This window comes from Veillonella sp. T11011-6 (assembly GCF_002959755.1).
GTDB lineage: Bacteria > Bacillota > Negativicutes > Veillonellales > Veillonellaceae > Veillonella.
Map to the genome: position 1 here is coordinate 230686 of NZ_PPCW01000001.1, position 461373 is coordinate 692058.

Genomic DNA, 461373 nt, shown 5'->3' on the forward strand with positions numbered 1-461373 from the left:
TTGTTATCTCTGGCTACTATGGTTTTGGTAATGCTGGTGATGAAGCAATGCTTTGTGCTATTATCGATGCCATTCGTAAAGAGGAAGCAGATGCGCATATTACTGTTATTTCTGGTAATCCTACAGAGACGAGCAAAAAGCACAATATACATGCGGTGGGAACCTTTTCTGCATTCGGTATTCTAAAGGCTATTTCAAATTCTGATTTAGTTATCAGTGGCGGAGGTAGCCTGTTACAAGATGCTACTAGTATTCGCAATACATATTACTACTTAAGTATTATGGCTTTAGCAAAAATGATGGGTAAAAAGGTGATGCTATACTCACAAGGTATTGGACCTTTAAATCGCCCTTCTACAAGAAAAGCTGTTAGCTTTATTTTACGATTTGTGGACACTATAACGGTTCGTGATTCTATTTCTAAATCTGAATTAGATTCCTTAGGAATTGAAGATGTTGAGGTTACGGCTGATGCTGTATTAGCCATGCAACCAGCAGATTTGTATATTGGAAAACGCATTCTAGACGGCTATACATCAAAGCTACCTATATCCACAGAAGCTCCAAAACGAATCGGAGTAGCTGTTCGTAGTTGGAAAGATGATACAGAATACCGTGAATCACTAGCCAATGTGTTAAGTCGACTGCAAGAACAGGATAATGTAGAGATTATATTTATACCTATGTCTCATCCAGAGGATACAAAAGAAGCTAAAATTATTGCTAGTTATATGCCAAAAGGAGCTATTGTTCTTGAAGGACCATTCTCTACAGAGGAACAAGTATCCTTGTCTGGTAATGTAGACCTTATGATTGGCATACGTCTTCATGCATTAGTATTTAGTTCTTTAATGAAGAAACCTGTAATTGGCATTTCCTACGATCCTAAAATCACTAGTTTCTTACATATGATTGGTCAAGAACCAATTGGTACAATGACCCATCTTAGAGAAGAGGCCTTATATCAGAGATGTCATAAGCTCTTAAATTCAAGAGAAGAGTACCAAGCATCTTATGATCGTATTGAAGCATTACGTGTTAACTCTCAACGCAATGCAGAAATCGCTATTTCATTACTTAAAAATTATTAATATATTGGATCTAATCCAGAAAGTGAGGTCTCTATGGCTACATTAACACAAGATGTTAAACAACTAGTTCAAGAGAAGGCAAAAGCTATTCGCGTGAGTATTGTTCAGTCTGTAACGGCAGCGAAATCTGGTCACCCAGGTGGTTCTCTATCCATCGCCGATGTGATGGCCTTGTTGTACTATGTAGAAATGAATGTAGATCCAGCAAATCCAAAAGCTCCTAATAGAGATCGCTTTGTCCTTTCTAAAGGTCATGCAGCGCCTGCATTATATGCTACATTGGCTGAAAAAGGTTACTTTTCTAAAGATGAACTTTTGAATTTACGTAAAATTGACCATATGTTACAAGGTCACCCTGATATGAAACATATTCCAGGTGTTGATATGTCCACAGGTTCCTTGGGTCAAGGTATCTCTGCAGCATGTGGCATGGCATTGGCTGGTAAAATCGACAATGCAGATTACCGTGTTTATTCCATTCTTGGTGATGGTGAACTTGAAGAAGGTCAAGTGTGGGAAGCTGCTATGTTTGCTGGCCATTACAAACTCAATAACTTAACTACTTTTGTCGACTTCAATGGTCTTCAAATTGATGGGGATATTACTAAAGTTCTTTCTCCATTGCCTATTCCTGAGAAATTTAAAGCTTTTAACTGGAATGTTATTGAAGTAAATGGTCATGATCTTGATGAACTTCATAATGCTATTGAAGCTGCTAAAGCTTTCACAGAAGGCCCTACATGTATCGTAATGCATACTGTAAAAGGTAAGGGCGTTGAAGAAATGGAAGGTCAAGCAGGTTGGCATGGTAAAGCACCTAGTGAAGAACAAGGTGTAGCCTTTGTTAATGAAATTATGGGGGTACAATAATGGGTAAAGCAACACGTGAAGCATATGGTAATGCGTTAGCTCGCATTGGTAAAGAAAATACAAATATTATCGTATTAGATGCAGATTTATCAAAATCTACTAAAACTGATACATTTAAAAATGTTTGCCCTGAACGTTTCTTCAATGTAGGTATTGCAGAACAAAATTTGATTTCTGTTGGTGCCGGCCTTGCAGCAGCTGGTAAAATTCCATTTGTTTCTTCCTTTGCAATGTTTGCAACAGGTCGTGCATTTGAACAAATTCGCAATGCTGTATGCTATCCAAAATTGAATGTAAAAGTTTGTGCTACACATGCTGGTATTACAGTAGGTGAAGATGGTGCTACACATCAAAGCTTGGAAGATATTTCTTGTATGCGTACACTACCTAATATGACTGTAGTAGTACCTGCGGATGAACGTGAAACAGAAGCTGTAGTTGAATGGGCTGCATCTTATGAAGGCCCTGTATATGTGCGTCTTGGTCGTGCAGGTGTAGATGATGTAACTGCAGAAGGTTATACATTTGCACCAGGTAAATCTACGACATTAGTAGAGGGTTCTGATATTACAATTATCGCTTGTGGTGCCTTGGTTGGACCTGCTGTAGAAGCAGCAAAATTGTTGAGTGAGTCTAATGTATCTGCTCGCGTTATCAATATGGCATCTATTAAACCTATTGATGCAGATGCAATTATTAAAGCAGCTGCTGAAACAGGTGCTATCGTTACCGCAGAAGAACATAATATCATTGGTGGTCTTGGTTCTGCTGTGTCCGAAGTTGTTGTGGCTAATAAGCCAGTTCCTATGGAGTTCGTTGGTGTCCAAGATACATTTGGGGAGAGTGGTACACCAAAAGAATTAATGGCTAAATATGGCTTAACAGCAAAAGACATTGTAGAAGCAGTAAAACGTGTAATCACTCGTAAATAATCAAAGGGGATCCCATGATTGAATTTAAGAATGTTAGTAAAGTCTATGATAATGGTTCTGTTGCATTAGACGATGTGTGTTTAACTATAAATGAGGGAGAATTTGTCCTCATTTGTGGTCACAGCGGTGCAGGGAAATCAACTCTATTTAAGTTGTTAACACATGAAGTTGTGCCAGATACTGGTACAGTTATCGTTGATGACTTTGATGTTACGCGCATGAAGCGTAGCAAAATTCCTAAATTACGTAGAAAGCTAGGCGTAGTATTCCAAGACTTCCGTTTATTACCAAATAAAACGGTATCTGAAAATATCGCCTTTGCTCTAGAAGTAATTGAAGAAAAACCAAAAATAATTAAAGAAAAGGTAAGTCATGTACTTGAACTTGTTGGTTTAACCGATAAAGCAAATGATTTACCAGAAGATCTATCTGGTGGTGAACAACAACGCGTTGCTATTGCTCGTGCTATTGTAAATCGACCATCTGTACTTATTGCTGATGAACCAACTGGTAACTTAGACCCTGATACAAGTAAAGGTATTGTAGATTTGTTTAAGCATATCAATAATTTTGGCACAACTGTTATTATGGTTACCCATAATATGGATCTTGTTTCGTATTTAAATAAACGTGTTATTCGTCTTAAAGATGGTCGCGTTCAAAGTGATAATATGAGAGGTGCTGAAATTAATGAAGCCTAGAACATTGAAATACTTTTTTAAAGAAGCCCTCAAATCTATGAAGCGTAACGGTCTTATGACGTTAGCATCTATTTCTACAGTGGCTTTATCTCTATTTATGCTTGGTGTATTTCTTTGCGGAGTTATCAATTTGAATAACATGGCATCTAGCTTAGAAAACCAAGTTCAATTGAGCATTTACTTAAAAGATGGTTTAACAACTGACCAAATAATGGCGGTAGGTAAGCAAATTAAAGCTATACCAAATCTTAAGCATTTGGAGTTTGTTAATAAAGAGCAAGCTATGAAGGAATTTAAAGCTCGCCTAGGTGATCAACAACAATTAGTAAATGCCCTAGGTGATGTAAATCCATTGCCAAATTCTTATGTATTAACCTTTGATAATCCTAGTGATGTTAAGGCTACAGCTAAATTAGCTACCACATTCCAAGGTGTTGAAAGTACACATTATGGTCAAGATATTGTGGAAGAACTCTTCCGTATAACTCAAGTTATCAGGATTGGTGGTATCGTATTAATTGCATTCTTAGCAGCCGCTACATTATTCATCATTTCTAATACAATTCGTTTGACTGTGTTTGCTCGTCGTAAAGAAATTGCTATTATGAAATATGTAGGTGCAACAAATGGCTTTATTCGTTGGCCATTCTTGATAGAAGGCATGTTATTAGGTTTAGTTGGAGCTATTATTGCCGTACTTTGTGTAGGTGAATTCTACCATTTCATTACTATGGAAGTGTCTGAGTCTTTAGCATTCTTCCCATTAGTACCAATGTTCCCATTCTTCTATGATGTGGCTATCTATATTTTAGTTGGCGGTATTATAGTAGGTGCTATTGGTAGTACAATTTCTTTAAAACAATACATGAAGGTGTAATGTTTATGAAATACAACACAATCAAATCACGTCTTGTAGCAACAATTTTGACAGGTATAGTAGTACTGGGAACACCACTATACATTGTTGCGGAAGATGAGGATTTAACGAATCAATTAGATTCAATTCAACAACAAGTTAATCAACAAAACTCTATTAAAGCTGATGCTGAAACTGTCATTGTAAGCGTATCTGAACAGTTGAGACAAATTGAAGAGCAATTGCGTCAAGCTCAACAACAGTTAGAGTCTATTCAACAGCAACGTGTAGCCGTTGAAAATGATATTACTGTTAATGAAAAGTTACTAGTAGAAGCACAAAAACGTTTAGAAGGACGTGAGTCCGTATTTTATAAGCGTGTACGTGACATTTATATCAATGGTCGTCTAAGTTATTTAGATGTTGTTATTGGTTCTAAAGACTTTAGTGATTTTGCAAATCGACTAGAGATTTTAAAGCGCATTATAGATTCTGATATTAAATTAATCGATGAAATTAAAAAAGAACGTGCTGAAATTGCTGCACGCAAGCAAGCTCTTGAGCAATCTCGAGCTAAATTAGTGGAGCTTGAAAAAGCTGCTGTAGCAAAACAAGCTGAAATTGAACAAAAGAAAAAAGAACGAGAAGTAGTTCTTCAGAAGGCACAAAATGACCGTGCTACTGCAATGCAAGCAGTGGAAGAACTTAATGCTTCTTCCGCTCAAATTACTGCACTATTAAAAGCACGTCAAGCGGAACGTGCAGCGGCTCGCGCTGCTGCAGAAGCGGCGGCGGCAGCGGCAGCTCAACAGTCTGCACCAAGTTACTCTTGGGTGCAAGGATCTGGTCAACTAGGGTGGCCTGTAAGTGGTGAAATTACTTCACCTTATGGTTATCGGACACATCCAATTTGGGGAACAACAATTTACCATTCTGGTATAGATATTGGTGTTGATGAAGGTACACCTGTTCATGCTGCTGATGGTGGTACTGTTGTTTGGTCTGGTTGGATGGGCGGCTATGGTTATGCCGTAGTTATCGACCATGGTAATGGTATGTCTACCCTTTATGGCCATAATTCTGAGCTTGCTGTCTCTGAAGGACAAGATGTATCTAAAGGTCAAGTTATAGCCTATGCTGGTAGCACTGGTAATAGTACTGGACCACACGTTCATTTTGAAGTTCGTATAAGTGGGGATCCTGTGGATCCTATGGGATATTTATAATATGAAATTTGATACACGTACGGTGTTGTGGAGCCTATTGAAATATATAGGCTCTGGCATCGTTATTATGTGGCTAACGTTTTGGTATCTATCTGGTTCATTCTGGGGCTTACCAAGACTATTTGTAGCCTACTATGCTGCGAGTCAAGTCTTTATGACACCTATGTCTAAAGCTACCCTTTATGATGGTATGTTAAAAGGCTTGATTGGCTCTTTGGGAGATCCTCATAGTGTTTATTTAGATGCTGATGAATTTAAGTCCATGAAAATGCAAACATCTGGTACTTATGCTGGTGTAGGCATGGTTCTTGGGCATGATGATAAAGGTTTATATGCAGTTAGTATTATGGAAGATCAACCAGCTTTCAAAGCGGGCATTAAACCTGGGGACCATATTATTGCTATCGATGGTCAATCCACAAGTGATATTACTGTAGAAGATGCATCCTCTCGAATTCGCGGTGAGGCAGGTACTGTTGTTGCCCTTGATGTTGATCGCAATGGTGAGAAGTTACATTTCGATATCACTCGCGAATCTATTGTTCTTCCTACTGTTAAAAGTAAAATGCTAACTAGTACAGTTGGTTATATTCGCATTAGTCAATTTGCTGAGAATACAGCTGATGATTTCGGAACACAATTTAAAGAATTACAATCTCAAGGTATGAAGGAACTAATTTTAGATCTTCGAGATAATCCTGGTGGTTTATTATCTACCACTGAGAAGATTTCTAACTATATTATGCCTCCAGGAACACTAGTTACAGTACAAAATCGAGCTGGTAAAAAAGATGTTTATAAGTCTGATGGTCCAGAAGTAGCTATGCCATTAGTAGTTCTTGTTAACAAAGGTTCTGCTAGTGCATCTGAAATTATAGCTGGTGCGATTCAAGATCGTAAATTAGGTACTATTTTAGGTACTAATACATATGGCAAGGGTACGGTTCAAACTATTTACCCTAGCCTTGATAATGAAGGTGTTAAGGTAACTATTGCCAAGTATCACACACCAAATGACCGTGTCATTGACGGCATTGGTATTAAACCTGATGTAGAACTTGATCTACCAAAAGGTGTAAATCCATCTAGTACATTAGATGATATTCAAATTAAAAAGGCATTAGAAATATTACAACAATAATGCATAGGAGTTAAATTATGTTTATAGATAGAGCGCGCGTCTTTGTTAAGGCTGGTGACGGTGGGGACGGCATGTCCAGCTTCCGCCGTGAGAAATACGTGCCAAATGGCGGCCCTAGTGGTGGAGATGGTGGTAAAGGGGCAGACGTTATTTTTAAAGCGGACAAGAATATTAATACTCTTGTAGACTTTAGATATAAACGTCAATTCAAGGCACCTGCTGGTGGTAATGGTGAAAGCTCCAACAAGCATGGTCGTGGTTCTGAACCGCTTATCATTCCTGTTCCATTGGGGACAGTAATTAAAGAAGAAGAAACTGGCAAAGTTTTCTGCGACCTCGTTAATGATGGCGATACATTTGTCATTGCTAAAGGCGGTCGTGGCGGTCGTGGTAATGCTCGTTTCCAAACGAGCGCTAATCGTGCGCCAACCTTTGCAGAAAAAGGTGAACCAGGTGAAGAATTCTGGTTACAATTAGAGTTAAAAGTATTAGCTGACGTAGGTTTATTAGGCTATCCATCTGTTGGTAAATCTAGTATTTTGCGTAAAGTATCTAAAGCTCAACCAGAGGTAGCAGCGTACCACTTTACTACGTTGACACCAGTTCTAGGTGTTGTAACTATTTCTGGGGATCGCAGCTTTGTATTAGCTGATATTCCTGGCCTTATTGAAGGGGCTAGTGAGGGTGTTGGTTTAGGTCATAACTTTTTACGTCACGTAGAACGGACTAACATTTTAATTCACGTCCTTGATGTATCTGGTATGGAAGGTCGCGATCCAAAGGTTGATTTTGATGCTATTAATGAAGAACTTCGTAAATATTCTGAAAAATTAGCTAATAAAAAACAGATTGTTGCGCTCAATAAGATTGATATGGTCTTTGATGATACAACAATTCCTGATACAAAAAAATATTTTGAAGATAAAGGCTACGAAGTATTCCTTATCAATGCATTAAGTGGCGAAGGTTTACCAGAACTTATGGAACGAGCTTACTACTATGTAGAAAATTATGAGCCAGAACCGGAAGCAACTGATGATACAGTAGTATACGAAGCAAAACCGGATGTAGAATTCGTTATCACCCGTGGTGACGATGCTGCATTCTATATTACAGGTAAACGTATTGAACGCTTAGTAGCAATGACAAATTTAAGTGATGATCAATCTCTTCGTAGATTCCAACGCATTTGGCGCTTTATGGAGCTAGATGCTAAATTAAAAGAAAAAGGTTGTAAAGACGGTGATGAAGTTGTGATTGGCGATCAACGCTTTACATTCCAAGAGTAGGAGTAATAATGACAGGAAAACAAAAACGGTATTTACGTTCTTTGGCAGCAACAATGCCACCAGTAGTTCAGATTGGTAAAAATGGTTTAGAAAATAGTGTTATTGATAGTGCTCGCGCAGCCTTAATGGCTCGTGAATTAATCAAGGTGAAATTACACAACAATAGCCCTGAAGATAAGACGATTTTCCAAGAGTTAGCTGATATGTTAGGTGCTGAATTAGTCCAAGTCATTGGTTTTAATGGTGTTTTATATAAAGCTAAAAAAGAACCTAAAATTATTCTACCTAAGTAAATCGTTATATTACTAAATTTTATTATAGTGGGAACTTCATAACCAATTGGCCTAGGAGGTTAATCTATGCGCAGTTCTATCATCGACGCAAAAAGAATAGTAGTAAAAGTAGGCAGTAGTACGCTATGTTATGCTAATGGACATTTAAACTTAGAACGCATAGAAAGATTAGTACGCCAATTATCAGATTTAGCTAATCAAGGTAAAGAGGTTATCCTTGTTTCTTCTGGTGCAACGGGAGCTGGCCTTGCCCCTCTAGGATTTAAAGAAAAACCTAGAGACCTTGTTTTGAAACAAGCTGCTGCAGCAGTAGGACAAGGTATCCTCATCCATATGTATGAGCGTATGTTTCGTGAATACGGTCGTACAGTAGGTCAAATTCTTTTAACAAAAGAAGATAGTACAGGCCGCCATAGTTATCTAAACTTGCGCAATACATTACATACGTTATTGCAACTCAATGTTATTCCTATTATCAATGAGAATGACGTAGTTGCTATTGAAGAGTTTAAAATAGGCGATAATGATACTTTATCTGCTACTGTAGCAGGTATTGTAGATGCTGATTTACTTATCATTTTGTCTGACATTGAAGGCTTATATACGGCTAATCCAGCAACTCATCCTGACGCTACTTTAATAGAAACAGTTTCTGAGATTACAGATGAAACGTATGCTATTGCAGGTGGTGCTGGTTCTAACATGGGCACTGGTGGTATGTATACTAAAATTAAAGCAGCTCACATGGCGACAAACTCTGGTGTACCTATGGTGATTACCTCTGGTGAAGTAGAGGACTCAGTTCGTCGCGTATGTAAGGGTGAACAAATTGGTACTCTCTTTGAAGCACATGATACTGGTCTATCAGGGAAACATCATTGGCTAGCCTTTGGTAAGCGGTTGAAGGGTTCCATTACTATTGATGATGGTTGTGCTCGTGCTGTTTTAGATAAAGGGGCTAGTATATTGCCTGCGGGCATTATTGATGTAGAAGGTACCTTCGGACCTGGTGATACGATTTCTATTTATCATAATGGGAAAGAAATCGGACGTGGTCTTATCAACTATAGCGTTGATGATATGAAGGCTATTAAAGGTCATAATACTAACGATATAGCTCAAATTTTAGGTATTAATACAACCTATGATGAAGCAGTACATCGTAATAATCTAGTTTTATTACATTGAGGATATCCTATGAACCAGTATGAAGAAATTTGTAAAGATATGGGTCAAAGAGCTAAAGCGGCATCCTTTGAATTAGCTCAAATTGATCAAGGTACATTAGATTCTGCATTATTAGCGATTGCTGATGCTGTAGAAGCACAAGCCGATGAAATCATGGCTGCTAATAAGTTAGACTTAGATAAATCTGGGGACTATAATGTGCCTCAAACCATGATAGATCGATTAACATTGACACCTAGCCGCATTTCTCAAATGGCTGAAGGTGTTCGTCAAGTAGCTGCTCTTGAAAGTCCAGTTGGTTCAGTTCTAGAAACAATTACACGTCCTAACGGTTTGACTATTGAAAAAAGAGCGGTACCTTTTGGTGTCATTGGTATTATTTTTGAAGCTCGTCCAAATGTAACAATTGATGCTGGTGTGCTTTGTTTAAAAACATCGAATGCTACGATACTGCGTGGTGGTAAGGAGGCCTTCCATACCAACCAAATTATCGTAACTATTATGCGCAATACCTTAGAATCTTTAGGAATTACGCCAGATGCAATTCAACTTGTTGAAGTTCTAGATCGGGATATGGTTGGTGTATTATTACACCAACGTGAATATATTGATGTCATCATTCCTCGTGGTGGAGCTGGACTTATTCGTCGTGTTGTAGAGGAAAGTAGTATTCCTGTTATTGAAACAGGTAGTGGTGTGTGTCATACATATATAGATGAATATGCGAATCTCGATATGGCATTAGAAATTGCAATTAATGCAAAGGTACAACGTCCGTCTGTATGTAATTCTATGGAAACATTGCTAGTACACCAAGCGGTAGCCGGTGAATTTTTACCACGTCTTGATATGGCTCTACAAGAATATGGCGTTCGCATTCACGGTGATATAGATGTAGCTCAATATATGGAGAATACAATTCCTTTAACAGAGGATTCCTTCCATACCGAATATAACGATATGGACTTAAATGTACGTATTGTTGAAAATCTTGAAGAAGCCATCAATCATATTAATTGTTATTCTACACATCACTCTGAGGCTATCGTAACAGATGAACCGATGCGTGCAAGAGTATTCATGAACTTAGTAGATTGTTCTACTGTGTATCATAATGCTTCAACGCGTTTTACTGATGGTTTTGAATTTGGTTTTGGTGCTGAAATCGGTATTAGTACTCAAAAGCTCCACGCTCGTGGACCAATGGGATTACAAGCACTAACATCATATAAATACTTTGTATTTGGAGAAGGCCAAGTTCGAAAGTGAAGACAGTATATTACTTAATAAGGGCATACTACAGATATATTCAGACCCCTAAAGGTCGATATGAATGGATATCCTATGGAAAAGCACTGCTCTTATTTATCATTATTTGTGTCATTGTCATTAAGGGTGTGACATTATTATGGTAGAGAAACGTCGTATAGGTATCATAGGTGGAACATTTAATCCTATCCATTTAGGGCATCTAATGATTGCTGAGGTGGCTTGCGAAAGCTTTAACCTTGAGAAGGTTATTTTCGTGCCAGCACGGATACCACCTCATAAGCAACATGATGTAATAGATAGTCATCATCGATATGCTATGACTGCAGCAGCCGTGTCAGATAATCCAAATTTTGAAATTTCTGATATAGAGATGCGTCGAGAAGGCCCTTCGTATACAGTTGATACGATTCAACATTTTAAGGTGATGTATGGACCAAATGTTGAATTTTACTTTATAGCTGGAACGGATACAATTCGTGCGTTGCCAACGTGGAAATTTATTGAGGAATTATTAGATGAGGTCCACTTTATTGGCGCTACAAGACCTGATGGATCTAGTGCTATTGATGAAACATTAGATATTTTAGGACCAAAAGCACGAGAAAAAATACATCTTATGGAAGTTCCTGAGATGAAATTATCTGCTACGTATTTACGAGAGCGGTTACGTTCTGGAAAAACTGTTCGGTACATGTTGCCTAAATGTGTAGTGGAGTATATAGAAGAAAACCATATTTATGGGAAGGAATAAAGGATGTTATCATTTGATGAAATACAAGTTAGCGTGAGTCAATGGTTGACCAAAAAACGTTTTAAGCATACTCTTGGCGTTGTTGAATCAGCCACTCATTTAGCTGAGCTTTATGGCGTTGATGTGGAAAAGGCAAGATTAGCCGCATTGTTGCATGATTGCGCAAAGGAGCTTCCTCTAGAGGAAATGCAAAATCTAGTTAGAGCTGAATCTTATGAGGCTGACGAAGAATTATTAAGTAATGGTAATCTTTTACATGGATTAGCTGGCATGATTCGTGCTAAACAAGAATTTTCCATATCTGATGCTGATGTTTTAGAAGCCATTAGAGTTCATACGACTGGTAAGATACATATGTCTAAATTAGATAAAGTTATATTCTTAGCAGACTATATAGAACCTAATCGAGATTTCCCAGGTGTTGATGAATTGCGTAAAGTGGCAGAACAAAATTTAGATAAAGCTGTATTGCTTGGTTTTGATAACACTATTATTCATCTTATTGAGCAAAAACAATCTATTTATCCTTTGACCATTCTTGGTCGTAATGATGTGTTACAATCTTGTAAATAATGGAGTTTATATATGGAAGAACGTGAACGAGCAAGAGCTCGCCGTCGAAGAAGAAGACGTCAACAAAAGTCATCTGTTAAATGGCCTAGAATTATATTAGCTATTATTGTTGTAGTAGCATTACTTGGCGGTATAGGATACGGTCTATATACTGGCGTATCTTATGCATATAGAGCTATTGTAGGTACTACCGAATCAACTGATGCATCTGCAGATAATGGAAATAAACAAGATGGTAATACTGTGTCTGTAGAGCAAAAAGGCTTAGATAAACCATTATATATTCTTGTTGTCGGTACTGATGACAATAATCCAAGTCAAAGTGATAGCTTATTCTTGTTATCTATTAATTTAGATCAAAAGACAATGGATGTTATTGGCATCCCTAGTAATAGTAAAATTGATAACAGGGATCAGACTGACGCAACAATGCTCAATAGCATCTATGAAAAAGGTGGTATTGATTTAACAAAAGCTGTTATTGAAGATATGTTCCATATTTCAATACCATATTATGTTGTTGTTAACAAAAATGCTTTCAAAAAAACGAATGATGTATTAGGAAATCAACAAATCTATGTAGAACAAACTATGGAACACGTAGATGCAGACGGAAATAAAGATATCGATTTGCAACGAGGCTATCAAACATTAGATAGTGATAAAGCATTGGCTTATTTACGATATTCTGATCCAAAACATGATACATTTACACGTGTACAACGACAAGAACGCTTTTTAAAACTATGGGTAGAAGAAGAGCATAATGCATTCTTCTTAACAAATGCATGGCATATTTGGCGTATTTGGGATCATTATGATAGCAATATTTCTACATTAGATGCTATTAAGCTTGTGTATAATGCTAGCAAAATCAATAAGGAAGAAATCCATTTCTATATTCTTCCTGGAGAAAAAGAGCTAGTAGGAGATATGACATATTGGAAGGTAAATCCTACGGAAGCACAACGATTAGTAGGCATTACGATGGGAAATTTACCAGCTAATGAAATGACACAATTTGTAACAGCTCCAACTAATAGTACAGCCAAAGTTAAAGTTGCACCGGAATCAGAACATAACGGTGGGACAATTACAAAGCCAACAGAACCTGGTGATGAGAGTAGTAAAAAACGGTAAAAGGGGAATAGTATGAAAAATAAAGAAGAGATTAAACAAATCGTATTACAATTAGCACAGGCTGCGTTTGATAAAAAAGGTAGAGATATTGAAATTCTCGACTTAGAAGGTGTATCCATGTTAGGTGATTACTTCCTAATTGCTAGTGCAAACAATATCAAGCAATCTCAAAGTATTGCTGATGAAATGGAAGATAAAGCAGCAGAATTGGGCATGACAGTCAACCACAGAGAAGGTTACCGTGAAGGTGAATGGATTTTACTTGATTTTGGCGATGTTATTTGTCATGTCTTTGGTGGTGATGAATTGCGCGAATTCTACGGTTTAGAAGAGTTGTGGAATGATGCAGTTCGAGTTCCATTTGAAGGAGTATAATATGGCTACTGAATTGTTGGAAAATACAATTGCCACATTAAAAGTATTGCGTACTAGTGACCAAGGGGCCTTTCTAGATGGTCAAACAGGCAATACAAATGATGATATTTTGCTTCATAAGGATCAACAAACATCTCCGGTTGCCATTGGTGATGAGGTAGAGGTATTTTTATATCGCGATCCAAAAGGACGTTTAACTGCTTCTATGCGTTTACCTGCGATGAAGGTAGGTCAAATTGGCTATGTTGAGGTAATCAATACTACAAACTTTGGCTGCTTCGTTGAGGTTGGCACTGAGCGTGGTATCTTTATGCCACATGCTGAGATGCGTGGACGTCCTCAAGTTGGTGAAAAGGTTTGGGTTCGCCTATATACTGATAAATCTGGTCGATTTGCAGTATCTATGGATGTAGATGATGAAATGCGTCGTGCTTCTAAGGCCGCTACAGAGGCTAAGGTAGGACAACTAGTTAAGGGTGCTATTTATAACTTAACTAGTGATGGGGCATTCTTTATTACTCCAGAACGATGGATAGCCTTTTTACATCGCTCAGAAATGACGAGAAAACTAAAGGTTGGGGAGATGGTTGAAGGTCGCGTTACCTTTAAACGTGATGATGGCCGAATCAATGTATCTATGCGCCCTACCAAGGAAAAGGCCCTCATATCTGATGGAGATATTATTATGGAATATCTTCTTAACCGTGGTGGTAAGATGCCGTATAGTGATGAATCTTCTGCTATGTTGATTAAAGATAAGTTTAACATCAGCAAAGCCGCGTTTAAACGTGCTTTAGGGCATTTGATGAAAGAGAAAAAGATTGTTCAAGATGATGGTTGGACATTATTAACTGAAATAGGACGTCAATGGACACCTCCTGTTAGTAATGAATCACAAGAAGAGGAATAAAGACGATGAAAATTGTCATTGTAGGTGCTGGTAAGGTTGGCTATTCCTTGGCACAACGCCTGATACAAGATGATCATGATGTGTACGTTATCGATCGGTCATCAGAACGCATACAAAATCTTGAAAATACCTTAGATGTTAGCCTTGTTCAAGGTAACGGCAGTGATATACAATTGCTTAACGAAATCGGTATGGATGATGTAGGAATGTTTATTGCTGTTACCGATTCTGATGAAGTAAATATGCTATCCTGTGCTGTAGCTAAAATGACAGGTGTTCCTACAACGATTGCTCGTGTTCGAGATAATACGGTAGCAGAACATATGGATGATGAGATGCGTGCCAAATTAGGCGTAGATTTGTTCATTAATCCTGAAATGGTTACGGCTCAAGAGCTTTTACAAATTTTAGAAACGCCTTCAGCTATTGATGTTGAGGACTTTGGTCAAGGCGCTGTGCGCCTCATGGAATTTAAGATTACAGATGATATTCCATTAATCGGAAAACCTTTAAAAGAAATCCAATTCCCTGAAGGTGTTTTACTAGTAGGTGTTTTACGCTATGGTGAAATGATTATTCCTCATGGTGAAAGTATTCTACAGCCTGATGATAGTGTATTCTTTTTAGGCTTGAAAGAAGCCGTTGAAGAGGTAGAAAGTCTTTGGTTCCATAATCATAATACATTCTATAAAAGAGCTGTTATCATTGGAGCTGGCCTTTTAGGTAGAAATTTAACGGTCCTTTTGGAGCAAGCTGGATTTTCGGTTAAAGTTATTGAAAAGAATTTTGACCGTTGTGAACAGCTAGCAAACCTTGTGGATAAGACAATTGTTATTAATGGAGATGCTACGGATTTCGATCTCTTAGAAGCAGAAGAAATTGCTGATAGTGATGTTATTATTGCACTTACAGATGATGATAAACTCAATCTATTAGTTGCTCTTGTAGGTAAGCATATGGGGATCCCTAAGACTGTAGTACGTGTAGGGCGACCTGAATACATTATGCTTATGGAACAAGTAGGCATTGATGTCGTATTCTCTCCACGTTTATTTACAGCTAGTCAAATTTTACGTTTTGTTCGAAGCGGAGAAGGTGTTTTATCAATCTCTACCTTTGAAGGTGGGAAAGCGGAATCTATTGAGGTTGCTATTACAAGTGAATCACCTGTAGCCGGTAAACAATTGAAAGATATACGTTTACCAGGGAAGGCTTTAGTAGGTGTTATTTTGCGTGGTGATGAAGCCATTGTGCCACGTGGTAATACTGAGATTTTAGATGGAGATCACATTGTTCTCTTTGCGTTACCTGAATCGGTAAGTAAATTACTTAAATATCTAACCTAGTTTGGAGGGACTATGCGCATTCAAATTGTCATGTCCTTAGTGGGGCGGCTATTATATATATTTGGGATTTTTACATTGATACCCTTTATATATGGTGTCGTATTTGAAACTGCATATTGGTCATTTTTGATTACCACCGGTATTTCATTCGGCTTAGGTGGACTTTTATCTTATTATGGCAAAGAAAGTCAAAGTTTTAGTCTTCGCGATGGGTTTTTAGTAGTATCAGCTACATGGATATTAACCGTTATCTTAGGCTCCTTACCATTTCTTGGTAGTGGTATTTTAGTCAATGTATTTGATGCGCTGTTTGAAGCTACATCTGGGATTACTGCAACTGGTGCTACTATTATTAATAGTGTAGATGATTTACCGAATACATTTGTATTATGGCGTGGACTTATGCACTGGATTGGTGGGATGGGGATTATCGTCCTTATTTTATCCTTCTTGAAAAATCTTGGTGCTGACGCAGCTCATATGTTTAATGCAGAAGCTTCGGTACCAAAACCAGGTGTAGTTATGCCTCGTATTCAATCAATGGCTACAAAACTTTGGCGGTTATATATTGTGTTCACTGGAGTTTGTTTCCTCATGCTATGGGCGGGTGGAATCGAACCATTTGATGCACTTAATTATGCATTTTCTATTATATCTACAGGTGGTTTTACACCTACATCAGCTGGTACGTTTGTTTATGAGCAGAATAACTATATTTGCTTTGTATTTATATTCTTTATGATATTAGCAGGCGGAAATTTTTCTGTGTACTATAATGCTCTTCATAAAGGGATTCGTATTTTAATTGATGATTTTGAAACACGCATGTATTGGCTTGTAATTCTAATAGGCATTATAATTATTGGATTATCATTAGCCTTACAATCTACTATAAATGATCCAATACAAATTATTAGGGATGCGTCTTTCAATCTTGTATCGATTCAAACTGGTAGTGGATTTGCTGTAAGTGATTATGATTTATGGCCTGCAGCTGCGCAGATGATGCTCTTTATTTCATCATTTTTTGGTGGTTGTAGTGGTTCTACCACAGGGGGCGTTAAAATTATACGTCTCATTATTTTAATTAAAAGTAGTATCATTTATCTGCGTAAATCGATTCATCCAGATATGGTTCAAGTTGTACGCATCAATGGTAAACCAATGCCTACTAAGTGGATTCAAATGACACAACAATTTTTATTTTTATACTTAATGATTTATGTTGTTTCTGTCTTTTTGATGACTTGCACTGGTTTATCCACATATGATTCTATGCAAGTGATAACAGCATTCTTAAGTAATGTTGGCCTTGGTTTTGGTGGATTCGGTCCCACTGATTCCTTTGGTGCTATGCCTGACTCAGCAAAATGTATAGCTATTGTTGATATGATATTGGGGCGTTTAGAATTATTTACCATTCTTGTTATGCTTCATCCTCAATTCTGGGAAGGGTATTTTATAAAAAAACAATCTTCCAAGCGGTATCGTATTCTATAGGGGGCGAATAATATGAATATTATAAAACGCCCTCTAGGGCTTTATAAAGCGAATTGCTACGTACTCGTTAAAGAGGGTAAATCTTTAATAATTGATCCTGGATTTCATAGTAAGCATATCATTGAAATGGTAGGGGATTCTGAACCAATAGCAGTTCTATTGACACATGGTCATTGTGACCATGTGTCAGCTCTAGATGAGGTATGTGAGCATTATAATATTCCTGCTTATTTACATCCTTTAGATCAAGAATTGTTACAATTAATTCGTCGCAGACCAAGTGTTTACAAGAAGAAAATGTATACTAATTGTAACGATTTAGTAACAGGTAAACTACAATTAGGACCCTTTGAAGTTATTGTCTATCACACACCTGGTCATAGTGCTGGTTCTGTTTGTTTTGAAATAGAAGGACATCTATTTTCAGGGGATACTGTATTTAAACAAAATGTAGGGAATACTGACAATTATAATAGTAATCCAGAAGATTTGATTACTAGTTTGAAGTATATATTAACCTTGTCTAAGGATTTAATAATCGACCCAGGACATAAAGAATCCACAACATTAAAAGATGAAGAAGAATTCATCAAAAATATTGTAGGATAGTGTTGACAAAAGTCCTGATAACCGATATACTAAGCAAGTACTTTGGATACGGCCCCGTGGTGTAGCGGTTAACATGTCGCCCTGTCACGGCGAAGATCGTCAGTTCAAATCTGATCGGGGTCGCCATTCATGCCTCGGTAGCTCAGTTGGTAGAGCAACGGACTGAAAATCCGTGTGTCGACAGTTCGATTCTGTCCTGAGGCACCATGTACATGCGGGAATAGCTCAGCGGTAGAGCACCGCCTTGCCAAGGCGGGGGTCGCGAGTTCGAATCTCGTTTCCCGCTCCAACTTTATATGGCGGCATAGCCAAGCGGTAAGGCAGAGGTCTGCAAAACCTTTATTCCCCAGTTCGATTCTGGGTGCCGCCTCCACAAACGTTACCCATGCCGGGGTGGCGGAACAGGCAGACGCAACGGACTTAAAATCCGTCGGTTGGAAACAACCGTACCGGTTCGATTCCGGTCCTCGGCACCAATTAAGACTAACTTCGGTTAGTCTTTTTTTCTTATGTAAATTAAGTTTTTAATACTACATATTAAATAATACTATGAATAAGAAACCTAAATTGCTAATTAGTGAATGTCTATGCGGCGTATCATGTCGTTATGATGGAAAAGATAATTATATAGCGAAATTACCATTGTTAAAAGAAATGTTTGATTTAGTACCTGTATGTCCAGAAGTATTAGGTGGACTTAGTACACCGCGTGATCCTGCAGAACGACAAGGAGAACGTATATGTACAGCTAATGGGACTGATGTAACTAAAGAATTCCTTATAGGCGCTCAGAATACATTAGATATAGCTTTTCAAAATGAGTGTAATCGGGCTCTAATGAAAGCAAAAAGCCCTAGTTGCGGCTATAAGCGCATTTATGATGGTACCTTTAGTAAAACCCTACGGGATGGTCATGGATGCACTGTAGAGGCTCTATTAAAGAATAATATTGAAGTGTATACAGAAGATGATATTGATTTATTAATAGAACAAAAAAAGAGATGAGTTTTAACTCATCTCTTTTTTGTTTTTTCTTTACTATAACCTTAACTGGCTATCATTACATAATTATATGCTTTACTGATAACAGATTAATATGATTAACTCAGTTCAAGAAATAGTCTAGATTATTTACCTGCATTTACAGGATCGTTAGTTAATGGTTGTTCCCCCAGTAAGGTAGTAAGGTTATGTAAATTAAATCGATACTTACCATTACTGAAGTCTCGTGTTGCATCATAGCGTTGGTTAGGTGCATGCATGAGACCGATTAATGTGTCATATAGTAAATCATTTGTAAAGTATTGATGTTCATGCTTAGTAAGTTCCTCTGCAGTTTGAGGATACGCTGCACGATATTGAGGAGATAAATAAATCCAGAATGGAATGTGAGTCATAACAAAGTCAAATGTATCTGGGTTATGAGATTTATCTAAACTTTCACCGTGGTCAGAGAAATAGACCATAGCTTGTAAGTTTAATTTTTCCTTGCCATACGTATAGATTTGTTGTAATAACCAATCAGTATACAGTTGGCTATTAGCATATGCTTCTTGGCCATCTGGATATGGGCCTTGTTTCCATTTACTGAACTCATGAGGGTAACGGTCATTGTAATAAATATGGCTCCCCATGATATGAATAACGATAAAGTTATTTTTCGTAGGATCTACAGATTGTAATAAAGGCAATAATGATTCATCATAGCGGTCAGAGAATGCATATGATTCGTGAGACCATTTTGTGGTATCTGCCGTTTTGGCCATTAGAGAAATGGCTGTATCGTATTCACCAAATACACCTTGGTTACTAAACCAAGAAGTAGTATACCCAGCTTTTTTAGCTACGTCCAAGATATTTGCTGAATCAAGGAATGGTTTATCATCATATTGATTGCGTTCGGATAGAGCGCGTTCTAGAGTTGGTACTGTTTGTACATAGGATGAGTATGCGTTATCAAAGAACACAAAATCTTTGTTATTAGAGCGCATATTACCTTGCCATGGTGTATCGTCATAAGGGAAGTTTGGATTATAAACCTTCATATAATCACGAGAACTAGACTCACCAATTACCAATATGATCGTACCAGGTGTTTTGTTAGCAGAGGTTTCCTTTGTATCTAAATTAAAGGAATCGAAAACTAAATGATGGTTATCATTATATTGTTGCATCTGTTTTACATAATCGCCAGCGGCAATCCAGTTTGCTACAATACATGTTTTAGGGAATAAGAAGAATGGTACATAAACTAAGAATGCTACAATAGACACAATGAGTAATGTGGAGCGCATAGGTCGTGTAGTATTTAAGTTTACCACTGCTTTCATTCCTAGATTAGACCAGTAGAGTAGATACGTCCAAGCTACTAGACCGATACCAACAGCGATAAGACCAGGAATACCAGCAGCATTTTTTAAGAATCCAAAGGCTTCCTCAGGGTTTGTCATATATACTGCTAGTAAACTAGCTGGCGTTAAACAATGCCATGTAGTTAAGTAGTATCCAATTTGTAAGAATGGAATAAGACTTAATATCATGGTAATGATTGCCATGATTAATGATGTGGTTTTATGAAGGCGATTCGTTTGATTTAGTAAGAATTGAATTCCAGATAAGCCCATAAAAATGAGTAGGCCAAATAAGAAGTCATTAGCGAATTCATAGAAATATAAAGGCTTAACATAGGACCAGTGGAAAAGGAGTGGGAATGTAAGAGCCCAAAGAATACCAACTAATCCATATCCTAAAAATGGTCTATGAAAAACGGTACACCCCATAAAGTATTGAAATAAAAAAGTACCTACAATTGTTGGTACTGCTAAAATCGTTATATCTTCAACATCTAGTCCTAGTGTAATAGGTTCATAGATGAAAAATAGAGCTATATATAAAACAATACCAATGATACCAAAGCGAAAGATGGGATTTCTCCCAATTTGCTTTAAATTAGATAACATAATAAATCCCCTCTTGTAGGAATACACAATAAATTTTTTTCATAATATATAATAATTACTATAATAAAGATAGCAGATGACTGTAAAAAAAACAATTATTTGAAAGTACTACTATAAATGCTTTATAATTATATAGTTAAAGTATATTTTCTAAGGATTGGGGTTTATGGGAGATTATAATTATAAGTTAGATGTTTTTGAAGGTCCTTTAGACTTGCTTTTACATCTCATTGAAAAACATAAAATAGAAATCACCGATATTCCTATCGTTGAAATTACGAGTCAATACTTGGAATATTTAGATAATTGGAATCACTTTGATATTCATTATAGTAGTGAGTTTCTTGTAATGGCATCTACCTTATTGCAGATTAAATCGCGTATGTTACTGCCTAAAGCTGAACCTGAGCCAGATGAAGCTGAGGATCCACGTGATGAATTAGTAGCAAAATTAGTAGAGTTTAAGAAAATCAAGGATTTTACAGCTCTATTAATGGAGCGTACAGCTGTTTCTGCCAATATATTTAGTAGACCTGAAGAAACAAGCGTACTTGGATTAGATAATGTATATAATTTAGAACTTTCCCAATTATACGAAATTTTTTATCAAACCTTAAAGCGAGCTAAGGAATTACCTGAAGAGGAACCTATTCGTGAAGTAAAGGTTGAAAAAGACAGTTATAGCTTAGAAGATATGATTCTGTCTTTATCTAGTCGTATACGTCGTGGTGAAAGTTTACACTTTAGAGAGTTATTAGTAGCAATTGAAACAAAAAGTGGTATGGTAACGATCTTTATGGCTGTTTTAGAATTGTTGAAACAACAAATCATGGAAATGCGCTATGAAGAGGATGATATTGTATTCACTGCAGCCTTAGAAGGTACCGTATAGAAAGGGGGCTATATGAGCTTACCAACAATGCATTTAGAGGCCGTATTGTTTTCATCGGCAAAGCCTATATCAATCGATATGCTTGGAGAGGTATTTGGACTTTCAACAGAGGAAGTACAGGACTATATAGAAACATTACAACGTGAGCTTGAAGACCAAAACCGAGGTATCCGATTGAGAGTATCAGGGGCTGGTGTTGAGTTAGTTAGCGCTATGGAAAGCGCTGATTATGTAGGTCATATACGTAAGCGAGAAGATAAATTATCTAATGCAGCGATGGAAACATTAGCTGTTATAGCCTATAAACAACCTATAACTAAAGCTGAAATTGAAGAAATACGCGGTGTAAATAGCGATAAGATTATTAAACAATTACTCACTCGATCTCTTATTGCTGAATTAGGTCATAAAGACACTGTAGGAAGACCTATTCTTTATGGAACAACCGACGAGTTTTTAAGAAGTGCTGGTGTAGAATCTATTGAAGCTTTACATCAAGAAGTTTTGGAAACAGAAGGATAATATGGAACGATTACAAAAATTTATTGCTAGTTGTGGTGTTGCATCACGACGTAAGGCAGAAGAATTAATTACGGAGGGGAAAGTTCAGGTTAATGGCCGCAAGGTAACTGAGCTGGGCGTTAAAATTGACCCTCAAAAAGATAAGGTTAAGGTTAATGGTCAATTATTGGCGCAAGAAAAACCTGTATATTATTTATTAAATAAGCCAAAGGGCGTCATTACATCTGTATCTGACCCTCAAGGTCGAGAAACTGTTTTAGATTATATCAAAAACGAATCTAAACGCATTTATCCTATTGGTCGTCTTGATTTATATACTGAAGGTTTATTATTACTTACCAATGATGGTGAATTAGCACAAAACTTAACACATCCATCTAAAGGTGTAGAAAAAACCTATGAAGTGCGTATCAAAGGTCGCGTTCGCGATGAAGATTTACAAGTCATTGCTAATGGCGTTAAACTTGAAGATGGAATGACAGCACCTGCTACAATTGTAGATTTAGGTTTTGACGATCATAATGGTGTTCATGAAGTAGAGATTACCATCCATGAAGGTCGTAATCGCCAAGTTCGTCGTATGTTTGAACACTTTGGGTACCGCATCCATAATTTAAAACGTATTGCTTATGCAGGTCTCACATTGGGCGGTGTAAAACGTGGTGCTTCTCGTCAACTTACTATTAGAGAGGTAAAAGCACTTAAAGCGTTGGGGACTGATAAGAAATGAAACAAATCATAGTCATTGGTGGTGGTGCGGCAGGTCTTATGGCGGCTGTTATAGCAGGTCGTGAAGGTGCTCGTGTCATATTACTTGAAAAAATGAATATGGTTGGTAAGAAGATGGGCATCACAGGTAAAGGTCGCTGTAATATTACAAATAATGCAGATATGACCGAGTTTATTAAAAATACGCCAGGCAATGGTAAATTTCTTTATGGTGCTTACGAACGCTTTAGTAATGAGGACTTGCTTGAGCTATTACATAGTTGGGGGTTGAAAACTAAGGTAGAACGTGGTGGTCGTGTATTCCCTGAATCTGATTCCGCTTTAGAAGTACGCAATACGTTCATGAAAATCCTTAAAAAGTATAATGTTCAAGTTCATTTGAATGAACCTGTTACATCTATTACTGTAAAAGATGATCGAGTAGTGGGGGTTACAACAGATAAGGAACAATATGCTTGTGATGCTGCTATTATATGTACTGGTGGTGCTTCATATCCTTTAACTGGTTCTACTGGTGATGGATATACTTTAGCTAAGAAAATAGGGCATACCATTACGGATATTAGACCATCGTTGGTGCCAATAGTAACAGAGGAATCATGGGTGAAGGATATTATGGGTCTTAGCCTTCGTAATGTTGAGGTATCCGTTATTTCTAAAAATAAGGTACAGGCTAAGCAATTTGGGGAAATGATGTTTACCCATTTTGGCCTTACGGGTCCTACCATTTTGTCGTTAAGTCATACGGTAGGCAAATTATTGCGTAAGAAAAATCCTCAAATTACAATTGAAATTAATCTTAAGCCTGCATTAACGGCAGAAGTATTAGATAAGCGTTTACAAAAAGATTTTGATCTATATTCTAAGAAACAATTGGCTAATGGCATGAAAGATTTACTGCCGGTAAATCTTATTCCTATTATTATAAAGCTTGCTGAATTAGATTCAAGTAAACCAATTAATCAAATCACAAAAGAAGAACGTTTGCGTTTATGTCATGTATTACAGCATATGACATTAACCGTTAAAGAATTGCGTCCGGTGGCAGAAGCCATTGTTACAGCAGGCGGAATCTCGTTAAAAGAATTTAGTCCAAAAACAATGGAATCTAAATTAGTGAAAGGTTTATATGGTGCCGGTGAGGTATTAGATATTGATGCCTTTACGGGTGGCTATAATTTACAAGCAGCTTTTTCTACTGGTTATGTAGCGGCTATGCATGCTGTACATGGTGATGAAGAATAGAGGTTATTATGAATACTAAAAAAATTGCCATTGCTATTGATGGTCCTGCAGGGGCTGGTAAAAGTAGTATTTCAAAAGAAGTGGCTAATGAGTTGGGTTACTTATATATTGATACAGGCGCTATGTATCGCGGTGTTACGTGGGCGGTTCTTGATAGTAACGTAGATGTTAACAATCAAAAGGATGTAGAGGCATTACTTCCTTCATTAGATTTAACACTAGAGCCTACGGCAAGTGCTTGTAAAGTGTATGTAAAAGGTCAGGATGTAACTGATTTAATTCGACAACAACAAATCAATGAAAATGTATCAACCATTGCTTCTTATAAAGGAGTACGTGAATACTTAGTTGAACGTCAACAAGCAATGGCAGCTATTGGTGGTGTTATTTTAGATGGTCGTGATATAGGTTCTGTTGTATTACCGAATGCAGAATTGAAAATATATTTAACTGCTTCTGTAGATGCACGAGCTAAACGTAGATGGCTTGAAGTTCAAGGTACTTCTAATGAGCAACCATTAGAAGACATTAAAAAGAACGTAGAAAGTCGCGATGAAATGGATAAAAATCGTGATGAATCTCCACTCGTATGTGTTGAGGATGCCATTGTTGTGGATTCTAGTAATATGACATTTGATGAAACAGTGAAACATATATTGCATCTAGTACAGGAGCGAATCTAAGATGAATAAATTTTCTACATGGCTTTGGCGTACTGCTTTTTGGTTGCGTTATAAAGTCGGCTATGGATTAAAGGTATACGGTCGTGATAATTTCCCTATGGAAGGTCCCGTTATTGTTGTACCAAATCATTTGAGTAATAATGATCCACCTATTTGTGGGTATGCATTACCAAGACATGTGCACTTTATGGCAAAGCAGGAGTTATTTGTAAATCCTATTTCTCGATTTTTCTGTACTTGGCTTGGTGCGTTTCCTCTAAACCGTGGAGCCATCGATAAGGTAGCTATACGTCATGCATTAGGTTTATTGAAAGATAATAAGGTGCTAGGTATATTTGCCGAAGGAAATCGACAAAAGAGTGGAAAACTTGGTAGATTCCATGATGGAGCCGCATCCATTGCGTTGCGTACGGGTATTGGCATTACACCAGTTGCGATTATTGGATCTCATAATATGAAGAAAAATCAAGTCGCTTGTATTATTGGTAAACAAGTTCCTGTAAGTAAAGCAAAGCCCACACCGGAAGCAATAAAAGAAGTTAATGATCGTGTGAAAGGTGAAATCCAACGCATGATAGATTCTTATCATGAAAATCGTATAGAGGAGACTTTATGGAAATAATTTTGGCTGAAAACCACGGCTTTTGCTATGGTGTAAAACGAGCTGTTGAAATGGCTGATGAAGCCGCCAATAGTGATGGTAAAAGTTATACATTAGGTCCTATCATTCACAATCCTCAAGTTGTAGGGCGCTTAGAAAGTAAAGGTGTAAGCCCGATCCAAGAGGTTGCTGATATCGATGAAGGAACTATGATTATCAGATCTCATGGTGTAGGTCCTGCTATTTATGCTGAAGCTGAAGAAAAGGGCTTACATATTTTAGATGCTACATGTCCTCATGTAAAAAAAGCGCAACAAGATGCTAAGTCTGTCATTGAAGATGGCATGACATTGGTGATTTTGGGCGAAAAAAACCATCCTGAGGTCAAAAGTATCAATTTATGGGCAAATAATAAAGGAATAATCATTGAAGATGAAGAATCCGCCGAAAAACTACAAATTGTGGAAAAAATGGGTGTTGTTGTACAAACAACCTTTTCACAATTCAAATTTAACAGTATAATAGAGATATTAGAGAAAAAATCTAAGAATCTTAAGATTTTCAAAACGATATGCAATGCAACGCAAGAACGACAGAACTCTGCCGTTGACTTAGCACGTAATGTAGATCTTATGATAGTGATAGGCGGTAAGAACAGCGGCAATACAAACCGATTGGCAGAGGTTTGTCGTGACGTTGGATGTACAACATATCACATTGAAACTTCTACTGAATTACAACTGGAATGGTTTAACCGAGTACAGACGGTAGGAGTTACAGCAGGAGCATCGACTCCCGACTGGATTATTAAGGAGGTCATTGAGACAATGAAAGATTTTGCAGAATTATTAGCAGCAGAAGGTCAAGAAGAATTTAAGAAAGGGAACGTTGTAGAAGGTACAGTAGTTCAAGTTGAAGATGAACGCGCATATGTATCTTTTGGCTACAAAACTGAAGCCATTTTGAACAGAACTGAAATTTCTTATCCAGCACCAGAATCTGCCAAAGATGTGTTGAAAAATGGTGATGAAATTAAAGCAGTTATCATGAACCACATCAAAGAAGATAATCCTATTTATCTTTCCATGACTCGCTTGGCTAAAGATGAAGATTGGCAATATGTTATCGAAGCACAAGAAAAAGATGAAGCTATCGTATGTAAAGGTATTGATGCTATCCCAGCAGGTTTGGTAGTAACAGTTAAATCCCTTCGTGGTTTCATTCCATTGTCCCAAGGTGATGTTCATTTCGTAAAATCCTTGGACAACTTGGTTGGTACAGAATTCGAAGCTAAAGTACTTGAAATCGACGAAAAGAAAAACCGTTTGGTTCTTTCCCGTCGTGCAGTATTGGAAGTAGAACGTCAAGCTAAATTAGCTGAAGCATTGAAAAACATCAACGTTGGCGACAACTATAAAGGTATCGTTCGTAAAATCATGCCTTATGGTGCTTTCGTAGATATCGGCGGTATTGAAGGTTTACTTCACATTTCCGACATTTCTTGGCAAAAAATCAAAAAAGTGGAAGATGTTCTTTCCGTTGGTCAAGAAATCGAAGTTAAATTACAATCCTTCGACGCTGAAAGCAACAAATTATCCTTGTCCTTAAAAGCTTTATCTAAGAGCCCATGGGACGTAGCTGAAGAAACATTGCACGTTGGCGATGTTATCAACGGTAAAGTTGTTCGTTTGGTAGCTTATGGTGCATTCGTAGCTGTTAACGACGACATCCAAGGTTTACTTCACATTTCTCAAATTACAAAACAACGTAATGCGAAAGTTGAAGATTACTTAAACCGTGGTCAAGAAGTTGAAGTTAAAATCATTTCTCTTAACAAAGATGAAAAGAAATTGGGCTTGGCTTTAACTGAATTGATGGAAGCAAAAGAAACTGCAGAAGACGCTGAATAATTCATTGTCTAATATAAAGGCTAACCAAGGTTTCCTTGGTTAGCCTTTTTGCGTACTATACGTAGAATATGATAAAATATAGTAATGTATTAGATTAGATAATGAGGTGAAACCATGGCAAAACCATTAGTGGCCGTTGTAGGTCGTCCAAATGTAGGGAAATCTACACTTTTTAATGCCATTGTTAATAAACGGATCTCTATCGTTGAAGATATCCCTGGTGTAACACGGGATCGTATTTACTTTGACGCAGAGTGGTTAAATCGTGAATTTACAATGATCGATACTGGCGGTATCGAATTTATTACAGATAATAGTCATGTTATTCCTAAGATGATGCGATTACAAGCTGAATTGGCTATTGAAGAGGCAGATGTAATCTTATTTGTTGTAGATGGTAAACAAGGTATTGTACCTGCTGATGAAGAGGTTGCTAATATCTTACGTGCTAGCGGTAAACCTGTAGTATTAGTTGTTAACAAAATTGACAGTGTTAATCAGGAACCTAATATTTATGAATTCTACAATCTTGGCTTAGGCGATCCTATCGGTATCTCCGCTAAGAACTTAATGAATTTAGGTGACTTACTAGATGATACGGTTAAACATTTCCCTCCAGTTGGGACAAATGTTGATGACGAAGATACTATTCATGTAGCCGTTATTGGTCGTCCTAATGTAGGCAAATCTTCTTTGACTAATGCCTTATTGGGTCAAGACCGTGTAATTGTATCTGATGTAGCGGGCACAACACGTGACTCTATCGATACATATTGGACTCATGGCGATCAAAAATTTGTTCTTATTGATACAGCAGGTATGCGTCGTAAGTCTAAAATCGAAGAAGCTGTTGAACGATATAGTATTGTTCGTTCCTTGCGTTCTGTAGACCGTTCAGATATCGTCGTTCTTGTCCTTGATGCTCAAGATGGCGTTACAGAACAAGATAAGAAAATTGCTGGCTATGCTTATGAAGCAGGCAAGGGTGTAATTATTGTTGTTAATAAATGGGATCTTATTGAAAAAGATGACAAAACAACATTGCGCTTTACTGAAGATATTTATGATGAATTAGGTTTCTTGCAATTTGCTCCAATTCTATTTGCTTCAGCACTTACAAAACAACGTATACATCGTTTAGCAGATATGCTTAAGTTTGTATCTGAACAACAATATCGTCGCGTGTCTACAGGTACATTAAATCAATTGTTACAAGATGCTCAAACAGTAAATCCTGTACCTTCTCGTAATGGCAGAATTCCAAAAATTTACTATATGACGCAAGCTAGTGTTAAACCACCTACATTTATTTTGTTTGTAAATGAACCAGAGTTAATTCACTTCTCATATATGCGTTTCTTAGAAAATCGATTGCGTGAGTCCTTCGGTTTTGAAGGCACACCAATTCGTTTAGTATTGCGTGGTAAGAAACGAGATGATGAAGACTAATGGATATTATGATTATTGTATATGCTGTGTTGGCATACCTTATTGGTTCAATTCCTAGTGGCCTAATTATTGGCAAGACCTTCTTTAATACAGATGTACGTCAATATGGTTCTAAAAATATTGGTGCTACTAATACGTATCGCGTTATAGGTCTAAAAGCTGCACTATCAGTATTTCTCTGTGATGCTTTAAAAGGGGCAGCTGGGGTTGTATTGTTGTCCTCTTATGGTCCTATGTATATGATTTTAGGTGGCATCCTTGCTATGATGGGTCATAACTGGTCTATTTTCTTAGGCTTTAAAGGTGGTCGTGGGGTAGCTACAGGACTAGGTGTTCTAATTGCTTTATCACCATTAGTGGCTTTGATTGCCTTCTTGGTATGGGGCGTAATAGTCTATTTTACTAAGCTCGTATCACTAGGATCTATTATAGCGGCAGCTTTAGTACCAATTTTAATGTACTTTACAGGTGAATCTTATTGGTTCGTAGGCTTTGGCGCTTTGGCAGCTTTATTTGTCATTGTTCGACATTGGGATAATATTAAACGTTTACTAGCAGGTAATGAGTTAAAAGTAGAACGTATCAAAAAGGATTAATTTATGAATGTTGTTGTTGTCGGCTCTGGTAGCTGGGGTACTGCTCTTGCTATTAAATCCGTATTAGCTGGAAATACTACAACTTTATATTGTCGACGCCCAGAATTTGCTAAACAATTAGCAAAAGATTTAGAGAATAAAGAGTACTTACCAGGTGTAACATTACCAAAGGAATTACTATATAGCTCAGATCTTGCTACTTGTATCAAAGCGGCTGATATCGTTCTAATGGTTACACCGTCTGTACATGTACGCACTAGTTTAGAGGCTCTTAAACCATATGCGCATAAAGAACAATCCTATATACTTTGCTCAAAAGGTGTAGAACGTACTACTGGTAAGTTATTGACTACAGTTATGCGAGAGGTTCTAGGTCCTATAGGTTGTAATCTTGCAGTTTTATCTGGTCCAAATCATGCAGAGGAAATCGGTCGTGATTTGCCCGCTGCCTCTGTATTGAGTACAGAAAATCTTGAAGTGGCCACTAGGTTACAGAAAACATTATGTAGTCAAAACTTTAGAATTTATGCAAATACAGATATTACCGGTGTTGAATTAGCTGGGGCAACGAAGAATATTATTGCTCTTGCCGCAGGGATTGTTGATGGATTGAAGTTAGGTGATAACTGTAAAGCCTTACTCTTAACTCGTGGTTTACATGAGATGACTCGCTTTGGTGTAGCCTTGGGGGCACAAAAGGAAACCTATGCTGGTCTTGCTGGTATGGGTGATTTGATTGCCACTTGTATGAGTCCTCATGGACGTAATAGAGCCGCTGGTCAACAATTAGCAGATGGAAAAACAATGGACTATATCATTAATCATACGAATATGGTTGTAGAAGGCTTCTTTGCTACCGACATTGTTTATAAGATGGCTTGTGAACATCATATTGAAATGCCTATAACTAAGGCTTTATATGAAGTCTTATATGAAGAAAAATCTCCAGCTTTGGCATTAGCTGAATTGATGGGACGAGATATTAAAATTGAAGTATCATAAATAAAAGATACTTTTAATTTGGTTATTTATATACTATAATTAATGAGTATAATCTTGTGAGGGTTGTATGCGAATTATTGGCGGAACTGCAAAGGGACATACTATAAAAGCACCTAAAGGGGTAGATACAAGACCTACACTTGATCGTGTTCGTGAAAGTGTGTTTAATGTATTATCTAATAGAGGTATATTTGGTACTCGTGTATTAGATATATTTTCTGGTACAGGTGCAGTAGCTATTGAAGCCTTAAGTCGTGGTGCAGCACATGCAGTAGCGGTAGACTTTAAAACAGGAAAATTGATTTTAGAGAATGCTAAACACTGCCATGTGGAAGATCGGTTAGAAATCATTCCGAGGAAACTTTCACAATTAAAAAACTATATAATGGGACAACAGTTCGATTATATTTTTTCTGATCCACCATATGAAAATGGATTTATACAAGACACCATAGATTTGGTTGTGACCTATGATTTATTAAAGCCTGACGGTGTTTTACTATTAGAACACCACAAGGATGAGGCCTTTACCTTGCCTGAATCATGGGAGTGTATAAAAGAACAGAAATTTGGTTATACGATGGTTTCCTATTTTGTAAACACAGCTGAAAGGAGCTAAACCTGTGCGTATAGGTGTGTGTCCGGGTAGTTTTGACCCAGTTACAAATGGACATGTTGATATTTTTGAACGCGGCAGTCGATTAGTTGATAAATTAATCATTGCTGTTAGCTCTAATCCGAATAAAAATTCCTTGTTTACCATGGAAGAACGGGTTGAGATGATTCGAAATTCTGTCAAACATATTCCTAATGTTGAGATTGATTGTACAGGCGGTTTGCTTAACGAATATGTTAAATCTAAGAATGCTACTATAATCATTCGTGGTTTGCGCGCGTTAAGTGACTTTGAATATGAATTTCAACGTGCGTTGTTTGCAAAATATTTGGATGATGATATTGAAACTGTATTTATTATGACTAATAATAAATACTCTTTCGTCAGCTCCACAGGTATTCGTGAACTTGCAAAATTTGGCGGTAAGCTAGATGGGTTAGTTCCGGATGATGTTAAGGAAAAACTTGAAGAACGCTTTAATACGGTCCATAATAAATAGGGGTGAATTGTATGAAAACAGAAAAATTATTAGAAGATTTAGAGGTTCTTATTGAATCTAGCAGCCGTATTCCTATGACTACAAAACGTATGGTTGAGGAAGACGAAATTATGCGTATTATTGATTCTATTCAAGAGTCCTTACCATTGGAACTTGAAGAGTCTCGTCGTATTGTAGCTGATAAAGATAAAGTATTAGCTGATGCTCAACGTCAAGCTGAAACTTTAATTGATCAAGCAAAAGACTACATTGCTAAATTAACTGCTGAAAGCGAACTTGTAAAACAAGCGCAAGAACAAGCCAATCAAATTATCAATGCAGCTAACCAATCCTCTGAAGAATTGAAATCTAGCTCTATTCAATATGCTGGTGATGTTCTTAAATATGTGGAAAACAACTTAGAGAAAACATTGGAAAGCTTACGTCAAAATCGTGAAAGTTTGAAACAAACTGAACAACGTACAGAAGAAAACCAATAATATAAATAAAAAAGAAGCGAAGGATTTCCTTCGCTTCTTTTTTTATTCAGTATAATTATCGGGTTTTTTAGGCTCTACAATCATTGTTTGATGAGTATTAAAAATAACAAATCCAAGAGGAGACCCAGGTGGTTTTTTGATATTTTTAATATATGTGTAGTCTACAGGTACCTTACTAGTTTCACGAGCCTTACTAAAATATGCTGCATATTGAGCAACCTTAGATAAAATCATATCATCAGGTTCTACATTAAGTCTTAATATGAGGTGAGAACCCTGAATATCTTGAGTGTGGAACCAAATATCGGTTGGTTTTGCAAATCGATGGGTTAAATATTCGTTTTGTTGATTGTTACGACCAATAAATATTTCACCTTCATCAATGGTTAAATGAATGTAATTCGATTTACCTAGTTTATAAGATAGGGGCTTTTTGGATTTTTTTATAATGCCCGCATCCATACATTCTTTTCGAATTTCTTCTAAGCTTTCACGGGTAGTGGCTAATGAAATACTATATAAAATCGATTTGAGATATTCAAGTTTTGTAGTACTAGCATTAAGTTGATATTCACCGCTGACCATACGATTTTTTAATTTTGTATAGAGCTTATAATACCATTGTCCGTTTTCTACAATCGTAAGATTTGGTTTTAAAGGGATTGTTAATAACTCTCCATCTTCAGAAAGAAGATTTGGTAATTGAATAGAAGGTTCATACTGTACTTGTAAGTGAGCATTGATCATTAAGATATCACCATACAGTTTATAGGTATCCATTTTATTAGTATCATCTAATTCATCTTTGATCTTTTGATGACGGATTTCTTCTTTTTTGATGGCTGCTGTTAAAATCTTTTCTAGTTCCTTATCAGCAGTGTGAATAGATTTTGTATTGTGAATCGATTCTTCTAGAGCCTCTGAAATCGTACTATATTCTTTTAGTACTTTGTAATTGTGTAACGTAAAGGTGGCGTGTGCTTTTTTATTATTCTCATTAAGTAATGCAAGTAACCCATTACTTTCTTTTAGTTTTTCTTTTAGATCATATAATGCCTTCGCCAATTCATCTACTTGAGAGGAATTTAGATCAGTAATTAATTCATCGCCACTAAGATTTGAAGACCATAGTACTTCATCTAATAAGGGTTTGCCAAAGCCGTTAAAGATAGCTCGTATAGATTGTTGTACATTACCATTACCAAAGGAAGTCAGTAGATTTCTTATTTCTTCATAATCGAAGTCCATCAAACTTACACGATTAGCATTTGGTGGTAATTCATAGTCAAGCTTAGGACTAATAGACCGTTCACGATTCATTAAAGGGGATACGTGAATTAAGGATTCTAAAATGACTCCATCTTGCACAAAGATACAGTTTGAATATTTGCCCATTAATTCTACATAGATAAATGTACTTGTAATAGATCCATCCATTTCAAGCTTATCCGTTTGGATACACATGATTCGGTCCCCATTAATTTGTTCCACCTTTACAATGCGGCTACCTTCAATATGTTTACGTAAAAACATACATAGTGAACTTGGTTCTTTTGGTAAATCCTGGAGCGGTTTACTAAGATACATTGCAGGGGTTGCACCAACGGTAACAATCAAGTTTTGATCTTCGTTAAGGGCTCGAATTTTAAATAGTAATGTAGTTTTATCTATTTGATATAATTTTTGTATTTGACCTGTTTGTAATCGCTCGTTTAATTCTTTAGCGAGAACAGACATGGTAAGTCCGTCTAAATTCATAGTACTCCTTTCAATTTTATTTAGAAGTATAGTTTAGTATAACATAATGTACATATAATTCTTAGTATTTAAACACGGAATGTATAATTCGTGGTACAATAATAAAAACTGCTAAGGAGGATATCACATGAAAAGTATGACCGGTTTTGGTTCTGGCACGGCAACCAAAGATGGCATTACCTGCACGGTAGAAATAAAGTCCGTAAATGCGCGATTTCTTGATTTATTTATACGTAGTCCAAAGCAAATAAACCCTTTTGAAACTATTATTCGCGGATTAGTACAGGATCGAATTACCCGCGGTAAGGTTGAAGTATCGGTTTCTATTCAAGATGCAGGGGAGAGACCAAAAACTTTTACCATAAATAGTGTATTGAGAAAACAGATACAAGAATTACTTGTTCAAGAAGAGTTTTATGATGATCCTAAAAAGGTACCTTTACAAGCCGTTAATTCTGTTTCTAACGAATGGATACAACAACAAGATACACCGATTGCAGAAGATGTTCTTTCAGAAATAGTAAAAGAATCTACAACTCAAGCATTAGATGCTCTAATAGCAATGCGTACGGTAGAAGGTAAACATATTGAACAAGATTTATTATCACGTATCTCTACATTAGAAAATGTCATCAAACATATTGATGAGAATAAGGCGGGAGCCGTAGAAGCATATCGCGAGCATATAAAAGGTAAAATTCAAGAGTACTTAGTTTCTTTGGAAGCGAGTATAAGTGAAGATCGTTTTTTGCAGGAAATAGCTTTACTGGCTGATAAGACTGATATTACGGAAGAGATTGTCCGATTCACCTCACATGTGGTACAATTAAAAAACACACTTGTAGATGAGAATTCCATCGGTCGTAAGGTGGATTTTATTTTGCAAGAAATGAATCGTGAAGTGAATACAATTGGTTCCAAAGCTATGGATTCAAGTATTACAGAGTTTGTGGTTCAACTTAAATGTGAGTTAGAAAAAATTAGAGAACAAGTACAGAATGTAGAGTAATAGGAGGTCCATAAATGAGTATTCAATTATTGAATATAGGCTTTGGTAATATGGTATCTGCTAACCGTGTTATGGCTATCATTAGTCCTGAATCTGCGCCAATTAAACGTATGGTTCAAGATGCACGTGATAAGGGCCTACTCATTGATGCTACATATGGTCGTAAGACTCGTGCTGTATTAGTTATGGATAGTGGTCAAATTGTATTATCTGCAATTCAACCAGAAACCGTAGCACATCGACTTGTGCAATATGATGTAGACGAAGATACAGTAGAATCATAGGAGTACATATGTCAGACAGAGGATTATTAATCGTTATATCCGGGCCATCTGGCGCAGGTAAAGGTACGATTTGTGCGAATATTCGAAAAGAAATGCCTAATCTAGTTTATTCCGTTTCTATGACAACACGGGCACCACGTGTTGGTGAAGTGGAAGGGGTCAATTATTTCTTTCGCTCAAAAGAAGAGTTTGAATCTCTATTAAGTGAAGATGCTTTTTTAGAATATGCAAAAGTATATGATAATTACTACGGTACACCGAAACAACATGTAATGGATTTATTAGATGAAGGTAAAAGTGTACTGTTAGAAATTGATATTCAAGGTGCTATGCAGGTTAAGGAACGTTTTAGTGATGCTGTATTTATTTATATTGTACCGCCATCCTTAACTGAATTATCTGAACGATTACATAATCGTGGTACTGATGCAAAAGAGGTTATTGATAAAAGATTGTCACTAGCTTGTTCTGAATTGGCATTAGCACATCGATATGACTATATCGTTGTAAATGATGATTTAGCAGATGCATCTGAAAGAGTAGCGTCAATTTTGCGTGCAGAAGCTTGCAAGATTAGTCGTAATAAAGAACAAATACAATATATTTATAAACAGTATCAAGAGTCTAAGGAGAAGTGATAGTATGATGGTAAAACCTCCATTGAAAAAATTGGAAAGTCAAGTTGATAGCAAATATACTTTGGTAACATTAGCAGCTAAACGCGCTCGTGAATTAACAGATGGCGAACCATGCTTAGCTGAATCTACACATGCTACTGACAAGCCTGTATCCTTGGCATTCTATGAAATTGCCGAAGGTGAAGTGACTTATAAACGCACTAAAGAAGGCATTAAATAAGATGAATCAATTCCTTGTATCCTTGATACAAGGAATTTTTAAAAGGAGAAGAACATGCGCGGAAAACATATCATTGTCGCTGTATCTGCAGGTATTGCAGCGTATAAGGCAATTGAAGTAGTAAGCCGACTTCGTAAAAAAGGTGCTGAAGTAAAGGTTGTTATGACTGAAAACTCCACTCATATAGCTTCACCACTTACATTTGGTGAAATTAGTGGACATCCTGTAGCTATCGACATGTTTGAACAAGTACACCAATGGGATGTGGAGCATATTGCATTAGCAACATGGGCAGATGCATATGTGGTTGTACCTGCCACAGCAAATGTGATTGGCAAAATCTATGCTGGTATTGCAGATGATATGCTAACAACAACAATAATGGCTACTACGGCGCCAAAATATCTTTGTCCTGCTATGAATACAGAAATGTATAATAATCCCATTACGCAACGAAATTTAGAGGGATTACAGGCTTTGGGGTACCATATTATGGAACCGGCTGAAGGTTGGCTAGCCTGTGGTATCACTGGTGTAGGACGCCTACCAGAGCCTGAAGCCATTGTAGAATGGCTTGAATCGCAGATGTGCAAATCTAATGAGCTTGAAGGTACCACAGTACTTGTTACCGCTGGTGGTACGCAAGAAAACATCGATCCTGTTCGTTATATTGGCAATCGTTCTAGCGGCAAGATGGGGTACGCCATTGCTGAACAAGCAGCACGCATGGGGGCTAATGTTATTTTAGTTAGTGCTCCTACATCTTTAGCTGCACCAAGTGGCGTAGATTTCGTTCCTGTTGATTCTGCTTTATCTATGCAAGAAGCTGTTGAATCTCGATATGATACGGTAGATGTAGTCATTATGGCGGCTGCAGTATCTGACTTTAGAGTTCTTCACAAAGCAGAGCAAAAAATAAAAAAAATGGAGTCTATGACATTAGAACTTGTTAAGAATCCAGATATCCTACAAGGTTTAGGTGCTAAAAAGAAACATCAAATTCTTGTGGGGTTTGCAGCAGAAACAGAACATGTAATCGAGTATGGTCAAGATAAGGTAGCTAGAAAAAATCTAGATATGCTTGTAGCCAATGACGTAAGTAAGTCTAATGCTGGTTTTAATGTAGATACAAATGAAGGCTACTTCTTATATCCTAATAAAGATCCAAAAGAAATGCCGAATATGAAAAAATCTGAATTGGCCCATAATATTATGAAAGAAGTTGTGGAATTAGTAAAAAATAAATAACACCATACATGAGAGAATCTTATGTTTGTAGTTTGTAATTGATAGAAAGATATGTAATAATGACTTGCTTTATCAATGCAAATACACTATAATATTTCTGTAACTCATCAAGAGTAGTGGAGGGATAGGCCCTGTGAAGCTACAGCAACCATTCCAAGAGGAAAAGGTGCTAATTCCTATGACAAATGTCGTTAGATGGGAGGGTCTCTCATGAGTACATGAGAGGCTTTTTTTCGTATTAGGAGGATAAAATGGCTGAAAAACATATGTTTTTTACTTCTGAATCTGTTACTGAAGGCCATCCAGATAAAATAGCTGACCAAATTTCTGATGCTGTTTTGGATGCGATTATTGAAAAAGATCCAACTGCTCGTGTAGCTTGTGAAACTTTAGTTACTACGGGTCTAGTTCATGTAGTAGGTGAAATCTCTACAAATACTTATGTGGATATTCCTCGCATCGTACGTGATACTGTTCGAGATATCGGCTATACACGTGCTAAATTTGGTTTTGACTGCGATACTTGTGGTGTACTAGTTTCTATCGATGAACAATCTGCTGATATCGCTATGGGCGTTGATGAAGCTCTTGAATCTAAAGATGGTAATGGTGAAGCACTAGATAAAATTGGTGCTGGTGACCAAGGTATGATGTTTGGTTATGCATCTAATGAAACACCTGAACTTATGCCTATGCCTATTTCTTTAGCTCATCGTTTATCCCGTCGTCTTACAGAAGTTCGTAAAGATGGCACTTTAACATACCTTCGTCCAGATGGTAAAACGCAAGTTACTGTTGAGTATGTTGATGGTAAACCAAAACGTATTGATACAATCGTTATTTCTACACAGCATAGCCCTGAAGTAACTCAAGAACAAATTAAAGCTGATTTAAAACGCTTTGTTATCGACGCAGCGTTGCCTGCTGAATTTGTTGATGATAATACAAAATACTTCATCAACCCAACTGGTCGTTTCGTAATCGGTGGTCCTCATGGTGATGCTGGTTTGACTGGCCGTAAAATCATCGTAGATACTTATGGCGGTATGGCTCGTCATGGCGGCGGTGCGTTCTCTGGTAAAGATCCATCTAAGGTAGACCGCTCTGCAGCATATGCTGCTCGTTATGTTGCTAAAAACGTTGTTGCAGCAGGTCTTGCTGATAAATGTGAAGTACAAGTTGCTTACGCAATCGGCGTTGCTCATCCTGTATCTATCTTAGTTGATACTTTTGGTACAGGTCATATTGAGGAAACTAAAATTCAAGAACTCGTTAAGAAACATTTCGACCTTCGTCCAGCAGGTATTATTGAAATGCTTGATTTGTTAAAACCTCATTATCGCAAAACTGCAGCATATGGTCACTTCGGTAGAACTGATGTAGATTTACCTTGGGAACGTACTGACAAAGCAGCAATTTTAAAAGCTGAAGCTGGCTTATAATACAAAAGGTCTTAGTAGAATTTCTACTGAGACCTTTTATAATAAATGAAAGGAAATAGTGTATGCGTGTCGCACAAGTTATTATTAATAGACCTGCTAAACAACTTCATAAACCATTAAGCTACTTAATGCCTGAAAAGTTTGGGAATGTCTTACCTGGCACACGTGTACTTATTCCTTTAGGCAATAGTCGTGAAGAGGGTATTCTAATTGGTTATGAAGAATTATTAGAACCCCCTGAATTTAAATTACGAAATATTGTTCAAGTATTAGACAATGAACCGTGGTTTACGCCTGAAATGATGGATACTGCACGTCGTTTAAATGAATATTATTTATTCTCTTATGGCGATGCATTACGTTTGTTTACAGTTAATAAAACTCTTAAATCCTATGAAGCGCCTAAGGAAGAATGGCTTGTTGTTACGCCGGCCTTTTCTGTAGAACAATTTAGTGAGCGAAAAAAGAAGCAACGAGAGTTAGCCAAATATTTACTTGAAGTAGGCGGTGCATCAAAAGCTTTATTATTGGCCAAAGGATTTTCCCGTATGGTCATTAAACAAGTGAGTGAAGCTCAGGGGATTACCATTGAATCTAGATTTAAAGCTACAAAGACTACCTTTGATGAACTGTTTACAGAAGAAGTCAATATACCATTAACTGATGCACAACAAGCGGTATATGAGCCTATTCAAGAGGCGATGAATTCACATCAACATAAAACCTTTTTATTGCATGGTGTAACAGGTAGTGGGAAAACGCAACTGTATTTAAAAGCCACAGCACGCTGTATAAGTCAAGATAAGACAGCTATTATACTGGTTCCAGAAATTATTTTGACAGATCAAATAGTACGGCGCTTTGTAGAAACCTTTGGTGATGAAGTTGTAGTATTTCATAGTAAATTGACGGTCCAACAACGCAATAATAACTGGGAGCGTTTACGTCGTAAGGATAGTCATATTATTATTGGTGCCCGATCAGCAGTTTTTGCTCCAGCAGAGGATATTGGTCTTATCGTAGTCGATGAAGAGCATGATACATCTTATAAGCAGGAGGATATGGTTCGTTACCATGCCCGCAACGTTGCCTTATGGCGTGGAGAAGCACATGGTTGTCCTGTTATATTAGGCTCTGCTACACCAGCTGTTACTTCTTATTATAAAGCTAAGCAAGGGGAGTATCAGTTGCTAGAGTTGCCGCACCGTATTTTTGAACAACCCATGCCAAAGGTAACGATTGTTGATATGAAGGAAGAAATTCTTCATGGTAACTATTCTGTTTTTTCTGATGCTATGAGTAGCTTGATTCAAAAAACATTGAATGAACATAATCAAATGATTATTCTTTTGAATAGACGTGGTTATAATACCTTTGTTATGTGTAGAGATTGTGGGGAAACCATTATGTGTCCACATTGTGATGTGGCCATGGTGTATCACCAGGCTGGTGAGGAATTACGTTGTCATTATTGTGAACATCATGAACCAATTCCTACAGTATGCCCAAAATGTCATAGCAAACGTATTAAGTTCTTTGGCTCAGGCACACAAAAGGTTGAAGAAGAATTACGACGGCACTTTAAATCTGCACGTATTGCTCGACTTGATCAAGATGTAACAAAGAATAAGCAATTAGCAGAAGATATTTTACATGATTTTGGGGCCCATAAATATGATATTTTATTGGGAACTCAAATGGTATCAAAAGGGCATGACTTTAAAGATGTAACAGCTGTTGGTATTTTAACGGCTGATTCCGTTTTAAATATTCCTGTATATACTGCATCTGAACGAACTTTTGATCTGCTTACCCAGACTTCTGGTAGGGCTGGTCGAGGTGATAAAACGGGCAGTGTTGTTATACAAACATATAATCCTTTAAATTATGCTATAATAAAGAGTAAGGCTCATGATTATGTAGGCTTTTACAATGAAGAAATTCAAAATCGTAAAGCCTTAGGATATCCTCCATTTAGAGAGATGATACATATGGTAGTGCGTCATCAGAATATGGACACCTTGGAGACCATTGCTAATCGCATTGTAAGCGATTTAGAGGCTCATAAAGATAATAGCGATATTCTCATCAATGGTCCTTATGAAGCAAGTATTAAAAAGGTACGGGATATGTATCGTTTAGCGATTATGATTCGCGGTACCGATTTAACAAATTTAAAAGAATATATATATAATTCGTGGATCTTCACACAAGAAGGACTTTTGATTGATGTAGATCCAGTTTAGTATAGGAGTATAAATGGCAGTATTAGACGTTGTGAAAGCAGGTCATCCCGTTTTAAAACAAATTGCGGAACCTGTAGAACATGTTAATAAAAAACTTAGAGCCCTTATCGATGATATGGCTGAAACAATGTATGAAACCGAAGGCGTTGGACTGGCTGCACCTCAAGTAGCTGTATCTAAACGAATTATCGTCGTAGATGATCATGCTGGTAGTGGTCTCATTGCCTTAATTAATCCTGAAATTACTCATGCTGAAGGTTCTCAAGTGGGCCCAGAAGGATGTTTGAGTGTACCTGGTTATTTTGGCGATGTTGAAAGATTCGATAAAATCACTGTTAAAGGTATTGACCCTCATAATAAAAAAGTAACAATTAAAGCTGAAGGATTCTTGGCACGTATTTTCCAACATGAAATCGATCATTTAGAAGGTCATTTATTCATAGAAAAAGCGACAAACTTACGATTGATTGCAGATCATCCAGAGGAGAAAGAAATTGTCTAATCAAAAACAATTGCGCGTCGTATTTATGGGGACACCAGACTTTTCCGTTCCTACTTTAGAAGCATTAATTAAGGCTGGGCACTCTATAGTTGGTGTATACTGTCAGCCTGATAAACAAAAAGGTCGCGGTAAACAAGTTCAAATGCCACCTGTAAAAGTGGCAGCGCTTGAACATAATTTACCTGTGTTCCAACCTGTCACATTACGTGATGAACAAGTACAAGCAGAACTTGAAGCGTTAAATCCAGATGTAGTAGTGGTTATTGCATACGGTAAAATTTTACCGTCATGGCTTATTCGCTTACCTCAATATGGATGTATTAACGTCCATGCATCTATCTTGCCTAAGTATAGAGGGGCTGCACCGATTCATTATGCTATTTTAAATGGGGATACTAAAACAGGTGTTACCATTATGCATATGGATGATGGTCTTGATACTGGTGATATCATCGATGTCGTAGAGACCGATATTTTACCTGGTGAAACGACAGGTCAATTATTTGAACGTATGGCGGTGCTTGGTGGAGAAACTATTGTTCCCGTATTAAATCGTTGGGTTAATGGAGAAATTGTGGCAACTCCACAAGACGATACAATGGCTACACATACTGCCAAAATTACAAAAGAAATGGGGCAGATCGACTGGTCTAAGCCTGCTAATGAAATTGCAAATCTCATTAGAGGACTTAACCCAGCTCCTGGATGTTATACATATCTCGATGGAAAACGTTTAAAAGTATGGTCTGGAGAGGTGGTTCCTAGTGATACGACTCACTGTTTGATAGATGTTCATGGTAAACATGTACCAATTGCTATATCAGCCACAACTGTGCCTGGTACAATCGTATCTAAAATAGCCGGGTTAGGTGTATTTTGTGGTGATGGAAATATAATTCTATTAACAGAAGTACAACCAGAAAATAAAAAGCGTATTTCTGCTACCGATTTTATTAATGGACATCAGATAAAGGAAGGTATCGTTTTTGGAGACTCAATGTAAGCAGTACGAAACGTATCCGTTATACCTGATATTATCATCAATTACATGTACTTTAATTACAGCCATAATCGGATTTTTAATGTATGTGTTAGAACCGGGGCTTTCACAATTACATCCTATTGCACCCATAATAAGTACAGTCGTTTTTTCTGTATGTATTTGTGTCATATGGTTATTGTGCTTATCCTTAATTATTGCTAGTTTCGGTATAATACGGTTACATCCTATTGTTTTAAGGCTAGCCAATCAGTTTATATATGGATTATTTCCATTATCCTTATTGATTGGTAAAGTGAGAGGGGTTACTAAGGATCAATTGCGTCAATCTATGATTGATTTGATTAATCATCTCGTGATGCTAGATATGTATACGGTTGATCCAAAACGCATATTGTTATTAACACCGCATTGTTTACAGGAAAGCTCTTGTGTTCATAAGGTTACACATGATGTATATAATTGTAAGCAGTGTGGTAGATGCCAGGTTGGAGGTTTATTACAAGTTGCCAAAGATTATGGCTGTCAATTTATAGTTGTAACAGGTGGTACATTAGCGCGAATGAAGGTAAAAGAAGCAAGGCCTAAGGCTATTGTAGCCATTGCTTGTGAACGTGATTTAGCAAGTGGTATGGCCGATGTATTTCCTATACCTGTCATTGGTGTTTTAAATGAAAGACCTAATGGACCATGTTGCAATACTACAGTGGATCCTGAACGAGTTCGTGCAGCAGTTGAACAATTAATTGGTAGGAAAAACGATGACTGAAGTAAAAAGTTATGAACAACAAAATATTCGATTGCTCGCAGTGAAAGCTTTGAGTGATATTAATCGTAATGGTGCTTATGCGAATATTAAGTTACAGGAGTATTTACAGAAATATCATCTATCCGATTTAGACAGACGATTTTTTACTGAGTTGGTATATGGTGTTATTCGTAGAAAAAATTATCTTGATGCCATTATTATTCACTTTGCAAAACGACCTCTCAAGAAATTATCTTCAATGGTTGTAGAAATTCTTAGACTAGGTATTTACCAAATTATCTATATGGATAAGGTACCTGAAAGTGCAGCTGTCAATGAATCTGTTAAATTGGCTAAAAAGTTAACTAGAGGTTTATCTGGTTTTGTAAATGCAGTGTTACGTTCCGTTTTGCGTGAAAGTGATAGTATTTCTATTGGTGAACTTGCTAAATCTGAGGCTGAAGAAATTTCTTTCATTTATAATCAACCATTATGGCTGGTTAATTTATGGATGAATGAAATGGGTAAGGATAAGACTATAGATCTTTGCGCTTGGTTTAATGAACAACCTAGATTGACGGCACGTATCAATACGATAAAAATATCTATTGAGGATTGCCTAAAAGAATTACAAGATTTAGGTTGGACCGTTGAGCAGGATACATATATTCCAGAAGTAGTTTATATTAATGCGCATCAAGGCCATTTAGAAAAAGCAAAACCTGTTATCGATGGGCACATTACCTTTATGGATAAAGCATCTATGTTAGTGGCCCATGTAGTAAATCCGCAGCCAGGAGAGCGCATATTAGATTGTTGTGCTGCGCCAGGTGGTAAGTCTATGCATATGGCAAGCCTCATGAATAATACAGGCGCTATTATGAGTTGTGATATATACGATCATAAATTAGACCTTATGAATCACAATGCTCAGCGATTGGGCGTATCTATTGTTTCTACTAAGCTCCAAGATGGTCGTTATTTACCTGATAATTGGAAGGAACAATTCGATCGTGTCTTAGTTGATGCACCATGTTCTGGACTTGGCATTTTACAAAAAAAATTAGATATGCGTTGGAGAAAAACAGAATCCTTACTTACTGAATTGCCTCCATTACAGCTTGAAATATTAGAAAAAGCCGCTGAAATGGTCAAAGTTAACGGATATTTAGTATATTCTACATGTACGATCAATAGCGGTGAAAATGAGGATGTATTGGAAAAATTCTTAGCAACTCATAAGAACTTTGTTATTGACCCTGTATCCTATGAAGGATTACCACCATCTACCGATGGTATGATTACAACATATCCACCGCGAGATCATATGGATGGATTCTTCATGGCTCGTATGAAGCGCATATCATAATAATAGAAATGGAGTACCATGATAGAATTATTGGGTAAGTCTTTAGAAGAATTACAATCTATCTTTAAGACCCATAATATACAAAAGTTTCGAGCGAAACAGTTAATCGACTATATCTATCATAGATATGTGTTTGATTTTCAAGACATGACACAATTTCCAAAAGAATTGCGTCAATGGTTAAGTGATAACTGTATTATTTCTTTACCTACATTAATTACAGAGTCTGTTTCTCCAGATGGGAAGACTCGTAAAATACTCGTTGAAATGACAGATCAAAGCCGAGTAGAAGCCGTTTTGATGGAACAACATTATGGATATTCTGTATGTGTTTCTTCTCAAGTGGGCTGTGCTATGGGATGTGTATTCTGTGCTTCAACACAAGGCGGTTTATACCGTGATTTGACAGTGGCTGAAATCATAGGTCAAGTTGTTATCTTCGGGGCTCTTACTAAAGAGCAAATTCATTCTGTTGTCGTTATGGGCGCAGGTGAGCCGTTACAAAACTATGATAATGTGTTACAAGCTTTACAACTGTTACACGATCCTGTAATTTGTAATATTAGTTATCGTAAGATGACGATTTCTACCTGTGGATGGGTTCCTAACATCTATAAGCTAGCTGATGAAGGATTGCCTATAACATTAGCACTCTCATTACATGCTACAAATAATGAAGTGCGTCGTAGTATTATGCCTGTTGGGGCTCGTTATGAATTGACGGAAGTCTTAGATGCGGTAAAATATTATTATGATACGACTCAACGTCGTATTACCTTTGAGTATATCCTTATAGATTCTGTAAACGCATCTATGGAGGAGGCTCATGCTTTGGGAGAAATCTGTAAGAATTTCCCTAATTGCCATGTAAATTTAATTCCTGTTAATGGCAATGAACATATTGAATTATATAAACCATCTATTACGAATATGAATACATTTAAAGACATCGTTGCTTCCTATGGTGTATCTGTAACGGTACGTAAAGAGATGGGCGATGCGATCCAAGCCGCATGTGGACAGCTAAAAGCAGCTCACGGTCGGAAAAAGGAGAATCATGAATAATTTTGTTGGTTTAAGTAAAATTGGACTTGTGCGTCAGCGCAATGAAGATCGATTTTTTATAGACGGTCCTATTTGTGCTGTCACTGATGGCATGGGTGGCTATAGTGGTGGTGAAATTGCTAGTACCTATGCTGTTGATGAAATAAAAGAATATTTGGCCTCCCTTCAAACGGTTGGTCAACAAGACTTATGTGATGCTATTATTCATGCAAATGAACGTATAGCCAATCGCGTAGCTCATGAAGAACGTCTTGCTGGTATGGGTACTACTGCTGTTGTTACAGCTATTAATGGTAACCAATTATACTGGGCAAGTGTTGGCGATAGTCGTTTGTATGTATATAGAGATGGTCTTTTACGACAAATTACTACAGATCATTCTATGGTACAAGAATTATTAGCTGCTGGAGAGATTACAAAGGATGAAATGCTAAATCATCCTCAAAGAAACTTATTAACCCGTGCAGTCGGTGTTGATGATACTTTAGAGGTAGATAGTGGTGTAGAATCCATTCTTCCAGGTGATCGTATTTTACTTTGCACTGATGGACTATGCGGTTATGTATCAGATGATGTAATAGCTAGTGCTTTACAATCTACTGATGATGATATGAAAGTTATAGAATCATTAATGGAAACCGTATATGATGTCGGCGCAGGAGATAATGTGACCATTGTGGTGGGAACAATCTAATCTAGAAATGGAGAAATAATGAGTACTATGAATATAAAAGGTATACTTCTAGATAACCGCTACCGAATAGTTGATAAAATTGGCGTTGGTGGAATGGCTGACGTATACCTTGGAGAAGATACCTTACTAGGTAGACAAGTAGCAATTAAAGTATTGCATGCTAACTTTGCCAATGATGATGAGTTTGTTACGCGTTTTAAACGAGAAGCACAAGCTGCAGGCAAACTAAATCATCCTAATATTGTAAACATGTATGATGTAGGGTTTGATCAAGACTTACACTATATCATTATGGAATATGTAGATGGTGAAACATTAAAAGAATACATTACTCGTCATGGCAGACTATCCATAGATGAGGCTGTTAAATTCACAATTGCTATTGCTGAGGGTTTAGAGCACGCGCATACAATGGGAATAGTACATTGTGATATTAAACCACATAATGTTATTATCACTCGTACTGGTCGTGTAAAAGTTACTGACTTTGGCATCGCTCGAGCTATGAATGCTACCAATACCGTGATGTATACGAACTCTATTTTAGGGTCAGCCCATTATTTATCACCAGAACAAGCTAGTGGTAAACCTGTAGATGGAAATACTGATATTTACTCTTTAGGGGTAGTTTTATATGAAATGCTTACTGGAAGGGTTCCTTTTGAAGGGGAAACACCAATCGCAGTAGCATTAAAACATGTGCGTGAAAAAGTAGCTCCTCCAACCCGATATAATCCGTCTATTCCACCGCTTTTAGAAGCAGTAGTAATGAAGGCTCTATCTAAAAATCCTGCGGATCGTTTTGATTCTATTTCTGATATGATTAGCGATTTACGATTGTCCCAAGGATTTACAATGGGAAAAACACAACGTCATGAACCATATGACTTTGCTACACAAATGATTCCAGCTGTCGATCCTGAAGCTATGGAGGATTTCAGCACCATTGAAGAAGAGCAAAAAGATGAGGGTAAAAAGAAGAGTATGTTAAGCAAAATAGCATCGATTCCACAAAAATATATTGTTCTAGGTGCTGCTGTTATTTTCTTAGTAGCATTCTTAGGTGCCTTCTTGAGTTATGGTAACTTCTGGAGCAATACAACAGTAGATGTACCTAATGTTGTAGGTAAGCAAGTATCTGTAGCTAAAAATATTTTAGAAGATAAACATTTGCGCGTATCTACAAGTGAAGTTACAAACCCTGATGTACCAGCAGGTCAAGTTATTTCTCAGACTCCAGGGGCTGGGGAAAAGGTTAAAGAACAGCGAACAATACACCTTGTCGTTTCTAAAGGTGTTGGTGATATTACAGTACCAGACTTATCCGGTTTAACTGTAGAACAAGCACGACAACGTCTCAAAGATGTAGGTTTAGTTGTTGGTAAAGTAACTCAACAATCTGTTGATAATAAACCTGATGGCGTTATTATTGCTCAAAGTCCATCTGGTGATTCTAAAGTTTCTAAAGGCACTACAATTGATCTCGTTGTAAATAAAGCAAAAGCTAAAAAGATTCAAATGCCAAATGTTATTGGTATGACCTTAAAAGATGCGCGAGATAAATTGAGCAATGCTCATCTTGGCGTTAATCAAGTAGCTGGTTCAGTAGAAGAAAAATCTATCGTTACAGAGCAAAGCATTAAGGCTGGCGATGAAATTGATGAAGGATCTACAGTAAACTTAACGACTGAATACAAAGATGATAAAAAGAAATCTGATAAAAAGTCGGATAGTAGCAGTAATAAAACAACTGGTACTGTAGATATTACAGTTCCAGCGGGGTCTAAAAATCAAGAACTTAAAATTGTCGTAAAGGATGATGAAGGTTCTGCTGTTATTTATGATGATACAAATAAACCTGGTGATCGTATCGTTAAAAAAGTGTCTGGTGTAGGTAATGTACGTATTGAGGTTTATCTCAATGGTGCATTAGTACAAGAAACAGCATTATAAGGGGAATTATGATTACAGGCATTGTTGTCAAAAATATGAATGGTTACTTTTATGTACAAGACGATAGCGGTACTGTTCATGAATGTAAAGTTCGAGGCAGATTGAAGAAAGGTCGCTACAGTTTACTTGTTGGTGACCGTGTTACGATTTCAGAGGATGGATTCGTTGAGTCCATCCATGATCGTCATAATGCTATGGTAAGACCTGCGGTAGCTAATATAGATCAAGTTGTATTGGTTGTAGCTGCCCATGAGCCAGATGTTAATGAGTTATTGCTCAATAAAATGCTAGTTATGATTGAGCATGCAGATATCCCGATTGTATTATGTATCAACAAATGTGATTTGATGGATTCAGATACAGAAGCGATGGTAAAACTTTATCAATCTATAGGCTATGAAGTATTGATGACATCTACATATAATATGACTGGTATTGATGACTTACGTCATGTCTTGGAACATAAGGTAACTGCTTTTGCAGGTCCCTCTGGTGTTGGTAAAAGTAGTTTGTTAAACGCAGTGGATCCTAAGTTTGCATTCCAAACGGGCGAGGTTAGTGACAAAATTAAGCGTGGTAAACATACTACTCGTCATGCTTCCTTATATAGTTTGGATTCAGATTCCTTTATTATGGATACACCAGGCTTTAGTGCCATCGAGTTCAATGATGTTTCATTAGAACGGTTACCTACGTTATTCCCTGAATTTAGTGATTATGTTGATACATGTAAATTTAATCCTTGTTATCATGAACATGAACCTATTTGTGGCATAAAAGATGCTTTAGAGGCTGGCCATATTCATCAAGGACGATATGATGCATATATGTCTATACGTAATGACATAGAAAGTCAACGAAAGAGGTTTTAAAATGATTAAAATTGCACCATCTATGCTCTCTGCAAATTTTGCAACATTAAGCGAAGAAATCAAATCCATTGAATTAGCGGGAGCGGACTTATTGCATATTGATATTATGGATGGTCATTTTGTACCAAACCTAACCTTTGGTGCACCTATAGTAAAAGCAATTCGTCCTTATACACAACTACCATTTGATGTTCATTTAATGGTTACAAATCCTGGTGATTACGTAGAAGAGTTTGCAAAGATTGGTGTAGAGTATTTTACATTCCATCAAGAAACAGTGCCTCATATGCATCGATTGATTCAACATATCAAACAATGTGGTATGAAAGCAGGGGTATCGCTTAATCCAGGTACACCAGTATCTTTATTGGAGGATGTAGCAGCTGATCTTGATATGATTTTAATTATGTCCGTAAATCCTGGCTTTGGTGGTCAATCCTTTATTCCAAACGCTATTAAAAAGGTTAAACAAGCTAAAATGCTATTAGAAGAAGTAGACAATACAACTGCAGTTATTGAGGTAGATGGTGGTATTAATGATATTACTTGTGTACCGATTAAACGAGCAGGTGCTACTGTTTTAGTAGCTGGATCTGCTGTATTTGGCGCCGATGATCGGGCACAAATGATTGAGGCTATTCGAAATAACTAGTTATTATAATAATTGTTATTTTGAGGTTACTATCTTAATATTATGTGTAGTATCTAAACAGTATTATGTTTGGAAATAATAGCTACTAGAAAAGTAATTTCATAAACAAACAGAAGGATTGAGGTTTTCTTAAATAAATCCTCACTCCTTGCTTGCTTTTAGAATAATTTTTTGGTAAAATTACTGGGTATGAAAAATATGCACGTCGGTGGACTTCGGTACTGTGCCTAATTTTGGGTGACCCGAAGGATGAAGCGGCGGAGGTTAATTAACAGGAGGTGCCACAATGGCAGTAGTATCAATGAAACAATTATTAGAGGCTGGTGTACACTTTGGTCATCAGACTAGAAGATGGAACCCTAAAATGGCGAAATTCATCTTCACTGAACGCAATGGTATTTATATCATTGACTTGTCCAAAACAGTTAAAAAAGTAGAAGAAGCTTACAATTTCTTGCGTGAAGTTGCTTCCCAAGGCGAAGTAATCTTGTTCGTAGGTACTAAAAAACAAGCTCAAGAAGCTATTAAAGAAGAAGCTATCCGTGCTAACATGTTCTTCGTTAACGAACGTTGGTTGGGCGGTATGTTGACTAACTTCAAAACAATTGAAACTCGTATTAAACGTTTAAAACAATTGGAAGCTATGGCAGAAGATGGTACTTTCGAAGTATTGCCTAAAAAAGAAGTTATCGGTCTTCGTCATGAAATGGAAAAATTGGAAAAATACCTTGGTGGTATCAAAGATATGCCTAAAATGCCAGGTGCTCTTTTCGTAGTTGATCCTAAAAAAGAAAAAATCGCTATTGCAGAAGCTAAAAAATTGGGTATTCCAGTTGTTGCAACAGTTGACACTAACTGCGATCCTGATGAAGTAGAATTCCCAATCCCAGCAAATGATGACGCTATCCGCGCTGTAAAATTGTTGGCTGGTAAAATGGCAGACGCTGTTCTTGAAGGTCGTCAAGGCGAATCTTTAGACGGTGCTGAAGCTGCAGAATAATTCTGTTAAGCTACTTAATCATTTTTGATTAGCATTTGAAAGATAAATCTATAACATATATAATTAGGGTAAGGACTATATCCTTACCTTAATTAGTACTAGGAGGAACAAAATAATGGCAATTACTGCTGCTTTGGTAAAAGAATTGCGCGACATGACTGGCGCAGGTATGATGGACGCTAAAAAAGCATTGGTTGAGACTGACGGTAATATCGAAAAAGCGGTTGACCTTCTTCGTGAAAAAGGTTTGGCTGCTGCAGCTAAAAAAGCTGGTCGTATCGCAGCTGAAGGTGTAGTACAATCTTACATCCACGCTGGTGGCCGTATCGGTGTATTGGTAGAAGTTAACTGCGAAACTGACTTCGTTGCTAAAACTGATGATTTCCAAAACTTGGCACGCGATATCGCTATGCAAATCGCAGCTGTAAACCCTACATACTTGAACCGTGAAGAAGTTCCTGCTGAAGTAATCGAACACGAAAAACAAGTATTGTTGGAACAAGCTAAAGTAGAAGCTGAAGAAGACGTTAAAGCTGGCCGTAAACCAAAACCTGAAGCTGTTTTGGAAAAAATGGTTGCTGGTCGTATTGAAAAATTCTATAAAGAAAACTGCCTATTAGAACAAGTATTCATTAAAGATGGCGACAAAACTGTTACAGACATCATTAATGAAAATATTGCAAAAATCGGTGAAAACATCAACGTACGTCGTTTTGTTCGCTACGGTTTGGGCGAAGGCATTGAAAAACGGCAAGATGACTTCGTAGCTGAAGTAATGGCATCTGTTGGTAAATAATTAAGAAATAATAAGAGAACACCGTACAGTGTTCTCTTATTTTGCAATAGAGGAGTAAACACATGGCAAAGAGAAACTTTAGACGTATTGTTTTGAAGTTGAGTGGTGAAGCATTAGCGGGTGAACAAGGTTTTGGTATTAACCCTGATGTTGTTGAAGAATTTGCAAAAGAAATTGCTGCTTTAGCAAAATCCACTGATTTAGAAATCGCAATTGTTGTTGGTGGCGGTAACTTGTGGAGAGGGTTAGCTGGTAGTAACCAAGGTATGGATCGTGCTACAGCTGACTATATGGGTATGCTAGCAACAGTAATGAACTCCTTAGCATTGCAAGATGCATTAGAACAAGCAGGCGTAGACACTCGTGTTCAAACTGCTATCGAAATGCAAGAAATTGCAGAACCTTATATTCGTCGTCGTGCAATTCGTCACTTAGAGAAAAAACGTATCGTTATCTTCGGTGCAGGTCTTGGTAAACCATACTTCTCTACAGACACAACAGCTGCATTGCGCGCTGCTGAAATTGAAGCAGATGCAATTTTGATGGCGAAGAAGTTTGCTGACGGTGTATATGATTCTGATCCTAAAACGAATCCTAATGCCGTTAAATTTGATGAATTAACATATAATGATATCATCACAAAAGAATTAAAGGTTATGGATGCAACATCCACAACTTTATGTAAAGATAATAATATCCCTATTATTGTATTTAGCATGGACATTCCTGGTAACATTACAAAAGCCGCTAAAGGTGAAGAGATTGGTACCATAGTTCGAGGAGAATAATTCAAATGGAAATTAAAGAATTGTTGCAACAAGCAGAAGAACGCATGAATAAGTCTATTGAGGCTTTAAAACATGAATTTGCATCTATTCGTACAGGCCGTGCTAGTGTAGCATTGCTTGACAAAGTAATGGTTGACTATTATGGTAGCCCATCTCCAATTAACCAAGTTGCAAATATCTCCGTGCCTGAGCCGCGTATGATTGTTATTGCACCTTGGGATAAAACTATGATTGGTGCTATTGAAAAAGCAATCTTACAATCTGATCTTGGTTTAAATCCAGGTAATGATGGTGCTCAAATCCGATTGACTATTCCTCAATTGACTGAGGAACGTCGTAAAGAAATCGTTAAAGTTGTTCATAAAAAAGCTGAAGATGCTAAAGTTGCAGTACGAAATATTCGTCGTGATGTAAATGATGCATTGAAAAAAGAAGAGAAAGCTAAAACAATTACTGAAGATGATGCTAAAGACGGTTTAGATCAAATTCAAAAACTTACAGATGCTAAAATTAAGCAGATTGATGAGTTAAAAGCAGTAAAAGAAAAGGATGTATTAGAAGTATAATGTTAGATTCTAATAGCCTTATTGGAATGCCATGGCAGCTTGCAAAGTCTCGTTTGCAGGCTGCCCATATTCCTTTTAAGGTAATGATTGGGGGATCCTTTAATCGCTTTTTTGATATTGCTGATAAAGGATTTTATGTAGCACGTATTACCAAGGTTGATGAGTGTTTACATATACTAGTGTATAGACCAATGATTGCCAGCGACTTCGGAAATTCTATCGAGGTAGACTATGCTAAAGAAATTATTTAACCGTAAACCATCTGATACGCCTGTTATTGATAGTAATGTGATACCAAAACATGTTGCTATTATTATGGATGGCAATGGTCGTTGGGCAAAACGAAGAGGCATGCCACGATCAATGGGACACCGCGCAGGGGCCGACGTATTAAAGCAGATTGTTATTGCTGCAGATGAGATTGGAATTAGAGCTCTTACGGTATATGGCTTCTCCACAGAGAACTGGAAGCGTCCTGAACAGGAAGTTTCTTTACTTATGGCTCTCATAAAAGAATACTTAAATAATAATGTTAAGTATATGCATGAACATAATGTGCGTATTCGCTTTATTGGATATATCGGTGCTCTTTCAGATGAGCTTCAAAAGATTATTCACGATGCCGAATTATTAACTCAGAATAATACAGGCCTTACCTTACAGTTAGCAATAAACTATGGTGGGCGTGATGAAATAGTAAGAACTATCCGCGATATTACAAATTCTGTTGTGGATGGAACTATTACTACAGACGAGATTACAGAAGACTATGTTAGTTCCCAACTTTTCACTAAAGAGTTTAGCGATGTAGACTTGTTAATTCGTCCAAGTAGTGATTTTAGAATTAGTAACTTTTTATTGTGGCAGCTAGCTTACGCTGAATTCTGGTTTACTGATTTACATTGGCCAGATTTCACTAAGGAAACATTATTAGAGGCTGTTGCAGCATATCAAAAACGAGAACGCCGGTTTGGTGGCTTACGTGATGAGGAATAAAAAATGTTAAAAACACGTGTTATAACCGCTGTTATAGGTTTTATTATTGCCTTAGGGGCCATTACATTAGGCGGACCTGTATATGATATTCTTATTACATTATTAGCTCTATTGGGTTGGCGTGAGTTTGTTTTACTAGGTAAAGCTAAACATGTGCGTATGTCCATTTTATGGGGCTATATTAGTATTTTATTTTTGATGATTGCCTTTGCATGTCATCAGTATATTCTAGCAATAGCTATATTAGTATTGAGTTTATCAGCCAATTATATGTTATGTACATTTGGTGAAAACAAATACTCTTTAGCTAGTGTTTCATTTAGTGTATTTGGCTTATTATATGTTGGTATTGGCATGATTTCTTTGCTCATGATTCGTCATGACTCTATATACATGTCTCTATCAATGCCATTTGAATTATATAATTGGGGAACAATTACTCTTTGGCTAGTATTATTTACAACATGGGCTAGTGATACTTTTGCTTATTTTGCTGGTCGTGCCTTTGGTAAACGTAAAATTGTTCCATCTATTAGTCCTAATAAAACACTAGAAGGTTTTATTGGTGGCTTTATCGGCTGTATTATTACAGGCGCAGTATTTTCGTATATCGTAGGCATTCCATGGTGGATGGGCATTCATGTTGGTATGATTAGCGGTATACTTGCACCATTAGGTGATTTATTTGAATCAAAGATTAAACGATTATGTAATGTGAAAGATTCTGGTACTTTACTACCAGGTCATGGTGGTGTATTGGATCGTTTTGATAGCTTATTATTTGCGGCTCCTATTACATTGATATATATATTACTCTTTTCGTACTAATCTAATAGAGGTAAGCTTATGAAATACCTAAGTATTATTGGCAGTACTGGCTCAATCGGTACACAGACACTAGATGTAGTGTCTCAACATCCAGATCAATTCAAGGTGGTTGCCTTAGTGGCACATCATAATATTGACCTCTTAGAACAACAAATTAAAGAATATCAGCCATTAGTAGCCGGACTAGTTGATGAAAATGCTTTTAAAGAGCTGCAAGGCCGCTATACAGGTCCTACAAAACTTGTAGGTGGTAAGGAAGCGCTCATTGCGGCTGCTACGATTCAAGAAGCTACTATGGTTGTCACTGCAATTGTTGGTGCCGCAGGCATTGAACCAACAGTAGAGGCCATTAAAAAAGGTAAAACAATTGGTCTAGCTAATAAGGAAACCCTTGTTGCTGGTGGTCCGTTAATTACATCTTTAGCTAAAGAGTATGGCGTACAAATTTTACCTATTGATAGTGAACATAGTGCTATCTTCCAATGTTTAGAAGGTCAAGAACGCGATAATGTTGATTCCTTAATTGTCACAGCTTCAGGTGGTCCTTTACGTACTTGGGATTCTGATAAAATTAAAACTGCCACCGCTGCAGATTGCTTACGACATCCAACTTGGAACATGGGCAATAAGATTACTATCGACTCTGCATCTTTATTTAATAAGGGATTAGAAGTAATTGAAGCGCATTGGCTTTTTGGTTTTGATTTTGATCATATTGATGTTGTGGTACATCCACAAAGTATTGTTCATTCTATGATACGTATGAAAGATGGGGCTATATTAGCGCAAATGGGTAATCCAGATATGCGCGAGCCTATTCAATATGCTTTGACATATCCAAAACGTGAAGTTTTAAGTATGAATCATCTTGATTTTACTAAAGCCTTACAATTGGAGTTTTTGCCACCACGATATGATGATTTTCCTGCCCTTCGTCTTGCTTATGAAGTAGGACGAGCAAGTGGCTTTAAACCAGCCGTATTTAATGCTGCAAACGAAACAGCAGTTTATGCATTTTTAGATGATAAAATCGCCTTTGGTGATATTTACAAAGTCGTTACATCAGTTCTAGAAGCTATGGGACCTGAAGATGACTTTACGTTAGACAATTTATTAGCTATCGATAGATGGGCTCGTGAAAAGGCAACATCATTGATGGTATAGGAGTATATATGACAACGGCATTAGCCACAATATTTGTATTTGGTTTAATCGTGTTTATTCATGAGTTAGGCCATTTTATTACAGCAAAAATGTCGGGTATGCAAGTAGACGAATTCGCCATAGGTTTTGGACCTGCGATTTTTAAAGTTCAAAAAGGGGAAACCTTATATTCTATTCGTATCATTCCTCTTGGTGGCTTTAATCGTATTGCTGGCATGAGTCCTGACGAGCCGTTAAATGAACGGTCATTTTATACTAAACCTGCATGGAAGAAATTTATTGTTATTTCTGCAGGGGCTGTATTTAATTTTTTATTGGCCATTGTTTTATTCTTTGGCCTCAATGCAACAGTAGGTAATCTTACCTATACAAATGATCCTGTTATTGGTAATATCATCCCTGGTAGTGCCGCTGAACAAGCTCATTTACAATTAAATGATAGAATACTTACTATTGATGGTAAAAAGATTTCAACGTGGGATGAAATCCGTCCTAGCTTACAGGGTACTGCTAATCATGGTGTTACTGTTGTGGTAGATCGAGACGGAGAAACTGTAGAAACTACAGTGATTCCAAAAATGGAACAAGATAGTCCTAAAATTGGTATTTATCCTAGTTTTACACGAGAAAGTTATAGCATAGGCGAGTCTTTGAGTCTAGCTGTTACTCGTACTGGTCAAACAATTGTTGCTATGTTAAGTGGTTTGTATGATATGATTCGCGGCACACAAGCTGCAGAATTATCCGGCCCAGTAGGTATTTCACAAATGGCTGGCACTATTGCACAATCTGGCTTTGCACCACTTTTGAGCTTTGCTGCATTCTTAAGTATTAACTTAGGGGTTATCAATCTTTTACCATTACCTGTATTAGATGGTGGTCATTTAATTATTATTTTGGCTGAAGCCATTACAGGTCGTAAATTACCTGCTAAGGCACTAATGTATATTCAAATGGTTGGTGTTGCTTTAATGGTAGCATTATTCTTATATGTAACGACTCAGGATATATTCCGATTACTATAAGATAGATGGGAGATTACAATGATTGTACGTAAACCAACAAATGGTATCTATGTAGGTACAGTTAAAATTGGTGATTATGCACCGGTAAGCATTCAATCTATGATTACTACAGATCCGGTTCATACGGAAAAGGCTATAGCTGAAATAAATCGTTTAGCTGAGGCTGGTTGTGAACTAGTACGTGTTGCAGTTCCTACTATGGCTTCTGCTAAAGCTTTAAAAGCAGTTCGTGCTGGTATTGATATTCCTTTAATTGCTGATATTCATTTCGACTATAAATTAGCGTTAGAAGCTATCGAGAATAATGTTGATGGATTGCGTATTAATCCAGGAAACATCGGCGGTGAGGATAAGGTATTGGCTGTTATTGAAAAAGCTAAACCTAAACAAATTCCGATTCGTATTGGCGTTAATGCAGGGTCTTTACCAAAGCATATCCTCGATGCACATGGAGGTCATCCTACAGCTGATGGCATGGTAGAAACTGCATTAGAACATGTCCGAATTCTCGAAAAGCTCGACTACCGTCAAATGAAATTATCTATTAAAGCAACGGAAGTTTCTTTAATGGTAGAAGCCTATCGTAAGTTATCCGATAAGATTCCTTATCCATTGCATTTAGGTGTTACTGAAGCTGGTACGATAAAACAAGGTACTATTAAGTCTGCTATGGGCATTGGTGCTTTATTATTAGACGGTATCGGTGATACTTTACGTGTATCCTTAACAGGTGATCCCATACATGAAATTGAAGTAGGTCGAAGTATTTTGAGTAATTTAGGATTACGAAACTTTGGAGCTACAATGATTTCCTGTCCTACTTGCGGTCGATGCCAAGTGAACTTATTTGATATGGCAGGGATTGTAGAGGAACGTTTAGCATCCATTAAAGCACCTATTAAAGTAGCTGTTATGGGTTGTGTCGTAAATGGGCCTGGTGAGGCTCGTGAGGCTGATTTCGGCATTGCTGGTGGTAATGGACAAGGTATTGTCTTCCGTAAAGGGGAAGTTATCAAGACTGTGCCAGAAGCTGAATTAGTAGATACATTATTTAGAGAAATTGATCAATATTTAGAAAACTTAGATGAGGAGTCTTTATGTTAGCCACTAAATTATATGCACCTACATTGCGTGAGGTTCCATCTGACGCTGATGTAGTTAGCCAACAGCTTATGCTTCGCGCTGGTTTTATGCGCAAAACTGCAAATGGTTTATATAGCTTTTTACCATTAGGTTGGAGAAGTATCAAAAAAATCGAAGCTATTGTACGTGAAGAAATGGATCGTGCTAGTGCTCAAGAAATCATGATGCCTATCTTACAACCTGCTGAAATTTGGAAAGAATCTGGCCGTTGGAATGCATATGGCGCTGAAATGATGCGTATTAATGATCGTCATGATAATGAATTCTGTTTAGGACCAACTCATGAAGAGATGATTACTACACTTGTTAAAAATGAGATCAATTCATATCGTCAATTACCAGTAAATTTATATCAAATTCAAAGTAAATTCCGTGATGAACGTCGTCCGCGTTATGGTTTAATGCGCAGTCGCGAATTCATTATGAAAGATGCATACTCTTTTGATGTGGATGAAGCTGGTTTAGATGAATCTTATAAATCTATGTATGATGCATATACACGAATTTTCACGCGTTGTGGTCTTACATTCCGTCCTGTAGAAGCTGACAGCGGTGCTATCGGTGGTAGTGGCACACATGAGTTTATGGCAATCGCAGAAGCTGGTGAAGCTGATATTGTGTATTGCACAAAATGTGACTATGCTGCCAATATTGAAATTGGTAAACCTGGTATTATGAAACAGGAAGAAGAAGCACTTCAAGAGTTATCTGTTGTGGACACTCCAAATGCAAGTACTATTGAAGCTGTTGCAGAAATGCTTAATTTACCATTACATAAAACGATTAAAGCTGTAGTATTTTCTATTGATGGTAAAGTTGTGTTAGCTATTGTTCGCGGTGACCATGAAGTAAATGAAGTAGCAGTGCAACATGCTGTACTTGGTTCCGTAGAGCCTGAAATGGCTACACCAGAAGAATTGGAAAAAGTAGGTTTAACAGCTGGCTTTATAAGTCCAGTTGGGTTAAAACAAACAGAAGAGTTTGCCATAGTAGTAGATGAATCTGTTATGGAAACGTACAATGTTTGTGGTGGTGCCAATAAGAAAGATGCACACTATATTAACATCAATCCAAAACGTGACTTTAATGTAGAAGATATTATTGTCGCACCGATTCGTTTGATTACAGCTGACGATGTTTGCCCAACTTGCGGTGGTGCTCTAGAACATGCTAAAGGTATTGAAGTAGGCCAAGTATTTAAATTGGGTACAAAATACTCAGAGGCATTACAAGCTACATTCTTAGATCAAAATGGTCGTCCTAATCCAATGATTATGGGTTGTTATGGTATTGGTATATCTCGTACATTAGCTGCTGCTATTGAGCAGTATCACGATGAAAATGGTATTATTTGGCCACGTTCTATTGCTCCATTTGAAGCCGTTATCGTTCCTATTAATGCAAAAGACGAAGCTTTGATGTCTACAAGTCAAACAATTTATACTGCATTACAAGATGCAGGTGTAGATGTGTTACTTGATGATCGTAAGGATCGAGCTGGTGTAAAATTCAAAGATGCTGATTTAATTGGCTATCCACTTCGTATTACAGTAAGTAAAAATACACTTGAAAATAATGAAGTAGAAATTCAAATCCGTAAGTCTGGTGAAGCGATTACATGTGCAATCGATTCTGTAGCGACTAAGGTTACTGAATTACTTCAAGATTTATAATTAAATTGCGATTCTAGTGAATACTCATTAGGGTCGCAATTTTTCTATCTCATCTTGAATAAATTAGCTAAATCAGTCATAATTAAAAGATAGGATAATTGTAATGGGAGGTGCTCTATGCTTGTTGATTTTCACATGCATTCTATCTATTCTGATGGAGTTAAAAGTCCAGAAGAATTATTACGTCATGCTTTAGATTGTAATCTATCTATGATGGCTTTAACTGATCATGACGAAATTGATGGCATAAAAGCATTGCGTGCCGCTCAAAAGCAATTAGATCCGGAAAAAACTATTAAAATTATTAATGGTTGTGAATTTAGTGCTGACTATAAAGATAAATCTATTCATATTCTGGGATATCGTTTTGATGAAACAAATCAAGAATTAAAAGACTTTATTCAATATTTTAAAGCAAAACGAGAAGAACGGATTGATGAGATTATCAAACGTTGTAATAATGCTGGATATGTTATATCGAAAGATGACTTACTTAAAAAATTTCCTAAGACGCAAGCTTATGGGCGTCCACATATTGGACAGTTATTAATTGATGGTGGTTATGCTAAGGATATTAATGAGGTATTCAAAGGTATTCTTCGAAAAGATAGCCCATGCTATGTACCTAAGGTAAAGGTTGAGGTTCCGCATATTATTGATATTATTCATAAAGCTGGTGGCCTTGCCGTTATGGCCCATCCTAAACTAGTAACTAGTGATGAATATGTAGTAGAAATGTTAGCCTATGATTTTGATGGTATGGAGGTTTACCATACTAAACATAACGATGATGATGTGAAACGATATAAAGCATTAGCTAAAGAACATAACTTGTTTATTACAGGTGGTTCTGATTATCATGGTATTCCAGGTAAAGCACCAGATCAATTTGGCGATTACTTGGTATCCGCTGAAAATGTATCAGAATTTATTAGTTTGTTATAAATAATGAGGTTGACTATGGAAGTCGTTGCATTTGTAGGTAGTAGTGGCACTGGTAAAAGCCATCGTGCGCTCGTAGTTGCTCATGAAAATAATATTGAATGTATCATCGATGATGGCATTTTAATTCATGATAATAAGATTGTAGCTGGCTTTTCTGCAAAGAAAGAATCTAGCCGATTAAAAGCTGTTCGTCGTGCTATTTTCCAAGATGAAGTACAAGTAAAATCAGTGCGTGAACAATTAGATAAAATTAATCCTAATAAGCTTATGATTATTGGTACATCCGATAATATGGTAAAGAAAATTACGAAAGCATTAGGCTTGCAAGATCCAGATCGATATATTCGCATTGAAGATGTAGCTACACCTAAAGAAATTGAAAAAGCACAACATGCTCGTCTTAAAGAAGGTAAACATATTATTCCAGTTCCAACAATGGAATTGAAACCTCACTTTAGAGGGTATTTGATTGATCCAATTAAAACCATGTGGCGTCGACGTACATTGAAAAAACAAGATCAAGATACATTGGGGCAAATTGGTTCAGAAGGATTTGAACGTTCTGTGGTTCGTCCTGCTTTCAGTTATTATGGACGACTTACCTTCGATGATGATGTAATTATCAAATTGATTCGCAATGGCTTAAAAAAAGTTGTTGGTGTTGATGAATCAAGTGTTATTTCTTTCAAAAAGAGTGACAAAGGCCAAAATGGTTTAGTTGTAGATATGGCTGTTGTTATTGAACATGGTTATCCTGTTAAACCATTGATGCAACAGGTACAAAAGTCCGTTCGAAATGAAATTGAGTATATTACAGGCATGTCTATTGAACGTATGTCTATAAAAGTTAAGAATATTATAGAAACAAAACGTAAGATTGTTAAAGTATAGGAGTTAGAATGAAGTCTTATTATATTTACACCTATGGTTGTCAAATGAATACTGCTGATTCTGAGCGCTTATCGCATCAGTTAGAATCTGTAGGCTATACACCTACAGAGGACGTAGAAACTGCAGATTTAATTTTATTAAATACTTGTGCAGTGCGTGAGAATGCAGAAACTAAAGTCTATGGCCGCATAGGTGAGCTAATGAGACTGAAGAGAATAAACAAAAACTTGATTCTTGCTGTTACAGGTTGTATGGCTCAGAAGAATCAAGCGGAAATGTTTAAACGGGCTCCACATATTGATATTGTCTTAGGTACTCATAATATTCAACATATTAATGAAATGATTGAAGAGGTTCAACGCGGTCATACACATCAAATCAATGTGGATATGGATAATTCTGTACTACCTGAATTGGAAGCGAAACCTAATGGCACCTTTTATGCATGGGTACCTATTATGAATGGTTGCAATAAGTTCTGTACCTATTGTATTGTTCCTCACGTTCGTGGTAGAGAGATAAGTCGTCCTGTAGAAGCCATTGTAAAAGAGGTTACTGAACTAGGTGCAAAAGGGTTTAAAGAAATCACGTTATTGGGACAAAATGTAAACTCTTACGGTTTAGATTTCAAAGATGGTACTGATTTTGGTACATTAGTTGATGCCCTCGATGGTATTCCAGGAATTGAACGTATTCGCTATATGACAAGTCATCCTCAAGATATGACTAAATCTATGATAGATGCACTTGGGCGTTCCTCTAATATCGTTACCCATTTACATTTACCAATTCAATCAGGTTCAGACCGTATTTTGAAGAAAATGAACCGTCATTATACGGTAGAACATTACAAAGAATTACTTTCTTACTGTCGTGAGAAGATTAAAGATGTAGTAGTTACTACAGATATTATCGTAGGTTTTCCAGGGGAAACAGAGGAAGATTTCCAAGCTACATTACAATTGTTAAAAGATGTACGCTATGATATGGCTTATACATTCATTTATTCTAAACGTTCTGGAACGCCAGCAGCGACTATGGATGATCAAGTTCCAGAAGAGGTTAAACGTGTACGTTTACAAACATTGATGGATGTGCAAAATGAAATCTCTTATAAACTAAATAAACCTATGGAAGGGCAAGTGTTTGATATTATTGTAGAGGGGCCAAGTCCTCGTGATGAAGATATGTGGTTTGGTCGCACATCGGGCAATAAAATGGTATTATTCCCGAAAGACGACTCTTTATCAATTGGCGAAATCGTACCAGTCTATATTGATAAAGCACAAACTTGGGTTTGCTACGGTACAATACAAAAGGGGTAAGTATGGCAAAAAAGCAAACACCTATGATGGAGCAGTATTTAGATATTAAGTCTAGATATTCTGAAGAATTACTGTTCTTTCGTTTAGGTGACTTTTATGAATTATTTAATGATGATGCATTAATTGCATCTCGTGAACTTAATATAACCTTAACCGGTCGCCCAACAGGAGATGAGGAACGCACACCGATGTGTGGCGTTCCTTTTCATGCTGCTGAAAGCTATATAGAAACTTTGGTAAAAAAAGGCTATAAGGTTGCTATATGTGAACAATTAGAAGACCCTAAAGCCGTTAAGGGCATCGTTAAGCGTGACGTTATTAAGGTCATTACACCAGGGACTGTAATGACTGAAAATGGTAATGATGCACGGTCAAATAACTTTTTATCGTTATTTTATATGGTAAAAGATGCATGGATACTTGTATTTTCTGATGTATCTACAGGGGAAGTTATTTGGCATCGCATTACTGATTGTGAAAAACGAAGCGATATGTTTGATGCTCTCAGCATGTATCGTCCAAGTGAAATTATATTGCCTGAGGGAACAGTATTACCGCAAGATATAAAAGACTTTATGGATAATCAATTCAGTAATATTGTATTATCTCCATTTAGTACATATCATACACAGCGCGAAGTAGCGGAAAAGGCTGTTACTCACTTTGGTGATCTAGGTCTCATGGAAGAGGATGTATGGGAAGCTTTGGGCTATATGCTCTTATATTTAGAGGATATCATTAAGTCTGAAATTTCTCACATTAACTATGTTCATCAATTGAGTGTCGGAAATCGTTTGATTTTAGATACATCTTCTTTGCGTCATTTAGAGATTACTCATAACTTACGTGATGGTGGTCAAAAAGGTACATTACTTGATGTACTTGATCGTACATTGACACCAATGGGCGCACGTTTATTAAAACAATGGCTCGAAAGTCCATTGACGGATGTTAATCAAATTCAGCGTAGACAAGCAGCTGTAGCAGAACTGATTACACGTGGTGCAGAACGTTCCCATATCCGTAGCTTACTGGACTGCATTTATGATTTTGAGCGTATTGTAGGACGTGTAGAAACTGGATCTGTGTCCCCAAGGGACTTAACAGCACTTCGTGAATCATTAGCTGTTTTGCCAGATATTAAAAATGTATTAAGCACATGTGCGAGCTTATCATTAACTTCTATCAATGATCGTATTCAAGATCATAAAGATATATATGACCTATTATGTCGTGCTATTGCTGAACAGCCTGCACTGACATTAAAAGAAGGTCGAGTTATTAAAGATGGTTTTAATCCGGATTTAGATGAACTACGTTCATTGGCTACGAATAGCGAACAATGGCTAGCCAAGATGGAAGCTGATATTAAAGAGGCTACCGGTTTATCTAAAATTAAAACTGGCTATAATAAGGTGTTTGGTTACTATTTCGAAGTATCTCATAGTAAATCTGAACAAGTACCGGATTATTTTATTCGAAAACAAACATTAGCCAATGCAGAGCGTTATATTACACCGGAATTAAAAGAGTTTGAAATCAAAATTCTCAGCGCTAAAGACAAGATAATCGCCTTAGAACATGAACTATATCAACAATTACGAAATGATATTAAACTCGTTATAAAAGATGTACAAGAGACAGCTCGTGCTCTTGCTGAGCTTGATGTATTAGCTTCCTTAGCACTTGTAGGCTATGAAGAGAATTATATTTGTCCTACCATTGTAATGAATGGACAAATTAATATTCGCGATGGTCGTCATCCTGTTATTGAAAAATTCTTAAAACGTGAGGTCTTTGTACCGAATGATATCGTTTTAAATCATGATGATGAGGAGTTCTTGCTCATTACAGGACCTAACATGGCGGGTAAATCAACGTATATGCGTCAAGCGGCAATTTTAATGATTATGGCTCAAATCGGCTCTTTCATTCCTGCTCGGGAGGCATCTATTTCACCTGTAGATCGTATCTTTACGCGCGTAGGTGCAAGTGATGATATTTCTACTGGTCAAAGTACGTTCATGGTAGAAATGAAAGAGGTAGCATATATATTAGAAAATGCCACACACAATAGCTTGATTATTCTCGACGAAATTGGTCGTGGTACGAGTACCTTTGATGGATTGAGTATCGCCCAAGCTGTAGTAGAGCATATTTGCAAGCATATTCATGGCAAAACATTATTTGCTACACATTACCATGAGTTAATCTGTTTAGAAGAAAGCTATAGTAAATTAAAAAATTATACTGTAGCAGTAAAAGAAAAAGGTAAGGATGTGGCCTTCTTGCGCCGTATTATTAGAGGTGGTGCAGACCGTAGCTATGGTATTCATGTAGCTAGATTGGCAGGCTTACCGAATTCTGTATTAAAAAGAGCAGAAGTAATTTTGGAATCCTTGGAAGATCAAAGTCATGATGCTAGTGATTTAAATAATCGTGTGATTGGCGGTCAACCTACTAATGTGGTTAAACCAACCACTAAACAAGTGAGTGATTCTCCACTAGGTAACTTATTTACTCATTCAGTAGTTGATAGCTTACTGGAAGTGGATGTAATGAGCATGACACCTATTGAAGCATTAAATAAATTATATGAACTACAAGAGGAGGCTCGTAAAGGAGGCGGGAAATAATGGCTACCATTCATGTATTGGATGAAACCACAATCAATAAGATAGCTGCTGGTGAAGTCGTTGAGCGCCCTGCATCAGTCATTAAAGAGCTCATTGAAAACTCTATCGATGCTTCTGCTACTAATATAGAGGTAGAAATTGGAGATGGTGGTGTGGCGTATATGCGCATTACCGATAATGGCATTGGTATGACTGAAGAGGATGCGCGGTTAGCAATCCTACGACATGCAACATCTAAAATTCAACATGTAGAGGATTTATTTGATATTGCATCCCTCGGCTTCCGTGGTGAAGCATTAGCTAGTATTGCCTCTGTATCTCATTTTTCCTTGACTACACGCAAAGCAGATTCTGATTTAGGGACTCGTATTACCGTAGACGGTGGTACTTTTACCGATTGTATTCCTTACGGTGCTGCACCTGGTACGACAATTGAAATTAGAGATCTGTTCTATAATACGCCAGCTCGTCGTAAATTCTTGAAAACAGAACGTACAGAATCGTCTAAGATTCAAGATATTGTGGGGAAATTAGCCCTTAGTAATCCACACATTTCCTTTAAGCTCATCGTAGATGATCGGGTAGCTATCATTACACCTGGTAATGGTAACATCGGAGATACGGTAGCTGCACTATATGGCTATAAAACTAAGGATGATATTTTTTCTGTTGCTTATGAAAGTGACTCTATCTATATCGATGGTGTAGTGAGTAAACCTACACTTCTTAAAAGTACGAGAATATGGCAGACTATTATCGTTAATAACCGCGTTATTTCTGATAAAACTATAATGAAGGCTATCGATAATGCATACCATGCACTATTGCCTAAAAATGGTCATCCTTTAGTAGTTCTAAATATTACTGTTCCTGCTGAGATGGTTGATATTAATGTGCATCCTCGCAAGAGTGAAGTAAAATTCTCTGATGATAAGATTATATTTAAAGCCGTTTATCATGGTATTTTAAATGCTTTAAATAATCCTCTCCATGAGCGATATGAACGCGAATCATCTTCTTATATAAATGGTACAGTCACTAATGGAGTTGACTTCAATAGTAACAATAGGGATAGTAATAGTAATTCATCTTCCGCTGGCAATAGTACGTATGATTCGTATAGAGCACCTTCTGTGGTACAAGATGAGATGCAGTCTGCTGAACATATAGCAACAGCGGTTGATTTTGATAAGGTCTTTGGTGGACGACGTACAAAAGGGTACGAAGTCATGCGTAGTGAAACTACGCAGTTTGTAGAGAACCTTAAAACTAAAGGGTACACACCACCTGCGCCTAAGGCGACGTATGAACAGTCTTCCTTTACAGATGAAAGTTTTGATGCTGTACCTACAGAATATACTAGTTATACAAAAGAGGACGTCGAGAGATTTAAGTCCTTATCTCAAGATATTCGGAAAGATAATACAGAAGAACGTACGATTCAAAACTCTGGATTCTTACCAATGGGACAAGTTGCGTCTTGTTATATTTTGGCTAAAAAGGGTGATGATCTCTACATTATAGATCAACATGCGGCCCATGAACGTGTGCGTTATGATAAGCTTTGTAAGTCCTCTGAAGCAATTCCTATGCAATCTATACTAGTTCCTCAATATAGTGAGGCCACTGATGATGAAATGAATTTGGTAGAGGAAGAACGAGAAACATTACTTGATCTTGGCTTTGATGTAGAGTTAGGTGGTCCTACGAAAATAAAATTAGTAGGGGCGCCTGTAGATTTAGTAGAGTCAAAGGCTTTTGAAATTCTCCAATATGTATTTTCTTACTTACATGAACATCAACAGCCTACTAAGGCTCAGTCACGTCATGAAATGCTAGCGTATGCATCTTGTAGAGGGGCCATTAAGGCAGGTCATAATTTAAATATGTATCAAATGACTACCTTAATTGAGGATCTCTTTAGTACTGAGAAACCGTACGTATGTCCTCATGGCCGTCCAACGATAATCAAGTTTACACCTGATGAATTAGGTAAATTATTCTTACGGTCTTAATATGAATATACTAACCACATCTCAAAAATCTAATGAGGTCATTCAGGAGGAAGCCAAAGCATTGGCTTCCTCTATGCATATGACCTATATAAAACGAGGAAAATCATCTATACCGGCATTATTTAGAGAATATCAATGTGAATATATTGCGGTTCTTTCAGGCTCTGGATTAACTATCCACTTTCCTGAAAACAAAAAACATAGCTTTCATCTTTCCATGGCACAACTACGTATATTACGTATAGAACGTGGTGAAGGAGATCATCTAGTTAATGCTGTTCAAACTATTCTGGATAAAAAAGGCATACTTGATGGACAGCAGTTTACATTTCTCGACTCTACTATAGGCCTAGCTAGTGATAGCATTATTGTTAGTTATGCTTTTCCTAATGTAGAGATACAAGGATTAGAAGGTTCGTTTCCTATATGGCTTGCTACTTCCTATGGATTGGCTCATTATATTCATAGTGAGGATAGTGTAACAAATGCGTTACGACGTATTCAGGTACAACATGCGACCTATGAAAACTATTTACCTAACCTATCAGATAATAGTGTAGATATTATTTATTTTGATCCCATGTTTGAAGTGCCTGTAGAGGGAAGTCCACAATTTAAGCCGCTTCGTGGTCATACTGTAGAAAGTCATATTGATGATATAATTATGTCGCAAGCTATGCGCATTGCTAGATATGGTGTTATTATAAAAGAACGACCCTTTAGTTCGGTCTTTCAAAAGTATCCACCTCATCAATGGGTGGGGGGAAAGTATAGCCGCATAGGCTATGGTGTATATATGAAGGAGTTATTGTGAATCCCTTAATTACCATCGTTGGACCTACGGCGGTAGGCAAAACTGATCTTACCTTGGAATTAGCTGAACAACTTAATGCTGAGGTTATTTCTGGTGATGCTTACCAAGTATATAAACAACTCAATATTGGTACCGCTAAACCATCGATGGATGAACTTAATCGGGTGAAACATCATCTCATCGATATACTAGAACCAAATGATTCATATTCGGTATCTATATTCCAAGACCAGGCAAAAGAGATTATCGCTAAATTAAAAGATCGAAATACTCTTCCTATTTTATCTGGTGGCACAGGACTGTATGTTCAATCATTACTAGAAAACTATAACTTTAATGATGTTAAGCCTGATGAAAAATTACGAGCAGAACTTGATGAGCTTTATAATACAAAAGGTATTGAAGGTTTACGAGACTATGCTTTCACATTAGGCAAAGAACATAATATAGAGATACAATATAATGACAAACATCGTTTGTATCGGGCTATTGAGGTATTGCATCATGGTGATGTAGATTCATTACGTAATCAAACAAAAGATGGTGTATCTTATAAAGGACCTGTTATAGGTCTTATGAGAGACCGTGATAAGTTATATGAACGCATTAATTTACGCGTTGATATGATGTTTGATATAGGTTTGATTGAAGAAGTAGAGCAACTTCTTAAATCTGGAGTAAATCCAGATTGCCAAGCTTTTAAGGGGATTGGTTATAAAGAGGTTGTAGACTATATAAATGGCACTATTAACCTTGATGAATGTAGAGATTTGATCAAGAAAAATACTCGTCACTTCGCAAAGCGACAAATCACTTGGTATAAGCGCATGCCATATATTGAATGGATACATATTGATAGCAATACATCTAAAGATTTTATATTTAATAAAGCTATGGATTTAATCCGTAGAGAAGGATTAGTATGACATTAGAAGAAATACGTAGTAAAGCCCTTGAGATGGCTGAATCAGAATTTAAAAAATTTGAACCTATTGCATTGGCCAATACTAAAAAGGTATTGGAAGCCTTTAAAGAATGCCAAGTATCTGATTATCATTTTACTGGTACAACTGGTTATGGTTATAACGATGTAGGGCGTGAAAAATTAGACGAAGTATTTGCCTATGTATTTAAAGGTGAAAAGGCTATCGTTCGACCTCACTTCGTATCTGGTACACATGCATTAGCAACTACATTAATTTCTTTAATGGGAAATGGGGCTAAAGGTAAAGAATTTATCTATGCAGTAGGGGCTCCTTACGATACAATGCAATCCGTTATTGGTGCTGCTCGTGAAGTACGTAGTTCTTTAGTAGAAAAAGGGTTTACCTATACTGAGGTGCCTTTAAAAGATAATACCTATGATGTGGAGGCCATTGCTAACGCTGTGAATGATAATACGCGAGTAGTAGTCATTCAACGTTCTCGCGGCTATAGTACGCGTGAACCATTATCTATTGCCGATATTAAGATCATTGTAGATGCCGTAAAAGCTAAAAATCCTAACACCATTTGTTTTGTAGATAATTGCTATGGCGAATTTACAGAGTTACAAGAACCATTAGAAGCTGGTGCCGATATTATGGCGGGCTCTCTCATTAAGAATGCAGGGGGCGGTTTAGCGCCAACAGGTGGCTATATCGTAGGTCGTGAAGACTTAGTTGAAGATGCAGCGTACCAACTCACTGCTCCAGGACTTGGTGATCATATGGGTTCTTATGCGCCTGGTTACCGCTTATTCTTCCAAGGCTTATTTATGGCTCCTCACGTAGTATTACAAGCTCTTAAAGGGGCTGTATATACAGCTGCAGTAGGTGAACTGTTAGGATATGATGTATTCCCAAAAGTAAATGCTGATCGCTACGATTTAATCCAAGCTATCAATCTAAAGAATGGGGAAGAAATGGAGCACTTCTGCGTAGGTATGCAAGCATATTCTCCTGTAGATGCTCACGTACATCCAATCCCTGGCGATATGCCTGGGTACGAAGATAAAATTATCATGGCAGGTGGTACCTTTGTACAAGGTTCATCTATTGAATTAAGTGCAGATGGTCCTGTTCGTCCTCCATATACGATTTTTATGCAAGGTGGCCTAGTATTTGAGCATTCTATGCTCGGTATTCTAGGAGCCGCTGAAGAGCTTTTAAAACATAGATAATTATTTGAATCCCTTTTGTTATAAGAAAGGGATTCTTTTTATTTCAAATCTTTTCAATATACCTAATTCTAGGCTATAATATAAGTTGCTATAATTTCATAGCAATACTACTCGGACTTTTACACCGAACTAGTGTTTTACACGTCAGGCTTTCACCCTGATTAGTTTTATGATCAAGCGATCATTAAAAGGAGAAAGTATGGAAAAAGTTATCGCTGTAGCTATGAGTGGCGGCGTAGATAGTTCTTTAACTGCTGCAATGCTACTAAAACAAGGCTATAAAGTATTTGGTATTACCCTATGGCTATGGGTGAGTGGTACGCCTTATGATTCAGTGCCTCTCGCTGTTACAGATGCTAAGAAGATGTGTGATTTTCTTGGTATTGAGCATCATGTTATCGATGCTCGTGATGTATTCTACGAAAACGTAGTAGATTACTTCGTAAAAGAATATGCCTATGGTCGTACACCAAATCCTTGTGTATTCTGTAATAAAAATATCAAATTTGATTTGATGCTTAACCGTGCTCTTGAACTTGGTGCCACACATATGGTTACTGGCCATTATGCACAGGTTAATTATAATGAAGAAACAGGTTTATATGAATTACATAAAGGCGTTGATCCTACCAAAGACCAAAGTTATGTTATGTACAATATGAACCAACGCATTTTGAGTCACCTCATGTTCCCACTAGGTGGCCAATGTAAGACTGAAACACGTAAATTAGCTGCTGAATATGATTTGCCAGTAGCTAAAAAACCAGATAGTGTAGATATTTGTTTCTTGCCTCATGGGAATTATCAGAAGCTTGTAGTAGAAGAAATGAAAGATAAACCAAAGTCTGGTAATATCGTTACTGAAGATGGTGAGGTATTAGGTAAGCATAATGGCTTATTTAACTACACCATTGGTCAACGTAAAGGCCTTGGCATTGCATATAAGCACCCATTATACGTTATCGGTTTTAATGGTGAACGCAATGAGGTCATCGTAGGTCCTAATGATCGACTTTTTACGAATCGTATGATTTGCAAGTTCTATAATTTCTTGGATGATACAATTCATAAAGAATTAAAGGCGGAAGGTAAAATTCGCTATGCAGCAAATCCTTCACCTTGTACTGCACGTATCTTAGATGATGATACGATGGAAGTTATCTTCGAAGAACCACAACGGGCTATTACACCAGGTCAGTCCGTAGCCTTTTATAATGGCACTCAACTATTAGGAGGTGCTGTTATCGATCGCGTATGTTAGAAAGGAGAATACAAGTTCCTTGAACTTGTTTACATAGTATGTCAACGAAAAAGATTAGAAACTTCTGTATTATAGCTCATATTGACCATGGTAAATCTACCATCGCCGATAGATTAATTGAATATACTGGCACATTACAAAAGCGTGAAATGGAAGCTCAAGTTTTGGACTCCATGGATCTTGAACGAGAACGTGGTATTACCATTAAAGCTCAATCTGTTCGTATTTTGTATAAAGCACAAGATGGTGAAGAGTATATCTTGAATCTCATCGATACTCCGGGCCATGTGGATTTCAGCTATGAAGTATCTCGTTCTCTTGCGGCTTGTGAAGGTGCATTACTTGTAGTAGATGCTGCACAAGGTGTAGAAGCGCAAACGTTGGCAAATGTGTATCTCGCTTTAGAACATGATCTTGAAATCATTCCTGTTATTAACAAAATTGATTTGCCTTCTGCAGATCCTGATCGAGTTAAACATGAAATTGAAGATATCATTGGCTTAGATGCATCAGAAGCAGTGTTATGTTCCGCTAAATCAGGCATCGGTATCCCTGATATTTTGGAAGCTATTGTAAATAAAGTACCTGCGCCACCAGATAAATCTGATCAACCTACGAGAGCTTTGATTTTTGATAGCCGCTTTGACTCCTATAAAGGTGCTATTGCGTATGTTCGTGTAAAAGAAGGCACTATCAAGGCAAAAGATACAATTCGTATGATGCATGATAAAAAGGATTTTGATGTTACAGAACTTGGTATCTTTACACCAAATCTCGTACCAGTACAAGAATTACCTTGTGGTTCGGTAGGTTGTATTGCAGCGAGCATCAAAAATGTAAAAGATTGTCACGTAGGTGATACGGTAACATTAGCTAATAATCCTGCACCAGAACCATTGCCAGGTTATCGCAAGGCTGTATCTATGGTATATTGTGGTCTCTATCCGACAGAGTCTAAAGATTATGAAAACCTTCGTGATGCATTAGAAAAATTACAGCTTAATGATGCTGCCTTGGAATATGAAGCTGAAACATCCTTGGCATTGGGTTTTGGTTTCCGTTGTGGCTTCCTCGGTTTGTTACATATGGACGTTATTCAAGAACGGTTAGAGCGAGAATATAATTTAACGCTCATTACGACCGCTCCATCTGTAAACTACAAGGTATATAAAACAAATGGAGAAATGCTAGAAGTAGATAATCCGGCTAAATTGCCACCTCCTACAGAAATCGACTACATTGAAGAGCCTTATGTAAAAGCTACTACAATTGTTCCTAAAGATTTCGTAGGTACTATTATGGAATTATCTCAAGATAAACGTGGTGAATATCAATCCATGGAATATTTGGATGAATCACGTGTATCTGTTGTGTATCACTTGCCTTTGAGTGAAATTATTTACGACTACTTTGATAAATTGAAATCTGCTACCAAGGGTTATGCATCTCTTGACTATGAGTTAATTGGGTATAAACAATCTCCAATGGTTAAGATGGATATTCTGCTAAATGGTGATCCTGTGGATGCATTGTCTATTATCGTACATAAGGACCGTGCTGCAACACGTGGTCGTGCGTTAGCTGAAAAATTAAAAGAATTGATTCCTCGTCAAATGTTTGAAATTCCTATTCAAGCAGCGGTGGGCACAAAAATTGTGGCTCGTGAGACTGTAAAAGCGTGGCGAAAAGACGTTTTGGCTAAGTGTTACGGCGGTGACATTTCTCGTAAGCGTAAACTCTTAGAAAAACAAAAAGCCGGTAAGAAACGTATGAAGTCTGTGGGCTCTGTAGAGATTCCACAAGAAGCATTTATGGCTATTCTCAAGGTTGAGGACTAATATAATGAAAACAGATTCTAATACTTTGAATCTGTCTACACTTGGGGATATGGGCTTGTATGTCCATATCCCTTTTTGTAAACAGAAATGTATGTATTGTGATTTTCCAGCCTATCAAAATTTACAAGATTATTACGAAACCTATGTCTATGCATTAGTACAAGAAATAGATTTGTGGGTGTCAGAACACCCGGAGTCTAAATCTAAACCTATTGATACTATTTACTTTGGTGGTGGTACACCTACTGAATTATCAATTCAACAGTTACAGATGATTGTAGATAAAATAAAAAGAACTTTTACTATTACTGACGATTGTCATATGACTATAGAGTCTAATCCTGGTGAAGTAGATCTACAGTATCTCACTAAGTTAGTTAAACTAGGTTTTAATCGCATTAGTTTTGGTGTTCAAACCTTTGATGATAAGACGCTTACCATGCTGCATCGCAGTCATAATGGGGAAAAGGCCAAACAAGCTGTTCATGAGGCTAAAGAGGCAGGCTTTACCGATATCAATATTGATTTGATTTATGGTTTGCCACGACAAACATTAGAGGATATTCAACATAATTTACATATCCTGAAAGACTTACCAATTAATCATATTTCTACGTATGGCTTACAAGTCGAGGTAGGTACATATTTATATCATTTAGTTCAAAAGAATCTTATTTCTATTCCTAGTGAAAGCATTGATGAAGCGATGTATGACACAATGATGGAAGGCTTAAAAGAGTTAGGTTTTGAACGATATGAAATTTCTAATTTTGCTAAAGATGGTTCTTATAGTCGTCATAATTTAAAATATTGGCACTATGTAGACTATTTAGGCTTTGGTGCTGGAGCTCATTCCTTCTATGATGGTATACGCCGTAGCAACAACCGAAATGTGATGCCTTATATACAAGCGGTTGATCGATACACTATGCCTACTATCGATACGGAGACGATTACTGTAGGGCGAGCGCAAGAGGACTTTTGCTTCTTAGCGCTTCGCACTAAGTGGGGCCTTGATGAGCAAAAATTTGAGGATAGATTTGATGTATCTGTTCATAATTTATTTGGTAATATATTAGAAGATTTGGTTACTAAAGGCTTATTAGAGTATCAAAATGGTAGTTATCATTTAAGTTCTGAAGGGGCTAAGCATGGTAACTATGTATTTAGTCAATTTATTCGAGAGTAATTTCTCACAGTTTCTCAAAATCTAATATGTTAGTATAAATAGGATGATGATGAATAAGCATGCTAGATTTGAGGAGGAACGATGAAGACATCTGTTATTTTACATGGTTTACATAACGAATTTACTTTAGATCAAATGAAGGCATGCATAGAATTAGCTGAAAAATATGGTGGATCTTTCCGCCATGTTGTAACAGGTATACAAATTACAGGTATTGAAAAAGACGATAAGGAACAACTTATCTCTGAATTACCAGAAGGCGTAACTACAGTTGTTCATAGAGGTGTTAATTCCTTAATTGCTTGCGTAGGTAAAGGATACTGTAAAAATGGCCAAATGGAAACTAAAGAATTGGCTGATTATGTAGAGAGAAAACATTACGGCCGTAAAACATCTCACAAGTGCAAAATTGGAATTAGTGGCTGTGGTCGTAACTGCCCGGATGCAATGGTAAAAGATATTGCTTTTATTGGTACATCCCAAGGTTTCATGTTGGCTGTTGGTGGCAATACAGGAATGCGACCAGAGGCTGGTAAAATATTGGCTAGAAAGCTTACTGTTGAGCAATCCAAAAAAGCTGTAGATATCTTAGTAGATTGGTATGCAGAACATGGCGAGCCCCGTGAGCGTATGGGAAAATTATTAGAACGCCTAGGTAATCCCTTAGAAGGTGTAGAACTATAAGTTGCTATATTTTAAGTACTAATGGTTTTATAGTTCTTAATCTGTACATTTATCTAGAGAGTGATTAGTTTTTCTCCAAATTTTAGTAACAATTAAATTATGACATATATAAACACTTATACTATTTTATGGTTTTAATAATAAAAATTTTATTAGACCATCATATTCTACTATTTAGATTTTAGGATATGACATAAATGTAGATAGTATAAGTGTTTTCTTATTATTAAACTTTGATTTTTTGACTAATTAATTTAAAATATTCAATTGTCTTTTTGACTAAATAGATATTATTTGACTTTTTAAGGATTTTTTTGCTTGACAATTTTTTCCAATGTGATAATATTATACATGCGATTAGCACTCAAAGTTTATGAGTGCTAACAAGAGGTGTCATTATGGATGAAAGAAAACAGCGCATCTTGCGAGCCATAATTGAAGACTACGTTAAATCTGCTGAACCAGTAGGTTCCAGGACGATTGCAAAGAATTATAATCTTGGTATTAGTCCTGCAACAGTAAGAAATGAAATGTCCGATTTAGAGGAGTTAGGCTATTTGGAGCAACCTCATACATCGGCTGGACGTATTCCTTCAGCTAAAGGCTATCGCTTATATGTTGATTCTATGTTGAGTCAACAACCTGTTCCATTACAGGATGCTGAGAAAATTGAAATGTTATGGAAACATTCTAATGGATCTACCAGTGAGCTCTTCTTAAATATGGCTAAATTATTATCACAAGTGAGCCATAGTATGAGTCTGTTCTTAGCTCCAGCCCATGATAGAGCATTAATTAAATACATTCATGTATTACCGCTAGATTCACATCAAGCTGTCATGGTTGTTATTACTGAGACTGGTGCTCTTGATAATGAATTAATGTACTTTACTGAAGGGGTTTCGCCTGATGTATTACAAAGTTTAGCTATGCAATTTAGCAATGCTTTACAGAATATAGGTATTGGTCATGTAACGGCTGAAGCGTTAGGAACACTATTGATTCATATGGAAGGTCCACAAGGGATTTTGATGATCCTTTCAGAAACATTATTACGAGCAATTAATAAACGTAAGTTGTTCTATTCTGTAGGTACCACAGAGTTGTTAAATCAACCAGAGTTTAAGTCTGTTGAAAAGGTACAACCCTTACTTTCATTAGTGGAAGAACAAAATCAATTGGGGCAACTATTAAAGGATGATTCACCTACACCTGTAAAGGTAAAGATTGGCAATGAAAATGATACCGAAGCACTTCAATCGATGAGTGTAGTACAAGCTGATTTTACAAATCAAGATCAACCTATCGGTACTCTTGCTATTCTAGGACCGACACGAATGGAATATGGTCGTATCATTGGCATGTTGTCTCATATGAAACATATAATGGAATCTATGGTAAAAGAACAAAAATAGAAAGGGCATATAATGGCTGAAGAACAAGACATTAAACAAGAAACAGTTGACGAAACAGTGGAAACTACAAATGTAGAGACGCCAGCTGTTGAGGAAGCCGAAGAAGTTGTGGCGGACGCAGCTCAAGTATTAGAGGAGCTCAAAGCAGACTTTGATAATCGCTATAAGCGTTTACAAGCGGACTTCGACAACTTCAAACGTCGTACTAATCAAGAAAAAGAGCAACTTGCAGGATATGTTAAAGGGGATGTACTTACAGATCTACTTCCGGTATTAGATAACTTTGAACGAGCTGTTCAAAGCCCAGTGGAAGGTGATGCAAAGGTATTCCTTGATGGATTTATCATGATCCATCAAAACTTGATGGCTATGTTATCTAAACATGGTTTAGCCGTTATCGATGCGGTAGGTAAACCATTTGATCCAAATTTCCATCAAGCGATTATGCGAGTGCCGTCAGATGAATATGAATCTGATACGGTATGTGAAGTATTGCAAACTGGCTATACTGTTGATGGTCGTTGTATTCGTCCAGCAATGGTAAAAGTTGTTGAATAGATTATAAAGGTTTTAGGAGGCATATATTATGGCAAAGGTAATTGGTATTGATTTAGGTACTACAAACTCTTGTGTTGCGGTTATGGAAGGCGGCGAACCTACGGTTATTACTAACCAAGAAGGCGCTCGTACTACTCCTTCCGTTGTTGGTTTTGCCAAAAATGGCGAACGTTTAGTAGGTCAATTGGCTAAACGTCAAGCTGTATCTAACCCAGAAAACACAATCATTTCTATTAAACGTCACATGGGTACAGACTATAAAGTAACTGTAGAAGGTAAATCTTATACTCCTCAAGAAATTTCTGCAATGATTCTTCAAAAAATCAAAGCTGATGCAGAAGCATATTTGGGCGAACCTGTTAAACAAGCAGTTATCACAGTTCCTGCTTACTTTACAGATGCTCAACGTCAAGCTACTAAAGACGCTGGTGCTATTGCAGGCCTTGAAGTACTTCGTATCATCAACGAACCTACAGCAGCAGCTCTTGCATATGGCGTAGATAAAGATGAAGATGGTAAAGTTCTTGTATTTGACCTTGGTGGTGGTACATTCGACGTATCCATTCTTGAACTTGGCGATGGCGTTTTTGAAGTATTAGCAACATCTGGTAACAACCATCTTGGTGGTGATGACTTCGACCAACGCATTATGAACTACCTTATCGAAGAGTTCAAAAAAGAAACAGGTATCGATTTATCCAATGATAAATTAGCTGATCAACGATTAAAAGAAGCTGCTGAAAAAGCAAAAATTGAATTGTCTGGCGTAGCAAGTACAAATATCAATTTGCCATTCATCACAGCTGATGCTACTGGTCCTAAACACTTGGATGTAACATTGACTCGTGCTAAATTCGAAGAATTAACTGCTGATTTGGTACAAGCTACTATCGAACCTACTCGTAAAGCTATGAACGATGCTGGTTTATCTGCATCCGATATCGATAAAGTATTGTTAGTTGGTGGTTCTAGCCGTATTCCAGCTGTACAAGAAGCTATTAAAAAAGTATTGGGTAAAGAACCAACTAAAAACGTTAACCCTGATGAATGTGTAGCTATTGGTGCTGCTATTCAAGGTGGTGTATTAGTAGGTGAAGTAAAAGACGTATTGTTACTTGATGTAACTCCATTGTCTCTTGGTATTGAAACAATGGGTGGTGTATTCACACGTATTATCGATCGTAACACTACAATTCCTACATCTAAATCTCAAGTATTCTCCACTGCTGCAGATAATCAACCATCTGTAGATATCCATGTATTGCAAGGTGAACGTGAATTCGCAGCAGATAACAAAACTTTGGGTCGATTCAACTTAGATGGTATCCCAGCAGCTCCTCGTGGGGTTCCTCAAATCGAAGTAACATTCGACATCGATGCTAACGGTATCGTACATGTAAAAGCAAAAGACTTGGGTACTCAAAAAGAACAAAAAATTACAATCACTTCTTCTAGCGGATTAAAAGAAGACGAAATCGATCGCATGGTTAAAGAAGCTGAAGCACATGCAGCAGAAGATAAAGCTAGAAAAGAAGAATTAGATGTTAAAAACAATGCAGACTCCTTGGTATACCAAGCTGAAAAAGCTTTGAAAGAACTTGATGGTAAAGGCGACACAGCTTTGTTGAAAGAAGTTGAAGAAGCAAAAGATAAATTGAAAAAATCTATCGAAGCAGGCAACATCGAAGATATCAAAAAAGACAGTGAAGCTTTGGAACAACCATTACATAAATTAGCTGAGCAAATGTATGCAGCAGCACAACAAGCTCAACAAGCAGCTGGTGGTGCAGAGCAAGGTCAACAACAAACAAAATCTGATGACAATGTAGTTGATGCTGATTACACAGTAGTGGATGACGATAAGAAATAAGAAGGGTTGGTAACTAATGGCACGTGATTATTATGACATCTTAGGGGTCAGTAAAAATGCCTCTCAAGATGAAATCAAAAAGGCCTTCCGTAAAAAGGCACGCCAATACCATCCAGATGTAAATAAAGATAATCCAAAGGAAGCGGAAGCAAAATTTAAAGAAGCAAACGAAGCTTACGAAGTATTGTCTGATGAAACTAAAAAAGCTCAATATGACCAATTCGGCCACGACGCCTTCAAACAAGGAGGCGGCGCTGGCGCTGGTGGTTTCCAAGGTGGCTTTGGCGGTTTTGGTGGTCAAGCTGGGGGCTTTGGTGATATCTTTGGCGATATTTTTGGTGGCATGTTTGGCGGTGGTCGCCAACAACAAGGTCCTCAAAAAGGTAATGACTTGCGCGAAGATATCGATATTTCCTTTGAAGATGCAGCCTTTGGTAAATCTATGGAAATAGAAGTGCATCGTCATGAAGAATGTGATCACTGTCATGGTACTGGTGGTGAACCAGGATCTCGTGTCGATACTTGTCCAAACTGTCATGGTTCTGGTCAAGAAGCGGTTATTCAAAATACTCCATTTGGACGTATGCAATCCGTTCGCACTTGTTCTCGCTGTCATGGTACTGGTAAAAGCATTGAAAAACCTTGTTCTAAATGCCGTGGTACAGGTGAAATGCTTGCAAAACGCAAGATTTCTATTAAAATTCCAGCAGGTGTAGATAGTGGTTCTCGCTTACGCGTTGCTAATGAAGGTGAACCAGGTATTTTGGGCGGTCCTAAGGGTGACCTTTACGTATATATCTTTGTTCGTCCTCATAAGGAATTTGAACGAAATGGTAATGACGTTATTAGCCGTGTGAATATTAGCTTTGCTCAAGCTGCATTAGGTGCGACTATACAAGTTAACACCTTAGATGGTAAAGTAGAGTTAAAGATTCCGGAAGGTACTCAAACGGGAACGGCATTCCGCGTAAAGGGCAAAGGTATTCCATATTTGCGTAACCCTAAGCAACGTGGGGACCAACATATTGTGGTAACTGTTCAAACGCCTAAGAAGTTGACAGATACTCAACGTGAGTTATTATTACGCTTTGCAAACGAAAGTAACGAAGATGTAAATAACTTACAAGTGAGCAAAAGTCTCTTTGAAAAAATTAAGGACGTTTTGACTAAATGAACAGCTCATGTGAAGGAATGGTTTGTTCCGTCACATTCCCTATAAAGGAGCATATATGCAGTGGATAGAAGTATCCATTGTCTGTGAAAGAGTAGCCACCGATGAGGTGACTACTCTTTTTGACGATTATGCAGACAATGGAATTATAGAAGAAGATGTAGAAAATCAACCAAATTTAATTAAATTAACTATGTATGCAGATCCATCATTGGACTCTAATACAATTAAGTCAGACTTAGAAAAACGTCTTACAGAAGCAAATATTAGTGTCACATCTGTTGATACAAATATATTAGATGAATCTACATGGCTTAATTCTTGGCAGCAATATATTGAACCTACAGAAATTCTACCTAATTTAATTATTAAACCTGCTTGGCAAGAATATGATAACGTCGACAATAAAACAATTATAGAAATCGATTCCGATATTTCCTTTGGTACTGGTTCCCATGAAACGACTAGAACTTGTGCAGAGCTTTTAAAAGTTTATAGTGAATCTATGAATCTTGATACGGTTACATGTTTAGATATCGGTACTGGCACTGGTATTCTTTTATTGGTAGCAGCTCATTTAGGTATTAAACATTTGGTTGGTATTGATATAGAAGAGTATGCAGCGAGTCAAGCTCGTATTAACTGTGAGAATAATCATGTATCTGCAGAGATTATTTGTGGTAATTTGGATAGTGATTTCAATGGTACGGCCCAATTAATTTTAGCTAACTTAACAGTGGATCCACTTAAAATACTATTACCTCAAATTGGTAATAAACTTGATGATAATGGTATCTTAATTATTAGTGGTATTATTGATGATCGGTATGATGAAATCTTGCCGTATATCACTGAATATTGGCATATTATAGAGGAACGCGTGGCGGGCCCTTGGCATACCTTTGCGTTAGAAAAGCTATGAAGAAAATATTTATCCCTACACCATTAGATGAAAGAATAGAATTACCGAAAGATGTGACACATCATGTGTTACATGTATTTCGTCATAATATGGAAAAACCCATTACTGTAACGGGCAGTGATAATCGTTGTGGTATCTATCAGATTACCGATGAAGTTGATGGTATAGCACAAGCTAAACTTATAGAATATGTAGCGACTGATGTATCGTCGTATCGAACTATTCTAGTTCAATCCTTATTGAAAGGTGAAAAGTTAGAATGGGTATTACAAAAGGCGACGGAGTTAAATGTAGATACCATTTATCTTGTATCTACTGCTAACTGTGTAGCTAAATATGATGAAAAAAAATTACAATCAAAAGTCAGTCGTTGGGAAAAAATTATGCTAGAAGCAGCCCAACAATGTGGCCGCAATCAACTGCCCACACTTGTGGTAGGTGAAACGCTTTCACAAGTCCTTAAAATCGAGTCTGATGCATTAAAATTAGTGGCCTATGAAAATGAAGATGGACATACTATTAAGACTGCACTTCAATCAATACACACTAATCAAACTATAACTGATATTCTAATCTGTATTGGTCCTGAAGGGGGCTATCAAGAGAAGGAAATCAATGCTATTATAGAGAGTGGTGGAAAATCAGTTTCTCTTGGTAATACTATTTTACGAGCAGAAACTGCTGCCATTGGATCATTAGCAATGATTCAATATGAATTAGAACTATAAATTAAATAAGAATAGAGAGGTGCAATGAAAACCGTTGCTTTTACAACCTTGGGCTGTCGTGTCAATCAGTATGACACAGATGCTATGAAAGGTTTATTTTTACAAAATAATTACGAAGCAGTAGACTTTGATGAAAAAGCTGATATATATGTAATTAATACATGTTCTGTAACGAATATGGGGGAAAAGAAATCCCGTCAATTGATTCGGAAAGCAAAACGCCAAAATGAAGATGCTTATGTAATCGTTACTGGTTGTTATGCTCAGCTTGATCCAGATGCGATTGCTGCTATTGATGGTGTTAACCTTGTTATAGGTACAAATAATCGCTCTAAAATTGTGGAATTAGTAGAACAATTAGAATCTACAGAACGTCAAATTAATGCTGTGCGCGATATCATGAACGAATCCAATTTTGAGGAAATGCCATTATATGGTAATGAATCTGATAAGGCTCGTGCTTTCATGAAAATTCAAGAAGGTTGTAATAACTATTGCGCCTTTTGTATCATTCCTTATACTCGAGGAAAATTGAAATCTCGTAAAGTGGATGATATTGTACAAGAAGCAAAACGTTTAGTAGAACATGGATTTCATGAAATCGTATTAACAGGTATACATTTGGGGAATTATGGTGTAGAATTGCCAGGTCGCCCTACATTAGCCGATGTAGTAAAAGCTTTATTAGAGATTCCTAATTTATATCGTATTCGTTTCGGGTCTATTGAGTCTGTAGAGGTTTCTGATGAGTTAGTAGAATTAATGGCTACTAATAAACGTGTTTGTCCACATTTACATTTACCACTACAAGCTGGTTCTGATCATGTATTACAATTGATGAAACGCCACTATACATTACAAGAATATAAAGACTTGATTGCAAATTTACGTTCTCGTATTAAAGATTTATCTATTACGACTGATATCATTGCAGGATTCCCACAAGAAACAGATGAAGATTTTGAAGAAACATTGAATACAGTACGTGAAATTGGATTTACCCATATTCATGCCTTCCCATACTCTATTCGTGAGGGCACACCTGCAGCTATTATGTCTGATCAAGTACCTGAAGCCGTTAAAAAGACCCGTGTAGCACTTTTGAATGGTCTTAGCCAATCTGGTTATGAAGCATACGCAAAATCTCGCATTGGTAAGCCTGGTGAGATTCTCATCGAAAAGGAAGAGAATGGATATTATATGGGCTTAACAAATGAGTATGTAAATGGTAAAGTAAAGTCTGATGGATTACATAAGATTGGTGATCTAATCGGAGGTACTGTTGTAGGTTTAGAAAATAATTATTTAATTATTGAATAAGGAGTTATCGTATGAGTGACTGCATTTTCTGTAAAATTATCAATGGTGAAATTCCATCTAAAAAAGTATTAGAAAACGATAAATTTTATGCATTCCATGATATTGAACCAGTGAAAAAAGTACATGTTCTTATTGTGCCAAAAAATCACGTAGCTAACATTGCTCATCTTACTGATAAAAATGAAGACTATGTAGAAGGTTTATTGCCATTCGTGCGTGATGTTGCAAAAGAACTTGGTATTTCCAAAGATGGCTATCGTTTGATTTTTAATACTGGCGCAAAAGCAGGTCAAACTGTATTCCATATGCATGCACATCTTTTAGGTGGCGAAGAAATGGGCTGGCCAGAAGCTTAAAATTGAGTATAATGTATTCTTTTTATAATACTTATTAAAATTCCTATAAAATATACCGGAAAATATTGACAACATCTATACCTATACATATAATATTATATGTGCGTATGTAAATTATCAGCACTTCCCGAGATTATTTTTGGAGGGAGGGATATAGATGTCTGAAATCAAAGTCGGTAAAAACGAAACGCTTGAAAGTGCTCTTCGTCGATTCAAACGCTCCTGCCAAAAAGCGGGTGTTTTGTCTGAAGTAAGAAAACGCGAACACTACGAAAAACCAAGCGTAAAAAGAAAGAAAAAATCTGAAGCAGCAAGAAAACGCAAATTCAGAGCATAAGATGATTACCCTAATTCTGCCTTTTCATGGCTTCATGAAATCCAGAATTAGGGTTTCTTTATATATAAAATAGGAGGAACTATGAGCTTAAAAGATCAATTAAAAGAAGATATGAAAGCGGCTATGAAAGCGCGTGAAGAAGGTAAAACTGCTCTTTCTGTAATTCGCATGGTTAATAGTGCTATTAAAAATACAGAAATCAATGATAAAGTAGAACTTGATGATAATGGTATTCTTGGTATTTTGGCAAAAGAAATGAAAACTCGTCAAGACTCGTTAACTGAGTTTGAAAAAGCTGGCCGTGAAGATTTGATCTCTCATGTAAAAGAGGAAATGGCAGTTCTTCAAAAATATTTACCAGCTCAAATGAGTGAAGATGAAATTCGCACTGTTGTAAAAGAAGCTATTGCAGCCTGTGGCGATGCTGTAAACATGGGTAATGTTATGAAACATGTAATGCCAAAAACTAAAGGCCGTGCAGATGGTAAAGTAGTTAATAATATCGTTAAAGAATTACTTGGATAATCAATTATAAATATAGAAGTAAACATTTCATATAGTCAGTATTTTCGATACATCAAAATAGAACTCTTAACCCCATAGTTAAGAAAATAATGAAATTCTATAGAAAGTTATTGACATATATTTTTACTGTATGATATTATGAGTGCAACAAAATAATTGGTCAACGAAGACTCCACTTTAGATATATGGAATATATATCTATTTGTTGGAGTCTTTTTATTTTTAGGAGGAACCATTATGACAAATACTAAAGATTTATTGTATTACATTCCAGCAGGTCAATATGGTAAAGAAGGTGTTCTTGCACTATTAGAACAACATCCAGAAATTAAATTTGTATCTCTTGTAGGTATTGATTTAGCTGGTAATGATACAGATGAAAAAATTCCTATGGCAGCATTCTTTGATGATTATGAAGCATTCTTCGAAGGTCGTGCTGTTCAAACAGATGGTTCTTCTGTAGTACTTACAAATATTGCAACATTGAATAATGCACGTGTAGATATGTGGGGCGATCCAAGTGTAAACTGGTTTGTTGATTATAACTATGAAAATATCGATGAAGCAACAGGTTTACCAACTGGTACACTTCGTATTCCTGCATTCTTGATGCATAACTACCGTTATGTTGACTCTCGTTCTATCTTAAAAAATAGCTGTGATTATGTTCGTGCAGAACTATTATCCTTGATTAAAGAACATGGTCTACCTGGTATGCCTCATGTGAAAGCTGATGACGTTGTAGATATTATCTTTACATCTGCTACAGAATTGGAATTCTGGGTAAAAACTCCATCTAGAACTGTTACTAAAAAAGAATTGTCCGTATCTCAAAAATTACAAGAACAATACTGGCAACGTACTCATGGTACAGTTCGTACTGCCTTAGAACAAGCAGTTGAACGCTTAGACCAATACGGTATGGTTGCAGAAATGGGCCATAAAGAAGTAGGTGGCGTTAAAGCTAAACTTGATGAAGATGGTCATGAAGCAGTTGTTTTAGAACAATTAGAAATTGACTGGAAATTCTCTAATAACCCATTACAAACAGCAGATAATGAATTACAAGCTCGTATTATCGTTCGTGAAGTGTTCCGTGAAAATGGTCTTGATGTAACATTCAATGCAAAACCTATTATTGGCGTAGCTGGTTCTGGTGAACATACACACTTTGGTGTTATGGCTAAATTGAAATCTGGTAAACTTGTAAACTTGTTCAGCCCAGAAGATATGCGTAAAGAATCTGCTAGCTCCTTAGGTATTGGTGCTATCATGGGGTTATTGAAACACTATGAAGCAATCAATCCATTTATCAGTTCTACAACAGACTCCTTAAATCGTTTAAAACCTGGCTTCGAAGCTCCTGTATGTATCGTTACATCTTTAGGTACTGATCCTTCCGAACCAAGCCGTAACCGTACAATCCTTTGTGGTTTGATTCGTGATATCGACAACCCTATGGCTACACGTTATGAATTGCGTTCTCCAAACCCTTACACAAATACATATACTGCATTAGCATTGATCTTCATCTCTGCATTTGATGGAATGAAATATGCTATTACATCTGGTAAAACACAAGCACAATTAGAAGCAGAGCTTTCCAAAGAAGTGGGTGAATCTGCTGATTACCTTGCTACAAATCGTGCATATCGTACAGAAAAAGACGTATTCGATGATTTCACTCAAGAAGAACGTAATCAAATGTTTGGTGTTGCACCAGCCACTGTATGGGAAAATATTAAAGGTTACCATAACAATCCTGAATTAGTTGAAACATTAGCTCAAGGCAATGCATTCGCTAAAGACTTGATGGATTCCTTCATCGCATCTATCTTGAAACGTTGGAAACTTGTATTGGCTCACCGCTTAATTCCTGATAATCTTGATACAGTTCGTAAGATGGTAGCTATTCATACTGATAGCCGTAATAGTGTAGACGATAAACGTTTTGCAGAAGTTAATGACTTACGTTTCTATCTTGCTAAAGATAGCGATGATCGCAAATCTTTATTCACTCGTTTAATCGATGCACTTAATGCTGGTGAATATGACTTAGCATCTCAATTGCAAATTGAAATGAACGATAAAATGGAAGAATTAGAAGGTAAATATTCTAACTATGCAAAAAATATCTTCTAATATTGGTTGATTTTATTGCTCAAAAAGGGCTCCTACATTTGTAGGAGCCCTTTTATTCATATTAACTTTTTTATAATTTAGTTATTAAAGATATTACTCATTATGTCCAATGAACTTTTCTACTAAAACTAAGCTACATACGAGTACAAGAATTGCAACAGACCAAATCAAATTATCAAATGCTGATTCATGATCAATAATTAGAAGTCTTACAATTGCTGTAATACCAATATATAAAAAGAAATCAAGAGGGAAGTGGAAGTTATTTTTAAAGTATTTTACGATGAGTGCAATAAACTCAAAGTATAAGAAGAAGGTAATTAATTCTTCAATTAATAAAGAGTAAGTACTATAACCTTGGATATTTGCCCACGTAATAAATCCTAGACTAATTAATGTATTAATAAGAGCAATACAAAGTGCAATGCCTACGCCAACAAGAGCTATATTTTTTATAGTTAATAATAATTTAGAAATACGAATCCACATTTATAATTTACCTACAATAAAAATCTAAATACTATACCACATAAAAAAGACCGTACACCGTACGGTCTTTTTACGATTACACCACAGTATAATCAAGAGAATATCTAAGGATTAGATATCAGCTTTAATTGCTTCTAATGCAGCATCGAAGTTAACTGCTTGAGTTACTTCAGGAACGTATTCAACATAAGTCACTTTATTTTCTTTGTTGATTACTACTACGCCACGAGTTAAAAGACGAAGTTCTTCAATCAAGAAGCCATAATTTTCACCGAAGGAAGCATCTTTGTGGTCAGACAAAGTAATAACTTTATCTACGCCAGCAGCGCCACACCAACGTTTTTGAGCGAAAGGTAAGTCCATAGAGATTGTCAATACTACAACATCATCAGAAAGTGCTGTAGCATCTTGGTTGAACCAACGAGTTTGAGCGTCACAAACGCCTGTATCAAGGGAAGGAACAACGGAGATAACTTTTACTTTACCTTCGAAATCTTTTAATGTTTTAGCTTGTAAGTCGTTACTTAAAACTGTGAAGTCAGGAGCTTGTTGACCTACTTTAACTTCTGGGCCAACCAATGTGATAGGGCCACCTGCAAATGTTACTACACCAGTACGTTTTTCCATGTTGTATTCCTCCTAAGAGTTTTAATTCTAATTTATGTAAGGATACGTTTTGTATCTATGCATAGTATAACATTTACATTACCATAAGTAAACTAAAAAATTCGATATAGTGTTTTTAAGGGAATAAATAGTATATTATTAGCTTCATAATAAAGAAAATATCTTATAACTACATTATATACGTATAGGTGTATTAAGATATATGAAAAAAATGTGTATACTATAAGGAGTGTATTTAAATAATGATAATCCTGTAATATAGAAATTTAACTGAGAGGTCCTATGAAACCTATAGAGCTATTTATGCAGTTTTTCCGCCGAGAAGGCTGGGTGTATGCCATCGGATTAACTATGCTAATTGCTATTGATATAGCATTTTTATTTGTTCCACAATTCATTGGTAATGCCATCGATACACTAAGTCAAAATAAAGAGGGCTTAGTCAATTATATTATTTACTTTATTTTATTATTTATTATTATAACGATTCTAAAAGTTATTTCGCGACGTACCTTACTTGGTTCCATCCGTCGTATGGAGTACCTTTTTCGTGAAATTTTGTGTAGAAAAGCATTACAAATAAAAACAACATACTATGAGGCAAATGGACCTGGTAAAGTTATGGCGTTGATGACAAATGATGTTACATCTCTTCGTGTAGCGTTAGGTTTAGGTGTTATGATCGTGGTGGATATTATATTTTATTCCATTGTAGGATCTATTATTTTAATACAAAAAATAGATGGTCTATTAGCTTTTAAAATCATGACACCTGTATTCTTCATCATTGTTGCAATATTTGTGTTGGGCAGAAAATTACGTGCTAAACAGCGTAGTGCTCAAGCTACTTATAGTGATATGACAGAATTTGGGCAAGAATTATTCCAAGGTATAGATGTAATTAGAGCCTTTAATCGAGAACATATTATTTCTGACTCTTTTGAAAAAATAAATAAATTGAACTATAAGAAAAATATGGAGGTTGCCTTACTAGACTCTGTACTAACACCGTTAACGAGAATTGCTCCTTTTATTTGTATTAGTATCAGTATTTTTATATGTGGTCACCTAGCTGTAGATGGTCAAATGTCTATAGGTGAATTTGTAACTATCAACTCATTCATTATGCTAATCGTAGGACCTTTAATTGGCTTTGGTGGACTCATTTCGATTGTACAAAAAGGCTTGGCATCTTTAGATCGTATTACCGATTTCTTACGACTACCAATAGAGTCAATTAATGACTCAACTGAAGTATTACCACTTGAGGATATTAATATACGATATTTAGATTTTAATTATGAAAATTCTAAAGGTCATGCATTGTCTCAAGTATCTACAACTATTCGTAAAGGCTCTTTTATAGGCATTGTTGGTAAGCCTGGTTCTGGTAAAAGTACGCTTTTTAAATTACTCATTGGTTTGCAACAAAGCCCCGCTAAAGCTATTTATTTTGGGAACCAAGATATTTCAGATATACCTTTATCTAAGCTTCGAAATTCAATAGCTTATGTACCCACTCAATCTTACTTATTGAGTACTACTATTGAAGATAATATTAAATTTGGTAAAGATTTACCTATGCATGAATCTGTAGAGGCGGCTGCTAAAAAAGCCGACCTATATAGAGATTTAGGTAATCTATTAGATAATGACTTACATACTCTTGCAGAAGAAGGACATGACTTATCTGGTGGTCAAAAGCAACGTATTAATATGGCTCGAGGTTTTTATAAAAATGCACCATATTTATTATTAGATGATTGTTTCTCAGCTTTAGATGCAGTAACAGTAAATACTATTTTAGAGACATTACATATGGTAAATACACAAACTATATTATGTATTTCACAACGATTAGAGGTTATTGAAAAAGCTGATAAAATTATTGTCTTTGATGAAGGTCATATAGTTGAAGAGGGGACACATGAGGAATTATTAAATCTGAATGGTTTATATAAAACACTCTACGAAGCACAGAAAGGAGAGGCTCATTATGAAAAAGCGTAATTTAAAAAATGATTGGGCTTTGTTCTCCTATATAACTGCGTATATTAAGCCTTATTTGGGTATTTTATTGTTAGCTACCATTGCGCTAGCTAGCAATTTAGTACTTTTGCTTTTACGGCCTTATTTAACGAAACAAGTTATTGATCTCGGCTTTGCTACAAATGATATTAATGTTATCGAATATTATGCTGTAATATATGGATTTACTATTATTGGTAGTGTGTTATTTATATTTGTAGAAAATTATTTTTTGAAAAGCTTTGGACAAAAGATTATTTATAATATACGTGCCATTATATTTCAAAAGATACTTCATAAGTCCCATGATGAGTTTTATAAATTACCTATTGGTAATTGGGTAACTCGTATCACAAATGATGTAGAGTCATTGCGCACCTTATATACAGATGTATTACTAAATTTAGCAAGTAGCACTCTAATGATCATCGGCATTTTAGGCTTCATGTATGCTATTAATGTACCTTTAGCAATTATCATGACCATTTTATTGCCAATAATGGGCACAATCATTTGGGTATTCCAAAAGTTTTCTCGTAAAGCATTCCGTCAAGTTCGACGTTCTGTTGCGGCCTCTAATGCGAGCATTAAAGAGCTATTAAACTACATAGTCATTGTTAAATCTTATGGCGGTGAAAAAGAAATCGAGGAACGTTACAAGACGGTTAATAAAGGTTTCTTAGAGGCAGGCCTTTTTGAAGTGACTACGTTTTCCATTTTTAGACCTCTCGTAGATGGTTTATTCTTTGTAGCATTAATCGTTATTTTTACTACTACAAATGTAATAGATTCTGTGGCCGATGCTGGGACTGTCTTTGCCTTCATCCAATATATGGATCGATTCTTTCAACCATTAAAGGACATTGCAGACAAATATAATTCCCTGCAAAGTGCATTAGCTGGTGCAGAACGGTTAGTTCCATTATTAGAGGAAAAAGAGCGAAATATGGTAGATGAAGTTCCAAAGGAACTGATTCCTGTAGAATCAATTGAATTTGATCATGTTTGGTTTTCCTATGAAAATAACGATGTCTATGCATTACAAGATTTCACCTTACATATTAAAGCTGGCGATTTTACCGGTATTGTAGGTCCATCCGGTAGTGGTAAGTCGACATTATTGTCCTTACTAATGGGTATCTATAAACCTACAAAGGGTTCTATCTACATTAATGGTATTGATATTTCAAAATATGATAGTTCTGTACTTCGTCATTTAATGGGCTATGTTTTCCAGCAAGCCTACCTATTTAAAGGTTCTATAAAGGATAACTTAACACTATTTGATACGTCTATTTCATTTGATGATATGGTAGATGCAGCGAAACAAGTAAATTTAGACAGTATGATTGAACAACTGCCAGAGGGTTATAATACACCTGTAGGTTATTTAGGTTCTCTATTATCTGATGGACAAAAGCAATTATTGGCATTTGGACGCACGCTAATTAGAAAAACACCTATTCTATTGCTAGATGAGGCTACAGCCAATATAGATAGTCATACGGAGAAGCAAATTCAAGCAAGTATTGAAAATATTCGTGGTACTAAAACTATTGTAAGCATTGCTCATCGACTATCCACGGTACAGGATGCTAATAAAATAGTGTATATGGAATATGGTAAAATAATAGAAAGTGGATCTTTTGAAGAACTTATCGATTCAAAAGGTGCCTTTTATAATCTCTGGAGTAATCAACAAAGCGGGAGTTAGTATGGAATTTATCCAATCGAAAGATAATAAAACTATAAAGCACATTATCTCATTAGGTCAGCGTAAGAATCGTCAAAAAAGTGGGGAATATATTGTTGAAGGCATACGCTCTATTCGTGATATTGCAGCTATGGGGGCAGTTAAAATAATTTTTATTCGTGAATCTAAATCGCAAGATAAAAACGTATTAGATTTATTAGCATTAGATGCTGTTCAATCTTTACCTACGTATATAGTTCAAGATCCTGTATTTGATAAAGTAGACAATACTGTGAATGGTCAAGGTGTTGTTGCCATAGTAGCCAAGCCAAAACATGATATTGATTCTGTTTCTATTGAAGACGGTTTATATATTACATTAGATGGTGTTCAAGATCCTGGTAATCTAGGCACCATTATTAGAACTGCTGTTGCAGCAGGTGTAAAAGGTATATTTTTGATGAAAGGTACTGTAGATCCTTTTAATGATAAAACGGTACGTAGTACAATGAGCGCCTTACATAAAATACCTTTATACGAGGATGTTACTTTGTCTATGTTACATGATATTGTAGCCGAGTCTAATATGACTACTTATGTTACTGCCTTAGAAGATTCTGAGCCTTATCATTCTGTGGATTATGCTAAACGAACTATGTTAGTGTTAGGTAACGAAGGTAATGGTGTGACACCAGAGGTGATGAATCTCTGTACTAATCGCATCATGATTCCTATGTATGGAGATATGGAGTCATTAAATGTAAGTGTAGCAGCGGCATTATGTATGTATAAGGTTCAAGAGCAATTGATGAGTTAAATTCGTATTGCTCAATAATACTGTATTTTTTATAGAGTATTATTTTACATAGAGCATAACTCCTTTAATTTAACCTTCGTTAAATGTATTCAATTTTCTATTTATGACAAAAATTTATAACATTATAAAAAGTCCTCTACTAGTATACAAGTAGAGGGCTTTTGTATTGATTTTATAGCTCTGTATTTGGTACAATAACATATATCCTTTGTGGGAGAACAAAGTTCTCCCTTTTTTTTATGAAAAGGAAGTAAACTATGTCCAAATTAATAGTAAATGCCGATGACTTTGGTCTTCATAGTGCAGTTAATGCTGCCGTCATTGATGGTCATCGTACAGGTATCATTACGAGTACCTCTCTATTAGCAGGAGGCGAAGCTTTTACAGAAGCTGTAAGTATGGCAAAAAATAACCCTAAGTTGGGCATTGGTGTTCATATCGCCTTAGTAGGTGGACTTAAACCAGTATGTAATCCAGCTGAAGTTCCATCGCTGCTGACCTCTGAGGGCGTATTTCCAGAAACATATATCGATTTTATGAAGCGAATTTATACTGGAAAGATTAATTATAGTGAATTGCGCAAAGAAATTCACGCTCAAATGGAACGTATTATGGATTCTGGTTTACATGTAACACATATTGATGGTCATCAACATATGCATGTATTACCGACGGTACTACCAATCGTAATAGAGCAAGCAAAACATTATGGTATTAATGCTATACGCATTCCAGATGAGTCTTCTTTATTTGTCAATTATATGTACTCTCCGGTGCGATTGTTAGGTAAGGTGGGATTATCTACTGTGGCTGCAAAAGCACGTCCTACAATACGTGATAATGGCATGTATTCCACACAATATTTTTGGGGTATGGTAAATGGAGGACACATTAACCAAAAAACGTTAATGGGTATATTAAAATCCATATCTAAAAAATCGGGTACTCATGAATTGATGATTCATCCAGGTTTAAATAATACGCTTCTTGGAAATCAATATAAATGGGGCTATCATTGGGAAGATGAATTACAAGCTGTATGTTCAAACCATACGCATTTATATATTAGACAACATAATATTGAGCTAATTAATTATGGAGACTTGATATGAGTAAAATGATGAAGAGAGGCATTTTTATGTTTCTCTTACTATTGGCTGTGTCAATTGGTATCATTTACTACACTATTGATCTAGATGCATTAAAAACAATTTCATCATTTAATAGTATTTCTTTATTATTGGCTTTAGTGGCCTTAATAGCAGGCATGTATTTTGATGGTTTACGGTTACAAAGACTCGTAAAAATCGGAGGATATAAGTTATCTATAAAGGCTGTACTTCGTGTAATCTTTAGTAATTATTTCATGGCTATGTTAACCCCAGGTGCTAGTGGAGGGGCTGTTGCTCAAGTATTAGTATTACGGAGTTATGGTGTGCCAATATCTAAAGGGACTCCTATTGTATTAATACGTACCGTATTTTCTATTATGTTCCTTGTTATTATGTTACCCTTCGTATTCTTAAGAGATGCTATTGAAATTCCATATATTTCAAGAGATATGCTATTAATTTTTGCAGTACTATCGGTCATTGCAATACTGGTAGGTACTTATATCTTACAAACCAAATATATGCGTCAATTTGTATATAACTTAGCGCAACGGTTTAAAGCACATAAAACGAAAGATTGGCTTTCTAAATTAGAAACGTTAAATCAAGGTTTAGGATTACTATATAAACAACCAATTCAATCGTTTATTGTATTTATTGAATCTGGGTTGAGTCTATTATGCTTATACTGTATTGCGCCAGCATTAATGTATGCTTTTACACCAGATATTCCGATCATTAATATATTAGATCGAATGATTCTATTGAATCTTATTTTATATTTTGCACCAACACCAGGGGGAACAGGGATTGCAGAAGGACTATTTGTAGTATTGTTTAGTACCTTTGTCCCTAATGGAACGGTTGGTATTATTGCTGTAGCATGGCGTGTTATGGCAGAGTATTTGCCATTTTTTGTCGGCATGTATGCGGTGTTAACATTATATGGGCGTCAATTTGTAGCCCAAGAAACTTCAACAGAACAATAAGGGAGTGTGTGTTCTATGACTAAACCAAAAAAAGATAAGTTTTATCTGGTGCAAGAAGATATTTTACCAGAAGCGATAAAAAAGACGATTAAGGTAAAAGAAATTTTGAAACTAGGTGAGGTTAAGACTATTAATGAAGCAGTGGAAAAGATGGATTTGAGTCGTTCTGCATACTATAAGTATAAAGATTATGTATTCCCATTTTTTGAAATTGCTCAAGGTAAAATTGTAAGCATTTATGTTTCAATGTCTAATGAATCAGGTATGTTATCTAGTGTGTTAAAAGCAATTGCAGAGCGCAATGGTAGCATATTGACAATCAATCAAGACATTCCACTACAAGGTATAGCTAATAGCAGCATTTCCTTTGAAACTAAAGACTTACAAGGTTCATTAGAAGATTTATTATTAGATATTCGCTCTATGAAGGGCATTATTAAAGTAGAAATTTTAGGCCAAGCATAGGCTAATTAAGAGAGTAGGACAATTATGACCACTATAAAAATTGCGTTATTAGGTTTTGGTACTGTTGCACAAGGTACATTTAATTTATTGCAAGATAATGCTGAGTTAATTAGAAATCGCACAGGTGTTAATGTTGAAATTTCTAAAATCTTTGTACGTAATCCTGATAAATATAGCGATATTACATTGCCTGAAACAGCTCAATATGTAACAGATATTGATGAAGTACTAAAAGATGATTCCATTCAAATGGTTGTGGAATTAATGGGTGGTACAACCTTTGCTAAAGATTGTGTAGAAGGCGCTTTAAAGGCTAAAAAAAATGTAGTAACTGCAAATAAAGATTTGTTAGCAGAATCTGGCCCATATCTATTAGACTTAGCTAGCAAAAACGGCGTAGATTTACGCTTTGAAGCATCTGTATTAGGTGGGATTCCAATTATCCGTACATTATATGAGTCCTTAGCTGGTAACCGTATTACTGAGCTCATCGGTATTATGAATGGTACTACAAACTTTATTTTAACTAAAATGTCTGAAGAAGGTTTAAGCTATCAAGACGTACTAAAGGAAGCGCAAGATCTTGGTTATGCTGAGGCCGATCCTACAGCAGACGTTGAAGGTCTAGATGCAGCTCGTAAACTTGCTATCCTTGCATCTATTAGTTTCAATCGTCGCATTTTCTTTGAAGATGTATCCGTAGAAGGTATTACTTGCATTGATACGGAAGATATTAAATTCGGTAAAGAATTTGGTTATAACATCAAGCTATTAGGTATTGCAAAAGAAACTAGTCAAGGTTTATCTCTAAATGTATACCCAGCATTTATTCCTACCACACATCCTTTAGCATCTGTTCGCGGTTCTTATAATGCAATTTATGTAAAAGGTAATGGTATTGATGATGTAATGCTATACGGTCGTGGTGCTGGTAGCTTACCTACAGGTAGCTCTGTAGTATCCGATATTATGGAAGTGGCTAAAAATGTTTCATATAACGAAACAGGTCGTTTGAAACCATTCTATTATGACCAAAAGAATATTTACGCTCCTGGTAAGATTCAATCTAGCTATTACTTACGTTTGGAAGTAGATAATAAAACAGGTGTATTAGCTAAAATTTCTGCCAAATTGGCAGAACAAAAGATTTCTGTTTTATCCATCGTTCAAAGAAATATGGATCCAGAAACTGCTGTATTAGCGATTGTAACATCTAAATGTCCTAGATCTTATATTTTAAATCTTATCGATTCCTTTAACAGCTTGCGTTCCGTTAAGTCTGTTAATAGTGTAATTCGTATTATGGAAGCTTAAACTATGAACACTGTTCGCGTACAAGTACCAGCCACTAGTGCTAATTGTGGACCTGGTTTTGATTGCTTAGGTTTGGCACTCAATCTATACAATATTTTTAGCTTTACACCTGATGTAAAAGCTACTGAATACACCTATACTTTTGAAGGTTTTGGCGCAGACATTTTACGTGCTGAAGATCCTAAAAAAAATCTTATTGGCTTTGCGATGGATCAAGTTTTTGCTACTGTGCAAGAACCAATTCAATATGGACATATTACGTCTGAAACTTTAATTCCTCCATCTCGTGGGCTCGGTAGTAGTAGCACAGCAATTGTAGGCGGCTTATTATTGGCTAACGCGTTAGTTAAACATCCACTTTCAAAAGAGGAATTGTTAGTCATTGCAAACCGTATGGAAGGTCATCCAGATAATGTGGCACCTGCTATTTTCGGTAATTTATGCTGTGCTACAGGCTTAAAAACAAAGGTATTAAATACGGTTATCTCTGTTCCATCTGAATTGCATTTTGCCGTAGTCGTACCTGAGGTTATGGTTTCTACAGAATACGCTCGTTCTGTGTTACCTAATCATGTACCATTTAAAGAGGCTGTGCAAAATGTGAGCCATGCATCTTTATTTGTAACTAGTTTGATTACACATCAATTAAACAATTTATCTGTTGCATTAGATGATAATTTGCATGTACCATATCGTAAAACATTAATACCACATTGTGATGCAGCCTTTGAAGCAGCTAAAGCTGCTGGCGCATATGGTGCAACTATTAGTGGATCTGGTTCCACTCTAATTGCCTATGTAGATAAAGCCCACGTACAAGCTGTGGCAGATGCTATGGGTGCTGTATTTACATCTAATGGAATTGAAAATAGAACATATTGCTTAGAAGCCGATAGTAAAGGAGCATCAATTATTTAGTTTGTGGTATAATTATAGTGTTAGGCATAGTCCATAACTATAATTGGAGGAAACTATGAACAATATAAAAACAACGCTTTTATTAGCGACTTTGACAGCCATTTTAGTGGTCTTAGGTGATATGATTGGCGGTAGAAGTGGTATGATGATTATGTTCGTTATATCCATGGGCATGAATTTTATGTCCTATTGGTATAGCGACAAAATCGTTTTAGCACAATATGATGCACAACAAGTTACTGCACAATCTAACCCAAAATTATATGGCATGGTAGAACGTTTGGCTAAGAATGGTAAGTTACCAATGCCAAAAGTGTATATCATTCCAAGTGATGTACCTAATGCATTTGCAACAGGCAGAAATCCGAGTCATGCAGCAGTTGCTGTTACAGAAGGTATTCAACGACTATTAACAGATGACGAGCTAGAAGGTGTTCTAGGACATGAATTAACCCATGTTAAGAATCGTGATACATTGATCAGTACTATTGCTGCTATGATGGCAGGCGCAATTTCTATGATTGCTTATGTGCTTCAATTCTCAGCGATTTTTGGTCGTTCAGATGACCGTGAAGGCTCTAACCCGTTAGAGTTAATAGGCGCCATAGTTATTGCACCTATCGCAGCAGGACTCATTCAAATGAGTATCTCTCGAGCTCGTGAGTTCTTAGCTGATGAGGGGGGCGGAGAGATGTGTCGCAATCCTTTAGCTTTGGCATCTGCCCTTGCAAAAATTGATTACTATTCAAAACATGGTGCATTGCCAAATGCAAGTAATGCAACAGCCCATATGTTTATCATCAACCCTATGGTTGGTATTGGTGAAAGCTTGAGCAATCTTTTTAGTACACATCCTCGTACAGAGGAACGTATTGCAAAATTGAAACAACAAGCAATGAATCCTAAATATAAAGAGAAAGCATTATTTTAATTAATATCTACAGGAGGATATCATGCAAGAAACATTAGTTTTAATAAAACCAGATGCAGTTAAGCGTCAATTAAGTGGTGAAATTATTAGCCGTTATGAACGTAAAGGTCTTGTCATTAAAGCGTTAAAACTTTTACAAGTACCTCGTGAACTAGCGGAAGAGCATTATGCTGAGCACAAAGAAAAACCATTCTTCGGTGAATTAGTTGATTTCATCACATCTGGTCCAGTTCTTGCTTTCGTATTGGCCGGAGATAATGCCATCGTATCCGTACGTGCTTTAAACGGTGCCACAAATCCTGTAGATGCTGCCCCTGGTAGTATTCGTGGTGACTATGCCCTAACAATGGATGCAAACGTAGTACATGCGTCTGATTCTCCGGAGGCTGCTGCTCGTGAAATTCATCTTTGGTTCCCAGAATATAAATAATCTCAAGGTTGAGAACATATAGCTTTTCATTCTACATTTATGTATTTCTATAGGAGGTAATACATATGGCAAGTAGTGTTTACACAAAAACAGGCGATGCTGGTACAACTGGTTTATATACTGGTGAACGAGTACCTAAATCCTCATTACGCGTAGAAGCTTATGGTACAATCGATGAATTACAAGCCTTTTTAGGCTTGGCTCGTTCCTATGCGGAAAATTCACGTGTTGCTACTGAATTATATGATATTGAGCGCAACTTATGGACTTTAATGGCAGATATTGCTAGTTTAAATGCGGCGCCAGTCATTACAGAGCAACATGTTAAACATTTAGAAAAGGTTATTGATCGCTTTGACGAAAAACTTGAACCATTATCTAATTTTGTGATTCCTGGTGAAAAACAATCTTCAGCTTATTTACATGTAGCGAGAACGATTACTCGACGTGCTGAACGTGCTTTATGGCGTGTATTAGATGCTGGTGAAAGCGTTCACGAATCTAATTTAAAATATTTAAACCGTCTATCCGACCTTTGCTTTATTATGTGTCGCGTAGAAGAGGAAATTGGAGCTGAATAAACAAAAAAAGCTATGTATTTTACATAGCTTTTTGCTCGTTATAGACCTTATTGTGAAATTGTTTGATTTAAAACATCGTGAGGACTTGGATAGTAGAAGAAAATATGAGGAATTTCATAACGGAATTTTTCTCTCAATAGATCAGAAAGTGTTGTTTCGAAGTTTATAATTTTATCAGCTCCGAAATCAAAATCTTCTACTAGAACCAATAACTGTGGTTCTACTTGAGGTGCATTTTCTGGTAACATTTCTGGTGGTAGTGGAACATTTACTACTACACGTGCGGTGCCAATATATTTACCTTGTCCATCGTCAATGGCAACACGATAGGTATTATCCCATAAAGTAGCCATCATTTTTAGTTTCATATTCATAATTTCCATAGTATCGCTCCTTTGTTATACTTATAATGATACTGAAATTATAAATTCTTGTATAGGTGCATTATGAAATCACAAATTATATTGTGTTCCGGTGGGGCACGAAGTGGAAAAAGTGAATTTGCAGAACGTTTAGCCCTCGCTACAGAAGGTCGAAAAGCTTATGTAGCAACAGGACAAGCTTTTGATGATGAAATGGTTGATCGTATAAAGAAACATCAAGAGCGACGTGGTAATATATGGACGAATTTTGAAATACCATTATATTTGGCCGAAGAGTGGCAACATATTAGCAGTGTAGCGGATGTAATACTCATAGACTGTTTAACCATGTTTACAACAAATCATATGATGGCTCATGGGTCAATTCAAGGCCAAGAAGATGCAAATCGGTTAGAAGATATGGTACTTTCAGAATTAGAAGCATTATTAAATCTAATCAAAGTAAGTGATGATAAAATAGTTATATTTGTAACTAATGAAATTGGTCTTGGTATTGTACCAGATAATAAGCTAGCAAGATATTTTAGAGATATTGCAGGCCGCGTCAATCAAACAGTAGCAACTGAAGCTGACAAATTATACTTAACGATTAGTGGCGTTACCATTGAATTAAAATCCCAGGAGGTTCATATAAATGGCTAAGAAAATTATGTTCCAAGGAACAAGTTCCAATGTAGGCAAAAGTATTTTATGTACTGCATTATGCCGTATCTTTTATAGAAGAGGTTTTAAAACTGTTCCCTTTAAAGCTCAAAACATGGCCCTCAATTCTTATGTGACAAAATGGGGTGATGAAATTGGTCGTGCTCAAGTAGCGCAAGCTGAGGCTGCTGGCATAGATCCAATTGTACAAATGAACCCTGTGTTATTAAAACCTACAGGTAATCAATCTTCTCAAGTTGTATTAATGGGTAAACCTGTGGGCGTTTATAGTGCTAAGGAATACCATACAAAATATTCTTTAACAGCCCTTGATAAAGTAAAAGAATCTATCGACTTCTTGGATTCCAACTTTGATATGATGGTTATAGAAGGTGCAGGTAGCCCAGCAGAAGTTAATCTCAAAGCAAATGATATCGTAAATATGCGCATTGCAAAGATGACGCAAGCTCCTGTATATCTCATTGCTGATATCGACCGTGGTGGTGCTATTGCATCTATCGTTGGTACCTTAGAATTATTAGAACCGGAAGAGCGAGATTTTATTAAAGGTATTGTTATCAATAAATTCCGTGGTGATATTAAATTATTAGAACCTGCCCTTACATTCATCGAAGAAAAAACAGGTAAAAAGGTAGTAGGTGTTATCCCTGCTATTGAAAACCTAGATATCGATGAAGAGGACTCTGTGGCACTGGAAAATAAACGCAATAGCGGTGCTAAAGAGATTCAAGTAGTAGTTATGCAAACACCTAAAATTTCTAATTTTACCGACTTTGATGCATTAAATTATGAACCAGATGTATCTGTTCGTTTTGTGGGCCCTGGCGATGTTATTGGTAAACCGGACTTAATCATTTTACCTGGTTCCAAAAATACACTAGCAGACCTTACATATCTTCGTAATTCTGGTTTTGCTGATGAAATTAAGCAGCTTGCTGAACAAGGCACACCTGTTATCGGTGTATGTGGTGGTAATCAAATGTTAGGTAAAACAATATATGATCCGCATCATATGGAAGGTGATATTGAAGAAGTTGAAGGCCTTGGTTTAGTAGATTCCTCCACCACAATGAAGGATCAAAAAACGACACACCAAGTAGAATTTAATGTATCTAATCTTCAGTTTTTAAATGGTACATTTACAGGTGAAAAGTTAGTAGGCTATGAGATTCATATGGGGGATACTACGCCATTAGTAGATACCGTGAGCCGTTGTTTCACTATTACGAGCCGCAGTGAAGAGGCGGTCAATGTAATTGATGGCTTTATCGATGGCAATCATCAAGTAATGGGGACATATATTCACGGTGTATTTGATAATGATGAATTTAGACGCTTTATTATCAATCAGTTACGCGAACGTAAGGGGTTAGAACCATTAGATGTAGTATTCCATTATTTTGATCACAAAAATGCAGCTTACAATCGATTAGCTGATATTGTAGAAGAACACTTAGATATGGATTATATTATGTCTACCTTGGGTTAGTAGGGGAGATGTATGGAACATTTAACAATTTTACATTGGTTTACAAAGTATAGCTTTGTATGTATTCCAATCTTAGCATTTATATTGGATTTGCTTATTGGAGATCCCAATAGTAAATACCATCCTGTGGCTATAATTGGCCGTATTATATCCTTTTTCGAGGCAGTTCTATATAAAGATACTGATAATGATACAAAAAAACTATGGTACGGCGGTATTGCAGTAGGTTTAATCCTTGTTTCTGTATATATTATAGTGTCTTTGATTCTTTGGCTTGGTGGCGTAGTTGATGAATGGGTAGAATACGCTCTTGAAGTAATTATTCTTTACATTGCTATATCTCCACGCTCACTAGCTGGTGCTGGTTTTACTATTAGCCAATTAATTAAGCAAGATAATATTGAAGAAGCTCGCAAGCGATTATCTTGGATTGTAGGGCGCGATACAGAAGAATTAGATGAAAGCGAAATTACACGAGCTACGGTAGAAACCATTGCAGAAAACACAGTGGATGGGATTATTGCTCCGTTATTCTTCTTTATCCTTGGCGGTCCAATGGGTGCAATTCTATATAGAACTGCCAATACTATGGACTCTATGCTTGGGTATAAGAACCAAAAATATTTATACTTTGGTCGAGTAGCAGCTCGCTTTGATGACGTGCTCAACTGGATTCCTGCACGCATTACCTTTATATTATTAATAATTTCTGCATTCTTTTTACGCTTTGATGCTAAAAAAGCCTTACAAATTGGCTTGCGTGATGCCCATAAGCATCCAAGTCCTAATGGCGGTTATGCAGAAGCACCAGTTGCAGGAGCCTTACATATTCGATTAGGTGGTTACAACCAATATTTCAAAAAAATGACCTTCCGTGAATACATGGGAGATCCCATTGAAAAATTAAATCGTAACCACATTACACGTACAATTTATATGATGTATTTTACGACTATACTAATGATTATAATTAGTACAGCCATTACTTATGGGATGAATGTATAATGACACCTTTTTTCATAGCATTACAGTTTCTAACACGTTTAAAAATCGTTAATCAAACAGAATGGTCTGTAGAAGATTTTGGTAAATCCGTTGTAGCCTTTCCCTATGTAGGCTTAATTATTGGCCTTATTTTAGCATTATTGTATGGTATATTATCACCATTTATACCGTTAGTACCATTGATGTTAATCCTTGTGATAGCGGAATTCTTAATTACAGGTGGTCTCCATGCTGATGGCCTAATGGACACCAGTGACGGTTTATTTTCTGGACGTGAAAGGGACCGTAAGTTAGAAATTATGAAAGATAGCCGTATAGGCTCTTTTGGTGTTGTTGCTTTTGTATTTGTTACACTTTTAAAATGGCAATTATTAACAGCGATTCCAACAGCGGAATTTATTCCAATGGCACTAATTATGATGCCATTAATGAGCCGTTGGTCCCTTGTTTTGAGTATTCGATCCTATCCTTATGCACGAGAGCAGGGGATGGGGGCTGCATTCGCTAATTTAGCACCAAAACATGTTATTACGTACAATACACTTTCAACCTTCTTTATGCCTATTGTAATATTACTAATTGGTGTAATTTTATATACCCTTTTATATGGCGTATATTCTATTTTTTCCATAGCTGATGTAGGCTATGTTGTTGGATTAGGTGTATTGGTTTACGCTACATTAGGTATTTTTCAAATCAATATTGTAAGTATGATTATTACCTATATTATCAATCGTATACTCAACCATTATATTGTTAAGCAACTTGGTGGTACTACAGGTGATACTTACGGATTTGTTGTTGAAGTTACAGAGGTTTTACTACTTTTAATTTATATTATTATATTATCTGTATTATCTGCTTCTGTAGCTTCTAATACTACGATGTTTTAATAATTATTTATCCATTGTTTTATAAAAACAATTACTGTTTTTGTTTAATGCGAAAGGAGTTTAATGTGACCTATTATGTAAGAGCCCCAGGTACATGTGGGGAATTTCTACAAGGTTCTATTAATGGCCAGTCATTTTTAGTGACTTGTCCTATTAATCGTTACTCCTACGCATTAAGTAATGTAAAACATCCATTTTCACAACATTATTGTGCATTACAACCTAAGTCAGCTCTGGCAAGACAATTAGTACAACGATTATTAGAGAAAAAAAATATAGATCAAACTTGTCCACCTGTATATGTACGTTCTGACATTATACAAGGTAAAGGGATGGCTTCAAGTTCTGCGGATATTTCTGTAACGGCTATGGCTACTGCTTTAGCTATGGATTATAATTTATCACTAAAAGAACTAGAGCAAATCTGTTTATCCGTAGAACCTACAGATGCTTCATTTTATCAAGGTGTTACGCAGTTTGATTATATTAAAGGTACCATTTCTCAACCACTAGGAATGTGTCCGCCATTGAAAATTCTTGTATTTGATGAAGGTGGTAGTATAGATACCATTACCTTTAATCAACAAGTAGATTTACAAACTAAAATTTTAGAAAAAGAGCCTATTATACGTGAGTCACTAGATTTATTTAAACAAGGCTTAAAAACACATGATATCAATTTAATTGGTCAAGCAGCTACATTGAGTGCTTTTGGTAATCAACGCATACTATATAAAGCAAACTTATATGATTTTCACGATATAGGAAATTACTATAACAGTGTTGGTACAATCATAGCTCATAGTGGTACTATTATGGGACTGCTATTTCCAGTAGATTACAGTCGCATTGATGATTGTAAGCAAGAAATCATACGTAAGTTACCTCACTTATCCTATGTGGATACAGTAGAAACTACAAATGAAGGATTAACCTATATTAAACGATAATATATTTAATAGAAAGAGAATTAAATGTCTAAGATACATGGGGGCAATATATTTCAGTTTGCCCATGAACAACGAATTGAACCATATGAGGTGGTCGACTTTAGCGCTAATATTAATCCCCTTGGACCTAGTCAACGTGGATTAGACGCATTAAATGCACAATTGCGCTATATTTCTCATTACCCTGATGCTACCAATGATGATGTATTAAATGCTATTGCTGATACATATGGAATGGATAAACATCAAATTATAGTTGGTAATGGTGCAGCCGAGCTATTATATGCTATTTGCCGTTTACCTGGATATACAGGTGCTTTTGTACCAGCACCAGGATTTTCTGAGTATAAAGAGGCTCTTGAAGCAAGTAAGATTCCTGTACGTGATATTTTTTATCGACCTCGGGAAGATGATAATGAAAAACCTTATTTTGAGGTACCATATTTGGCATTAGAAACCTTTGCAGCTGAACTAAAAGGGCAAGATGGTCGCATCATTGTATTTTTAGGTAATCCTAATAATCCAGATGGTACATTACTTGATAAAGATCATATTCGCACTGTAGCGAGCATGTTGAAAGATGCAAATAGCTTACTTGTTATAGATGAATCATTTATCGATTTTGTTGGAAATGATCCATTACAAGATAATGAGCATTCTATGCGCTCTTTAGTAAATGAATTCGATAATATCATCGTAGTTCATTCCTTCACAAAATTCTATGCTGTACCTGGTTTACGCATTGGTGCCGCTTTTGCTAACGAAACATTAATTACTCAATTACAGCAATATATTCCTAGTTGGTCTGTAAACACATTAGCGCAAGCATATACAAAGGCTGCCTTGAATGATGTGGATTACATTAAGCAAACTAAACAAGAATTAAATGAAGAAAGAGCATTCATGTACAATGCATTAGATGATATAGAAGGAATTACTGTATATCCACCTTCAGCTAATTTTATGTTGTTCCAAGTTAATCAAAAAGGAATTACAGCAAACTATATTAATGAAGAGCTGAAAAAATATAATATGATTGTGCGCAATTGTGACTCCTATGTAGGTTTAACTAATCACTGGGTACGCATTGCTATTAAAGATCATGAGACTAATATCAAACTAGTGGATAAACTGACAAATATTTTGAAAGTATAGGAAGATTATGAAGACATTATATATTGTGCGTCATGGTGAAACTGATTGGAATAAAATGGGGAAATATCAAGGTATTACAGATATTCCCCTCAATGAAAACGGTTTGAATCAAGCTAAAGCATGTGGTAATGCCCTTAAAGATGTTACCTTTGACCGTATCTTATCTAGTGATTTAAGTCGTGCCTTAGTTACAGCCGAAACGATTCGAGGTGACCGCACAACACCTATCACAGTAGATAAACGATTGCGAGAGCTTAATTTTGGTGACTGGGAAGCTATGCTATTTTCAGACATTGAAGCACGTTGGCCCGGCCTTATTGATGAGATGTATTTGCGGCCTCATCTTGTAAAAGTACCAAATGGCGAAAGCTTTAAAGATTTGCAAGATCGTGCCTGGGCTGGTCTGGAAGAATTCCTCAATGTTAATGATAAGGAAGAGACTCTTTTAATAGCATGTCATGGCGGAACAATTAGAACCTTATTATGTAAATTATTAGATATTTCTATTAGTCATTGTTGGAATTTCAGCCAAGGTAATACAGCTATTAACCGTATTTTCTATAATGGTATGGGCGAATATGATCATAATATTTTGAATTTGCTCAATGATACAGCTCATGTTGAATTACTCCAAGGACATGTATGATGCGACTCGATAAATTATTAGCTAATAAAGCTTATGGCAGTCGAAAAGAAGTTCATCAACTCTTAAAGGATCAAAGAGTTACTATTAATGGTGAAATAACAACAAAAAAAGATATCCACGTTGATATTGAGTCTGATGTAATAACGGTTGATGGACAAGTAGTTAATACTAAGCAGCAGTATTATGTAAAATTTCATAAACCCAAAGGCTATGTTACCGCTGTGGAGGATGCAAATCATCCTGTTGTAATGGATTTATTGCCACCTGAATATATTAAAATGGGAGTAGTTCCAGTCGGAAGGTTAGACAAGGATACAGAAGGATTACTGTTGCTTACCAATGATGGTGTTTGGGGACATTCAATCATTAATGGTAATAAACATGTATCCAAGGTTTATTACGTAGAATATGATGGTGAGTTAACAGAAGAAGGAATTCAACGTATAAAAGAGGGGATTGTACTAGGTGACGGAACCCATTGCAAGCCTGCTTTAATTGATGTTGTATCTTCTCAATCTCTGCATATTACCATTGAAGAAGGCAAATATCATCAGGTAAAACGTATGATTGGTGCTGCAGGCGGTACTGTTACATATTTAAAACGGTTAACTATAAGCCATATAGATTTAACAGGGATTGAAGAGGTTGGTTCTATACAGGACTTAACCATTGGTGATATAGAGGCTTTCAAAAAATAGCATAAAATTCTATTCAATATAGGTATTTTATGGTAAGATTAATTGTACTTTATTGACTAGGAGCATGATTATGAATGGTTTAAATCTGCTACAACAGTATATTAAAGAGCAAGAATTAACAGGTGTCATTTTGATGAGCCCTATTAATCTACATTATTTTGCTGGTTTTACTGGTACTACAGGCTTTGCTATCATTACACAAGATAAAGCCTTTATGATTACTGATTTCAGATATACTGAGCAAGCTACAAAACAATGTGAAGGATATACAGTCATTCAATATGAATCCTCTGTTATGGATACTCTTGTAGATATATTCAATGAGCATCATATTCACGAAGGTTTATTCGGTATTGAAGGCAAGCAAATGCCGGTAGATACGTATGAAACCTTATGTGATACATTAGATGAACGCTTTAATTTTACATCTATCAATTTTGCTAAACTACGAGCAGTTAAGCGAGAGGATGAATTAGAATTATTGCGAAAAGCCGCTAAAATTGGTGACGACGCCTTTGCTGCATTACTGCCACAATTAAAGGTAGGGATGACAGAAAACGAAGCGCGCATCATATTAGAAACAGAAATGTTAAAACGTGGGTCAGAGGAACCTTCCTTTGCAACCATCGTTGCTTCTGGTAACCGTTCTAGTATGCCTCATGGTGTAGCCAGTGATAAGGTCATTGAAGCAGGTGATTTTGTTACCTTCGACTTTGGCTCCGTATATAAGGGTTACCATTCAGATATGACTAGAACTATTGTAATGGGTCCTGCCTCTGAATTACAAAAAAAGCTGTATAGTATAGTTTTAGAAGCACAAAAACGCGGTGTAGCTGCTGTTCGGGCTGGTATTACTGGTAAAGAACTCGATGCAGTATGTCGTGATTATATTAAAGAACATGGATATACCAAGGAATTTAATCACGGCACTGGTCATGGCATAGGTCTTGAGATTCACGAAGAACCAGTGGCTAATACAAAATCCGATACGGTATTTACAGAAAATATGATCATTACGGTAGAGCCTGGTATTTATATTACAGGTACTATCGGATTGAGAATAGAGGATAGTGTCATCGTCAAATCTGACGGCTATGAGGTGTTGACACATAGTCCAAAAGAGTTAATTGAAATAGGTATTTAGAAGGAGAAGAGTTAGATGATTTCCAGTAATGATTTTCGTCCAGGTGTAACCGTTGAAATCGACGGTAATGTATGGCAAGTAGTTGATTTCCAACACGTTAAACCAGGTAAAGGTGCTGCATTCGTACGTACTAAAATGAAAAATTTGCAAACTGGTTCTGTAGTAGAACGTACGTTCAATGCTGGTGAAAAAGTGCCTAAAGCACATGTTGACCGTCGTCGTATGCAATACTTATACGAATCTGATGGCGCTTACACATTCATGGATAACGAAACTTATGATCAAGTTGAACTTAACCTTGAACAACTAGGTGATGCTAAAAACTTCCTTCTTGAAAATATGGAAGTATCCATCATGTTCTTCCAAGGTATCGTAATCGGTATCGATTTACCTGTAGCTGTTGAACTTCGAGTAGTTGAAACAGACCCTGGTATCCGTGGTGATACTGCTACTGGTGGTAACAAACCAGCTGTATTGGAAACAGGCTACACTGTAAAAGTACCTCTCTTCATTGAAGTAGATGATGTACTTCGTATTGATACTCGTACAGGTCAATACATCGAACGTGCCTAATACGTATTGATATGTATTGGGGCTAGATCTTTTCATGGAATCTGATTCCCCATATATCTAACATTTGCACTGTAAGCACTTGTCGTCTATGTAATTATATATAGGGACAAGTGCTTTTTTTGAAAGAGGCCAGTATGACCAAGAAAAATACTGAACTAGAGTCTGGTAAAATTAAGATTAGTGAAGATGTATATGCTACGATTGTTACTATAGCAGCGCTTGAAACAAAGGGTATACATCATATGAGCTCCACCTTTAATGATGATGTAAATGCCTTCTTTAGACGTAAATCTGATTATGAAGGTGTAAAGATATCATTTAACGATGAAGGAGCTCTTTCTGTAACATTATATGTTTGCATTCAATATGGATACCGTATCCCTGATGTGGCCTTACGTTTACAAGAACGTATCAAAACAGCTTTAGTTTCTTATACCGAAATTGAGGTACAAACCATTGATGTAGTGGTACAAGACATTATTTTTGATGATTTAGTAACACCATCACAGCCTTAGGAGGGTATCTATATGAGTTCAGACAATCAATTAAACTATGGATTAGATATGGATACCATTGATATTGCAGACTCTGTCATCATCGATGTAGCTACTAAAACATTAGCTACGATTCCAGGTATTCATTCTTTAAGCCCTCGCTTTTACGATGAACTAGTAGAGGGTATTACACATGCCTTTGGTCAACGTAGTTTACCAGGTATTAATGTTAAACATCGTAAAGGTTTTATTGAAATTAATATTTATATTAAAGCCTTGTATGGATACAATCTTATTGAATTATCCAAACAATTGCAGTTAGAAATCAAACAAACCTTAAAGAATATGCTTGATCTTAATCATGTTAAGGTTGATGTTCATATTGAAGGTATTGTTAAAGAAAAGGAGTCAACTCCACATGGTAATTAAGCGAAATCGACGTGAAGCACGTCAATACGCATTTCAAATGTTATATGCTAATGAATTTCATTCAGACCAAAGTGATGTTCAATTTCCAGAAGGACATATGCATAAATCTATGGATAAGGCCTATGCGAATAATATTATAAATGGTGTATTATCCACTTCTGAAATTATAGATGCAACATTACAGCCATTTTGTAAATCACGTAAAGTTGAAAACTTAGACAAGGTTGATCGTGCTATTTTACGTATTGCTCTATGGGAAATGACAAATGAAGATGAACCTTTAGAACCATCTATAGCTATTAATGAAGCTATTCAATTAGCTAAAGATTTTGGTTCTGATTCTTCCTATAAATTAATTAATGCAATTCTAGATGCATATAATAAGAGTAAATAATGAAACGATATTACTTAGGCATTGATACTAGTTGCTACACTACAAGTTGTGCCATTATAGATAGCGACTTTCAAATAGTTGGGGAAGCTCGCAAAATATTAGAGGTCAAACAGGGTGAGCGAGGACTACAACAATCAAATATGGTCTTTCAACATACAAAGGCATTGCCTAAGTTGATATCTGAATTGCCACAACTACCAATTAGCGGTATCGGTGTTAGTGGTTTTCCTAGACGTGAGGAAAATTCCTATATGCCAGCCTTTATGGTAGGGCTAGGGTATGGTCAATCTCTAAGTCATATGTTGAATGTACCTTTACAAGTTTTTGCACATCAAGAAAATCATATTTTAGCTGCCCTTCGAGAACTAAAAACAATTCCTAAAGATCCATTTTTAGCACTTCATTTATCAGGTGGTACTACAGAACTCGTGTATTGTCATTATAAAGGAGAAGGCATATTTGAGTCTCACATTATTGGCGGCTCTAAGGATTTACAAGGCGGTCAATATGTAGATCGTATTGGTGTTGCAATGGGTTTGCCATTTCCTGCAGGCAAACATCTAGAGACATTAGCATTACAAACTACAGAATATGAACCATTACCATCTTCTGTAAAAGAAGGTTGGATAAGCTTTGCTGGGCCATGTAGTGCGGCTATGCGACGCATTAGTGATTCCATGAATGATATGGAAAAATCTAATCTATCGCGAGCTGTATTCACCTCTATTGGAAATGCACTAGAAAAAATGATTACCTATCATTTAAAAAATAAACCTGTTAAAACATTAATTGCCGTAGGTGGTGTAATGAGCAATAGTATACTTCGTCATCGTATGGAGCATTATTGTATGCGTAATCACATTACATTACACGTGGCACAACCACAATTTTCTGTTGATAATGCCACTGGCAATGCTTTTGGCGCTGCTTTTTTAGAGGAAATTAGAGGATAATCGTGAATGTATTAACCATTACACAATTAAACAATCTTATAAAGCGCACCTTAGACCGTGAATATCTACTTAAGAATCTTTATGTTAGCGGTACTATTATTAACGCTAAGCGTCATAGTAGTGGTCATATGTATTTCTCGTTAAAAGATGAAGAATCCGCTATTGATGTTACCATGTGGTCTAGTACAGTTATGCAAAAAGGACTGGCCAATGCCATTCAAAATGGATTATTAGTCACTGTGAAAGCATCTGTTAATTTTTACAATAAAATGGGCCGTTTAAATCTCATTGCATCAGATATGCAAATAGGTTCTAAAAGTCCGTTACAGATCGAATTTGATGCATTGAAACGGGAACTAACTGCCTTAGGATACTTTGATGATAGCCATAAACAAAATTTACCATACATGGCAAGTTGTATCGGGATTGTTACATCTCAATCAGGCGCTGTATTACATGATATTTTACATGTCAGCGAAAGACGAAACCCATTAGTTCAATTTAAATTGTTCTCTGTTCCTGTCCAAGGTAATACAGCAGGACCTGTTATAGCTAAAGGAATAGCAGCGGCTGATGCTGATCCAGAGATAGACCTTATCATCGTTGGTCGTGGTGGTGGATCTATGGAGGATTTATGGTGCTTCAATGATAGAGCAGTTGTAGAGGCTATATATACTGCTAATACACCAGTTATCTCAGCAGTAGGTCATGAAACAGATTATACCTTATGTGATTATGTAGCAGATGCTCGTGGAGCAACGCCAAGTCACGCTGCAGAAATGGCTGTACTTCCTATCATTACACTACAAGATCAATTAACAGAAAAAGAAGAATACCTACACGAGTTTATACGTTATACATTACAGCAGAAACGTACAGATTTGACATTGCTCTTTAATCGTAGATTAGGTATTCCAGCTCTACAATTTTTGCATAAACAGAAAACGCATTTACAAGAGCTTTCACAATCATTAACTAATGCTACAAAAGAACGATGCAATACAGAGAAACATAGTTTAGCATTATTAGCTCAACAATTAGAATCTCTAAATCCATTACAAATGATGGTAAAAGGGTTTGCAAAGGTTGAACATAATGATAAACCTATAACGTCTGTTACTCAATTACATCCAAAGGATGATATACGAGTTACACTTGCTGATGGTTATGTGAATGCTACGGTAAAGGAGGCGCATAAAGATGGCCGCATCACTAAAAAGTTATGAAAAAAAATATAAAGCCTTAGAGGATATTGTGAAACAATTGGACGATGGTGATATGACCATCTCTGAACTCTTAACTCAATATAAAAAAGGCTTAACATTAGTAAAAGAATGTGCAGAAATGCTCGATTCAGTTGAAAATGAAGTTCAACAAATTATCGAAGAAGTTCGCATCAGCGAATAAGGAGATTCTATGTTCAAAGATTATTTAGGGTCTAGCAAACAACATATTGAACAATGGTTAGGTGAGGTATTAAGTAGCCCAAATCAAGAATTTAAACCTCTTTATGAATCCATGAGTTATAGCTTAATGCAAGGCGGTAAGCGGATCCGACCAATCTTATCTAAAGCTGTGTTAGAAATGCTTCATAAAGATCCAGCTGAGTATAAGGAATTTCTATGTGCCATGGAGTGTATCCATACATATTCCTTAGTACATGATGATCTACCAGCTATGGATAATGATGATTATCGCAGAGGTAATTTAACAAATCATAAAGTTTATGGTGAAGGTATGGCTATTCTAGCTGGTGATGGTTTATTAACTTATGCTTTTCAACTAATGACTGAGAATAAAACTGCTACGCCTCAGCAAAAAATAGATGCTATTAAATGTGTAGCTACTGCAGCAGGCCCGGAAGGTATGGTCGGTGGTCAAGCCTTCGATATGCTCAGTGAAGATAAGCATATCCCACTAGAAGAGTTAAAGGTTTTGCACAGTGGAAAAACGGGTGCATTATTTAATGCGTCAGTAGAATTAGGCCTTATTTTAGGCAATGCAGATACGGCTACTCGAAAAGCGCTTATGGAGTATGCTAATTGTTTAGGATTGTTATTCCAAATTACTGATGATATTCTAGATGTAACTGGAACAATTGAAGAACTAGGAAAGACTCCTGGTAGTGATATTCGACAACATAAATCGACGTATGTATCTTTCCTTGGTTTAGAAGGAGCAAAAGAGCAAGCCGCATTAGTTGGCCAACAAGCTCACGATGCATTAGATTCTGTTTCTTATGATACATCTATATTATCTGCTCTAATTGATTATCTTTTAGAACGAACTAATTAATTGGTATTACCTGAAGAAGGTATAAATAATGATTGATATATTACCACAAATAGCACACAACTACATAGCACAAGCTGCATTTTGGGGATGGTTTACTGCGCAGGCTATCAAATTTGTATGGCAACTAGTTCGGCATGGTAAATTTAGTCCAGAACGCCTTGTGGGTTCTGGGGGATTTCCCAGTTCCCATACATCCTTTGTAATCGCTACAACTACGGCTATATATCTAAAAAGTGGAGCTTCGGATCTATTTATTCTATCCTTAGTATTTTCTATTGTAGTTATGTATGATGCATCTGGGGTGCGATTAGAAGCTGGGCGTCAAGCTCAAATTCTAAATCAAATTGTAGATTATTTTACAAAGAAAAACATACCTGTTGTCATTACTCGTAAAGAGGCCTTAAAAGAATTATTAGGACATACACCAATAGAGGTATTTGGGGGATTAATCCTCGGTATTCTTGTTGCATGTATTCAATTTTATTATATTTATAATGGTGTTATATGAGCAGTAAAGAACGTTTAGACATACTCCTCGTTAACCGAGGACTTTTTGAAAGTAGAGAAAAGGCAAAAGCGGCCATAATGGCTGGCCAAATCTTCATGGATACTACGCGTATTGATAAGGCAGGTACCAAAATTCCTATAGATGCCAATATTGTAGTAAAGGGCAATACTTTGCCTTATGTTAGTCGCGGTGGATTAAAGTTAGAAAAAGCCATTCAAACGTATCCTATCAACTTACAGGATGCTATTATGGTTGATATAGGTGCTAGCACAGGTGGTTTTACAGATTGTGCCCTACAAAATGGTGCATCTAAAGTCTTTGCCATTGACGTAGGCTATAATCAATTGGCTTGGAAATTGCGTCAAGATCCGCGTGTGATTAATATGGAAAAGCAAAATATCCGTACTGTTACACCTGAGCAACTTGGTGAACTTGTGGACTTTATTTCTATTGATGTAGCATTTATTTCTTTGGACAAAGTTCTGCCAGTTGCGACTACCTTATTAAAGGATACAGGAGCTCTTGTAGCTTTGATTAAGCCTCAATTTGAGGCGGGTAAAGAGAATGTAGGTAAAGGCGGTATTGTACGGGATTCTGAAATCCATAAAGAAGTTTTACATCGTATTTTACACGTTGCTCATGATTGTGGATTATATATTCACGGCTTAACGTTCTCACCAATTAAAGGCATGGAAGGTAATATTGAGTTTTTAGGTTATTTTAAAAAGTACGAAGAAGGGGCTTTAGCCATTGATAATGCTTTAATTGATTCAGTGGTTGCAGAAGCCCATTCATTATAGGAGATTACAATGCGTATCGGATTCTTCCCAAACATGGGGAAAAGCAATATTATGGCAGTTCTAAAAATGGCTGCACATATTTGTAAAGATGAAGGTATCGAAGTATTTTTGCCAGATGATCTCGAATCAGATGCACCTGCACGAGTACTTAAGATTCCTGAAACTCATATTTTAAGTCGTCCAGAAATCTTTAAACAAATTGATATTGCCTTTAGTTTTGGTGGTGATGGTACCATCATCCATTTGGCAAGACAAATTTACCCATATAATGTACCTGTTTGTGGTATTAACCTTGGTGAGCTAGGCTTTTTAAACCAAATTGAAGTTCATCAAATGCAAAGTCACATTAAACGTATTGCAAATGGTGATTATAATATAGAAAAACGTGGACATTTATATGCATATATTGACCGAAATAATGGTAATGAAGAAGAATTAGTACCTATCATTAATGAAATCGTTATTACCCGTGCTGAACCAGCAAAAATGGCACGTATTAACATGTCCATCAATAATCAACATACACAAATGTATCCTTCAGATGGATTGATTATTTCCTCTGCAACCGGGTCTACGGGATATAATCTATCCGCAGGTGGCCCTATTATGAAGCCTGATAATAGATCTATTATTGTTACACCTGTAGCACCACATCTGATTCAAGGTGTTTCACTTGTATTAGAAGAGCATGATACAATCCAAATCACGATGCCAGAACGTGAACCACAATTACATATCTGTATAGACGGTACATTTGACTATACGTTTACCAATAAAGAAACACTACATATAAACTCTAATCCTGTATATTGTTTATTCGTACGTTTTAAAGATCAATGTTTCTTTGGTACATTATTTAAAAAACTAGCATCTCGTCGTGACGAGTTGTTGTAATACTAAAATCTCAAGTGGGGTGATTTTGTGATTAACATTAACAATGCTGTTCAGTTTCAACATTTAATCTGGGATCGAGTAATGAAACACGCTAATGTTGTAGTAGATGCAACATGTGGTAATGGGCATGATTTACTATATTTAGCAAAACGAGCAGAAAAAGGCTGTCATTTATATGGTATCGATATTCAAATGAAAGCGATTAATAACAGCCAAGAGTTATTGCAGTCAAATGATATAGCACAAGATGTAAGTCTAACATTTATTCATGATTCCCATGATCGTGCATTAGCTAATCAATTAAAAGATGAAGTTATTGATTTAATGATCTTTAACCTAGGCTATTTACCAGGTGGTGATCATCAAGTTATAACTAAACCGCATCAAACTATTGATGCCATAAATGAAGGCTTAGAAAAATTATCGAAGTCTGGAGTTATCACAATTGTTGCTTACCCTGGAACAACAGAAGGGTTTGAAGAAATGCAGATGCTTAAATCGTATTTATCAGATTTAGAACAAAAATTGTATAATGTATGTCATTGGCATCCAATGAATCAAATCAATAATCCACCTGAGTTATTTATATTGCAAAAACGATAAAACGAAATATATCTTTATTCATTATGAATAAAAGTCATAAGAAATATGTAAAAGCCCCTTTATAGGGGCTTTTATTTATACATGTATAATCTTCTAATTTTAAATTATTAATTTCATATAAATAGATGAAGCCTATAGGATATGTGTTTATACGCTATCAGTATATAGAAAATTAACAATATTTTAAATATTAATATAATATGCATAACTAGTATGAGACATTCAATTTATACCATATATTAATTATGAATATATGGTATAATAATAGCAGAAAGATACTATTCTCTTTTATGTGCAAGGTTTAAAAAAGGGAGTTCAAAATGAAACGCTATCGCTATAACAAAATCAAAGAAATCGTGCAGTCCAAGGCGATTGAAACTCAGGAGGAATTAGCAGCGGCCTTATTAGAAGAAGGTATTGAAGTAACGCAAGCTACAGTTTCTCGTGATATTAAGGAATTGATGTTAATCAAAATTCCTACAGGCGATGGACACTATCGATATGCATTATCTCCAGAAGAAAATGTAGTTCTATCTCGTAGTCGAATCAATCGATTATTCCAAGATTCTCTAATTAAGGTAGATCACAGCTTAAATCAAGTAGTATTACATACAATTCCTGGTTCAGCTCAATCCGTAGCATTTTCCATTGACCATGCAAAATGGTCTGAAATTATTGGTACATTAGCTGGTGATGATACAATTTTGTTAATTGCAAAATCTGAAGCTGAAGTTCCAGCGATTTTAGCTAAAATTCAAGATTTAATGAAGGACTAAATAGATGTTAACGCAAATGAGCATTCGCAACTTTGCGTTGATTGAGCAAATGAATATTTCATTTAATGATGGCATAACTATCTTTACCGGCGAAACTGGGGCAGGGAAATCCATATTAATGGATGCCTTTAGTATCCTTTTGGGAGAACGCGCAAGCAGCGAGTTCATTCGTCACGGTAAAGATAGTTTTGTTATAGATGGAATATTTGATATTGCCGATCACCAAAGTATACAAGAGCTATTAGAATCTAAAAATATTATGGTTGAAGATGGGGAATTAATTCTCTCCCGTTCATTTAATCGCAATGGTAAATCTACTATCTTAGCTAATGATCAACCTATACCATTAAAAGCATTAAAAGAAATTGGTCAATATTTAGCAGATATTCATGGTCAATATAGCAATCAACGATTGTTAGATGCAGATACTCATCATGAATATTTGGATACGTATAATAAAGAAGGCCAAGTAGCTTATAAGGCCTATTTAGATGCCTATAAAGTATATAAGCAAGCTAAACAAGATGTGGATCACTTACAAGAAAATATGTCTGAACGAGCACGTGAGCTCGATATGCTACGATACCAAATTGATGAAATTGAAGAAGCTGGTCTCACTATGGGTGAAGATATCTCTATTGCAGAAGAATTAAAACGTCTTGATAGCTTTGAGCATATTGATAAGGTATTAGGTTCTTGTTATGACGCCTTCTATAATGGACGTCAACCATTACTAGACACTATTAACTCTATCAAGGTAGAGGTTAATGATCTTGTAAAGTATGATAGTGAATTAAAGGAAGTATCTGAAATGGTTGACTCTGCTTATTTTCAATTAGAGGAAGCAGCCCAATCATTAGATCGCTACAGAGATACTATCAGCTATGATGAAGAGCGCTATAAGTATTGTCAAGATCGTGACACATTACTTTATGGGTTAAAGAAAAAATATGGTGAAACCATAGAAGAAATTCTAGGATACGAAGAAAAAGCACAAGCCCGTTTAGAAGAACTTGAAAGCCTTGTATTTGCACAAGATGAATTAGAGGCTCGTCTTCATAAAGTGCAAAAAGTAGCAGAAGAGGCTTTAACGGTTTTACATGACATTCGTCAAAAAAATGCAAAAGCTATAGCTAGTGCATTACATCAAGAATTAGTAGATTTAGGAATGCCAAAAGGTGATATTCAGTTCCATATAGAGGACGGCGAAGGATTATCTCCTTTAGGTGCTAAATCAATTGAACTACTATTTTCTGCCAATAAAGGGGAGCAATTATTACCGCTTCACAAGGTAGCCTCTGGTGGTGAATTAGCTCGTATTGCGCTAGCCTTCAAATCTGTATTCCGTACTGACACTTTCAAAACAATGGTATTTGATGAAATCGATGTTGGTATCAGTGGAGATATAGCGTTAAAAGTAGCTGAAAAGATTCTACATCTATCTAAAACTAATCAAGTATTCTGTATCACTCATTTACCTCAAACTGCAAGTATTGCTAAGCAGCATTATCACTTGTCTAAAATAGAGCAAGATGACCGTACAGTTTCAACATTATCTGTACTTAATGAGGATGAACGTGTTACGCAAATCGCTTCCATGATGTCTGGTCGAGGTATGTCCTCAACAGCATTAGCAGCGGCAAAAGAACTAATTGCCCATTTTAATTGACTAAAATCGCATAATTACTTATACTAATAGTATTAAGTGAATATGTTGATAGAGGTGCGAGTATAAATAGTAATCATGAGGAGTAGGCATGCATTGATCCATGATAAAAGGGATGCTTGCCGAAGTTCGGTGATTGCGACTCATCGTTCTGGTTGTCTATTTAATAAATGGACGACTGTCATCAATTTGAATTGGTGGAGTGCTATCATTGAGCTTTTAGTAACAGTTATAAGCTATATAAACTATAAGGCCAGTGGATGCATCCACTGGCTTTTTTGGAGGTATATATGATTCGAGTAATGGTAAATGGCGCTGGCGGTAAAATGGGCCGCGAAGTAGTCAAAGCAGTACATAATGATCCTGAGTTAACATTGGTAGGCGGTATCGATCCTACTAAGGCAGGTCAAGATGTAGGCTCCGTAGCAGGCATCGAACAATTAGGAATTACAATGAATGCCTCCATTGATGAGGTTCTAAATACTAATAAACCTGATGTAATTGTAGATTTTACAAATCCTGCTGTTATTTATGAAAATGCTAAAAAAATGTTATCTGCAGGTATTCATGTAGTTATTGGTACTACAGGTTTAACTGCGGAACAACGTGACGAATTAGATGCTATTGGTCGCCAAAATAATGCCAATTGCCTTGTAGCTCCTAATTTCTCTCTTGGTGCAGTTATGATGATGAAGGTTTCTGCAGAATTAGCACCATATTTCCCTAATGTAGAGATTATTGAACTACATCATAACCATAAATACGATGCTCCATCTGGTACATCTATTTTAACAGCTAAATTAATTAACGAAGCTAAACAAGCTGCGAATGCAACGCCTGATGAGGATTTGACTCGTGAAAGTTTACCAGGTGCTCGTGGCGCTAAGGTTGATGACGTAACAATCCACAGCGTTCGTTTACCTGGTTACGTAGCTCACCAAGAAGTACTATTTGGTGGCTATGATGAAACGTTAACAATTCGTCACGATAGTTTAAGCCGACTTTCCTTCATGCCAGGTGTAGTATTAGCATGTAAAAAAATTAGTGCTAAAACTGGTTTAACTTACGGCTTAGAGCATTATTTATAATATTAGAGCAAGGAGATATAGTAATGAAAAAACCTAATGTTGCAATTCTTGGTGCTACTGGTGCAGTAGGTGCTGAATTTATTACACTGATTGAAGAGCGTAATTTCCCATATGAAAATTTAAAATTGTTGGCATCTGCTCGTTCTGCAGGTACTGAACTTATAGTGAATGGAAAAACATATGTAGTAGAGGAAGCAAAGCCAGAATCCTTTGAAAATATTGATATCGCATTATTTGCAGGTGGTTCTATTTCTAAAACATTAGCACCAGAAGCAGCTAAACGTGGTGCAATTGTTATCGATAACTCTAGTGCATTCCGTATGGATCCTGAAGTACCTCTTGTTGTACCAGAAGTAAATCCAGAAGATATCTTAAAACATAAAGGTATTATTGCTAACCCAAATTGCTCTACTATTATTATGAGCTTAGGTCTAAAACCACTACATGATATTTCTCCAATTAAACGCATCGTTGTAAGTACATATCAAGCAGTATCCGGTGCTGGTAAAGAGGGTATTGAAGAACTTGAAAACCAAGTAAAACAATATGCTGCTGGTGAAGAAATGACTGCAAACTTATTGCCAACAGGTTCTGCCCCTAAACATTATCCTGTAGCATTTAACTTATTGCCACAAATCGATGTGTTCTTGGACAATGATTACACAAAAGAAGAAATGAAAATGGTCAATGAAACACAAAAAATTCTTCATGACGACACAATTCAAGTAGTACCAACTACTGTACGTGTTCCAGTGTATCGTTCCCACTCTGAATCTGTTTTAGTAGAAACAGCTGAACCAGTTTCTGTAGAAGCTTTCAAAGCAGCATGTGAAAAATTCCCAGGTTTACAAGTAAAAGATAATCCTGCAGAACAAATTTATCCAATGCCATTATATACGTCTAATCAAAATGACTGTGAAATTGGTCGTATTCGTAAAGATTTATATAACGACAAAGGTATGAATTTCTGGATTGTAGGGGACCAAATTCGTAAAGGTGCAGCACTTAATGCGTTGCAAATTGCTGAGTACTTGGTAGAAAAACAAGCATTTTAATCTATCAAGGGGAGGACAGATATGAAAACCTTTGGTCGAGTATTAACGGCTATGATTACATCATTTAATAATGATGGATCCCTTAACATAGAAAATAGTGTAGCTATTGCTCATCATTTATTAGATAATGGATCCGATGGACTCGTTGTATGTGGTACAACAGGGGAAAATCCATCCATGTCAAAAGAGGATAAATTAGCATTATTTACAGCTATTGCTAAAGAATGTGGTCATAAAGGTTCTATTATTGCTAATGTAGGTTCAAATGACACAAAAGCTTCTGTAGACTTTGTAAAAGAAGTATCTAAAATTGATGGAATCGATGGTTTATTAGTTGTAGTACCTTACTACAATAAGCCAAATCAACAAGGTCAATACTTACACTTTAAAGCTATTGCAGAGGCTACTACACTGCCAATCATGGTATATAATGTACCAAGCCGTGTAGGAACAGGCATTTTCCCAACAACACTAGCACAATTACATAGTGAGTATCCACATGTATGCGCCATTAAAGAGGCTAGTGGCAATCTTATGATTGCATCTGAAATCAAACGCTTAATGCCTGAGGACGACTTCATGGTATATAGTGGGGATGATGGTCTTACATTACCAATGCTATCTGTGGGAGCATGCGGTGTTGTATCCGTAGTTTCTCATGTAGCGGGCAAAGATATGAATGCGATGATTCAAGCTTATGAATCTGGTCATAATCACGAAGCACTTCGTATTCATCAAAGCTTAGCGGATATCATAAAAGCTATGTTTATTACTACAAATCCTATTCCTGTTAAATATGCAGTCCGTAAAATAGGTTTACCTGCTGGTGTATTTAATTTACCAATGTGTGATCCAACTGCTGATGAATCAGCATATATTGATAAAGCATTAGCGGAATATTTACAATAATATATTATAACTATAAAACCAGTAGCTACATTGTAGTTACTGGTTTTGTTTTATAATTCTTCTATTAGTTACTAACAGTTATAGCCTAATAATAAAAAATCGGCAACCGTAAGTTGCCGATTTTTTTATATTCTATCTCGTACAAGACCAATAACAAGACCTTCAATATGACAATCATCTACGATGATTGGATCAAAGTCGTCATTTTCAGGTTGTAAACGAATATGACCATTTTCTTTATAAAAACGTTTTACTGTAGCTTCATCATCGATACGTGCTACAACAACATCACCATTATTAGCAGTATTTTGATGGCGTACGATGAGCATATCACCTTCATACATACCAATATTCATCATGGATTCGCCTTGAACGCGTAGTAAAAAGCAGTCAGAATCACCAGTTAATTGAACAGGTAATGTAAGAGTAGACTCTAAATTTTCTACCGCTGTAATAGGCATACCTGCTTGTACAGTACCAATAAGAGGCACTTGTTTCAACCCAGCCCCTAAGAACTCAAAATTATCAGAACTTGATGTTTCATTACCGTCTACAGAAATAGAAGGTTTTGTATCCTCTAATACTGTAATAGCCCGATTTTTATTAGGATCGCGTTTAATATAACCAAACTTTTCAAGAGCATTCAAATGAGATTGCACAGTAGAAGTAGAACTAAGGCCTACATGTGTACAGATTTCTCGAACAGTAGGACAACGATATTCATTATGTAAAGAGTCCTTAATAAAATCTAATATACGGCGCTGTTTTGTATTAATATCTGTAGCAGGGCGTCTCACGATGAACCTCCATAATCAATGTAATGTCAAAATAATATCAATATGTATATGAGGAAAAATTTACTCATTTCGTACTATATAATAAAAACATAAGATAATTACTAATCTTATATACCTATTATAGGCAATTTTAAAAGTTTTTGCAAACATTTGTTCTAAAACACTTGACCGAACATTCGTTCGTGTGCTAATATAAGCATGTAAACAAACAAATGTTCTCAGATATTATGTTCGATGTAAATGTGAGGTATGAGATGAAAAATATATTAATGATGGTAGGAATGTGCTTAACAATCTTGTTCGGCTATAATATGACAACCCCTGTAACAGAAGCAAATACACATGCTGTCCGTGAAGTAAAGGTTCAAGCAGGAGATACTATGTGGGATATTGCAGCTCGCACAGCTCATAAAGATATGGATGTTCGTGAAATGGTATATGCTATGAAGGAACTTAACAAAATTGATGACTCTGGTGCATTAGTTCCTGGTACAGTTTTAAAAGTACCAGTTAAGAAAAATGATAGTCCAGTTAGAGCTTTGGACTATGTGGCTCAAAACTAAATATATATGGGTATAACCCACGCAAAAAAGCAGCTACTCTGATAGAGATAGCTGCTTTTTGTTATTTAAATTTTGTTTTTATCTAAATCGTTTTTCAAAGATTGTTGAAATAGGATTATCTACAAACTTATTGGCTTCATTAATGTAGCGACGAACCATATTAACACTATGATGACGTGTTTGTCTCATAATATTACGTTCTTCCACACCATAAGCTGCTGCAGTTGTGGCAAATCCATGACGTAAACTGTGGGCACCATACATAGATGGATCAAGACCAATGAGAGAAACATATTTCTTTACAATTTCTGCAATCATTTTATCGGATATAGCTGTTTTACGAAGTGACATATTTTTAGTAAAACCTCTAAATACAGGACCTTCCGTAATACCAGAGGCACGTAACCATTGCTGTAAGGCACGTACTGCGTCAAGTGGAGAACCAGATAGGTGCGGAATCGCTACAACAGCACCTTGACCTTCTTGGTCAGCTTTTGATGATGGTACAAAGATTTCAACACCTTGTGGAGAAAACTGAAGATGTTCTACTGTAATGGCCGCAATTTCACTACGACGAAAAGCCCCCATAAATCCAATTAAAAGTATGGCTTTATCACGCAATAATTGCAACTCAGACACATCTAGTTTATCCATACACTCCAGAATATCTTCAATATCTTCTAATAGAACTGGTGTTTTACCTTGTTGGAACGTACCTTTTAAACGTCTAATCCCTCGTAACGCTTGTTTTACTATAGGTGCCATACAAGGATTCTCCCTATGACCAGAAGCATTATAATTCTCCGATATGGCGCTAATGCGACGAGATATTGTATTAGCCTTAGCATAATCAGCTAGATCATTTATATAGTTCACAATTGTTTCTGGTGTGGCTGGAAAATAAGATACCTTTTGATAGGTACACCAATCAACGAAATCATCCCAATCCGATTCGTACGCATCAACAGTATTCTCAGCCTTAGATAACAATATGCTTTGTTTTGCTTTCATAGACAACTTAGTGCTATTCATAAGCGCATCATTATTGCGCAAATAGAAATGTTTCTGTTGCTCTTTAGACTTTGACATAGTTCACCCTTACCCTAAAATTATCAATATAATTGTACCATAGATTGGACGGTAATATGCTATAATTAGAGAATATGATAACTAATTCGGGAGAGTTTATAAATAATGACAAAGAAATATATTTTAGTAGGAACAATGCTTGTTCTCTTAGGGACGAGCGGCTGTTCATACATTCCAACAGAAAATATTTCTTATGGTGTATATTACAATGATACAGATCTATCTAATACACCTAAGAATGAATTACAAGCTCGCTTACAAGATTTAAATAGTAAAATTCCACAAACCATATCTATTGATATGGGCAATAATAAAAAACAACAAGCTTCCTATCATGATTTAGGGATTCAAATCGATACTGATGCAATGGTAAAAGCTATTTCTACCTATGGCTATGAAGAGGATTTGTGGACACTGCTTTCACATAGATTCCATGCATTCTATTATGGACAACACTTTACACCACAATATAAGCTTGATGAAGTTAAGGGTAAAACATATCTAACAGAGTTGGCAAAAACAATTGATACCCCTGGTCATGATGCATATTTAAGTCTTGAGAATGGACAAGTGGTATTCCATCCTGCAAAGGAAGGTAAGCGTATCGATATTGATGCTACCCTTAAGAAATTAAAAGATGATTTACAGGCCGGTGATAGTATTAATTCCTTGTCTATGGTATTTACTACACAGAATACTGTAAAAGTAAGTGATGCCGATTTAAAACCATTGAATACGGTATTAGCGTCTTACACTACAGAGTATGATCCTAGTAATGAAAGTAGAACCCATAATATCCAATTAGCATCTGATAAAATAAACGGTACCCTAATTAAACCGGGCGCACAGTTCTCCTTTAACGATGTTGTCGGTGAACGTACTGCAGAGGCCGGCTATGATGATGCACCTGTTATGATTGATGGTAAATTGGTTCCAGGTATTGGTGGTGGCATTTGCCAAGTAAGTTCAACTATATTTAATACAGCGTTATTATCCGGTATGAATATTATCGAGCGTACACCACACTTTGAGCCAGTAGGATATATTCAAGCTGGTCGGGATGCTACAGTAGCTTGGGGCTATTTAGACTTTAAGTTTAGAAATCCTTACCAACAATCCATTTATATCCTTAGTGTTATGAATAATGGAACGTTAACGATCTACATTATAGGTACAGCTCAAGATAAGCCTAAAAATGTTTCTATTTCTGTAGGTGATTATGGCGAAATTCCTAATAAGACTATCACTAGGGTAGATCCAGCATTAAAAGAAAAAGAAGTGCAGGAGGGGCATGTAGGTTTAACAATGAATACGTATAGAACCATTACCTATGGTAATTGGGTTACACAAACAGATTCCTTTGAGTCTGTATATGATCCAGTAGATACGATTATTACAATGCCTGCAGCAGCGCCACCAAATCCACCTAACAAAACGGATAAAAAGAAATCATAATTAAAGATTTTATTAAATATAGCCTAAACTATTGACCATATGAAACAAATAGTTTAGGCTATTATTTGAACTATAATTGAGAAATCATTTGATACATAATCCAGTATGTTAGAATAAATTACTCAATAACAGAGAACATTATCAATTCATTCTCAACGATTATCATTTAATAAAAATAGAAGAGGACACTATGGACACAATCTTACAATTTGATCACTCTTTAATCTTCTATGTACATGATCACCTTGTATATAGTTTTTTAACGCCTATTATGGCATTTATTTCAAAAATTACTGGCAGCGGTGCCTTATGGATTGTAATTGCCTTGTTATTAATGTTACAGAAAAAATATCGTGTATTAGGCGTAGCTATAATTATTGCCTTAGGATTTGTATTTATCATCGGTGACCAAGGTTTAAAACCACATGTAGCTAGATTAAGGCCATTTGTAGATTTTCCTAATATAACAGTACCATTAGAATCTGCATTACCTAAAGCAAATAGTTATTCATTCCCGTCAGGCCATAGTTTTGGTTCATTTGCATCAGCCATGACCATTTACCTAGGCTTGAGCCAAATAGCGCCTCAGAAGCGATATTTGGGAATTATAGCATTACTTGGGTCATTAGTAGTAGCATTTTCTAGAGTATATCTATTTGTACATTATCCAACAGATGTATTAACAGGTTTAGTATTGGGAATTATCGTAGGGTTCATTGCTTGGAAGTTAGCAAGAGTTGGTTGGAACTGGTGGACTAACCGTAATAAAGATGTAGAATACGAACCATATACATTTAAACGTAAATAAGCTTAAAAAACTAAAAAATCATATAACATAAGGGATTGGGCCAATTAGGCCCAATTTTCTTAATATAATTACTTCCGATAATATATCGTTATCAGAAGTAATTTAAAAACAAATAAAAAACTAGCCTATATATATAAGCTAGTTTAAATACATTTCAACCCATATAAGCCTTTAAATTACTCAATCAACAGATCCTATCGTTTCATATTATGTAATCCAGTCTATTACACAATATTTAACTCAATTTATCTAACCTTATAATTCTAATTTAATTTATGTAACCTAGTTAATCTCACTATATAAAACTTAATATATGTAAATATTTAAATTATGTTTTCTAAGCTTATTAATCATTAACCTAAGGTGTATATACATATAAGCTCTTAAATAATGTTTAGTATCTAATACAACTATCTTTTTATATAACATCATTTAGCTATATATATTTATATAAGTCTTACATAACCTTAATATATACCAAACTAACTAGATGCTTATGATTCCTTATTTTATGTAGGTTTATGGTAACTATAATTTTATTATTATAGATGTATGTGTAGAATTATTATTATTTAATTTTAAATACATATTGAAATTTTTGATATAAGGTTGTAAAATAAGCATATAAGTTATGTAATTTACTCATATTAACTCTCACGGAGGTATTATATGTGCTGGTGTGACATCGTAAGTAAAGCCAAAATTGGCAGTTTAAAACATTTAGGTAATGGTATGGAAGGTTCCTTAAGATTCTTAGCTGAAATTATTGTAGGTCTTAGTATCCTTCGTGTATTCGTTAACTGGATTTTCGGAGTTTAGACCTTACAATTAAATATAATATATAAAAGACGCTTAGTATGCTAAGCGTCTTTTTTGTATATATTAAGTTTATTAGGTTTATATCTTTACATACTACACTAGATCATATTATTGATATGCTTCGCTGCAATCGATATACTCCATAATCAATTGGCAAATTTGACCATCTTTATCAAAGGCCCAGTATACAGGATATAAACCATCACCAAAGCCGGATTGAATCATAGGTACTGTAAGTTCAGTATCAGGAATTGTAAAGTTAATCCAATCCCCTTTAGACCGTTGGAATTGTGGATATGCCAATGCATTTAACTGGAACAAATCACTGTAGTAATCATCATAGATATTTTTATCAGGATAGTTTGTATGCCATTGATCATAGAACTTTCTATAGGTTTCGATAGTTTCTGCATCAACCACAGTAGCCAGTCCAGAATCTACAGGGAACCCGATGTAGCTTTCACCATCATCAAGATCTGTTAAGTCTTCCGTACCTTTTAAAGCCAATTCATAGTTCACAGGCTCATTGCCACTAAAAACAACACGACTTGCCACATAGCGATACTCATTTGGTTCCATTTCAATAATTTTTGTTTCTAATAAATACGTACCTGGTTCTATCGTTCTAATATACGTATCTGGTTTATTAGGTAATGTTACCAAAGGATCACAGCACGTAATATGGCCTGTTGGGAATGTTACAGTCCACATAGGCAATGTATGTAAGGGAAATCCTTTTAGCTCTTTACGGTTGAATAAATCATGATATGGTACGGTAGGTTTTAATTTACCTTCAGAACCTAAACGATTAAACGTTTGAATCCATTCACTTGTCAATTTAGATTGTTCCATATTACTCCTCTGCTTCGTGTTTACAATGAATATACTCACCCTCTAACACTTCATATGCTGCTGTTTTACGTATAATTTGTTTAACTAATGTATCTAACTGGGAACCATTTGTATAGTCTGCAGGTGCATAATAGCGTATACGGTGATGACGCATCATCTTATACACCTTATCTTTATCCTTTTTAATAGGATCATACACACCTATGGAATGGCCTCCATTTGCGTTAACAAGGCTCATGCAAGGAATATCTGTATCACTATCCCCAATATAAATCATATTGCGGAATGGGACACGTTGGTCCTCAGGCTTAATATAATCGTTAACGCCTGTATCATTAATATCTAGAATCCCCTTTTGAATACGGAACAAAAACTGAGTTTTATTCGTATAGTTAATTGCTTGCGCAGGCCACACAGCTACGCCCTTATCATCAAACATGAATGCGCTGGCATAGATTTTTGTGAAAGCTCCCTCTTTCGCCATTTCAGTGCCTTCTATCATCTCTTTCAATCCAGAAGAGATAATATAATGCTCAATGCGTACCCCATGTTCTAATCCATATTCTCGAATACGTTCAAACCAAGTGCGAACACCGTCATACAATTCTACTTGATTCCCATATTCCATGAGCTTTTCTTTAGTTACATAAAAGCGACCTACTGCTTCTTGAATCATCTTGTACATATAGGCTAAGTTATTATCCATATCATTTTTCTTAGCCAATTGATTAGATTCTTGCCAGAACTGCTTGATTTGCTCCTCATCATAGCCAACAGATTGAATAAAGCCTTGTGCCTGCATATCATCAGGGGTTAAAGTCTTATCAAAATCATAGCACATGGCAAGAACTGGCATAGAATCTTCACGTGATACTAAGGATGAATCTTTAGTATCACTTTTGTATGTTATCATACGACACCTCCTTGTGATAATAAAACAACTAAACAATTAATAAGTCTATTCACTCTCTTATATTCCTGAGGTGTCCCTTTGACAACCCCCTTTGTTATCTATTTTACACGATACGTCAACGAAACAGCGTTATATAGCATCGTAATTCCATCTAAAATAGAGTTTCTTGCCTGTAATTTGTATCAACAATCCAGCTTTTTTCCATGCTTTCTTTAATAATTGCTGTTTTTGAAAGCTGGTCAATAAGTAAACTAGAATTTGGATCATGTAACAAACGATTATGCCGGACCGCCGCCTGATTTGTATTAGCATAACAATAGCGACAGAAATGACTACAACTATCATAGGCACCTATATCACCATGTAAATAACAATTACATTCTGGTCTCGCTGGTGTCCGTTTAGGTGCTTTTAACGTAACATTCCAAGCCCGTTCATAACAATCTAAGGTCAAACAACCTTCCGTATTAGCCCCTAATTCTTTAAATGCGTCCCCTTCTCCACAGGTTTTAAGGTCCATATTGCAAGAATGAGCAATAGAAACAAGCTCCTTAATAATGTTATGTTGTACATCAACACTTGGTCTAAAACCTTCAGGGAAGTTCTGAGCCACCTTATCAAATATATCTAAGAAACTTACAACTACCGTATCCGTATATCCTTCTAGCGCCTTAGCCATGTTATAAAAGCTTTCAAAATGGAAATCTATTGTGTAGATATGGGTTAAAATAATAGGATCATAACGCCACACCATGGATTGAGGATTCAGTCTTGTTGATATTTGTTTAAATCCGTCTATTACAGAATCTGCTTTTGGTACATAGGGCTCGATATCTGGACCATAAGGGGTTATAGTCATGTGCCAAAACTGTCTATAATCATTTATTTCATGTAAGAGCGGAATAAATGGCAAAGGATTCTTTGTACAAAACGCAATACCATCTACTACTTCATGATTAATAGGATACCGTGTTATCTGCATTGGGTTATAGGGATTTCGTACATCTACAAATCCTTGATGAACACGATTAATCAACCATTGCCCATAAAAGGCAGGAATATCCGTACGTTGTCCCGTCTGCAAAATCATTGTCCTGCCCTTTCATAAAACAAAAATATAGATGTATTATATCATATTCAATATTAATTATTTATGTAGTAAGTGTGATATTTATAGTATGGTACATTCTCATTTTATGGTACTATTAAGTGTATTAAAAATGAGGAGAACAAAAAGATGAACGATATATTTGAAAAGAATCATCCTATGAAGGATGACAAAGAGTTTATTACCGCTTATTGGAGCGATCGAGCACGTGATTTTGGGTCATTGCGAGCTAAAGAATTAGAAAGCCCTAAACTTAAATTATGGAGAGATGAACTAACGAGTCATATCTTTGATTCTGATCGCTCTTTACGTATTTTAGACATTGGTTGTGGTGCAGGCTTCTTTAGTATTATCCTCTCTCAACTAGGACATACAGTACACGGCATCGATATTACGCCTAATATGATAGACGAAGCAAATCAACTGGCAGAATCCCTTGATTGTGATGCTACCTTCTCCGTCATGGATGCTGAAAATCTCAGCTTTGACTCCAATACCTTTGATATCGTTGTAGCCCGCAATGTAACATGGAACTTACCACATCCAGATAAAGCCTATGCTGAATGGTTACGCATCATTCGTCCAGGCGGTTTAATCCTCAATTATGATGCGGAACATGCTCGCAATCACCATGACTTACCACAATCTGTTCATCATGCCCATGAGCATGTAAGCAATGACTTAAAAGAGCGGTGCCATACGATTTATCATATGCTTGAAATTTCATCCTTTACACGCCCTCAATGGGATAAAGAAGTGCTCACAAAATTAGGTGCTAGCTCCGTCACTATTGACTCCACAGTAGGTCCTCGTATTTACAACGAAGAAGATGAATTTTATATTCCTGTACCAATGTTCTTGGTGAAAGTAATAAAATAGCATTCAAAGTAAAACATTACAAAATAAACCCACTCCATGTGATATGTACCCCTTTTATTAGGTATCTAATAAAGGAATATATCATACTATGAGTGGGTTTTATTTTATTTATTATTTCTTATTGTCTTTAATGATAGAGTCATCAAAGTTATAGGTTGTTATAAACTTTGTTTTAGGATTTGCTGCATTGCCAATCTCTTCTAAATATTTATTAGAAGCTACTTGAAGATCTTTCTTATACGCATCGGCTAATGTTTGTAAATTGTTCGTTTCGTTTACTCGTTTAAAGGTTTGATCCATAAATTTAATAGTATCTGTTTTTGAATCATAAATAAGAGCAGTATTTGGTATGCCAGTAATATCCATCTTAATTGTATTAGAATTTGAGCTATCTGCATTACCTACTATATCGTTAGCACTCATTACAAGTGTAAGTGCCGTAATATAATTTAGACGAGTTTCCTTTATATCCCCTACCATTTGAGTAGATTCAATAACAGGTCTCTTTTCAGGCGTCGTATATTGATAGTTATAAGCTTTCATATCTGCTGTATAAATCGTCTTACTATCATTTCGAGCTGTAAGATTCATCGTAAAAATAGGCGTGTCAACAGCACTCACTACATTTTGAACGGTATAGCCTGAGTAAGCAATCCATTCCCCTTCAGGTCCTTTAGGCTGAGAAGACGCACTATTACTACTACAACCAGCTAATATCAACAAACTAACTAAGGCGATACAAAGTGAAAGGTATTGAAGTATTCTTTTTAGCATAGCAGTACCTCGCATACAAACTTATATTATATAAATACAAACCTAACTAGTACTAAACTAGACAAGAAAAAGCTAATCAATTACAGCTATAGTTTTTTTAATATATTAGTTACTGAAATACTCTTGAGCCTTAGTGATTTCTGCACGAAGTTTTTCTTCATCAATAGTAAGCAATTCTTTGTCTTTCATAAGAACTTTGCCACCTACAATTGTAGTATTTACATCAGAACTGTTAGCAGAGTATACAAGTGCCGCTAAATCGTTGTAACGAGGCATCCAGTGCATACCAGATACGTCATATAGCACGATATCTGCACGATAGCCTTTCGCTAATACACCAAGATCAGTATAACCAAGGGCTTTTGCGCCTTCTACAGTGCCCATATGCCAAGCTGCTTGTGCAGGAATGGCTTTAGGATCGTAGAGACGTGCTTTATGTAGAGTAGCAGCAAGGCGTACTTCTTCGAGCATATCCGCGTTATTATTAGATGCGGAACCATCCGTACCAAGACCAACGGTTATACCTTTACCGATCATTTCAGGCACAGGTGCAATACCACTTGCTAATTTTAGGTTAGATTGCGGATTATGTGCTACTGCTACATTATTTTCAGCCATAATTGACATATCTTCATCTGTAACATGAACACAGTGTGCAGCTAATGTAGTATTCCAGAATAAACCTAGGTCATGCATATGAGCGATTGGAGTTTTACCTGTAGCTTTCATTACATTCTCCACTTCCCCTTTAGTTTCGGACAAGTGCATGTGAATGCCACAGTTTAATTCATGAGATAAGGAGATAACCTTCTCCATATAAGCATCTGGACAAGTATATGGCGCATGTGGTCCTAATAATACCTTGATGCGGTCATTATCAAAGCCATTCCATGTGCGGAATAAATCAGCATTCTCAACTAATGCTTGATCTGCTGTTGGAGAAACACCTGCTAAGCCACGAGATAATACAGAGCGAATGCCCGTTTCTTTTACTACCTCAGCCGTAGTATTCATAAAGAAATACATGTCGCTAAAGGTTGTAGTGCCAGTACGCAGCATTTCCGCAATTCCAAGTTGTGTGCCATAACGTACGTAATCATCGTTTAGCTTAGCTTCTGTCGGCCAAATCGCAGTTTCAAGCCATTCCATAAGTTCAAGATCATCTGCATAGTTTCTAAATAGCCCCATCGCAATATGAGTGTGCGTATTTACAAGACCTGGCGCTGCCAATTGGCCTTTACCATCTAGTACGTCCTTAGCAGTATCTTTTGCTTTAATAGCTTCACTATCCTTTAAAATAGCTGTAATATAGCCATTTTCAATTTCAATAGCATGATTTTTAAGAACGCCCTCATCGGTGAGGACGTCTACATTAGTAATCAATAAATCGGACATAGTCTTCCCTCATAGGTATAACCGAGCCATAAAAGCTCGGTTATAGTTATTAATTCTGAAAGTATATAGTAGTAATAATACACCTAAGCCTATCATTTACTATTACATTTCCATTCAATATTAGTTTACTTTTGTTAAGTAGTCGATTTGTTCTTGTGTCAAAGAATCTAAATCATAGCCCATGGAGTTCAATTTAAGTTTAGCGATTTCCACATCTAATTCATGAGGCAATACATATACTTTTGGCTCCATTTCTTTGCCGTTTTTCAAGATATGCTCTGCAGCAAGGGCTTGCATAGCAAAGGACAAGTCCATGATTTCTGCTGGGTGACCATCACCAGCTGCAAGGTTAACTAAGCGACCTTCAGCCAATACATATAGTTTACGGCCATCAGCCATAGTATAGCCTTCGATATTTTGACGAACACGCTCATGGCTTACAGCAAGGTCAGCTAATTCAGCTACATTTACTTCGCAGTCGAAGTGACCTGCATTACACATGATTGCTTTATCTTTCATCACTTCGTAATGTTCTTTTACAATAACGTCTTTACAACCTGTTACAGTACAGAAAATATCCCCTACTTTAGCAGCTTCAATCATAGGTAACACTTTGAAACCATCAAATACAGCTTCAATAGCTTTAATTGGATCTACTTCTGTTACATATACATGAGCACCGAGGCCTTTTGCACGCATAGCAACGCCTTTACCGCACCAGCCATAACCAGCAACAACTACGTTTTTACCTGTTACAGTTAAGTTTGTAGTACGCATGATACCATCCCAAACAGATTGACCTGTACCATAACGATTATCAAAGAGATATTTACAGTAAGAATCGTTTACTGCAATCATAGGGAATGTCAATTGTTTTGCATTTTCTAATGCATAGAGACGATGTACACCTGTAGTAGTTTCTTCACTACCACCTAATAGGCGTTCTTTTGCGTCTTGGCGAGTTGTGTGCAACAAGTTTACCAAATCGCCACCATCATCGATGATAATATGTGGTTTGTGGTCAAGTGCCTTATTAAGGAAATTGAAGTATTCCTCTTCAGTACAATCATACCAAGCATATACAGTAAGGCCCATATCAACGAGACCTGCAGCCACATCATCTTGTGTAGATAATGGATTGGAACCAGTTACGATAACATCAGCACCACCACGTTTTAAAACAGTAGCTAAGTATGCTGTTTTTGCTTCCAAGTGAACACTTACAACAATTGTTTGACCTTTGAAAGTTTGTTCTGCTTCAAAGCGGTCACCCAATGTATTTAATGTAGGCATAAAGTTAGAAACCCAGTCAATTTTCTTACGGCCTTCTGCGGCTAAATTAATATCTTTAATTAAAGATTGCATAATATCTCCTTTTACTCATACAAGTAGATTAAATAAAAATATGCATGGTTAATCCACTTGGATTTTTTTGTTATTTAGATTCTACGATCTGACGTAGCTTATCAATAGACTCTTCATAGTTCGGTTTTAATACACCTTCTTCAGTAATGATGGCAGTCACCAATTCATGTGGTGTCACATCGAAGGCTGGATTAAGCACATCAATACCATTAGGTGCTGTTTGAACCCCATGCAATGATGTAACTTCATAATCGTCGCGCATCTCAATAGGAATATCAGCACCATTTTCAAGGGTAAAATCAAATGTGCTATATGGCGCTGCTACATAGAATGGAATGTTATGGAATTTAGCTAGTACTGCTACACCATAGGTACCAATTTTATTGGCTACATCCCCTTTTGTAGTAATGCGGTCAGCACCGACGATAACGGCATCAATGAGTCCATGTTGCATCGCATAGGCCGCCATATTATCAGTCTCAAGAGTAACAGGAATACCATCCTCATGAAGTTCAAAAGCAGTAAGTCGAGCACCTTGTAATAATGGTCGTGTTTCATCAGCATACACGCGTTCTAATTGTCCATTTTCATGTAATTTACGGACAACACCTAGTGCTGTTCCTAAACCACCTGTAGCTAGTGCACCAGCATTACAATGAGTTAGAATGCGAATATTTTTTTGACCTTCAAATAGAGTTGCTCCTGCTTCAGCCATACGACGGTTCAATGACACGTCTTCTTCGTGAATTGTAATAGCCTCTTTTCTAATGAGATCTACTACTTCACTCATAGAAGACATACTTTCAACATGATTTTTTACAAGAGAAATAACACGATCTACGGCCCAAGCTAAGTTAATTGCGGTAGGACGAGTTTCCTTTAAGGTCTCACTAAATTCATATAAACTTGTAAGTTGTTCACTAAACGGAACCTCCAAACGGCCTGCTTCCATAGCCGCTAAAATGAGGCCATAACTGGCAGCAACACCAATAGCAGGTGCGCCACGAACGCGAAGCATTTTTATAGCTTCAGCCACTTGTCGCCAATCTGTACAGTGAACATACGTAATTTCAGTAGGCAATTTAGTTTGATCTAATAGTACTAGCGTATCTTTACGCCATTCAATATTAATCATACCTTCTCCTTCGATGAACTATTATGTTTCGTTATGAATGGATTATAGTTTAAAGCCACCATATTCTTGCATGCGATTATGCGCGTCATAACGAGCATCTACATCGATTGCATCAATAGCACCTAAAATAAGAGATTTAAGTTGAGCAGCCATGTCGCCCATCATTTCTACCACTTCACCATGTGTCAACGCAGATTCAGAAATACCTGCTGCATAGTTTGTAATCATAGAAATAGTAGCATATGCCATTTCTGCTTCATTAGCTAAGTTTACTTCCGGTACATTTGTCATACCTACTGTATCACCACCGAGCATGTGGAACATTTTAATTTCCGCTGGTGTTTCAAAACGAGGACCTTCTGTACAAACATAGGTACCGCCATTATGAATTGTGAGACCTTGTTCAGTCCCTACCTTTTGAAGAATGTCACGTAATTCAGGGCAGTAAGGATTTGTAACATCAAGATGTGCTACTGGACGGTCACCACCTTCATAGAATGTAGTGATGCGGTTCTTTGTGAAATCTAAGAATTGATCAGTCAACACAAAATGACCAGGCTTAAAGTTTTCATTTAAGGAACCTACAGCTGTCGTGGAGATAATAAATGTAACGCCTAATTTTTTGAGGCCCCAAATATTAGCACGATAATTAATTTTGTGTGGAGGAATTGTATGATCTTTGCCGTGACGAGCAACAAAGATTACTGTTTTCCCATGGTATGTACCTTGTACATAATCTATTTCACCATATGGTGTCATTAAGGATTCTTCATGAATATTTTCAAAGATGGATGGATCATAAACGCCAGTACCACCAATTACGCCAATTGCACTCATTGTGACCTCCTATTATTAATCACTCTATCTTTTATTTTCTCATAGAATAGAAAAACAGGCTATAGGAAAAACCTAGTAGCCTGTATTTTTTCAACATATTATAAAGTTTTATTGAATTGGACCTTTAGGAGCAAACATATCTTGTAACTCTTCACGTGTGAAATGATATTTTTCATTACAATAGTGACAAACAAGCTCTGTTACTTCATCTTCTAGAATAGCCTCTTTATCTTCTTCTCTTAATGTCATAAGTACGGCACCAAAGCGATCGCGACCGCAACGACATTGGAAATGAATCGGTTCATTATATACTTCATTCACAGTTAAGCCATCAAGAACGCGTTCCATAAGGCCTTTACCATCTGGATTTGCTTTCAAATATTCTGTAATTGGGCCTAATTCATTAATATTCTTTTCTACTTGTGCTAACGCTTCATCTGTAGCATCTGGTAAAGCTTGTACGATAAAGCCACCAGCTACAACTGTATGATAATCTGGGTCTACCAATACACCTAAGCTAATAGTAGAAGGTACTTGTTCAGAAGCATATAAATAATAAGCCAAATCTTCTGCTACTTCACCACTTTGAATTGGACTTGTAGAGGTATAATCTTGTGCTAGTTGAGTAAAGCGAGTAACTTGTACTTCACCATTATGTCCAACAGCAGCACCTACATCAAGCTTACCAGCTCGTTTTAAAGGTACATCTACATGTGGCTCATCCACATAGCCACGAACTGTATTATCTGCAAAAGCATCTACATGAACAACGCCTAGAGGGCCATCACCTTTAATACGCAAACTTACATTTTCATGATTTTTAAAATCACCAGCTAATAAAATAGCCCCAGTCATAGCACGACCTAAAGCAGCTGTTGCTACAGGCCACAAATCGTGACGCACGCGAGCTGTTTCAACAGTATCTGTTGTTACCGCTAAAGACATACGGACCCCTTCGCGGGTCGTAAAACGTTTTATATAATCCATTCTATCATTCCTTATTTCTAATTAATAAATCGTACACACTTAATAGTGCTTATATAGTATATCATGTCATAGAATTACTTTTCAATAATAGGGAATATATGTTCGTCTACTCTAATTCCAAATTAAAAGAACATATATTCGATAATATAAAAACACCCAGTATCATGAGATACTGAGTGTTTACTATGTAATTATTAGAATTGATCGATAAGGTTAACCATTTCAATAGCGCCCATAGCACAGTCGTAACCCTTATTGCCAGCTTTAGTACCAGCACGTTCGATAGCTTGTTCAATGTTTTCTGTAGTTACTACACCGAACATAACAGGAACACCTGTTTCTAGAGAAACATGAGCAATACCTTTAGCTACTTCATTACATACATAGTCATAATGAGTTGTAGCACCACGAATAACAGCACCAACACAGATAACCGCATCGAAGCGACCAGATGAAGCAGCTTTTTTAGCAATCAATGGGATTTCATAAGCACCTGGTACCCAGATAACAGTGATATCCTCTTCTTTTACATCGTGACGCAATAAGCAATCTTCAGCACCACCAATTAATTTGGACGTAATGAACTCATTAAAACGAGAACCGATAATAGCAAATTTTTTACCACTACCTAATAAATTACCTTCTTGAACCTTCATTATGTTGACCTCCTATATTCCTATAAAGGAAATTCTTATGTGTCGAGCAAGTTGTTAAATAGAACTAAATGATTAGTCTTCTAACATATGACCCATTTTTTCTTCTTTTGTCTTTAAGTACCCTGCATTAAATTTATTGGCTGCAATAATGAGCGGTACACGGTTAGTTACATCAATCCCCCAATGTTCTAAGCCATGACGTTTTTCTGGATTGTTTGTCAACAATCGAATACTCTTAATACCTAAGAAACGAATAATTTGAGCTGCTAAGGAATATTCGCGCATATCTGCAGGGAAACCTAATTGTTCATTAGCCTCTACAGTATCTAAACCTTGCTCTTGTAAAGCATAGGCTTTAATTTTATTTGTTAAACCAATGCCACGGCCTTCTTGGCGCATATATACTACAACGCCTTTGCCTTCTTTTTCGATGGCACGTAACGCATGATCTAATTGCTCACCACAATCACAACGTTTAGAACCGAATACATCGCCTGTTAAACATTCAGAGTGAATACGTACAAGAACATCGTCACAGTTTTGTACATTACCTTTAACGATAGCTAAATGTTCTTTATGATCTAAATCATTTTTAAATACAAAAATATTAAAGTCACCAAATTTAGTAGGTAGTTTAGAACAAGCACCGAGTTCTACCATATCTTCATGTTGTTTACGATACTCAATAAGTTCTGCTACAGATGCAATTTTAAGATTATGTTCTTTAGCAAATTGTAATAGATCTGGCAAACGAGCCATATCGCCATCGTCTTTTGTGATTTCACAAATAACAGCAGCCTCTTGCAAACCAGCTAAGCGACAAAGGTCGATAGATGCTTCTGTATGGCCTTGGCGAACTAATACGCCACCCTCTTTATATACTAGAGGGAATACGTGACCAGGACGACGGAAGTCTTCTGGTTTAGCATTAGGATCTAATAATTTTTGAATTGTATAAGCACGTTCTGCTGGAGATACGCCTGTTGTAGTATCTACATGGTCAACAGTAACGGTGAAAGCAGTTTCATGGTTATCTGTATTTTTGGCAACCATTGCAGGAATGCCAAGTTTTTCTAAGGCTTCACGACGCATAGGTGTACATACGATACCACGTGCGTATTTAACCATAAAGTTAATATTTTCTTGTGTAGCAAACTCTGCAGCGATGATAAGATCGCCTTCGTTTTCACGGCTTTCATCATCAACGATAATAACAGGTTTACCAGCTTTAAGGTCTTCTAAGACCTCTTCAATTGAATGTAATTGTTCGCTCATAGGAACGCTCCTTACTTTTATATAAATCCATTCTCTACTAAGAGGGATTGCATAGATTTCTTAGGTTTTTCTTCGGTAGGTTCACTACCAAGATTCATAAAATGACGAATATATCGACCAGCGATATCCGTTTCTAAATTAACCTCTGTACCAATATGGGCAGAGCCTAGAATAGTTTCGCTCAAGGTGTGAGGAATGATCGATACAGAAAAACTGCTGTCCGTTCGTCGCATAATAGTGAGGCTAATACCATCGATCGTAATCGATCCTTTATAGATAACATAATCCATAACAGATTTTGGAGCCTCTATGGTAAAGATAATGGCATTATCCGTTTGTTCACGGTTAATGATGCGGCCTGTACCATCTACATGTCCAGCTACAATGTGACCACCAAATCTACCGTTAGCAAGCATAGCTCGCTCTAAATTGACAGGTTGATGTACTTTCAAATTAGTGAAAGTAGTCATCTTAATCGATTCAGGCATTACATCAGCTGTAAATACACCATTACCAATTGTGGTCGCCGTCAAGCACACACCATTAACAGCAACGGAGTCACCGATTTTCAGATCACTAAAAATCTTTTTACCCCGAATTGTAATAGCTAAGGATTTAGGGCCTTTTTTAATGCTTTCTACACGGCCGATTTCTTCAATGATCCCCGTGAACATAAGCGCCCCTCCTTCCTTGACGATACGCTTCAATACGGATGTTATTATCTAATACAGTTGTTTTTGTAAAGGTTAATTGTGGCGAAGAGTCTAAACTTTCAAAACCACGACCACCTACGGCAGGTGTAGCCTCTGTACCACCGATTATAGTATTACCAATATAGGTAACCACCTTATCAAAGTTCATGGTCTCTACAAAAGAGCTGATAATAGCTGAACCACCTTCAACTAAGACAGAAGTATAACCAAAATCTCCCAACTTTGTAAGAATATCATCAATAGATAATTTCTTAATATCTATGACGATATCAGTACTTTTACTTTTACGAGTAGACACTGATTCAACAACCGTTACAAGAGCACCTACTTGTTCTAAAGCCTGTATCCGTTCTTTAGGACAACCTTTAGATACAAATATATGAACCTTACGAGTATCTACTTCAAATACACGACTTGTGGTAGGTGTTCTACCAAGACTGTCTAATATAATGACATCTGGTTGATGAACTGGGATAGGCTCATTAAGAATGTTTCTATCCAATATAGCATCTGCTAATTCATCATCACTGAGTCGACAGTTTAACTGAGGATTATCTGCTAAGATTGTACCAATACCAACGAGCATAGCATCATGAGTAGCACGTAGTACATGTCCATCACAACGAGAGGATTCATTAGTAATCCATTGGGATTGGCCTGTAATCGTTGCAATCTTACCATCAAGTGACATAGCGCTTTTAATAGTTACAAATGGCTTTCCCGTCTGTATGTACGTAAAGAAATGCTCATTTAGCTCAGCACATTCATCACTACAAACAGGAACTACAACTTCTATCCCCGCTTCTTTAAGATGCTCAATACCCTTACCAGCAACAAGTGGATTAGGATCTGTACTGCCAATTACTACCTTTGCTATCCCCGCTTCTATGATACGAAGTGCACAAGGTGGTGTTTTACCATAATGAGAGCAAGGCTCTAATGTCACATATAGAGTGGCACCTTTAGCATTTTCACCCGCTTGATTCAGTGCATGCACCTCGGCATGAGCCGTACCAGCTTTGTGATGATAACCTTCACCGATTATTGTATTGTCTTTCACCACTACAGCCCCCACCAAAGGATTTGGAGAAGTGTGACCTGTGGCCAATTTTGCCAGTGCAATGGCGCGTTTCATATATGCTACGTCATCCACCATATCACCTCAATAAAAAAAGGACTATATACATAGTCCTTGGGTAATCATAATTGCGCACAACAAATGTGCCTTGTCTTTTCTCATCCAGACTGTACTGTCGGTATCGGAATTGCACCGATTCATACCCATAAGGTTCGCGGACTATACCGCCGGTAAGGAATTTCACCTGTCCCCAAAGACTCATCTATTTTCTTTATGAATTAATAGTAACACTTTTATTAGGGTTATGCAACAATAAGAGTTTTGTATTGAGAAAAGATATTAAATATATAACCTGGAATAAAATAACTATTATTATATTTCTATTTTTATTAGATTGAAAATATATTATAATAACAATATAAACATATATAAACTATGTATACATTAAATAGTAACTTTTATCACATAATTACACTACAAAGAGGTCTAATATAATAATATATGGTTTTATAACAATATTTAATTGATATTATTTATTAAATATAGGTGATAATATGGCAAAAAAACGAATTTCTGATGTACTGATAGATGTCTTAGCCAATGCGGGCATCAAACGCATTTATGGTATCACTGGCGATAGTTTAAACTCTGTAAACGATAGTCTACGCCGCAATGGTAAGATTGCTTTTGAACATGTTCGACATGAAGAAACTGCAGCCTTTGCTGCAGGTGCAGAAGCAGCCTTAACTCATAAATTAACTGTATGTGCTGGTAGTTCTGGTCCTGGTAATTTACACTTGATCAACGGTTTATTTGATTGTCATCGCAATCGTGTTCCAGTATTGGCTATTGCCTCTCATATTCCGCAATCTGAAGTAGGCTTAAATTACTTCCAAGAAACACATCCAGAAAACTTATTCAAAGAATGTTCTTGTTTCTGTGAACTTGTTTCTAATCCAAAACAAATGCCTGAAATTCTATTCCGTGCTATGAATGCTGCTATTGGCAACCAAGATGTTGCTGTTATCGTCCTTCCTGGGGACGTGGCAGTTATGGAAATGGAAATCGACGAGTTACCTGTATGGAACCAACCTCGTTTACCTCATATCGTTCCACAACACGATGACATCGAAGAAATGGCTGCTCATTTAGAAACAGGCAAACGAATTACCCTCTTCTGTGGTGCAGGCTGTGAAGGTGCACATGATGAGGTCGTAGAATTAGCAAAACGCTTACAAGCTCCTGTAGTACATGCGTTCAGAGGTAAAGAATGGGTTGAATGGGATAATCCATATGATGTAGGTATGACAGGCCTATTAGGCTATACCTCTGGTTATCGTGCTATTGAACAATGCGACACACTCGTTATGCTTGGTACAGACTTCCCTTACCGTCCATTCTATCCGGAAAATGCAAAAGTAATCCAAGTTGATAGAGATCCTAGTGCATTAGGTCGTCGTGTTCCTCTTACACAAGGTATTATTGGTACTGTAAAAGATACATTGAAAGAATTATTACCTCTCGTAGGCCAACGCGGTGATACTGAATTTATCGACACTGTACGTAAAGCATATACTAAATTTAGAGGTGACTTAGATAGCTATGCAGTAGCTGAACCAGATGGTGTTGCAATTCATCCACAATATTTTGTTAATCGTTTGAATAAGCTAGCAAGTGAAGATGCTATCTTTACCTTTGACGTAGGTACTCCAGTTATTTGGACTGCTCGTCACTTAAAAACAAATGGTAAACGACGTATCTTAGGTTCCTATAACCATGGCTCCATGGCTAATGCTATGATGCATGCTATTGGAGCTCAAAATGCATGTCCAAACCGTCAAGTCATTTCCCTCTCCGGTGATGGTGGTTTCACAATGATGATGGGCGAAATGTTAACATTAAAACAACTTAACTTGCCAGTTAAAATCTTTGTATTCAACAACGAGGAACTTAGCTTCATCGCTATGGAAATGAAAGCTTCTGGTTACCTAGACTATGCTACAGACTTTGTAAATCCAGATTTCGGTAAACTTGCAGAAGCGGCTGGTATTAAAGGTGTAAGTATTCAAAATTCTAGTGAAGTAGACGAAAAAATTATGGAGGCTCTTAACCATAATGGTCCTGTTATCGTCAATGTTCATGTAGATAAACAAGAACTTGCTATGCCTCCAAAAATTGCTTACCAACAAGCAAAAGGCTTCAGTAAATACTTGATCAATGCAATCCTTGATGGCCGTGGTACAGAACTTAAAGAAATGGCCAAAACAAACTGGATGAAATATAAATCTCTATACTAAAATCTGCCAAATATTCAAACTCTGTCAAAATAAATAAACTGCAAAACTTTCAAAAAGAGGTGTCATCAAATGATGACACCTCTTTTTTTCTTAATTTAATCATATACTGTTATAAAACCTTCAGTCCAACCTCTAAGATTAAGTGTAATTGGGTCTATACCTAAATACTCTAATCCATGTATCTTAAATATATCCCAAGTCTTATACCAATCTAATGCTTTCTCTGCATATTCTAAAGAGCTAAATACACCCATATATCCAGAAGAAGTATAATTAGTATCTAAATCATAATCATACCAAACACCATAAATTTTGTTATTTACTATTTCATAGTTAATATCTTCACCTATATGAGCACAATCATTTAAATAATGAGTTATTATCGAAAAAGAATCATCATTCAAATCAGAAAACCCTATTAAATTTTTTGAATCAGTTAGAGCCTTTTCGGCTAATGATAATTTAGAAAAAAAGCCTAAGCAAAAATACTCTGTATAAGGTAACTCCTTATTTCTTTTATAGTGTGCTATAGCTTCATATATTGGAACTCTCATACCTCACCAACTTACTTTAATATGATAACAATTTAAAAATCGTACTCTAATTATTTCTATCTATAATAATCGTCCTCGTAATCGTCTTTATACCGTATTGCATCTAGATCTGATGGAGATAATACATTCCCTTCTTCATCAACATATTCACGGAATTCATTAAAGTATACACCTGGAATATCTGATTCTTCTAACTCAGGCATATCCTCATGCTCAATATCCCAAAATTCAATCTCTACAGTTTGATTTTTGTTTTTATCCATCATTACACAACACTCCCTTGCACCAATGATATATTAATTGTATTGTAGCAAAATATATAAAAATAAGCACTATATCCTCTTTCAGGTATAGTGCTTACTTTATATGCGATACATATTTTATATTATATTATGCCCCAAAGAGTGACATTTGTTCGTCTTCAGGTAGTTCACCACAGCATTTGAGTTCTTTCATAAGATCAATGATAGTGTTAGATACCTTACAACGACGTTGTAAGTCTTTTAGAGATGTAAACGGACGTTCTTCTCGTTCAGCAACGATAGCATCAGCTACAGTTTCACCTAAGGAATCAATAGCTAAGAATGGCGGCAATAATGCACCATCTTTAATGCTAAAGCGTCTAGCTTCGGAGTGTTGAATATCTACATTAATAAAACGGTAGCCACGTTGATACATTTCCATAGATACTTCTAAGGCGCTCATAAGGTCTTTATCTTTTGGACTTGCAGCGCGATCGAGAGCCTTAATACGATTAAACTCAGTCATTTGAGTTTTAAGGTCCCCTGTCATGATGCGTAAGTCAAAAGCCTTTGCACGAATGGAGAAGTATGCCGCATAGAATGCCAATGGATGGTATACCTTAAACCATGCAATGCGGAATGCCATCATTACATAGGCTACCGCATGGGCACGTGGGAATAGGTAAGAAATCTTTTTACAAGATTCAATGAACCATTCAGGAATATTATTTTCACGCATTTCTGCTTCAAATTCTGTCGTTGCTTGACCTTGTTTATTTCGCTTTTCAATGCCCTTCCCTTTACGTACGTTTTCCATTACGAAGAAGCTATGCTTTCTATCCATACCACGATGGATTAAGAAGTTCATTACGTCGTCACGGGTAGAGATGGCTTCATTCAACTTACAAGTACCATTTTTAATAAGGTCTTGTGCATTGTCGAGCCATACGTTTGTACCATGAGAGAAACCAGAAATACGAACTAAGTCTGAGAATGTTTGAGGACGAGAGTCTTCAAGCATGCCCCGTACGAACTTTGTACCACATTCTGGCACAGCCAAGCTGGCTACTTGGTCACCTTGTAATTGTTCAGGTGTTAAACCAATCCCCTCTGTAGAAGAGAATAAACTCAATGTTTTTGGATCATCAAATGGTATAGTTTTTGCATCTATACCAGTCAAATCCTCTAGCATACGAATGATAGTCGGATCATCATGGCCCAGAATATCAAGCTTAGTCATACGACCTTCGATAGAGTGGTAGTCAAAGTGTGTTGTTAATACGCCACTTTCCTTCTTATTTGCAGGATGTTGTATCGGTGTAAAGTGATGCACATCCATATCGCGAGGACATACCATGATACCGCCAGGATGTTGGCCAGTAGTATTCTTAACATTGGTAAAGCCTTTTGCCAAATGTTCAAAGAAACCACTACGAGCTTGAATATCTCGAATTTCGGCGTATTTTTTAACATAACCAAAGGCTGTTTTATCCGCAATAGTACCGATGGTACCGGCTTTAAATACATTATCACGTCCAAATAGTTCTTCCGTATACTTGTGTGCCTTTGCTTGGTAATCACCGGAGAAGTTAAGGTCAATATCTGGAACCTTATCACCTTCGAAACCAAGGAAGATGGCAAACGGAATATCATGGCCATTAGTTTGTAACGCATGACCACACTCTGGACAATCTTTACGTGGTAAGTCAAAGCCACCTGCGTATTCGCCCTTTTCAAAGAATTCAGAATGCTTACAATTAGGGCAAACATAATGTGGCGGTAATGGATTTACCTCTGTAATTTCAGACATGGTTGCTGCAAAGGAAGAACCTACAGAGCCACGAGAACCTACAAGATAGCCATCATCAAGAGATTTTTTTACTAGTTTATGAGCTATGTAATACAATACGCCATAACCATTGGAAATAATACAGTCCAATTCATAGTCTAAACGTTCTTGTACAACACGTGGCAATGGATCACCATAAATAGCCTTCGCATTTCTATAGCACATTTCTGTGAAAGCTTCATCGGCGCCTTCAATTTTTGGAGAATATGTGCCGTCTGGAACTGGTTTGATATCTTCGATACTATCATTAATAGCACGAGTATTAGTAACTACTACTTCATAGGCCTTTTCTTCACTTAAATAAGGGAAGGATGCCAACATTTCATCTGTAGTACGCAAGTGCAAATCTGGTTGTTCATCTGCATCTGGATAGCCACATGCAGTTAACATGATTTCACGATATATCTTTTCTTCTGGTGTTAAATAATGAACGTCACAAGTAGCACATACAGGTTTATTTAAAGCTTCCCCTAATTCGATAACGGTTTTATTCATATCGATAAGAGCTTGCTCATCAGGCATGAGTCCTTTACGAACCAAGAACATATTGTTCGTATGTGGTTGAATTTCAAGATAGTCGTAGAAGGAGGCTACCTCTAGTAACTCTTCCTTTGTAGCGCCGCGAACAATGGATTGCATAAGCTCACCAGCTTCACAAGCAGAACCAATGATGATACCTTCACGATGTTCTTCAATAACAGAACGAGGTAAACGAGGACGAACCTTATAATGTTCTAAGTGAGATATAGAAATCATCTTGTACAGATTTCGTAAACCTACCATATTTTTTGCTAACAAGATAATATGGTAACGTTTGTCTTTTTCTTTTTTCTTCTTTTTATCTACTGCAGGCTCTTCATCGCGAGTTACTGTCTCATCTTCAATAAGATAACCCTCTACACCGTAGATAACCTTAACGCCTAACTCTTTACCAAGAGCTTGAGCTTCTGGAAAGGCTTGTACTACGCCATGGTCTGTAATAGCCACCGCAGGATGGCCCCATTTTTTTACTGTTTTAAATAGGTCTTTAACAGATACAAGGGCATCCTTATCACTCATTTTTGTATGTAAGTGAAGCTCTACGCGGGAGTCTGGTCGGTTTTCTGTACGCTCTACACTCGTAGTTTCCATAGCCTCGATGCTTCGAATAGATAAGATATAGTCCTTATCAAATCGATCATCAAAGCTGACACTACCTTGTACTCTAACACGCTGTAAGCCTTTTAGCTGTTTAAGTAATGCATCCCCTTCTTCAGGACTATTCGTAAACTTAATAAATTTAATGCTATTTGTATCATCTACGATGCTGCCATTAACGATACTTTTACCAGTCTTAGTATCTCGTTTATCTAAGCCTACAAATACACCTTCAAAGATAACGCTTGGTGTATCTAAGGTGCCCATGATCTTAGAGGTAACTCCTTCAATTTTAGGTCCTAAAATCATACCTTCATCAGTAGGAACATCCTTCGGCGCACGACGAGGATATTTGCTATCCCCTTCACTACCTTTTCCAGTAGATTTTGTCGAACTTTTAGGTGCAAAACCTTTGCTTGCTTTAGGTGTACTGCTTACAGATGCGACAGTATCACTACTGCTAGATGCGGCAGCCGTTTGATTAGAACGAGGCACAACAACTGGACTATTATTGAAATAGCCTAACTCAACAGCCTCTACAAATGGAGCAAAATCATCTTCGTCAACATCATCATATTCATCTTGTTGATCATAACCTGCAAAGGACTTGCCTCTAGGTGCTTGATTTTTAGCCTCTTCAGCCTCACGTTGCGCATCTGCAGCTTCTATCCATTCACCAGCACCGCAGCCACCACCATAATAATAGGTATCTAAACCTTCCCCAGTTTCAGTATCTACCTTCCAAGCAAAGCAACAGGAAGTATCCGTATTAGTTGGAATATCGTCAAAAGAGATATTTTTTTCCTTATACCAAGCAGACAATCTTTCACGCAAACTAAGTAATGTGGAAAAGGCTGAATCCGCTGCTTGAATCGTCACATGTTGGCTATGACAGTTTACATAGAAGGATGATTTCTTATTCTGTTTTGGTACAACACGATAACGTACTTTCATTTTTATCCTTTATACCCACAATAGGTAATACATAAATCTCTAAATCGCCAAATATCGCCCTTGCTGCTACGGCTATCCAAGATAATCTCATAGAGCCCTTTTAATAAAGCTCGTAGCGCCTTAATTGAAATTCTCGGACTCGCCTCGTAAGCCAACTTAATTGGATACGGTTTAAATGACGAATCATAATCCTTACATAAATTTTGTATAGCTTGAACAGACATACCCGCTTGACGGCATTCGCTAACCAGTAACTGTAAACGTAATTGCCCCTCAATATAGCTCATAGCACGGTCTAATTCTTTATAGCCGAACATAAACGGAAATAGTTCGAGCAATGTATCAATATCTCGTTTTAACAGAGCCTCTTTAAAGGTGAAAATATTTTTAGCTCCATAGTCACTGCCGTTTTCTTCGAGGAACTCTTTAGTAATGACTTTATCACCTGTTATTTGTAAAAAATAACGGTCAAATTCGGTTCTCATAAATGAAACCGGTACATCTTGCCACAAATCGATGAGATGAGCTACATATTCCTGTGCATCAGGTGTCATTTTAAAACCATTAGAAGTGCAATACTGACGTATCCACATCACAAGGTCTGCCCCTTCAAGGCGTTTACATTGATGATTGGGGATTTTATCTAAAATCTCTTTATTCTGCTTGATGCGTTTGTCAATCATATCATGATAAATCAAAAGGATGGGATTATCTCCATTATATTCCATAATGAGTTCATATAATGGAACCCAAGCATCGCTATTTTTACCGCTTTTACGAATAATAGGTAAATTCACTAAACAAAATACCTTTTGATCGCCAAAGAGCGAATCTTCACATAGCTTTTCACTTATTTTCTGTGGCCCAGCTTCATCATCTAATACGGTTACTGGAAGGTCAGGATAGACACTTAAAAATTTACGTTTTTCTTCTTCAATTAATTGTGGCTCATCGCCATAAATGAGTTGAATATGTGCCATAGTTCCTCCTTTCACAGATACATATCTTTAATATAACTGTATCCCATTATATACATGTGTTCTGATGATGGATCCACATCACGTAGCGCACCATGAGGGCTGCTAAGTAAAACCATATTATTTGGTAATACTCGGCCAATTTCATTCATTGAACTAGAACGACTCGTAATAAATAATGTATTAGTCTTATCATTTAATTTTAGATTTTTTTCGCCTCTTTGTCCATTATATACATCGATTTCTTTCATACTATTTTTATATATTGTTTTTGCAGATCCGTTACTATGAAAGTAGTCTACTTTTACAACCTTTGGATTGACACCATATGCTCGTATAGCTTGATTGATAAGCCTTTCATTAGGTGTTGTTTTAATATGGTCCGGTGCATCAATTAATACATAGGCCCCTTCGTGATTAGGTTCTATACAAAGTAATACATTACACTGCTTCATAGGAATATAGTGAACCAATGCATTCTTATGATACTGTGTCACATAATATGAAGCACCAAAGGTTGTGACCATAAAAACTAAACATAACACTATATAAACAGTATACCTTTTTCTATGGGTTAAAAAATACGTAAATAAACCTAATAGAACCAAATACATATAAGCACAATAAGGATTCATCATGCCGAACCAAAGTAAACTGCCACTACGACCTAACACATGATTTAAATATAAGGATATACGTAATAGTGCATCTATCAATGACCATAGAAATGATATCGGCAATACATAGCTAATAACAGTACTTATAAAAATTAAAACGATAGATAAATCTAATAAAGGTGCCACTATACAAGCTGCTAACAAACTAGCAATACTAATATAATGAAAGTAATATAGCTGTAGAGGCAAGATGAGCAACTGTGCTGATACACATAATACAAGAGGTGTTTTAATCCATTTAGGTAACCATTGAATACGTTCATATAATACTTTTCCCCATATGAGCAAACCATAGGTTGCACCAAACGATAGCTGAAAGCTTACATCAAATATAGAAAAAGGATCATATACTAAACATAGTATGGCACATATGCATAATGCTTGCTTAGCTTGATATAATCGACCTTTTATGTAAGCCATACACATGAGTATGCTCATTATCGTTGCCCGTACAACAGGAGCATCACCACCAACGACACCACAATACATACAGGCCACTAAAATTCCCATAATCAAACTGGTTCGTTTTCTTAATTTAATAAGTCGTCCCAGTCCATATACCAATGCTAACAAGAGAGCAATATGTGAACCTGATATAGATAGAATATGAATAAGCCCTGTATAGGAAAAATCCTTCATTGTATCTTCCCCTAGCTCACTATAATGGCCACCTAAAGCTAATGATTGTGCTAATACATGTTGTGGACCCTCTAGATAATTAGAAATAGTTTTATCTATAGACTCACGTATTGATCCACAAATAAATAAGAGTTTCCAATATATTTTTTCAGAAAAGTTTTCTTTATAGTGGAATGCTTGTAAGTCTTTATGACTGGCAACTCTATATACACCATCATGGATTCGCCCTCGAGTATTGGAACTTATATATCGACCCCGAAGATTAATACGACCTTCCTCTTCGATAAGAAATAAGGACTTTGGTGTACCTTCTACAACTGAGTATTCCCCCAGTCGTATGGGATATTTGGTAGTAGATACCTTTGAATATACCTGTAACCTTCCCTGTGCATTAATATAATCATTTTTGGCAGTATCTTTATAAGGATGTAAGCCATGGATATCAATAGTATATTTGTAATACTCCTGTCCGTTCAAATTTACTCCTTCAGGAGCAGTTACAACCGTACCAAGATATTCTCCTTCTTGCTGCAAATAATATGAAGTATAGCTATTAAAATGTATAATCCGTAAATCTGTTTGATAATACGACAGTCCTACAAAAACGGACACTAAAACTATTAACTTACCAAGTGATCGCCACCAATTAGACGATTGTAAGACTTTAAAAACACCGACACCTATAATGGCTATCCCTATCGCAAAAATGTAGTACATTTGATTGAGTACAGGAAAATAATTTCCATACCCTAGTATTGTTCCTATAATGATAGATCCTAATATAACATGTGCCCATTGACTATGAGTTAACACCACTTTTGTACGATCAATAATATTTGTATGTAGTGGCATACCTTCGTCATTACAATTTTGATTGTTAAATTGTAATTTTGTCTTTAATTTTCTTAAATACGCCGTCACCAATGCCCTTCACCCCCTTGATACCTTCAACGGAAGTAAAGGGGCCTTTTTGTGAACGATATTCCTCAATTCTTTTAGCCATGGCAGGGCCTATACCTGGCAGAGAGTCTAATTCTTTTGCAGTGGCAGAGTTTATGTTTATCTTATTACCACGCAATAACACTTCAGGATTACCGTGAAAGTTAAATACTACATGGATATGATCACCTGCAGTAACTGGCTTAGCCATATTTACCGACTCTACATCTGCATACGGTAATAGTCCTCCTGCTAGCTTAACAATATCACCTACAGTAGCTGAGCTTTCAAGCTCATATAAACCAGGTGAAGCGACTGCACCTGTTATATAAGCGATTGGTTTATTAGGCTGTTGTTCTACAGTAGATATAGAAGAATTTCCATCTATACCCCCTTCAGCTAGGACAGAATCGCTTTCATCTGTTATAATAGGCCATAGGAAATAAATTCCTACTAAAATACATAGGATTAATACAATTATCATATAGGGCTTCAATTTAACTTTCATAGTGCACCTCCTACTGAAGGATTTCCCTATGAAAAACAAAACTCCTACCGATGACTCTATTGGTCACACTAGCAGGAGTTTAACAATTGATGACGAATTAAAGGAAAAATTATGAATCAAGATACATTAAGAAAATATGCCCGTACATTATTACAATACGGTGTAAACTTGCAGCAAGACCAAACATTAGTTATTTCTGTAGATGTAGAAAACAAAGACTTTGCAGTGATTGTTACTGAAGAAGCTTATGAACTTGGTGCTAAGGAGGTTGTTCTGAACTGGAGATGCTCCCCAATTGCCCGTCAACGTTTATTACATGCGAAAGAATCTGTTTTAGAAAAACCTGCTAACTGGATACCGGAATTCTACAAACAATATATCGATGATAAGGCAGCCTTCTTATCTTTAATCAGTGCTAATCCAAAAGCCTTAGAAGGCATTCCAACAGATCGTATTTCCTTACAATCTCGTAACTTAAATAAAGCGTTATCCTTCTATCATACAGCCATCATGAACTCTTCTGTTACATGGTGTGTTGCTTCTGTACCAACAGTTCTTTGGGCAGATTTATTAGGCTATAAAGGTACAGACGAAGAAAAAATTAACCAATTATGGGATACATTATTGAAACTTTGCCGCATTGAAGGTGTAGAACCAAAAGATACGTATCGTCATCATATGGCAAAATTGCGTCACCGCTGTGAAGCATTGAATAAATTAGACTTAAAGGCATTGCGTTATACTTGTGAAAATGGTACTGACCTCCTATTAGAATTGCCAGAAGGTCATATTTGGCTAGGTGGTGAAGAATCCTCCAAAGATGGTACTATTTTCAATGCTAATATACCTACAGAAGAAGTTTTCTCTGCTCCACAATACAATGGCGTTAATGGTATTGTGTACAGTACAAAACCTTTAATTTACCACGGTAATACTATTTCTGATTTCTCCTTTACGTTTAAAGAAGGTAAAATCGTTGAATATACAGCCAAAGAAGGTTATGAAGTATTGAAAGAATTAGTAGAAACTGATGAAGGTTCCCACTACCTCGGCGAGGTTGCCTTAGTTGATCACTTCAGTCCAATTAGTCAATCTAATCAAATCTTCTTCGAAACATTATTTGATGAAAATGCATCCTGCCATCTAGCAATTGGTGCCTCTTATCCAACATGCCTTAAAAATAGTGATGGTTTATCTGACGAAGAATTAAAAGAACGCGGCCTTAACCACTCCTTAACACATGTAGACTTTATGATTGGTCATGAACGTATGAACATCAAAGGCTACACTCGTGATGGCCAAGAAGTTGATATTATGATTGATGGCCGCTTACAAGTATAAACATAACTACAAAACATAACTACAAAACAATCATAAATTGGATGACAGCAAAGAACTGTATGTCTAGTCTAACGTCTCTAGTAGATATCAATTTATATTGGAAAACTACATATGAAACAGACCCTATATACGCTTGTATATAGGGTCTTTTGATAATAGTAAAAATTTATTCTATTACAATGTAATATTTAAAGTACGGCCTGTTGGTTGGTACTGAATGATTTCTACGCCAGCAGTTTTAAGCATACGTTTAGATGCCTTCACCTCTTTTGTATCCTTGTAGAGGTCATCACGGTAGATAACGGCCTTAATACCACTTTGAATGATTGCCTTAGCACATTCATTACAAGGGAATAATGTAACATAAATCTTGGAACCCTCTAGAGAGCCACCGCGATAATTCAGAATAGCATTGAGTTCACTATGTACAGTATAGAAATATTTATTATCGTCTGCTGTATCGCGTTCCCAAGTAAAGTCATCATCACTACAATTCAAAGGCATGCCATTATAACCAATGGATAAAATCTTATTATCATTGCTAACGATACATGCACCAACTTGTGTATTAGGATCTTTAGAGCGTTGTGCTGCTAAGATGGCAACGCCCATGAAGTATTCATCCCAGGAAATATAATCGCTACGTTTTGCCATAATTACCTCACTGTAAAATAAGCCCCCTTCTACCTATGTAGTTGGGGGCTTACATTATTAAATGAATAGAATATCGTTATTTAACTACGATATTTACAAGTTTACCAGGTACATAAATAACTTTTACAATATTTTTACCTTCTGTAAACTCTTGAACACGACTAGACTCTTTAGCCAATGTTTCTAATTCTTCTTTTGTAATATTTACGGAAACAGTAAGTTTATCACGAACTTTACCATTTACTTGTAATACTACTTCTACTTCATCTACAACGAGAGCTGCCTCTTCGTATACAGGCCATTTTTCTGTGTGGATGGATGTAGTTTCACCCAATTCATGCCACAACTCTTCTGTCATATGAGGAACAAATGGTGCTAAAAGAAGTAATAAGGAATGAGTCAATTCATTAGCTAAAGCGCTATTGATTGTTTCAGCTTTGTCCTTATGAGCGTACATAGCATTTACTAGTTCCATGATAGCAGAAATAGCAGTGTTAAAGTTGAAGTTATTATCGAGGTCTTCTGTAACCTTTTTGATAACACGGTGTAATTCACGACGCAATGCAAATTCGTCTTTTGTAAGTTCACCAGTTACATTTTTCTTAGCTTCTTCGTTGTATGCATCAACAATACGCCATACACGACCTAAGAAACGGTAAGAACCTTCAACGCCTTGGTCAGACCAATCAAGGTCACGATCTACAGGAGCTGCAAATAGAATGAATAAACGTGCAGTGTCTGCGCCATAAGTATTGATAATTTCTTCAGGAGAAACTACATTCCCTTTGGATTTAGACATTTTGCTGCCTTCTTTAAGAACCATACCTTGTGTCAACAAACCACGGAATGGTTCGTTAGCTTCGATAAGGCCTAAATCATGAATAACTTTCACAAAGAATCGGGAGTACAACAAGTGCAAGATAGCATGTTCAATACCGCCGATATATTGGTCAACGTTCATCCAGTAGTTAGCAATTTTTTTATCGAATGGAACTTGGTCGTTTTTAGCGTCTGTATAGCGCAAGAAGTACCAAGAGGAATCGATAAATGTGTCCATTGTGTCTGTTTCACGACGTGCAGGACCACCACATTTAGGACATGTAGTATTTAAGAAGCTTTCAGATGTAGCCAATGGAGATACAGCACCAGATTCAAATTTAACATCCTCTGGCAAGCGTACTGGCAACTGTTCTTCAGGAACGAGTTGTTCACCACATTTTTCACAATATACTACAGGAATTGGCACGCCCCAGTAACGTTGACGAGAAATCAACCAGTCACGAAGGCGGAAGTTTACTTTACCTTCACCAATACCGCGTTCATTAAGAGCAGCTGTAATAGTTTTACGAGCCTCTTCAGATGTTTGGCCGTTATATTCACCAGAATTAACGAGGACACCATCTTCATGGTACCATTCTTGCCATTTATCAAGGCTATACTCTTCACCTTCACGAGCTACGACTTGTTTAATAGGCAAATCGTATTTATGAGCAAATTCCCAGTCACGTTCATCATGCGCAGGGGAACCCATTACGGCACCAGTACCATAGTCTACCAATACATAGTTTGCAATCCATACAGGAACTTGTTCGCCAGACATTGGGTTTACTGCATAGGAACCAGTGAACATACCTTCTTTAGGTGCCTCTGTAGATGTACGATCAATATCGCTCATATTGCGCATACGCGTAATGAAAGCTTCTAATTCAGCTTTATTAGGCGCATTTTCAATAAGGCGTTCCACATATGGATGTTCAGGAGCCAATACTACATAGCTTACGCCATAAATAGTATCAACCCGTGTAGTATACACAGATACGCGTTCATTGATGGATGGCACTTCAAAGGAGAATTCTGTACCTTCAGAACGGCCAATCCAGTTCTTTTGCATCAATTTAACGCGTTGTGGCCAGTGATCAAGAGTGTCCAAATCAGTTAACAAGCGATCCGCATATTCTGTAATGCGCAAGAACCATTGAGACAAGTCTTTTTTCTCAACTGGGTTGTCACAGCGCCAACAAGCACCATCGATTACTTGTTCGTTAGCCAATACAGTATGGCAAGTTTCGCACCAGTTTACTTTAGCTTCTTTTTTATAAGCTAAGCCTTTTTTGTAGAACTGTTCGAAGAACCATTGTGTCCACTTATAGTAATCTTCTTTACATGTTGCAACTTCACGGTCCCAGTCGTAGGATAAACCAAGTGCTTTTTGTTGCAATTTCATGTTCTCGATATTATCGAGTGTCCATGTTTTAGGGGCAATGCCATGTTTGATAGCTGCGTTTTCTGCAGGCATACCAAAGGAGTCCCAGCCCATTGGATGTAACACGTTGAAGCCCTTCATTTTTTTGAAACGAGCTACTACGTCACCGATGGAATAGTTACGTACGTGACCCATGTGTAAGTTACCAGATGGGTATGGGAACATTTCTAATACATAGTATTTTTCTTTAGATTCATCATATTCTGTTTTAAAAGTATGGTTATCTTCCCAGTACTTTTGCCACTTTTTCTCAATATCTTGGGCTACATATTTTTCATTCATGTAGGGGCCTCCTCATATAGTCAACCTCATAAGTTGCCGTTTTATAATCAATATTTTTATTTTACTACGTACTGTGAAAGCAGTCAAACTCTAGCGTTTTACTACTTGTATAGATTTAGTTAATTCGTTTTTAGTAGTTGTATTTTGAACAGATCCATGGCTCTTATACGATGCAATTTTATCCTTTGCCTCTTGTGCATCCCGTTCCTTTTGAGCCTTAGCCTCTTCTTCTAAACGTTTTTTCTCTGCCTTAGCTTCCTCAGCTTGACGTTTTTTCTCAGCTTTAGCTTGCTCCGCTTCTTCTTTAGCTTTGCGTTTAGCTAATTCTTTTTCTTCTTTAGCCTTACGTTTTGCTTCCGCTTTAGCAGCTTTGGCCTTTTCTTTTTCCTCTAAACGCAATTTATATTGTTCAAGCTTAGTTAAAGGCTTAGTTTCTTCTACTATAGGTTCAGGAACAACATCTGTAGGAGATTTAGGAATACCGCGGCCTAAGTCTTTGCCTTGAATCATAGCAATAGTAGATTCATCTTCAAAGCCTTTACGCCATGCAGCAAAACCACCAAGCTGTAACTCTTTTACAAGATCTAGCTTCAAACCTAAAGACGTATTATCTTCAAACCAAATACGATCGGAACCAGAGCCAGTTGGGATAGATAAATAATATAATTTTAATCTATCATCCCATGTCATTTTATCCTTGTAGTTTGCAAAGTAACTACCTATATTTTTCATAGCCAATGTTTCGCCTTTAGCATAGCCATTTGTATCATGCCATAAGCGCATATAGAATGGCACACCAAGTACTAGTTTTTGGGATGGCACTTCAGAAAGCATTTTTTCTGCATGATTGCGAACCCATGGATAACTTGCTACAGGACCTGCTGTAGTACTCTTAGCCCATGTTTCATCATAAGCCATGAGAACTACATAATCTACGGAATTAGCAAAGGCACTACGATTATATACTAAGGACCATTCAGGGCTATCGGAATAACCGGTTACATCAATGGATGTTTTAATATTGTATTGATGTAAATGATTTGATAGATATGCTACAAAGGCTGTTAAACGATCACGGTCGGCATAATCAATGTTTTCAAAGTCAAAGTTATAACCATCAAATCCATAAATATAAGCATATTGAACGAGGTTATGAGCATATTTCTTCCATACAGATTGGTCTGCTAGGATGCCGCTAGTAAAACCAGGGTCAAATCGATTCGTAATTAAAGGCCATACGTGGTAACCTTTACTCTTATAATCGTTAACATAATCAATACTTACATTAGGACTTGCTTCGAGGCCCAGGCTATGCAATTTAAACCAGCTTGGAGAAATGATATTATCGCCGCTAGCATTAAGTTTTGCTTGATATGGAGTTCCCTGTGTTGGCCATGGATCAAAAGCCCAAGACAATGGTGTTTGCATTGTATACGGAGCTTTTACCGTAGAAGCTTGTGGTGCAGGACCTAATGTTAATTGTCCATTCGTCTTTGTATAGCTCACGCCGAGCATAGCTGGATCAGACTCAATATCGACATAGGTCGTGCCATTTTTGCTAGTGGTTGGCAATTTTACAGGTTCTCCAACGGCAGCAGGGTCTAAAATAATAGTATTCCCTTGTAATACTGTTTGAGGTACATATACCGTATAGGATGTTTTATACTGATTAGCTTCGTAATGACGCGTAGTATTCGCCAAGAATTGATCGAGCGGCACTAATACTTCTGCTTGTACAGCTGTACTAGACAATGCAGACATCACCAAAGCTGTTAAAGATTTTAAAATAGTAGATTTACGAATCATGAACTCTCCTAACTCTAGTCCCCTAAAGGGGATATAATTTCAATCTCTATATTATACCATATTATATAGAATTCCTCTCAGTTGTTGCATGAAGGGTACATGTAATTTATAATTTATCTTATACAATACAAGTTATTATATAAGGAGTTTTATATGCATCAATATCTATTTTTTATAGGTGACTTCCCTATCAGGGCTTATGGTGCCATGTTAGCCTTAGCTATCATCTGTGGTGCCTCTGTTGCCTATGTTTTATTAAAAAAAGATGGTCGAGGATGGCATGAACATATTATCGACTTTTCCATTACGGTTGCCGTAGCTGGTCTCATCGGGGCCCGACTATGGGATGTATTCTTCTTTGATTGGCACTATTATGGCAATCATTTATTAGAAATTCCCTTTGTATGGCAAGGTGGTATGGCCATTCAAGGTGGCGTTGTATTAGGCACCATTGCAGGCTACTGGTACTTACGTAAAAACAATATCGACTTCTGGGCCTTTGCTGATTTATTTGCCCCTGCCTTAATTTTGGCTCAATCTGTAGGGCGTATGGCAAACCTCTTAAATGGCGATGCCTTTGGTCATCCTACGGGTGGTAACTTTGGTATTCTCTATCCTGAAAGCACGTTAGCACATCGCACTTACGGCAATCAACCATTATGGCCTGCCGAAATCTGGGAAGGTCAAATCGACATTCTTATTTTTGTGGCCCTTCTATTGTTTAGCTCCTTTAAACATGCTAAAGGTCAAGTATTCGTACTATATGCTATTCTCTACTCTACAGCTAGATTCTTCCTTGAATTCTTGCGCGGCGACTATGTAGACTTAACACTAGGCTTAAAATCTGCTCAAATGACTAGTCTTATTGTCATCATTGTAGGTATTTGCTTATTCATTTATTTAGGCTACTTAGAAAAGAAAAACCAACCTGTACTTGAAACTACAGAAACAGCGCCTAAAACAAAAAAACGTAAATAACTTCATATAATAAGCAACATATATTGAGAATAAAAAATCCTTCATTCATGGGCGTCCCATTGAATGAAGGATTTTTCTTTATAAGTCTTAAAAACTCATATAGTATGGAGCAATTTATTTTATATGTCCAAAATTTATAGTTTTTCTTTAGCCTTTAAAGCATCTAGCTCTTCTAATGCACGATTAGCAATGAGTGCATTTTTCTCTTTTTTCTTACGGATTTTTTGCGGCCATGGATCCATGATACCAAAGTTGACATTCATAGGTTGGAAGTTAGACCCTTCATAGTTAGAAATATAGTGACTAAGGGATCCAATAGCTGTAGTTTTAGGGAAGTCTATAAATGAACGTTCTCCTAAATAACGGTCCACTTGTAAACCAACCATAAGACCACTAGCAGCAGATTCTAAATAACCTTCTACGCCTGTCATTTGGCCCGCAAAGAATAAACGCGGTTCTTTTTTTAGTTGGAATGCATGGTTCAACAACTCAGGGGAATTGATATACGTATTACGATGCATAACGCCATAACGAACGAATTCTGCGTTTTCAAGGCCTGGGATCATACCAAATACACGTTTTTGTTCGCCCCACTTTAAGTGAGTTTGGAAGCCTACCAAATTAAACATAGTGCCTTCTTTATTTTCCTTACGCAATTGAACAACTGCATAAGACTCCTCATTGGTACGCTTATCCACCAAACCTACAGGTTTTAATGGTCCATAGCGCAATGTATCTTCACCACGGCTAGCCATAATTTCTACAGGCATACAACCTTCGAAATAGATTTCTTTTTCAAAATCCTTTGGTTGTACTGCTTCAGCCGTTGTAAGCTCATGCCAGAATGCTTTGTATTCTTCCTCTGTCATAGGACAGTTAAGATAATCTGCATCGCCCTTATCATAACGAGAAGCGGCAAATACTTTATCATAATTCAAAGATTCTGCCGTTACAATAGGTGCTGCTGCATCGTAGAAGTAAAAGCCTGTTTCACCAGTTAATTCTTTAATCTTATCCCCTAATGCTTCAGATGTAAGGGGACCAGAAGCGAAGATAACAGTACCTTCAGCAGGAATCTCGGTTACCTCTTCGTGATGCACTGTAATATTAGGGTGACCTTTTACCTTTTCAGTCACCATTTCACTAAATAGATGACGATCAACGGCTAATGCACCACCGGCAGGTACAGCAGTCGCATCAGCACATTCCATAATAATGGAGCCTAAACGACGCATCTCTTCTTTTAAAAGACCTACTGCATTTTCAATATTGCCAGCGCGTAAGGAGTTACTACATACAAGCTCTGCAAACTGATCTGTTTGATGCGCAGGGGAACTCTTAACGGGGCGCATTTCATATAAGTCTACATGAATACCACGGTTAGCGAGTTGCCAAGCCGCCTCAGAGCCAGCTAGACCTGCGCCAATAACAATAACATTTTTATTATTCAACTGTTGTTTCCTCTTTTTTAGCTTTGCTAGATTTTTTAGAATTCTTAGACTCTTTAGTTTCTTTAGATTCTTTTACAGTTTCTTCACTAGCTTCGCTCTTTTTCTTTCTAGTTTTCTTTGGAGGTCGAGTTGGACACGCTTCATTGGAACAGAATTTCTTAGTCGTCCCATTTTTATATGTCTTTTCAACCATAATAGAACCACAAGTATCACAGAACTCATGGGTTGGTTTATCCCATAATGTGAAATCACATTGTGGATAACGGTTACAACCATAGAACAAACGTCCTCGACGAGACTTACGTTCTACGATTTCCCCTTCTTTACATTTAGGGCAAGTTACACCTGTCCCTACCGTAATAGGTTTAGTATTTTTACATTCTGGGAAGTTAGAACATGCAAGGAACTTACCATAGCGACCAAATTTATATACCATTGGGCTATGACAGAGTTCGCACGTTTCATCACTTTCCATAGATGCAATTTCGATGCGATCCACATCGCTCGCATCTTCTAGCTCTTTAGCGAATACTTCATAGAAATCAGACAATACCTTTAGGTACGTATCCTTACCTGATGCAATAGCATCGAGTTCTTCTTCTAGATCACGAGTAAAACCTGTATTGATGATTTTTTCAAAGTACGCGATCAAGAAATCTACCACTACAAAGCCTAACTCTGTAGGAACGAATTGTTTATTCGTATTTTCTACATAGTTACGGCTTACGATTGTATCAAGAATTGGAGCATATGTACTTGGACGACCAATACCGAGCTCTTCCAATGTTTTGATGAGGCTCGCCTCAGAATAACGTGGAGGTGGTTGCGTGAAATGTTGTTCAGGCAATACCTCTACCGTATGAGCAGCATCATTCTTTTTAAGCGCTGGCAATTGAGGAACATCCTCTTTTTTAGCATCTTCATAAACAGCACTAAAACCTGGGAAGATTACACGAGAACCTGTCGCTTTAAATGTGTAGTCGTCATAAACAGTCAATTCAATGGTAGTGGATTCATTTTGTTGTGGTGCCATTTGGCTCGCCATAAAACGATTCCAAATCAACGTATATAATTTTAGCTCATCACGACTCAAGAATGGTTCTACCATTTTTGGTGTTAACTCTAATGATGTAGGACGAATCGCTTCATGGGCGTCTTGAGCGGAACCTTTTGCACCATACATGTTAGGTTTAGATGGATAATAATCTTCACCATAGTTACGAATAATATAGTCCTTAGCCATAGCTTGCATTTCTTTAGAAATACGCGTAGAGTCTGTACGCATATAAGTAATCAAACCTACATGACCATAGGAACCGATTTCTAAACCTTCATACAAATGTTGAGCAATCATCATGGTACGCTTTGCACCAAAGTTCAACTTACGAACACCATCCTGTTGCAACGTAGAGGTTGTAAATGGTGGTGCCGCTTTACGAGAGCGCTTACGTTTTTCTACATTCGTTACTACTGCATCGGCACCGCCTATGGCATCGACAACGGCTTGTGCATCTTTTTCAGTAGTAATATCGATTTTCTCGCCTTTAATATGAGTTAATTCTGCTGTGAAAGCCTCTTTTTTAGGCGTTTCAAAATTACCTTCAATAGTCCAGTACTCTTGTGGCACAAAGGCTTGTATTTCTCGTTCGCGTTCACAGATGAGACGAACAGCAACGGACTGTACACGACCTGCACTAAGGCCCTTACAAACCTTTTTCCATAATAGTGGACTCAATTTATAACCTACGATACGGTCTAACACACGGCGTGCTTGTTGAGCATCTACCATGTTCATATCGATGGTACGTGGAGATTCTAAAGCTTCCGCTACTGCATTTTTAGTAATCTCGTTGAATGTAATACGGCATGTGGACGTAGGATCTACGTTAAGAATGTACGCCAAATGCCATGAAATGGCTTCCCCTTCGCGGTCAGGGTCAGTTGCGAGCAATACGGCACTACTTTCATTGGCATAGGAAACGAGTTCATCAATAACCTTTTTACGACTTACTAGATTGCTATAGCGCGGTGTAAAGCCATGCTCTATATCGATACCCATCTGAGATTTAGGCAAATCTCGTAAGTGGCCCATACTTGCTTTTACCACATAGTTTGGACCTAAGAATTTTTCAATTGTTTTAGATTTAGCAGGAGATTCTACGATAACCAATACTTTGCCATCCGGATTATATACGCGAGGTTCTCGTTGTTCAGGTGGCACAGAGGTTTGTAACACAGACTTGTCCCGTACAATTCCCATAGGAGTAAGAGCCTCTTTGGCAACCTTACGTTTTATCGTAGTACTCTCTTTTGTAGTACTTTTCTTTTTTGTTTCTTTACTAGTACTAGCTGCTTTTGGCTCGCCAATAACGATAGATCGTTTAATGGACAAGTATATCACTCCTAGTCATATTAATATAGCCTCTCGGCGGTTGATGCTCTATAGCCCCTTCTAGCTCTAACTCTAGTAATAAGGGCTGCAATTGTTGCAATGGAATGTGAGTTACTTTCAAAATATCACTAACAGTAATACATCGATCATGAGGTATTTCACTCAAGATTAAACTCTTATCCAAACTAAAGCTTAACATAGACGGCCCATGACTATCAACACCCTTACATGTATTACTCGATAAATCCCCCTCTTTTACATGACTATGTTCCTCTTTCTTTGACGTTGAAAGTTTCTTTTTTGCCGGTGAAAGTTTCTCTTCTGTAGCAAAAAAATCTCGTAAAGTTAAATGATATTGTTCCACTATATCCTCATATCCAGTCAGTACATAAGCCCCATTGCGCATAAGAAACTTATTACCATCCGCTATATGGTCTAATAGGTTACATGGTACTACAAATACATCGCGCCCTTCACTGACCGCCATATCTGCAGTAATTAAAGAACCACTACTAGCCTTAGCCTCCACTACGATTACACCTCGACTAAGTCCACTAATAATACGATTTCGCGCAGGAAAATGTTTAGCTGATGGCGGTGTGCCTGGAGGATATTCGGATAGGAGTAAGCCATTACTTGCCAGTATCCGGTCAAATAATTTTGAATTTTCTCTAGGATATACAATGTCTAAACCACATCCCATAACAACAATGCCGTACCCCTGACTTGCTAGTAGTCCTTCATGACCATGTGAATCGATACCGCGAGCTCCGCCACTCACAATTATAGTACTGTATTTACCCAATTCTTTCCCTAACATTCTCGCCACATTCCGCCCATATAAGGAACATCGTCGAGCCCCTACAATAGCAATACGGTTCAATCTTTTATCTAATAAAGCTCGGTTGCCTCGCATAAATAATATGGCTGGTGGATTATAGATTTGGTTTAACATAGATGGAAAATCTTTATCTAGAAAGGTGGTAACATCCATCTGATATTCATCTAATTTTTGAATTATATAATCTAGTTTTTCATCCTTAGCCGATGCTGCAATAGCGCGTTTATCAGCTACAGAAATATATGTATACCCTTTTAAATTCTCTACATTTTTAACAGCTTTCCACGCTTCGTAAGGAGAACCAAAGTCTTCTATAAATCGTCTTACATACGTAGCTCCTACATTATATAGACTCTGTAGGCCTGCAATATAAATATTGTCGTCATATCTTGTCATATCATTACCTATTTACCAGTTCTAAATAACATTGCTTCGGAAATATGATGTGGTTCCACTTTTGGGTTTCCCTCAAGGTCTGCTATGGTACGACTGACCTTTAATATGCGATCAAAAGCACGTCCACTTAAATGGAAATGGTCAAATATATTACCGAGTACACTCCAAGCCTTATCGGTAATATGGCAAAGCTCACTTATGGCCTTATGCGGTACGGCACCATTAGAGCTAAAATCTAGGCCTTCATACCGTTTCTGTTGCATAGAGGTCGCCATAACAACTTGTTCTCTCATACTTTCACTAGTCATCGTTGACGACGAAGTATCTAATAATTGCTCTAATGTGGGCCTTTCAACAGGTATGTGCAAATCGATGCGATCCATAATAGGCCCAGATAATCGTTGCTGATAATTTTTAACCATTGTTTCCGTACATACACACTCTTTATAAGGATCATGATAATAGCCACAAGGACATGGATTAGCCGCTAAGATACAAATAAAATCGGCAGGATATATGTAATTACCTTGAGAACGATTGATGGTAATTGTCCGTGATTCTAAAGGTTGCCTAAGCGCATCGATAACTTGACGTTGAAATTCAGGGGCTTCATCCATAAATAGAACACCTCCGTGAGCAAGGGTTACCTCACCTGGTCGACCTTGAATACCGCCACCAACCATACTCGCTAAAGTCGCCGTGTGATGGGGATGTCTAAAAGGACGAGTTGTAACTAATCCTGTATCTCCTAATAATCCTATTACATCTTGTATACGACTCACTTCAATGATTTCATTCCATGTCATAGGTGGTAATATGGTCGGCAATCTCTCAGCCATCATCGTTTTACCACCACCTGGTGGACCTATCATAATACAATGATGATGACCTGCTGCACTGATGAGCATAGCCCTTTTTCCAAGCTCTTGCCCCTGTACATCACTAAAATCGACTGTATATATTTGATTGGAGCCTGTATCTACACAATTATGTTCATTCATATAATCTACAGGTTCATATGACTCTAACAATTCCACTGATTGATTATAATTTTGATTTCCCGAACTTGTAGATTGGCTAATAGTCCCTTTATTTCCTTTACCGATCTTTGATTTAGCTAGTTTCTCTAAAATAGAAATAATATGTAGTAATGAAGATTCCCCATAAATGGTAAGCTTTGGTATGGCCTTTAAGTTATGACCATTTTCAACACTTGTAAATATAGTAGAATAATTAGAATCTAAGCCTGCAAGAGACATAGCCAAGGTTCCAAATGTTGGTAATAGTGAACCATCTAAAGCTAGCTCTCCCATAAACAGACTGTTACTTAATAAAGCAGATATATTAGCTTTGCGCCCCTTTATCTGTCCCGATGCAAACAGAACCCCTAAAGCAATGGCTAAATCGAGTCCTGCACTACTTTTACGAATCGTAGCAGGTGCTAGATTCACCACAATGCGTCTCATAGGGAATTCATAGCCACTATTTTTGATGGCAGCCCGCACACGTTCACGAGCTTCCTTAACCGATTGATTAGGTAGCCCTACAATGTCAAAGACAGGTAAACCTTGAGATATATCAACTTCCACTGTAATAATGCATCCATCTATGCCATGTAAGGTAGCACCATATAGTTTTGCATACATAAGTAACCTCTCTAAAAACATTGCGGTAAATAATGAATGGAACTTTGAAAGTCTTCATGCAAGTACACTTCAATTACATCAAAGGATAATTCTTTCCACCGCCGTTTTTTTTGATGTAGATCATACAAAAATAACATAGCTGCCCGTTTAATATGCTTTTGTTTCTTCTTTGTCACCGCTTCACGAGCCAATCCATGCTGCATTCCACGACGAGCTTTAATTTCAATAAAATGATAGATTAAATCGCGTTTTGCAATAATATCAATTTCTCCTAACCGGGTTCTATAATTCGTATCTACTACTGTAAGGCCGATCTTTTCAATATATTTAATGGCCACCCGTTCGCCCCATTTTCCAAGCTCCTTTGAATCTAATTCATTAAATGCTTTACCTGTACTAATCGTTTTCATATATACCTCCTATGTCACATTGCTAGTTACAATGACTCACATGTTTAGCCAAATCATCTCTAAACATTCAACAGGTAATACTTACTTGTAGCGTAAAATATGGAGGCTCTGAAAGTAAATAGAAAAGAGGTTCCTAATAGTCACATCGGTGACCAATAGGAACCTCTTTACGGTTATAAACTATATACAATTTATATGATAAATTTACGTTAATATAATCAATCAGGTTTAACCCAACGGACGATAGATTTAATAGGCTCAAAACTCTTGCGATGTAGTGGTGTCACACCTTGTTGCTCCACAGCTTCTTTATGTAACTCCGTATAATAGCCTTTATGGATACCGAAGCCATAGCCTGGGTATTCTTCATCTAAACTCTTCATATATCGATCTCGCGTAACCTTAGCGATGATTGATGCAGCAGCAATATTAGCGCTTTTACTATCGCCTTTAATGATGGATTCAACAGGAATCGTTAAATCATGCAATTTCATAGCATCAGCCACTACTGCTTCAGCTGGTACGCTGAGCGTACGAATAGCCTCATACATCGCTTGTCGTGTTGCTTCATAGATATTGAGCTCATCAATCTTTTCTGGGCCGTAGGAAATGCAGCTCACAGCTATGGCTTCGTCCATGATAATATCGTAGAGGGCCTCACGCTTTTCTTCTGTTAGCTTTTTAGAGTCATTAAGGCCTGGAATTAAAGTCATAGGCGGCAAAATAACGGCAGCTACCGTCACAGGCCCCGCAATAGGACCACGACCTACCTCATCGACACCAGCCACATGATAGATACCTTGATCATAGAACATGCCTTCATAGTCATACATACCCATGAGACGTTGCTGCTCTTTTAACTCTTTTTCCTGACGTTTAATATAAGAAACAGCTAATTTTTGTACAGAGCTACGATTGTCCTCTTGAGCCAATGGCAAAATTTCTAAAGCTTGTTCAGTTTCAAAGAGAGCCTTAATGTCTGCAACCTTTAATTTAGAAAAAACATCCTTATCCATTTTATGTTTCCTCACCATCTTCAGGATAGTATGGTTCTTCATCCACTTTGTCGAGTGTAATGGTACCAAGTTTAGTATTACGATAATCTTGCAAGATGATGCGGCGTGCTTTATCAAAGTCTACTACACCACCACTTACGAGACAACCACGACGACGGCCAATACTTTCAAGAATCGTATCTACATCCGTCATCTCTTCTTCTTTTAATTTATATCGCTCCACCAAAATATTAGGTGTATTCGTTAATAAGTGATTAATTAATTGTTTAATGACATGTTCTAAATCATACACATCATCAGAAACAGCACCTGTCATAGCAAGGCGAGCTGCTGCGCGTTGATCTTCTAATTTAGGCCATAATACACCTGGTGTATCGAGCAATTCAAGGTTTTTACCAATTTTAACCCATTGTTGACCACGGGTATGACCAGCCTTATTAGCTGTACGTGTTGCTGCAGAACCAGCTAAGGAGTTAATCAACGTAGATTTACCCACGTTAGGAATACCTAAGATGATAGTACGTACAGAACGACTACGAATGCCTTTTGCGACCCAACGGTCAATAATAGGCTTGCTCAAACGCTCTACAGTAGATATCAATTTCTTATTACCCTTGCCAGACTTAGAATCGATAGCCAATACCGTGATGCCTTGTTTAGTAAAGAATTCAGTCCATTCCTTTGTGGCTTTAGGATCTGCTAAATCAACTTTATTTAACAATACGATATGAGGTTTCTGACCAACGAGTTCAGTGATTACAGGATTGGCACTAGAACGAGGAATACGCGCATCGAGTAACTCGATAACTACGTCTACCTTTTTGATATACTCCGTAATCATACGTGTGGCTTTCGCCATATGCCCAGGGAACCAATGTACGATAGGTGAATCTGCCATAGTATTTCCTTTCTACATCTAAATTTTAGCAAAAATAAAAGGCTGCCGACGGCAGCCTTTTATGAACATTAGCGTTTTTCGCGAATACGAGCAGCTTTACCAGTAAGGTTACGTAAGTAGTACAATTTAGCACGACGAACAACACCACGGCGCATAACTTCGATTTTAGCTAAGCGTGGGCTGTGAAGTGGGAATGTACGTTCTACACCTACACCGGATGCAATACGACGAACTGTGAAAGTTTCACGTACGCCACCGTTTTGACGTTTAATTACCAAACCTTCGAATACTTGGATACGTTCACGAGAACCTTCCACTACTTTTACGTGTACGCGAACTGTGTCACCAGCGCGGAAAGTAGGGATGTCTGTACGAAGTTGTTCTTGTTCAAGTACGTTAATAATGTTCATTGTTTCCTCCTGTTTGCAGACATTCAATACCTACACCTTATAGGCAGCGGACTGTCTCAAATTAACAGCAATATAGTATCATAAATCACGTACTGTTCGCAAGTATTTTCTATATAATTTTGAGAAACTAATTATTTACTTAAGATTGGGCGCTTTAACTTACCTAACAAGCGATATAAATCATCTTTTTCATCATCAGAAAAATCAGAAAATAATACATTAAGAAATTGGTCATACGAATGTAATAATGATTTACCTAATCGCTTGCCCTCTTCCGTGAGGCCTACTACAGAAATTCGTTTATCCATGAAATCAATATGCTTTGTTACATACCCTAATTCAATGAGTATATCGGTCTGCTCCGATACTGTAGCGGGACGCATATTAAGAGCATCTACTAATTGTTTTTGAGATGCTCCTTGAGATCGCATATATAATTCTATAATTATTTTATCACGAGACTTTTCTTTACCGTTTGGCACCTTACATAAGGCTTTATATAATTCATCATGATTCATGACAGTTATCTCCTCATACAACTTTGTATATTATAAGATATTCGCCATAGTCTCAAAAATTCCTGCATAAAATATGTATATTCTTCGTAAAAGCAAAAAGAGGTACCAAATGGTACCTCTTCTTTCATATATTTCTGTAAGAGTTTAATGTATCTAATACAAAATATATTATTTTAATGCGCTAATATCGCCGATAATAGCCATTACGTTGTACGCCAAGCGAACAAGTTGTAGACGGTTAGCTTTAATAGCTTCGTCTTTATCCATAACCATTACATCTTCAAAGAATTTGTTGATGGCTGGAACTAAAGTAGCTGGAACAGCTACAACTGCAGCATAATCATTAGCTTCCCATGCAGCAAGACTTGCTTCAGATGCTTTAGAAGCAGCTTCGAACAATGCTTTTTCAGCATCTTCTTTCAACAAGTCGCTATTAACACCTGTATATTCCACATCTTTTACAAGATTGTACATACGAGTATAAGCTTGAACAAGCTCAACATTTTCATCAATGCGGTTTGCTAACAATGCATTTACAAGACCTTCAGCATCAGCAACGGACAATTCATTATTAGACAACAACAAATCGATTACATGATGAGGAACTTCGCGATCAAGGAAGATATTTTTCAAACGAAGTGTGAAGAACTCTTCTACTTGGCCAAGCAATTCGTCTTGTTTTTCAGCTGGTACATTAAGCAATTCCATAGATGCTTTGAAAATTGGACGCAAGCTGATGTTCCATTCGCTACCAAGCAAGATATTCAAGATACCAATTGTTTGACGACGCAATGCATATGGATCTTGAGAACCTGTAGGGATTAAACCACGACTGAAAGTAGCAACGATGTTATCTACTTTATCGATGATGGACAACACTTTACCTGCTTCAGTTTGAGGCAATACATCGCCTGCAAAACGTGGTAAATATTGTTCGAAAATAGCTTCTGCTACCTCTTCGGACTCACCATCAAGTAAAGCGTACTCTTTACCCATTACACCTTGTAATTCAGTGAACTCTGTAACCATACCTGTTGTAAGGTCAGTTTTAGCAAGTTCTGTAGCGCGTTCTAATACAACAGCTGCATCTTCGTGCAAGCCACATTCTTCACCGAATACACGACCTAATTTAAGCAAACGTTCAGTTTTATCTGCTAAGTTACCAAGACCTTCTTGGAATACGATTTTAGTCAAACCATCTTGACGGTCGATAAGAGGTTTCTTGCGGTCTTCATTGAAGAAGAATTTAGCATCATCAAGACGAGCGCGCAATACACGTTCATTACCAGCTTGAACTACTTCGATAGAATGATCGGAGCCATTACGAACTGTTAAGAACATTGGCAACAATTTGCCGTCTTGGTCAACCAATGGGAAGTAACGTTGATGGTCTTTCATTGGTGTAATGATAGCTGCATCTGGAAGTGCCAAGTAGGACTCTTCAAAGCCACCACATAATGCTGTAGGCCATTCAACAAGATAGTTAATTTCTTCTAATAAATCATCATCCCAAACGATGGATGCATTTTTAGAAGCTGCAATATCATGTAATTGTTTGGAGATCAATTCACGACGTGCGTTTTGATCAACCATAACAAAGTTTTCTTTTAATGTGTCTACATAGGATGCTGCATTTTTAATAGTGATTTCATCAGCACCTAAGAAGCGATGACCACGTGTTACATTACCGGATTTAACAGTAGCAAATTCTACAGGAATTACCTCTTCATCAAGTAATGCTACAAGCCAACGTACAGGACGTACGAATTTAGCATCTAAATTGCCCCAATGCATGGATTTAGGGAAGTTAAGACCTGTAATCAATTGTGGCAACATGTCAGTTACAATATCTTTTGCAGGTACGCCTGCTGTTTTAGTTTCAGCATAGATATAGCCGTCTTCTACAACGAGATCAGCTACATCAAGACCTTTACCACGAGCAAAACCGATAGCTGCTTTTGTTGCATTACCGTCAGCATCATATGCGATAGATGCAGAAGGACCTTTATGACGTTCGCTGATTTCAGCAGATGTGTCAGCAAGACCTTTCACGATAAGAGCCAAACGACGTGGTGTGCCGTATGTTGCGATGCTTTCAAAAGGAAGATGGGCATCATTTAATTTTGTTTCAGCCAATTGTTTCAATTGACCTAAGATATTTGGCATAAAGCCGGCAGGAATTTCTTCTGCACCGATTTCAAATAATAAATCCTTTGCCATCTTATTTATCTCCTTTCAAAAGTGGGAATCCTAATTCTTCGCGTTTAGCAAGGTATTGTTGTGCACAAATACGAGCTAATGCACGTACGCGGCCGATGAAAGCAGTACGTTCGCTGATAGAAATAGCACCACGGGAATCAAGCAAGTTGAATGTGTGGGAACATTTCAATACATAGTCGTAAGCTGGTAATACATAACCGGCTGCACAAACGCGTTTTGCTTCTGCTTCGTACATATCAAACAATTTGAAAAGCATATCTGTATCTGCTAATTCAAAGTTATATACGGATTGTTCAACTTCGTTAGCATGCCAAACATCACCGTATGTAACATTTTCATTCCATTTAAGGTCATATACGTTTTCTACGCCTTGAATGTACATAGCCAAACGTTCTAAACCGTATGTAATTTCTACGGAAACTGGTTTACAGTCGATGGAACCAACTTGTTGGAAATATGTGAATTGAGTTACTTCCATACCATCGAGCCATACTTCCCAGCCAAGGCCCCAAGCACCCAATGTTGGAGATTCCCAGTTATCCTCTACGAAACGGATATCGTGATCTTCAGCATGAATACCAAGAGTTGCCAAGGATTGTAAGTACAATTCTTGAATATTATCTGGAGATGGTTTCACGATAACTTGGAATTGATGATGTTGGAACAAACGGTTAGGGTTATCACCATAACGACCGTCTGCTGGACGACGAGAAGGTTCTACATAACATACAGCCCATGGTTCAGGACCAATAGCATGCAAAAATGTAGCAGGGTTCATTGTACCTGCACCCTTTTCGATGTCATATGGATTTTGAACGATACAACCTTGATCGCTCCAGAATTTTTGTAGATTTAAAATAATCTCTTGAAATGTCATTGCTGCCTCCACTTTACACAACCGACATAAAATCAACCATTTCGTTACAAACAAAAAAGTCCCTGTAACGAAAAAACGTTACAGGGACGAGTATACCCGCGGTTCCACCCTATTTGGCTTGCGCCCTCTTTTTTCTATGTTGACCTTTACTAACAGATGCCTGCGTTCCTGCCAATGCTCTACAGCGCCTTCAACCAAATGTGAGCTTACACCATCCTCACTCGCTAGAGAGGTTTACTACTCTGCTTCATCGCATATATTATACACAATATTGTAGCAATACAAAGAGAGAGATGTCAATATTAAGCTTAATTTAACTATATATTACTTTTAATACTCTATATATAGATAAAACAAGAGTGAATATAAATATCCAAATGGAGATATTATTTATATACATCCAACTAAGAATACTGACCGATCCTATAATGGAAATACATAAATTTACCCAGCCAAACATACTCTTTTGTTTAATCGGTATTCCAACAAGTTTATTATGAAATCCTAAAATAAAATATAAATATACTTTTAATCTCGATTTATATTTACTCATGCTTTTTCTATAAATACGACTAACAATACGTCTTCCTCGAATTAAAGGCCATAATAATATTGTCCCCATTACTAATATTGGAATAATAAATATATAGTCTATATTTGGGGCAGTTGCTTCAATAGCATTGACTGTTATTGTAATTGATAAAAGAATTGTACCAATTATTCTAAATCTTATTAAATTTAATAATTTTATAATTTTACTTTTCATTTATTAGCTCCGATATCACTAATAATTATAATTATTTGATTTTATCTGATTTATTTTTTTATTTGAATTATATTCATACAATGTTACTTCACTATTATCAGTCTCTATACTACCTTTTTCTTATCAGAAATCGTATCTAGTTTATTTAGACTATACTCCGTATCACGTGAAATTTTATCAATATCAATATTCGAAGTCTGTGTTTTTATTGTACCATTAGCAATATCAGACTTCGTAGTACTTTTGAAAGATTTATTTGAATCTAGTAATAATTTAGGCAGATAACTCAATAGCTTTCTTTTTAAATTTATAACTATATCTCATGAAAGTACCCCCTTTACTGATTATCCAGTAAAGGGGGTACATATCAAAGAGAGGCTCTTCATGTTTTAATTCGTATTACACCATAAAGAGATAACCATGTCGTTGATTATGGTATACATCCTAATGAAAGAATATTAGTCTACAAAGGGCTATTAGATCATGCAAAACAAAAAGGTCTAGAGAACATTCTCCTTTTTGTCGGTAATGAATTTAAAAGATTGCAACAAGCTTGTTAGGAAATATATCCAAGAGCACGGTTCCAACAATGTTGGCTACATATTGTCAATTGAATTATTAGATACTTTTATATATTCATTTACTACTGAGTATAATACTAAATTCTTTGGTAAAATATATCATGGATTTGATGTAACATTTAGCCAGTCACAAAATAGGTTTGGTAATTGAGAATAAAAAGACGTTTACACAAAATTATTGACACTATCTAGAAATATTACAATCCACTGAATATCATCTATTTCATTAGGAGTTTATAGAAACTAATAATCTATATGTCGCTATAACTACAATAACTAACTTTAAAACAAATGGCATCTCACTTTGTATTGTCCAGCCTACAAAAACTATATAACTAATAATTATAATCGCCCATTTAAATTTACTTTTATGTGTGACATTAATTCCAAGTAATTTACCATGCAGGCCAAAAAAAATATAAAGAAATACTTTTGTTTTTGAACCGCATATATTTAACGCTCGCCTATATATAAATCGATATAGTTTTCTTCTTCTATATATAGGTCCCAACATAACGCAGGAATATAAAAAAGCAGGAAATATTCCTTCTAAAACAGAAAATGAGAACTCATAATTTTTATCTTGTAAGCCTCCAATAAAAAAACCAAGCAATAAAATTAACGAAGATATCCAACGAAACCGCTGATCATTTAAAAAATCTAATAATTTATTTTTGACAGTCAATTCTCATACCTCTTACTTTTTTGTTTTATTTTTATCATCATGATTTAAATTTTTATCTATTTCTAATAATTTAGTATTGATACCATTACTTTCAATATCAACACCGACTGATCCACTCAATCCCAGCTTTGGTCTTTGCAAACTTGAATTAGCACCTAGCTTACCATCAGAATATTGGATTCCACCTTCCACTCCAGCACCAGCACCATGACCAATACGCCCATCAAGATTTACTTTAAAACGATCAATATCAAAAGATTTTTTCAAATCTAATTCAACTACATTAGCACGTCCAAAAGATTTTCAATTCATCTTTAATAGGTGGTTTATTTTATTCACGCTTATTAATGTGATCTAAGAGTAAAATATAAATTTATATATTTGATCAAAATTATGTGACACATTATTAGCACGCAAGGTAATATCACATACCAAATATATTACTTAAAAGTACTTTATAAATAAGAAAAACGATAAGAGTAATAATACGGATATAAAAATCAAAAGATCCAGAGTGCGTATTAAGCGCCAACACCTTTTTTCATAATCAGTTAATGTCCCTGCTTTATTTTTACGCCATAAAACATAAGTACCTGCAACACTTATACTAAACGTAAAAATAGCATTAAATATCTCAATAAATTTAGGTAAACCATAATATGATTCTATTAAAATACTTATTAAGAAATAGTTGCCAATTACTGTTAAAAGTGTAACCTTCCAAGTCCCCCAAGACTTAATCATAAAATAATTAAAACCTAAAAGGAAAAATATATTAACTATTGGTTTTTCCACATATTTTCTCCCTAAATAAATATTCCATCCATAAAAAGACAAATTGTATTAACATTATTAATGCGAATGTAATATAATCCATAAGATTAATACAATTCCAATTATGTATTTACAGCTTTCAATTACATAGAAAATAAGATAGCCATTAAAAATAACAATATAGTAAAGAGAGAAAATAGGTAATAAATCCATTTATTATCACTATTTTTAAAAATTAGTGAAAACAGGTATGTACTAAAAGATAGCAATAAAAACTCAATTAGGTATTTAAACTCCTTATTTATAGTATCGAGGAACTTTAAATCCGTAAAAAATACAAGCAAAAATATGCCAAAACTAATCAATCTATATTTTTCATTTATGTCCTCGTTAGATCTTCGGATATATTGAATTACACTATAGGCAAATGCTAAAAACAAGGATATAGTAGCAAAATAATATATTAATTTCATTGATTCTATTACTCCTCATTTTTACTTCTTCATCTACCGGAATATTTTTACAAGGATTATATACTTAATTTTTCTCTACTTTATCAAAAAATTAAAAAATATAAGAATCCCAAGATTAGAATAGGCAAGTTAGCTAATATAAAAGTTTTAATTAGATCTTTTTTTTGTTCCTTATTATCTGCATATCTATATTTATATATAATAACCCCAATAACTAATAGATAAAAAAGTAGTCCAACTACAAGTGAAATATTATAATACACTTCAAAAGTAATATATTTATAATCATATAATTGTTTCAAAACCAAAACTGTTATTATGAAAACTAATATAGAAACAAAACCTTTTACCTGATTATAATTCCTCTCTTTATAAAAGAATCTAATACGATATAACAAATATATGAGCCCTAAAATTGTTACTATCTCGAACATAATTTATTCTCCAAATTGATTTAAAAATATACTTACCATAAATTAGTATGATCTAGTAACCCAAGTATCACGGTCATATCTTGGTTTGGAGTCCTTATTAGTTATCTCAGATATAATCTTTCTTTCAGCTTCTGTAAATTGATCAATACTCTCTAAAATTATTAACTTTTCACCATAAGCTCTTTGTAGAGATTCTAAATTTGCATCTTGAGGTGATACAAATGTAGTACTAAACCCATCATAGTTTGGAATAATACGTACTGTTCCATAGGGTAATACGTTAACAACAACTATACCGAAATCACCACTAGAGTATATATTAGGAAAATCTGTAGCAAAACCAGTCATATTTTTGTTTAGCCCTATTTGTTTTTCTCCATCTCAAGAGATGTTATAAAGATTTTATATGAATTAATTCTAAGGCCAAGAAAAAGTAAAATAATCAACACTAATCCTAAAAAAGATATAAAGGTTATTTTTAAGATCTTTCTAGAGAGCATAATAACTCCTTAATTCATTAGATGTAAATACGAAAGGTATATTAGTAACTTTATTATTGTAAGGTTTTCATAATTTAAATTAACACTATTTATATGCCTAAAATTGCTTTCAATATACCAAAGAAAATTAACCAACTAACGAATCCCGCACCATAAAAATCATAGTGAATTTCAGCACCGATCATATAATCATAAGCTATGCCATATATAATTGAAGTCAATGAAAATAATGCAAATGCATAGAAAAATAATTTTTTTATAGTAGTCATTTTAATTTTACCTAACAAACAAAATGCAAATTTAAAAATACTATCTTGACGCCATACAGTGTTATATCAGAATATAGTAAATTAACATACATAAATACATTTTCTCTAATTATTGATTTTTATACTTGATGTAAAGCTAATAAATCAACATCGTTATAAACTAATGTCAATAAATTATAGTTTTGATCTATTGAAAATGTTCCTTTAAGGCCGCCTGCATCAACAAATGAGTAAGTACTATCATCAATTTTATAGAATTTACTTTCTAAGGGTACCAAATATTTATCTAATGCTAATCCGACCTTCTCTGCTTCTTCTTCAGAACAACCTAAAACATCTCGTACACGTTTAAAGTATGGCTTGTGAACATTTTCTATTCTGTCTTCTATTATTTTATTAGTTTTTTTATATGTCTTAAATCTATAGATTAGATATAAGATAGCTAGTAGTAAAGCAAGATTCTCGTTCATAAGCTCCTCTAAAAAAAACTAATATATACATTAGTATATAAAAAATAGACTTAAACAAATCATTATAGTTATATAAATAAATTGTAAACCACCTACCAAAGATAATCAATGTATCTTCGATAGGTGGTTTATTTTATTCACCCTTAGCAATACGGTCTAAGAGTTCAATATAGCTTTGTTTATTTAATGCTGGTGTAAAGTTGTTTAACACATCTTTAGCACCTGCGGCGTCATCGTATAGTAAATCTACGATTGTCATAGCTAATGCTTGTGCTGTTTTGATGTATGCTACATCAGGTACAGAAATTTCATATTCTGCGCTGTGCAGCACACCATTGATACAGCCGACCCAAGGATGGATAACAGGCATCAAGTGAGATACGTCGCCCATATCTGTACTTGCTGTCATGTGATCGCCTTGGAATACATTTTCTTCACCAAATAATGGATTAGAGTTTTGGCGTAACATTTCGTTCATACGAGCATCGTTTCTCATCGGTAAGTAACCTGGCAAATCGTTAATAACGCAAGTGGCCCCTACTGCGTCGCCACCAGCCTTTAACGCGCGGTTTACACGATGGTTGCCATTTACGATGGCCTCAATATTAGAGGCACGAACGTAACTTTCAACTTGAACATAGTCAGGTACACAGTTAACCAATGTACCGCCTTGGTTGATGATCGGATGGAATCTGAAATAGTCGCTTTCTTTGAAAGTTTCACGAATAGAGTTCACCCCCATAACGCCCATCAAGGCAGCATTAAGAGCATTAATCCCTTCGTGAGGTGCCGCTGCTGCATGTGCTACTTTACCATGGTATTCGATTAATTTAGCAACAAAACCATTAGATGAACTACCTAGGCCCATTTCCCCTGCCGGTGTTTTAGCCGTTTCCACGTGCATTTGCATAGCCATGTCGATATCGTCAAATGCACCTTCGTAAATAAGCTGTTGTTTACCGCCCATGTATTTAATCTTGCCTTGTTCACGCAATTTATTGCGGTAATCAACTTCGATCATTTCTTCGGCTGGAACAGCAAATAAAACTACATCGCCAGCGAGTTCATTCATAACAGATTGCAAGCCCATAGCTACGGCAAACATATTGGTAATTTGAATATTGTGACCACAGCAATGTGCTGCACCCGTTAAATCATCAGCACGAGGATGGCGCGGACAAAGAATGGCATCTAGTTCACCGATCATAGCAACTGTATATTTGCTATCACGGCCTTTCATACGACCTTTTACACCAGTAAGAGCGTGTTCAGTAGTATAGGGAATGCCGAGCTCATCAAACATATCTCGTACTTTCTTAGAGGTCTTTACCTCTTTGTAACCGAGTTCAGGCTCAGCCATAATGGACTCAGCTATTTCACGTAACCGTGGTTGTGCCGCTACAATGGCTTCACAAACACGTTGTTTTACTTCTTCCTTTGTCATACGGCTAATCAGCTCCTAAATTAAACCTTCTAAATGAAGTACGAATTGTGCTAATGCTGTTGCACAGATGAAAGTACCTGCTGTTACTGCTAATGCAACTGGAATAATACGCCAAGACAAGCGACGGAAAGCACCGAGGTCTTTACCTAAGGATAGACCTGCATAAGCAAGTACAGGTGTTGTCGTAGCAAGGAATGTTACTTGGCTAGTTTTAGCGATGATCCATTCTTGACCAGGCATACCAGGTAAGGACGCAAGAACGCCAACTAGAGACACCCAGAATACCATAGGGAATTTATTCGCATATGGCAAATAAGAAATCATTGCACCAATAGTAGCAAGACCTGCTAATACGGCAACGCCGATTAAGCTATCCCCAAATAGGTGTTTACCGTCCATTACGTTACCTACTGCAGTAATGATAGCAGCAATACAGATAACGATAACAAATTGTGTAATTTTTTCGCTTTTACTCATGACGTGCTGCCTCCTCTGCTAAATCTTGTTCACGTGTACGACCAGTAAAGAAGTTGTAAGATTTTTCCATTACTGGTAAGGAAATAAATAGACCAAAGTATACGCCTAATACTGTAGTCAACAAGTTTGCTGCCCCAGCGAGAGCCATAATTTGTTGTTCAAACTCAGGGTATACTGCAACGATAGGCGCGGTAGCAGCGGCCATCATACTAGCACTACCTACGCCAGCGCCCATGGCAAGTGCTAAAGGATGGAACCAACCAGATTGGGCTAACATACCTGCTAATACGGAGGACCACATAGCACCGATTAGAACGCCACAGATGTACATGCCCATAACGCCACGGCCCTCTGGAGAGCTAAAGCCGAATTTATCGATGATGATCGCTACGTTTGGCTCACGGTCTACAGAGTAACAAGCACCTACTGCTTCACGGCGCATGCCAACTAACAAAGCTACTGGTAAACCGAAGATGATAGTACCGAAGAAGTGACCAAGTTCTTGTAATAATAATGCCCAACCAGCACTTGTTAGAATACCGAGATTTGGACCGATACCAAGACCTACTTTTACCATCAAGATCATAACGGCAATACCGATATAATCAGCAGATTTTTCCATTTGTTCAATTGTAAGAATCTTGAACTTAGGAATAGAAATTAATAAACCTAGAATCAATGTGTACAATAATGGTAATAGTACAACAGGACCTAGTTTCTTGATGCCCACATATTCAGCGGCTACGGTTAATACGAGCGCTAAAAAGTGGATTTTGAGATTACCCAAAAGCTGCATAATGACCTCCCATAAAATATATAGTATAAATATTATTTCATTATAAATAATATTTATTTATATAGTCAACTACGAATGTACATTTGTCTATTACTATTATATTTTTTCATATGTGACCATAGATACAGAAAAAGCACCAAGACTATGCTTGGTGCCTTTATATTTAAATGATAGAGTTCAAAAACTTTACGCTTTGTAATGGTTTACCTATTTCTTGCTCGCAGTATGCAAATAGTAGTTTTTCTAGTTCCTTCCATATTGTTTTGGGAAGTTCTATAGGCGTGTCTTCGCCCCACTGGTAAGCGAGAATTTGAGGTAATCCAGCTTTTACAGAACGCGAAATGCTAAGATTTGTTGTTTCTCGTATCTGTAACCAGAAGGGATCGATACCATCTTGATGAGTAAAAGCATTAGCACTTGGCACAACCCCTGCGAGAGATAGTAATTGCCACCCAAGCATGATCGTTCCCAATTGTACATTGCGACGGCGAATTTGCTTGGAGTAATTAACAACGGTATCAAAGACCTTACGGTCTACATCATACATAGCAAATAGCTCTTGAATAAGCTCGCTCGCTACGGCAGCATAAGCGATGTTATCGAGATTTACGTCTAACGATTCCACCACATAGGAACCATCAATTTGTGTAACATTTACATATTCACCATCAGATACGACCGTTATATACATGGCACTAAAGGGACGTAAATAGGAACTGTTACGCATGGTCATCATGCGCTTATGTGGTATGGATGCACGTATAATCCCTAAGCTAGGTGTGATAAAAGTAAATACAGAGTTTAGCTTATGTTTTTTTCGACTAATGACGATGGCAGGCGTGTTAAAACCACCATTAAGCTTCTTCATGTTCTTCTTCCGTTATTTCCTCTTCAGGTAAAGGTGTTACTTTAATACGGGATACGCGATAGCCTTGCATTTGTGTTACTTCAAAGGTATATCCCAATGCATCCACAGTATCACCAACGATTGGTGTCCGTTCTAAGAGACCAAATACATAGCCCCCAATTGTATCAGAATCGGAATCGTCGATTTCAACGTCCATCATTTCCTCTACTTCGTCTACGAGGACCTTACCATCAAACTCAAAGGATCCATCTGCATAAGCAATTTTAGCTGGTAAGTGTGGTTCATGTTCGTCTTGAATATCCCCAACGAGCTCTTCGATAATATCTTCAAGGCCTACGAGACCAACCATACCACCGTACTCATCTACAACAATAGCTTGATAGATACGACGAGTTCTCATGTATTGTAGCAGTGTGGATAACTTCATTACCTCTGGCACAGTTAAGATATCTCGTTTTACATTACGCAAATCCTTACGCGCTTGGTTAGGACGTTCCATGAGGTCCTTAATATGAACTAGACCAATGATATGATCCTTATCCTCCACACATAGAGGGTAACGCGTATGAGCCTTAGAACGAATAAATTTCATTGCTTCATCGTAACCGTCTTCAACGAAAATACAGTCCACATCTTGACGCGGTACCATAACCTCTTTAGCTCTACGGTCTACAAAGTTAAAAACATTGTCAATCAACTCTGATTCTACTTGGTCTAGTTGACCTTCTTCATGACTTCGAGAAATCATCATACGGATTTCTTCTTCAGAGTACACAAGGTCTAGCTCTGTTAAATATTTTGTTTTGTAAAAGCCCAAAATAACAGTGGAAATTTTGCTAGCAATCCAAATGAACGGATATACCAAACGACCAGCAGCTACTACGATGCGGCTATAGGTATTTACATACTTTGTTGGGAACGATAAGCCCAATGCTTTAGGTACGATTTCACCAAAGATTAAAACGATTAAGCTAATTAATAGCAATAAAAGTATATCTAGTACGAGGTGCATCCATGTACTATGCACATTAAATACCGCTACAAGTTGATCTACGATGTTATCAAATACATAGGTGCCTGTACCAGCAAGAGCCAAAATAAAGAATAAAATCAAAAACTGCGTAGTATTTAAAAAATACTCAGGGTTTTGATAGAGTTTTAATAAAAACTCTCGATCCTTCTCTAAAAGGATATCCATATCCTCAACATGCTCTTTACGAAGGCGGGCAAAGGAGAACTTTGCGACCACAAAAAAGTTAATTAAAAATATACATACAAGGCCAAACCCTATGGGTAACAGGCCATCTACACTATCCATCTTAATTCCTTTCATACAATAGGGAAAACAAGTTAGTAATTATTATATCAGAATTTATTTTCTATAACCAAGTTCAGATAACATGCCGGATTTATTGCGCCAATCCTTTTTAACCTTAACCCAAAGGTCTAAGTACACCTTTGTAGCCAATAGTTTTTGAATATCTACACGGGCTTCAGCACCCAGTTGTTTCAACAAGGCACCTTTCTTACCGATGATAATTCCCTTTTGAGAGTCTCGTTCACAGTAAATAGTAGCACGGATATAGGTTGTACCATCATCACGTGTTTTCATTTCATCTACGTCTACAGCGATAGCATGAGGGATTTCATCACGTGTAGCCAATAGGATTTTTTCACGAACAATATCGGAAATGATAAGACGTTCTGGTTGGTCCGTAATCATATCCTCTGGGAAGTATTGTGGACCTTCCGGTAATGTTTCTTCTAATACATTTAGAACTTCATTTAGGTTCTCTTTATCCTTTGCAGAAATAGGAATAACCCCTGCAAATGGATATGCATCTTGATAAGACACGATGGCTTCTAAAAGCTCCTCTTTTTTTAGAGTGTCAATCTTGTTAACGACTAAGAAAACAGGCACTTTTACACGTTTTAATTGCTCAATAATAAAGTTATCCCCAGGGCCGCGTTTTTCATTGCCTGCTACTACAAATAAAACAGCTTCCGTTTCTTTCAAGGACTCAATGGCAGCATCTACCATGAATTCACCTAATTTATGTTTTGGCTTATGTACACCTGGTGTATCCATGAAAACGATTTGTTTTGCTTCATCTGTATATACACAGATAATACGGTTGCGCGTTGTTTGAGCCTTATCGGATACGATAGCGATTTTGTCGCCAATAAGGGCATTAATTAATGTAGATTTACCGACATTAGGTCGTCCTACAACGGCAACAAAGCCAGATTTAAAATGTTCGTTCTTATTCATTATATGGTGCATCCTCCCGCACATAACCGAGATTACCTAAGATAAATTCTTCTTCAGTACGCATCTCTTTTTTATCTTCATCGTTCATATGGTCATAGCCTAAAATATGTAAACAACTATGAGTCGTTAAGTACGCTAATTCGCGTTCAAAGCTATGTCCATATTCAATAGCCTGTTCACGAGTGCGCTCTAATGAAATAATCATATCACCAAGTAAGTGATGTTCCTCTTCACTGCCTTCATAATCATCCCCTTCATTAAGGGCAAAGGACAATACATCGGTAGGTCTATCGATGCCGCGATATTCTTTGTTAAGCTCGTGAATCTTAGCATTATTGCAAAGTAAAATACTCATTTCATCTTCTTCAAGACCATATACGCGACTCACTTCATCGCAGACCTTGCGTATAACAGTCTCAATATTGGAATCCTCTTGAATTCCTTCATCATAGCTAATATGTATATACATGCTTATCCTTTCGCTACATGCTCTTTAGATGCTGCGTTAGTTTCCGCAGTCTCACCAGCTAATTTACGTTCATGATACTGATCATAAGCTTTTACAATACGGCCTACTAAATCGTGACGAACAACGTCTTGATCGCTAAAGTAAACCATATTAATACCAGGTACATGACGCAATACCTTTTCAGCCTCGCCAAGACCAGACACAACACGTGGAGGCAAGTCAATTTGTGTCTTATCGCCGTTGACTACCATTTTAGAGTTGTTACCTAAACGGGTTAAGAACATCTTCATCTGCTCAGCTGTCGTATTTTGAGCTTCGTCTAGAATAACAAAAGCGTTTTCTAAGGTACGACCACGCATATATGCCAATGGTGCTACCTCAATAGTACCACGTTCCATAAAGCGTTGTACTTGTTCGATGCCAAACATTTCATGTAATGCATCATAAAGAGGTCGCAAATAAGGATCTACCTTGTCTTGTAATTCACCAGGTAGGAAACCTAATCGTTCACCAGCCTCTACAGCAGGACGAGTCAAAATGATTTTATCAACATTGCGGTTTTTTAAATAGAATGCAGCTAACGCTACGGCTAGGAATGTTTTACCTGTACCAGCAGGACCTATACCAAAGGTAATGGTGTTTTTGCGAATGCTATCTACATAGTATTTTTGACCTTCCGTTTTAGGCGTAATATTTTTACCGCGCATATTAACAGATAAGGTATCTTCAAACATAGTATGTACAGCATCAGCTTTACCGTTCGCTACAAGTTTGGCCGCAATACGAACTTGGGACTCAGTGATGGTACTACCTTCTCTGTATAGGAATACTAGTTCTTCTAAGGTGCGATAAAGGGCCTCTACTTGCTTTTCATCGCCCTTGATAACCACGGTATCTCCGCGTGCCACTACATCTACAGAGATGACTTCAAGCATCATATGCAAATACCGATTATGTTGACCTAGTATGGATTGTGCTAGGTCATATGTAGGAAATGTAAATACTTGTTCGCTCATACAACCTCCTAATCTATAAACTTACGAACGGCTTTGCCGTTTAAATAATCACATAAATCACCTTGATGGGCATCCAGTTCGTCTAATTTATCATCAATTAAATCTTGTACGCGCCACCAACCCATAGACCAATTTGTAAAGAGTGTATTATCTTCAGGCGCCCGCCCCACAAGACGTTGCAATACAATGTCTGGATGCAAGTGACGAACAAAATTCACAACCCGATCAGCATATTCTTCAGCACTAATTAAGGTAAATTGCCCCTCTTGATACCACTTAGCCATCAATGTATTTTTCACAATATATAAAGCATGCAGTTTAACTTGATCTACGCCAAGGGCTGACAAAATACGGGCCCCTTCGATGGTATCCTGCATTGTATCCCAAGGCAAATTAACAATCATATGGGTTGTCACATTAAATCCGTATCTCTTAATGCGCAATACAGCATCAATAAACTGAGCTAAATCATGACCGCGATTAATTTTCTCTAACGTATCATAATTAACCGTTTGTAGGCCTAATTCAATATAAATATCCTTTTGAAAACGATCACGAATATCCGCCAAGATTTCTAGGTATTCATCGGCAATACAATCTGGTCTCGTTGCAATGGCGATGCCTACAGCTTCGTCGATGCAACCTTGCTCCATATAGCTTTTAAAATCATTAAGACTCAAGTAAGTATTACTGAAGTTTTGATAATAAGGTATGAATTTTTTCGCCTTGTATTTGGGACCTATGTGGGCAATATTTTCCTCTAATTGCATGCGCACTGTCATCCAAGCAGGACGATTTTCATAGCCCGCACCGATTTCTCCGCAGAAGGTACAGCCCCCTACGCCAGCCGAACCGTCCCGATTAGGACAAGTCAGCGGCAACGCAACAGGCAGTTTATAAACCTTTTCACCATAGGTCTCTTTATAATATTTAGATACCATACGGTATCGTTTTGGTCTCGTTGTATCGGTCATAACACTCCTATTTAACTAACCAATCATCGCTTGTAATATTTAAGAAGCCTCTATTTCAGGACGTATAAATGGTTTTACCTCTTTATTAACGTCGATAACTACTGTAAATGGTGTATTAGGTACATTTTCTATGCCTAATACATGTGCCGTGTCCTCAGACATTGGCATCTCCACATATTGTTGGCGAATCTTACGCCATTCTTTAAATGTATAGTTTGGAATATACTGAGATGCAATCTCTTCGTTGCGCCAGAATGCTTCCCCTTCTTGTAAAAGCTCTTTTGTCTGCTTCGGTAAGCCAACGGCTTCGCTGCGAACCTTACCTCGATAGCTAACAAGTGTATCATACTGTAATAATTCAGCTGCCACAGTATCGCCCTTAGACAAGAAGAAATTATATAAGAACTCGATTTGGTCGATATCTTTTAAGTTAACCTTGTGATTTCCAGCATCGAGCCAAGCCTGTGTCATTTCACAGAAATAAGAAAAGGCATCTTTTTTAGGCTCCACTTTAGAAGGATCATACTTTTTCATAGGTGGTACATGATTTGTTACTGTATCTTCACCAGTTATGGATGTATCAGTATGTTTCTTTATGAGCTTGCTGCCAATATAGCCAAAGACAGTTCTAAAACGCTCACTATTATAGAAGCGTTCAAATACATCTTCAAAGTGCTTTAAGAAGCGTACATCATTATATGGTAATACATGAGTACTCAAAACCTCGTAAGGCGCTAAAGGATCACTAATATATTGGTATTCCTCCATGCGGCGTACACCAGAGCCTTTTAATAGTTTTAAGAAACCTATTTGCAGTGCATGAGGTTGTAAGCTAAATAAATCGTTGAAGGATAATCCAAATCTCGCTTTATTTTCGTAAGGTAAGCCTACAATTAAGTCCATATGAACATGTGTGCGTCCCGCCTCAATAATTGGACGAATTGCCTTTTGAATGTACGGCCAATCATTATATCGATTGATGGCATCTAAAGTTTTCTTATGTGTACTTTGTACACCCACTTCGATTTGAATGCGCCCTGGTGGTGTTTCACAGAGAATATTTGTTTCCCATTCCGTCATGAGCTCAGGCTCCATTTCTAAATGGAAGTTCGTCTCTGTATCAGCATCACGCATAAACTCCATCAACGGACGATGATGATGTGGTGCACAGTTAAATGTTCTATCTACAAATTTAACTTGCTTTACTTTACGGTCCATAAACCATTGTAACTCTTTTAATGTTCTTTCTTGTGGAAAGAATCGAACCGTATTCTTGTTGCCAGATAAACAATACTGACAGGAGAATGGACATCCTCGAGAGGATTCATAGTAGATGATTTTATGTTCTAAATCGACCATATCCTCTTCCACGTATGGGAATGGTATAGTACTTAGATCCTTTACCTCTACGGTTTCAGTAGAGCCCATAAGTTGGCCAGATATATGACGGCCACGAATGCCAGCAATTTCCTCTGTAAGGCCATCCTTGCCATTTGTTAAGGCCCTAATAAGTTGATAAAAGGCTTCTTCCCCTTCGCCTTGTATAACATAATCTACAGCATGGCAACGATTTAGAATTTCATCGGCAGTGAAAGATACCTCCGGACCGCCTAAGATAATTTTAATATCTGGTCGAACTGCTTTCACCATGTCCACCACATGTAAGGTCATTTCAATATTCCAGATATAACAAGCAAAGCCCAATACGTCTATATTGCGCTCTGTAATATCGCTAAGAATATGTAAAACAGGCATATTAATAGTATATTCTACTATATCGTATGCCTGTCCGTGAGCCTGCCCATAGGCTTTGAGATAACGCAAAGCCAGGGAGGAATGTATAAATTTTGAGTTTAATGTGGATAAAACTACGTTCATAGGTCCCCTTTATATCATCGAATGGCTCAGCCACCGTCTAGTCATAATATATATATTATACCATTAAAAGAGGCCAAAGATAAAGGAAACAATAGCACCCACTAATATGACAACACCTACTACGGATAGGATAATGCCACCAAAGAATACTACAGCTGCTAAAACAATTGCTAGAAGGATAATTAAAACAATACGACTTAGCCAGCTGGTACTATTAAAGCTATACACCTTAACATGAGGGCCATATTGATTGTACTCTTCACCGCGTTGATATTCTTCGTTCATATTACTAGGTGTAGAGTCCACATGAACAGAGTCTCCTACCTCTTCAATGGTTACACCATCAAAATCACGGCGTTCATCATCAGATAATACTCGTGTATTTGGCTCTCCGAAGTGAGCATTACTACCAAAGCTATCGCTACGTTCATTATTTCTATATGTATTTTGATTGTTATGTATATTCTGTTGATCAGACATAGTTAATTCCTCTATATGACCAAAATAATAATTAATTTTATACAACCTATTATATCATATTTTTTTGAAAACAAAGTATAAATTTCTAATTATCTTTTTATATTTTCTTAAATGCTCGTAAAGCCTTATTCTATGTGCTTTCGAGTATTTTTACTGTAGGAAGATACTTCACGTTTCTTTGCATATTTCCTCATGTCTTAGCTGTCAGAAGTGGTAAATAAGTAGTAAATTTATATAACAACATAAAATACACTAAGTTATTTTATTGAACATATATCGTACTTTATCTATCCGACTATTTGGACGACGGGGCTGGCAAACAGGTTCACCGGTAGTAACATGGTACCCTTTTAACTCTGTTAAACAAACACTACGTCCATTTGTAAAGAAAGTTAAATCACTACGATATTCTTGAATACACCGAGCAGGGATTTCACCACTAAGAATGACCTCATTATTTTTCAATTGAGTGTCTACGATGTTCGCACAATATTTAGGAGCATCGTTGTATGCTCGTGAAAGATATTCCTGTGGCGCATAAATTTTAAAACTAAGATATGGCTCTAACAATTCTGTTCCAGCTTTTTTTAAGACTTGTTCCAATACAATAGGAGCAAGCATCCGAAAATCTGCTGGGGTACTAACAGGGCTATAGTATAAGCCATACTTAAAACAGATTTTACAGTCCGTCACATTCCAACCATACAATCCTTGTTCACAGCCATAGCGTATCCCCTCCATAACTGCATTTTGAAACGATTGATTTAAGTATCCAAGAGAAACCGAGCTCTCATACTGTACTCCGCTCCCTAATGGAAGCGGTGCTACAGATAGACCAATGGAAGCCCAGAAAGGATTCGGTGGAACTTCGATGTGAATGGTATACTCTGCTTTTTTTAACGGTCTTTCCATATAAATGACTGTAGGCTCTTTTATTTCTATCTCCACATGATACTTTTCTTGCAGCAGAGCACAAGTCACTTCCATTTGTACTTTCCCTAAGAAAGAAAGTATGATTTCATGTGTCGCAGAATCCACATAATATCGCAGAAGCGGGTCACTGTCGGAGATTTCTAAAAGTGCATCAAGTAACATTTCCCTTTGTTGAGGTTTGCTCGGTTCAACAGTCGTTTGCAGCAGAGGGAGGGGATTTTCAATTCTCTCTCTCTGTGGCAATAGCTTTGTATCTCCAAGAACACTATTTAACTTCAAAAACTCATTCTGCAAAATAACAATTTCCCCGGAATAAGCCTTATCGATTTTACATAATTCACCATTTATTGAAGTATACATTTCTGTAATTTTTATTTTTTCCTTTTCCGATATTCTAACCGAATCTCGCAAATGCAGTACGCCACTATAAAGACGTATATATGCAAGACGCTGTCTTTTTTCCGAATACTCAATTTTGAAAACTTTTCCGCAAAGTTCAGACTGACCTCGATGTGTTGATGAATAAAATTTATTCGTAATCACTTCTATAAGGTTATCAATCCCTATATTGTTTTTTGCACTTCCGTGATAAACAGGGAACAGGGAACAATTATGAAATCTTATGCTTTCCTCTTGTTCGAGTTCTAATGCTTCCAATAATTTCCCAGACGTATATTTCTCCAAAAGGTAATCATTTCCTTCTATTACCATATCCCATTGTTCAGATTCGGTAAAGTTCATTACACGCATATTAGGATGCAGTTCTACCTTCTGTTTGATTACAATTTCCGCAGAAAGTTTCTCTTTAATATCCTGATAAACCGTTGATAAATCAATTCCATTTTGGTCAATCTTATTGATAAAAAAGATTGTGGGAATACCTATTTTCCTAAGTGCATGAAACAATATACGAGTTTGTGCTTGTACGCCATCTTTTGCAGAAATCAGTAGAATTGCCCCATCTAATACTGATAATGAACGATATACTTCTGCTAAAAAATCCATATGTCCTGGCGTGTCTATGATGTTTATCTTAGTATTTTTCCACTGAAAAGAGGTTATCGCCGTCTGAATTGTAATTCCTCTCTGACGTTCTAAAAGCGTATTATCCGTTTTCGTTGTACCTCTGTCCACGCTTCCTAATTCTGTAATCGCTCCACTGTTATATAATAAGCTTTCTGTTAAGGTAGTTTTTCCCGCATCAACATGAGCTAAAACTCCAATATTAATAATTTTCATGTGATTTTCCTCCATTCAAAAGCCCAAAAGGGCATAAAAATCCCAGTGATAAATACTCTTATCACTGGGATTTTTATGCATAACCATAGGCATACAAAGCATACAGATATTCTCCGGATACTTTAGAATCACATGATAAAGGTATTCTTAAACTGGGTACAAAAAACTAAGCCCTCCTAAAAAAGGACATCCAATTATTTGTTCCCACTATCAAATTGACAGTTTATTTAAGAATACCTTGCCGCATATTTATTAACTCCTTTTAAATAGATACTTAAATAATAGCACGTAAGAGCATATTTGTAAAGGAATCTCCAATTTTTTATCAAAGAGAGTACGTGATTACAAAATAGCTGTAATAATGTACCAATATTTGTTATTCTATAATCTTCCAATTACTCCCGTTCTTTTCAAGTACCAAATCAAATTGAGATACCTGCGTTGCTTTGGTCTGCTGGTCGATATACTCCACTGTCAGCGATACCGTGACTTGATTATCCTTACGATTGTGAATAGGATTTACCAGTTCTTGAAAGATGTACTCTTTTCCGATTGGTTTTAATATCCCGTCATTCACATAGTAGGAAAGTTCACTGGCTGTCGCTGTAGGATAGAGCTTGAAGAACGTCGTTAAAAACTCATTGATTTCATTGGTTGTAATGGAATCAACCGTCCCCTCACTTTCAATGGCTTTTGGTTTATAACTTGATTTCTTAGGTATGTTGGTAATGGTCGGATTCTTAACCAGTACCATATTTCCAGAACCATCTACATAGACACTCACTATATAAGCAGAGTGGACGGTCTTTGTATTTTCTCCCTCTGTAATGAGCTGGTCTACACTGTAGGTTACATTAAACTCATTGTCGCCAGTTGGCTCTACCGTCCATATCTGAAATCCTCTTACAGAAGACGATACAGGAATATCTTTGCGTACTGTATCAACATTGAGAGCTTGAAGTTCATCTGTCAGATAGCCTTTTAGACTTTCCATTCGATTATCAATGGACTTATCGGATTGCTCCCATGAATAGTAGACTTTCGCAAAGTTCTCTACAAAATTTTCTACATGATGAGTATCAACGTATTCCTTTTCTATGATAGTTGTTTCGTGAATAGTATGAGTATCTATAGCTGTTAAGTGCTTGAATATCGCAAAGCTGAAACTAAGCCCTAAAAGTACCCACAAGGCAATCACAACCTTTTTATGAGGATTGACCTTATAGTAGACACGAGGTTTCTTTTCCTTTGGTATCTGTTTTTCTTTATTCTGATTTTTTCTAAATTTCATCATTAAATCTTCCTTTCTCATTGTTTGATTCGTCCTGCTCCCACTAAATGCTGTTGCCAGTAGGGGCTTGTTAAGTCGGCATAACCGATTGGGTCGCCTGCATGAAACATACGGTTATTGCCAAGGTATATCCCAACATGAGTAATATAAGAGCCAGCGTTATAGGTAGAATGAAAGAAAACCAAATCGCCAGCTTGTGCTTCCGATAGTGGGATATGCTGGGTCACATCATATTGCTGTTGTGCGGTTCGTGGTAAGTTAATTCCAGCTTTTCCATACGTCCATTGTGTCAGTCCGCTACAATCAAAAGAAGTAGTCGGGGAAGCTCCACCGTAAACGTATCGCCAGCCCTCATATTTCAGTGCTTCGTCCATGATGGCTTGTACCGTATCATCATCAAACTCTGTTGTGACAAGATACTGCGTTACCAGTTGCACATAAAACATATTGCCATAGTTGTATCGCCAGCCCCCATTGATAGGTATGGCTATGGGATTGGGGTAAGACACTTTTTCGCCACCTGAATACTCTTTTGAGAAACTTTGAGCCAGTTCAAAGGTATATTTATTTCCACGATTAGCCACATACCCTAAGAAACCACCACCATAATTGTAGGACTGGATAACCGATTCTAAATCTACACTGAGCCTTTCGCTACTGGCTAATAATTCACTGAAATACTTCACACCTTGCTTAATGGATTCTTCTGTACTCAATGAATTAGGTGGAAGACCGAGGGATTCCGAGGACTGCATAACATCTTCCGCAGTACCGCCCGATTCCACCTGTATAATCGCAAGAAGTATGTTGACATATTCTTCAACGCCATATTCTTTGGCATATTTTTCTACCATAGGCTTATGAGCCAGCACTTCTGCGGAAACATTCACACCTCCATAATGAATATTGGAAATTCCGCTGTCCTGTTCATCTGAAAATAAAATGGCAACAAACAGAAGCAGTGAGAAGACCATCAAGAATAATCCAGAACCACCAATCACTAAAGTTTTCAACTTCATGGTTTCTTACCGACTTTCTTAATGGTGGCGGTTTTGATTGGTGGTCTACTTCTTGTATTTTGTAGTGGTACTCTTTGAACAGTAGACGGACGTTCTTTTGTGATTGGACGTTGTGAAGTTCTATCTGCTGTAGTGGTTGAAGTTGCTGGCTTTTGAACGGTTTTTTCTTGAACGGTATTGCCTTGGCGTTCCACTTTTGGACTTGAAAAATCGGACTTAACTGCTGGACGCTCTTGTTTGGCTTGTTGAGATTCCTTATATGAAGTCTGAATATTAGACTGTTTTGAGGTCTGTTCATCATGATATTGTTCTTGTCTTGTAGTCGGTCTTTCATGAACAGAAGAAGCAGGCTGTTTTTTCTGTTTGACCTGTTCCATTTCAGAGCGACGCTTCGCAATGGTTTTTCGCCTTTGTTCCTGCTGTTCCTTGCGTCCACTGGCTCTGTCCGCTTTGGTTTGAGAAATACTACTGGTTAAATCACGGACATTCTCTTTTACTTTGGATTTTCCTTGATATACTGCATATCTTGCATTGGTCGGCAAATCTTTAACCTGTTCTTTCAAACCACTAGCAGTGTCTACCATTCTGTCTTTGGTATCAGCTACTGTACCGATGGTTTGACCGATACGTTTTCCAAGTGTTGATTTTTCCTTTCCGTCTGGTCGGGAGTGATCTGCTTGTGTCCTTGCAGAACTCCCCGAACCCGACTGTCCTTTTTTACCTGTAACAATGGCAGACCCAGCCCCTAGAGTAGTCATGGAACGTCCAAGTTTCCGCTGTAGACGGTGCATGTGAGCGTGCATAAGCATACGAGGTTTTCTCATCACACGACTTCCCACACTTTGAGAATCGTTACTCTGTAGAGAAAACATACTCATTAAATCGCCCAGCTTGAAGTAGATTCCTGCAAAGGTCACAATCTGTAGAAAAGCAATCAAAAAGAACGGATAACCAGCCGATAAGGTATAGAGCATGGTTGAAATACTAAATGCTGTCGTAATAATCAATGTGATTCCAGCTCGTGTCAAAATGGTATTAAAGAGCTTTGTTATGGCTCGTTTTGACATACCATCAAATGATGGAATCATGCTTAAAATAAAGCTCACAGGCAGAAACATAGCATAGATGATAAAAAGTACCTGCGAGAAAATCATGATTCCTGTTAATAGGAATACAAATATGGAAATCCCAATATTGAAGACAAATAGGAAGAAGACTGTACCTAAACGGTTAATGGTCTTTGTAATGGTTAGATTGGTATTGCTTCTGTCTTCAATTTCTTCCGCAACAATTTTTTCTCTGTCTTCGCCATTGTTGGAATCTGGGCTGGTGGAGAGCAGGCTTTCCACACGGTCAATACCGATACTTTCAATGTCTGAACTGTTGTATTGAAGCAGTAGCCACGGTTGCTGAACCTGTATGGAAAACAGGCTATCTCTGATTAAGTCCACGCTGTCCTTGCCTTGACTATCGGAATGGGGCATGACAATCTTCGTGCCAAGTGATAAACTGGCATTACTGATGTCTGATGAAAAGTCATTGATTTTTTTAATGTAGTCGGGAGCGTAGGCAATAAAGGAAGCCGATAGGATAAACACCAGCACAAAATTCATAATGGCATGAATTGCCTTTGTGGTTTCTCTCTTTATCAGTCCCGTATAGGCAACATAAACCCCAAGAACCAAAATCAAGAGTAAGAGGAATCCAACATAGAAACCCTCTGTTGAAAATCCGTTTGCACTCACACCAGCTAAGGTCTGCATATTCTTACCAATGGAATCTGCTGTAGCGGAAATGAAGTCTAAGGAATAGGCTTCCTGTACTAAGTAACCTGTCGCATTGGAAACATACAAACTGATTGTCCAAATAAAATTGGTAATGGCATATAGTCCATACATGACCTGTTTTCCAATCCCGTCCGACCAGTTCCACGGAAGCCAGCCCCAGCTATTATCCACATAAAAATCCAGTTGATAGTTTTCAAGTGGGTATCGGCTGTATTCATTTGCCACATTGACCGTATCATCTACCAAGCCCGCAGCTTGAACCACCGTTCCCAGCATGGCTAAAAGAAAAATGGCAATCACAAGTGTGAAAGCCACTGTCATTGCCACTTTACCTAGACGTTTCAGCGTCCAGTTTGATTTTATTCTGTTTACTATTGATGGTTTCACATTTACACCTCTTTTCGCACAGGTGGTCTGGTATCAAAGGCATGGAGCAGTTCTTCAAATACAGGGTGGAACTGTATCACACCGACACGACCATATAAATCACTGATAAGGCATTGCCCGTTTTCCAAATCACGCAATCGCTTCTGATTGTTTTCGTCCTCTGGGTCTACACCAAAAAAGGCTAAGGTCTTTTTAATCTCGTTAAGGTCAGTGGAACGAAATGCAAATTTTAAGCCGAGGTTATTTTTCAGTTTTTCATCTAAGAGGTCGTCTGTATTTTGGGTCACGAAATATACCCCAGCGTTCATAGCACGACCAGCCCGAACCAGCTTCATAGATAGTTTTTTTCCTTGTGCTACCTGTAAAAAGCTCCATGCTTCGTCTAAATCTACAATCTTGAAAATGCTTCGGTCTGTATGGATAAAGTCTAAAGCAAAGGTACTAATGACAATCAGCATAGCAACGGATAAAAGCTCCATAGTGGTATATTCCTCAAAGGAAGTTTCCTTGTCGGGAAGTACCAAGTCCGCAACCTGTATAATGTTCAGTTGTTTTTCTAAGCTGATAGACTGCTCCACATAACCATTACTGAATAATAAATGTGCAAAGTCATAGTCTGTAAAACTTTCGATATGGTCGGCTATACTGGTACTTAGTGGCGTATTCTCAACCCGTAATTCCTCAATCACTTTCATCAACCCTCGTACTTCACTATTGGTTACTGCACGAATGGCTTTTCTAAGGATTGGGAAGCGTTCCCCATCACGAGAGGAAATCCCCGTAAGGAATGTCAGAATATCAATAGCCAGTGATTCAGAATCTTTGGGATTTTTCATAATCACATAAGGGTCAAGTAAGCCTTTGTTTTTCTCATCAAAAGTCAGAGTGACGATATTGATTTCATGGGAAATCTCTGGCAAGGTTTCTTTCCATCTGCCACGTTCTGCTTTTGGGTCTACAATCACTGCTTGTGCCCCATAAAGCACCGCATAATAGACGATAAGGTTATTCGCAAAGGATTTACCACCACCCAGCGAACCAACAAAAGCCGACGCTAACGCATTGGTTACTGAACCCTTAACCCCTTGACTGGCAAGAGCAGGTTTCAGATAGACATTGCGTCCAGTATCTAAGCTGTAGCCAACATAAATCCCCTCATTTTCCCCCAGCATTTGAGTAGCACCAAAACCTAAACCAGCGAGGAAATCAGAGGTCACGTATTGAATATAATCATTCATATAACGCTTGCTGGCAGGTAAAAATTCTTCATGTAAGCCGAGCATATCCCCAAATGGTCGTACCAGTTTTACGCTTAAATCGTCATAAAAATCTTTCACTTCATTACAACGACGTTTGAGTTCGTCAAGATCATTTGCTGATACCCTTACCACATAAGACAGCTTGTACATAGATTCCTTGCTTTGGTCTAAATTGGTTTCCAGCTCATTCACACTTTCCAGAGCTTCCGCCACATTGGAGCTGGTTTCATTATCACTTTGCCAAGCGTGGTTATCCAAGTCTTTCAGTTCTTTCTTTTTATTGCGGACAGTAGATAGGGCTTTACGATTCGCTACAATTTCCACATTCATTGACGTATCAATCGGGAATGTAAATTGCTGTTGCTGGTAGTAGAAGATTTCAGAGGACGGGAAGTCCTGTTCTCCGACAATGCTGTTAATGGTAAAGTAAGCTACATAGACGGTTTCATCTTCCTGCTGGATTTTCAAATATCGCTGTTTTTCTTCCACCAAACAGCGAGTAGGCTTAATCAAGTCATAGTATTTAATCAGCGTTTCATTATCCAGCTTTTTCTTTGATAGATGGTACTCATACTCTTCATAGGCAGTGCCTGTCTGTCCGTAAAGGTGTTCAATCAGATAGCCGAAGTCGTCCTTATCTAACCTGCGGATTTTGAAACGACGAGAGATTTTATTTTCTAAGAGCTTTTCCATCTTCTGAAAACGCAGGATTTCATCATTACTCATACTAACAAAATCGCCCATCAGCTTATGGTTCACATCATAGACAAAATCAGACAAAGCATTTTTTGCTTCAACGGTAAGACTTTTCATAGAAAACTCCTGATCGTTGAGAAGCAACTTAAAGCCGATAAAGAAACGGTAGTTCACTTGATTTTCGCCAATCATGGATATTAAAGCGTCTGTCTGTTGGTCGATTTTGTCATAGGCAACCGCTTTGAGCTTGCCAGTGACTTCATTTTTGGAACGCTCTTGTGCAGAACGTATGCTGGATTCTGTACTGATTTGTAAAGCATGAATTTTGCCATCACGATTTTGTGCGATAAGCTGTCTGAAAGAATCATGCACTTGTATTTTCTGTTCTGGACTTAGAAATGAGTAATTGTAAGGAACAAGCTCATAGTAAGCATAACATTCCCCGTCTTTATTCCAGACGAGATTGTTTTCAATGTATTTAATTGGATATGCCATAAAATTCACTCCTAACTGCTGTAATGGCTTCTTGTGGCTGGTTTCTGCCAAGCGTTACTTTTTTTCCTGCATAGGTCAGCTTTGGTCGCAGTGCATAAGCAATGACAGACTTCAAAAATCCATAAGGCTTTTTACCATCAAAAGTTTTTGTAGACATAAACCATGTGAAAGCCACAGGAATCCCAAAGTATTTGAGAAATGCTCCCTCTATCATGGAAAGAGGGGGCAAGTTGCCAAGTATCATCACTGCAAAGAGTGACACGACAAACCATGTCATTTGCGTAAAGGTTATGGGAAACGGAAGTCTAAAATCATTGATAGAATACAGTACCTTTTCCACAGACCAGATACTGGTATAGCTTCGTATTTTCTTCATGTAATCAATCCTTTCATAAAAAATAGGGGTAGCTGATTGAGCCACCCCGTAAAATAGAAAATCTGCCAGTAGTAATGTACCGACAGATTTAATAGACGATTTCAAAAATCCCATGATTGGTTGAGATAAACGTTCCTGAAAGGTCTAAATCCCGACCATAGGCTTGATAATCAATATAGTTTTGAAGACTAGCTGGTACTTCGCCTAAAGCACCCGTTTCTTCAATGTAGTAGCGTGCCACGTCATACATATCATCACAATCGGAATGAATGATAATATCCTCTTGATGTTCGCTTAGTTCTTCAATGCTTGAAAAATGAGTGAGCAGAGCAGATAGCTCCGATTGTAATTCTTCGGGTAATTCCGATACCATTTCCCATAGTCGATTGAGTTCGCCAATGGAAGTGTATTCGTCAACCGTAAAGGGTAACTCGTAGTCATGAATGGCGTATTCCTCATATTCATCATTCAAGCCGATTTTCTCTTTGACTTCCTCAAAGTCAATGGGAAAGGTAAACCACGCACCGACCAATTCGCCCTCATTGTATTTGCCTAAATTCGCAATATAGACTTGCATATCGTCCATATATTCACGTCCTTTCTTTGTAGAGATTCAAAAATCCCTACCGCACTTCGTTTGGTGTACCATTCCTTTGCGGAACATAAGAAAACCACTTATATTCCACAAAAGAACGGTTTTATTTAAGCACCAATAATGCGATTGAATAGCTCTAGTAAAATGTCTTTTACTCCAGCAGCGTTGAAGACTAAGCCAACCGCAATAATCGCAATAATTAAAAAGCCAATCAGTTTGCTAAACTCACGCTTGAAGCCAAGATACAAGCCAATCACAACGATTGCTAAAAGCACCAGTGATTGAGCGTTTGATAGAAACCAGTTATAAAGGTTTTGTCCAAAATTCATAAAAATGTTCTCCTCTCTATATTCAATGAATTTGTATTTGAGTTATTTTTTTGTTGTTATCACGTCCTGTTCTTTTACTGACTGTTGCTTCAAAATCTGCTTGTGTCGGTCTGTCAGTTTCGCATGGTCGAGAATGTCTTTTACAACCTGCGTCTGGTTGATTTCATCAAGTTTAATCGCAACCTTTAAGGTCGGGGCAACTTGATGAGATAGCCAGTTCAGCGTCCTTTGGAAGGAGTAAGGCTCTGGTTTTGTGGTTAGTTTTAATCGTTCACGATTGTTCCCAATAAACCAAGCCCATTCTTCATTCAGTTTCCAATCAGAACGAGGTTTGGAATCGTCTTTATCTACAAAACGGATATACCGATTGATAATTTTAAAGGCGGTATGCTCTGGATTGTCATAGACGAGTAAATCACGGACTGCATAATAGGCACGCTCATTTTTCAATCGAATCTCAAAACGGTTTTTTACTTCTGCGTCTTCAATGGGAATATCATTTTTCTTGTACTGCTCGTAGTCCTTTTCATAGATACAGAAATAAACTTCACTTTGTAATGAACCGATATAGAGGGTGTTTCCCATACATTCCTTTTCCTCTTTGCGTACCAGTTCGCCACTGCGATAGCTTTTAAAACTGCGGAAGACGGAGATACATTCTTCCTGTTGGCACTTTTCAGTGAGTACAGGGATATTCAAAATCCCTGTCTTATCGTTAATGGCAAGGTCAAGGCGTTTCATCACACCGCCAGCCACCAAAACGTCCATAAAGAACTCATACCAGCTTCTTTGTTGTGCCAGAAGATAGCTTTCAAATTGTCTGCACCCACGACCTTTCAATTCCACCAGAACTCCTTTGTCCAGTTCATGGGAGCAAAGGACGAATATGTCGCCTAAAGCATAATGCTCTGAATAAGAATAGAAACCATAGTCCTCATGAAGAAAATAGGACAGTTTCAGTTGTAAGATGTTTTCGACCACCTGCTGTACGTCTGTTGTCGGAAAGCGAATCCTTACATAATCAAACAGCATTTCAAGGGGAGCGTCGGGATTGAAGCGTTCCAGAGCTTCCCAAAGGGACTGCTGTAAATCCTCTGATGGCTTGACTTTTCCTGTTTCAATATCGCTTAGATACTGCCTTGTAATACCAGTCGCAACAGCTAAACGGTTTTGAGATAGTCCATAAGCCAAGCGTTTTTCTTTTAAATGCTGTAACCAAGTTTGTTCATTCAGTAAAAATCCCTCCAATCAAAAAGGCGTATGTCAACTTTTAAAGCCCATTTGACATACGCTGAAATTTTGTAAATCCCTTGTAACCAAAGGATTTTCTAATGTTTTTTTGACTGTTTCCTGTCGATTTGTACCCCCCTGTTAGATACGGGGGGTTAAGTGCTGGCGTGGCTATTGCCACACCAGCCAGCAAGATCAGTCCACACCTGCGACTTCCGCTTCGCACGTCGCCTGCGTGGACTGTCTGCTGTTGGATAACTTTTTAATTTCCTCCAAGAAATCATATCCTTTTGGTACAAGGGGAGTATAAAACTCTGATATGACACTTGTTCCTACATCAACATAGCCACGACCTTTGATTCGCTTTAAGAAGAAATCCTTTTGTACGTCACTGCCAAACATCATGCCATAGCCCATTTCAGACATACGACCTAAAGCCACTCTGAAATTAAACTGATCACGGATTCCGTCGCCTAAATATTTTGCGTCTGGACGTTGACAAGCCAGTATTAGAAAGAAGCCAGCTTGACGACCTAACATGACAATCTGTTTCAGCTTATTCATAACTGCGGTGTTTTCTTTTGTTCCCAGCATTTCCATGAAAGCGACGTATTCATCAAAGATTAAGAAGTGTGCCGGGAGACCTAAGTAAGCATAATTTTTGCCAGTCTTATAGTTCTTCATCTGCTTCATTTCCTCACTACGTTTCATCATTTCTTCATAGAATGTTTCAATGCAAGAAAGCAAGTCTTCTTTTCTATAGTAGACATTTGCCATCACAGAACCTAAGTCCGCAAGGTCAGCATTTTTCGGGTCAAGAATATACAGTTTTGAATCTGTATGAAGCAAGGCTTCAATCAGTGTCAGTATAAAGTAAGTTTTACCGCCACCTGTACCACCAGCAATCAACATATGAGGGAGCTTATCATATTCCCACCATACGTTTTTCATTAAGCGAAGTTTACCATCTTTAGCTTCTACTTCATCAATAGAAATACGACTGGCTATGGTGTCATAGAGCAAAGTATATTCCACATAGGAATCCTTTAACTCTTTATCCGTCAGCTCACAGTACAAGCCACTCTCTAATTTCTTTTCCAAGTGTAAGAGTTGGTCTTGATATTTTCCCAGCGTGATTTCCACCCGTATCTGTATCAAGCCATTTTTAAGTCGATAATACATTTTAGGGAAGTAGGTTATCTTTTCCTTTGTACGACCAGCACTATCTTTAAAGAAACCCTCTGTTTTGACCTGTTCAGATTCATACCACTTGTTTTCAAGTATCATCTTTGCCAGTTTTTGACGGTGGTAAAGTTGTTTAACCGTATCATAGCGAACCCGTTTGAATACAAACGCTACCAGCAAGCAGATAAGAATTGCGACACTGAAACTGATAATTAAATAGGGAATGTCAATCTTATCTGCTTGTGATAGGTTAAAATCCTGCCAGTTGATCTGCTGGATTGTCTTCACATGAAACAGTCCGACAACCAGCAGGAAAACAGGCAGGAGTGACGCTATCGTAAAATGAAAGACTAAATCTTTACCAGATGGGCGAATCCTTTTACCACGCTGTTTCATGCGAAAAAGTCTCCTTTCTACCTAGCGACTATTTGTCTTGTGTCGGTTCTTTCTTTGCTTGTGGTTGAGCTTTGAATGAACTAGAATCCTTTGTCAGCACAATATCGTCTGCCTTGATATACCAGTCAACATCTGCTCCTTGATAGGTGGCAGTAGCAACGGTGTCCGCAATGGGATTGATAAGTTCCACCCGTGCGTTATAATCAAACTCTTTCAAAGGCACGCTGGCAGGAATACTTACTTGAATCATGCGTCCTTGTCCTTTGGATTTTAAGTCATAGGTACGTTCCTTGATTTCATCTGAAACCGACCCGTCTTCATTTTGGATTCTCACTTCACGACGTAGAGCAGAGAATTTCAATTCTCCAAAAGTCGTGTCTTTATCTAATACAATGCCATTTGCTAATCTCATCATTTTTCCTCTCTTTCTTTATTCTTTTATCATGTCGTCAGCATGTAAAAGGTAATTTGTAAAACCACGAGTGCCGATTTTGTAGCCCTCTGCGGTAATACGTGGATTGACTAACTTCACACGTTCCTCAAAGCCGAAATGTTTTTCGCCAGCTTCAGCAGGAAGCACCACCACAATATCATCTGCTCTTTGAACATCAGAATAGAGATTATAGCTTCTTGATAAGACAGTTAGCCGTCCGTTGATTCTTCGCTGAACGACTTTATCCTCGCCAGCAAATTCTAAATTGCCGAATGTTTTTTCCATGTTGGGAATCACAAATTTAAGTTCCATATTTTTACCTATCCTTTCTTTTTTATTGGCTGAATGAATGTTTGATGGTCTTAAAGAGTGGGGAACGACCTTTTGATTCTTGATTTTTTGTTTTCATAAGTTCACTTCCTTTCAAAATCGGGTAAAAAAATAGACACCTCATTTTTTGAAGTGTCTACCTATTAAATATTCAAATTTTATTGGAAGTATCTTTATATCTTCACTTTTCAAGGATAAATCGTCGTATCAAAGCTCATTCATAAGTAGTAAATTAGTAGTAAATTGAGTGGTTTTGACCTTGATAAAGTGTGATAAGTCCAGTTTTTATGCGGATAACTAGATTTTTATGCTATTTTTAGATAAAAAAATGCAAAAAAATATCCCCTATAGATATGAATTCATATATCTATAGAGGATATTTTTGTTTGTATTGCTTTATGTGACTATAAGCTAACGGGCCAATTAGTCTTTCAAGTATTTTTGAAGCAATTCATTTACCATACCTGGGTTAGCACGGCCTTTAGATTCTTTCATAACTTGACCAACTAAGAAGCCAATAGCCTTGCCATTACCGCTCTTGAAGTCTGCCACTGGTTGTGGGTTGTTAGCAATAACTTGCTTAACGATTTCTTCAATAGCACCAGTATCTGTGATTTGAACAAGACCTTCTTCTTTTACGATAGTATCGGCATCCTTGCCGGATTCCCACATAGATACGATAACTTTTTTCGCAATTTTACCGGAAATTGTACCTTTATCAATAAGGGCAATCATACCAGCCAAGTTTTCTGGACTTACTTTAGATTCAGCAAATGTTAAACCACTTTCATTAATCATCTTGGACAAGTCACCAAGCATCCAGTTAGCCACAGTCTTAGCATCTGCACCTGCTTTTACAGTAGCATCTAAGAAATCTGCAGTTTTACGAGATACAGTAAGGATTGTTGCATCTTCACGAGATAACCCATATTCAGATACAAAGCGTTCAATCTTAGCATCTTGCAATTCAGGTAATGCACGACGTACTTCTTCGATTTTTTCGTCCGTAATTACGATTGGTACCAAATCTGGTTCAGGGAAGTAACGGTAATCGTTTTCTTCATCTTTCTTACGCATACCAATAGTAATGCCTTGAGCATCATCCCAAGTACGTGTTTCTTGATCTACTTTGCCGCCAGCTTCGATCAACTTAGCTTGACGCAATGCTTCATATTCAACAACCTTTTGGATAGCTGTTAAGGAGTTAACGTTCTTAGTTTCTGTACGTGTGCCAAACTCTTTAGTACCGCGCAAACGCACGGATACGTTACAGTCACCACGCAAAGAACCTTCTTCCATACGACCGTCAGATACTTCTAAGTATTGCAAGATAGAACGTAGTTTTTCAACATAGGCTCTCGCTTCTGCGCCGGAACGAATATCTGGTTCGGATACGATTTCAAGAAGAGGTACACCAGTACGGTTATAGTCAACATTAGAAGATTTAGAATCGGAAATAGTGTTACCACTATGAACGAGTTTACCAGCATCTTCTTCCATGTGAATACGCGTAATACCAATGCGTTTAGTTTCACCATTTACTTCAATGTCCAAATGACCATTTAAGCAAATTGGCAAATCATATTGAGATGTTTGATAGTTTTTAGGCAAATCAGGATAGTAGTAGTTTTTACGGTCAAATTTATTAAAGTTTAGAATTTCACAGTTCAATGCTAAACCAACTTTGATAGCAAATTCTACTACTTGTTTATTTAACACAGGCATAGCACCAGGTAAGCCAAGGCAAACTGGGCATACATGTGTATTTTGATCGCCGCCGAATTCAGTGGTACAACCACAGAAGATTTTAGACTTAGTCTTAAGCTCTGTATGAACCTCTAAACCAACGACTGTTTCGTATTTACTACTCATAGAGAAACCTCCCCAGTTGGTGCTACTAATTGACAGTCCGGACGTGCTTGTTCAAATGTGAAAGCAGCACGTAATAATGTTTCTTCACCCATAGCAGGGCCAAGTAATTGTAAGCCGATTGGCAAATTGCTGCTACTCATACCTGCTGGAATGCTAATACCTGGAATACCTGCAAGGTTTGCTGGTACTGTACAGATATCTTCTAAGTACATTGCCAATGGATCATTTGCTTTTTCACCAAATTTATAAGATGTATTAGGTGCAGTTGGTGTTAAAATCAAATCCACTTTGGAGAATGCTTCATCAAATTCATTTTTAATGAGGCGGCGTACTTTTAATGCTTTCAAATAGTAAGCATCATAGTAACCAGCGCTCAATACATAGGTACCTAACAAGATACGGCGTTGTACTTCAGGACCAAAGCCTTCTGTACGAGTTTTAGTAGACATATCTACTAAGTTATCTGCAGGTACCCGCATACCATAACTTACACCGTCATAACGAGCCAAATTGGAGCTAGCTTCTGCCAATGCGATGATATAGTATGCAGACAATGCATATTTAGAATTAGGCAAGGAAACCTCAACGATTTCAGCACCTAATTTTTTGTATGTTTCGATAGCTTCTTCCACAGCTTTACGAACTTCGCTATTGAGGCCTTCACCAAAGAATTCTTTTGGTACACCAATTTTTAGATTTTTTACATCATTTACAAGTGCTGTAGTGTAGTCTACACGAGTGCCTGGAATAGATGTGGAATCTTTTATATCATGCCCAGAGATTGCATTTAATACTAACGCTGCATCTGTTACATCACGTGTAACAGGTCCAATTTGATCCAAAGAAGATGCGAAAGCAATTAAACCATAACGAGATACATTTCCGTATGTTGGTTTTAAGCCTACAACGCCACAGAAGGATGCTGGTTGACGAATAGACCCACCTGTATCAGAGCCGAGAGCCCAAATAGCAGACCCGCTGGATACCGCTGCTGCACTACCACCAGAAGAACCACCTGGTACACAATCAGCATTCCAAGGATTAGATGTTTTAGCTAATGCAGAGTTCTCTGTAGAGCCACCCATAGCAAATTCGTCCATGTTAAGTTTACCAAGGCTAATATAATGATTGTCTTGTAAACGTTCAATAACTGACGCATTGTATGGAGGCACAAAGTGTTCTAACATTTTAGATGCACATGTTGCAGGTTCATCTTTAATACAAATATTATCTTTAATGGCACCAGGAATACCTGCCAATGGGGAAATAGCTTCACCTTTAGCAATTGCTTCATCTACAAGCTTAGCTGTAGCCAAAGCACGATCATGAGAATCGGATAAGTACGCATGTACAGTCGGTTCCACTTTCGCTTTATGTGCAATAACAGCATTCGTCAATTCAACAGCGCTGATTTCTTTATTCACTAGTTTCTTGTGTAATTCATGAATTGTTGCCACAGCGAAACCTCCTATTCTTGTACAACGCGAGGTACTTTAAAGTACCCATCCTCTGCTTCTGGAGCATTGGATAAAGCTAAATCATGATCGAGGGATGGTTTTGTTTCATCCTCTCTAAATACATTGTGCAATGGTACTGCATGAGCCATAGGCTCTACACCATCAAGTTCTAATGCATCTAGTTCAGCAACATAAGTCAAGATGTCGGACAACTCTTTTTCTACATGTGCCATATGTTCTTCCTTAACTTCCAAGCGTGAAAGTAAGGCGATTTTTTTAATTTCCTCTTGGCTGATTTTCATCGAGACACATCCTTTCATAATTATTTATTATAAAGCAAATAATATATATTTTCAAAATATTGTAGAATGTATGTCTATTGGATTTCTCCGAGTTCCCGTAGGAGTTCTACAAACTCTTCTTCATTCATAACACGAACACCCAATTCATTTGCTTTAGTAAGTTTACTACCACTGTCTTCGCCAGCAATAACAAGGGTTGTTTTCTTAGATACGGAACCTGTCACCTTAGCCCCATGAGCTTCAAGAATCTTACCAGCTTCACTGCGGCCCATAACTTCAAGTTTACCTGTGAGAACGACGATTTCCCCTTCCATTTGGTTGCCTGCTGCTTCAACAACATCTACAGTCATCTTAAGTCCTGCCGCTGTTAAGCCTTCAATGATTTCTACATGAGCAGGATCTTGACGATATTCAACAATACTATCAGCCATTGTAGGACCAATCTCTTCTACTGCAACGAGTTCTTCCTTAGTAATAGTCATGAATCGTTCCATAGATTTCACAACACTTGCAATTGTTCCGGCTGCTTTAGATCCAATTAGTCGAATACCAAGACCATATAGTACACGATCTAATCCGCGAGATTTAGAATCTCCGATAGCTTTTACCAAATTCTCTGCAGATTTCTTACCCATCCGATCCATAGTAACTAATTGATCTACTGTTAAATGATATAAATCAACAACATTAGTGATTAATTTGTTATTGATGAGGTTTTCTACAATGCTAGGTCCGAGACCATCAATATTCATAGCATCGCGAGATGCAAAATGGATAATTTGTTCTTTTTCAATGGCAGGGCAGTGTTTATTAGTACAACGAACAGCGGCTTCACCTTCACGACGAACTGCCGGAGAGTCACATACTGGACAGCGATTTGGAATGATGAAAGGCACCTCAGAACCATTACGTTTTTCTGGAACTACCCTAATAACCTCTGGAATAATCTCGGCTGCCTTGTGAATGATCACGTGGTCACCAATGCGAATATCTTTTTCATTGATGAAGTCTTGATTATGTAATGTAACACGACTTACATTTGTACCCGATACGAATACAGATTCCAATTCACCAGTTGGAGTAAGAACCCCCGTACGCCCCACATTGATAGTAATATCCTTAAGAATGGTCTCTACCTCTTCTGGCGGATATTTGTAAGCTGTAGCCCACTTAGGATCCTTCGCAGTACTGCCAAGTACCTCTTGATCATCAAAACTATTAACCTTAATTACCATACCGTCTGTATCGTAAGGCAACTCATGACGCTTTTCACCCCAATAATTAATAGCCTCGATTACCTCGTCAATTGTTTCACAAACGCGATAATGAGGATTTACAGAAAACTTAAATGTTTCTAAGCTTTGTAATAATTCCTCTTGGCTATGAATATTGGCACCCACTTCAGAACCTATTGCATAGGCAAAGAATGCTAAATTACGACTAGCCGTAATCGCTGGATCTTGTTGACGTAAAGAACCTGCTGCTGCATTGCGAGGATTTACAAAGGTTGGTAAGCCCTCTTCATCGCGTTCTTCATTAATGCGTTTAAATTCGCTATGAGGCATGTAGGCTTCACCGCGAACCTCAATAAATTCAGGTGCATTTTCTAGATATAAGGGAATGGATTTAATTGTTCGTACATTGGCTGTAACATCTTCACCAACACGGCCATCACCACGTGTTACAGCACGTACAAACATGCCATTTTCATAGTGCAAATTAACAGCTAAGCCATCTATTTTAAGTTCTACTACATAAGCAGAAGGCTTATGGCCCAATTCCTTTTCTACGCGATTTGCAAACGCACGCACTTCATCAGCACTAAATACATTAGATAAGCTCAACATAGGGCGGCCGTGAACGACCTTTTCAAAGGAACCTTCCACCTTCATTCCTACACGTTGTGTTGGAGATGATGGCACAATATATTCAGGATGAGCTGTTTCTAAATCAACGAGCTCTCGATATTTTTTATCGTATTCAAAGTCACTCATTGTAGGAGCATCTTTTACATAGTATAAATACTGTGCATGAGTCAGCTCTTGTTGTAACTCTTTAATTCTATCTTTCGGATTCATCTTCTATCCCTTTTATACAGAAAACAATTAACCCTTTTTAACAGGTGCAAATTTAGCCATTACCACACGTACACCTTGTGTGGGGAATTCAATAGTTAGCTTCATACCAGCCCCTTCGCCGGCAACATTGATAACTTTACCATTACCCCATTTACTATGAATAGCTGTGTCGCCAACTTTCCAATCAGCAATCACTTCATTTCGAACAATTGGTTTAGTGACAGGACGGCTAGTAACACTCATATGTTGTGGTACATGGCGCTTAATATCATCAGGAACTTTACGCTTAGCACGCAAACCATCTACTAACTCTTCAGGAATTTCGTCGATAAAGCGAGATGGTAAATAACTACTAGTACGACCAAATACGGTACGCGTAGTAGCATTAGAAATATATAATTCCTTTTCAGCACGAGTAATACCTACATAGGCAAGACGACGTTCCTCTTCGATTTCCTCAGGGTTCATCAAGGTGCGGCTATGAGGGAATAAGCCTTCCTCCAAGCCTCCTAAGAATACGATTGGGAACTCCAAACCTTTGGCAGCATGTAATGTCATTAATGTTACTTTAGATTCTTCTTGCTCGAAGGAATCTACATCATTAACAAGGGCCACTTGCTCTAAGAAATCCTCAACAGTACCCGTTGGATTAGTATCTTGAAAGTCTTTAGCTACAGATAAAAGTTCACCAATATTCTCAGCGCGAGCCTGGTCTTGTGGATCTGTACTTTCTTCCAACTGTGCCAAGTAACCTGTTCTATCAAGAATAGCTTCTAAAATATCGAGTACCGTTTTATCTTCCATTTCAGCTACAAGAGTAAAAATAAGGATGCCGAATTCTTCTAACTTTTCCTTTGTTTTACCTTTAATCGTATCTACAAGATGCAACTGTGTTAATGTCATAAACAAGGATGTGCCATTTGCACGAGCATAATCTTGTAGTTTTGCCACTGTAGTTGCACCAATACTACGCTTAGGTACATTGATGATACGTAATAAGCTCAAATCATCGAATGGATTATATAACACGCGTAAGTAAGCTAAAACGTCCTTAATTTCTTTACGATCATAGAACTTTGTGCCCCCTACCATCGTATATGGCAGCGCCCGTTTAATTAGCGCTTCTTCAAGTACACGAGATTGAGCATTTGTACGATACAAAATAGCCATATCGCCATAAGGTACGCCATGAATATCGTGCTTTTTAGCAATAGTATCGCCGATGAAAGCTGCTTCTTCATGTTCAGATTGTGCCGTAAAATGCTGGATTTTAGCGCCTTCAGTCTTGTCTGTCCATAAGTTTTTCTTTGGACGACCTTCGTTATTTTCAATTACCGCATTGGCTGCATCAAGGATAATCTTTGTAGAGCGGTAGTTTTGCTCCAACTTAATAGATGTACAGTTCGGATAATCCTTTTCAAAGTCTAAGATATTTTGAATATCTGCACCACGCCAAGCGTAAATACTTTGATCAGCATCACCTACAACGGCAATATTTTTCCAATGAGATGCTAATAATTTAGCCAATAAATATTGGGCATGGTTCGTATCTTGATATTCGTCGATCATGACATAACGAAAACGCTTACTATACTTATCTAGAACAGCTGCATTAGATTGTAATAACTTTACAGCAACCAATAAGAGGTCATCAAAGTCTAAGGCATTATTTTTGCGTAATTCCCGTTCATAATATTCATATACATCGGCTACCTTTTGTTGGTAAAAGTCTCGTGCTTGCTTTCTAAAATCAGAGGCAAATAACAATTTATTCTTTGCATCTGAGATAGCAGCAATCATAGCACCTACGGGATAGTATTTATCGTCGAGGTTTAATGCCTTTAAGGCAGCCTTAATAACCGCTTGAGAATCAGATGTATCATAGATTGTAAAGTTACTGTTATAACCTAAGAAGTTATCTAGCTCAAAACGCAAAAATTTCGCACAGAAGCTATGGAATGTGCTGAGCCAAATTCGATTAGCTACATCACCTACTAAACCTTCTACACGACTTTTCATTTCTTTTGCCGCTTTATTGGTGAACGTAATGGCTAAGATTTCATAAGGATTAACACCTTGAGCCAATAAATGTGCAATACGAACAGTTAAAACCTTTGTTTTACCAGATCCGGCACCAGCTAAAATTAATAAAGGGCCTTCCGTATGTTGAACGGCTTGTTGTTGCTCTTTATTTAAACCTGTTAATAATGAATTCATCGGAACACCCCTATCGCCCTTACATATACTATAGTTTCATAATCATATAAATAGAGAAGAAGAACGTTGCAAGCAACGTTCTTTTCCCTTTGTATACTACTATACTATTTCATAGCACCAAGAATTGGTGGTACGATTTGTTTTTTACGAGACATAGTATTTGGCAAGAATACGCCATTGTCTTTAACTTCTTTTTCAAATGCTTTTGTTACTACTTCTTCCACATCACCACTGAATAACAATGTAGTGCTTTCATCAAGAATATTTGTAATCATGATGTAAGATGCATCATAGTTATTAGCGCTGCGAAGAGCCTCTAATGCAGCTACAAGTTCAGCTTGTTTAGCCAATACATCTGTTGTATCCATAACAGAAATTTGACCGATAGAAATTGTTTTACCTGCTTCGGAGAATTCTTTCATATCTGTACGAACGATGTCGTCGTTAGTCAAATCAGAAATATCTGCACCAGCTTTTAACATATCAAGGCCATAGGACTCGATATCTACACCAGCGATTTCCGCCAATTTATGTGCCATTTCTTTATCTGTTTCTGTGCATGTTGGAGAGCGGAATAAAACAGTATCAGAAATGATAGCGGACAACATCAAACCAGCAATAGTTTTAGGAATTTCTTGATTGTTTTCCATGTACAATTTAGTAATGATTGTATTAGAGCAACCTACTGGTTCTAAACGCATAAATACAGGACCATCAGTTTCGAAATCACCAATGCGGTGATGATCCACAACGCCGCACATATTCATAGACTTGTAACCGTCAATGATTTGTTTAGATTCATTGTGGTCTGTTAAATATAAGTTACCACCTTCTGGAGCAAATTCTTCCCAATTCTTAACGATTTGAGGGTGTTCAAAACCAAAATGATTCAATACGTATGTTGTTTCCTTATTTGCTTCACCTGCACATACTGGAGTAGCTGGTGTACCCATTTGTGTTAAGAAATTAGCAAAGGAAATAGCAGAACAAATAGAATCTGTATCAGGGCTTTTATGACCTGCTACATATGTTTTTACATCACTCATAATATACCTCTTTTATATAAATTTCACACTTAATATCGACTTACGTCAATCCGATTTTTAACTCTATTATTATATCATAAATTATATAAAAAAACACGCCACTACTAAGTAGTGACGTGTTTTTATCATTCTAAAAAATTATCTAATGTAAATGATTAGTCGTGATTTTTTTTGCGGTTTGTAAACAAACCAGGTCCAAGTGTTTCAATGATGATGAACAGCATTGGAATGATAAAGATACCAAACAATGTTGCTGTTGTCATCCCTGCTACTACAGTAATACCCATGGATGTACGAGCACCAGAACCAGCACCAGTAGATACTGCCAATGGCAATACACCAAGGATAAACGCAAAGGATGTCATCAAAATTGGACGTAAACGAATTTTTGCAGCTTCGATAGCGGCATCAACAACGTTCATACCACGTTCGTCAACACGGATCTTAGCGTACTCAATAATCAAAATCGCATTTTTTGCAGCCAAACCAACAAGGGTTAAGAGACCAATCTGCATGTAAATATCATTAGCTAAGGAATATCTGCCTGTAAAGTTCAACAAGAATGGAACTAAAGAAGCACCAATCATACCAGATGGTACGGAGAACAATACGGCAAATGGTACCTTCCAAGATTCATACAAGGCAGCCAAAATTAAGAATACAAATACTAGACCTAAACCAAGAATCATGATGGTTTGAGAACCAGCTTTCAACTCTTCACGAGATTGACCTGCCCAGTCATATGTATAACCGGCTGGTAATGTTTTAGCTGCCGCCTCTTTCAATGCATTAATCGCATCACCAGAGGAGTAACCATTCGCTTGAGAACCACCGATTTGTACAGCCATGGCATTATCAAAACGAGTAATACTAGACGGTGTACCTGTTTGTTCCTTCGTAATATAGTTAGATACTGGAACCATAAGGCCCTTGCTATTACGAACAGCTAGCATATTAAGCTGTTCTGCATTTTGACGATAAGCGTCTTCAGCTTGAACTACTACTTTATAGTTTTTACCATATGTAGTAAAGTCATTGACTTGAATACTACCATAGAAACCTTGCAATGTAGTAAAGATATCAGCTAATGCCACGCCATCTTGAGCCGCTTTTTCACGATTCACATCAAATTGTAAGGATGGTGTAGATGTATCAAATGTAGTGTAAATAGATCGAATTGCTGGACTCTTACGAGCTTCTGCTAAGAATTCATTAGCACGTTCCGCCATAACTTGTGGGCTGTCACCAGCTTTGTTAATGAGGTACATGCTGAAACCACCTGTAGAACCTAGACCTGGAATAGATGGTGGGTTCATAGCAATTACAGTTGCTTCTGGTACCTTTTCAGCAGCAAAGCCAAATGTTTGACCAACCATGGCATTAATTGATGTTGCTTGTGTTGTACGATACTTCCAGTCAGACATAGTAGCAAAGATTACACCTGCACTTGATTTTTGACCACCACCTAAGAGGTCAAAGCCTGCTACAGTAAATACCTCTTGGAATAATTGCTCATCTTTTGGCTTTTCAGGATCATTTTTACCTTCTAAGAAGGAAGCAATTTTTTCAAGGGTCGCCATAGTACGCTCAGATGTGGCACCTGGCGGCTCATTAACAGCAATCATGTAATAACCGCTATCCTCTGCAGGTACAAAGGATGTTGGTAAGAAATGGAATACTAAACCAGTACCACCAGCAAAGATTAACAATGCAATAACGGTTAAGCTCAAACGATGGCTTAAACGAGCCAATTGGATACCATACCAATTGCTGAAACGTTCTAGGCCTGCATTGAATTTATTTAACTGACAATGTACCAAATCTTCACGCTCTTTAGGTGTGTGAGGTTTTAACATCGTAGCACATAGTGCTGGTGTTAATACAAGGGCAACAATCGCAGAAATAACAACAGATACAGCGATTGTTAATGCAAACTGTTTGTAAAGAATACCTGTCATACCACCCATGAAGGCAACTGGTACGAATACAGCTACCAATACAAAGGCGATACCAATTACAGGGCCTTGTACATTTTCCATCGCTTTAATAGCCGCCTCTTTCGGAGGTAAGCCATTATATTTTAATTCATACTCTACCGCTTCTACTACTACGATAGCATCGTCAACAACGAGGCCGATAGCTAATACCATGGCGAATAATGTTAACGTATTGATAGAGAAATCAAGTAATACGAAAGCACCAAATGTACCTAGCAAGGATACTGGAACAGCAATCATAGGAATAATTGTAGATCGCCAGGATTGTAAGAATACATATACTACAAAAAGAACGAGTAGTAATGCTTCTACAAAGGTATGCTCTACCTCATTGATAGATGCACTTACGAATTTAGTATTATCTACAACTACGTTATATTGCATATCTGGTGGGAAGGATTTAGATTGTTCATCTAGTACCTTCTTAACATTCGCAATAGTTTCTAATGCATTCGCATCATTTTGAAGAGAAATAGCAAAACCTGCTACCTCTTTATGCGCGGACTTAGCAATAAAGTCATATCCTTTAGCACCAATTTGAATGCGAGCAACATCTTTTAGATGCAATACCTTACCATTAGAGCTTTTAATAGCAATATTACCAAATTGTTCAGGTGTTACAAGACGACCTTCAATTTTGATAGGGTATTGAAATGCTTGTTCCCCATTAGTAGGATTTTGACCAACTGTACCTGCCGCAGCCTGTAAGTTTTGTCCCTTAATAGCTGATGTTACTTCAGAAATAGTAACACCAAGATTTTGCATCTTCGCTGGATCCAACCAAATGCGCATAGCATAATCAGAACCGAACTCTTGTACAGAACCGACACCCTTAATAGCTTTAATAGCATCCATCATATAGTTGGTAGCATAGTTCTTTAAGAATGTAGAATCATAAGTACCATCAGGTGAGTTCAAGGAGAATACCATAGCCATATCACCAGAAGATTTAGTAGTTGTAACACCAACTGCTTGTACCTCTGCAGGTAATTGAGCAAGTGCTGCTTGTACACGGTTTTGTGTATTAACCGTATCCATATCGGCATCTGTGCCTTGATTGAACTGAACAGTCAAAGAGTAACTACCATTACTAGAGCTACTAGATGTCATATAGTCCATATCTTGTACGCCTACGATTTGTGTTTCAATAACACTGGCTACCGTATCATTAACAACTTGAGCCGTTGCACCTGTATAGGCAGTGTTTACACGAACTGTAGGTGGAGAAATTTGTGGATATCGAGCTATCGGAAGGTTCATCATAGAAATGAGACCTACCAAGGTAATAACAATGGCTATTACAATGGCAAAGATAGGTCGATTAATAAAGAATTTCGACACGATCTAGCCCCCTTCTATTTTGTAGCTTTTAATTGTTCTTTTGAAAGCAATTTAGCATTAACCTTCACACCGTTTTTAACCTTAGTTAAGCCATCAACGATGATTGTGTCTCCAGGTGCTAAACCGGCTTTAATAATTGTATCGCTACCACTTGTACCGCCAACTTCAACACTTTTTTGTTCTACTACACCATCAGCATTTACAACATAGATAAAGTTTTTATCCATAATTTGAAGAATGGCACGACTAGGAACAAGAATAGCATCTTTGAGTTTTTGACCAGGAGAAATCACTGTAGCAAACATATTTGGCAACAACAAATGATCAGGATTTGGGAAAGATGCTTTCAACACAAGCTTACCTGTTGATTGATCAAGACTTTTTGCTGCTTGAACAATAGAACCTGGTTGATTATATGTTTCACCGTCTGCAAGTTTTAATTGAATGTTTGGACCATTGGAATCATCGCCAGTTGGATTTTTCATGAAGTCAAGATATTCTTGTTCAGTCATGCTAAATTCAACAAAGATAGGATCAATGGAGTCAATTGTAACTAAAGTTGTAGAACCAGCTTGTACAAATGTACCCATATCAATATCGTCCATACGTAATGTACCGGAATATGGTGCATATACTATTGTGTCACCCAAGTTATCTTGAGCAATTTTTACAGATGCTTCATATGCTTCATATGCTGCCTTAGCTTGTTCTGTAGTACTGCGTTGTGTATCTACACGTTGTTGCGCAATAGCATCTTGTTGCGCCAATGTTTCATAACGATTAAGATCTACTTCAGCATTTTTGTAAGTCGCATTAGCTTGAGCAGCTTGCGCTTCTGCATTAGCAAGACTAGCTTCGTACTGACGAGAGTCGATACGATATAATGGTTGGCCAGCTACAACTTGCTCCCCACCTTTAACATATTTTTCAACAACATAACCAGTTACACGAGCATGTACAGCTACAGAGTTTTCTGCAACTACAGTACCAGCATAGGTTTGGTTTACCTGTGCATCGCTGGCAGTAATTTTGTATGCATTGACACTCACGTCGCCTGCTTGCTGTTGATTGCTGCCACATCCAGCAACCATTACAGCGGATACAACGAGAGCCGCTAACATACGGGAATAACGGAACTTCATTATCTGTACTCCTTTACACGAAACTAATCATCTATGTGTCATAATTACATAAATATCTATATATATTTTACAGGATTCTATAGACAAAGTCAATTTTTTTCGATACCCTTACACCTTTATAAAACATAGATAAAATCTGATCAAATTCATATTCATTGTGCACAATCAAAACGATAAAAATTATTGACATTTTAGATTCTTTGTGTACACATTTTCTAATTAAATATCTGTGCTCCGTGGGGAAATCAAGGGGAAATAAAGGGGAAATTTCAAGCGAATAAATACGTATTTTAGCAAACATATAGGAAAACTAAAAAAAGCTAGAAGATTAGGTAACTACTGCGTTTGTACAGTAATCACGCCTCTTCTAGCTTTAGCTTTAATATTGGTGGAGATGAGGGGAGTCGAACCCCTGTCCAGAAGTGTTGCCATATAGACTTCTCCGAGCACAGTCTATGATTTAAGTCTCAGGTTGCTACCGCTCACAGACAAGCTACACAACCCCAGTTCATATTGTCTCGCCTAATTCATATGAACAACTGAATTAAGCCAGCCTACGGTTTGACGTCCATTCACACTTGGTAGGCACAAGTATGAGGGACGTAGCTTATGCAGCTAATGCAAAATTTTCTTCTGCGTTTAAATGTTTTCCCACCGTTTAACGGCCTCATGGAACGCCGACTCGCTATCTATACCACACGCACCCCTGTCGAAACCTTTACATCCCCGTGCGTCGGTCTCATAATTATAAGCCTATTTATTAGTGCTGTCAATTCAACCAAAACTTCACTAGACCAACATTCTTATTTACCTTACTGTCTGCATCGCTTTATGCAATGTATGACATACATAATCTATTTGTTCTTTATTATGAGCGGCTGTAACGGTCAATCGAATTCTGCTTTCACCAATAGGTACTGTAGGCGGACGAATAGCGGTGCCTATAATGCCAGCCTCATATAGATAATCAGATACTGCAAGTGTATCTTCATTACTTCCGATTAGAATTGGGAAAATTGGCGTTTCATTGGTCGCATCAATTCCCATAGAAATTAATTGATCTGCCATATAGTTTACATTTTCTTGTAAACGCCCTAAAACAGATGCATCTGTCTCAAGAACCTGTAGTGCAGCTAGGGCCGCCCCTATATCAGCAGGAGATAATGCGGTGGAGAATATAAAGCTACGACTCGTATTAACGAGATAATCTATGATAGTGCTATTTGCAGCTACATAACCACCAACAGATCCTAAGGATTTACTCAATGTACCGAGTTGAATATCTATCTCTTTCTCTAAATTGAAATAAGCAGCCGTACCATGACCATTACCGATTGTTCCAGTGGCATGCGCATCGTCTACCATGAGCAATGCATTATAGTCACGGCTTAATTCATATAGTTTATCAAGCGGTGCAATATCCCCATCCATGCTAAATACACCATCTGTGACAATAAGCTTTCTTGCATTACGATCTACTTGCTTTAATAAAAACTTTAGTTCGTCTACATCACAATGGCTATAAGCCTTTACTGCTCCTCTACTCAATCTACAGCCATCAATAATACTAGCGTGATTTAAAGCATCACTAAAAATGATGGTATGTTTATCAGCTATAGCAGAAATAGTTCCTACATTGGCCATATAGCCTGTATTAAATACGAGGGCTTTTTCAGTATTCTTAAATTTTGCTAATTCGTTTTCTAGATCTGTAAATAATGGAAACGTACCAGATACGAGGCGTGAACCACCAGATCCAGTTCCATATTGTTGAGTCCCTTTCAGGGCCCCTTCTATTACACGAGAATCAAAAGTTAAGCCCAAATAATTATTTGAAGCCATCATCAAATATTCTTTATCATCTCGTTTTACTCGCACTGCATCAATAGGGCAGTATTCTTTTAAGGTTCGTAGATTATGATTCTGTACCTTAGCATCTAATTGTCCTTTAAAATATTCGTACATTCTATCTCCGTTGAACAAGTACTGGAGCACACTCCAAATACTCAATTACTCTTTCACTATCTATATCAGATTGAACAAAGAAAACGCGTCCCCCTATATTAGATCCTAATTCTTTCATATTAGGAATTCGATGATATACACCATTACAAGCCACATAGCCTACTGTATAATCTGGATCATCAGACCAACATAATTCTCCCACAACACCATCAGCGGATTGCACCTTAGAGGCTAATACTAAGGCCTCTCTCATATGTTCATTATCACCTAATGCATGAGAGTCAAAGGAGTCCATATGACTCACACGTACACCGCGATTTCCTTCATCTAAGCGTTCACCCGAAATAGCATCTACTAACATAGCACCGCGCATGGATCTATCTAAATTTTTTAACATACCGATAGCTTTTCTAACAGCAGTTTCAGTAATAGTAGTACCTTGTAAAAGTTTAGTTGCCAATTGATGGGATTCAGGAATGCTACTAGTCCTATGTTCTTCTACCTTTAAACAATCTATGTATATAATCTTCTCTGATGGGATTAAATCTACTGTAATATTTATAAAATCAGCAGTTCCTTTGCTGTGATGCAGTGCACGTTCAGCTAAGGATTGTGCTATGGTGCCAACATCATCTAATTTTACGATACGCTCTGCCCCAGAAATATGGTGGCCCCCGTTTTCATGGGGACCACCTTGTGCTGCACGCATGCGTACACTATATAATTCACTCATTATGATACCTTGCCTTTTATTACATGATTTTGATCTGCTTGACTATGAATTTTACGGAATACCTTTACAAATACTGGAGCCATAATAACCGTAAAAATCATGCCAGGCACTGCCAAGGCAACCATAGGTAATGCGGCTTTACCAATATATACGGACAAGGTTAAACGCGCCAAGGCCGATGCAATTGGGCCTGAAATCATAATACCGATCAAGTGATTATGGCACATCCAAAGGATTAGACCTACAATGAGACGGAATTGCATGGCAATCATAACATTTAAAATAGTTTGAGTACCTAGTGCTAGGCCAATTAAGCTAGATAGACATCCACTAATAATATACTTCTTAAAACCGAATACGGCACATATTGCTACCGCTAACGGGGCCGATAATTGAAACTCTATACCTGGAATAACATTAGGTATTTTAATAGCCCCTAATACAGTAATCATAGCAGTTAAAATAGCGACCTCAGTAATGTACCGAATGTTCTGATTCATGATGTTTCTCCTCTACTTAGAAAATGTCAACCACAAACACGACTCTTTGTTTACATTATAAATTCAATATACATATTTATCAACTAAAAATACAGAGTAAGTTGACAAATATCACAAAAAAATCGAGCCATTATGACTCGATTTCTTTATTTTAATATTTTTGTTGTTCTTTAAGTCTCTTAGCAATATCTCGCTTAGCATCGCGTTCTGCCATATCTTGACGCTTATCATACAGCTTTTTACCAGTTACAAGACCAACGGTTACCTTTACATAACCATGACTGAAATGGAAATTGAGCGGCACTAAAGAGAATCCTTTCTCCTTAACCTGAGCATGCAGTTTATTGATTTCAGATTTATGCATCAACAATTTGCGAGTTCGTTCAGGTTCATGATTAAAGCGGTTCCCCTGTTCGTATGGACTAATGTGAACGCCATACAATAAGAGCTCACCTTTATCAATGCGACAAAAGCTGTCTTTTAGGTTCAGCTTACCTTGACGTATGGATTTAATTTCAGTACCTGTCAAAGCAATACCGGCTTCATAGGTTTCATGAATATTAAAATCATGACGCGCCTTACGATTATCAGCAATAAGAGATGGACTAGATTGTTTCGCCATATATACCTCTATCGTTTACGTTTACTTTTAGATTTCTTAGATTGATTGCGCTTCGATGTTTTATTAGATTTCTTACGACTTGATTTGCCTTTACCAGATTTTTTACTGAAAGTATCATATCTAGAATGGCCGGATTTACTGCTATCACGTCGGGAAGATTTTTTACTAGATTTGCCCGAAGATTTACGACCTTTACGACTACCAAAGCTATCTCGACTATTTGCATAGTCAGAACCATTGCGCAATTGTTCTTGAATAGCCATTAGATTATTAACTTCACCTAGTACAAAGTCGATTTGTTTCTTTTCTACATCAGCTTTCACTAATGTAACCGTTACCTTTTCACCTAAGTGATAGGTTTTACCGGATCTCTTACCTACGAGCACAAAATGTTCTTCATCGAAGAAATAATAATCATCGTTCATCATGCTCATATGCACGAGACCATCGATACCATTTTCTAACTCTACAAACATCCCAAAGGACGTAATGCTAGAAATTGTTCCTTCAAAGACTTCTCCTACAAATGGAACCATATATTGCGTCTTTTTGAGATCTACTGTATCTCGTTCGGCCTCAGTGGCAACTTGTTCTTGTATAGAAGAATGTTCTACAGCCCCCACTAAGAAGGTTTCATCTACATCGCGTTTAGAATAGCCATTTTCCCAATGCATATCCGCTTTTAAAAGACGGTGAACCATTAAGTCTGGATATCGTCTAATAGGAGATGTGAAATGCGTATAACATGTGGATGCCAAACCAAAATGGCCCACATTGTTGGTACTATATTTAGCTTGCTGCATAGAGCGCAAGGTCATAATTTGAGCTACTTGCTCAATATCTTGCCCTTTTACTACATCTAAGATCTTTTGGAAATCTCGTGGTGTTACACCATCAGTACTAAGTACTAAGTTTTGACCTAAATAATTAAGCACCTTTTGGAATAAATCTAGTTTTTCTTCACTAGGATTCTCATGAATACGATATACCGATGTACGGTGTGTATGCTCTAAATGTGTAGCCACTGTTTCATTGGCAATGAGCATACATTCTTCGATAAGTCGTTCCGCCATAGTACGATCTCGTTTTACGATACGTAACGGTGTACCATCATGATCGAGTAATACTTTATATTCAGGAAAATCAAAATCTAAAGCACCTCTACGACGACGCATTCGATTCAAAATCTTAGAGATTTCTGCCAAATCATGCAGCATAGGCATAAAGTCTTGTAAGTCATGAGGAATAATATTTTCCTCTAATGCTTTATAGACCTCTTTATAGCTACAACGACGTCCTACATGGATAATAGATGGACGAATACGATAATTTACAACCTTACCATCTTTATCTATTTCCATCATACACGTCATAGCATAACGGTCTTCATGAGCATTTAAACTACAAATTCCGTTAGATAGAACCTCAGGTAACATCGGTACTACACGATCTACTAAATACACAGATGTACCGCGTTTATAAGTCTCATTATCAATAGCCTGTCCGGATACTACATAATGACTCACATCTGCAATATGTACACCTAACTCATAATTACCATTTGGTAATTTTCGGCCACTCACAGCATCGTCTAAATCTTTTGCATCTTCCCCATCGATAGTGACCATTTGTAAATCACGAAGATCCCAGCGGGCAGGGTCTTCATGAATAAAGGTATCAATTTTCTTGCTCGCTTTGATAACATCATCGGGGAAATTAAATGGAATCTTATGATTAGCCATGATGCAGTTAATATCAAGACCTACATCGCCCTTATAACCAAGAATTTCAGTAATAATGCCTTCTGGCTTTTTATCGCCTTCAGGCCATTTAGTAATTTTCACTAATACCTTTGCGCCACTACGTGCATCTAATGTATTTTTTAAGTCTACAAAGATATCAGTCCCTATCCGTTCATCATCAGGGATAACAAAGCCAAAGTGTTGTTGTCTGTCATAGGTACCTACAACCGTCTCATTAGCTCGTTCAATCACATCAACGATAATGCCTTCTCGTTTATGCTTAGTATAGTTAGAATGTACAATGCGAACTCGAACCTTATCATTGTGCATAGCAGTCCCTTTATTTTGTTCTGCTACATATATATCTTCATCTTCAGGCATAATCACAAAGCCATACGACTTACGATAGCCCTTATAAATACCTTCATATTCTTCATTTTGTTGTTCTGCATATTGATATACATCAGGTCGAGAAGATGTTAGCACCCCTTCTCGAGCAAGCATTTTTGCTGAACGAATAAACATCTCAAGATCCTTACCACCACGGATGTGATTATCCATAGCAGCATCTTCAATATGATATGCATGTGGTTGTATAGATTTATAAAAGTCTAATACTTTCTTCTTCAAATCTTCACCTCCTTATTCTGAAAAAAGAAAAAGCCTGCAAAGCAGGCTTTCATCATTAGAATTGATTAATCATTGCCCCTAACACTAAGCTCAACACAGCAAAGATAATCCCCAATATAATCGTACATTTAGATAAGAAAGCGTCTAAACCACGTTGCTTACCACCAAAAGAAGAGTCTGCCGCACCAGAAACAGCACCACCCATGCCTGCGTTTTTGCTATTCTGTGCAACAACTACTACGATTAATAAGATAGATACGATAACTTCTACAATCATTAAGAAATTTGTCACGACTGTCATCCTTCCTGTGTGGCTCTGGGAGAATCCAAAACCCGATGTTCTAAATACTTCTCTAATTTACGTTTAACCCTTTGTAACGCATTGTCTATAGATTTGACACTGCGATCTGTGACCTCAGCCATTTCTTGGTAAGAACGTCCATCTAGATATCCTTCCAAGACCTCCCACTCGAGTTCACTTAAAATATGACCAATATTGCGTTCAATATCATCCAATTCCTCTTGGCTGATAATAAGATCCTCAGGATTGGTAACCTTTGCTGAGGATAGCATCTCGATCAACGTACGCTCTGATTCCTCTGTATATACCGGTTTATTTAACGATACATAAGAATTTAAAGGCGCATGTTTTTGTCTTGTTGCCGACTTAATAGCTGTAATAATTTGTCTAGTTATACAAAGCTCTGCAAAAGCTCTAAAGGACGCCAATTTATCATGTTTAAAATCTCGCGTAGCCTTATAGAGGCCAATCATTCCTTCTTGAATGATATCCTCTCGATCAGCACCTACCAAAAAATAAGAGCGTGCCTTTGCACGAACAAAGTTTTTATATTTATTAACAATATAATCGATTGCAAACTCATTTTGCTCTTCTTGAGCTATGACCACAACTTGCTCATCAGTCATTTCTTTGAAATTGTAATCGGACTTGCGTGTATGAATACTGTTCATATGCTCCTCCTTACAATTGAGCAGAAAAACCAATATATTCATTATACTGGAAGTATATGTGATTTTCAACTATCAATGGCCACGCCGTAATTTCTCTAGCTTTTCAGCTACTTCAGGAGATAATAAACCTCCTACTTCATTACGTCGCAAGCTAAATTGATCTCGTCTATGTTCATGAGCGTATTGTAGTCGTTCCTCTTCCTTAGCTATGCGAATCATATTTTGCAATTCTCGAGCTGGAATCCGTAAGCCCCCAGATCCAAGAATTTGATTTTGTTCTGCTCCATCAGAGGTTACAACATATACATTGGTATATTTGCCTTTCCGCAAAAATACCTCTCGTTCAATAAAGGAATCCGCCGTCTCTCCATCCTCAGTATAGACTTCTAGAAATCCACTCGTAATAGCCTCTATAGAGCCGCCAGATTTTGTATACTTACCATCAAACACAAGGATAACTTCGTATCCCTTGAATTTTCCGTAATTCAACAATTTATCTCTAAGCTCCATACGAGCATGTTCTAATGACTCATGAGCCAATTTCTTTAGATGAGTCCAGGCGAATATCACATTATATCCATCTACAATTAAGATATCTTTTAACATAATTATTTCGCTTGACGTTGACGTACCGCTTCATACATAAGAACGGCGGCTGCCACAGATGCATTCAAAGAATTTAAATTCCCATACATAGGGATGGTAACAAGGAAATCACAAGCCTCTTTCACAACGCGGCTAATGCCCTTACCTTCATTACCGATAACGATAACTGTAGGAATTGTCATATCTGCCTCGTATAAGGTGCGATCCCCTTCCATATGAGCGCCCATGACCCAAAAACCTTGTTTCTGAAGTTGTTTAATGGTTTGGGCTACATTCCCAACTTGTACAAGTGGAATTTGCTCAATGGCACCTGCCGATGTTTTAGCTACGGTAGCATTAATAGGTGCATTGTGACGCTTAGGAATGAGAACGGCCGTAGCCCCTACACATTCCGCAGTACGGATAATTGCGCCCATGTTATGCGGATCCTCAACACCATCTGTTAGGATAAGCAAAGGTACCTCATGATTCGTCTCTTGCAGCACTTCACCTAGTTCTTTAAATTGAACGGCAGATACAAGAGCGATAACCCCTTGATGTGGTACCTCTAAATCATATTTATTCATTTGTTTGATAGGTGTTGGACGCACTTCAATGCCTTGAGATTTAGCAAGGCCAACAATATCAGCTAGACCAGTTTTTACCTTATCTTCACTGACCATAATGCGTTGAATAGAGCGACCACTTCTAAGGGCCTCTTTAACCGCATTGCGGCCTACAATATAATTATCCATACTACATACCTCGTAGAGTTATTGAAAAGGCTTGCTTCATAACATCTTGTAAGCGCTCATCTTGACGTGTTTCATAAAGAAATCCAAGTACGGCTTCAAAAGCTGTGCTACTACGATATTCTTGAACAGAACTACTTTTTGGCACATTTACATTACTATTTCTAGCACGTCGTGCAATAGCTTGTTCTTGTTCTGTGAAAGTATCCTCTATTTCAAGCAATACCTTCGCTTGTGACTTAGCACAAATAAACTCAGTAACAATGGTGTGCAACACTTGTACCTTAGATATATTCATTTGTACTACTCGCTCACGAACATACATGGAGTATACGGCATCGCCAATATAAGCAAGCATAACTGCATCTGCACTGAGGCACTCCTCTATAGTTCGTTTACGCAAACGAAGCGGCTCTTGTTCAAGAGCCGTCAACTTTTTTATTGCTTCATTCTTTAAGAATTGAAATTGTTTAAACTTCACGTTTTTTCCACCGTGCACCTTGAGGGGAATCCTCAATAGTAATACCGATTTCAGCCAAACGATCGCGGATACAATCAGCTAATGCCCATTGTTTTTGATCGCGACATGCTTGACGTACAGACAAGATCACTTGCATTAATTCTTCATATTCAGCAGCATTAGCACCTGTGTTGCCTTCCCATGCTTTTTCAAGAATACCAATTACTTCTGTCATGAACTTGAAGATACGTTTAACCTCAGCAATAGCTTCTTGGCAAACAACACCTTCACGGCCTGTTACAACTTGATAGTAAATGTTGATTTCTTTAGCAAGACCGAACATGCTAGATGTAGCTAATGCAGTATTGAAGTCATCGCTCATAGCTGCTTCGAATTCTTCTTCATACTCTTTAGCTTTTTCTAATAAGTGTTGCGCTTCATCACATGGACCTGGTTCACATTTTTCAAGGTACAATAGATTTTCAATAGCAGTGCTTAAACGTTCTAAGGATTTATTTGCTTCTTCTAAACGTTCATCAGAGAAATCTAATGGACTACGATAATGTGTACTCAACAAGAAGTAGCGTAATGCATCTGGACTATATTGTTCTAAAATATCTTTTACCAAGAAGAAGTTATTCAAGGATTTAGACATTTTTTCAGAATTAATAGTAATGAAACCATTGTGTAACCAGTAGCGTACAGATGGATGTTGACCAGAACAACCTTCAGATTGGGCAATTTCGTTTTCATGATGAGGGAAGATCAAATCGCTACCACCACCATGGAAGTCAAACTCTGTACCTAAATATTTTTGGCTCATCGCAGAACATTCAATATGCCAGCCTGGACGACCATTTCCCCAAGGGCTTTCCCAATATGGTTCACCTGGTTTTGCTGCTTTCCATAATGCAAAATCCATAGGGTTTTTCTTACGGCCATCAACTTCGATACGAGCACCTGCTTCCATATCATCTAATGTACGGCCAGATAACTCACCATAATGTTCAAATTTATCAACGCTATAATATACATCGCCATCGAGTTCATAAGCATAGCCTTTTTCGATCAATGTAGAAATCATAGCGATAATGTCTTCGATATGTGTAGAAACACGAGGATAAATATCAGCACGTTGTACACCAAGTGCATCCATTACTTCAAAATAGCTATCGATATAACGGTTTGCAATAGTATCCCAAGATACACCTTCACCATTAGATGTATTGATGATCTTATCATCTACATCAGTAAAGTTTTGTACATATGTTACTTTATAGCCTACATGTTTCATGTAGCGACGAATTACGTCCCATGTTACGAATGGACGTGCATTGCCAATATGAGGATGATTATATGGTGTAACACCACATACGTACATCTTTGCCTCACCTGGTGTTACAGGATTAAACACCTCTTTTTGGCGCGTCATAGTATTATAAACTGTAATTTCTCTCATCGTTACCGATGCCTCCATGTTCGTAAAATAAAAAAGACCCCTCATCTCATACAGAGACGATGGTCCGCGGTTCCACTCTGTTAGGTACCAATGTAGTACCCACTCATCGCATAACGGCGCGTCACCGGACAAACCTACCTATAATCGGAGTGTCAGCTCGTGAATGCATTTCGTCTACCTATCCTTGAACCCTCCCACCATCGGTTCTCGCTAAAAAGTTAGTTGTAGAGTACTTCTTTCAGTCTTAGCTATTAGTAATAATCTATATTGAGATATGTAAATATTGTATCAATTATCCTATAGAATGTCAATGAAAACAAGAAAACCCTCATCTTTCAATATATCCAAATAATGTATTAGACATGCATATTTCGGATATAAATTTGAAAGATGAGGATGATGAATTAACTATTAAGCATTTTCCAATTTTTCTTGATCATCATGTTTTCGGCAAATACCTGCAAAGATAGATCCTGTAAAGTTATGAATGATAGAGAATACTGCACCTGCTACTGCCGCTTGAGGAGTAAAATGTTTAAGTGCTAAAGATACGGATAATGCAGAATTTTGCATTGCTACTTCGATTTGCATTGCACGGCGAGAAGAAATATCGATGCTCAAAGCCTTACATATAAAGTACGTTACAATATAACCACTCACATTTTGTACTAAACAAGCAACAAAGATGATAAAGCCTGTTTCAGCAATTTGTTTTTGATTTACTGCTGTAACAGCAGCCAAAATGAGCAATACTGCAATAGCCGCAATTGTAGGACATACATCTTTAACAGGTTCAATTTTAGAGCCAATGAAGTAATTCAATACGATACCTAAGATGATTGGTACCAATACGATTTTTACGATAGAAATAAACATCGGCATGAATTGAATTTCAATAGAAGATGTGGCACCTGCATACAATACAACGAATAAAGGTGTTAATACTGGAGCCAATAATGTAGAAACAGTCGTTGCAGATACGGATAATGGAACATTACCATTTGCAAGGAATGTCATAACATTAGAAGCAGTACCACCAGGACATGCACCTAACAAGATGAATCCGATACCAATTTCTGGTGGGAAATTAAAGATTAGGGCTACCAAGAAACCTGCTAATGGCATCCATAAGAATTGGATAACAGATACAAGGATAACTTTCATCGGTTGCTTAAATACATCAAGGAACACTTGAGCTGTTAATGTTAGCCCCATGGCAAACATTACAAATTGTAGCATGTACGCAATGTACGGCGTCATCCAAGAAAATACAGTTGGTAATAAATACGCTAACACTGCCATCAATAGCACTATCCATGAAAGATAGCTATTGAATAAGTGATTAAGAGAACGAATAATACTCATAAAAGCACTCACTTTCATAATAAATAAAAATAAAAGACGCCGATTATTATAGCATTTCTATAGAATAATCTCAATATATATAAAAAAGCTCTCATAACCATAGCTATGAGAGCTTTTAAATTAACTTACGTTACTATTTTGTTAAAGCACTGACATTATCTAAACGATGTAAGCATTTTTCTTTGCCAAGCAATGTAACAATATTATTCAAATCTGGACCATGCATTTGACCTGTTAAGGCAACGCGGATAGGCATAAATACGAATTTACCTTTTAAAGCAGTTTCTTTCATGACTGCTTTAATTGTTGCTTTTACAACATCAGGCGTAATTTCATCAAGTTCAGCCAATGCATTGCGGAATGCGCCGAGAACGGTTGGTGCTGTTTCTTCATTTAATACAGCACGCAATTCCTCTTCGTGACCTTCTTCAAGGAATACAGTTTCGCCCATGAACATGCCTACGTGATCTTTAATTTGAGCACCATAGCTAATATGGTCGCGGAATGTAGAGCATAATAATGTCAACCAATCGATATCCGCCTGATTTAAGCTATCTGGTGCCAAACCAACCTCTTTCAAATGAGGCAAGCAAAGATGGAATAACTCTTCATCGCTTAAGTTTTTCATATAGTGGAAGTTGATATGGTTCAATTTATCAATATCGAATACAGCAGGGTTTTTAGCTACGCGATCCATGGAGAAGGCTTGAATCAATTCATCTTGTGTGAAAAATTCTTCTTCCCCTTCTGGAGCCCAACCAAGAAGCGCCAAGAAGTTTACAAGTGCTTCTGGCAAATAGCCCAATTGTTTGTATTGTTCAACAGATGTAGCACCATGGCGTTTGGACATTTTTTTGTAATCTTTGCCAAGAATCAAGGAAATGTGACCAAACTTAGGTATTTCCCAGCCTAGTGCTTCATAAATAGCCATTTGACGTGGAGTATTAGATAAATGTTCCTCTGCACGAATAACGTGAGTAATACCCATCATATGGTCATCCATTACTACCGCAAAGTTATATACAGGAATACCATCAGATTTTACAATTACAAAGTCACCTACACCATTGGATTCAAAGGATACATGACCACGTACCATATCATCGAAAGCATATGTTTTATTCAAAGGAACGCGCAAGCGAATGGTTGGTTTACGACCTTCTGCAATATATTTAGCCTTTGTTTCTTCATCTAAGTGTTGGCAATGGCCATTATATTTAGGTGTTTCACCACGATCCATTTGTTCTTGGCGAACAGCATCTAATTCTTCAGGTGTGCAATAGCATTCATATGCTTTGCCTTCGTCCAACAAACGTTGTGTTACTTCTTTATATAAGTCAAGACGTTCTGTTTGACGGTAAGGACCATTATCGCCACCTACATCAATGCCTTCATCCCAGTTCATGCCAAGCCATTGCAAGGAAGCTTTGATATTTTCTTCACTTTCACGGGTAGAACGAGCCAAATCTGTATCTTCAATACGCAATACAAATGTGCCTTTTTCTTTACGTGCTAATAGCCAGTTAAACAAAGCAGAACGAGCGCCACCAATGTGGAATGGACCCGTAGGGCTTGGAGCAAAACGAACTTTCATGGAACTCATGATTATACCTCTCCTTCATATACAGAAACGACAGCTTGTGCAGCAATGCCTTCACGGCGCCCGATGGCACCAAGCATTTCATTTGTTGTCGCTTTAATACTAATACGTTCTAATGGTATTTCTAAAACAGATTGTAAGTTAGCCTTCATCGTGTCGATGTGTGGCTTTAACTTAGGTGTCTCTGAAATAACCATAATATCTATATTATAGGCTTGTAACCCACGTTCTTTCAATAAGGAATTAACCTTTTCTAGTAAAAGCATGCTAGAAATCCCTTTATACTGGTCATCTTCAGGCGGGAAATAATATCCAATATCGCGCAAACCTGCAGCACCTAACATAGCATCCATCAATGCGTGAATGAGAACATCCGCATCGGAATGACCATCAGGGCCGAGTTCAGATTCGATATGAACACCGCCAAGAATACATGGGCGACCTGCTTTTAATTGATGAATATCATAACCAAATCCAACGCGCATACGTGTATCCTCAATTCCTAAATATCGTTTAGCTACTGCAATATCATTTGGTGTTGTCACTTTAATATTACAATAATCCCCTTCAACTATATGCACAGGCTTACCTACATACTCAGCTAGTGATACATCATCAGTACCAAGATACTTAGTTTCATATGCCGCTTGATGAGCCTCTACAAATAACTCTTTTTGAAAGCCTTGTGGCGTTTGAATTTGGTATAACTCACTGCGCTGTAATGTTTCTAGAACATTATGGTCTGTATCAACTCGTTTAATGGTATCTGTAGCCGGAACACCTACCGTAGCAGCACCATAGGTATTAGCCGAGTCAGCAACATTATTAAAGATTTCTGTAGAGGCTAATGGCCGCGCTCCATCATGAACAAGGACAATATTGGTATCCTCTGATACAGCCTGTAAACCACATGCTACAGAGTCTTGACGCTCTTTTCCACCAAGTACTATATGAATGGGAACAGTCAAATCCAGCTCTTGAATATGTTTTGTCATATATTCTTGTTCGCCTTCGGCTACAACAAGAATAATCTCTTTCAAACCTTCAACATTTGCTACATTTTGCAATGTACGCTGAATGATAGAGAATCGTCCCAAAGGAATAAATATCTTATTTTCTTTGTATCCCATGCGACGCCCTGCACCAGCGGCGAGAACAATACAACTAATTACCTTGTCCATTTTGTCCTCCATCTACACGAGCAAAGATCATGCGACCTGCACTAGTTTGTAAGATGGATGTAACCATAACCTCTACGGTTTGACCCACATAAGGTTTACCATCTTCAACAACAATCATGGTACCATCATCGAGATACGCTACACCTTGGTGAATTTCCTTGCCTTCTTTCATGACTTGCACGCGAATCCATTCGCCTGCAATGAGGGCTGGTTTCAGTACATTGGCTAATTCATTCAGATTAAGGACCTCAATACCTTGCACTCGAGCCACCTTATTTAAGTTGAAGTCATTAGTCATCAACTTCCACTGCTTATCCAAAGCAAGACGCATTAATTTAGAATCTACTTCTGTAAGATCATCATAATCATCTTCTACCACTTCAATGGCTACCTTTTTAGCATCTTGCATCTCTTTCAAAATATCGAGGCCACGACGACCGCGATTTCGCTTTGTAGCATCAGCAGAGTCAGAAATAATTTGTAACTCATTCAATACAAAAAGGGGAACCATTAGAGGTCCTTCAATAAATCCTGTATTACATAGTTCCTTAATACGTCCATCAATAATAACAGATGTATCTAGTAGTTTTGGTGTGCTCGTAGTTTTATCAGATTTATGAGTAGAGAACATTTTAAAACGACTTGTTTTTTTAGTACCTTCTCCACCCCATTGTTGTACATAGTTATAGTATATTTCAGGGCCTTTACGAGCCATAATTTTAAGGCCACTATATCCAAAGATAGCACTCAATATAATAGGAATATAAGGTCCTATAATAGGTACTTGATGGAATGCAACACCAATTAAATTTGCAATAATAAGACCGAATAATAAACCGATGGTGCCTGCAATCAATTCTTGATTTGGAATATGAGTAAGAATGCGTTCTAAGCGTTTAGCAATGACTAAGCCTTGTTTTAAAATAAATGAAGAAATTAAATACCCAATAATAACGCCTAATAGAGTACCAAAAATTAATACTGAAATACGTGCAATGGTCAATGACATATCCCCAAAGGACTCAAATTGAGAAACCAAATATGGGTCGATAATAGGTGCTAAGCTATCCATTCCAACATAGGCCGCTGTGCCCACAAGAATGGCTATTACATAGCGCAAAATCCGATAAATCATCAAATCACCTCCTAATTAAGAAAATACCAATTGCATTGCCTCTTGAATAGATTTAACGCCTCTAATCTTGATAGAACTATCATTATCCTTGATCTGCTTATAATTGCCTTCAGGGATAATAAACTTTTTAAAGCCTAATTTCTTAGCTTCATTGATACGCTGCTCGATGCGTGGAATGCTACGAACATTACCAGTGAGTCCTACTTCACCTAAAATGACCATATCCGTAGGAACAATGCGATTTTTTAAATTAGATACGATCGCAACGGCCATAGACAAGTCACAAGCGGGTTCATTTACCTTCAGACCACCAATAACGTTAACGTACACGTCCTTATTACCTAATGTAAAACCACAACGTTTTTCTAGTACTGCCAAAAGTACTATTAAACGATTAAGGTCATAACCGATTGCCGTCCTTCTAGGCATACCGAAAGCAGTCGTAACAACAAGGCTTTGTACCTCTACAAGGATAGGACGAACCCCTTCAAGATAAATCATAACGGCGCTGCCGCTTTCCTCATCAGATCGTTCTGCCAATAAGGAAGCTGATGGATTAGATAACTCTTGTAACCCTTCCTCAACCATGGCAAAGATACCTGTTTCAGATGTAGAGCCAAAACGATTCTTAATAGAGCGCAAAATACGGAATTGGTAAGACCGTTCGCCTTCAAAGTAAAGCACTACATCCACCATATGTTCTAACATACGTGGGCCTGCGATATTGCCTTCTTTTGTGACATGACCAATTATAACCGTCGGAATATTGCGTTCTTTACAAAAGCGAAGAAGTCGAGATGTACATTCTCGCACTTGACTAACACTGCCTGGGGCAGCATCGATATCTCCGGTATACATGGTTTGAATGGAGTCGATAACTAACAATGAAGGCGTCATTGCATCAGCTTGCTCTAAGATATGATCTAAATCTGTATCAGCAATAACTTGTAGTCGCTCACTATTGATATGAAGTCGTTCTGCCCGAAGCTTAAGCTGTAATTGAGATTCTTCTCCAGATGCATATAGTACAGTACCTACCGTATCGGCCACCTTTTGTGATACTTGAAGAAGTAGTGTAGACTTACCTATACCAGGATCACCACCTAAGAGCATAAGAGCCCCAGGAACAATCCCACCACCTAATACGCGGTCGATTTCACCAAAGGTAGTAGATACACGAGCGATAGATGAAATTTCAATATCTGGTAAAGCTGTTGGTTTTGTTGTTTGATTTCCCACACCTCGTGAAGGTGTTCGGCTATGTTTAGTTTCTTTAATTATCTCTTCAACTAATGTATTCCACTCACCACATTGTGGACAACGTCCCATCCACTTAGAAGATTCTGCTCCACAATTTTGACAGAAGAATACTGATTTTGCTTTTGCCATAATACCTCAAAACTGTTATAAAAGATAAAAAAGGTCATGAATGATAACCATTCATGACCTTTTATGCATAATTTTACTACATGGTTACTATCATTATTCTATAGTATACCATTTAAGCCATATAATTTATATGAAAGGTAGTCATTAACTATTTATTTTGTATTTATATTAAATCGTTACAACAATATTGTTATCCTTTGCATCTACTTTAATAGTTTTTCCTGCTATCGCCTCTCCTTTCAAAATTAAATCGGATACAGGGTCCTCAATTAAACGTTGAATAGCACGTTTTAAAGGCCGCGCCCCCATAGTAAAATCGGAACCTTCTTTAACAAGTACTTTCATAGCTTCAGATGTAATTTCTAAATGTAAATCACGTTCTCCAAGACGTTTTATTAGATCACTCATCAAAATTGTTACAATTTTTGTTAAGTCCTCTTCAGTTAATGGATGGAATACAATCATCTCATCAATACGATTTAAAAACTCTGGTCTGAAGTGACGTTTTACAGCATCCAGAACAGACTTCTTAGCCTCTTTAAAATCTATACCTTTAGTATCTTGTGCATGAGATCCTGCTTTTTTCGGTGCCAAGAAACCTAATTCTGTAGAGTTCTTATGTAATGCTTTAGCACCTAAGTTACTAGTCATGATGATAACCGTATTTCTAAAATCTACAGTTCTCCCTTGACTATCTGTAAGACGGCCATCATCAAGAACTTGTAATAGGATATTAAAGAAATCTGCATGAGCCTTTTCTACTTCGTCAAGTAAAATAACGCTATATGGTTTACGACGAACTGCATCAGTCAATTGGCCTCCCTCTTCATAGCCTACATATCCAGGAGGTGCCCCAACTAAACGGGAAACAGTATGTTTTTCCATATATTCAGACATATCAAGTCGAATCATAGCAGATTCATCGCCGAACAAGGAGGATGCAAGCGCTCTTGCTAGCTCAGTTTTACCAACCCCTGTTGGTCCAAGGAATAAGAAGGAACCAATTGGACGTTTTGGATCCTTTAATCCAGCCCTTGCACGGCGCACAGCTTTTGCTACAGCTGTAACAGCATCATCTTGACCGATGACGCGTTTATGTAACTCATCTTCTAAATGAAGCAGGGTTTCTGATTCTTCTTCTCCGATTTTTGCAACCGGAATACCAGTCCACTGAGCTACTACAGCAGCAATATCATCTTCTGTAACAATTAGTTTTTGATCACTTTCTTCTTTAGCAACAGATTTTTTATCATCGATTTCTTTAACTAAAGCTTGCTCTTCATCACGAAGTTTAGCGGCCTTTTCAAAATCTTGTGATGTGACAGCTGCTTCTTTTTCCTTCTTAACCGAATTGAGTCTGTCTTCTAAAGCTTTAACATCTGGTGCCGCCGAAAATACCTTCATACGGACCTTAGATGCAGCCTCATCAACCACATCGATAGCTTTATCCGGCAAAAATCGATCTGTAATATATCTACTAGATAAAGTAACAGCAGCTTTTAATGCTTCATCTGTAATTTTAGCCTTATGGAAGGCCTCATAACGATCTCGTAAGCCTCTCAAGATTTCAAGAGCATCCTCTTCATTAGGTTCTCCTACTTGAACAGGTTGGAAACGGCGCTCTAAGGCAGCATCTTTTTCAATATGCTTTTTATATTCATCAAGTGTCGTAGCGCCAATAACTTGGAATTCACCGCGTGCCAAAGCTGGTTTCAAGATATTTGCCGCATCCATAGCGCCTTCAGTGGCACCTGCTCCAACTAATGTGTGAATTTCATCAATGAAGATAATCATATCATCATGTTGTTGAACTTCATCAATAGCTTTTTTTAAACGCTCTTCAAATTCGCCACGGTATTTAGCACCGGCAAGCATAGCCCCTATACTAAGGGAAATAATTCTCTTATTCCGTAAAATCTCAGGTACATTACCTGTAACAATACGCTGCGCTAAACCTTCAGCAATGGCAGTCTTACCTACCCCAGGCTCACCAATGAGAACAGGATTATTTTTGGTCCTACGGCTTAGAATTTGAATAACCCGTTGAATCTCAGTGTCTCGACCGATAACAGGGTCAATTTTACCTTGTTTTGCAGACTCATTAAGATCTGTGGCAAAATCAGATAAATCACCTAATTCGCCATCTCCGTGAGAGCCTTCTTGACCATCATTATGGCCCTTGGAATTAGAACCAAGAATATTACGAATAGCATCTACTATATCATTAGTTCTAACATCCATGGATTGTAATATGGCAGCTGCAACACCGCTACCATCACTTAGTAAGCCTAGTAGAATATGCTCAGTACCTACATAATTATGGTTCATGCGGTTTGCTATTTGAACTGCAAGTTCAAGTATATATTTAACCCGAGGGGTCATGTATATAGAGCTCGCTTTTTTATTACCGCGACCTACATGCTCCTCTACAGCTTCAAAAATATTTTCTGTAACTATGCCAAGCTCTTCTAAAGCCTTAGCAGCTACACTATTTTTAACCTTTGTAAGGCCGATGAGTACATGTTCAGTTCCCACATAGTCGTGCCCTAGCTCTAAAGCAGCCTCTTGTGCTAAAGAAAGGACTCGCTGTGCATCGTCTGTGAACCGTTGCATCATAATATCACCTCATCTATCTATGTAAATTGTAATTGTATCTCTTCAAATATATGTAAACAATGGTGGGAAACACCATTGGAATATCAATTGATTATCTGTAAAATCAATGTTATTTTGAAAGTTTTTGACGTATTACTTTAGCTCGATAGCTATCACGCTCAATATCTGTTAGATCATCATTTCCTGCATACTTTGAAAGGAAATTAGGTCTAGTTATAGCAATCAACTCATTAAAGGAATCCTTACCCCATTGAGGTAAAATATTCAAATCAACGCCTAACTGGATATCACTAAGCTTTGTTAAGGCCTCTTTACCATTTACACGGCGTGCATTCTGTAGAACCCCATAAGAGCGCCATAACACATCTTCTAAGCCTTCTTTATCATTATGTAATAATAACTGACGAGATTTTCGCTCTTCTGCAATAATCCCTTCTACAATCTTTGTTAATTGTTCTATTGTATCTTCTTCACTAGTACCCATAGTACGTTGGTTAGAAATTTGATATATATTTCCTAATGCTTCTGAACCTTCACCATATAATCCACGCACAGAGTAGCCCAACTGAATAATACTACGAATGAGGCGTGTAATTTTTCCAGATATAGTCAAGGCTGGCAGATGTAGCATTACAGATGCTCTTAATCCGGTTCCCACATTTGTAGGGCATGCCGTCAAATAACCAAATCGTTCATCAAAAGCATAGGGATGCTTTGACTCGATAGCCTTATCAATTTTCACTGCATGGTCATAGGCCTGTTGCAATTGAAGTCCAGAAGCCATTGATTGAATCCGTAAATGATCCTCTTCATTAACCATAATTACGATAGATGCATCATCAGATACAACCAAGTTACGATATGGTAATTTTTCTTCAAAAGCAGGGCTCATTAAGTGTTTCTCTACTAATACAGCCCGCTCACCTTGACTTAATTGCTCTAGGTTAATATTGGAATATTGATGTCCATCTACGTCTTTTAGGGGTTTAAGCAAACTTCTAGAAATAGAATTTACTTTTTCTAATGACGACATATCATTTCGATTTGTAAAAAGCACACCATCAAAGTTTCTTGCTAATCGAATCCGACTAGAAATAACAATATGATCAGTTGCATCTATATCATGCTGTAACCAAGGACTTAGAGGAGAGTCTAATATAACATCTAACATAATAAGAACCTCCTACTCTTTATCTCTACCAATGATGGCTTCCAATTCTTTAATTTTGTCCCTTAAAATAGCTGCATCTTCAAATTTCTCTGCTTGAATTGCCATCTCTAATTGATTACGCAATTGTTTAACTTCATACTTAGCTTTAAACACATTATTACCATGACTAGGAACTGACCCTTCATATTCAGAACTACCTTGCAAACGTTGTAATAACGGTTTTATTTCACTAGCAAAGGTTTCATAGCATGTATCACAACCAAACTTGCCTACCCGATTAAACTCATCATAGGTAATACCACATTGAGGACACCGTTTAGATTGATGAGATTTTAATAAATTATCAGGATAGACCATATTTTTAAAGAAATCGTTAGTAAAAAAGCTATCATCCCACATATCATTCATAAAGGAACTATAGGGAGATAATTTTCCCTCTTGTTGTAGTGCTGTAGCACAAGTATTGCACAAATGTTGTTCCGTTTTCTGATTATTTACAATATTTGTCATATGGATAGTAGCTTCATTTTTATGGCAATGATCACATATCACTGATCATCACTCCTTCCGTAGTGTATCCACCATTGTTGCGTATAGCTCACGAATTGCATCATTACGATGTTCAATATCGGTATTCTCAATCAATGTAGCAAAAGAATTATGCATTAATTGAGCCTCACGACGAGTAATTTTTTCTGCTTGAAGTAATTGAAATAATGATTGGTCTACATCTTTTATATCAATTAAACGATCCACTGTATTTTGACCTTCATAAATACGATAGGTTGTTACAGCTGGTAGAGAATCAGAACTTTCTGGATTTAATTTTGTGATTCGAATATATCCACCTAGGCCACGTCTTGATTCAACATCAAACCCACGCTCATTGGAAAAACGCGTACTTAGAACATAACTAATTTGCGAAGGTGCACAATCTAACTCATCAGCTAATTCATTACGCTTTAAAATTAATTTCTCTTGTTCTTCACGCATACGATCCAATATAAACTTTTCTATTTTATCAGCTATCATACTCATAAAAAACACCTCTTTAACATTTTATTTAATATATATTTTGACTATTTGCTTTTTACATATATCTATTATATTTGACTTTTTGACTTTAGTCAATCAGAACCACCCGTAAAACGGGTGGTTTGCTCACGGGCTATAAGCCCGTAGTACTAGGCCAGCGTCTAAAGGCGCTGGCTTTCACTGCGTTCAAGCCGCATAGCCATTGACTCGTAACATTCCCCTTAAAGGGGATATGTATTACTTGCTACCCTTAAAAGGGTCCTCATATTCTTTTACACTAAGTTTATCTTTCATTTGGTCATGTAACTCTTGCTCACGTATATACTTCTTTACGGTAGCCTCATTTAAACCTACTGTACTAACATAATAACCCTCGGACCCAAAGTGCCTATTTCCAAATTTATACTTTAAGTTTGCGTGTTTATCGAACATCATTAGTGCACTTTTCCCCTTTAAATATCCCATAAAAGATGAAACTGATATTTTAGGTGGGATTAATACTAGCATATGCACATGATCGGCCATAAGCTCCCCCTCTATAATCTTGACGCCCTTATATTCGCATAAACGTCTCAGTATTTCACGTAAACTATTTCTGTATTGATTATATATAACTTTACGTCTATACTTAGGTGTAAATACTATGTGGTATTTGCATAACCATTTTGTGTGCGCAAGGCTCTGTGTCTTTGTTGCCATATAAAATCACCTTTCTTTTGCATATAATGCAGCTTGAACACCTACATTATACTTAAGCAAGGTGATTTTTTTGTATAACTTTCGTTGCCGCACCCGCATAGCGGGTGGTTTAATGATTCGCGACTACGTCGCGAACCAGTCTAAAGACAATAATATAAAGGTCAAATTTCTATACTATACATTTGACCTTTTAATACATTCCCCTATAATTGGACTTAATCTTAAATTATAGGTATAATAAATGAGATATATTTTTATGAAAGAAGGTGTTGTTATGGCAGAAGCATTAGGACAAGAACTGTTAATTGATTTATATTCCTGCGATGAAGATGCAATCTCATCCGCTACAGCTGTACAAGAAAGTGTAGCAACCGCATTTGATTTAGCTGATCTTGATGTTGATGAAATCAGTTGTCAAGTTATGGACGAGGAGATCGCCCTCCTATCTGTTGCACCAGGCTTTCACTTTACATTGCACACGTATCCTGCGCTAGGTTATGTGGCTGTTGATTTGTATTCTTTTGAGCAATCCTTACCGCTCACATTAATTATGAAAGCATTGCGTAAATCTTTCAGAGCAGAAAAGGTAAAAGCAACAAGTGTACAACGTGGCGACTTTGGTAACGAACGCGATATGAAGCCACGTCGTAAAACAAAGATTACTACACTTGGTCGTGTTTCTCGTACACGTATTCAACTCAAACAAACAGGCGGCAAATTGAAAAAACAAAGTGCTAAGGTTATCAAAACATTAGCTAAAAAAAGCGGCTTAAAAAAATAGTACAAAAGGACTGACCTCATGGTCAGTCCTTCTCTATTTACCAAAAAAGCTAGAGGTAATTCCTCTAGCTTTTTTATGTGTTATTATCTACTTATCTACGAACCATCATTTCTTCAAGATCGAGAACATCAGCAATTTCATCAACATCATCACAGATGTATTCTGCATCGGCTTCTTTTAGTTCAGCTTCTGTACCATAACCATAAGTAACGCCGATAGAAATACAACCAAGTTCGTTAGCTGCCTCTACATCATACTTGCGATCGCCTACCATAAAGGCCAAACGACGACCATTTTCATCAGTTAAAGGATTGCCACAAAGTTTAAGAGCTTTTTCGAGAATCTCTTTTTTATGCAATAAACCACTTTCATAATTAGCCCCCACAATTACATCAAAGTAAGGTTTTAATTCAAAGTGATCTAAAATATCCTTAGCATAATGCTCAGGCTTTGCAGTAGCAACGGCAATAGTATATTGTTCTGTTTTGCATTTAGCCAACAAGTCTACAATATTCGGATACACTTGATTTTCAAATTTACCGATTGTACCATATCGTTCGCGGAATTTAAAGTACGTTTCTTCCGCTTGCTCAAAGGTCATGCCACAATGCTCTTGAAAAGCATCTACCAATGGTGGTCCTAAAAACAATTGTAATGTTTCTTCATCTGGCACATCATAGCCGAAATGTTCTAAGGCAAACTTAATGCTTTTTAAAATACCTTCTTGAGAGTCTGTCAAAGTACCATCTAAGTCAAATAATATTGTCTTTTTCATATTACTTCTTTAAAGCCTCTTTTAATGTATGCCATGCAAGAACCGCACACTTAACACGTGCTGGCATGTTAGAAATATTTTGCAATGCCATAGCATCTTCTAATTCTTCTAACTCATTTTCATCGGTAATTTCTTTTTTGATCATACCTAAGAAAATTTCTACCAAACGAAGAGCTTCCTCAACAGATTTTCCCTTAATAATATCAATCATCATAGATGCAGATGCTTGACTGATAGCACAACCAGAGCCGGTATAAGCAGCATCTTTGATAATGCCATCTTCTACGTTGAGTTGTAATGTTAGATCATCACCACAACTAGGGTTATGGCCATGTTCAGAATTTGTAAAATGAGCTAACTCATGTTTATTACGCTTATCTTGGTTATGTTCCAAAATAAGTTCTGTATATAATTGATCCATTTCCATTGATGGTAAATCTCCTAATCTTTAAAACCCATTACTGAACGAACTGTCTTTAATACTTCTAGGAATGCATCTAAATCTTCCTTACGAGTATATAAGTACATGCTTAGACGAGTAGATGCAGATACATTGTAGAATGCACCTAATGGTTGTGCACAATGGTGTCCAGAACGAACACAAATGCCTTGAGAGTCCAAAATTGTAGCTACATCATGAGGATGTACATCATCTACAGTGAACGCGATTACACCATGTTTTTCCTTAGGATTTTGAGAGCCAATCACGTGAACATGTGGCAATGCAACAATTTTAGGAAGAATATATGCTACTAGTTCCTCCTCATAAGCCTCAATAGCATCCATGCCAAAAGATTCTAAATAATCAATTGCCGCATGCAAGGAAACGGCACCATCAGCATTTGGTGTACCTGCTTCGAACTTATATGGAAGCTCATTGAATGTAGCAGTTTGTTCTTTTACATATTCAATCATATCCCCGCCCAATAGGAAAGGTGGCATAGCCTCTAATAACTCACGTTTACCATAAAGTACACCAATACCTTGAGATGCACACATTTTATGACCAGAGAATACGAAGAAATCACAATCTAATTCTTGGACATCAATTTTTTTATGAGGTGTAGATTGAGCACCATCGAGAACTACTACAGCACCTACGGAATGCGCTTTTTCAGTTAATTCCTTTACAGGGAATTCCATACCAAGCACGTTACTAACATGAGCAAAGGCTACAATTTTAGTGTTCTCATCAATTTTATTGATTTCACCATCTTTTAAATGCCCATGTTCATCAAGGTACATATATTCTAAGGTTGCCCCTGTTTGTTCTGCTACATATTGCCATGTTACAAGATTGGCATGATGTTCCGCAACAGTAATGACAATCTTGTCACCTTTCTTCACATTATGAAGACCATAGCTATGAGCAATCAAGTTCATAGATTCTGTACTATTACGTGTAAATACAACTTCTTCACGTTCACGAGCATTGATAAATTCAACTACGCGATCACGTGCATTTTCATAGTCTTCAGACGCTTCAATAGCTAAAATATGAGAGCCACGATGTGGATTACCATTACGTTGTGTCATATGTTCCACAACACGATCAATTACGGATTGTGGAATTTGTGCAGTAGCACCGCTATCTAAATAAATAACGCGGTGCCCATTATGCTCTTTATGTAGTATAGGAAAGTCTTTGTATGCTTCTGCAATTGGTCTCATAAAAACGCCTCTTTAAATTTTATTACGTACAGCTGCTAACGCTGCTTCTTCAATCGTTTCATCACCAATGCGATCAATAATAGGTCGAATCATAGATTCTACAATGATATGTTTTGCTTCTACTTCACTAAAGCCACGGCTCATGATATAGAACAATTTATTATGATCAATTTGGCCTGCACTCGCTGCATGATTACCCACTACATTATCTTCTTTACACAATAATAGAGGTAAAGAAATAGATTTTACAGTTGGATCTAACAATAAGCAAGTATCTTCTTCCGCACCTTCAGAAGCTGTTGCACCATGAAGGAAATCAAGAGTACCACGGAAAGATTTTTTAGAATGCCCACTAAGAGCACCTAATGTATGAATATCACTGAAGGATTTTTTACCACCATGACTCATAATCATGGAGATATCAAATTTTTGTTCTTCGTTACCAAGATAAGCAATATCATGAACCATACGAGATTCTTGACCTACTAAATCATGATAGTAGTTCAAAATATTTTCGCTACCACCAAGTTCAATGTTAATGTATTCTACATCTGCTTTATCTTCCAATTTTGTATAACGATGTTCGATATGTTGTACATGTTCAGGTAAAAGATTTACCTTTTTCACTACAACCTTACCAGTTTTTTTAACATCGTATTCGTTTAAATAGCTTACATTCGTGAGTGCATCACCAGAACCAGTTACATAGAATTGTACTTCTAATTCTGCACCTTCACCAACGATAAATTGGAAACGGTTTGCTACACGAGCATTAGCATCAATGCGGATACCTACTACTTCTTTCGCTTTAGCAGGTACATTGATAGCATAGCCTTCCGCTTTTTCCACTAATTCTAGAACAGCTTCTTTATTGGCACCTTCATAATTACCATCTAGTAATGCTGTACCAGTAGGTAATGGTGAAAGAATATTTTGATTCGCTTCTACAGCGATGGATTGTACCGCTGTATCTTCTCCAGCTAGAGAGCTTACAGTATGATTAACACGTAACCATCTGAATGTCGGTCTAGGGAGTTCATTAAATAGTAATTCGCTCATAATTCCTCCTTAACCGATAGAACCTTCTAATTCAAGATTGATTAGATTGTTCATTTCTACTGCATATTCAAGTGGCAATTCTTTAGAGATTGGCTCTACGAAACCACGAACAAGCATAGCGCGAGCTTCTTCTTCGCTGATACCACGAGTCATGAGGTAGAAAATTGCTTCATCGGAAATACGACCGATTTTTGCTTCATGACCTAAATCCACATTATCGTTTTCTACGATAATTGCTGGGATTGTATCAGATTGAGACTCAGCATCAAGCATCAAGGATTCACAAGAAACTGTTGCTTTAGAATGTTCAGCTTTAGGACCAATTTTCAAAAGGCCACGGTAAATTGCAGCGCCACCGGATTTAGAGATGGATTTAGAGTTTACATTACTTGTTGTATATGGTGCATTATGTACCACTTTACAGCCTGTATCAAGGAATTGGCCTTCACCAGCGAATGTTACACCTGTAAATTCAGCATGCGCACCTTCACCGTTAAGAATACTCATTGGATACAAGCAAGAAACTTTGGAACCAAAGGAACCAGATACCCACTCGATTGTACCATTCTTACCTACTACACAACGTTTTGTGTTAAGGTTGTACATATTTTTAGACCAGTTTTCAATTGTAGAGTAACGCAATGTAGCATTGTCTTTAACGAACAATTCAACAGCGCCTGCATGAAGGTTAGATACATCATACTTAGGAGCAGAGCAACCTTCGATAAAGTGCAATTTAGCACCTTCTTCTACAATGATCATAGTATGTTCAAACTGACCAGCACCTGGTGCATTCAAGCGGAAGTAAGATTGCAATGGAATCTCTACTTGTACGCCTGCTGGAACGTATACGAAGGAACCGCCAGACCAAACTGCACCATGAAGAGCCGCCCATTTATGGTCTGTAGGTGGAATCAATGTCATCCAGTATTTTTTTACGATTTCTTCATGTTCATGTAATGCTGTTTCAATATCAGTATAGATAACACCTTGTTTAACAAGATCTTCTTGAATACTGTGGTAAACAACTTCAGAGTCATATTGTGCACCAACACCAGCAAGAGATGTTTTTTCCGCTTCTGGAATACCTAAGCGGTCAAAGGTGCTTTTAATTTCTTCTGGAACTTCGTCCCAGTTTTCTTTCATATCTACTTTAGGCTTAACATAAGTATGGATATTAGCCATATCTAAGCCAGAAATATCAGGAATCCAGTTTGGAATCCCCATACGATTGTAGATTTCTAAAGATTTCAAACGGAAGTCAAGCATCCATTCAGGTTCATTTTTATTAGACCAAATTTCACGGATAATATCTTCTGTTAAACCGGCATCAGAAATATAAGAATATTCAAAGTCATTCTTAATATCATAGACACCACGGTCCATATCCGCGACTTGGGTTTTCTTTCTTTCTTCCATTGTGCCTCCTATGCTAATGCTTTGTATGCGTCGTAACCTTTTTCTTCGATTTCACGTACAAGAGAAGCATCACCAGTTTTAACGATCTTACCGTTGATCAATACATGAACATAGTCAGGTTTTAATTTTTGCAAGATTTGGTTGTGGTGAGTGATGATCAATACAGCATTGTCTTCGTTGTGGAAACGTTGTACGCCTTCGGATACGATACGAACTGCGTCTACGTCAAGACCGGAGTCAGTTTCATCAAGAATAGCCAATTTAGGATTCAAAATGGACATTTGAAGAATTTCATTTTTCTTGCGTTCACCACCGGAGAAACCTTCATTTACATAACGTTGTGCATAGGACAAATCAAAGGATAATTCATCCATTTTTTCTTTCAATTCTTTTTTGAAGGATAAGGCACGTACATTTTCGCCAGTAATTGTAGATTTTGCTGTACGAATAAAGTTTTCTACTGTAATGCCAGGAATAGAAATTGGATTTTGGAAGGACATGAAAATACCAGCTTTTGCACGATCGTTTACTGCATCTTCTGTAATATCTTTACCATCAAAAATAATGGAGCCGCTGTCTACAGTATATGTAGAGTTACCCATGATAGCATTAGCAAGTGTAGACTTACCTGCACCATTTGTGCCCATTACAACGTGAATTTCACCTTTATTAATTGTTAAGTTGATACCTTTCAAGATTTGTTTATCTTCAACGGATACCTTTAAATCTTTTATCTGAAGTAATTCAGCCAAAATATTCACTCCTTTTTATTATGTATCCTCAATATCGAGGCATACAATCGTTATATGTAAAACGTATATACTGACACATATAAAAAGGCGGTACGCACTAACGTGAATACCGCCGTAATTCTCGCCAACTTAGCAAGTATGTGCATAACAATCTACAATTATTATACATTCTTATCTAAATGATAGCAAGATATTCCTACTAAAATATACAGGAATTAAAAGAATATCATATATTACATATATTGATAGGCTTTTAATAATATTCATTCTCATCCTATTCGATTCTCAATATTAAATTATAGGTTGGAGAAATCGAGAGTGCCAAACAAATCATCATATGTTTCAGCACGACGAATTTGTGTAACAGAGCCATCTTTATGTAATAACAACTCAGCAGAACGCAATTTACCATTATAGTTAAAGCCCATAGAATGACCATGTGCACCAGCATCATGAATGATGATACGATCACCAATATCAATTTTTGGCAATTCACGTTGGATAGCAAACTTATCGTTATTTTCACATAAGGAGCCCGTTACATCATATACATGGTCCTTAGGCGCATTTTCTTTACCCATTACAGTAATATGGTGATAAGAACCATATAATGCTGGACGCATAAGATTTGCCATGCAAGAATCAAGACCAATGTAATGACGATAAATATCTTTTTTGTGAATCGCTGTAGAAACTAGGTAACCAAATGGACCTGTAACCATACGACCACATTCATAAGCTAATGCTACATCACCAAGACCATTAGCTACGAGAATTCTATTGTAAGCCTCTTCTACACCCTTACTAAGCGCTTTGAAGTCTACAGGTGTTTGTTCTGGTTTATAAGCAACACCTACGCCACCACCAAGATCGATAAACTCAACATTGATGCCAAGCTCATTTTTAATATCTACGGCAAGATTAAAGCAAAGTTCAGCCGTGCCAACTAAGCCATCGATATCAAGTTCATTAGAAACAACCATTGTATGGATACCAAAGTGTTTTACACCTTTTGCTTGTAGTTGTTTGTAGGCTTCAAAAATTTGTTCACGAGTCATACCGTATTTAGCTTCTTCAGGAAGGCCAATAATTGTATTGCCCCCTTCTTTTAAGGAGCCTGGGTTATAACGAACGCAGAACGTATCAGGCAAAGAACCATGATTTTTTTCTAAATATTCAATATGAGTAATATCATCTAGGTTGATAATAGCACCCATTTCTAGTGCTTTTTTATATTCTACATATGGTGTGTCATTAGATGTGAACATAATGTCATGACCTGTAATGCCCACTTTTTCGCATAGCATCAACTCTGCCAAGGAAGAGCAGTCTGCACCTACCCCAAGTTTTTGTAACACACGCATAATATATGGATTTGGAGTCGCTTTTACAGCAAAATATTGTTTAAACCCTTTATTCCAAGAAAATGCATCGATGAAAGATTTCATATTTTCAATGATACCTTCTTCGTCGTAAATATGAAATGGTGTTGGATATTGGGCAATAATATTTTCTAATTGTTCAGCTGTAAACGGAACTGTTTTTGTATTCATAATAACCTCGCTACACAAATAAAAGACTCATCAATCGACGAGTCTATTATCCTAATTATTATTTAAATAAAGCTTTATCTAGGCTATAGCGACCTGCACCTGCGAAGAATAACATAAGTACACCAAAGCCCATTTGAGATGGATAGTCCCAACTAAAGAAGCTGCCACTAAGATTTAATATTGTGGCCACTGCTAATGTACCAATAAGTAACAAAGATCCAATCCGTGTAAATAGACCAATTGCTATAAGTACGCCGCCTATCATTTCTGCATATGCTGCCATAGTGCCTAATATTTCATAACCACCAGGTACACCTAATGGTGCCAACATAGCTCCAACTTTATAAAGGCCTTCAGCACCGCTCAAATACTTTAAATATCCATGATAAAACATGGAAATACCAAGTGCCAAACGATAAACTAAGAGGCCAAAATTAACATAATTAGGTTTACTTTTAAAAATAAAGCTCAACATAGTAATCCTTCTTTCAGGTTAAACAACATCGAAATAATTCGATAACCATATTATAAAGGTCAGTAACTACTGTGTCAAACTAGACTCAATATTAAATTCTATAGAATTATAACATATGTTGTATACAAAATCAATTTTATCGATTTGATAATCCACATACAAAAATAATCCTAATGAAAAAGTGAACATATAGTTCCTAATTCATTAGGATTATTCTAAATCTTATAGATTATGCACTAAGCAGTTGATTACATCATACCGCCCATGCCACCCATTGGAGGCATTGCAGGAACTGCAGCATTTTCTTCTACTTTGTCAGCTACGATTGTTTCAGTAGTCAATACAAGAGATGCAATGGATGCAGCATTTTGAAGAGCAGAACGTGTAACTTTTGCAGGATCCACGATACCAGCTTTTACCATGTCGATGTATTCTTCAGTCAAAGCATTGAAACCAACACCAGCTTCAGTATTTTTAACTTTTTCAACTACAACGGAGCCTTCAAGACCAGCATTGTAAGCGATTTGACGAAGAGGTTCTTCTACTGCACGTTTAACAAGGTTGATACCAGTTTGAACATCACCAGTAGCTTCCAATGTGTTCAATGCAGGGATGATGTCGATGAATGTAGTACCACCACCAGCTACGATACCTTCTTCAACAGCAGCGCGAGTTGCATTCAATGCGTCTTCGATACGAAGTTTTTTATCTTTCATTTCAACTTCTGTAGCAGCACCTACTTCGATAACTGCAACACCACCGGACAATTTAGCAAGACGTTCTTGTAATTTTTCACGGTCGAATTCAGAAGTTGTTTCTTCCACTTGTGCACGGATTTGGCTAACGCGTTTAGCAATTACATCTTTATCGCCTACACCATCGATGATTGTAGTTTCATCTTTAGTAATACGAACTTGACGAGCTGTACCAAGGTCAGTAAGTTCTACGGAATCAAGTTTACGGCCCATATCTTCAGTAATTACAGTACCGCCAGTCAAGATAGCGATATCTTCAAGCATAGCTTTACGACGGTCACCGAAGCCAGGAGCTTTAACTGCTACAGCTTTGAATGTACCACGTAAGCGGTTTACTACCAATGTAGCCAATGCTTCACCTTCTACATCTTCAGCGATGATAAGAAGTTCTTTGCCTACTTTTACAACTTTTTCAAGTGTTGGCAACATATCAGCGATAGCACTGATTTTACGGTCAGTAATCAAGATATATGGGTTATCCATAACAGCTTCCATACGATCAGGATCAGTTACCATGTAAGGGGAAATGTAGCCACGGTCGAATTGCATACCTTCTACTACGTTTAATGCAGTTTGCAAGCCTTTGGATTCTTCTACCGTGATAACGCCGTCGTTACCAACTTTTTCCATAGCTTCAGCAATCAAACCACCGATTTCTTCGTCAGCAGCGGATACGCTAGCAACTTGAGCGATTTCAGCTTTACCAGAAACTTTAATGGAGCGTTTTTTAATTTCTTCTACCAAAGTTTTTACTGCTGTTTCAATACCTTTTTTCAAGATCATTGGGTTAGCACCAGCTGCTACGTTGCGCATACCTTCTTGAATCATAGCTTGTGCCAATACAGTTGCAGTAGTAGTACCATCACCTGCTACGTCGTTAGTTTTAGTAGCAACTTCTTTAACTAATTGAGCACCCATGTTTTCAAATGGATCTGGAAGTTCGATATCACGAGCAATAGTTACACCATCGTTTGTAATTGTTGGGGAACCGAATTTTTTATCCAATACAACATTACGGCCTTTTGGTCCTAATGTAACTTTTACAGCATTTGCCAATTGATCAACGCCACGACCTAAAGCGCGACGAGCTTCTTCATTAAACAAGATTTCTTTTGCCATATGTATTACCTCCTAGATAGTAACACTATCCAATGTATAGAAATATATGCCCTAAGGCAATATAGAATGTATCATTAATATGTATAGCCGTGAAAGCTATTAATCAGCTATTATAATACTGCTAAAATATCGCGTTCGCTAATGATCAAGTGAGTAGCGCCATCGATTTCTAATTCGCTACCAGCATATTTTGCGAACATAACAGTATCGCCAACTTTAACTTCTGGAGCTACACGTTGACCATTGTCATAAACTTTACCAGCACCTACAGCTACTACTACACCTTCTTGAGGTTTTTCTTTTGCTGTATCAGGAAGGAAAATACCACTTTTAGTTTTTTCTTCTTTTGCTTCTAAACGGATAAGAACGCGGTCAGCTAATGGTTTTAACATATGATGTCACTCCTTATTTACTAGTTATTATTTACAATTTATTAGCACTCTAAGTTACCGAGTGCTAATTACATGTATTATTATAACCGATGTCAAAATAAATGCAAGCAGAAATTTTGATTTTTTGACTTTTTAGTTTTTATTTGATGTTAGACACAAAAAAACTAGTATAAGTTTTGATTCTTATACTAGTCTTTGTATCTATTTTGAAACTTGATTAATTAATGCTTTACAGATATTAACAATACTATCTCGTTTCTTCATACTTAGGGCGCGAATACGATTATAGGCTTCCTCTTCTGATATAGAGTATAGCTCCATCAATATACCGGTTCCTTTTTGAATGATTTTACGATCCTCTAATGATTGTTCTAATTCAGCCATTTTTTCGCGTAGCTCAGCATCACTATGATAACGCCCTAATGCCATTTCTAAGGTTGGAACCAATTGTTCTTCACGAACAGGCTTAATTAAATATCCATATACGCCAGATTCTCTAGCCTTATTTATTAAATCCTGTTGACTATAACTTGTTAATAGAACTACAGGTGCTTCATGGTGAAAGCCAATTTGTCGTGCTGCTTCGATGCCATCTAATTCTGGCATTTTTACATCCATTAGAACAATATCAGGTTTATATTCTTTGCAAAGTTTAATGGCTTCTACCCCATTAGTGCCTTCTGCTACAACTTCATGACCACAGGATTCAATAATATCGCGTAGATCCATACGTATAAGGGATTCATCATCCACTATTAAAACGCGCATTTACTTCTCCTTCTTCATATGTATTGTTACGAGTACACCAACACCCGTATTTGCTACAGATAATTTACCTTTTAGCTCATGAGTAACTAAATTATTAATGATAGTTAGTCCTAAGCGTTTGTTGGAGTTAATAGAAAACTCTGGAGGTAATCCTTTCCCCGTATCAGAAAAGGCTAATACAATATATTCCTCTGACTCTGTAACAGCTAAACGAATCTCTCCATTTTTACCATCTAAGCCATGTTCAAGGCTATTGGTAATTAGCTCATTAATTATGAGGGATACATAACTTGCCATATGAGAGGAAATCAACATATCCTCTCCACTATAAGTAAAGGTAACATCTTGGTCTTGTTGAACCATACTCATACGCAATAAGCGACATAGCTCGTCATAAATTGATCGGATACCTATATAATCCTCGTCATAATGGGATACAATATCGTGAACTAATGCCATACTTTCAATACGATTTATTCCCTCTTGCAAGGCTTGTTTAACCTCAGGTAAGCTAGAACGTCTAGCCTCCATACGCAACAATCCAGCTACCGTTTGTAAATTGTTTTTTACACGATGGTGAACCTCTTTAATAATCGAGTTCTTTACCAGTAATTCTTGTTGCTGCTTACTTTCACGGGTACAATCGTGAAGCACGAGGAAACAACGTGTTTCATTACGGCCCATAGCAATAGGAATCATATGTTGACGAATGACCATATCTTGATAGATTTCTTCACTAGTGTATATCGTTCTATCATCTAACACTTGTTGGATGGCTGAAACTTTTAAGGTACTGCTATAAATCGACGAGCCCACAAGTCGTCGGTCAAATCCTAGCAAATCTACTAGTTGTACAGCCGCCTCATTACCATACAGAATTCTATGAGAATCATCAAAAATAATTAAACCGTCAAAATATGAGATTGGTTCATACGATTGTATTTGCTCATCCGTAGCAGTCAGCATGAGCCGTTGCATCGTATCTGACAAGGTATATTCTTGCTCATATTGCTCTATCTTAATAGACGGAGACACGGTAAAAGCTATGCCCCCAATAATACGACCACCATTATCTACAACAGGAAAAACATGTTGTCGTTGATCATGTTCTACCCCAATAAGCGGTTGTCCATTTTCCATCATAGAATGCCATGTATTATTCCCTTTTAACTGTCGAGTAATAACACCTTGGTCACTTCGTTCAATACACAGCATATCGGCACGATGATGCATAGTACCTTGTGAGGACTCTAGAAGAGGTGTAAAAATCTGTATCCTTTGACGGGTCAATGACTCGCCAAAGGATATAAGTTTACTAATATGCTCTAATAATGAGGTTTGTAATGGACCTAATGGTGTTGTATTTAAAATATCTTGACCGATATCCACGATTAATCCTCTTTCCAAGATACATGTCCAATTTCAACACTTGGTTTTGCATTCAATGTTAAATCTGCGAATTTACCCGCTTGAGCCATATAATAAGCGCGACAACCAATCATCGCTGCATTATCAGTGGACAAAATTTTATGAGGCTTGTAATAGGTAAACCCTTCTTTTTCGCACATCTTTTGTAATGCTGTTTGTAAACCTTTATTAGCCGAAACACCACCAGCTATAGTAATACGAGTTTCCCCCAATGTATGCGCTGCATCTCGTGTTTTCTCAACTAATACATCTACAATCGCCTTTTGGAAGGATGCTGCAACGTCTGCTTGATTTATCGGCTCATTCTTTTGCTGCTTACTATTTAAATAGTTTAATACAGCAGATTTTAAGCCACTAAAACTAAATTCGAAATTACCAGGTTCACTCAAAGCCTTTGGAAATTCAATAGCATCTGGATTGCCTTCAATTGCGAGGGCATCGATATGAGGGCCACCTGGGTAAGGGAACCCCATAACACGAGCAATTTTATCAAATGCTTCCCCCGCTGCGTCATCGCGAGTCTGTCCAAGAATATCAAACTCTTCATAGCCTTTTACATGCACTAACATGGTATGACCACCAGACACAACGAGGCTTAAAAATGGAGGCTCCAATTCAGGATTGGCTAAGAAATTAGCAAAGATATGACCTTCCATATGGTGAACTGGTACCAAAGGAATACCTGTAGCAAAGGATAACCCCTTTGCAGCAGCTACACCAACTAATAATGCGCCCACTAGACCTGGGCCATAGGTAACGCCAATATGGTCTATATCTTGTAAGGTTACATTTGCATCGCGCAATGCTTGATCTATAACCGGTATAACTTGTTCAATATGATGACGTGATGCGATTTCTGGTACAACACCACCAAATTTTCTATGAATAGGCACTTGGCTAGAAATTACATTAGATAAAACAGTACGCCCATCCTTTAGGACAGATGCAGATGTTTCATCGCAACTACTTTCCAAGGCTAATGTGTAAATACTCATTCTATTTCCTCTGAAACGAGAGACATAATATAAGCATCCTCTTTTGGCTCTGAATAATAATCTTTTCGAATTCCTTTAACAGTAAATCCTAGATTTCTATACATTGCCAAGGCAGGTAAATTAGATATGCGTACCTCCAAGAAGATTTCATGCATCCCTCTATTCAAACATTCATCTATTAATTCTTTAGTAAGTTTTGAGCCATATCCCTTACCACGGGCGGAAGGTAGAATGGCAATATTCGTGATTTGTCCTTCATCGTATACGAGCCAAGCACCAGCATAGCCCACAATATGATTTTCTTCACAAATAACCATATATAACTTATTATCGGCCCCTTCAAGTTCAGCAAGTACCGATTCCAAGCTCCATGGAACAGAAAAGGACTGTTGTTCTATATCATAAATGGCTTGAGCATCATCTACAGTAGCTAACCGAATCTCCATTATTCTACTCCTGCCGCTTCGGTGACAACAACTGTAGGATTTTGGTTTAACATGTCTGGATTATCCTTATGTCGTTCCTCCCATAAAACCTCTGCTTCAGAACGACGGATATAATAAGGAACCATATCCATTGGATCACATATCTCTTCACGGATAACTAAGTCGCGTCCCTCTAAAAGTAAAGAACTGGCTTTAGGAATGCGTTGTGAAATATCTAGAATAGTCAAATTAGTATCGTTTTCGTCTAAAAGCTTTTCAATGCGCTTGAAACCATCACCTAAGAATAAGACCTCTTCCTTAGTTTCTCGGAACTTTTCTAATAAATCACTAGCTGCAATAACAAACGGTTCCTCTTTACATACTAGCTCATTGTTTTCATATCGATATAGACCAGCATATACATGCTTTTTCTGAGCATCGATAACAGTACAGATAGTTCTATTTGTATATGAAACATTATGAGCCAAACTATCCATTGTCATCACACCATACAATGGAATTTGTAAGGCATAAGCCATAGCTTTTGCAGTCCCCATACCTATACGCAATCCCGTAAATGAACCAGGACCAATGCTAACTATAATACCTTTTAGTTCATTCTTTTTTACTTGTGAGGCTCGCAACAACATGTCGATGTGAGGTATTAGCTGCTCAGAATGAGTTAATCCCGCTTGAATAGTTAGTTCACCAATCAAGTTTGTTTCATCCATTAAGGCCACACTCGATACGAGCGAACTTGTCTCAATTCCCAACCACATATGGGCCTCCTATATCTACTAAATCATCTTTTGTAAGATAATCACTACTTAACGTAATGGATCGGCTTGTATCATCAATACGAGTTAAATATATCCATAATGTTTCATCTGGTAATTCATCAGAAAATTTATCAGCCCACTCCACAATGGATACACAGTCATCTGTATATTCGTAAAAGCCAATATTTTCTAATTCACTTATATCATCTAATCGATATACATCAAAATGATATAAATGTGTTCTATCAACATCGTAAGTATTCATGATGGCAAACGTAGGGCTAGTAATCTCCTCTGTAACGCCAAACCCTTTCGCAATGCCTTGGGATAGATGTGTTTTTCCGGTCCCCAAATCACCAATTAAGGCAATACATAAAGGGTCACCACTTTGTTTGACCCATTTGCCTAATAATTGTCCAAATTGTTGTGTATCTTCAACTGTATGAGTCTCTAATTGAACCTGTGCCTTATGATTCATGAAAATGATTATATCCTTTCGCTTCTATGGTCTTAATCGTTTTATCCGGTGTTACCATCTGCACCTGAGCTGATCCAGATACAACTTCACCAATTATTGTAATGCCTGCTAAATTCTCTAATTTAGGAAGCAATGATTTAGGAGCCGTGAATACTAGTTGAAAGTCCTCGCCACCATACAATGCATAATCTACTGGATTAGTCTGCAAATACTTAGCTAATTCATAAGTCTCCTCATGTAGTGGAATAGCTTTTTCCTCTATGACAATAGATACATTGCTAGCCGATGCAATTTCATTTAATTCACTACCGAGACCATCACTTATATCATTCATACTATGAATACCTAATTGTCTCAATTGTTGGCCCAATTCTATTTGTGGATCTGGACGTTGATGACCAACCTTGGTCATATGATAACCATCTAAATTATATGATAAGGCGCCCAAACCTGTAGCAGCATAACCTACGTAATTTGTAATACCCACAATATCACCTACTTGCGCACCGCTACGCATAATAGCAGTTCCTTTAGGGACATCACCAATAATTGTTACAGTCCACACCATGGGCCCTTCCGTACGCACCGTATCCCCACCAAGTATATTAAGATGATATTTTGCGCATTGATCTTTTATACCTCTATAAACTTCATCAAGAATAGCCGTATCAACATATTCAGGTGCCGCCACAGATAGCACAATTTGACGAGGAGTACCACCCATAGCAGCAATATCACTCAAATTGGCCGTCATGAGACGATAGCCTACATCATAGGGCTTCATATAGTGAAAGCTAAAGTGAACCCCTTCCACCATCGTATCAGTACTAATTAATTGATCTGTTTCTTCCTTAGCACTATATACAGCACAATCATCACCAATTCCTGTAATCACAGTACTTGGATCATGTATCGTATTATCTTGAATGTGGCGAATGAAATTAAATTCCCCTACATCTTTTAATTGCATCTCATCACCTGGCTTCCGATTAGTATACATATTGTATTGTAACATATATAAAAGACAACAAAAATAGCAGATAGTTGATATATCAACTATCTGCTATCAATGAGCCTAACTTAATTATTTTTTAATTAGGTTTGTCATCCGTTTAACAGGATCTTTCGTATCAAAGGAACCTACAGTAGGTACCTTTTTACCATTGCTAACGAAGAGAACACCATTAATATTATCAAAGGATGTCAATGTATTTACAATGGCAGCCATTTGTAATTGAACAGTTAAGTCCCCACCATTACCTTTTACGAAAGCGTCATTCACTTCTACAGAAGCAATGCCGTCCTTTACAGTAACGGATGTAATTTTAATATCCTTGGAGAATACTGGATATTTTTGTGCTCTATCAGCTTTTAACATCGCTAGAAGAGCAGCTTTAGGCGTTACTTTGTCCGCCTCCATCTCAACGGTTGATTGTTTTACCCCTGAGCCATCCTCTGTTGGAACAAAGAAGGCCATCTTAACCATTTCTTGAGATGTTTTTGTTGTTTCTGCATCCTTATTGACTTTCGTCTCTTGCACAGGTTCACTTTTACCCGTTGTAGGTGCTTGATTAGGTGTACAACCCGCTGCAAATGCAAGCAAACCTACGCAGAGGATCGACAGAACTTGTTTACGTAATTTCATCGATTAACCTCCAAAGTAACTAGCAATACCATTGGCAATGCGATTTGCAAAGTCTTCTTGTGTTTGAGGAGATTGCAATACACGTTCTTCATTAGGGTTGGAAATAAAACCAAGCTCTACAAGAACTGCAGGCATGTTAGAATGTCTCAACACATATAAGTTACCTTCTTGAATGCCACGGTCACCATTGAAACCTGGAACGCTAGCAATTTGAGATTGTACCTTTTGTGCTAATCGAGCATCATTGCCTGTTTTACTATAGTAGTATGTTGCAATACCACCAACACTTGGGTTGTTGAATGCGTTAATATGCACACTGATGAGCGCATCAGAATTGCTACGGTTTGCTACGTTAACACGAGCACCCAATTCATCAACACCACTTGCATTAGGACCGTATACGTCTACGTCTGTAGTACGAGTCATAAGCACTTTAGCGCCACGATTTTCTAGAGCTTTTTTCAAGTACATAGAAATCGGTAGTGTAATATTTTTCTCTTGTACACCATGCGGCCCAACGGCACCAGAGTCACTACCACCATGACCTGGGTCAATCGTAATTGTTTTACCAGATAGACCACCGCTAATAGAATAATTACCGGATCCTGTTGGCATATTTTTCGCAGGATGTGCAGAAGGAGATGGACGTTTGCCATAATAAGCAGGTTTAGGTGCCACACCTTTTTTCTGTACATCTACAACGATGCGATACGGTTTCTGATTAACCGTATCTTTCTTTAGGGAAAATACCTTTACATCACTCGTATCGATAGATGAAGGTGTCTTGATTGTTACCTTCACATCTCTGCCATCTTCTGTGAGTCTAGCAGAACTAGCTATGCTAGAGTCCATATTGATATTCGCTTTAGCAGTTTTTAGCTTTGTGTTCTTTAAGGTAACAGTCGTCGTTTTCCCATCTTTGCTAATCGATGCAGACGCTTTTACCGGTGCTGACAAATCCATAACCATACGAACATATGGTACCGGTGCATCAGTTCGTGTCACCCATCGAGCATCTTCAAGATTAGCTGCCTTTGCTTGAGTCAAGAATAGTGGTATCGCCATCAAGACAGCAAGGCACATAAAAAATAGTTTACGCAATACATTCACTCCAATCTAACTGACATACGTAGTGTCCAAACCATAGAGATGAGTCGATGATATCTTTGTGAATCAAAGTCTCATCGTTCCAATCTATCCATAAACTAATGTTAGATTATAGATAGATTATTTCATACAAACATGAAGATTAGTATGCCGATTATACATATTACTATATAAAGTCTTTATACAGTACACACAAAAATCAGTTGCTTAAAATTAATTTTTGTGCTATGCAATCGACGCTAACGTTCAGTTGTAATTTGCCATTCATTCCCATCCGTACTAATGTGAATACGTCCCATCGTATCTGTACGGTAAATGGCAATATTGTTCTCCTGCAAACGACGTAATGTTACATCGTGAGGATGACCATAACTATTATACATGCCATTTGAAATTAATGCACTTTCTGGTTTAATAGATTTTAAAAAATCTTCAGAGCTACTTGTGCGAGAACCGTGGTGACCTACCTTAAGAACACGGGCAAACAGTCTAGAGTTCTGCTCTTTTATGAGTTTTTTCTCTTCTTGTAATTCTGCATCACCAGTAAAGAGCATAGAGAATTTACCAAAAATTAATTTACCTACAATAGAGTTATTATTAAGATCTGGCGCTCCTTTTTTATCTGTTAAAGGTTCAGTCCAAGGTGCATATACAACAAATACCGCTCCATGACCAAAATCTACTACATCACCACTACGCAATGTAGACCGTTGGATTTTATTTTTATCAATCCATTTTTCATAGGTTTTATACATATTATTATCAACAGAAATACCATCATCATACACATGTTCAATAGGCATAGCTTTTGCAATAGCATAAAAACCACCCATATGGTCAGCATGAGGATGTGTGATAATTACATTTTTTAGCTTTGTAACACCCATAGACTTTAACTGTGCCACAATGTTCTCACGATGCTCTATGTCACCTGTATCGATCATACTATATTCATCGCCGACCTTAAGTAATATGGCATCGCCTTGACCAATATCTAGCATATATACATCTAGATGACCTTCAGGATTCGTCTGCTTCGTATCAATTGAATAGCCTTCATTTACACTAGTGCTATTCTGAGATGCTGCATTAGCTACATCTTTATTCGTGCATCCCGCAATAGCAAAGATTGGAATACATAACACTAACAAAAAGGCTATAAATCGCTGTATTTTATTTGTCATTCTTATTCTCCCAATAATTCACTAATGACACAACCTATCGATGTACTTACATCACTAGGTGTATACCCCCAAGTTTTAGTATCACTTAGTATATCTGCACTGCGGCTATGTACATAGACACCTAAAATTGCACCATCTTGTAAGGAATAACCTTGGCTAATAAAACCTGCAATAATACCTGTTAATACATCCCCCATTCCGCCAGTTCCCATACCAGCATTTCCGATAGTATTAACATATACCGTACCATCAGGTAGTGCCACAACAGAAGGAATTCCCTTAAGTACTAACACTACTTGATGAGCCTTAGCAAATGCTCGAGCCAGTGTAATATAATGACGTTCAATCCATTTTATTGGCAAATCTATAAGTCTACTAAATTCACCTAAATGAGGCGTCATTACACAGTATGGCAGATTTTTTTGCACCTTATATACGGACTCAATATGGCCATCACGTAAAGCATCTTTATCGACAGAACCTACATGGCCTAATGCATATAACGCATCTGCATCAATGACGAGAGCGCCTTCACAGGAATCAATAGCTTGATTTACTACATCTGGAATATCTGTAGTGCGCCCCAAACCTGGCCCAATAGCAACTACTTGACGTCCGTCATAAAGGGATTCATTTTCATCGATAGATGTTACCATTACTTCCGGTATGATACGACCTTGCACAACTTGTTTAATTGTATCTGGAACGCCTAATGTAACCTTACCGGCTCCACTATGAACAGCTGCTTCTGCGGCCAACATAGGGGCTCCCACCATATCACTAGATCCACCGATAATCAAGGTATTCCCATTTATACCTTTATGAGCCATTGGAACGCGATAATTGATTAACGTTTCTGCTAAATCCGAATCAATAGTGATGGTACTATCACGATTAATTAATACTTGTTGCCAAGGAGCACCTAGCGGTGCAACAATAGCTGTGCCACCTATGGCCTTACCAGGATATAACAATAAACCTTGTTTAATAGCTCCAAAGGTAACCGTATAATCATAGGTCAATGTTCCCTCTGAAATTTGACCAGAAGAAGCATCTAGCCCTGCCGGTACATCAATAGCCCACAAGTCAAAATTATATTGACTACGCATAGTATCAATATCATGCAAAACATCGATGGTTAAATCCCGCAATCGGCCTGTTAAGCCTGTGCCCATAATGCCTTCTACAGCAATAGCCACATTAGACCAATCATTGAATTCGTCATACGTATCAATGATACATCCCATTGCTTCACATCTTTCAAGTTGCACTGCAAAGAGGTCACTACACTTGCTCGTATCACCGACAAGTACAATTTGTACAGGTACGCCTTGTTCTAATAGATGACGAGTGGCTACAAGACCATCTGCCCCATTATTTCCTGTACCACAGATAAATAGTACAAAACTATTGATAGAACGTGCATTATCTAAAGAAAATAAGTCATATTGTCCCCATAAAGCATCTACAATGCCACGTCCTGCATTTTCCATTAGAATTTCCAAAGAAACACCTAACTGCTTAGGTACCTCTTGATCTATATATCGAGCATCCTCAGTTGTTAATATTTGCATCTTATGCTCCTTCAAGTATAACCGTGCTCATTGCATATTCTTTGCAATGGCTAATGGACACATGTATATCAGTATAACCTAATGTTTCATAGATTTCTTTGAAAGTATCTTGTAGACGAATTAAGGGCGCCCCCAATTCATCATGATAAACTTCTATATCTTGCCATGAACCATGGCGCATTCCCTTTCCTAATGCTTTAATGAAAGCCTCTTTAGCAGCATATATGCCAGCATAAGACTCATAACGCCCTTTTTTTCGGCTTTCACAGTAATCAATCTCATGAGACGTATACACGCGTTCACGAAATGGTTTAGATTTCTCTATAGCACAACGGATACGGTCAATTTCAATAATATCATTCCCTAATTTCATAATAACTCCTAAATTACCCTAACATTTATATTATACACTCTTAAAGTGGATAAAAACATAGATAAAATCTAGGCATTTACTGAAAATGGTAATTTAGGTAAGCTATAAATTTCAACCTTACCCTTGCGATTAACGGCTACATACATTTGACCATTACGATAATCCATATCTTCTACTTCCATACCTGACGTATAAGGAGTTATATTCTTAACAACACCTTCATTATCAACAGAAACAAAGGTTGTTAAGGTTGTAAATATAGTATTACCATTCGCTGCATAGGCGCCATTATTATTTAAATCAGTATGCTCTGCATCAATGGTAAAGCTACGAATTCGATTAAAATTAGCATCGTAATAATTAATTGTACGATGAGAATTTGTTAAAGGCACAATCGATACATATTCGTTGCGCTCTTTATCAAAGGCAAAGTTAAATACCTTTTCTTTTAATTTAATAGGTGCCTCTACAATCATGCTATCAGCTTCAATAGGTGTAACGATATATCCATCTACAACAGCGTTGGTTGTATAGTAGCGATTATTATTCGGATTATAGGTCAACGTATTCATATGGCCTAATAAACGTTTTTGACTATATTCATACTTAGCAACAACTTGTAACGTTGTTGGATTTATTTCATACATAATTTGTTTTGTATTATCTGAGTTTATACAAGCAAGAACAAATACATCTTTTTTAGAGTTATAACAAAAGCCTTGGCATTGATTAACAGAACTATCTAAGGGTATCTCAGCTAACCGTGTTAACGGTAAAGGCATTTGAACTACACTTACAGGTTGTGCTAGCTTTGGTATGTCAAAGACATTAGCAATATATTCAATTACACCTTGATCCATACTTTCACCTCAAGCAAATAAAATGTATACAACTGTATATTAATTCATAAATATAAATATATAAAAAATAGGCGGTAAGACAAAAGTCTTACCGCCTAAAGTTGGTGCCGGAGGTGGGACTTGAACCCACACGGTGTTACCCGCTTGATTTTGAGTCAAGTGCGTCTGCCATTCCGCCACTCCGGCGTCTCGGAACATTTGTTATTATACAGATATCCCAAAACAATGTCAACATATTTTTTATATTTTATCTAAAATATTTTTAACCGCTTCCATACCTACATCACATTGCTGCTTCCATGTAAGTGCTACCCCTGTTATATAGCCCTTGCGAGCATACTCCACATCGGTAGGGACACTTTCAGCACCATAATCAAGCTCACCTGCTAACCAGTAATAATCTTGCCCTCTTGAGTTAATACGAGCATCAATAATATTACTATAGGTTTGTAAACCTTGACTAACCATTTTAAAATGATCCCAATCACATGCGCCACGCAATGGGAAGTTTATATTTAATAAGCCATCAAATTGACCTTTAACATAAATCTTTTCAATTAATTCAAGTATAAAGGGGTGCATTTCATCCCCTCGTTCAGGAGAATACCGTTCAACAGATAATGCTAACCCTGGAATGCCGTAAAAACAACTTTCCATGGCAGCAGACACCGTACCGGAATACAATACATCCGATCCCAAATTAAAACCATGATTAATACCTGAAATCACAAGATCAGGCATATCATCACTCAATAAATAACTAAGACCAAACTTCATGCAATCAGAAGGAGTTCCCGTTAGAGCATAAAGGCGAGGATTTTCATCCTCGCCATTGTACGCATCTAATTTTAAAGGAATCTCAGTCGTCAATGCATGGGATTTAGCACTTTGCTCATTTGCAGGTGCTACAACGGTAATTCGATAATATTGACTTAAGTACGATGCAAGACGGCGTAAACCATCTGCTAAAATACCATCATCATTACACATTAAAATATGCATAGTCACTCCTACAGATTCTATTTTTTATTCTTATTCATGTTTCCCATACGGGTCAATTTAACGTCATTTAAGCCAACAGCTCGCGTATGAACTGTATGAGACCACACCTTATTATGACGGCGGAACCAACCTAAAATATTTACAGGAATCCAAGAGTATACAAACAATGGATATAGTAAATAGTAGAACCAAATCTTTGGTGGTACCTTAATCTTCAATAATACGATAAGTGGGAATAAATATTGACCAACCCCAATGATGGTCCATACAGACATCGGTAAAATTTGATACAAAATGTTTGTATAGATTGGTGTGTATGCATTGATATAAGACAATACCAAGTACACAGTAGTCAACAATAGGAAATATGGTTGACTCACTTGGAAAATACCATCCAAAATCATAATATTGCCAGTTTTAATACCTGTGGCAAACAACTTTGGAATGTAGCGGCCTGCACAGTCGAATTGACCTTGCGCCCAACGCAAACGCTGTTTACAAGACGCCATCATGGTTGTAACCTTTTCATCGTATACGATGGCATCATGAGCCCAACATGTGCGAATACCATGAGTTAATAACTTCATGGAGAATTCCATATCCTCAGTCAAGCTATTACAATCCCAACCATATTCACGGATGATGGATGTACGTATACACATACCAGTACCGCCTAACGCTGTAGATAAACCAACGCGGTATTTTGCTAAATGCCACATGTGGTTAACCATCCAAAATGCGATAGAGAATGTACCCGCTACCCATGAGTCCGTAGGGTTTTTAGAATTTAAGTAACCTTGAATAACAGATTCACCTTTTTCAAGATGATCATTCATTTCTAACATGAATTGTGGATGTACTAAATTGTCGGCGTCAAAGATAAGAAATGCATCATATTTCCGATCCATTTGTTCCACGCGATCAAACATCCACCCCATTGCATAGCCTTTACCTACTTCTTCTTTATTGAATCGTTCATGCACATTAGCACCAGCAGCTCTTGCTACCTCAGCAGTCTTGTCTGTACAGTTATCAGCTACAACAAAGATATCGTACAGCTCATCTGGATAATCTAGACTTCGTAAATTTTTTACTAATTCACCGACTACAGCTTCCTCATTATGAGCACACACAACAATAGCAAAGGAATTTTTTGGGGTATAGTTTTTATGTACTCTAGACCGCCACATACCGATTACGGCGAGTACAAAATAATAAACCGTATAAATTACGATTATTACCTGCATAGGGATCAATATCAGATCCAGTAGGTAATTCATACTATTATCCTCCACACACTTATTTACGCACCATATTTAACGCCCCATTAATAAGGCCAAACACTACATAGCCAGCAAAAATCATCACGGCCCATGTATGCCAATCATAAACGAGACAAGCTATAACAAAAATAGCAGTGAGTACAATGGAAAGTTTATTAATATTAACCGCAGATTTACCTTTGAAGTCTGGATATTTTACTTCACTAACCATTAAGAAGCCTACACCTATCATACAAACTACTAGTACAAATTGAGGTACCTCTACGCCACACAATACGTAAGTAGCTGCCAAGCAACCTGCTGCTGGAATTGGCAAACCTTCAAAGTAACCATGAACTTCTTCAGTTTTGATGTTAAAGCGAGCAAGACGGTATGCGCCTAATACAGCAAATGCTAGTAAAGGAACATAAGCAATCCAACCTAAACCGTATAGCTCTTTCATATATAACATATAAGCTGGAGCTACACCAAAGCCTACAACATCAGATAAAGAGTCTAATTCACGCCCCATAGGACCTGCTACACCTAATGCTCTCGCTACACGACCATCTAAACCATCAGCGACTAAGGATAATAGTACGCAAATAGCTGCATAGAAAGTATTACCTGTAGCAGAGAATGTGATGCCTAGGACACCGAAGGCTAAATTAGCACTAGTAAATAAATTTGGAATAATAGATTTATTCATGACGCAACCTCCCGATAACAGTGTCACCACCTGTAATATGTTGACCTTTTTCCACGAACAACTCTACATCCTTATCCATGTAGATTTCAGTACAGGAACCGAATTTAATCATCCCGTACAATTGACCGCGTTCAAGCACACTATCAAGATCCGTCCAAGATACTATACGACGCGCTAAAAGGCCCGCAATTTGTGTTACTAATACGGAAGTGCGATCATTTTCAATACAAATCGTATGACGTTCATTTTCAAATCCTACATCATCTTTAAAAGCAGGCAAGAAACTGCCCATTGTGTAATGGCGGTATGTAATTTTACCGTCAATAGGCGCACGATTGGCATGTACGTCGAAAACAGATAAGAAAATAGTTACCTTTTTACATTCTTTATGTAAGTAAATATCTTCGTATACATCAGAAATATCCATAATTTTACCATCTGCTGGAGATAAAATTAAATCTGGATCTTGAGGGATTACACGTTTAGGATTTCTAAAGAAATTGACGAAAAATAATGCCAGAATAAATGAAATAATCGCAATTACATAATGTCCTAAAAATCCTAACACCACAGTGATAATGAGCATAGCCCCTATCAGTGGAAACCCTTCCTTAATTATTGGTCCTGTAGGCACGATTCAACACTCCTCTATTTATTTCTAATAACGGTCCACATAAACTTAGGAATAGCCAACATACGGCCAATCCGTTGAGGTTCTAAATATAATCGATACAACCATTCGAGACGATTGCGTTGCATCCATTCTGGGGCCCGAGGAATATTACCTGCCAAAACGTCAAAGGAACCACCAATACCAATGGCAACAACGCCATCAAGGTGACTCAATTTTTCTGAAATCCATTGTTCTTGCTTTGGTACGCCTAATGCAACAAACACTAATTTTGCCTTAGACTCCCCAATAGCTTTAACGATTTCTTGTTCCTCTACGCTATCGAAGAATCCATCATGAATCCCTGCAATATTTAATGGTCCAACTTGGGCAGATAAATTATCAATTGCTCGTTGAGCAACACCAGGTGCTGCCCCTAAGCAGTATACAGGAATTTGCTGGTCAGCCGCAACTTTAAATAATCGTTTTGTTACGTCTACCCCCGTTACGCGTTCAGGCACATGTTCGCCTTTACGCTCTGCAGCCCACAAAATGCCAGCCCCGTCAGGAACGACGAGACTAGCATTATTCAATATGGTGTGCAATGTAGGATTTTCATTAGCCAACATAACCATTTCTGCATTAGCCGTGGCTACTAGATGTAGCCCCGGCTCTTCAGTTAATTGCAAAATACGTTGGACTGCCTCATCCATTGTTACACAATCGATAGGCACAGATAAAACAGAAATACGTTTATTCAATGTAATACTCCATTATCAACCACTATAATTTGGTGCTTCAACGGTAATGCTTACATCATGCGGATGACTTTCTTTTAAACCAGCCGCTGTAATTTGAATGAATTGAGTATTTTCAATCATTTCTTGGATGTTATGACATCCGCAATACCCCATACTTGCACGCAAACCACCAACCATTTGGAAAATTGTATCAGCCAACATACCTTTATAAGGTACGCGACCTTCAATACCTTCAGGAACTAATTTCTTAGCTTCTGTTTGGAAATATCGATCTTTACTACCAAGCTTCATAGCACCTAAGCTACCCATGCCACGGTATACTTTATAGGAACGGCCTTGGTAAATCACTGTTTCCCCTGGGCTTTCATCAGTACCAGCTAAAATATTACCCATCATAACTACATTGGCACCAGCCGCAATAGCTTTGGCAATATCGCCAGAATATTTAATGCCCCCATCAGCGATGATAGGAATTCCATAGCGACGACCTACTTGAGCAGACTCATATACTGCAGTGATTTGAGGTACCCCAATACCTGCGATAACGCGGGTTGTACAAATAGAGCCCGGTCCAATACCAACCTTAACAGCATCTGCACCAGCTTCAATAAGAGCCTCTGTACCAGCTGCAGTTGCCACATTACCTGCAATAACAGGAATATGAGGGTAGGCTTGTTTAATTTCTTTCAATGTACGAAGTACACCTGCAGAATGACCATGTGCTGTATCTACAATGATTACGTCAGCCTTAGCAGATACAAGTGCATCAAGACGATCATATAAATCTTTAGATACACCAACAGCAGCACCTACTAATAATCGACCGCTGCTATCCTTGGCAGCATTTGGATATTTTGTCGCTTTTTCAATATCTTTTATAGTAATTAAGCCTTTTAAGTTTCCATCGCCATCTACGAGAGGTAATTTTTCAATACGATGTTCACTTAAAATTGCTTTTGCCTCTTCCATAGATGTACCTTCTGGTGCAGTAACAAGGGAATCCTTTGTCATGCAGTCTCCGATTTGGCGAGTTAAATCAGTTTCAAAACGCATATCGCGATTTGTAATGATCCCTACTAGTTTACCATGTTCTGTGATAGGTACACCAGAAATTTTATATTTTCCCATAATTTCTGCTGCATCAGATAGTAAATTTTGAGGACTTAAGAAAATAGGATCAACGATAACACCATGTTCAGAGCGTTTTACCTTATCAACTTCATGGGCTTGTTCTTCAATAGACATATTTTTATGGATAACGCCAAGGCCACCTTCACGAGCCATAGCAATAGCCATACGGGATTCAGTAACTGTATCCATCCCAGAACTAATCATAGGGATATTTAACGTAATGTCACGAGTTAATTGAGTTTTTAACTCTACTTGATGTGGTAGCACATCAGAAGCTGCTGGTACTAATAAAACATCATCAAAAGTTAGTCCACGCATACCGAATTTATCGTCTCTCATATTTAATTCCTTTCCGTATAATAAAACAAAACTACGACCCGCCTAGTCCACATTGGACTAGGCGGTCAGTCGTAGCTTAGCGTTCAGACCGCAAAATGCCGCCTTCCATATAATCATCTTTTTTCATATCTACGAAGATAACTTTTACTGCGTCAGCAGGTACATTAACGATATCAACCGCAGCTTTAGTGATAGCTTCACCTAATTGTTTTTTTTGTTCTTTTGTGCGCCCTTCAACGAGCTCTACATGAATAAGTGGCATATTGACCTCCATAGATGAAAATGAAATAAATTTGTTTGTTCTATTATACGGTATGAGGAACAGATACACAAGGGAAAAACCCAGATAAAATCTAATATTATCGCTACTTATGTACTTATTATTCCTACCTCTTAATTATACAATATTCTAAGAAATTTTTCACCAAATCTTTTTTCTAATTCTTCTTTCATTACAGATTCAAGTTTTTCCATTCCATGTTGGCTTGCAAAATCTAATACATCCTTGCGAGCCTGTACTAATATTTCAATATCTTTAATAATATTGGCAACTCGCAAATCAGGTAATCCTGATTGGGCTAAGCCAAATAATTGACCAGACCCACGCAATAATAAGTCTTGTTCGGCAAGTTCAAAACCATCCTGTGTCTGCTCCATCAATTTCAAACGCTCTTGGCTCACATCATTTTTTGAATCACTTACAAGAATACAATAGGATTGATGAGATCCACGACCTACACGGCCACGCAACTGGTGCAGTTGTGATAAACCAAATCGCTCGGCCCCTTCTATACACATAATAGTCGCATTAGGCACATTGACACCAACTTCGATAACGGTAGTAGAAACGAGTAGTGAAATCTCACCCTTATGAAAGGCATTCATCACTTCATCCTTTTCACTTGGCTTCATACGCCCATGTACAAGGCCAACCTCATAGGCCTTGTAAAAGTACTCTTTTAGTTCCAAATACAGTTCTTCTGCTGCCTGTAAGTCTAATTTTTCAGACTCTTCGACAAGTGGACATACTACGTAAACTTGACGTCCTTCTGCCATTTCTTTGCCGAAGAATGTTCTCAATCGTTCTTTATATGAGCTATCTACAGCATACGTTTTAACAGGCTTACGCCCTGGTGGCATTTCTTTAATTAAAGAAACCGCTAAATCGCCATACACAGATAAGGTCATGGTCCGTGGAATTGGTGTAGCTGTCATAATGAGTACATGTGGGTATGTACCCTTTTGTTGTAATCGCGCCCGTTGTTCTACGCCAAAGCGATGTTGTTCGTCGATAATGACGAGACCTAAATTATGGAAGTTAACACCTTCCTGAATAAGCGCATGAGTGCCGATGATCATATTAATTGATCCATCAGCTAAGCCTTCATAGATGCGCTCTTTTTCCTTTTTGGTAGTAGACCCTGTCAATAATTCTATGGTAATACCTAAGTTACCACACACATCTGTTATACCTTCATAGTGCTGGGCAGCTAAGATTTCTGTAGGAGCCATTAATGCCCCTTGGTACCCATTTTCGATGGCCTTCAATAAACTCAATGTAGCTACAACAGTTTTACCAGAACCTACATCACCTTGTAATAATCGTTGCATAGGACGTTCATCTTCCATATCGATGCGAATGTCCTCTAATGCACGCTGTTGATCGCCGGTTAAGGAGAACGGCAAGTTTTCTATACATTGAGCCATTAAGTCTCCATTAGGCACCATCTTAGGTCCTTTATGACACTGCTCTTTATTCCGCAACAAGGCCAATCCAGATTGCATGACAAATAACTCTTCATAGGCCAATTGATGACGCGCTTCTTCATATCTCTCTGAAGAATCCGGGAAATGCATCATTTTAAATGCATCATAACGACTCATGTATTGATGTGATTCACGAACCTCAGTAGGCAAAATTTCTTGCATTTCATGATTAGCGGCAAACCAATTGCGTACTGATGAGCGCACCACAAATTGAGACACTCCATCTACAAGAGCATAAATAGGAACGATACCACGATCAGGCTCTCCACCATCTCCCAAATTTTCTATTTGGGGCGTATTCATTTGCATAGACCCATATTGAAATTCCGCTTTGCCATATGCATATAGACGCTGACCTTTTTTATAAAAGTTCTTTTTATACCCTTGGTTAAATAAAACAATCTTTAGTGGACCAGTACCATCTGCAATAACTACCTCTAAAATAGATAGTCGAGGGCGCGGGCGCTTTTCTTGTACAGCAATAACATTGCCTACTACGCCACCGGTCATACCTGACTTTAATTCACCAATTCTATAAATTGTACGGCGGTCTTCATAGCTCCGAGGGAAATATGTCAACAATGATGTTACATTCGTAATCCCTAGCTTATGCAATTGTTTCTCCCGACCAGGACCAATCCCTTTAATGGTCGTTAACCGTTCATCCATAGAAACTCCTTTAAATATACGATAAACACTGAGGATATATCCAATTTCTGTATATCCTTGTGTAAAAGCCCCTTCATATCATAGAATATGATATATAGTATACCTTATATTGTAGTATATTTCATAAAAAGAGCAATATGTACGATAAAAACACTTGCTTTAACTATGTCTTTATGATAATATACTTTTGTTATGTTATAGATTAAGCTTGGAGGTGGAAACTATGGCAAACCTTTGCGAAGTATGTGGCAAATCCACATCTAGCGGTATGAACGTGAGTCACTCTCACATTCGCACAAGAAAAACTTGGAAACCGAACATTCAAAGAGTACGGGCGGTTGTAGACGGTGCTACTAAAAAAGTTAACGTATGCACTCGCTGCCTTCGTTCTAATAAAATTACACGCGCGTAAAATAAAAAGTACATGTACTCTTTGGGGTTCTAGAGCCCCAAAAAAAGCAGTTAGTTCATTTGAACTAACTGCTTTTTTTGTTATCTATGTACCTATTACTATAAATCTTACAAGGTAATATTTGGAATATAGTACTGTTTAAACAACTTAATAGCATATTGATCAGTTAAGCCTGCCACATAATCTACCACATCACGGGTAGAGTAAAACTCACGATTACTTTCACAGCCCTCCATATCATCAGGATGTTCCATAAAGTGAGTAAATAAGTTTTTCACCACATGAGATGCCTTATTTCGATCAGGAATTAAAGCTGGCGCCAAATAGACATTTTTAAACATAAATTGACGGAATAGATTCATAGTCATTTCGATATCGGAAGACATCGAAATAACCGGCTTATCTAAAGATTCGCGCACCATATCTTCAACCATAGCGGTAATCATGCTAGATGGCGTCATACCGAAGTGTTCTCGCACTTCAAAAGGTAATTCCTCGGCCGTCAACATACCTGCCCGTTGTGCATCATCAAAATCGTGACATAAATAAGCAATGCGGTCAACGATACGAATAATTTGACCTTCTAAGGTAACTGGAATTGTAGCCCCTGTGTGACCTACAATACCATCGCGCACAGCGGTTGTGAGATTAAGGCCTTGATGTTCACCATGCTTTTCTAACACTTCAACCATGCGCAAACTTTGTTCATTATGATTGAAATGACCTACCATATCACGTAACGCATATTCACCGACGTGACCAAATGGTGTATGTCCCACATCATGCCCCATGGCGATTGCTTCTACCAAGTCTTCATTGAGTCGCAATGCACGAGCCACTGTACGACCAATCTGACCCACCTCAAGGGTATGAGTCATACGCGTACGATAATGGTCACCTGGTGCAATATAAACTTGCGTCTTGTGCTTTAACCGTCTAAAACATTTACTGTGAATAATGCGGTCCCGATCTCGTTGAAAGGCAGTTCTAAGTGGATCGGGAGCTTCCTCTATATCACGGATTGCATCACGGCTTTTAGCAGCATAGGGAGAAAGGAGTAAAGCCTCTCTCTCCTCTATTTGTTCCCGTATATTCATTTACCCTCCGATGCGCGGTTACGGTCGATGAGTTGCATAACAAGAGATGCTGTTTCTTCGATAGATTTATTGGAAACATCTAACACTTGGCAATGCAAACGACGCATAATAGCCTTCGCATATTCTAGTTCAGATTGAATACGCTCAATAGAAGCATAATTTGCTTCGTCCTCTAAACCGATGGCGCGTAACCGTTCACTACGAATATTATTTAACTTAAATGGGTCGATAATGAGACCTACAATTTTCTTTGCTGGAATTTTAAATAATTCCTCTGGCAATGGTACCTCTGGCACCAATGGCAAGTTAGCAGCTTTAATTTTTTTGTATGCCAAGAACATAGACAAAGGTGTCTTACTTGTTCTAGATACACCAATGATAACTACGTCAGCCTTTTCAAAGCCAGATGGGTTTTTACCATCATCATATTTCACGGCGAACTCAATAGCTTCAACCTTTTTGAAATATTCTTGGTCTAGTTTATGAACCATACCAGCTGTCATGCGAGGCTTTGTAGATGCTACTGTACCTACTGCATCAAGAACTGGACCCATAATATCTACAGCAGGAATGTTGTATTCTGCTACTTTTTCATGAAGATATTTGCGCAAAGACTCAGATACGATGGTATGACAAATAACATGATTACCACGCTTTGCATCTGCTATAATTTCATCAATTTGGCTTTCACTATCAATATACGGAATGCGAACAATTTCAATTTGTTCCTTATCATATTGACTCGCCGTAGCCCTTGCTACAGCCTCTGCGGTCTCCCCAAGGGAGTCCGATATTGCATAAATAATTTTTTCTGCCATTCTATTAACCTCAATGTATGCTACATTCTAAAAATACTTTTGTTACCGTCGTTTTAGATACGCGGCCTACAACCTTTAGACGTTTCTTGTTTTCCACATCCTCGCGAACGATGACAGGTAAACAATCCACCTCATAATCTATCATCTTCTGAGCAGCCTCTACTAGCGTATCTGTAGGCTCCACAGTTATAACCTTGCTTACAGGGGTCATAATCATAGATATAGGCATGGTGTGCGAATCTGTTTGCCCCATAGAGGCGCGCAACAAGTCCTTACGGGATACGACACCTACTAAATAGGAATCGTCACACACTAAAATAGTCCCTACATCCTCAGTAAATATAGTAACAATCGTGTCATACAAACTTGTATCCCCATTGACTACGACTGCTTGGGATAATACATCACTTACCAGAAATGACTTTAATCGCTCCGCTGTTTGTGTTTCTTTTGAAAGCCCCACATAGTAGTAGCCAACATTAGGGCGTGCATCTAAGACACCTAGCATAGTTAAAACAGACAAATCTGAACGCAATGCAGATCGCGTAACCTCTAAATGTTCAGCAATAGCACTACCTGTAACAGGTCCTTCTTCACGAACGATTTGAGCAATTTGTTCTTGTCGTTTCGACAGTTTCACACGGTAACCCCCTTTCATCTCTGTTTGTATTATATCCTAAGTTACCATTCAGAAAAAGAGGAGACCTACGGGCCTCCTCTTTTACCATAACTATATTATTACCAATTTAGTTCGTCAGATTCTTGACGACCACGACCAGTCATAGCATCGAGCATGATTCGTTGTTCGATTTGAGCCACCATTTTCTTAGTGCTTACAACTGCATCTGGATTAACAGAAATGGAGTCGATACCGCTCTTCACAAGGAATTCGCAAAGTTCAGGGTATACACTTGGTGCTTGGCCACAGATGGATACAGTTTTACCATCTTTATGTGCCACTTCGATAAGATGACGAATCGCTCTACGAACAGCTAGATTTCGTTCATCGTAAATATGTTGAACTGTTTCGTTATCGCGGTCACAACCGAGAACAAGCATTGTCAAATCGTTAGAACCAATGGAATAACCATCTACATATTTATTGAATTGATCAGCTAAGATAATATTTGCTGGAATTTCAGCCATGAGCCAGATTTTGAAATCTTTACCGCGTACAAGGCCTTCTTGAGCCATCAAATTAGTTACAAGTTCAGCTTCCTCTACAGTACGGCAGAATGGAATCATAACTTGTAAGTTTTTGAAGCCAAATTCGTTACGTACTTTTTTAATTGCTTCTAATTCTAATTTGAAAGCAGGTGTGTATTTAGGATCGTAGTAACGAGAAGCGCCACGCCAGCCAAGTAATGCGCTGGATTCATGTGGTTCGTATTTGTCGCCACCTTTAAGGTCACGGTATTCACTAGATTTGAAATCGCTCAAACGAACTACAACTTGGCGAGGAGCTAAAGCTTGGCATACCTTACGCATACCTTCTGCCAATGTATTTACAGCAAAATCACTACGGCCTGTTTCGATAAGGTGCAATGGATGTTCATGGATGAAAGTAGTCCAAATGAACTCTTCACGCATAAGACCGATACCATCGCAAGGCAATACGCCATGTTTTTCAGCCAAGTCAGGATCGCCTAAGTTCATGTAAATCTTAGTACCTGTTACAGGAACAGATTCAGCAACAACACCTGCAGTAGCTTGTGCTTCTGGCTTTTTAACGATATCTTCTAATACGCCATCATATACGATACCATTTGTAGCGTCTACAGTAATCATTTGACCATCTTTAATAGATGTAGTCGCTTCATGGCTACGGCTCTTAGTACCTACGATACATGGAATACCAAGTTCACGGCTAACGATGGACGCATGACAAGTCATACCGCCGGCATCTGTAACAATAGCTTTCGCTTTTTTCATTGCTGGTACCCAGTCAGGAGCTGTCATAGCAGTGACAAGGATTTCACCTTCTTTGAACTCATCAATATCCTCAGGATTGATGATAACATGAGCTTTACCAGCTGCATTACCAGGGGATGCTGGCAAACCTTTTACGATAATATCGCGATTACCTGCATCTAATGTGCTAGGTTTTTCAGATACTTCTGTTTTTTCTTTACGGGACCAAACTGTTTCTGGACGAGCTTGTAAAATCCAAATTCTACCATCTCGTTCATCTACGCCCCATTCCATATCCATGTAGCAACCATAATGTTTTTCGATTGCTTTTGCATATTCAGCAAGCTCTAACACTTGAGCATCTGTAATAACTTGTTGTTTAGCTTCATCTGCTGGAACAACTTCTTCAACACAGTCGCCGTCAGCTTTACGAACTAAACGGATATTTTTGTCATTAATCATGCGGTCTGTAATTTCCATTTTAGCTTTATCTACACGGAAATTATCTGGTGTAACGGTACCTTGTACAACGTATTCACCAAGACCCCAAGAACCTTCGATAAGAATATTGTTATCATTGCCTGTTACAAGGTCAACAGTAAACATTACGCCAGCAGCTTTAGAGAATACCATCATTTGAACAGCTGCACTCAATGCTACTGTCATATGATCGAAACCTTGTTTTACACGGTAATATGTTGCACGGTCTGTGAAAGTAGATGCGTAGCATTCTTTTACTTTTTGAATAATAACATCAGCACCACGTACATTTAAATATGTATCTTGTTGGCCTGCGAAACTTGCATCTGGCAAGTCTTCTGCTGTTGCACTAGAACGAACTGCTACGAATGGATTTTCTTCGTTTACTTTTTTACCAAGTTCTTCATAAGCATGACGGATAGCATCTGCCAATTCTTTAGGCATTTCTTCTTCGCAAATCATGCGGCGAATTTTAGCACATACTTCACGCAATAATGCAGAATTTTCTACATCATCTAATGCATCAAGTTCAGCGCGGATTTTATCTTCTAATCCTGTTGCTTTCATAAACTCACGATAACCATGAGCAGTTGTAGCAAAACCGTAAGGTACAGGTACATTAGTGGAGGATGTCAATTCCCCTAAGGAAGAAGACTTACCACCAACTAAATTAACATCTTCACGTCGTAATTCATCAAACCAAAGTACGTATGCTGTTTCGCGATTCATGTGAGAACCTCCTAGATCAATTAGTGCAACACATTAAACCTTTTACACATAAATAGTATACCTTAATTTACAATCTGTCAATTTTTATGAGGATTATTATGCAAATGTATTTCCTTATATATATCTAAAAAGTTCTTCAGTACTCGCCCCGTTAGTCCCCATATGGTGTAATGTTTATAGGGATAGAAATAGATGGAGTAGTTTTGTCTGATTTTCCAATCAATATTGTAGCCCTCTAATAAATGGAACGGAAAGTCTTTTAAAGGCTTAGTTCCAATGTCTAGATGCCCCACCGTCGGTTCCATGTCTAATAGATATTGTAATGGAACGGTGAATACCTCTCCTACTTCGTCTGGATTTGGTTTCAAATCGTTTGTATGTAGGCGCACGGCTACGGCATATAGTTTGACACCTATTGCAGAAACTAAGCAGTCTAAATTGCCCAGAAGTTCAATTTGATCTAAATCAATACCCAGTTCTTCAGAGCATTCACGTATGGCAGCATGGGCACCGCTTTTATCATTAGGCTCACAATGTCCACCAGGAAAACTGATTTCACCGGGTTGACGGCGTAGCTTATTACTGCGCACAGTAAACACTACATGATCTTCCCCATCGATTTCTAATAATGGTACAGCTACTGCTGCAGTTATAACATCAATATCGGTAAGAACAGTATGTTCACGTTTTGCTAAAAGATTAATTAGTTTCTTATCCATATAGGTTCCTCTTACAAGTTATAGTTTATTTTATACAATATCTGTATAAATCTTTTATGTGTTAAATTTGTATTTTATATTTGTATCTGTATTTATATCTGTACTTATATTTTATATTTATTATATATTAACTTGTAAGCATAATCTGTTGTTTCTAAAATGTACGATATAGCGAATAGAAAATCTTATAATTAAAAATAGTATAGACAAAAAAGTGATGAGATTTTTATCTCATCACTTTTTTATATTAGTTAAATTTAATTTTTACAAATTTACGTTTACCAACTTGAACGATCATGCCGTCTTCAAGGGTAAGGTTTTCTTCTGTATATTTTTCACCATTGACTTTGAAAGCACCAGCTTTAATGGATCGACGTGCTTCACCATTAGAAGCAGTCAAACCAGCATCTGTACAGAATTGTGGTACAAAGATTGGTTCTGTTGGCGCATCCATAGCGTATTCAGGAATATCTGTAGGCAATGCGCGTTGTTGGAATACACGTTTGAATTCCTCTTCTGCCTCAAGAGCAGCCTCTTCACCATGGTACAAACGAACGATGGTACGAGCTAATTGCATTTTAGCGTCACGTGGATGTAATTCACCACTTTCAAGACGTTTTTCCATGTCCTCTTGTTCTTCAATTGGCATATCTGTAACGAGCATGAAGTAGCGCATCATCAATTCATCAGGAATAGACATTGCTTTACCGTACATTTCTTTAGGTTCTTCGTCGATACCGATGTAGTTACCTAAAGATTTACTCATTTTTTGAACACCATCAAGGCCTTCAAGCAATGGCATTGTAATAACAACTTGTGGTTCTTGACCTTCTAATTCTTGTAAATGACGACCCATTAACAAGTTGAAAGTCTGGTCTGTACCACCAAATTCAACGTCAGCATGTAATGCTACAGAATCTTGACCTTGCATCAATGGATACATGAACTCATGAACACCGATTGCACGACCTTCTTTAAAGCGTTTATTGAAATCATCACGTTCCATCATACGCGCTACAGTGTAAGAACTTGCCAAGCGTAAAACATCAGCAAAGTTCATGGATTCAAGCCATTCACTGTTGTCGCGAACGATAGTTTTTTCAGGATCCAACACTTTAAAGATTTGTGTTTTATATGTTTCAGCATTTTTCAATACTTCTTCTTTTGTAAGTGGTGGACGAGTTGCGCTTTTACCAGTAGGATCACCAATACGTGCTGTGAAACCACCGATAACAATCACTACTTGATGACCAAATTCTTGGAACAAACGTAATTTACGAAGTGGTACAGTATGACCCAAATGAATATCTGGCGCTGTTGGGTCCAAACCTAGTTTTACAACTAACGGTTTATTTTCCTTAATGGATTTTTCTATTTTCTTTACAAGATCTTGTTCATTAATTAAATCTGCTACGCCGTGTTTAATTTGGCGTACTTGTTCTTGAGCACTAACCATGATAATCCTCCTCGAAATACTATTGTTTTAGTATACCATTATCTAAAAACTTTCACAATTATATATATAGTATTGGTTTTAAGCCATTTATGATATAATATTTATAACTGCGTAATAGAATTTACGTTATATTTACTAACAAAAGAAAAAAGAGGTGACTCTATGAGTAATAACTCAAATGCGAGAAGCAGCCGCCGTTCTAACGGTAGCGGCTCTACACCGAAGAAAACAAGTCCAAAGCGTCTATTTTGGATTTGTGCCCTTCTCCTTATACTCATCGTAGCCGGAGGTGGCTGTGGTTTTATCAGTGCCACACTGTCTAACCTACCAGATGTATCCAATGTACGTCCTTCCGCATCGTCTCAAATTTACGATGTCCATGGTAATCTCATCACAACGGTTCATTCCACAGAGAATCGATTACCAGTACCTTTAAAAGATGTACCAAAGGATTTACAAAATGCCTTTGTTGCTACTGAGGACTCTCGCTTCTACTCCCATCACGGTATCGACCCAGTTGGTATCTTGCGTGCTGTATGGGTTAACCTTGTTCATAGTGGCGTATCTGAAGGTGGTTCTACTATCACTCAACAGTTAGCGCGTAATGCATTCTTATCTCAAGACAGAACATTTAAACGTAAAATTTCTGAAGCATTACTAGCACTAAAAATTGAACAACATTACACTAAAGATGAAATCCTAGAAATGTACATGAACCAAATTTACTTTGGTCAAGGTGCATACGGTGTACAATCTGCAGCTCATGTGTACTTTGGTAAGGATGCTAGCCAATTAACGCTTGCCCAAGCAGCGCTCATCGCTGGCTTACCACAAAGTCCTAACTACTACTCTCCATTCAATGATTTGGAAGCTAGTAAAAAACGTCAAGCCGTAGTTTTAGGCCAAATGGTTAAATACGGATACATTACACAAGAGCAAGCCGATGAAGCGCGTCAAGCAGATTTAGGCTTAGTGGCAAAACAAGAACAAACGCATGAAAAATCTAATGCGTCTTACTTCATTAACTATGTTATTGCACAAGTTTCTGAAAAATATGGTGATGATGCAATCTATAAAGATGGTTTAAAAATTTATACTACTCTCGATATGGATGCACAAAATGCGGCTGTAGCAGCAATGCAAAACTTGCCTAACTACTACACTGATAGCAATGGTTTACATCAACCACAAGGTGCTATCGTAGCTATGAATCCTCATAATGGTTATATTATGGCTATGGTTGGTGGTCGTGGCGATGATGCATTTAACCGTGCTACACAAGCAGAACGTCAACCAGGTTCCACTATGAAACCATTTGTATATTTAGCAGCTATTCAATCTGGTAAAACTCCTGGTTCTATCGTAGATGACAGCCCTGTTACATTTGGTAGCTGGAGCCCTAAAAACTATGAAAACGACTTCGAAGGTAATATTACATACCGCTACGCATTACAACATTCTCGTAACGTAGCTGCCGTAAAAGTTGCCGATGAAGTAGGTATGTCTAAGATTATTAAACTTGCTAAAGAAATGGGTATCACTACCCTTACAGATCAAGATAACAACTTATCTACAGCACTCGGTGGTTTAACTCATGGTGTTACACCTCTTGAAATGGTACAAGCCTATGGTGTACTCGCTAATGGTGGTATCAAGGTTCAACCTACAGCAATCGTTAAGATTGTAGACCGCAATGGTCAAGTGGTGGAAGAAAACTCCATTCAAGAAAAACGCGTTGTAGATGAAAAAGATGCAGCTATCATCACTAGTATGCTAGAATCCGTTATTAATGGCGGTACTGGTGGTAATGCAGCAATCGGTCGTCCTGCAGCAGGTAAAACAGGTACAACAGATGATTCCAAGGATGCTTGGTTCGTTGGTTATACACCTGATCTTGTAGCTGCCGTTTGGATTGGTGACGACTACGGTTCTGAAACATTACATGGCATTACAGGTGGTACAACACCAGCCATTATGTGGGGTCAATTCATGGCAAATGCTCTTGCCAACACCCCTGCTTCTGACTTCTCTGTTCCTGCTAGCGCACAATCAGCTGTCTCTGAAGGTTATTACAACCCTGCAAAAGCACAGCCTAAAAAAGAAGCCGCTAAGGACGAAAAGGCAGATAAAAAAGACGATAAAGACAAGTCTAAGGATGAAGCTGTAAAAGATGACAGTGGCTCAAAAGATGATGCAACTGAACAGAAATCTAATTCATCCAAAAGTAAAAAGTCTAGTAAAAAAGATCGTTAATCTCATACGCTAAAGGAGCGGAACATGTGTTCCGCTCCTTTCTTTTACGTAAAAAGGTAGTAAGTTCTAAGAACTTACTACCTCTTCTATTTCTATATATGTATATGGCTATACCCCATAACCAATTTGATATACGATAATAATTTACTGTATTATCTATAACTATATCACTATTGTGTAGCTTTATTTCAGAACTACATTGGTAGCTCCTGCACCACCTTCATCATAGCCTGCCGTTTCAAAATGAGCTACATGCGGTAAGGTACGCAAATATTGATGTACACCTTCTCGTAATGCGCCAGTCCCCTTACCGTGAATAATGCGCACTTGATTAACACCACCAAGTAAAGCTTGGTCAATAAATCTACCAACAGAAACTGTCGCTTCATCTACCGTTTGTCCAAGAATATTGATTTCAGTACGAACCTCTTTTTGGCGTTGTACGGCAGAGCCACCCATACGTTTTCTAGTCTTAGGCATAGCTGCTTTTTGTTCCCGTTCAAGCTTATTTCCTTCTTCACGTGTAGTAGATTGTAATTCGCTAACCTTTACAGTAGCTGTTAGTCCATTAATATCTACATTCACACGATTGCCATTGATAGCTAATACGGTACCTAATGAGCGTAAAGATGTAACATATACTGCTTGGCCTACCTTAATAGCATCTGCCGTCAAGGACTTACGATCATCATCTACTGGGGCTTCTGGTACATGTACATTAGAAATGCCCTTACGTGCAGCATTAATAGCAGATTGACGCTTATCCTTATTTGTTTCAGAGAATTGCGATTTCAATTGCTTAATAATCGCTTCCCCTTCGACGCGCAAGCTACGTTTCATAGATTCTGCATCAGCTTGAGCTTTGGCTAAGATTTGTTTACGCTTTTCGTTAAACTGTTTCTTTTCCTTCTCTAATTGACCACGCATGCGACGTGTTTCATCAAGCTCTTTCTTTAACGCTCTTTCCCGTTCAGATGCCTTACGAAGTTGCTCATTCAAATCTGAAAGAACTTCTTCCATTTCATGGCTACCAAATTGAGATTTATACTCTGCCGCGCGCGTTACGATATCTTTTGGTAAACCTAAGCGGGCCGCAATACTCAATGCATGGCTACTACCTGCTACACCAATATGAAGTCGATACGTTGGCTTTAAGGTACGCTCATCAAATTCTACATGGCCGTTTTCGATTCCTTCTGTATGGTATGCATAGTTTTTAAGCTCATTATAATGGGTACTTACCATCATAAGGGCACCTTTTTTACGGAAGAATTCAAGGATAGATACAGCTAAAGCACTACCTTCCTCTGGATCTGTACCAGATCCAAGCTCATCCAGCAATACCAAGTCATTTGGGCCACAATGTTTAATAATGGAAATAACTTGTGTCATATGAGCAGAGAACGTACTAAGGCTAGCCTCAATACTTTGTTCATCCCCAATATCGGCAAAGATATTTTGGAATATAGGCAATATTGAGCCGTGGTCTGCAGGGATAAATAGACCACATTGGTTCATTAAACTCAATAACCCTAATGTTTTAAGGGAGACTGTTTTACCGCCTGTATTAGAACCAGTAATCAATAAAATACGGTACGATGTACCTAATTGAATATTTGTAGGCACTACCACATTCGGTGGGATTAATGGGTGCCGAGCTCTCATGAGATTGACAGTTCTATCAGTACTCAAGATGGCCGGTACACCCTTATAAGAAATAGCAAGGCTCGCCTTACCATATACAAATTCGATATGGGATACCTTTTCACAAGCATCCATCAAATCATTACTATGTTGTTTTACAAGGGCTGATAACTCACGGTAAATACGCAATACCTCTTGCTCTTCACCAATCAACGCCTCTTGTAATTCATTATTTAGATTCACCAAGCGCATCGGTTCAATATATAAGGTTTGACCCGTTGCAGAACGGTCGTGAATAAGACCATCAAAGTATTGGCGATACTCCTGTTTTACAGGGATTACGTAGCGATTATTACGCTGCGTAATAATCGCTTCTTGGAAATACTTTTGATTATCCTTGTCGTGCAAGATAGCTTGAATGTCATTTTTAATCTTTTCACGAGTTTTAATAATCGTATTTCTAAGGCTCGCTAATTTAGGAGATGCTGTATCAAGCAATTCCCCTTTTTCATCAAAAACGCGTTTAAAACGGTTTTCAATGCGATCTGTATTCGGCATATCCTGTACCCATAGGGATAGCAATGGATATTCCATATATTTTGTTCTAAAGAACTTTGTCATCCGCTTATAAGCACCAATGGTCAAGTAAATATCCCACAATGCTTCACGAGTAAGGACAAAGTCTTTGCGACTCTTCTTACAGGACTCACGAATATCTCGTGTACCGCCTAACGGTTGTTCTACCTCAGTTTGCAAAGACCGCATTGCCTCTGCCGTTTCATCAAGGTTCTCTTGAATAGCTTTTGCATCTGTCATAGGTTCGATGTGCATGGCTAATTCTTTAGCAATGGTAGAACTACAATGTTGTTGTAATTGTTCTTTTATATGGTGAAAGTCTAATACATCTTCGTAAAACAATGTACTACCTCTTTTATAAAATACCTCTAAAATAGTGGCCCCTTGTAATAGGTGTATCATCTTTACCTACACTCTTAGGCGGAGCCTCTTTTGTTCCATTTTGAATGGATACATAATCTGCTACGATAGTACGCAAACGATGTGGCGCCATATGTCGACCATCGATGCGCAATATATGTAGCCCTTTTCGATGTAACTCAGGTACATAGGCACGCATATCCATTTCATGACTATTCATGATGTGCATGCGGCAATAAGGATCGGTACGAAGTGGGAACACTTCCCCTTTACGGTCCTTCAATGCATAGTCTTCGCTTACACATGGCATAGGACAGTTTTCCTTTTTACCAGTGCCCACAAAGCTTGCGATGGCACAGTATTCGGAAATCATCATTTCCGTATACCCATGTACCATAATTTCTAATGGCAATTTAGTAGATTTTTGCAAGTTAACTAGTTGCGTCAATGTTAACTCTAAGGATGGTGCTATGCTACTCATATTAAAGTCTTGCCATACTTGTAGTGCTGATCCATTAAATATATTAAGCCCTGTATCAGCCTCAATAGCACCTGTATACCCTAAATCACGAAGCCATAATAACGCTTGTGGCACGTGAATAGAAATGCTATCTGGTTTAGCCTCAACTATGGCCTTAAGAGTATTCATGTACACCTCAACTTCATCGTCTTTCACAACTCGAGGCGTAGCAAATACACAAAGCACATTATGATCTTTACAAAGAGTAGCTACCTTTTCGTAAATACTAAGTTCATAAGGCTTGCGTTGTAAACGGTCACCACCGAAGATAATCTTCTTAGCACCACCTTCAATAGCAGCTTTCTCAGCCTCTAATTCATCAACGCGAACACTCACCATAGGCTCTGTATACTGAATCGTATCCTTAGCTACTAAGGATGACATATCTTGAGGTTCTACGGCAAGTTCTGCCCAAGCTTTTTCATGATCTGTAATTAACAGAGTTTCTAAAGCCTCTACTGCATCGCGACGCAATGCATTCAAAACACTAGCAGGCCACATATATGGACCTTCTGGAATAGACATAGAAGCTAGAGTAAACAATGTATTACCTAATCTACCTACTTGGTCTGTAACCTTCTCTAAGGTAGTCGGTTTATTATTAGCATAAACTGGTTCAAATTCATTAGATACTGTCACAGTACGACCATCATTTAAGACAAAGGTAAGCTCTGTACAAGGCTTTTCTCGGTCTGTATTAATAGATAGGTATCCATGTACCTCTAATTTAGCACTGAAATCTTGTAAACCTCTCTGCTTTTGAGCTTTAGGTGGTGATGCAAGGAATACTTGTCCTGCCGCAAAGCCTTCATCAGGTTTACCTACAAAATGCTTCTCATCAACAATAGACCAATTTTGATCAATTTGGTAGTACGTAATACTACCAGAAGATTGCATAACTTTTAAGAGTGATCCTTTTTCAATCGGTTCCGTTAAATATAAATGAACTTGTCCTTTTTTTACCTCTGCCTTGCCTATTGGTTTCCCCTGATTATTTGGAGCCACCACGGTCATCATGGATTTCCCTACATGATCTGTTAAGTAATCCGTAGAGAAGCCACGGTTAAAGCCTGCAGCCAATGCCTTCGCATCAGCAGCATCCATATGAGCCGTATCTAAAATATGACGATAGGTCCCAATAACTTGACGCACATAGGAAACCTTTTTCATACGTCCTTCGACTTTAAAGGACGTAACACCGGCCGCCACGAGCTCATTCATATGTTCACTATAGTTAAGATCCTTTGGACTTAATAGATAGGCTTCGTGTTTGGGCAACAAGCTAGTACCTGAAGAATCCAACAATTCATAAGGCAAACGGCAAGGTTGTGCACAAGCACCACGGTTACCACTACGACCGCCGATGAAGGAACTCATTAAGCATTGACCAGAATAGCATACGCATAAGGCGCCATGTACAAAGACTTCGATTTCAGCTGTACAGTTTTTACAAATATGTTCGATTTCAGCTAGGCTCAATTCACGAGCTAATACAACTCGCGTAAAGCCGAGGCTTTCATAAAAACGAACCGCATCTAGCGTTGCCGCCGTCATTTGTGTACTACCATGCAAATGTAATTTAGGAGCTACGCGCTGCGCCAATTTTGCAACAGCTAAATCTTGAACGATAATGGCATCAACACCAATACGCTCTAAATCTTTTAAATATTCTTCAAGAGCAGATAATTCAGAATCGCCTATGAGAATATTTACAGTTACATATACGGACACATCTAGAATATGGGCTAATCGAATAGCCTCCGCTAGTTCTTCAATGCCAAAGTTTGCTGCATGAGCACGGGCATTAAAGCCTTTACCACCGAGGTAAATCGCATCTGCTCCAGATTCTAAGGCAGCTATAAAGTTTTCCATCGTACCGGCAGGAGCCAATAATTCCATGGACAATCCTTTCTACCTAACTAAAGGTATAACTATAGTACTAAAAGGGTTTACCATACGGTAAACCCTTTCAATATACTGCTTACAATTAACGTAATTTGCAGTTAATTTCTGCTAATGCATCGATAATAGCTTGAATATTACCATCAATATCCTCATCATTCAACGTACCTTCCATAGAGCGGAATTGTAAGTTGTATGCAAGACTGCGGTAACCAGCTTCAATATGTTCACCTTCGTAAACGTCGAAGATAGATGCATTTTCTAAATATTCGCCACCATGCTCTTTAATGATAGATAAAATTTCACCACTAGATACGGACACAGGTGCCACAATAGCAAGGTCACGGCTAGTACCTGGGAATTTACTGAAGGATGTATAACGGAATGCTGGAATCGTTAAGGATAATACTGCTTCCAAATCGATTTCAAACATGTATACTTTGCCAGGTAAATCAAAGTTTTTGCTCACTTGTGGGTGTAATTCACCATACTGAGCAATCATTTTACCATCAACAACGTATTGAGCACTTACACCTGGATGGAAGTATGGCTCAGTGCCGCGATTAACTTCATAACTTGTAACGCCTAGTTCAGCTAACAACGCATCTACTATGCCTTTTACATCATAGAAATCTGTAGTGCGTTCAGCTTGATTCCAACCAGCTTGGTTTGCCTTGCCCATCAAGATACCACAAACCATAGGGCGTTCATGAGGTACTTCTGTCAAAGGCAACGCTTTTGGTTCATATACATTAGCTGTTTCAAACAACCAAAGATCCTTATTTTGTTGCGCAATATTGCGTTTAGCTGCTTCAATAACAGCTGGTACCAATGTAGTACGCATATAAGGGAACTCTTCGGAAATAGGGTTCAAGATTGGAATGGCAGTATAACGGCTATCCCCTTCAGGAAGCATCATGTTAGTAAGACCATCTTTATGCATGAAGCTAAATGTAATGATTTGAGTCATACCCAATTTAGCCAATGCATGAGTTACCTCTTTAGTAAGAGCTTTCTTAGGTGTCATACCACCAGAGGATAATACGGCTACCGGAATTGTAGGCTTAATATTATCGTAGTTGTAAATACGAGCTACCTCTTCAGCGATATCAGGCATTACTGTTACATCGCCGCGCCATGTTGGAACGAGGGCAGATAATTTGTCGCCGTCTTCAGTTACAACGAACTCAAGGGCAGTCAAAATACGAACCATATCGTCTTTTTCAATGTTTGTACCCAAGTAATCGTTAATTTGTTCTGCTGTGAAAGTAACTGTATGTTGCTCTACAGGATTTTTATATACATCGATAACGCCTACATCAACTTTACAAGAAGGGCAGATTTGTTGTAATAATTGCGCTGCTCTATCGATAGCATAGGCAGTGTATTTATGATTTACACCACGTTCAAAACGACCAGACGCTTCAGAACGCATGCCAAGAGTCTTAGCTGTACGGCGAATGGATGGACCATTGAATACGGCAGCTTCGAAGAGAACAGTAGTCGTTTCATTTGTCACTTCACTATCGAATCCACCCATGATACCTGCTACGCCTACTGGTCGTTCTGCGTCGGCAATGATGAGCATAGAGTCATTCAATTCGCGTTCAGAACCATCAAGGGTAACAAGAACTTCGCCATTTTTAGCGCGTCTTGCCACTAATTGATGACCTTTTACATGGTCATAGTCGTATGCATGCATAGGTTGACCAAGTTCTAACATAACGTAGTTTGTGACGTCTACTACATTATTGATAGGACGAATACCACTGTTGCGCAAACGGTTTTGCATCCACAATGGAGATGGCTCAACTTTAACATCAGTTACTACACGAGCAGTAAAACGAGTACAAAGATCATCCGCTTCGATGGATACAGATGCTTTGCCTTCAATGGACTCGCCATTTTCGTTAACCATGATAACAGGGAATAAAGCTTTTTGGTTTGTCATAATACCGAATTCACGGGATAAACCAACCATGGAGAAGCAATCTGCTCGGTTAGCAGTCAATTCAAATTCATACACTGTATCATTTAAGCCTAAAACGTCTTTTACATCAAGACCAATTGGTGTACCTTCAGGGAAAATGTAAATGCCTTGAGCTTCTTCTGGTAATACTAAATCACTAGAAATACCAAATTCCGCAACGGAGCAGAACATGCCTTCAGAAACTACGCCTCGCAATTTACCTTTCTTAATCTCTGTGCCATCAGCTAGGCGAGATTTATGGTACGCTACAGGCACGATTTGACCTACCACTACATTAGTAGCCGCTGTTACGATTTGTTTAGTAACAGGCTCACCTTCTTCAGTAAGGCATTCAACTTGGCATACTTGTAATTTATCTGCATCTGGATGCTTTGTAATCTCAACGATTTTACCAGTATAAATTTTCTTAATGCCATTATCCATAGCAATGACATCTTCTACAGGAATACCAGCTTGTGTTAATTCATCGGCCAATTCTTGAGCAGGACGATTCATATCCACAGGCACGTATTCGTTCATCCACTGTAAACTTGCTTTCATGAGTTCCTCCTAAAATTGTTCCAAGAATCGTACATCATCTTCAAAGAATAGACGTAAATCGTTAATGCCGTATAAAAGCATAGCAATACGTTCTACACCCATGCCAAAGGCAAAGCCTTTTACCTTTTCAGGATCGTACCCATTAATGCGCAATACATCAGGATGAACCATACCGCAACCCAAAATTTCAAGCCAACCTGTATGAGAGCATACACGGCAACCTTCACCACCACACATTACACAGGAAATATCTACCTCTGCAGATGGCTCTGTGAATGGGAAGAAGCTTGTACGGAAACGTACCTTTGTTTCATCACCATACATGTGACGTAAGAAGGACTCTAATGTACCTTTCAAATCAGCAAATGTAATATGCTCGTCGATGATGAGACCTTCCACTTGATGGAATACTGGGGAGTGAGTCGCATCATAGTCCCAACGGTAAACCTTACCAGGCGCAATCATACGGATTGGGCTGTTAGGCTCATGACGTTGCATTGTACGAGCTTGTACTGGAGATGTATGCGTACGCAATAAGAAGTTTTCTGTAATATAGAAGGAATCTTGCATATCACGTGCAGGATGGTCTTTAGGCAAGTTTAAGCATTCGAAGTTAAAGTAATCCTGTTCAATTTCTGGCCCCTCTTCAACGGTATACCCCATTTTCATGAAGAAGTCTTCAATCATTTCATTAACCTTAGTTAATGGATGGATATGACCAGCTTTTTGTGCACGACCTGGCAATGTAATATCGATGCGTTCTTGTTCTAAGCGAGCATTTAACTCTTCTGTTTCCATACGAGTTTTAACGGCATCAATTTCAGCCTCTAATACTTCACGAACCGCATTAACAAGAGCACCAGCCTTAGGGCGTTCTTCAGGAGATAATTTACCAAGACCTTTTAGTAATGCTGTTACCTCACCTTTTTTACCTAGATATTTTACACGTATATCTTGCAACGCTTGTTGATCAGCAGCGCCTTTGATAGCCTCAAGGGCTTCTGCCTTAAGACGTTGTAATTCTTGTTCCATTAAAGCATCCTCCTATATTTAAAAGTCTAAACTATATTATACCAAATCAGGGTTGTCTTCTTCAATAAAACGCCATGGTAATTCAGGTAATGACTTCTCTTCTAGTACAAAAAATGTACCACGTGCCAAGTGAACAAGTTCACCTAATTCATTATAGATACGTGCTGTAGCAACCATAGTTGTTTTACCATTATGCTCTACATTGGCTACACCACGCAATACAGTACCACCCTTAACAGCTTTCACATAGTTACCATTAAGATCAATAGTGCTAACAGATTTGCCCAATGTGAAACAAGCGGTCCCCATTACACTATCTGCTAAACCAATACAAACGGCACCATGTAAATCCCCTCGGAAATTACAATACTCTGTATCATTTGTTTGTAAGGTCATTTCTGCATGACCTGGTTCAACTGCTGTAATTTCAGAATCTTTTACCCAAGAAAATGGATTCTGATTTCGTAATTCGTTGAAATATTCTAACAATGTTGTAGCCATAAGGTTCTCCATTCAATATACTTACCCGTAGATTAGGTAATCTACATACCCCGTTTATTACAAATTACTTGCATGAAATGATTTAGAGCGTTCTTGCAAAAAAACTCAGTACAAACATAAAAATGGTGCGTTACATCATACATATTGTATCATGCAACGCACCATATGCGAATAACTCTATCTAATTATGTAGTATGTTCTTAAAAAAACGCATCTACAACTAAGGATTATTCATAATGTAATGCATCAATTGGATTAAGTTTAGCCGCTTTACGGGCTGGATAAATACCAAAGATCAAACCTATTGCCATAGAGAAGGCAAAGGACATTCCAATCGTTGGTATAGATATAACTGTACTCATGCCCGAAGCCATGCCAATCAGCTTAGATGAGCCTATGCCGAGTATAATCCCTATTATGCCCCCCATCAAACTGATAACAACAGCTTCGATAAGGAACTGTGTAACGATAACACTATAAGTAGCACCCAGCGCTTTACGTATCCCAATCTCTCTTGTCCGTTCAGTTACGGATACGAGCATAATATTCATAATGCCAATACCACCAACAACGAGCGAGATAGCAGCTACAGCACCAAGGAATAATGTTAATGTTCCTGTAGTTTCCTCCATAGTTTCCATGATGGAGTTCATGTTCTGAATATTGAAATCATCTAGATTAGTATCCTTGATTCCATGACGTACGCGCAACAGGTTTTCAATATCGGATTGTAAACGATCGATACCGTTTTCATCCTTACCTGTTACGTAGATCATTCGAAGATAATCAACACCTTCTACCCGTTCCATGGCTGTAGTATACGGGATAATAACCATATCATCTTGGTCATTACCCATAGCACCACTACCCTTACTATTAAGGACACCAATGATACGGAACGGAATGTTTTTAACACGAATTTCTGCACCTACTGGATCTTCATCACCAAATAGATTTTTAACAACTGTTTTACCTACTACTGCCACACGTTCACGATTCTGTACATTCTTTTCAGATAAGAAGCGACCAGATTTCATAGACCAATTGTTTACATCTAAATAGTTATAACTAACACCAGATACAGAAGTGGTCCAATTCTTATTTTGATATATTACTACATACGAACCGTTTGTCATTGGACTGGCAGCTTTCACACCATCCAATTTTGAAATAGCTTCGTAATCAGAAACCTTTAAAGACTTCATAGAGCCTGCAGAAGGTCGAACCCCTGGTGTGCGTGGTGCCCCAGGCATAACCATCAATAGATTAGATCCTAAGCTAGAGATGGAGTTTTGAATATCTTGCTTTACACCATTACCAATAGATACTAAGGCAATTACGGCAGCTACACCGATGATGATGCCTAACATGGTTAAAATGGAACGCATTTTATTAGCAATGAGGGATGCCCATGCCATTAAGAAACTCTCTTTATACATGTGGCACCTCCTGTACAGGCGTCATATTAAGATTTTGGGAATCCTCTACAATTAAACCATCACGCAATACTACATTGCGACTTGCATAGGTTGCAATTTCCGGTTCATGAGTAACAAGGATTATAGTTCGCCCTTCATCGTAAAGGCCTCTAAAAATATTCATAACATCGATAGTCGACTTGGAGTCAAGGTTACCTGTCGGTTCATCGGCCATGATGATAGCAGGATTATTAGCCAGTGCACGAGCAATAGCAACACGTTGACGTTGACCACCAGACAACTCAGATGGCAAGTGATCCATACGCTCACCAAGACCAACGGAAGATAATAGTGCCGCAGCTCGTTCATTACGCGATTTTTTATCCATCCCTGCATAAATCATAGGGAGCGCTACATTTTCTAAGGCTGTTAATTTTGTTAATAAGTTAAAACTTTGGAATACAAAGCCTATTTGTTTATTTCGTACAAAGGCCAATTCATCATCGGATAAGGTAGCTACCTCATCGCCATTAAGGCGGTATGAACCTGTCGTTGGTCTGTCTAAACAGCCAAGAATGTTCATAAAGGTAGACTTACCAGAACCAGAAGGACCCATAATAGATACGAATTCGCCTTTATTGACCTGTAAATCGATACCATGCAAAACAGGCACCGATAATTTACCATTTACATAGGTCTTCGTAATCCCTTGTATATCGATTACTGCTTGATTCATATTCACCTACTATTAGAATGGTCCACGGCTATTATTCTTAGGTGCCGTTACATCACCACTTACGATGATTTCATCACCTTCAGATAAACCTTTTAAAATTTGTACGTTAGTATCCCCAGTTACACCTGTAGAAACAGCTGTACGTACTGGTTGACCATCTTTAATAACATATACGTATTCACCTTGCTTATCTGTACGCACAGCAGTAAGCGGTACTACCAATGTGTTTTTAATATCTTCACCAAAGATGGTTGCACGAGCCGTCATAGATGGTAAGAAGTTGTTGGAAATATTTTCAGGAATTTGAACTTTTACAGTATAGTACACAACACTGTTGCTTGTAGCACCCATGTTACCTTTTGTACCTTTTGCGATTTCAGATACGTAGCCTGTGAAAGTTTCACCCGGTTTAGAGTCTACAGTAAATTCTACTTTAGCACCTTGTTTGATACTACCAATATCGGTTTCATCTACTGTTAAGTAAATTTCTAAGTTACTTAAATCTGCGATAGTAGCGATAATCATTTGTGTAGAAATACCGGTACTGATAGTTTGACCAGCTTTCAATGGAGTGCCTATAACAGTGCCAGACATTGGTGCTGTAATTGTAGCATCGCTTAAATCTGCTGCTGCGCGGTCATACGTAGATTTTGCACGTTCATAAGATGTTACAGAATCATCATAGGTTTGTTGAGCGATAGCATTTTGGTCTGCTAATGCTTTATAACGATTCATATCAAGTTCTGCCTTAGCTAATGCAGCTCGTGCATCATCTGCAGAGGCTTGTAATTGACGTGTATCAATATAAGCGATAACTTGACCAGCCGTAACTTGATCATTCTCTTTTACTAAAACTTTTTCAAGCTTACCAGCCACATTCGTAGAAACGTCTACATAATTTACAGGGTTAATAGTACCAGTTGCGCTAATACTAGTTTTTACATCACCCTTTTCTACCTTACCAGTAGTATATAAGTTTTGTGTTTGCTTAGAACCTTCGCTATGCATGTAGTAGTATGTACCACTACCAAGAACACAAAGAACAACAGCACCTGCAATAATGCGTTTACGATGCTTTTGCAAAAATTCTTTCATTATAATCTCCTTATATTAAAATGAAGATATTGGCACAACATGTATCGTTCCTAACAATACTATTAGTATTTTTAAATTATACAGTACCAATTACTTTTATGCAATATAATTTCATTAATGAATAATTGATGATAAAAGAAAATGACCCTTGCGGGTCATTACTAAATTAACTACTCAGTATAGATAATAATGTGTAGTCCTTCTCATTGATAGGGAATTCAAGGCTTTCAGCCTCGTCATAGGAAATAGCCCGAATATGACCATCAATATATCCTATTAAGCGGTTATCAGTACCATTCATCAATAACTCAATACAAGTTTCACTCATACGAGCCGCTAATATAGCATCAAATGCAGAAGGACCTCCACCGCGTTGTAAATATCCTAATACAGTCAAACTGGGATCAAATTCCGTATGCTCCTTAATAAAGGATTTTACTTCACCGCTATTATATGCACCTTCAGCAACGAGTATCACACTATATTCTTTACCACGTATCTGTGTTTCCTTTAAATGACGACATACCTCATGTAAAGGCATAGGTTTTTCAGGAACGAGTACAATTTCTGCACCACAGGCAAGGCCAGCTTTAAGAGCAATATGACCTGATTTACGTCCCATCACCTCTACAATGGCGACGCGTTCATGGGAGTTAGATGTATCACGAATTCTACCAACCGCATCAACCACAGTATTCAGAGCCGTATCAAAGCCTATCGTATATTGAGTGCCGCCCATATCATTATCTATAGTACAGGGAATCGTCATAGTAGACATACCAAGCTTAGCTAAACTCGTAGCGCCTCGCATAGAACCATCGCCACCGATAACTATAAGGTGATCAATGCTATGGGCTTTTAAAATATTGTAAGCTTTACGCTGAACATCTTCATTTTGAAACTCAGGAAAACGAGCTGTTTTTAGCATGGTACCGCCTTGAGTAATAATGCCACCCACAGAACGGTTTGCTAAAGGAACAAATTGTTCTTCCATGATACCTAAATAGCCACGTTCAATACCGAAAACTTCAAAGCCTTCATGAATGGCTTTTCTAGTTAGCGCTCTTATGGCGGCGTTCATTCCAGGTGCGTCTCCGCCGCTTGTTAGTATTGCGATTCTTCTCATATCCATTACCCCCTTGTGGTGTACGTTGTTTGGATATAGTTTCTGTCTTATTTCCTGTAACTGCTTGATTAGGTTTCTTATGTTTGCGACGTTTATCATTACCCGCTCTATAAGACGCTACCTTATTAGATAGTTCTTTTTTTAAGACTATTTGCTTAGTTTCTGTATCATTAGAAATCTGTTTATTAAAGCGTTGTGATTTAGATAAGCTAGGATTATCTAATTTATTTCTTAGAGAATTATTAAATTGTAATTCTTGAGATGGCTCTTTACCATCTCTATTATCCGTATCATTGGGTTGACGTCTTGCTTTAAATTGAACACCTGAGGTAACTAACTCATCCTCAATACGTTGCATAAAATCATAGGTCCGACCATTTGTTGTATCTAGTACAAAATCACACTGCTTATACACTGGTTTCCAGGATTGTATCATAGCATGTACAAAGGCATGAACATTGTTGTAATCCATGGTTGGCCGCTTCCCAATACGGCGATTCACACGGCTCACAATGCGAAATTGTGCAGCCCGGATACCAATGATATAAGAATATTTCTTCAATACCTTTAATGTGCGATGTTCAATGGGAAAATTACCACCTACGGAGATAACTGCTTCGTGATATAAGCAAACCTTTTTCAATACATCCATTTCTGCACGTCGGAATGCTTTTTCCCCAATTTTCTTGAATATTTCAGCAATAGGCAACCCAAAACGACTTTCTAATACACGATCGGTATCTACAAATTGCCACCCCTTGCGTTCCGCAAGATTACGACCGAAATGGCTTTTGCCACTCCCCATAGAACCGATGAGCATAATATTTCGTTTTATTATCATCTGTTATGTGCCCCTTATTATTTCATATCCTTCATTGTACTATAAAATGCAACAAAAACAAAGACAGACTATAGGATAACAATCTATAATCTGTCTCTATTAATATTACTATAAAAGAATATATATTAAGACCTCATAGTCGGTTTTACTGCACAATGTACATACACAACATTGCCTTTTCGTTCTATGTCCTCTATTTCTATACGGCGTGAAGGGTCTTTTGCTTCAACAGTATTAATCCAGTTGATTAGACGTTCTGTACTTCCTAATAAATTTAACTCTAATACACCTTCATGCTCATCAGTACTAACAATCATTAATGGTTCTCCTTGCAAAGACTCAAAAACACTAGTATTAGAACTCGTGTTCGACAGCTTATTTTCTGTAAAAGACGCTAGTAATTTTGCTTCCTTAGATGCGATATAATCTGACTCAACCTGCATTTGGATAACATAATTTTCTTGTCGTTCTTTCAAATGAGTCGCTTTGTGATCTAAGCTTATATATCCATATAGTGAGATACTAATGATGATGCCCCACACTAGTATGCTCATTACTATCTTCTCTACTGGATATGTTGTGCTCTCCTTTAGATCCTTCCATATGGAATGTATATATACCTTGATCTGCTTTAACTGTTCCATGACAATCTATTCCAATTAACCTTTGTTGAAGACTAGCTATAAATTTACGGCATGCTTCATCACTATGGCCTATACCATCTACACTAATATGTTCATCCTTTATGTTAAGGTGTTGTAAACTAATTCCTTGCTCCATAGCTATATCAAGGACATATAAAACGATAGTATTTTGAAAAATAGGTTTTTTATTTCTCCCAGAACTATTCTTAAGTATTTTATTTTTAACTGATGCTATATCCTCATACTGTTTTCCAATTGACTGATACTGCGAATTTTCCAATAGCGTCAATAGTTCTGCTTTTTCAGTCTTATACTGTTCATAACTCGACAAGCAACAACCTATTGCTATTAATCCTACTAATCCGTATACAATACTCATACCATATAGATAATAACGATATCTGTGCCATAAACTATGCCAACGTAACGATCGAGGCATTAGATTAATATATCTACCATCCCAAGCCAATCCATTTAAGCCCCCTTGCGGCCATACCAATGGCCATATCCCAATCTAATTGTCCTTGCTTACATCGATTACGACCACGTCCTAAGAATAATAATGGAATATACTCTGTTTCTCCATATATAGAAATAATAGCTTCCATATCCTTTTGTTCCTCATCGGTTAATTGATCTAACCCATACAGCTTAACCCCTTGTATTTCATCTACACCAAATTCTTGCAGTCTAGCTTCTAGCACCTCCATAGCTTCTGATACATCACTGCTACTAATAGGAACAATCCGTTCTTGTATACATATATCATTCCACCATAGCCATAAATGTAGATTATCCTTTTCTACAACACCGGTCACGGTACCACTACGCCGCATCAAGCTGTAACAAATAGGAATAGGCCAGAAATCGATTACATCCACCGGTGCATAGGTATCGCGTATACCTTGTTTTAAAAGTTCTAATGAATGACGCTCTACAGCAACCATAAACATATGGTAATTATGTCTTGGATATTCTCGACGACATGCATCCATTTGGAAACTGTCGCCATCAAAGGTAAAGTAATCCTCTACATTCCATTTGATGAACTCTTTCATATCAAAATCGTGAGGATCATAAGGCGCTACATGCATTTGTGTATCAATATTGGCTACCATGCTGTAAGCTCCATCATCTAAATCATACATTTCTATAAATTTTCTAACATCCTCATCAATAGATGCACTGCGTTTCATTTCTAGTGCATCGGTAATGACCATCATTTTATTTTCTACATGAGCTGTTACACATACAATACGTTCATCTGTAATACATACACCAGTATGTATTTTCTTTTTCCGTTTCATAGATTCACCTCAATATGGTTTTATCTTCATAACATGCATAGTATGATCTGTATCTACTGTCACATACATATGTACACGACTTACTATTTCCTGATGTTTCAATTTTCCATAACTCATAACGTGACGAGGATTGTCACGGGATGGATCGGCCTCAATGGTAATTTCTACATCCGCATCATCAGCTACAATTAGCTTTTCCTGAAAATCCCATGTATTACCAGCCTTACAGTAGCCTACAAACCAATGTGCTCCACTTTGCGCTGCATAATGAGCCTCTTCTAAATGCAATTCATCTACTGCATTACTTTCACAAATTTGACCAATACGCAGTCCCATAAAGGCCAATACTAATAGAAAGGACATTGTAAATATGGCTACATATGTAATAAACCCAGCATTATGGGCTCCCATGTTCATGACTTGTTTCCTCATTATCTTTATACCAATCATATATACTACTTTGACCTATGGCGACTTCATATATAGCTAAGCCTCCATATCCAGTAGTATATTGTTTATCACTAGTAAATCGATTTGTAATATACCAACGCATATGGACTGCTCCGCTCTCATCCATACTAAATGGATGTTCTTGTGTGTACCCAACATTTCGTTTATCCTTTGTGCCGATAATACGGCTGCCGCTAACAGGTTGTAAGCTACCATCTGTAAGCTTTCTATACAGTGCATGGCGTTGTAATGTTAGTGTAGTCCGCTTAGTGTCGTGAATATATAAGGTCCTATTTCGATCCTCTACCGTTATCGGTACAGGATTCCATATGATTTGAGCCACCACCATGCGCCGCGTATAACGACCATCCTCCATCATGGCTACGCTATCTACTAATTTTGCATTCCACATAACCCCGTAAAAAACTATGCCTAACAATAAGGTTAAAACGATAGTAGAAATAGTTATACTGATGAGTGTGGAATACAAAATAAAACCTCTTTGTGCATCATGAGTCCTCACCGTATTTCCTCCAAGTCGAGAGACAAGGTATATACAACAGATTCATTATCTATGGCCTGCACAGTTAATCGTTGTAGGACAATGCCATTTTCTACGATAGGCTCTACATGTGTTTTATAAGTAATAGATTCACTAGGACTCATAATAAATTGAGAGTTATGTATACCTTCTTGAATATGACCCATTTGATAATACATAGACTTACTTTCCTCTACATAGGTTATGGTGTCTTGTAATATATGATCCCAATAGTAAGCCTTATAGATGGTTAAGGTAGCCATCCAAAATACAGATAATATAACAGGCAAGATACACATAATAATAGCTGTTGATACTAGGGCATCTCCATACATAAAGCCCTTAGTGTACTTCTTCCCATCGAATACGTCCCGTCTGTACAGATATCCATATACGATTTCTCTCACCACTTTCTCGATCTCGTAAAATAAGTTCCGTTCCATCATAAGGTAATCCTAGAGAAGAAAAAGAGATAACCGTTAAGGGTTGTACATTTTCAATCCCTACAGGTAAGGATATATTAACTGTATGATGATGAGCATCCTCCTCTAAGGTATAGCTGTCTTTATTTAATATGAATAACATACGCCCTTTTCCATTAGATTTATGCCCAAGCATAGACCAAAGTTGAACCTTTTTTAACATATATACTACTTCTTCAGTACTTCCATTTAGAGTGTAACGGCTAGGCGTCGTTACAATAGGCAAAGACATAGAAATAAGAAGTAAAAATAAACTAATCGCAATAATCCACTCAGCTAACAAAGAACCGTATTGATGATGTACAGGTTGTGCCTTAACCATTGGTACAACACCTCCATATAGGATCCGCCATGTAAGGCACACCAACCACCAAAGCATAGAAAGGGACCAAATGGAATGTATCGATTACGATAGCTTGTTAGTAAGAGATAGAGAGAACCAACACAAAAGGCTACGTAAAAGAAACATACAATCTCCCAGGGCGTAAGCCACATGGCAATAGCAGAAAACCATTTCACATCGCCTAGTCCAAAACCTTTATGACTCATAAGACGAAGTCCATATGTAATAGCACCTACACTCATAACACTTATAATCGTTATAAGCATAGACTTATCATTTATAAAGCTATACACGATACCACCTAAAACAAGCACTAACGCCCCTTCATCAGGCAATATATAGTAATGCATATCGATGGTAGCACCTGCTATGATGATGAGTGAAAATACAGCATACAAAGCAACGTGAATAAAGGATATTGCTCGTGATGAAATTATAATAGGCAATACAATGGATGCTATATACACGATCAGTGCTATAACGTAATGAGTCCCTTTCATACCTTGTCCTTCCATAAAATCAACTGTACATATATTAATGTAAATATAACTACTGTATAGCTATTAATATAACTACATATGTATATGCAAATAAAAATCTACATTCCAATCATCAATCCATGCACATTAACTATTAAGACTTAAATATTAAGTATTAAATATTAAGTATTAAATATTAAGTACTAAATACTAGATAGCGCTTAGGTTTAAGGTGCATCAGGGGCTTTAACTACAACTGCCTTCGCAGTACCACCATTAACCGCTTCATAAGTAATGGTATATTCCTTATCTTTTGCAGTTTTAACATGTTCTGTAAGATAGCCTTCTTTATATAAATTTTCCACAGTTGGCGGTGTATCTACATTCTTGTCAATCATATAGAGCTGCGTTGCATTTTTAATAATTTGAATATCTGCTGTTTCCTTCGCAGTTCGTGCTCGATCTGCAGCCGATAGAAATTGTGGCATTGCAATAGCCGCTAATATAGCGATAACTGCTACGACAACCATCAATTCTACTAGAGTAAATCCACCTTTTCTCGATTTTTTAAGGTTTTCTCGAACATGATTAATTTGTAGATGGTTTACAATCCATTGACTACATATTTCTAATCTATGATTTAATCCATTAACTAGGTGCATAACAGAACTCATAATATCCTCCTTTTATCATTATTAATTCTGTAAAATAGCTTGATAACAATGCCTACTGCCCTCCCAATTTAGCAATAGACGTGAACAACGGATACATAACAGATACAACCAATACGGCTACACCGATTCCCATCAAGGTCAGTAATATCGGTTCTAATAGTCTCTCAAGACGGGCAATATATTTTGAAAGTATAGATTCATAATAATGTCCACAATGTTCTAACATCTTTACGAGTTCCCCACTTTCTTCTCCAATAGAGATCATTTGCCATATAAAGGAATTTCCAATATTCTCCGTTCTCAGACTCTCTTCAAAAGAATGGCCTGATAATAATTTTGCCTCTACCTTTTCACTACATTCGGCACCATATATATTGCCCCATAAAGGTCTTGTAATATTCATAGTGTGAATAATAGAAATTCCAGAATCTAACAAAAGCGCCCAAACTTTTAACATACTTGTATAGTAAATGCAGGTCATCCATTGGTATCGGTGAGCCAACTGCCAAAGCCAACGATGTACTTTGCGTTTTATACTATGTTGATGATATGCAAAGACCATAGCCCCTAGGCCTACACAATGCAGAATAACAACCACTATGGGATGATTCTTTAGCCCTTGTCCTAATGCAAAGAGGGCTCGTGTCATCACTGGTAATGTAATATGCATGGTAGTAAAAACCTTTTCAAAGGATGGAACGATAAACAAAATGGTAACAAGAAAAAAGATATTCATTAATACAAGTAAAAATAATGGATAGGAAATAGCACTGATAACCTTTTGCCGTACCTGTCGCTCCCAATCATAGTGACGTGATATATATTGCAAGCTTTCTCCTAATGTACCTGCAGCCTCTCCACTTTCTAGTAAAGCCAGTGCAATGGCAGGACAACCTTCACTTCGCAATGCTTGAGACAAAGTTTGACCACGCTCAATCGATTCATATAAGGCTGTATACAAAAGGCCTCTTTTCCCTTGACATAGTAACTGTAATGCGCGTCGTAAAGGCACGCCAGATTCGATGAGTAGTCCTAATTGGTAGGTTACATCTACTACCATGGCATGATTCCACTTATGTTTCTTCTTATTTACTTGTAAAGTAATTTTATAAATCTTATATCCATCTCGCTTTAACCGTGTACCGACCTCCTGTTCTGAATCCGCCCATATTAAACCTTTGATCGTTTCATTATTCTTATCTTTTACGACATATTCATAAGCCTCCATACCTTCACCTACGATAATTGTTGATCTAATAATGTATGTAGTTGTTGCTGAGAGCCATATTGTACCTTCGCATCTCGTACGGCCATCTCTAGTGTTTTCATAGGTAGTTGTGTTTCTTGAATAGAAATGATTTGTGGTTCCTTACGAGTACGTATCAAATTCGCTACCGCATGCGTGTTTAGCAAAATATCACGGATGGTAATGAACTTTTTATTCCATCTAAGGAGCCGTTGACATATAACTGCACGTAGTACTTGTGATATTTGACTACGCACCTCCTCTTGTTGTTCACCAGGGAATAATGAAATCATACGGTGAACAGCCATTACAGCCCGCTGTGTATGCATAGTTGCCATCACAAGATGACCTGTTTCAGCTGCATGAAGTGCAGCCTCTAAGGTTTCACGATCTCGAAGTTCCCCCACCATAATGACATCTGGATCCTCCCTCAATGCATCTCGAATACCATCAGACATAGACTTAATATCTGCACCTAATTGGCGTTGATGAATTAACGATTTCTTAGGTTTAAACTCAAATTCGATGGGGTCTTCTAAGGTGATGATATGGCGCTCCATTGTTTGATTTATATAATCAATACAGCAAGCTAAGGTAAAACTTTTACCACTGCCTGTAGGACCACAAACGAGCAATAAACCATCATGAGATTCGCATAATTTTTGTAGGAGTTGACCTTCACTATTATCATCCAGTTTAAGTCGTTGATGACACAATAAGCGCAATGTGCCACATATAGTTTGATTAGCTCGATACAGATGAACACGAATACGTACACCACAACAGGAACAAGCTTCATCAAGAGATTGCCATTCATACGATGCTATACCACAACGTCTCAAAATATCTTCAATCAACGTAGTGGTACATACAAATTGAGTGGCCTTTAATCCATCACCATGTCTCAAATAGATAGGCTCACCACATTGTAGATGAATATCTGTTGATGATAAGTGTATAGCCTCTTCAACAATGATTTCTAAACTTTCACTATTACAGCATGAGTCCACAACGATGCACCTCCTCTATAGATGTAACATGTTGATCTACGGCCTCACGGGCAGAATCTTCTAAGGACAGTAATACATGTGCCTCTAATTGATCCCACTGAGCCGAATTCGCAGGTATCTCTAAATATTCAAACAGAGCCGTCCGCCCGTGATACGATGTACCATCAAATTTTCTGACTAGACGCTGTGCAATAGCACCCATTAAGGTGGCGCGTATTAAATACGGTTCTACCCCCATATCCATGAGCCGTGTTACAACGCCTATAGCTGTATTAGTATGAATGGTGGATAATACGCGATGACCGGTTAATGCTGATTTAACAGCCAGCTCTGCTGTCTCCTTATCACGAATCTCACCGATCATAATCGTATCTGGATCTTGCCGTAGCACAGACCTTAATCCCTTTGCAAAGGTAAATCCGATTTTTTCGTTAATACCAATTTGGATAGCCCCTTTAATTTCTGCCTCTACAGGATCTTCAAGGCAAATAAGTTTGGTTTCCTCTAAATTTAACATGCGTAGCATCGCATATAAGGTGGCAGTCTTGCCGCTTCCCGTAGGTCCACAGATAAGTAACAATCCATAAGGACGTTTTAATAGCTGTTCAATATGATCAAAAATATCTGCACGCATACCTAACGCTTTTAGATCTTTATGACTTCCTTCGTTACCCATAAGCCGACAGACTAATGTCTCACCATATAGACTAGGCAATGTGGATACGCGCATTGTTACCGATGTATCCTTATGACTCCATGCCCAACGACCATCTTGAGGCAATCTCTTTTCACTAATATCTAACGTACTACATACCTTGATACGGTTAATAATAAGTTCTGCCTCTTCGTTTGATACCGTCATATGCGTTTGTAACAATCCATCTTGTCGTAATCTAATTTGTACACCACTTTTAGTAGGATCAAAGTGAATATCGCTGACATGATGCTCTAATGCATACAGAATAATATCGTCTAATGTTACATCTACATACATGGTCACCTCCTATACCTTGCAGTATGTTTTTACCTCACACTAGCGTATGGCGTTATATGGTTCGACATCACATCTTTAATTCCTCTTTTATTTTTGAAAATCCACGAAGCGAAAACTTTTGTATTATAGGCATACAAAAAAAGGCGCCCCGAAGGGCGCCCTTATTGGACTATTAGATATAACGTATCTTATTTTAAATTATAGAAAACGTCATTACCTTTATATTGAGCTGTTTCGTATAACATTTCTTCAATTCGAAGCAATTGGTTATATTTTGCTACACGTTCAGAACGAGCAGGTGCACCAGTCTTAATTTGACCAGCATTTACAGCTACTGCAATATCAGCGATAAATGTATCTTCTGTTTCACCAGAGCGGTGAGATACTACACATGTATAGCCAGCGCGTTTAGCAAGCTCCATAGCATCGAATGCTTCTGTTAAAGTACCGATTTGGTTAACTTTTACAAGAATGGAGTTACCTACACCAAGCTCAATACCGCGAGCCAAACGTTTTGTGTTAGTTACGAATAAATCATCACCAACAAGTTGTACGCGATCGCCAAGGCGTTCTGTCAACAATTTCCAGCCATCCCAATCTTCTTCAGCAAGACCATCTTCGATGGATACGATTGGGTATTTACCTACTAAGTATTCATAGAACTCTACCATTTCAGCAGCTGTTTTAACTTTGCCTTCACCAGCTAAATTGTATTTACCATCTTCATAGAATTCGGAAGATGCAGAGTCAAGAGCTAATTTGAAGTCTTTACCAGGTTCATAACCAGCCGCTTTAATAGCTTCACAAATGACTTCTAATGCTTCTTCGTTAGATGCTAAGTTTGGTGCAAAGCCACCTTCATCACCTACGGCAGTGCTAAGGCCTTTATCATGAAGTACAGATTTCAATGTATGATATACTTCTGCACAGCTACGAAGAGCTTCTGCGAAGGAAGTTGCGCCGACAGGCATGATCATAAATTCTTGAATGTCTACGTTATTATCTGCATGTGCGCCGCCGTTCAAGATGTTCATCATAGGAACTGGTAATTCTTTTGCGTTGAAACCGCCAAGGTATGCAAATAATGGCAAATCTAAAGATTCAGCTGCCGCACGAGCTACAGCCATGGAAACACCAAGAATTGCATTAGCACCAAGGTTAGATTTATTGTCTGTCCCATCTAATTTCAACATCAAGTTATCGATTGCTACTTGTTCAGTCGCATCATAACCAATAATGGCAGGACCGATTTTAGCATTTACATTGTCGATAGCTGTTAATACACCTTTACCAGAGTAACGGGATTTATCACCATCACGTAATTCTACAGCTTCAAACTTACCTGTAGAAGCGCCGGATGGAACCGCTGCTGTTGCAATAGTGCCATCTTCTAAACATACTTCAACTTCAACAGTTGGGTTACCGCGGGAATCTAAAATTTCTCTTGCAATGACTTGTTCAATTACTGCCATTTCTTCACCTCATAAAATCTAACGGAACGACTGTCATATGACAATCATTATATATTGAGCTAAACCATATAGGCTTATCACTCTAATTAACTATAAATATAGTGAAAGCTAAAATCTCTACATTATGCTTTTTTTACCAAACTATGACCAGTCATAGATTTTGGTTGATCTATGCCAGCCAAGTCTAATAATGTGGGAGCAATATCACATAATTTACCAGATTCTAATGTAGCCGATTTTAGAGTATCACTCATTAAAATTAACGGTACCAAGTTCGTTGTATGTGCTGTATGCACCTTACCTGTTTCATGGTTAACCATAAGCTCTGCATTACCATGGTCTGCGGTAATTAACAAGTGGCCATTCTTACTGCGTATAGCCTCTACGATACGACCTAAACAAGTATCTACTGCTTGCACTGCTTTGACAGCTGCTTCAAAGCTACCTGTATGACCGACCATATCTGGGTTTGCAAAGTTCAAGATAATCATGTCATATGTTTCATCTTGAATAGCTTGTACAACCTTATCAGTCACTTCATAAGCGCTCATCTCAGGTTGTAAATCATAGGTTGCCACTTGAGGTGATTTTACAAGGATGCGGTCCTCGCCTTCAAATGGTTCCTCTTTACCGCCGTTGAAGAAGTACGTTACATGGGCATATTTCTCTGTTTCAGCAATACGCAATTGACGATAGCCACCTACACTGAGTACTTCGCCTAATGTTTCTGACAAGATGTCTTTTTCGTACACAATATGAACTGGTAAGCCATCTTCATATTTGGTCATGGTCGCCATATACAAGGATAATGGTTCACGGTTAAAGCCATCAAATTCTGGCAATACTAAAGCTTTTGTAAGTTCACGCCCACGGTCTGGACGGAAGTTACAGAAGATAACAGCATCGCCATTCTTGATAGTTCCTTCAGAGTCAATCACTGTAGGAAGTACAAACTCATCAGCTGCATCCTTATCATAGGATTGTTGTACCGCTTCACAAGCTGATGCGGCGCTTTCACCTTGACCATGTACAATCGCATTGTAAGCAAGTTCCACACGGTCCCAACGATTATCTCGATCCATTGCATAGTAACGACCACTTACGGTGGCAATTTTACCACAGTTTAGTTCTGTCATGTATGCTTCTAAATCTTTGATATAACCTTGTGCACATTGAGGTGCTACATCACGACCATCGAGCAATGCATGTACGTATACATGTTCAATACCATTGTCATGAGCGCCTTTAATAACAGCCTTGATATGTTCTAAAGAACAATGCACATTGCCATCAGAAACTAGGCCAATAAGATGTAAGCTTTGTTTTTTGCCTACTTCATACAGTTCCTTTATAACAGGGCGATTATAGAACTCGCCAGACTCAACGTCTTTAGTAATACGAGTTAAATCTTGGTACACAATACGACCAGAGCCAAGGTTTAAATGACCAACCTCAGAATTCCCCATTTGGCCTTCTGGAAGGCCTACCGCTAGTCCTGATGCTTCTAATTTTGTATGTGGATACGTATCCCATAATTGATTAAAACAGTGTGGCTTCGCCTGTACTACAGCATTGGTTGTATCTGATTGATCTCCCATGCCAAAGCCATCTAAGATGACTAGCATTACAGGAGCCTTTAATTTAGCCATTTTTAACCTCATATTAAGCGCCTATTTGATTCGCCGCTTTAATAATATCTATAAATTCATCAACTACTAAAGATGCACCACCTACGAGTGCCCCATCAATATTAGGTTCTCCTAGGATTTCAAGAGCATTTTCAGATTTAACACTACCACCGTATTGGATGCGCACAGCATCAGCAGTCTCATCATCGTATAAAGAGCGTATGTAATCGCGAATTTCTTTACATACTTCTTCAGCTTGATCAGCAGTTGCCGTTTTTCCTGTACCGATAGCCCAAATTGGTTCGTACGCAACAATCAATTGTCTAACTTGTTCTTTAGGAACATCAACCAAAGCACCTTTAAGTTGAGACGTAATCCAGTCAAGAGTATGACCGGACTCACGTTGTTCTAAACTTTCACCAACACAGACAATAGGTGTCAAATTATGGTGGAATGCACTTTTAATTTTTGCATTTACAGTCTCATCTGTTTCACCATAATATTCACGGCGTTCAGAGTGACCGATAATAACATAATTAACGCCTACCTCTGTAAGCATAAGTGGTGAAATTTCACCAGTGAATGCACCAGCATCATGATAATCCATGGTTTGTGCGCCTACTGCAATAGCTGTATCACGTGTTAATGCTACAGCACGTTCAATAGCTGTAAAAGGCGGGCAAACAACTACATCACAGGATAATTCCATATCTTGTAACACGCTGTTAAACGCTTCGATCAGGATAGATCCAGACGCAATGGTGCCATTCATTTTCCAATTTCCTGCAATAATGGGTTTTCTCATATTATGCCTCAGACAATGCAGCAATACCTGGTAGGATTTTACCTTCTAAGAATTCCAAGGATGCGCCACCACCTGTAGAGATATGACTAATCTTATCTGCTAAGCCACTTTTTTCAATAGCCGCTACAGAGTCACCACCACCAACGATAGTCATCGCATCGGATTCAGCTACAGCTTTTGCTACTGCATTTGTACCAGCTGCAAAGTTTTCCATTTCAAATACGCCCATTGGACCATTCCAAATAATAGTCTTCATTGGCGCCAATGCTTCTACATATAGCTCACGTGTTTTAGGGCCGATATCTAGAACCATCCAACCATCTTCAATATTTTCAACGTCAACGATTTTAGTATTAGCATCGTTGCTGAAAGCATCAGCTACTACGGCATCGATTGGAGTCAATAATTTAGCCCCTGCTACACGTGCTTCCATAACAAGGTCTGTAGCGATAGCTTCTTGACCTTCTTCAAATAAGGAGCTACCGATGTTACAACCTTGTGCTTTAATAAAAGCATTAGCCATGCCGCCGCCGATGATCATGACATCAACTTTAGGTAATAAATTAGAAATTACAGAAATTTTATCTGTTACCTTAGCACCACCGATGATTGCTGCCATAGGTGTTTTAGGATGTACAACTGCTGCACTTAATGCTTCAATTTCTTTTTTGAGCAAGAAGCCTGCTGCCATAGGAATATAATCAGCAATACCAACTACAGATGCTGCATTACGGTGAGAAACACCAAACGCATCGTTGATAGCTACATCAGCAAGAGATGCTAATTGTTTAGCAAACTCAGGATCGTTTTTAGTTTCTTCATTGTGGTAACGCAAGTTTTCAAGCATCAATACTTCACCAGGTTGTAATGCTTTTACAGCTTCTTCAACCTTAGGTCCAATGCAGTCATCTACAAATGCTACTGGCTTATTGATAAGCTCAGATAAATGTTTTGCACATGGTGCTAAAGACATTTCCGGTTTGCGTTCCCCTTTTGGGCGACCAAAATGAGAAGCAAGAATAACCTTTGCTCCTTTTTCAATTAAATAATTGATAGTAGGCAATGCACTACGAATACGAGTGTCATCAGTGATGACACCGTCTTTCATAGGAACATTAAAATCAACACGAACAAATACTGTTTTGTTGTCTACTTGTAAATTATCGATTGTTTGTTTCATCAAAGCCTCCCGATTATAAGCCTTTGCTTGCTACGAATGCTGCCATATCGATAAGACGTTCAGAGTAACCCCATTCGTTATCATACCAAGAAACAACTTTTACCATGTTGCCATCCATAACCATTGTTAAATCAGCATCAACAATGGAGCTACGAGGATCAGAGCTGAAATCACAGGATACCAATGGTACATCGGATACACCAAGAATACCTTTTAATTCGCCAGCTGCTGCTTTGCGGAATGCTTCGTTGATTTCTTCTTTAGTAGCTGGTTTTTCAAGTTCACAAACAAGGTCTGTAGCAGATACGTCTGGAGTAGGAACACGCAATGCGAAACCATCTAATTTACCTTTTAATTGAGGCAATACTTTTGCAACCGCTTTTGCTGCACCAGTTGTTGTAGGAATAATAGACATTGCTGCTGCACGAGCACGACGAGGGTCTTTATGACGTGCATCAAGAATTTTTTGGTCATTTGTATAGGAATGAATTGTAGTCATCATACCGCGTTTGATACCGAATTCATCGCATAAAACTTTAGCAAATGGAGCCAAGCAGTTTGTTGTACAAGATGCATTAGAGATAATGTGATGTTTTGCAGGATCATACATATCTTGGTTAACGCCCATAACCATAGTTAAGTCTTCGTTTTTACCAGGTGCAGAAATCAATACTTTTTTTACAGTAGGTTGATTCAAATGAACTTTTGCTTCCTCTGCGTCACGGTATTTACCAGTACATTCCATAACGATTTCCACGCCTTCTTCAGACCAAGGCAATTTAGATGCATCGCGGTCATGGAATACACGGATTTTTTTACCGTCAACATAGATATTGTCATCATCAAATGTTACTTCATTAGGAATTGTGCCATGAACAGAGTCATATTTTAACAATAATGCAGTACCTTCATTATCGCCAGTAGCATTGATTGCTACAACTTCTACGTCAGGATTATTAATCGCTGCACGTACTACACATTTACCAATACGACCAAAACCGTTAATACCAACTTTTACTGCCATTGTTAGATCCTCCTAATAACAAAAATATTCTAACAAAATATTTAACTACCAACTTCATTTATAATGCTGAAATTTGTAACAATTGACGCATACCTTCTGCAGCTTGCTCATCGATGATTAGTATGCCTTTTTGACAAGCTCTCATAACACCAATAATGGCACTCGATTTATCTTGTCCACCAGCCACAGCAATCACATTGGGAATTTTTGCAACATCAGGAAGTGATAAACCAATATTATTAGTGGAATAAATCAACTTACCATCTATATCGCAATATTGACCAAGAGCTTCGCCAACAGCATGATTATCTACTAATTGCTTACGCACATCATCAGCTATATGGCGCTGATCCGCCATCCGCATAGCTGTACCAATACCAAATAAGAGTACGTCAGTCCTACTGATAAGATCACCAATTTCCTTAATTTGAGGTTCGCAAGTCATGAGCATATGCAATGAGTCTTGTGAAAGTCCATCAGGTAAATGGAGCATTTTATAGGTACCGCGAAGCCGTTCAGCAAGTACCGAAGCAATTACGTTAGCTTGATATTCTACAACCTCACCAACGCCACCACGGGCCGGTACAACAATAGGATTAAATGGTAATACAGGCATTTCCTCAGCTACTGCAGCCATTGTACTACCACCACTGATGGCAACTACAGAGTCCGGTTCTAATAATTCCTGTAATAACTTTGCTGCTGCAAAGCCTAGTTTTTTTACCATCAACGTTCCTTCTGTAGGAGTGATGATAACCCTATCGATATGAAGTGCTTCAGTCAATCGATGTTCTAGCTCGTTAATACGATCTAATTCATTTAAAAAATTTCGCAACTTTGGAACAATTGCATGTCCCTCATCAGTGAGAAAAATCCCTGGTTTATAAATGTCTACAAGACCATTAGCACGCATTAGCTCAATATGACTTCTTACGGTTCGCTCTGGAAGGTCCGTTGCAGTAGCTAATGTTCTACGGCCTATAGGCTCTTCATAAACTAGGTGGTTTAATATTTTGTATCGCTCCTTTAATACACTAACGATTTCAGGAACAATACGTTCACATATCATTAGAAACTCGTTCATCGGGTCCCTCCTTTACCCGTTGGGATTGTATGAATCGTTTTTCGTCCCATGTGAACAAAATTCGTCCCACCTAAAATAAAAAAATACTTTTACATTTGTATTGTATACCCTATGTAGATTTTATTCAAGACTTTATACGTAGAAAACGACATAATTTAGGGATTTTATACAACTTTGTACCTAAATTATGTCGTTTGTATATGTTTATTTTATTTTGTACCGAAGATACGGTCACCAGCATCGCCTAAACCAGGCAAAATGTAACCATGATCATTAAGTTTTTCATCAAGAGCCGCTACGTAAATAGGAACTTCAGGATGTTCCTTATTTACTGCTTCCACACCTTCAGGAGCCGCAACAAGACACATTAATTTAATGTTTTTAGCGCCTTTTTCTTTTAGCAAGGTAATAGCTGCTGCCGCACTACCACCAGTAGCGAGCATTGGGTCTGTTACGATGAAGTCGCGTTCACCTACGTCAGAAGGTAACTTGCAGTAATATTCTACTGGTTTTAATGTTTCTGGATCACGGTATAAGCCGATATGACCAACCTTTGCAGTTGGAATCAAGTTAAGCATACCATTTACCATACCTAAACCAGCACGAAGAATTGGAATAATGCCCAATTTTTTACCTGCAATACGTTTACCAGTCATTTTAGTTAAAGGTGTTTGAACCTCTACATCCTCTAATGGTAAGCTACGTGTAATTTCATAACCCATCAACATCGTAATTTCATCAAGTAATTGTCTGAAATCTTTAGAGCCTGTTTCTGCATCACGCATCAATGTAACTTTGTGTTGAATCAATGGATGTGTCATAACATTAACTTTCATGACTGTCCTCCTATAATACAATATACGTACCCTATTGGTATCCATATAACTTTCATATTTACTCTATCACAGATTCATAAATCATGCCATAAAAATATTAAAAGGGATGTGATAATACACATCCCTTTTATTGTATTTAAGCCTTATGTAAGTCTAATGGATTAATCCAAAGATTAGTACAATGGATACGCTTCACAAAGCGCTGCTACGCGTTTGCTTGCTTCTTCATGAACGGCTTTATCTTCAGGATTTTTAAGTACAGTTGCAATGATATCTGCAATTTCTTCCATATCTTTTACTTGTAAGCCACGTGTTGTAAGCGCTGGTGTACCAAGACGGATACCGCTTGTTACAAATGGGCTAGCAGGATCGAATGGAATTGTATTTTTATTACATGTAATACCTACTTCATCAAGTAAATGTTCTGCTTCTTTACCTGTTAAACCAGTATTGCGTACGTCTACAAGCATAACGTGAGTATCTGTACCACCAGAAACGATTGTTAAACCTTTTTCTTGCAATGCAGCAGCCAATGCTTTTGCATTATCGATAACTTGTTGTGCATATACTTTGAACTCTGGTTGTAATGCTTCACCAAATGCAACAGCTTTAGCAGCGATAACATGCATCAATGGGCCACCTTGAATACCAGGGAAGATTGCTTTATCGATTGCTTTAGCATATTTTTCTTTGCAAAGAATCATGCCACCACGAGGGCCACGCAATGTTTTATGAGTTGTAGTAGTAACGATATCAGCATATTCTACTGGGTTTGGATGTAAACCTGCTGCTACAAGACCAGCAAAGTGAGCCATATCTACCATGAAAATAGCATCAACTTCATGAGCTACATCAGCCATTTTTTTGAAGTCGATTTGACGGCTATAAGCACTACCACCAGCAATAATCAATTTAGGTTTAGCTTCTAATACGATTTTACGGAACTCATCATAATCAATTTGTTGAGTTTCTGCATCTACACCGTAGGGTACTACATTAAAATATGTACCAGATACGTTAACAGGAGAACCATGTGTTAAGTGACCACCATGGGATAAGTTCATACCCACAATAGTGTCGCCTGGTTGTAGTAATGCGAAATACACGCCAAAGTTTGCTTGAGAACCAGAGTGAGGTTGTACGTTTGCATGTTCTGCACCGAACAAGCGTTTTGCACGTTCAATAGCTAATGTTTCGATAACATCAACATTTTCACAACCGCCATAATAACGTTTACCAGGATACCCTTCTGCATATTTGTTAGTCAATACGCTACCTTGAGCTTCCATTACTGCTTGAGAAACAAAGTTTTCAGAAGCGATCATTTCTAATTTATCGCGTTGGCGTGCTAATTCTTGATTGATAACAGCTTGAATATTAGGGTCTTGTTTTTCTAAGAAACTCATGAGTATCCTCCTCGTGCAAAACGAATATATATAGGTAATGATGTATTACTTCTCTAGTGCTTTAATTTTCTCTACCCGGCGTGCATGACGACCACCTTCGAACTCTGTTTCCATGAAGATGGCTACAATATCGTTAGCTAAGCCAGGACCAATAACGCGTTCCCCCATTGTGAGAATATTAGCGTCATTATGTTCACGACATGCATGAGCAGAGAATGTATCATGACAAAGAGCAGCGCGAATACCTGCAATCTTATTTGCTGCAATACCGATACCAATACCAGTACCACAAATCAAAATACCTCGGTCTGCTTGACCAGATACAACTGCATTTGCTACAGGTACAGCAATGTCAGGATAATCGCAAGAATCAGCTGTATGACAGCCAAAATCCTCTACTTCATGTCCCAATGCATTTAATAATTCCTTAACGGATGCTTTTAAATTTAATCCGCCATGATCACAACCGATTGCAACTTTCATAATTTCATCTCCTACGCCTTCTGAGGCACTGAGCTAAGACCGGCCTCTACTAAGTGATAAATTTGTTCCGCACATTGATTATATACGGTTTGATCATATCCATATGGGTCCGTCACATCACCATCTTGACCACCCCACTCGGAAATCGTTTTGATTTTTCCTTCCTCAAACGGGAATTGGCGAAGTAGTACAGATTTGTGATCCTTCGTCATACCAATGATAAGATCTGCTGCATTCACGAGTTCCATCGTCAATGGTCTCGATTCATGATCAGAAATATCTGCAATGGAACGGATAGCTTCAACGGCTTGTTCAGTTGGCTTTGCTCCATAAGCGGCAAATAGACCAGCTGATACAGTCGTCACATCCTTATGTTGCTCCGCTGCAAGGGCCCGTGTAATACCTTCAGCCATAGGGCTACGGCAAGTATTACCGGTACACACAAATAAAATATTCATAATAACATCCTTACTTAATCACATTTTGTGATTACTTTATACATTATAGCAAATTCATCCAATATGTAAAGACATATTTCTATTATCAGTGGACATTTTTATGCTAGTAAATTTACTTATAAATGATATGGTGACTAGATGCCTTTTCCATACGATTCATAATAGCAACGCCAAAACCATCATCATTAACACCTTCTGCTAAGATTAAGGTAACATGATTTTCGTTAAAATGTAATAGGCTTTTGTAAAAGTCATGACCTAATGATAAGGCATCACCATGATGGCCAAAACAATGGCACATAAAGCGCATATCATCTTTAATCAGGTCATACGTTTCATGACTGACCAAACAACCTATAGGACCTTCTTTACCTTCTGAAAGCTTTTTAAAAGTGCATGCTATCCCCTCTGGACTACCTACAACAACTGTCATAGGTGCATCAGGCGCATAATGCGTATACTTCATACCAGGAGCCTTTGGCTTAGTGGTAGCATTAACTAGAGCAGTGTCATATTCAACCGTAGACACAACTGTTTCAAGTTGTGCTTTTGTAATTCCACCTGGTCTCAATATAATGACCTTATCATCATGTACTTCCACTACAGTTGATTCTACACCAATCGTACACGGACCAGCATCTAAAATATAGGAAATACGGCCATTCATATCATGGTAAACATCTTGTGCCGTTGTAGGACTTGGACGACCAGATATATTTGCACTAGGAGCCGCTATAGGTACACCAGCGCGTTCTAATAATGCACGGCATACCTTATGATCAGGGCACCGCAATGCCACGCGAGGTAATCCACCAGTAGCACGATCTGGCACTAAATCAGATTTAGGCAATGTAATCGTTAATGGCCCTGGCCAAAACGTATCCATTAATAGTTGTGCTGTATTTGAAACCGCTGTTACCAAAGGTTTTATACTTTCACTATTAGGAACATGCAAAATAAGGGGATTATCTGAAGGGCGACCTTTCGCAGCATAGATTTTATCCATTGCCTCTGGATCAAGGCCATTAGCACCGAGTCCATATACAGTTTCTGTAGGAATGGACACTAATTCACCATTACGCAATGTACTGGCAAGCATATTTAGTTCTTGTTCTGATGGATTTGTAATAATTTGAGTATCCATATTATCCCTCATATACTGCGGTTACAACACGGTTATTACCACCAAGATCAGCGATACACTGAATGTTGGAGTAATGACTAGCTTCTTTTAATAAAGACTTTACCTCTTCAGCTTGATCGTAACCTATTTCAAAGGCTATACGGCCTTGCGGTTTTAAATATGTGCCACATGTTTTAGCTAAAATACGATAGAATTCTAATCCATCTTCACCACCAAACAAGGCAATATGAGGCTCATTTAATACATCCTGAGACAATAATTTAGCATCTCCTGTACGGATATATGGTGGATTCGATACGATGATGTCAAACTTTTCAGCTTTACCATCTAAGGCAGAAAACATATCGGACTCTAATAATTGAACACGATTATTTAAGTTAAATCTTTCCCTATTCTCCTCAGCTACTGTTAAGGCATCCGTAGATATTTCAAGGCCTACACCACACGCATTCGGCAAATAGTGTAATAGACTGAGTAATATCGTACCAGGGCCTGTACATACATCAAGGATACGAACCTTACTATCTTTTGGGTACGCACCTAGTACATGCTCAATTAAGGTTTCCGTATCAGGTCGTGGAATCAACACCTTATCATTAACCTTAAAGGTCAATCCCATAAAGTCCTTTTCCCCAATTATGGCCGCTACACAATGACCCTTGGCCCGTTCTTGAACGAGAGGTCTAAAAGCATCGAGTTCCTCTTGAATAAGCGGTTGGTCATAATGAGTATATAGATAAATACGATCCTTGCCTAAAACGTGAGAAAGCAGTACTTCCCCATCAAGTCGAGGTGTATCCATCTCCTTGCTTTGAAAGTACTGCTCTGTCCACTGGAGAATACGACCGATTGTCCAAATCTCCTTATACATTTGTATTAGCCTCCTGCATTTTTGCCGCTTGGTCAGCAGCATTTAAGGCTTGAATGATTTCATCTAAATCGCCATTTAAAATAGCATCTAATTTATACAATGTTAAATTAATACGATGGTCTGTTACGCGGCCTTGAGGGTAGTTATAAGTACGAATACGTTCACTACGGTCACCAGTACCAACTTGGCTCTTACGGTCTGCTGCCATGCTAGAAATAGCCTCTTGTTCAGCTTGGTCTTGCAATTTAGCACGCAATACACGCATAGCTTTTTCACGGTTTTGTAATTGAGAACGTTGGTCTTGGCATGCCACAACAATACCAGAAGGTAAGTGTGTAATACGAACAGCAGACTCAGTTTTATTGATATGCTGACCGCCCGCACCACTAGCACGATATGTGTCGATTTTCAAGTCTTTTTCATTAACTTCAATATCAACATCTTCCATCTCTGGTAATACGGCTACTGTAACGGTAGATGTATGCACACGGCCCTGTGTTTCTGTAGCAGGTACACGTTGTACGCGATGTACACCAGATTCAAATTTCATCTTAGAGTATACATTTTCACCATCTACAGAGAAAATAACCTCTTTAAAGCCACCAAGTTCAGGTTCATTAGCATCGATAATTTCACAACGCCAGCCTTGGCTTTCCGCATATTTTGTGTACATACGGAACAAATCGCCTGCGAATAATGCTGCTTCATCGCCGCCGGCACCACCGCGAATTTCGATGATGATGTTTTTATCATCATTAGGGTCTTTAGGCAATAAAAGAATTTGCAATTTCTCTTCTAATTCCTCTTTTTGAGGTTTTAGCTCTTTCAATTCCTCTTGTGCCATTTCACGGAATTCTTCATCCATGGATTTATCTTCGATAACTTCCATAGCTTCATCAATACCAGCTAATACTTTTTTATAAGTACGGAATGTTTCCACTGTTTCAGATAATTGAGCATGTTGACGTGTTAATTTACGCCATTCATCTTGGCGCGCAATCACTTCAGGGTCACTGATGCGCTGCTCCAGGTCCATAAATTTATCTTCAATAACTTGTAATTTATCTACTAGCATGTTTATTCCTCTTCATAAGCATCACTCTCAGGAGGGCGAACCTCTTCAAGAGCACGTATAGCTACTTCAATTTGATCATCTTCTGGTTCACGTGTCGTCATGTATTGTAATGCAAGACCAGGTTTAATAAGAGCTTGCACAAAGGAATGCTCACTACGACCAGCAAGACGAATAACCTCGTACGCAATACCTGCCACTACTGGCATAAGAAGTACGCGGCTTACGATACGTTCTAACAAATTAGGCCACCCTAAAAAGGCAAATACAAAGATACTTACAACCATAACGATAAGTAAGAAATTTGTGCCACATCGCGGATGTAAGCGACTTTGTTTGCGAACGTTTTCTACAGTGAGAGGCAAGTCTAATTCATAAGTATGAATCGTTTTATGCTCTGCCCCATGATATTGGAAAACTCGTTGAATATCCTTTGTAAGTCCAATCCCCCAAATATAAAGTAGGAAAAGGACTAAACGAATGACACCTTCAATGAGATTTAATACAACATGATTATCCTGTACACCAGGAATAAATTTCACGATAAATGTAGGCAATGCTAAAAATACAGCTATCGCAAAGATGGTGGAAATAACCATAGTAATGGCAATTTCACTATTAGACATTTCTTCCTCTTCATCACCAGCGGCCTTAGCAGAGAAGGACAAGGCCTTCATGCCAATTACGAGGGATTCATAAAGAGCTACACAGCCCCGAAGAAATGGTTTTTTCAAAATTGGATATGTGTCAGCAATAGATTTTGTAGGCTCTTTTTGAACTACAATGGTTCCTGCTGGCTCTCGTACAGCTGTTGCTGTAACGCCAGGGCCCCTCATCATGACACCTTCGATAACAGCTTGTCCTCCGACAAACTTTTTAATACGTTCTGTGTTCACAAGAGCTCCTCTCATAAACAAATAGAGGCAGAGCTCATAGCCCTGCCCATAGATGCTACATTACATGACAAATTATTTGCCGTAACGTTTGTTAAATTGTTCAATACGACCACGAGCTTGAGCTGCGCGTTGTTGACCAGTGAAGAACGGATGGCATTTGGAGCAAACGTCTACACGAAGGTCTTCTTTTACAGAGCCAGTTTTGAATGTGTTGCCACAACCGCAAGTTACTGTAGCTTCTTTATAGTCTGGATGAATACCTTGTTTCATTCTATACACCTCTTTCCGACAATCAATATTATTCTTATAGATTATATCATGACACTTGTACAAATGCAAGTTGCCAATACTATTCCTTGGATGCTTGTTTTTCTTCAATAGACTCAGCTAGGATGGTCTCTAAGTCACTTTCATTAAGGATATCACGCAATGCGATGAGCTCCTCTAAAGAAAGGGTAATACCTTTCTTCATACTTGTATATTCACTATCCCAAGCGCGAAGGTCAAACTTAGGATTATATTTACCCCAGCTAGTACATGTTAATTGTTTTTTCCAACCGTCTTTATCTTCAGATAAAGTACCAATAACTTTGAAGATTTCAAAATTAATAACTGCCATGAGTCAGTCCTCCTTTCTTACACATCTGTGTAGTATGGTTCATACCTACTATATTTAGTAGTTCATATTTTTTAGGATACGATATATTTTAAACTAAATATGGGACTTTTACAATTAGTTTTTATAATCGCTATAGTCTTCAATATCAATAGATGTAGTAGGAGGCATTACTTGAGCACCTAATTCATCTACCGTAGATTTCCAATTTGTAGCTGCTTCTGTAACAGCCTTGATATAGGCTTCATCAGCAGCCTGTACAGATGAAATTAATTGAGCTTCATTATTAATATCTAATACGCGGCGACGCACGCTGCTAAGCATATAGCCGAAAGACTCATCTGTTTGAACGAGCATGGAAATCTCTTGAATCAATGTTTGACCCGTAGTACTACAGAAGTATGCATACCACATATATGCCAATTCAGCATCTGGGAACATCCAGTAAATATCCTCTGCTGGTGCCTCTGTAGTAATATCTACATCTACATGATCCGCGTAACGTTTGAATGTTAGGAAATAAGCGCCACTTTCCACAAGAGCATTACGTCCTAATGCAGAAACTCGGCTGTCGATACAGTAAATACCATCTTGACCTAAGGCTACATCAGTTTGACCGCCTGGCAACAAAATAGAGCGTAAAGACAAGCCATAATTTAATACTGTGAATACCGGTAATTGAGCAAATACGCCATGAGGCAATGGAATATAGTTAATTGTTTTCCACTCATCCCCTACGCGTTCACGAAGGCCAACGCGCATCTTTTTAACATCGTACTTACCATATACAATTTCGTAAGCCCCTAATGGAGTCCATTCACGAATAGCTTCTACACGCTTTTGATTCAAGAAGAATTGCAACGCCATATTATTTAAGCCCAATTGGTTTTGTGCCATTGTTGCAGGCAAGAATAATTGTGCAGTTCCTTCTGGAACAAGATTATGTAATCCATTTGCCACTTCTTCCACAATATCTTCAGAGGATTGGAACATGCCAACCGTACCTGTAAAGATATGGTCAAAATAGCTACGATGAGGCCACTGATTAATAATTTGTGCCATTGGATATAAACGTGTCAAAATGCTATAACACACAGGAGACGCCGTATAAAGAACGACTTTTTTATCTTCATAAGATTGAAGAATCTCTTCAACCATACCTGCATATTCTTCTACATAAGCATATAAAACGAGTTCTCCCGTTTTGCTATGAGCTTCAATACTTTCACGAACAGGAGTTTCCCAAATAGTACCTACATCTAGACCATCTAAAATGCCTGTATCGCTAATGAAATCAAATAATTCAACCCTAAAGGATGGACCATATAGAGCTTGGAATGTATTCAAACCATATGGAACAGGACCAAAAGATTCTACTGTGGATTTTTCTGCTAACGCATATAAATCATCTGCTGTTACGCCCCACTCACGGGAGCTAGCATTACTAGAAATCAATTGATCTAGTACTTTAAAACGCATTAACTCATTTACAATATCAATTCCCTCAATGCCATGAGTCGCACAAAGGGCAATAAATTCTTCGTTATTTACTTTCATATTAAACCTTTCCCGCCGAAGGGCATACATGATTTAAAAAACATTCTTCACATAAAGGCTTACGAGCCTTACATAATTTACGGCCATGATAAATCAACCAGTGATGAGCAGCAGCCCAATCCTCTTTAGGGATAGCCTTTTGCAACTTCTTCTCCATCTCTTCTGGAGTTTTAGCAATACCTAGTTTTAATCGATTAGCTACACGGAATACGTGGGTATCTACCGCAATGGCAGGTGTACCGAACAATACGGACACAACTACGTTAGCCGTTTTACGACCAACACCAGGTAATTCTACCAGTTGATCAAATTCACGTGGTACCTCACCATGATATTGTTCTACCAAGATTTGACAGGTAGCAATTAAGTTTTTCGCTTTAGACTTATAAAGACCGCAATCTTTAATAAGAGTTTCTAGTTTTGTAACCCCTATTTCAAGCATTTTAGCAGGATGATTTAATTCAGGGAACAATCGTTTCGTAACAATATTAACCCTTTCATCCGTACATTGTGCAGATAAAACAACGGCTACTAATAATTCAAATTCATTTGTATACTCAAGGGCAGGTTTTGCATCAAAATAATGCTCTTGCAATAATTTCAATTGCTCTGCCTTTATCGCTTTTGTTACACGCATACAGCTCTCCTTTCTCACTTGTGAAAGTACAGACGCGTACAACTTATATCTTACCATACGTATTCATTTAGTTCTATGTTATAATAAATCATGTTATTCTAATATAGAATACAGGAGGTCAATATGAGTAATATTAACGATACATTAAAGCGCATAAATGAACTAGCAGCAAAGAAAAAATCTGGACAACAACTCACACCAGAAGAATTAGCAGAAAAAAAAGAACTTTATGAAATCTACTTATCATTCATTCGAGGTCAAATCACAGATACATTAGATCGCGTTGAATTTGTAGATCCAGAAACCGGTGAACGAACAGCTCCTAAACGCGCTCTAGAAAATCTTGCGAAAGAAGCTGACCAAGACATTAAAGAACATAAAGATATTCATTAATATATAAAGCGTACGCATAAATGATAAGTCAATTATGCGTACGCTTTTCTATTACCCACAAAAAGTCCGCTTGATATATCAAGCGGACTTTAGTATTAGTAAAACTTATGTATTATAGCTTGCCAAGACGTTTCATAGCATTGTAAATTTTTTCAGCAAGGCCTGTCATTTGGAATTTAGGAATACCACATGCTGCAACGCGAATACCGTTAGCTAGAGCAATAACATAAATATGCTCTTTCTTCAATTCTTCACAGATAGCATTAGCAGAATCTGTAGGAATCGTAATGAAGAAGCCACCACGGTATGGTAACATAGGAAGACCTACTTGTGCTGCTTCTTGTTTAAAGATATCTGCACGATCGCGAATCAATTGATAATAGCAATTACGTTCATCTTCATAAGCTTTAAACTTAGCTGGATCAGCTACAATATTTGCCATTGTGCGCATCGCTGGACGGCAAATATTAGACCATGTAGCACGGCTTGTAGACTTATTAATTTCTAAGAATTCATCAGCAATTTCTTCGTCATCAGAAATACCAATCAAAGCCCCTACACGTTGACCATACATAGTGAAGCCTTTAGACAAGCTATAGCAAACACATGTAAGGATTTCTTTTGGCAAATGACTAAATTTACTAAAGAATGAACGAACCTCTTCTTTTTCACCAGAATAATCAAGGTAAGCCACATCAATACCGATGATCACATTATTACGACCAATAGCAACGAGTTCTTTTAAGAAGTTAAGAATGGATTCCCAGTCTTTATCCTCAATTGAGTAGCCTGTTGGGTTATTACCAGGTGTATTAAACAAAATTACCACATTTGTTTGTTTAGCAGCTAATTCATTTACACGATTTTGGAACGCTTCATGGTTAAAGTTATTATGTTCATCAAATAAAGAATACGTAACAAGTGTACGACCTACATCACTGCAAATTACGCGATAGGCACCCCAGTACCAATCAGCAGTCAATACTTCATCACCAGGTTCTGTGTAGTTATGAACTAAATGATGAATACCGCCAGTACCACCTGCAGTAGCAATACTACAGATATGACCTTCTGGACGAGATTGTCCAAAGCATTCTTTCTCTGCAGCAGCAAGGAACTCAGGTACACCTGCGATCGGTGCATAGCCAATATGTTCAGAGTCAGGAAGACTTAAATATTCATCTTTAACGGTTTTAAGGAATACTAATTTACCATCTTCATCATGAATCGCACCTAATGTACCGTTAACAACGTTCTCACGACCATTTTCTTTAGCATCAGCTTGGGCTTGGCCAGCAGTTACAAAGATTACATCTTTAAGTTTTTTCCCTTTTGCATGCTTTGCAGCAACACTTGTCATAACTTACACCATCCTATCTAAAATGAATTATTACATATTTATCATACCTAAACTTATTTAATTATACAATGAGTATTTAGAAAATATATTGTATACATAAGAAATAATACTGATTATAAGCTGATTTATTATAAAATTAAGGTATATAGGATATATACAATATCCTATACAAAATAAATTTATAAATAACATCCCTACAGATATCTATTTTTATAAACGTATAAAAAAAGACCACTCATTAGAGTGGTCTTTAGTTATCCTTAGAAGGAGTAGCCTACACCAGCGTGTAAACCTTTTGCAGTTTTATCGTTGTTATTTACGCTATATTTATCATAGCCATAGTATACGTTCAAGTCTACATCAGGGCGAACTTCATATTGAGCACCTACTTGGTAAGTTTGCTTAATATCATTACCCCAACCAGCTTTAGCAAAGCCGTTAACTTTTTCTGTCAATGGTACATGACCAATAACACCTGCTTGGAAACCTAATTCAGTATCATTTGTACGAATTGCAGTACCAGCACCATATACGTTTACATTTGGATGCACTTTATAAACCAATGCTAATTGATGATCTTTAATGTCGCCATTTTTTGCATTCAATTTATCATAGGAATATTGTACAGCTGTTTTATCGGAAAGGTCGTGTTGCAAAGAAACACCGAAACCATCGTTGCTATTGCCGCCACCTTTAGATACATGTTGTTTAAATGCATAATCAGCTTGTACTTTAGTGGAACCATCGCTAATTTTTGTTACAGGTGCTGCTGCGAATGCGCTACCTGCCACAACTGTAGCTGCTAGAGTTAATAATACTAATTTCTTCATTTGTACCTCCTATGCACATATCTCAAGATATGTCTTACTAAGTTACTTATTTACGAATGTTTTGATTATACACTCTATAAATTAGCGTTTCATGAATACAGGGATATCAGGGATACCGCTGTTTGTTGTTGTAGTGGATGCTGGACGAGATGTTGTAGTTGTTTTACCGAATTCTGGTACGCTTTTAGCGTTATTGCCAAAACCAGTTGCTACAACCGTAACTTGAACTTTATCGCCTAAGCTTTCATCGATAACAGAACCGAAGATGATATTTGCATCAGGATCTGCTGCATCAGAAATAATTTGAGCTGCTTCATTCACTTCAAAAATACCCAAATCGGAGCTACCAGAAATGTTAAGCAAGATGCCTTTAGCACCATCAATAGCAGTTTCCAATAATGGGCTATTGATAGCCATTTTAGCAGCGTCTGCAGCACGGTTTTCACCTGTACCTTCACCAATACCCATCAATGCTTCGCCTTGATTAGTCATGATAGTTTTAACGTCTGCAAAGTCAAGGTTGATTAAACCAGGAATTTGGATCAAATCAGAAATACCTTTGATACCTTGACGAAGAACTTCATCAGCTTTACTGAATGCATCAGATACGGAACATTTTTTATCTACTACTTGTAACAATTTATCATTAGGAATAACGATGATTGTATCAACTTTTTGAGTCAAGAACTCAATGCCTTTTTCTGCTGCAGCACGACGACGTTTGCCTTCGAATGCGAAAGGTTTAGTTACAACGCCTACTGTTAATGCACCAACTTCTTTAGCACATTCAGCTACGATTGGAGCAGCACCAGTACCAGTACCACCGCCCATACCAGCAGTTACGAATACCATATCAGCACCTTCAAGGGCTTTAGTAATTTCTTCACGGCTTTCTTGAGCTGCTTCTTCACCGATTTGTGGGTTGGCGCCTGCGCCAAGACCTTTAGTAACTTTTTCACCGATTTGAATTGTTACATCCGCTTTAGACAATTCAAGCACTTGGTTTTCTGTATTAACAGCTAAAAATTGAACACCTTTAATTTGGTTATCAACCATACGATTAACAGCGTTATTACCGCCGCCACCAACACCGATAACTTTAATATTTGCAAAATCAGACATTGAACTTCCTCCTCTTATCGTTATCTATCGTATCAATATACGTCCCAATGTATCGATTTATATACTGACTATCTTATAACAATTACATTTATTTTACACTAAAATTTAAAAACTTTCCACTATATAGAATGTGATTTATTAGAACCGCTTAGTCATAATTATCTTGCGTATAGCGCCTACATTAATAAATACACGCAACCCAAACCCAATGAGGGCCACATAGTAAAGATTAATACCTATTAAATCACCAACATATACAAGAATAACAGCTAACACCATATTTGAAAAGAACCCAATTACAAAGTTACTGAGATCAAAGGTTCTTTCCAATGCCGCTCGACTACCGCCAAACACTGCATCTAATGCCGCCAGAACAGCTACTGATGTATAGTTCGAGTAACTAATAGGGATATGAAGTGGTGCTATCCATCCTAAGGTAGCCCCTATGATTAGGCCAATGATGGCGAAGATATAGATGTTCATTCTTTACCTCCTAACTCATTAGGCTTCATATGTTCTTCTCTAAAGGTACCTGTGAAAGCAGGAATCGCTACATCCTCTTCTTGCTTTATAGTTACCTTTATTCCCCAATGTTTGAGCGAATCCACTACACCACCGCGCATAGTTAACGCCGAATTTAATGTCTTTGGATCTCCAATGGCTTTCACCGTAAAGGGAGCGCCAAAGACCTTACCATTTACAGTGATAGTTGGTCCTGAACATCGTATTTCAGACGTTCCTATAAGGCGTTGATCATTAATAGCTATTGCTTCAGCCCCACCAGCACGTAATTCATTGACAATCCTAAGAATATCTTCATCATGAATTACATACAAATTAGGATTTTCACCACTTTGCACAGGCTTTAAGCTATCTTCAATCAAAACGCTAACACCTGGACCTTTAACATTTGTTAAAGCCGCTTTCATCATGAGCTGTTCATCAGCTTTACCGTCGCCATTAGCACCAGATTTTTTTAGTGATTCAATTTGCTTTAATAAAGCATCCCGTTCACTCTGGGCCTCTCGCAATTGTACTGCTAAATCACCAGCCCGTTGTAAGCGAATATTTTCTTCTATATTATCTTGAGTCATCTTATATTGGGTTACAACCATAAACCCCAATATACAGCTGACTATGGCAATTGCCCACCGTTCGTGTCTCACGACAATCATCTACCTTTTATTTTCAACATGACCTAATTTATCTTGTTTTCGTCTCATCTTTCTTAGTAGATGAATTTTCTGTAGTCGGTGCTCCATTTTGATGTTTTTTGCCTTCTGGCATCACATCGGTTTTAATGTACGGTGACGAAACATTTACATCGATATACTGTACATTACCATGAGTCTTTTTAATATCTTGTAACATCGACTGAGTTAGCTCTGCTTTTTTAGCTAAGTCTTTGCCATCTCCCAGTCGAATCTGTACACCTGAAACAGTATATGCCATTATTGCATCAGGATCTCCAATATTAACCTCCGCAATATTCTTGAATGTCTCCTCATCAAGTGAGTTCAAATATTCAAGAGCAGCCAATATGGGCTTATCTACCACCGTATCTCCTAAAAGTATATTTCCAGCTTTCACACCAGAAATCATAGGTACAGATGTATCTTGAATAGCAGGCTCAGATGCAATCACTTGACCTTTACCATCAAGGGTCAAGTATCCAAATTGAGCTGGTACAACGGCAACAGCCTTGCGTTCTACTACATTTACCACCATTGTAAGTGGCAACTGATAGCTGATTTGAGCCTCTTCGACACGTAAGTCTTTCGACAATCTAGTTTTTAATTTTTCTGTACTAATTTGCAATATATTAACAGGTTCATGGATATCACCTGCTACCATTACATCTTGTACAGTTACCTTATCCGATCCAGTAACTTTTAAGGATCCAAAAGGAATAGGTAGTGTAAACAACCCCACCAACACGAGAGTAACTGCACCACCGATTTTTAACACTCGTTTTCTAAATACAGCCCGTTCATCACGAACAGGTGTAGAAGACTGCATCTCCCCAGAGTTGGATGGATGGTTTTGCTTATCATCCATAGTTAACTCCTTATCTTCTATTAGCCCTTAAAATTTCCCTATACTAGCTGTTAATAGAATTTTTTCACATAATGTTGGGAAGTCGATTCCCATTTCTTTAGCTGCTTTTGGTACTAAAGACGTTGCTGTCATACCAGGCACAGTGTTATATTCAAGAACATACATCTTATCGGCATGATCTGTCATAACATCAACACGAATAACCCCACTGCCTTGTACTTCGCGATATACAAGTTCCCCAATGCGTTGCATTTCAGCAGTCATGTCTTCACTAATAGGTGCTGGCACTAAATACTCTGTAGCACCTACCGTATACTTACTCATGTAGTCATATTCACCAGAATGTGGACGAATTTCAATAACAGACAAAGCTTTGCCATCTAAAACAGATACGGTAAATTCACGACCATCAAGGAATTGTTCTACCACGAGAATAGGGTCATATTTAAGAGCTTCCGTTACAGCCTCTTCTAACTGAGCTTCATCGCGAACGATAGTAACCCCAATACTAGAACCTTGAGTGGCAGATTTCACAACTACTGGAATTGTAAAATCTTTACGGATGTGTTCAATAATAGCCTCTGCAGATTCAAGATTACCATTGAAGGACTCGGAAGCCGCCGTAGGAATATTGGCACCTTTAAACACATCTTTACTTACTTTTTTATTCATCCCTACTGCATGAGCCATAATACCGGACCCAGTGTATGGAATTTCAGCCATTTCTAATAAGCCTTGTAATGCACCGTCTTCACCATAACGGCCGTGAATGGCATTAAATACGACTTCACCACCGAGGGCTTCAATATCTTTTAAAACAGTACGTGGATTAAGTTCTAATGTTTGGGCATTATAACCTTTGCTTTCAAGTGCTTCCGCAATAGCCGCACCAGTACGACGAGATACTTCAGCCTCTTTGGAAGGACCACCCATCAATACGATTATTTTTTTATCTTTCATTGTAAGCCTTCCTCCAATATAGCTAATAATTTTGGTCCATATTGATTAATAGAACCTGCACCCATGGTGATAACCAAGTCATTAGGTCTCACTACTTTTGATAATACTTCAGGCAAATCATCAACAGACTGTACATAATGTACATCTTGACCTGTGGCCGCTTTAATAGCATTTGGAATTGTATTGCCATCAATACCAGGGATTGGATCTTCACCAGAGCTATAAATATCTGTCATATATACTTCATCAGCGCTTGTGAAAGCAGTAGCAAATTCGTCTTTTAGCAAGCTAGTACGAGTAAAACGATGTGGTTGGAATACACAGATAACACGATGTTTTTCTAACTCTTTTGCGGCTTTCAACGTAGCTTTAATCTCTGTAGGATGATGAGCATAGTCATCAACAACCCACACACCTGCTACATGGCCTTTCGTTTCAAAACGGCGTTTTGCACCGATAAATTTACCTAAGCCCTTAGTAATGATACGTGTTTCTACACCACAGCAATCATGAGCCACAATAAAGGCAGCCAAGGAATTCAATACATTATGTTCACCAGGAACACGCAAGCGAATACGCTCAATATTTACACCCTTATGATATACATCATAAACCAATGTAGAGTCTACATAATGAATATTTTTAGCTACATAATCATTATTATCGCTTAAGCCATATGTAATGAAGTTACGATTTACACGACTCATAACGTAGCGGATATTTTCATTATCACCACATACGATTGCTTTGCCAGATTCTGGTAAGGTTTCAACAAACTCACAGAATGCATTTAGCAAATTATCCATTGTTTTGTAATGATCCATATGATCATCTTCAATATTAGTAATAACAATTGTGTGTGGACGTAGTTTCAAGAAAGACCCATCACTCTCATCTGCTTCTACTACAGAGAAATGGCCTTTACCAAGGCAACTACTGCCTTTTAAATAATCTACTTCACCGCCAATAATAACTGTTGGATCGGCATCTGCTTCTACTAAAATTTGACCAATCATCGAAGTAGTAGAAGTTTTACCGTGTGCGCCAGCTACTGCAATGCCATCTGTTACGTCTAACACAGCTTTTACAATATCGGAACGGTGCAAAATTGTAATGCCTTGAGCTTTAGCAGCTACAATTTCAGGATTATCTTCGCGAATAGCAGTAGAACGAACTACAGCATCAACGCCATTTACATACTCTTTATTATGACCAATATGAACAGTAGCGCCCATATTTCTGAACTTTTCAATAACTGCAGATTCAGTTACATCTGAACCAGATACATCATAACCTTTTTGAATTAAAATATTCGCTATAGCACGCATGCCAGATCCACCTATACCAATAAGATGAATCTTATGAATACCGTCTAACATAAAACCTCTCCTTGTTACTTTGCAATAGATAATGCTAATTTTGCAATATCATGAGCCGCGTTTGGTTTCCCTAATTGCAATGCTCGTTCTCCCATTTGTGATAATAAATCACGATTGGCCATAAACATTTCAATTTCCCCTATCAAATCATGAGCACTTAACATTTGATCAACGATCATATGAGCAGCCCCTTCTTGAACAAAAATACGGGCATTATATGTTTGATGATCTTCCGCTGCATATGGATATGGTACCAACACAGATGGAATACCTCGAACCGCCAGCTCAGCCAGCCCGATAGCACCAGATCTAAAGACTGCTAAATCAGCTGCTGCCAAAGCTTTTGGCATATCATGTAGATATGGCAGAATCACCGAAGAATCACCTAAACCATCACCGTCGGTAATACCAAGCTGAGATAACACAGATTTGTATTCTCCGTCCCCTGTAATATGGATTAATTTGATTCCTTTTGTTCCTTGAAAATGCTTATGTACATCAATCATAGCATTATTGATAGTTCGCGCCCCCCGAGAACCACCTGCTATGAGAACTGTAAATGTGTCATCACTTAAATTAAAATAATTACGTCCATCAGCTCTAGTATCGACTAATACATCAGGGCGTACTGGGTTACCAGTATACACTACGCGTTTTGCCTTTGAAAAAGATGCTTCTGCATCCTTGTAGCCCACGGCTACTACATCAACAAAACGGCTTAGAATTTTATTTGTAATACCTGCAATGACATTTTGTTCCTGTATCAATGTTGGAATGTTGCGCAATGCTGCAGCCATGAGAATAGGACCACAGACATAACCACCAGTACCAATAACTACATCCGGCTTAAAGTTAGAAATGATTGTATTGGCTTTCACAAGAGAGAAAGCAGTCTTACCTAACGTCACTAACGTACCAAAAGATAATTTACGTTGCAAACCTTGTACGGGTAATGTAGTAAACTCAATGCCTTCTTTAGGCACTAAGGTTGCTTCTAAGCCCTTTTCAGTTCCTACATATAAAACCTGTGCATCAGGGTTCTGCTTCATAATTTCCTTATATATAGTTATTGCTGGATATATATGTCCACCGGTGCCACCACCTGAAATAATGATACGTTTCATTAATGGTGTCTCCCTTCTTGCAACATATGAACACAATTTTTAAAATCATCGCCACGTTCTTCAAAACAGCTGTACCAATCAAAGCTTGAACAAGCTGGTGATAATAATACAATATCACCTTGATTAGCCAATTTATAACCTTGTTCAACAGCATCTTTCATAGATGAAGCTCTGTAAATAGGCTGAACGCCAGCCTCTTTTGCAGCAGCTTCAAATCGATCCGCCGCTTCCCCCATAAAGATAACAGCTTTTGTATGATCTTTAACAAGCTGCATAAAATCTTCTAAAGGAGTCATTTTATCATGACCACCAGCTAATAAAATAACTGATTGATCAAAGGATTCTAATGCTTTTACAACAGAGTCAACATTAGTAGCTTTAGAGTCATTATAGAATGTAACGCCATCAATTGTTTTAACCCGTTCTAATCGATGTTCAACGCCATGGAACTCACTAATAATGCGATGAATAGTTTCTGCTGGTACACCTAACGCATAGGTTAAAGCGATAACAGTTAAAATATTTTCAATATTATGACTACCTGGAATGTGGATATCATCGCTTCCAATAACAGGCGTTGCCTTACCATCCTTTGTTACATAACATTGTCCTTTATCATAGTAAGCACCATTTGACACCACTTGATGTTGACTAATTTTAAGGATATGGCTAGGCACACGATGTTCCATATCTGCCACAATTGGATCATCAATATTAAGCACCATAAAATCTGTACTTAATTGATTTTCAAAGATTTGTTCCTTTGCAGCAATATAATTTTCCATCGTCTTGTGACGAGCTAAATGGTCTGGTGTAATATTGAGCATAATAGCACCAACCGGTCTAAAATGCTTAATTGTTTCTAATTGATAGCTAGATAGTTCAGCTACCAAGAAACCATCTGCTGGCATGGAATAGGCAACTTCACTGAGAGAATCCCCTATATTGCCACCAACGCGAACTGGTTTTCCAGTGCCTTCCAATACCTTAGTTAATAATGTAGTAGTTGTAGTCTTACCATTGGTACCAGTAACGGCAACAATTGGAGATTTAGATAACTCATAAGCTACTTCAACTTCACTAACTACATCAATTCCACGTGCTTGAGCAGCTTTTACAATTGGAATATCTAAAGAAATACCTGGAGAAATAACAATACGATCCACGCCATCAAGCAAGGATTCGTCTTGTAGACCTGTAATAATCTCCACACCCGCTGATACTAGTCTTTTTTCCTCATCTGCAGGCAGTGTAACAGGCTTATAATCATTTAACACTACATGGGCCCCAACTTGAGCTAACACCCAAGATGCGCCTATACCGCTGGCACCAGCGCCCAGAACAAGTATATGTTTGTCTCCGTATTCCATCTGTATCACCTAAATTATCAACAAAAATAATGTATTCCTATCTTATAAGCATACCATTATTTGCGGCTTCCGTTAAGTATTATCTTACAAAGTTATAGTCGCTAAAATGACACCAATAACAGCTAATACAGCACCACCAAACCAGAAGCGATTAACAACAGTTTGTTCAGCCCAACCAGACAACTCAAAATGATGGTGAATAGGGCTCATTTTAAATACTCGTACACCACGAGTTTTAAAGGAAATAACTTGAATAATAACGGATAACGCTTCCATAACAAAAATACCGCCAATTACAACGAGTAACAACTCTGTTTTTGTAAGAATCGCCATCGCCGCAAAAGCACCACCTAATGCTAAAGAACCTGTATCCCCCATAAATACTTTTGCAGGGTTTACATTGTATACCAAGAAACCAAGGCATACAGCGGCTACAATGGCACCATAGTAAGCAACGCTTTCAGCGCCAATAGAATTTGTTGTAGATGCAGCCATAAGGCCGATAACGGAAAAGGCAATGGCAGCTACAGCAGATGTACCACTAGCTAAACCATCAAGACCATCTGTAAGATTTACGGCATTCGTAGCACCTACGATAATTAGAAATGCCAATACATAATAAGCCCAACCTAATTGAAGGTGAATATCTGCTACAGGAATCCACAATGTAGTAGGAATAACCATAATTTCAGTAATACAGTAACAGAATATTGCAGCCAAAATAAATTGACCTAGTAATTTTTGCTTTGCTGTCAAACCAAGATTACGTTTTTTTACAGCTTTTACAAAATCATCAAAGAAGCCCAATAAACAATGTCCTAATGTGAGGAACAATAACATACCAGTACCCACATTCCACGGTGCAAATAAAGCAACCCCAATGACGAGGGCTACCATCATAAAAGCGCCACCCATTGTTGGTGTACCAGCTTTCGCTTGATGACTTTCTGGACCTTCTTCACGAATACTTTGTTGTGCGTGCAAAGAACGCAACATAGGAATAGCAAATTTACCTAGCACTACAGTAATAATAAAAGTTACTACGAAGGCTAATAGAATGTGATATATCATACGAATCCTCTACTCATTAATAAACAGATGACGGCTAGATATAACTAGCCGTAACCTTTTATTCACGATCTTTCAATTCTTCAACAACTCGTTCCATCCGCAAACCACGGGAGCCTTTGACAAGGATAACGTCCCCTTTTTCACGAATATCACTATATGCATTGGCCATTTCCAAATGGCTATTACAACGGAATGTAGTTAAGCCTGCTTTTTTAGCTTCTTTAGCTATAAAGGCAGCAGCATCACCAAATGTGAAGACCACACTATAACCTTCTTCAGCCAGTAATTGACCAATTTCACGGTGCGCTTGTTCAGTATAATCACCAAGTTCAAGCATATCACCAAGCATGGCAATTTTACGTTTACCTTCTAGCTGACCCAAAGCTTTTATCGCTTCAGCCATAGAAGAAGGATTTGCATTATACGCGTCATTTAAGATAACAATATCTTCAAATGGTACGATTTCTTGGCGCATAGGAGTGCCTGTAAATTCGCTTAAGCCCTTACGGATCGTATTGGACTTAATGCCTAGCACACGACCAGCTACGATTGCTGCCAATGCGTCATATACATTGTGTTCACCAATCATAGGCAAGAAGATATCAAATACTTCGTCATAACATTTACATGTAAATTTAATACCATCTTTTTTATAACGCAAATGACTGCCAATACATGTGGCATTACGTTCGATACCATAGGTAATCGTTTTACCTTTGGCAAGACTATCCATAGCTTTAACATATGGATCATCTTCATTGAGAATAGCCACACTATTTTCAGGCAAGCAACGAATTAACTCACCTTTAGCTTGTGCGATGGCTTCACGAGAGCCTAATAGCTCAATATGGCTAGTACCAACATTCGTAATAATACCCATAGTTGGTTCTGCAATCAACGCAAGCTCCTCAATTTGACCAAGGCCACGCATGCCCATTTCAACAACGCAAGCTTGATGTTCTGAAGTTAAACGCAACAATGTTTTTGGCAAACCAATTTCATTGTTAAAGTTTTTCTCAGTTTTCAAAACATTAAATTCGGTGCCGAGTACAGCAGCTACCATTTCCTTTGTTGTAGTCTTACCAGAAGAACCAGTAATAGCGACTACAGGGATATCAAAGCGACGACGATGGTAACGTGCTAAATTTTGATACGCTACCAATGTATTATCTACTTCAATGCATACAATGCCGTCCACCGCACGACCTTTTTCTACGATTGCACCAGTAGCGCCCTTTTCGATAGCTGTATTAATAAAATCATGACCATCAAAGGTATCGCCTTTTAAGGCTACAAATAAAAAGTCTGATTCAATTGTTCTTGTATCAGTAGATACATCTAAAAACTTAATATTGTCGGTATGTGCACTCGTCCCTTGTGTGGCTTCTACCACTTGAGACAATGTAAATTCTGCCATATTAGATCTCCTTGAGGGCTGCTCGCGCCTCTTCACGATCATCAAAATGAATCGTTTTATCCTTTAAGATTTGGTAATCCTCATGCCCCTTACCTGCAATTAGTACAATATCCCCAGGTTTTGCATTTTGTATTGCATGTTGAATCGCTTCCCGACGATCAACGATAACTTCATAGTGAGAGCCTTCACGAAGGCCTTCTTTAACGCCTACCTCTACATCTTTCACAATTTGCACAGGATCTTCTGTGCGAGGATTGTCAGATGTAACATATACTACATCGCCATATTGTGCAGCAATACGACCCATAATAGGACGTTTTGTAGCATCTCGGTCACCACCACAACCAAAGACTACAATAATACGATTTTCTTGAATAGCCTTTGCAGTTTGCAAAATATTTTCTAACCCATCTGGTGTATGTGCATAGTCTACAACAACTGCAAATGGTTGACCTTCTTCAATAAGCTCAAAACGACCAGGCACAGCACTAAATGTTTTCAATGCCTTATCGATATCTTCCATGGAGATACCTTCTAACAGACAAGCGCCAATAGCGGCCAATGTATTATATACATTAAACAAACCAGTTGTATTCATAGCCACTGTATAGTCATTACCATCATAGGATACCGTATAACGACTAGATTTAGGAGTCATTTCAACATCATGAGCATTCAATGTTCCTTTACCATCAATACTGTACGTAATGATAGGCGCCGTTGTTTTTTCAATTACACGATGACCATATTCGTCATCGATATTGATGACAGCCCCTTTGCCAGATTTAGTTTGGTTCGGCGCGCTAACTTGTTCAAATAATTTACATTTAGCTGCCAAATAATTTTCAAAGGTTTTGTGAAAGTCCAAATGATCTTGTGTTAAGTTCGTGAATACTGCTGTATCATACTCAACACCAGAAACTCGACCTAATGCTAACGCATGGGAAGATACTTCCATGACACAATGGGTAACACCTTCTTCTACCATTTGATGAAGAATATGTTGTAAATCTACTACATCAGGCGTTGTATTATGAATTGGATAGGATGTATCACCAATCATAATATGAACGGTACCAATAACGCCTACTTTATGGCCTTGACCTTTCAAAATATGACGAATCATATGAGTTGTAGTTGTTTTACCATTAGTACCAGTAACACCGATCATACGCATGGAATTTGCTGGATAATCAAAGAAATATGGTACACAAGCCATCATAGCTTTTCGAGTATCCTCTACAGTGATAACACAAACATCACCACTTACCTCTACTGGTTTAGATACAAGTACGGCTACAGCACCAGCTTCAACAGCTTTATTTACATAATTATGACCATCTACAGTGGCACCATCTAACGCAATAAATAAGCTACCTGCTTTTACTGCACGAGAATCAGCCGTAATATCTAACACCTCAACAGCTGTATTGCCTTCTACATGCGGTGTTTGCAAAGTTTTTACTATATCTTGTAATTGTTTCATATACAATCTCCTTTACACGCAAAGGAAAGCAGCCCAATACGAGCTGCTTTGCCTGCTAGTCTATAATTTGCTGTTTCTCTTGTACAGTACGTTCAGTAACAGCGCTTTTTGTACTATAAACAAAAGAATCAGGCAAAACCATCCCTAGTTGTTGTTCTGCGATTTGTTGAATACGAACAGGAGACTTCAAAGAAGCCACTTCAACATCCAACGCATCATTATCCTTTGTTAATTGTACTACAGCTTGCTGTGTTTTAACTACTTCATAGCCTAATTTTGTGCTGTACGCATTCATAACCATCATGATAAGCAAAAATGCAACCAATGCAGCAATACCATATACAACCTGCCACATCATAGGGCTCAAATCTAGAGCCACATTTGCACTACGTTTTCTCCCTTGTGAAGCGACCAACACATCGCTTTTAACTTGGCCCACAACAGCCTTTCTCGCTAACATAAACACTAACCCCTTCCAATTCTACAACTTGACGGCTACGCGTAACTTTGCGCTTCTAGCCCTCGGATTAACCTCAATCTCCCCTGCACTCGGCTCTATAGCCTTATTCTTCGCCTTCACAACTGCCTTGTGGTTACAAACGCACATTGGCAATTCTGGAGGACATATACATGCTGTACTCAACTCTTTGAAAGTTTGTTTTGTAATTCGATCTTCCAAGGAGTGGAATGTGATAACCCCAATTTTCCCCTTTGGTTTCAACATGGATACAGCATCTACAAAACTATCATGCAAGATAGCTAATTCTCTATTTACTTCAATGCGAATGGCTTGGAACGTCCGTTTTGCCGGATGTGGTCCGTCTTGACGCGCCTTCGCAGGTATTGCTTGCTTAATAATTCTAACTAACTCACCAGTAGTGGTAATTCGTTTTTCTTGACGTGCATTAATGATGAATTCAACAATGCGCTTAGCCCATCGCTCTTCACCATAGTCGCGGATAATTTGCAATAATGCGTCAGCATCATATTCATTAACAACCTCTTCTGCCGTTAATGGTGCGTCCTTATCCATACGCATATCGAGTGGGCCATCATTCATATATGAAAAGCCACGCTCCGGTGTATCCAGTTGATAGCTAGATACGCCAAGGTCAAAGATAAATCCATCTACTTCATAGATACCCTCATTATGAAGGGCTTCTTTTAAGTTAGAAAAGTTCGTCGGTATTGTTAACACCTGACATGTTAAATCAGATAAACGCTGTCGAGCTACACTCAACGCATCTTCATCTTGATCCAACCCTATAATCATGCCTTCTGGATCTAACATCTCGCCCACAGCATGGGCATGTCCTGCACCGCCCAGAGTACAGTCCACATAGATGCCTTTTGGATTAGTTACGACGGAGTCCACCGTTTCGCGTAAAAGTACGCTGGTATGATTAAATTCCATCATAGCCTCCTATAACATAATCCCTTCTAGACCTTCGACAAGTTCTTCCATACTTTCAGCCACTTGATCATCATAGTAATCATATTTTTCGCGGCTCCAAATTTCAACGTGATCCCCCGCACCGACAATAACGGCCTGTTTATCAAGGCTCGCATATTCACGTAGTGGTACAGGAATGAGGACACGACCTTGTTTATCATATTCAAGCTCAGCGGCACTACCAAAAACAAAACGTTTTAAGGCACGTACGCTAGCTTTAGTGGAGGATTGTGATTGTAAAGCTGCAGAAATTTTCTTCCACGCTTCTTCGGTGTAAATAGCTAAGCAGTTATCTAGGCCCTTAGTAACAATGCATACTTCGCCTAGTTGTTCACGTATTTTCGCGGGTATAATCATCCGCCCTTTTGTATCAATGGTGTGATTATATTCTCCCATGAACATACGTATCACCGCCCTTTACTATTCCTTATCCACCACTATATGGTAAATTCTACCACAATTCCCCACCAATCACAATAAAAAATCCATTTTTATCCCACTTTTTTATATTTTTCTTTCATAATCTCTATTTTTCTCTCCTTTTCTTAGATACATATGTTCGAAAATAAATGATAATTGAATCATTAAAACCACTCCCCACCACTAAGTACCAAATTCTAGTTTTATCTGTATCCAATCCCCACCACAATACTCCCATAAGCTCTATTACACTCAAATCAAACGATATATAGGAATACAATCACCACAAATCCACACAAAAAGAAAACCGCGTAGCATTTCTGCTACGCGGTTTCTATACCTACGATAGATTATAGTGTAACCCATCGGTTGGGAGGCATATTATTTAATTGTTTTTACAGCTGCTTTTGGAGCTTGTTGTGGTTGTTGTGCAATCACTTTATCAAGAAGTTCACGAATTTCTTTGTTTTGTGCTTGCAAATCAGCCACTTGATCCTCAAGAACTTTTACAGTTGCAGGGGATGCTTTAGGAGCTGTAGGAGCATTGCCAATACCGATTGTTACACCAGCATTTGCCATTACGCTATGGTCACCACCATAAGCGGCACCAGCATGGATTAATAAATCAGGATTTGCATAATGTGCTACACCCAATGCAGTAGATGTTTTACCTTTGTAAGTACCAACAGCCGCCATAATTTGGGCTTTTTGACCTTCGTGGTATTCGATAGGTTTCAATGCTGCTAATGCTGCTGCATTAGCACCTACAACTTTAACATCGCGTTCTACGCTGCTAATGCGGCGAGAGTTTTCTGCGATTTGTGCATCATGTTGAACAAGTGTTGCGTGATCTTGTAATGCAATGTTGGAAGCTTTCAAGCTATAATTTGCAGCTTCTGCTAATGTACTGATATCTTGAGTATTTTTATTTACTTGCAAGCCCAATACATTAACTTTTTCATTGTTTTCTAATGCAATCGCACCAATGTTCTTAGTTAATGTAACATTTTCATCAACTTTAGTGTTTACATCAGCAATGTCTTGAGTATTTTTATTTACTTGTAAACCTAATACACTAACCTTTTCATGATTTTCTAATGCTAGAGTACCAACAGCTTTAGTTAATTGTGCATTTTCATTAACTTGTTTAGCTACTTCAGTTACACGATTATCTACTTTAGTAATATTTGTAACATTAGTATCTACTTTAGCATTTAGAGTGTTGATGTTTGTTGTATTTGTATTAACTTGGTTAGTTACTTTACTAATATTGCTTGTGTTTGTATTAACTTGGTTAGTTACATTTGTAATATTAGTTGTATTTTGGTTAACAACATTATTGATATTAGCAATATTAGTTGTATTAGTATTAACTTGTTTAGATACGTCGTTAATAACTTTGCTATGTTCATCAACTTTGTTGATTACTTTTTGTACAGTTACATTAGTATTTTGAATTGCTTCAGCATTTTGTTTGATTGCGGCTTTGTTAATATTGATGTTTTCAGTATTATGTTTGATTGCTTCAGTATTAACAGAAACTTGGCTTTGAACATTTTTAATGCGTTCTTCGTTAGCATTTGCTTTTTGAGTATTAGCATTAACTTGTTCTTTCACTTTGTTTACATCAGCGCTTACATTTTGTAAGTTCTTAATTGCTTCAGTATTTTTGCCAACTTGATCTTTCAAACCAGATACATCTGTTTTGATATTGTTGATTACAACATTTTGGTTGTTAACTTTCACATCAATATCATTAACTTTAGTATCAATATTAGTTACTTTATTGTTAATATTAGTAACTTTGTTATCAATATTTGTAACTTTAGCATCAATATTCTTCACATCGTTTTTAACGTTAGTAATATTGTTGTTCACAATATTGATTTTTTGATCAACTTTAGCATTGATGTTTGTGATATCAGCTTTTACTACTGTTACATCAGCTTTAATATTGTTTACATTCTTTTCAACGTTAACAACATTAGCTTTAATGTTATTAATATTGGAAGTATTATTTTGAATGTTTACAGTATTAGCTTGGATGTTGCTATTTTGAGCGTTAATGTTTTGAGTAATATTTTCTACTTTTTGAGCTACATTAACGATTGTAGTATTGCCTTTACCAACTTGACCTTTCAAGGATTCGATAGCTTGAGAGTTAGCATCAACTTTACCAGTTAAGTTGTTAATAGCAGTTGTATTAGATTCAATACGACCAGTATTAGCATTTACTTTAGCAGTTACATCAGTTATGTTAGCTGTGTTACCAGCAACTTGTTTACTAATGTTTGCAATAGCTGTTGCATTGTTAGAAATGTTAGTTGTGTTATTTTTAACTTGTTTGCTTACATTAGCAATAGCTGCTGTGTTATTAGCAATGTTAGTAGTATTGTTAGTTACATCTGTGCGGATAGCTTTGATATCTGCAGTGTTAACATCTACTTTATTGCTGATATTTGTCACATTAGCTTTAATATCAGTAATAGCTTTGCTATTATCAACAATTGCTTTTGCGTTAGCATCAACCTTAACATTTACTTCATTAACTTTGCTGTTAATTGTGTTGTTAATTACTGTATTGTTTTCAGCAATCTTAGCATCAATATTTTTGTCAACTTTGTTAATGATTGTTGTGTTATTTTCATTGATTGCATTAGCAATGTTTTGGTTAATTACAGTGTTGTTATTAGTAATAGCAGTGTTGATATCTTTTCTAATTACTGTGTTGTTAGCTTCAATCTTAGCATTGATTGTGTTTTCAACATTAGTAACTGTTGTGCCAACTTGGCCTTTTAATGCTTTAATAGCATCTTCATTAGCGCTAATACGTGTAGAGTTATCTACTATGTTACCTTGTAAGTAATCTAAGCGTTGATCATGACGATCTACACGTGCAGTAAGACCAGCTACATCACCTTTAACGCCATCAATCTTAACATTTACATCACCAATCTTAGTATTGATTGTGTTGTTGATTTGCTTATTGTTTTCATTGATTTTCACATCAATGTTTTTATCAACTTTGTTAATGATTGTTGTGTTATTTTCATTGATTGCATTAGCGATGTTTTGGTTAATTACAGTGTTATTAGCAGTAATCTTAGCATCAATATTTTGATCTACTTTATTAAGGATTGTAGTATTATTAGCTTCAATCTTGTTATTAATAGTAGATTCGATATTAGTGATAGTAGTACCAACTTTACCGTTCAATTCAGCAATAGCTTTTGCATTCTTGTCGATAGCAGCTTTGTTATTGCCAATCAATGTACGGTTTTCGATAGCGATTGTACCAGCTACATTGATGTCTTTTTCGTTTTGGTCAACACGTTTAGTAAGACCATCCAAGTCACCTTTAATGCCGTCAACTTTAACATTTACATTGTTGATTGCTGTTGTATTGTTAGCAATATTTGTAGTATTTAGTTTAACACTATCTTCTACTGCAGTAATACGTGTGGAGTTATCTACAATGTTATCTTGTAAGTAGTCTAAACGTTGATCATGACGATCTACGCGACCTTTCAAGCCATCAATATCACCTTTAATACCATCAACTTTAACATTTACATTGTTAATTGTATTGTTAATTTCCTTGTTGTTTTCAGTAATTGCATTTGTGATATTTTGATTAATTACAGTATTGTTAGCTTCAATCTTAGCATCGATATTTTTATTAATAACTACATTGTTTTCAGTAATTTTGTTATTAATAGTAGTTTCGATATTCTTAACTGTATTGCCAACTTGACCTTTTAATTCATCGATAGCTTTTTTGTTATTAGCAATGTTTGTAATGTTATTTGCAATGTTTGTAGTGTTATTTGCAATGTTTGTAGTGTTATTTGCAATAGCTACTTTGTTATCACCAATGAATTTGCGGTTTTCAAGAGCAATTGTGCCAGCTACGTTGATGTCTTTAGTGTTTTTATCAACTTTAGCAGTAAGATCTTTCAAGTCACCTTTAACACCGTCAACTTTTACATTTACATTGTTAATAGCTGTAGTGTTATTAGCAATATTTGTAGTGTTGTTTGCGATGTTTGTAACATTTTCAGTGATACGTTTGCTATTATCAGCAATTGCCACTACATTAGCTTGAATGTTTGTAGCATTGTTAGCAATATTAGTAGTATTATTTTCTACTTTACCATTGATATTAGTGATTTGATTTTTAATATCGTTGATCACTGTAGAAGATTTACCTACTTGACCTTTTAATTCATCGATAGCTTTTGCATTAACATTGATATTTGTAGTGTTATTTGCAATAGCAGCTTTGTTGTCGCCAATGAATTTACGGTTTTCAATTGCAATTGTACCAGCTACGTTGATGTCTTTTTCATTTTGTTCTACACGTTTAGTAAGACCATTCAAGTCGCCTTTAACACCATCAACTTTAACGTTTACATTGTTGATAGCAGTTGTATTGTTAGCGATGTTAGTAGTGTTGGCATCTACTTTCACATTAGTTGCATCAATACGTTTGCTATTATCTACGATAGCGTTTGCATTGATGTTGATGTTTTTAGTGTTGTTAGCAATAGCAACTTTATTATCGCCAATGAATTGACGGTTTTCCATTGCAATTGTACCTACTACATTAATATCTTTTGCATTAGCTTTCACACCATCTTCAACTACAGAGATACGTGTAGAGTTATCAGCAATATTATCTTGTAAGTAGTCTAAACGTTGGTCATGACGATCTACACGACCTTTAAGGCCATCTAAATCACCTTTAAGACCATTCAAGTCACCTTTAACGCCATCAATCTTAACATTTACATCACCAATCTTAGTATTGATTGTGTTGTTGATTTGTTTGTTATTTTCATTGATTTTTACATCGATGTTTTTATCAACTTTGTTAAGAATTGTAGTGTTATTAGCATTGATTTTAGCATCAATGTTTTGATCTACTTTATTAATGATTGTTGTATTATTGCTGTTGATTTTATTATCAATATTTTGGTTGATAACAGTGTTGTTAGCTTCAATCTTAGTATCGATATTTTTATTAATAGTTACATTATTTTCTGTAATCTTGTTATTAATTGTAGTTTCGATATTTTTAATTGTAGTACCAACTTGACCTTTTAATGCTTTGATAGCATCTTCATTAGCACTAATACGTGTAGAGTTATCTACAATGTTGCCTTGTAAGTAATCTAAACGTTGATCATGACGATCTACACGTGCAGTAAGACCAGCTACATCACCTTTAACGCCATCAATCTTAACATTTACATCGCCAACTTTTTTGTTGATTGTATTGTTGATTTGAGTGTTATTTTCATTGATCTTTACATCAATATTTTTATCAACTTTGTTAATGATTGTAGTGTTATTAGCATTGATTTTAGCGTCAATGTTTTGATCTACTTTATTAATGATTGTTGTGTTATTGCTATTGATTTTATTATCAATATTTTGGTTGATAACAGTGTTGTTAGCTTCAATCTTATTATCGATAGTTTTATTAATTACTGTATTGTTTTCGTTGATTTTATTAGTAATTGTATTTTCGATATTTGTGATTTGATTGCCAACATGACCTTTTAATTCATCAATAGCTTTTTTATTAGCACCGATAAGTGTACGGTTTTCAATAGCAATTGTGCCAGCTACGTTGATGTCTTTTTCGTTTTGAGCAACGCGTTTAGTAAGACCATCTAAATCGCCTTTAACACCATCAATTTTTTGATCAACTTTAATGTTATTAGCATTAATCTTAACATCGATGTTATTGTCTACTTTATTAAGAATTGTAGTATTATTAGCTTCAATCTTAGCATCGATATTTTTGTTGATTACTGTGTTGTTTTCATTGATCTTATTAGTAATTGTATTTTCGATGTTAGTGATTTGTGTACCAACATGGCCTTTTAACTCGTTGATTGCTTTTTCATTATTGGAAATACGAGCAGAATTAGCATCAATACGTTTACTATTATCTGTAATAGCTTTAGCATTAACTTCAGTCTTAGCATTTACATTGTTAATGTTATTGTTAATAACTGTGTTATTTTTTTCAATCTTAGCATCAATATTACCATCTACTTTGTTGATGATTGTAGTATTATTAGCTTCAATCTTCTTATTGATTGTAGTTTCAATATTGGTAATTTGTGTGCCAACATGACCTTTTAACTCATCGATAGCTTTTTGGTTTGCACCGATAAGTGTGCGGTTTTCCATTGCAATTGTGCCAACTACATTAATGTCTTTTGTATTAGCTTTTACACCATCTTCTACAATAGAGATTCGTGTAGAGTTATCTGCAATGTTGTCTTGCAAGTAGTCCAAACGTTGGTCATGGCGATCAACACGACCTTTAAGGCCATCCAAATCACCTTTAACACCATTAACTTTTACATCAACCTTGTTAATTGCAACTGTGTTTGCTTCAACTTTATTGTTGATAGTAGTGATGTTGTTTTTAATATCTTTAATATCTACTTGAACATTACCAATATTTTGACCAACTTTACCTTGCAAATCAGCAATATCTTTAGTATTGATATTAACTTGATTTTGAGTGTTAGCTACATCAGTTTTAATAGTTTTATTGTCTTTTTCAAGCTCCTGGATGCGACCTTCATGATTAACTAAAACTTTACCTTGATTATCAACTTTAGTGTTTAATTCAGTAATTGCAGTCGCATTTTTGTTGATATTTTTAGTGTTATTAGTAATGTTAGTAGTATTAGAATCAACTTTTGCACTTACATTATTAACTGTATTGTTGATATTTGTGATATCAGTTTTAACAGCATTGATCTTAGTATCAACATCATTATTTACTTTATTAATAATAGTTGTGTTGTTAGCTTCAATTTTAGAATTAATTGTTTTGTTAACTTCACTAATAATGTTAGTTTTGCTATCGTTGATTTTAACATCTACATTGTGATTAACTTCGTTGATAATCTTAGTGTTATTTTCATTAATCTTATTATCAATTGTAGTGTTAATATTATTGATTGTTGTGCCAACTTTACCTTTCAATTCATCGATGGCTTTTTTGTTCTCGTTGATAGCTTTTTTGTTATCACCGATAAATTTACGGTTTTCCATGATGAAAGTATTATTAGCATCAATATTTTGGGTGTTATTTTCAACTTTAGCAGTTAAATCAGCAATAGATTTACTATTATTGTTAACATTAACAGTTAAATTATCAATTGCTTTTTTATTGTTGTTAACTTTAATATCAACGTTGTTGATATTTTGATTGAGTTCATTTTTAACATTAGAAATGTTAGTGTTCAACTCATTTTTCGTATTATTGATATTTGTTTTAATATCATTAATCTTAACATCTACATCTTTATTAACATTATTAATAATAGTAGTGTTGTTATTTTCAATCTTCTCATCAACTTTGTTCAAAATTGTAGTGTTATTATTTTGAACTGCAGTATTAATATTTTGATTTACTTGATTAATAATATTGGTATTATTAGCTTCAATATGTTTTTTTACACTAGCATCAATGTTAGTATTTACATTATTAACAACATTATTTGTAATGTTAGTAATTTTATTATCGATTTTTACATCAATATCGTTGTTAATTTTAGTAAATTTAGCGTCAATATTATTGTTAATATTTGTGATATCTTGTTGAATGTTAGTGATTTGAGTGCCGACTTTGCCTTTTAATCCTTCAATATCTTTGCTATTTTTATCAACTTTAGCGTTGATATTTGTAATATTAGCATTGATTTTATTAATGTCAGTTTTTACACTCTCAACCTTATTATTAACAGTATTAATATTAGTAGTATTGATATCTACCTTTTTATTTACAACGTTAATGTTATGTGTATTTTTCTTAACATTTTCAACATCAGTAGTTACAACTGTATAGTAGTTATTAATTACGGTATTACCAGTGGACCCGCCTTTTTTAGGGATTTGTTGTTGCTGCTGTTGTTGTGGCACTTGTTGTTGCCATTGTTGTTGCTGTTGTTGCTGTTGTTGTGGCACTTGAGGACGTTGACGTCGTTGTTGCTGTTGTTGCTGTTTTGGCACTTGTTGTTGCCATTGTTGTTGCTGTGGCTCTTGTTGTTGCCATTGTTGTTGCTGCTGTTGTTGTTGCTGTTGCTGTTGGTCTAATTGTTGTGGATCAACTTGATGTTGATCTTGCATATGACCCCAAGCATTTTGATCAGGTGTTAACCATCTTTGGCTACCAATAAGATCAGCTCTAGCCCAATCCTCAGGGCTGGATGCATTAGCAACACCTCCAGAAAAGCTAGCCGCCAAAATAACTGCAGCTACAATTGTAGTTGCAGATTTTTGATGTGACTTAGCCAACTCAGACGTTACGACGTAAGCGTGCTTAGTTGCACTCCAAACAACTTTGAATACCTTATTCATATTAAGTTCCCTCCCAACATTTGTGGCTCTCACCCCACAATGAAGAAATAAATCAAATATTGCACTCTTTTTCACTAAATATTCACAATATTTAACATAATACTACCATATATTATTTTAAACTTCCATAAAAAAATTAATAAGTTAAACTAATGTTTCATTTTTTCCTCATTTAAAAATACCTGAAAATCCGCTTGAATACTAAGTTATTAATAATATTGAATTATGTAAAATGAAATTTTATATTTTAATCTAATTTTATATTTATACGATACTTTTTATTTGCTTCTATAGAAAATATGAAAAAAACCTCATCAATGTATTTCACATACATTGATGAGGTCTTTTTTACTCTATCTATATAGATTTATTCAGATTATTAGAATTTAGATTCAATAGCACCTTGAAGATCGCCTTTTGGCAAGAAGCCAATTTTACGATCTACTACTTCGCCATCTTTTAAGATAACAAATGTAGGCAATACTTCAACTTGTAAATTACGTGCTAATTCTGGTTCTTCATCAGCATTTACTTTTACAAAGTTAGCTTTACCTTCAAGCTCACCTGCAATTTCTTCGATGATTGGCATCATACGTACGCAATAACCGCACCATGGAGCCCAGAAATCAATAACAGTTACGCCACCTTGATTTACTAAATCTTGATATTCAGCAGTTTTTAATTCTTTTAATTCGCTCATTATACCCTCCTACGGTAATTGAACTAATACACAATCTTGAATGACATGCAAGTTTAAAGCATGTGCTTTTTCAACAACAGATGGTTTATCCGCTCCTGGTTGTAACCACACAGTTGAAATGCCAAGTTCTTTGCATTCATCAAGTGCAGCTAAACCCGCTGATTCTGGTACAACAAAATCCACAACAGCTGGTACAACAGGAAGTGCAGAAAGACTAGAGTAACATTTGTCTCCATCTACTTCTGCAACATTAGGATTAACTGGATATACTTCATATCCGTGATCTTTAAAACATTTATAAATCTTATAGCCGAACTTTTCGGTTTTATCAGTGGCTCCAATAACGGCCCACACCTTTTGATCTAAAGCTTGTTGAATTGTCATTTCAACCACCTCTTATATACTATTATAAATAAATATCGAATTTTGTCAATGTAATGTATCGAATTTTATAGTTAAAGAATTATACGCTTTTAGCAAACATTTTAGAACTAAAATCAATGTATCTATTATCATTTAATGACGATTGTTTTTTGTCTCAAACTAGGAACCGATAGGTCTAAATGAATTAAATCAGAAAGGCTTATTTGTGGATGACTATACTTAGCACCATTTATAAGTCCCCCTGCAACAGCTAACTCCCCTAAAATTCTAGATGCTGACCATTGCTGTTCTCGTAATTCGCGGATTGTAATACTCTTTTGACGTTTAGAAAGTCTATGACCATCTGTATCTACCAAAAGTGGGGCATGACCATACTTGGGAACCACTATATTCTTATGGGGATAACATTGTTGTAATGTGTTATACAAATATAATTGCTGTCCCGTTGTATCGAGTAAATCATCGCCTCGAATCACTTCAGTTATTCCCATAGCTATATCATCTAATACGACTGCCAAATTGTATGCGTACATACCATCACCACGACGTAATACATAATCATCTAGTTCACCTTCCAAATGAATATGTTGCTTTCCTTGCCATCGATCATCAAACTCAAGATCACAAGAATCTATAGCAAGGCGCAAGGATGGTTCTTTACTATTACATAACTCTTGCATTTCAAAATCACATAAATGTCGACATTTTCCATCATAACGATGCACCACTTCGCCTAAATGAGGTGCAGAAGCTATAGATTGTAGTCGCGCTCTATTACAAAAGCAAGGGTAAATTAGTTTTTCTAATGCGAGATATTCTAATATGTCTGCATAATATGTTTGTCTTTCACTTTGCCAATAGGATACTTCTGGTCCACCTACACGAGGTCCTTCATCCCATTCAAAGCCAAGCCATTCTAAATCATCTAGTAAAGCTTCCCCTAGTTCTCGTTTTGACCGTTGTAGGTCTATATCCTCCATACGTACAACATACATTCCTTTTTGTTGGCGTGTGGAGATATATGATAAAAGTGCTATCCACACGTTACCGAGATGAATATATCCGGTTGGACTAGGCGCAAATCTACCTTTCATTAGAACTCTCCTATAGTAGAAAACAAGTGGCATATCCATTATGAATATGCCACTTATACATCCAAAGATATGTCAAAGTAATACTAAAGCAATATCATGTATTGATATAAACTTATTTATCCTAAAGACACAATGTTATCAAACACATTACCAGCATCTTTAATTTTTTGTTCGTTACCCATTGTGCAAATATGATTATCATTCAATACAGGTTCTACCACATCTGCTAATGCAACAATATCTTCTGGCTTACATGCGATTACTTGTTTACGGAACTCTACTTTGTCCTCTAATTTAGCACCGCTGAAGTACATACCCATTGCACGTGGTCCACGCAATGCAGGTGTCATTGGCAAGTCTAAAGAACTCATAGTACCAATGATATATTTACGCATTTCACGATCAGTTAATGTGAAGTCACGAAGGTATTGAGGCAACTCTTTATATACATCTAGAGTTTCCAACAAGTTAGGATCGCGATAACTGCAGAAAATCATATTGCCATCATCATAGAAATTAGCAAATGCTCCGTAAGCACCACCTTGTACACGAATACGAATCCAAAGGTATTCATAACGTAAAATCGTTTCTAACACGCTCATTGGACCAACATGTTTGAAACCATGATCGATGAAGTTACCACCTTGAGCTACATATTGAACTTTACCAGCTGTAACGATACCATCGTTGCCAGATAGACGAGAGATTTGTAATGCATCATCACTCAATTCTGTAGCATCCCAAGTTTCAACGAAAGGTTCCATAAGGTTTTCAAAGGCGTCTAATTCGCCTTCTTCACCAACAAACATAATATCTACATTGTTAGCGCGGAAAATTTTACGAGCTACTTCAGCTAATTTTTCTGGTAAAAGTGGCAATGCTGCAGGATTAGATGCTAGTTCACTAATTTTTTGATAATATCCTAAATTACCATTATCTCTAAACTTACCAACAGCAGATACTTGAGCCATAACGCGTTGACTCACGATGGAATTACCACGACGGAATGCTTCATTATCCCAAATGGCTTTGCTTTCTTGAACAAGTTCAGTCAAACGTTGATCATCGCTATAATCTGCTTTTTGAACGACTTCATTAATCAAGCGACATAAATCAGGTAATTTAGAATGCAATGCTTTCGCACGCACAATCATAAGAGGAGTAAATTCATCACGCTTACCATCTTTGCTGATGGCCGTAATATCAGAACTCAATCCACCTAAATTCATATTGATATCTTTAGCCAGAGCTTCATAGCCGCGTTCAGATGTATCAATACGACCGAGGATATCACTTAAAATATCAGCGTAGAATAGTTCTTCCTCAGTGAGGCAGTTCAATTTAAAGTACAATCCTACATAATTGATACCTTTTGTAAAAGTAGGTACAAAATGAACTATAGTATTGCCAATTTTACTTTCACGGCGTTCTACGGCTTCAATATTAGGGTTTAAATCAGATAACTCGAGCAAAGGAATAGATGCTAGCGCTTCATCACTATCTGGAGTTTCTTGACGAATTTTAAGGCGTTTTGTTTGCTCTACAATTGCTTCGATTTCTTCAGGTGTCATATTAGCTTTTACAGTGGCTAAATGCTCTTTAACCTCTGCATCTTTACGTTCTTGAAGACCACGTTCAGGATAAATAGATACAAGAACTTTATGGTTATTATTCAAGATGGAATGACGAATCAAATCTTCGAAGTATGTACCTGCTAAGCCCTTGCGAATATTCGCTAATGCCTCTTCATAATGTAATAGTTCCAATGGATCATTATCGTATAGCCAATTATCCATCATACGAATAATATAGGCTAAACCGATAGGACGACCACCAAAATCACTTTCACGAAGAGCAAATTCAATGCTATTTAAAGAAGCCTCTAATAACTCTTTATCTAGGCCCTTATCACATAACTCTTGTAATGTGGACTCTACAATACGTTGCAAGTCAGCTTGTTTATCTAGATTAGAACCTGTAGCTTGCACTGTCCACATAGGTTGACGAATGCTATCTAAGTAATAGCCACTAATATCAGAACCGATACCAGCTTTCACCAACGCCTGTTTAAGAGGCGCTGCAGGAGATGTCAACAAAGCATGTGTTAATACTTCAAAGGCTAAGCTATGTTCAGGTGTTACATCAGGCAATACATACGCAAAGGAATGCAATGTACGATTATCTGTTGACTCCTCAGAACCTACGCTATATGGATAGCTCACTACTTTACCTTCTGTAAATGGAGCTTGTAGAGCTACCTCCGTATGAACGTCGATAGCATCAAAATGACTTAAGTACTCATCATTTAAGAATGCTAATTGCTCTTCAATATTCATATCACCATACAAGAAGATATAACTATTGGATGGATGATAGTGAACACGGTAGAACTCTTGGAATTCTTCATATGTTAAATCTGTAATATAATCAGGATCCCCACCAGAGTCAACGCCATAAGTAGTATCTGGGAAAAGCTCGCGCATCATTTGGCGTTCCAAGACAGAATCAGGAGATGAATAAACACCTTTCATCTCATTAAATACAACGCCTTTGTAAGTGAGTTCATCATCTGCATTTTCTAGCTCATAATGCCAACCTTCTTGCATTACGATTTCTGCATCTTCACGAACACGTGGGTAGAATACTGCATCAAGATATACGTCCATCAAATTATGGAAATCTTTATCGTTCTTGCTGGCTACAGGATACATTGTTTTATCCGGATATGTCATAGCATTCAGGAACGTGTTTAAAGAACCTTTTACCAATTCAACAAAGGGCTCTTTTAATGGGAATTTGCGAGAACCACATAGAACAGAATGCTCCATAATATGTGCCACACCGGTACTATTGTGAGGTGTTGTTCTAAACGCAATATTGAATACTTTATTAGAATCTGGTGAATCAATATAAATTAAACGAGCACCAGATTTTTCATGCTTCATTTCATAAGCGGTACCATTGATCTCATCAATGCGCTCAATGCGGTCAAGGCGAAAGCCAGAATAAACCTTATTTATTTCCATGCTGTCCCTTCTTTCTATATAAATATAATTAATTTCTTCCTAACAATTCATTATAACACATCGACAACTCTATATATAGATGTTAAGAATAATTATCGAAACACAAAACCCCATAGGCATTACCGCCTATGGGGTTCATTTTATTTATTATGTTGCATTTGCCACTTTTGATTGCGGCGCAAGGTTAATAAGCCTTCTAACACTGCTTGAAATTGTATAAAACTCAACGTATACGGTGGGTACATATCAGGTACCACCTTATAAGAAATAGTAACTTCGGCCTTATCATAATCGTAGAAAATGCCATGTAAATTACTTACCGTAGTATAACCAGTTTGAGCTTGCTCCAATGTTGGAATAGGCTGATTTTTTAGATTTCCTAGTAGATCGCTAATGAAACCTTCCTTACGACCTTGGTCATTGAGCATTTCATCCATAAAACTACGTAGACTATCCATAAATAGATTAACCTCTTTGATCTAACAATAAGCCATTGTGGATTACACGAACAGCATCTTTAACGCGATCTTCAGTAACAAGGCAAGAAATACTAATTTCAGAAGTAGAAATGATTTCAATATTGATGCCTTCTTGGCTCAAAATATCAAACATTTGAGCTGCCACGCCTGGTTGACCTAACATACCTGCACCAATGATAGATACTTTTGCCATTCTTTCGTCAATATTTACAGCTTCAATATCAACAGTTTTTTGTAATTCTGCTAATACTTCACGAGCTAGTACAACATCATCCATAGCTACAGTGAAGATGAGATCAGTTTTAGGTTCACCTACGGCGCGGATAGATTGAACAATCATATCAACATCCACGTTTTTTGCAGCCAATGCTTTGAACACAGTTGCTGCAACACCTGGTTTATTTTCAACGCCTACAAGGGCTACTTTTGCTGTATTAGTATCATCAGCTACGCCAGTAATTACGTGTTTATTTGCTTCCACAGTATAATCCTCCCGAATAATAGTACCTGTATTGTCACTAAATGTTGAACGTACGTGAATAGGTACACCATAACGGAAACCCATTTCTACGGCGCGAGGTTGCATTACACCTGCACCAAGACGTGCCATCTCAAGCATTTCGCCATATGTTACTTCTTCTAATTTAAAAGCCTCTTTTGCAACACGAGGGTCTGTAGAGTAAACGCCTTCAACATCTGTGAATATTTCACAAACATCAGCTTTCATAGCGCCTGCCAATGCAACAGCAGTTGTATCAGAACCACCGCGACCTAAAGTAACCATATCACCATATTCAGTAATACCTTGGAAACCTGCAACTACTACGATATTGCCTTCATCCAAAGCTTCAAATACGCGATTTGGATCAACGCCTAAAATACGGCCTTTATTGAATGTATCACTACTTGTAATACCTGCTTGGTCACCTGTTAAGGACATAGCTTTATGACCACGTTCGTTGAAAGCCATCGCCATTAATGCAATCGTTACTTGCTCACCTGTAGATAACAAGCGGTCCATTTCACGACCATAAGGCTTAGATGTTACTTCTTTAGCCAATGCTACCAAGTCATCTGTTGTATCACCCATAGCGGATACAACGATAACGACTTTATCGTCTTCTTTCTTCTCACGAAGGACGCGATCAACAATATTAAATATTTTTTCTGGTGTAGCTACGGAACTACCACCAAATTTTTTAACGATTAAGGCCACAATAATCCCTCATTTAACTTATTCTACTAAAAATCAATATGCATATACTTTACCACAAACAAATAGCACTGTAAAGGGATATAAGGCATTTTATCCACCATATAAAAACAAAACTCTTTTGAGTGCGGACAGATTTTTCTCTAAAATAATTATGTTATTATTAAAAATTACATACAAAAAGACCAGCCCTAAGGCTGGTCTTTATTAGTTGATTAAGTTAATTAAGCAACTGTGATTTCTTTTTCGGATTCCCACAAACCGTGGATGTTGCAGTAGGATACAGCAATCAATTTACCAGATTTGTTCAAGGAAACTGCCAAAGAACCTTCAGAAATTGCGTGTACAGGGCCTTCGTTTGCAGTTGCGCCGTCACCATGTACGTTGAAGGAAATTTCACCAACTTCGAATGGCAATTGAGTACCTTCAGCTACGAAGTACAATTTGATCCATTCAATGTGATGTTCTACAGTGTTAGGATGTGCGATGTCTTTACCAACGGACAATGTTACGTGGAAAGTTTCACCTGCTTTTACAGTGTCAACAGTTTCGATAACAGGAACGTGTTTTTCAGTAGCGAAATCGCCGGATTTAATGTAATCATGTACAGCCATAGTTAACCTCCTGGTTAGTCTTATATACATACTTAATGTCGAGAATATTTAGCACCTTGTGCTTATGACTATATTATACATTTTCGATATAGTTTTAGCAAGAACTTTTTCGAAAATTTTAGATTTAATTATTCCTATATCATCTAAACTAAAACTCAATCCCCTTAGCAGCTTTAATGCCTTTCTCATAGGCGTGCTTTACTACCTTCATTTCTGTTACCGTATCGGCAACGTCAATGATTTCAGGTTTTGCATAACGGCCTGTTAAAATAACGTGTAAGCGCTCAGGTTTATGTTTAAGCATATCTACTACAGAATTCACATCAATAAGCTCATAATTAATGGCATTATTGATTTCATCCATAATGATGAGGTCCCATCGATCTGAATTTACTTCTTCCACTAATGTGTGCCAAGCCTTTTGAGCTGCCTCTTTGTGACGTGCCAATTCAGCCTCGCCTACTTCATCTCGTTTATAGTAAATGAATCCCTTACCCATGGAACGAATTTCTACTTGGTCCCCTAATTTAGCAAGACCTGCTAGTTCGCCATAGCCATTACCACTTTTGATAAATTGTAAGATTAAAACCTTAAGACCTTGGCCAACAGCGCGTAATGCAACACCTAAGGCTGCTGTTGTTTTACCTTTACCATTGCCGGTATTAACTAAAATTAAGCCTCGTTCACTCATAATTAGCTCCTTTTAGCTTTATACTTAGCACATATATCAATGAAATGTTGTGCTCCTTCATCAGAACCAGCAAAGTTCAAATGTAAATACGATGCTAATACATTATCAGTAGCATAGCCACCATCATAGGATTGAGGTTTACGGCCACCTTCTAAGTGGAATGCCCATGGGAAGTTCTCTACAGTCGGCTCCATAGTAGAGAAATGGAACTCATGACCACGAAGAGATGTATCAGCAGTGCCTAACAAGGTATCTCGCTTAGCTGTAGCCGTAACATACCCTACTTTTTGCAGCTTTTGTTGCATAATGCAATTAGCCGGTACAATACCTACCGTATCGTATACGGTACCCTCAAAGTCGTGGATGCTTTCACATAAATACATAAGGCCACCACATTCAGCATAAATAGGCAGTCCTTTTTCGTTGGCTTGACGGATAGACTCTTTCATTGACTCGTTACTAGAAAGTTGGAACAAGAACATTTCAGGGAAGCCACCGCCAAATACTAGGCCGTCTACATCAGGAACTTCAAAGTCATTAAGAGGGCTAAAGTATACGATTTCTGCACCTTTTTCCTCTAGGGCGGCTAAACTTGCTGGATAGTAGAAGGAGAACGCCTCATCATAGGCTACACCAATTTTAACTCGTTTTTCTACGGATTTAGGATCTACGGCATCTGGTAATTCAATACTTGGCGCACTAGATGCAATGTCCAACAATTGACCTAGATTTACCATTTTCTCAACAACTTCGCGAATCGTGTTGATTGCCTCTGTTGGATCAATCTCAGTAACAGGTGTGAGTCCTAAATGGCGCTCTGGAGAGTGCATACGATCATCGCGATAAATAGCACCAATAACAGGTACACCTATTTTATCCATACCTTCACGAACCATGCGCTCGTGGTTGGCAGAACCTAAGCGGTTCAAGATAACGCCGCCAAAGTTTACCTCTGGATCATAATCACGGAATCCTTTAGCAATAGCTGCCGCACTTTCACCCATGGCCTTGCAATCGATAACAAGCACCACCGGTGCATTCAATTGCTTAGCAATTTGAGCTGTGGAGCTAACGCCTTCTCGACCCCCATCATAAAGGCCCATAACACCTTCAATAATAGCAAGGTCTACGCCATGCGCCATAGTAGCAAAGAAAGGATTTAATTTGTGAGGTGGCACGAGCCACGTATCTAAATTATAGCTGTCACGGCCGGATGCAATTTTATGAAAGCCCGGATCAATATAATCCGGGCCCACTTTAAAGGATTGCACCGTACGTCCACCATTTGCATAAGCAGCCAATAAGCCCGCTACGATAGTTGTTTTACCTACACCAGAGTTAGTGCCAGCAATGACAACACGTGGAATATGTACTGTGTTCATAAATATTACCTCGTAATACGACGTGTTTGTTAACGGTCCTTACGTTTTGCAAGGATTGTAGACAAGTAGTTGAGTTTAGTATCTTTTGGCATATTATCAAGGCCTACGAATACTTGCTCATCTGGCAAACCTACACGGCTAATCATAACCGCATCATCTGCCATATTGTGTTTAATCAATGTTTCTTGTACTTCATCAAAGTTTTTGTACACTTTCATGATTACTGCATCATCAGCTACGGCTAATACAGCATCAATTTTTTCTTTAGGTGCTGTAGCAGGAACGATAGCTAATACTTCTTCCTTCTCTACGATTGGATAACCAAGGTGGGAACCAATAGCACAGAAAGCAGTAATGCCAGGAATTGTTTCAATTTCATGGCCTGTATTTTCAATCAAGCGATATACATACATGTATGTGCTGTAGAACATAGGATCACCCAATGTTAAGAAGACAACGCTTTTACCTTGATCTAAGTAGGATAAGATAATGCGTTTTGCTTCTTGCCACCCTTCCTCTTGTGTAGCATCATCCAATACCATTGGGAATACTACAGGAACGATTTCTGTATGTTCTTGAATATATGGGGATGCAATATTAAGTGCTACAGAACCATCTTTCTTTTCTGTTTTAGGTGTGATGATAATATCTGCTTCACCTACGATGCGAGCAGCTTTCACAGTCATTAATTCAGAATCGCCAGGGCCTACGCCAATGCCATATAATTTACCTTTCATGGGGTTCTCCTATTCTTATAGTTACATTCTATTTATAAATTTCATTTCTTTTATTATAACTAATTTATGCAAGATATACAAAACTACTATTTAATATTTGGAATTGTTGGACGATGTGAACTACGTTTGCCATACAAATCATCAATACAATCTTGCACATGTTGGCGGAAGATATCTTGTATTGCTTCATATTCACCAAGTGCGCTATGGATTGGTTTAACTTCATAGCCATAATCGGCAAGTTCATTAATAACGCTATCTTCTTCATCACCAAAGAGATCGTTTTGTGCATGATCTCCAAGAACTAATAATAATGGGTGCACATAAATTGTGTTTGGCCGTTTACCATCGAGCCATTCCCATGGCATAGCTACGTCAGCCACATAAGGAGCATTCTCTAAAACAGCGATACGTACATTTGTAAGGCCATCACGAATTAGTTTAAATTGTAGGTTGCCATATGATGAATTACCAGAACCGAGGCCACCATGACCAACCAATAGTAACCCGTCTTCTTTAGAAATGTTAAGCGATTTAATGAATCGGTCAATCAAAATTTGGTAATCATCTGGATGTTCCTCTTGGCCAATATAATACACGAGAGGTCTACCTACGCGCAATACTTCTAGCTGTCCTTCCCCTTCATGAGCAAGGATATTATTTTTCAATTTATCAAACTCTTCACCGCCAGTGAAGTGAAGTGGTTGTACATAAATATGTGTATACCCGTCTTGGATAAGTTTTTCTAACGCCCCTTGTTCAGTAGGCACCTCAATACCGCGTTCACGTAAACGTTTAACGATAATACGAGAAGAAAATGCTAATTCCACAGTATAATCTGGATAGGATTTACGGATATGCTCCACAACGGAATCAATATTATGTTCACGAGCACTGTCAACAGTGGACCCAAAAGCAACAACTAAAATAGCTTGTTTCATGGAAGTCTCCTTATCTAATTAATAATGTATCTTAATCATACCATAGACGACACATTAGGGGCATACCATAGGACGTATAAAATGGATATTATAAATATTTTTCATAGTAAAAGTAAAAATCCTCCTCATTGGATTTCCAACAAGGAGGACTTTTACGTATATAAAGGAGTGTGGAGAGATGTATGTCTAATTATGTAAGAGATCAATCTAAGAAATCATACCTTGTGCTTCCATACGAGAGTTTGTCATAACAGGTTTTACAGATTCACGAGGCATGGGACGCTTCCGATCAGACATGCGGATAGCTTGGCCTAAATGTTTCAAGAATAAATCTTGTACATAAGGGTTTTCACCAAGACCTTCATTCCAAATATCTACATTGTACCCTTCTTCAGCGAGCAATGCATAAATGGAGTCAGAGCGTTCACCGCCAAGGTAGTCCATTAAATGTGTAGAACCAATAAGAGCTAATGGTACTACTAACAAGTCTTTATGACCCATACGATCTAATAATGTAAGTGCTTGTTTAAACGTAGGGAATCCATTTGTAGTAAATACTACTACATTTGGTGCTGCACCGTACATAGCTTTTAATTGTAATGTACTGAACTCTAATTGATTTTGACCATTTGCCATGAGCACTACAGATTTATTAAGTGCTTTTGTATTAACATGACGCACAATGCTTTCCAATGTTGCTTCATAATCGTCAGCATAGTTTTTTACACCTAATGATGTAAGTAACGGTTTACCAATATTTACTTGATTAAAACCATATTCATTGCTATGTAAAAACTTCAATGCTTGTTTACGCATTTGTTGGTAACACTGATCTGCTACCAATGTTACGGGTTGAATGTATACCTCATCGATGCCAAGACGAGCAAAATCTTGCATAGCTTCTGTGAAAGAAGAAATCTTTTCATCATATTTCTCATTCCACTTTTCCACTAATGCATCAGATAAGAATACACGGCGTACCTCCATATCGCTATACATGGAACGTACTTTTTTCTCTATACTGCCGATGGATTTCTCCACAGCATCTTGATAAATTGATCCAAAGGATGCAATAATTATGCCTTTCATATGTGACCTCCATATCGCTCATACATGATACAATCTTCATAACTGAAAATTATTATCAACTACTATGTAATAATAGTACAAGATTCACGAATATAAGTCAATGAGAAAAAATATCAAAATATCCCTAGAAAGGAAAATAAAATTACTCATATATTCACACATTCATATCCTTATAACCAAAAAGAATATATTTATAAAAGCTAATACTATACTATATTCATCACATTAATTTCTTAAAAAGCCCTTATTTTTCCTATACTTCTAGGGGTATGGGGTTTATTGACACCCCTATGTCCCTTTGTTACGATTGGCTTAAGGTTATATATATGCAATACATCTATAGTGGTCTATAAACCTATAACGATTTATATAAAATTATCTATACTACTAAGATCATTGCATAGATTTGTAGTTAAGTTATGGATAGGAGTTTTAAAATGAAAAAACAATTAGCATTAGCATCCGCTATTCTAGGTCTTTTAGTGTCCTTTGGTACATCTACTGTATCTAACGCTGCTTATCAATTAAATGAAGAAGTAAAAGATCCTACACCAGCATTGAAAGAAGCTGCTGCGATTGGTGTACGCACACACAATACAGAAGCTTTACAAAACTTGCCAAACAAAGATGCTATGGTTGTTATGAGCTTTGGTACAACTTATAAAGATACTCGTGCAAAAACAATCGACGCAACTGTAGATGCTATTAAAGCAGCTCATCCAAACACAAAAGTAGTTACAGCTTTCACAAGCCATATCATTCGTGATCGTATCCAACAAAAAGAAGGTATTACTTACCCAACTCCTGAAGAAGCTTTGGCTGAACTCAAAAAAGACGGTTACACTCGCGTTGCATTAGCATCCCTTGATGTAATCCCTGGTATGGAATACAACTACGATGCAGCAGTATATAATTTGTACAAAGATAATTTCAAAAAAATGACACTTGGTACATCTCTTATGTACTGGATGGGTCAAGAAAACCAAACTGACCAAGTTATTGAAACATTAAAAGCTGTTCAATCTCAATTCCCTAAATTAGGCAAAGAAGACGCTCTTCTTATCATGGCTCATGGTACTCCAGATCCTTCCAATGCTTACTATTCTGTAATTCAAGACCGTATCCATACTCTTGGTATGAAAAATGTATTTATCTACACAGTAGAAGGTACTCCAAATCTTGAACAAGTTATCCCACAATTAAAATTACATGGTATTAAACATGTTACATTGATGCCATTCATGATGGTTGCTGGCGACCATGCAAACAACGACATGGCTGGTGCGGAACCAGATTCCCATAAATCCATCCTTGAAAAAGAAGGCTTCAAAGTAGATACTTACCTTCATGGTTTAGGTGAAAACCCTAACATCCGTAATTTATTCGTTGAACGTGCTAACGAATCTTGGGACGCATTACAAAAATAATCATTCAACAATTTAACTAGTATCGTTATATAACGTACATAGGAGTACATCATGAAAAAACTACTACTCTGTAGTCTTGCTTTGGTCATGATCGTACTAGCAATAGCTGGGTGTGGTAAATCCACATCCAGCTCTTCTGCTACTACGAAGGAACTTACCTTTAATGGTGAAACCTACACTGTACCAAAGGATCCACAACGCATCGCTGTTCTTTCAAATTCTGTATTGTCCATGCTATACGCAGTGGATGGCAAAGCCGTTTCTCGTGCTAGCACAACAGATAAATTAGCACCAGAATTAGAATCATTACCTGCATTAGGTCAAACGGCTAATATCAACATGGAACAATTATTAGGTTTAAAACCAGACGTAGTATTGGGTCTACAAAACCAACATAAAAAATACGAATCCCAATTACAATCTAACAATATTCCAGCCGTACTTTTTAATTACGATGGCATCAAGGATAATGTACCAATGCTAACATTCCTTGGGGAATTAACCAACCACCAAGATAAGGCTAAATCTGTTATTGCTACCTATGAAAGCAACATTCAAAAGGTAAAGGATGCCATTAAAAACCAACAACCTGCGCGTGTTGCCGTATTACGTGCTACGGGTAAAGGCGTGACTGCCGAAACTGACGAAGCAGTAACTGCATCTATGGTCAAAGAATTGGGTATGACAAATGTTGTAACATCTCACCTAGATGGTACAACTAAGGATAAAACGGTACCGTATTCTCTTGAAACATTAACCGCTGATAACCCTGATATTATCTTCATCGTTACCATGGGTAAAGAAGAAGAAATTACAAAGGCTATGAAACAAGCCATGACAGATAATCCTGCATGGGCAAATCTTAAGGCAGTACAAAACAATCGTGTTATTTACTTACCATCTAAACTATTCCTACTTAACCCAGGACTACAAACACCTGAGGCTATGGCACGTTTAGTGAAAGAAGCTTATGGCATTAATGTTACATTCTAATATATTACATTATGCAAAAAAGGGCATTCCCCAATGGGGAGTGCCCTTTTTCCTACTATTGGTTTAAATTCTTATGGGTTTAAACTATTTAACTAAACTATTTAACTAAACTATTTAACTAAACTATTTAACTAAACCTTTTACCCGCACATATTGCTTATCATCGAATGTATCAATCTGCACATCTACAGAGAATACCTGTTGAAATAGATGATCTGAAATAATTGATTTCGTCTCACCCGATGTCACTAAATGGCCATTTTTTATAACGGCCATATAATGTGAATATTGTACGGCTTGTGTCAATTCATGAAGTACCATCAGTACTGTTAACCCTTGCTCTTCATTTAATCGTTTTAGTAACTCCATGATTTCTAGTTGATGATTAATATCTAAGTACGTTGTTGGCTCATCTAACACTAGTAATTTAGGTTCCTGAGCCAGAGCCATAGCAATCCAAACGCGTTGTCGTTCACCACCCGATAAAGATGGTATTAATTGATAACGCAAATGGTCTGTTTTCGTAATGCCTAAGGCATAGTCAACGATTTCTCGGTCCTCTTTGGCCGTATTCTTCCACCAAGTTTGGTATGGATAGCGTCCACAATATACCAATTCTTCTACGGTCATATCCTTTGGCATATTAGGCACCTGTGGCAAAAATGCCATCTGCCTTGCCAATTCACTTTGTGAATAGGACTGTAATGGTTTTCCTAGAATTGTTACACATTCACGAGGACTATGGATATAGCCAATCATAGACCGTAACAATGTACTTTTACCACAACCATTAGGTCCTATTAAGGTCGTTATTTTACCAACAGGAACCGATACATTAATATCATGCAGAATCTGACGATCACCGAGAGTTACGGATAACTGTTTTACATCAATAGCCGTTTTCATTAGTTATCCCTCCTCAATAGATATAAGAAGAATGGTGCCCCAAAGAAGGCCATGATAATGCCAACCGGTACCTCGATTGGACTCCACATGACACGCCCTACCGTATCGCTAATAACGAGGACGAGTGCGCCTAATAATGCCGAGCCAGGTAGCAAATACGCATAATCATTGCCGATGATAAGTCGCAACATATGAGGTATAACAAGGCCTACGAAGCCAATCAAGCCCGCAATACTAACAGCGCCTGCCGCTAATAAAGCAGCAACGGCTGTCATAACAAACCGCGTTTGTTCAACCTTAAGACCTAGCCCCTTTGCTGTTTCATCACCTAAGCTTAAGATGGTCAAACGTTTGGCACCTAAGCAAGCAAAAATGAGACCTACTAACGCGTATGGGAACAAAACCTCTACCTGAGGCCAACTGCGTGCAGCCAGTCCCCCTACCATCCAAAGCAAAGCGCCTTGCACACGATCACCAAAGAATACAAGCAATGCAGAAATACCAGAGCCTAAAAAGGCAGCCACCGCAACACCGGCCAAGATGATACGGCTCGGGCGTACACCATTTTTCCATGCCAGAGCATATACCATGAGAGCGGCAGCCATAGCACCTAGAAAAGCCACTAAAGGTACTATATGGTCATAACCAGGAAAAAGAATAAATATGATAACCCCAGCAAGTCCAGCACCGGACGAAACGCCAACGATTTGAGGATCTGCTAAAGGATTCTTCATTACGGCCTGTAAAATGGCACCCGATACGGCTAAACAAGCACCAACTAGTGCAGCTACAATATTACGAGGCAACCGAATATTCCAAATAATTTGTGATGATGTATCTGTTAGCTCACTAGCCCACAATGTATGCCAAATCTCCGTTAATGACACCGGTGTAGACCCCCAAATAAGGGATATAATCATGCTAGCTACAACAGCAACTATTAAAAAAATAATAACTGATAATCGAAATAATTTTCGTTCATTAATAGATGCCATACGAACCCCCTCTCCAGATTTTCATATAACAAATACGTTATTTTGAAAATCCTAAATTTTTAGACTTAGTACTACCTATTATAGAGATACTACCAGTTAAAAATATTTATTTTTAACTGGTAGTATCTAAAAAAGATAATATTATAGGCCTAAACATTTACTTTTAACTGGTAGTATTAAAAATATACAGTAAAACCCGAATCGCAAAAAACTACTAACATACGATTCGGGTTTTGTATTATTTAGACTCTTTGCCTTCTACGAAGAGCATGTCATTGCGTTTTACATCTGTGTAAAGCAATGCATTACATACGGAAGCAGCGATTGGGCTACCACCTTTGTTACCTTTTACAGTGATGTAAGGAACTGGGGATACTTCCATCAAATAGTCTTTGGATTCTGCAGCGCCTACGAAGCCTACAGGGATACCAATGATAAGAGCAGGTTTAACGCCTTCTTCGAGGGCTAAACGCAATACTTCGTACAATGCTGTTGGAGCATTACCGATAGCAACGATTTGACCTTCTAATTGTTTGCCAAATGTACGCATAGCGGCGATAGAGCGAGTTACCCCCAACTCTTTAGCCATTTTAGCTACGTTTTCATCTTTAATTAAGCAGTGTACTTCGTTACCGCGAATTTTAAGAGCTGGTTTAGAGATACCTGTGCGAACCATTTCCACATCTGTATAAATATCTGCACCATTATCTAATGCTTCGATACCTTTTTGAACAGCATCAGGGCTCATTTTTACGAGTTGAGCATATTCAACGTCGCCAGAAGCATGTACAGTACGAGATACTACGCGTACTTCATCATCTGTTAAACCCAAATCTTTTACATAATCGTAAATGATTTCCATACTTTTATCTTCAATGGCTTTAGGATTTTTAACGTAATCCATTAGTGTCCTCCCATAATTTGAAAAATTCATCATTAGATGATACCACGTGGCTTTCAATCTTAACACGTGGACGATCGATAACAATAACATGGATGCCAAGATCCATAGCAGCTTGTAATTTTGTATCAGCACCACCTACAAGGCCAGAGTTTTTCATAACTACAACGCTCGCCTTCGTATCGTGGAACATGATGCGGTTCATATCGTAAGAAAATGGACCTTGCACAGCAACAATGCGTTTTGGACTCACATTGAGGTCTTCCATCATTTGTAACACCTCAGCAGTAGGCAAAATGCGGGTCCATACTTCGCAGTCTTGTAAAGCCTCAGACTTAGCAAAGATGTGCATTGTTTTACTACCTGTAGTCAAATACACATGGTTATTATTTTCCTTCGCTAATTTGCCTGCTAGATTGGCTGCTTCTACTTCATCTACTACGATATGTAATTTATCATAATCTGGCAATGGCACCTCTTTACGTTCGAAACGAACAAAAGGAATACCTTCAGCTTTTGCTGCATCTTGAGCCGTAGCCGTAACGATAGCAGCATACGGATGGCTTGCATCGATTAAAAGGCGTACATTATGCTCTTTAATCAATTTTTGCATCGCCTCTTGGTCAAGACGGCCCGTATGTACGGTAATACCTTTATGGGCAGCAAGCTCTGCACCATATTGACTTACAACCGTAACAAGCACATCTTCGCCAGTCCGTTTTTGGATTTCTACTGCTAAGGTGCGACCATCCAAAGTACCGGCAATGACCCAAATCATAATTTGTAGCCTCGAGGTGTAATCATGCGACCATTTTCAACATAGGTTTGGCTGTTACCGATGATAACAAGTGTTTGCATATCTACTTCTTCGTTTGTGAAGTTTTCAAGATCAGAGATTACCATATGTTGACCTGGACGACCTGCTTTTTGCACGATGCCAACAGGTGTTTTAGGATCGCGGTATTTAAGAACGATTTCGCGAACTTCATCTAAGTGTGTAACACGTTTTTTACTGCGTGGGTTGTACAAGGAAATAACCATGTCTCCTTGTGCACAAAGATCTGCACGTTTTTTGATAAGATCCCATGGAGTCATCAAGTCGCTCAAGGAAATAACTGCAAAGTCATGCATCAATGGTGCACCTAATACGGATGCTGCAACGTTTACAGCACTAAGACCAGGTACGATATCTACGGAAGGACGTTTTTCTGCTGGTACTTTATTAGCAAGTTCCAACACAAGACCTGCCATGCCGTATACGCCAGAATCACCAGAGGATACTACAACTACTTGATGGCCTTCTACGGCTAAATCAACTGCTTGTTGGCAACGATCTACTTCTTGCATCATTGCAGTACCTACAGTCTCTTTACCTTCGATAAGGTCTTTGATCAAGTCGAGGTATGTCAAATAACCTACCACGCGGTCAGCTGCTAAGATAGCTTCGCGCGCTTGAGGCGTCATAAACTCTTCATCGCCAGGGCCAATGCCGATTACTTTGATGTTACCTGTGCAATGGCTACCGTTGTTTTGGGATAAATTGTTTTGTGCTGTATTAATGTTCGGCTCTTGGCCGCTAGTAATGCTGTTGTCTCGCATACGTTTCCTACTCCTATAGTTCCTTTTACAAAATTAGATTCTTTTAATTCTTCTTGTTCAATGAGTGGTGCCATCTCGTCCTGTGTATAGAACACGATAGGCCACCCCATAATTTGCATAGCCTCTAAGAGGCCTACTTCATCTTGTTTAACGATGACCGATGCTGCCATTACAAGGCTCTTTGGTGAAAGCTTATGTGCTGCTAGCGACTGTTGTATTGCATCAAGAATCAATTCCTTTGGCGTGTCTCTACGACAGCCAATGCCCATCGTATAGGTACGAGGGCGCAAAATCAATTGATGACCATACTCAGTAATGACTTTATCAGTAATTACAACTCGAGATAATCCCTCTTCAGCGCTTTCATTTTTACATGGAATACGCTCAAGTTGATTCAAAGAAACAATATGAACCATACCATGCTCACCAACATGAGCTTTCGCTGCTTGTTCTAGTTGCTCTGCATTCGGTAAGCTTTCATCGATATAATAATCAACCTGTTCTCCCCCAACGATGGCAGAGTTCACATTGATTAAGGTTTGAAAATCATCGACCAATAGATGCTCGTGGTGCGCCAACACGTCAGGCGCTGGCAATCCGTTTACATCCGTTGCGGTTGTAATGACGGGGTCCGCATCGATGGCCAGCGAAATGGACTGCGTCCATTCGTTGGCGCCCCCAAGGTGCCCAGATAGCAAGCTAATCACATGGTGTCCTACTTCGTCCATTACAACTACAGCAGGATCCTTAGATTTATGCTCAATATATGGTGCAATCATGCGCACTACGATACCAAGTGCCATAATACATAACACTTGGTCGTAATCCTTAAAAATCTGTCCAATATAGTTTTTAAGAGAGTCAAAGTAAATAGCCTCTCTACCAGAAGGACGGTTTTCTTTTTCAAAGCAATCTGCATGAGGTGCCACCAAAGACTTGATGCGTTGACCTAGCTTTGCACCACGTTCAGACACAGAAAGAATAGCAGTTCTATTCTTCTTACCTCCCGTCATAGGCGCAACAGTTTCTAGTTCTTTCATCATACTAGTCCTTAGCACTGCGGTACATGTGAGCAAAGCCTTTGTCGTAAAGCTTAGATAATTCGTATTCACTATCTAATACATGGCTTACTACAATCATAGCTTGGCGCAATACGCCTTCTTTCGCTACGATTTCCGCAATGGTTTCCAATGTGCCACGGATAATGCGTTGGTCTGGCCAAGACGCTTTTACCACGATAGCCACTGGAGTCGTTTTGTCATAACCGCCCTCGATAAGTTCAGCTACAACCTTATCTAACATTTGAACGCTAAGGAAAATACACATAGTTGCTTCATGGGATGCTAACATGCGTAATTTTTCCTTTGGAGGCATTGGTGTACGGCCTTCCATACGCGTAATGATAACTGTTTGAGACACATTAGGTAGTGTATATTCTTGTTTCAAAGCCGCTGCTGTAGCAAGGAAAGAACTTACACCTGGAACGACTTCATAAGAAATACCCATGCCAGCCAGTGCATCCATTTGCTCTTGAATAGCACCGTAAATAGCAGGGTCACCTGTGTGAAGGCGAACTACACTTTTACCAGCCTCAACAGAAGCTTTCATAACAGCCAACACCTCATCAAGGTTCATAGTAGCACTGTTATGGATTTCACAGCTTGGTTTACAAGCCTCTAAAATGGCAGGGTTTACCAAGGAGCCAGCGTAGATAACAACGTCTGCCTCTTGCACTAAACGATACCCTTTGCGAGTAATTAACTCGGGATCCCCAGGGCCTGCGCCTACGATATGTACGTCAACCATATTACTCTCCTTCTGCGATACGCGTTGCAGATACAATGAAAATCGGACTCAATGGGTCTAACAAATGATATGGACCAGCCTTGCGGTAACGGCTGATGGACATTTGGTAACCTTCATAGGTGAAAGGACGACCTTTCAATTCTTTTAAGATGGTATAACCAGTTTCCATCGTTACTGCAGTTACAACTAAACGACCGCCAATTTTTAAAAGACGTTGTGCTTCATCCATGATGCCTGTCATACCACCAGCACTACCGCCGATAATAACCGCATCAAGGTCAGGCAATTCTTCCATGCCTTCAGGAGCTTTGGACTTAATCACTGTCATATTATTTACATTGAACTTCTTCATGTTTTCATTGATAAGGTCGATGCCTTTATCAAAGCGTTCAATCGCATATACATGCCCTTTAGGAGCTGCCAAGGCTGCTTCGATAGAAATCGAGCCCGTACCAGCACCTACATCAAGGACGATGCTATCCTCTTCGATGCGCGCCTCGTTCATAACAGCTTTGCGAATCTCGCATTTCGTCATCGGCACATCGCCGCGGATAAATTCCTCATCAGGAATTCCGAAAAAATGTCTCATCCTAGTACCACCATTACAGAATGACCAAAGCCTTCAAGCTCAGTTAACACCTCAAGCGTGGAATCTACGATTTTTTCATCATCATAGCTCAAGCGCTCAAGGGCTGCTGCTCTCGTTTCTTTTGGCCAGCCTGCATCTATTAAAATACGCGCAATATGCGCTGGATTATATTCAGGATCTGTTAAGAACCCCATTTTTTTACCTGCTTCATAAACGAGTTTCTCTGGTGCCGGTTGGCGACCGTGAAAGCTCATTAAATCCGCATCATGCCACACCTCATTGAGTCGAGCAAAGGCAAAGGTCATAGAACTAATGCCTGGCACAACCTCAATAGGATTAGCAGTAAATTTCTTTTTCAAATACGGTAACAAGCTATAATAGCCTGTATCACCGCTTACCATAACTACCACATCATGGTCGTTGAGCTCACGCTCAATTTGCTCAGCCAGTAAACTAAGCTTACCTGTTACAGGGTATGTAATTTGGCCAGGCTCTTGAAAGTCCTCTAGGGCCCGTTCGCTACCGACCAATATAGTGGCATGTTTAATTAAATTAAGGCCTCTAGGCACCACATAATCAGGATTACCTGGACCAATGCCTACGATATACAAGGTATGTGCCATTGTTCAAGCTCTCCTATCTCTTTTGCATGCTTATCCATTGCCAAAATCTCACCTTTTAAGGTGGTAATAATAATACCCACCTCTGCTTCGTTAGCAATATATCGCTCACTACGTAGAGAGGCACGATCTACAACGCGTTGGTATACACCATTCAGTCCTTCACGCTCTAAAATAGGGAACGTAGACTCTGTGGTTTGGCAATTAAATAACTCTTCACACACCGCTTTGGGTGCCCCTTCTAAGGCAGCATAAGCCACGATACTTTCCATGCGACCATCACTCATGCGATTGTGGGTGTGGAAACTACCACTAGCTAGTTTTATTAGCTTACCAATATGACCAATGATCAAGATACGTTTGAAGCCAACTTCAACGGCTTTTTCGAGCATAAAGCCAATAAAGTTACTAGTCTCTGCCATTTGGTTCTTATGAATACCCAGAACTTGCTCCGCAAGATCCTGACCAATACGGCCCGGCACGAGAACAGCGGTTTCACAGCCATTGGCCTTCATAACTTTCAACTGAGGCACCAAAGAGTTTTTGAAACCTTCTTCACTCATGGGCTTAACGATACCAGTGGTTCCAATAATAGAAATACCACCTTCGATACCTAGGGTATGATTTAATGTTTTCTTGGCTAAAACCATACCGTTTGGCACGCTCACCGTTACCGTTACACCTTGACCATGTACACAGTGCTCTTCAAAGACGATTTTCATCATCGCTCGAGGCCCTGGATTGATAGCCGGTTCTCCTGGGGGCATAGCAAGACCCGGTTTCGTTACCGTCCCTACACCAAAACCCGCTCGGAATCGTAGTTCACCAGTATCATCGAGTGTTACCGTTGTTTCCACATCATTGCCATGTGTTACATCCGGATCATCGCCACCGTCCTTCATAACGGTTACCTTAGCCTCAGTATCAGATAGTACTTCTACGGCTTTAATAGGCACCTCAATATACTGACCTTGAGGATTTTCAATGACCACTTGGTCCACAATGCTTTTATCTAAGAGGGCCAATAAACCAGCTTTCATACCTGCCGTAGCACATGAACCTGTGGTATAGCCACCCTTCATGTCCTCTACTTTCATAAGGCCTCCTATACCGATAGGGTTAGCGATCCTATGGAATCAAACTAACCCTATCTTATGGACATATGTTATTAAGAACGGAAGTTAACGAATTGCAATTCTACAGGGATATCCAATTGTTTTAACATTTGGATAACTGCTTGCAAATCATCTTTATCCTTACCAGATACACGCACTTGATCCTCTTGGATAGATGCTTGTACCTTAATTTTCATGTTTTTGATTGCTTTTACTACTTCTTTAGCATTTTCTTTAGTAATGCCTTTTTTAATAGTAATTACTTGGCGAACTGTGGCACCAGCTGCTGGTTCAACCTTGCCGTAGTCAAGATTTTTAATCGCTACATTACGTTTAATCATCTTGCCTTTTAATACATCGATAATGGCATTCAATTTATATTCATCATCACCGATGATTTTGATAGTGTCGCCTTCAAGACTAATTTCCGCTTTGGAGCCACGGAAATCATAACGGGTACCAATCTCTTTTTTTGCTTGGTTTACCGCATTATCTACTTCTTGCATATCCACTTCGGACACAACGTCAAAGGAACAATCTTTAGCCATTTTATACCTCCTACACCTGAACCCGTTGGGCATGGGGCTCATAGTATTACTTTCATCATCCTCATATTCCAAGTAAAAGTGTAAACGTACACCAAATCGGAATATATCTCTATAATTATACCTTATAACACGCTTATTTTCTAGGTAAATCGATTTTTTTGATTATAACTATTATTAATCATAGAAGGATTATTCAGACTATAAAGAAAAGTAAGTATTAGCTATTTCAAAAAACAAAATATCCGGTACCCAACAGATACAATCTATCGATACCGGATATTTAATCACTATAATATTTTCATATGAATCTTAATCTATCTTGTTGGCAACACAATATTTTGTCCAGATGGTTTACTTGGGTTCATAGCATTTGGAAGATCTTCTACTGTTGTATTTAAATCTGTATCAGCAGCTACCACAGCAACAAACTTTTGGCCTGGTTCATAGTAAATGTTTGTCCCCTTCATAAATAAGCCACCAACTAGGCTAACAGCAGCAGCCACAGCTACAGCACCATTATCAGAATGACCTTTACCTTTTACTTGGGCATCGAGAGGAACTGTAACTCCATTAACAGTTTTAATTTCATTTATGCTAAATTCTAATCTACCTTTGCGGCCAAACATACCGTTTTTTCTAGACTTTGTAATTGTTCCCAGTACTTCTTGATTTGCTGGAATTACTACAACATTATTTATAAGAAGATTTTCTAATGTTTTTAATCTAAAAGTATTCCCCTCTTTACTTCGTTTGGAACTAATTGGAGTAATTAATTCTAATTCAATCTTTGTATCCTTAGGAATATAAGCATGACCATTAATAATAGAACTTGTGCGTACAGTTGAAGATGAATCTTCATTTTTTAACAGTTGAATACGATTAACACCTGATGGCATCTCTGTTTTTACAACAGAGCTCTCCCCTGCGGCTTGTCCTGTAGTATTTTCCCCATGCGCAACTGTCGGCATTAAGCAACCCAAACCAATACAACCAACAACCAACAATTTTAAAAGTGCTTTAGAAGATTTCATATGTACCCCCAAAAACAAATAAAAACATATAACTATACATTATAGGCTCAGTATACCATATCATGAATTTTTAATGAACCAATTATTTTAGTTATAATTTTTGTTATGAGTTTGTAGCAAATAGCGCAATAGATTATACATAGAAAATTTTGACCAAATACGATTTATAGTACATTAACCGCATCATACATTGGTTGAACAACCCATTCACCGTTGGAGTTCATTACACCCCATTTTCCATTCGACTTCACTGCGCCATAACCATGTCTAAACGGTACAGTTTTACTAATCAACTTATTCTTATCATGGAATAAAACTTTACCACTCTCATCAATTAATTGATAATCGTTAGACCCTTTATGAACCCAAGTATAGGCCCCACCAAATGCGTCTATTGTCATATCCTTAGTTGTTGTAAATACAGTATTACCGGATTGCATATCAATTAAGTATTTACTTTCACCTTTTGTAGCTACCATCCGAGTAGCACTTACAAAATTAATTGAATCATATACAAATGGATTAACTTGTTTTCCTGTTTCTAAATTAAAAATACCAGCTTTTCCATTATCTTTATTGATGAGTACTAACAAAGCATTAATGGTATCCATTTCCCCTGCATCATAATTACCAGGTTGAATAATATACTCACCATTACGATTCATAAATCCTAATTTACCTTGATTTTTAACAAGTGTACCATAAGCTGTCATTGGCCATACGGCATCATTCTTGCTGTCAATGATGATATTGCCACTGCGGTCCAAATAACCACGTTTTACACCATCATAAACTGGGTTCCAAGCATCACCATAATAAATCCCACCTTGACTGCTTAAACCTATGCCTACGGCCATGCTTAAAAATCCACCTAAATTAAACTTACTAATATGACGTCGATATTCGGCCAATCCATTCTTAAATTCATCAATATCGTCTGTAGGAGCTTCAAAAATTGGATTGCCGCTACCATCAATAGCTATAGTTTTACCTTTAGCGCTTTTTACAAAGGCACGATCTTCACTAAATTTTGTATACACTTCCTTAAATTGTGGCTCAATCACCGTTTTATTAGAAGCATCTACAAATCCCCATTTATTTTTTACAGAAACGGCTGTATAAGAATCACTTGGATAGGAAATAGAGTTTATTTTAACATCGCCATTGGATAAATTTTTTACCATTTCGCGACGTGCCAAAATATCTTTATCATGCTCACCATAGGTGTCAACACCACTAGAAATCACAGAACCATCAATGTTAATATGTTCTAATGTTTTTTTAGTATATGCATAATATGTACCATCAGCAGATAATGATGGATCGATATCTAAATATTGTGGTTCAAGCAAAACTTTACCGTCTGTACCGACTACGCCCCATTTCCCTTTTTGTTTTACTGTAGCTAATTGGCCCAACTTAATAAAGTTATCATTGTCTATTACAGCTTGAATTGATTTAAGAGCTGCTGGAGGCTGATGTTGAGCAGAAAGGATAGGTACAGCAACATAGTCACCTACACGTCCAGTACCAACAGATACGGATATACCACTAGATTTAGCTGTAGATTTTTCCATATTTGAACCTGAGGTAGAGGATGTTGCTATTGTATGTTGCTCACGGCTTACACGTGTACTAGTAGATGTTTTTGTATCTTGATTTGTCACAGTTTTACTACTAGTGGATGTTGTTGTAGTTGCTGCGAAAGCACTTGTAGACATAGCCGCCAACACACAAGCGACTAATAAGGATTTCTTATTCAGTTTCATAAACCTCTCCTTTTACAAAGCAAACCATATACTCATCAATATATGGCGTTAAGAATTTGAACTGCCAAAGCATTCAAATAAATAAAATGCCAATACATAAAAAATATATAAAAAACATTAATAAAAATTATACTATATGGTCTCTATAAAGACAATAAATTATGAAAAATTCTTCATCCATTATTTATTTGATATAATACTATGTATGAAAACAGCAACTATTATCGACTTGATTGTGGATTCAAACGTACATACCCAATCTATGAATCATATTATAAAACAACAACATATTTCTCAGCGTATGCGGCGGCGATTACGAAATGACGGTATTATAACAGTCAATGACGAACCAGCCTCTTGGAATACCCTTGTCCACGGTGGAGACCATCTCATTATGAAGTTAACCCCTGAACAAGAGTTTAGTTTAAGCCCTATGGACCTCGATATCGTATACGAAGATGAATATATTTTAGTCATCAATAAAGAGGCAGGTATTCTGATGCATCCCACCTCAACGGTACGAGATCATACCTTAGCAAACGGCGTTCTACATTACTACCAACAGACAAATCAACATTATGATTTTCATCCTGTTCATCGATTAGATAAAGACACCTCTGGAATTGTTATCATTGCTAAAACCTCTGTAGTACAACATGCTTTCGATAAAAAGCATACTCATTTCCACAAAAACTACGACGCTATTGTAGAAGGTCAATTACCCACTAATCACATAAGCGTACAGTGGCCTATAGGACGTAAGCCAGGTAGTATTATCGAGCGTTGCTGCACGAATGAAGGTAAACCTGCTCATACAGATATAACTGTCATTGAGAGCAATACCATTGTAAAGAATAAGATTGAGCAGTATTTTACCCATGTGCAATGTTTATTACATACAGGTCGAACACATCAAATTCGGGTTCACCTATCTCAACTAGGATATCCACTTGCTGGCGATGACCTGTATGGTGGGCATTTAGACTATATTCAACGTCAAGCACTCCATGCATCGCGCGTTAGCTTTTACCATCCCATTACGGATGAATGGCTAGAATTACTGGCATCTATACCATCGGATATGAGCGCATTGCTCACCAATTAATCTGATGTATTACTAGTAAATAAATACTAATATGCAAAGATTAGCCCACATGGGTCGTAAAGTAAGACGAAATTTATGCATAAGTTATACAAAAAATATTGGCCCTTTATAGTGTTTCTTGATATACTTAACTTGAATTGATATATGATTGCAATACACTAGTATTTCATCTAGCTCATATGCGCTAGAAAGACTAGCAGTCACAGTATTAATAACATGATATGACAGGCCCTATGGCCAAGGAGGACAACATGCCATTAGTTACTACTACAGAAATGTTCAAAAAAGCCTATGAAGGCGGCTATGCTGTTGGCGCTTTCAATGTAAACAACATGGAAATCGTACAAGGTATCGTAGATGCAGCCAAAGAGGAACAATCCCCTCTTATCTTGCAAGTATCTGCAGGCGCTCGTAAATATGCTAAACATATTTACCTTGTAAAACTCGTAGAAGCAGCTCTTGAAGACAGCAATTTACCAATCGCTCTTCACCTTGATCACGGCGATTCCTTCGAAATCTGTAAAGACTGTGTAGATGGTGGTTTCACATCCGTTATGATCGACGCATCTCACCATGATTTCGATGAAAACGTAAAAATCACTAAACAAGTTGTTGAATATGCTCACGCTCATGGCGTTGTAGTAGAAGCAGAACTAGGCCGTTTGGCTGGCGTTGAAGATGATGTAAACGTATCTGATAAAGATGCTCGATTCACAGATCCAGAACAAGCTGCTGAATTCGTACATCTTACAGGCGTAGACTCCTTAGCAATTGCTATTGGTACTAGCCACGGTGCTTACAAATTCAAAGGCGATCCTTACCTCGACTTCGATCGTTTGAAAAAAGTTGGCGAATTGTTGCCTAACTTCCCAATCGTATTGCATGGCGCATCCTCCGTATTGCCTGAATTCGTAGCAAAATGTAACGAATTTGGTGGCAACATTCCTGGTGCTCAAGGCGTACCTGAAGAAATGCTTCGCAAAGCAGCTCAAATGGCAGTTTGCAAAATCAACATCGATACAGACCTTCGTCTTGCTATGACTGCATCTGTACGTGAATACTTGGCTCAAAATCCATCCGAATTTGACCCTCGTAAATACTTAGGACCTGCTCGTGATGCTATTAAAGGCATGGTAGCTCACAAAATTAAAAATGTATTGGGTTCTTCCAACAAACTATAATCAATGGCTAGTGGATTTTTAAAAGGAACCTTAATTTTAACCATTGCCGGTTTCGTAGTGAAAGCCATCGGTAGTATTAACTGGATTCTTCTATCTCGCATCTTGGGTGGTGAAGGCATCGGTATCTACCAGATGGCCTTTCCTATCTATTTGTTACTATTACAAATTTCGAGCGCAGGTGTGCCGATTGCCATCTCTATTTTGACGGCAGAACGATTAGCCTTACACGACTTTGGTGGTGCTAAGAGAGTATTCAATATATCTTTTACAATGTTAACCATTACAGGCTTTATCGCCAGCCTCGCCATGTACTTTGGTGCAGATTGGTTGATCTCTAGTGGTCTCATTGCTGAAAGCCGTGCCTACTACTCTATCATCGCGCTCGCTCCGGCAGTATTCTTTGTAACGTGGATTTCCTGCTTCCGCGGGTATATCCAAGGCTATGAAATGATGACGCCAACGGCGGTCAGCCAAATCGTAGAACAACTATTGCGTGTTATCGTCATGCTCGGTGCTGCAGCTATCTTGTTACCTTATGGTTTACCAGCTGCTGCAGGTGGTGCTAGCTTAGGTGCTGGCGTAGGTGCCTTTGGTGCCTTCCTAGTGCTCTTGTACTATTACTACAAATTGCCTAAGGCTAGTAGCACTGGTGAAAGCTACGATGGTCCTCGTGAATCAGCTAAAGAAATTTTGTCACGACTCTTAACATTGTCCATTCCAATTTCTTTGGCAAGTATCATGTTGCCATTAACAGCCAACCTCGATTTGCTCATCGTACCACGTCGACTCTTAGATGCTGGTTTCCCGATGAACGAGGTAACAGAACTGTTCGGTTACCTTACAGGTATGGCGGTACCGCTCATCAACTTGGCTACCATCATTACAGCAGCCCTTGCAACAAGCATCGTACCGGCTATCTCTCATGCCTTTGCCAAACGCGATCATGAAGGTATTTATGACCGTACTGCAGGTTCTATGAGATTAACATTCATGGCTACTGTACCATTTACAGTGCTATTGTATGTACTTGCTGCGCCAACAGTTACCTTGATTTATAATGCTCCTAAGGCAGAATTAGCTACGCAAATCACTGCGTTCTCTATCTTCTTCCTCGGTGTACACCAAGTAACAACCGGTATCTTACAAGGTCTCAACAAACCGCGTATTCCTGTAATTAATATGGGCATTGCTCTAGTTATCAAGGTCATCCTTAACTGGACATTAACAGCTATCCCATGGCTTGGTATCGGTGGTGCTGCGTGGGCAACCGTTGCTGATATTGGCTTTGCAGCGTTACTTAACTTGATTTACATCAAAAAATACACAGGCTACTTCCTCGATATTTCCCTACTTTGGAAAAACGTGGTCAGTGCCGGTGTTATGGGTATACTCATCTTTATGAGTTACCACTATTTAACAGATGTCTTACCAATGTGGGCTAACTTCATACTCACTGGTATCGAAGGCTTATTGCTCTACGTTATTATCATGGTTCTTCTAAAAGGACTTAATAAAAACGACGGTGCAAGCATGCCACTCATCGGTAGATTCTTTAGATAAGCATAACAAAAGAGGTTTAACACTCAAGTGTTAAACCTCTTTTTGACGCTACTCACTTTACGCTATCTTTTTTATTGTATTACTTCTTATCATTATGTGCTTTTTTATCTTTTACAATATCTCTAAGAGTAGGACTTGTTTGTAGTACGTCTAACATTATAGGCGAAATACCTATACCCACAAAAGCCTTATCATTCCACTCTTTGCTATGTTTAGCACCTACATATTGAACCACATCTCGCAATTTATAATTACTTACATGAACATCATGAGGTTTATATAAATAATAGGTATATAGATACTGATTATCATATAACACCATTCCTAAAAGAGTTCCTTTATCCTTGGTAACTTCAAAGTATAATCCTGGAACGCCATTATTCCAAACTGTGGCATACTGTAATCGTTTATGACCTTGTAAACCTTGTTTTTTAACAACAGACCGTAAGTAGCTATATAAAATATTTTGTTTTTCAACACTAGCACCTTTTATAAATGGTTGCTTACCAAGTACAGCTTTAATACGTCCAGACATATAAATATCATATTCAGCTGGGCCTATAACCTCATGTTCCTTGAATTTACTATTTTTTAATACCCTAAATGTATAAGGTCCTAAATGAACTGGATCAGTATATGCTAACACATCACTAGCTGGCTTAATAGAAGGTAAAACAAAATTAGCCAAAGGTCCCATTGTATCTGAGATGGAACGTTGAGTATCATCTTTAATATAATTTTTTATAATATCTTTATTAAGGGATTGACCAATATGATAAGAAAGATTAGGTGTTTTCGGTAATGTAAAATTGATTGTCCCCACAACCAAATGATCATCAAAGCCGATTACATCCCATGTTGCTTTTTCAAGTCCAGGATAAGTAAATACATCGCCATCTACAAATCGAACCGAATCTTTTCTCTTTTCTAATCTCTCATTCAAGGTATTCTGTAAAAGAGATTTATTTAAATTAGCATATTCTATATTTGTATCTTCCCATTTAGAGCCTTTAGGCTGTTGTCTTGTTTCATATCTAAAATCAGATACGGCACTAATAGTTCCTCCAACACTCTTAATAGTAGCCTTATCCATATGTTTAGGATCAATAGACCAACCTACTATACTTTCTTTCGAGCCTGTAAATTTAATATCCGCCCCATTATCTGTAATAATATATACAGTCCTAGAATGATGGATTGCTCTAGTCAATTCTTGTACAAAATAAATATCATCATCTAATTTTTTATTATCATAATTTGGCTCATGTTGTGCCCATTTTTTAACCTCAGACTCTTGGTAGTCATCAACCTTCTTAGCGAATTCTCCTTGAATCCGATATTCTTGGTAAGCTTCTTTCGCAATATCTGGGCGAGCTCCAGGAATGTTAACATCAATGGCCTGAGATATTCCTATAGCCCCCATAAAGCCAATACAACTCAACAATAACAAACGTCTTAACTTCATATCTCTCTCCTTAAATACATATGTTTATTTATAATTTTAACACTTATTTTATATTTCATCAATTTTACTTGTATAGAAAAAAATATAGGCAAAGAAAAAGGTCTGACTATACAGTCAGACCTTTTGTTTATGCTGTTATTCCTATCATCGTAAGTATTTCCATAATAATTGGTATAACTACGGCAAAGAGTATGGTACTAATCATAACGAGCCCTGTAGCAAATGGTAAATCAGCTTTTGATTCATTAGCCACAATTGGCAAGACGGCAATAACAGGTCCTGCTGATTGTGCTACAAAGGTTATGATAGCAATAGGTTCTAGAACTATGCCTGCACCATATTGTAGTGCCATAATGACACAGAACATAATAATTGGAGAGATAACAAATCGCCCTACGATACCACCAATAGAATCCTTATTGAGGCTCATACTCTTAAGTCCCGCATCATGAAGTACAATACCAATATAAATCAGGGATAATGGTGTTACCATATCACCTAAGTAATTCAATGTAGTATGCAAAATTGGTGCTAAAGGAATTTCAAAGAATAAGAATATCAATGCTACAAAGAAGCCTAGTAATGGTGGAGGTAATAACTTCTTCAAATCAAATTTAAACTGTTTCCGCTTTGTTTCTGTAGCTAATTTGCTATTACTTATACCATCAGCTTTGTTATTATTAAAACCTAATTCGGCATTGGGCAGTGGATCTAGTTCTATAAGGAATACCCCTACCATCCATACTGAAATCGTGTTACCGATATAATATAACAAGAAATATGGTAGTGCATCTTGACCAAAGAGTGCAATTTGCACTGGCAATCCAATGAACAAGCAGTTATCATTAACGACCATATTGATAAAAATGCCACGCCTACCTCGAGGTACTTTTAGTACTTTCATCATGATGAAAGCAACGATATAGGTAATTACATAGGTTAATGTAACAGCTAGCATCCCATATCGTAAATTCCATAAATCCGATGTATGTAGATGATGTAATACAGATATGAAAACACCGGCTGGTAAGGCAACAGACATGATAAATCTAGATAGATTACCACTAAATATAGGGTGAAACATTCCTCGCCCTTTTAATATATATCCCAACGATATAAGCAGTACAATTGGTATAATGCTCTGTAAGGATGTAAGAAAGACCATAGTAAACCTCCCGTACAGTTTATTCGTAATCTATCATACCATGTTTTTACCAAAACAGATACGAATATAATTATCCCTATAAAACTAATATGAATTTCAGAAAATGTAACAATGTTAACATATTTTAGAATGTATAAGTTTTATAATTAATTACAATAATAGTATTATTTATTCACGAATATTTGATATACTTAAACTATACTAATTGTACAAATTTTTACACATAAGAGGTGATATTATGACAAAACCATTCATTGGTGTATCAGGCAATATCTTACGAGATACTAGTGGTGCTTACGTAGATTTATTACGTTCCTACGTAAATCAAGACTATCCACGTTCTATTGAAGAAGCTGGTGGCATTCCAGTAATTATTCCATTCACTAAAAATCTTGACGTGGCTCGCGAAACAGTAGCAAAACTAGATGCCCTATTATTATCTGGTGGCCATGATGTATCTCCACTAAATTACGGTGAAGAACCATTACAAGGTCTAGGTGACGTATTTCCCGAACGAGATCAATTTGATTTTGCGTTACTGAAAGCAGCAGAAGAAAAACAAATCCCTATTTTTTGTATCTGCCGAGGCATCCAAATCTTAAACGTATATCGCGGTGGCACTTTATACCAAGATTTAAAGTATGACGAAAACTGTACGATTAAACATTCACAAAACCAAACCCCATCTCTTGGAACTCATACAGTAGACATTGAGTTTGAGTCCAAATTGGCTAGTGCTATCGGCCGTTCTACATGGATTACAAATTCTCACCATCATCAAACAGTAAAACACGTTGGTAAAGGATTACAAGTGGTAGCTAGAGCTAAGGATGGTACTGTAGAGGCTTTAGAGGACGCCTCCTATCCTTGGTTAGTAGCCTGCCAATTCCATCCGGAAATGATGTCTGAAAACGATGAAAATGCAAAACGTTTATTTGCTTCTTTTGTAAAAGCAGCTCGAGATAATAAAACTAAATAGTAGGAAGGTTTTAATATGAAAGAAACAGGAAAATTTGGCTTTTGGAGTATTGTACTCCTAGGCATCAATGGTATTGTAGGGACCGGTATTTTCCTACTACCAAACAAAGCGTATTCTATAATTGGTTCAGCTAGTTTAGGCGTCCTTTTATTTGACGCCGTTATTGCAGGCTGTATCGCCCTTTGCTTTGCAGAGGCAGCTAGCCTATTTACACGTAATGGTGGCCCTTATCTATATGCAAAACACGCATTAGGTGACTTTTGGGCCTTTGAAGTAGGCGTTTTAAAATGGATTGTAACCGTTATTGCCTGGGCGGCCATGGCCGTTGGCTTTGCTACCGCACTAGGTGCTGCCGTACCAGCGTTAAGTGGTGATTTTGCAAAGGATGTCATTTCATTTATCTTGATTGTAGGTCTTACCATTGTAAACATCTTTGGTGTTAACGTATCTAAATTCGTTAATAACTTAATTACCATTTCTAAGCTGGTCCCTCTTGCTCTATTCATTGCGATTGGTATCTTCTTCATTAATGGAGCTAACTTTACACCAGTCTTCCCTCAAGACGTATATGTAGATGGATCATTTGCTCAAGCCGCGGTTCTTCTATTCTTTGCCTATACAGGGTTTGAAGTTATTGCCATTGCTGCAGAGGATATGAAAAATCCTAAGAAGAATTTACCACGTGCTATTATCATGTGTATGCTTCTCGTATCCGTTCTATACATGGCAATCCTTGCCGTATCCATTGGTGTACTTGGTACAGATCTAGCGAATACTAAAGCTCCAGTACAAGATGCATTCAATGTAATCGTTGGTCCTGTTGGCATGTATATCGTATTAGTAGGTACCCTAATCTCTATGGGCGGTATCAACTTTGCTGAAGCTTACTATGCACCTCGTGTAGCTACATCCATGGCCGAAGATGGCATGCTACCAAGTGCTTTGGCAAAACGCAATCGTTACAATGCACCATATGTAGCAGCGATCGTTACTGCCATTGCTAGTGTATTACTCGCATGGTCTGGTTCCTTTACAACTCTAGCAGCTATCAGCGCAGTATCTCGTTTTACACAATACCTACCAACATGTTTGGCTGTTATTATCTTCCGTCGTAAATGGGCAGACAAAGCTCGATCCTACACAATCCCTGGAGGCTATTTAATCCCAGTCATCGCTATCGGCACATCCCTATGGATGCTCGCCCAAGCCCAAACCAACCAATTACTATGGGGTCTAGGCGGCTGTATCATAATCTTGCCGTTCTACTACTCCTACTGGAAAAAGAAAAAAGCTGGACTCATTAAAGACAATGATGAAATGTAGAAAAGCTTTTGTTTCTCTTACATATATCTATTTTAGAGATACTACCAGTTAAAAGTAATTTTAATTACCTTGACTACATTCATTTTGTAGATACTACCAGTTAAAAATATTTATTTTTAACACAAAAACTACCAGTTAAACACATTGTACTGAAACTAGATCGTTAATAACAGATGACCTATTCTGTACATTGTAAAATTAACTGGTAGTTTTTTATATTTCTATACCATATATAGTTAGGCTAAATATAATACTTTTAACTGGTAGTATCTCGCTAACCATATATTTTTAGGCTAAATATAATATTTTTAACTGGTAGTATCTCATTAACCATATGTAGTTAGACTAAACATAATTCTTTTAACTGGTAGTATCTCATTAATCATATGTAGTTAGACTAAACATAATACTTTTAACTGGTAGTATCTCGCTAACCATATATATTTAGACTAAGTATAGTACATTTTACTGATAGAGTTAATTAAAATAAATCTTCTTCAAGAGTTGTTGTTTTGCTTAGTTCTTCTTCAATATAGCCAACTTCATCAGTGGCTTCATCTTCGTCACGTGTGTCAATATAGATACTAATAAGCGCTAGTCCGCCTTCTTCATTGAGGGTTGCAATGGCACTCATAGGACCATAGGTTAAAATAAGGCCATCTTCTTCATCGCGAATGATATGAGGCACCGCATCAAAGTGTTGGTTCATGAGCTGATCAAAGTAATCTTCTACATCAAGGCCACTTTCAAGGGTGATGGATTCAGCATCGCCTTTTTGGAATACAACACGTGTGTCTTCATCGATGTACTGATAAAAATCATCCACATCGACATTCGCTGTTTCAAGCCACATGCTGAGGGCTGTAATCCAATCTTTCACAGTAGTTGGTGCAGAAATAAAAGCATACTCACTTTCATCATCGCCAAAACGAAGATCATCATACTCAATACTATAGTTTTCCTGGCTAGATACAATGCGGTCTACAAGGCCTTCATCATTTACATCTACAAAAATCATGTACACATAGTTATCGCCGCTTTCATAAGAAACAGTCAAACCATGACGGCCCTCATGGAATAGCGCATCCTCCTCATACACATCGGTAATATGCATCACCTTGCACGTAACAGGCACATTATCAGCCTTAATAGACTCAGTCATAGAGGATAAAAACTCAATACTTTCATTACGATTGCGGCCAATAATACCACGCCCTATGGACATGTACTCGCAATCCTCGGCTAGAATATTTTCAATGCCGTGAATATCTGCGGATTCGAGAATAGATTTTATCAATAAAAGAGCTTGTATTTCAGTCATACTACGCCTCCTATACGCTGTAATTAATACTGCTATTATTGTAACACAATTATAGTAACAAATACGGCTATTCTCTTGATTTTCTCCATATTTATCATATACTTATAAAGTACATATTGATTTAACATCGGAGGTCCCCATGAAATATACAACCATCGTTTTTGATTGTGACGGCACATTGCTTGATACTGCAACAGATTTAGCTAACGCAGTAAATCATGTATTACGTACACATAACTTCCCTGAAAAATCTCTAACAGAAGTAAAAGCCGCTCTTGGTAATGCAGTAACATACTTAATGCGTCAATGTTTACCAAGTTCTGTAGCAGATCATGAATTAGAACCATACATTGAGGAGTTCAAAACCTACTACGGAGAACATCTAAAAGATACTACAGCACCGTATCCTGGCATCTTAGCTATGCTTGATGCATTGCGTGAAAAAGGCTATAAATTAGCTATCGTATCTAACAAAATCCAAGAAGGTGTAACGCCACTTAATAAAGAGTACTTTGGCGATCGCTTACCTGTTGCTATTGGTGAAAGACCTGGCTTACGACGTAAACCAGCACCAGACATGGTACTCCAAGCCTTAAAAGAACTAGGCTCTACACCAGAAGAGTCTATTTATGTAGGTGACTCTGAAGTTGACGTAGCAACTGCAGAAAACTCTGGACTACTATGTATCGGTGTTACCTGGGGCTTTAGAGAAGAATCTCTCCACCAAGAATTAGGCGTAACACACATTGCTCGTAAAGCAGAAGATATTCTAAGCATTGTGGAAAACTTAAATAAATAAGGTACAAAGTTATAATCATTAATCTATAACAAATTCATATAAATTAAACGATTTACATCTTAAAACCGCTCAAAAATGGGAATTAAAATATTAGATCCATCATTTTTCGCGGTTTTTCTTTTATTTTTTCTAATTTATTTCAATTTTTACATTATATTTTTTACGCATAGATAATATTTTCAATCTATCGCCTTAAAAATGTGATATATATTACATTTATGAGGCAGTGCTTTCACATGGACACGCCGTCAATTCAATAGTTAGTGTATTGAACTTAAGGCCTATAAATAGGTCCAGTCTTAGCTAATCTTATAGAGATTGGCAGTAAGATTTCCATCAATTGAATCATTAGTATGATATAATATTATTTCGTATACTAAGTTATGTATTTGAAAGGAGGAAAATATAATGCAACAATCATGGAAAATTGCATTTGCCTACATAGGTGTTATTGTAGGTGCAGGACTCTCGAGTGGACAAGATCTTCTACAATATTTTATAAGTTTTGGCCAAATAGGTCTTATTGGTGTTCTATTACTAGGTCTATTAAATGCCGCATTTGGTAAAATCATGCTTTCTTTGGGGAGCTACTATCGTGCAGACAATCATGAAGAAGTTTTTACACAGATTTCCCATCCTATTATTACAAGAATACTTGATTTTGTACTAATCGCTGGTAGCTTTATTATGGGATTTGTTATGATTGCTGGCGCAGGCTCAAACTTAGAACAACAATTTGGATTTCCTTTTTGGATTGGTGGATTAATTTGCTCACTTTTAATCATAACCGTATCATTTATGAACTTTGACAAAATAACCAATGTTTTAGGTGTTTTTACTCCTATCATGATTGTTATGATATTCATCATTACAGGCTACTCTTTTATTGGTAAAAGTCATGATTGGACTACATTAGAGGCTATAGCTCACACAATCAAACCAGCCACAAGCAATGTATGGTTTTCTGTCATTAATTATTATTCTCTATGTGCTATGACAGCTGTTTCTATGGCCTTTATTTTAGGTGGTTCTGTTGTTCGTATTGGTATTGCAGAAAAAGGTGGCACTCGTGGTGGCCTATTAGTCGGATTAGTTGTTTTTATAGCTGCTATCTCTATTTTTGCAAATCTAGATACAGTAAAAGATGCAGATTTGCCGATTCTTGCTATTGCCAATCAAATTCATCCTTGGCTAGCATATATATATGCAATCACAGTCTTTTCACTTATTTTTAATACAGCATTCTCTCTTTTTTATTCTATTGCTAGACGTTTTGCCAACGGCAGTACAAAAAGAATGAGAATTGTTATTATTTCTGTAGTAATCATAGGATATATATGTAGTTTCTTTGGTTTTAAAGATTTGATTAGTATCCTCTACCCAATTCTCGGTTATATGGGACTATTACTCCTAATTATTCTTATTTATGGCTGGCTCCGTGATCGTAAAGATATCATTATGGAAAAACTCTTCCGAAGAAAGATGCTCCATTTATCATTAAAAAAACATAGTCCTCACAAAAATCTTTCAGAAAAAGAACGCGAACTATTCCATACATTAGGTGATATTAGTCAAGCAGATACAAAATCTCTTAAAGAAGATATTCATAATGAAGCAAAAGAAATACTTTCAAATACGGAAACAGTTCAAGAGCTAAAAGACTATGTAGAAGAGCATCTCTCAATAGACGAAGAAGTTATACATCAAAATATCAATATTCTACAAGAACAACAGGAAGAATCAAAATCAACTGAATCTTCTAAAGATAGACCTATCAAAAAGTCCAATATAAATAACAATGAAGTAAAATGAACAACGAGGAAATAATGACAGGTGTGGAATTAGAAATTATACTAAAAGCTGGAAAAATACTACTTAGCAGTGGCGCCGAAATCAGTCGTACAGAGGATACCATGAACTACATAGCACGAGCTATGAATTTTAAAGATTTAGAAGCCTACGTATCCAATAGAGGTATTTTTGCAACTGCTAAGAAAGCTGATGGAACTGAAATTACTCGTATTTATAATGTTCCTGAAGTCGATATTAACCTCAGTAAAATTGAATCTGTTAATGCTCTCTCCCGACGTATCACACAAAAAAATATTACTATTGAGGAGATTGAAAGTGAACTTAATCAAATTGATACCATGTCAGACTATTCTTTTTTTTGGAGATTAGTAGCTTATACGTTAGGAGCTTCGGGCTTTAGCTATGCAATTGGTAGTTCTATAACAGACTCTATAATTGCAGGTATTATAGGCTTAATATTAGGCGTCTATATGTGTACGATTAAACGCATACTTAGCTCTGATGTATTGATTACCATTTTAGGTAGTATTCTAATAGCCTTATTGGGTAATCTCTTTATCCACTTTGAATTAGGCTCCAACCTATCAGTTATATTACTAGGAGCCATGATTGACATTGTTCCCGGAGTTCCTTTCGTCAATGCTATTAGAGAGTATAGCCAGAATAACTATAATACAGGAATAACCCTTATGATGGGCGCGTTACTTACCTGTATTTCAATGGCTGTAGGGGTCGCAGTAGTACAATCACTACTCTTCAACACACAAATGATTCCTCTTTATACCTCTAATTTAGATACTAATTCCTTAACCTCTATGTTTATGCGTAGTATAATGGCTGGTATTGGTACTACAGCATTTGCAATCTTATTCCGTGTAGCTAAACAACATTTTATCGATTGTACAATATTAGGATTTATCTCATGGTTCTTGTTCTTAACATTATCTTCACTACAGTCTAATGTTATGCTCTCCATATTCATCAGTGGTTTTATCATCGCCATAGCATCAAGAATATTGGCTGTTAAACGGAAATGCCCTGCTATAGTCTTCCTAATGACTAGCTTATTCCCTTTACTACCAGGGCTCAGCTTTTATCGATCCATTTATTATATGCTAATGGGACAAGAAACTATTGCCATTAGCTTCGCAAAAGAATCCTTTTTGATAGCTTTTACAATTGCTATATCTATCGTAATTGTAAAACATATAAAACCACCACGAATCAAAAAACACACTTATAAGTAATATAATCTTATAACAAATTCATGTAAATTACTTACACAACAAAAGAGGTTCCTATAAGTCACTCCTGTGACCATTAGGAACCTCTTTTATTTATAACTATATTGTGCTAATTAGATATCACTTATTTATAACTAAATTGCGCATCCATAATCATTTGGCGCAACTGCTCAATGCGAATACCTTCAGGTAGCTTGTCTCTATAAAACTGCAAATTATAATAGTAACGAGTATCTTCATAATCAGTAATTAATACCATATCCGTCCTATTATGTAATGGCCAGCCATACATAAATTCGGCTAGCAAACTACGCACACCATCATTATTGACCTCTATTACATCATGCTTAACAGGCAATACCATCTTTACGGTAGGTTCAGGAACCGTCCTATCTTTAACAATCTCATTAACCTCAGCATCTAACGTGGAACTCGTACTATCGATAGATCTAGCCTTTACATGCATAAATACCCCATCAGAGGTTCTAAACACCCTACCATCAATGTCCTTCGTTTCACCCTGCGTTTCGATAGCATTCTTTAATACTCGAAATTGATACGTTCCATAAAACTTGATATCTGTAATAGCATCTAATGCCGCATCATATTGACCATTATGTACATTCGTAACATGCATAACAGGATTTATATCGCTAGCTTGTGAAAGCATTGGTATTGCTAAACACAAACCTAAGCTTAGTAATGTAATACAACGTTTCATATGAGTCTCCCTCTCCCTAAAAACTATTATCTTATATGTATTGTAACATAGTGAAACTATTCTATTATAATATTGAGCCTTTGCTAATCTTCTAGAGATTGGCGGTGAGAGATTATATGAAAAAAGGCCCGACATAGAAGTCAGACCGTTTCTTCAATTTTACTTACTAGAAGCGAAGTCTGGCGTCCAAACCATTTATGCCTCACTTTGATATAAATTATATCATATCTAAATAGGGAAAGGAATCAAAGGATTTCTTTCCCTATTTTCAATTACAAATGTTTATGGTGCATACGATAGTGACTTATATCATCGACAAGATATCCTCTTAATTGCTATATTTATAATATATTACTACTGGGCTGACGGATTCGTAGAATTGACTACATGCACAGTAGCGCACATCGTGTGATAGCCGACCGTCTGGGCAAGCTTTTGTTCAGGCGGTCTTTTTTTGTTCTCTCATAGCAAATTTGCTATATAAATTTTTAATCATTTCACCGATATGAAAGGAGTTTTCTTATGAGAAATCGTTGGCTTATTGCACTAGCTGCCATTGGTCTGCATATATCCATCGGTAGTGTGTACGCATGGAGCGTGCTCACACGACCTATTATGACAGATATGGGATTTACTATGTCTCAAACAACATGGACCTTCTCCCTAGCTATCCTGATGCTTGGACTGTCTGCAGGCTTTTTAGGATCCTTTGCAGAAAAAATAGGTCCCAAGAAAAGCGGCCTTCTTGCTATGTTATTCTGGGTGGCAGGCCTATTAGGTACTGCTTATGCACTTAGTGTCCATAATCTTACCTTACTCTATCTATTCTATGGTATCATCGGTGGTATCGGACTAGGTATTGGTTATATAACACCAGTTTCTACACTGGTAAAATACTTTCCAAATCGCCCAGGATTTGCCACCGGGTTAGCCATTATGGGTTTTGGATTTGCTTCACTCATTGCAGGACCACTTATGCAATTCCTCGTAGCTCAAGTTGGATTAGTAAATAACTTCATTATCCTCGGCGTAATCTATCTAGTGGTTATGGGCGCCTCTTCTCTCTATTTGAAAGCACCTCAACCAAAACAACCACCTCGAACTACGAAAGATAAATCCACTATGTACGTTCACAACCATGGTATGCTAGCCAATGATGCTATGAAAACTTGGCAATTTGGTGCCCTTTGGTGGATTTTCTTTATTAATATTACCTGTGGTATAGGTCTTCTATCCTTAGCATCCCCTATGGCACAAGAAACCATTGGTATGACACCTGCAGTAGCTGCATCACTAGTTGGTATCATCGGTATCTTCAATGGTGGAGGTCGCATTGCGTGGTCTACTATCTCCGACTACTTTGGCCGTGCACAAACTTACATACTATTCTTTATTATACAAATCATCGCATTCTACATACTTGCCGAAACCAATAATGCTCTAACATTCCAAGCTTTAATTCTTCTCATTATCACCTGCTATGGCGGCGGATTCGCCTGTATGCCAGCATATCTCGCAGACCTCTATGGCATACGCCAACTCTCCACTATTCATGGCCGCATTCTAACTGCTTGGGGATTCGCAGGCATCGTTGGGCCCATGCTCGTATCATACTTTCACGAAGCAGGATATGGCTATACTACAGCCTTAGTATGCTTTGCTCTTCTATTTGTATTAAATACAATTATTGCTATAATCTTAAAAATATACGGCAAACGAGGTCTACATAAAAGATACTGTTAATTCCCCCGAACTAATTACAAAACGAAAGAGGTTCCTATTGGTCACCTAGGTGACTATTAGGAACCTCTAATCTATTTACTTTTATTATTCACAACATTATATTGAACTTGAGGCCTCTAAATGGGTCCAGCCTTTGCTAATCTTCTAGAGATTGGCGGTGATCAATATGAGTACATTCAAAGTGCTATCGTTGATGATTTCCTTTGGCATACTTGTGGCGACCATTATCATGGCAGCAAAGTGATTGACCTCTAGCTGAAAGCTAGCTTTCTAATTGGGGCATGAAAAAAGGCCCGACATAGAAGTCAGACCGTTTCTTCAACATTAAATTCTAGAAGCGAAGTCTGGCGTCGAAACCATTTATGCCTCACTTTGATATAAATTATATCATATCTAAACAGGGAAAGAAATCATATTATTTCTTTCCCTGTTATCATTGTGCGCCAAATAGGCATATATATGTTTATTAGGCTCTACTATTTTATTACTTATTGCAATTCAAGATAAGCTAAGACTTTAATCTTAGATTAAATAAGTTAATATCTCTATTATACATATCTCCAGTATTTAACAACTTTACATCTAACAACATATTTTTTAGTTGCTCCAAAGTATAATAGCCATTTACTCGATATAAAACAATATGACGATATTCATAGTCTTTATCGCGTGTTATAAATTCTAATCTACCCTCTCCATTAGATAATTCATAATCCAATAATAACCCCGGAATACCATCAAACCAGACGAAGCTTTTACTAATCCGAGACAATCTAATCTCTTTATTTAAGGTATGACCATATAAAGAATTAATATACTCAATATGGGTCTCAAAGTTATATAGATCATCTGGTTTGGCATTCAATAAAAAATGCTGTTGCTTATCATGTAGTGGAATCATCTGAAGGACTTGATTTACTCCATATGGTCCTTTATGCATTACAGTATAAGATTTAGATCCATATATACTGTCCTTATCTGTTGATTCTGTACGAGTTGAACCATTTAGTATCCGATACTGTAAATTCTTCGACATCGTAATAGTAGAAAATTCGTTAAGTCTATTCAAGGAACGTACCGAAGGCAATACATAATTTGCAAGAATTCTATTGGCTTTTATATTACGTTCTGACTCTGATTCAGATCCTGCAACATACGTACCAATACTATGACTAGTATTAGGATTATCTTTACTTGTAAAAGTAATGCCTACTATAGTACCTTGATTTGATTTATCCAAATTAGTAACGTTTAGATTCCAATATTTTGTATTATCTAATTTTTTATAAATAAATGTTCTTTCAGAACCACCTTTTTCAACAACATTATAATCTCTAGCGACATATGTACTGCCAGTAAGACCTTCTAAGGTATAGTTATGTTCACTATTTTGAATCTTAAATATACTTGAAAATGGAACTGTGAACTGTATCCCACTATTTTCTGTATGTTCTATTATTTCTGTTTGTCCATCTATTGGCGTCATAAACTGCTTAAAATCATGGCGTAACGTTTTCTCCAATTCAGCATCATCAGATATCTTACGCCATTCTTTTAATTTTTCAAAAGTACCATCAGCTTTAATTTGATTAATCATAGCCTGTGTACTAGCAATTTGCTCCAATGCGATTTTAGGACTAAGATATACATAATCTTTATACTCATCTTCAGGTATTTTGGAGTTTGCACCAGGTAGGTCTACATCTATAGCATGACAAGATACACAAATTGAACTCAATGCAATAGCATTTAATAATAATCGTTTTAACATATACAGCTCTCCACAAAATAGTAATTTTAACTGTATTGTAACATAATAAGAACACAATTATGAATACGATTACAAAACGAAAAAGGTTCCTATTGGTCACCTAGGTGACTATTAGGAACCTCTAATCTATTTACTTTTATTATTCACAACATTATATTGAACTTGAGGCCTCTAAATGGGTCCAGCCTTTGCTAATCTTCTAGAGATTGGCGGTGATCAATATGAGTACATACAAAGTGTTATCGCTCATGATTTCCTTTGGCATACTTGTGGCGACCATTATCATGGCAACAAAATGATTGACCTCTAGCTGAAAGCTAGCTTTCTAATTGGGGCATGAAAAAAGGCCCAACATAGAAGTCAGACCGTTTCTTCAAATTTTTACTTTAGAAGCGAAGTCTGGCGACCAAACCATTTATGCCTCACTTTGATATAAATTATATCATATCTAAACAGGGAAAGGAATCGTATGATTTCTTTCCCTGTTTGATTGTTATAACTTAAAACTTTTCCCAATCAAACTCTTTAATAACTTCTCTTAGCTTGTAATCAATGTCTCGTACCCACTCAATAAACGGTTGTCCTTTATTTTCATCCCAAGATGCTAACACTGGTTCAATACCAATATGAATCAAGGTATTTTCATAATAGTTGCCATGTAGAGGTCTAGTGACACATTGATTATAAGCACTACTTAATGTCTCCAATTCATTCAAAATAGTTTCATTAATCATAGTATTAAGCTTATCATATACCCTTTTACGTAATACCTTTCCAGCTTCGCTTGAGTCATTATTATAATATCGCAGTGATAGATATAAACCTTTTGAGTCATGATCTACGCGCCAAAACATCCAAGGCTTAAAGCTAGTTGGAGGATCAGACCAGATGGCCTCTGATTCTGTTCGACTCCAAAAACGACGATTAGTCCACGGACTACCACCTTGATTTGTACCTGTACTGTATTGATTGGTATATGTACTCATATCTTTCCATAACCAATTCCCATCTAAACCTTCATTATCAAATAAAACCTGTAAAAAACCATGCTGCGTAATACGTTCCCACTTAATATAATGACATTCTTCATCATCATATTTCCCATCAATCTTAGATACAGCTTGATACCAATCTAGTTGACTTTTTAAGTGCTCACAATAGCCTTTTAGAATATCGCTTTCACAGTCGTAATAATTTTTTAAGATATCCCAAAACATAGGACCAGTTAAATAGTTATCTACAGAATTGCTATGAGCTACTTGCCAATCATAATCAAAGTAATATCCTGTCTTAAAATAGACCGTATGAATATGATAATTTGCTATATCAGCATGGTCTATATTAAGGTTTACTAACTTAAAAGCTTTCTCTAATTTACTATAAGCATTCCAAGGTTTCTTATTTTTAAAAACATCCTCAAGAGACTCTCTATAAAATTTAATTTGATTCCCATGCTCACTAGTACTTGTTTTATCTTCTATGATAATAGCTAACTTATATTGAGGAATTATAGCTAATACATCAATATTTAACACTTGCTGAACTAAAATAATTTTATCTATTGAATTAATATCTACATTTGTTAATTGATTTTTTTCTGACAAGTTATCTATTAGCTTAGCTAGTAAATCTAAACCAAGTTGACGATATCTATGTGTAGTTACATTGTCTGGTTCATTAATCCAATTAATACACCAGCAAATAAAAGCATCTTGAGATAACTCACATGTGGCAAAAGAAAAAATATTATTCATAAATTTATTGCAACTCCAATTTAATTTTTTTAGTAATTATACGCTATAATAATATTATTATACTATTGATTTTCTTAAAATGAAAACTAAGTGAATCATCCATGAAATTAAGAATGTAAGGCTAACAATAAATATGATTATTTACTCTTCTACAAAACAATCTTTTATCCAAGATTTTGAGCAAGGTGTCTTGGTAAAAAAGCTACATCAAACATTAACAGAAAAATATCGCCGTGTTGGCGAATCTGAAATTCATTCATGGCAAACTTCTTTATCTTATATGGCTAATGTTATGCGTGATTTTGCTATACCGGACTTAGCTGGTGTTGCCATCGAATATATTGTTCCAAATACTCAAAAACGAGTGGACTTTATTATTACAGGATTAGATCAACAAGATAAAGAACATGTAGTTATTGTTGAGCTTAAACAATGGGGCGAAGCTTTCAAGGTAACAGATAAAGATAATATTGTATCAACCTACCTTGGCGGTGGAATCCATGAAGTAACCCACCCTTCTTATCAAGCTTGGTCCTATTGTAGTCTTATTGAAAACTTCAATGAGGATGTGCAAAATCGACCTATTAAGTTACATCCATGTGCTTTTTTACATAATTTTGACGAAAGCATCTCCCCTGAGCTCCGTGATCCTATCTATAATGATATCTTAAATATCTCTCCGATGTTCACACTAGGCCAAATGGATAGCTTACGTAACTTTATCAAAACCTATATTCCAAAGCCTGATACTACAAATATCATGGAGTCCATTGAACATGGTAAGTTGAGACCATCAAAATCACTTCAAGATTCTATTTTAAATATGCTAAAAGGCAATAAGGAGTTTGTACTTATTGATGATCAAAAGGTTGAGTTTGAACAAATAAAAAAAGCAGCGCTTGATGCTATTAAAAATAATCAAAAAACGGTGTATATAGTTCGTGGTGGTCCTGGTACTGGTAAAAGTGTAGTAGCGATCAACTTATTAGCAGAGTGTATTCATAATGGTTATATGGCACAGTATATTACTTCAAATGCTACTCCACGAAATGTATATAGCACCATGCTACAAAAAGGATTTAAGAAAACAGATATTAAAGCATTATTCCAAAGTAGTGGCACCTTCCATACACGGAAAAAGAACGAACTTCAAATTGCAATTGTAGACGAAGCCCATCGATTACGTAAAAAATCTGGTATGTTCCAAAATCAAGGTGAAGATCAAATCAAGGAAATCATTAATGCCTCTATTTTTAGTGTATTCTTTATCGATAGAAACCAACGTGTTACCTTTAATGATGCTGGTACAATTGATAAAATCCGAAACTTTGCACAAGAGCAAAATTCACTAATATATGAAGGTGTACTAGAATCTCAATTCCGTTGTAATGGCTCAGATGGCTATTTAGCATGGCTTGATAATGTACTACAAATTGCTGAAACAGCTAACTACGACGGATTTGAAAGTGATTATGATTTTAAAATCTTTGATAACCCTCATGAAATGTATGATGCTATAAAAGCAAAAAATGAAATAAACAATAAATCTCGAGTTCTAGCAGGTTATTGTTGGGATTGGCCTAAAGAGGGTCGAATGACATCGCTTATAAAAGATATCCAAATACCAGAACATAATTTTGGAATCAGTTGGAATCTAGGTAACTCTGATACATATGCTATTGATCCTGACTCTATCAATGAAGCAGGATGTATTCATACTACTCAAGGCCTTGAATTTGAATACGTAGGTGTGATTATTGGTGATGATTTACGTTATAAAAATGGCAAACTCATCGTAGATATTAATAAACGTGCTAAAACAGATCAATCTATCAAAGGTATCAAAAAACTTTTAAAGGAAAATCCTGAAGAAGCACAACGTATTGCTAATGAGATTGTGAAAAATACCTACCGAACATTAATGACACGAGGCCAAAAGGGCTGTTATATTTACTGTACAAATAAAGAGCTATCTAACTATTTTAAACTAGCATATAATCATCAATTAAGCTATACTTACAACGAATCTCAAGTTGTTCTATCAGAACAACCACTAGCGGCAGATAAAACAAATTCGAATATAGATAAACTTAATCTCAAGCTAGATAAATAACAAAACAGAGAGCCAGTAGTGCTATTTCTATAGCACTACTGGCTCTCTTATATTTAAAACAAATTTAATCTACATACATTAACGAGTTACTTCTTCCCCACCAACTGATAGCTCATATCCACTAGCATTTTAAGTTTCTCTATATCTTCATATCTTTCTATATCCACCGAGATCCAGTGTTGTTTATTCATATGATAGGCAGGATAGATTCCGCTTTCATGGATTAGATTGGGAATCAAATCAGGTTCACATTTTAGATTAACTACATCTATAGGTCTATTTGTATCTAAACCTACTTGATTCCCTCTAATAGTAAAGATACCAGCAAACCATTTTTGATTATCTCTACATCGGATTACTACATAGTCAGGATATTTTTCCCATGGATAATCGATATCACAGATGTATTCTTGTTGTAGATATTTAATGAGGTCATTGCGTTTCATAATTATTTACTGCTTTTTGGGAAATAAAGTCATATCAAATACACCTTTTGGTATAGCTGACATACCTGCTAAACTTTTTGAGTATTTGTCTTTATCATTTGCATTATCTACATACTGGACCACATCACGCAAGTCTTTTGATGGTACTTTATAATCTAAATCTGCCATGACAAAGTGCGTATACAAGTACTTATCATCATATAACGATTGAATATACATTTTTGATGTGGATCGTTCTACTTCCATATAAATAGCTGGGGTAGCATCATTCCAAACGGTTGCATATTGAATCGGTCTATACTCAGAGTAAGGCTTATACATAGCAAAGTATTGTATCAATTTAGCATTTATTGTATGTGGTTTAGCTAATTCTTCTGGCTGTAATTCTCGTACCATAATGCCTTCACGATAGCTTTTACCATCATAAATGTAAATAGCATCATTATCAGGACCGTTATACGTTAAATCGCTAGATTTCAACGTTTGGAATGTAAATCCATTAATTGTGATAGGTTTAGTTTTTGAAAGAAATTGCTTAGCTGGCTCAATAGACGGCAACACATAATTAACCAAAGGAGACATGAGCTGTTTATATACATACTCTTGATCATGTGTTTTCAACAGCTCCACCTCTTTCTTTTTAGTCAAATCAAAAGCAATCCGATACGATACCGAAGGCTCTGCCTTAACTTTAAAATTAATAGCCCCCTCTAATGAACCCGTTTTTGTGGGGCTAATCTCCCATGTTGCATTTTTAACAGTTGGATAGAAAAATGAATTACCTGTAGATGTGCTTTGATTTTCTTTGCGTATGTTATAATTTAGATTTCCATCAATTAAAAGAAAGTTTCCGTGCTTAATCTCTGTAGTTAATGGGTCTCCCTTAATGGTTTTACCAAACTGAGTCCCTTCAGGAAAAGTAAATTTTAAATTAGCTCCATTATCTTTAAGAATAAAAACAGAAGATGAGAAGTTAACTGAATGATTTAATTCTTGAGTTAAATATACTAATTCATCTATCGTCCATTTTTTAGGCATATTATTTGCATATTTAGCCCTCACCTTATCGCCTACATCGACTTCCATTTTCTTCGCGGTCGTATCTACCTTTCGATAGTTTTGATATGCATCCTTTGAAATTGTAGGATCTGCACCTGGTATATTAATATCAATTGCTTGGCTACCTAATGTCACAAAACTAAAACATAGTGCAGCCATTAACGTACGTTTCATCACAAACTCTCATCCTTTCACATAATGTCTCCCCAATATTATATATATAGAATATCATATTTTATTTGACTCATAGTAGTATAATATAAATATAGGATCAAGGAGGTAATTACTATGAAATTTACAAAACGTATACTTGTCATGACTGCTTTAGCCGTAACCGCTGTTGTATCTACTGGATTTGCTTACGATTATGTATGCAATAACTCTCAGTACAATTGCAACACTAACACACAATACAACTCCGATAACAATACGAACAATACTAACTATGCAACATCCAACAATAACAACCAAAATTATTGTGGTCCAAACTCAAATTTTAGAGGATGCGGCGGATATAGAAAATAATATTATAAATACACCAAAAGCCTATAGTACAAAATGTACTATAGGCTTTTGTCGTATATTACAAGAATACTATTTAATTCATCAAAATACAGTTAGGATTAATATGACAACATACTTTTATCAGGAGTTCATTCTGTTAAAGTATTCAATGGCTTTTGGTGAGAATTCAACGAATGTATTCCCATAAGAGAATGGTCCCAATTCATATGGTTGGTATACAAGGCCTATAGCGCCTTTACCTTTCAAGTAGTAGTTGTCAGAAACATATTCTACATTCCAGTTAGGTAGTAAGTCTGCTTTTTTATGACCTTCACTGTAGAAGCGTAAAATACCAGAGTTAATGCCTCCTTCTATTTGTTGTGGATTAGCAATTTTTACATAGTTATATAATGGAATTCTTTGGCCAGTTATCTTGTTATATACTAGACCTTTGGTGTTATACATACCATGTGCACTACCAGCATGGTAATGATAGGTAGTTAACAAAATAGATACAACTTGAGCGTCTTCATAGGTAACTTTATAGTTTTGCTTTACTTGATATGCATGTTGATCGTAATAAACTGATTTTGCGTATAAAACATAGTTAGCAATGTCTGTATTAATTGCCTTTTGTGCAAACATATTATTGGTATATACCAATGGATATTTTAATTCCATGTTTACATCGGACTGACTACCTGTAACAACAGTTGCATAGGTAGGCACCGCCAACATAATACCTAACATAGAGGTCATACATAGCTTTTTAAAGATTCCCATAATACTGTCTCCTTTTAACAAACACCTTTAAATAGGTCATTACTGTGTTAGTTCTACAAGCTATAATAAAAGTCCTCTTTTTATATTTCATTTTTCTGATAATTTATTCATTATATAAAATAACAAGACTATCTAGTCTTTCACACTAAATGTTAGGAAGAATGCCCCCTAATACAGCACTAAGAAGCCCAAGTACAATCATCCAAATTGATATAAACATTAAAACAAAGGATGTATGTGTATAGATTTGTATAGTAAATTGATTATAGTTGATATCACCTTTAATCACCTTATCGCCTACTTTTTTCATAACTGCATCTAGTACAAAGGGATCTTCTGTAACGGATAGTCTATAGGTGCCTGGACCCGCATCAAAGGTATATAATTCCATTCTAGAGTGAGTAATGCCATTGACTCGGGCGCGCATAATAGATAGAAATAAAGGAATTGTCCTTCCCGTTTTTTCATCAACTATATTGAATCCAAATTCACCAACAGGTGCCTTTGTAAACATTTTTCCACTCAGCCATAGGCCATACGTACCTGCTCGCTCTAAGGTAAAGGTTCCTTCTTTGTCTACGTAGGGCATTTCATATAACATTTTAGCCCTGCCAAAGCGAATCGTATTTTTAATACCTAAATAGAACAAATAAAGTCCTAAGGGTATCAATAGATAAAATAATTGTTCCATTATCTACGCCTCCTCTATGCATCCTCTTTTACACAACACGATATGTATTTTCAATATATCATATTTCCACCATACAAAAAAGGACCCTCCAAAGAGAGTCCTTAATCTGTATTGTTATGCTATTAAGCGTTTTTAGCTACTTCAACAAGTTTAGCGAATGCTGCTGCATCGTTAACTGCCAAGTCAGCCAACATTTTACGGTTAACTTCAACGCCTGCTTTAGCTAAACCAGCGATGAAACGGCTGTAAGTTGTGCCATTGATGCGAGCCGCTGCGTTGATACGAGCGATCCACAATTGACGGAATTCGCGTTTTTTCGCACGACGGTCACGACGAGCATAGTACAACGCTTTCATTACTGTTTCGTTAGCTTTTTTGAACAAACGGGAACGTGTACCACGGTAACCTTTAGCTAATTTTAAAATCTTTTTATGACGTGCATGAGCTGTAACGCCTTTTTTCACTCTTGCCATTGTATATTCCTCCTAAATTACGATGTATCGATCTAATAGTTAACGATTAAGCGTATGGTAAGCATTTAGCTACACGTTTGTGGTCAGCTTTTGCAACCAATGTAGCTTTACGCAAATTACGTTTACGAGCTGGAGATTTTTTCTCAAGAATGTGGCTTTTGAAAGCTTTTGCACGCTTGAATTCACCAGTACCAGTTACTGCGAAACGTTTAGCCGCTGCGCGACGAGTTTTAATTTTTGGCATAATTATAATCCTCCCAAAACATTATTTACTTACTAAAATCATGGTCATGTTACGACCTTCTAATTTAGCTGCTTTTTCAATAGACGCTGTTTCTTTGAGTTCTTCAGCGAAACGTGTCAACACTGCCATGCCTAGTTCTGGATGTGAAAGTTCACGACCGCGGAACATGATGGTTACTTTTACTTTGTTACCTTCACCCAAGAATTTGGATGCGTTTTTCATTTTTACGTAAAAGTCATGGTCTTCAATATGTGGACGTAACTTAACTTCTTTTAAAGTTACGATTTTTTGTTTCTTCTTCGCTTCTTTCTCGCGTTTTTGTTGTTCATAACGATATTTACCGTAGTTCATAATGCGAGCTACTGGTGGTTTAGCGTTAGGTGCAATTTCCACAAGATCAAGATGCTTTTCTTCAGCCAAAGCCAACGCTTCACGGCCAGACATGATGCCGATTTGTTCGTTTTCAGGACCTACGACACGAAGTTCACGAGCACGAATCTCTTCATTAATGCGTGGTGTATCCTTGCTAATAGCGTTCACCTCCAAGAGAATAAAAAAAACGGACGGCAAACACCATCCGAATAGAGTTCTCTATATTAACCTCATACTTCTTGGTATTAGGTGAGTGGCGGATGGCCTCTGCTTCATAAATTACTTAATTATAATAACAAATCGAATGGTGAAAGTCAACAATAATATTGAGCTTTCAACAATAAATTTATTATCACAACTCTTATAGTATAACAGACATTACAAGTTCTGTATATAGGTATACTTACTGACACCGCTCTCTCTTTATGTATACAATATTCTTATAAATTATACAACTAATTCTATAGAAAATACGATACAATAATATTTATAAAATAGTCTAGCTTATATAGTGTGCTTTATAGAATAGCGTATATTATAGGATAGTGTACTTTATAGAATAGTATACTTTATAGGATAGTCTAGTTTATATAGTTTACCTTATTTATTATTATACAGTAATAGTTATGATACAAATTGAAAGGAGTTTTATTATGAGTGTAACAACCACTGCCCCTCCACAAAAGGCGCGTACAACTGCTCAAAATATTGGACTTATTTTATCCTTCATTGTTTTAGGTGGCATTTTATTATTACCTACACCAGAGACATTATCTACCGGTGGTCATCGTATGATTGGTGTGCTTGCTTTTGCCATCATCTTGTGGATGACCTCAGCAGTGTCCTATCCAGTAAGCGCCACCATGATTACTGCACTTACCGCTTTACTATTAGGGTTCTCACCGAATCCCGAAGCACCTGCTAAGGCGATGGGCACAGCCAATGCTTTGAAGCTTATCATTTCTGGTTATTCTTCACCAGCCATGATTCTCGTAGGTGCTGCTATGTTTATCTCTGTAGCCATGCGTAAAACGGGTCTCGATCGTCGTATCGCCATGTTAGTACTATCTAGCGTTGGTACTAAGGTAAGTCGTATTTATTTAGGTGTTATTATTACAGGACTTATCCTCGCCTTCTTCGTACCAAGTGCAACGGCTCGTATTGCTTGCTTAGCACCGATTATCATTGGTATTGTTGAGAACTTAGGTATTGAACGTAAGAGCCGCGTAGCCGCTCTAATCATGGTAGGCGCCGTACAGGCCGATACGTTCTGGAATATTATGATCCAAACAGCTGCCGCACAAAATCTTGTGGCTGTAGGCTTTATACAAACTCAGATGAATACCTCTATTAGCTGGATAGATTGGCTCTCAGCAGCGGCTCCATTCTCCATCATTATGGTTATCATCGCCTATTTCTTAACACAAGCATTAATTAAGCCGGAGTTTAAAGAACTTGTAGGTGGCGATGTACAACTCGCTAAAATGCGCCAAGAAATCGGTCCTATGAGTACTGATGAAAAGAAATTGTTATGTATTTCTATCGGTCTTCTCGCATTGTGGGCTACCGCTGGCAAGCTACATTCTATCGATACAACAACTACAACAATTGTAGCTATCGCATTGTTCTTCTTCCCTAAGATTGGCATTATGGATTGGAAATTTGCACAGCCAAACATCGACTGGGGTTCCATCGTTATGTTTGGTGCTGGTATCGGTCTTGGATCTGTATTACTGAAAACAAAGGCAGCCACTTGGCTGGCTCAAGTATTCGTAAATGCCTTCTCCCTTGAAAGTGCCAGCGTATTCATCCTAATTGCTGTAATGGCGGCCTTCCTCATTGTCATTCATCTAGGCTTTGCATCTGCTACAGCCCTCTCCTCTGCTATGATTCCTATTGTAATTTCTATTGTAGTTGGACATAACGCAGAAGGTCTCAACCCAATCGGCGTAACAATGCTTATGCAATATGCGATCTGCTTTGGTCTAGTACTACCAGTAAACTCCCCTCAAGGCATGGTGGCTTATGGTACAGATACATTTGATGTAAAAACATTTATGACTACAGGCATTCCATTAACGATTATTGGCTATATCATGATGCTCGTATTCGCTCTTACATACTGGCACTGGATTGGAATTGCCTAAAATTACATAATGATTATATACTATTATCATCAATAAAAATGCTTTATATTTAACTTGTAATATTAATAAGGAGTAAAAGTATGGCCTTTAAATCTAGTTTTTCGAAAATTATTCATGAAATGCCCAAACGCGATTATGGAATCCCAGGGTTACATGTATATGTCGACCATACTGCACAAGCAACTATTTACTATGTAGAAACAGAACAGGAGTTAACATTCCCTGAACACAAACATGCAGAACAATTTACAGTAGTAGTTAATGGTTTCTGTGAATTAACAATTGATGGCAAATCAACACGATATGAAAAAGGAGATTCCTACACTATTCCAGCGGATACTTTACATACAATTTACTTATCTGCAGGTTATGCAGAAATTGATTATGTAGATGATCCAAATGATTAACTTTTAATACTTACCTTGCCGCACCCACATAGCAAGTGGTTCTATAATATGCGACTACGTCGCGAACCAGTCTAAAGACAATAATAAGATATGAAAAAGGCGCCGTCTTACGACAGCGCCTTTTCATTTTATATTTCTTAATTATAAATCTACTATTTAAATGCTTTTACAATAAACTATTATTCTAACTCTTTGCCCTTTAGTTCAGGGATTAAGAATATAGTTGCTAAAATATCTAGTACGTAGATAATAGCTAGAAATGCAATCGCTACTTGGTAGGAGTACATAGAGATGATCATGCCTACTACCATTGGGCTAAAGCCGCCTACAGCACGACCAATATTAAATAGTACGTTTTGAGCCGTTGCACGGGCAGTTGTTGGGTAGGCTTCTGCCATCAAGGCACCGTAGCCACCCATCATACCATTTACAGAGGCGCCTAAGATAGCACCGGCAAATAGCATGGCAGTTGGATCAGATAGTTGAGAATAGATTAAAATAGATGCTACAGCACATACTTGGAATAGGATGAATGTAGGTTTACGACCGATTTTATCTGCCAAGCGACCAAATAGCCAAATACCAACCATCATGCCACATACAGTAACAGCTGTCCATAAACCGGATTTTGTAAGGGAGAAACCTAATTGCTTACTTAAGAAATTAGGTAACCAAATCATAATACCGTAATACCCAAAGTTTTGAACAGATGTTAAAATAGCAACACCAATAGATGTCTTTGTAGTTCTTACATCTTTTACTAATAACTTGAAAGAGTTTGTATGTGAATGCTCTTTATCTTCTTTACTTTGTACAAAGATTTCTGGTTCATGTAGTTTCGCACGGAATCCCCAAGCAACTAGTGCTGGAATAATGCCAACCATAAACATACCACGCCATCCAATGATAGGAATAAGTAATGGTGTTAACAAAGCAGCAGCCAACACACCTAATTGCCAACCAAGGGCAACATAGCTTGTCGCTTTTGCACGATGCTGTGCAGGCCAAGCTTCAGCAGCAAGTGCCATACCAATACCAAATTCACCACCTAAACCAATACCTGCGATTGTGCGGTAAATAAGAAGATCCCAATAGCCTTGAGCAAAGGCACAAAGGCCAGTAAATACTGCAAATAGCACGATAGTCCAAGTCAATACGCGAACGCGACCAAATTTATCTGACAAGGTACCGAAGATGAAACCACCAAGTACGGCACCAACCAAGGTCCACGTCACCAATGAACCTGCTTGGCCAGTGGTCAAGCCTAAATCTCCAGAAATCAAGGTTAGCATAAAGCCTAAAATCAAGAGATCAAAACCATCCATAGCATAACCAATGGAGGAACCAATAACGGCTTTCCAGCCATATGAATTTACTTCTTTCATAGTATTTCCTTTCGCTACTCACAGGTAACAATTAAAGAGATAGCCCCCACTATACAAATGACCAACTCCTAGACTTAAGTCTAATGAAAGGCTTTAGTATATGGGGGCTAAGTAATTAGTTACGTTCTTTGATTTCAATTTTAATGGAATTGAAGAATTCTTCAAATGGTACGGAACCTAATTCGTCACCACCGTGTTTACGAACGTTAACTGTACCTTCTTCAACTTCTTTATCGCCTACGACAAGCATGTATGGAACTTTTGCCATTTGTGCTTGGCGGATTTTGTAGCCAATTTTTTCGCTACGATCATCCACTTCTACACGTACATAGTCGCGATGCATTTGTTTTGCCAATTCTTTAGCATATTCAACATGTTTTTCAGAGATAGGCAAGATTTTAACTTGTACAGGAGCCATCCAAGTTGGGAATGCACCTGCATAGTGTTCAGTTAAGATACCGATGAAACGTTCCATGGAGCCGAAGCATGCACGGTGAATCATGATAGGACGATGTTTTTGACCATCTTCACCAACATATTCAATTTGGAAACGTTCAGGCAAGTTCATATCCAATTGGATAGTACCACATTGCCATGTACGACCTAAGGAGTCTTCGATATGGTAGTCAAGTTTAGGACCATAGAATGCACCATCGCCAGGGTTGATTACGTAAGGAATACCTTTTGCTTCAATGGCATTGCGCAATGCTTCTGTAGCTGCTTCCCAGATTGCATCATCACCCATTGCATTGTCTGGTTTAGTAGACAATTCAACATGGTATTTCAAGCCGAATTGGCTATAAATACGGTCGAACAATTCGATAACTTTCATCAATTCAGATTGCATTTGATCTGGCAACATGAATACGTGAGCATCATCTTGTGTAAATGCACGTACACGGAATAAGCCGTGTAAAGCACCGGACAATTCATGACGGTGTACTAAACCAAGTTCAGCGTAACGCAATGGGAAGTCACGGTAAGAATGCATTTCGTTTTGGTAAACCAAGATACCGCCTGGGCAGTTCATTGGTTTAATTGCATATTCTTCATCATCAATGATTGTAGTGTACATATTTTCACGGTAATGGAACCAGTGACCAGATGTTTCCCACAATTGTTTATTTAAGATGATTGGTGTACGAATTTCTTCGTAATCAAATTCATGGTGAACTTCACGCCAGAAGTTTTCCAATTCGTTGCGAAGTGCCATACCTTTTGGTAAGAAGAATGGGAAGCCAGGTCCTTCTTCTTTGATAACGAACAAGCCAAGTTCTTTACCAAGTTTACGATGGTCGCGTTTAGCTGCTTCTTCAAGTAAGTGAAGGTATGCATCAAGTTCTTCTTTCTTTTCAAATGCTGTACCGTAAATACGTTGCAACATTTTGTTCTTTTCATCGCCGCGCCAGTATGCACCTGCAATGCTTTGTAATTTGAAAGCTTTCACCTTACCAGTGGATGCTACGTGAGGACCTGCACAAAGATCGATGAAATCGCCTTGAGCGTAGCAAGAGATAACTGCATCTTCGGGAAGATCTTCGATCAATTCTACCTTGTAGTCTTCGTTTTTAGATTTGAAGAACTCGATAGCTTCTTGACGAGACATTACGGATTTAGTGATAGGCAAGTTTTCTTTTACAATACGGCTCATTTCCTTTTCGATTTTGCCCAAATCTTCAGGAGTCAAAGTATGTTCCATATCGATATCATAGTAGAAACCTTTATCGATAGCAGGACCGATAGCTAATTTAGCTTCAGGCCATAAGCGTTTAACCGCTTGAGCCAAGATATGAGAAGCTGTGTGGCGCAAAGTATGTTTACCACCATCTTCTTCGAATGTTAAGAATGCTACTTCAGAACCATCAACGAGTTCTTCGCGAAGGTCTGTTAATTCGCCATTTACATTTGCAGCTAGTACTTTTTTAGCCAAGCTGTTAGATAATTGTTTTACTGCTTCCCCAAGAGTAGTGCCAGCAGCGTATTCCTTAGCACTACCATCAGGTAAAATGATTTTTACATCTGCCATTTTAATTTCCTCCAATTATTATCTAGGATAGACTGGATTTTTGTAATAAAAAAAGACCCTCTATCCCTACAAAACAAGGGACGAAGATCATTCGCGGTTCCACCCTAGTTAACTACCTATACGAATATATGTGTATAGTTAATTCACTTCATTAAGCCCGATAACGGTGGCGGCCGTATTTGCCTACTTAGGTTCGACAAATCAGTTTAAAGGGGGTAACTCTGATATATGTGTAAGGCATTTCCAGCATCAGCCTCTCTCTGGTACACAGGGATATGAGAATCATGTCCTTTGCATAACTTTTACTAGATTATAGTATCACAGGGAATTAAAAAATTCAATACGGTTCAATAGTAAATTTCATAAATTCTATAAATTCAACATAACACTCTTACTTCCTAAAACAAAAAGAAAACGGCCCGTATATCGAGCCGTTTTGTAAGACCTATTAAACTTTGAAGATTTTATTAGATCTATTAGCGTTTAAAGTTTGTAGATAACATAGCGCCAATTACTTTTTCCAATTTGCTATTGGAAAGATCTGGGCCTTTGTAAAGTGTTAAGAGTACATCATTAGAGTTATCTTGTTTAGATACCATCATAACACCGCTACCACGAGCACCATTATCGTCGTAATCTTTTGCTACGATAACGAGGTTCAAATAATGGTCTTTCATGTATGTATACACTTTGCTTGTACGAGCAGAGGAACCAATCATTTTCGCCATGCTCATGCCACGGTTAAATACGATTGCATTAGCATTATGAGGATTTGCCGCTAATTGTTGTTTTTCGTCATCATTTAGAGGCATAAGGTTTACCATGAGAGAGTCACCCATTTTACCACGGAACATGGCTGGCATTGTTTCCCGTACGTCTTCAGGAATACCTGTATCCGCAGTTAATTTCAATTCCTTAGGAACTGTCATATATAGAATGCCCTTGCTATTGCGGCCTACCTCTGTTGTACTGAGGTCTACAGCGCTAAGCATAATGGAGTCTTTAATAGTTGCTACTTGGTTTGCCAATGGTTTTTCTGGAACACCACGGCTTGCCAATTGTACATCACCGGACTTAATTTTCTTCAACGTTTCTACATTCCAGTTAGCCCCTTTTTTGTCGGCGTCGCTAGCTTCTGTGAAAGCATTCGCCCCATCTTTTGTACCTACATACACGTAAGTTTGAGCTGGGATAATTGTATCTGGTGCACCAGTTTTATTGAAAGCAGCACCATATACTACATTAGGGATCACAGTGGAGCCAATTTGTAAGTTGTTATTAGTTTGGCTTTCCACATCAAAGTTGATATTGCCAGTGAAGGTCATATCAGGACCATGATTGATGACTACTACATCCCCTGCTTGAGGGATGATAACAGGACCTACAGGGCCCGCCATAGCTACGCCGGCCATAGATACACTAAGGCAAGCTGTTAATAATGCACGTTTCAAAATAGATTGTTTCATAGATATACTCTCATTTCTCTATAGTGACATAATCAGATAAGCTAGTTAATACTTCAATGGCTAATGGCTTTGTAGATGGTGTGCAGCGCAACATGCACCGCCCACTCGTATCTACAGAGGTCATAACACCTAAATATTCATAGCCTTCAATGATGCGATTGATATAGTTTGTATGCTTCGGTGCAAGATGAAAGAACACATACGCTTCTTCTCCAGAGGTCTCTAAATCTGGTACATCGGGAAATGCACCGATAGATTTACTCGGTTCTAATGGCGTACCACGCATAATTACTCCGCTTTAGGTTTGCACTCACGACGCATCATGGAGTACGGTTCAAGTGGTGTATCCATGTAAATACGCACTTTCATTTGAGCATGTGGTGCTACATCGATTGGATTACCATCTTCGTCTGTCATTTTTTCAATTACAGTTTCCACAAGTTCACCTTTAGGTTGGCAGAATTCTACTTTATCGCCTACCTTGAAGTTATTACGTTGTTCAAGATCAACGTATTTTTCTTCTTCGTTGTAGCCCATAACTAAACCGATGAAGTCATGGCTTTGTGTATTGGTAGATTTACCATAGTTTTGAGCCGTTTCATCAGGACGACCTTCTGCAAAGCCATCAGTATATGGACGGTGAGAAATTTTTTCTAATTCTGCAATCCATTCTGGACGAACATACCAATCTTTACCTTCTTTAAGATACGTATCGATAGCTGTACGGTATACCTTTGCTACTGTTGCACAATAGTGAACAGATTTCATACGGCCTTCAATTTTAAGGCTATCAATACCAGCTTCATATAAATCAGGAATGCGATGAATCAAACACAAGTCTTTAGAGTTAAAGATATATGTGCCATGTTCATCTTCTTCAATTGGATAATATTCACCAGGTCGGTTGGATTCGACAAGGGAATATTTCCAACGGCAAGATTGAGAACATTGACCGCGGTTCGCATCACGGTTACCTGTCATGTAATTAGACAATAGACAACGACCAGAGTAAGAAATACACATAGAGCCATGTACGAAGGATTCGATTTCAATATCTACATTATCCTTCATTTCTTTAAGGTCTGCTAAGGATACTTCGCGAGCCGCTACGACGCGTGTAGCACCCAGTTCTTTCCACATTTGCACTGTATGCCAGTTTGTTGTAGATGCTTGTGTACTTACGTGAAGTTCAAGGCCTGGAGCCACGCGTTTAGCAAGGCTAAAGATACCCATATCAGCAACGATAATTGCATCAACACCGATACTTTCAAGGAATTTCAAATAATCCTCTAAACCTTCAAAATCCTCATTGTGAGGAATGATATTACATGTAACATGGATTTTTTTACCATGAGCATGTACGAATTCTACAGCTTCCTTTAATTCCTCATCGGAGAAATTAGAGTTACCTGCGCGCAAGCCAAAACGTTTGCCTGCACAATATACAGCATCCGCACCATAGCGAATAGCCATTTTGAGCTTGTCCATATTACCGGCTGGACAAAGCAATTCCATAAAATGTTCTGCCATTATTTGTTGTGCCCTTTCCACACACTCACACTCATACCATCCCCCATTGGATAGATGGTGGTGTTAAACAATTCTTTATTTTCAACATACGTTAAGTATTCTTTTAACCGTTTTACGATAGTTTTAAACCGTTTTGGCGGCTCCTTATCGCCTCTTACATAGCCTCTAAAAAGTACATTGTCTGCAAGGATAACGCCTCCTTCTTTCACATGAGGCAAAATGAGTTCTAATTGTTTAAGATATTGCCCTTTGGGACCATCTAAAAATACTAGATCATATTCATCGGTGAGTTCCGTTAAGACTTGAGACGCATCGCCTTTCAGCAATGTAATTGTATCGGCATAATCAGATTGGTTAATATAATATTTCGCCATTTCGTAACGCACATCATCTAATTCAATAGATGTAATATGTCCCTCCTCTTCGTCGAGTAGCGGAGCCATCAACAAAGCAGAGTAACCAATGGCGGTGCCCACCTCTAACACAGAGGTGGGCCGGTACAAACCTATTAATTCTTCAAAGAGATGAACCTCAGATTCTCGTAGAATCGGTACATCATTAATCATCGCGTAAATACGCTGTTCATTTAAAATATCATTTAATGTCATGAAAGTAGATTCAATCTCCTACATTATTTATTGCTATTACCACTAGGAATTACCAACGTAGAACGATCCACAGATTCAGCTGGCTTTACTTCAATATGAGGTAGTTGTTGTGTACTTGGTACAACATTTTGCATAGATTCTGGAGCAGGTGTTGTAGTTGGCACATAAGAGTTAGAACTAGATGATTGAGTTGCTGGTGCAGATTGAGCTGGTGCTTGTGGAGCTGGTGTTGGTGCTGGAATTTCAGCAGCTGGAACCGTTGTTGGTGTATATTTGTACGTAGGTTCCACATTAACATATTGAGAATCTGCTTCCACCGCTTCTTCAGAGCTGTAATTGTAGTTAGGCTCTGTCGTTGCCACAGCCACGTCATAGTTAGGACCTGCTTGTACGGCTGCTCCTGTATTAGAGGAGGTAGCTGTATCATTACCATAGATTTTATGAATTTCCGCTAAATGTTCTTCATATGTTTTAGAGAAGTGGTTATGTCCATCTTTATCTGCTACAAAGTATAAATAATCTGTATCTTCAGAATGTAAAACTGCATCTAATGCTTTTTTACCAGGGTTCGCAATTGGACCAGGTGGCAAGCCTTTAGATACGTATGTATTATACGGGCTTTGTAATTGCGTATCACCAATAGTTACATCTTCTTTTGCATAACCAAGTACATAGGAAATTGTCGCATCAGATTGCAATGGAATACCATGGGCTAACCGTTTTTTAAATACCCCTGCAATTGTTGGACGATCTGCATCAAATAAAGATTCACGTTCAACAATGGATGCCAATGTTACAAAGTCATGAATACTCATGTGTTGAGCTTGAATTTGTTTCTTTACAGCCGGTGTGAGGTAACGATTCATTTCGTCAGCCATCATTTGAATCACTTCACGTGGCGTTGCCCCTACTGGAATTTCATAAGTACTTGGGAATAAGAAGCCTTCCACAGGATATGTAGCTGGTCTTGTACCCTTCATGTATGGGTATGGTACAAAGGTTTTAGCTTCCGCTAAGAAGTCCTTTGCTTTCATGATTTGATTTTTTTCTAGAACGATAGCAATATCCCCAACGGTATATCCTTCAGGAATGGTAACACGAATAGATTCTACATGACCTTCTTGTAATAAAGAAATGAGTTCGCGCACAGTTACCTTATTAGGAATTTGGTAGTGACCAGTTTGAAGTTTATCATTAGTACCGCTCAAATATAACCAAAGCTTAAAACCTTGCGTAGTTCGAATGAGACCTCGTTCATAGAGCATATCTGCAATTTCAGTACCAGTCTGTCCCTTTTCAATGACAAGCACCTGTGTACCATCATCTTGAGCAAAGGTATTTGGTACCAAGTAAATTGCACCAAGGCCACCTGCGATGATTAATACGCCTACAATAATAAGGATTAAAATATATCTTAAGGCTTTTCTCACGACGTTGAGTTCCTTTCTGTAACATAATAGTATTTATCATCTTATTATACCATAAAGTCCATATTTCCCCTATATAAAAGGACATTATCATATTATGGGCATCTTAATATATAACAAATAAAAATAGCGTATTGCCCAAAGACAACACGCTAGATTTATAAAGAAAACAACTACTCGCCATCTTCCATTTCTTCATACAATTTTACTAGAGTCTCAAAAACTTCATCTTCTTCATCTAAAGGTACGTATACTTCTACGCCTTCTTCATTTTTTTCGATGCTAGCCAAGATCATGTATGTGTCATCTTGACCTTCGTGGTCTGCCTCTTCGTCTTGTACATGTACAAGAACTGCATACTCACGACCTTCATGGTTTAGAACAACATCTTCTGTGAAGTATTGTTTATTGCCGTTTTCGTCTTCGAATTCTAAATAATACACTTCACCTTCAAAGTTTTGGTCAACCATTGGAAACCCTCCTTGTGGAAAAAAAGATTTATTTATTGAACTGCAAGCGATCTAAGTATCCTTGCAAAATTACAACCGCTGCCATTTTATCAATAACGGATTTACGCTTTTTACGACTTACGTCAGCTGCAATGAGTTGGCGTTCAGCCATAACCGTAGATAACCGCTCATCCCAATATGAAACAGGTAAATCGATGACTTCTTTCATCTTTTCAACGAATTCTTCAGTCTTTTCAGCTCGTTCACCTTTTGTACCATTCATATTCTTCGGCATACCTACTACAAGCTCATGTACTTCATATTCAGCAATGAGTTCTTGTAAGCGATTAAAATCTTTTTCAAGAGATGTTCTACGAATGGTTTCAATACCTTGTGCTGTCATGAGCAGTGCATCACTACAGGCAATACCGATAGTACGGCTGCCCACATCTAATGACATAATTCTCATTATAGTTGTTTTGCCTTTGCGTATTCTTTCAACAATTCCTCAATCAAGTCATCCCGCTCTAAACGACGGATATCAGAACGTGCATTATTATAGCTTGTAATGTACGCTGGATCTCCAGAAATAAGATACCCTAAGATTTGATTGATTGGATTGTAACCTTTTTCTTGAATAGATTGATAAACACGAGTAAGAACCTCTTCAGCTGTCATCGGTTCATCGTCTACTTTACGGAATAACATAGTTTCATCAGAAACCTTCATCGTATCCCTCCTTTTTATTACATTGGCAAGCTTCACTGTAAAAGTAAAACCTCGCCTCCTATTATACTTGAATTAAAGCTACAAAGTCAGTAACTTTTTATGCATTATAAAATTTTTCTATAACAGATACAAGTATAATTATAAAATTATATGCCTATTGTAACATAGATGTTAAAGCTTCACCACCAGCTTTTAATGCATCCATCAATTTAGCTGGTTCTTTACCGCCTGCTTGAGCCATATCTGGACGGCCACCGCCATTACCACCAGCTACTTGAGCTGCGGCTTTTACGATGTTACCCGCTTTAGCACCTTTAGCTACTACATCTTTGGAGACTTTACATACAAAGTTAACTTTGTCATCACCCATAGCAGCGCCTACGAGCACTACGCCAGAACCATCTAATTTATCAAGGCCCATATCAGCTAGATCACGTAATTCATCAACAGAGGAAGCTTTTACAGAAGCCGCTACAAATGCTACATCGCCAATCATAACCTTACCAGCAATGATATCAGCTGCTCCCGCTGCAGAAAGCTCTTTACGAATTTGTTCTAATTCTTTTGCAGTTTCTTTTGCTTCTGCCAAGACTTGATGTAAGCGTTCTTCTACTTGAGGAGCTTTAGTTTTAAGTTCCCCTGCCATGCGTTCGATAGTCAAACGATCATGTTTTGCTGCATCAAGAGCTGCACGACCTGTAATCGCTTCAATACGACGTACACCAGAACCGATACCAGCTTCAGAAGTTAAGCGGAAGGAACTAATGAAAGCAGTATTGCCTACATGAGAACCACCACATAATTCAACGGAGAAACCAGGAACCTCTACAACGCGAACTACATCGCCATATTTATCGCCAAAGAGTGCCATTGCACCTTTCGCTTTTGCTTCGTCCATGGACATTTCAGCAATAGCTAGGTCTGTAGCTTTTAAAATCTCTTCATTTACAAGAGCTTCGATTTGATCAAGTTCCTCTTGTGTTACAGGGGAGAAATGAGTGAAGTCAAAGCGCAAGTAATCCGGAGTTACTAGAGAACCAGCTTGGTTAACATGCTCGCCAAGAACCTTTTTCAATGCTGCATGTAACAAATGTGTTGCTGTATGGTTGCGAGCCATTGCTGCGCGACGATTTGTATCCACTTCAAGTGTTACATCATCACCTTCAGAGATAGAACCTTCTACAACAGTACCGATATGATATACAGTGCCTTCAGGTAAACGTTTTGTATTATGAACCTCTACCTTACCCATTGGGCCAACGATAAAGCCTGTATCACCTAATTGACCGCCCCCTTCAGCATGGAATGGAGTAGTGCGTACGATAACAGTAATTTCATCGCCATCAGCTGCTGTTTGCAAGCGTTCAGAACCTTTACCAAGCATCAATACGGAGGATGCAGTTTCTGCTTCATCTTCAACAAGTTCTTCGTCTTTCAAGAACGTAATGTCTGGTGTTGCTACCTTCGCATCTTCTTTTACACGAGCTTCACGAGCGCGTTCACGTTGTTCCTTCATAGCTGCTTCAAAACCTTCATGGTCAATTGTAAAGCCGCGTTCAGAAGCGATTTCTTCTGTTAATTCCCAAGGGAATCCATATGTATCATAGAGTTTAAATACTTCTGTGCCAGGAACTACAGTAGCTTTTTCAGCTGCAAGTGTATCGATTAAGGAGTTTAATAACTCAAGACCTTGTTCCAATGTTTGGTTGAAGCGTTCTTCTTCATTTTGTACAACACGTTTAACGAAGTCTTGTTTTTCTGCAATGGATTTAATACCAGGGCCAAGGATGTCTACGACTACATCAATAAGTGGTGTTAAGAAGATACCCTCAATACCAAGCAAACGACCATGACGTACAGCACGACGTAAAATACGACGCAATACGTAACCGCGACCTTCGTTGGATGGCAATACACCATCGGAAATCAATGCAGTAACAGCACGAGCGTGGTCAGCAATAACCTTCAAAGAAACATCTGTATTTGGATCTTCGTTATACTTAACACCAGCGCGTTTTGCAGTCGCTTCGATGATTGGGAAAATTAAATCTGTTTCAAAGTTTGTTTTACAACCTTGTAATACGGAAGCCAATCGTTCAAGACCAGCGCCAGTATCGATGTTTTTATGTTGCAATGGTTCGTAGGAACCATCTGGCATTTTATTGAATTGTGTAAATACTAAGTTCCAGATTTCAAGATATCGATCGCAGTCACAACCTGGTGCACAGTTAGGATCATCACAACCATGTTCAGGACCTTGGTCGAAGAAGATTTCACTATCAGGACCGCATGGACCTTCACCAATTTCCCAGAAGTTATCTTCAAGACGTGTAATGTGGCTTTCTTCTACACCACAATCATTATGCCAAGTATCATATGCTTCTTGGTCATCTGGATATACAGTTACATATAATCTATTTTTATCGAGTTTAATAACTTCAGTTAAGAACTCCCATGCCCAGTGAATCGCTTCTTTTTTGAAGTAATCACCGAAGGAGAAGTTACCAAGCATTTCAAAGAATGTATGGTGACGAGCTGTGCGACCTACGTTTTCAAGGTCACCAGTACGCATACATTTTTGGCTTGTTGTAATACGATGACAAGGAGGTACCAATTTACCTGTAAAGAAAGGCTTCAATGGCGCCATACCTGCCCCGATCAATAATAGAGACGGATCGTTTTCTGGAATAAGAGAAAAACTATCTAATTTTAAATGTCCTTTGCTTTCAAAAAACTGCAAGTATGCTTGACGCAGTTCATTACCCTTCATGTGTATATTCCTCCTAAAATTATTTACTCTTCATTATAACGTAAAACCGATATAAAATCTATCAAAAACATTGAGGTCATGCGGAGTTCCTATACTTTTACAATGAGAAAAGTTAGGATAAAATTCAAGTTTTACATAAACGAAAAAGAGGTTATACAAATCAACAGAACATAATTGATTCGTATAGCCTCTTTTAAAGCTAGTTATATATTAGCTTAGATAACGCGTTTTGCGCCGATATAGCGTTCACCCCAATAGCCAGTATCAAGATCTGCTACTGCAACACCACGACTGGAAGTGGCGCTGATGAACTTGCCATCGCCAATATAAATACCAGAGTGAGACGGACCTGGTTCATATGTTTCAAAGAATACCAAATCCCCGGCTTTCAAGTTTGCACGAGAAACTTCAACACCTACGTTATATTGTTCATCTGCCAAACGTGGTAAAGAGATACCTTGTTTCGCAAATACATATTTAACATAACCAGAGCAGTCAAAACCACTTGGAGTAGTGCCACCAAATACATATGGTACACCGCGGTATTTGTCCGCTTCTGCCAAGATAGCGTGAATGCTATTTGGTGTTTCGCTTTTCGTAATATTATTTAATTTAATATTTTTGCCAGTAATGGATTGACCTGCAATACGACGAGACGTCGCATTGTTGTTTGTGAAAGCGGATTTTGTCGCTACTGCTTTTGTCGCTGCATTTTGAGTCAATACTGCCTTCGTAGAACGAGGAGCACTCATCAATGCATTATACGTAGCAGGACCTACGATACCGTCCACTGGTAAGCCACGATCTTGTTGGAACAGACGAACTGCCCATTTCGTTTCTTTACCATATACACCATTTTTATCTGTAGCATTATAACCGTGTTTAATTAGTTGTTGTTGAACCGCTGTAACACTTTTGCCCTTATCACCATATTGTAATGTTGTTGCACCTACCATGGCTGTTGTGGCACACACAAAAGTTAATGTTAATGCCGTTATTTTAACCTTACTATATTTTGACTTCATATGCTTCCTTTCCAAAAACTTTTAAAGTAAGTTATTTATTCAAAATATACTAACCGTCTATTTATTTGCATTCACAAATACAGCTAGTCTTCTTTGCTTTTGTGAGTATAAGTCTCAGGTGCCATAAACACATCTGCACTACTAGGTCCAAGTAATGGAGCCTCTTCATGCTCATCAAAGTTTATGGCTGACTTAACCCAATACAAAGGCCGTTGCTTCACCTCTTCAAAAATACGACCTACATACTCGCCAATAATTCCCAGTCCGACGAGTTGAATCCCACCAATGAACAAAATTGATACGCCCAAGGTAGTCCATCCATTCAAGGCTTGACCCGTAAGATATACATACAAGAGGTGCAATATAAGCAAGAAGCTTAACCCACCACATAGTACACCGACGTACAAAGCAGCCCGTAAAGGAACTCTTGAAAAGGCTGTTACCCCATCGAGAGCAAATCGTATCATTTTGCGCACACTAAACTTTGAGACCCCTGCAAAACGAGGTGGCGCCACAAAGTGCAACTCAGCTTGTCTATACCCTAAGGCACCAACAATACCGCGCAAGAAACGACCATGTTCTCTAAACCGTTTCAATGTGCCCAATGCTTTACTATTCATGAGGCGGAAATCAGATCCACCTTCAACAATAGGAACATCGGCCATTTTGTTCATTAGTTTGTAATAATACTTAGACGTGAAAGATTTAGCCCAACTAGCATCTTCAGTTGAATCGCGTATGGTGCGCACCACATCATACCCCGATTCCCACAACCGAACAAGTTCAGGAATCAAAGCTGGTGGATGCTGCATGTCACCGTCCATTGTAATAACTGCATCTCCATGAGCATAATCAAGACCACAAGTAAGCGCAGTCTGATGCCCAAAATTACGAGCAAGCAATAACACTTTGACATGTTTATCATTGTAAGCAATTTCACGCAATATCATAGATGACGAATCACTAGAACCGTCGTCTACGAAGATCAGTTCATAATCGTACGTGAGTCCTGACATAACATCAGTTACAGCTTTATAAAAATTCGCTATGTTCTCTTCTTCGTTATATACAGGCACTACAATAGAAAGTAACATAAATCCTCCAAAGTATTTTACTCACATATTTTAAGTTAATTAGTAAATTAAGGCAAATCATCAAGGTTAACAATAGGCAGATTTATATCTATAAACTCAGTGAATAAGCGATTTCTTCACACTCTACCGCTTTTCCTCTTCATTTACCTTATATATAAGTATTACAAATAAGTAAAATGACATTTTATATACGAAACTACTTAATAAACCGTATTATAAAATAAATTTATATCGGTAAAAAGATAATAAATACTGTTATTAACTAACTAAACTAATAATTAATCAAAAAATAAAATATATTTTTTACATCAAATACAAGAAATTTAATTAATTTCATTTAATTTTCATGAAACCCATCGTAATTTTACAAATTTTTCTTTATATAAACCAATTATATATACTTAAAATATGAATAAAATACTAACATTATAAAAAAACAAAGCTAATTTAATGATTCTAACTAACTAAATCACCAAAATATTCTCCTACAGAGAAGAAAGAGACCCTGATAAGGGTCTCTTATATTATAGGCCAGCAGCATCAATCCAAGATTGTAAATCTGCCTCTGCTAGTTCCATATCCTCTTCATATGCACCAGCTACGACTGGATACTTAGCAACCTCTACAGTGTGCAAAATCGAATCATCTCGGCCATTTTTAAAGGTGCCAATCCAAATTCCAGAGAATTGAGATTCATACCACTCTACAGGCTGATCTGTTTCATTGAAGTTAATCGTAATATGACCACGACCAAGTGTTTCTAATACCTCCACTTGCTCTTCTTCTGCAAGACCTGTTTTCTCTATATAAATAGAATAAGTCTCACCTGTTTCACGCAAATTTTTAAGTGCTAAACGCAACTCATTTAAAACGGCGCGAACATTACCATAATTCTCAATCATAAATACTCCTATTAGAGATAAATTTACATCTTATAAACCTATTAGTTTAAGTGTTAGGTTCTGCAGTTACGCCCCATTCTCGTAACACATTGAGTACACGCTCTTTCACCTCTGGTAAAGCTCGTTGTACAGGTGCACTAGGTTCAAAACCAATCTCTAACGATTCTGGTTCCACCCCAATAACAACAGCATCCTCTAAGGGATCTTCTTGAATGGCGCGGATACGTAAAATATCTTGCATTCCTACTTCGTGTACAGAAATATGTTCTGTGAAATATTGTTCTAATTCCTTATGAGGGAACTCATATATAGTTCCTGGAGCTTCCCCACCATTAATAGCGTCTACGAGCAGAATTTTCTTCATACCACGCATATACGTAAGCAGCTCCATCCCCATCGTTCCACCATCAATAATAGAAATAGACGGTTTAAATGTGAAAGACTCTTTCAACTCTTTTACTACATGAACCCCTAACCCCTCGTCAGTAAGTAATATATTACCTACACCGAGGAGGACGATTTCATTATTACCATCATCATAAAGGCTATTTAAATCAATACGCGGACCCTCTGAGTCCGCGTATTTTTCCAAGCCACTGATGATTTCAGTACTTGTATTAGTCATTTTCTTGTAATTCTCTTTCTCTAGGATCGTTAGGATCACTTGGACGATATGTTGTACCAGATGGTTTATCGATACGTTCACCACGACGGCGTTTGCCATTGAGGTCTTCAATATCGATTGGATCATGCGCATAATACTTCATACCGGAAACCATGGCAGATACTTCACCAGATTCTTCCATAACGTCTTCTCGGAATGCCATGTACACATGAACAATAGTAAAGAACAAGAAGCCCCAAGCAATATAGTGATGGATAATATGAACCTTGTATTCACCACCAAATAATGTAACAACTGGAGCAAATAAAGTTCCTAAAATACCATTAGGATTAACCATTGAAAACATGGCAAAACCCGTTAAGATTTCAAAGAAGAACATAATGTACACCATCATGTACGCAGTTCTCGCTAAGGAGTTACGAAGCCAATGATGTTCATGCTTTTGAGGAATCATCAAATAGTGCAATGTAGTTTCTTTAAGACCGTACCAATACCGTTTTTGACGGAATTTAGGTAATAATCTGTCCCCTCGATTCCAAAGAGCACCAGCAAATCGGAAGATAAAGGAGAATGTTAAGATAACACCCGCAATGAAATGGATACGACGCATAGTTTCCATAGAGAACCAGCCGTCAATTGCAAAGGTTGGTTCTGGATTACCTGTAATAGCTGCAAATCCTGGATCACCAATATATAGGCCAGTCCAGAATAAAGCCGTTACACTAAGCACCATAGTCCAGTGGAATATGCGCAGCCATAAACTAAATACGACATACGCCTTTTTGTCAGTATGTATTAACATAAGCCCACCACCCTTTATTTACACAATGCATCTGTATTGACGGAAACAATTTTTTCGCCTTTTTTATTGTATAAATGGGTTGCACATGCGAGACATGGGTCGAAGGAGTGAATTACCTTCAAGATTTCAAGTGGTTTATCTGCAATTTTTACATGTGTATCAATCATGGAGTCTTCGTAGGCACCATGTTCGTTAGCTGCAGTCTTAGGACATGCATTCCATGTAGATGGTACGATACATTGATAGTTTGCAGAGCGACCATCTTTAATATGAATCCAGTGACCCAAACCACCACGAGGAGCATCTACAAGGCCAACACCTTTAGCATCTTTATCCCATGTATTTGGCTCAAATTTAGTCATATCAGCCACTGTAGTGTCACCATTTTTGATATTAGCAACGAGTTTATCAAAGAAGTATTGACTCATATTTGCTGCTACTTGTGCATCAAGGCCACGACATGCTGTACGACCAACCATTGTAGTCATCCATACATGAGCAGGAACGCCAAGTACTTGAGATACTGTATCGATTTGACGAACAATCATGGATTCTGCCCAAGTTGGATCTTTAATGATACCTTGTTTTACTTTTGTATATACAACGATATATTTTGCTAATGGGCCAACTTCTGCAGTTTTGCCTTTGAAAGTTGGGGATTTAATCCAAGAATATTTTTTATCTTCATCAAGGAATTCCCATTTTTCTTTTGTACCAGATTTAGGGCCTGTAAACTTAGGATCTGTAACACCTTCGATAGGATGAAGAGAGCTTTTACCATCTGGATATGTGAACCAGGAGTGATCAACCTCTTCACTGAGGTATTGAGGATCCATGAAGTCTTTACCTTCTAATGGAATAAATGTAGCTTTATCTACGCCTAATGCAAAGTTTTCAACTACGCCATTAGAACGAACGACACATTTTTTATGGTAGTCACCATTAGAAATGCCAGAATATGTATCATCTGGATAGTCACCGTAGGACATAACGCGTTTTTTCGCAAGGCCACCGCCATCAATCATGCCTTTTTCTACATACATTTTGCCGATAGCTAATAGATCTGGCACGTAGAAATTATTTACCAAATCTTTAGCCAATGCAATAGATTCTTCTACCGCAGCAAGACGTTGTGTATTAATAGGCGCATTCATATCATTCATAGAAATAGAACATGGCATGCCACCTACAACATAGTGCGGATGAGGGTTTTTACCACCAAATACAACGTGAGGAATTACGATATCACGTTGACGATCAAGAATATTCAAGTAATGGGATACGGCCATCAAATGAACCTCTGGTGGCAACAAATTATAATCAGGATGATCCCACCATTGAGCGGAGAAAATACCCAATTGACCAGATTCTACAATTTTCTTAATCTTTTGTTGTATAGCTGTGAAATAAGCAGTTGTAGCTTTAGGGAACTCTTTAGGATATGCAGAGTCTTTAGACGCAGTTTCAGCAGGCGCTAAACCACTTACATTATAAGTAGCTAATACGTCATTTTGTAATTGTGCGGTTTTAGCTGGATCTGCACTAAGAGCTGCTACAGGGCTAACCCAGTCAAGAGCATGCAAATGATAGAAGTGAACAATATGGTCATGTACATCTAAACAACTATGCATGATATTACGAATGTAGTTTGCATTTTTAGGAATTGTAATGCCAATCGCATCCTCCACAGCACGTAATGCTGCTAAGGCATGTGTTGAAGTACATACACCACAAATACGTTGTACGAACGCCCAAAGGTCACGAGGATCGCGATCTTTAGCAACAAGTTCGATACCGCGCCAAGCAGTACCAGAAGACAATGCATCCTCTACTTTACCACTCGCTTCATCAACTTTTATTTCTACCCGTAAATGACCTTCAATACGGGAAATCGGATCTACTACTACGCGTTTCATTAGTGACCTCCTCCATTATTATGTTTCTTTTCATCCCATAAGCCTTGTTCTTTTAAGCGTTTTTCTTCTTTCATATCAAGAATTTTATTACGCGTAAGAGTTGCAGCACCATGAACGATAACTGCTGCAGTAGCACCAACAGCAGCCACTGTACCGATTGTATCAGCAGTTGTGATGGTATTAGCTAATGGAATATCTGGTAAACGTTTGTAGAATACGTCATTATCCCAGAAGCCCTTTTCAGAGCAACCAATACAGCCGTGACCGGATTGAATTGGATAGGACAAACCATTCCACCAACGTAAGTTACCACAAGAATTATATGTTTGAGGTCCACGACAACCTACTTTATACAAGCACCAACCAGATTTGGATGCATCGTCGTCGAATTTTTCAACGAAGAGACCAGAGTCAAAGAAGGCACGGCGGTAGCATGTGTCGTGAATACGATTGCCATAAAATTGTTTAGGACGACCTTGAGAATCAAGAGGTGGAATTTGACCAAATAATGCATAGTGCATGATTACACCAGTCATAACCTCTGGAATTGGAGGACAACCCGGAACTTTGATAATAGGTTTACCAGATACAACAGAAGATACAGATACTGTATTTGTTGGATTTGGTTTAGCCGCTTGAATACCACCCCAAGCTGCGCAGGAACCATATTCAATGATTGCTGCTGCGCCTTTAGCCGCTTCTAATAAGGATTCTTTAAATGTGCGACCACCTACTGTACAGTAAACACCATTTTCATCAAGTGGCACACCACCTTCAACAGCCAAGATGTATTTGCCTGCTTTTTCTTTGATGATTTTCTCTAAATGTTCCTCTAATGGTGCACCAGATGCAGCCGCCAAAGTATCATCATATTCAAGAGAAATCATGTTTAAAATTACATCAGATGTAAACGGAGAAGATGAGCGAATGAATGATTCACTACAACCAGTACATTCATGACCATGTAGCCAAATTACCGTAGGCAATTCAGTTGTTTCAGCTGCCTTAACAACAGTGTCTAACATCGTTGGTGGCAAGCCTAGAATAGCGGTGAGTGCTACACAGGATTTCATAAATGTGCGTCGACTCAAACGTCGCTCTTGGAAGAGTGTCCATAAACTGTTTATACGATTCTTCACGGAATATAGCCTCCTTACAACAACTTTGCGCAATATATCAATATTACTTAATGAACTACAACTATTATGATAATAATCATACTATGAAAATTAAATAATGTACTATCTAATTCGTCACAGCTATTATGATAACAATCATATTCTTACTACTTTATTATATCACTTAATATTTATGAAAACTATATAATTCAAATAAAAAAGCTGTATACAAGAAAATTTATTTAACTTGCATACAGCCTTGTATTATATATTTTTTATAAAATTCATTAGTTATCAATAAATTAGATAACTTCCTTGATTAGGGACTCAAGCACATCAGCTTTCTTGTAACCCACAAGGGAATCAAGCATTTTGCCATCACGGAAGAACACCATAGATGGAATACCATCGATATCTTCTTTCAACAAAATACCACGAAGATTTTTATCTTCTGCATCAACACTAAAGAACTCTACTTGACCTTTTAAACGTTCAGCTACTGCTTCTACTTCTGGACGCATAACAGTGCAAGGTTCGCACCAGGCAGCCCAGAAATCAACAATAGCTAAACCTTTAGAGCCAAGTACTTTTTCATCAAATTCTTGTACACTAGTAATCGCTGTAATTGCCATGAAGTTCTCCTAACAAAGATCTACAATCTTATATACTATAAATTATATCTTAAATATGGAAGCAAGCAATCAATAAGCCGAGTTCTGTTCCGCTTGCGCGGTGACGATTATCTTTCTAGGCGTACAGTCGCCTGCACGCTCGAGCGACACAACCCGGAAGGTAGGCGGGACCACCCTTAACCCTTCCCTATTCGGTCTTGCTCCGGATGGGGTTTACCGAGCCAGCCTGTTACCAGACTGCTGGTGAGCTCTTACCTCACCTTTCCACCCTTACCACTGACGTGGCGGTTTCCTTTTCTATGGCACTTTCCCTAAGGTTACCCTCGCCAGACGTTATCTGGCATCCTGCCCTATGGAGCTCGGACTTTCCTCGAGTCCTATGGACTCGCAACCGTCTTTCATACTTGCTTCAATTCAGTTTATCATAGCTAGCCTATTTGTTGCAAGAAAATGCAATATTATAAGAAAAAGAAATCATTCTGTTCTGTAAAAGCTTTCACAGGAACAGGTACATCTTGACTAAGTAAATAGTCACTTAAGCCTCTCGCAACAATAGATTCTGTGCCAAAATGTCCCGCATCAACTACGAGCAATCCCAGCTCTTTAGCCAATTGGGCATCATGATATTTCACATCGCCTGTAATATATGCATCCACATGTAGCCGAGCTGCATCCTTAATAAATTCTGCGCCAGCACCAGAGCATAGTGCTATAGATTGTATTTCTTGAGGAGCTACCCCAGCAAAACGAATATTAGCCTCTGGCAATGCTTCCTGAACCCATTCACGGAGTGTATCTAAATTGAGTGCATTTGGCAAACGACCAATACGACCTAAATATTGAATCGAACCTTTTAGCTCAACCAAGGATACTACTTCATAAGCCACCTCTTCATAAGGATGAGCTTCTTTCATCGACTCTACAACTTGACTTAAATGTGTACCATCAACGACAGCATTCACTTGTACCTCAGTTGCGACCGTTAAAGCACCGGCTTCACCGATAACAGGATGAGAATCTTCGTTACCAATGAAGCGACCTTCACCATGAATACTAAAGCTACAGTACTCATAGTTACCAATTTTGCCAGCACCAGCAGCCCCCATAGCATGACGAACCGCATCAGCTGCATTTTCAGGTACAAATGTAGTTATTTTATATAATGCATCTTCACCAGTTTTGATAAACCCCTTAACGTCTATAAGACCTAATCGTTCTGCCAACATATCGTTTAAGCCACCCGGTGCAATATCAAGATTCGTATGGGCACTGTATACGGCAATCTTATGCTGAATCAATTTATGAATCATGCGACCTTGAGTCGTATCACAAGATAATTGTTTTAATCCTTTAAAAATTAACGGGTGATGACTAACAATCAAATTACAGTCATGTTCAATGGCATACGAAATGGTTTCCTCTGTTACATCTAATGTAGTTAATACACCTATAACCATAGCGTTTCGGTCCCCTACCATAAGGCCTACATTGTCCCAAGATTCGGCATAGGATCGAGGTGCTAATTGTTCCATTAAGGCAATGACTTGTTGAACAGTTGTCATAAAACTCACTTCTTTCTATCTACTTTCTAAAAGGCTGCGAAGAAATTCGACTTCGCGCTCTAAATCCCGATATTTATCAGTATGACTCAATTTCTCTGTCATACCATCTAAGGCACATTGTCGTTGATATATTAAATATTCAATATATTTCGTCCAAAGTTGTGGACGTTCTTGTTCAAGAAGAGCTCCTACTGACCATAGCAAGGATTCTTCAGGCAATGCGGCATACACATTTTCATGATTTGCTGTGCCCGTATAGTTTTCCAGGCAATCCTCGCGAATCGCTAAAAACGCAGTATATAATTTACCGGTATCTTCAACAATAATTTCAAGAACAATAACATAGCCTTTTTGCACCATATACTGACGCAATTCTTTTTGCCCATTTTGTGGTTGTAATACATAGAATTCCAACGGTTCAGGCCCGGCATCTACGATATCGCGCATCAAGAAGCCCCCCATACCACAGCAAATGGCACCATTTAATTCGCCCTTCTCCGTAACCTTGAGACCATCTCCTAAACGACAATCAATTTTAGAGCTTAATCCACAAGATTGAACATATTCCTTTGCAGACTCTAAAGGTCCTTTATGTACATCACCGGCTATAACAAAGTCAGCACGATTACGGTTGATAAGTTCTACTGCTAAATATCCATGATCAGTACCAATATCAGCTATCGCGCGAGCCTTTGGCACAATCGCAAACACCGCCTCTAAGCGATCCATCATAGGTCTAGGTTCCATAATTCCTCTATTTATTATTTATCTCTTAGTAACCTCTTAAATCAGACGATGGATACTGTAGAGTATCATCTACTATCCATCTTAGTAATGACTATTGTATCTAAGAAATAAATGGATTACATATAAAAATAACCGCCCTTAAAATCTCAAGGACGGTAGATATCAACATAATTGGTGGGCCCACCTGGGATCGAACCAGGGACCGACCGGTTATGAGCCGGTTGCTCTACCCCTGAGCTATAGGCCCACAGTTAGTTTCTAGCTTATTAATTATACCGAATAGCCTAACTATTAGTCAAGATATCTAGTCTATGACTGTTTCATCAACATAAACCGGTGAATCATATTATCTTCGTTAAATACACCCTTTGTAGCTAATGTAGTAGTCTGGCTATCTGTAGATTTAATCCCTCTTGCACTCATACAACTATGAGAAGATGTAATATGAACAATAACATCCTCTGACCCTGTAGCCAGTGAAATAACTTCACCGATATCTTCTCCAATTTTCTCTTGTAATTGCAATCGTTTGCAACACATTTCAGCAATGCGAGGTATTTTAGATAATCCAATAACACGACCTTTAGGAATATAGCCAATGCTAATACTCATATCATACATCAAAGCCATATGGTGTTCGCAATGGGAAAAACATGTAATATCCTTTACTACAACCATTTGATTTGTATCAACTTCAAAGGTCTTACCATACATCTCTGCAATCTCAGCATTCGTATACTGAATTCCTTCGTATACCTCTGCCATCATTTGAGCTACGCGCTTAGGCGTTTCTACTAAACCTTCACGATTAGGGTCCTCCCCCAAGGCTTCTAGCAATTGATATACAAGTGATTCTATTTTTTCTGTATCCATATGTTCCCCTTTATATCAAGGTGTCATCATATCATAATGTATCATACTGCATAAAAAACATTCGATACTCTACACTCGATACTCTACCTACACCCTAACTATACTATACACCTTTCGCATCAGGATCCCATACAAATTTATGAATCTGTAATTGGAATCGTACATTTTGTAGATTATGCTCTTTCAAATAATCAATAATGGCAGCCGCCTCAATCTTCCCCCACACTGGCGATACATAAATTTGAGCCTTTGTAGGATATTGATTAATCATATGACGCATACAGTCTAAATCCTCTACGGAACCTACTACAAATTTAATTAAATCCTGTTCCCTAGAAACTTTAAATATATCTAAATTCATAGATTCCTCAGCTAAAGAGGATGGTGTTTTATAATCGTAGGTAAACCACACATTTTCTCGGTGAAAGCTCGGTATAATCGTACCATTTGTTTCAATATTGAAATCGTAGGGACTTTCACTATCTAATACGTCTTGAGCGTCTTCAGATACGTTAGTCGATTGTTTATCAACACACAGTTTATCCTCTAATTTAGCAGATTTACGACGATTTAATTCATCGATTAGCTCCAGCACAGCAGCTTCTTGTAATAGTGGCTCACCACCCGTAATGGTGATTCGATGATTTCCTAAACTTTCAATAGCATCAGCCACCTCTCGGACGGTCATGTCTGTGAAAGTACTATCAATACCATAGCTATAGGTAGTGTCACAATATGAACAGCGTATATTGCAATCATGAAGGCGTAAGAATGTGGTTAATAGCCCTTGCCGACTTCCTTCACCATCAATAGACCCGAAGATTTCAATCACGTTCATAAATAGCTGTGTTCCCTTCAGACTCTTGAACCTCTACCTTGAAACATTTAGGGCCCAACTCATCAGCAATCCATTTTGCCATGTTTTCAGCAGTAGGATTGATATCGCCTAATACATCATTGATATGGCGATGATCTAAGCGGCCATGTATTTTTTCTTTAATAATGGTAAAGTCAATAACCATGCCATTATGGTCTAACTCTTCAGAACGAGCATGAACCGTAATAATCCAATTATGCCCATGAAGATTTTGACATTTGCTTGGATAATCTAATTTCAATTGGTGAGATGCACTCACCTCTAATCGTTTTGTAACTGTAAACATTATATCTCCTAAATATTATATGAACTTTAATATATTATATGCACTTTAATATTTACTATTTATTACATTAAAAGGCTTTAACGTACTTTTATCACGTACTTTTATCACTTACGTTTACTATCTTTAATTATATCACAAAAGGGTTGCAACACAGCACAATAGCACTGTATTACAACCCTCAAGAGATTCCACATCTTATAAGAAGTCTTTAATTTTATCGCGTTTACCACGATTGCGCAATTTAGTAAGCGCCTTACCTTCGATTTGACGGATACGTTCACGAGTTACATTGAAATGTTGACCTACTTCTTCCAATGTACGTGGTTTACCATCTTTCAAACCAAAACGCAAGATCAATACTTGTTGCTCACGGTCAGTTAAGCATGTAAATACATCTTCAATTTGTTCTTGTAATAAGATGTAGCTAGCTGCATCATCTGGAGCAATAGCATCTTGGTCTTCAATGAAGTCTCCCAAGTGAGAGTCTTCCTCTTCACCAATTGGAGTTTCCAATGATACTGGTTCTTGTGCGATTTTTTGAATTTCACGCACACGCTCTACCGTAATACCCATACCTTCTGCAATTTCCTCTGGTAATGGTTCACGACCTTTATCTTGCAACAATTGTCGGGAAATACGAATCAGTTTATTGATTGTTTCTACCATATGTACTGGAATACGAATTGTACGAGCTTGGTCCGCAATAGCGCGAGTAATCGCTTGACGAATCCACCATGTAGCATATGTGGAGAATTTATAACCCTTTGTATAATCGAACTTATCTACAGCTTTAATAAGGCCCAAGTTACCTTCTTGAATCAAGTCCAAGAATAACATGCCGCGACCTACATAGCGTTTTGCAATACTTACAACTAAGCGCAAGTTCGCATCTACCAATTTTTTCTTAGCCTTTTTGGCAAGTTGAATATCTTTATATGTAGCATCTTCTGCTGCGCCAGCTTCAATTTGCTTTGCTAAAACGATTTCTTCATCTGCAGAAAGCAATGGGACACGACCAATTTCCTTGAGATACATACGTACAGGATCATCAATGTTAACACCAGAGTCTACACTTAAATCGATGGAGATATTCTTTTCATTAGAAGTATCTTCTTCATCCTCTTCTTCTGGTTCTATTGGATTAGCGTCCGCATCCTCACTGTCGATATCAGCCACTACTTCAATGTTTAATTTACCAAATGTAGTATAAATATCATCTAATTGTTCTGCAGTAAGATCAGTCTGCTCATGAAGAGCATCTGAAATCTCTGATTGTGTCAACACACCGTTTTTTCGGCCTTTTTCAAGAAGTTGTTCTACAATCTCCTCTATTTGACTTTTTTGTACTTTCTTAGCCACAGCGCTCTCCTTCTTACATTATATTACTTAGACCATTCTCTAATTAAGTTCTGTATTTCCTGACACTTATGTAATTCGCTAATAAACGTCGAATCTCCTGCCCGTTTTAGTTGATCCGCCATAATTGAATGCGCTTTATACTGTTCACGCAATGAATGAAGCCTTATCTTGCGGATTAATCCAGGCACTTGCACCTTATATTCATCGTCACTCATAACAACCAATCTAGAGTAAATATCATACTCTGATGGTGATAAAACAGACTGAATGGTAGTATCATCTAGGCGACCTTCTCGTTTAAATAAGGTGAATATCTTTTCTATTATACCGCGATATTCAATTTTTTCAAAGTCCTCTAATGGCAAATAGCTCATCATATGTTGTAACACTTCACCATCTGTAAAGGCTAAGGACAGTAATTTTTCTGCATCACCTTTAGGTAAATCCTGTGTTGGCAAAGGTGCAGATGCAGTATCAACTAATTCTATTTGTCCTTTTTTTACATAGTCTCTAAAATATCTAAAGATACTACTATTATCAAGCCACAAAGGTAATGCCAATGTCTTTAATGCATCATCCCGTTGTGTTTGACTATCTATATTAGCAATATATGGGAATACATCAGCCAATACAGCTTGCTTCCCTTCCGTATCATTTGTGTCGTGTTTAATTAGGGACTCACTCAATAAATAATCAAGAGGCTTAACCGCTTTAGCCACTAAATCTTTAAATGCTTGTCCCCCATGATTGCGTACATAATCATCTGGATCTTTGCCATCTGGCATAGCGAGAACACGCACCTTGAAGTCCGTATTTTGCAATAATTCTATAGCTCTAGCCGCCGCTTGACGACCTGCTCCATCCATATCATAGGCCAGTACAATTTCATCAGCCTGCCGCATCAAGATATGCCCATGGTCTCGTGTATAAGCCGTCCCCAAAGATGCTACCACATTAGTAACACCATGGTTATGGGCAGAGATAACGTCCATGTACCCTTCCACAAGGATAGCTTGTCGTTCTTGACGAATGGATTTATAAGCCTTATCAAAGGCAAATAGTAGTTTCCCCTTTTCAAAGATGGCCGATTCTGGTGAGTTCAAATATTTTGGTGTACTATCATCCATGACACGTCCACCAAAGGCAACTACACGACCTTTGCCGTCCATGATAGGGAACATAATACGGTTTCTAAAGAAATCATAAAACTGCCCCTTTTGGTTTTTACGGACTAAATTCAATTCCAAGAGAATCGAATCATCGATCCCCCGTTCGTGAAAGGCACGATACAACTTATCCCAACCATCTGGAGCAAAGCCTAATTTAAATTTTTCAATCGTCTCTTTTGTAAGGCCCCGTTTTTTTAAATAATCAAGGCCAACCTTACCAATGGATGTTTGAGTAAGGCAGTTATGGAAGAATGTAGCCGCTAATTCTGATGCTTCATATAGTTTTTTTCGTCGTTCATCTCGAGCTCGTTGTTCAGGTGAAAGTTTAGCCTCTGGCAATGGAATATTAGCGCGATTTGCAAGGCGTTCTAAAACCTCTACAAAGCTTAAATGCTCTAGTTCCATAAGGAATTTAATAACATTCCCCGACGCATGACAACCAAAACAATAATAAAAGCCCTTTTCAGGGGCAACACTAAAGGACGGCGTCTTTTCATTATGAAATGGACAACAACCCCAATAGTTCTTGCCACGTTTCTTTAAGGCTACATGCTCAGATATTACTGATACAATATCATTTGCATCTTTGATTTGTTCAATCAATTCATTTTCAAAATATCGGCTCATAGCCAACGCTTCCTTCCCTTATATATATTAATTCGATATACAAATAAAAAATCCTCTATTTGTAAAGTAATTTAATCAATTATCAAATCGACCTATTTAGTAACTAATACGAATTATAGGAATCACCATCTATTATGGATCAATACATGGTGATTCCTATACGCCGTATCCTTTTATAGTCTGCGAATAATATTTGATAATAATAGGCTGCAATGAAATCATTGCAGCCTATACTTATCGCTTATAGCATATTATTTTGCGTAATCCACAACGCGAGTTTCACGAATAATTACGACCTTAATTTGGCCTGGATATTCGAGTTCAGACTCGATGCGTTTTACGATATTCCGAACGAGTAATGTAGACTCAGCTTCATCAATCTTATCCGGTTTTACTACAACGCGAATCTCACGACCTGCTTGAATAGCAAAGCATTTTTCAACGCCTTCGAAGGATTCAGCGATTTCTTCCAATTTAGATAAACGTTTCAAGTAGTTTTCTAATGTTTCTCGACGTGCTCCAGGACGAGCCGCAGAGATAGCATCAGCAGCTGCAACTAATACAGCTTCTACAGATTGGAACTCTTCATCACCATGATGAGCGCCAATGCAGTTAATTACTGCTGCGCTTTCACGATATTTACGAGCCACATCAACACCGATTTGAACATGAGAACCCTCAAGTTCACGGTCCAATGCTTTACCAATATCATGGATTAAACCACCTCGTTTAGCCAATGTCACATCACAGCCTAGTTCAGCTGCCATCAAACCTGCTAAATGAGATACTTCAATAGAATGTTTCAAAACGTTTTGACCGTAACTAGTACGATATTTCAAACGACCTAAGATCTTAACGATTTCAGGATGTAAGCCGTGAACATCAGCTTCAAATGTTGCTTGTTCACCAGCTTCTTTAATAGTTTGGTCAACCTCTTTACGAGCTTTACCAACCATTTCTTCAATACGAGCTGGATGGATACGACCGTCTACAATCAATTTTTCCAAAGCAATACGAGCCACTTCACGACGAATTGGATCGAAACCGGAAAGAATAACTGCTTCTGGTGTGTCATCGATAATCAAGTCAATACCTGTTAATGTTTCAAGTGCACGAATATTACGGCCCTCACGACCGATAATACGACCCTTCATTTCATCATTAGGCAATGCCACTACGGATACGGTAGTCTCCGCTACATGGTCAGCTGCGCAACGTTGGATAGCAGAGGAGATAATTTCTTTTGCTTTTTTCTCCGCGTCATCCTTAGCTTGCTGCTCCATTTCCTTAACCATAATCGCCGTTTCATGACGAATTTCTTGTTCCACATTCGTTAACAAGATATTCTTAGCTTCTTCAAATGTCATACCAGAAATACGTTCCAATTCTGCCATTTGTTTTTCATACAAAGCTTCAATTTTTTCACGGCTTTGGGCTAAGTCAGCTTCTTTGCGATGTAAAGCTTCCTCTTTGTGCTCAATATTGTCTAATTTTTTATCCAAAGATTCTTCTTTTTGAAGAATACGACGTTCCATACGTTGAAGTTCAGAACGGCGATCTTTATTTTCTCGTTCTACATCAGAACGGAGCTTATGAATTTCTTCTTTCGCTTCTAATAAAGCTTCTTTCTTTTTAGACTCAGCTGTGCGTTCACCGTTAGCGATGATACGTGCAGCCTCTTGCTCAGCTTGATTCAGTTTTCCTTCAGCAATATTTTTTCTTAAAAAATAGCCTACCCCTAGTCCAATCAGTACCATTACCACTGCAATTAGACTATACTCTAAAATCAGTCTCACCTCCTCTTAAATTCTCAAAATTGAGCTTTCATGCTCCTTTTTATGCCCTTCATGCATTAAAATTATCATTTAGCCATATCATCATATAAATAAATAAGGCTATTATTAATTTTAGACTTGAAAGCCCTTTCTGTCAAGATTTTACAAGCCTAGTAAGGCCTCTTAAAAAGCGCTATCTATTCATAAAAATCATTGCATACAACTTGGATAGTACTCGTTGAAAATCCTCTATATTTGAGAAAATTAAATACTTTTACACGAGGAGTGTGTTCTTCATTGAGAATGGAACCAAACTTTTTTTCCACTACGCGATAAGCGGCTTTCACTTCATCATAATTAGAGATTTCTTGAGGCACTGTAAGACCTCGCAGCTTCATCTTTTGCTTAATCATATACGCACCGTATTTTTGTTCTTTCATCAAGTACGTCAATACTTGCTCAGATAAGCGTTCATCATTGATGTAATCATAGTCTCTAAGGCGTTCAAAGACCCGCTCAATGATTGGGTCCTCGATTTGTTTACGTCTCATTTTTTGTGTCAGTTCATAGGAACTAAGAAATCGTTGAGCTAGGAAGCGATACGCTTGATCCATAGCAGCTTGCATCGTTTCGTCACTCATGATTATACTTCTTCAGTTACTTCTTCACCGATTACATCAATTTCTTCAGTGCCAACAGCTAATGTATCGCGAATAATACGATCGATTTCATCAGCGATTTGTGGATTATCTAATAAATATTGTTTAGCTGCTTCTTTACCTTGGCCCATGCGTTCACCATTATAGGAATACCATGCACCAGATTTATTGATGATTTCCATATTTGTGCCGATATCGATAAGTGTACCAGCTTTGGAGATACCTTCACCGTACATCAAATCAAACTCAGCTGTTTTGAATGGAGGTGCCACCTTATTTTTAACAACTTTAACTTTAGTGCGAGCACCAACATTTTCGTTATTAGCTTTAATTAATTCACCCTTACGAACATCAAGACGTACGGAGGAATAGAATTTCAACGCCCGACCACCTGTTGTAGTTTCAGGATTACCAAACATTACGCCTACTTTTTCACGCAATTGGTTGATAAAGATAACAACAGTTTTAGATTTGCTGATGATACCAGTCAATTTACGCAATGCTTTACTCATCAAACGAGCTTGGAGACCTACGTGAGCATCGCCCATTTCACCATCGATTTCGGCTTTAGGAACCAATGCTGCAACGGAGTCAACTACGACGATATCTACAGCACCACTGCGAACAAGGGCTTCTGTAATTTCAAGAGCTTGTTCACCATTATCTGGTTGAGAAATCAACAAGTTATTGATATCTACGCCCAAGTTACGAGCATATACAGGATCCATCGCATGCTCCGCATCAATAAAAGCTGCAATGCCACCTTGTTTTTGCGCTTCTGCTACAGCGTGAAGAGCTACTGTTGTTTTACCAGAGGATTCTGGACCGTAGATTTCAATTACACGGCCACGAGGGAATCCACCTACACCAACAGCGATATCGATTGCAAGAGAACCAGAGGAAATAACCTCTACGTTCATGCGATCTGCTGCTTCACCAAGACGCATAATAGCGCCTTTACCAAAGTCTTTTTCAATTTGTTTTAACGCGTTATCCAACGCTGCTTGTCTGCCATCTACAGCCATTCTTTTATTTCCCCTTTTCTGTTATATAAGTATACACATAATATAGTGCTAGTTCTGCTGCACTTTGTCTTATATCTTCACGATTACCAATTAAATTAGCCTTATGAGCCACTGTTCCATGAGGTCCGGTAACCCCAAACCATACAAGACCAACTGGCTTTTCAGGACTACCGCCACCAGGACCAGCTATGCCAGTCGTAGACACAGCATACGTTGTTTGACCAACAGTTCGTGCTCCCTCTGCCATAGCCTTAGCGACTTGCTCACTTACGGCACCATACGTATCGAGCATATCTTGAGGTACACCTAATACACGATGTTTTACATCATTACTATAAGAGATAATACCGCCCATATAGTATTCACTGCTACCACTGACATTAGTCAATAACTTACCAACTAAGCCAGAAGTACAAGATTCAGCAGTACTAATCGTACTATGTTCCTCTAGTAAAGCACGCCCCAGAGTTTCCTCCATGGAAATAGATAAATCGCGACCTACCCGAGAGTCTAACCGTTCTCGAATGATAGCATCCCAAGGATTTAGAAGCTCATGTGCAGCCTCTAAGGTATCAGCCTTAGCCGTAATGCGCACCTCAATATAGCCTTTTTTGATTAATAACGCTATAGTCGGATTTGATTGATTCTTAATGAGATCCATCAAGGTATTTTCCAAATCGATTTCGCGAATATCATATACACCATATCGATAAGAGGTAACCACACCTTGTGAACCAAAGCGATCATGCAAATATGGAACTACACTATCTTGGAACATGCCTTTCATTTCACCAGGAGGTCCTGGCAAAAGTATGTATGTAGTATCTCCATCTTCCACTACAACACCAGGCGCTACGCCTACCGGATTATGTAATACGTTTGCGCCTTCAGGCAACTCAGATTCTCGACGACTTGCATCCGGCACGGTACGTTTTACACGGTCAAAGAATTTTTTAACCTCATCCATAGCCTCTTGATTAAATACAATAGGTCGTCCAATAGAATCGGCTAATACATTTCGTGTAATATCCCCTTGCGTTGGTCCTAATCCGCCAGTACTAATAACGATGTCCGCTCTAGTGCTAGCTAATTGAAAGACCTCTGCCATGCGCTTAGGATTATCCCCCACGACAGATTGATGAGCAATAGTATATCCTAATTTATTTAATTCTTGTGCTAACCAAGATACATTAGTGTTAACTGTATCACCTAGCAATAACTCTGAACCTGTAGAAATGAGTTCTACAATCATCAGATCACCTCCACAATCGAATGTATCGAGCTGTGTTTTATTCTACAACCGTAGCTACTACGTCGTAAGCAAAGCCCTGCTCTACTTGTACCTTAAGAATATCTCCAGGTTGAATCTCTTCTCCGCAGTCTTCAATGTACATATTACCGTCTACATCAGGTGCTTGAGATTTTAAGCGTCCTTTAGCGAGTAATGTACCATTCTCACCTTCCTCGATTTCTTCTACCATTGCATAGTCAATAGTACCTTCTAAATCGCGGTTATTTTCTTCAGAAATAGCGGCTTGGATGGACATGAGAATATGATAACGGTCTTCTTTTACCTCTTCTGGCACTTGGTCTTCACGCGCACCAGCTGGTGTACCTTCCTCTTGAGAATAAGTAAATACGCCCATATTATCAAATTTGATTTCTTTTACAAAGTCGCAAAGTTCCTCAAATTGCTCATCTGTTTCACCAGGGAAGCCAACAATAATAGATGTACGCAATGTAATATGTGTAGGAGCATTTCTAATTTTCTTAAGCAACCGTTCAATATCATTGCGATCATCTCGACGATTCATTTGTTTTAAAATATCGTTATTAACATGTTGTAATGGAATATCTACATATTTACAAAGTTTTGGCTCATTAACGATAAGATCTAACAATTCATCAGAGAAGAATGTTGGATATAGGTATAACATGCGAATCCATTCGATGCCTTCTACTGTAGTTAACTCCTTAAGCAATGTAGTCAACAAAGGCTTGCCATCGTTAAGGTCAATGCCATAACTAGTCGTATCTTGAGCAATAAGAACAACCTCTTTAACACCTGCTGCAGCTAAGCGTTCCACTTCGGCCTTAATAGATTCGATAGTACGACTGCGGAATGCACCGCGCACCTTTGGAATAATGCAGAAGGTACAACCATTGTTACAGCCTTCCGCAATTTTTACATACGCACTGTAACGAGGTGTTGTTTGAATACGAGGCATGCGCTCATCATAGATATTTGTAATATTTTCCATGATACAACTACGGTTGCCATGCTCAATAGCATCAACAGCTACCATGATTTGGTCCCATGCACCTGTACCGATCAAAGCATCAATTTCAGGAATTTCTTTGAATAGCTCATCTTGATATTGTTGGCTTAAGCAACCTGCTACAATAAGGCCTTTACATGTACCATCTTCTTTATATTGAGCTACCTCAAGAATGGTATTGATAGACTCCGCTTTGGCTTTCTCAATAAAAGTACAGGTATTTACGACGATAAGATCTGCTTCGCTTAGGTCCTCTGTAATCGTATAGCCATTATCTTTCAATAAGCCTAACATTACCTCTGTATCTACTAAGTTTTTAGCACAACCTAGGCTAACATATCCTAATTTCTTACCCATTCTATATCCTTTCTTAACAAGATTATTTTCAATTTACTACCTTAATAGGATCTATATAACTGAGTTATTCCTTACGGAAACGCACTTGGCTAACCCAGTGATTTAGTAATAATTTTTTACCATCAATGGTGTAACCGCCATTTACAGGCCATAAAATTAGCTCATGTCCCAATGAGTCTTTTGGCTCATCCATTTCTGGATTTGTAAATATATAGGTGAAGTTATTTTCAACCATATATTTTGCGGTCTTTGTAGATAACAACCAATTAATAAATTCGACGCTATCTGCTTTATGTTTTGAATTTTTTAATACGGCCGCCCCAGTTACATAATAAGAGGTCCCATCCGTTGGATAAATGACCTTAATTGGATATCCATGACGCGTATATTGGGCCGCATCAGATAAATTACCAATGCCGATATTAGACTCTCCAAGCGCTGTTAAACGAACTGGGGTAGACAAGAACTTAGCATGTTGTATTACATGAGGTTTTAAGCTATATAGATAGTTTAATGCTTCAGGCTCCCCTCTATATTCCACCATGTTATATAACAAGTTTGCCGCATTCTGAGAGGCTACAAAATCGGTCATTACAATGGTCCAATCACCTTGTTTTGCCAAGGTATCCCATGTAGTAATATATTTACCAACCCCATTGTAGAAGGTATCATTTTGAACAAATACGATAGGATCATACCAAAGGCCTACCCAATATCCATTTGTATCCTTTAGATTGTCACGAACCTCGTCAATTTTCTCATTAACAATAGGTGCATATTTCCCAGTATTGGCGCCTACAACGAGGTTATCCTCAGAGGTAAGTACAATATCACCAGATGTATCAGCTACATTTGAGGCCGAACGTTGCGCCATTTGCTCTTCTGTAAGAGGCATAACTGTAACTTTTACATTCTTCTCATCTTCATAACGATCGGCAAGCAATGTAGTTATATTATTCGGTAAGTCTGTATAAACTATAATCTCACCACGAACAGGCTCTTTTTCATGTTCCAATTGTTCTTGATGGTAAAAGTTTACGCCATAGGTCAACATCCCTACCACAAAAAGGGCTAAAATGCCCGGAGCAATCCATCGTTTCATATATGCCTCCTATAAGACATAAAGTATCCCCAAATGAGATTAGATAAAACTAATCTCTATAATTAACGACCACCACGGCTTTTGTTAGAGGGACGACCTTTAGTCATACCACTGCGAGATGATCTCCCCTTACTAAGAGCAGCCTGTTGGTTAGAGCACGTGTTTCCCTTACTACGCTGCTCACCTGATTGACGTCCGCTGCGACGATTATTAGCTTGTACTCTATTACGGTTGCCAGTGCCCGCACCAGTACGATTACTATTGCGACCAATTGGGCGTGGTGGAATCAAACATTCTGGTCCAAATCCAATTAAATCACGCCGATTAGCTTCAATAAGTGCTTCTTTTACAAGATCATAATTTTCAATATTTTTATATTGCATTAAAGCACGTTGCTTAGCTTTATCTCTACCTTTTTTGGCTACGTATACAGGCTTTCCATCTAGAGGATTAATACCCGTATAGTACATACAAGTCGATAGGCTGCCCGGTGTTGGAATAAAATCCTGTACTTGTTCTGGATACATATGTTGATCACGCAAGAACTCTGCTAATTCAATAGCATCCTCCAAGGCACAACCAGGATGAGAACTCATAAAGTATGGCACTAAATATTGCTTCTTACCAAGCTTTTTATTAGCCTCTTCAAACCAAGATTTGAAGGTGAGGAATTCTTCCTTACCCGCTTTCCCCATCATATTTGTAACCCGTTTAGATACGTGTTCTGGTGCTACCTTCAATTGGCCACTAACGTGAAACTCACACAGCTCTCGTACGAAGTCTTTATTGTTATCTGCCAGCACATAGTCATAGCGCAAACCAGAGCGAACAAATACCTTTTTTACTCCTTTTAGCTTACGTAATTTACGGAGTAATGCAATATAATCATCGTGATTTGTATTAAGATTTTCACAAGGCTCTGGAGCCGCACAGGTACGACCTTTACAAGCGCCATATACAGCTTGTTTATCACAGGCTAAATGACGGAAGTTTGCAGTAGGCCCCCCAACATCGTGAATATAACCCTTAAAATTGTCCATCTCAATCATAGTTTGGGCTTCGTCGATTAAAGACTCATGGCTACGATTTTGAATGATGCGACCTTGGTGATTGGTAATGGCACAGAATGAACAGCTACCAAAGCAGCCGCGTTGACTAACAAGGCTAAATTGTACTTCACTTAACGCTGGTACGCCACCTTTATCATCGTATTTAGGATGCCACTTACGTGTATATGGCAAGTTATATACACCATCCATTTCCTCCTGTGTCAAAGGCAAAGCAGGCGTATTTTGAATAAGATATCTGTCCCCATGCTTTTGGACTACCATACGACCATAAAATGGGTCTTGTTCATCATATTGAATACGGAATGCATCAGCAAAGGCCATCTTATCGGCTTTAATTTCCTCAAAAGACGGGCATTCAACATAGTCTATAGTAGGAATTTCCTTTGCCATGTAACAAATACCGCGAATAGATGGCAAGGACTCTTTAAAGCGACCTTGATCTAGAGCATCTGCTAATTCCACAATTTGAAGTTCACCCATACCATAAACAAGTACATCTGCCTTAGAATCAACTAAGATAGAGCGACGTACGGTATCTGACCAATAATCATAATGACCAAAGCGGCGCAAGGATGCCTCTATACCACCGATAATAAGCGGCACATCACTATATGCCTCTTTCATACGGTTCGCATATACCAAGGTAGCCCTATCTGGACGATGTCCAGATTCACCACCGGGAGAATAATCATCTTGACGGCGAATCTTCTTTGCCGCCGTAAATTTATTGAGCATTGAGTCTAAATTCCCTGCTGTAACAAGGGACGCTAGACGCGGTTTACCTAGTTTTTTGAAAGCCTCTACATCATTCCAATCTGGTTGATCTATAATGCCTACACGATAACCTTTGGACTCTAGGTACCGGCCGATAACAGCAGGAGCAAAGGATGGGTGGTCTACATAGGCGTCCCCACTGATGAGAACGAAATCTAATTCGGCCCAGCCACGTTCCTTCATATCCGAAGGTTCTGTTACTAAAAATCTATCCATCGATTGAGTAAATGCCTTTCTTTCCTTTTATCAGAAAAGGAATAACCAAAGTAAAAATAATGCCATACAGAATAAAATTATGCCTAAAATAATACGTTCTTGAACGATAGAACGTTGACGTTTTCGTTGACGCGTTTCTAAGGACATTCGTTTCTTAGAGGTTTGGTATTCAACGAACTCGCTTTGCACTAAATTTGGTGTCGCTTGCGCTTTCTGTCTCGTCACAGAGCGTAAAGAAAAAGTATCAATATCCCCTACTTGGCTTTGGTAGGCTTTCACCAAGCGATCACCATCAAGATCTAAATAATTACCATAATTACGAATAAAGCCTTTCACGTAGACCTGACCAGGAATGATGTCATATTTACCATCTTCGATAGCTTCCAAATAGGTTGTCTTAATGTGAAGTACTTGCTCCACATCTTTAAAGGTTAGATTACGTCTTACCCGTTCACGTCGTAATTCTTCGCCTAATTCAGCCATTTTCGTTCCTTTCTAACTCTACATACTACTCATATCGTAATCATTCAATTATTGTTCATCATTGGAGTCCGAGAAATAGCGAGCCTTTGCTTGTTCAGGACTCATTAAAATTTCTCGAGCTTTACTGCCCATGCTAGGGCCAACGATTTTAAGATCTTCCATCGTATCTACAAGACGAGCCGCGCGAGTGTAACCTATGCGGAAGCGCCGCTGCAACATGGATACAGAAGCTTGACCAGATTCCATTACAAGATTAACAGCACGCTCTAATAATTCATCGCGGTAAATATCATTTTCTTCAGATGATTCTTTCTCTGTTTCCTTTTCAGCCTCTTGTGTAACAGTATCATCATATTCTGGTTCTCGTTGAGCTTTTACAAATTCCACAAGATGTTCAACTTCATCATCAGAGATGAATGCACCTTGTACACGAATTGGTTTATTCGCCCCGATTGGAGCAAACAGCATATCACCTTTACCAAGTAATTTTTCTGCCCCCGCCATATCGAGGATAGTACGGGAGTCAATTTGAGAACCTACGGCAAAGGAAATACGGCTCGGTACATTGGCCTTAATAGAACCTGTAATAACGTTAACAGATGGACGTTGTGTAGCAAGTACCATATGAATACCCGCAGCACGCGCCATTTGTGCTAAGCGGCTAATAGATTCTTCAATATCATCAGGAGCTGTCATCATAAGGTCAGCTAACTCATCGATGATTAATACAATCAACGGCATAGCCGCCTTAGGATGCGCTTCGTTATAACTCTTAATATCTCGTTTACCAGATGCTGCAAAGGCTTTATAACGAGCCTCCATTTCACGAACGGCCCAACGCAATACAGCAGCTGCTTTTTTCATGTCTGTTACAACTGGCGCCATCAAGTGAGGAATGCCATTATAAATAGACAATTCAACCATCTTAGGATCGATTAATAATAACTTAACCTCTTCCGGTTTACGACTAAATAGAATACTGGAAATCAAGGTATTAACACATACAGACTTACCAGAACCCGTAGTACCTGCTACAAGCAAGTGAGGCATCTTCGCAAGGTCTGTAATAACAGGTTTCCCTGCAATATCTTTACCAAGACCAACTGGAATGCCACCACGCGCATCCTTGAAGTCACTGCAATCAAGAACATCGCGCAAATGCACGGCCTCTGTTGTCTTATTAGGAACCTCAATACCAATAGCAGATTTACCAGGAATTGGAGCCTCCATACGAATATGTTGAGCCGCTAAATTAAGGGCAATATCATCTGTTAAATTAACGATACGGCTAACCTTTACACCCGGTGCAGGTTCAATTTCATAACGCGTAACAGTTGGACCTTGTGTTGCATTAACGACCTTAGCAGTGATGCCAAAGTTGCTCAATACATTTTCAAGCATCATTGCATTTTGAGCTACTTCTTCACCATTGCTTTGACTCCCCTTCCCTTTCGCCAAAATATCAAGGCTTGGGAAATGATAAGGTCTATCATAGGTACGGTGAATTTGACCCTCTTTAGACACTGCTACTTGTGCTGTATCTTCTGTAGTACTAATGGTAGACGGTACTTGTAAGCTCATACCAGTCATACCTGCACCAGCACTTACAGAACTTGCAGCAGCACCTGTTCCAGGCACCGCAGACGCTATGGCAGCATGGTTAGTTTCCAATGGACCCATCGTTGTATTTTGATAGGTAAACTCCGGTTGGTCCTCATGAGTATTGTCTCCTGATTCAGAATCATCGGAATATCCTTCATCTGGAGTATATGTATAATCCTCATCTGGAACATACACATAATCATCACCAGTAGATCTACTAGTATCTAAGAATTGATCGAAATCATCCGCATCATAAGACTTCGCATCACCAGAAGCTTCAGAAATATTCGCCAATTGTTCTGCTGCTCGATTGCGTGCCTCTATCTCGGCTAATTCTTTCCAAGATGTAGGAGCCTTTGGTGTTTCCACAGTTGTGACTGTGTCTACCATAGGTTCATTCTCTACAATTGCACTAGGTTCAAAATTATCTCTATCAGCAATTATACCGCGTTTTTCCAATGTATCTAACGCTTGATCTGCAGCATCTTCAAAGCGTGTATCCTTTTCCCGATTATAGGCTTTACGCTGTGCCGCCGCCTCTTTGCGTTGTTCATTCCAATCGTCAAAGACCTCTTTCGCCACGGCTACCTTCTCAGCAGCTACCTCTTTTGCTACATCTAAACCTACTTGAGTTTTATCCGCTGCCTTTTGCAACCCACTGCGCAAAGATAATCGAGTAATAAGAAGACCAAAGGCTAACAATAAGAATACATCAAGAATAATAGCACCTAAATTACCTAATAAAGTGCGCATGAATGTTGCAATAGCACCACCTACAACACCGCCTTGATTAGCTAGTTGTGTAGTAATGAGTTCCTGCCCCTCAGGAACGCGCCACAACGGAACAAGAGCTAACAAGAATAAGAAAAACAAGGTCATTACAATGCCTCGTTTTGTAATGGAAATAAATGTCCCCTTATATAATAATCTCCAACCTACCCAGAAAACACACAAACAAGGAATAATCCCACCTAGGCCGAAGCCGTAGCGGAATATACCTGTTAAGATTTCACCGACAAGACCGAGTTCAAAGCCAAAGAACCCGAGCAGGGAAATAACTGCAAAGGCAATTACAATTAAGCCTTTAACTTCGCTACGCAAGGAAAATCCTTGAGACTTAGTTTGCTGTTTTGTACTTGTTCGCTTTCGTCGTGTATTGCGTTTTTTGGTGGAAGTTTTTTCTTCTGCCATAAATCTATACAAACCCCTTACTATATAACACTACTGTAAATTAACTTATCATTATATTATAGCATATATCGAAGTATTTAGTTAGCTTTTACGCCGTTCCTCCCAGTCACGAAGTAACTGTTCTTCTTTCCCTCTCTTAATACCATTGTAGTATGTAGCATCTACAAGAGGTGTTGGTAAATACTGCTGCTGTACATAGCCATTTGGATAGTTATGAGCATATTTATAGGTGTTCCCATGGCCTAGTTTGCTAGCACCACTATAATGACTATCTTTTAAATGATCTGGCACCTGGCCACAATCCTTGTGGCGCACATCGGCAATGGCTGCATCGATTGCCATATAAGCAGAATTACTTTTCGGCGCTAATGCTACATAGCAAGCCGCCTCAGATAATATAATGCGCGCTTCAGGGAAGCCTACCATATGAGCGGCTTGAGCGGCTGCATTGGCGAGAATCAAAGCTTGGGGATCTGCTAGACCTACATCCTCAGCAGCACAAATTACGATACGACGAGCGATAAAGTTTGGATCTTCGCCAGCTTCAATCATACGTGCCAAGTAGTGCATCGTCGCTTGTACATCAGAACCACGCATACTTTTAATAAACGCAGAAATCGTATCGTAGTGACTATCGCCTTTTTTGTCGTATGTATAAATACGGCGGCCTACGACCTTTTCAAGGACCTCTATAGTAATAGCCCCTTCATCAGGTACCATTGCTGAAGCTTGCTCTAGAATATTTAACGCCATACGCCCATCGCCATTGACGAAAATCCCTACATCTTCAAGAACCTCATCTGTCACCTGTAGATGACGTTTACCAAGGCCTACCTCTTCATCTGTAATAGCACGGCGCAAAATTTGGCCTATAGCCTTTGGTGTAAGCGCTTCTAGGGTAATTAATCTTAGACGAGATAAAAGAGGTCTATTTACCTCAAAAAATGGATTTTCTGTGGTAGCGCCAATGAGGATGATTGTGCCATCCTCTACACAAGGTAATAACACATCTTGTTGGCTTTTATTAAAGCGGTGAATTTCATCGAGGAATAAAATGGTTCGTTGTTGTAAAGATCGCACCCGCTTACGAGCATCCTCTATGATATTACGCAGCTCACCTATGCCCGCATTAGTAGCATTTAAATTTACAAAATGACTATTGCTAACCTTAGCAATAATACCTGCTAGTGTAGTTTTACCCGTTCCACATGGGCCATAAAAAAGCATAGATGGAATTGTATCCTTTTCAACCATGGCGCGCAAGAAAGTCCCCTTCCCTACCGCTTTTTCTTGACCATATAAATGGTCTAATGTGGTAGGACGCATACGCACCGGTAACGGTTCATACATATTAGTGGGCGTCATATCAAATAAACTATCCATTCTATCACCTCAATCCATAACATCTTATCTATTAACTCTAAAGTTCTATTAATCGTACAGGCCAGCAAATTGTATTCATTAAGAATAGAATTTATATATCAATAGCCCATAATAACGATATTGACTGGTCTTTTCTATATATAGTATATGACATTACATGCCATTTTTACACGCAAAAAAGCCCCACCATGCCGTAATGTACCGCGTTTTGATCCTGCTTAGGGCAGGTGGGTGTCCTCCTCATCCTTCAGTTGTCCCGTAAGGGCGTAACGTTCAGACGAGAGTTCGGACTCCCGAAGTAAATGTGTTGGCTCAAAACTGCGATATCACACGCACATGGCAGGGATATCTTATACATAAATAGTATCAGAAAGATTCGTAATTAACAAGTCTTGACATTTCAAATTTAATCAATTCTTGCCTATGTTTTTACACCAAAGATTGCTCTTCTTCTTCCTCGATATCTGGTTTAATATGCAACTCTTTTAATTGCTTAGGTTCTACTTCAGATGGAGCTTGGCTCATTACATCAGAAGCAGATTGAGTTTTAGGGAATGCGATTACGTCGCGGATAGATTGACGTTTTGCCATCAACATAACAAGACGATCAAGGCCGAATGCACAACCAGCATGAGGAGGTGCACCGTATTGGAATGCATCAAGCATGAAGCCGAATTTAGATTTAGCTTCTTCTTCAGATAAACCAATAGCTTTGAATACTTTTTCTTGTACATCGGATTGGTAAATACGCAAGGAACCGCCACCGATTTCAACACCGTTCAATACCATATCGTAAGCAATCGCTTTTACGCTGCCAGGATCAGATTCCAATTTATCAAGATCTTCATGACGAGGCATTGTGAACGGATGGTGCATTGCAACATAACGTTTTTCATCTTCGTTATATTCGAACATAGGGAAATCAGTTACCCATGTGAATGCTAATTTATCTTGGTCAATCATGTTCATGCGGCGTGCCATTTCAAGGCGCAATTCACCTAATGCACGTGCCACAGTGGCAGGTTTATCAGCAATCATCAATACAAGGTCGCCACCTTTAGCGCCCATTTTTTCACCGATATTGCGGATTGTATCTTCACCTAAGAACTTCATGATTTGAGACTTGATGGAACCATCTTCATTGAAGCAAGCCCATGCAAGGCCTTTTGCACCGTAACGGTTTACATATTCAACAAGGTCATCAAGTTCACGACGTGGAATACCAGCATCGCCAGGTACAACGATACCTTTAACTACACCACCATTGTCGATTACAGAGCGGAATACTTTGAATTCTGTATCTTTTACAAGATCAGTTACATCAGTAAAGGCCATGTCGAAACGAAGGTCTGGTTTGTCAGAACCGTATTTATCCATTGCTTCATCCCATGTAATACGAGGCATAGGCAATGGAATTTCTTTGCCCAATGTAGTTTTAAATACATGAGCAATCATTTCTTCAAGCATGGAGTAAATGTCTTCTTCATCTACGAAGGACATTTCCAAGTCGAGTTGAGTGAACTCAGGTTGACGGTCTGCACGCAAATCTTCATCGCGGAAGCAACGAACGATTTGGAAGTATTTTTCATAACCAGCAACCATCAAGATTTGTTTGAAAATTTGTGGAGATTGTGGCAATGCATAGAATGTACCAGCATTTACACGAGAAGGTACTAAATAGTCACGAGCGCCTTCTGGTGTAGATTTAGTAAGCATTGGAGTTTCAATTTCCAAGAAATCGCGGCTATCGAAGAAGTCGCGCATTGCTTTCGTTACTTTGTGACGCAAAATCAAGTTGCGTTGCATTTCTGGACGACGCAAGTCAAGGTAACGATATTTCAAACGAATATTTTCATCTACATCGATATCATCTTGGATATAGAATGGAGGAGTTTTAGCGGAGTTTAATACGCGCAACTCTTCACAGTACATTTCGTATGCACCTGTAGGAAGGTTTGGATTAATAGCTGCTTCATCACGTTTTGTAATTTTACCACGTACGCAAAGTACATATTCATTACGAACATCTTCTGCTTTGTGGAAAGATTCTACGTTATGGTCTGGAGACGCTACTACTTGTACTACGCCAGAACGATCGCGTAAATCCAAGAAAATCAAACCACCGTGGTCACGACGGCGTTCTACCCAACCACATAATACGACCTCTTTACCTACCTCTTGTTCAGAGATGGTGCCACAACCGTGCGTACGGTGTAAGCCTTGCATTGTTTCCATTCTAATTGTCATCCTTTCACCAAAGAAGTTATACGTTCAGAAACTGTATCAAGTGGTACAGTTTCTTGTTCACTAGTTTCCATGAATCGGATTATGGCTTCCCCACGAGCCAATTCATCATCACCCAATATGATAACATATTTTGCATTAATTTTGTTAGCATATTTTAATTGTGCCTTCATACTCTTGCCCTGTCCGTCCATTTCAACGGTTATATATGCATCATGTAATGCTTGGCAAATTTTGAAAGCCTCTACCTTAGCCGCATCACCAAGAGCCACTACAAATGCAGATGGTTCAACAGTTGGTTCAGGCAACAAGTTTTGTTTTTCAAGAGCTAATAGCAAACGCTCCATGCCCATGGCAAAGCCAATGGCTGGCGTATGAGGACCATCAAGTTCCTCTACAAGGCCATCGTAACGACCACCACCTGCAACGGCACTTTGCGCGCCTAATGGAGTGTATTGTACTTCGAATGCTGTCTTTGTGTAATAATCAAGACCACGTACAAGGCGAGGATTTAATGTATATTGCACATTTGCAGCCGTTAAATATGTCTTCAATTCTTCAAAGTGATCATGACACTCTTCACATAAATGTTCGTGAATTTCAGGAGCACCTACGGACAAGGCTTTACATGTTTCATTTTTGCAATCCAAGATACGCAAAGGATTTTTATATAAACGTTCTTGGCAATCACTGCATAATTGTTCTTTTTTAGGTTCAAAAAATTCAATTAATTTTTCACGATATACAGGGCGGCATGTTGGACAACCTACAGAGTTCACCTCTACATTGAGGTCTTTAAGGCCAAAGTCTTTCAACAATTGTACAACCATGCAGATAACTTCACTATCTACAACTGGAGATTGAGAGCCTAGTACCTCTGCACCAAATTGATGGAATTGACGGTAACGACCTGCTTGTGGTTTATCATGACGGAACATAGGTCCCATGTAATACCATTTTGTAAGGCCTTCTTTACCATATACTTTATTTTCTAAGTATGCACGTACAGCAGATGCGGTATTTTCAGGACGCAATGTGAAGCTAGAGCCACCGTCATCGCCTGTAGTAAATGTATACATTTCCTTTTGTACTACATCTGTCGTTTCACCGATACCGCGCAAGAATAATTTAGTATCTTCAAAGGCAGGTGTGCGAATTTCATTGAACCCGTATACTTTACAAATTTCACGCATACGTTGTTCAATATAGTGCCAATTTATCATTTGCTCTGGCAAAAAGTCTTGTGTACCTCTTGGTTTTCTAATAGCCATTACACAACCTCCCAAAATTTCTCACAAATTCTATGTCGTTTCTCTAATAGTGCATCTATTGTTGCGTGGTAAACATCAACATCCTTTGGCATGTGCTGTTTCAATTGACGATATTCAGGGGCGCGCATCCACTTAGATGAGCTGCCGGGCCCCATGGATAGAATACTTTGTCGCTCTTCCATGATCTGAATATTATATTCGCACGCTTTACCGGGCAAGGTATAGCCAATATTCTCTAACTGCCCTCTCATGTATTGTTGGCGATATAGATAATATGGCACATAGCCAGCTGCCTCAAGACGCTCTTTACCATATTGTACCATTTCTGCTACGAGATGTTCCTCAGGAATATCATCTTGCATATTTAAATCATACAATGGGCTACCACGTTTTAATGCTAACGTATGAATTGTAACATTTTCCGGCAAATTTTGACATACGTAATCCATATTCTCTACCATGTTTTGCATCGTTTGATGCGGTAAGCCGGCAATAAAATCCATATTTACAGCAAATGGTGTATTAACTTTTACATATTGTAATAGTTCGTCAATATCTTGCGCACTATGCCCACGCCCTATACGACGCAAAATATCATCTTGCATCGTTTGTGGATTAATACTGATACGATTTACACCAAAATCGAGCATAGATCGTATCTTTCGAGGATTAACAGAATCCGGACGCCCCGCCTCTACAGTAAACTCATGTCCTTCTGGCACTAGTATAGATAACTGTTTTAGGACTTGGTGAAAGTCTTCCTCCCCTAATACCGTCGGTGTACCGCCTCCCATATAGAGGGTATCTACCATTAAGCCGTAAGACTGAGCAATAGCTTTCATATCCTCTATATCACGGCCTAAAGCTGTCAAGAATTGACTTTTATCAGTGTAATCCTGATAGAGCCCATAAGGAAACGAGCAGTACACACAACGCGTATCACAGAAAGGAATGCCACAATAGAGACTCACCTTTTTATGGTCTGTATCAGCTAAAAATGGCCGTTGATACTTACCGATAGCCCCCAACGTTGCAAGCTTTTCCATAGACACAGAAAACTCGTCCCTAATGTGACGAGTTGCTGCGTGGACAGAGCCATATGTATCTATATATTTATGTAGTAGCTTTGTAGGGCGCACACCGACCATAGTCCCCCATGGGGCATCGGCTGGTAAACCTTGATATTCACGCAAATAGCGCAATAAGGCTTGGCCAATTTGACGTCGGCCCATAGAGGAAATATCACCGTCAAAAGTTTTTACGGTCTCCCCAATAGTTACAGTCAAGCGATATAAACCATCTACCTCTATAGCCTCTAGAAGAACCTCTGGATTAACCTTATCAGAGAATAAACCGGCAGCACCACAGTTATGGGCTACTACGGAGCCAAGTGGCAATGGCCCCGTATATAGATATCCATTAAGCATGGTGATGAGCCATACGTTCTAATTTTTCAAGTTCTGCTTCAGTCATATGATTTTGACAATCGCTGCAGTAACCATATACTTTCAATTGATGGTCAATAGTGCGGAAGTTCAATTTCTTAGCGATGATAGACTCTAATGTTTCAAGCATATCGTCTTCGAACTCGGATACTTTACCACATTTTACACAAATCAAATGATGATGGAAATGAGCGAACTCTTCATCATTTAATTCGTAACGGTTACGACCATCGCCGAAATCAAGACGTTTTAACAAATCAAGTTCAGTGAATAGATCAAGTGTTCTGTAAATAGTAGCTAAGCCGATATCAGGAGCTACTTCTTTTACAAGTACATATACGTCTTCAGCACTCAAATGATTTTCATCAGCATCGATGAAGGCTTGTAAAATTGTTTGACGTTGTGTAGTCAATTTGTATTTTTTATCTTTAATGCGTTCTTTTAATTTCTCTAATGTTGTGTTCATGATAACTATCCCCTTTACTTCTTACAAAAGTTTTATAAAACCTACGCCCCAACGAATGGGTTGTATTGTTTTTCATAACCTATATTTGTTTCTGGTCCATGACCAGGATATACCATTGTATTGTCAGGCAATTTATAAAGCTGAGTTTTAATGGATTCCATTAATGTCTCATAAGAGCCATTTGGAAAATCAGTACGACCTACGGAATCTCTAAAGAGAGTATCCCCTACAAATACAAGGCCTTCCATGTAATAACATACCCCACCTGGCGTATGACCCGGTGTTTCAAGTACTTCAAGATTAATAGCACCACAGGTAATGTGGTCACCTTGTTTAACCTCGATAATGTCAGCATTTACCTTGATTGGTGTTGGATTACTATAAGCGCTGAGATTGAGTTCAGGATCTGACAAATACGGTACATCGCCCTTTTGAATATATACAGGCACATGATATATATCTACAATCTCTTGAACGCCACCAATATGGTCGCCATGACCATGGGTTAATAAAATCGCCTTTGGTTTTAAATCATGTTTCTTTAGAGACTCTAATACTTCAGCAGTAGCAGGATCAATAATGAAAGCTTCGCCTACCGCTTTATCTCCAATAACATAGCAGTTAGTCCCTAATGGACCTAATGGCATGCGCATAAGCACTAATTGTTGTTCACTCATTAAGCCCCTCCTTTACTACGCTGTACTGTATATACTTCACGAATACGGCGCAACTTAGTCATAACAAAATCAAGTTGTGAAATATCACGGATATCGACAACTACATTGATACTTACAGTTTTAGTATCTTCTTGAACCTTAGCATTGATGTTTGTAATGGTGATTTTCAATTCTGAAAGTACTGCCATAACCTCCATCAACAGACCATTTCGATCGTATGCTTGAATATCGATACCTACATGGAAGGATTCACCAGAGGAACCATCCCAAGAGACTTCAATCATACGTTCTAAATCTTCTGGCGTATGGCCAAGGCTCGTACAATCGGAGCGATGGACAGATACACCACGACCACGCGTGATGTAACCGATGATATCATCACCAGGAACTGGGCTACAGCATTTCGCCATACGTACCATGACACCAGCTTCCCCTTTTACGAGAACGCCCGTACCATTCTTAGTCGTTTTTGGCCCTTGAGCTTTTAACTTCTCAATGATTTGTTCAGTGCTGTGTTTAGACTCTTCTGCTTCTTTAGATTTTTTATAGAGTTCAATCAACCGTAAGAGAACAGTGCTGACAGGAATGCCACCATAGCCACAAGCGGCAAACATTTCCTCTTCAGTACCAGCTTTCAGTTGTTTTGTAACTTGTTGGAGGCGATTATCACCGATCAATTCTTTCCAACTATAGTTTAATCGTTTTGCTTCTTTTTCAAGCGCTTCTAGGCCTTTTTCAATATTTTCAGCCTTATTTTCACGCTTGAACCAGTTGCGAATTTTGCTCTTACTTTCAGAAGAACCTACGATATTAAGCCAATCAAGACTTGGGCGACCTGTTTTAGATGTAATGATATCTACAATATCGCCATTTTGTAAGGTGTAATCTAGCGGTACAATTTTACCGTTTACCTTAGCCCCTACACAGCGATGACCAACATCAGTATGAACACGGTACGCAAAATCAAGTGGAACCGAACCGATTGGCAATTTAACAACATCGCCTTTTGGTGTGAATACAAATACCTCACCGGAGAAAACGTCTAGTTTTAACGCATTAACCAGTTCTGTTGGATTACTTGTATCTTGCCATTCAAGAACTTGGCGCAACCACGCAACCTTTTGGTCGAAATCCTTATCGCCATTTTTATTGCCTTCTTTATAGCGCCAGTGAGCAGCAACACCATACTCAGATACACGGTGCATTTCCCATGTACGAATTTGGATTTCAACAGGTTGCCCCATGGTACCGATAACCGTTGTATGCAAGGATTGATACATATTCGATTTCGGCATGGAAATATAATCCTTGAAACGATATGGCAATGGTTTCCACAAGCTATGCGCAATACCTAGTACGGCGTAGCAATCTGGAATTGTATCAACGATAACACGAACAGCAAGCAAATCGTAAATTTGAGATAAATCACGGTTGTCCTTTTTCATCTTCTTGTAAATACTGTAGAAGTGTTTTGGACGACCTTTAATATCCGCCTTAATATGAGCTTCCCCTAACGCTTTTGTAAGTTGGCTCATCGTATCATTTACAATGTCCTCACGAGCTTGGCGTTTTTGTTTCATTTGATCTACAAGATCATAATATTTTTCCGGCTCTAAATAGCGGAATGATAAATCTTCTAGTTCCCATTTCACATTGAAGATACCAAGGCGATGTGCTAAAGGAGCAAAGATTTCTAATGTTTCCTTTGCAATACGCTTTTGCTTGTCGCTACGCATATGCTTTAAAGTACGCATATTATGTAAGCGGTCACCTAGTTTAATAACAACGACGCGCACATCCTTCGCCATAGCCAAAATCATCTTCCGATAATTTTCCATTTGGCGATCTTCTTTTGTTTCATATTGGAACTGGTTTAGTTTCGTTACACCATCAACGAGGAAAGCCACCTCAGAGCCAAACATGTTCTCCAAGTCTTCCTTTGAATACGATGTATCTTCCACCACATCATGCATAAGTGCAGCCATAAGCGTAATATGGTCGATTTGTAAGTGTGCCAAAATTTCAGCTACTGCTAGTGGATGCATAATATATGGCTCACCAGAAGCTCTTAATTGACCTTCATGAGCCTTATCAGCAAGTTCAAAAGCCTTCAATACTTGGTTACACTCATCATCTGTTAAATAGGTATGGATATATTCCATAAATTCAGCTAAAGCTTTTTCTTTGTTAAATGTACCTTGTTCCACCAAAGCTTTGCCTTCTTCATTTACAGTTGTCATGGTGTCACCTCCTATACACTATAGGTAAGAAATGTTACGGATGTGACAAGATCTAATTTTCCTTCAACGGCATTCCATCTTAGCATTAATTGACCATCATCACTTGTATATTCTTCTATGATGCCCAACTCCTTAAAAACATCTAAGGATGTAAGGGCACTACGATTATTTTGATCTGCCGGTTTGCGGCGCAAAATTTCTTGTTCCACATGGTAAACCGATTGACTACGACCACGCATAGCTTGTTTTACTATGACATACATTTGTCTAAGCCCTTCTGTTGAAAGTGTAATAGGCTCTTCACTCAACGGTTCAATAGCTTGAATCATAAGCTGTGGAGAAACCATCCCTTGCCATTCATTCTTTTGTAAGGAAAAGGCTACTTTTACCACAGTTCCAACAAATATAGTTTTAAACAAATCGGGACGATTCCAAGCAATAGCATCTAACGTACCACTTGAGGTTTCTAAAATCACCTTACAATGATTTTTTAACTGCCCCATAAGCATAATATCTTGTACCGTTGCTTCCATAACGGCAAAGACCGGCGTACTATTAGCCATACCATAAGGTTCAAGGGCTGATACGCGGTCAATGATATCTACATCGATATCGTCAACGGGTAGTTCCGCATCAATAGCAACGACAGGAATGTATTCTTCCGGTGTTACATGCTCTTTACAATACGCCGTTAATCGGTCTCGTAGTTCATCTATACGACTTGCATCTATACTAAAGCCAGCTGCTGCAGCATGACCACCAAACTGTAGCAACACATCTTCACAGGACTTGAGTGCATCATAGATGTTAAAGCCATCAATACTGCGGCAGGAACCTTTACCAACGCCATCATGAATACTGATGACTAAGGTTGGTTTATAAAACTCCTCAACTAAACGAGAGGCCACAATACCGATAACACCAGGATGCCAGTCTTCACCAGCCACCACCGTTACATAATCCGCTTTATGACCTTGATTAGCCACATCGATGCGAGCAAGTTCATGAATATTCCGCTCCAGTTCTTGGCGTTCACGGTTAGTTTCATTTAATTCCTCTGCAATAGCTTCTGCCGTATCAGCATCATCGGTAACAAGTAACTCAACAGCACGTGTTGCATGAGTTACGCGACCTGCTGCATTAAGGCGAGGTGCCAAAGTAAAACCGATATGTCCAGATGTTATAGTTCGTTCATGGAGGCCCGCCACATCGATAAGCTTTTTAATGCCCAAATTAGGATGACTATTCATCTTCTCTAGGCCTGCTTTTACAATGATGCGGTTCTCACCTACTAACGGTACTACGTCTGCCACAGTACCTAGTGCAACAATATCTAAATCATCTAAATACCATTCACCATATTTTGTGAGCCATAAAGCTTGGCATAATTTAAAGGCAACCCCAACGCCGGACAAGTTTTTATCCTTATAAGGACAATCCTTTTGCTTGTGGTTAATAACAGCCTTAGCCCTCGGAATCATATCTGGTGCCGTATGATGATCGGTAATAATCATATCGATACGATCACGTACAGCCTCTACAATATCGTAAGAACTGATACCGCAGTCTACGGTAATTACTAAAGCTGTTCCCCGTTCTATAAGGTGCTCTAAAGCCTCTAAATTGAGGCCATACCCTTCGCTTTGACGTTCTGGTATGTAATAGGTAACATCGGCACCTAACTTCTTTAAAAATCGATATAGAACAGATGTGGCAGTAATACCATCTACATCATAATCGCCATAAATAACGATTTGTTTATGTTTTTCAATTGTCTCCTGAACTAGCGAAACAGCTACATCCATATCTTTTAATGTGAATGGATCTAACAAATCTGACAAAGAGCCTTGTAAAAACTTCCGCCCTTCGTCAACATCTATGTGGCGATTTACCATTAATTTTGCCACAATAGGATTTACACCAAGTTCACGGATTAAGATATTTTCTTGTTCTTTGTCGCTTGTGGAAATGCGCCAACGTTTTTTCTTAATCATCATATCCCTCAGTAGTTTATAATCAATATTATTATAAATTTTAACGTATTATCATTATCATTTTTATTTATTATACATCAAAAAGCGAATAAAATAAACTATTTTATATATTTTATTCTCATTTAAGCTTTGTCTTTTTCTCAACAAAAAAGAACCTCCTATTATCAATAGGAGGTTCTAGATCAGTGAATTACTTAGAACCGGAAGTCTCGTTCGCCGTCTTTCATCTGTGCAATATAAGCTTTCGCTTTATCTTTAACTAAGTCGTTTTTGATATTTTCTAACTGTTGTTCAATAACCTTAGCGCCATGAGCTTTAGTCTTTTCATCACCATAATCCATGATGTATTCGTTTAATGTCATCAATGCATTTGGTTGGCAACAGTTGTGGATTTGACCGGATTTAGCAAGGGCCATGAATCTGTCCCCTGTTCTACCTGCACGATAGCATGCAGTACAGAAACTTGGTACATATCCAAGGTCTAGTAACCAATCTACAATTTCATCTAATGTACGTGTATCACTGCGATCAAATTGAGCAGAATTATCTTCTGGTTTTTCTTCTTCTTTGTAGCCACCTACGCTAGTACGAGAGCCACCACTAATTTGGGAGATACCTAATGCCAAGCCACGTTCACGCATAGATTGGCTTTCACGGGTGGACATAATCATACCTGTATACGGTGTGGATACGCGAATAAGAGCAACGATTTTCTCAAAGATATCGTCAGGTACAGCATTACTGAAATCATCTACATCGATATCATCAGCTGGACAAATACGAGGTACAGAAATTGTATGTGGACCTACACCAAATACAGCCTCTAAGTGTTCAGCATGCATTAATAAGCCTACAAAATCGTATTTATAGTGTTCTAAACCATATAAAACACCGATGCCTACATCATCAATACCACCTTGCATAGCGCGGTCCATCGCCTCTGTATGGTAGGCGTAGTCGCTCTTAGGGCCTGTTGGATGTAATGCTTCGTAGTTTTCTTTATTGTACGTTTCTTGGAATAATGTATATGTACCAATGCCAGCTTCGTGTAATTTCTTGTAATCCTCAACAGAGCAAGCTGCAATATTTACGTTTACACGGCGAATTTCGCCATTTTTATTTTTAATACCGTAAATAGTTTTAATGGATTCCAAAATATACTCAAGCGGATTATTGAGTGGATCTTCACCAGACTCAATTACAATGCGCTTATGGCCCATCGCTTCTAAAGCGATAACCTCTTCTCTAATTTGGTCTTGAGTCAACTTTTTACGTTTAATATCGCGGTTTTTAGAATGGTAAGGACAATATACACAACCATTAATACAATAGTTAGACAAATATAATGGTGCAAACAGAACGATACGATCACCGTAAATGGCTTTCTTGATTTCTTTTGCTAAAGCATAAAGCTTTTCCTTATATTCAGGCAACGGACATTCTAATAGAACAGCTGCCTCTCTATGGTTTAACCCCTTAAATGTAGCAGCCTTTTCTAAAATAGCATCTAACAACTCCCGATTTTCCTTGTTTTCCTCTGCGTAAGCAAGAGTATCAAGGATTTCCTGATGGGAAATAAATTCCTCCGCCTTTGGAGATTTTACATCATACATAGTACTTACCTCAAATCTTTCTAGTGGCAATGCCACCCCTCTTTAGGTTTATGAAAGTATATGACAACCAGTCTTCTGGTATTTCACTGATACTGTACTTAGTATACCACTATTCCTACTAAAAAACATAGGAATTTGACACACAATAAAAGGTTGCTCCCTCACAAGAGGAAGCAACCTTTCTAGTATGGGTATTTCTAATTCATATCGATTATCTATATCGAATATGATTAAAATGTATATCAGTATTTCCCTTAATTAGATTCGCCTAGAAACGATAAAAAATCCCTAGTGGAAAACCACTAGGGATTAATAGTCATTGTAAAATTAAGCTTCTACAGGGTATACGCTAACTTTACGGTTATAACGACCAGCACGTTCAAATGCTACTTTACCAGGCACAAGTGCGAATAAAGTGTCATCTTTACCGATACCTACGTTAGTACCAGGGTGGAAGTGAGTACCACGTTGACGAACGATGATGTTACCGCTCTTTACGATGGAACCATCATGGCATTTAACACCAAGACGTTTAGATTCACTATCACGACCGTTACGAGTACTGGACACACCTTTTTTATGTGCGAACAATTGCAAATCAAAAGTAAACATTAAGTTCACCTCCTATATTTCGTGTATTTGGACAAACTCTGGATATTGACGGCTAATTTCCTTTAAACCAAGGATCATAGTCCCCAGAATATCCTGTCCACTCTGGTTAATCGTACCAGAGAGAACCATATCACATTGACCTTCGCTATTTGTATACTCCCCTTCTTGCTGAGCAATTTGGGTAAGTCCTAACATTGCCGTTGCCGATAAGGCAGACACTGCAGCACATACGATATCGAAGCCATGATCATCATATCCTGCATGACCGGACATGTGACAACCAATTACTTGACCATCACGATTCCGCTGGATTCCAATGGAAACCATAATTAAGCTTGGATAGATTCAATACGAACTTTTGTGAACGGTTGACGATGGCCTTGACGACGACGGTAGTTGGATTTAGCTTTGTATTTGAATACTAAGATTTTTTTACCTTTACCATGCTCAAGAACTGTACCTGTAACTTTTGCACCGTTTACAAGAGGAGCGCCAACTTTAACGTCGCCGTCATTCACTACAGTCAAAACTTCTTCGAATGTAACGGATTCGTTAGCAGCTGCTTCCAATTTTTCGATAGTAATTACATCGCCTTCAGCAACGCGATATTGTTTACCACCAGTTTTAATAATTGCGTACATGAGAACACCTCCTTGTTATCGAACTCGCTGAATTCGGTATCCCGACCCGAACATCGGTCGGGCGTTTAAACCTGCTTCACGCGGATTGCAAAGTTCAGTAAACCGAACTAATACTGATATAGTATATCGTATTTACCTACCCATGTCAAACAAAATTCACCATAAATAGCTCCGTTTACGATACTTTCATATATATACAAACCTCTAAAATTCTCCGATAATACCGAGGTGTTGTAAAAGTATTTTTGTACCGATGAGGATCAATACACCCCCACCTAATATGTCTGCATATTTTCCTACGAACTGGCCCATAAATTTACCTAGGTACACGCCAACAAGAGAAATACCAAAGGTAATGACCCCTATCATCGTGGAGGCTTCCCATACATTAATAGGTAAAAAAGCAAAGGTCAAGCCTACTGCCATCGCATCAAGGCTAGTTGCGATGGAAAGCATAATCATTTCCCAAGCACCTAAGAATTGCTTCTCATCGTCTTCTTCATCGTCATCACTGAGGCCTTCTCGAATCATAGCAATACCTAAATAGCCAAGAAGTCCAAAGATAATCCAATGATCCCATTCAGATATGACATCGATAAACTGGCGTCCAATGAGCCACCCAATAACAGGCATGAGAAACTGGAATACCCCGAATAAGAATGCTAATGTCATCTTTCGTCCATTTTCCCCTACCGGCATAGATAAACCTTTACCAATAGATACACCAAAGGCATCCATAGCTAGGCCAACACTAATTAATATAATTTCAAATACAGACACTATACTCACCTATAATAAACTACTTACTTATTCTGCTACAGCCATCAAGGAATAGCCTTCACGGCTAATTTGTGGATTTACTACAATAGAAATCTTACGGCCTATAGAGTCGCCTAATTCTTCAAGAACAGCCTTTGTTAAGTATTGAGCAACCTCCGGATGAACTTCGATTTCTAGGTTCGATTTAATTCGCCCCGACTTAAATAACTCACGAATGCGACGAATGATTTGCATATATACAGTTCTGCCCGACAACATGTATCCAGTGCCTCCACATTGAGGACATGTATCAAACATCAAGGTTTGCAAACCTTGACGGGCACGCTTCCGCGTCATTTCTACAAGACCGAGAGAGCTAATACCACATACGACGGTTTTCATCTTATCTAACTTAGCTTGTGCGCTCAATAGTTGTAGCAACTCTTGTTGATGCGACTTATCCTTCATATCGATAAAATCGACGACGATAATGCCACCAATATCTCGTAAGCGCAGTTGACGACAAATTTCTTTTGCCGCCTCTTTATTAACTGTGAAAGCTAAATCTTCTAGCTTATTAGACTTACCTGTGTAATGAGCAGAGTTAACATCAAATACGGTAAGTGCTTCTGTATGATCGATACGGATAGAACCACCGGAAGGTAAATTAATATCACGAGAGATAAGATCCTCTAATTGAGGTTCAATGTGATTGGCTTTAAAAATAGGTGTGCTGCCACGGTGACGTGTCACTTTAATTTGTTGAGATGTTGGGCCATGACCTAATAGATCCAGTAATCGAGATTCCCCCATATCAGAATCTACAATAATCTCTCCTACATTGCGATGCGCATAATCTCGTACAAGGCGGAACCAAAAATCCGCATCACTATAGAGATCAGTACCACTCTTAGCCACCTTAAAGCGCTTCAACACATGTTGCCATGTACGCCATAGATATTCCATATCACGACCGATTTCATCAGCACTAGCCTTAGCGGCTGCCGTACGAATAATAAATCCACAGCCTTCCTGTACATAAGGCGCTGCTAATTCTTGTAATTTAGCACGTACTGCTTCATCAGTAATTTTCTTAGAAATATGCATGCCTTCAGAGTATGGTAAAAGCACCATAAAACGTCCTGCCAAACTCACATCAGCTGTAACGCGAGCTCCTTTGCCAAGCATTTCCTCTTTTACCACTTGTACAAGAATTTGCTGTCCCACAGATAGGCGTGGCAAGATTTTTTGTTCTTTCCCCTGTTGAAGGTTCAAATACGCATTTTGAGAGCCACCAATATCAACAAAGGCAGCTTGCATACCGTTTAACACGTTCTTAACAGTGCCCTTATACATATGATTTGCCATATGGCTCTCATCGGTACGTTCTAACACGAAATCTATTAACTGACCTTCTTCATCGACAACAGCCATGCGAATTTCTTCGCGCATAACATTGACCAAAATTTTATGCATCCTATCCCTCCCTTCGTTCAATATAAAATATATAGGTCTTTTAAAGCACTAAAGCATATATAAACCGCTTAAGATTTATGTAAAGATATTAGTAGTTAAGATGTATATAACGAGTATTAGTAGTTAATTTCCAATGGAGTGTAGCGACCTTCTTCGTTTTCCACCATAATCGCTTTACGATGAATTTCATAGCCACTTGTAATAGGCCAATTATATTGGTCTTTACCAAGGTTCCACACTTCACTAGGTTTAATAGTGCCTTGAGGATAAATACCGATGCCCATTGTAAGAGTAACCATACCATCTTTCACGGATGCAACGATTGGTTCCTTTACAAATTCTTTTACATCAATAATACGAGTTTTCTTTGGTGTTACCTTTTCGTAAGAAATTTCCGGAGCCTCATTAAAAGGTTTTAATAACGCATCCCAATCGGCATTTTCATCCGTTACAGGGCCTGTAACTTCATAGATAGCAAAGTTACAAATAGCCATCATCTTTTTAACCTTGTCAGGCATTTCTTTACCACCTAGTACTTCAAGGCCTGGCGGTGCTACACGATTAAGACGTTCAATAATGGACTCTAAACTATCATCTTCAATGACATCCATATCGATATATTCAGCCGCAGCTGTTACGCCTAAAGCAAGTGCAGAGGAAAAGCTAATCTTCATATGAGGATTAAAACCTTCTGAAAAGGCCATTTTAATCTCAGCGCGACGAATCATACGCTCCACAGCTTGTGCATAATCAAGGTGCGACAAGAATCGTAATTCTTCGCCCTTATTTAAGGCCAAACGTAATTTTTTCAACTCTGCCACCCTCCTTGTAATCAATAATTGCAGTATTTAGCTCTGGACATACATTACAACCTTTACATGGCCCGCGACGGCAATCACTTGTAAGGTTTGCCTCTACCGCTTGTTCCCACTCCCGTTTCAAGAAAGCTTTACTTACAGTGCAATCTAAATGGTCCCAAGGTAATGGTTCATCAAAGTCACGAGTACGTCTTGCAAAATATGCTGGATCCAAACCACAATCAGCGAAGGCTTTCAACCAAGTTTCATAGTTAAAGTACTCAGTCCAACCATCAAATTTACAACCCGCTTCCCATGCTTTCACAAGAACTTTAGATAATCTACGGTCCCCACGAGCAAAAGCAGCCTCCATATAGCCAGTATAGCCATCATGGTAATGGTAGGAAATATTGCGGTTATTGATGAGAGATTTTAAATACCGTTGCTTACGATGGATTTCCTCTACATCTTGTTGACCATACCATTGGTATGGAGAATGTGTTTTTGGTACGAAGAAGGATACACTGACTGTTACAGAACCATTGCGTTTCCCTGTAATATCTCGGTGTAAATCGAGCACCTTGTACGCAAGATCAGCAATGCCTGCCAAGTCTTCGTCTGTCTCAGTTGGAAGGCCCATCATGAAGTACAATTTAACTGTATTCCAACCTGATTTAAAGGCATTTGTACAAGCCGCCAACAAGTCCTCTTCACTAACACCTTTATTGATAACATCGCGCATACGTTGTGTCCCTGCTTCAGGGGCAAAGGTAAGACCACTCTTACGCACTTGTTGAACCTTTTTCGCAATATCGATAGAGAAACTATCAATACGCAAGGATGGCAAGCTTACACTTACTTGTTTATCTTTGAACTCTTCCATGAGCATATCTACTAATTCAGGTAGTTTAGAATAATCCGCAGAGCTCAAGCTCATCAAAGAGATTTCGTTATACCCAGTATTGGCAATCGTATCTTTAGCAATTTGTAACAAACGTTCAGGTGTCTTTTCACGTACAGGACGATATAGCATACCAGCTTGGCAGAAACGACAACCACGTGTACAACCACGGAATAGTTCAAGTACCGCACGGTCATGAACTATATCTAAGAACGGTACAACAGGTTTTGTTGGATAGAAAACATTTTCCACATCTTCTACAATGCGTTTTTCAACAGCTGCAGGCACGTCATCAAAGCGCGGTGTAATGGATTTAAAATCACCTTGCTCTGTATATTCCACATCGTATAGCGCTGGACAATACGTACCAGGAATTTGAGCCACTTTACGCAAGAATGCTTCCTTACCACCTGGGAATCCTTTTGCCTTTTCAGCCTTGTAGAGATCGATAAATTCATCGCCCCATTCTTCAGACTCACCAAGGGAGACAATATCAAAGAAATCTGCAATAGGCTCTACATTAAAGGCACATGGACCACCACAAACGAGTAATGGAAACTCCATATCACGGTCTTTAGCGTACATTGGAATGCCAGCCAAATCGAGCATGTTTAAGATATTAGTGAAGCTCATCTCATATTGAAGTGTAAAAGCTAACACATCAAAATCTTTGATAGGCGTACGAGTTTCCAAAGAGAACAAAGGAATGTTGCGTTTGCGCATTTCCTCTTCCATATCGTGCCACGGAGCAAACACACGTTCTGCTGCTGCATCTTCACGACGGTTTACAAGACCATATAAAATTTTGATGCCCAAATGGCTCATAGCCACTTCGTATACATCTGGAAAAGCTAAAGCCATTGTTACATCAACAGTACTATGATCTTTTACAATACTGTTATATTCGCCGCCCGTATAGCGAGCCGGCTTTTGGACATGTTGTAACCATGACGTATCTAATTGAATCATACATCCTCCGTCTTTTCTGAAAGACTTCTTTCACAATCAATCCTAAAAATAGGGTTTAAAAAATATATTTCGTCCGTTGCATAGCAATATTTAACAAAATACCGATACTCAACATATTGGTAGTCAACGCACTGACACCATAGCTAAGGAATGGTAATGGAATACCTGTAACAGGCATAATACCAATGGTCATGCCTACATTAACGAGCACCTCAAAGGTAAACATGGTAGCAATCCCCGTAGCTAATAACATACCAAAATTATCATTACACATATATGCTACTTTAATGCTCCGATAAATAAGCATAAAGAGCAAGAACAATACAATGATACAACCTACAAAACCAAATTCTTCACCAATCACGGAGAAAATAAAGTCCGTATGGTTTTCTGGTAAGAAGTTCAACTGACTTTGGGTCCCATTAAAGATACCTTTGCCAAAAATCAAACCTGAACCAATGGCAATCTTAGACTGAATAATATGATAACCAGATCCAAAAGGATCAATATCTGGATTTAAAAATACGAGAATACGTTGTTTTTGGTATTCTTTCAGTACAAACCACCCCAAAGGCATCAATAATAAACCAGTGCCGGCAATAATTTTTATGAGTCTTGTTCTAATACCAGAAATAAATAACATACCCACAAAAATAGCAATATACACAAGAGATGTACCTAGGTCAGGCTGTAAGAATACGAGTGCAATAGGTACCCCAACATATAATACAGGCAATATTAATGATTTAAATGTATCTAACTTACCAATACGAGGCTCTAGCATTTTAGCCATGCAAATAATCATGAGCAATTTAGAAAACTCTGATGGCTGAATCGTAATAGGGCCCAATTGAATCCACCGTTGAGCCCCCAATGCAGAGGTACCAACGGCCATAACGGCAATTAACATCAAAAGAGTAATGCCATAAATGATATTACCCCAGTCCTTTAGGCGATGATAGTTAAGAAACTGCATGCCTATCACAACGGCTACATTAGCTAAGAAAAATATAAGTTGTTTTACTACTAAACTACCAAAGCCAATAGGCTCTTGATTAACATGGGTTGCACTGCCAATGGCTGCTAAACCGATACAAACAAGTAAGAAAGTACATATGATAATAGCCCAGTCGCTATCGTTCCATAGTTTCCGCCACATCATATCACCTATTTCAATTTACGACGGCGCCACAAGCTTTGCTTACCTTGCACTAATAAGCGCTGAGTAGTCCAACCGCCGCGATTAATATAGAGAACATTATTCGAGTCTTCAAAGATAGACTCACCAGCTGTAGCAAGTGTAGGTGTACCTTGTTTTTCTGTAGCAGCCTTTTTCTTCGCTACATAGTCATCAAATTGCTTTTGTACATCATAATCTTCCCAGCAATCCCCAGTTACAACATAGTCTACAAGAGGTGCTAATACATTGCGGAATTCATGAGAAGCAAGCTCTAACAGATGTCCATCTTGTGTATAGGTTAACACATCTTCATCATAAGGAATCATAGCCCCTACATATTCGGCGCGAAGAACTTCTAGCATATTGTATAAGTCTATGTCTTCCCCATCTGTAGGTACTGCATTAAATACAATAGCAAAATCGCGAATATTATGTTCCTCACACACTTGAATCATGCGCGCTCCATTACGTAAGGATACCCACAACGGATGTGTTACAACAATACAGCGATTTACCAAGTCTAAAATAGACTCTATGCCCTTACCAATACCGGCTGGAGCATCAATCAAAATATAGTCATATACATCACAAAGTCGACGGACTAATTTCTTATACTTCTTACGACCTATATCTTCCCAGCGCGCACTTTGACTAGCCGGTAAGAAATCTAGATTTTCTGCAATTGTTACAATAGCATCGTCTGTATATTCTTTATCTTCACTCGCATCTAGTGCATCATAGATGATTTCATCTGCTACACCTAACACAAGATCCAAATCGCGCAATCCAAAGTCCCCATCACAGAGCAATACGCGGTGCCCTGCATGACTTAAGGCTGCACCCAAGCATGCAGTGACAGTCGTTTTACCTACGCCACCCTTGCCGGATACAACACCAATGATTTCGCCCATACTAATCCTTTCTTGGTTGCCCACTAGTTACTGCCTTCTCCGGTTTTTGACCATTCGTCGTATTGCCTACAGTGGCAGCATCTTTATTACTTTTAGTATTTGTATCATTCGTTTTTTTATTCAACGGTACATTGAAATATGCAGCTAACACATCTCGTACGATTGGGCCTGCAGAACCGGCACCAAAGCTACCTTGTTCAACGAGTGCAACCACAACAATTTGCGGTTTATCATATGGTGCATAGGCTACGAACCA

General features: G+C 37.7%; 436 protein-coding genes, 7 tRNA genes, 3 other RNA genes, 3 riboswitches and 2 other annotated features (2 of these 451 cut by a window edge). Of the genes, 154 read left to right on the top strand and 292 right to left on the bottom strand.

Translation table 11 applies throughout. The features are described 5' to 3' along the window. From csaB to VRHSUH10_RS01135, 25 genes are all read left to right on the top strand, one after another. Nucleotides 1-1091, top strand: partial view of a polysaccharide pyruvyl transferase CsaB gene (gene csaB / locus VRHSUH10_RS01015; protein ID WP_105089106.1) — the 3' portion only. 10 nt of this gene lie to the left of the window's left edge; 1091 of the gene's 1101 nt are visible here — the last part of the coding sequence; its start codon lies off the left edge, out of view; the stop codon is at nucleotides 1089-1091. Between the two features lie 33 nt (nucleotides 1092-1124). Continuing rightward, nucleotides 1125-1961, top strand: a complete 837-nt coding sequence (locus VRHSUH10_RS01020) for a transketolase (protein WP_105089107.1) — start codon at nucleotides 1125-1127, stop codon at nucleotides 1959-1961. Beyond that, a complete protein-coding gene (locus VRHSUH10_RS01025; RefSeq protein ID WP_105089108.1) occupies nucleotides 1961-2893 on the top strand; it encodes a transketolase family protein in 933 nt (310 codons plus the stop codon). The genes VRHSUH10_RS01020 and VRHSUH10_RS01025 overlap by 1 nt, the downstream gene beginning before the upstream one ends. 14 nt (nucleotides 2894-2907) lie before the next feature. After that, nucleotides 2908-3594 (top strand): cell division ATP-binding protein FtsE, encoded by a 687-nt coding sequence (gene ftsE / locus VRHSUH10_RS01030; protein WP_105089109.1) that lies wholly within the window; start codon nucleotides 2908-2910, stop codon nucleotides 3592-3594. After that, on the top strand, nucleotides 3584-4471 hold the full coding sequence (ftsX, locus tag VRHSUH10_RS01035) for a permease-like cell division protein FtsX (RefSeq protein WP_024066929.1): 888 nt from the start codon (nucleotides 3584-3586) through the stop codon (nucleotides 4469-4471). Before ftsE ends, ftsX begins: the two co-directional genes overlap by 11 nt. Continuing rightward, complete coding sequence (locus VRHSUH10_RS01040; protein ID WP_105089110.1) at nucleotides 4471-5676, top strand: murein hydrolase activator EnvC; 1206 nt, start codon at nucleotides 4471-4473, stop codon at nucleotides 5674-5676. The genes ftsX and VRHSUH10_RS01040 overlap by 1 nt, the downstream gene beginning before the upstream one ends. A 1-nt stretch (nucleotide 5677) precedes the next feature. Then, nucleotides 5678-6817 (top strand): S41 family peptidase, encoded by a 1140-nt coding sequence (locus VRHSUH10_RS01045; RefSeq protein WP_105089111.1) that lies wholly within the window; start codon nucleotides 5678-5680, stop codon nucleotides 6815-6817. Between the two features lie 17 nt (nucleotides 6818-6834). After that, complete coding sequence (obgE, locus tag VRHSUH10_RS01050; protein ID WP_105089112.1) at nucleotides 6835-8106, top strand: GTPase ObgE; 1272 nt, start codon at nucleotides 6835-6837, stop codon at nucleotides 8104-8106. Nucleotides 8107-8114: 8 nt separating this feature from the next. Beyond that, complete coding sequence (gene yhbY, locus VRHSUH10_RS01055; RefSeq protein ID WP_024066152.1) at nucleotides 8115-8399, top strand: ribosome assembly RNA-binding protein YhbY; 285 nt, start codon at nucleotides 8115-8117, stop codon at nucleotides 8397-8399. Nucleotides 8400-8465: 66 nt separating this feature from the next. Beyond that, entirely contained in the window at nucleotides 8466-9587 is a 1122-nt protein-coding gene (proB, locus tag VRHSUH10_RS01060) for a glutamate 5-kinase (protein WP_105089113.1), read from the top strand. A gap of 9 nt (nucleotides 9588-9596) precedes the next feature. Next, on the top strand, nucleotides 9597-10856 hold the full coding sequence (locus tag VRHSUH10_RS01065) for a glutamate-5-semialdehyde dehydrogenase (RefSeq protein WP_105089114.1): 1260 nt from the start codon (nucleotides 9597-9599) through the stop codon (nucleotides 10854-10856). A 139-nt stretch (nucleotides 10857-10995) separates the two neighbouring features. After that, entirely contained in the window at nucleotides 10996-11610 is a 615-nt protein-coding gene (gene nadD, locus VRHSUH10_RS01070) for a nicotinate-nucleotide adenylyltransferase (protein WP_105089115.1), read from the top strand. Nucleotides 11611-11613: 3 nt separating this feature from the next. Next, complete coding sequence (gene yqeK, locus VRHSUH10_RS01075) at nucleotides 11614-12183, top strand: bis(5'-nucleosyl)-tetraphosphatase (symmetrical) YqeK (RefSeq protein ID WP_105089116.1); 570 nt, start codon at nucleotides 11614-11616, stop codon at nucleotides 12181-12183. 12 nt (nucleotides 12184-12195) lie between these two features. Continuing rightward, nucleotides 12196-13323 carry an LCP family protein gene (locus VRHSUH10_RS01080; RefSeq protein ID WP_105089117.1) on the top strand — a complete coding sequence of 376 codons (1128 nt, stop codon included), beginning with the start codon at nucleotides 12196-12198 and terminating at the stop codon, nucleotides 13321-13323. A 12-nt stretch (nucleotides 13324-13335) separates the two neighbouring features. Further along, complete coding sequence (gene rsfS / locus VRHSUH10_RS01085; RefSeq protein WP_105089118.1) at nucleotides 13336-13698, top strand: ribosome silencing factor; 363 nt, start codon at nucleotides 13336-13338, stop codon at nucleotides 13696-13698. A gap of 1 nt (nucleotide 13699) precedes the next feature. Beyond that, nucleotides 13700-14608 (top strand): S1 RNA-binding domain-containing protein, encoded by a 909-nt coding sequence (locus VRHSUH10_RS01090; protein WP_039969222.1) that lies wholly within the window; start codon nucleotides 13700-13702, stop codon nucleotides 14606-14608. Nucleotides 14609-14613: 5 nt separating this feature from the next. Continuing rightward, the gene (gene trkA, locus VRHSUH10_RS01095; protein ID WP_105089119.1) at nucleotides 14614-15954 is read left to right on the top strand and encodes a Trk system potassium transporter TrkA; all 1341 of its coding nucleotides are present in this window, start codon (nucleotides 14614-14616) and stop codon (nucleotides 15952-15954) included. 12 nt (nucleotides 15955-15966) lie between these two features. Continuing rightward, entirely contained in the window at nucleotides 15967-17454 is a 1488-nt protein-coding gene (locus VRHSUH10_RS01100) for a TrkH family potassium uptake protein (RefSeq protein ID WP_105089120.1), read from the top strand. Between the two features lie 12 nt (nucleotides 17455-17466). Next, a complete protein-coding gene (locus VRHSUH10_RS01105) occupies nucleotides 17467-18063 on the top strand; it encodes an MBL fold metallo-hydrolase (RefSeq protein WP_105089121.1) in 597 nt (198 codons plus the stop codon). Nucleotides 18064-18113: 50 nt separating this feature from the next. After that, nucleotides 18114-18189: transfer RNA gene (locus tag VRHSUH10_RS01110), tRNA-Asp, on the top strand. Nucleotides 18190-18194: 5 nt separating this feature from the next. Then, nucleotides 18195-18270 (top strand) — tRNA-Phe (locus VRHSUH10_RS01115). Nucleotides 18271-18277: 7 nt separating this feature from the next. Then, nucleotides 18278-18352 (top strand) — tRNA-Gly (locus tag VRHSUH10_RS01120). A 9-nt stretch (nucleotides 18353-18361) separates the two neighbouring features. After that, nucleotides 18362-18436: transfer RNA gene (locus tag VRHSUH10_RS01125), tRNA-Cys, on the top strand. Nucleotides 18437-18450: 14 nt separating this feature from the next. Next, a tRNA-Leu gene (locus VRHSUH10_RS01130) sits at nucleotides 18451-18539 on the top strand. A gap of 73 nt (nucleotides 18540-18612) precedes the next feature. Then, entirely contained in the window at nucleotides 18613-19068 is a 456-nt protein-coding gene (locus VRHSUH10_RS01135; RefSeq protein ID WP_105089122.1) for a DUF523 domain-containing protein, read from the top strand. Between the two features lie 122 nt (nucleotides 19069-19190). Here the strand turns inward: VRHSUH10_RS01135 and VRHSUH10_RS01140 are convergent, their stop codons facing one another. After that, the gene (locus VRHSUH10_RS01140) at nucleotides 19191-21023 is read right to left on the bottom strand and encodes a phosphoethanolamine transferase (protein ID WP_105089123.1); all 1833 of its coding nucleotides are present in this window, start codon (nucleotides 21021-21023) and stop codon (nucleotides 19191-19193) included. 166 nt (nucleotides 21024-21189) lie between these two features. Between VRHSUH10_RS01140 and VRHSUH10_RS01145 the strand changes: the two genes are divergently transcribed. From VRHSUH10_RS01145 to VRHSUH10_RS01205, 13 genes are all read left to right on the top strand, one after another. Further along, nucleotides 21190-21915 carry a ScpA family protein gene (locus tag VRHSUH10_RS01145; protein ID WP_105089124.1) on the top strand — a complete coding sequence of 242 codons (726 nt, stop codon included), beginning with the start codon at nucleotides 21190-21192 and terminating at the stop codon, nucleotides 21913-21915. Nucleotides 21916-21927: 12 nt separating this feature from the next. Then, nucleotides 21928-22437 carry an SMC-Scp complex subunit ScpB gene (scpB, locus tag VRHSUH10_RS01150; RefSeq protein ID WP_105089125.1) on the top strand — a complete coding sequence of 170 codons (510 nt, stop codon included), beginning with the start codon at nucleotides 21928-21930 and terminating at the stop codon, nucleotides 22435-22437. Nucleotide 22438: 1 nt separating this feature from the next. Next, nucleotides 22439-23167: a pseudouridine synthase gene (locus VRHSUH10_RS01155; protein WP_005386768.1), complete on the top strand. Its 729-nt coding sequence runs from the start codon at nucleotides 22439-22441 to the stop codon at nucleotides 23165-23167. Then, a complete protein-coding gene (locus tag VRHSUH10_RS01160; RefSeq protein WP_105089126.1) occupies nucleotides 23164-24411 on the top strand; it encodes an NAD(P)/FAD-dependent oxidoreductase in 1248 nt (415 codons plus the stop codon). The genes VRHSUH10_RS01155 and VRHSUH10_RS01160 overlap by 4 nt, the downstream gene beginning before the upstream one ends. Before the next feature lie 8 nt (nucleotides 24412-24419). Beyond that, on the top strand, nucleotides 24420-25094 hold the full coding sequence (cmk, locus tag VRHSUH10_RS01165) for a (d)CMP kinase (protein ID WP_105089127.1): 675 nt from the start codon (nucleotides 24420-24422) through the stop codon (nucleotides 25092-25094). A 1-nt stretch (nucleotide 25095) separates the two neighbouring features. Next, nucleotides 25096-25716: a 1-acyl-sn-glycerol-3-phosphate acyltransferase gene (locus tag VRHSUH10_RS01170; protein ID WP_105089128.1), complete on the top strand. Its 621-nt coding sequence runs from the start codon at nucleotides 25096-25098 to the stop codon at nucleotides 25714-25716. Further along, entirely contained in the window at nucleotides 25707-27605 is a 1899-nt protein-coding gene (locus tag VRHSUH10_RS01175) for a bifunctional 4-hydroxy-3-methylbut-2-enyl diphosphate reductase/30S ribosomal protein S1 (protein WP_105089129.1), read from the top strand. Before VRHSUH10_RS01170 ends, VRHSUH10_RS01175 begins: the two co-directional genes overlap by 10 nt. Before the next feature lie 114 nt (nucleotides 27606-27719). Next, nucleotides 27720-29054: a ribosome biogenesis GTPase Der gene (gene der / locus VRHSUH10_RS01180; protein WP_005386761.1), complete on the top strand. Its 1335-nt coding sequence runs from the start codon at nucleotides 27720-27722 to the stop codon at nucleotides 29052-29054. Beyond that, nucleotides 29054-29650, top strand: coding sequence for a glycerol-3-phosphate 1-O-acyltransferase PlsY (gene plsY / locus VRHSUH10_RS01185; RefSeq protein ID WP_105089130.1), 597 nt, complete (start codon nucleotides 29054-29056; stop codon nucleotides 29648-29650). Before der ends, plsY begins: the two co-directional genes overlap by 1 nt. A gap of 3 nt (nucleotides 29651-29653) precedes the next feature. Further along, nucleotides 29654-30652: an NAD(P)H-dependent glycerol-3-phosphate dehydrogenase gene (locus VRHSUH10_RS01190; RefSeq protein WP_105089131.1), complete on the top strand. Its 999-nt coding sequence runs from the start codon at nucleotides 29654-29656 to the stop codon at nucleotides 30650-30652. 67 nt (nucleotides 30653-30719) lie between these two features. Continuing rightward, entirely contained in the window at nucleotides 30720-31271 is a 552-nt protein-coding gene (rsmD, locus tag VRHSUH10_RS01195; protein ID WP_105089132.1) for a 16S rRNA (guanine(966)-N(2))-methyltransferase RsmD, read from the top strand. Between the two features lie 4 nt (nucleotides 31272-31275). Further along, nucleotides 31276-31767 (top strand): pantetheine-phosphate adenylyltransferase, encoded by a 492-nt coding sequence (gene coaD, locus VRHSUH10_RS01200; protein WP_005386757.1) that lies wholly within the window; start codon nucleotides 31276-31278, stop codon nucleotides 31765-31767. Nucleotides 31768-31778: 11 nt separating this feature from the next. Next, nucleotides 31779-32246, top strand: a complete 468-nt coding sequence (locus tag VRHSUH10_RS01205) for a hypothetical protein (RefSeq protein ID WP_005386756.1) — start codon at nucleotides 31779-31781, stop codon at nucleotides 32244-32246. Nucleotides 32247-32288: 42 nt separating this feature from the next. Here the strand turns inward: VRHSUH10_RS01205 and VRHSUH10_RS01210 are convergent, their stop codons facing one another. Further along, nucleotides 32289-34004: an NFACT family protein gene (locus VRHSUH10_RS01210; RefSeq protein ID WP_105089133.1), complete on the bottom strand. Its 1716-nt coding sequence runs from the start codon at nucleotides 34002-34004 to the stop codon at nucleotides 32289-32291. Nucleotides 34005-34131: 127 nt separating this feature from the next. Here VRHSUH10_RS01210 and VRHSUH10_RS01215 point away from each other — a divergent pair, with 127 nt between their 5' ends. From VRHSUH10_RS01215 to VRHSUH10_RS01460, 50 genes are all read left to right on the top strand, one after another. Next, nucleotides 34132-35013: a YicC/YloC family endoribonuclease gene (locus tag VRHSUH10_RS01215; RefSeq protein WP_005386754.1), complete on the top strand. Its 882-nt coding sequence runs from the start codon at nucleotides 34132-34134 to the stop codon at nucleotides 35011-35013. Between the two features lie 14 nt (nucleotides 35014-35027). Beyond that, on the top strand, nucleotides 35028-35297 hold the full coding sequence (gene remA, locus VRHSUH10_RS01220; protein WP_005386753.1) for an extracellular matrix/biofilm regulator RemA: 270 nt from the start codon (nucleotides 35028-35030) through the stop codon (nucleotides 35295-35297). An 8-nt stretch (nucleotides 35298-35305) separates the two neighbouring features. Continuing rightward, nucleotides 35306-35935, top strand: coding sequence for a guanylate kinase (gmk, locus tag VRHSUH10_RS01225; protein ID WP_105089134.1), 630 nt, complete (start codon nucleotides 35306-35308; stop codon nucleotides 35933-35935). Between the two features lie 4 nt (nucleotides 35936-35939). Next, entirely contained in the window at nucleotides 35940-36155 is a 216-nt protein-coding gene (gene rpoZ / locus VRHSUH10_RS01230) for a DNA-directed RNA polymerase subunit omega (protein ID WP_004695660.1), read from the top strand. 54 nt (nucleotides 36156-36209) lie between these two features. Further along, on the top strand, nucleotides 36210-37403 hold the full coding sequence (gene coaBC, locus VRHSUH10_RS01235; protein ID WP_105089135.1) for a bifunctional phosphopantothenoylcysteine decarboxylase/phosphopantothenate--cysteine ligase CoaBC: 1194 nt from the start codon (nucleotides 36210-36212) through the stop codon (nucleotides 37401-37403). 101 nt (nucleotides 37404-37504) lie between these two features. Then, a riboswitch (SAM riboswitch) is annotated at nucleotides 37505-37605 on the top strand. Nucleotides 37606-37654: 49 nt separating this feature from the next. Beyond that, the gene (metK, locus tag VRHSUH10_RS01240; protein ID WP_105089136.1) at nucleotides 37655-38845 is read left to right on the top strand and encodes a methionine adenosyltransferase; all 1191 of its coding nucleotides are present in this window, start codon (nucleotides 37655-37657) and stop codon (nucleotides 38843-38845) included. 62 nt (nucleotides 38846-38907) lie between these two features. Then, nucleotides 38908-41091: a primosomal protein N' gene (priA, locus tag VRHSUH10_RS01245; protein WP_105089137.1), complete on the top strand. Its 2184-nt coding sequence runs from the start codon at nucleotides 38908-38910 to the stop codon at nucleotides 41089-41091. A gap of 13 nt (nucleotides 41092-41104) precedes the next feature. Continuing rightward, nucleotides 41105-41593 carry a peptide deformylase gene (gene def / locus VRHSUH10_RS01250; RefSeq protein ID WP_105089138.1) on the top strand — a complete coding sequence of 163 codons (489 nt, stop codon included), beginning with the start codon at nucleotides 41105-41107 and terminating at the stop codon, nucleotides 41591-41593. Further along, nucleotides 41586-42596 (top strand): methionyl-tRNA formyltransferase, encoded by a 1011-nt coding sequence (gene fmt, locus VRHSUH10_RS01255; protein WP_105089139.1) that lies wholly within the window; start codon nucleotides 41586-41588, stop codon nucleotides 42594-42596. Before def ends, fmt begins: the two co-directional genes overlap by 8 nt. Continuing rightward, the gene (locus tag VRHSUH10_RS09595; protein ID WP_105089140.1) at nucleotides 42580-43362 is read left to right on the top strand and encodes a DUF116 domain-containing protein; all 783 of its coding nucleotides are present in this window, start codon (nucleotides 42580-42582) and stop codon (nucleotides 43360-43362) included. The genes fmt and VRHSUH10_RS09595 overlap by 17 nt, the downstream gene beginning before the upstream one ends. Beyond that, nucleotides 43355-44710 (top strand): 16S rRNA (cytosine(967)-C(5))-methyltransferase RsmB, encoded by a 1356-nt coding sequence (gene rsmB / locus VRHSUH10_RS01265; protein WP_105089141.1) that lies wholly within the window; start codon nucleotides 43355-43357, stop codon nucleotides 44708-44710. Before VRHSUH10_RS09595 ends, rsmB begins: the two co-directional genes overlap by 8 nt. An 18-nt stretch (nucleotides 44711-44728) precedes the next feature. Then, entirely contained in the window at nucleotides 44729-45775 is a 1047-nt protein-coding gene (gene rlmN, locus VRHSUH10_RS01270) for a 23S rRNA (adenine(2503)-C(2))-methyltransferase RlmN (RefSeq protein WP_105089142.1), read from the top strand. Next, complete coding sequence (locus tag VRHSUH10_RS01275; protein WP_105089143.1) at nucleotides 45768-46469, top strand: Stp1/IreP family PP2C-type Ser/Thr phosphatase; 702 nt, start codon at nucleotides 45768-45770, stop codon at nucleotides 46467-46469. Before rlmN ends, VRHSUH10_RS01275 begins: the two co-directional genes overlap by 8 nt. Nucleotides 46470-46496: 27 nt before the next feature. Beyond that, nucleotides 46497-48422: a Stk1 family PASTA domain-containing Ser/Thr kinase gene (gene pknB / locus VRHSUH10_RS01280; RefSeq protein ID WP_105089541.1), complete on the top strand. Its 1926-nt coding sequence runs from the start codon at nucleotides 46497-46499 to the stop codon at nucleotides 48420-48422. 8 nt (nucleotides 48423-48430) lie between these two features. Beyond that, nucleotides 48431-49294, top strand: coding sequence for a ribosome small subunit-dependent GTPase A (gene rsgA, locus VRHSUH10_RS01285; RefSeq protein WP_105089144.1), 864 nt, complete (start codon nucleotides 48431-48433; stop codon nucleotides 49292-49294). 1 nt (nucleotide 49295) lies between these two features. Beyond that, nucleotides 49296-49946 (top strand): ribulose-phosphate 3-epimerase, encoded by a 651-nt coding sequence (gene rpe, locus VRHSUH10_RS01290; RefSeq protein ID WP_105089145.1) that lies wholly within the window; start codon nucleotides 49296-49298, stop codon nucleotides 49944-49946. A 286-nt stretch (nucleotides 49947-50232) separates the two neighbouring features. Beyond that, nucleotides 50233-50946, top strand: a complete 714-nt coding sequence (gene rpsB / locus VRHSUH10_RS01295; protein ID WP_005386735.1) for a 30S ribosomal protein S2 — start codon at nucleotides 50233-50235, stop codon at nucleotides 50944-50946. A gap of 115 nt (nucleotides 50947-51061) precedes the next feature. Next, entirely contained in the window at nucleotides 51062-51742 is a 681-nt protein-coding gene (gene tsf / locus VRHSUH10_RS01300) for a translation elongation factor Ts (RefSeq protein WP_105089146.1), read from the top strand. Between the two features lie 62 nt (nucleotides 51743-51804). Continuing rightward, nucleotides 51805-52530 carry a UMP kinase gene (gene pyrH, locus VRHSUH10_RS01305; RefSeq protein WP_024066541.1) on the top strand — a complete coding sequence of 242 codons (726 nt, stop codon included), beginning with the start codon at nucleotides 51805-51807 and terminating at the stop codon, nucleotides 52528-52530. 5 nt (nucleotides 52531-52535) lie between these two features. After that, entirely contained in the window at nucleotides 52536-53096 is a 561-nt protein-coding gene (frr, locus tag VRHSUH10_RS01310; protein WP_005386731.1) for a ribosome recycling factor, read from the top strand. Next, complete coding sequence (locus VRHSUH10_RS01315) at nucleotides 53096-53347, top strand: hypothetical protein (RefSeq protein ID WP_005386730.1); 252 nt, start codon at nucleotides 53096-53098, stop codon at nucleotides 53345-53347. The genes frr and VRHSUH10_RS01315 overlap by 1 nt, the downstream gene beginning before the upstream one ends. Next, nucleotides 53328-54092, top strand: a complete 765-nt coding sequence (locus VRHSUH10_RS01320; RefSeq protein WP_005386729.1) for an isoprenyl transferase — start codon at nucleotides 53328-53330, stop codon at nucleotides 54090-54092. The genes VRHSUH10_RS01315 and VRHSUH10_RS01320 overlap by 20 nt, the downstream gene beginning before the upstream one ends. Nucleotides 54093-54095: 3 nt before the next feature. Beyond that, on the top strand, nucleotides 54096-54920 hold the full coding sequence (locus VRHSUH10_RS01325) for a phosphatidate cytidylyltransferase (protein WP_005386723.1): 825 nt from the start codon (nucleotides 54096-54098) through the stop codon (nucleotides 54918-54920). A gap of 18 nt (nucleotides 54921-54938) precedes the next feature. After that, nucleotides 54939-56084 (top strand): 1-deoxy-D-xylulose-5-phosphate reductoisomerase, encoded by a 1146-nt coding sequence (locus VRHSUH10_RS01330; RefSeq protein WP_105089147.1) that lies wholly within the window; start codon nucleotides 54939-54941, stop codon nucleotides 56082-56084. An 8-nt stretch (nucleotides 56085-56092) separates the two neighbouring features. Beyond that, the gene (gene rseP, locus VRHSUH10_RS01335) at nucleotides 56093-57109 is read left to right on the top strand and encodes an RIP metalloprotease RseP (RefSeq protein WP_105089148.1); all 1017 of its coding nucleotides are present in this window, start codon (nucleotides 56093-56095) and stop codon (nucleotides 57107-57109) included. Nucleotides 57110-57127: 18 nt separating this feature from the next. Beyond that, on the top strand, nucleotides 57128-58213 hold the full coding sequence (gene ispG, locus VRHSUH10_RS01340) for a flavodoxin-dependent (E)-4-hydroxy-3-methylbut-2-enyl-diphosphate synthase (protein WP_105089149.1): 1086 nt from the start codon (nucleotides 57128-57130) through the stop codon (nucleotides 58211-58213). Then, the gene (locus VRHSUH10_RS01345; protein WP_105089150.1) at nucleotides 58207-59925 is read left to right on the top strand and encodes a proline--tRNA ligase; all 1719 of its coding nucleotides are present in this window, start codon (nucleotides 58207-58209) and stop codon (nucleotides 59923-59925) included. The genes ispG and VRHSUH10_RS01345 overlap by 7 nt, the downstream gene beginning before the upstream one ends. 117 nt (nucleotides 59926-60042) lie before the next feature. Beyond that, nucleotides 60043-60870, top strand: a complete 828-nt coding sequence (locus VRHSUH10_RS01350) for a PHP domain-containing protein (RefSeq protein ID WP_105089151.1) — start codon at nucleotides 60043-60045, stop codon at nucleotides 60868-60870. A gap of 15 nt (nucleotides 60871-60885) precedes the next feature. Further along, nucleotides 60886-61761: an Asp23/Gls24 family envelope stress response protein gene (locus tag VRHSUH10_RS01355; RefSeq protein WP_105089152.1), complete on the top strand. Its 876-nt coding sequence runs from the start codon at nucleotides 60886-60888 to the stop codon at nucleotides 61759-61761. Nucleotides 61762-61769: 8 nt separating this feature from the next. Beyond that, nucleotides 61770-63086: a tRNA (N6-isopentenyl adenosine(37)-C2)-methylthiotransferase MiaB gene (gene miaB / locus VRHSUH10_RS01360; RefSeq protein ID WP_105089153.1), complete on the top strand. Its 1317-nt coding sequence runs from the start codon at nucleotides 61770-61772 to the stop codon at nucleotides 63084-63086. A gap of 2 nt (nucleotides 63087-63088) precedes the next feature. Next, the gene (gene mutS / locus VRHSUH10_RS01365; protein ID WP_105089154.1) at nucleotides 63089-65722 is read left to right on the top strand and encodes a DNA mismatch repair protein MutS; all 2634 of its coding nucleotides are present in this window, start codon (nucleotides 63089-63091) and stop codon (nucleotides 65720-65722) included. Next, entirely contained in the window at nucleotides 65722-67737 is a 2016-nt protein-coding gene (gene mutL / locus VRHSUH10_RS01370; RefSeq protein ID WP_105089155.1) for a DNA mismatch repair endonuclease MutL, read from the top strand. The genes mutS and mutL overlap by 1 nt, the downstream gene beginning before the upstream one ends. Nucleotide 67738: 1 nt before the next feature. After that, nucleotides 67739-68551, top strand: a complete 813-nt coding sequence (locus tag VRHSUH10_RS01375) for a class I SAM-dependent methyltransferase (RefSeq protein ID WP_105089156.1) — start codon at nucleotides 67739-67741, stop codon at nucleotides 68549-68551. Next, a complete protein-coding gene (gene miaA, locus VRHSUH10_RS01380; protein ID WP_105089157.1) occupies nucleotides 68548-69477 on the top strand; it encodes a tRNA (adenosine(37)-N6)-dimethylallyltransferase MiaA in 930 nt (309 codons plus the stop codon). Before VRHSUH10_RS01375 ends, miaA begins: the two co-directional genes overlap by 4 nt. Then, nucleotides 69474-70712: a methionine gamma-lyase family protein gene (locus VRHSUH10_RS01385; RefSeq protein WP_105089158.1), complete on the top strand. Its 1239-nt coding sequence runs from the start codon at nucleotides 69474-69476 to the stop codon at nucleotides 70710-70712. The genes miaA and VRHSUH10_RS01385 overlap by 4 nt, the downstream gene beginning before the upstream one ends. Nucleotides 70713-70911: 199 nt before the next feature. After that, entirely contained in the window at nucleotides 70912-71973 is a 1062-nt protein-coding gene (gene mnmA / locus VRHSUH10_RS01390; RefSeq protein ID WP_105089159.1) for a tRNA 2-thiouridine(34) synthase MnmA, read from the top strand. Between the two features lie 38 nt (nucleotides 71974-72011). Further along, nucleotides 72012-73811 (top strand): translation elongation factor 4, encoded by a 1800-nt coding sequence (gene lepA, locus VRHSUH10_RS01395; protein ID WP_105089160.1) that lies wholly within the window; start codon nucleotides 72012-72014, stop codon nucleotides 73809-73811. Between the two features lie 4 nt (nucleotides 73812-73815). Next, nucleotides 73816-75000, top strand: a complete 1185-nt coding sequence (gene hemW / locus VRHSUH10_RS01400; protein WP_105089161.1) for a radical SAM family heme chaperone HemW — start codon at nucleotides 73816-73818, stop codon at nucleotides 74998-75000. A gap of 81 nt (nucleotides 75001-75081) precedes the next feature. Continuing rightward, nucleotides 75082-75684, top strand: coding sequence for a nitrite/sulfite reductase (locus VRHSUH10_RS01405; RefSeq protein WP_105089162.1), 603 nt, complete (start codon nucleotides 75082-75084; stop codon nucleotides 75682-75684). Between the two features lie 398 nt (nucleotides 75685-76082). Next, nucleotides 76083-77099: a heat-inducible transcriptional repressor HrcA gene (hrcA, locus tag VRHSUH10_RS01410; protein WP_105089163.1), complete on the top strand. Its 1017-nt coding sequence runs from the start codon at nucleotides 76083-76085 to the stop codon at nucleotides 77097-77099. A 12-nt stretch (nucleotides 77100-77111) separates the two neighbouring features. Beyond that, complete coding sequence (grpE, locus tag VRHSUH10_RS01415; protein WP_105089164.1) at nucleotides 77112-77657, top strand: nucleotide exchange factor GrpE; 546 nt, start codon at nucleotides 77112-77114, stop codon at nucleotides 77655-77657. A gap of 28 nt (nucleotides 77658-77685) precedes the next feature. Next, complete coding sequence (dnaK, locus tag VRHSUH10_RS01420) at nucleotides 77686-79527, top strand: molecular chaperone DnaK (protein ID WP_105085587.1); 1842 nt, start codon at nucleotides 77686-77688, stop codon at nucleotides 79525-79527. Nucleotides 79528-79543: 16 nt separating this feature from the next. After that, complete coding sequence (dnaJ, locus tag VRHSUH10_RS01425) at nucleotides 79544-80701, top strand: molecular chaperone DnaJ (RefSeq protein ID WP_105085588.1); 1158 nt, start codon at nucleotides 79544-79546, stop codon at nucleotides 80699-80701. A gap of 55 nt (nucleotides 80702-80756) precedes the next feature. Beyond that, nucleotides 80757-81620 (top strand): 50S ribosomal protein L11 methyltransferase, encoded by an 864-nt coding sequence (locus VRHSUH10_RS01430; protein ID WP_105089165.1) that lies wholly within the window; start codon nucleotides 80757-80759, stop codon nucleotides 81618-81620. Continuing rightward, on the top strand, nucleotides 81617-82348 hold the full coding sequence (locus VRHSUH10_RS01435; RefSeq protein ID WP_105089166.1) for a 16S rRNA (uracil(1498)-N(3))-methyltransferase: 732 nt from the start codon (nucleotides 81617-81619) through the stop codon (nucleotides 82346-82348). The genes VRHSUH10_RS01430 and VRHSUH10_RS01435 overlap by 4 nt, the downstream gene beginning before the upstream one ends. A 24-nt stretch (nucleotides 82349-82372) precedes the next feature. Then, nucleotides 82373-83668, top strand: a complete 1296-nt coding sequence (mtaB, locus tag VRHSUH10_RS01440; RefSeq protein WP_105089167.1) for a tRNA (N(6)-L-threonylcarbamoyladenosine(37)-C(2))-methylthiotransferase MtaB — start codon at nucleotides 82373-82375, stop codon at nucleotides 83666-83668. 11 nt (nucleotides 83669-83679) lie between these two features. Next, nucleotides 83680-84024, top strand: coding sequence for a histidine triad nucleotide-binding protein (locus VRHSUH10_RS01445; protein WP_105089168.1), 345 nt, complete (start codon nucleotides 83680-83682; stop codon nucleotides 84022-84024). A gap of 157 nt (nucleotides 84025-84181) precedes the next feature. Further along, nucleotides 84182-84361: a 30S ribosomal protein S21 gene (gene rpsU, locus VRHSUH10_RS01450; RefSeq protein ID WP_004695751.1), complete on the top strand. Its 180-nt coding sequence runs from the start codon at nucleotides 84182-84184 to the stop codon at nucleotides 84359-84361. 81 nt (nucleotides 84362-84442) lie between these two features. Beyond that, nucleotides 84443-84886, top strand: coding sequence for a GatB/YqeY domain-containing protein (locus VRHSUH10_RS01455; protein ID WP_060924619.1), 444 nt, complete (start codon nucleotides 84443-84445; stop codon nucleotides 84884-84886). Between the two features lie 237 nt (nucleotides 84887-85123). Further along, complete coding sequence (locus VRHSUH10_RS01460) at nucleotides 85124-87028, top strand: glutamine synthetase (RefSeq protein ID WP_105089169.1); 1905 nt, start codon at nucleotides 85124-85126, stop codon at nucleotides 87026-87028. Between the two features lie 93 nt (nucleotides 87029-87121). Here the strand turns inward: VRHSUH10_RS01460 and VRHSUH10_RS01465 are convergent, their stop codons facing one another. Together VRHSUH10_RS01465 and tpx are read right to left on the bottom strand one after the other, a co-directional pair. Further along, entirely contained in the window at nucleotides 87122-87517 is a 396-nt protein-coding gene (locus VRHSUH10_RS01465) for a phosphate-starvation-inducible protein PsiE (protein ID WP_105089170.1), read from the bottom strand. A 111-nt stretch (nucleotides 87518-87628) separates the two neighbouring features. Continuing rightward, nucleotides 87629-88144, bottom strand: a complete 516-nt coding sequence (gene tpx / locus VRHSUH10_RS01470; RefSeq protein ID WP_105089171.1) for a thiol peroxidase — start codon at nucleotides 88142-88144, stop codon at nucleotides 87629-87631. 282 nt (nucleotides 88145-88426) lie between these two features. Here tpx and VRHSUH10_RS01475 point away from each other — a divergent pair, with 282 nt between their 5' ends. The 11 genes from VRHSUH10_RS01475 (at nucleotide 88427) to VRHSUH10_RS01525 (ending at nucleotide 99422) form a co-directional block, all read left to right on the top strand. After that, the gene (locus VRHSUH10_RS01475) at nucleotides 88427-90154 is read left to right on the top strand and encodes an ABC transporter ATP-binding protein (protein ID WP_105089172.1); all 1728 of its coding nucleotides are present in this window, start codon (nucleotides 88427-88429) and stop codon (nucleotides 90152-90154) included. Continuing rightward, the gene (locus VRHSUH10_RS01480) at nucleotides 90141-91886 is read left to right on the top strand and encodes an ABC transporter ATP-binding protein (RefSeq protein WP_105089173.1); all 1746 of its coding nucleotides are present in this window, start codon (nucleotides 90141-90143) and stop codon (nucleotides 91884-91886) included. The genes VRHSUH10_RS01475 and VRHSUH10_RS01480 overlap by 14 nt, the downstream gene beginning before the upstream one ends. 1 nt (nucleotide 91887) lies before the next feature. Further along, nucleotides 91888-92682 (top strand): RNA methyltransferase, encoded by a 795-nt coding sequence (locus VRHSUH10_RS01485; RefSeq protein WP_105089174.1) that lies wholly within the window; start codon nucleotides 91888-91890, stop codon nucleotides 92680-92682. A 257-nt stretch (nucleotides 92683-92939) separates the two neighbouring features. Further along, nucleotides 92940-93794 (top strand): ChbG/HpnK family deacetylase, encoded by an 855-nt coding sequence (locus VRHSUH10_RS01490; RefSeq protein ID WP_105089175.1) that lies wholly within the window; start codon nucleotides 92940-92942, stop codon nucleotides 93792-93794. Then, nucleotides 93791-94783, top strand: a complete 993-nt coding sequence (locus VRHSUH10_RS01495) for a lysylphosphatidylglycerol synthase transmembrane domain-containing protein (RefSeq protein WP_105089176.1) — start codon at nucleotides 93791-93793, stop codon at nucleotides 94781-94783. Before VRHSUH10_RS01490 ends, VRHSUH10_RS01495 begins: the two co-directional genes overlap by 4 nt. Nucleotides 94784-94798: 15 nt before the next feature. Continuing rightward, nucleotides 94799-95248, top strand: coding sequence for an ACT domain-containing protein (locus VRHSUH10_RS01500; protein WP_005386672.1), 450 nt, complete (start codon nucleotides 94799-94801; stop codon nucleotides 95246-95248). 24 nt (nucleotides 95249-95272) lie between these two features. After that, nucleotides 95273-96562, top strand: a complete 1290-nt coding sequence (locus VRHSUH10_RS01505; RefSeq protein ID WP_105089177.1) for a homoserine dehydrogenase — start codon at nucleotides 95273-95275, stop codon at nucleotides 96560-96562. Between the two features lie 3 nt (nucleotides 96563-96565). Beyond that, nucleotides 96566-97480, top strand: a complete 915-nt coding sequence (gene thrB / locus VRHSUH10_RS01510) for a homoserine kinase (RefSeq protein ID WP_105089178.1) — start codon at nucleotides 96566-96568, stop codon at nucleotides 97478-97480. 55 nt (nucleotides 97481-97535) lie between these two features. Further along, the gene (gene htpX / locus VRHSUH10_RS01515; RefSeq protein WP_105089179.1) at nucleotides 97536-98411 is read left to right on the top strand and encodes a zinc metalloprotease HtpX; all 876 of its coding nucleotides are present in this window, start codon (nucleotides 97536-97538) and stop codon (nucleotides 98409-98411) included. A 22-nt stretch (nucleotides 98412-98433) separates the two neighbouring features. Further along, entirely contained in the window at nucleotides 98434-98841 is a 408-nt protein-coding gene (gene ndk, locus VRHSUH10_RS01520) for a nucleoside-diphosphate kinase (protein WP_105089180.1), read from the top strand. A gap of 65 nt (nucleotides 98842-98906) precedes the next feature. Next, a complete protein-coding gene (locus tag VRHSUH10_RS01525) occupies nucleotides 98907-99422 on the top strand; it encodes a cob(I)yrinic acid a,c-diamide adenosyltransferase (RefSeq protein WP_105085602.1) in 516 nt (171 codons plus the stop codon). A 47-nt stretch (nucleotides 99423-99469) separates the two neighbouring features. Here VRHSUH10_RS01525 and VRHSUH10_RS01530 read toward each other — a convergent pair whose 3' ends face one another. After that, nucleotides 99470-99805 carry a hypothetical protein gene (locus tag VRHSUH10_RS01530; protein ID WP_105085603.1) on the bottom strand — a complete coding sequence of 112 codons (336 nt, stop codon included), beginning with the start codon at nucleotides 99803-99805 and terminating at the stop codon, nucleotides 99470-99472. A 63-nt stretch (nucleotides 99806-99868) separates the two neighbouring features. Between VRHSUH10_RS01530 and cobU the strand changes: the two genes are divergently transcribed. From cobU to dapA, 26 genes are all read left to right on the top strand, one after another. Continuing rightward, nucleotides 99869-100447: a bifunctional adenosylcobinamide kinase/adenosylcobinamide-phosphate guanylyltransferase gene (gene cobU / locus VRHSUH10_RS01535; RefSeq protein WP_105089181.1), complete on the top strand. Its 579-nt coding sequence runs from the start codon at nucleotides 99869-99871 to the stop codon at nucleotides 100445-100447. Further along, entirely contained in the window at nucleotides 100440-101957 is a 1518-nt protein-coding gene (locus VRHSUH10_RS01540; RefSeq protein WP_105089182.1) for a cobyric acid synthase, read from the top strand. Before cobU ends, VRHSUH10_RS01540 begins: the two co-directional genes overlap by 8 nt. 12 nt (nucleotides 101958-101969) lie before the next feature. Beyond that, nucleotides 101970-102962, top strand: a complete 993-nt coding sequence (cbiB, locus tag VRHSUH10_RS01545; protein ID WP_105089183.1) for an adenosylcobinamide-phosphate synthase CbiB — start codon at nucleotides 101970-101972, stop codon at nucleotides 102960-102962. Further along, nucleotides 102962-103855, top strand: coding sequence for an adenosylcobinamide-GDP ribazoletransferase (gene cobS, locus VRHSUH10_RS01550; RefSeq protein ID WP_024066070.1), 894 nt, complete (start codon nucleotides 102962-102964; stop codon nucleotides 103853-103855). The genes cbiB and cobS overlap by 1 nt, the downstream gene beginning before the upstream one ends. A gap of 65 nt (nucleotides 103856-103920) precedes the next feature. Beyond that, a complete protein-coding gene (locus VRHSUH10_RS01555) occupies nucleotides 103921-104805 on the top strand; it encodes a GHMP kinase (RefSeq protein WP_105089184.1) in 885 nt (294 codons plus the stop codon). 24 nt (nucleotides 104806-104829) lie between these two features. Beyond that, nucleotides 104830-105960, top strand: a complete 1131-nt coding sequence (locus tag VRHSUH10_RS01560; protein WP_105089185.1) for a histidinol-phosphate transaminase — start codon at nucleotides 104830-104832, stop codon at nucleotides 105958-105960. A 7-nt stretch (nucleotides 105961-105967) separates the two neighbouring features. Beyond that, nucleotides 105968-106606, top strand: coding sequence for a histidine phosphatase family protein (locus VRHSUH10_RS01565; RefSeq protein ID WP_105089186.1), 639 nt, complete (start codon nucleotides 105968-105970; stop codon nucleotides 106604-106606). Continuing rightward, nucleotides 106606-107304: a pseudouridine synthase gene (locus VRHSUH10_RS01570; RefSeq protein WP_105089187.1), complete on the top strand. Its 699-nt coding sequence runs from the start codon at nucleotides 106606-106608 to the stop codon at nucleotides 107302-107304. The genes VRHSUH10_RS01565 and VRHSUH10_RS01570 overlap by 1 nt, the downstream gene beginning before the upstream one ends. A gap of 70 nt (nucleotides 107305-107374) precedes the next feature. Further along, entirely contained in the window at nucleotides 107375-108448 is a 1074-nt protein-coding gene (locus tag VRHSUH10_RS01575) for a Xaa-Pro peptidase family protein (protein WP_105089188.1), read from the top strand. A 15-nt stretch (nucleotides 108449-108463) separates the two neighbouring features. Beyond that, the gene (gene efp, locus VRHSUH10_RS01580) at nucleotides 108464-109021 is read left to right on the top strand and encodes an elongation factor P (RefSeq protein WP_060924599.1); all 558 of its coding nucleotides are present in this window, start codon (nucleotides 108464-108466) and stop codon (nucleotides 109019-109021) included. A 134-nt stretch (nucleotides 109022-109155) separates the two neighbouring features. Continuing rightward, nucleotides 109156-109536: an Asp23/Gls24 family envelope stress response protein gene (locus VRHSUH10_RS01585; protein ID WP_105085612.1), complete on the top strand. Its 381-nt coding sequence runs from the start codon at nucleotides 109156-109158 to the stop codon at nucleotides 109534-109536. 12 nt (nucleotides 109537-109548) lie between these two features. Further along, nucleotides 109549-109944: an Asp23/Gls24 family envelope stress response protein gene (locus VRHSUH10_RS01590; protein WP_105085613.1), complete on the top strand. Its 396-nt coding sequence runs from the start codon at nucleotides 109549-109551 to the stop codon at nucleotides 109942-109944. Continuing rightward, a complete protein-coding gene (gene nusB / locus VRHSUH10_RS01595; protein WP_105089189.1) occupies nucleotides 109934-110338 on the top strand; it encodes a transcription antitermination factor NusB in 405 nt (134 codons plus the stop codon). Before VRHSUH10_RS01590 ends, nusB begins: the two co-directional genes overlap by 11 nt. After that, nucleotides 110338-111291, top strand: a complete 954-nt coding sequence (locus tag VRHSUH10_RS01600; RefSeq protein ID WP_105089190.1) for a metallohydrolase — start codon at nucleotides 110338-110340, stop codon at nucleotides 111289-111291. The genes nusB and VRHSUH10_RS01600 overlap by 1 nt, the downstream gene beginning before the upstream one ends. A gap of 2 nt (nucleotides 111292-111293) precedes the next feature. Then, nucleotides 111294-112517 carry an exodeoxyribonuclease VII large subunit gene (xseA, locus tag VRHSUH10_RS01605; RefSeq protein WP_105089191.1) on the top strand — a complete coding sequence of 408 codons (1224 nt, stop codon included), beginning with the start codon at nucleotides 111294-111296 and terminating at the stop codon, nucleotides 112515-112517. Next, complete coding sequence (xseB, locus tag VRHSUH10_RS01610; RefSeq protein ID WP_105085617.1) at nucleotides 112492-112698, top strand: exodeoxyribonuclease VII small subunit; 207 nt, start codon at nucleotides 112492-112494, stop codon at nucleotides 112696-112698. Before xseA ends, xseB begins: the two co-directional genes overlap by 26 nt. 9 nt (nucleotides 112699-112707) lie before the next feature. Next, entirely contained in the window at nucleotides 112708-113586 is an 879-nt protein-coding gene (locus VRHSUH10_RS01615; RefSeq protein WP_105089192.1) for a polyprenyl synthetase family protein, read from the top strand. Between the two features lie 28 nt (nucleotides 113587-113614). After that, a complete protein-coding gene (locus VRHSUH10_RS01620) occupies nucleotides 113615-114094 on the top strand; it encodes a divergent PAP2 family protein (RefSeq protein ID WP_105085619.1) in 480 nt (159 codons plus the stop codon). After that, nucleotides 114091-114894: a TlyA family RNA methyltransferase gene (locus tag VRHSUH10_RS01625; protein WP_105089193.1), complete on the top strand. Its 804-nt coding sequence runs from the start codon at nucleotides 114091-114093 to the stop codon at nucleotides 114892-114894. The genes VRHSUH10_RS01620 and VRHSUH10_RS01625 overlap by 4 nt, the downstream gene beginning before the upstream one ends. A 9-nt stretch (nucleotides 114895-114903) precedes the next feature. Next, nucleotides 114904-115788, top strand: coding sequence for an NAD(+)/NADH kinase (locus VRHSUH10_RS01630; protein ID WP_024065709.1), 885 nt, complete (start codon nucleotides 114904-114906; stop codon nucleotides 115786-115788). Between the two features lie 27 nt (nucleotides 115789-115815). Continuing rightward, complete coding sequence (locus VRHSUH10_RS01635; protein ID WP_105089194.1) at nucleotides 115816-116391, top strand: class I SAM-dependent methyltransferase; 576 nt, start codon at nucleotides 115816-115818, stop codon at nucleotides 116389-116391. 320 nt (nucleotides 116392-116711) lie between these two features. After that, nucleotides 116712-117167, top strand: coding sequence for an arginine repressor (gene argR / locus VRHSUH10_RS01640; protein WP_024065706.1), 456 nt, complete (start codon nucleotides 116712-116714; stop codon nucleotides 117165-117167). 4 nt (nucleotides 117168-117171) lie between these two features. Next, nucleotides 117172-118836 carry a DNA repair protein RecN gene (gene recN / locus VRHSUH10_RS01645; RefSeq protein ID WP_105089195.1) on the top strand — a complete coding sequence of 555 codons (1665 nt, stop codon included), beginning with the start codon at nucleotides 117172-117174 and terminating at the stop codon, nucleotides 118834-118836. 41 nt (nucleotides 118837-118877) lie between these two features. Continuing rightward, nucleotides 118878-119049, top strand: a riboswitch (Lysine riboswitch). Nucleotides 119050-119123: 74 nt separating this feature from the next. After that, complete coding sequence (gene dapB / locus VRHSUH10_RS01650) at nucleotides 119124-119921, top strand: 4-hydroxy-tetrahydrodipicolinate reductase (RefSeq protein WP_105089196.1); 798 nt, start codon at nucleotides 119124-119126, stop codon at nucleotides 119919-119921. Nucleotides 119922-119944: 23 nt separating this feature from the next. Continuing rightward, a complete protein-coding gene (locus tag VRHSUH10_RS01655; protein WP_105089197.1) occupies nucleotides 119945-120976 on the top strand; it encodes an aspartate-semialdehyde dehydrogenase in 1032 nt (343 codons plus the stop codon). 21 nt (nucleotides 120977-120997) lie between these two features. After that, nucleotides 120998-121885 carry a 4-hydroxy-tetrahydrodipicolinate synthase gene (gene dapA, locus VRHSUH10_RS01660; protein WP_105089198.1) on the top strand — a complete coding sequence of 296 codons (888 nt, stop codon included), beginning with the start codon at nucleotides 120998-121000 and terminating at the stop codon, nucleotides 121883-121885. A gap of 125 nt (nucleotides 121886-122010) precedes the next feature. On the opposite strand, the gene lexA is transcribed toward dapA, so the two are convergent. Further along, nucleotides 122011-122682 carry a transcriptional repressor LexA gene (lexA, locus tag VRHSUH10_RS01665; protein WP_005386617.1) on the bottom strand — a complete coding sequence of 224 codons (672 nt, stop codon included), beginning with the start codon at nucleotides 122680-122682 and terminating at the stop codon, nucleotides 122011-122013. Nucleotides 122683-122936: 254 nt separating this feature from the next. Between lexA and VRHSUH10_RS01670 the strand changes: the two genes are divergently transcribed. Then, a complete protein-coding gene (locus VRHSUH10_RS01670; RefSeq protein WP_105085627.1) occupies nucleotides 122937-123245 on the top strand; it encodes a LysM domain-containing protein in 309 nt (102 codons plus the stop codon). A gap of 78 nt (nucleotides 123246-123323) precedes the next feature. Here the strand turns inward: VRHSUH10_RS01670 and VRHSUH10_RS01675 are convergent, their stop codons facing one another. Further along, nucleotides 123324-124334 carry a site-specific integrase gene (locus VRHSUH10_RS01675; protein WP_105089199.1) on the bottom strand — a complete coding sequence of 337 codons (1011 nt, stop codon included), beginning with the start codon at nucleotides 124332-124334 and terminating at the stop codon, nucleotides 123324-123326. Nucleotides 124335-124439: 105 nt separating this feature from the next. On the opposite strand from VRHSUH10_RS01675, the gene VRHSUH10_RS01680 reads away from it, so the two are divergent. The 3 genes from VRHSUH10_RS01680 to VRHSUH10_RS09495 all read left to right on the top strand — a co-directional run bounded on the left by VRHSUH10_RS01680 (nucleotide 124440) and on the right by VRHSUH10_RS09495 (nucleotide 127416). Beyond that, nucleotides 124440-125789, top strand: a complete 1350-nt coding sequence (locus VRHSUH10_RS01680) for a VanW family protein (protein ID WP_105089200.1) — start codon at nucleotides 124440-124442, stop codon at nucleotides 125787-125789. Nucleotides 125790-125979: 190 nt separating this feature from the next. Next, complete coding sequence (locus VRHSUH10_RS01685) at nucleotides 125980-126597, top strand: phosphatase PAP2 family protein (RefSeq protein WP_105085630.1); 618 nt, start codon at nucleotides 125980-125982, stop codon at nucleotides 126595-126597. 669 nt (nucleotides 126598-127266) lie between these two features. Continuing rightward, on the top strand, nucleotides 127267-127416 hold the full coding sequence (locus VRHSUH10_RS09495; protein ID WP_005386608.1) for a hypothetical protein: 150 nt from the start codon (nucleotides 127267-127269) through the stop codon (nucleotides 127414-127416). Between the two features lie 108 nt (nucleotides 127417-127524). On the opposite strand, the gene VRHSUH10_RS01690 is transcribed toward VRHSUH10_RS09495, so the two are convergent. The 3 genes from VRHSUH10_RS01690 to VRHSUH10_RS01700 form a co-directional block, all read right to left on the bottom strand. Beyond that, nucleotides 127525-128268, bottom strand: coding sequence for a DUF4241 domain-containing protein (locus VRHSUH10_RS01690; RefSeq protein ID WP_105089201.1), 744 nt, complete (start codon nucleotides 128266-128268; stop codon nucleotides 127525-127527). 1 nt (nucleotide 128269) lies between these two features. Further along, on the bottom strand, nucleotides 128270-129181 hold the full coding sequence (locus VRHSUH10_RS01695; protein ID WP_005386606.1) for an HAD family hydrolase: 912 nt from the start codon (nucleotides 129179-129181) through the stop codon (nucleotides 128270-128272). 151 nt (nucleotides 129182-129332) lie between these two features. Next, complete coding sequence (locus VRHSUH10_RS01700; RefSeq protein ID WP_105089202.1) at nucleotides 129333-130271, bottom strand: DUF1848 domain-containing protein; 939 nt, start codon at nucleotides 130269-130271, stop codon at nucleotides 129333-129335. A gap of 147 nt (nucleotides 130272-130418) precedes the next feature. Between VRHSUH10_RS01700 and VRHSUH10_RS01705 the strand changes: the two genes are divergently transcribed. Continuing rightward, on the top strand, nucleotides 130419-131168 hold the full coding sequence (locus VRHSUH10_RS01705) for a class I SAM-dependent methyltransferase (protein ID WP_105089203.1): 750 nt from the start codon (nucleotides 130419-130421) through the stop codon (nucleotides 131166-131168). Nucleotides 131169-131279: 111 nt separating this feature from the next. Here the strand turns inward: VRHSUH10_RS01705 and VRHSUH10_RS01710 are convergent, their stop codons facing one another. From VRHSUH10_RS01710 to ribD, 10 genes are all read right to left on the bottom strand, one after another. Next, nucleotides 131280-131942 (bottom strand): hypothetical protein, encoded by a 663-nt coding sequence (locus VRHSUH10_RS01710; RefSeq protein ID WP_024066208.1) that lies wholly within the window; start codon nucleotides 131940-131942, stop codon nucleotides 131280-131282. 105 nt (nucleotides 131943-132047) lie between these two features. Next, complete coding sequence (locus tag VRHSUH10_RS01715) at nucleotides 132048-133337, bottom strand: amidohydrolase (RefSeq protein ID WP_060924576.1); 1290 nt, start codon at nucleotides 133335-133337, stop codon at nucleotides 132048-132050. A 120-nt stretch (nucleotides 133338-133457) separates the two neighbouring features. After that, a complete protein-coding gene (locus VRHSUH10_RS01720) occupies nucleotides 133458-134702 on the bottom strand; it encodes an adenosylhomocysteinase (RefSeq protein ID WP_105089204.1) in 1245 nt (414 codons plus the stop codon). Nucleotides 134703-134772: 70 nt separating this feature from the next. Next, entirely contained in the window at nucleotides 134773-135837 is a 1065-nt protein-coding gene (gene mtnA / locus VRHSUH10_RS01725; RefSeq protein WP_105089205.1) for an S-methyl-5-thioribose-1-phosphate isomerase, read from the bottom strand. A gap of 42 nt (nucleotides 135838-135879) precedes the next feature. Beyond that, entirely contained in the window at nucleotides 135880-136674 is a 795-nt protein-coding gene (gene mtnP, locus VRHSUH10_RS01730) for an S-methyl-5'-thioadenosine phosphorylase (RefSeq protein ID WP_105089206.1), read from the bottom strand. Between the two features lie 108 nt (nucleotides 136675-136782). Continuing rightward, nucleotides 136783-137661: an Hsp33 family molecular chaperone HslO gene (gene hslO / locus VRHSUH10_RS01735; RefSeq protein ID WP_105089207.1), complete on the bottom strand. Its 879-nt coding sequence runs from the start codon at nucleotides 137659-137661 to the stop codon at nucleotides 136783-136785. A gap of 194 nt (nucleotides 137662-137855) precedes the next feature. Continuing rightward, nucleotides 137856-138317 (bottom strand): 6,7-dimethyl-8-ribityllumazine synthase, encoded by a 462-nt coding sequence (gene ribE, locus VRHSUH10_RS01740; RefSeq protein WP_024066202.1) that lies wholly within the window; start codon nucleotides 138315-138317, stop codon nucleotides 137856-137858. 72 nt (nucleotides 138318-138389) lie between these two features. Next, nucleotides 138390-139592: a bifunctional 3,4-dihydroxy-2-butanone-4-phosphate synthase/GTP cyclohydrolase II gene (locus tag VRHSUH10_RS01745; protein WP_105089208.1), complete on the bottom strand. Its 1203-nt coding sequence runs from the start codon at nucleotides 139590-139592 to the stop codon at nucleotides 138390-138392. A 17-nt stretch (nucleotides 139593-139609) separates the two neighbouring features. Further along, complete coding sequence (locus tag VRHSUH10_RS01750; RefSeq protein ID WP_105089209.1) at nucleotides 139610-140266, bottom strand: riboflavin synthase; 657 nt, start codon at nucleotides 140264-140266, stop codon at nucleotides 139610-139612. Then, nucleotides 140247-141461 carry a bifunctional diaminohydroxyphosphoribosylaminopyrimidine deaminase/5-amino-6-(5-phosphoribosylamino)uracil reductase RibD gene (ribD, locus tag VRHSUH10_RS01755; RefSeq protein ID WP_105089210.1) on the bottom strand — a complete coding sequence of 405 codons (1215 nt, stop codon included), beginning with the start codon at nucleotides 141459-141461 and terminating at the stop codon, nucleotides 140247-140249. The genes VRHSUH10_RS01750 and ribD overlap by 20 nt, the downstream gene beginning before the upstream one ends. 68 nt (nucleotides 141462-141529) lie before the next feature. Then, a riboswitch (FMN riboswitch) is annotated at nucleotides 141530-141645 on the bottom strand. Between the two features lie 292 nt (nucleotides 141646-141937). Here ribD and poxB point away from each other — a divergent pair. After that, nucleotides 141938-143680 (top strand): ubiquinone-dependent pyruvate dehydrogenase, encoded by a 1743-nt coding sequence (poxB, locus tag VRHSUH10_RS01760; RefSeq protein WP_105089211.1) that lies wholly within the window; start codon nucleotides 141938-141940, stop codon nucleotides 143678-143680. A gap of 95 nt (nucleotides 143681-143775) precedes the next feature. Here the strand turns inward: poxB and VRHSUH10_RS01765 are convergent, their stop codons facing one another. The 6 genes from VRHSUH10_RS01765 to VRHSUH10_RS01790 all read right to left on the bottom strand — a co-directional run bounded on the left by VRHSUH10_RS01765 (nucleotide 143776) and on the right by VRHSUH10_RS01790 (nucleotide 152156). Next, entirely contained in the window at nucleotides 143776-144234 is a 459-nt protein-coding gene (locus VRHSUH10_RS01765; RefSeq protein WP_105089212.1) for a hypothetical protein, read from the bottom strand. Nucleotides 144235-144290: 56 nt separating this feature from the next. Beyond that, nucleotides 144291-144500, bottom strand: a complete 210-nt coding sequence (locus tag VRHSUH10_RS01770) for a hypothetical protein (protein WP_105089213.1) — start codon at nucleotides 144498-144500, stop codon at nucleotides 144291-144293. 124 nt (nucleotides 144501-144624) lie between these two features. Beyond that, nucleotides 144625-148416, bottom strand: a complete 3792-nt coding sequence (locus VRHSUH10_RS01775; protein ID WP_105089214.1) for a PolC-type DNA polymerase III — start codon at nucleotides 148414-148416, stop codon at nucleotides 144625-144627. A gap of 2 nt (nucleotides 148417-148418) precedes the next feature. Then, a complete protein-coding gene (gene holA / locus VRHSUH10_RS01780) occupies nucleotides 148419-149396 on the bottom strand; it encodes a DNA polymerase III subunit delta (protein WP_105089215.1) in 978 nt (325 codons plus the stop codon). An 11-nt stretch (nucleotides 149397-149407) separates the two neighbouring features. Then, a complete protein-coding gene (locus VRHSUH10_RS01785) occupies nucleotides 149408-151630 on the bottom strand; it encodes a ComEC/Rec2 family competence protein (RefSeq protein WP_105089542.1) in 2223 nt (740 codons plus the stop codon). Next, a complete protein-coding gene (locus tag VRHSUH10_RS01790) occupies nucleotides 151587-152156 on the bottom strand; it encodes a helix-hairpin-helix domain-containing protein (protein ID WP_105089216.1) in 570 nt (189 codons plus the stop codon). Before VRHSUH10_RS01790 ends, VRHSUH10_RS01785 begins: the two co-directional genes overlap by 44 nt. 111 nt (nucleotides 152157-152267) lie before the next feature. On the opposite strand from VRHSUH10_RS01790, the gene VRHSUH10_RS01795 reads away from it, so the two are divergent. Next, on the top strand, nucleotides 152268-153497 hold the full coding sequence (locus tag VRHSUH10_RS01795) for an aminopeptidase (RefSeq protein WP_105089217.1): 1230 nt from the start codon (nucleotides 152268-152270) through the stop codon (nucleotides 153495-153497). Between the two features lie 174 nt (nucleotides 153498-153671). Here VRHSUH10_RS01795 and VRHSUH10_RS01800 read toward each other — a convergent pair whose 3' ends face one another. The 3 genes from VRHSUH10_RS01800 to VRHSUH10_RS01810 form a co-directional block, all read right to left on the bottom strand. Then, complete coding sequence (locus tag VRHSUH10_RS01800) at nucleotides 153672-154151, bottom strand: dCMP deaminase family protein (protein WP_105089218.1); 480 nt, start codon at nucleotides 154149-154151, stop codon at nucleotides 153672-153674. A gap of 76 nt (nucleotides 154152-154227) precedes the next feature. Next, complete coding sequence (gene leuS / locus VRHSUH10_RS01805; RefSeq protein WP_105089219.1) at nucleotides 154228-156696, bottom strand: leucine--tRNA ligase; 2469 nt, start codon at nucleotides 156694-156696, stop codon at nucleotides 154228-154230. Nucleotides 156697-156786: 90 nt separating this feature from the next. Further along, a complete protein-coding gene (locus VRHSUH10_RS01810) occupies nucleotides 156787-158502 on the bottom strand; it encodes a glycosyl hydrolase family 18 protein (protein WP_105089220.1) in 1716 nt (571 codons plus the stop codon). A gap of 153 nt (nucleotides 158503-158655) precedes the next feature. On the opposite strand from VRHSUH10_RS01810, the gene lgt reads away from it, so the two are divergent. Next, entirely contained in the window at nucleotides 158656-159480 is an 825-nt protein-coding gene (gene lgt / locus VRHSUH10_RS01815) for a prolipoprotein diacylglyceryl transferase (RefSeq protein ID WP_105089221.1), read from the top strand. A gap of 134 nt (nucleotides 159481-159614) precedes the next feature. Here the strand turns inward: lgt and trmFO are convergent, their stop codons facing one another. From trmFO to tnpA, 73 genes are all read right to left on the bottom strand, one after another. Next, a complete protein-coding gene (gene trmFO / locus VRHSUH10_RS01820) occupies nucleotides 159615-160931 on the bottom strand; it encodes a methylenetetrahydrofolate--tRNA-(uracil(54)-C(5))-methyltransferase (FADH(2)-oxidizing) TrmFO (RefSeq protein ID WP_105089222.1) in 1317 nt (438 codons plus the stop codon). Further along, nucleotides 160924-163323, bottom strand: a complete 2400-nt coding sequence (gene topA / locus VRHSUH10_RS01825; RefSeq protein WP_105089223.1) for a type I DNA topoisomerase — start codon at nucleotides 163321-163323, stop codon at nucleotides 160924-160926. Before topA ends, trmFO begins: the two co-directional genes overlap by 8 nt. Continuing rightward, nucleotides 163313-164560: a DNA-processing protein DprA gene (gene dprA / locus VRHSUH10_RS01830; RefSeq protein WP_105089224.1), complete on the bottom strand. Its 1248-nt coding sequence runs from the start codon at nucleotides 164558-164560 to the stop codon at nucleotides 163313-163315. The genes topA and dprA overlap by 11 nt, the downstream gene beginning before the upstream one ends. Before the next feature lie 8 nt (nucleotides 164561-164568). Next, entirely contained in the window at nucleotides 164569-166206 is a 1638-nt protein-coding gene (locus tag VRHSUH10_RS01835) for a YifB family Mg chelatase-like AAA ATPase (protein WP_105089225.1), read from the bottom strand. Between the two features lie 11 nt (nucleotides 166207-166217). Further along, nucleotides 166218-166616 carry a YraN family protein gene (locus tag VRHSUH10_RS01840; protein WP_105089226.1) on the bottom strand — a complete coding sequence of 133 codons (399 nt, stop codon included), beginning with the start codon at nucleotides 166614-166616 and terminating at the stop codon, nucleotides 166218-166220. A gap of 218 nt (nucleotides 166617-166834) precedes the next feature. Continuing rightward, nucleotides 166835-167632, bottom strand: coding sequence for a ribonuclease HII (locus VRHSUH10_RS01845; protein ID WP_105089227.1), 798 nt, complete (start codon nucleotides 167630-167632; stop codon nucleotides 166835-166837). Between the two features lies 1 nt (nucleotide 167633). Then, nucleotides 167634-168530, bottom strand: coding sequence for a ribosome biogenesis GTPase YlqF (gene ylqF / locus VRHSUH10_RS01850; protein WP_105089228.1), 897 nt, complete (start codon nucleotides 168528-168530; stop codon nucleotides 167634-167636). Between the two features lie 68 nt (nucleotides 168531-168598). Then, complete coding sequence (gene rplS, locus VRHSUH10_RS01855) at nucleotides 168599-168940, bottom strand: 50S ribosomal protein L19 (protein ID WP_005377523.1); 342 nt, start codon at nucleotides 168938-168940, stop codon at nucleotides 168599-168601. 131 nt (nucleotides 168941-169071) lie between these two features. Beyond that, complete coding sequence (locus VRHSUH10_RS01860) at nucleotides 169072-169458, bottom strand: MarR family winged helix-turn-helix transcriptional regulator (RefSeq protein WP_105089229.1); 387 nt, start codon at nucleotides 169456-169458, stop codon at nucleotides 169072-169074. 168 nt (nucleotides 169459-169626) lie between these two features. Next, entirely contained in the window at nucleotides 169627-171678 is a 2052-nt protein-coding gene (gene glyS / locus VRHSUH10_RS01865) for a glycine--tRNA ligase subunit beta (protein ID WP_105089230.1), read from the bottom strand. 1 nt (nucleotide 171679) lies between these two features. Next, nucleotides 171680-172555: a glycine--tRNA ligase subunit alpha gene (gene glyQ / locus VRHSUH10_RS01870; RefSeq protein ID WP_060919832.1), complete on the bottom strand. Its 876-nt coding sequence runs from the start codon at nucleotides 172553-172555 to the stop codon at nucleotides 171680-171682. A 313-nt stretch (nucleotides 172556-172868) separates the two neighbouring features. Next, a complete protein-coding gene (locus VRHSUH10_RS01875) occupies nucleotides 172869-173321 on the bottom strand; it encodes a hypothetical protein (RefSeq protein ID WP_105089231.1) in 453 nt (150 codons plus the stop codon). An 807-nt stretch (nucleotides 173322-174128) separates the two neighbouring features. Continuing rightward, on the bottom strand, nucleotides 174129-174587 hold the full coding sequence (locus tag VRHSUH10_RS01885) for a hypothetical protein (protein WP_105089232.1): 459 nt from the start codon (nucleotides 174585-174587) through the stop codon (nucleotides 174129-174131). 12 nt (nucleotides 174588-174599) lie between these two features. Then, a complete protein-coding gene (locus tag VRHSUH10_RS01890) occupies nucleotides 174600-174854 on the bottom strand; it encodes a hypothetical protein (RefSeq protein ID WP_105089233.1) in 255 nt (84 codons plus the stop codon). Between the two features lie 177 nt (nucleotides 174855-175031). Continuing rightward, the gene (locus VRHSUH10_RS01895) at nucleotides 175032-175382 is read right to left on the bottom strand and encodes a hypothetical protein (protein ID WP_233187057.1); all 351 of its coding nucleotides are present in this window, start codon (nucleotides 175380-175382) and stop codon (nucleotides 175032-175034) included. Nucleotides 175383-176310: 928 nt separating this feature from the next. After that, nucleotides 176311-176616, bottom strand: a complete 306-nt coding sequence (locus VRHSUH10_RS01910) for a hypothetical protein (RefSeq protein WP_105089236.1) — start codon at nucleotides 176614-176616, stop codon at nucleotides 176311-176313. 241 nt (nucleotides 176617-176857) lie between these two features. Continuing rightward, nucleotides 176858-177055, bottom strand: coding sequence for a hypothetical protein (locus VRHSUH10_RS01915; RefSeq protein WP_233187058.1), 198 nt, complete (start codon nucleotides 177053-177055; stop codon nucleotides 176858-176860). Nucleotides 177056-177156: 101 nt separating this feature from the next. Further along, a complete protein-coding gene (locus tag VRHSUH10_RS01920) occupies nucleotides 177157-177507 on the bottom strand; it encodes a hypothetical protein (protein WP_105089238.1) in 351 nt (116 codons plus the stop codon). Nucleotides 177508-177640: 133 nt separating this feature from the next. Next, nucleotides 177641-178960, bottom strand: a complete 1320-nt coding sequence (locus VRHSUH10_RS01925) for an amidohydrolase (protein WP_105089239.1) — start codon at nucleotides 178958-178960, stop codon at nucleotides 177641-177643. A 6-nt stretch (nucleotides 178961-178966) separates the two neighbouring features. Beyond that, nucleotides 178967-179428, bottom strand: coding sequence for a hypothetical protein (locus tag VRHSUH10_RS01930; RefSeq protein ID WP_105089240.1), 462 nt, complete (start codon nucleotides 179426-179428; stop codon nucleotides 178967-178969). Beyond that, on the bottom strand, nucleotides 179421-180224 hold the full coding sequence (locus tag VRHSUH10_RS01935; protein WP_009351322.1) for a DUF3100 domain-containing protein: 804 nt from the start codon (nucleotides 180222-180224) through the stop codon (nucleotides 179421-179423). The genes VRHSUH10_RS01930 and VRHSUH10_RS01935 overlap by 8 nt, the downstream gene beginning before the upstream one ends. A gap of 163 nt (nucleotides 180225-180387) precedes the next feature. Beyond that, nucleotides 180388-181092, bottom strand: a complete 705-nt coding sequence (locus tag VRHSUH10_RS01940) for a DNA repair protein RecO (RefSeq protein ID WP_105089241.1) — start codon at nucleotides 181090-181092, stop codon at nucleotides 180388-180390. After that, complete coding sequence (locus VRHSUH10_RS01945; RefSeq protein ID WP_105089242.1) at nucleotides 181079-182410, bottom strand: hemolysin family protein; 1332 nt, start codon at nucleotides 182408-182410, stop codon at nucleotides 181079-181081. Before VRHSUH10_RS01945 ends, VRHSUH10_RS01940 begins: the two co-directional genes overlap by 14 nt. A gap of 54 nt (nucleotides 182411-182464) precedes the next feature. After that, nucleotides 182465-183364 carry a GTPase Era gene (era, locus tag VRHSUH10_RS01950; RefSeq protein ID WP_005386518.1) on the bottom strand — a complete coding sequence of 300 codons (900 nt, stop codon included), beginning with the start codon at nucleotides 183362-183364 and terminating at the stop codon, nucleotides 182465-182467. Next, nucleotides 183357-183833, bottom strand: a complete 477-nt coding sequence (gene ybeY, locus VRHSUH10_RS01955) for an rRNA maturation RNase YbeY (RefSeq protein WP_105089243.1) — start codon at nucleotides 183831-183833, stop codon at nucleotides 183357-183359. Before ybeY ends, era begins: the two co-directional genes overlap by 8 nt. A gap of 2 nt (nucleotides 183834-183835) precedes the next feature. Then, a complete protein-coding gene (locus VRHSUH10_RS01960) occupies nucleotides 183836-184849 on the bottom strand; it encodes a PhoH family protein (protein ID WP_005386516.1) in 1014 nt (337 codons plus the stop codon). Nucleotides 184850-184857: 8 nt separating this feature from the next. Continuing rightward, nucleotides 184858-185823 (bottom strand): TIGR01212 family radical SAM protein, encoded by a 966-nt coding sequence (locus VRHSUH10_RS01965; RefSeq protein WP_105089244.1) that lies wholly within the window; start codon nucleotides 185821-185823, stop codon nucleotides 184858-184860. A 39-nt stretch (nucleotides 185824-185862) separates the two neighbouring features. Then, nucleotides 185863-187701, bottom strand: coding sequence for a B12-binding domain-containing radical SAM protein (locus VRHSUH10_RS01970; protein ID WP_105089245.1), 1839 nt, complete (start codon nucleotides 187699-187701; stop codon nucleotides 185863-185865). 63 nt (nucleotides 187702-187764) lie between these two features. Continuing rightward, on the bottom strand, nucleotides 187765-188181 hold the full coding sequence (locus tag VRHSUH10_RS01975) for a transcriptional regulator (RefSeq protein ID WP_105089246.1): 417 nt from the start codon (nucleotides 188179-188181) through the stop codon (nucleotides 187765-187767). A gap of 252 nt (nucleotides 188182-188433) precedes the next feature. Beyond that, nucleotides 188434-190353, bottom strand: coding sequence for a tetracycline resistance ribosomal protection protein Tet(M) (gene tet(M), locus VRHSUH10_RS01980; RefSeq protein WP_002414694.1), 1920 nt, complete (start codon nucleotides 190351-190353; stop codon nucleotides 188434-188436). Nucleotides 190354-190368: 15 nt separating this feature from the next. Further along, nucleotides 190369-190485, bottom strand: a complete 117-nt coding sequence (locus VRHSUH10_RS01985; RefSeq protein ID WP_001814923.1) for a tetracycline resistance determinant leader peptide — start codon at nucleotides 190483-190485, stop codon at nucleotides 190369-190371. Between the two features lie 244 nt (nucleotides 190486-190729). Next, complete coding sequence (locus VRHSUH10_RS01990) at nucleotides 190730-191665, bottom strand: conjugal transfer protein (protein WP_105089247.1); 936 nt, start codon at nucleotides 191663-191665, stop codon at nucleotides 190730-190732. After that, on the bottom strand, nucleotides 191662-192663 hold the full coding sequence (locus VRHSUH10_RS01995; RefSeq protein WP_000769868.1) for a lysozyme family protein: 1002 nt from the start codon (nucleotides 192661-192663) through the stop codon (nucleotides 191662-191664). Before VRHSUH10_RS01995 ends, VRHSUH10_RS01990 begins: the two co-directional genes overlap by 4 nt. Beyond that, nucleotides 192660-194837, bottom strand: coding sequence for a CD3337/EF1877 family mobilome membrane protein (locus VRHSUH10_RS02000; RefSeq protein ID WP_000804748.1), 2178 nt, complete (start codon nucleotides 194835-194837; stop codon nucleotides 192660-192662). Before VRHSUH10_RS02000 ends, VRHSUH10_RS01995 begins: the two co-directional genes overlap by 4 nt. 2 nt (nucleotides 194838-194839) lie before the next feature. Then, complete coding sequence (locus tag VRHSUH10_RS02005) at nucleotides 194840-197287, bottom strand: ATP-binding protein (protein ID WP_105089248.1); 2448 nt, start codon at nucleotides 197285-197287, stop codon at nucleotides 194840-194842. After that, complete coding sequence (locus tag VRHSUH10_RS02010; protein ID WP_000723888.1) at nucleotides 197271-197663, bottom strand: conjugal transfer protein; 393 nt, start codon at nucleotides 197661-197663, stop codon at nucleotides 197271-197273. Before VRHSUH10_RS02010 ends, VRHSUH10_RS02005 begins: the two co-directional genes overlap by 17 nt. 88 nt (nucleotides 197664-197751) lie before the next feature. Next, nucleotides 197752-198249 (bottom strand): antirestriction protein ArdA, encoded by a 498-nt coding sequence (locus VRHSUH10_RS02015; RefSeq protein WP_000342539.1) that lies wholly within the window; start codon nucleotides 198247-198249, stop codon nucleotides 197752-197754. A 116-nt stretch (nucleotides 198250-198365) separates the two neighbouring features. After that, on the bottom strand, nucleotides 198366-198587 hold the full coding sequence (locus VRHSUH10_RS02020) for a hypothetical protein (RefSeq protein ID WP_001009056.1): 222 nt from the start codon (nucleotides 198585-198587) through the stop codon (nucleotides 198366-198368). A 42-nt stretch (nucleotides 198588-198629) separates the two neighbouring features. Then, nucleotides 198630-199835, bottom strand: a complete 1206-nt coding sequence (gene mobT, locus VRHSUH10_RS02025; protein ID WP_000398284.1) for a MobT family relaxase — start codon at nucleotides 199833-199835, stop codon at nucleotides 198630-198632. A 22-nt stretch (nucleotides 199836-199857) separates the two neighbouring features. After that, a complete protein-coding gene (locus tag VRHSUH10_RS02030; protein ID WP_000879507.1) occupies nucleotides 199858-200010 on the bottom strand; it encodes a hypothetical protein in 153 nt (50 codons plus the stop codon). A gap of 2 nt (nucleotides 200011-200012) precedes the next feature. Beyond that, the gene (locus tag VRHSUH10_RS02035; RefSeq protein ID WP_000813488.1) at nucleotides 200013-201398 is read right to left on the bottom strand and encodes an FtsK/SpoIIIE domain-containing protein; all 1386 of its coding nucleotides are present in this window, start codon (nucleotides 201396-201398) and stop codon (nucleotides 200013-200015) included. Between the two features lie 28 nt (nucleotides 201399-201426). Further along, nucleotides 201427-201813, bottom strand: a complete 387-nt coding sequence (locus VRHSUH10_RS02040) for a YdcP family protein (protein ID WP_000985015.1) — start codon at nucleotides 201811-201813, stop codon at nucleotides 201427-201429. A 15-nt stretch (nucleotides 201814-201828) separates the two neighbouring features. Continuing rightward, entirely contained in the window at nucleotides 201829-202143 is a 315-nt protein-coding gene (locus VRHSUH10_RS02045; RefSeq protein WP_000420682.1) for a YdcP family protein, read from the bottom strand. A gap of 441 nt (nucleotides 202144-202584) precedes the next feature. Continuing rightward, the gene (gatB, locus tag VRHSUH10_RS02055; RefSeq protein WP_105089249.1) at nucleotides 202585-204033 is read right to left on the bottom strand and encodes an Asp-tRNA(Asn)/Glu-tRNA(Gln) amidotransferase subunit GatB; all 1449 of its coding nucleotides are present in this window, start codon (nucleotides 204031-204033) and stop codon (nucleotides 202585-202587) included. Further along, on the bottom strand, nucleotides 204030-205490 hold the full coding sequence (gatA, locus tag VRHSUH10_RS02060; RefSeq protein WP_105089250.1) for an Asp-tRNA(Asn)/Glu-tRNA(Gln) amidotransferase subunit GatA: 1461 nt from the start codon (nucleotides 205488-205490) through the stop codon (nucleotides 204030-204032). Before gatA ends, gatB begins: the two co-directional genes overlap by 4 nt. A gap of 11 nt (nucleotides 205491-205501) precedes the next feature. Further along, nucleotides 205502-205792, bottom strand: a complete 291-nt coding sequence (gene gatC / locus VRHSUH10_RS02065) for an Asp-tRNA(Asn)/Glu-tRNA(Gln) amidotransferase subunit GatC (RefSeq protein WP_004696952.1) — start codon at nucleotides 205790-205792, stop codon at nucleotides 205502-205504. 74 nt (nucleotides 205793-205866) lie between these two features. Further along, on the bottom strand, nucleotides 205867-207870 hold the full coding sequence (ligA, locus tag VRHSUH10_RS02070) for an NAD-dependent DNA ligase LigA (RefSeq protein WP_105089251.1): 2004 nt from the start codon (nucleotides 207868-207870) through the stop codon (nucleotides 205867-205869). A gap of 27 nt (nucleotides 207871-207897) precedes the next feature. Beyond that, the gene (pcrA, locus tag VRHSUH10_RS02075; RefSeq protein WP_105089252.1) at nucleotides 207898-210087 is read right to left on the bottom strand and encodes a DNA helicase PcrA; all 2190 of its coding nucleotides are present in this window, start codon (nucleotides 210085-210087) and stop codon (nucleotides 207898-207900) included. Between the two features lie 104 nt (nucleotides 210088-210191). After that, the gene (locus VRHSUH10_RS02080) at nucleotides 210192-211133 is read right to left on the bottom strand and encodes a manganese-dependent inorganic pyrophosphatase (RefSeq protein ID WP_105089253.1); all 942 of its coding nucleotides are present in this window, start codon (nucleotides 211131-211133) and stop codon (nucleotides 210192-210194) included. A gap of 155 nt (nucleotides 211134-211288) precedes the next feature. Next, nucleotides 211289-214471, bottom strand: coding sequence for an efflux RND transporter permease subunit (locus VRHSUH10_RS02085; RefSeq protein ID WP_105089254.1), 3183 nt, complete (start codon nucleotides 214469-214471; stop codon nucleotides 211289-211291). Nucleotides 214472-214485: 14 nt separating this feature from the next. Next, nucleotides 214486-215613, bottom strand: a complete 1128-nt coding sequence (locus tag VRHSUH10_RS02090; protein ID WP_105089255.1) for an efflux RND transporter periplasmic adaptor subunit — start codon at nucleotides 215611-215613, stop codon at nucleotides 214486-214488. A 386-nt stretch (nucleotides 215614-215999) separates the two neighbouring features. After that, nucleotides 216000-216341: a transfer-messenger RNA gene (gene ssrA / locus VRHSUH10_RS02095) on the bottom strand. 79 nt (nucleotides 216342-216420) lie between these two features. Then, the gene (gene bioF / locus VRHSUH10_RS02100; RefSeq protein WP_105089256.1) at nucleotides 216421-217578 is read right to left on the bottom strand and encodes an 8-amino-7-oxononanoate synthase; all 1158 of its coding nucleotides are present in this window, start codon (nucleotides 217576-217578) and stop codon (nucleotides 216421-216423) included. 1 nt (nucleotide 217579) lies between these two features. Beyond that, nucleotides 217580-218311 (bottom strand): 6-carboxyhexanoate--CoA ligase, encoded by a 732-nt coding sequence (locus tag VRHSUH10_RS02105; protein WP_105089257.1) that lies wholly within the window; start codon nucleotides 218309-218311, stop codon nucleotides 217580-217582. Continuing rightward, a complete protein-coding gene (locus tag VRHSUH10_RS02110) occupies nucleotides 218311-218811 on the bottom strand; it encodes a hypothetical protein (protein WP_105089258.1) in 501 nt (166 codons plus the stop codon). Before VRHSUH10_RS02110 ends, VRHSUH10_RS02105 begins: the two co-directional genes overlap by 1 nt. 151 nt (nucleotides 218812-218962) lie before the next feature. Next, on the bottom strand, nucleotides 218963-219433 hold the full coding sequence (gene smpB / locus VRHSUH10_RS02115; protein ID WP_004697155.1) for an SsrA-binding protein SmpB: 471 nt from the start codon (nucleotides 219431-219433) through the stop codon (nucleotides 218963-218965). 8 nt (nucleotides 219434-219441) lie between these two features. Continuing rightward, nucleotides 219442-221805, bottom strand: a complete 2364-nt coding sequence (gene rnr, locus VRHSUH10_RS02120) for a ribonuclease R (RefSeq protein ID WP_105089259.1) — start codon at nucleotides 221803-221805, stop codon at nucleotides 219442-219444. 55 nt (nucleotides 221806-221860) lie between these two features. Further along, a complete protein-coding gene (gene secG, locus VRHSUH10_RS02125) occupies nucleotides 221861-222097 on the bottom strand; it encodes a preprotein translocase subunit SecG (RefSeq protein WP_004695991.1) in 237 nt (78 codons plus the stop codon). Between the two features lie 5 nt (nucleotides 222098-222102). Further along, nucleotides 222103-222777, bottom strand: coding sequence for an RNA polymerase sporulation sigma factor SigH (sigH, locus tag VRHSUH10_RS02130; protein WP_105089260.1), 675 nt, complete (start codon nucleotides 222775-222777; stop codon nucleotides 222103-222105). 72 nt (nucleotides 222778-222849) lie between these two features. Then, on the bottom strand, nucleotides 222850-223383 hold the full coding sequence (locus tag VRHSUH10_RS02135) for an NYN domain-containing protein (protein WP_105089261.1): 534 nt from the start codon (nucleotides 223381-223383) through the stop codon (nucleotides 222850-222852). 2 nt (nucleotides 223384-223385) lie between these two features. Then, the gene (gene rlmB, locus VRHSUH10_RS02140) at nucleotides 223386-224117 is read right to left on the bottom strand and encodes a 23S rRNA (guanosine(2251)-2'-O)-methyltransferase RlmB (protein ID WP_009351349.1); all 732 of its coding nucleotides are present in this window, start codon (nucleotides 224115-224117) and stop codon (nucleotides 223386-223388) included. Nucleotide 224118: 1 nt separating this feature from the next. After that, a complete protein-coding gene (locus VRHSUH10_RS02145) occupies nucleotides 224119-224595 on the bottom strand; it encodes a Mini-ribonuclease 3 (protein ID WP_105089262.1) in 477 nt (158 codons plus the stop codon). Next, nucleotides 224585-226033, bottom strand: a complete 1449-nt coding sequence (gene cysS, locus VRHSUH10_RS02150; protein ID WP_105089263.1) for a cysteine--tRNA ligase — start codon at nucleotides 226031-226033, stop codon at nucleotides 224585-224587. Before cysS ends, VRHSUH10_RS02145 begins: the two co-directional genes overlap by 11 nt. Nucleotides 226034-226082: 49 nt before the next feature. Beyond that, nucleotides 226083-226288, bottom strand: a binding site (T-box leader). A 156-nt stretch (nucleotides 226289-226444) separates the two neighbouring features. Then, nucleotides 226445-227416, bottom strand: coding sequence for a bile acid:sodium symporter family protein (locus VRHSUH10_RS02155; RefSeq protein ID WP_105085687.1), 972 nt, complete (start codon nucleotides 227414-227416; stop codon nucleotides 226445-226447). A gap of 115 nt (nucleotides 227417-227531) precedes the next feature. Then, nucleotides 227532-229001, bottom strand: a complete 1470-nt coding sequence (gene gltX / locus VRHSUH10_RS02160) for a glutamate--tRNA ligase (RefSeq protein ID WP_105085688.1) — start codon at nucleotides 228999-229001, stop codon at nucleotides 227532-227534. A 2-nt stretch (nucleotides 229002-229003) separates the two neighbouring features. Next, complete coding sequence (gene ispD, locus VRHSUH10_RS02165; RefSeq protein ID WP_105089264.1) at nucleotides 229004-230179, bottom strand: 2-C-methyl-D-erythritol 4-phosphate cytidylyltransferase; 1176 nt, start codon at nucleotides 230177-230179, stop codon at nucleotides 229004-229006. Then, entirely contained in the window at nucleotides 230163-231314 is a 1152-nt protein-coding gene (locus tag VRHSUH10_RS02170; protein ID WP_105089265.1) for a PIN/TRAM domain-containing protein, read from the bottom strand. Before VRHSUH10_RS02170 ends, ispD begins: the two co-directional genes overlap by 17 nt. A gap of 15 nt (nucleotides 231315-231329) precedes the next feature. Next, nucleotides 231330-232703 (bottom strand): DNA repair protein RadA, encoded by a 1374-nt coding sequence (radA, locus tag VRHSUH10_RS02175; RefSeq protein WP_024065771.1) that lies wholly within the window; start codon nucleotides 232701-232703, stop codon nucleotides 231330-231332. A gap of 168 nt (nucleotides 232704-232871) precedes the next feature. Continuing rightward, nucleotides 232872-235319 carry an ATP-dependent Clp protease ATP-binding subunit gene (locus VRHSUH10_RS02180; protein WP_105089266.1) on the bottom strand — a complete coding sequence of 816 codons (2448 nt, stop codon included), beginning with the start codon at nucleotides 235317-235319 and terminating at the stop codon, nucleotides 232872-232874. 109 nt (nucleotides 235320-235428) lie between these two features. Then, a complete protein-coding gene (locus VRHSUH10_RS02185) occupies nucleotides 235429-236490 on the bottom strand; it encodes a protein arginine kinase (RefSeq protein WP_105089267.1) in 1062 nt (353 codons plus the stop codon). 12 nt (nucleotides 236491-236502) lie between these two features. Further along, complete coding sequence (locus tag VRHSUH10_RS02190) at nucleotides 236503-237000, bottom strand: UvrB/UvrC motif-containing protein (RefSeq protein WP_233187060.1); 498 nt, start codon at nucleotides 236998-237000, stop codon at nucleotides 236503-236505. Nucleotides 237001-237048: 48 nt separating this feature from the next. Beyond that, complete coding sequence (locus VRHSUH10_RS02195; RefSeq protein WP_105085695.1) at nucleotides 237049-237528, bottom strand: CtsR family transcriptional regulator; 480 nt, start codon at nucleotides 237526-237528, stop codon at nucleotides 237049-237051. A gap of 234 nt (nucleotides 237529-237762) precedes the next feature. Next, on the bottom strand, nucleotides 237763-238224 hold the full coding sequence (gene tnpA / locus VRHSUH10_RS02200) for an IS200/IS605 family transposase (protein WP_105089269.1): 462 nt from the start codon (nucleotides 238222-238224) through the stop codon (nucleotides 237763-237765). A 274-nt stretch (nucleotides 238225-238498) separates the two neighbouring features. Between tnpA and VRHSUH10_RS02205 the strand changes: the two genes are divergently transcribed. After that, a complete protein-coding gene (locus tag VRHSUH10_RS02205) occupies nucleotides 238499-239005 on the top strand; it encodes an S-adenosylmethionine decarboxylase family protein (protein WP_005386379.1) in 507 nt (168 codons plus the stop codon). A 91-nt stretch (nucleotides 239006-239096) separates the two neighbouring features. On the opposite strand, the gene VRHSUH10_RS02210 is transcribed toward VRHSUH10_RS02205, so the two are convergent. The 32 genes from VRHSUH10_RS02210 to recG form a co-directional block, all read right to left on the bottom strand. Further along, nucleotides 239097-239780 (bottom strand): HAD hydrolase-like protein, encoded by a 684-nt coding sequence (locus VRHSUH10_RS02210; protein WP_105089270.1) that lies wholly within the window; start codon nucleotides 239778-239780, stop codon nucleotides 239097-239099. Nucleotide 239781: 1 nt separating this feature from the next. Then, nucleotides 239782-240207 (bottom strand): Fe-S cluster assembly sulfur transfer protein SufU, encoded by a 426-nt coding sequence (gene sufU / locus VRHSUH10_RS02215; RefSeq protein ID WP_024066921.1) that lies wholly within the window; start codon nucleotides 240205-240207, stop codon nucleotides 239782-239784. Between the two features lie 14 nt (nucleotides 240208-240221). Beyond that, nucleotides 240222-241451 (bottom strand): SufS family cysteine desulfurase, encoded by a 1230-nt coding sequence (locus tag VRHSUH10_RS02220; protein ID WP_105089271.1) that lies wholly within the window; start codon nucleotides 241449-241451, stop codon nucleotides 240222-240224. A 12-nt stretch (nucleotides 241452-241463) separates the two neighbouring features. Then, the gene (locus VRHSUH10_RS02225) at nucleotides 241464-242510 is read right to left on the bottom strand and encodes a SufD family Fe-S cluster assembly protein (RefSeq protein ID WP_105089272.1); all 1047 of its coding nucleotides are present in this window, start codon (nucleotides 242508-242510) and stop codon (nucleotides 241464-241466) included. Between the two features lie 9 nt (nucleotides 242511-242519). Further along, the gene (gene sufB / locus VRHSUH10_RS02230; RefSeq protein ID WP_105089273.1) at nucleotides 242520-243929 is read right to left on the bottom strand and encodes a Fe-S cluster assembly protein SufB; all 1410 of its coding nucleotides are present in this window, start codon (nucleotides 243927-243929) and stop codon (nucleotides 242520-242522) included. Between the two features lie 8 nt (nucleotides 243930-243937). Beyond that, nucleotides 243938-244681, bottom strand: coding sequence for a Fe-S cluster assembly ATPase SufC (gene sufC / locus VRHSUH10_RS02235; protein ID WP_039969146.1), 744 nt, complete (start codon nucleotides 244679-244681; stop codon nucleotides 243938-243940). A gap of 296 nt (nucleotides 244682-244977) precedes the next feature. Then, a complete protein-coding gene (locus VRHSUH10_RS02240; RefSeq protein ID WP_005386368.1) occupies nucleotides 244978-246234 on the bottom strand; it encodes a diaminopimelate decarboxylase in 1257 nt (418 codons plus the stop codon). Nucleotides 246235-246292: 58 nt separating this feature from the next. Continuing rightward, nucleotides 246293-246709 carry a DoxX family protein gene (locus VRHSUH10_RS02245; protein WP_105089274.1) on the bottom strand — a complete coding sequence of 139 codons (417 nt, stop codon included), beginning with the start codon at nucleotides 246707-246709 and terminating at the stop codon, nucleotides 246293-246295. 248 nt (nucleotides 246710-246957) lie between these two features. Next, nucleotides 246958-248583, bottom strand: a complete 1626-nt coding sequence (gene groL, locus VRHSUH10_RS02250; protein WP_105089275.1) for a chaperonin GroEL — start codon at nucleotides 248581-248583, stop codon at nucleotides 246958-246960. Between the two features lie 110 nt (nucleotides 248584-248693). Continuing rightward, nucleotides 248694-248975, bottom strand: coding sequence for a co-chaperone GroES (gene groES / locus VRHSUH10_RS02255; protein WP_004696047.1), 282 nt, complete (start codon nucleotides 248973-248975; stop codon nucleotides 248694-248696). 201 nt (nucleotides 248976-249176) lie between these two features. Further along, complete coding sequence (locus VRHSUH10_RS02260; RefSeq protein ID WP_105089276.1) at nucleotides 249177-249743, bottom strand: ANTAR domain-containing response regulator; 567 nt, start codon at nucleotides 249741-249743, stop codon at nucleotides 249177-249179. Further along, entirely contained in the window at nucleotides 249744-251132 is a 1389-nt protein-coding gene (locus VRHSUH10_RS02265; RefSeq protein ID WP_105089277.1) for a sensor histidine kinase, read from the bottom strand. Nucleotides 251133-251134: 2 nt separating this feature from the next. Further along, nucleotides 251135-252166, bottom strand: coding sequence for a tRNA (adenosine(37)-N6)-threonylcarbamoyltransferase complex transferase subunit TsaD (tsaD, locus tag VRHSUH10_RS02270; protein ID WP_105089278.1), 1032 nt, complete (start codon nucleotides 252164-252166; stop codon nucleotides 251135-251137). Then, nucleotides 252163-252612, bottom strand: a complete 450-nt coding sequence (rimI, locus tag VRHSUH10_RS02275) for a ribosomal protein S18-alanine N-acetyltransferase (RefSeq protein ID WP_105089279.1) — start codon at nucleotides 252610-252612, stop codon at nucleotides 252163-252165. Before rimI ends, tsaD begins: the two co-directional genes overlap by 4 nt. Then, on the bottom strand, nucleotides 252612-253370 hold the full coding sequence (gene tsaB, locus VRHSUH10_RS02280; protein ID WP_105089280.1) for a tRNA (adenosine(37)-N6)-threonylcarbamoyltransferase complex dimerization subunit type 1 TsaB: 759 nt from the start codon (nucleotides 253368-253370) through the stop codon (nucleotides 252612-252614). The genes rimI and tsaB overlap by 1 nt, the downstream gene beginning before the upstream one ends. Then, entirely contained in the window at nucleotides 253354-253848 is a 495-nt protein-coding gene (gene tsaE, locus VRHSUH10_RS02285; RefSeq protein WP_105089281.1) for a tRNA (adenosine(37)-N6)-threonylcarbamoyltransferase complex ATPase subunit type 1 TsaE, read from the bottom strand. Before tsaE ends, tsaB begins: the two co-directional genes overlap by 17 nt. Further along, nucleotides 253838-254818 (bottom strand): thiamine-phosphate kinase, encoded by a 981-nt coding sequence (gene thiL / locus VRHSUH10_RS02290; protein WP_105089282.1) that lies wholly within the window; start codon nucleotides 254816-254818, stop codon nucleotides 253838-253840. The genes tsaE and thiL overlap by 11 nt, the downstream gene beginning before the upstream one ends. Before the next feature lie 114 nt (nucleotides 254819-254932). Continuing rightward, nucleotides 254933-255493 carry a GerMN domain-containing protein gene (locus VRHSUH10_RS02295; protein ID WP_105089283.1) on the bottom strand — a complete coding sequence of 187 codons (561 nt, stop codon included), beginning with the start codon at nucleotides 255491-255493 and terminating at the stop codon, nucleotides 254933-254935. A gap of 3 nt (nucleotides 255494-255496) precedes the next feature. After that, entirely contained in the window at nucleotides 255497-256594 is a 1098-nt protein-coding gene (locus VRHSUH10_RS02300) for an N-acetylmuramoyl-L-alanine amidase (RefSeq protein ID WP_105089284.1), read from the bottom strand. A gap of 245 nt (nucleotides 256595-256839) precedes the next feature. Continuing rightward, nucleotides 256840-257784, bottom strand: coding sequence for a ComEC/Rec2 family competence protein (locus VRHSUH10_RS02305; protein ID WP_005386348.1), 945 nt, complete (start codon nucleotides 257782-257784; stop codon nucleotides 256840-256842). A 2-nt stretch (nucleotides 257785-257786) separates the two neighbouring features. Next, nucleotides 257787-259358, bottom strand: coding sequence for an NAD(P)H-hydrate dehydratase (locus VRHSUH10_RS02310; protein WP_105089285.1), 1572 nt, complete (start codon nucleotides 259356-259358; stop codon nucleotides 257787-257789). A gap of 1 nt (nucleotide 259359) precedes the next feature. Then, nucleotides 259360-259731: a holo-ACP synthase gene (acpS, locus tag VRHSUH10_RS02315; RefSeq protein WP_105089286.1), complete on the bottom strand. Its 372-nt coding sequence runs from the start codon at nucleotides 259729-259731 to the stop codon at nucleotides 259360-259362. 68 nt (nucleotides 259732-259799) lie between these two features. Beyond that, nucleotides 259800-260591, bottom strand: a complete 792-nt coding sequence (locus VRHSUH10_RS02320) for a hypothetical protein (RefSeq protein ID WP_105089287.1) — start codon at nucleotides 260589-260591, stop codon at nucleotides 259800-259802. Nucleotides 260592-260693: 102 nt separating this feature from the next. Beyond that, nucleotides 260694-260777, bottom strand: a tRNA-Leu gene (locus VRHSUH10_RS02325). A gap of 54 nt (nucleotides 260778-260831) precedes the next feature. Continuing rightward, nucleotides 260832-261593 carry a 5'/3'-nucleotidase SurE gene (surE, locus tag VRHSUH10_RS02330; protein WP_105089288.1) on the bottom strand — a complete coding sequence of 254 codons (762 nt, stop codon included), beginning with the start codon at nucleotides 261591-261593 and terminating at the stop codon, nucleotides 260832-260834. 17 nt (nucleotides 261594-261610) lie between these two features. After that, entirely contained in the window at nucleotides 261611-262873 is a 1263-nt protein-coding gene (locus tag VRHSUH10_RS02335; protein WP_005386342.1) for a glycosyltransferase family 2 protein, read from the bottom strand. Between the two features lie 19 nt (nucleotides 262874-262892). Beyond that, nucleotides 262893-263564, bottom strand: a complete 672-nt coding sequence (gene pssA, locus VRHSUH10_RS02340; RefSeq protein WP_105089289.1) for a CDP-diacylglycerol--serine O-phosphatidyltransferase — start codon at nucleotides 263562-263564, stop codon at nucleotides 262893-262895. Beyond that, complete coding sequence (locus VRHSUH10_RS02345) at nucleotides 263557-264198, bottom strand: phosphatidylserine decarboxylase family protein (protein WP_005386340.1); 642 nt, start codon at nucleotides 264196-264198, stop codon at nucleotides 263557-263559. The genes pssA and VRHSUH10_RS02345 overlap by 8 nt, the downstream gene beginning before the upstream one ends. Before the next feature lie 14 nt (nucleotides 264199-264212). Further along, nucleotides 264213-264935 (bottom strand): WecB/TagA/CpsF family glycosyltransferase, encoded by a 723-nt coding sequence (locus VRHSUH10_RS02350; protein WP_105089290.1) that lies wholly within the window; start codon nucleotides 264933-264935, stop codon nucleotides 264213-264215. Between the two features lie 15 nt (nucleotides 264936-264950). Further along, nucleotides 264951-266405, bottom strand: coding sequence for an IMP dehydrogenase (guaB, locus tag VRHSUH10_RS02355; protein WP_105089291.1), 1455 nt, complete (start codon nucleotides 266403-266405; stop codon nucleotides 264951-264953). A gap of 76 nt (nucleotides 266406-266481) precedes the next feature. Further along, nucleotides 266482-266667 (bottom strand): 4-oxalocrotonate tautomerase, encoded by a 186-nt coding sequence (locus VRHSUH10_RS02360; protein WP_105089292.1) that lies wholly within the window; start codon nucleotides 266665-266667, stop codon nucleotides 266482-266484. A gap of 131 nt (nucleotides 266668-266798) precedes the next feature. Next, a complete protein-coding gene (recG, locus tag VRHSUH10_RS02365; RefSeq protein ID WP_105089293.1) occupies nucleotides 266799-268841 on the bottom strand; it encodes an ATP-dependent DNA helicase RecG in 2043 nt (680 codons plus the stop codon). Nucleotides 268842-269064: 223 nt separating this feature from the next. Here recG and rpmB point away from each other — a divergent pair, with 223 nt between their 5' ends. Next, entirely contained in the window at nucleotides 269065-269253 is a 189-nt protein-coding gene (rpmB, locus tag VRHSUH10_RS02370; RefSeq protein ID WP_005386334.1) for a 50S ribosomal protein L28, read from the top strand. Between the two features lie 107 nt (nucleotides 269254-269360). Here the strand turns inward: rpmB and VRHSUH10_RS02375 are convergent, their stop codons facing one another. The 6 genes from VRHSUH10_RS02375 to tyrS form a co-directional block, all read right to left on the bottom strand. After that, nucleotides 269361-270350 carry a deoxyguanosinetriphosphate triphosphohydrolase gene (locus tag VRHSUH10_RS02375; protein WP_105089294.1) on the bottom strand — a complete coding sequence of 330 codons (990 nt, stop codon included), beginning with the start codon at nucleotides 270348-270350 and terminating at the stop codon, nucleotides 269361-269363. After that, complete coding sequence (locus tag VRHSUH10_RS02380) at nucleotides 270347-271168, bottom strand: pyruvate, water dikinase regulatory protein (protein WP_105089295.1); 822 nt, start codon at nucleotides 271166-271168, stop codon at nucleotides 270347-270349. Before VRHSUH10_RS02380 ends, VRHSUH10_RS02375 begins: the two co-directional genes overlap by 4 nt. A 10-nt stretch (nucleotides 271169-271178) precedes the next feature. After that, entirely contained in the window at nucleotides 271179-271808 is a 630-nt protein-coding gene (locus VRHSUH10_RS02385) for a helix-turn-helix transcriptional regulator (RefSeq protein ID WP_105089296.1), read from the bottom strand. Between the two features lie 98 nt (nucleotides 271809-271906). Next, on the bottom strand, nucleotides 271907-274288 hold the full coding sequence (ppsA, locus tag VRHSUH10_RS02390) for a phosphoenolpyruvate synthase (protein ID WP_105089297.1): 2382 nt from the start codon (nucleotides 274286-274288) through the stop codon (nucleotides 271907-271909). Between the two features lie 77 nt (nucleotides 274289-274365). After that, nucleotides 274366-275007 carry a CoA pyrophosphatase gene (locus VRHSUH10_RS02395; protein ID WP_105089298.1) on the bottom strand — a complete coding sequence of 214 codons (642 nt, stop codon included), beginning with the start codon at nucleotides 275005-275007 and terminating at the stop codon, nucleotides 274366-274368. Between the two features lie 247 nt (nucleotides 275008-275254). Beyond that, nucleotides 275255-276463, bottom strand: coding sequence for a tyrosine--tRNA ligase (tyrS, locus tag VRHSUH10_RS02400; RefSeq protein ID WP_105089299.1), 1209 nt, complete (start codon nucleotides 276461-276463; stop codon nucleotides 275255-275257). Nucleotides 276464-276625: 162 nt separating this feature from the next. Between tyrS and VRHSUH10_RS02405 the strand changes: the two genes are divergently transcribed. Next, on the top strand, nucleotides 276626-278716 hold the full coding sequence (locus VRHSUH10_RS02405; protein WP_105089300.1) for a transglycosylase domain-containing protein: 2091 nt from the start codon (nucleotides 276626-276628) through the stop codon (nucleotides 278714-278716). A 183-nt stretch (nucleotides 278717-278899) separates the two neighbouring features. Here the strand turns inward: VRHSUH10_RS02405 and VRHSUH10_RS02410 are convergent, their stop codons facing one another. From VRHSUH10_RS02410 to nth, 40 genes are all read right to left on the bottom strand, one after another. After that, a complete protein-coding gene (locus tag VRHSUH10_RS02410) occupies nucleotides 278900-281278 on the bottom strand; it encodes an endonuclease MutS2 (protein WP_105089544.1) in 2379 nt (792 codons plus the stop codon). 13 nt (nucleotides 281279-281291) lie between these two features. Next, nucleotides 281292-283715 (bottom strand): DUF3656 domain-containing protein, encoded by a 2424-nt coding sequence (locus VRHSUH10_RS02415; RefSeq protein ID WP_105089301.1) that lies wholly within the window; start codon nucleotides 283713-283715, stop codon nucleotides 281292-281294. 88 nt (nucleotides 283716-283803) lie between these two features. Beyond that, nucleotides 283804-286248 carry a phenylalanine--tRNA ligase subunit beta gene (gene pheT / locus VRHSUH10_RS02420; protein WP_105089302.1) on the bottom strand — a complete coding sequence of 815 codons (2445 nt, stop codon included), beginning with the start codon at nucleotides 286246-286248 and terminating at the stop codon, nucleotides 283804-283806. Nucleotides 286249-286257: 9 nt separating this feature from the next. Further along, complete coding sequence (gene pheS / locus VRHSUH10_RS02425) at nucleotides 286258-287280, bottom strand: phenylalanine--tRNA ligase subunit alpha (protein WP_105089303.1); 1023 nt, start codon at nucleotides 287278-287280, stop codon at nucleotides 286258-286260. 36 nt (nucleotides 287281-287316) lie between these two features. Then, entirely contained in the window at nucleotides 287317-287781 is a 465-nt protein-coding gene (locus VRHSUH10_RS02430; RefSeq protein WP_024061874.1) for a PaaI family thioesterase, read from the bottom strand. A 227-nt stretch (nucleotides 287782-288008) separates the two neighbouring features. Then, the gene (locus tag VRHSUH10_RS02435) at nucleotides 288009-289220 is read right to left on the bottom strand and encodes an ABC transporter permease (RefSeq protein ID WP_105089304.1); all 1212 of its coding nucleotides are present in this window, start codon (nucleotides 289218-289220) and stop codon (nucleotides 288009-288011) included. Then, entirely contained in the window at nucleotides 289213-289935 is a 723-nt protein-coding gene (locus VRHSUH10_RS02440; RefSeq protein WP_105089305.1) for an ABC transporter ATP-binding protein, read from the bottom strand. The genes VRHSUH10_RS02435 and VRHSUH10_RS02440 overlap by 8 nt, the downstream gene beginning before the upstream one ends. A 12-nt stretch (nucleotides 289936-289947) precedes the next feature. Continuing rightward, nucleotides 289948-291030: an efflux RND transporter periplasmic adaptor subunit gene (locus VRHSUH10_RS02445; RefSeq protein ID WP_105089306.1), complete on the bottom strand. Its 1083-nt coding sequence runs from the start codon at nucleotides 291028-291030 to the stop codon at nucleotides 289948-289950. A 166-nt stretch (nucleotides 291031-291196) separates the two neighbouring features. Further along, a complete protein-coding gene (locus tag VRHSUH10_RS02450; protein ID WP_233187069.1) occupies nucleotides 291197-292111 on the bottom strand; it encodes an ATP-dependent 6-phosphofructokinase in 915 nt (304 codons plus the stop codon). Further along, nucleotides 292083-292997, bottom strand: a complete 915-nt coding sequence (locus VRHSUH10_RS02455; RefSeq protein WP_105089308.1) for a shikimate kinase — start codon at nucleotides 292995-292997, stop codon at nucleotides 292083-292085. Before VRHSUH10_RS02455 ends, VRHSUH10_RS02450 begins: the two co-directional genes overlap by 29 nt. 125 nt (nucleotides 292998-293122) lie before the next feature. After that, nucleotides 293123-293551, bottom strand: coding sequence for a hypothetical protein (locus VRHSUH10_RS02460; RefSeq protein ID WP_105089309.1), 429 nt, complete (start codon nucleotides 293549-293551; stop codon nucleotides 293123-293125). Then, nucleotides 293520-294110: a fimbrial assembly protein gene (locus VRHSUH10_RS02465; protein ID WP_233187062.1), complete on the bottom strand. Its 591-nt coding sequence runs from the start codon at nucleotides 294108-294110 to the stop codon at nucleotides 293520-293522. Before VRHSUH10_RS02465 ends, VRHSUH10_RS02460 begins: the two co-directional genes overlap by 32 nt. After that, complete coding sequence (locus tag VRHSUH10_RS02470) at nucleotides 294094-294948, bottom strand: hypothetical protein (protein WP_105089310.1); 855 nt, start codon at nucleotides 294946-294948, stop codon at nucleotides 294094-294096. The genes VRHSUH10_RS02465 and VRHSUH10_RS02470 overlap by 17 nt, the downstream gene beginning before the upstream one ends. A 9-nt stretch (nucleotides 294949-294957) precedes the next feature. Then, nucleotides 294958-295311 carry a hypothetical protein gene (locus VRHSUH10_RS02475; RefSeq protein WP_232013653.1) on the bottom strand — a complete coding sequence of 118 codons (354 nt, stop codon included), beginning with the start codon at nucleotides 295309-295311 and terminating at the stop codon, nucleotides 294958-294960. A 34-nt stretch (nucleotides 295312-295345) separates the two neighbouring features. Continuing rightward, nucleotides 295346-295810 (bottom strand): hypothetical protein, encoded by a 465-nt coding sequence (locus VRHSUH10_RS02480; RefSeq protein ID WP_105089546.1) that lies wholly within the window; start codon nucleotides 295808-295810, stop codon nucleotides 295346-295348. Nucleotides 295811-295917: 107 nt separating this feature from the next. Continuing rightward, entirely contained in the window at nucleotides 295918-296274 is a 357-nt protein-coding gene (locus tag VRHSUH10_RS02485; RefSeq protein ID WP_105089311.1) for a hypothetical protein, read from the bottom strand. A gap of 7 nt (nucleotides 296275-296281) precedes the next feature. Next, complete coding sequence (locus VRHSUH10_RS02490) at nucleotides 296282-296743, bottom strand: hypothetical protein (RefSeq protein WP_039969122.1); 462 nt, start codon at nucleotides 296741-296743, stop codon at nucleotides 296282-296284. Continuing rightward, nucleotides 296698-297264, bottom strand: a complete 567-nt coding sequence (locus VRHSUH10_RS02495) for an A24 family peptidase (RefSeq protein WP_105089312.1) — start codon at nucleotides 297262-297264, stop codon at nucleotides 296698-296700. The genes VRHSUH10_RS02490 and VRHSUH10_RS02495 overlap by 46 nt, the downstream gene beginning before the upstream one ends. Nucleotides 297265-297470: 206 nt before the next feature. Next, nucleotides 297471-297917 (bottom strand): competence type IV pilus major pilin ComGC, encoded by a 447-nt coding sequence (locus tag VRHSUH10_RS02500; RefSeq protein ID WP_105089313.1) that lies wholly within the window; start codon nucleotides 297915-297917, stop codon nucleotides 297471-297473. 52 nt (nucleotides 297918-297969) lie between these two features. Further along, the gene (locus tag VRHSUH10_RS02505) at nucleotides 297970-299145 is read right to left on the bottom strand and encodes a type II secretion system F family protein (RefSeq protein ID WP_105089314.1); all 1176 of its coding nucleotides are present in this window, start codon (nucleotides 299143-299145) and stop codon (nucleotides 297970-297972) included. Between the two features lie 8 nt (nucleotides 299146-299153). Further along, nucleotides 299154-300173: a type IV pilus twitching motility protein PilT gene (locus tag VRHSUH10_RS02510; RefSeq protein ID WP_105089315.1), complete on the bottom strand. Its 1020-nt coding sequence runs from the start codon at nucleotides 300171-300173 to the stop codon at nucleotides 299154-299156. Continuing rightward, complete coding sequence (locus tag VRHSUH10_RS02515) at nucleotides 300157-301167, bottom strand: GspE/PulE family protein (RefSeq protein WP_105089316.1); 1011 nt, start codon at nucleotides 301165-301167, stop codon at nucleotides 300157-300159. The genes VRHSUH10_RS02510 and VRHSUH10_RS02515 overlap by 17 nt, the downstream gene beginning before the upstream one ends. A 188-nt stretch (nucleotides 301168-301355) precedes the next feature. Further along, a complete protein-coding gene (gene eno / locus VRHSUH10_RS02520) occupies nucleotides 301356-302639 on the bottom strand; it encodes a phosphopyruvate hydratase (RefSeq protein ID WP_105089317.1) in 1284 nt (427 codons plus the stop codon). Nucleotides 302640-302761: 122 nt separating this feature from the next. Beyond that, nucleotides 302762-304288: a 2,3-bisphosphoglycerate-independent phosphoglycerate mutase gene (gpmI, locus tag VRHSUH10_RS02525; protein WP_105089318.1), complete on the bottom strand. Its 1527-nt coding sequence runs from the start codon at nucleotides 304286-304288 to the stop codon at nucleotides 302762-302764. 13 nt (nucleotides 304289-304301) lie between these two features. Next, complete coding sequence (gene tpiA / locus VRHSUH10_RS02530) at nucleotides 304302-305072, bottom strand: triose-phosphate isomerase (RefSeq protein ID WP_105089319.1); 771 nt, start codon at nucleotides 305070-305072, stop codon at nucleotides 304302-304304. A 1-nt stretch (nucleotide 305073) separates the two neighbouring features. Then, entirely contained in the window at nucleotides 305074-306252 is a 1179-nt protein-coding gene (gene pgk / locus VRHSUH10_RS02535) for a phosphoglycerate kinase (protein WP_105089320.1), read from the bottom strand. A gap of 13 nt (nucleotides 306253-306265) precedes the next feature. Beyond that, nucleotides 306266-307276 carry a type I glyceraldehyde-3-phosphate dehydrogenase gene (gene gap, locus VRHSUH10_RS02540; protein WP_005386278.1) on the bottom strand — a complete coding sequence of 337 codons (1011 nt, stop codon included), beginning with the start codon at nucleotides 307274-307276 and terminating at the stop codon, nucleotides 306266-306268. Nucleotides 307277-307334: 58 nt separating this feature from the next. Beyond that, a complete protein-coding gene (locus VRHSUH10_RS02545; RefSeq protein ID WP_060924221.1) occupies nucleotides 307335-308360 on the bottom strand; it encodes a sugar-binding transcriptional regulator in 1026 nt (341 codons plus the stop codon). Between the two features lie 209 nt (nucleotides 308361-308569). Beyond that, entirely contained in the window at nucleotides 308570-309196 is a 627-nt protein-coding gene (upp, locus tag VRHSUH10_RS02550; protein WP_105089321.1) for a uracil phosphoribosyltransferase, read from the bottom strand. Nucleotides 309197-309369: 173 nt separating this feature from the next. Next, complete coding sequence (glyA, locus tag VRHSUH10_RS02555) at nucleotides 309370-310602, bottom strand: serine hydroxymethyltransferase (protein WP_105089322.1); 1233 nt, start codon at nucleotides 310600-310602, stop codon at nucleotides 309370-309372. Between the two features lie 45 nt (nucleotides 310603-310647). After that, nucleotides 310648-311085 (bottom strand): ribose 5-phosphate isomerase B, encoded by a 438-nt coding sequence (gene rpiB, locus VRHSUH10_RS02560; RefSeq protein ID WP_105089323.1) that lies wholly within the window; start codon nucleotides 311083-311085, stop codon nucleotides 310648-310650. Between the two features lie 11 nt (nucleotides 311086-311096). Next, nucleotides 311097-311543 carry a low molecular weight protein arginine phosphatase gene (locus tag VRHSUH10_RS02565; protein ID WP_105089324.1) on the bottom strand — a complete coding sequence of 149 codons (447 nt, stop codon included), beginning with the start codon at nucleotides 311541-311543 and terminating at the stop codon, nucleotides 311097-311099. A gap of 112 nt (nucleotides 311544-311655) precedes the next feature. After that, nucleotides 311656-312687, bottom strand: a complete 1032-nt coding sequence (locus tag VRHSUH10_RS02570; RefSeq protein WP_105089325.1) for an L-threonylcarbamoyladenylate synthase — start codon at nucleotides 312685-312687, stop codon at nucleotides 311656-311658. A gap of 1 nt (nucleotide 312688) precedes the next feature. Continuing rightward, nucleotides 312689-313558, bottom strand: coding sequence for a peptide chain release factor N(5)-glutamine methyltransferase (prmC, locus tag VRHSUH10_RS02575; protein WP_105089326.1), 870 nt, complete (start codon nucleotides 313556-313558; stop codon nucleotides 312689-312691). Continuing rightward, nucleotides 313551-314633, bottom strand: a complete 1083-nt coding sequence (prfA, locus tag VRHSUH10_RS02580) for a peptide chain release factor 1 (RefSeq protein WP_005386269.1) — start codon at nucleotides 314631-314633, stop codon at nucleotides 313551-313553. The genes prmC and prfA overlap by 8 nt, the downstream gene beginning before the upstream one ends. A 2-nt stretch (nucleotides 314634-314635) precedes the next feature. Then, on the bottom strand, nucleotides 314636-315541 hold the full coding sequence (locus VRHSUH10_RS02585) for a DUF1385 domain-containing protein (RefSeq protein WP_105089327.1): 906 nt from the start codon (nucleotides 315539-315541) through the stop codon (nucleotides 314636-314638). 57 nt (nucleotides 315542-315598) lie between these two features. After that, a complete protein-coding gene (gene rpmE / locus VRHSUH10_RS02590) occupies nucleotides 315599-315796 on the bottom strand; it encodes a 50S ribosomal protein L31 (protein WP_004696185.1) in 198 nt (65 codons plus the stop codon). A 79-nt stretch (nucleotides 315797-315875) separates the two neighbouring features. Then, on the bottom strand, nucleotides 315876-316145 hold the full coding sequence (locus VRHSUH10_RS02595; RefSeq protein WP_005386267.1) for a YdbC family protein: 270 nt from the start codon (nucleotides 316143-316145) through the stop codon (nucleotides 315876-315878). 114 nt (nucleotides 316146-316259) lie between these two features. Beyond that, a complete protein-coding gene (locus VRHSUH10_RS02600) occupies nucleotides 316260-317699 on the bottom strand; it encodes a hypothetical protein (RefSeq protein ID WP_105089328.1) in 1440 nt (479 codons plus the stop codon). 1 nt (nucleotide 317700) lies between these two features. Further along, nucleotides 317701-318336: an endonuclease III gene (nth, locus tag VRHSUH10_RS02605; RefSeq protein WP_005386264.1), complete on the bottom strand. Its 636-nt coding sequence runs from the start codon at nucleotides 318334-318336 to the stop codon at nucleotides 317701-317703. A 123-nt stretch (nucleotides 318337-318459) separates the two neighbouring features. On the opposite strand from nth, the gene VRHSUH10_RS02610 reads away from it, so the two are divergent. After that, nucleotides 318460-318729: a DUF896 domain-containing protein gene (locus tag VRHSUH10_RS02610; protein WP_105089329.1), complete on the top strand. Its 270-nt coding sequence runs from the start codon at nucleotides 318460-318462 to the stop codon at nucleotides 318727-318729. 112 nt (nucleotides 318730-318841) lie between these two features. Here the strand turns inward: VRHSUH10_RS02610 and VRHSUH10_RS02615 are convergent, their stop codons facing one another. The 29 genes from VRHSUH10_RS02615 to VRHSUH10_RS02755 all read right to left on the bottom strand — a co-directional run bounded on the left by VRHSUH10_RS02615 (nucleotide 318842) and on the right by VRHSUH10_RS02755 (nucleotide 355520). Continuing rightward, on the bottom strand, nucleotides 318842-320089 hold the full coding sequence (locus VRHSUH10_RS02615; RefSeq protein ID WP_105089330.1) for an aminotransferase class I/II-fold pyridoxal phosphate-dependent enzyme: 1248 nt from the start codon (nucleotides 320087-320089) through the stop codon (nucleotides 318842-318844). 260 nt (nucleotides 320090-320349) lie between these two features. Further along, on the bottom strand, nucleotides 320350-320919 hold the full coding sequence (locus tag VRHSUH10_RS02620) for an outer membrane beta-barrel protein (RefSeq protein ID WP_105089331.1): 570 nt from the start codon (nucleotides 320917-320919) through the stop codon (nucleotides 320350-320352). Nucleotides 320920-321000: 81 nt separating this feature from the next. Beyond that, complete coding sequence (gene ftsZ / locus VRHSUH10_RS02625) at nucleotides 321001-322041, bottom strand: cell division protein FtsZ (protein WP_105089332.1); 1041 nt, start codon at nucleotides 322039-322041, stop codon at nucleotides 321001-321003. A gap of 138 nt (nucleotides 322042-322179) precedes the next feature. Further along, on the bottom strand, nucleotides 322180-322524 hold the full coding sequence (locus VRHSUH10_RS02630) for a small basic family protein (protein WP_105089333.1): 345 nt from the start codon (nucleotides 322522-322524) through the stop codon (nucleotides 322180-322182). Continuing rightward, entirely contained in the window at nucleotides 322521-323216 is a 696-nt protein-coding gene (locus tag VRHSUH10_RS02635) for a DUF881 domain-containing protein (RefSeq protein ID WP_005386244.1), read from the bottom strand. The genes VRHSUH10_RS02630 and VRHSUH10_RS02635 overlap by 4 nt, the downstream gene beginning before the upstream one ends. A 28-nt stretch (nucleotides 323217-323244) precedes the next feature. Then, nucleotides 323245-324099, bottom strand: coding sequence for a cell division protein FtsQ/DivIB (locus VRHSUH10_RS02640; protein WP_105089334.1), 855 nt, complete (start codon nucleotides 324097-324099; stop codon nucleotides 323245-323247). Nucleotides 324100-324126: 27 nt separating this feature from the next. Further along, nucleotides 324127-325059 (bottom strand): D-alanine--D-alanine ligase, encoded by a 933-nt coding sequence (locus tag VRHSUH10_RS02645; RefSeq protein WP_105089335.1) that lies wholly within the window; start codon nucleotides 325057-325059, stop codon nucleotides 324127-324129. Continuing rightward, nucleotides 325056-326438, bottom strand: coding sequence for a UDP-N-acetylmuramate--L-alanine ligase (murC, locus tag VRHSUH10_RS02650; protein WP_105089336.1), 1383 nt, complete (start codon nucleotides 326436-326438; stop codon nucleotides 325056-325058). The genes VRHSUH10_RS02645 and murC overlap by 4 nt, the downstream gene beginning before the upstream one ends. Before the next feature lie 14 nt (nucleotides 326439-326452). Continuing rightward, nucleotides 326453-327562: an undecaprenyldiphospho-muramoylpentapeptide beta-N-acetylglucosaminyltransferase gene (murG, locus tag VRHSUH10_RS02655; protein WP_105089337.1), complete on the bottom strand. Its 1110-nt coding sequence runs from the start codon at nucleotides 327560-327562 to the stop codon at nucleotides 326453-326455. Next, nucleotides 327562-328932, bottom strand: a complete 1371-nt coding sequence (murD, locus tag VRHSUH10_RS02660) for a UDP-N-acetylmuramoyl-L-alanine--D-glutamate ligase (protein WP_105089338.1) — start codon at nucleotides 328930-328932, stop codon at nucleotides 327562-327564. The genes murG and murD overlap by 1 nt, the downstream gene beginning before the upstream one ends. Before the next feature lie 84 nt (nucleotides 328933-329016). Further along, a complete protein-coding gene (gene mraY, locus VRHSUH10_RS02665) occupies nucleotides 329017-330003 on the bottom strand; it encodes a phospho-N-acetylmuramoyl-pentapeptide-transferase (protein WP_005386234.1) in 987 nt (328 codons plus the stop codon). Between the two features lie 58 nt (nucleotides 330004-330061). Next, nucleotides 330062-331420 carry a UDP-N-acetylmuramoyl-tripeptide--D-alanyl-D-alanine ligase gene (gene murF / locus VRHSUH10_RS02670; RefSeq protein WP_105089339.1) on the bottom strand — a complete coding sequence of 453 codons (1359 nt, stop codon included), beginning with the start codon at nucleotides 331418-331420 and terminating at the stop codon, nucleotides 330062-330064. Nucleotide 331421: 1 nt separating this feature from the next. Next, complete coding sequence (locus VRHSUH10_RS02675; protein ID WP_105089340.1) at nucleotides 331422-332906, bottom strand: UDP-N-acetylmuramoyl-L-alanyl-D-glutamate--2,6-diaminopimelate ligase; 1485 nt, start codon at nucleotides 332904-332906, stop codon at nucleotides 331422-331424. Nucleotides 332907-332961: 55 nt separating this feature from the next. Further along, on the bottom strand, nucleotides 332962-333366 hold the full coding sequence (gene ftsL / locus VRHSUH10_RS02680) for a cell division protein FtsL (RefSeq protein ID WP_005386230.1): 405 nt from the start codon (nucleotides 333364-333366) through the stop codon (nucleotides 332962-332964). A gap of 21 nt (nucleotides 333367-333387) precedes the next feature. After that, nucleotides 333388-334320 (bottom strand): 16S rRNA (cytosine(1402)-N(4))-methyltransferase RsmH, encoded by a 933-nt coding sequence (gene rsmH / locus VRHSUH10_RS02685; RefSeq protein ID WP_005386229.1) that lies wholly within the window; start codon nucleotides 334318-334320, stop codon nucleotides 333388-333390. Between the two features lie 9 nt (nucleotides 334321-334329). After that, complete coding sequence (gene mraZ, locus VRHSUH10_RS02690) at nucleotides 334330-334761, bottom strand: division/cell wall cluster transcriptional repressor MraZ (protein WP_039969108.1); 432 nt, start codon at nucleotides 334759-334761, stop codon at nucleotides 334330-334332. Between the two features lie 399 nt (nucleotides 334762-335160). After that, on the bottom strand, nucleotides 335161-343170 hold the full coding sequence (locus VRHSUH10_RS02695; RefSeq protein ID WP_199176260.1) for an ESPR-type extended signal peptide-containing protein: 8010 nt from the start codon (nucleotides 343168-343170) through the stop codon (nucleotides 335161-335163). Nucleotides 343171-343549: 379 nt separating this feature from the next. After that, nucleotides 343550-343870 carry a thioredoxin gene (gene trxA / locus VRHSUH10_RS02700; protein WP_005386226.1) on the bottom strand — a complete coding sequence of 107 codons (321 nt, stop codon included), beginning with the start codon at nucleotides 343868-343870 and terminating at the stop codon, nucleotides 343550-343552. A 9-nt stretch (nucleotides 343871-343879) separates the two neighbouring features. Beyond that, the gene (locus VRHSUH10_RS02705; protein ID WP_105089342.1) at nucleotides 343880-344254 is read right to left on the bottom strand and encodes a CoA-binding protein; all 375 of its coding nucleotides are present in this window, start codon (nucleotides 344252-344254) and stop codon (nucleotides 343880-343882) included. 128 nt (nucleotides 344255-344382) lie between these two features. Then, nucleotides 344383-345348 (bottom strand): tRNA glutamyl-Q(34) synthetase GluQRS, encoded by a 966-nt coding sequence (gluQRS, locus tag VRHSUH10_RS02710; RefSeq protein ID WP_105089343.1) that lies wholly within the window; start codon nucleotides 345346-345348, stop codon nucleotides 344383-344385. A gap of 116 nt (nucleotides 345349-345464) precedes the next feature. Further along, nucleotides 345465-348374: an insulinase family protein gene (locus VRHSUH10_RS02715; protein ID WP_105089344.1), complete on the bottom strand. Its 2910-nt coding sequence runs from the start codon at nucleotides 348372-348374 to the stop codon at nucleotides 345465-345467. Between the two features lie 140 nt (nucleotides 348375-348514). Further along, the gene (locus VRHSUH10_RS02720; RefSeq protein WP_105089345.1) at nucleotides 348515-348832 is read right to left on the bottom strand and encodes a hypothetical protein; all 318 of its coding nucleotides are present in this window, start codon (nucleotides 348830-348832) and stop codon (nucleotides 348515-348517) included. 7 nt (nucleotides 348833-348839) lie between these two features. Beyond that, a complete protein-coding gene (locus VRHSUH10_RS02725) occupies nucleotides 348840-350069 on the bottom strand; it encodes an aspartate kinase (RefSeq protein WP_105089346.1) in 1230 nt (409 codons plus the stop codon). A 221-nt stretch (nucleotides 350070-350290) separates the two neighbouring features. After that, on the bottom strand, nucleotides 350291-350680 hold the full coding sequence (locus VRHSUH10_RS02730) for a class II SORL domain-containing protein (RefSeq protein ID WP_005386220.1): 390 nt from the start codon (nucleotides 350678-350680) through the stop codon (nucleotides 350291-350293). Nucleotides 350681-350828: 148 nt separating this feature from the next. Beyond that, entirely contained in the window at nucleotides 350829-351371 is a 543-nt protein-coding gene (cobO, locus tag VRHSUH10_RS02735; protein WP_105089347.1) for a cob(I)yrinic acid a,c-diamide adenosyltransferase, read from the bottom strand. Between the two features lie 2 nt (nucleotides 351372-351373). Further along, nucleotides 351374-352753, bottom strand: a complete 1380-nt coding sequence (locus VRHSUH10_RS02740; RefSeq protein ID WP_105089348.1) for a cobyrinate a,c-diamide synthase — start codon at nucleotides 352751-352753, stop codon at nucleotides 351374-351376. 29 nt (nucleotides 352754-352782) lie between these two features. After that, nucleotides 352783-353490: a precorrin-2 C(20)-methyltransferase gene (gene cobI / locus VRHSUH10_RS02745; protein ID WP_105089349.1), complete on the bottom strand. Its 708-nt coding sequence runs from the start codon at nucleotides 353488-353490 to the stop codon at nucleotides 352783-352785. Between the two features lie 86 nt (nucleotides 353491-353576). Beyond that, the gene (locus tag VRHSUH10_RS02750; RefSeq protein WP_105089350.1) at nucleotides 353577-354431 is read right to left on the bottom strand and encodes a sirohydrochlorin cobaltochelatase; all 855 of its coding nucleotides are present in this window, start codon (nucleotides 354429-354431) and stop codon (nucleotides 353577-353579) included. A 207-nt stretch (nucleotides 354432-354638) separates the two neighbouring features. Beyond that, the gene (locus VRHSUH10_RS02755) at nucleotides 354639-355520 is read right to left on the bottom strand and encodes a sirohydrochlorin cobaltochelatase (protein WP_105089351.1); all 882 of its coding nucleotides are present in this window, start codon (nucleotides 355518-355520) and stop codon (nucleotides 354639-354641) included. A gap of 437 nt (nucleotides 355521-355957) precedes the next feature. Between VRHSUH10_RS02755 and VRHSUH10_RS02760 the strand changes: the two genes are divergently transcribed. Together VRHSUH10_RS02760 and VRHSUH10_RS02765 are read left to right on the top strand one after the other, a co-directional pair. Then, nucleotides 355958-356947: a sirohydrochlorin cobaltochelatase gene (locus VRHSUH10_RS02760; protein ID WP_105089352.1), complete on the top strand. Its 990-nt coding sequence runs from the start codon at nucleotides 355958-355960 to the stop codon at nucleotides 356945-356947. Between the two features lie 51 nt (nucleotides 356948-356998). After that, a complete protein-coding gene (locus VRHSUH10_RS02765) occupies nucleotides 356999-357940 on the top strand; it encodes an ABC transporter substrate-binding protein (protein ID WP_105089353.1) in 942 nt (313 codons plus the stop codon). A gap of 123 nt (nucleotides 357941-358063) precedes the next feature. On the opposite strand, the gene VRHSUH10_RS02770 is transcribed toward VRHSUH10_RS02765, so the two are convergent. The 13 genes from VRHSUH10_RS02770 to VRHSUH10_RS02830 form a co-directional block, all read right to left on the bottom strand. Then, nucleotides 358064-358846, bottom strand: coding sequence for an ABC transporter ATP-binding protein (locus tag VRHSUH10_RS02770; protein WP_105089354.1), 783 nt, complete (start codon nucleotides 358844-358846; stop codon nucleotides 358064-358066). Next, nucleotides 358846-359841 (bottom strand): iron ABC transporter permease, encoded by a 996-nt coding sequence (locus tag VRHSUH10_RS02775; protein WP_105089355.1) that lies wholly within the window; start codon nucleotides 359839-359841, stop codon nucleotides 358846-358848. Before VRHSUH10_RS02775 ends, VRHSUH10_RS02770 begins: the two co-directional genes overlap by 1 nt. 238 nt (nucleotides 359842-360079) lie before the next feature. Beyond that, nucleotides 360080-360745 carry a precorrin-8X methylmutase gene (locus tag VRHSUH10_RS02780; protein WP_024045186.1) on the bottom strand — a complete coding sequence of 222 codons (666 nt, stop codon included), beginning with the start codon at nucleotides 360743-360745 and terminating at the stop codon, nucleotides 360080-360082. After that, complete coding sequence (cobK, locus tag VRHSUH10_RS02785) at nucleotides 360732-361520, bottom strand: precorrin-6A reductase (RefSeq protein ID WP_105089356.1); 789 nt, start codon at nucleotides 361518-361520, stop codon at nucleotides 360732-360734. Before cobK ends, VRHSUH10_RS02780 begins: the two co-directional genes overlap by 14 nt. Continuing rightward, a complete protein-coding gene (cobJ, locus tag VRHSUH10_RS02790; protein ID WP_004696265.1) occupies nucleotides 361517-362206 on the bottom strand; it encodes a precorrin-3B C(17)-methyltransferase in 690 nt (229 codons plus the stop codon). The genes cobK and cobJ overlap by 4 nt, the downstream gene beginning before the upstream one ends. A gap of 29 nt (nucleotides 362207-362235) precedes the next feature. Further along, nucleotides 362236-363381, bottom strand: a complete 1146-nt coding sequence (locus VRHSUH10_RS02795) for a cobalt-precorrin 5A hydrolase (RefSeq protein WP_199176263.1) — start codon at nucleotides 363379-363381, stop codon at nucleotides 362236-362238. A 4-nt stretch (nucleotides 363382-363385) separates the two neighbouring features. Beyond that, the gene (gene cobM / locus VRHSUH10_RS02800; protein ID WP_105089359.1) at nucleotides 363386-364147 is read right to left on the bottom strand and encodes a precorrin-4 C(11)-methyltransferase; all 762 of its coding nucleotides are present in this window, start codon (nucleotides 364145-364147) and stop codon (nucleotides 363386-363388) included. A 1-nt stretch (nucleotide 364148) separates the two neighbouring features. Continuing rightward, entirely contained in the window at nucleotides 364149-364736 is a 588-nt protein-coding gene (gene cbiT, locus VRHSUH10_RS02805; RefSeq protein ID WP_005386191.1) for a precorrin-6Y C5,15-methyltransferase (decarboxylating) subunit CbiT, read from the bottom strand. After that, complete coding sequence (gene cbiE / locus VRHSUH10_RS02810; protein ID WP_105085837.1) at nucleotides 364733-365359, bottom strand: precorrin-6y C5,15-methyltransferase (decarboxylating) subunit CbiE; 627 nt, start codon at nucleotides 365357-365359, stop codon at nucleotides 364733-364735. Before cbiE ends, cbiT begins: the two co-directional genes overlap by 4 nt. Then, on the bottom strand, nucleotides 365335-366453 hold the full coding sequence (gene cbiD, locus VRHSUH10_RS02815) for a cobalt-precorrin-5B (C(1))-methyltransferase CbiD (RefSeq protein ID WP_105089360.1): 1119 nt from the start codon (nucleotides 366451-366453) through the stop codon (nucleotides 365335-365337). The genes cbiE and cbiD overlap by 25 nt, the downstream gene beginning before the upstream one ends. 71 nt (nucleotides 366454-366524) lie before the next feature. Then, nucleotides 366525-367019, bottom strand: a complete 495-nt coding sequence (locus tag VRHSUH10_RS02820; RefSeq protein ID WP_005386185.1) for a YajQ family cyclic di-GMP-binding protein — start codon at nucleotides 367017-367019, stop codon at nucleotides 366525-366527. A 314-nt stretch (nucleotides 367020-367333) separates the two neighbouring features. After that, nucleotides 367334-368062 carry a hypothetical protein gene (locus VRHSUH10_RS02825; protein ID WP_233187063.1) on the bottom strand — a complete coding sequence of 243 codons (729 nt, stop codon included), beginning with the start codon at nucleotides 368060-368062 and terminating at the stop codon, nucleotides 367334-367336. A 152-nt stretch (nucleotides 368063-368214) separates the two neighbouring features. Further along, complete coding sequence (locus tag VRHSUH10_RS02830) at nucleotides 368215-369819, bottom strand: WG repeat-containing protein (RefSeq protein ID WP_105089362.1); 1605 nt, start codon at nucleotides 369817-369819, stop codon at nucleotides 368215-368217. Nucleotides 369820-370024: 205 nt separating this feature from the next. Between VRHSUH10_RS02830 and VRHSUH10_RS02835 the strand changes: the two genes are divergently transcribed. From VRHSUH10_RS02835 to VRHSUH10_RS02845, 3 genes are all read left to right on the top strand, one after another. Then, nucleotides 370025-370924: an RluA family pseudouridine synthase gene (locus VRHSUH10_RS02835; protein ID WP_105089547.1), complete on the top strand. Its 900-nt coding sequence runs from the start codon at nucleotides 370025-370027 to the stop codon at nucleotides 370922-370924. A 251-nt stretch (nucleotides 370925-371175) separates the two neighbouring features. Next, nucleotides 371176-372105, top strand: a complete 930-nt coding sequence (gene fba, locus VRHSUH10_RS02840; RefSeq protein ID WP_105089363.1) for a class II fructose-1,6-bisphosphate aldolase — start codon at nucleotides 371176-371178, stop codon at nucleotides 372103-372105. A gap of 3 nt (nucleotides 372106-372108) precedes the next feature. Further along, nucleotides 372109-373665 (top strand): polysaccharide biosynthesis protein, encoded by a 1557-nt coding sequence (locus tag VRHSUH10_RS02845; RefSeq protein ID WP_105089364.1) that lies wholly within the window; start codon nucleotides 372109-372111, stop codon nucleotides 373663-373665. 79 nt (nucleotides 373666-373744) lie between these two features. On the opposite strand, the gene VRHSUH10_RS02850 is transcribed toward VRHSUH10_RS02845, so the two are convergent. Then, nucleotides 373745-375130: a hypothetical protein gene (locus tag VRHSUH10_RS02850; RefSeq protein ID WP_105089365.1), complete on the bottom strand. Its 1386-nt coding sequence runs from the start codon at nucleotides 375128-375130 to the stop codon at nucleotides 373745-373747. Nucleotides 375131-375257: 127 nt separating this feature from the next. Beyond that, nucleotides 375258-376295: an AEC family transporter gene (locus VRHSUH10_RS02855; RefSeq protein WP_105089366.1), complete on the bottom strand. Its 1038-nt coding sequence runs from the start codon at nucleotides 376293-376295 to the stop codon at nucleotides 375258-375260. 238 nt (nucleotides 376296-376533) lie between these two features. Between VRHSUH10_RS02855 and VRHSUH10_RS02860 the strand changes: the two genes are divergently transcribed. Both VRHSUH10_RS02860 and VRHSUH10_RS02865 read left to right on the top strand, forming a co-directional pair. Beyond that, complete coding sequence (locus VRHSUH10_RS02860) at nucleotides 376534-377274, top strand: gamma-glutamyl-gamma-aminobutyrate hydrolase family protein (RefSeq protein ID WP_105089367.1); 741 nt, start codon at nucleotides 376534-376536, stop codon at nucleotides 377272-377274. 15 nt (nucleotides 377275-377289) lie between these two features. After that, nucleotides 377290-378597 (top strand): APC family permease, encoded by a 1308-nt coding sequence (locus tag VRHSUH10_RS02865; protein ID WP_105089368.1) that lies wholly within the window; start codon nucleotides 377290-377292, stop codon nucleotides 378595-378597. 481 nt (nucleotides 378598-379078) lie between these two features. Here the strand turns inward: VRHSUH10_RS02865 and VRHSUH10_RS02870 are convergent, their stop codons facing one another. After that, complete coding sequence (locus tag VRHSUH10_RS02870; protein ID WP_105089369.1) at nucleotides 379079-379918, bottom strand: hypothetical protein; 840 nt, start codon at nucleotides 379916-379918, stop codon at nucleotides 379079-379081. Between the two features lie 139 nt (nucleotides 379919-380057). Between VRHSUH10_RS02870 and VRHSUH10_RS02875 the strand changes: the two genes are divergently transcribed. The 3 genes from VRHSUH10_RS02875 to VRHSUH10_RS02885 all read left to right on the top strand — a co-directional run bounded on the left by VRHSUH10_RS02875 (nucleotide 380058) and on the right by VRHSUH10_RS02885 (nucleotide 383776). Next, nucleotides 380058-380717, top strand: coding sequence for an HAD family hydrolase (locus tag VRHSUH10_RS02875; RefSeq protein ID WP_105089370.1), 660 nt, complete (start codon nucleotides 380058-380060; stop codon nucleotides 380715-380717). A gap of 408 nt (nucleotides 380718-381125) precedes the next feature. Then, nucleotides 381126-382529 (top strand): hypothetical protein, encoded by a 1404-nt coding sequence (locus tag VRHSUH10_RS02880; RefSeq protein WP_105089371.1) that lies wholly within the window; start codon nucleotides 381126-381128, stop codon nucleotides 382527-382529. A gap of 14 nt (nucleotides 382530-382543) precedes the next feature. After that, entirely contained in the window at nucleotides 382544-383776 is a 1233-nt protein-coding gene (locus tag VRHSUH10_RS02885; protein ID WP_105089548.1) for a threonine/serine exporter ThrE family protein, read from the top strand. A gap of 121 nt (nucleotides 383777-383897) precedes the next feature. On the opposite strand, the gene VRHSUH10_RS02890 is transcribed toward VRHSUH10_RS02885, so the two are convergent. After that, a complete protein-coding gene (locus tag VRHSUH10_RS02890) occupies nucleotides 383898-384494 on the bottom strand; it encodes a hypothetical protein (RefSeq protein ID WP_105089372.1) in 597 nt (198 codons plus the stop codon). 522 nt (nucleotides 384495-385016) lie between these two features. On the opposite strand from VRHSUH10_RS02890, the gene VRHSUH10_RS02895 reads away from it, so the two are divergent. Together VRHSUH10_RS02895 and VRHSUH10_RS09600 are read left to right on the top strand one after the other, a co-directional pair. Next, nucleotides 385017-386237, top strand: a complete 1221-nt coding sequence (locus tag VRHSUH10_RS02895; RefSeq protein ID WP_105089373.1) for an OFA family MFS transporter — start codon at nucleotides 385017-385019, stop codon at nucleotides 386235-386237. A 193-nt stretch (nucleotides 386238-386430) separates the two neighbouring features. Then, nucleotides 386431-386481, top strand: a complete 51-nt coding sequence (locus tag VRHSUH10_RS09600; RefSeq protein WP_353511575.1) for a hypothetical protein — start codon at nucleotides 386431-386433, stop codon at nucleotides 386479-386481. Between the two features lie 264 nt (nucleotides 386482-386745). Here VRHSUH10_RS09600 and VRHSUH10_RS02900 read toward each other — a convergent pair whose 3' ends face one another. Further along, entirely contained in the window at nucleotides 386746-388008 is a 1263-nt protein-coding gene (locus VRHSUH10_RS02900; RefSeq protein WP_105089374.1) for a hypothetical protein, read from the bottom strand. Nucleotides 388009-388256: 248 nt separating this feature from the next. Here VRHSUH10_RS02900 and VRHSUH10_RS09605 point away from each other — a divergent pair, with 248 nt between their 5' ends. Further along, entirely contained in the window at nucleotides 388257-388307 is a 51-nt protein-coding gene (locus tag VRHSUH10_RS09605) for a hypothetical protein (protein WP_369124197.1), read from the top strand. A gap of 201 nt (nucleotides 388308-388508) precedes the next feature. On the opposite strand, the gene VRHSUH10_RS02905 is transcribed toward VRHSUH10_RS09605, so the two are convergent. Then, nucleotides 388509-389762 carry a PD-(D/E)XK nuclease family protein gene (locus tag VRHSUH10_RS02905; protein WP_105089375.1) on the bottom strand — a complete coding sequence of 418 codons (1254 nt, stop codon included), beginning with the start codon at nucleotides 389760-389762 and terminating at the stop codon, nucleotides 388509-388511. Between the two features lie 133 nt (nucleotides 389763-389895). Here VRHSUH10_RS02905 and VRHSUH10_RS02910 point away from each other — a divergent pair, with 133 nt between their 5' ends. Next, a complete protein-coding gene (locus tag VRHSUH10_RS02910; RefSeq protein WP_105089376.1) occupies nucleotides 389896-391875 on the top strand; it encodes a DUF2075 domain-containing protein in 1980 nt (659 codons plus the stop codon). An 86-nt stretch (nucleotides 391876-391961) separates the two neighbouring features. Here VRHSUH10_RS02910 and VRHSUH10_RS02915 read toward each other — a convergent pair whose 3' ends face one another. Further along, the gene (locus VRHSUH10_RS02915; protein WP_105089377.1) at nucleotides 391962-392321 is read right to left on the bottom strand and encodes an MmcQ/YjbR family DNA-binding protein; all 360 of its coding nucleotides are present in this window, start codon (nucleotides 392319-392321) and stop codon (nucleotides 391962-391964) included. A 6-nt stretch (nucleotides 392322-392327) separates the two neighbouring features. Continuing rightward, entirely contained in the window at nucleotides 392328-393554 is a 1227-nt protein-coding gene (locus VRHSUH10_RS02920) for a hypothetical protein (RefSeq protein WP_233187070.1), read from the bottom strand. 114 nt (nucleotides 393555-393668) lie between these two features. On the opposite strand from VRHSUH10_RS02920, the gene VRHSUH10_RS02925 reads away from it, so the two are divergent. Further along, entirely contained in the window at nucleotides 393669-393905 is a 237-nt protein-coding gene (locus VRHSUH10_RS02925) for a hypothetical protein (protein WP_105089379.1), read from the top strand. 120 nt (nucleotides 393906-394025) lie between these two features. Here the strand turns inward: VRHSUH10_RS02925 and VRHSUH10_RS02930 are convergent, their stop codons facing one another. The 5 genes from VRHSUH10_RS02930 to infC form a co-directional block, all read right to left on the bottom strand. Beyond that, nucleotides 394026-394667 carry a PdaC/SigV domain-containing protein gene (locus tag VRHSUH10_RS02930; protein ID WP_105089380.1) on the bottom strand — a complete coding sequence of 214 codons (642 nt, stop codon included), beginning with the start codon at nucleotides 394665-394667 and terminating at the stop codon, nucleotides 394026-394028. 145 nt (nucleotides 394668-394812) lie between these two features. Continuing rightward, on the bottom strand, nucleotides 394813-395358 hold the full coding sequence (locus VRHSUH10_RS02935; protein WP_105089381.1) for a hypothetical protein: 546 nt from the start codon (nucleotides 395356-395358) through the stop codon (nucleotides 394813-394815). 122 nt (nucleotides 395359-395480) lie between these two features. Then, nucleotides 395481-395831, bottom strand: coding sequence for a 50S ribosomal protein L20 (rplT, locus tag VRHSUH10_RS02940; RefSeq protein WP_004696335.1), 351 nt, complete (start codon nucleotides 395829-395831; stop codon nucleotides 395481-395483). Nucleotides 395832-395877: 46 nt separating this feature from the next. Further along, nucleotides 395878-396075, bottom strand: coding sequence for a 50S ribosomal protein L35 (rpmI, locus tag VRHSUH10_RS02945; protein ID WP_004696338.1), 198 nt, complete (start codon nucleotides 396073-396075; stop codon nucleotides 395878-395880). Between the two features lie 21 nt (nucleotides 396076-396096). Next, nucleotides 396097-396615: a translation initiation factor IF-3 gene (infC, locus tag VRHSUH10_RS02950; RefSeq protein WP_005386139.1), complete on the bottom strand. Its 519-nt coding sequence runs from the start codon at nucleotides 396613-396615 to the stop codon at nucleotides 396097-396099. Between the two features lie 485 nt (nucleotides 396616-397100). On the opposite strand from infC, the gene VRHSUH10_RS02955 reads away from it, so the two are divergent. Beyond that, the gene (locus tag VRHSUH10_RS02955; protein ID WP_105089382.1) at nucleotides 397101-398594 is read left to right on the top strand and encodes a DASS family sodium-coupled anion symporter; all 1494 of its coding nucleotides are present in this window, start codon (nucleotides 397101-397103) and stop codon (nucleotides 398592-398594) included. A gap of 80 nt (nucleotides 398595-398674) precedes the next feature. Beyond that, on the top strand, nucleotides 398675-399001 hold the full coding sequence (locus VRHSUH10_RS02960; protein ID WP_105089383.1) for a cupin domain-containing protein: 327 nt from the start codon (nucleotides 398675-398677) through the stop codon (nucleotides 398999-399001). A 179-nt stretch (nucleotides 399002-399180) separates the two neighbouring features. Here VRHSUH10_RS02960 and VRHSUH10_RS02965 read toward each other — a convergent pair whose 3' ends face one another. The 57 genes from VRHSUH10_RS02965 to mrdA form a co-directional block, all read right to left on the bottom strand. Further along, nucleotides 399181-400386: an MFS transporter gene (locus VRHSUH10_RS02965; protein ID WP_105089384.1), complete on the bottom strand. Its 1206-nt coding sequence runs from the start codon at nucleotides 400384-400386 to the stop codon at nucleotides 399181-399183. Between the two features lie 115 nt (nucleotides 400387-400501). Next, nucleotides 400502-402412: a threonine--tRNA ligase gene (thrS, locus tag VRHSUH10_RS02970; protein WP_105089385.1), complete on the bottom strand. Its 1911-nt coding sequence runs from the start codon at nucleotides 402410-402412 to the stop codon at nucleotides 400502-400504. A 73-nt stretch (nucleotides 402413-402485) separates the two neighbouring features. Then, nucleotides 402486-402718: a binding site (T-box leader), on the bottom strand. A 170-nt stretch (nucleotides 402719-402888) separates the two neighbouring features. Continuing rightward, entirely contained in the window at nucleotides 402889-403878 is a 990-nt protein-coding gene (locus tag VRHSUH10_RS02975) for a hypothetical protein (RefSeq protein WP_105089386.1), read from the bottom strand. Nucleotides 403879-403888: 10 nt separating this feature from the next. After that, nucleotides 403889-404164, bottom strand: coding sequence for a DUF4911 domain-containing protein (locus tag VRHSUH10_RS02980; protein ID WP_105089387.1), 276 nt, complete (start codon nucleotides 404162-404164; stop codon nucleotides 403889-403891). A gap of 2 nt (nucleotides 404165-404166) precedes the next feature. Further along, nucleotides 404167-405408: a U32 family peptidase gene (locus VRHSUH10_RS02985; protein ID WP_105089388.1), complete on the bottom strand. Its 1242-nt coding sequence runs from the start codon at nucleotides 405406-405408 to the stop codon at nucleotides 404167-404169. Further along, on the bottom strand, nucleotides 405408-406016 hold the full coding sequence (locus VRHSUH10_RS02990; RefSeq protein ID WP_105089389.1) for an O-methyltransferase: 609 nt from the start codon (nucleotides 406014-406016) through the stop codon (nucleotides 405408-405410). Before VRHSUH10_RS02990 ends, VRHSUH10_RS02985 begins: the two co-directional genes overlap by 1 nt. A 23-nt stretch (nucleotides 406017-406039) precedes the next feature. Then, nucleotides 406040-407446, bottom strand: coding sequence for an endolytic transglycosylase MltG (gene mltG / locus VRHSUH10_RS02995; protein WP_105089390.1), 1407 nt, complete (start codon nucleotides 407444-407446; stop codon nucleotides 406040-406042). A gap of 170 nt (nucleotides 407447-407616) precedes the next feature. Continuing rightward, on the bottom strand, nucleotides 407617-407913 hold the full coding sequence (locus VRHSUH10_RS03000; protein WP_005386121.1) for a DUF1292 domain-containing protein: 297 nt from the start codon (nucleotides 407911-407913) through the stop codon (nucleotides 407617-407619). A 28-nt stretch (nucleotides 407914-407941) separates the two neighbouring features. Then, nucleotides 407942-408361, bottom strand: a complete 420-nt coding sequence (gene ruvX / locus VRHSUH10_RS03005) for a Holliday junction resolvase RuvX (RefSeq protein WP_005386119.1) — start codon at nucleotides 408359-408361, stop codon at nucleotides 407942-407944. Next, entirely contained in the window at nucleotides 408361-408621 is a 261-nt protein-coding gene (locus tag VRHSUH10_RS03010; protein ID WP_009351224.1) for an IreB family regulatory phosphoprotein, read from the bottom strand. The genes ruvX and VRHSUH10_RS03010 overlap by 1 nt, the downstream gene beginning before the upstream one ends. Nucleotides 408622-408775: 154 nt before the next feature. Continuing rightward, a complete protein-coding gene (alaS, locus tag VRHSUH10_RS03015; protein WP_105089391.1) occupies nucleotides 408776-411391 on the bottom strand; it encodes an alanine--tRNA ligase in 2616 nt (871 codons plus the stop codon). A gap of 215 nt (nucleotides 411392-411606) precedes the next feature. Continuing rightward, complete coding sequence (locus VRHSUH10_RS03020; RefSeq protein WP_105089392.1) at nucleotides 411607-412416, bottom strand: C40 family peptidase; 810 nt, start codon at nucleotides 412414-412416, stop codon at nucleotides 411607-411609. 83 nt (nucleotides 412417-412499) lie between these two features. Beyond that, nucleotides 412500-413510, bottom strand: a complete 1011-nt coding sequence (locus VRHSUH10_RS03025) for a glycosyltransferase family 2 protein (RefSeq protein ID WP_105089393.1) — start codon at nucleotides 413508-413510, stop codon at nucleotides 412500-412502. Nucleotides 413511-414034: 524 nt separating this feature from the next. Then, the gene (locus VRHSUH10_RS03030) at nucleotides 414035-414412 is read right to left on the bottom strand and encodes a hydrogenase expression/formation C-terminal domain-containing protein (RefSeq protein ID WP_105089394.1); all 378 of its coding nucleotides are present in this window, start codon (nucleotides 414410-414412) and stop codon (nucleotides 414035-414037) included. Nucleotides 414413-414458: 46 nt separating this feature from the next. Continuing rightward, nucleotides 414459-415037, bottom strand: coding sequence for a HyaD/HybD family hydrogenase maturation endopeptidase (locus tag VRHSUH10_RS03035; protein WP_105089395.1), 579 nt, complete (start codon nucleotides 415035-415037; stop codon nucleotides 414459-414461). Further along, the gene (gene cybH / locus VRHSUH10_RS03040) at nucleotides 415030-415839 is read right to left on the bottom strand and encodes a Ni/Fe-hydrogenase, b-type cytochrome subunit (protein WP_105089396.1); all 810 of its coding nucleotides are present in this window, start codon (nucleotides 415837-415839) and stop codon (nucleotides 415030-415032) included. Before cybH ends, VRHSUH10_RS03035 begins: the two co-directional genes overlap by 8 nt. A gap of 14 nt (nucleotides 415840-415853) precedes the next feature. Further along, nucleotides 415854-417755 (bottom strand): nickel-dependent hydrogenase large subunit, encoded by a 1902-nt coding sequence (locus VRHSUH10_RS03045; RefSeq protein WP_105089397.1) that lies wholly within the window; start codon nucleotides 417753-417755, stop codon nucleotides 415854-415856. Further along, nucleotides 417755-418894: a hydrogenase small subunit gene (locus tag VRHSUH10_RS03050; RefSeq protein ID WP_105089398.1), complete on the bottom strand. Its 1140-nt coding sequence runs from the start codon at nucleotides 418892-418894 to the stop codon at nucleotides 417755-417757. The genes VRHSUH10_RS03045 and VRHSUH10_RS03050 overlap by 1 nt, the downstream gene beginning before the upstream one ends. Before the next feature lie 281 nt (nucleotides 418895-419175). Continuing rightward, the gene (locus VRHSUH10_RS03055) at nucleotides 419176-419505 is read right to left on the bottom strand and encodes a co-chaperone YbbN (RefSeq protein ID WP_105089399.1); all 330 of its coding nucleotides are present in this window, start codon (nucleotides 419503-419505) and stop codon (nucleotides 419176-419178) included. A 57-nt stretch (nucleotides 419506-419562) separates the two neighbouring features. Continuing rightward, nucleotides 419563-419913, bottom strand: an RNA gene (gene rnpB, locus VRHSUH10_RS03060) — RNase P RNA component class A. Between the two features lie 50 nt (nucleotides 419914-419963). Next, nucleotides 419964-421067 carry a Nif3-like dinuclear metal center hexameric protein gene (locus VRHSUH10_RS03065; protein WP_105089400.1) on the bottom strand — a complete coding sequence of 368 codons (1104 nt, stop codon included), beginning with the start codon at nucleotides 421065-421067 and terminating at the stop codon, nucleotides 419964-419966. Nucleotides 421068-421082: 15 nt separating this feature from the next. Then, nucleotides 421083-421814 (bottom strand): class I SAM-dependent methyltransferase, encoded by a 732-nt coding sequence (locus VRHSUH10_RS03070; RefSeq protein ID WP_105089401.1) that lies wholly within the window; start codon nucleotides 421812-421814, stop codon nucleotides 421083-421085. Nucleotides 421815-421986: 172 nt separating this feature from the next. Beyond that, nucleotides 421987-422061, bottom strand: a tRNA-Ile gene (locus tag VRHSUH10_RS03075). 62 nt (nucleotides 422062-422123) lie between these two features. Continuing rightward, nucleotides 422124-422687, bottom strand: a complete 564-nt coding sequence (folE, locus tag VRHSUH10_RS03080; protein ID WP_105089402.1) for a GTP cyclohydrolase I FolE — start codon at nucleotides 422685-422687, stop codon at nucleotides 422124-422126. 103 nt (nucleotides 422688-422790) lie between these two features. Next, nucleotides 422791-423525 carry a 4Fe-4S cluster-binding domain-containing protein gene (locus VRHSUH10_RS03085; RefSeq protein ID WP_105089403.1) on the bottom strand — a complete coding sequence of 245 codons (735 nt, stop codon included), beginning with the start codon at nucleotides 423523-423525 and terminating at the stop codon, nucleotides 422791-422793. Beyond that, nucleotides 423512-423850 carry a 6-carboxytetrahydropterin synthase QueD gene (queD, locus tag VRHSUH10_RS03090; RefSeq protein ID WP_004696395.1) on the bottom strand — a complete coding sequence of 113 codons (339 nt, stop codon included), beginning with the start codon at nucleotides 423848-423850 and terminating at the stop codon, nucleotides 423512-423514. Before queD ends, VRHSUH10_RS03085 begins: the two co-directional genes overlap by 14 nt. A 195-nt stretch (nucleotides 423851-424045) precedes the next feature. Further along, a complete protein-coding gene (gene rpoD, locus VRHSUH10_RS03095) occupies nucleotides 424046-425209 on the bottom strand; it encodes an RNA polymerase sigma factor RpoD (RefSeq protein WP_105089404.1) in 1164 nt (387 codons plus the stop codon). Between the two features lie 23 nt (nucleotides 425210-425232). After that, nucleotides 425233-427005 (bottom strand): DNA primase, encoded by a 1773-nt coding sequence (dnaG, locus tag VRHSUH10_RS03100; RefSeq protein WP_105089405.1) that lies wholly within the window; start codon nucleotides 427003-427005, stop codon nucleotides 425233-425235. 251 nt (nucleotides 427006-427256) lie between these two features. Further along, entirely contained in the window at nucleotides 427257-428801 is a 1545-nt protein-coding gene (rny, locus tag VRHSUH10_RS03105) for a ribonuclease Y (RefSeq protein ID WP_255403550.1), read from the bottom strand. Between the two features lie 176 nt (nucleotides 428802-428977). After that, complete coding sequence (locus tag VRHSUH10_RS03110) at nucleotides 428978-429421, bottom strand: regulatory protein RecX (protein WP_105089406.1); 444 nt, start codon at nucleotides 429419-429421, stop codon at nucleotides 428978-428980. Between the two features lie 2 nt (nucleotides 429422-429423). Next, nucleotides 429424-430464 (bottom strand): recombinase RecA, encoded by a 1041-nt coding sequence (gene recA, locus VRHSUH10_RS03115; protein ID WP_005386086.1) that lies wholly within the window; start codon nucleotides 430462-430464, stop codon nucleotides 429424-429426. Between the two features lie 4 nt (nucleotides 430465-430468). Next, the gene (locus VRHSUH10_RS03120; RefSeq protein ID WP_105089407.1) at nucleotides 430469-431716 is read right to left on the bottom strand and encodes a competence/damage-inducible protein A; all 1248 of its coding nucleotides are present in this window, start codon (nucleotides 431714-431716) and stop codon (nucleotides 430469-430471) included. 37 nt (nucleotides 431717-431753) lie between these two features. Next, entirely contained in the window at nucleotides 431754-433100 is a 1347-nt protein-coding gene (rimO, locus tag VRHSUH10_RS03125) for a 30S ribosomal protein S12 methylthiotransferase RimO (RefSeq protein ID WP_105089408.1), read from the bottom strand. Between the two features lie 64 nt (nucleotides 433101-433164). After that, on the bottom strand, nucleotides 433165-434202 hold the full coding sequence (locus VRHSUH10_RS03130; RefSeq protein WP_105089409.1) for an ABC transporter substrate-binding protein: 1038 nt from the start codon (nucleotides 434200-434202) through the stop codon (nucleotides 433165-433167). 62 nt (nucleotides 434203-434264) lie between these two features. Beyond that, on the bottom strand, nucleotides 434265-436262 hold the full coding sequence (locus tag VRHSUH10_RS03135; protein ID WP_105089410.1) for a YgiQ family radical SAM protein: 1998 nt from the start codon (nucleotides 436260-436262) through the stop codon (nucleotides 434265-434267). Nucleotides 436263-436292: 30 nt separating this feature from the next. Continuing rightward, nucleotides 436293-436745 (bottom strand): helix-turn-helix transcriptional regulator, encoded by a 453-nt coding sequence (locus VRHSUH10_RS03140; protein ID WP_105089411.1) that lies wholly within the window; start codon nucleotides 436743-436745, stop codon nucleotides 436293-436295. Between the two features lie 48 nt (nucleotides 436746-436793). After that, nucleotides 436794-439538: a DNA translocase FtsK gene (locus VRHSUH10_RS03145; protein ID WP_105089412.1), complete on the bottom strand. Its 2745-nt coding sequence runs from the start codon at nucleotides 439536-439538 to the stop codon at nucleotides 436794-436796. An 81-nt stretch (nucleotides 439539-439619) separates the two neighbouring features. Beyond that, nucleotides 439620-440921 carry a replication-associated recombination protein A gene (locus VRHSUH10_RS03150; RefSeq protein ID WP_105089413.1) on the bottom strand — a complete coding sequence of 434 codons (1302 nt, stop codon included), beginning with the start codon at nucleotides 440919-440921 and terminating at the stop codon, nucleotides 439620-439622. 176 nt (nucleotides 440922-441097) lie between these two features. Beyond that, nucleotides 441098-441270, bottom strand: a non-coding RNA gene (gene ssrS / locus VRHSUH10_RS03155) — 6S RNA. 80 nt (nucleotides 441271-441350) lie between these two features. After that, nucleotides 441351-443156, bottom strand: coding sequence for an aspartate--tRNA ligase (gene aspS, locus VRHSUH10_RS03160; RefSeq protein WP_105089414.1), 1806 nt, complete (start codon nucleotides 443154-443156; stop codon nucleotides 441351-441353). A gap of 8 nt (nucleotides 443157-443164) precedes the next feature. After that, a complete protein-coding gene (hisS, locus tag VRHSUH10_RS03165; protein WP_105089415.1) occupies nucleotides 443165-444436 on the bottom strand; it encodes a histidine--tRNA ligase in 1272 nt (423 codons plus the stop codon). Continuing rightward, entirely contained in the window at nucleotides 444436-445863 is a 1428-nt protein-coding gene (gene hemZ / locus VRHSUH10_RS03170; protein ID WP_105089416.1) for a coproporphyrinogen dehydrogenase HemZ, read from the bottom strand. The genes hisS and hemZ overlap by 1 nt, the downstream gene beginning before the upstream one ends. After that, a complete protein-coding gene (locus VRHSUH10_RS03175; RefSeq protein ID WP_105089417.1) occupies nucleotides 445856-446347 on the bottom strand; it encodes a Fur family transcriptional regulator in 492 nt (163 codons plus the stop codon). The genes hemZ and VRHSUH10_RS03175 overlap by 8 nt, the downstream gene beginning before the upstream one ends. A gap of 41 nt (nucleotides 446348-446388) precedes the next feature. Next, nucleotides 446389-447024, bottom strand: a complete 636-nt coding sequence (locus VRHSUH10_RS03180; RefSeq protein ID WP_105089418.1) for an MBL fold metallo-hydrolase — start codon at nucleotides 447022-447024, stop codon at nucleotides 446389-446391. Then, nucleotides 447024-449264 carry a bifunctional (p)ppGpp synthetase/guanosine-3',5'-bis(diphosphate) 3'-pyrophosphohydrolase gene (locus VRHSUH10_RS03185; RefSeq protein WP_105089419.1) on the bottom strand — a complete coding sequence of 747 codons (2241 nt, stop codon included), beginning with the start codon at nucleotides 449262-449264 and terminating at the stop codon, nucleotides 447024-447026. The genes VRHSUH10_RS03180 and VRHSUH10_RS03185 overlap by 1 nt, the downstream gene beginning before the upstream one ends. A gap of 11 nt (nucleotides 449265-449275) precedes the next feature. Next, nucleotides 449276-451258, bottom strand: coding sequence for a single-stranded-DNA-specific exonuclease RecJ (recJ, locus tag VRHSUH10_RS03190; RefSeq protein ID WP_105089420.1), 1983 nt, complete (start codon nucleotides 451256-451258; stop codon nucleotides 449276-449278). Between the two features lie 194 nt (nucleotides 451259-451452). Continuing rightward, nucleotides 451453-452871, bottom strand: a complete 1419-nt coding sequence (hydG, locus tag VRHSUH10_RS03195; RefSeq protein WP_105089421.1) for a [FeFe] hydrogenase H-cluster radical SAM maturase HydG — start codon at nucleotides 452869-452871, stop codon at nucleotides 451453-451455. A 327-nt stretch (nucleotides 452872-453198) separates the two neighbouring features. After that, the gene (gene rpmA / locus VRHSUH10_RS03200) at nucleotides 453199-453483 is read right to left on the bottom strand and encodes a 50S ribosomal protein L27 (protein WP_004696430.1); all 285 of its coding nucleotides are present in this window, start codon (nucleotides 453481-453483) and stop codon (nucleotides 453199-453201) included. Nucleotides 453484-453495: 12 nt separating this feature from the next. Next, nucleotides 453496-453810, bottom strand: coding sequence for a ribosomal-processing cysteine protease Prp (locus VRHSUH10_RS03205; RefSeq protein WP_105089422.1), 315 nt, complete (start codon nucleotides 453808-453810; stop codon nucleotides 453496-453498). Between the two features lie 2 nt (nucleotides 453811-453812). Beyond that, entirely contained in the window at nucleotides 453813-454124 is a 312-nt protein-coding gene (rplU, locus tag VRHSUH10_RS03210; protein ID WP_004698652.1) for a 50S ribosomal protein L21, read from the bottom strand. Between the two features lie 204 nt (nucleotides 454125-454328). Further along, nucleotides 454329-454904, bottom strand: a complete 576-nt coding sequence (locus VRHSUH10_RS03215) for a manganese efflux pump MntP family protein (protein WP_105089423.1) — start codon at nucleotides 454902-454904, stop codon at nucleotides 454329-454331. A 27-nt stretch (nucleotides 454905-454931) separates the two neighbouring features. Then, nucleotides 454932-456359 (bottom strand): Rne/Rng family ribonuclease, encoded by a 1428-nt coding sequence (locus VRHSUH10_RS03220; RefSeq protein ID WP_105089424.1) that lies wholly within the window; start codon nucleotides 456357-456359, stop codon nucleotides 454932-454934. Between the two features lie 116 nt (nucleotides 456360-456475). Next, on the bottom strand, nucleotides 456476-457171 hold the full coding sequence (locus VRHSUH10_RS03225; RefSeq protein WP_105089425.1) for a TIGR03936 family radical SAM-associated protein: 696 nt from the start codon (nucleotides 457169-457171) through the stop codon (nucleotides 456476-456478). Next, nucleotides 457143-459026 (bottom strand): TIGR03960 family B12-binding radical SAM protein, encoded by a 1884-nt coding sequence (locus tag VRHSUH10_RS03230; RefSeq protein ID WP_105089426.1) that lies wholly within the window; start codon nucleotides 459024-459026, stop codon nucleotides 457143-457145. Before VRHSUH10_RS03230 ends, VRHSUH10_RS03225 begins: the two co-directional genes overlap by 29 nt. A 55-nt stretch (nucleotides 459027-459081) precedes the next feature. Beyond that, nucleotides 459082-460185: a rod shape-determining protein RodA gene (gene rodA / locus VRHSUH10_RS03235; RefSeq protein WP_105089427.1), complete on the bottom strand. Its 1104-nt coding sequence runs from the start codon at nucleotides 460183-460185 to the stop codon at nucleotides 459082-459084. Between the two features lie 8 nt (nucleotides 460186-460193). Next, nucleotides 460194-461117, bottom strand: a complete 924-nt coding sequence (locus VRHSUH10_RS03240) for a P-loop NTPase (protein ID WP_105089428.1) — start codon at nucleotides 461115-461117, stop codon at nucleotides 460194-460196. Between the two features lies 1 nt (nucleotide 461118). Continuing rightward, nucleotides 461119-461373, bottom strand: partial view of a penicillin-binding protein 2 gene (gene mrdA / locus VRHSUH10_RS03245; protein WP_105089429.1) — the end only. The gene runs 1668 nt beyond the window's last position; 255 of the gene's 1923 nt are visible here — the last part of the coding sequence; its start codon lies off the right edge, out of view — the gene reads right to left on this strand; the stop codon is at nucleotides 461119-461121.

What these genes read in the sequence shown, in the direction of transcription:
- VRHSUH10_RS01020 (WP_105089107.1), top strand. Translation starts at nt 1,125, where the DNA reads ATGGCTACATTAACACAAGATGTTAAACAACTAGTTCAAGAGAAGGCA.
- VRHSUH10_RS01025 (WP_105089108.1), top strand. Translation starts at nt 1,961, where the DNA reads ATGGGTAAAGCAACACGTGAAGCATATGGTAATGCGTTAGCTCGCATT.
- ftsE (WP_105089109.1), top strand. Translation starts at nt 2,908, where the DNA reads ATGATTGAATTTAAGAATGTTAGTAAAGTCTATGATAATGGTTCTGTT.
- ftsX (WP_024066929.1), top strand. Translation starts at nt 3,584, where the DNA reads ATGAAGCCTAGAACATTGAAATACTTTTTTAAAGAAGCCCTCAAATCT.
- VRHSUH10_RS01040 (WP_105089110.1), top strand. Translation starts at nt 4,471, where the DNA reads ATGTTTATGAAATACAACACAATCAAATCACGTCTTGTAGCAACAATT.
- VRHSUH10_RS01045 (WP_105089111.1), top strand. Translation starts at nt 5,678, where the DNA reads ATGAAATTTGATACACGTACGGTGTTGTGGAGCCTATTGAAATATATA.
- obgE (WP_105089112.1), top strand. Translation starts at nt 6,835, where the DNA reads ATGTTTATAGATAGAGCGCGCGTCTTTGTTAAGGCTGGTGACGGTGGG.
- yhbY (WP_024066152.1), top strand. Translation starts at nt 8,115, where the DNA reads ATGACAGGAAAACAAAAACGGTATTTACGTTCTTTGGCAGCAACAATG.
- proB (WP_105089113.1), top strand. Translation starts at nt 8,466, where the DNA reads ATGCGCAGTTCTATCATCGACGCAAAAAGAATAGTAGTAAAAGTAGGC.
- VRHSUH10_RS01065 (WP_105089114.1), top strand. Translation starts at nt 9,597, where the DNA reads ATGAACCAGTATGAAGAAATTTGTAAAGATATGGGTCAAAGAGCTAAA.
- nadD (WP_105089115.1), top strand. Translation starts at nt 10,996, where the DNA reads ATGGTAGAGAAACGTCGTATAGGTATCATAGGTGGAACATTTAATCCT.
- yqeK (WP_105089116.1), top strand. Translation starts at nt 11,614, where the DNA reads ATGTTATCATTTGATGAAATACAAGTTAGCGTGAGTCAATGGTTGACC.
- VRHSUH10_RS01080 (WP_105089117.1), top strand. Translation starts at nt 12,196, where the DNA reads ATGGAAGAACGTGAACGAGCAAGAGCTCGCCGTCGAAGAAGAAGACGT.
- rsfS (WP_105089118.1), top strand. Translation starts at nt 13,336, where the DNA reads ATGAAAAATAAAGAAGAGATTAAACAAATCGTATTACAATTAGCACAG.
- VRHSUH10_RS01090 (WP_039969222.1), top strand. Translation starts at nt 13,700, where the DNA reads ATGGCTACTGAATTGTTGGAAAATACAATTGCCACATTAAAAGTATTG.
- trkA (WP_105089119.1), top strand. Translation starts at nt 14,614, where the DNA reads ATGAAAATTGTCATTGTAGGTGCTGGTAAGGTTGGCTATTCCTTGGCA.
- VRHSUH10_RS01100 (WP_105089120.1), top strand. Translation starts at nt 15,967, where the DNA reads ATGCGCATTCAAATTGTCATGTCCTTAGTGGGGCGGCTATTATATATA.
- VRHSUH10_RS01105 (WP_105089121.1), top strand. Translation starts at nt 17,467, where the DNA reads ATGAATATTATAAAACGCCCTCTAGGGCTTTATAAAGCGAATTGCTAC.
- VRHSUH10_RS01135 (WP_105089122.1), top strand. Translation starts at nt 18,613, where the DNA reads ATGAATAAGAAACCTAAATTGCTAATTAGTGAATGTCTATGCGGCGTA.
- VRHSUH10_RS01140 (WP_105089123.1), bottom strand. Translation starts at nt 21,023, where the DNA reads ATGTTATCTAATTTAAAGCAAATTGGGAGAAATCCCATCTTTCGCTTT.
- VRHSUH10_RS01145 (WP_105089124.1), top strand. Translation starts at nt 21,190, where the DNA reads ATGGGAGATTATAATTATAAGTTAGATGTTTTTGAAGGTCCTTTAGAC.
- scpB (WP_105089125.1), top strand. Translation starts at nt 21,928, where the DNA reads ATGAGCTTACCAACAATGCATTTAGAGGCCGTATTGTTTTCATCGGCA.
- VRHSUH10_RS01155 (WP_005386768.1), top strand. Translation starts at nt 22,439, where the DNA reads ATGGAACGATTACAAAAATTTATTGCTAGTTGTGGTGTTGCATCACGA.
- VRHSUH10_RS01160 (WP_105089126.1), top strand. Translation starts at nt 23,164, where the DNA reads ATGAAACAAATCATAGTCATTGGTGGTGGTGCGGCAGGTCTTATGGCG.
- cmk (WP_105089127.1), top strand. Translation starts at nt 24,420, where the DNA reads ATGAATACTAAAAAAATTGCCATTGCTATTGATGGTCCTGCAGGGGCT.
- VRHSUH10_RS01170 (WP_105089128.1), top strand. Translation starts at nt 25,096, where the DNA reads ATGAATAAATTTTCTACATGGCTTTGGCGTACTGCTTTTTGGTTGCGT.
- VRHSUH10_RS01175 (WP_105089129.1), top strand. Translation starts at nt 25,707, where the DNA reads ATGGAAATAATTTTGGCTGAAAACCACGGCTTTTGCTATGGTGTAAAA.
- der (WP_005386761.1), top strand. Translation starts at nt 27,720, where the DNA reads ATGGCAAAACCATTAGTGGCCGTTGTAGGTCGTCCAAATGTAGGGAAA.
- plsY (WP_105089130.1), top strand. Translation starts at nt 29,054, where the DNA reads ATGGATATTATGATTATTGTATATGCTGTGTTGGCATACCTTATTGGT.
- VRHSUH10_RS01190 (WP_105089131.1), top strand. Translation starts at nt 29,654, where the DNA reads ATGAATGTTGTTGTTGTCGGCTCTGGTAGCTGGGGTACTGCTCTTGCT.
- rsmD (WP_105089132.1), top strand. Translation starts at nt 30,720, where the DNA reads ATGCGAATTATTGGCGGAACTGCAAAGGGACATACTATAAAAGCACCT.
- VRHSUH10_RS01205 (WP_005386756.1), top strand. Translation starts at nt 31,779, where the DNA reads ATGAAAACAGAAAAATTATTAGAAGATTTAGAGGTTCTTATTGAATCT.
- VRHSUH10_RS01210 (WP_105089133.1), bottom strand. Translation starts at nt 34,004, where the DNA reads ATGAATTTAGACGGACTTACCATGTCTGTTCTCGCTAAAGAATTAAAC.
- VRHSUH10_RS01215 (WP_005386754.1), top strand. Translation starts at nt 34,132, where the DNA reads ATGAAAAGTATGACCGGTTTTGGTTCTGGCACGGCAACCAAAGATGGC.
- remA (WP_005386753.1), top strand. Translation starts at nt 35,028, where the DNA reads ATGAGTATTCAATTATTGAATATAGGCTTTGGTAATATGGTATCTGCT.
- gmk (WP_105089134.1), top strand. Translation starts at nt 35,306, where the DNA reads ATGTCAGACAGAGGATTATTAATCGTTATATCCGGGCCATCTGGCGCA.
- rpoZ (WP_004695660.1), top strand. Translation starts at nt 35,940, where the DNA reads ATGATGGTAAAACCTCCATTGAAAAAATTGGAAAGTCAAGTTGATAGC.
- coaBC (WP_105089135.1), top strand. Translation starts at nt 36,210, where the DNA reads ATGCGCGGAAAACATATCATTGTCGCTGTATCTGCAGGTATTGCAGCG.
- metK (WP_105089136.1), top strand. Translation starts at nt 37,655, where the DNA reads ATGGCTGAAAAACATATGTTTTTTACTTCTGAATCTGTTACTGAAGGC.
- priA (WP_105089137.1), top strand. Translation starts at nt 38,908, where the DNA reads ATGCGTGTCGCACAAGTTATTATTAATAGACCTGCTAAACAACTTCAT.
- def (WP_105089138.1), top strand. Translation starts at nt 41,105, where the DNA reads ATGGCAGTATTAGACGTTGTGAAAGCAGGTCATCCCGTTTTAAAACAA.
- rsmB (WP_105089141.1), top strand. Translation starts at nt 43,355, where the DNA reads ATGACTGAAGTAAAAAGTTATGAACAACAAAATATTCGATTGCTCGCA.
- rlmN (WP_105089142.1), top strand. Translation starts at nt 44,729, where the DNA reads ATGATAGAATTATTGGGTAAGTCTTTAGAAGAATTACAATCTATCTTT.
- VRHSUH10_RS01275 (WP_105089143.1), top strand. Translation starts at nt 45,768, where the DNA reads ATGAATAATTTTGTTGGTTTAAGTAAAATTGGACTTGTGCGTCAGCGC.
- pknB (WP_105089541.1), top strand. Translation starts at nt 46,497, where the DNA reads ATGAATATAAAAGGTATACTTCTAGATAACCGCTACCGAATAGTTGAT.
- rsgA (WP_105089144.1), top strand. Translation starts at nt 48,431, where the DNA reads ATGATTACAGGCATTGTTGTCAAAAATATGAATGGTTACTTTTATGTA.
- rpe (WP_105089145.1), top strand. Translation starts at nt 49,296, where the DNA reads ATGATTAAAATTGCACCATCTATGCTCTCTGCAAATTTTGCAACATTA.
- rpsB (WP_005386735.1), top strand. Translation starts at nt 50,233, where the DNA reads ATGGCAGTAGTATCAATGAAACAATTATTAGAGGCTGGTGTACACTTT.
- tsf (WP_105089146.1), top strand. Translation starts at nt 51,062, where the DNA reads ATGGCAATTACTGCTGCTTTGGTAAAAGAATTGCGCGACATGACTGGC.
- pyrH (WP_024066541.1), top strand. Translation starts at nt 51,805, where the DNA reads ATGGCAAAGAGAAACTTTAGACGTATTGTTTTGAAGTTGAGTGGTGAA.
- frr (WP_005386731.1), top strand. Translation starts at nt 52,536, where the DNA reads ATGGAAATTAAAGAATTGTTGCAACAAGCAGAAGAACGCATGAATAAG.
- VRHSUH10_RS01315 (WP_005386730.1), top strand. Translation starts at nt 53,096, where the DNA reads ATGTTAGATTCTAATAGCCTTATTGGAATGCCATGGCAGCTTGCAAAG.
- VRHSUH10_RS01320 (WP_005386729.1), top strand. Translation starts at nt 53,328, where the DNA reads ATGCTAAAGAAATTATTTAACCGTAAACCATCTGATACGCCTGTTATT.
- VRHSUH10_RS01325 (WP_005386723.1), top strand. Translation starts at nt 54,096, where the DNA reads ATGTTAAAAACACGTGTTATAACCGCTGTTATAGGTTTTATTATTGCC.
- VRHSUH10_RS01330 (WP_105089147.1), top strand. Translation starts at nt 54,939, where the DNA reads ATGAAATACCTAAGTATTATTGGCAGTACTGGCTCAATCGGTACACAG.
- rseP (WP_105089148.1), top strand. Translation starts at nt 56,093, where the DNA reads ATGACAACGGCATTAGCCACAATATTTGTATTTGGTTTAATCGTGTTT.
- ispG (WP_105089149.1), top strand. Translation starts at nt 57,128, where the DNA reads ATGATTGTACGTAAACCAACAAATGGTATCTATGTAGGTACAGTTAAA.
- VRHSUH10_RS01345 (WP_105089150.1), top strand. Translation starts at nt 58,207, where the DNA reads ATGTTAGCCACTAAATTATATGCACCTACATTGCGTGAGGTTCCATCT.
- VRHSUH10_RS01350 (WP_105089151.1), top strand. Translation starts at nt 60,043, where the DNA reads ATGCTTGTTGATTTTCACATGCATTCTATCTATTCTGATGGAGTTAAA.
- VRHSUH10_RS01355 (WP_105089152.1), top strand. Translation starts at nt 60,886, where the DNA reads ATGGAAGTCGTTGCATTTGTAGGTAGTAGTGGCACTGGTAAAAGCCAT.
- miaB (WP_105089153.1), top strand. Translation starts at nt 61,770, where the DNA reads ATGAAGTCTTATTATATTTACACCTATGGTTGTCAAATGAATACTGCT.
- mutS (WP_105089154.1), top strand. Translation starts at nt 63,089, where the DNA reads ATGGCAAAAAAGCAAACACCTATGATGGAGCAGTATTTAGATATTAAG.
- mutL (WP_105089155.1), top strand. Translation starts at nt 65,722, where the DNA reads ATGGCTACCATTCATGTATTGGATGAAACCACAATCAATAAGATAGCT.
- VRHSUH10_RS01375 (WP_105089156.1), top strand. Translation starts at nt 67,739, where the DNA reads ATGAATATACTAACCACATCTCAAAAATCTAATGAGGTCATTCAGGAG.
- VRHSUH10_RS01385 (WP_105089158.1), top strand. Translation starts at nt 69,474, where the DNA reads ATGACATTAGAAGAAATACGTAGTAAAGCCCTTGAGATGGCTGAATCA.
- mnmA (WP_105089159.1), top strand. Translation starts at nt 70,912, where the DNA reads ATGGAAAAAGTTATCGCTGTAGCTATGAGTGGCGGCGTAGATAGTTCT.
- lepA (WP_105089160.1), top strand. Translation starts at nt 72,012, where the DNA reads ATGTCAACGAAAAAGATTAGAAACTTCTGTATTATAGCTCATATTGAC.
- hemW (WP_105089161.1), top strand. Translation starts at nt 73,816, where the DNA reads ATGAAAACAGATTCTAATACTTTGAATCTGTCTACACTTGGGGATATG.
- VRHSUH10_RS01405 (WP_105089162.1), top strand. Translation starts at nt 75,082, where the DNA reads ATGAAGACATCTGTTATTTTACATGGTTTACATAACGAATTTACTTTA.
- hrcA (WP_105089163.1), top strand. Translation starts at nt 76,083, where the DNA reads ATGGATGAAAGAAAACAGCGCATCTTGCGAGCCATAATTGAAGACTAC.
- grpE (WP_105089164.1), top strand. Translation starts at nt 77,112, where the DNA reads ATGGCTGAAGAACAAGACATTAAACAAGAAACAGTTGACGAAACAGTG.
- dnaK (WP_105085587.1), top strand. Translation starts at nt 77,686, where the DNA reads ATGGCAAAGGTAATTGGTATTGATTTAGGTACTACAAACTCTTGTGTT.
- dnaJ (WP_105085588.1), top strand. Translation starts at nt 79,544, where the DNA reads ATGGCACGTGATTATTATGACATCTTAGGGGTCAGTAAAAATGCCTCT.
- VRHSUH10_RS01430 (WP_105089165.1), top strand. Translation starts at nt 80,757, where the DNA reads ATGCAGTGGATAGAAGTATCCATTGTCTGTGAAAGAGTAGCCACCGAT.
- VRHSUH10_RS01435 (WP_105089166.1), top strand. Translation starts at nt 81,617, where the DNA reads ATGAAGAAAATATTTATCCCTACACCATTAGATGAAAGAATAGAATTA.
- mtaB (WP_105089167.1), top strand. Translation starts at nt 82,373, where the DNA reads ATGAAAACCGTTGCTTTTACAACCTTGGGCTGTCGTGTCAATCAGTAT.
- VRHSUH10_RS01445 (WP_105089168.1), top strand. Translation starts at nt 83,680, where the DNA reads ATGAGTGACTGCATTTTCTGTAAAATTATCAATGGTGAAATTCCATCT.
- rpsU (WP_004695751.1), top strand. Translation starts at nt 84,182, where the DNA reads ATGTCTGAAATCAAAGTCGGTAAAAACGAAACGCTTGAAAGTGCTCTT.
- VRHSUH10_RS01455 (WP_060924619.1), top strand. Translation starts at nt 84,443, where the DNA reads ATGAGCTTAAAAGATCAATTAAAAGAAGATATGAAAGCGGCTATGAAA.
- VRHSUH10_RS01460 (WP_105089169.1), top strand. Translation starts at nt 85,124, where the DNA reads ATGACAAATACTAAAGATTTATTGTATTACATTCCAGCAGGTCAATAT.
- VRHSUH10_RS01465 (WP_105089170.1), bottom strand. Translation starts at nt 87,517, where the DNA reads ATGTGGATTCGTATTTCTAAATTATTATTAACTATAAAAAATATAGCT.
- tpx (WP_105089171.1), bottom strand. Translation starts at nt 88,144, where the DNA reads ATGGAAAAACGTACTGGTGTAGTAACATTTGCAGGTGGCCCTATCACA.
- VRHSUH10_RS01475 (WP_105089172.1), top strand. Translation starts at nt 88,427, where the DNA reads ATGAAACCTATAGAGCTATTTATGCAGTTTTTCCGCCGAGAAGGCTGG.
- VRHSUH10_RS01480 (WP_105089173.1), top strand. Translation starts at nt 90,141, where the DNA reads ATGAAAAAGCGTAATTTAAAAAATGATTGGGCTTTGTTCTCCTATATA.
- VRHSUH10_RS01485 (WP_105089174.1), top strand. Translation starts at nt 91,888, where the DNA reads ATGGAATTTATCCAATCGAAAGATAATAAAACTATAAAGCACATTATC.
- VRHSUH10_RS01490 (WP_105089175.1), top strand. Translation starts at nt 92,940, where the DNA reads ATGTCCAAATTAATAGTAAATGCCGATGACTTTGGTCTTCATAGTGCA.
- VRHSUH10_RS01495 (WP_105089176.1), top strand. Translation starts at nt 93,791, where the DNA reads ATGAGTAAAATGATGAAGAGAGGCATTTTTATGTTTCTCTTACTATTG.
- VRHSUH10_RS01500 (WP_005386672.1), top strand. Translation starts at nt 94,799, where the DNA reads ATGACTAAACCAAAAAAAGATAAGTTTTATCTGGTGCAAGAAGATATT.
- VRHSUH10_RS01505 (WP_105089177.1), top strand. Translation starts at nt 95,273, where the DNA reads ATGACCACTATAAAAATTGCGTTATTAGGTTTTGGTACTGTTGCACAA.
- thrB (WP_105089178.1), top strand. Translation starts at nt 96,566, where the DNA reads ATGAACACTGTTCGCGTACAAGTACCAGCCACTAGTGCTAATTGTGGA.
- htpX (WP_105089179.1), top strand. Translation starts at nt 97,536, where the DNA reads ATGAACAATATAAAAACAACGCTTTTATTAGCGACTTTGACAGCCATT.
- ndk (WP_105089180.1), top strand. Translation starts at nt 98,434, where the DNA reads ATGCAAGAAACATTAGTTTTAATAAAACCAGATGCAGTTAAGCGTCAA.
- VRHSUH10_RS01525 (WP_105085602.1), top strand. Translation starts at nt 98,907, where the DNA reads ATGGCAAGTAGTGTTTACACAAAAACAGGCGATGCTGGTACAACTGGT.
- VRHSUH10_RS01530 (WP_105085603.1), bottom strand. Translation starts at nt 99,805, where the DNA reads ATGGAAATTATGAATATGAAACTAAAAATGATGGCTACTTTATGGGAT.
- cobU (WP_105089181.1), top strand. Translation starts at nt 99,869, where the DNA reads ATGAAATCACAAATTATATTGTGTTCCGGTGGGGCACGAAGTGGAAAA.
- VRHSUH10_RS01540 (WP_105089182.1), top strand. Translation starts at nt 100,440, where the DNA reads ATGGCTAAGAAAATTATGTTCCAAGGAACAAGTTCCAATGTAGGCAAA.
- cbiB (WP_105089183.1), top strand. Translation starts at nt 101,970, where the DNA reads ATGGAACATTTAACAATTTTACATTGGTTTACAAAGTATAGCTTTGTA.
- cobS (WP_024066070.1), top strand. Translation starts at nt 102,962, where the DNA reads ATGACACCTTTTTTCATAGCATTACAGTTTCTAACACGTTTAAAAATC.
- VRHSUH10_RS01560 (WP_105089185.1), top strand. Translation starts at nt 104,830, where the DNA reads ATGTCTAAGATACATGGGGGCAATATATTTCAGTTTGCCCATGAACAA.
- VRHSUH10_RS01565 (WP_105089186.1), top strand. Translation starts at nt 105,968, where the DNA reads ATGAAGACATTATATATTGTGCGTCATGGTGAAACTGATTGGAATAAA.
- VRHSUH10_RS01570 (WP_105089187.1), top strand. Translation starts at nt 106,606, where the DNA reads ATGCGACTCGATAAATTATTAGCTAATAAAGCTTATGGCAGTCGAAAA.
- VRHSUH10_RS01575 (WP_105089188.1), top strand. Translation starts at nt 107,375, where the DNA reads ATGAATGGTTTAAATCTGCTACAACAGTATATTAAAGAGCAAGAATTA.
- efp (WP_060924599.1), top strand. Translation starts at nt 108,464, where the DNA reads ATGATTTCCAGTAATGATTTTCGTCCAGGTGTAACCGTTGAAATCGAC.
- VRHSUH10_RS01585 (WP_105085612.1), top strand. Translation starts at nt 109,156, where the DNA reads ATGACCAAGAAAAATACTGAACTAGAGTCTGGTAAAATTAAGATTAGT.
- VRHSUH10_RS01590 (WP_105085613.1), top strand. Translation starts at nt 109,549, where the DNA reads ATGAGTTCAGACAATCAATTAAACTATGGATTAGATATGGATACCATT.
- nusB (WP_105089189.1), top strand. Translation starts at nt 109,934, where the DNA reads ATGGTAATTAAGCGAAATCGACGTGAAGCACGTCAATACGCATTTCAA.
- VRHSUH10_RS01600 (WP_105089190.1), top strand. Translation starts at nt 110,338, where the DNA reads ATGAAACGATATTACTTAGGCATTGATACTAGTTGCTACACTACAAGT.
- xseB (WP_105085617.1), top strand. Translation starts at nt 112,492, where the DNA reads ATGGCCGCATCACTAAAAAGTTATGAAAAAAAATATAAAGCCTTAGAG.
- VRHSUH10_RS01615 (WP_105089192.1), top strand. Translation starts at nt 112,708, where the DNA reads ATGTTCAAAGATTATTTAGGGTCTAGCAAACAACATATTGAACAATGG.
- VRHSUH10_RS01620 (WP_105085619.1), top strand. Translation starts at nt 113,615, where the DNA reads ATGATTGATATATTACCACAAATAGCACACAACTACATAGCACAAGCT.
- VRHSUH10_RS01625 (WP_105089193.1), top strand. Translation starts at nt 114,091, where the DNA reads ATGAGCAGTAAAGAACGTTTAGACATACTCCTCGTTAACCGAGGACTT.
- VRHSUH10_RS01630 (WP_024065709.1), top strand. Translation starts at nt 114,904, where the DNA reads ATGCGTATCGGATTCTTCCCAAACATGGGGAAAAGCAATATTATGGCA.
- argR (WP_024065706.1), top strand. Translation starts at nt 116,712, where the DNA reads ATGAAACGCTATCGCTATAACAAAATCAAAGAAATCGTGCAGTCCAAG.
- recN (WP_105089195.1), top strand. Translation starts at nt 117,172, where the DNA reads ATGTTAACGCAAATGAGCATTCGCAACTTTGCGTTGATTGAGCAAATG.
- dapB (WP_105089196.1), top strand. Translation starts at nt 119,124, where the DNA reads ATGATTCGAGTAATGGTAAATGGCGCTGGCGGTAAAATGGGCCGCGAA.
- VRHSUH10_RS01655 (WP_105089197.1), top strand. Translation starts at nt 119,945, where the DNA reads ATGAAAAAACCTAATGTTGCAATTCTTGGTGCTACTGGTGCAGTAGGT.
- dapA (WP_105089198.1), top strand. Translation starts at nt 120,998, where the DNA reads ATGAAAACCTTTGGTCGAGTATTAACGGCTATGATTACATCATTTAAT.
- VRHSUH10_RS01670 (WP_105085627.1), top strand. Translation starts at nt 122,937, where the DNA reads ATGAAAAATATATTAATGATGGTAGGAATGTGCTTAACAATCTTGTTC.
- VRHSUH10_RS01675 (WP_105089199.1), bottom strand. Translation starts at nt 124,334, where the DNA reads ATGTCAAAGTCTAAAGAGCAACAGAAACATTTCTATTTGCGCAATAAT.
- VRHSUH10_RS01680 (WP_105089200.1), top strand. Translation starts at nt 124,440, where the DNA reads ATGACAAAGAAATATATTTTAGTAGGAACAATGCTTGTTCTCTTAGGG.
- VRHSUH10_RS01685 (WP_105085630.1), top strand. Translation starts at nt 125,980, where the DNA reads ATGGACACAATCTTACAATTTGATCACTCTTTAATCTTCTATGTACAT.
- VRHSUH10_RS09495 (WP_005386608.1), top strand. Translation starts at nt 127,267, where the DNA reads ATGTGCTGGTGTGACATCGTAAGTAAAGCCAAAATTGGCAGTTTAAAA.
- VRHSUH10_RS01690 (WP_105089201.1), bottom strand. Translation starts at nt 128,268, where the DNA reads ATGGAACAATCTAAATTGACAAGTGAATGGATTCAAACGTTTAATCGT.
- VRHSUH10_RS01695 (WP_005386606.1), bottom strand. Translation starts at nt 129,181, where the DNA reads ATGATAACATACAAAAGTGATACTAAAGATTCATCCTTAGTATCACGT.
- VRHSUH10_RS01700 (WP_105089202.1), bottom strand. Translation starts at nt 130,271, where the DNA reads ATGATTTTGCAGACGGGACAACGTACGGATATTCCTGCCTTTTATGGG.
- VRHSUH10_RS01705 (WP_105089203.1), top strand. Translation starts at nt 130,419, where the DNA reads ATGAACGATATATTTGAAAAGAATCATCCTATGAAGGATGACAAAGAG.
- VRHSUH10_RS01710 (WP_024066208.1), bottom strand. Translation starts at nt 131,942, where the DNA reads ATGCTAAAAAGAATACTTCAATACCTTTCACTTTGTATCGCCTTAGTT.
- VRHSUH10_RS01715 (WP_060924576.1), bottom strand. Translation starts at nt 133,337, where the DNA reads ATGTCCGATTTATTGATTACTAATGTAGACGTCCTCACCGATGAGGGC.
- VRHSUH10_RS01720 (WP_105089204.1), bottom strand. Translation starts at nt 134,702, where the DNA reads ATGCAATCTTTAATTAAAGATATTAATTTAGCCGCAGAAGGCCGTAAG.
- mtnA (WP_105089205.1), bottom strand. Translation starts at nt 135,837, where the DNA reads ATGATTAATATTGAATGGCGTAAAGATACGCTAGTACTATTAGATCAA.
- mtnP (WP_105089206.1), bottom strand. Translation starts at nt 136,674, where the DNA reads ATGAGTGCAATTGGCGTAATTGGTGGTACTGGCGTTTATGATCCATCC.
- hslO (WP_105089207.1), bottom strand. Translation starts at nt 137,661, where the DNA reads ATGGATTATATAAAACGTTTTACGACCCGCGAAGGGGTCCGTATGTCT.
- ribE (WP_024066202.1), bottom strand. Translation starts at nt 138,317, where the DNA reads ATGAAGGTTCAAGAAGGTAATTTATTAGGTAGTGGTAAAAAATTTGCT.
- VRHSUH10_RS01745 (WP_105089208.1), bottom strand. Translation starts at nt 139,592, where the DNA reads ATGAGCGAACAATTACATTCAATTGAAGAGGTCTTAGAAGACCTTAAA.
- VRHSUH10_RS01750 (WP_105089209.1), bottom strand. Translation starts at nt 140,266, where the DNA reads ATGTTCACGGGGATCATTGAAGAAATCGGCCGTGTAGAAAGCATTAAA.
- ribD (WP_105089210.1), bottom strand. Translation starts at nt 141,461, where the DNA reads ATGGTGGATGACGTAGCATATATGAAACGCGCCATTGCACTGGCAAAA.
- poxB (WP_105089211.1), top strand. Translation starts at nt 141,938, where the DNA reads ATGGCAAAAAAACGAATTTCTGATGTACTGATAGATGTCTTAGCCAAT.
- VRHSUH10_RS01765 (WP_105089212.1), bottom strand. Translation starts at nt 144,234, where the DNA reads ATGAGAGTTCCAATATATGAAGCTATAGCACACTATAAAAGAAATAAG.
- VRHSUH10_RS01770 (WP_105089213.1), bottom strand. Translation starts at nt 144,500, where the DNA reads ATGATGGATAAAAACAAAAATCAAACTGTAGAGATTGAATTTTGGGAT.
- VRHSUH10_RS01775 (WP_105089214.1), bottom strand. Translation starts at nt 148,416, where the DNA reads ATGAAAGTACGTTATCGTGTTGTACCAAAACAGAATAAGAAATCATCC.
- holA (WP_105089215.1), bottom strand. Translation starts at nt 149,396, where the DNA reads ATGGCACATATTCAACTCATTTATGGCGATGAGCCACAATTAATTGAA.
- VRHSUH10_RS01790 (WP_105089216.1), bottom strand. Translation starts at nt 152,156, where the DNA reads ATGAAAGTTAAATTGAAGCCCTATATGATAATTGTATTAATCCTATGT.
- VRHSUH10_RS01795 (WP_105089217.1), top strand. Translation starts at nt 152,268, where the DNA reads ATGAATCAAGATACATTAAGAAAATATGCCCGTACATTATTACAATAC.
- VRHSUH10_RS01800 (WP_105089218.1), bottom strand. Translation starts at nt 154,151, where the DNA reads ATGGCAAAACGTAGCGATTATATTTCCTGGGATGAATACTTCATGGGC.
- leuS (WP_105089219.1), bottom strand. Translation starts at nt 156,696, where the DNA reads ATGAATGAAAAATATGTAGCCCAAGATATTGAGAAAAAGTGGCAAAAG.
- VRHSUH10_RS01810 (WP_105089220.1), bottom strand. Translation starts at nt 158,502, where the DNA reads ATGATTCGTAAATCTACTATTTTAAAATCTTTAACAGCTTTGGTGATG.
- lgt (WP_105089221.1), top strand. Translation starts at nt 158,656, where the DNA reads ATGCATCAATATCTATTTTTTATAGGTGACTTCCCTATCAGGGCTTAT.
- dprA (WP_105089224.1), bottom strand. Translation starts at nt 164,560, where the DNA reads ATGACAAGATATGACGACAATATTTATATTGCAGGCCTACAGAGTCTA.
- VRHSUH10_RS01835 (WP_105089225.1), bottom strand. Translation starts at nt 166,206, where the DNA reads ATGTATGCAAAACTATATGGTGCTACCTTACATGGCATAGATGGATGC.
- VRHSUH10_RS01840 (WP_105089226.1), bottom strand. Translation starts at nt 166,616, where the DNA reads ATGAAAACGATTAGTACAGGTAAAGCATTTAATGAATTAGATTCAAAG.
- VRHSUH10_RS01845 (WP_105089227.1), bottom strand. Translation starts at nt 167,632, where the DNA reads ATGGATAAGGATGTTTTTTCTAAATTAAAGGTTGCAGACATTAAGGCT.
- ylqF (WP_105089228.1), bottom strand. Translation starts at nt 168,530, where the DNA reads ATGGCAGATTCACCTATCGTACATTGGTTCCCTGGGCATATGGCGAAA.
- rplS (WP_005377523.1), bottom strand. Translation starts at nt 168,940, where the DNA reads ATGAACATTATTAACGTACTTGAACAAGAACAACTTCGTACAGACATC.
- VRHSUH10_RS01860 (WP_105089229.1), bottom strand. Translation starts at nt 169,458, where the DNA reads ATGAATCATGATGAATTATATAAAGCCTTATGTAAGGTGCCAAACGGT.
- glyS (WP_105089230.1), bottom strand. Translation starts at nt 171,678, where the DNA reads ATGGCAAAGGATTTATTATTTGAAATCGGTGCAGAAGAAATTCCTGCC.
- glyQ (WP_060919832.1), bottom strand. Translation starts at nt 172,555, where the DNA reads ATGACATTTCAAGAGATTATTTTAAATCTACAAAAATTCTGGAGCGAT.
- VRHSUH10_RS01875 (WP_105089231.1), bottom strand. Translation starts at nt 173,321, where the DNA reads ATGAAAAGTAAAATTATAAAATTATTAAATTTAATAAGATTTAGAATA.
- VRHSUH10_RS01910 (WP_105089236.1), bottom strand. Translation starts at nt 176,616, where the DNA reads ATGACTGGTTTTGCTACAGATTTTCCTAATATATACTCTAGTGGTGAT.
- VRHSUH10_RS01920 (WP_105089238.1), bottom strand. Translation starts at nt 177,507, where the DNA reads ATGAACGAGAATCTTGCTTTACTACTAGCTATCTTATATCTAATCTAT.
- VRHSUH10_RS01930 (WP_105089240.1), bottom strand. Translation starts at nt 179,428, where the DNA reads ATGAGTAAAAGCGAAAAAATTACACAATTTGTTATCGTTATCTGTATT.
- VRHSUH10_RS01935 (WP_009351322.1), bottom strand. Translation starts at nt 180,224, where the DNA reads ATGCAGCTTTTGGGTAATCTCAAAATCCACTTTTTAGCGCTCGTATTA.
- VRHSUH10_RS01940 (WP_105089241.1), bottom strand. Translation starts at nt 181,092, where the DNA reads ATGAAGAAGCTTAATGGTGGTTTTAACACGCCTGCCATCGTCATTAGT.
- VRHSUH10_RS01945 (WP_105089242.1), bottom strand. Translation starts at nt 182,410, where the DNA reads ATGGATAGTGTAGATGGCCTGTTACCCATAGGGTTTGGCCTTGTATGT.
- era (WP_005386518.1), bottom strand. Translation starts at nt 183,364, where the DNA reads ATGAATAAGAACGAACATTTTAAATCTGGCTTTGTTGCCGTTGTAGGA.
- ybeY (WP_105089243.1), bottom strand. Translation starts at nt 183,833, where the DNA reads ATGTATATACATATTAGCTATGATGAAGGAATTCAAGAGGATTCCAAT.
- VRHSUH10_RS01960 (WP_005386516.1), bottom strand. Translation starts at nt 184,849, where the DNA reads ATGAGCGAACAAGTATTTACATTTCCTACATATGACCTAGCACAATCC.
- VRHSUH10_RS01965 (WP_105089244.1), bottom strand. Translation starts at nt 185,823, where the DNA reads ATGACCGATACAACGAGACCAAAACGATACCGTATGGTATCTAAATAT.
- VRHSUH10_RS01970 (WP_105089245.1), bottom strand. Translation starts at nt 187,701, where the DNA reads ATGAACGTAGTTTTATCCACATTAAACTCAAAATTTATACATTCCTCC.
- VRHSUH10_RS01975 (WP_105089246.1), bottom strand. Translation starts at nt 188,181, where the DNA reads ATGTCTGATCAACAGAATATACATAACAATCAAAATACATATAGAAAT.
- VRHSUH10_RS01990 (WP_105089247.1), bottom strand. Translation starts at nt 191,665, where the DNA reads ATGAGAAAGGAAGATTTAATGATGAAATTTAGAAAAAATCAGAATAAA.
- VRHSUH10_RS01995 (WP_000769868.1), bottom strand. Translation starts at nt 192,663, where the DNA reads ATGAAGTTGAAAACTTTAGTGATTGGTGGTTCTGGATTATTCTTGATG.
- VRHSUH10_RS02005 (WP_105089248.1), bottom strand. Translation starts at nt 197,287, where the DNA reads ATGGCATATCCAATTAAATACATTGAAAACAATCTCGTCTGGAATAAA.
- VRHSUH10_RS02010 (WP_000723888.1), bottom strand. Translation starts at nt 197,663, where the DNA reads ATGAAGAAAATACGAAGCTATACCAGTATCTGGTCTGTGGAAAAGGTA.
- VRHSUH10_RS02015 (WP_000342539.1), bottom strand. Translation starts at nt 198,249, where the DNA reads ATGGACGATATGCAAGTCTATATTGCGAATTTAGGCAAATACAATGAG.
- VRHSUH10_RS02020 (WP_001009056.1), bottom strand. Translation starts at nt 198,587, where the DNA reads ATGAATTTTGGACAAAACCTTTATAACTGGTTTCTATCAAACGCTCAA.
- VRHSUH10_RS02035 (WP_000813488.1), bottom strand. Translation starts at nt 201,398, where the DNA reads ATGAAACAGCGTGGTAAAAGGATTCGCCCATCTGGTAAAGATTTAGTC.
- VRHSUH10_RS02040 (WP_000985015.1), bottom strand. Translation starts at nt 201,813, where the DNA reads ATGATGAGATTAGCAAATGGCATTGTATTAGATAAAGACACGACTTTT.
- VRHSUH10_RS02045 (WP_000420682.1), bottom strand. Translation starts at nt 202,143, where the DNA reads ATGGAACTTAAATTTGTGATTCCCAACATGGAAAAAACATTCGGCAAT.
- gatB (WP_105089249.1), bottom strand. Translation starts at nt 204,033, where the DNA reads ATGAGTAGTAAATACGAAACAGTCGTTGGTTTAGAGGTTCATACAGAG.
- gatC (WP_004696952.1), bottom strand. Translation starts at nt 205,792, where the DNA reads ATGAAAATCAGCCAAGAGGAAATTAAAAAAATCGCCTTACTTTCACGC.
- ligA (WP_105089251.1), bottom strand. Translation starts at nt 207,870, where the DNA reads ATGAATCCGAAAGATAGAATTAAAGAGTTACAACAAGAGCTGACTCAT.
- pcrA (WP_105089252.1), bottom strand. Translation starts at nt 210,087, where the DNA reads ATGAATTCATTATTAACAGGTTTAAATAAAGAGCAACAACAAGCCGTT.
- VRHSUH10_RS02080 (WP_105089253.1), bottom strand. Translation starts at nt 211,133, where the DNA reads ATGAGTGATGTAAAAACATATGTAGCAGGTCATAAAAGCCCTGATACA.
- VRHSUH10_RS02090 (WP_105089255.1), bottom strand. Translation starts at nt 215,613, where the DNA reads ATGAAGTTCCGTTATTCCCGTATGTTAGCGGCTCTCGTTGTATCCGCT.
- bioF (WP_105089256.1), bottom strand. Translation starts at nt 217,578, where the DNA reads ATGTACGAATATTTTAAAGGACAATTAGATGCTAAGGTACAGAATCAT.
- VRHSUH10_RS02105 (WP_105089257.1), bottom strand. Translation starts at nt 218,311, where the DNA reads ATGAGTGAATTATATAGTGTACGCATGCGTGCAGCACAAGGTGGTCCC.
- VRHSUH10_RS02110 (WP_105089258.1), bottom strand. Translation starts at nt 218,811, where the DNA reads ATGAATCAGAACATTCGGTACATTACTGAGGTCGCTATTTTAACTGCT.
- smpB (WP_004697155.1), bottom strand. Translation starts at nt 219,433, where the DNA reads ATGGCGAAACAATCTAGTCCATCTCTTATTGCTGATAATCGTAAGGCG.
- sigH (WP_105089260.1), bottom strand. Translation starts at nt 222,777, where the DNA reads ATGAACAGTATTCATACACGCAAGTCCGATTACAATTTCAAAGAAATG.
- VRHSUH10_RS02135 (WP_105089261.1), bottom strand. Translation starts at nt 223,383, where the DNA reads ATGTTAAAAGATATCTTAATTGTAGATGGATATAATGTGATATTCGCC.
- rlmB (WP_009351349.1), bottom strand. Translation starts at nt 224,117, where the DNA reads ATGGATAATTATATTGTAGGCCGCAATGCGGTTAAAGAGGCCCTTAGA.
- cysS (WP_105089263.1), bottom strand. Translation starts at nt 226,033, where the DNA reads ATGAGAGAAATTACAGTTTATAATACTATGACGCGCCAAAAAGAGGTG.
- VRHSUH10_RS02155 (WP_105085687.1), bottom strand. Translation starts at nt 227,416, where the DNA reads ATGAAAGTGAGTGCTTTTATGAGTATTATTCGTTCTCTTAATCACTTA.
- gltX (WP_105085688.1), bottom strand. Translation starts at nt 229,001, where the DNA reads ATGAGTTCCATGAAAGTTCGTTTTGCTCCAAGCCCTACGGGTCCATTC.
- ispD (WP_105089264.1), bottom strand. Translation starts at nt 230,179, where the DNA reads ATGGACAAGGTAATTAGTTGTATTGTTCTCGCCGCTGGTGCAGGGCGT.
- VRHSUH10_RS02170 (WP_105089265.1), bottom strand. Translation starts at nt 231,314, where the DNA reads ATGATTTATCGGATTTTGCGCTATGTAATAGCCATTCTTGTGGGCACA.
- radA (WP_024065771.1), bottom strand. Translation starts at nt 232,703, where the DNA reads ATGGCAAAAGCAAAATCAGTATTCTTCTGTCAAAATTGTGGAGCAGAA.
- VRHSUH10_RS02180 (WP_105089266.1), bottom strand. Translation starts at nt 235,319, where the DNA reads ATGATGCAACGGTTCACAGACGATGCACAGCGAGTCCTTTCTTTAGCA.
- VRHSUH10_RS02185 (WP_105089267.1), bottom strand. Translation starts at nt 236,490, where the DNA reads ATGTTAGATGTTATATTAGACTCTCCTCTAAGTCCTTGGTTACAGCAT.
- VRHSUH10_RS02190 (WP_233187060.1), bottom strand. Translation starts at nt 237,000, where the DNA reads ATGACAAATATTGTAAATAATCAGAAAACGGAACAACATTTGTGCAAT.
- VRHSUH10_RS02195 (WP_105085695.1), bottom strand. Translation starts at nt 237,528, where the DNA reads ATGAGTATGATAGCTGATAAAATAGAAAAGTTTATATTGGATCGTATG.
- tnpA (WP_105089269.1), bottom strand. Translation starts at nt 238,224, where the DNA reads ATGGCAACAAAGACACAGAGCCTTGCGCACACAAAATGGTTATGCAAA.
- VRHSUH10_RS02205 (WP_005386379.1), top strand. Translation starts at nt 238,499, where the DNA reads ATGGCAGAAGCATTAGGACAAGAACTGTTAATTGATTTATATTCCTGC.
- VRHSUH10_RS02210 (WP_105089270.1), bottom strand. Translation starts at nt 239,780, where the DNA reads ATGAAAAAGACAATATTATTTGACTTAGATGGTACTTTGACAGACTCT.
- sufU (WP_024066921.1), bottom strand. Translation starts at nt 240,207, where the DNA reads ATGGAAATGGATCAATTATATACAGAACTTATTTTGGAACATAACCAA.
- VRHSUH10_RS02220 (WP_105089271.1), bottom strand. Translation starts at nt 241,451, where the DNA reads ATGAGACCAATTGCAGAAGCATACAAAGACTTTCCTATACTACATAAA.
- VRHSUH10_RS02225 (WP_105089272.1), bottom strand. Translation starts at nt 242,510, where the DNA reads ATGAGCGAATTACTATTTAATGAACTCCCTAGACCGACATTCAGATGG.
- sufB (WP_105089273.1), bottom strand. Translation starts at nt 243,929, where the DNA reads ATGGAAGAAAGAAAGAAAACCCAAGTCGCGGATATGGACCGTGGTGTC.
- VRHSUH10_RS02240 (WP_005386368.1), bottom strand. Translation starts at nt 246,234, where the DNA reads ATGAATACAAAAACAGTTCCGTTTACAGCTGAACAATTAGAAAATATT.
- VRHSUH10_RS02245 (WP_105089274.1), bottom strand. Translation starts at nt 246,709, where the DNA reads ATGTTGAGCTTTATTTTTAAAAGTAAACCTAATTATGTTAATTTTGGC.
- groL (WP_105089275.1), bottom strand. Translation starts at nt 248,583, where the DNA reads ATGGCAAAAGAAATCTTGTTTAATGAAGAAGCTCGTCGCGCTTTAGGT.
- groES (WP_004696047.1), bottom strand. Translation starts at nt 248,975, where the DNA reads ATGTTAAAACCATTAGCTGACCGCGTTCTTATCCGTTTAGAAGCAAAA.
- VRHSUH10_RS02260 (WP_105089276.1), bottom strand. Translation starts at nt 249,743, where the DNA reads ATGCGCGTTTTAATAGTGGATGATGAATCCCTTATACGTATGGATCTA.
- tsaD (WP_105089278.1), bottom strand. Translation starts at nt 252,166, where the DNA reads ATGAGTATTTACACATTAGCCTTGGAAAGTAGTTGCGATGAAACATCT.
- rimI (WP_105089279.1), bottom strand. Translation starts at nt 252,612, where the DNA reads ATGGAGATTCGGTTAGCTACTGTAGATGATGCTCAAGCCATTTATGAT.
- tsaB (WP_105089280.1), bottom strand. Translation starts at nt 253,370, where the DNA reads ATGTGGTTGGGAATTGAGACAAGTTCGCTCGTATCGAGTGTGGCCTTA.
- tsaE (WP_105089281.1), bottom strand. Translation starts at nt 253,848, where the DNA reads ATGAATCATAAGGCACAGGTTCAATTAGAGACTCATACAGTTGAAGAT.
- thiL (WP_105089282.1), bottom strand. Translation starts at nt 254,818, where the DNA reads ATGCAATTAAAAGATGTAGGGGAATTTAATTTCATTCGCCACATTCAA.
- VRHSUH10_RS02295 (WP_105089283.1), bottom strand. Translation starts at nt 255,493, where the DNA reads ATGAAATTACGTAAACAAGTTCTGTCGATCCTCTGCGTAGGTTTGCTT.
- VRHSUH10_RS02305 (WP_005386348.1), bottom strand. Translation starts at nt 257,784, where the DNA reads ATGACAAATAAAATACAGCGATTTATAGCCTTTTTGTTAGTGTTATGT.
- VRHSUH10_RS02310 (WP_105089285.1), bottom strand. Translation starts at nt 259,358, where the DNA reads ATGCAAATATTAACAACTGAGGATGCTCGATATATAGATCAAGAGGTA.
- acpS (WP_105089286.1), bottom strand. Translation starts at nt 259,731, where the DNA reads ATGAAATTAGGGAATGATATTATTGAAATTGACCGTATCCGTTGTGCT.
- VRHSUH10_RS02320 (WP_105089287.1), bottom strand. Translation starts at nt 260,591, where the DNA reads ATGGATCAAGGTGTAATTGAATATATTGCTAATGTCTTTGACATACCA.
- surE (WP_105089288.1), bottom strand. Translation starts at nt 261,593, where the DNA reads ATGCATATTTTAATGTGTAATGATGATGGTATTTTAGCAGATGGTTTA.
- VRHSUH10_RS02335 (WP_005386342.1), bottom strand. Translation starts at nt 262,873, where the DNA reads ATGAATTACCTACTGGATCTGATATTGATCCCTATGCAGGTAATAATC.
- pssA (WP_105089289.1), bottom strand. Translation starts at nt 263,564, where the DNA reads ATGAATAAATCTATTATTCCAAATTTATTTACTAGTGCTAATTTAGCC.
- guaB (WP_105089291.1), bottom strand. Translation starts at nt 266,405, where the DNA reads ATGAGAGACGATAAATTCGGTATGCGTGGACTAACTTTTGATGATGTT.
- VRHSUH10_RS02360 (WP_105089292.1), bottom strand. Translation starts at nt 266,667, where the DNA reads ATGCCACTTATTCATGTAGAGCTCGTTGAAGGGCGCACAAAAGAACAA.
- recG (WP_105089293.1), bottom strand. Translation starts at nt 268,841, where the DNA reads ATGGATGAACGGTTAACGACCATTAAAGGGATTGGTCCTGGTCGGGAG.
- rpmB (WP_005386334.1), top strand. Translation starts at nt 269,065, where the DNA reads ATGGCAAACCTTTGCGAAGTATGTGGCAAATCCACATCTAGCGGTATG.
- VRHSUH10_RS02375 (WP_105089294.1), bottom strand. Translation starts at nt 270,350, where the DNA reads ATGAATATACGGGAACAAATAGAGGAGAGAGAGGCTTTACTCCTTTCT.
- VRHSUH10_RS02380 (WP_105089295.1), bottom strand. Translation starts at nt 271,168, where the DNA reads ATGGCAGAAAAAATTATTTATGCAATATCGGACTCCCTTGGGGAGACC.
- ppsA (WP_105089297.1), bottom strand. Translation starts at nt 274,288, where the DNA reads ATGAATCGCGAAACAGCATACGTACTTTGGTTTGATGAATTACGACGT.
- VRHSUH10_RS02395 (WP_105089298.1), bottom strand. Translation starts at nt 275,007, where the DNA reads ATGGATAAGAAACTAATTAATCTTTTAGCAAAACGTGAACATACTGTT.
- tyrS (WP_105089299.1), bottom strand. Translation starts at nt 276,463, where the DNA reads ATGGTTAGTGCTCAAGAACAAGTACGCCAAATTAAACACGGCGTAGCA.
- VRHSUH10_RS02405 (WP_105089300.1), top strand. Translation starts at nt 276,626, where the DNA reads ATGAGTAATAACTCAAATGCGAGAAGCAGCCGCCGTTCTAACGGTAGC.
- VRHSUH10_RS02415 (WP_105089301.1), bottom strand. Translation starts at nt 283,715, where the DNA reads ATGGAATTATTGGCTCCTGCCGGTACGATGGAAAACTTTATAGCTGCC.
- pheT (WP_105089302.1), bottom strand. Translation starts at nt 286,248, where the DNA reads ATGAAAGCAAGTTTACAGTGGATGAACGAATACGTGCCTGTGGATATG.
- pheS (WP_105089303.1), bottom strand. Translation starts at nt 287,280, where the DNA reads ATGGAACAAGAATTACAACGTCTTAAGGCAGAAGCCCTTGAGGCTATC.
- VRHSUH10_RS02430 (WP_024061874.1), bottom strand. Translation starts at nt 287,781, where the DNA reads ATGGCTACAACATTGTTAGAATATTTCAACGAATTACGAAATCAGAAT.
- VRHSUH10_RS02435 (WP_105089304.1), bottom strand. Translation starts at nt 289,220, where the DNA reads ATGTATAAAGAGAGTTTCTTAATGGCATGGGCATCCCTCATTGCTAAT.
- VRHSUH10_RS02440 (WP_105089305.1), bottom strand. Translation starts at nt 289,935, where the DNA reads ATGAATCAAGCAGTAATCGATATACAAGGGATTACGAAGACCTATGTA.
- VRHSUH10_RS02445 (WP_105089306.1), bottom strand. Translation starts at nt 291,030, where the DNA reads ATGAAAGAATTTTTGCAAAAGCATCGTAAACGCATTATTGCAGGTGCT.
- VRHSUH10_RS02450 (WP_233187069.1), bottom strand. Translation starts at nt 292,111, where the DNA reads ATGAACGCCGCCATAAGAGCGCTAACTAGAAAAGCCATTCATGAAGGC.
- VRHSUH10_RS02455 (WP_105089308.1), bottom strand. Translation starts at nt 292,997, where the DNA reads ATGATAATAAAACGAAATATTATGCTCATCGGTTCTATGGGGAGTGGC.
- VRHSUH10_RS02460 (WP_105089309.1), bottom strand. Translation starts at nt 293,551, where the DNA reads ATGAGCATACTAGTGTGGGGCATCATCATTAGTATCTCACTATATGGA.
- VRHSUH10_RS02470 (WP_105089310.1), bottom strand. Translation starts at nt 294,948, where the DNA reads ATGAAACGGAAAAAGAAAATACATACTGGTGTATGTATTACAGATGAA.
- VRHSUH10_RS02475 (WP_232013653.1), bottom strand. Translation starts at nt 295,311, where the DNA reads ATGTCCTTTCTATTAGTATTGGCCTTTATGGGACTGCGTATTGGTCAA.
- VRHSUH10_RS02480 (WP_105089546.1), bottom strand. Translation starts at nt 295,810, where the DNA reads ATGTGGAATGCAAAATTAGTAGATAGCGTAGCCATGATGGAGGATGGT.
- VRHSUH10_RS02485 (WP_105089311.1), bottom strand. Translation starts at nt 296,274, where the DNA reads ATGTATGGAGATGCCCTAGTATCAACAGCTATTATTATGTGTATCTTG.
- VRHSUH10_RS02490 (WP_039969122.1), bottom strand. Translation starts at nt 296,743, where the DNA reads ATGGTTAAGGCACAACCTGTACATCATCAATACGGTTCTTTGTTAGCT.
- VRHSUH10_RS02495 (WP_105089312.1), bottom strand. Translation starts at nt 297,264, where the DNA reads ATGAAAGGGACTCATTACGTTATAGCACTGATCGTGTATATAGCATCC.
- VRHSUH10_RS02500 (WP_105089313.1), bottom strand. Translation starts at nt 297,917, where the DNA reads ATGAGTTCTGTTATGCACCTAGTTAATGGATTAAATCATAGATTAGAA.
- VRHSUH10_RS02505 (WP_105089314.1), bottom strand. Translation starts at nt 299,145, where the DNA reads ATGGAGGCTTATGAATATGTCGTAAAAGATAAGAATAATGAAACGATC.
- VRHSUH10_RS02515 (WP_105089316.1), bottom strand. Translation starts at nt 301,167, where the DNA reads ATGTATGTAGATGTAACATTAGACGATATTATTCTGTATGCATTAGAG.
- eno (WP_105089317.1), bottom strand. Translation starts at nt 302,639, where the DNA reads ATGGCAGTAATTGAACAAGTCATTGCAAGAGAAATTTTAGATTCCCGC.
- gpmI (WP_105089318.1), bottom strand. Translation starts at nt 304,288, where the DNA reads ATGGCTAAATTAAAGGCTCCTGTAATGCTAGTCATCTTAGATGGCTTT.
- tpiA (WP_105089319.1), bottom strand. Translation starts at nt 305,072, where the DNA reads ATGAGAAAACCCATTATTGCAGGAAATTGGAAAATGAATGGCACCATT.
- pgk (WP_105089320.1), bottom strand. Translation starts at nt 306,252, where the DNA reads ATGAAACAAACAATCGATAATTTACAAGTAGACAACAAAACAGTATTT.
- gap (WP_005386278.1), bottom strand. Translation starts at nt 307,276, where the DNA reads ATGGCAGTAAAAGTTGGTATTAACGGTTTTGGTCGTATTGGTAAATGT.
- VRHSUH10_RS02545 (WP_060924221.1), bottom strand. Translation starts at nt 308,360, where the DNA reads ATGAACGAGTTTCTAATGATATGTGAACGTATTGTTCCTGAAATCGTT.
- upp (WP_105089321.1), bottom strand. Translation starts at nt 309,196, where the DNA reads ATGAAAGTTAATGTTATGACACATCCATTGATTCAACACAAAGTTACA.
- glyA (WP_105089322.1), bottom strand. Translation starts at nt 310,602, where the DNA reads ATGAGTTTCTTAGAAAAACAAGACCCTAATATTCAAGCTGTTATCAAT.
- rpiB (WP_105089323.1), bottom strand. Translation starts at nt 311,085, where the DNA reads ATGAAAGTTGCAATCGGTTGTGATCATGGCGGATTAAATTTAAAAGCA.
- VRHSUH10_RS02565 (WP_105089324.1), bottom strand. Translation starts at nt 311,543, where the DNA reads ATGAATATTTTATTTGTGTGTACCGGTAATACTTGCCGTAGCCCTATG.
- VRHSUH10_RS02570 (WP_105089325.1), bottom strand. Translation starts at nt 312,687, where the DNA reads ATGGATACTCAAATTATTACAAATCCATCAGAACAAGAACTAAATATG.
- prmC (WP_105089326.1), bottom strand. Translation starts at nt 313,558, where the DNA reads ATGTATAAGGAGATTTGGACAATCGGTCGTATTCTCCAGTGGACAGAG.
- prfA (WP_005386269.1), bottom strand. Translation starts at nt 314,633, where the DNA reads ATGCTAGTAGATAAATTACAAGTTATTGAAGATAAATTTATGGACCTG.
- VRHSUH10_RS02585 (WP_105089327.1), bottom strand. Translation starts at nt 315,541, where the DNA reads ATGAGAGGAGCTCTTGTGAACACAGAACGTATTAAAAAGTTTGTCGGA.
- rpmE (WP_004696185.1), bottom strand. Translation starts at nt 315,796, where the DNA reads ATGAAACAAGGTATTCATCCAGACTATAAAGAAGCTACAGTAACTTGC.
- VRHSUH10_RS02595 (WP_005386267.1), bottom strand. Translation starts at nt 316,145, where the DNA reads ATGGCAGTTATTAATTTTGAAATCTTCAAAGTTATTGGTACTTTATCT.
- VRHSUH10_RS02600 (WP_105089328.1), bottom strand. Translation starts at nt 317,699, where the DNA reads ATGAAAGTAAATAACGAAGAATTTATTGCCCTTTGTGCGACTCATGGC.
- nth (WP_005386264.1), bottom strand. Translation starts at nt 318,336, where the DNA reads ATGCGTGTAACAAAAGCGATAAAGGCAGAGCAATTGAAATTATTGCAA.
- VRHSUH10_RS02610 (WP_105089329.1), top strand. Translation starts at nt 318,460, where the DNA reads ATGAGTAATATTAACGATACATTAAAGCGCATAAATGAACTAGCAGCA.
- VRHSUH10_RS02615 (WP_105089330.1), bottom strand. Translation starts at nt 320,089, where the DNA reads ATGACAAGTGTTGCTGCAAAGCATGCAAAAGGGAAAAAACTTAAAGAT.
- VRHSUH10_RS02620 (WP_105089331.1), bottom strand. Translation starts at nt 320,919, where the DNA reads ATGAAGAAATTAGTATTATTAACTCTAGCAGCTACAGTTGTGGCAGGT.
- ftsZ (WP_105089332.1), bottom strand. Translation starts at nt 322,041, where the DNA reads ATGTCTGATTTTGCAAATATTAAAGTTATCGGTGTTGGTGGCGGCGGT.
- VRHSUH10_RS02630 (WP_105089333.1), bottom strand. Translation starts at nt 322,524, where the DNA reads ATGAACATCTATATCTTCGCCATCATTGGCCTAATCATAGGGGCTACC.
- VRHSUH10_RS02635 (WP_005386244.1), bottom strand. Translation starts at nt 323,216, where the DNA reads ATGATTGTCGTGAGACACGAACGGTGGGCAATTGCCATAGTCAGCTGT.
- VRHSUH10_RS02640 (WP_105089334.1), bottom strand. Translation starts at nt 324,099, where the DNA reads ATGGATGATAAGCAAAACCATCCATCCAACTCTGGGGAGATGCAGTCT.
- VRHSUH10_RS02645 (WP_105089335.1), bottom strand. Translation starts at nt 325,059, where the DNA reads ATGAAAGATAAAAAAATAATCGTATTGATGGGTGGTCCTTCCAAAGAG.
- murC (WP_105089336.1), bottom strand. Translation starts at nt 326,438, where the DNA reads ATGTTAGACGGTATTCATAAGATTCATCTTATTGGTATAGGTGGATCT.
- murG (WP_105089337.1), bottom strand. Translation starts at nt 327,562, where the DNA reads ATGAAACGTATCATTATTTCAGGTGGTGGCACCGGTGGACATATATAT.
- murD (WP_105089338.1), bottom strand. Translation starts at nt 328,932, where the DNA reads ATGGAATACGGAGACAAACATATACTTGTTCTGGGCGCTGGTGCCAGC.
- mraY (WP_005386234.1), bottom strand. Translation starts at nt 330,003, where the DNA reads ATGATATATCACATTCTATTAGCCTTCGTAGTAACTTTTATTATTACT.
- murF (WP_105089339.1), bottom strand. Translation starts at nt 331,420, where the DNA reads ATGGCAGAATTTACATTGTCTCAAGTGGTAGAAGCCACACAAGGGACG.
- VRHSUH10_RS02675 (WP_105089340.1), bottom strand. Translation starts at nt 332,906, where the DNA reads ATGAAACAATTACAAGATATAGTAAAAACTTTGCAAACACCGCATGTA.
- ftsL (WP_005386230.1), bottom strand. Translation starts at nt 333,366, where the DNA reads ATGTTAGCGAGAAAGGCTGTTGTGGGCCAAGTTAAAAGCGATGTGTTG.
- rsmH (WP_005386229.1), bottom strand. Translation starts at nt 334,320, where the DNA reads ATGGAATTTAATCATACCAGCGTACTTTTACGCGAAACGGTGGACTCC.
- mraZ (WP_039969108.1), bottom strand. Translation starts at nt 334,761, where the DNA reads ATGTTCATGGGAGAATATAATCACACCATTGATACAAAAGGGCGGATG.
- VRHSUH10_RS02695 (WP_199176260.1), bottom strand. Translation starts at nt 343,170, where the DNA reads ATGAATAAGGTATTCAAAGTTGTTTGGAGTGCAACTAAGCACGCTTAC.
- trxA (WP_005386226.1), bottom strand. Translation starts at nt 343,870, where the DNA reads ATGAGCGAATTAAAAGAATTAAAAACTGCTGAATATCAAGATTTAGTA.
- VRHSUH10_RS02705 (WP_105089342.1), bottom strand. Translation starts at nt 344,254, where the DNA reads ATGACAATTCAACAAGCTTTAGATCAAAAGGTGTGGGCCGTTATTGGA.
- gluQRS (WP_105089343.1), bottom strand. Translation starts at nt 345,348, where the DNA reads ATGAAAGGTAGATTTGCGCCTAGTCCAACCGGATATATTCATCTCGGT.
- VRHSUH10_RS02715 (WP_105089344.1), bottom strand. Translation starts at nt 348,374, where the DNA reads ATGGAAATAAATAAGGTTTATTCTGGCTTTCGCCTTGACCGCATTGAG.
- VRHSUH10_RS02720 (WP_105089345.1), bottom strand. Translation starts at nt 348,832, where the DNA reads ATGGATAGTCTACGTAGTTTTATGGATGAAATGCTCAATGACCAAGGT.
- VRHSUH10_RS02730 (WP_005386220.1), bottom strand. Translation starts at nt 350,680, where the DNA reads ATGGCTGTACATGATTACATTAAATCCGGCGATTTCGCTACTGAAAAA.
- cobO (WP_105089347.1), bottom strand. Translation starts at nt 351,371, where the DNA reads ATGAGTGAACGAGGCTTAATTTTAGTTAATACCGGCAATGGTAAAGGT.
- VRHSUH10_RS02740 (WP_105089348.1), bottom strand. Translation starts at nt 352,753, where the DNA reads ATGAACACAGTACATATTCCACGTGTTGTCATTGCTGGCACTAACTCT.
- cobI (WP_105089349.1), bottom strand. Translation starts at nt 353,490, where the DNA reads ATGAAAGGTAAATTATATGGCATTGGCGTAGGCCCTGGCGATTCTGAA.
- VRHSUH10_RS02750 (WP_105089350.1), bottom strand. Translation starts at nt 354,431, where the DNA reads ATGAAACAAGCTATTTTAGTTGTTGCTTTTGGGTCCACTGTTGACAGT.
- VRHSUH10_RS02755 (WP_105089351.1), bottom strand. Translation starts at nt 355,520, where the DNA reads ATGAAAGGCATAATTATTGCATCCTTTGGATCAATTTATCAAGATGCT.
- VRHSUH10_RS02760 (WP_105089352.1), top strand. Translation starts at nt 355,958, where the DNA reads ATGAAAAAACAATTAGCATTAGCATCCGCTATTCTAGGTCTTTTAGTG.
- VRHSUH10_RS02765 (WP_105089353.1), top strand. Translation starts at nt 356,999, where the DNA reads ATGAAAAAACTACTACTCTGTAGTCTTGCTTTGGTCATGATCGTACTA.
- VRHSUH10_RS02770 (WP_105089354.1), bottom strand. Translation starts at nt 358,846, where the DNA reads ATGAAAACGGCTATTGATGTAAAACAGTTATCCGTAACTCTCGGTGAT.
- VRHSUH10_RS02775 (WP_105089355.1), bottom strand. Translation starts at nt 359,841, where the DNA reads ATGGCATCTATTAATGAACGAAAATTATTTCGATTATCAGTTATTATT.
- VRHSUH10_RS02780 (WP_024045186.1), bottom strand. Translation starts at nt 360,745, where the DNA reads ATGGATTACGTTAAAAATCCTAAAGCCATTGAAGATAAAAGTATGGAA.
- cobK (WP_105089356.1), bottom strand. Translation starts at nt 361,520, where the DNA reads ATGATTTGGGTCATTGCCGGTACTTTGGATGGTCGCACCTTAGCAGTA.
- cobJ (WP_004696265.1), bottom strand. Translation starts at nt 362,206, where the DNA reads ATGACGCCTCAAGCGCGCGAAGCTATCTTAGCAGCTGACCGCGTGGTA.
- VRHSUH10_RS02795 (WP_199176263.1), bottom strand. Translation starts at nt 363,381, where the DNA reads ATGAAAGAACTAGAAACTGTTGCGCCTATGACGGGAGGTAAGAAGAAT.
- cobM (WP_105089359.1), bottom strand. Translation starts at nt 364,147, where the DNA reads ATGGTTGACGTACATATCGTAGGCGCAGGCCCTGGGGATCCCGAGTTA.
- cbiT (WP_005386191.1), bottom strand. Translation starts at nt 364,736, where the DNA reads ATGAGACATTTTTTCGGAATTCCTGATGAGGAATTTATCCGCGGCGAT.
- cbiE (WP_105085837.1), bottom strand. Translation starts at nt 365,359, where the DNA reads ATGGCACATACCTTGTATATCGTAGGCATTGGTCCAGGTAATCCTGAT.
- cbiD (WP_105089360.1), bottom strand. Translation starts at nt 366,453, where the DNA reads ATGAAAGTAGAGGACATGAAGGGTGGCTATACCACAGGTTCATGTGCT.
- VRHSUH10_RS02820 (WP_005386185.1), bottom strand. Translation starts at nt 367,019, where the DNA reads ATGGCTAAAGATTGTTCCTTTGACGTTGTGTCCGAAGTGGATATGCAA.
- VRHSUH10_RS02830 (WP_105089362.1), bottom strand. Translation starts at nt 369,819, where the DNA reads ATGAAACTGAATAAGAAATCCTTATTAGTCGCTTGTGTGTTGGCGGCT.
- VRHSUH10_RS02835 (WP_105089547.1), top strand. Translation starts at nt 370,025, where the DNA reads ATGAAAACAGCAACTATTATCGACTTGATTGTGGATTCAAACGTACAT.
- fba (WP_105089363.1), top strand. Translation starts at nt 371,176, where the DNA reads ATGCCATTAGTTACTACTACAGAAATGTTCAAAAAAGCCTATGAAGGC.
- VRHSUH10_RS02845 (WP_105089364.1), top strand. Translation starts at nt 372,109, where the DNA reads ATGGCTAGTGGATTTTTAAAAGGAACCTTAATTTTAACCATTGCCGGT.
- VRHSUH10_RS02850 (WP_105089365.1), bottom strand. Translation starts at nt 375,130, where the DNA reads ATGAAGTTAAGACGTTTGTTATTGTTGAGTTGTATTGGCTTTATGGGG.
- VRHSUH10_RS02855 (WP_105089366.1), bottom strand. Translation starts at nt 376,295, where the DNA reads ATGGTCTTTCTTACATCCTTACAGAGCATTATACCAATTGTACTGCTT.
- VRHSUH10_RS02860 (WP_105089367.1), top strand. Translation starts at nt 376,534, where the DNA reads ATGACAAAACCATTCATTGGTGTATCAGGCAATATCTTACGAGATACT.
- VRHSUH10_RS02865 (WP_105089368.1), top strand. Translation starts at nt 377,290, where the DNA reads ATGAAAGAAACAGGAAAATTTGGCTTTTGGAGTATTGTACTCCTAGGC.
- VRHSUH10_RS02870 (WP_105089369.1), bottom strand. Translation starts at nt 379,918, where the DNA reads ATGACTGAAATACAAGCTCTTTTATTGATAAAATCTATTCTCGAATCC.
- VRHSUH10_RS02875 (WP_105089370.1), top strand. Translation starts at nt 380,058, where the DNA reads ATGAAATATACAACCATCGTTTTTGATTGTGACGGCACATTGCTTGAT.
- VRHSUH10_RS02880 (WP_105089371.1), top strand. Translation starts at nt 381,126, where the DNA reads ATGCAACAATCATGGAAAATTGCATTTGCCTACATAGGTGTTATTGTA.
- VRHSUH10_RS02885 (WP_105089548.1), top strand. Translation starts at nt 382,544, where the DNA reads ATGACAGGTGTGGAATTAGAAATTATACTAAAAGCTGGAAAAATACTA.
- VRHSUH10_RS02890 (WP_105089372.1), bottom strand. Translation starts at nt 384,494, where the DNA reads ATGAAACGTTGTATTACATTACTAAGCTTAGGTTTGTGTTTAGCAATA.
- VRHSUH10_RS02895 (WP_105089373.1), top strand. Translation starts at nt 385,017, where the DNA reads ATGAGAAATCGTTGGCTTATTGCACTAGCTGCCATTGGTCTGCATATA.
- VRHSUH10_RS02900 (WP_105089374.1), bottom strand. Translation starts at nt 388,008, where the DNA reads ATGTTAAAACGATTATTATTAAATGCTATTGCATTGAGTTCAATTTGT.
- VRHSUH10_RS02905 (WP_105089375.1), bottom strand. Translation starts at nt 389,762, where the DNA reads ATGAATAATATTTTTTCTTTTGCCACATGTGAGTTATCTCAAGATGCT.
- VRHSUH10_RS02910 (WP_105089376.1), top strand. Translation starts at nt 389,896, where the DNA reads ATGATTATTTACTCTTCTACAAAACAATCTTTTATCCAAGATTTTGAG.
- VRHSUH10_RS02915 (WP_105089377.1), bottom strand. Translation starts at nt 392,321, where the DNA reads ATGAAACGCAATGACCTCATTAAATATCTACAACAAGAATACATCTGT.
- VRHSUH10_RS02920 (WP_233187070.1), bottom strand. Translation starts at nt 393,554, where the DNA reads ATGAAACGTACGTTAATGGCTGCACTATGTTTTAGTTTTGTGACATTA.
- VRHSUH10_RS02925 (WP_105089379.1), top strand. Translation starts at nt 393,669, where the DNA reads ATGAAATTTACAAAACGTATACTTGTCATGACTGCTTTAGCCGTAACC.
- VRHSUH10_RS02930 (WP_105089380.1), bottom strand. Translation starts at nt 394,667, where the DNA reads ATGGGAATCTTTAAAAAGCTATGTATGACCTCTATGTTAGGTATTATG.
- VRHSUH10_RS02935 (WP_105089381.1), bottom strand. Translation starts at nt 395,358, where the DNA reads ATGGAACAATTATTTTATCTATTGATACCCTTAGGACTTTATTTGTTC.
- rplT (WP_004696335.1), bottom strand. Translation starts at nt 395,831, where the DNA reads ATGGCAAGAGTGAAAAAAGGCGTTACAGCTCATGCACGTCATAAAAAG.
- rpmI (WP_004696338.1), bottom strand. Translation starts at nt 396,075, where the DNA reads ATGCCAAAAATTAAAACTCGTCGCGCAGCGGCTAAACGTTTCGCAGTA.
- VRHSUH10_RS02955 (WP_105089382.1), top strand. Translation starts at nt 397,101, where the DNA reads ATGAGTGTAACAACCACTGCCCCTCCACAAAAGGCGCGTACAACTGCT.
- VRHSUH10_RS02960 (WP_105089383.1), top strand. Translation starts at nt 398,675, where the DNA reads ATGGCCTTTAAATCTAGTTTTTCGAAAATTATTCATGAAATGCCCAAA.
- VRHSUH10_RS02965 (WP_105089384.1), bottom strand. Translation starts at nt 400,386, where the DNA reads ATGAAAGAAGTAAATTCATATGGCTGGAAAGCCGTTATTGGTTCCTCC.
- thrS (WP_105089385.1), bottom strand. Translation starts at nt 402,412, where the DNA reads ATGGCAGATGTAAAAATCATTTTACCTGATGGTAGTGCTAAGGAATAC.
- VRHSUH10_RS02975 (WP_105089386.1), bottom strand. Translation starts at nt 403,878, where the DNA reads ATGAAACAATCTATTTTGAAACGTGCATTATTAACAGCTTGCCTTAGT.
- VRHSUH10_RS02980 (WP_105089387.1), bottom strand. Translation starts at nt 404,164, where the DNA reads ATGCGTGGTACGCCATTAGAACCGAGTAAATCTATCGGTGCATTTCCC.
- VRHSUH10_RS02985 (WP_105089388.1), bottom strand. Translation starts at nt 405,408, where the DNA reads ATGGCAGAACATTTTATGGAATTGCTTTGTCCAGCCGGTAATATGGAC.
- VRHSUH10_RS02990 (WP_105089389.1), bottom strand. Translation starts at nt 406,016, where the DNA reads ATGACATTAAATGATATTTTAAATGAACAGCGTATTTACGCGATGATT.
- VRHSUH10_RS03000 (WP_005386121.1), bottom strand. Translation starts at nt 407,913, where the DNA reads ATGGTTGACCAAAACTTTGAAGGTGAAGTGTATTATTTAGAATTCGAA.
- ruvX (WP_005386119.1), bottom strand. Translation starts at nt 408,361, where the DNA reads ATGAGAATTATGTCATTAGATGTGGGCAGCCGTACTATCGGTATTGCC.
- VRHSUH10_RS03010 (WP_009351224.1), bottom strand. Translation starts at nt 408,621, where the DNA reads ATGAAGGTTTCTGATGAAACTATGTTATTCCGTAAAGTAGACGATGAA.
- alaS (WP_105089391.1), bottom strand. Translation starts at nt 411,391, where the DNA reads ATGAAGGGTAATGAACTGCGTCAAGCATACTTGCAGTTTTTTGAAAGC.
- VRHSUH10_RS03020 (WP_105089392.1), bottom strand. Translation starts at nt 412,416, where the DNA reads ATGAAGTCAAAATATAGTAAGGTTAAAATAACGGCATTAACATTAACT.
- VRHSUH10_RS03025 (WP_105089393.1), bottom strand. Translation starts at nt 413,510, where the DNA reads ATGTTACTTTCTATTGTAGTGCCTGTATATAACGAAGAAGAGAACATA.
- VRHSUH10_RS03030 (WP_105089394.1), bottom strand. Translation starts at nt 414,412, where the DNA reads ATGATTGAGAATTATGGTAATGTTCGCGCCGTTTTAAATGAGTTGCGT.
- VRHSUH10_RS03035 (WP_105089395.1), bottom strand. Translation starts at nt 415,037, where the DNA reads ATGACTAATACAAGTACTGAAATCATCAGTGGCTTGGAAAAATACGCG.
- cybH (WP_105089396.1), bottom strand. Translation starts at nt 415,839, where the DNA reads ATGTTAATACATACTGACAAAAAGGCGTATGTCGTATTTAGTTTATGG.
- VRHSUH10_RS03045 (WP_105089397.1), bottom strand. Translation starts at nt 417,755, where the DNA reads ATGAAACGCGTAGTAGTAGATCCGATTTCCCGTATTGAAGGTCATTTA.
- VRHSUH10_RS03055 (WP_105089399.1), bottom strand. Translation starts at nt 419,505, where the DNA reads ATGGCAATTACAGCGATTACTAGTGTACAAGAATTTGATGAAAAAGTA.
- VRHSUH10_RS03065 (WP_105089400.1), bottom strand. Translation starts at nt 421,067, where the DNA reads ATGACAACTGTTCAACAAGTCATTGCCTTAATGGAACAATTAGCACCT.
- VRHSUH10_RS03070 (WP_105089401.1), bottom strand. Translation starts at nt 421,814, where the DNA reads ATGGAACCTAGACCTATGATGGATCGCTTAGAGGCGGTGTTTGCGATT.
- folE (WP_105089402.1), bottom strand. Translation starts at nt 422,687, where the DNA reads ATGGATACAGAAAAAATAGAATCACTTGTATATCAATTGCTAGAAGCC.
- VRHSUH10_RS03085 (WP_105089403.1), bottom strand. Translation starts at nt 423,525, where the DNA reads ATGAACGTGATTGAAATCTTCGGGTCTATTGATGGTGAAGGAAGTCGG.
- queD (WP_004696395.1), bottom strand. Translation starts at nt 423,850, where the DNA reads ATGTTTACAGTTACAAAACGATTAGAGGTGAGTGCATCTCACCAATTG.
- dnaG (WP_105089405.1), bottom strand. Translation starts at nt 427,005, where the DNA reads ATGAGCCGATATTTTGAAAATGAATTGATTGAACAAATCAAAGATGCA.
- VRHSUH10_RS03110 (WP_105089406.1), bottom strand. Translation starts at nt 429,421, where the DNA reads ATGAGTGACGAAACGATGCAAGCTGCTATGGATCAAGCGTATCGCTTC.
- recA (WP_005386086.1), bottom strand. Translation starts at nt 430,464, where the DNA reads ATGGCTGTAGATGGCAGACAAGCAGCGTTGGATAACGCGTTAAAACAA.
- VRHSUH10_RS03120 (WP_105089407.1), bottom strand. Translation starts at nt 431,716, where the DNA reads ATGATTGTAGAACTCATTTCTACAGGTTCAGAGTTATTGCTAGGTGAT.
- rimO (WP_105089408.1), bottom strand. Translation starts at nt 433,100, where the DNA reads ATGGGTAAGAAATTAGGATATGTTAGCCTAGGTTGTGCTAAAAACTTA.
- VRHSUH10_RS03130 (WP_105089409.1), bottom strand. Translation starts at nt 434,202, where the DNA reads ATGAAACGATGGATTGCTCCGGGCATTTTAGCCCTTTTTGTGGTAGGG.
- VRHSUH10_RS03135 (WP_105089410.1), bottom strand. Translation starts at nt 436,262, where the DNA reads ATGGATAGATTTTTAGTAACAGAACCTTCGGATATGAAGGAACGTGGC.
- VRHSUH10_RS03140 (WP_105089411.1), bottom strand. Translation starts at nt 436,745, where the DNA reads ATGGCTGAATTAGGCGAAGAATTACGACGTGAACGGGTAAGACGTAAT.
- VRHSUH10_RS03145 (WP_105089412.1), bottom strand. Translation starts at nt 439,538, where the DNA reads ATGGCAGAAGAAAAAACTTCCACCAAAAAACGCAATACACGACGAAAG.
- VRHSUH10_RS03150 (WP_105089413.1), bottom strand. Translation starts at nt 440,921, where the DNA reads ATGGATAGTTTATTTGATATGACGCCCACTAATATGTATGAACCGTTA.
- aspS (WP_105089414.1), bottom strand. Translation starts at nt 443,156, where the DNA reads ATGGAAACAATGCAAGGCTTACACCGTACGCACGGTTGTGGCACCATC.
- hisS (WP_105089415.1), bottom strand. Translation starts at nt 444,436, where the DNA reads ATGGCTATTAGAAAACCAAGAGGTACACAAGACTTTTTGCCAGAGCAA.
- hemZ (WP_105089416.1), bottom strand. Translation starts at nt 445,863, where the DNA reads ATGCTTAATGGATATCTATATACGGGGCCATTGCCACTTGGCTCCGTA.
- VRHSUH10_RS03175 (WP_105089417.1), bottom strand. Translation starts at nt 446,347, where the DNA reads ATGAACACAACATTAGAGAAATTAAAAGAACGCATTAAAGATAAAAAA.
- VRHSUH10_RS03180 (WP_105089418.1), bottom strand. Translation starts at nt 447,024, where the DNA reads ATGAGTGAACAACAATTAGTGCTTATGCGCATGCCATTAGGTCCATTA.
- VRHSUH10_RS03185 (WP_105089419.1), bottom strand. Translation starts at nt 449,264, where the DNA reads ATGACAACTGTAAATGAAGAAGGCAAAGCTTTGGTGGAACAAGGTACA.
- recJ (WP_105089420.1), bottom strand. Translation starts at nt 451,258, where the DNA reads ATGATTAAGAAAAAACGTTGGCGCATTTCCACAAGCGACAAAGAACAA.
- hydG (WP_105089421.1), bottom strand. Translation starts at nt 452,871, where the DNA reads ATGTATGATGTAAAATCTCCAAAGGCGGAGGAATTTATTTCCCATCAG.
- rpmA (WP_004696430.1), bottom strand. Translation starts at nt 453,483, where the DNA reads ATGTTTACTTTTGATTTGCAATTGTTCGCACATAAAAAAGGTGTGTCC.
- VRHSUH10_RS03205 (WP_105089422.1), bottom strand. Translation starts at nt 453,810, where the DNA reads ATGGTTTCCATTGGAATCCAGCGGAATCGTGATGGTCAAGTAATTGGT.
- rplU (WP_004698652.1), bottom strand. Translation starts at nt 454,124, where the DNA reads ATGTACGCAATTATTAAAACTGGTGGTAAACAATATCGCGTTGCTGAA.
- VRHSUH10_RS03220 (WP_105089424.1), bottom strand. Translation starts at nt 456,359, where the DNA reads ATGCATAAAATTTTGGTCAATGTTATGCGCGAAGAAATTCGCATGGCT.
- VRHSUH10_RS03230 (WP_105089426.1), bottom strand. Translation starts at nt 459,026, where the DNA reads ATGATTCAATTAGATACGTCATGGTTACAACATGTCCAAAAGCCGGCT.
- rodA (WP_105089427.1), bottom strand. Translation starts at nt 460,185, where the DNA reads ATGTGGCGGAAACTATGGAACGATAGCGACTGGGCTATTATCATATGT.
- VRHSUH10_RS03240 (WP_105089428.1), bottom strand. Translation starts at nt 461,117, where the DNA reads ATGGGCGAAATCATTGGTGTTGTATCCGGCAAGGGTGGCGTAGGTAAA.